We start from the raw sequence: 452,563 nt of genomic DNA on the forward strand, positions 1-452,563 counted from the left end.
CGCGTGGTCAACGGCTTCCGCCCGGTCACCAAAGAGATCACCTACCAGATCGTCATCGAGCGTTCCAAGGGCTCGAAGATGTGGGACCTGGACGGCAACGAATACGTCGACGCGCTCAACGGCTTCGGCATGAACATGTTCGGCTGGCAGCCCGACTTCGTGCAGGACGCCGTGCGCAGGCAGCTCGACGCGGGCTACGAGATCGGCCCGCAGCATCCGCTGGCCGCCGACGTCACCGCGCTCATCTGCGAGCTCACGGGCAGCGACCGCGCCGGCCTGTGCAACACCGGCTCCGAGGCCGTGATGGCGGCGCTGCGCATTGCGCGCACCGTCACCGGCCGCAGCACGGTGGTGGTGTTCACCGGCTCCTACCACGGCACCTTCGACGAAGTGCTGGTGCGCGCCGGCAAGGGCGGCAAGGGCCTGTCGGCCGCGCCGGGCGTGATGAGCGGCATGTTCGGCGACATCCGCGTGCTCGACTACGGCACGCCGGAGGCGCTGGCCTTCATCCGCGACAACGCCGACGACCTGGCCGCCGTGCTGGCCGAGCCGGTGCAAAGCCGCCGGCCCGACTTCCAGCCGCGCGAGTTCCTGCACGAGCTGCGCGAGATCACCGCCAAGAGCGGCTGCGCGCTGATCTTCGACGAGGTCATCACCGGTTTCCGCACCGCGCTGGGCGGCGCGCAGGAGCTGTTCGGCGTGCGCGCCGATCTCGCCACCTACGGCAAGGTGATCGGCGGCGGCTTTCCGGTGGGCGTGATCGCGGGCAAGCGCGAGTTCATGGACGCGCTCGACGGCGGCGCCTGGCAGTACGGCGACGACTCCATTCCCGGCGTGGGCGTGACCTACTTCGCCGGCACCTTCGTGCGCCACCCGCTGGCGCTGGCGGCGGCCAAGGCCTCGCTCCTGCACCTGAAGGAAGCCGGCCCCGCGCTGCAGGCCGGGCTCACGGGCAGCACCAGCGCCATGGCCGCGGAGATGTCGGCCTGGTGCAAGGAGGTCGGCGCGCCGATCGAGATACGCCACTTCGGCTCGCTGTGGCGCGTGAGCTGGCTCGAAGACCACCCGCTGCAGGACCTGCTGTTCGCCATGATGCGCAGCCGCGGCGTGCACATTCTGGACAACTTCCCGTGCTTCCTCACCAGCGCGCACAGCGCCGAGGACATCGCCTTCATCCAGCGCGCCTTCAGGGAATCGGTCGCGGAGATGCAGGAATCGGGCTTCCTGCCGCGCCGCGCCGCGGTCGTGACCAGCTTCGACGTGCGCAAGCCGGCCGAAGAAGGCTCGGTGCTGGCGCGCGACGTCGACGGCCAGCCCTTCTGGTACGTGCCAGAGGCGCAGGCATCCACCCACCACGTCAATGGAAAGGCCGCAGCATGAACGCCGTCCTGCGCCCCGAGACCGACACCGGAACGGGCCCCGCCACCAGCGGGATCATCGAGTGCGTCATCCCGACCACCGAATCGCAGCGCGAAGTCTGGCTCGGCGCCATGCTGAGCCCGGAGGCTTCGCTGGCCTACAACGAATCGGTGCTGCTGCGCCTGCACGGGCCGCTGAATGCGCAGGCGCTGGGCCTTGCGATGGCCGCGCTGGTCGAGCGCCACCAGTCGCTGCGCGCCACCATCTCGCCGGACGGCACCTGCATGCTGGTCGGCCAGGCCCCGGCCGAGCCGATGGGCATGATGGACCTCGCCAAGCTCGACCCGCCATCGCGCGAACAGGTGCTGGCTTCCGCGCACAACGCGGCGGTGTGCACGCCCTTCTCGCTCGAGCACGGGCCGCTGTTCAGGGCAGTGCTGTATCGCCTGGGCGAGGACGACCATGAACTCGTCATGTCGGCCCACCACGTGGTGTGCGACGGCTGGTCGTGGGCGGTCATCACCGAGCAGCTGGGCCACCTGTACGCCGAACAGATCGGCCAGGGGCTGCGGCTGAAGGCCGCGCCGTCCTATGCCGACTTCGCCGCGGCGGAAGCCGCCGAAGCCGCGCACCCCGACATGCAGCAGCACGTGGACTACTGGCTGGAGCGCTTCTCGGGCGGCACGCCGCCCGTGCTGGAGCTGCCGCTGGACCACCCGCGCCCGGCCGTGCGCACCTTCACTTCGCTGCGTGCCGAACGCACGCTCGACCGCCGCCTGGTCACCGCCATGCGCTCGGTCAGCAGCAAGGCCGGCACCAGCCTGTTCGCGGGCCTGCTCGGCGCCTTCGTCGCCACGCTGCACCGGCTGACGGGGCAGGACGACATCGTGGTCGGCATTCCGGCCTCGGGCCAGCTGGCGCGCGACATGCCCGGCCTGGTGGGCCACTGCGTCAACCTGCTGCCGCTGCGCGTGAACGCACATGCGCACCTGCGCTTCGACGCGCTCATGAGCGAATGCGGCACCGCCGTGCTCGACGCCTTCGAGCACCAGTCGCTGACTTACGGCGCGCTGCTCGGCCAGCTCTCGCTGCAGCGCGACGCCAGCCGGCTGCCGCTGGTGAGCGTGATGTTCAACGTCGACCCCGACGTGGCGAGCGGCACCGACAGCTTCGTCGGCCTGTCCGTCAGGCAGGACACCGTGCCGCGCCAGTACGAGAACTTCGAGCTGTTCCTGAACCTGCGCCCGCTCGAAGGCGGGCTGGTGATCGAGGCCCAGTACAACACCGGCCTGTTCGACGAAGTCAGCGTGCAGCGCTGGCTCGACATGTTCGAGTGCGTGCTGCGGTCGGCCACGCGCGACCCGTCCGAGGCCATCGGCCGGCTCGAGGTGCTGTCGACCGAGGCCTCGCTGGTGCTGGCCGCGCTGCAGCCCGCGCCCACCGAGCTGCTTGGCGACCCGCTGGCGCATGCCGGCTTCGTGGCCCGCGCGCTGCTGCACCCCGAGCGGCCGGCGCTGCGCGACGGCGCGCGGCGCAGCACCTACGGCGAGCTCGACGCGCAGTCGAACCGGCTGGCGCATGCGCTGCGCGAGCGCGGCATCGGCCGGGGCCAGCACGTGGGCCTGTGCCTGGAGCGCGGCACCGACATGCTGGTGGCCTTGCTGGCGGTGCTGAAATCGGGCGCCGCCTACGTGCCGCTCGACCCCGCTTTCCCGCAGGCGCGGCTCGACCACTACGCCGAAGACGCGCGGCTCGGCCTGCTGCTCACCACGTCCGACATCGCGACGGCACCGCGCCAGTGGCGTGTCGACGCGAGCCAGCACATCTTCGAGATCGACCGCGACACCGCCTGGCAACAGGGCCCCGCAACGGCGCTCGAGCCGGGCGAGCTCGACGCCGGCGCCGAAGACCCGGCCTACGTGATCTACACGTCGGGTTCCACCGGCAAGCCCAAGGGCGTGAGCGTGCCGCACCGCGGCGTGGCCAACCTGCTGCAGTCGATGCGCGTGGAGCCCGGCATCGGCGCGGCGGACCGCATCGCGGCCGTCACCACGCTGTCCTTCGACATCGCCGTGGCCGAGCTGCTGCTGCCGCTCGCGGCCGGCGCCGAGATCGTGATGGTGCAGCGCGAGACCGCCATGGACGGCAACCACCTGCGCGCCCTGCTGGAGGAAGAAGACGTCACCATCCTTCAGGCCACGCCCGGCATGTGGCAGCTGCTGCTCGACGCCCAGTGGCCCGGCGCGCCCGGCTTCCGGGGCTGGATCGGCGGCGAGCCGGTGCGCCCGCGCCTGGCGCTCGAGCTGCTCGACCGCTGCGAACAGCTGTGGAACGTGTACGGCCCGACCGAGACCACCGTGTGGTCGACCGTGTGGAACATGCAGCGCGACGTGGTCGCCTCGCGCGGCGTGTCGATCGGCCATCCGATCGACAACACCCAGGTGTGGATCCTCGACGCCGAGCTGCGCCCATGCCCGCTCGGCGTGCCCGGCGAAATCTGCATCGGCGGCGATGGCGTCACGCTGGGCTACCACGACCGGCCCGAACTCACGGCCGAGCGCTTCGTCACCGCGCGGATCCTCGGCCATGCCACGCCCCTCTACCGCACCGGCGACCGGGGCCGCTGGCGCAACGACGGCCTGCTGGAGCACATGGGCCGGCTCGACTTCCAGGTGAAGGTGCGCGGCTACCGCATCGAGCCCGGCGAGATCGAGGCCCGCTGCAACGAGGTTGCCGGCGTCTCGCGCAGCGTGGTCGTGGCGCGCGAAGACAACCCCGGCGACGTGCGCCTGGTGGCCTACCTCGCCCTCGCGCCGAACGCGGCGGGCGCCGCCTTCGACCTCGAGGCGCTGATGCAGCACCTGCGCGGCAGCCTGCCGGCTTTCATGCTGCCGCAGCACGTGGTCACGCTCGCCAGCCTGCCGACCCTGCCCAACGGCAAGCTCGACCGCGCCTCGCTGCCGGCACCGCAGGCCGTGCCGCGCGAAACCATGCAGCGCGGCGCAGGCCCGCGCACCGACAGCGAGCGCAAGGTGCTCGCGGCCATGGAGCAGGTGCTGAGCCTGCCCGGCCTCGACATGAAGGACGACTTCTTCACCATGGGCGGCCATTCGCTGCTGGCCGCCCGCCTGGCCACGCTGCTGAGCCGCGAGTTCCAGATCACGCTGCCGCTGCGCACGCTGTTCGAGGCGCCCACCGCCGAGCGGCTGGCAGTGGCCGTCGAGGCGCTGCAAGGCACCGGCGCCGGCGAGCAGGTGCCGCTGCCCAACCGGCCCGACCGCACCACCGCGCCGATGACTCCGTCGCAGGAGCGCATCCGCTTCATGGAAGAGCTGCACCCCGGCCGCTCGGTCTACAACGCGCCGTCGGCGCAGCGGCTGCTGGGCGACTTCGATGCGGCGCGCTTCGAATCGGTGCTGCGCGAGATCATCCGCCGCCAGCCCGCGCTGCGCACCAGCATGGGCACCGACCCGCGCACTGGCGAGCCCGTCCAGTCGATTGCGCAGTCTGTGGATTTCTCGCTGCCGGTGATCGACCTGCGCGACCTGCCCGCCGACCAGCGCGAAGCCGAGCTGGCCGAGCAGATGCAGGAGCTGGCCGACCGCCCCATCGACATCCACCGCGCGCCGATGGCGCATGCGGCGCTGTTCAAGCTCGACGAGCGCGACCACGCCTTCGTTTTCGTGCCGCACCACCTGGTGTGGGACGGCTGGTCTTTCGACCTGATGCAGCGCGAGCTTTCCGCGCTCTACGACGCCGCCGAGCGCGGCCGCCCGCACGGCCTGCCGGCCATCGCCACCACGCACGGCGACTACGCCGAGTGGCTCGCCCAGTGGATGAAGGAGCCTGCGTTCGAAGAGCAGATCGGGTTCTGGCGCAAGCGCTTCGCCGCCGCGCCACTGCCCCGGCTGCCCAACACCGACATGCCGCGCCGCGCGGGCAAGAGCGGCCAGGGCGGCACGCAGTGGATCCACATCGACCTCGCCGCCACGCAGCGGCTGCGCGAAGTGGCGCGCGGCATGGACGTGACGCTCAGCATGCTGACCTTCGGCCTCTATGCGCTGACCATGGCCCGCACCATCGGCTCGGACGCCATCGTCATCGCCAACCCGGTGCGCGGCCGCCAGCAGCCGGAGACCGAGGACGTGATGGGCGTCTTCAACAACGTGCTGCCGGTGTCGCTGCAGATCGACATGCGCCAGTCGCTGCCCGAGTTCATGCGCTACGTGAAGCAGGAGCTGCTCACGCTCATGAACTACCAGCAGGTGCCGTTCGAGCGCCTGATGGCCGAGCCCGGCTCCGGCGGCCAGGCCAAGGCGTCGGGGCCGTACCAGTCGATGTTCTCGTTCCAGGACGCGCGCGACCGCTCGCGCCGCCTGGGCAGCCTGCAGACGCGGCAGATGCACCTGATGCAGCGCGGCGCCACCGACGACATCGGCGTGTGGCTGATGGACAAGCCGAGCGGGCTGGAAGGCGCGCTGATCTACAACGCCGACATCTACCTGCGCGAGACCGGCGCCCAGTTGCGCGAGCGCTACCTCGAACTGCTGCATCGCGCCGGCGACAGGCCCGAGGCCAGCCTGGACTACATCGCCAGCGCCGAAGGCTCGACCAGCGCCGCCTACCTGCGCAAGCTCGCGGCCGACACGTCGCGCGCCGAGGCGCCGGCCGGTGCGGCGGCGGGCGCGCCCAAGGCCAAGGCCGGGCTGATGAACCCCGAGCAGGCGCAGCTGGCACAGGTGTGGGCCGGCGTGGTCGGCATCGACGTCAACGACATCCGCGCGAGCGACAACTTCTTCGATCTCGGCGGCGATTCGCTGCTGGTGCTGCGCGCGGTGCAGCAGACCGAACTGCTGCTGGGCTACCGCGTGGAGCCGCGGCGCTACCTGTTCGAGAACCTCGGGCAGATCGCCGCCTCGTCCACCTTCCAGCCGGTGAACACGACCGGCCCGGACAGCATTCCGTCGGAACTCCAGGGCCTGCCCGCCGCCGCCACGCCGCCGCGCGGCGGCCTGCTGGGACGCGCCTTCGGCGGCTGGCTGCGCAAGAGCTGAGGAAGAAGAAAGAACGCCATGACAAGCGCCTCCCTCGCACGCTCCATCGACGCATCGGTCTGCCGCTACGTCGACCTGGACGAGTTCACCGACCTGCTGCCCGCGCAGATCCTGTCGCAGCACGAGTGCGAGCGGGCGGACGGCTTCCGGTTCGGCAGCGACCGGCAGCACTTCGTGGCGGCGCACATCGCGCTGCGGCAGGTGTTGTCCGCGCACACCGGCCTGCCGGCGGATGCGCTGGACTTTGCCGTCGGCGCCTTCGGCAAGCCTTCGCTCCAGGGCCGCCCGCGCACGCAGTTCTCCATGAGCCATTGCCAGGGGCTGGCGCTGATCGCCATCGGCGGGCGCGGGCCGCTGGGGGTCGACGTCGAACTGCTTCGCAAGGTGCCCGACGCCGCCGCATTGGCCGCGCGGCATTTCACGCGGCGCGAGAACGAGGCCCTGTCCGCGCTGCCCGAGCACGAACGCGACCGCGCCTTCCTGACCTGCTGGACCCGCAAGGAGGCCTGCCTGAAGGCGATCGGCGTGGGCATGCTGGTGTCGCCGCAGAGCTTCGAGGTGGGGTTGGAGCCCGATTGCCGCAGCGTCGAGCTCTCGGTGGCCGGGCGCATCCTGTGGCTGGTGCTGGGCGCCGCGCCGCCGCGCATGGACTGCGTCGGCGCGATCGCCGAATGGCGCGAGACCCAGGGCCGCGCGACCGTGAGCGGTCCGATGGCGGAGGCACGCGCATGAACTCCCTCGCGCTCATGTTCGGACCGGCGTCGCGCCAGCTGTTCGGCATCTTCCATCCCGCGGAAGACGCCGGCAGCGCGGAAACCGCCGTGCTGGTCTGCCCGCCCTATGGCGCCGAGGGCCTGCGCACGCACCGCTTCTTCAAGGTGCTGGCCGAGCGCCTGGCGCGCGCCGGCATCGCCACGCTGCGCTTCGACTTCTACGGCACCGGCGATTCACCGGGCGACGAGCGCCAGGGCGAGTTCGAAGGCTGGCGGCGCGACCTGTGCTCGGCGCACGAGGAGCTGCGCCGCCGTGCGCCCGGCGCGCGCATCGTCTGGGTCGGCGCCCGGCTCGGCGCCACCCTGGCGGTGCTGGCCGCGCGCAACGGGCGCTGCGACCCGGTGCGGCTGGTGCTCTGGGAGCCGGTGATCGACGGCCGGCGCTACGCCCGCTTCCTGCGCGAGCAGCACGTGGCGGCCATCGACGCCACCTTCTGCATTCCCGACCTCTCATGGCGCCGCAACCTGCTGCGCGAGCCCGACGCCGTGCCGGAAGAAGCGCTGGGCGCTTCCCTTTCGAGCACGCTGCGCGCGCAGCTCGCGGCGCTCACGCCCGACGCGCTGCAGCTCACCGCGCTGCACGACACGCTGGTGCTGGCGCAGCCAGAAGACGAATACACGGCGCAATGGGCCGCCGAGCAGCAGTCGCGCCACATGCCGGTGCGCCTCGCCTACTTCAAGCACCGTCTCGAGTGGACCGCCGACCCCTATCCCAACAGCGCGATGGTGCCGGCGGACGCGCTCAACCGCCTCCAGGGAGCTCTTCATGAATGACATGACGCAAAGCCCGGTCCGCTTCGGGCAAGGCGAATCGCTGGTGGGCATGCTCACCACGCCGGCTGGCCAGGGCGCCGCCGCGGTGGGCTGCCTGATGCTCAACATGGGCGCCAACCACCGGGTCGGCCCGCGCCGCATCAACGTCAAGCTGGCGCACCTGCTGGCCGCGCGCGGGGTGAGCAGCCTGCGGCTCGACCTGGGCGGCGTGGGCGACAGCGACGCGGCCGACGCCAGCAGCGACCTGCGCACGCGCGCCGTGCAAGACCTGCGCGCAGCCATGGACCTGATCGAGAACAGGCTGGGCATTCGGCAGTTCGTGATCGTCGGCATGTGCTCGGGCGCGGAGCACGCCATGTCGGCCGGCGCGGCGGACACGCGCGTGATCGGCATCTCGATGTTCGACGGCTTCGCCTTCCCCGAGCGCCGCACGCGCTGGGAGCGCACCGTGCGGCGCGCGCTGGCCGCGCCGGTGCACCCGTCGTTCGCTGGCAAGGCGTTGCGCTGGGTCAAGCGCCGGGTGCTGCGCATCCAGACGGGAAACAAGCCGCTGCCGGGCTTCTTCACCGAGGAAAGCTCGCCCGAGGCCACCGCCAACTGGTTCGCCGCCACCATGAAGCAGCTGGCCGAGCGCAAGGTGGCGATGCAGCTGCTGTACTCGGGTTCGCTGCATGTCTGCGACTACGACCGCGACCAGCTCGGCGCCTTCCGCCATGCGCCCTTCGCGCAATCGCTCCAGTACGAATTCATGCGCGAGGTCGACCACACCGTCTGCACCGAGAAGGGACAGCAGCTGTTCCTGCAGTCGGTGGGCGACTGGGTCGCCGAGCGCTGCTTCGGCGCCAGCACCGAGCGGCGCAGCGCAAGCCGCGCCGCGGCAGGCGCCGGGCGCGCCATGCCCACCACCCTGGCCGCTCCCTGAGCCGGCCAAGCCCGACCCACCCCGCACAGAACCGTTCACACCGGCAGTCAAGGAGATAACCATGGACCACATCCATTCCGCCAGGCCCTCGCCGGGCATGCGCACGCTCTCAGCCCTCGCCCTGGCGGAATACCGCCTGCGATGGCTGGGCCTGGCCCTGCTGCTTTCCCTGGGGCTGGCGGGCTGCGCACCGGGCTTCGGCACGCCGGGGCCGCTGAACTACGGCGACGGCAACCAAGGCGGTGGGGACGCGACCGCGTCGGCGGCCGCCGGCAAGATCATTCCGATCACGCCCGACCTGATCCGCACGCAGATCGCGCAGCGGCCCAAGGGCGTGCCCGACTCCATCAAGAGGCTGTTCGCCGAAGCCCCGGTCTACACCATCGGGCCGGGCGACGTGATCAGCATCATCGTCTACGACCACCCCGAACTGCTGCCCAACGCGGGCGCGGTGATCGCGCAGCAGTCGGACCCGACCGGCGTGACCGTGGCGCCCGGCTTCATCGTCGACGCCAAGGGCGAGATCTTCTTTCCGTACATCGGGCGCACCAAGGTGCAGGGCCTGACGGAGAGCGGCGCATCGGAACTGGTTGCGCGGCGCATCAAGGCCTTCGTCAAGGAACCGCAGGTGTCGGTGCGCATCCAGTCGTTCCGCAGCCAGCGCGCCTACGTGCAGGGCGAGGTGCGCACGCCCGGGCTTCAGATCTTCACCGACGTGCCGATGACGCTTTCCGAAGCCATCAGCCGCGCCGGCAGCTTCACCCAGCTCGGCGACCGCTCGCATGTCACGCTCACGCGCGGCGGCGTATCGACGCAGATCGACCTGCCGCTGCTGCAGGCGCAGGGCTTCGACGCCAACGGCATTCCGCTGCGCAACGGCGACATCGTGAACGTCGGCACCCGCGAGGACAACCGGGTCTACGTGATGGGCGAAGTGCGGGCGCCGTCGGCGCTGCAGATGCGCCTGAACGGCCGCCTGAGCCTGAACGAGGCGCTGGGCGACGTGGGCGGGCCCGACCTGACGACGGCGGACACCGGCCAGATCTACGTCGTGCGCAACACGCCGGACAACCCCGGCGCGCCGCAGGTCTTCAACCTCAACGCGAGGAACCCGGTGGCGCTCGCGCTGGCCGACCGCTTCGAGCTGCAGCCGCGCGACGTGGTGTACGTCGACCATGTGCCGCTGGCCACGTGGAGCCGCGTGTTCAGCCTGATTCTTCCGTCGGCCCAGGTCATCAACCTGGCCCGCGACACCGCGCGCCGGTAAGCGCCCCACCCCGTCTCCCGCACGAAAAGGTGAACCCCATGAACGCGCGTTGGCAACCTTCGCTTCCCGCTCCGGCGGGCACCCCCATGCCCATGGTCGAGGCATCCTGGGTCCGGGAATCCCGGTTCCAGGAATACCTGGACATCCTCATCGACAGCCGCTGGCTCATTGCCGGACTCACGGCGCTGGCGCTGCTGGCGGGTGCCTGCTATGCGCTGTTCGGGCCCAGGGTCTACGAGGCCAACATCCTGATCCAGGTGGAAGACTCCGACCGCTCGGGCGGCAACTTCCCCGGTGACGCCACCGGGGGCGCCGGCATCGCCTCGAAGACGCCGGTCGCCGGCGAGACCGAGATCCTGCGCTCGCGCATGGTGCTGGGCCAGGCCATGGAGAACACCAGGCTCTACATCAGCGCCAGGCCGCGCTACATCCCGGTGGTGGGCGAGTTCCTGGCGCGGCATTCGAGCCGGCTGTCTTCGCCGGGCATCTTCGGCATGGGCGACTATGTCTCGGGCACAGAGCGCATCGCCGTTGCGCAGATGGACGTGCCGCCGGCCTTCGAAGGCAAGAAGTTCCTGCTGACGGCGGAGGCCGGCGGCAACTACACGCTGACGAACTCCGGCCTGGAGGCCCCGCTGCAGGGCAAGGTCGGCGTGCCGCTGGACGCCGCCGTGCCGGGCGGCACGCTGCACCTGCTGGTCGGCTCCTTCGAGGCCGAGCCCGGCGGCGCCTTCGAGCTGGTGCGCAATTCCAAGCAGCTCACCCTGCTGGGCCTGCAGAAAGACCTGCGGGTGGTCGAGAAAGGCAAGCAGTCGGGCGTGATGGACGTCAGCATGCAGGCCGAGGACCGCGGCCAGCTGGCCGACGTGCTCAATGAAGTCTCGCGCCTGTACGTGCGCCAGAACATCGACCAGAAGACGGTGCAGGCCGAGCGCGCGCTGGCCTTCCTGGGCACCGAGCTGCCCAAGTTCAAGACCCAGCTGGAGCAGTCGGAAGACAGCTACAACCAGTACCGCAACCAGAACGGCACCATCAGCCTGGACGACGAGGCCCGCAACGCGCTGTCGCAGAACGTCGACCTGCAGGCCAAGCTGCTCGACGCGAAGCAGAAGCGCCTGGACCTGGTGGGCCGCTTCACCGCGGCGCACCCGGCGGTGCAGACGCTCGACTCGCAGATCGCCTCGCTCAAGAAGGAGCTGGGCGCGGTCGACGGGCGCATCCGCCGCATGCCGATGCTGCAGCAGAACTCGCTGCGCATGCAGCGCGACATCAAGGTCAACACCGACCTCTACGCGACGCTGCTGAACAGTTCGCTGCAGATGCGGCTGGCCAAGGAAGGCAAGGTGGCCAACGTGCGCGTGCTCGACCAGGCGCTGCTGCCCGAGAAGCCGGTGCGGCCGAAGGCGCTGATCGTCATGGCGCTGTCGCTGGCGGGCGGGCTCTTCCTGGGCGGGGCCACGGCACTGCTGCGCAAGACGCTGAAGAAGTCGATCGGCAGCCCCGAGGAGATCGAGGCCGTCACCGGGCTCAACGTGTACAGCACCATCGCGCTGAGCACCCAGCAGCGCGTGCTCGACCGCGCCATCCGCGGCGGCAAGCCGGGCGTGAAGGTGCTGGCGGCGCTGCATGTCGAAGACCCGGCGCTGGAGGGGCTGCGCCGCCTTCGCACCGCGCTGAAGTTCGTGATGCTGGGCGCGCCCAACAACCGCGTGCTCATCTCAAGCGCCACCGCGGGCGCGGGCAAGACCTTCGTGTCTTCCAACTTCGCGACGCTGCTGGCGTCGTCGGGCAAGCGCGTGCTGCTGATCGACGCCGACCTGCGCCGCGGCACCCTGAGCGAGGAGTTCGGGTTGCAGCGCAAGGACGGGCTGTCCGACGTGATCACCGGCGGCGTGCCGCTGGACCGCGCCATTCACTACCACGTGCTGCCGCGCCTGGATGTCATGACCTCGGGCACGCTGCACTCCGACCCCGCCGGCATGATGACCAGCGACGTCTTCTCGCAGACGCTGGCCACGCTGTCCAGCCGCTACGACGTGGTGATCGTCGACGCGCCGCCTGCCCTGCTGGCCTCCGAGACCGCAGCGATGGCGCCGAGCATGGGCACGCTGCTGCTGGTGGCCCGCGCCGACCAGAGCGAGAGCGGCGAGCTGCTCGAAAGCGTCAAGCGCCTGGGCCATGTGGGCGCGGCCTTCCACGGCGTGGTGTTCAACGCGGTCGACACCACACGGCGCCACTACCGCGGCTACAGCTACGGCTACTACGACGCCTACAGGCGCGAGTCCGCCGGCGCGCTGAGCTTGAACGATGCCGACACCGTGATGCCCAAGCGGATCGAACCGGAGCACGCGGCATGAGCGTTCTTCGATCCAACACCCCGCCGCAGCCCGCTCACGGCGCGGCCGCCAACACACCCGTCTATGCACCGATCGGCGGTGCCCCGTGGCTGCGCGCGGCCAAGCGCGCGGCAGACATCGCGATGGCGGGCTCGTTCTTCGTCTTCTTCGGCTGGGCCTACGCATTGATATGGCTCGGCGTGCTCATGAGCTCGGGCGGCCCGGCCATCTACATGCAGCCGCGCTACGGCAAGGACGGCAAGGTGTTCCGCTTCCTCAAGTTCCGCTCGATGGTGGCCGACGCAGACGCCGTGCTGGCCCGCCACCTGCGCGAGAACCCCGGCGCGCGTCGCGAATGGGACATGTACCAGAAGCTGGAGCACGACCCGCGCATCACCCGCTTCGGCGCATTCCTGCGCAAGTACAGCATCGACGAGTTCCCGCAGTTCTGGAACGTGCTGCTGGGCGACATGAGCATGGTCGGCCCCCGGCCCTGCATGTTCGCGCAGAAGGAGCTGTACGGGGACTACTGGGACCACTACTGCGCGGTGCGCCCCGGCATCACCGGGCTGTGGCAGATCAGCGGCCGCAACGAGGTGAGCTACCGCAGGCGCGCGGCGATGGATGCGGAGTACGTGTCCACGCTGTCGCTGACGCGGGATCTCGTGATTCTGTTGAAGACCTTCGCGGTAGTTGCCGGGGCGCGTGGCTCGCGCTAGGGCCGCCTTTTCCACCCATGAAAGCATCTATGCGCATCTTCGTAGCCGGACATCGCGGAATGGTTGGCCAGGCGCTGGCGACGCGGCTTGCGCAGGCAGGCCATGAGGTCGTCACGCGCAGCCGTGCCGAACTCGATCTGCTCGACCAGGCGGCGGTCGCCCGCTTCTTCGCGATGGAACCTGTCGACCAGGTGTACCTGGCCGCGGCCCGGGTCGGCGGCATCCATGCCAATGCAAGCTACCCCGCGCAGTTCATCTACGAGAACCTGATGATCGCGGCCAACGTGACGCACCAGGCATTTCTGGCGGGCGTGAAGCGCATGCTGTTCCTCGGTTCCAGCTGCATCTATCCCCGGCTGGCCGGCCAGCCGATGGCCGAAGGCGCGCTGCTCGGCGGACCGCTCGAGCCGACCAACGAGCCCTACGCCATCGCCAAGATCGCCGGCCTCAAGCTCTGCGAGAGCTACAACCGGCAGTACGGCGCCAGCCACGGCATCGACTACCGCAGCGTGATGCCGAGCAACCTCTACGGCCCCGGCGACAACTACCACCCGCAGAACAGCCACGTGGTGCCGGCACTGCTGCAGCGCTTCCACCGCGCCCGGCAGGAACGCGCGCCGCAGGTGGTCGTCTGGGGCAGCGGCCGCGCGCGGCGCGAGTTCCTCTATGTCGATGACATGGCCGACGGCTGCATCGCGGTGATGAACCTTCCGCAAGCCGTTTACGCGCACCACACCACGCCGATGTGCGGCCACATCAACCTCGGCACCGGCGAAGACGTGTCCATCGCCGAGCTGGCTGCACTGGCCCGCGAAGTGACCGGCTACCAGGGCGACATCCGCTACGACACCACCCAGCCCGACGGCGCGCCGCGCAAGCTGCTCGACGTGACGCGCGCCGCCGCCATCGGCTGGCGGCCGACAGTGCCGCTGGCCGAAGGCCTGCGCCGCGCCTATGCCGCCTACCTCTCCACCACCTTGTCCACCGAAGAGATCGAACATGCCTAAACGCGCACTCATCACCGGCATCACGGGCCAGGATGGCTCCTACCTTGCGGAACTGCTGATCGAGAAGGGCTACGAGGTGCACGGCATCAAGCGCCGTACCTCGCAGTTCAACACCGGACGCATCGACCACCTCTACGCCGACGTGCATTCCATCGCGCAGCGCCATCTTCACCTGCACCACGGTGACCTGGCGGACGGCAGCAACCTCACGCGGATCATGCAGGAGGTCCAGCCCGACGAGGTCTACAACCTGGGCGCGCAGAGCCACGTGGCCGTGAGCTTCGAGAGCCCGGAATACACGGCCGACATCAACGCGCTGGGCACGCTGCGGCTGCTCGAGGCGATCCGGCTGCTGGGCCTGCAGTCGAAGACGCGCTTCTACCAGGCCAGCACCAGCGAGCTCTACGGCCTCGTGCAGGAGGGCCGCCAGAGCGAAAGCACGCCCTTCTATCCGCGCAGCCCCTACGGCGCGGCCAAGCTCTACGCCTACTGGATCACCAAGAACTACCGCGAGGCCTACGGCTTCTACGCGTGCAACGGCATCCTCTTCAATCACGAGAGCCCGCGGCGCGGCGAGACCTTCGTGACGCGCAAGGTCACGCGAGGGCTGGCCAACGTGGCGCAAGGTCTGGAGCAGTGCCTCTTTCTCGGCAACATGAACGCACTGCGCGACTGGGGCCACGCCAAGGACTACGTGCGCATGCAATGGCTGATGCTGCAGCAGCCGACGGCGGTCGACTACGTCATCGCCACGGGCATCCAGTACAGCATCCGCGAGTTCGTCACCAAGGCCGCGCGCGAGCTCGGCATCACACTGGTCTTCGAAGGACGCGGACTCGACGAGGTGGCGATTGTCAGCGCGGTGGAAGGCGAAGATGCGCCGGCAGTCTGCGTCGGCGACGTGCTGGTGCGTGTGGATCCGCGCTACTTCCGCCCCTCGGAGGTCGAGACGCTGTGCGGCAACCCGGCCAAGGCGGCGGACGACCTGGGCTGGGTGCCGGAGATCACGCTCGACGAGATGGTGGCCGAGATGGTCGCTTCGGATCTCGGCTTGGCCAAGCGCCGTGCGCTGCTGCAGCGCCACGGGTACCACACGCCCCAGAGCATCGAGGCCTGAGCGCGGAGCCCGCCATGAGAACCCTCACCTTCTGGTCCGGCATCGTCTGCGCCTTCCTGTGCGGGCTGGTCGATCCTGCCTGGGGCTATGCGGCGGTGTTCGTGCTGTCGCTGGTGCAGCTCGCGCTGCTGGGTTCTTCGGGCGGCAGCGTGTTCCTGCTGATCCACTACGCCACCCTGCTGACCTATTTCTCGCTGGCGCCGGCGATGCAGATCGCCAACGACGTGGATTTCTGGGAAACGGGCGTGCTCACCACGTCTTCGCACACGCAGGCGCTGGTTCTGTTGCTGCTGTACATGGCCGGCGTGGAGGCCGCGCGCTTCGGCATGCCCGAATCGCCGGTGCACCGCCCGGGCCTCCACCATGCGCGCGCGGTCGGCGTGGCCCACCCGTTCCTGCTGCTGCTGAGCTGCTCGTTCGCGGCCTTCGCGACGCTCTTCATCCGGCCCGACCTGAACTTCGTGGCCCGCGGCATGCCGGGCGAGGACGACAGCGTTCCCGTCGACTTCATCGTGTACAGCACGCTGCCCAAGCTGGTGGTGCTGATGTGCTTCGTGGCGCTCACGATCCATGCGTTCCGCCGGCGCACGCCGTGGGCCTGGGCCTCGGCGGGGCTGGCGCTGGCGCTGGCGGCGGTGGCGGCCAACCCGGTCAACACGGCGCGGCAGATCCTGCTGATCGGGCTGCTGCCGCTGTTCATCCACGCGCTGGCGCGGCAGAGGCACTGGCGCTGGGCGCTGGCGGGGCTGATCTTCGGCGCCATCGCCGCGCTCGGGCCGGTGCTGAACCTGCTCTCGCGCGGCAGCATGTGGGGCGAAGGGCTAACCACCTTTCCGTTCAGCCAGGACTTCGACGCGATGTTCGTGGTGGCGGGCATCCTGGAGCGCGCGCCCATTCCCGACCTGGGCTGGGGCCGCTACCTGCTGTCGGCTTTCTCGTTCTTCCTGCCGCGCGACCTGAAGATGTTTCCGGATTTCGATCCGCTCGGCTGGTCGGCCATTCTTGGCAATTTCTCGCAGAGCAACCTGTCGCTGCCGCCGTTCACCACCGCCTATTTCGACTTCGGGCTGATGGGGCCGCTGCTGCTGGGCATCGCGATCTCCGCGGGCTTCCGGCTGGTCGACAGGGCGATCGATCCGCATCGCGCGTTGTCGGGCAGCTACCTCTCGGCGCTGGTGCTGCTGTCGGCCTACGTGCCGTTCATGCGCGGTCCGATCCTGGGCTGGGGCCCGTTCGCGACCTCGGGCCTCATCGCCGCGGTGATCGCCGGCGCCCTGAGCGCGCGCAGCCGCCGCATGCGCCGCGTGCGTGCCCTGCCGCCCACGGTGCGCCACGACCTCCCGACTCCGTGAGCAAGCACATGGCCACCTACCTGTTCTACGACACCATCCGCCTCAACCCGAGGTCCGGCGGCGTGCTCAACGTTGCCGAGGTGCTGCTGCGCAACATGCGGCTGTCGCAGGGGGACAGCGTGCAGTCCGTCAGCGAGCGGCATCCACGCCTGTACGAAGCGGCGCGGCGGTTCGGCGTGAGCCGCTTCCTGCTGGAAACGCTGCTCTACAACTTCCACCGCATCCGCGCGCTGCTGACCGGCGAGCGGGTGTACGCGCTGTTCCCGAACTACTTCCTGCCCTTCACGCTGTTCGGGCGCCACGCGGACGCGGTCGTCATCGTTCACGACCTCCAATACAAGGCCTACCCGGCGTACTTCAGCCGGGCAAAGCGCATGTGGCTCGACTGGAGCCTGTGGCGCGTCGCGCACAGCGCGGCCAACGCGGTGTTCATCAGCAAGAGCAGCCTGCATGACTTCGAGCGGCATTTCGCGCGCTGCGCGCATGCCTCGGTGATCTTCAACCCGGTGGACGCGCCGCGCGCGCCCGTCCGTGCTCCTGCGCCGGAAACGGAACAGGCGCAGGAGCGCTACCTGATCGCGGCCTACCACTATTACCCGCACAAGAACTTCAGCGGCATCCTCGCGCTGTTCGAGCGCATGAAGCGCGCGGGCCTGGTCGACTTCCTGGACATCACCGGCAACGGCGCGGCCGAGGTGGAGCGCATGGTCGCCGCGCTGGCGCCCGAGGTGCGCGGCTGCGTGCGCCACCGCGGGCTGGTGTCGCGTGAGGAACTGGTGCGGCTCTACGCGGGCGCCACGGCGTTCATCTCGCTGTCGACCTTCGAGGGCTTCAATCTCTCGGCCGCCGAAGCCGCCACGCTGGGCGTGCCGCTGCTGCTGTCGGACATTCCGGTGCACCGCGAACTGTTCTCGGGCTACGGCTTCTTCGTGGGCAGCGCCTCCTGCGACACCTACCGGCTCGCGCGCTACCTGGCCCGGCACGAGCGCACGCGGCCCGCATGGCTGCACGCCCAGGCCTGCGCGCCGGGCGCGGTGGCCGCGCGCTACCTGGCGCTCAAGCGCGCCGCCGTTCCGCTGGCGAGGGCCGTGCAATGAAAGCGCTCGCCACCCTGCTGCTTCTTTGCGCCACGGCATCGGTTGCGCTGGCACAGCCCGCGCAAACCGCGCAAACTGCCCAACAGGCCGAGGCCCCCGTGCCCGGCTTCGGCGTCATGGTGCACTACCTGCCGGACAAGCAGTCCATCGCGCAGGTCAAGAACTTCGACGTCGAAGCCTTCGCTTCGGGGCTGGCGCAGATGCGTGCGTCGCACCTGATCCTCACGCTGGGCCAGAACAACGGCCAGTACATCTCGCCGAACTCCGCGCTCGAGGTGCTGTGCCCCGGCGCCGCCAGGAACCGCCCGCCACGCGACCTGCCGCTGGAGATAGGCGAGGCATTGCGCGCACGCGGCATCGCGCTGATCCTGTACCTGCCGTTCCGTGCCCCGCAGGCCGACCCCGCGCTCATGGCCTGCCTGGGCGACGTTTCCGAACAGGAGCCGCCGCCGGCGCGCTTCATCGCCGCGTGGTCGAGCGTGATCCGCGACTGGTCGGAGCGCTACGGTCCGCTGGCAAAGGGCTGGTGGTTCGACGGCACCTACAACACGCAGGGCATCTCGGCCGCGGGCTGGGAAACGCTGTGCGACGCCGCGCGCAGCGGCGCGGCCAACCGCTGGCTGGCCTTCAATGCCGGCGAGGGGCAGGCGCGCTTCAGCCTCAAGAGCGCGCCCTGCCAGAACCTCATGGCCGGCGAATACATGCAGCCGCCCGCGCATTTCGCGCCGCCGCCTTCGGAGCTCGTGTTCCACGTGCTCACGCCGCTCACGCCCTCGTGGGGCCGCGAGGCGGCGCCGCGCTTCACCGCGCAGCAGCTGCGCGACTGGATCGGCGAGGCCCGCGTGGCGCGCGGCCTCTTCACGCTCGACATGCCCCTGGACAACAACGGACGCTTCCTGCCCGCCCATGTGGCGCTGGTGAAGAGCGCCACCGCCCGCAAGCCCTGACGCGCCGCATCAACCCTCCACCCATGCTGTCACACATGACCCACACCGCCCTCCCCTTCGTCGTGGTCGAAGACCGCCAGAACCGCACGCTCGCGCTGTGCCGCGAGTCCGCCGCGCTCGCGCAGGAACAACTCGTGGTGCTGTCGGACACCGACGCCGGCCCCGCCTACGAACGCTTTCGCCATGCCTACGTGCACCTGTCGAGCAACTCGCCGGAGTTCGAGCGGATCTGCTTCCGGCGCTACTTCCTGCTCGCGCAATACCTGGCCGCCAACCCCGGCTGCAGCGCCTTCGTGCTGATCGACAGCGACGTGCTGCTGTTCAAGGGCATCGGCGAGCATGTGCGACGCCTTGCCGGCAAGGCGGACTTCTCGGGCTCCTACATCAGCCCCGCCGACGGATGGAACCCCTGCCAGGTCTCGCCGCACGTGAGCTACTGGACCGCCAACGGCCTGCGGCGCTTCGTGGCCTTCGTGCTCGACACCTACACCACGCCATCGGGCCGGCGCAAGCTGCGCGAGATCGCGGCGCGCTTTGCGGCGCGCGGCATCCGCGGCGGCGTGTCCGACATGACGCTGCTCTACCTGTGGGCGCGCGCCAGCGGCAATGACGGCCCGATCAACCGCGTGCTCGAAGGCATGGTGATCGACCACAACATCAACAGCCCGCACAACCACCTGGCGAACGAGTTCCGCTACCGCGGCGGCGCCAAGCGCATCACCTATGCCGACGGCCGGCCGTGGCTCACGTCCGCGGCGGGCGGGCGGACGAACGTGGTGGCGCTGCATTTCCAGGGCAGCGCGAAGATGGCCATGCCGCACGCGCTGCACGGCCGCATGCGCACCGTGGCCGCCGTCACCTACGCGCTGATGGTGGCGCGGCGCGCCAAGAACAAGGCGTTCCGGCTGGCCACGCGGGTGCGCCGCACCCTCGACGCGCTCGGCCTCGCAAACGCCCCGGCCGCCAAGTAGCCCGAACCCGACAGGCCGCGCGCATGAAACCCTTCAGCCCTTCACTCGCATTGCCCGGCGCGCGCATGGCGCGCCTGCTCGGCCTGGGGGCGCTGGTCTCGCGGCTCTACGTCTATCTGTCGGGCTTCGTCGCCATCTTCCTGATGGCGGCCAACGTGTCGCCCGCGCGCTTCGGCGAATACTCGATCTACCAGTCGGTGCTGGAAGTGGCGCTGGTGGTCGGCACGCTGGGCAGCACGCTGCTGTTCTCGCGCAACGCGGCGGCCGTGCCGCCCGGCGTGACGCAGGGCGACGTGGTGCGCACGCTGGCCTTCGGGCTGCCGGTGGCCACGGCGCTGATCGTCGTCATCCTGGCGCTGCAGAGGCTGCCGGTGGCCGACGTGCCCTTCGTGCTGGTGGTGGTCACGCTGGCGGTGTTCTCGTTCAACTGCCTGCGCCTGGCCTACAGCCGCGGCCTCGGCCATGCGGGGCTGCTCAATCTCGAGGCCGGCATCCGCTCGACCATCCTGGTGCTGGGCGTGGGCATCTGCGCCGCGCTGGGCTTCGAGCTGGACGTGGCGCACCTGCTGCTCATCAACCTGTTCGCGTTCGTGGTGGTGTGCGCGGCCATCTGCATCCCGCCCGGCGGCGCGGCGCCGCCGCGGGGGCGGCACGCGCTCGAGCTCGCATCGCAGGCCAGCGCCACGGTGTATTCGCTGCTGACCTTCCTGCTGCGCAAGTCGGACCTGCTGATCGTGGCCTTCTTCATGCCGCTGAGCTACGTGGGCGCCTTCAAGCTCGCGTTCCTGCTGGCGGAGGCGCCGTCGCAGTTCGTGCAAGCCTTCCTGTTCACCAAGACGACGGCCATGATGGACGCCGACCCGGAAAAGCTCGCGGCCTCGAAGCTGCAGCTGGCACGGCATTCGTTCCTGCTGGGCTGCGCGCTGTTCGTCGGGCTGGCGGGGCTGATCACCGTGGCCGCGCCGCTGCTCAAGATGGGCGAGCAGGCGCGCACCATCTTCCTGTGCATTGCGCCGTATTTCCTGCTGCGCACCTACACCATCCATCACGAGATGGTGCTGTCGCTGAAGACCTCCATGGGCTCGCTCGGGCGCTGGGCGCTGCTTGAGGTGGCGCTGCGGCTGCTGTCCTACGGCGCGGTGATCCTGCTGTTCCCGGGCCGGCCGCACTACGTGTTCTTCATCGCCTGCCTGAGCGACTTCGCCTTGTACGAGACGCGCATGCGGCTGCAGTTCGGCTTCTTCCCCATCGTCCGTCTGTTGAGGCGGTCGCCATGAAGATCCTGCTGTACTCGATGAACTTCTCGCCCGAGCTCACCGGCATCGGCAAGTACTCGGGCGAGATGGCGCGCTGGCTGCATGCCAGGGGCCACGAGGTGCGCGTGATTGCCGCGCCACCGTTCTTTCCGCAGTGGTCGGTGTACCGCGGCTACTCGGCCTGGACCTACCGCAAGAGCGACTGGGCCGGCGTGACCGTCTGGCGCACGCCCCTGTGGGTGCCCGCGCGGCCGCGCGCGCTGGCGCGGCTCGGGCATCTGTTCTCCTTCATGCTGTCGAGCTTTCCGGTGCTGCTGGCGCAGTGGCGCTGGAAGCCGGACGTGGTGTTCGTGGTCGAGCCGCCGCTGTTCTGCGCGCCGTCGGCGCTGTTGTTCGCGCGGCTGCGGGGCATCAAGTCGTGGCTGCACATCCAGGACTACGAGGTCGATGCCGCCTTCGGCCTGGGCCACGTGCGCGGCGAACGCGCGCAGCGCTTCGCACGCTCGGCCGAGCGCTGGCTGATGAGCCGCTTCGACCGGGTATCGACCATCTCGGCCGCAATGATCGAGAAGGCCCGCGGCAAGGGCGTGGACGAGAGCCGCGTGGTGCTGTTTCCGAACTGGGTCGACGTGAAGGCCATCCACCCGTTGCCGCGCACGGTCGCGCCCTACGGCTACCGGCCCGCGCTCGGCATTCCCGACGACGCGGTGGTGGTGCTGTACGCGGGCAGCCTCGGCACCAAGCAGGGCATCGAGCTTCTGGCGGAGGCGGCGCGACTGCTGGTGTGCTCCGGCAGCATCCATTTCGTGTTCGCAGGCAGCGGGCCGAGCCGCGAGTCGCTGCACGCCGCCTGCGCCAGCCTGGCCAACGTGCATTTCCTGGAGCTGCAGCCGGCCGAGCGGCTCAACGAATTGCTGAGCATGGCCGACATCCACGTGCTGCCCCAGCGCGCCGACGCCGCCGACCTGGTCATGCCGTCGAAGCTGGGCGGCATGCTCGCCAGCGGCCGTGCCGTGGTCGTGACCGCGCACGCCGGCACCGAGCTGAGCAACGTGGTGAAGGGGCGCGGCATGGTGGTCGAGCCCGGCGACGCCGCCGCGCTGGCCGATGCCATCGAGCAACTCGCCATGTCGCCCGAACTGCGCGAGCAGATGGGTGCGGCCGGCCGCCGGTTCGCCGAGTCCGCGCTCGACGAGGACGCCATCCTGCAGCGCCTGGAGCAGGAACTGCTTCGCTGCGTCGCCGGCTGAGCCGACGCTGTCCACGCCAAGGAGCCCACACCATGCCCCGCGCCAAGATACTCGTGACCGGTGGTGCAGGCTTCATCGGCAGCCACACCTGCGTGGCGCTGATCGAGGCGGGCTACCAGCCGCTCGTGCTCGACACGCTGGTCAACAGCGACGCGCGTTCGCTGCAACGGGTGGGGTGCATCACCGGCCTGCAGCCGCTGCTGCTGCGCTGCGACGTACGCGACGGCGCTGCGCTGGACCGGGTGTTCGCCGAGCATGCGATCGAGGCGGTGGTGCACCTGGCGGGGCTGAAAGCGGTGGGCGAATCGGTGGCCGACCCGCTGGCGTACTACGACGTCAACCTGGCCGGCACGCTGGCACTGGTGCAGGCGATGGGCCGCGCCGGCGTGCGCACCCTGGTGTTCTCGTCGTCGGCCACGGTGTACGGCGACGCGCGGCACTCCCCCATACCGGAGAGCGCCCCGTATGCGGCGGTCAACCCCTACGGCCGCACCAAGGCCATGGTGGAAAACCTGCTGGCCGACCTCGCGCATGCCGATCCGCGCTGGGGCATTGCCTGCCTGCGCTATTTCAACCCGGTCGGCGCGCACGAAAGCGGCCTGCTCGGCGAGCGCCCGCACGGGCCGCCCGCCAACCTCATGCCCTACATCTCGCAGGTGGCTGCGGGCGAGCGCGAATATCTGCTGGTGCATGGCGCCGACTACGAAACCATCGACGGCACCGGCGTGCGCGACTACGTGCACGTGATGGACCTGGCCGAAGGCCATGTGGCGGCACTGCGCCACGCGGCGCGCGAGCCCGGCATCCTCATGACCAACCTGGGCACGGGCCGCGGCGCCTCGGTGCTGGAGGTGGTGTGCGCCTTCGAGCGCGCCAGCGGCCGGCGCATCGCGCTGCGCATCGGCCCGCGCCGGCCCGGCGACGCCCCCGCCTACTGGGCCGACGCACGCAACGCACAGGCCCGCCTGGGCTGGCGCGCGCGCCGCGACCTCGACCAGATGTGCGCGGACAGCTGGCGCTGGCAGGCCGCGAACCCGCACGGTTTCGACGACCCGGTGCCCCCGATGCAGCCGCCATGGCTGGGCGCCGCCGACCTGCAGATCTTTCACGCAACTTCCAACCTCGGACACTCCAATGCCTGACAACGCACACCGCTCCCCAGAAGAGCAGGCCGACGCCCGGAGCGGATATCCGCCGGGCGGCGTCTGCCCTCCCACCCAGCCGCTGTGGCCGGGCTTCCTGACCGGGCAGGAAGGCGCGCCGGTGCGCGTGCTGCTCGTGGACGACGACAGCTTCATGCGCCGGGTGATCGCGCAGGAACTGCTGTCGGACCTGCGAATACAGCTCGAGGGCCAGGGCGGCAGCCTGCGCGACGGCCGCCGGCTGCTGGCCACGCACGAGTTCGACGTGCTCATGGTCGACCTGCGGCTGGGCGACGGCACCGGCTTCGAACTGATCCGCGAGGCCAGCAAGCAGCATCCCGGCTGCGAAATCATCGTGATCTCCGCGCTGGAAGACGAGACGCACGTGATGCATGCCTTCGAACTGGGCGCGACCGGCTACCTGCTGAAGGACGCCTGGCTGCAGAGCTTCGCGCAGGCGGTGCTGCAGGTGGTGAACGGCGGCGCGGCCATCACGCCGCGGCTCGCGCGGCGCCTGCTCTCGCGCCTGAGCGCGCGGCCCGGCAGCCCGCCGCCGGCCGGCGACCCGCCCACGCGAGAGGCCACGCTGACCACGCGCGAGTGCGAGATCCTGCGCTGCGTGGCGCGCGGCCAGGTCACCGAGGAGATCGGCGTGCAGCTGGGCATCTCGGGCCAGACGGTCAACGCGCACATCAAGAACATCTACAAGAAATTGCACGTGCACTCGCGTGCGCAGGCCGTGAGCTACGCGGCTTACTCCGGGCTCATCTGAGCCGGCAACCAAACCATATCGCGCCATCATGAATACCACCTCCACCATCCATCCCGTGGTCCTGTGCGGCGGCAGCGGCACCCGCCTGTGGCCGCTTTCGCGCAAGGCGCTGCCCAAGCAGTTCGCGCCGCTGCTCGGCGGCAAGAGCCTGCTGCACCTCACGCTGGAGCGGCTGTCGGGGCTCAGCCGCGACATCACCTGCATCGCGTCGGAAGACCATCGCTTCCTGGTGAAGGAAACGGTCGAGAGCGCGGGCGTCACGGGCCGGCAGATCCTGGAGCCGGTGGCGCGCAACACGGCCGCGGCCATGGCTTGCGCGGCACTGCTGGCGGAGCCCGGCGACCTGCTGCTGTTCGCGCCGGCCGACCACCACATACCCGACGCGGCGCTGTTCGCGCAGACCGTGCGCGAGGGCGTTCCGGCGGCGCTGGCCGGGCAGATCGTCACCTTCGGCGTGGCGCCCAGCTTTCCCAGCACCGCCTATGGCTACATAGAGGCAGGAACGGAATCGGCCGACGGCCGCAGCCGGGCCGTGGTGCGCTTCGTCGAGAAGCCGACGGCGAGCGTGGCAGAGACGCTGATCCTGCACGGCGGCTATTTCTGGAACGCCGGCATCTTCCTGGTTAGCGCCGGCACGCTGCTCGCCGCGCTGCGCGCGCATGCGCCCGACATACTGCGCGCCTGCGAGCGTGCCGCGGCCGCGGTGTCGGTCGACGGCAGCTTCCTGCGGCTGGAGCCGGAGGCCTTCTCGGCCTGCCGCGCCGACAGCATCGACTACGCGGTGCTCGAGAAGCACAACGACATCGCGGTGGTGAAGTTCGACGGCGGCTGGAGCGACGTCGGCAGCTGGAACGCGGTGGCCAGCCTGCAGATGCCCGATGGCGACGGCAACCGGCTGAGCGGCAAGGCGAGCGCGCTGAACGCGCGCAACACCTTCATCCATGCGCCGCACCGGCCGGTGGTGGCGCTGGGCACCGACGGACTGATCATCGTGGACACGCCCGACGCCGTGCTGGTGGCTGGCGCGGGCTGCGCCGAACAGGTGGCGGACGTGGTGCGCAAGCTCGCGCTCGAAGGCTGCGCCGAGGCCACCGACCACCGCCGCGTGGTGCGGCCCTGGGGCGCCTACGACAGCGTCGACATGGGCGAGCGCTTCCAGGTGAAGCGGCTCACCGTGAAGCCGGGCGCCAAGCTGTCGCTGCAGATGCACCACCACCGCGCCGAGCACTGGATCGTGGTGAAGGGCACGGCCCGCGCCACCTGCAACGGCGAAGTGACGCTGGTGCGCGAGAACGAGTCGATCTACCTGCCCTCGGGCGCCATCCACCGGCTGGAGAACCCGGGCAAGACCATGCTAGAGGTGATCGAGGTGCAGACCGGCGGCTACCTGGGCGAAGACGACATCGTGCGCTTCGACGACACCTACGGGCGCTGCGAGCCGGTGCACACGCTGGCCGACGCGGCGGTGGCGCCGACGGTGTCGTCGGCGGGCTCGGGCGCGGCCGCGGTGCTGCACGCGCCCGTGAACCACTGAGCATCACCAGCCGTGGAAACGCCCCCAGGGCTGCAGGGTTCCGTCTTCCGATAGCGCCTGGTATTGCGGAAACTGCGCCCCGGTCGCGCAGGCGTGGTTCGGCAGGATGCGCAGCCGCGTGCCGATGGGAAAGCGCGCGGCAATGCCGGCGTCGGGCTCGCCCTGGCGCGACAGGATGCCGTGCTCCTGGTTCGCGCCGCCGAGCACGTAGCCGTCCAGCACCCGGCCGTTCAGGTCGCAAGCCTGGCCGAAGCCGAAGTCCTGTTTCTGCTTCTGCGTGCCCCGGTCGCGGCTCATGGCCATCCAGCCCGCATCGAGGATGGCCCAGCCTTTTTCGGGCTGGTGGCCGATCACCGTGGTGAGCACGCTCAACGCGATGTCTTCCTCGCTGCACACGCCGACGTTGCGCATCACCAGGTCGAAGAACACATAGACGCCGGCCCGCACCTCGGTCACGCCGTCGAGCGTCTGCGCCATCAGCGCGGTGGGCGTGGAGCCCACGCTGACCACCGGGCACGGCAGCCCCGCGTCGCGCAGCCGCTGCGCCGCGCGGGCGCAGCCCGCGCGCTCCTGCTCGGCCACGGCGCGCAGCGCCTGCGGCGTGTCGAAGTCGTAGCTGGAGCCGGCATGCGTCATCACGCCGCCCAGGCGCATGCCGCCGTCGTGCAGCACGCGGGCCACCTCCAGCAAACGGTCTTCTTCCGGCCGGATGCCCGAGCGGTGCCCGTCGGTGTCGACCTCGATCAGCACGTCGAAGGCCTCGCCATTGGCACGGCCGAAATCCGCGATGGCCCGTGCCGACTCGATGCCGTCCGTGATGATGCCCAGCGCGCAGCCGCGCCGGCGCAGTTCCAGCGCATGCGGCAGCCGGTGCGGTGCCATGCCCACGGCATAGAGGATGTCGCTGAAGCCGGCGGCGAAGAACTGCTCGGCCTCCTTCAGCGTCGACACCGTGATGCCGCGCGCGCCCGCCGCCTGCTGCGCCTTCGCCACCTCGATGCACTTGGTGGTCTTGACGTGCGGCCGGAAGCGCACGCCGAGCGCGTCCATGCGCTGCTGCATGCGCGCGATGTTCTGCCGCATGCGGGACTGTTCGACGACGGCAGCGGGGGTGTCGATGGTGTGGAGCGTGTCCATGGTCATGCCTTGTTCGTGAAGGATTGCAGCCACTGCAGCGCGGGCGCGAGCGTCGGGCCCTGCAGTTCCGGTGCCGGCGCGCCCTGCGGCAGCGCCAGCCCCACGCGGTTGTGCCAGTAGGTGCGCAGCCCGACCGCCGAAGTGCCGAACATGTCGTAGCCCGAGCCGGCGACGAAGGCCGTCTCTTGAGGTGTCACGCCCATGTGCTCGAGCGCCATGCGGTACGGGCGCGGATCTGGTTTGTAGAAGCCGGCCTCTTCCGATGTGACGACGGCATCCCACTCGATGCCCAGCAGCGCCGCCGCGCGGTGGCCCAGCCGGCGCGAGCAATTGGTGGCCACGCCCAGCTTGCAGTGCGGTTTCAGCGCCTGCAGCAGCTCGCGCGCGCCGTCCCAGGCGGGCAGCGTGTCCCATTGCGCTTCCAGCGCGTCGGGCGCGGTGCCGGCCATGCCGGTGTTGCGCGCCGCGTCTTTCACCAGTTGCTCGTAAGGCACGTAGGCGCCGCAGCCGTAGGTGAGGCGCAGGTACTCGGCGCGCCATGCGCGCCCCTTCTCTTCCGAGCCGGCCGCGGCGTTCCAGACGGTCCAGGAATCGAGCAGCGCGGTGAGCAGGTCGAACAGCACGGCGCGGGGGTAGCGCGGCGGGGCGATGGGTGTTTGCATGGCCACGGACTGTACGTTCGAAGGCTGCTGCTGTGCTTCAATGCAGGCTCATCAATCGTTAAGCGCAATTTAATGATCCAGATCGAGGACATGCAGCTCGCCGCCGCCCTGCTGCGCGAACCGTCGTTGAGCGCCGCGGCCCGCGCGCTCGACGTCACGCCGCCCGCGCTGTCGATGCGGCTGCGCAAGCTGGAAGCCACGCTCGGCCTCTCCCTGGCCAGCCGCACCGCGCGCCGCCTGAGCCTCACGCCCGAGGGCGAGCGCTTCGCGCGCGAGGCCGCCGCGCTGCTCGGCCAGATCGAGGCCCTGCGCGAATCGATGCAGCGCGACGACCAACGGCTCACGGGCACGCTGCGCATCGCCGCGCCCTTCGGCTACGGCCGCCAGTACGTGGCGCCGATGCTGGCGCGCTTCGCCCGGCTGCATCCGGGCCTGCGGGTGCAGCTCGACCTGCGCGAGACCCCGTGGCCCGACCGGCACGATGCCGACGCGGTGATCCACATCGGCACGGTGCGCGATTCGTCCTGGGTGGCGCGCACGCTCAGCGCCAACGAACGCTGGCTGTGCGCCAGCCCCGCCTACCTGCGCCGGCACGGCGAGCCGCGCACGCCGCGCGACGTGCTCACGCATGCCTGCATCTGCATCCGCGAGAACGACGAAGACGTCACGCTGTGGCATGTGCGACCGGCCTCCGATGCCGCCGAAGGAAAACGCGCCGCCGCCCGCGAAACCCTGCGCGTGTCGCCGGCCTACGTGACCAACGACGGCGGCGTGGCCCGGCAATGGGCCGAACAGGGCATGGGCCTGGTGCTGCGCTCCGAATGGGATGCGGCCGACGCAGTGGCGCGCGGCACGCTGGTGCGCGTGCTGCCCGGCTGGCACTTCGACAGTGCGCCGGTCACGCTGCTGGTACCCACCCGAAAGGGGCGTACGGCGCGGGTGGCGGCCATCGTCGATTTCCTGGTGGAGAGCTTCGGCGACGACCAGCGCTGAAGGCGGCTTCTCTCTTCTGCGCATATCCATAGCCGCATTCATTCGTTGGCAGCGCGCGCCCCGCGCGCAAACACTCGGCGCTTCGAATTTTTTGGTGGAGAAGCTCCGATGACTGTTCCTCTCGATTCATTGCCGCCCTCGCGCTGCGGCGTGCTGCAGGCCGGCGCCGCAACCGCCAAGAACGGGCTCGCATGACCACGGCAGAACAGTTCCTCGAAGCGCCGCGCCTGCCGCGCGCACCGGCCGCCCCCGTCACCACGACCGCACAGGCCGCTCCGTCCCAAGCCGCCGCGGCGCCTTCCGGCCCCTGGGCGACCGGCCTGCTGGCCGCCGCCGCCTGGGTCGCGCTGGGCCTGCTCACGCTGCTGTGGCCCAACAAGGAAGCGGGCTTCACCGACTGGGCCTTCACCCGCGAGTTCGGCGTCGCCGCGCTCGTCGTGGCCGCGCTGCTGCTTGCCATCTCGGTGCTCGGCGCGCGCGCGGGCCAGGTGGCACGGGCGTTGCGGCCCGCCGGCCAATGGCTGGTCGCGCTGGCCGTGGTGCTCGCGCTGTGGGAAACCTTCACCGCCAAGCTCGGCCTGCTGCCCTCGCCTTTCTTCGCGCCGCCGCAGAGCCTGATCGACGTGGTGCACGAAGACTGGCAGCGGCTGGGCCTGTCGACCGCGTATTCGCTGCGGCTGCTGGCCAACGGCTTCGTGCTTGGCGCGCTGGTCGGCTTCGGCACCGGCGTGGCGGTCGGCTGGTCGCGCATCGCGGGGTACTGGGTGCATCCGCTGCTGCGCTTCCTGGGGCCGGTGCCGGCATCGGCGCTGCTGCCGCTGGCGTTCTTCTTCGCGCCTTCGAGCTATTCGGCGGCCGTGTTCCTGGTCGGCCTGGCGACCTTCTTTCCGGTGGCGGTGCTCACCTGGTCGGGCGTGGCCTCGGTCGGCAAGAGCTACTACGACGTGGCGCGCACGCTGGGCGCGTCGGAACGCTTCCTAGTGCTGCGCGTGGCGATTCCGGCGGCCCTGCCGCAGGTGTTCGTCGGGCTTTTCATGGGGCTGGGCGCCTCTTTCTCGGTGCTGATCACCGCCGAGATGATGGGCGTGAAAGCCGGCCTGGGCTGGTATCTGCAATGGGCGCAAGGCTGGGCCGCCTACGCCAACATGTACGCGGCGCTGTTCGTCATGGCGGTGCTGTGCTCGGGCCTGATCACGCTGCTGTTCAAGGTGCGCGACCGCGTGCTGTCGTGGCAGAAAGGAACCGTCAAATGGTGAGCACGCTGACCTCGCCCTCGCCCTCGCCCTCGCCCTCAGCCTCGCAGGCCGCCGCCGCGGGCGGCGCGCACATCGGCATCCAGGGCGTGAGCCACTGGTTCGAGGTGTCGGGCGGCGTGCTGCAGGTGCTCGACGGCATCGACCTGCAGGTGCGGCCCGGTGAATTCGTCGCGCTGCTGGGCCCCAGCGGCTGCGGCAAGTCGACGCTGCTGCGGCTGGTGGCCGGGCTGGAGCCCGCCACCACGGGCAGCATCACGCAGGACGGCGCGCCGATCACGCGGCCCGACCCGTCGCGCATCGTCGTGTTCCAGGACCCCACGCTCTACCCCTGGCGCAGCGTGTGGGACAACGTGGCGCTCGGCCTGCAGGCGCGCGGCGTGCTGAAGGCGCAACGCGGCCGCGTCGACGAGGCGCTCAAGCTCGTGGGCCTGACAGACTTTGCCAAGGCATTCCCGCACCAGCTTTCAGGCGGCATGGCGCAGCGCGTGGCGCTGGCCCGCGCGCTGGTCAACGACCCGCAACTGCTGGTGCTCGACGAACCGCTGGGCAAGCTCGACTCGCTCACGCGCATCGCGATGCAGAGCGAGCTGGTCAACCTGTGGCAGCGCGCCGGTTTCTCGGCGCTGCTGGTGACGCACGACGTGGAAGAGGCGCTGTTCCTGGCCAACCGCGTGATCGTGCTGAGCGACCGGCCCGCACGCATCGCGGCGGAGCTGGTGGTCGACCTGCCCTACCCGCGCCACCGCGGCGATCCGCGGCTGGCCGAGCTGCGGCACGAGGCGCTCAAGCACCTGGGACTCGACGCCACGTGGTGACATGAACGCATCCCCCGAGGCCGGCTGGCTCAACCTGCTGATCGGCCTGCTCCAGGGCGCGCAACTGCAGTTGCTTCGCCTGCTGGACGCGCTGGGCCTCGTGGCGCAGGTCCACGGCCAGCCCGCGTGGCCGTGGGCGCACCGGCTGTCCGGAGAGAACCTGCTGATCGACCTCGGGCAGGCGCGCAGGCTCGGGCTCACCGTGGTCGTGCTCGCGGCGGCGTTGCTGCTGCTGGTGCTCGCGCTGCTGTGGCGGCGCCGGCGCATCTGGCTGCTGGCCGCGACCACGCTGCTGTTGGTGGCGGCTCCGTGGCCCGATGCCAACGTGGTGCTGGTGCCGGCGTATCCGACCAGCTTCCAGCGCTCGCCCACCGGTTTTACGGCCGACAGCATTGAGCGCGGGCGCGTGCTCTTCGCGGCGCAATGCGTGGCATGCCACGGCGCCGACGGCCTGGGCCAGGGCCCGCTGGCCGCCGTGCAACCCGTATGGCCGCCCAACCTGGCCGGACCGCTGCTGTGGCGGCGCGCCGATGGCGACGTGCTCTGGCATGTGCTGCACGGCATGCGCGACCGGCGCGGCTCGCCCACCATGCCTGCCTTCGGCGGCAGGCTCGACGACGACGACGCCTGGGCGCTCATCGATTTCATGAAGGCCCAGGGCGCGGGCCAGAGCCTGCGCGCAGCCGGCCTTTGGACGCAGCCGATCTCGCCGCCCGACGTGGCCGTGCAGTGCGCCGGCAAGCCGCCTCGCATGCTGAGCGGCTGGCGCGGCCAGCGGCTGCGGATCGTGGCGGCCGGCGGGCAAGCCCTGCAGGACGACCCGCGCCTCGTCACCGTGTTCCTGGCGAAAGACGGCGCCGCCGCGGCATCGCACGCGGGCGATTGCGTCGCCGAGTCGGCCACCGCATGGGATGCGTTCTCGCTCATCGCCGCCACGCCGCGGCTGGCAGGCACGCAGCTGATCGTCGACCGCGACGGCTGGCTGCGCGCGCGCGGCGAACCCGGCAAGGGCGCATGGAGCGATGACGACCTGCTGTGCCGCACCGATCAGCCCGCCCGCGCCGCGCCCGGCCCCATTCCGCTGCCGCCGGACGGCCTCGGCGCGCTCATCGCGCGCATGGACGCCGAGCCCGTGCGCTTCGTGAAAGGCGGATTCGTTCATTGAGCCGGGCCGCGGGACTACGATGGTCCTCGGCAAGCCTCACGCAACCTTCAGTCAACCAAGGAGAGAAACGCCATGTCCAACCATGTCTACAAGACCCTCGAACTGACCGGCTCGTCACCAACGAGCATCGAAGATGCGGTGCAGACCGCCATCGCCAAGGCGCACGAGACGGTGCGCAACATCCAGTGGTTCACAGTGACCGAGACGCGCGGCCACGTGGTCGACGGCAAGGTCGCGCACTGGCAGGTGACGCTGAAGATCGGCTTCACGCTGGAATAGCGTTCAGGCTGCTGTCTGCGCCTGCGGCTCGCCCAGCGACAGCATCAGCCGGTTGGCCCAGTTGAAGAAGGCCGCGCCGTGGATCACGTCGGCAATCGCCAGGTCGTCCAGCCCTTGCGCGCGCAGTTGGTCGATGTGTTCCACGCCGAAAGCCGACGGCGTGGACGACAGCGCCACGGAGGCCGCGACGATCGTGTTCCAGCGCTCGCCGAGTTCGGCGCCCACGCCTTCGTCGAGCAGCCGCTGCACGTCTTGCGTGCGGTGCGAGAAATGCGAGGCGAAGCGCGCATGCACCGACGCGCAGTAGATGCAGCCGTTGTAGCGCGAGGCCGCTGCCGCCGACAGCTCGCGCTCCGCGCGCGGCAAGCCGGCTTCGGGGTTGTAGAAGATGTCCTTGTCGGTGCGGGTGCGCGCGCCGAGGATGTCCGGGTCGCGCGCCAGCAGCCGGAAATAAGGCGACTTGGCGCGCGCCGCGTCCACCAGCCCGGCGAAGTGGCGCTCGGTCAGCTCGGCTTCGGGCAGCGGCTCCAGCCATGGCAGCCATTCGAGCTGCGCCTGGGTGAAGACGCTCGGGTGCGCGTTGCCGGGATGGGTCAGGGTCGATTCGGTGTTGCTCATGGCCGGGCTCAGTCGATGGAGGTTGCGGGACGTTGCGCCAGTGCCTGCAGGCCGGTGACGACCCGGATCTGGAACGCGAGGAATGCCACCAGCTGCGACAGCGTGACGATGCCGGTGCTGGTCCAGCCCGCATCCAGCAACGCCTGCAAGGCGGCCGGGCTGGCATCGCGCGGATGGAACACCAGCAAGTGCGCATGCGCGAGCGCGGCCGAGAGCCGTTCGCCCAGCAGTTCGCGGTGCGCATCGTTCACGGCATACGAGGGGCCGGCCTTGTCTTCCGCGCTCAGCGGGCCGGCCGGGTAGCTTCCGTATGGGCCTTGCGCGGCGCCGCGCTGCACCTCGGCCTCGATTGCATCGGCCACCCCCGCGCGGGCGCCCTGGCTGGCCAGTTCTTCCGCATAGAAGCGCGCCACGCCCGCATGGCCGTGCAGCCCTGCCACGAAGGCCGCGAGCGCGAAGCGGTCGGCGATGTCGAAATCGCCGGGCACCGGCGGTGTCGGCGCGAACAGCGAGAGATAGCTCTGCTGCGCATGGGTGCGGGCCTGCTCGCGCCCCCGGCGGATGCGGTCGAGATGCTGCCCCGGGGCGATGCCGACAAGACTGTCGATCACGTCGGGCACCTCGGGCGCACCGGAGTCGGAGGACAAAGGAGGAGAAGCAACGGCGTTCATGCGGTCTCGCGAAGCGTGGATGAAGAATGGATGCCCAGCGCCGGCGCGACCTTGGTCGCGATCAGCTCGATGGAGCGCAGGATGGCCGCATGCGGCGGATCGACCGGGTGCACTTGGCAGACCAGGTCGGTCACGCGGTCGAGCGTGCTGTCGGCGCGCAGCGAGGCGATCACGTCGTCGGGCGAGCCGACATGCACGTCGTAGGCGGCGATCAGTTCCTCGAGCGATGCGTCCGGCCCCGCGCGGTCCGCCAGGCCGGCCTGTCCCGAGGCGGCAAAGCGCGCGGCCGAGCGGCGCAGGCCGATCTCGGCCAGCCGCAGCGCCTCCTGGCGGCTATCGGCCACGAACACGCTGCGCGAGCCGACGATGCGCGGCGCCACGCCGGCCGGCAGCGCCGCCAGGTAGGCATCGACGATGGGGTTCTGCAGCCCGGCAAGCGGTGCGTCGGGCGCGTGGCCGGGGCGCGGCTGCGTGCGCGAGAGCATCAGGCCGTCGCCGGCCTGCCCCGCGCGGGCGCCGCCGCTCACCGAAAAGGTCGCTTGCCAGATGCGCCCCGGCAACTGCGCGCCCGGCGGGTACAGGGTGTCGCCGCCGGCCAGCGGCCGGCCCGCCCATGCGGCACGCACCGCGTCGAGCTGCCGCGCGAAGATGGCCGAGCGCTCGTTGCTGTCGAGCCCGAAGGCCGCAAAGGCTTCCGGCGTGCCGCCCGTGCCGACGCCCACTTCGAGCCGCCCGCCGGAGAGCAGGTCGAGCACGGCGGCGTCTTCGGCCACGCGCACCGCGTTTTCCAGCGGCAGCGTGACGATGCCGGTGCCCAGGCGGATGCGCTTGGTGCGCGAAGCCACGTAGGCCAGGAAGACCAGGGGCGACGGCAGTCCGCCTTCGTGTTCATGGAAATGGTGTTGCGCCACCCACGCGGAGTCGAAGCCGAGGGCTTCGGCATGCGCGATCTGCTCGGCGACGAGCCGGTAGCGCTCGGCGGCGGTGGTGTCGTCGAGCAGGCGGCTGAAGAAGCCCAGGCGCCGTGGGGCGGGAAATCCGGAAGAAAGGTCTGACAAGATTCGAAGCCGGCAGCGGGAAAGCCCGACATTGAGCCCGCGCAGCGCCCCGCCGGGAACGCCTGATTTCGAGTTTGCTTATGTGTTTTTCATCGATGCCGGGGTGTGGCACGGACTGAATGCGGGTTCGACCGCCGGGCGATGGACCGCCGGGGCTGGTACATTTTCCGGCCTTGAAAACGAAAGGGATATTGGTGGCACTCGCAGCGGCAATTGCCGGTCTTTCCATCCTCATCATCGGGGACAGTCATCTGTCGCAGCCGAGCTACCTGATGTCGTCGCTGCACGACGATCTCCAGCGCCAGGGCGCGAAGGTGCATTCCATCGGCGTGTGCGGCGTGCAGCCTTACGACTGGACGGTGTCCAAGCCCGGCTCCTGTGGCAGCGCGGAACGCATCGGCAACAAGCCGGCGGTCGTGAGCCCCGGCAACCGGGCCAAGACGACGGCGGTGGCGCAACTCATCAAGGCCGAACACCCCGATCTGGTGCTGATCGTGCTGGGCGACACCATGGCCGCCTACCGGCAGGCCGACTTTCCGATGAACTGGGTCTGGCAGCAGGTCAGCGCGCTCACCGGCGCGATTTCGGCCACCGGCACCAAGTGCGCCTGGGTCGGCCCCGCGTGGGGGCAGGAAGGCGGCCAGTACGGCAAGACCTACGCGCGCGCCGAAACGGTGAGCCGCTTTCTCGCGACCAACGTGGCGCCCTGCACTTACATCGACTCGCTGGAGATGTCCGCGCGCGGCCAGTGGCCGACCATCGACGGGCAGCATTTCAACGCGAGCGGCTACCGCGCCTGGGGCGATGCGATCGCCAAGGCCGTCGCGCGGCTGCCCTTGGCGCCCGCTGCCGCCGGCACCCCGCGGCCATGAGGCGCGCCGCTCTCAAGATGCGGCGCCATGCGCTGCTCGGCGCCCTGCTGCCCGCCGTGGCCGGCGCCGCGCCCCAGTTGTATGACACGGGCCCCTCGCAAGACCTGGCGCTGGTGCGCTTCGTCAACGCGGGGGCGCAGGCGCTCACGGTGCAAAGCGGCGGCCCCGCAAAGGCGAGCGTGGTGGTGGCGCCTTCTGCGCCCATCACCGATTACCAGCCCGTGCGCTCCGACGCGCCGGTCACCGGCTACTGGAAAAACGGCCAGCGGCAGATGGCCATCACGCTGCGCGTGCCGTCGGGCGGCTCGGCCTCGGTGCTGGCGTGGCAAGGCGCGAACGGCGAGATTGCCGGCACCAGCTTCACCGAGCCGCCACCCAGCTTCGATCCCCTGCGCGCCTCGCTCGCGTTCTACAACGCCGACGCGCGCTGCACCGCCGCGGGCCTCCTGGCCAGCACCGGCAACACGGCCATCTTCGAGAACCAGGCGGCGCTTGCCAGCGCGCGCCGTGCCGTCAACCCGGTGAAGCTGGCGGTGCATGCCACCTGCAACGGCCAGCCCGTCGAGGGCACGATCGACCTGGGCTCGCTGCAGGCCGGCCAGCGCTACAGCGTGTTCCTCGTTCCCGCCGGCAAGGGCAGCCGGCTCATGGGCCTGCAGGACCGCATCGCGCGCTGACCCGGCCGTGGTTTTCGCATCGCTCGAATTCCTCTCGGTCTTTCTGCCGGCGTTCCTGCTGCTGTATGCGCTGACGCCGGCGCGCGCGAAGAACACGCTGCTGCTGCTCTCCAGTTGGCTGTTCTACGGCTGGTGGAGCCCGCTGTTCCTGCTGCTGTTCATTGCGCTCACGGCGCTGGCATGGGCGGGCGGGCTGCTGGTCGAGCGCGCGGGGCCGGGGCGGCGCGGCATGCTGGTGGCGTTCATCGTGCTGAACCTCGGCGTGCTGGCCTGGTTCAAGTACGCCAACATCGTGGTCGAGACTTTCAACGCGGCCCTGGCGCATGCCGGCGCCATGCCGATGGAATGGCAACGCATCGCGCTGCCCATCGGACTGTCGTTCACCGTGCTGCAGGCGATCTCCTATCTGGTCGACGTGCATCGCGGCAAGTTTCCGGCGGAGCGCCGGCCCATCGACTTCGCGACCTACCTGGCGATGTTCGGCCACCTCGTCGCGGGGCCGATCATCCGCTACGACTGGGTGCGCCAGCGCCTGGCGCACCGCGCCGTGCATGCTTCGGAATTCGCCACGGGCGCGCGCCGCTTCATGATCGGCATGGCGATGAAGGTGCTGGTGGCGGACACGCTCTCGCCGGTGGTGGAGCATGTGTTTTCGGCCGCGCACCCCAGCCTGGCCGATGCCTGGCTCGGCTGCCTGGCCTACACGCTGCAGCTGTTCTTCGACTTCGCGGGCTACAGCGCGATGGCCATCGGCATCGGCGCGATGCTGGGCTTTCGGTTTCCCGAGAACTTCGACCGGCCCTACCTCGCGCGCAACCTGGCGGAGTTCTGGCGGCGCTGGCATATCTCGCTGTCGTCCTGGCTGCGCGACTACCTCTACGTGCCGCTCGGCGGCAGCCGCAAGGGCACCCGGCGCACGGTGCTGAACCTGATGCTGACGATGGCCATCGGCGGGCTCTGGCACGGCGCGGACAGCTGGAACTTCCTGTACTGGGGCCTGGCGCAGGGCATTGGCCTGAGCGTGGTGCACCTGTGCCGCGCGCGCGGGCTGGGCCTGCCCGCGCCGCTCGCGCACGCCGCGACCATGCTGTTCGTGATGCTGGGCTGGACGCTGTTCCGCGCGCCCGACTTCGCGGTCGCCTGCGACATGCTGGCCGGCCAGTTCGGCGCGCATGGCGTGGCACTGGGGGCGGCGCTGTCCAACATGCTGCGGCCGCCGGTGGTGCTGGCCTATCTGCTGGGCATTGCCTGGGTGCTCGCGCCGGCCCTTGTCGGCGCGCGGCGGCATGCGGGCAATGGCGGCGCGGTGCTCGCGACGCTGGCGCCGATCGCCGGTTTCCTGCTTTCGCTCGCGCTGGTGTCGAGCCGCGGCACGGTGCCTTTCCTCTACTTCCAGTTCTGACCGGCATGGCAACAGCGCGCACCAACCGGCGACTGCGTGGACTGCTCCGCTGGACGACGGCGGGCGTGCTGGTCGCGTCGCTGGGTGCGGCGTTCGTCGCGAGCTTGCCGAACATGCCCGGCGCGCTGGCTCATGCCGACGCTTCGCTGCTGGACGATGCCGCAGCCCGGCGAGCGCTGACGAAGACGCTGGTCACGACGCCGCTGACCGACACGCTCGCGCGCTACCAGCGCGAGGCAAGCTGGCTGCTGCTGGGCGACCTCGGCGCGGAGGTGCATCGGGGCGAAGGCGACTGGCTCTTCCTCGACGAGGAACTGCGCGTTCACCCCGGCCGCGCTGCGAATGCGCGTGACCGTGCCGCCACCGTCGCGGACATCGCCCGCGCGCTGGCTGCACGGCGCATGGCGCTGCTGGTGGTGGTGGTGCCCGACAAGAGCCGGATCGAAAGCCAACACCTGGGCCGGCTGCGGCGCCCGCCCGAACTCGAAGGCCGTGTGCGCGAATGGACGGCCATGATCGATGCCGCGAAAGTGCCCGTGCTCGACCTGGCACCGGTGCTCGCAAGTGCAACGCCCGCGCCCTTCCTCAAAACCGACACCCACTGGACCGAACACGGCAGCCAACTGGCCGCGCAAGCCGTAGCCGAGCGCCTTCGGCGCATGCAGGTGCTCGACGCCACGCCGGTGCCTTCCGTCGTCGCATCGCGCAAAACCGTCAGCGAATGGGGCGACCTGGTGCGCCTGGCGGGCATCGACGGCCTGCCGTCGTCGCTGAAGCCCGCGCCCGACACCGGCTGGCAGTCGACCGTCGAGACGCGCAGCGAGAGCACCGACCTGTTCGGCAATACCGCGCTGCCGTCCATCGTGCTGATCGGCAGTTCGTTCTCGCGGCGCGCCAACTTCCTGCCCTTTCTTCAGCTCGCAGCCCAGTCGCTGGTCGCCGATTTCGCGATGGACGGGGGCGATTTTTCCGGCGCCGCGCGGCGCTACTTTGCGGGACCGGCGTTCGCGGACAACCCGCCGCGCGCCATCGTCTGGGAAGTGCCCGAACGGGCGCTCGAATCGCCCATCGCGGAGGCCGAGCGGCAGTGGATGCGCCAGCCCTTCGCGGGCCGCGGACGCTAGCGCATGTAGCCCAGGTCGCGCACGTCGGAGCGCACCGCCGCGCGGTCGACGCCCTGCATCGGCAGGCTCACCAGCAGCTCGAGCCGGCGGCGCAGCGAGAACAGCATCTGCACCGCCGCATGAGCGACCTGCTCGGGGTCGGTCTCGGCGGCAACGTCTGGGTAGGACCACAGCGCCGAATCGGGCTGGCCGGGCCACGGGGGTTGCAGCGACTCGGTGGCTGCGTCCAGGGTGATGACGAAATCCGCGCCGGAAGGGTGGGTTCGCACCAGCTCGTCCCAGCTGCGCGGCGGCCTCTGCGGAACCGGAATGCTGGCGCTATGAAGAGCGCCAATGGCCGCGGGATGGAACTCGCGCCCGACATGCCCGGGCTGACCGCAGGAAGAGACCGAGAACCGCTTGGGGTCCAGGTGCGAGAGGCATGCTTCCGCCAGGATGCTGCGCAGTGAATTTCGCCGAGAGACGAAGACCACGCCGATTCGTTTTTGCATGACCCTTGACTATAGCGAGGCGCCGCCCGCGCGGCGACGGGGCATGCCGGTCCGATTCAAAATCCTCGCGAGTTCTCCGCCCGCCGCGCACACCCGCCCCCGAACGGTGCAGACTTGGGGGCATGGACAAGCATTTCCTGAATCCGCTCTTCGCCCCGGCCTCCATCGTGGCCTTCGTCGGCCACGCCGACGACCCCGGCGGCCAGACGCCGGCCGGCCGCACGCTGCGCGAAGCCTTCCGCGCCGACCGATTCGACGGCACGCTGCGCTTTCTGGACGTGCGTACCAAGGGCACGCTCGAAGAGCTGGCCCAGACCCATGCCGACCTGGCGCTGATCGCCCTCGCCCCGCGCGACGTGGCGGCCGCGCTGGAGATCGCGGGCCGCATCGGCTGCACGGCGGCGGTTGTCATCTCCAGCGGCATCAGCGCCGACCAGGCGGCCCAGTGGCGCAAGATCGCAAAGCGCGAAGGCGTGCACCTGCTCGGGCCCAACTCGCTGGGCTTCCAGCGCCCGCCGCTGCATCTGAACGCCAGCGTGGCCGGCCCCCTCGCCAGCACCGGGCCGCTGGCGCTGGTGTCGCAGTCGGGCGCGCTCACCGCGTCGATGCTCGACTGGGCGCGGCAGAACGGCGTCGGGTTTTCCAGCGTGGTGTCGCTGGGCCCGCACACCTCGGTCGACATTCCGCAGGTGCTCGACTTCCTGGCCAACGACCGGGCTACCCACAGCATCATCGTGTACCTCGAAGGCATTGCCGACGCGCGCCGCTTCATGAGCGCGCTGCGCTCGGCCTCGCATGCCAAGCCGGTGGTGGTGCTCAAGGCCGGCCGCAAGCCGGCAGGCAACGAAGCCGCGCAGACGCACAGCGCCGCCATCGTGGGCAGCGACGACGTGTTCGACGCCGCGCTGCGCCGCGCGGGCGCGGTGCGGGTGCGCTCCTTCGTCGAGCTGTTCTCGGCGGCCAAGTGCCTGGCCTCGCGCTACCGGCCGGTGGGCAAGCGGCTGGCGGTGGTCACCAACGGCGGCGGCCCCGGCGTGCTGGCGGCCGACTGGATCAACGAGATCGGGCTCGACCTGGGCAAGCTCTCCGCGCCCGTGCAGAAGTTGATGCTGCCGTCGCTGCCGCCGCTCGCTTCATTGACCGACCTCATCGATCTTTCGGAAGACGCGCAGCCCGCGCACTACCGCGCAGCCATCGACGCGGCCTCGGCCGACAGCCAGGTCGACGGGGTGCTCGCCATCTTCTCGCCCAAGGCCGGCGCCGATGCCGCGGCCACCGCCAAGGCGCTGGCCGACATTCCGCGCCCCATGAACAAGCCGCTGCTGGCCTGCTGGATGGGCGACTCGTCGGTGGGCAAGGCGCGCGCGGTGCTGGCCGAGGCCACCATTCCCAGCTTTCGCACGCCGGAGGCGGCCGTGGGCGCCTTCGGCAACATCGCGGCCTTCTACCAGAACCAGCAGTTGCTGCAGCAGACGCCGCCGCCGCTGTCGGCGCTGGCCAAGCCCGACATCGAAGGCGCGCGCCTGCTGATCGAAAGCGTGCTGGCCGAGCGGCGCCGCGTGCTGACGGAGATGGAGTCGAAGTCGCTGCTGTCGTCGTTCCACATTCCCATCACCCGCACCTTGCTGGCGCGCAGTGCCAACGAGGCCATGATGATCGCCACGCAACTGGGCTTCCCGGTGGCGCTGAAGATCGATTCGCCCGACATCCCGCACAAGTCCGACGTCGAAGGCGTGGCGCTCAACGTGATGAACGGCACCAGCGCGCGCGACACCTACGTCGAGATGATGGAACGCGTGGCACGCCTGGCGCCCGAGGCGCGCATCAACGGCGTGACCGTGCAGAAGATGGTGCGCGCGCGGCGCGGCCGAGAAATCTACGTGGGCCTGGTGACCGACCAGCCATTCGGCCCCGTCATCGTGTTCGGCGCGGGCGGCACCATGATCGAGCTGCTGAACGACCGCGCCATGGAGCTGCCGCCGCTCAACCAGTTCCTGGCGCGCCGGCTCATCGAACGCTCCCGCGTGGCCGAAACCCTGGGCGAATGGCGCGGCGCCAGCGCGGTGGACATGGAGGCGCTGGAGCACGTGCTGCTGCGCGTGTCGGAAATGGTGTGCGAGCTGCCCGAGCTGCGCGAGATGGACATTAACCCCATCATCGTTGACGAGTCGGGCGCCATCTCGGTCGATGCGCGCATCGTGGTCGACAGCAGCACGCAGGCGGTGTCGGGCCAGCTGGGCAATGCGGCCAACGGCTACCACCACCTGGCCATCATGCCGTACCCCGCGCGCTACCGGCGCGAATGGCCGCTGCCGGGTGGCGGCATCTACATCGTGCGGCCGGTGCACCCCAACGACGCGCAGATGCTGCAGGCGCTGGTGCAGGGCCTGTCGCCCGAGAGCCGCTGGTTCCGCTTCGTCTCGCGCTTCCACGAGCTGCCGCCGTCGATGCTGTCGCGCTTCACGCTGATCGACTACGACCGCGAGATGGCGCTGGTGGCGGTGGTGATGGAGCGCAGCGTGTCGCCCGAAGGCACGGTGCTCGAGAGCGAGCGCATCGTGGGCGTGTCGCGCTACATCACCAACCCCGACCAGACCAGCTGCGAGTTCTCGCTGGTGGTGGCCGACGAGTTCAGCGGCAAGGGCATCGGCTCGCGGCTGATGGAAAGCATCATCGACGTGGCGCGCGACAAGGGCCTTTCCGAAATCGACGGGCTGGTGCTCGCCAACAACCCCGACATGCTCAAGCTGGTGCGCAGGCTGGGGTTCACGGTGAAGTCCTTCCCGGAGGATCCGGACTTCAAGCTCGTGACGTACATGCTGTAGCGCGGCAGGCAGCCTGTTCAGGCCTTGGGCATGCCGTCGCTGCCGCTGCCGCACAGCACGACGGCGATTTTCTCTTCGTCGCGGCGCTCGAAGCAGCGCTGGCTCACGGCCGCCAGCGCGGTGGCCGCGCCCAGCTCGATGGCCAGTCCCGCGTGCTGCCAGGCGGAACGGGCCGCGTCCTCGATGACTTCTTCATCGACCAGCACGATCTCGTCGACGTACTTCTCGATCAGCTCGAAGTTCAAGGGCTCGGTCGAGCGCGCCGCGAGGATGGGCACGCGCGTCTTCACGTTCTCCAGCTTCACGATGCGGCCTTCCTTGCGGCAGGTGTGGAGCGTGGGGCAGCCCGCCGCTTCCACGCCGATGACGCGGATCGACGGCTTGAGCAGCTTGGCCGCCTGCGCAATGCCCGCGAGCAGGCCGCCGCCGCCGATGGACACCACCAGCGTCTCGACCTCGGGCCATTCATCGATGATTTCCAGCGCGGTCGTGCCCTGCCCGATCACCACGTCGCGGTCGGCATACGGATGCAGCAGCGCGCCGCCGTGCTCGGCCACGTTGGCGCCGGCGGCGTCCCAGCTCTGGTCCCAGAAGTCGCCGTGCACGGTGAGCCTGGCGCCGTGGCTCTCGATGCGCGCCCGCGTGATCGGCGTGCTGGTGTTCATCACGAACACGTTGGCCGGCAGGCCCAGCGTCTTGCCGACGTAGGCCACGGCCGCGCCGAAGTTGCCGCCCGACGCGGTGGCCAGCCCCTGCCTGCGCACGTCGTGCGACAGATTGAGCACGCGGTTGAAAGCGCCGCGCGCCTTGAAGGAGCCGGTGACCTGGTTGCACTCGGCCTTGAAGCGCACCTGCGCCGCGCCGCCGGGCACCCAGGGGTGCGCATCGACCAGCGGCGTGTGGCGGATGTAGGGCCGCACGCGGGCATGGGCCGCGCGGTAGTCGTCCAGCGTGATCGGGGTGGTGTTCTCGCTCATGCGGCAGCGCCTTCCTCGTCTTCGACCAGCACGCACAGGTTGTTGCCCTGCTTCACGATGCCGAAGGTGCGCTGCGAATACACCGTGCCGCCCTTGGCGAAGCGCACTTCGCGCGGCGCCAGCGCGGGCTCGGTCAGCAGGTGCAGGTAGCCGGCCAGCTCGCCGGCGGCCACCGTGTCGCCGAGTTGGTGCAGCGGCTCGAAGTAGCCGTCGCCCGGCGACAGCAGGTTGCCGCCGTCCGGCACGATGTGCACGCGGCGGCTCGCCGGCGGCGTGGCCGGCAGCTCGGCGGGCACCACGCCCAGCCGTGCCAGCACGCGCGACAGGCACTCGCGCGTGCGCTTCACACCCTTGGGCGACACGCTGCCGTTCTCGCCCATCTCGGCTGCGATCGCCGCCAGGCCCAGGTGAGCCGCTGCGCCGCAGCTGGTGCGCGGATCGCCCATGTTGTCGGTGATCACGGTGAACCTGGCGCCGAACCAGCGCGCCATGTCCTCGGCGCGCTCGCGCACTTCGGGCGCCAGCGTGGGCGTGACCACCACTTGCGCGCTCTCCTCGATGAACAGCGAACTGCCGCCCGCGTGCAGGTCGACATACGCGTCGCACCTGGGAAACAGCACGTCGTGGATGAACGCGGCGATCTGCTCGGTCGGCGTGCCGAAGGGGTCACCCGGGAACACGCGCGCCAGGTTCTTGCCGTCGAGCGGGCTCACGCGCGAGGCCGCGCGCAATGCCGGCGCGTTGGCCGCGGGCATCAGGATCAGGCGGCCCTTGACCTGCGCGGCGTCGAGCGTGCGGATCAGCTCGTTGATGACGATCGGGCCTTCGTACTCGTCGCCATGGATGGCGCCGGTGACCAGCACGGTCGGCCCGTCGCCATTGCCGATGACGGCCAGCGGCAGCGCGACCGCGCCCCAGGCATCCTCATGCCCCGAGTACGGCAGCCACGCATGGCCGACCTGCTTGCCGGGCCTGGCCCAATCGATGTCCGTGAAAACGGTGGAAGGACGCGGCTGGCTCACTTCACTTCTTTCTGCTCGTCCTTGAACCACTTCAGGCGCAGCGCCGCAAGGCTGCCGTCGGCGGCCTTGGCGTCGATGATCTTGTTCATCTCGGCCAGCAGCGCGGTTTCGCTGGGCTGCACGGCCATGTAGGCGGGGCTGATGCGGATCAGCGACTTCATCTCGATGCCCTTGGCGGGGTTCTCATCGGCCACCTTCTGGGCGATGAAGTTGTTCTCGGCGAACAGCGGCGCCTGGCCCGACAGGAAGGCCGAGATGGTCGAGGCCGTGTCTTCCAGGCGGATCAGCTTGGCGCCGGGCGCCAGTTCGCTCAGCGACAGGTCGGGCGTCGAGCCCTTGGGCACCGCCACGGTCTGGCCCGCGAGCTCGCTCAGCTTGGCGAACTTGGGAATGCCCTTGCCGCCGTACACGCCCAGGTACACCGCCGCATAGGGCTTGGAGAAGGCGACCTGCTTGGCGCGCTCGGGCGAGCTGCCCAGCGCCGCGATCACCACGTCGACCTTGTTCGACAGCAGGTAGGGAATGCGGTTGGCGCCGGTCACCTGCTGCAGCTCGAGCTTCATGCCCATGGCCTTGGCCACGTTCTCGGCCAGTTCCACGTCCAGGCCCGTGGGCTTGCCGGCCGCGTCGGTGAAGCCCCAGGGGGCGGCGTCGATGGTCGTGGCGATGCGGATCGTGCCCTTGGCCTTGATGTCCGCGAGCTTGTCGGCATGCGCGAGCAAGGGAGCGGCGCAGACCAGCGCGGCGGCGAACAGGGTTTTCATTTTGAACATGGAAGCTCCTTGGGGAAGACGAAAGAGATCAGACGACGGATTGGACAAACTGCTGGAATTCGGGGGTCTGCGGGCTGCCGAACATGCGCTCCGGCGTGCCGCGCTCCCAGATGCGGCCCTGGTTCATGAAGAGCACCTCGGAGGCCACGCGGCGCGCGAAAGCCATCTCGTGCGTGACGACCATCATGGTCATGCCGTCGCGCGCCAGGTCTTCCATCACGCGCAGCACCTCGCCGACCAGTTCGGGGTCGAGCGCGGAAGTGGCTTCGTCGAACAGCATCAGCTGCGGCGACATGGCCAGCGCCCGCGCGATGGCCACGCGCTGCTGCTGGCCGCCCGACAACTGAGAGGGCATGGCGTCGAGCTTGTGGCCCAGGCCCACGCGCTCCAGCATGCGCCTGGCCAGGTCGCGCGCCTCGCCCTTGGCGATCTTCCTGGTCAGCACCGGCGCCAGCGTCACGTTGGCCGCGGCCGACAGGTGCGGAAAGAGGTTGAAGCTCTGGAACACCATGCCCACGCGGCGGCGCAGCAGGGCCAGGTCGGTGTCGGGCGACTGCACATCCACGCCGTCGACCACGATGCGCCCCGCGCTGATGGTCTCCAGCCCGTTCACGCAGCGCAGCAGCGTGCTCTTGCCCGAGCCGCTGCGGCCCACGAGCGCCACGATGTCGCCCTTGGCCACTTCGGTGGACACGCCCCGCAGCACATGGTTGTCGCCGAAGTGCTTTTCGACCGATTCAATGAGCACGAGCGGCATTCATGCGTCCTTCCAGAGAGAGTGCCAGCCGGGCCAGCGGGTAGCAGATGGCGAAGTAGCACAGGGCCACGCCGCAGAAGACAGGCAGGTGCGCCAACGTGGAGCCGGCGACGATCTGGCCCGATCGCGTGAGCTCGACCAGCCCGACGAGCGCGGCCAGCGAGGTGTTCTTGATGAGCTGCACCAGGTAGCTCACCGTGGGCCCCAGCGCCACGCGAAAAGCTTGCGGCCACACCACGTGCCGCATGACCTGCCAGCGGCGCAGGCCCACGCAGGAGGCGGCCTCCCACTGGCCCTTGGGCACCGATTCGATGGCGCCGCGCCAGATGTCGCCGAGGAACGCACCGGCCGACAGCGAGAACGCGGCCGCAGCGGCCATGAAGGCGTTGATCTCGATGCCCAGCAGCATCGGCACGCCGAAGTACAGCAGGAACAGCACGCCCAGCAGCGGCGTACCCTGCACAAGCTCCGTGTAGATGCGCGCCAGCACGCGCAGCCAAGGCAGCCGCGAAGTGCGCGCGACGGCCACGCCGAGCGCGATCACCGCGCCGACGGAGAACGCGGTGACGGCCAGCGCGGCGGTCCAGCGGATCGCGCCCAGGATGAGCCAGAGGTCGGCAACGGAAAGTCCGCGCATCTCAGCCCTCCTTGCCGAACAGGCGGCGCTGCACGAAGCCGAGGATCACGCGCAGCGCCTGCACCGCCACGAAGTACATCGCGCAGATCACGAGGTAGACCTCGAAGCTGCGGAAGGTGCGCGAGTCGATGAAGCTGCCGGCATGGAAGATGTCTTCCACCCCGATCTGCGAGATGAGGCTGGTGCCGATGAGCGTGAGCACCATCTGGCTCGCGAGCGAGGGAAACACGTTGCGCAGCGCCGGCACGAAGAGCACGTGCACCAGCACCTGCCGCGGCCGCAGCCCGAGCGCGGCGCCGGCTTCCGACAGGCCGCGCGGCACCGACATCAGCCCCGAGCGGAACACCTCGACCATGTAGGCGCCGCAGTACAGCGCCAGCGAAATCACGCCCGCCACGGGCGCCTCCAGCCGTATGCCCAGGTTGGGCAGGCCGAAGTAGATGAGAAAGAGCTGCACCAGCGCCGGCGTGTTGCGGAAGAACTCCACATACACCCGCGTCACGCCGCGCAGCGGCTTGCCGCCGTACACCAGCGCCAGCGAGCCCGCCACGCCGATCGCCATGCCCAGCACGATGCTCGACGCGGCATAGCCCAGCGTGTGCAGCAGCCCTTCCACCAGTTGCCCGGTGTAGGGGGCGAGCGCGTCGAACTGGAACTGGTAGGCCATGGCTCAGTCCACTTCCAGGATGGCCTCGACCTCGACGGTCTGGTGGCCCGGCAGCGAACCCGCGCCGATGGCCGAGCGCGCGCCGCGCCCCACTTCGTCGCCGAACACATCGACGAACAGGTCGGAGCAGCCGTTGATGACCTTCGGGTGATGCGCGAAGCCCGGCGAGGCATTCACGAAAGCCAGCAGCTTCACCACGCTGCGCACGCGCCCGAGGTCGCCCAGCGCGGCCTTGGCCACCGCCAGGAGGTTCAGCCCGGTGAGCCGCGCATGGGCGTAGGCAGCCTCGATGCTCACTTCCTCGCCGACACGGCCCACGTGCAGATGCCCGTTCGCCTCCAGCGGACCCTGGCCCGAGAGATACAGCAAGGGGCCGGTGCGGCGCCAGGCCACGAAGTTGGCGACGGGTGCCGGTGGCGGCGGCAGCACCAGGCCGAGCGCGGCGAGCCGCTCTTCGGGGCGGGGACTGGGGCCGCGGGCCGTGGCCGCCGGCGCCGTGTTGGAATCCAGGGTCATTGAGAACACTTCACCGCAGCGCCGCACGGGGGCGGCGCAGGGTCAACCTTTCGACGAAAATCAACAGCTTCGGACGGATTGGTCAACCAATCCGGAACCAGACAACGCAGCCTCGTATGACTGCGTAATGAATTCATTCTAAGATTCTTAATTGTGATTGGTCAACCATTTTGGCGAACTCTGAAACCATGGATGCAAAGCCTGTCTCGCAACCCCTGATCGAGGTCACCGACCTGTCGGGCCGGATCGCCGCGCAGGACAAGGCCACCGCCTCGAAGGTCTACCGCGCCATCCTCCAGTCGATCCGCGACGGCGTGCTCAAGCCCGGCGACAAGCTGCCCAACGAGCGCGACCTGTCGGAGCAGTTCAAGACCTCGCGCAGCACGGTGCGCCATGCGCTGGCCATGATGAGCGCGCAGGGCCTGCTGGAGCGCAAGGTGGGCAGCGGCACCTTCCTGGCGGAATCGCTGATGCAGCTGCTCAGCGAGTCCGACCTGCCCGTGGCGGCCCACCACCGCGACGTGCCGACCTACACCGAGATCCTCGAAGGCCGGCTGCTGTTCGAGCCGGCCATGATGGCGCTGTCGGCCCAGCGCGCCGACGCCGATGACTTCGCGCTCATGCGCCACCACCTGGCCGTGGTGCGCGACGCCGACCAGTGGATCGCCTTCAAGGAAGGCATCTACGGCGTGCACCAGGCAATCTTCCGCGCCACGCGCAACCGCTTCCTGATGCAGGTGTTCGACGCGGTGGTGGCCGACCGACGCGCGGTGCAGTACGACGGGCGCTCCAACCTCAACGGTCCGGTGGGTGCCATCGTGCGCGAGCAGACGCTGCGCGAGCTCACCGCCATCGTCGACGCGCTCGAGGCACGCGACGCCAAGGGCGCGACCGCGCTGGCCGACGCGTACTTCACGCGCATCCTCGCGTCGCTCAGCGTCTACGGCTAGGCGCCGCGTGCCGATGATCCGCGCGATCCTGCGTTTCTCCGGCCGCCTGCTGCTGTCGCTGGCCGTGGTGCTGACGGCGCTGTGGGCCTGCCTTGCGCTCTGGTACCAGCTGCCGGGGCCGGTATTCGTGAAGGCCGGCGCCGGCGTGCTGTGGGCCGGCTTCGGACTTGCCGCCATCGCGCTGCTGTGGCGCGGCAGGGCCGGGCGCGCCCTGCTCTCCTACGCCGTGGGCTTCGCGATGCTGCTCGCATGGTGGGGCACCATCCTGCCCTCGCAGGACCGTGTGTGGGCCGACGACGTGTCGCGCCAGCTGCGCGCGCGCGTGGACGGCAGCATCGTCACCATGGAGAACGTGCGCAACTTCGAATGGCGCAGCGACACCGACTACACGCAGCGCTGGGAAACGCGCCGCTACGACCTCGACCGCCTGCGCACGGTCGATGTGTCGCTCTCCTACTGGACCGGCCCCGCCATTGCGCACACGCTGGTTTCGTTCGGGTTCGACGACGGCCGGTTCCTCACCTTCTCCATAGAGATCCGCAAGGAGCGCGGCGAGAGCTTCTCGTCGGTCGGCGGCTTCTTCAAGCAGTTCGAGACCAGCCTGGTGGCGGCCGACGAGCACGACATCCTGCGCGTGCGCACCAACGTGCGCGGCGAAGACGTCCACATGTACCGCGTGCGCCTGCCGCAGCCCGAGATGCGCTCGCTGTTCCTCGCGTACCTGGACGAGGCCGACGCGCTGGTGCGCGCGCCCAGCTTCTACAACACGCTCACTGCCAACTGCACCACCATCGTCTACGCGCTGGCCAGGCGCATCGTGCCCGGCCTGCCCATGGACTACCGCCTGCTCGCATCGGGCTACCTGCCCGACTACCTGTACGACGTGGGCGGCCTCACGCCGGGCTACGACATGCAGGCGCTGCGCGCCGCCGGGCGCATCACCGAGCGCGCCATCGCCACCGACAAGACGCCCGGCGCCGATTTCTCGCAGACCATCCGGCAAGGCTTGCCGGGCGCAGCGCCGAAAGCGGCGCCATGATGATGCGCGCGCGCTTTCATCTGCTCGCGGCCCTGCTGTGCGCAACGATGCTGGCCGCCGGCTGCGCTGGCGTGAAGGTCGGCTCCATCTCGCCGGCCGAATACCTCGCGCAGCGGCGCGGCGACATCCTCACCACGGGCAAGCTCAGCACCTCCGCGCAGGAAGTGCTGCGCGTGATCGGCTCCGACGCCGACCTGTGCCGCCGCGACGGCCAGGCCTGCCGCCAGGCCCTGGCCGATTCGGCGGGCATCACCGACGAGCAGCGGCTTTCGGCCTTGTCGGAGGTCTGGCTGCAGGTGGCGCTGTCGGCGGACAAGGGCGGCACGACCGATGGGCCGTCGGCCGACAAGGCCATCGACGCATGGCTGGAAACCGCCCGCCATGCCTATGCCTACCTGTTCTTCACCGCCCGTAACCCGCGCGACCGGGCTTTCGAAGACCGGCAGACGCAGGTGCGCGACTACTACAACTATGCGGTGCAGCAGGCCATCAACGGCCTGTACAGCAGCTACCAGAAGAATGGCCGGCGCGGCCACGACGACACCCGGCCGCCCACTGTTCCTCAGGTGGGCGACTGGCACATCGACAGCGATGTGTCCGCGCTGCAGCTGCCGCCCGGAGCCGCGTTGCCGCAAGAGCTGATTCCCGCGGCTTCGCTCACCTTCTCCGGCCTGCGCAACATCTACCGGCGCGACGGCTTCGGCGCCGAGCTTGTCGCCGTGACCGACGAGCCCGCCCACGGCGCCAACGCGCCGCCCTACCGCGAGACGCCCTTCCCCGCGCTCACCGCGGTGCTCAAGTTCGACGGCGCCGACCTGCGCCAGGTGCTGGCCACGCGCAATCTGCGCATCGTGGTGTTCGACCCCTACCGGACATCGACGGTGCAACTAGGCGGGCAGGACATTCCGCTGGCCGCCAACTTCACCTCCGGCTACGGCCTGTGGCTCGCGCGCTCCGACTTCGCGCTGCAGGCGCTGCGCAGCCTCTTCGGCAGCGCTGACGGGCTCACGAGGCCGCGCATCTACCTGATGCAGCCCTACGACCCGAACCGCCGCACGATCATCATGCTGCACGGCCTGGCCAGCAGCCCCGAGGCATGGATCAACGTGGCCAACGAGGTACTCGGCGACGAGACGCTGCGCCGCAGCTATCAGGTCTGGCAGGTGTACTACCCGACCAATGCGCCGCTGCCGCTCAACAACCTCGCCATCCGCGAAGCCGTGGAGCAGACCATTGCGCACTTCGACCCCACGGGCAAGGCCCGCGCGTCCAACGACATCACGCTGATCGGCCACAGCATGGGCGGCGTGCTGTCGCGGCTGATGGTGTCTTCGTCGGAAGACAAGCTGTGGGAGGCCCTGCTCGCAAGCTACCCGATGCAGGGCGCGCAGCAGCAGCGCATCGAACAGCGGCTCGCGCCGTACCTGCGCTTCGAGCCCTTGCCGCAGGTCAGCGACGCCATCTTCATCGCGTCGCCGCACCGCGGCACCGACTTTGCCAACAACCGCATCTCGCGCTGGGTGGCCAACCTCATCACGCTGCCGGTCACCATGCTGGGGCAGCTGAGCGACATCTCGCGCGAGCTGATCCGCATCGCACCGGGCAAGCAGGACCAGGGGCCGCTGCGCATTCCGAACAGCATCGACAACCTCAGCGACCGCGATTCCTTCGTGCGGCTGTCGTCGGGGCTGCCGATGAACCCGCGCGTGCGCTATCACTCGATCATCGGCAACGACACGGCGGGCGTGCCGCTCGCCGCGTCGAGCGACGGCATCGTGCCGTACCAGAGCGCGCATCTCGAAGGCGCGGCGTCGGAGCTGGTGATCTCGTCGCAGCACAGCGTGCAGGAGAACCCGCTGGCCATCCTGGAGATCCGGCGGATCCTCAAGGAGCAATTGCGCACGGAGCCCGCACCCGCACGCTGAAATCGCGTGCCCTTCGCCGATTGCGCGCGGATGTGATGAAGAACACATCCGCGCCCCGAAACAGGCTGCGCGCGGCGGCCTTAATTCATACGATCGGTTTCGCTTTGATTGGTGCGTGAACCGGCTCCCGGGTCACCGACTGCATCGAAGCGCTTTTGCTTCAAGATGCCGCCCTCTCCTTCCTTCGAAACCGTTGTCGCACACAGGCCACCGCCACCAGAACTCCATCTGGTGACCCAGCCCGACGAAGCCGAAACGCGCACCGCCAGCGCAGCGGCGGTCGCGAGTGCGTTGTGCCATCTGTTCACGAAAGCCAGCGAGCCGGAACTCGCGTCGTTGCTGCGTTCCATCGAACAGGGCGATGCATCGGCGGCGGCGCGGCTGGCGCACGAGATCCTCAGGCCCATCGCGTTCCCCTCGCAGGCACCACCGGCAACCGTGGATGCCGACGTCGAGGCCATGCAGCACTTTCAACCCGCGGAAGCGAACGCGCTGCTGTCCTCGCGCGAGCTCAAGGTGCTGTGGCTCATCTCGCGCGGCTGGAGCAACCGCGAGATCGCCGAAGCCACGCATCGCTCCATCAACACCATCGAGGCGCAGCTCAAGAGCATGTATCGCAAGCTGGGCGTGAAGTCGCGCACGCAGGCGATCCGCGAGGCGATGAAACATGGCCTTCTGATCTGGCGCTCGAACAGCGGCGATCCGTCGGCGATGGCGATGAACGACGCAGGCCCGGTCGGCCTGCGGGCCTGAACGCCGCGCTAAGATGCGGGCCGCGGTTGCAAGCCGCGCCCGGGCCCGCGGGAAGGGTTGAACCCACTTGCCTCCATGTGTTGCTGATTCATTCATCAGCCTTTTGTGCAGCCGGAATTACGGGTCCTCGGCGTCCGATGCACGGAGGTTTTCATGAAGCGCATTCCCGCACGGCCCGACCTGGGCCACCTGAAGAAGCAAGCCAAGGAACTGCTTGCTCTGTACCGGGCCGACGACCCCGGCGCCACCACTCGATTCCGCGACGCACTGCCGGCTGCCGCCGGCAAGAGCGATGCCGCGATCGCCTCGCTCGGCCTGCGGCTGCATGACGCGCAGTCGTGCGTTGCGCGCGAATACGGTTTTTCCTCCTGGGCCGACCTGCAGGGCTTCGTGCTCGCGCGCAGGGCACAGGCGGACGATCCCGCGAAGACGGTGCTGCATTGGTTGCGCTGCGTGTACGCGGGCGACATCGCCGGCGGCGCGGACCGCGCGAGGCCTGTAGTCGCCATTCGCCTGCTGGAAGAAAGCCCGGGCCTGCTGGGCGACGCCCCCTACCTCGCATGCGCCATCGGCGATGAAGCCGTTGTGCGCCGCGCGACGGCGCAAGACCCGGGCTGGATTCACCGGCCGGGCGGACCGCTCAAGCTGCCGCCGCTCGTCGCGGTCGCGCATTCCAGCCTGCTGACACTGCCGGCTTGTCGCGACGGCCTGCTGGCCTGCGCCCGGCACCTGCTCGAGGCCGGCGCCGATGCCAACCAGTCGGTCGGCAACCGCTGGCCGCCGGCAACGCTCGAGGCACCGGACGAGAGCGAGCGCCTTTCCGCGCTCTACGGCGCCGCCGGCCAGAACCGCGATGCCGAACTCACCCGGCTGCTGCTGCAGGCCGGCGCCGATCCGAACGACAACGAATCGCTCTACCACTCGCTGGAGAACGCGGCCTGCGTCGAGCTTCTGCTGAAGGCCGGGGCGCGCGTCACCGGCACGAACGCGCTGTATCGCGTGCTCGACCTCGATGCGCTCGAGTCACTGCGCCTGCTGCTCTCGCACGGCGGCGACGCCAACGAACCCGCCGGGAGTTCGCCCACGTCCGAATGGGGCACGCCGCTGCTGTGGGCCATCCGGCGCCGGCGCTCTCCTGCGCACATCGCGGCCTTGCTGGCCGCGGGCGCAAATCCTTCAGTCACTACGCCGGACGGCACCAGCGCCTGCACCGTCGCCCTGCGCTTCGGGCTGACGGAGGTTGCGCGGCTGCTGCAGCAGGCCGGCGGCGGATCGGCGCTGCCCGAAACCGAAGCCTTCGTCGCGGCCTGCGCACGGGCCGACGGAGCGGCCGCACGGCAGATGCTGGACAGCAACCCGAAGCTCATGGAAATGCTGTCGCAACCCCAGCTGCGGCTGCTGCCCGAGCTCACGGCCCAGGGAGGCTGCGACGATGCGGTGAAGCTCATGGTCGAACTCGGCTGGCCCGTCGCCGTGCGCGCCGGCGACTGGGACGGCTCGGCGCTCAACCACGCCGTGTTTCGCGGCAACGCAGCCCTCGCCCGTTTCCTGCTCGAACACGGCGCCAGCTGGGAAGAACGGCACGGCTTCGACGACAACGCCTGCGGTTCGCTGTCATGGGCCTCGGTCAATGAGCCGGTCGAAGGCGGCGACTGGGTCGGCTGCGCCGAAGCGCTGGTCGCGCACGGCCTGCCCGCGGCAAGGCCGGACCCTGCGGGCACTGACAGCGTGCTGATCGGTGCGCAGCGCTATCGGTTTTCGGAAGAGGTCACGGACTACCTGCTGGGCGCATCTGGTCAGCGATAGACGCTCTTGATCAGGGCTCGATCCGTCGGCACGTCGTCCCCGTGGGCAGCCCTGTTCAGTGCCAGGTGCTGCACCAGTGCTTCCGGCTGGCTGCCTTCCACGATCAGGCGGCCAAGCCACCGGCTGTGCAATGCAGCTTCCATCAACACCGATTGGCCACACTCGGTGATGCCGTTGCGCATGAGATCCAGCTTGCGCAATACGGGCGAAGCCCCGATCAGCCTGGCCGCGCAAGCTGCGCCCTCATCGCCCATCTGGTTGGCGGATGCGCCGAGTGCTTTGGCCGAAGCCGCATGGCCAAGATTGAGGGAAAGCAGGCTCGAACCCCGGGCCGCCTCGAAGAGTGCCCTGGCCCCATGGCTCCCGATACCGTTGCTCGCGAGTTCGAGCGTTTGCAAGGTGCTGTTCTCACGTAGGGCTTGCGCCAGTTCGATCGCGCCTGCGTCGCCAAGGTGATTCGCGCTTGCGTACAGTTCTTCGATCTGCGGCGCCTCGCGCAACAGCCGCGCAAGGTCCGCTGCCACCGCAGGCCCAAGCCCGTTGCCACTCAAGTACAGGCTTCGCAGGCCGTTGCCGCCCGCGCACAGTGCGTCGACCACCGCGCGCACACCCGCGCCGCGAAGATCGGTGTTGACCAGATCGAGCACTCGAAGATTTCGGTTGCCACGCAGCATGCGCGCGATGCTCTGCGCCCCTTCCGCCCCCAGCGGGTTGCGCTTGAGCCAGAGGCCTGTGACCTGCGGTGCCTGCGCCACCGCAACCGCCAGCTCGCCCGCGCCCTCGGGGCCGATGTTGTTGCAGCCCAGGTAAAGCACCTTGAGGTGCGCATTTGCGGCCGCCAACCTGGCGACCGCCCCCGCACCTGCATCGCCAATGGCGTCAGTGCCCAGCATGAGGCTGCGCACCCGGGTGTTGTGCCGAAGCGCCGCGACCAGCTGCAGGCAGTTGTCCGTGCCCAGGCTCTGCTTGCACAGATCCAGCCGGCCGTCGTCCAGCATGGTTCCGCGCGGAAAGCGCCGGCTGCCCTGCACGGCACTGTCGGCACTCAGGTGATCGAGCAGGGGCGTCAGCTCCCGCACCTCGCATGGCGTGATCGCAACGCGATGAACTGGGCAATGCACCGGGCTCTCGTCCATCCGCAGATCACCAGGCATAGGGTTCGTAGTCCTTGAGGAAATGCCCGAACAGCGGAGTGTCCGGCTCGTTGATACCGCGAGCGATCGGGTCGAACAGTCGGGCCATGCCGTCGACAACATCCAGCGGCGTATAGAAATGCCGCGCCTCGCGCGCGTGCATGGCCCGCGGGTAAGGCTTCTCGTCCGTCACCCAGCCGGTATCGACGGCGTTCATGTAGATGCCGTCGCGGGCCCACTCCTGGGCGCTGGTGCGCACCAGCATGTTCAGCCCAGCCTTGGCCATGTTGGTGTGCGGATGAAACTCCGTCTTGTCGATGCGGTTGAACTGCCCCTCCATCGCCGAGGCCTGCACCACGAAACGGCGGGGATATGCAGAACGCAGCAACGCCGGCCTGAGCCGGCTTGTCAGCAGGAAAGGGCTCACGGCGTTCACGAGCTGCACTTCCAGCAGTTCCAGCGTGGACACTTCGTGCAGCCGCTGAGACCAGGAATTTTCCGGCCGCTTGTCGAGCGCCTGACCGTCGCTGTCCAGCTCCTGCGGCGCGAAGTACTCGCCATAGCCCGGCAGCTGCCCCTGGTAGTTGCCCTTGGCCTCCAGCAGCCATGGCGTCGGCTCGGCAGCCATGAGCGCCGCATAGAACTCGCGAGGACGCTTGATGGTCTGGGCCGCGTTGTTGACGAGGATGTCGAGGTGCGGCAAACGCCGGCACAGCTCGTCGGCAAAAGCTTCCACCGACGGGATGTTGCGCAGGTCCAGGGCCTCCAGCGCAAGCCGGCTGCGCCACGTGTCGGCATCGGGCATCGCGAGGAATCGCTGAAGTGCATCCTTCGGGAAGCGGGTGGTGACGACGACGTCGGCGCCATCGCGGAGCAGGCGCAATGCGGTCTGAAAACCGATCTTCACCCGCCCGCCCGTCACCAACGCAACGCGCCCTCGCAGATCTGCACGTTGGGCTCGCTTGGCCCAGTTCTTCTCCGAGCAGCCGGGGCACAGCAAGTGATAGAAGTGATGCAGTTCGCCGTAGGGCTGCTTGCAGACATAGCAGCGCTGCAGCCGCAACAGCGCTCCGCTCGCGTTGGAAGAAGCGGAAGAATCCGGCAGTGCGGTCGCTCCCTCCTGTGCGCGCACCAGGCCGGTCCGCAGGCGTGCATCCTGCAATTGCGCGGCGGCCGTCGCCTGAAGCGCCTGTCGCTTGACGCGCTTGGACTGTCTCTGGATCTTGGCAACCAGTGTCTTGAAGCGCGGATGGTCGTCCATGCTGGAGGGATCGTCCGAGACTGCTTGCAACACCCGCAAGGCAATCGCCAGCTCTTCGTCCGTGAAGCCCACGTCTGGCAGACCATCGATCAAAAATCACTCCCCGGATGCGCATCGACCGTATCCACGCCGAATCCGCGTGGGGAAAACGAGCTGGATTTGAACCAGCGCTCCCCTCCTGCAAGGAGGATGTGCTTCCGCTACACCACCGCTCTCCGGCAGCGATTCTAAGAACGAATCCGCGGTGCTCTCGGCCGCGTGCGGCAAAAAAAAAGCGGGCCTCGCGAGCCCGCCCAAAAGTCGCCCACCGGGTTGCAGGAAGCACAGCCCGGCTCCGACTCACCTCGAACTCATTTCCACTCTTCCTCTCCCCCTCTTCCCTTGCTTCAAAGCGCGCGCCAGCCGAGTTCGGGCGCGATGCGCCGCGACAGGTCGCTCAATATCTGTTCGTACTCGTCGCCCGAAAAGTTGTAGGGCAGCTCCACCCGCAATTCGTGCACGTGCGGCAGCACCGGGTCTTTGCGCAGGCGCTCCAGGATCTCGTCGGCGGTACCCACGAGGTCGGTAGCGAACAGCGTGCGGCGCTCGCCCTGCGGTTCCAGCGTGCGCTCCACGCGGCCGGCCGCGAACGCGCGGTAGCGCTTGCGCGTGGCGGCATCGGCGCCGTCCAGGGGAACGATCACGCGGCCCAGCGCGATGCGGCCCCGGCGGGTGTCCGTCTCGCTCTGGCGGTAGCGCTCGACCAGGCCCAGCTGGGCATTCAGGAAGTCGCTGGTGGTCTCGCCCGAGAGCACATTGCCCAGCAGCAGGTTGAAGCCGTTGCGCCCCGCCCACTCCACCGAGCGCAGGGAGCCGCCGCCGTACCAGAGCCGGTCGACCAGGCCCGGCGCATGTGGCTGCACCCGCGGGCGCACGCGACCGCCTGCCGATTCGACGAAGGTCTCCTCGTCGCCCAGCCATGCATCTTCCAGGTTGGCCTTGAGCCGCCCGACCCGCTTGTGCGTGAAGTCGACGATGTTCGGCGCCGCGTCGTAGAAGCGGTTGCCCAGCAACGCGCCATGCAGAGGCGCACCCGCGCTCAGGCCCACCTGCAGCCGGCCGCGCGAAAGCACGTCGACCGTGGCCAGGTCTTCCGCGAGCCGGAACGGGTTTTCGTAGCCCATCTGGATCACCGCCGCGCCCAGCTCGATGCGGCGGGTGCGCTGCGTCGCCGCGGCCAGGAAAGTCGCGGCCGAAGACACGCCGCGCTCCAGGTGCCGCTGCCGTACCCAGGCACCGTCGAAGCCCAGCTTCTCGCCGAACTCGAACAGCTTCAGCGCGGCCTCGAAGCCGGCGTATGCATCGCCCTCGGCAAAGTTGCCGGGCGTCAGGAAGCCAAGGTGCCGGATGCTCACGGTGCGAACTTCGGCAGGCCGGGCGGGTTGGTCTCGGACTTGGGCAGGGCCTCTTCCGCGAGGCTCCAGCGCGCGAGCGCCTTCTCGTACAAGCCGTTGCGGATCAGCCCGTTGGCGGCCGCGGTCAGCGCCACGGCCAGGCCGCTGCCCTTGCGCGTGGCAATGGCCACGTCGGACTTCAGCGGCCAGCCCGCGTTCACCGTGCCGACCAGCCGGATCTGCCCGTTCTTCGCGGCCTCGTAGGCTTGCGGCGCGTTCGGGTTGAAATTGGCGTCGACCCGCCTGGTGACTACCGCCAGCGTGCGCGATACATCGTCGTCGTAATACTGCAGCTCGGCGGCTTTCAGGCCGGCCGCGAGGTTGCGCTTGTTCCACTCCAGCAGGATGCGTTCCTGGTTGGTGCCCGCGCCGGTCGTGATCTTCAGGCCCGCGATGTCCTTCGGCTCCTTGATCGACTTGATCGGGCTGTCGGCCTTCACGTAGAACCCGTGCAGGCCCAGCCGGTAGGTGGAGAAGTCGAACTTCTCCTTGCGCTGCTCTGTCACGCCCACGTTGGAGATCACCGCGTCGTACTTGCCCGAACTCAGGCCCAGAGGCCAGTCGGCCCAGGCGATGGGCTGCAGGTCGAGCTTCAGGCCCAGCGCGTCGGCGATGAGCAAGGCGAAGTCGGGGTCGAAGCCGACCACGGTCTTTGCGTCGCTCGCGTAGGTCGAGATGGGCGGCGCGAACGGCGCAATGGCAACGGTCAGCACGCCCTCCTTCACGAACTTGTAGTTCGGTGGAATGGCACGGACGGCCTCGGCGTCCCTGGCGGCGCGCGGACGGGCACTCTGCTCCGCGCTGAAGTCGAACTTTTCGGCGGCGTGCGCCATGTCAGTTGCCAGCGTGAATGCGCTCAGCGCGACAAGGCCACGGGCGATGTTCTTGAAATTCATGGTCATCAGTTCTTCGGCAGTCCGGGCGGGTTGGTGCGCGAGGCCTGAATGGCCTCGGATTCCAGGCTCCAGCGCGTGAGCGCCTTGGCGTAGTTGCCGTTCTTGATCTGCGCGTTGAGCGCCACGGTGATCGCCTCGGCAATGCCGGAGCCCTTGCGCGAGGTGACGGCGATTTCGGCGTTCAGCGGCCAGCCGCCGGAGAACACGCCAGCCAGCCGCGTCTTGCCGTCGCGCGCCTCGTAGGCCGCAATGGCGTTCGGCCCAACGTAGGCATCCGCCCGGCCGGATTGCAGCGCCAGGCGCTGCACCACATCGTCGTCGTAGTACTGGATGTCGACCGGCTTCAGCCCGGCCGCCAGGTTCTGCTTGTTCCAGCGCAACAGGATCTGCTCCTGGTTGGTGCTGGCGGCCACGATCACCTTCAGCCCCGCGATGTCCTTCGGCTCCTTGATGGCGCCCAGCTTGCTGTCGGACTTCACGTACACGCCGATCTGGTCGTTGCGGTAGGTCGAGAAGTCGAACTTCTCCTTGCGCTCCTCGGTCACGGTCACGTTCGACACCACCACGTCGAACTTGCCCGACTGCAGTCCCAGCGGCCAGTCGGCCCATGCGGTGGACACCAGCTCCAGCTTGCGCCCGAGGCTGTCGGCCACCAGCTGCGCGATGTCGGGCGCGTTACCCACCGGGGTCTTGGTGTCGGTCGCATAGGCCGCGAACGGCAGGCGGCCCGTGGTCGTGCCGACGACGAGCACGCCCTCCTTCAGGAACTTGAAGTCCTTGGCCAGCGCGACGACCTGCTCGATCTTTTGCGCGCGCGGCCGGCCTGCCTGCTCCGGGCTCAGGTCGGGCGCCGGTTGCGCGGAGACGGCCAGCGGGACCAGCAGCGCAGCGAGCAGAGCGGACAGGATGTTTCGTCGGTGGGTCATGAAGTGCGATGCAGTGAGAAAGGAAAGAAAGAAAAGAAAGGAATCAGAGAACCTTGGCCAGGAACTCGGCCGTGCGCGGATGTTCCGGCGCGTTGAACACCTTGTCGGGCGTGCCGGTTTCCAGGATGCGGCCGCGCTCCATGAAGACGATGTTGTCGGCCACCTCGCGGGCAAAGCCGATCTCGTGCGTCACGATGACCAGCGTGGTGCCCGAGAGCGCCAGCTCCTTGATGACGGCCAGCACCTCGCCCACCAGCTCGGGGTCGAGCGCCGAGGTGGGCTCGTCGAACAGCAGCACCTTGGGCTTGAGCGCCAGCGCCCGCGCGATGGCCACGCGCTGCTGCTGGCCGCCGGACAGCTGGCGCGGATAGGCGTGCGTCTTGTCGCCCAACCCGACGCGCACCAGCAACTCGGAGGCCAGTGCCTCGGCCTCGGCCCGCGAGAGGCCGCGCACCGACACCGGCGCCTCGACGATGTTCTCCAGCACCGTGAGATGCGGGAACAGGTTGAAGCTCTGGAACACCATGCCCACGTCGACACGGCGCTTGAGAATCTCTTTCTCGTGCAGCTCGTAGAGCGTGTCCGCGTCGCGGCGGTAGCCGATGAGCTCGCCGTCGATGGCGATGAAGCCGTCGTCCACGCGCTCCAGGTGGTTGATGGCGCGCAGCAGCGTCGACTTGCCCGAGCCCGATTGCCCGAGGATCACCGTCACGCTGCCTTTGCCCACGGTGAGCGTCACGTCGTCGAGCACCTTGAGCGCGCCGAAGCTCTTGGAAACGCCGTGGATCGTCACCTCGCCGCCCCGCGCGAGCGGGTCGGTCCAGCGCGGCACCTGCTCCGCGGCCTTTGCTGGAGGCGCTTCGACCCCGGGAGCCGCCTGCGGTGCCTTCGTGCGCCGCAGCCCGCGCAGCACTCCGCCCAGCCGGGAAGCCGGCGGATTTCGCAGCGCGCCGCGCGCGAAATGCCGCTCGATATAGTGCTGCGCCACCGACAGCACCGTGAGGATGATGAGGTACCACACCGTCGCCACCATCAGCAGCGGAATCACTTCCAGGTTGCGCCGGTAGATGATCTGGATCGTGTAGAACAGCTCGGGCAGCGCCAGGATGTAGAGGTTCGACGTGCCCTTGGCCAGCCCGATGATGTCGTTGAAAGCCGTCGGCAGGATGGTGCGCATCGCCTGCGGCAACACGATGCGGAACGACTGCCGCCGGCGCGACAGCCCCAGCGCCGCCGCCGCCTCCAGTTGCCCCTGCTCCACGGACAGGATGCCGCCCCGAACGATCTCCGACGCGAAAGCCGCCTGGTTCAGCGTGAGGCCGAGCAGCGCCGCCACGAAGGGGCTGATGAGCTGCGTGGTCGGATACGAGAAGAAGGTGACGTCGGTGCCCGGTATGCCCAGCGTCACCGTCTCGTACAGGTAGCCCAGGTTGTTGATGATCAGCAGCAGCACGATCACCGGCACCGAGCGGAAGATCCAGGTGAACACCCACGACAGCCGCGACAGCAGCGGCGAGCGGGACACCCGCGCCAGCGCCAGCGCGGTACCGAAGAAGAAACCTAAGAGCGCGCCCAGCGCCGTGAGCATCAGCGTGCGGCCGAGCCCTTGCAGCACCGGTTCGGCGAAGAACCACTCGGCGAAAACGCCCCAGCCCCAGCGCGGGTTGGTGAGTGTCGAATGCAGCACGATGCCGATGACCAGCAGCGCGAAGACGGTGCCGGCGGTGCGCGCCGGGTAGCGGGCCGGCACGACGCGGAAATGCGAGTAGTCGCCGTTGGCCGGTGCCGGCGTCGGGGCTACGGGTGCGACGCGCTGCGGTTGCGGCGCGTGGGCCGATGCGGTGTCTAGAACGGTCGTGTTCATCGCCGCGCCGCCTCTGCTGTTGCCGTGACGCGCGTGTTGGCAAGAACCCGTGAGGCGCCCACGTCGAGATGCTTCTCGAACGGCAGCTTGCGCGGCGTCTCCGGATCGTCCGGCGGTTCGAACAATGCGGTGTAGCCGTGGCCCAGGTACAGGCCCACGGCCTCGGGCTGGCGAAAGCCGGTCGTCAGATAGATGCGCTCGTAGCCCTGCCGCAGCACCTGCGCCTCCAGCTCCGCGAGCACCTTGCTCGCCAGGCCCTGGCGGCGCAACGCGCTGTCGGTCCACACGCGCTTCAGCTCGGCGGTGCGCTCGTCGTGACGCATGAATGCGCCGCCGCCGATGGCAACGCCGTCGCGCAGCAGCAGCACGAAGTTGCCACCATGCGATGGTGCAAACAGTTCTGGCGGATAGCGGTCCATCTCGCGCGGGGCACCCGGCTCGCGCAGTACGTCGCCGTAGCGGCTGTCGTACTCGAAGGCCAGGCCTTCGATCAGCGGCTTTGCGCGCGGGTCGAGCGGCGTGGTGCAGAGAAACTGTTCGCTCATCAGGCAGCCTTCCGTACTGCCGGCGTGCCTTGCTGCGCCTCGTAGCGGCTCGCCTTGCGCGGAAGTCCCAGGTGGTCGCGCAGCGTCTGGCCCGGCAGTTCGCGCTGGTAGCGCCCGCGCGCCTCCAGCGCCGGGATCACGAACTCGATGAAGTCGTCCAGCCCCTGCCCCAACACCGGAAAGCCGAGGATGAAGCCGTCGGCCGCGCCCTCGTCCACCCAGCGGATGATCTCGTCGGCAATGCGCTCGCCGCTGCCCACGAACTGCGTGCGCGGCGTTGCCACTTCCAGCGCCACTTCGCGCAGGGTCAGGCCCTTGGCTTTCGCGTTGGCCTTGATGCGGTCGGTGGTCGAGCGGAAGCTGTTGCGCCCGATCTCGCCGAGTTCGGGGAACGGCGCGTCCAGCGCGTACTGGCTGAAGTCGTGGTGGTCGAAGAAGCGGCCCAGGTAGGCCAGCGCTTCGTCGATGGTCAGCAGCTCGCGGATCAGCCGGTACTTGGCCTCGGCTTCTTCCTCGGTGGCCGCGACCACCGGGCCGATGCCGGGGTAGATCTTCACGTCGTCGACCTGCCGGCCTTGCGCCACCGCGCTGGCCTTTACCTCCCGCAGGAAGTTGCGCGTTTCGTCAAGCGAGGGCGAGTGGGTGAACACCGCGTCTGCGTATTTGCCCGCGAGGCCGACGCCCGCGTCCGACGAACCGGCCTGGAAGATCACCGGCTGCCCCTGCGCCGAGCGCTGGATGTTCAGCGGCCCCGCCACTTCGAAGAAGCGGCCCTTGTGGTCCAGCGTGTGCAGCTTCTCGCGGTCGAAGAACTGGCCGGTCTCGCGGTTGCGCACGAAGGCGTCGTCGTCCCAGCTGTCCCACAGACCCTGCGTCACGGCCAGGTATTCGTCCGCGATCTCGTAGCGCTGCGCGTGCTCCGGGTGCGCGCGGCTGTAGTTCCTGGCGCTGCCTTCCAGCGGCGTGGTCACCACGTTCCAGCCCGCGCGGCCGCCGCTGATGAGGTCGAGCGAAGCGAACTGGCGCGCCACGGTGAACGGGTCGCTGTAAGAACTGGAGACGGTGCCCGCGAGACCGATCTTCGAGGTCACGGCCGCGAGCGCCGAAAGAATCGAGATCGGCTCGAAGCGGTTCAGGAAATGCGGGATCGATTTCTCGTTGATGTAGAGCCCGTCCGCCACGAAGGCGAAGGCGATGCCCGCCGCCTCCGCCTTCTGCGCGGTGCGCACGAAGAAGCCGAGGTTGACGCTGGCATCGGCCGGCCCGCCCGGATGCTTCCAGGAGTTCATGTGGCTGCCGGCCCCTTGCAGCATGACGCCGAACTTGATGTTGCTCATGACGATCGCTCTTGTTGTTTGATGGAGGAAAAGGCTCAGGCCGGCACCGTCTCGCGCGCCCTGGCCAGCAGCTCGACCGAGGCGTGGCGGGCCGCGAAATCGGCGACGGGAATGTCGATGACGAACTCCTCGATGCCGAAGCGCTCGCTCAATGCATCGAGCGCATCGCGCACCTCTTCGCCGGTGCCGGCAATCACATGCGGGCGGCGCTCCTCGGTGCGGTAGTCGCTCACGCCGGCCTGCCGCGCGAACTCCGCTGCGGCCTCGAGGCTGGGCAGGTTGACGGTCTGGCCCGTGGGCAGGTGCACGCGAAAGCTGCGCAGCGCGCCCACCAGTCGGGCGGCCTCCTCGTGCGTCTCGGCCGCAAAGGCGAAGAGCGCTAGCAGCGGCGCACGGCCGGCGCGCTCGCGGTAGGCCTCGACCGACTGCGCAAGGTTCACCGGGTCGCCGTTGAAGTGCCCCGCATAGACGAATTCCCAGCCGAGCTGCGCCGCGAGCACCGCGCTCTCGGGGCTGCCGCCGAGCAGCACGCGCTGCGGCAGTTGCGGCGGGTTGGGCGTAGCCACAGCGCCGGCCAGCGCATGGCCACTGGCCACGCCGTCGTGCAGGAAGGCATCGAGCTCGCTGAGCCGCACCGCAAAGTCTTCGTGCCTGCGGACCGGGTCGTGCAGCCACTGCAACGCCTTGCTCGTGAGCGGCAGGCCGCCAGGCGCCTTGCCGATACCCAGGTCCACGCGGCCGGGCGCCAGCGAGGCCAGCACGCGGAAGGTTTCTGCCACCTTGAACGGGCTGTAGTGCTGAAGCATGACGCCGCCCGTGCCGATGCGGATGAGCGAGGTCTTCGCGAGCAGGTGCGATGCCAGCACCTCCGGCGCCGAGCCTGCATAGTTCCTGTTGCCGTGATGCTCGGCGAGCCAGTAGCGGCGGTAGCCCAGCCGCTCCGCGCTCTGCGCCAGCGCGATGGTGTGCTGGAACGCCTGGGCGGCGTTCGCGCCTTCAGGGATCAGGCTCTTGTCGAGCAGGGACAGCGAGTAGGACACGGTGTGCGGCGGGAGACGCCCTTGAAAGAATTGCTGCGAATTCTCCCGGGCATGGCGCGCACCGTTTGCGCTGAATTTCTATATCGATATCTGCTGGATGCCCGGTCGCCAGCCACCGATGGCAGTCACGGCAAGGCTAGTGAAGCGGGTGCCGGGGCAGGCTGATGGTGAAGACGCATTCCGATCCCGGCACGTCGCGCACCGTCAATGTGCCCTGGTCGGCTTCGATGCTCTGCCGGGCGATCGACAGCCCGAGGCCCAGGCCGGCCCTGCTGTCGTCGTTGGGCTTGAAAGGCACGAACATCTTTGCGACGCCGCCGGGCGGCAGGCCTCCGCAATGGTCTTCCACGTCGATGTGCACGTGGTCGCCGAAGGCGTATGCATTCAGCGTGACCAGCGAGTTGTGTCGCGTGAACTTGAAGGCGTTCTGCAGCAGGTTGGCCAGGGCCGCGTGCAGCAGTTCGCGGTTGGCCAGAACCCCGAGCAAGGGGTCCACGGCGCGTACTTCGAAGACGCTGCCTTCGGTGCTGGCGTCGAGCCGCGCCGCGACCTCGACGTCTGCGATGAACGCCGCCACAGGGAAAAGCTGGCGCTGGTCGGAGCCCTCGGCCCGCACTTCCGCGGTGGCCCTGCCGATCAACAGGCCGAGCGTGGAAAGGCTGCGCTTCAGGACCGCACCGGTAGCGCCGCCGATCGGCATGTTGCCCAGCTCGAGCGCCCGAACGGCGAGAGTGGCGGTGCCGAGCGCGTTGCGCAGTTCGTGAACCAGAAAGCCCAGCCGCTGCTTCTCGAACGCCGTTCGCTGTACAGCCAGTTGGGCATCGCGCTGAAAGCTGAACTCGGTGACGGCATCCGCAATGGCGTTGTCCAGGCAGCGGTTCAGCGTACGAAACTCGGCCACGGCAAAAGGCGCGTTGCGCTCGAATGCCAGGTCGGTGATCGCCTGGCAAAGATCGCCGTAGTCGTGAACCACCTGGTCGACCGTGTAGCCGAGGTCCAGCAGCGCCTTGCCGTGCGCGGTGGCGCTCAACCCTATTTCGGACAGCGCGCGCGAGTCTCCGCCTGAGGGGCCCGAAATGGCGATGCTGGCAGCCTCGTTGTCATCGCTCTCCGCCGCCAGTGTTCGCGTAAGCTGGTCCAGGAACATCGGCACACCGTGGGCCAATTGCTGCTCCGTTGCCGCACGCTGGTGGCGTTGGGCGACCTTCAATTTGCACCTGGCGACCAGTTCGTCGCGGTTGCCGAAAAGAAAACGATGCATATACGGTGCTCCTGGCGAATTGCGACCGGCCTCGGGCCTGAGGAGCCTGGGCGTCCAACGCGGCGGCAAACCACCGGAAGATGTTGCAGCGCCTGTTGCCCAGCCGCACGAACAGATAGCCGGACTCCGCATTGCCCAGAGCATCCACCGGAATACCGGCGCAGCGCAGCGCCGCCATCTCGTCGTCCGAGGCGATGTCCAAAGGCAGCCTGAGCGTCACCGTAGCCGTGTGCATGAATCTCTTGACCATGGCCAGGCTCAGTGCCTTCCGGTCGAGGCGGCCCGGAACTTCCGGGGGGTCGTGGTTTGCATGTCGAAGTCCTCCTGGACAGCAGTGGCGGGCATTCACGCTAACCATAAAGAAGCACTTGCACCGTTCGCCAGCGCACCGAACGGCCTCCAAAAATGAATAATCGGTGTTCTGTACGCCACCGCACAGACACACGGGACTGCACCGCGGAATCATGTGAACTTTAGAAGGCCACTCCAGTCATGGCATTGCTCCCGCGTTCGTCCTCTCCGCCTGCCGCCACCGCGCGAAATGGCCTGCTGGAAGTCATCCCGCCTGACGTGGTGGCCCGGATGAAGCCTTTCCTGGAACTGGTGCAGTTGAGCCTGGGCGAGGTGCTCTATGAGTCGGGCGCGGTCCAGCAGCACGTGTTCTTTCCGATCGACTGCATCGTCTCGCTGCTGTATGTGCTGGAGAACGGGCAGTCCGCGGAAATCGCCGTGGTCGGCTTCGAGGGCATGGTGGGGGTGTCGCTGCTGATGGGCGGGGGCAGCACGCCCAACCGCGCGGTGGTGCAGAGCGCCGGCCGTGCCTTTCGCCTGGGCGCGAGCCACATCAAAGAGCTGACTGACAAGGGCGGCCCGCTGCTGCACCTGCTGCTGCGCTACACCCAGTCGCTCATCACGCAGATGTCGCAGACGGCCGTATGCAACCGGCACCACTCGCTGGAACAACAGCTGTGCCGGTGGTTGCTGCTCAGCCTGGACCGCCTGCCGGGCAACGAGCTGGTGATGACGCAGGAGCTCATCGCCAACATGCTCGGCGTGCGCCGCGAAGGCGTGACGGAGGCCGCGGGCAAGCTGCAGCGCCTGAACCTGATCAAGTACGCGCGCGGCCACATCACGGTGCTCGACCGCAGCGGGCTGGAGCGGCAGGTGTGCGAGTGCTACGAAGTGGTCAAGCGCGAGACCGACCGGCTGCTGCCCCAGCCGCCGGCCATCTGAGCCTGGGCGCGCGCGTGGGTGCGGCGGCGCACAGAGAGCGGCGCACCGGCAGGCAAGAATGCGTCGGCCGCCGCTTTCCTCGCAGCGCGTGCGCTCCTGGCTCTTTCCTCTCATCGACAGGCAGCTACTTGACATCTGATCCGTCGACCCCCGTGCTCAACCGGCTGCTCCAGGCCTTGCCGCCTTCGGACCGCGCGCGCCTGCTCGCGCGCTGCGACCAGGTGCAGCTGGTGGCCACGCAAGTGCTGTATGAACCGGGTGACGCCATCCGGCACGTTCACTTCCCCACCACCGCCTTCGTGTCGCTGGTGTCCACCGCCGACGGGCACGACGGCCTGCAGACCGGCATGGTGGGCAACGAGGGTGTGCTGGGCTACGAGCTGTCGCTGAACGCGCAGCGCGCGCCGCTGCGCACCCTGGTGCAGGGGGACGGCCTCGCATGGCGGCTCTCGGCGAAATCGTTCGAACAGGAACTGGCGGACAGCACGCCGCTCAGGCGCGTGCTCCACCGGTACGTGTGCGTGCTGCTGGCCGAATTCGGCCGCTCGGGGCTGTGCCATCAGTTCCACCAGATCGAGGAGCGCCTGGCGCGCTGGCTGCTCACCACGCAGGACTGCGCGCATTCGGCGCACCTGGCGCTCACGCACGAGGTGCTGGGGCGCATGCTGGGCGTGCGGCGCGTCGGCATCACCAACGCTGCGACCGCACTGCACACGCGCAGCCTCATCGACTACCGCCGCGGCGTCATCACCATCACCGACCGCCAGGGGCTGGAGAACGCGGCCTGCGACTGCTACCGCGCCAACCGGCGCAGCTATTCGGACCTGATTGCCGCGGGATAGCCGAAGGCCCCGTCGGTCCATTCACTGCGGCTCATCGTCCATGCGCGGCTGCGACTCCCTCGTCAGGGTCTTGGCCAGCAGCCGCAAGGTGCTTGCGCAGGCCGAGGTGGCCTCGGAAAGAACGGCTCCGCGCCGGTAGGCCAGGCCCAGGTCCATCGAGGGCACCGCGCTCGACACCACCGTCCTGCGGATTCGCCCGCCATCGTGAGACCAGGGGCGAAACACCAGGTCGGACAGGATGGTCACGCCCACGTTCTGCGCGACGAGGCTGCGCACGGCCTCGATCGATTTGGTGCGGAACACGACCTTGGGCTCGAGCTTCATCGCGCCCCAGTAGCGGCCCACGGTGTCCACGTGCTCGTCCATGTCCAGCAGCACGAAGGGCAACTGGGCGATCTCCCGCAGCGGCACCGACTTCTGCGCCACCAGCGGATGGTCGAACGAGGTCCACAGGCGGCGCTGCGACTTCAGCAGGTTCTCGCGCCGGATGTCCGATGCGCGAGAGAGGTTCGACACCAGCACCACGGCCAGGTCGAACTCGCCGCTGCGCAGGCCGTCCTCGATCTCGAGCCGGTTGCGCTCCACGGGCTCGAACTCGACCAGCGGCAGTTGCCTGCGCATCGCGCCGATGATCTTCGGCAGCATGTATTCGGACACCGTGTCTGTAATGGCGATCTGCACCCGCCCCTCGACCGAGGACACCGAGTTGCGCGTTTCCTCCACCGCCGCGTCGAGCGTGTGCAGCATGTGCTCCGCGTGCCGAAGAAAGCCCTCGCCCTGCACCGTGAGCCGCAGCCCGTCCGCGTGCCGCGTGAAGAGCTGCACCTTCAGCGTGGACTCGAGGTTCTTGAGCGAAGTGGTCAACGACGGCTGGCTCACATAGCAGCGCTGGGCCGCCCGGGACACCTGGCCCGTGTGCGCGGCAGCCACGAAGTGCTGCAGCTGCTTGATGGTTATCGACATAGATACGTCCTATATCGCTCTATTGAAAATAGATATTATGAATTGTCGATGGTAGTTCCTAACATCCGGGCACCACGCCATGTCAGGCGTGTGACGAGGACGCCGCCCGTTCCATCAGCAGTAGGACGAAAAACCCATGCCATCGACATCGCAGACATCCGCCGGCCCCGGCGCCCGCACTCCCGTACCCCAAGACGCCCCGTCCGATGCGGGGCTGTTGAGCCGCCTGGGCCTGCGCTTCACGGCCTGGGCCGAGCGCTGGTTCCCCGATGCCTTCGTGTTCGCGGCCATCGCCGTGGTGGTGGTCGCGGGCGCCGCTCTGCTGAACGGGTCCAGCCCCCAGGCGGTGGCCAAGTCCTTCGGCGACGGCTTCTGGAGCCTCATTGTTTTCACGATGCAGATGGCGCTGGTGGCCATCGGCGGCTATGTGGTGGCGACCTCGCCGCCGGCCGCGCGGCTCATCCGCAAACTGGCCGCGCTGCCCGTGTCGGGGCGCCAGGCCATCGCGTACGTGGCGGCGATCAGCATGATCCTGTCGCTCTTCAACTGGGGCATTTCGCTGATCTTCAGCGCGCTGTACGTGCGTGCGCTGGCCGGCCGCCTCGACCTGCGCATGGACTACCGCGCCGGCGGCGCGGCCGCCTACCTGGGCATGGGTGCGACCTGGGCGTTGGGTCTCAGTTCGTCGGCGGCGCAGTTGCAGGCCAACGCCAGCAGCCTGCCCAAGAGCATTCTTGACATCACCGGCGTGATTCCGTTCAGCCAGACCATCTTCCTGTGGCAGTCGGTCGTCATGGCGCTGGTGCTGATGGTCGTGTCGGTGGCCATCGCGCTGTGGTCGGCGCCCGACGCGAAGAACGCGGTCACGGCGCAGGACCTGGGCGTGGACCTCACGGAAGCCAGGCCGGCCGTCACCGATTCCGCCACGCGCCGCCCCGGCGAGTGGTTCGAACGCAGCCCGTTGCTCACGCTGCTGCTGTGCGCGCTGGGCTTCGGCTGGCTGGCGCAGGAGTTCATGGCCAAGAGCCCGCTGATCGCGATCTCGGGCCTCAACACCTACAACCTGCTGTTCCTCATGATCGGGCTGCTGCTGCACTGGCGCCCGCGCAGCTTCCTCGACGCGGTGTCGCGTTCGGTGCCGTCGACGGCGGGCGTGATCATCCAGTTTCCGCTGTACGGTGCCATCGCGGCCATGCTGACCGCCGCCAAGGGCGCCGGAGGCATCACGCTGTCGGACCGCATCGCGCACCTGTTCGTGAGCATCTCCAACGTCGACAGCTTCGCGGTGGTGATGGGCGCGTATTCCGCCTTGCTGGGCTTCTTCATTCCCTCGGGAGGCGGCAAGTGGATCATCGAGGCGCCTTACGTCATGCAGGCGGCCAACGACCTGAAGGTGCACCTGGGCTGGGCCGTGCAGGTCTACAACGCGGCCGAGGCGCTGCCCAACCTGATCAACCCGTTCTGGATGCTGCCGCTGCTGGGCGTGCTCTCGCTGAAGGCACGCGACATCGTGGGCTTCACTTTCCTGCAGCTGCTGGTTCACGCACCGCTGGTGCTCTTCATGCTCTGGTTCTTCGGCCGCACGCTGAGCTACGTCGCGCCGGTGATTCCCTGAGCCAGTCGGGTTCCGGATGCAAGTGACGACGACAACCCCGGCAACGCAAACCCGGCAGGGCTACTGCACGCTCTGCCGCTCCCGCTGCGGCACCCTCAACGAGGTGCGCGGCGACATGCTGGTATCGGTACGGCCCGACCCCTCGCACCCTACCGGGCAGGCGATGTGCATGAAGGGCAAGGCCGCGCCCGAGCTGGTGCACAGCCCGCACCGCCTGCGCTACCCGATGCGCCGCACCAGGCCCAAGACCGAAGCGGACCCGGGCTGGGTGCGCATCCGCTGGGACGAGGCGCTGGCCGAGACCGCGCAGCGCCTGGGCGCCATCAAGGCCGAGAGCGGCGCCGAGTCTGTGGTGTTCGCCGTGACCACGCCCAGCGGCACGCCGCTGACGGACAGCATCGACTGGATCGAGCGCTTCGTGCGCCTCTTCGGCAGCCCCAACATCTGCTACGCGACCGAAGTCTGCAACTGGCACAAGGACTTCGCGCACGCCTTCACCTTCGGCTGCGGCATGCCCGCGGCCGACTACGCGCAGGCCGAACTGATCGTGCTGTGGGGCCACAACCCCGCCAACACATGGCTGGCACAGGCCAATGCCATCGGCCGGGGCCGCGCGAACGGGGCGAAGATGGTGGTGATCGATCCGCGCCCCACGGCGCTCGCGCGGCAGGCCGACAGCTGGCTGCCCGTGCGGCCCGGCACCGATGCGGCGCTGGCGCTGGGGCTGATCCACCTGCTGATCGCGGACGCGCGCTTCGACGAAGACTTCGTGCGCGCGTGGACCAATGGCCCGTTGCTGGTGCGCGGCGACAACGGGCACTTCCTGCGCGAGCGTGACCTGTGGCCCGATGCCGAGGGCGACCGCTTCGTGGCGTGGAACGACAGACTGGACTGCGCCGTGCCTTACGACACCGCACAGGCGGCGCAAGCCCAGGACGCAGCCCACTTCCGCCTGCGCGGCGCGGTCGAGATCGACATGGGCGCACAGCGCCTGTCGTGCGCTCCGGCTTTCGAGCTGCTGGCCCAGGGCTGCGCCGCCTATGCGCCGCAGGATGTCGAACGCATCACCGGCGTTGCCGAAGCCTCACTGCATGCGGTCGCCGAACTTTTCGGCACATGCCGCCGCGTGGCCTATCACGCCTGGACCGGCATCGGCCAGCACACCAACGCCACACAGGCCGAACGCGCGGTCGCCACGCTGTATGCGCTGTGCGGCAGCTTCGACCGCATCGGTGCGAACCGCGTTCGTGTCGGTCCGCGCGTCAACGCCGTCAACTCGCTTTCGCTGCTGCACGACGGGCAGCGCGCCAAGGCGCTGGGCCTGGCGGAGCGCCCGATCGGGCCTCCCTCTCACGGCTGGGTGACGGCGCGCGACACCTACCGCGCGATCCTCGAAGGCGAGCCTTACAAGGTGCGCGCGATGATGGCCTTCGGCACCAACCTGCCCGTGTCCCAGGCAGACACCGCGCTCGCACACCGGGCGCTTTCGCAGCTCGAATTCCACGTGCACTGCGACTTGTTCGAGACACCCGCCGCCCGCTACGCCGACATCCTGCTGCCGGTCAACACGCCATGGGAGCGCGAAGGCCTGCGCATCGGCTTCGAGATCGACGACCGCGCGGCCGGCTGGGTGCAGTTGCGCCAGCGCATGGTTGCGCCGCGCGGCGAATCGCGCTCGGACAACGACGTGGTCTTCGAACTGGCCACCCGCCTCGGCATGGGTGACGGCTTCTTCGGCGGCAGCCTCGACGCCGGCTGGAACCACATGCTCGAGCCGCTGGGCCTCACGGTCGACCAGTTGCGCGCGCGGCCCGAAGGCATTGCCTGCGCCATCGACGCGAGCGAGCAGAAGTTCGCCCGCGCCATGCCCACTGGCGTGCGCGGCTTCGACACCCCGACGCGCCGCGTCGAGCTCTATTCCGAAACCCTGCTGCGCCACGGCCAGCCGCCGGTCGCCACCTTCGTCGAACCGTCCGACACGCCGCGCGACGCGAATGCCACGCGCCAGGGCCGCTTCCCCTATGTGCTGAGTTCGGCCAAGAACGGTTTCTATTGCCACAGCCAGCACCGCAGCCTGCCTTCGCTGCGCAAGCGCGCGCCCGATCCGGTGGCCGAACTGAGCCCTGCGCTGGCGGCGGCAAAGGGCATCTTGGAGGGCGACTGGGTGCGCATCCGCACGCGCGTGGGCGAGGCGCGCTTCGTCGCACGCGTCACGCCCCAGTTGGCGGACGACGTCATCGTGGCCGAATTCGGCTGGTGGCAGGGCTGCCCCGAGCTCGACCGCGACAGCCTGCCGATCGAGGGTGCGCTGGGCAGCAACTTCAACGCGCTCATATCCGCCGACAGCTGCGACCCGGTGAGCGGTTCAGTGCCGCATCGCTCCTTTCTCTGCGACATCGAACGCGACCCGGCTACCGGAACGCGGCAGCGCAAGTGGACCGGCTACCGTCCCTTCCGCATCAGCGAGCTGCGGCCCGAGGCAGAGGGCGTGCTGGGCATCCACTTCGAGCCGGCCGACGGCGGCGAGCTGCCCGACTACCGCCCCGGCCAGCACGTCGAGATGCAGCTGCATCTCGACGATGGCACGCAAGTCACGCGGGCCTACTCGCTCACGGGAGCGGCCGAGGTGCCGGGCCGGCGCAGCTACAGCGTGGCCGTGCGTCACCAGCGCGGCCACTCGGCCGAGGGCACGCCGTACGAGGGGCGCGTGTCGAGCCACCTGCATCGCGCGCTGAAGGTCGGCGACACCCTTGCGCTGCGTGCGCCGTCAGGCGGCTTCGTGCTGCCGCGCCGCTCGCCGCAACCGCTGGTCTTCTTTGCGGGCGGCATCGGCATCACGCCCTTCGTCAGCCTGCTCGAATCATTGCCCGATGGCGCTCAGGAGCCTGTCATCTGGCTCTACTACGCCAACCAGAACGGCACGACGCACGCCTTTCGCGAGCGCATTGCGCAGCACCGCGCACGGCTGCCGCAGTTGCGGGTCATCGACCACTACAACGCGGCACAGCCGCAGGAGCGCATGGGCATCGACTACCAGTCGGACCGCTACATCGACGCGAGCGTGGTGGACGATGCGCTGATCGCACAGCGCGCCCGCTTCTACATGTGCGGCCCGCCCGCCATGATGGACGCCGTGACCGCCGGACTGGTGGCGCGGGGCGTTCCGCGCTTCGACATCTTCAGCGAGGTATTCCGCTCGCCAGCCGTGCCGCCCACCGATGGCGACCAGTGCTTCACGGTCAGTTTCGCGCGCTCGGGCCATGCCCCCGTGACATGGACGCCCAGGCAGGGCACGCTGTTGAACTTTGGCGAATCGCTCGGCCTGCGGATGGCCAGCGGCTGCCGCGTGGGCCAGTGCGAGAGCTGCGCCGTGCGCCTGTTGGCAGGCAAGGTCCGCCACCTGCACGGCAGCGAGCCTGAAGACCCGTCCACGTGCCTGACCTGCCAGGCCGTCCCCCTCGAAGACGTGGTGCTCGATGCATGACTGCAGGCACTTCCTTCCACTCGATTCCATCCGCAACCTCATGAAAATCATCGATACGGAAAGCACCCGCCGTGCCCTGCCCTTCGACCGCCTGATTCCCGCACTTCGGGAAATGTTCGTTGCCGGCTGCGAGGTGCCTTTGCGGCACACGCATTCGCTCCAGGCCGATGCGGAAGGCCCGCCCCGCACCGTGCTGGTCATGCCGGCTTGGCAGCATGACCGCTACCTGGGCATCAAGACCGTGACCATCTTCCCGGGCAACGCACAGCGCGGCCTGCCAGGGCTTTTCTCGACCTATGTGCTGTACGACGCAAGCACGGGCCAGCCGCTGGCGCAGATCGACGGCAACGAGATCACTTCACGGCGCACCGCCGCGGCATCGGCACTGGCCGCGTCCTATCTCGCACCCGCCGATGCGCGCAGCCTGCTGGTCGTGGGCTGCGGGCGTGTCGGCAGTCTCATTCCCGACGCATACCGGGTCGTGCGCCCCATCGAACGCGTCGTGGTGTGGGACCGCGACGAATCTGCGTCGAAGGCGCTCGCTGCGCGGCTGTGCGCGCAGGACATCGAGGCGAGCGTCGCGCCTGACCTGGCCAAGGCGGTAAACGAAGTCGACGTCGTGAGCTGTGCCACGCTCGCCACGCAGCCGCTGGTGCAGGGTGCGTGGCTGCGGCCGCGCAGCCACCTCGACCTGATCGGCAGCTTCACGCCGCAAATGCGTGAAGCCGACGATGCCTGCTTTGCGGGTGCACGAGTTTTTGTCGATACGCAGGAAGCGTTGCAGAAGAGCGGCGAACTGCTCGGGCCCATGTCGCGCGGCGTGCTCGCCGCCGCGGATGTGGCCGGGGAACTGGCCGATCTTGCCGCGGGCAGGATTCAGGGGCGAGCCGAGGGCGACGGGCGGACGGTCTTCAAGGCTGTCGGTACCGCGCTGGAAGACTTGGCTGCCGCGGTGCTGATCTACGAAGCTTCCGATTCGAACTGAGGCACTTGGCGTCGCCTCGCTCCAAAGCCTCTTCAGCCCTCGGCGACGCGCATGTCGTACTCGCGCAGCATCACGGGCTCCATCGCGCCCTGGGCCAGCCGCCGGCGCACTGCCGCTTCTATCTCCGGCACATGCCGCCCGAAGGTCTCAAGCGAATCGGCGCCCTCCGCGGCGCCGAAGTGGTAGCGCAGCGCCTCCCGGCCGATGCTCGCGCTGACGTGGTTGCCGCCTTCCACCCCCACCCAGAAGCGGACGGTGCCGGAGGCATCATGGAAGTAGGGAGCGTCGGACATCTTGGGGGGCCTTTCTTGCGGGCAGTCATGGCGCAAGGGCTGCCGGAGCAAGCCGAGGCGTGGCGCACTGTGGCAGGTACGCGGCCTCCGGTCTGTGCGGTAGCGCTCCGAAGTGCCGGTTTCGGCGAGGCCGGCGGCGCTCAGGCCTTGCCGTGCTGGTTCGGGTTGGTCTTGTGCTGTTCGGGCTTGTGCTGCGGCTGCCCTTGCTGCTGTTGCTTGCCCGGCTGGGTCTGGTCCTGCTGCTTTTGGGGCTGCTGGGCGGGCTTCTTGTCTTGGTCTGTCTGGTTGGACATGGCGGTTTCCTGTGGCGCAGACGATGTTGACTGCCCATGCATTCAGCGCCGCGAGGGGTCCATGCCTGTAGGCGCTTGCCGGCCCTTGCGGTAGGCAAGCGCGAAGAACTCACCAAGAGTGCGGCAACAGCGCCAGCACCGCGGCCGCCTGCAGCCGGCGCATGGCGCGCACAGGCAAATAGCCGTGCGGAGCGCGCCGCGCCAGGGCGTGCGGCGAGCTCGCGGGAATGCGCCAGGCCTTGGCCGTCAGGTCGAGAACACGCCGCGCCTGGGCGGCCGGGGAAACATGGTGGGTGCGCAATTGCATGGGGCAAGGAATCGAATGAGAGCCTGTGTTCGATTCTGCAAAGCGCACCGGCTTTTGCCAAAGACGGATTCCAAGTTTCCTGATGCGGTCCTCGATTGGAGACGACCCCGCCTCAGGCGAAATCCGTCGACGGCTTTTCCCAGAGGTTCACACCGCCCTCCACCGCGTACTTGTCGATCTCGGCCAGTTCATCGGCGCTCAGCGGTGCGTGAGCGAGCGCCGCCACGTTGTCGACGATCTGCTCGGGCCGGCTCGCGCCGATCAGCGCCGAGCTCACGCGCGGGTCGCGCAGGGTCCATGTCAATGCGAGCTGGGCCAGGCTCTGGCCGCGGCGCCTGGCGATCTCGTTGAGCGCGCGCGCACGCTCGACGTTGGCCTGCGACAGGTGCTCCTGCTTGAGCGAGCCGCCGCCCGGGCGGTTGATGCGCGCATCGTCCGGAATGCCGTTGAGGTATTTGTCGGTCAGCAGGCCCTGTGCCAGCGGCGTGAATGCGATGACGCCCGCGCCCAGTTCGTCGGTGGCGTTCAGCAGGTCTTTCTCGATCCAGCGGTTGAACAGGTTGTAGGCCGGCTGATGGATCAGCAGCGGCACCTTCCATTCGCGCAGCAGTGCCGCGATCTCGCGCGTCTTGCCCGCGGAGTACGAAGAAATGCCGATGTACAGCGCCTTGCCCTGCTGCACGGCCTGGGCCAGCGCGGAGGCGGTTTCTTCCAATGGCGTGTCGGGGTCGAAGCGATGCGAATAGAAGATGTCGACGTAGTCCAGGCCGAGGCGCTGCAGGCTCTGGTCGAGGCTGGCGAGCACGTATTTGCGCGATCCGCCGCCCTTGCCGTAGGGGCCGGGCCACATGTCCCAGCCGGCCTTGCTGGAGATGATGAGTTCGTCGCGGTAGTGCTTGAAATCTTCGCGCAGGATGCGGCCGAAGTTGGTCTCCGCGCTGCCGTAGGGCGGGCCGTAGTTGTTGGCCAGGTCGAAGTGGTTGATGCCCAGGTCGAAGGCGGTGCGCAGCAGCTGGCGCTGCGTGGCGATGGAGGTGGTGTCTCCGAAGTTGTGCCAGAGACCGAGCGAGATGGCGGGCAGCACGAGCCCGCTGCGGCCGACGCGGCGGTAGGGAAGCGCGTCATAGCGATGGGGAGCGGCGAGGTAGGTCATGGGGATTCCACGCGATGGATGAACGATGAAGACGGGCGCGCCCTCAGGGAGGCGCACCGCGCAACGATACTGCGGCGGGCGCCTTCGTGCCGGTAGGCGGTTTGCCCGATCTGCCGGCTCAGGCCTCGGGCGCGCGCCACTGCGCGAGTGCGAAGTCGCGGCTCACGAGGTTCTCGGCCAGCAGGAATTTCTTGACCTCGTCGAGCAGCGCCAGTCCTTCGGCCGGGTACGCGGCCTCGGGAAACTGCGACAGCGGATGCGAGACCCTGACGACGTCCAGCGGGAAGCCGCTGACCTCGGCATGAAAGGCGTAATAGGCCGCGCTGTCGCGCCGGATCTCCTGCAGCGCGGTGCGGCGTGCGCGGGTCCATGCGGCGGGCACGCCCGGCGCGGCGGCAAGCAGCTTGCTGGAGGCCACGATCACCGACGTGCCGCGCAGGGTCGGATGCTGCTCGGCCTCGTCGATCACCGGATAGCCGCGCGAGGCCAGCAGCGGCCCCACGTCGATCTGCGCCGCGAATGCCGCGATGGAGCCCTGGTCGAGCGCCGCCTCGCCGTCGCGCGGGAACATGTGGATCACCTTGACAGACTTCTGCAGCCCGTGTTCCTTGAGCAGGCCCAGCACATAGCGGTGCATGTAGGAGCCGCGCGCCACGCCGATGGACTTGCCATCGAGTTCCTTCACGCTGCGCACGCCGTTGCGCGGCGTGAGCAGCCACACGTTCATGCCGACTGCGTCGAAGCCGATGAGCTGGCTCTCCAGCCCGCGCGATCGCGCCACGATGGCGGGCGTGTCGCCGTAGATGCCCACATCGAGCGCTCCCGCGATGAAGGCCTCGTTGAGATCGGGCCCGTTCGGAAAGTTGCGCGTGGTCACGTCGGTGAAGCCCAGTGCCGCGAGTTCGCGCTGCAGATGGCCCTGGCGCAATGCCCAGCCGGTGGCATTCGCGGGCTTCTTGCCCGGGCCGATGTAGCCCAGGCGAAGCACCTGGCCGCTGCCCTGGGCAATGGAGAAAAGTGGCAAGGCGCTGGCGCCCGCCGCGGCAATGGCGCCGCGCAGCAACCTGCGGCGGCCTGACTGGTCGGTCATCGAAAACTCGCAAGAAGGAAAGAAAAAGGTGGCTCAGTGCGCGCGGCGCAGCAGTTCGAAGCTCGCGTCGGCGGAGGCGGTCGACTCGCGTCCCCTGCCCCATCCGATGGCGCTGCGGTAGCTGCCCATGAGGGACTCGGCCGCGGCGCCGCGCTCTTCGGCGGTGGCGCCCCGGTCGGCAATCGGCGCGACGTACAGCGCGTCTTCCGGGCAGTAGAGCTCGCACATGAAGCAGGTCTGGCAGTCGTCCTGGCGCGCGATGCGCGGCGGCGCGCCGGGCACGGCCTCGAACACGTTGGTCGGGCAGGCATTCACGCAGATGTTGCAGGCGGTGCAGCGCTCGGCACTCACGACTTCGATCATGCGGAAACCTCCTGCACGGCCTGGCGCTGGACCCATACCTCGTCGAGCCCGCCGCTGAGCAGGCGATGGCGCTGCGCGGGGTCGATCACGCCATGTTCGCGGCGCCGGTGCATGCCGCGCGTTTCGGTGCGCTGCAGCGCGCTGCGGTACATCCAGCGCGAGGTGGCCAGCATGGCCGCGGCCTCGCGTGCGCGCACCGCCTCGGTGGCGGTGGCGGCGGGCGCGCTGGTGCGCAGCCGCGCCCAGAGGGCATCGAGCCGGCCGAGCGAGTCGCGCAATGCGTCGCCTTCGCGGAACCAGTTGCGCTCGTAGGGAAAGACTTCGGCCTGCACCGCGCGTACCACCTCCGCGCTGTCGAACTGCGAGGCGCCGCGCGTGGCCAGCGCGACGCCGCCAGCGCGCAACGCGGTGCGCTGCGCCAGCCCGGCGCGTGCATCGCGACCGAAAACCGCCGCGCCCGCGCCGGCCCAGAAGCCGGACGACAGCGCCCAGGCCGCGTTGTGGCTGCCGCCGCCGGTGAAGCCGCCGCAGATCAGCTCGCGCGTGGCCGCGTCGCCGGCTGCATAGAGGCCGGGCACCGAGGTCGCGCAGGAGTCGTCGACCAGGTGCAGCCCGCCCGTGCCGCGCACCGTGCCTTCGAGCCGGAGCGTCACGGGAAAGTGCTGGCTGAACGGGTCGATGCCTTGCCGGTCGAACGACACGAAGAAGTTGGGCTGCGCGGTGCGCATCCAGGCGCGGATCTGCGCGTCGGCGCGGTCGAGGCAGGCGAACACCGGCTGCGACTGCAGCGTCTGCGCGATCACGCCGCGCCCCCTTCGACGAACCCGCGCCCTCGATGGCCACGCCGTCGGCCGTGTAGAAGGTCGCCCAGTTGTAGAAGAGCGATTTCGTGACCGACGAAAACGCCGGCCCCAACCCGTAGGCGTTGGAGAACTCCATGCCCGACAGCGCGGCGCCGGCCTCGGCGGCCATCAACTGGCCGTCGCCGGTGAGCACGTTGCAGCCCAGCGCACGGCTCAGGAATGCACAGCCGCCGGTAGCGATGACCACCGCCCCGGTGCGCGCCACCCAGGTGTCGCCGGTCTGGCGGTTCACGCCGGTGGCACCGCAGACGGTGCCGTGCTCGTCCACCAGCAGTTCCAGGGCCGGGCTGTGGTCGAGAATGCGCGCGCCCGATTCCTTCACCCGCTTGCGCATCAGCCGCATGTATTCGGGCCCCTGCAGCGAGGTGCAGCGCAGCGTGCCCTGGTCGTCGGCCGGGAACGGATAGCCCCAGTCCTTGAGGCGTTCGACGTTGTCCCAGGTCTGCGCGAGCACGCGGTCCATCCACGCATGCTCGGCCAGCTGCCCGCCCATGGCATAGCGGCTGGCCTTGGCCTCCTCGCGCGCCTTGCCGTCCGGCGACACATACCAGAGCCCGGTGCCCGAAGGCGCGGTGGCGCCAGAGGTGCCGCAGAAGCCCTTGTCGGCCAGCAGCACGCGCGCGCCCTGCGCCGCCGCGCTCACCGCGGCCCAGGCACCGGCCGGGCCGCCACCGATCACCAGCACGTCGGCATGATGCTGGATGGCCCCGTCGGCGCCCGACAGAGCCTGCCTCTCGAAATCTCTCGCGCCCATGGTCTCTCGCCCCGCAAATGCAAAGGCGTGACCGTATCAACGGGGGGCGCGGGAGACAAAGAAGGAAAGCGCGCATCGATATGCGGCAGCCGGGGATGGGCAGAATGCCGCCACCGCCTCCGCAACACCCACCGGGACACGGCCGCCATGAACATCACGTTTTCGACACCCACCGACGAAGAGCTCCGCTCCGGTGAACTCGGCCGCAAGCTGCGCCATTTCAACTACGGCTTCGTCGGCGAGTACCCCGAGCAGCAATACGTGCGCATCAATGCGCGGGACGAGTCCGGCCGGCTGGTTGGCGGCCTGCGCGCCTATGTGTTTCTGTATTGGCTTGACATCGAGGTGCTGTTCGTCGAGGAAGACATGCGCGGCACCGGCCTGGGCAGCCGGCTGCTGGCCGACGCCGAGCGCCAAGGCATTGCGCTGGGCGCTAAGAACGCGAAGCTGGGCACCTTCGAGTGGCAGGCGCGCGGCTTCTACCTGAAGCACGGCTACGAGGACTACGCCCGCATCGACGACTACGCGCCGGGCTACTACCTGCAGCTCATGCGCAAGCGGCTGATGGCCGCACCCGCCTGAGCCGCCCCGGCCCTGGAGCTACTTCGGCGCGGGCTTGCCGGCCCCGATCGCGTGGCTCTCCAGCCCTTCCTTGGGCAGCAGCAATGCCAGCGCGACCACGCCCAGGCTCACGACCAGCATCGTCACGAAGGTCAGGTGCAGCGAGCCGCCCAGCGCCAAGCGGATGCCCGCGTCCGTTGCGGCCGTGCCGTGCGAGCCCTGCAGGAGCAGGCGCAGCTGGTCGTCGGTGAAGGCCATGGCGCCATCGCCGCGCGTGAGGCCGAAGTTGAAGACCGCCCCGAAGAAGGTCGCGCCCAGCGCGCTGCCGAGGTTGCGCGAGAACACGTTCGACGCCGTGGCCACGCCGCGCTGCGCCACGTCCACCGCTTCCTGGATGAGGATGAGCGAAGCCAGGCTCATCACGCCCATGCCCAGCCCCATGATGAAGGAGCCGACCGCCGCCAGCAGCGGCGTGCTGTTGGCCGACAGCAGCGCGAACGCCGCCGTGCCCACCGGAATGAGCGCCCCGCCGATCAGCACCATGCGCCACAGGCCGATGCGGTGGAAGGTGCGCGAGGTAAGCGTCGCGCCGATGGGCCAGCCCAGCATCACCATGGTGAGCGTGAGCCCTGCGGTGACCGACGAGCGCTGCAGCACCACCTGCACATACATCGGCAGGAAGGTGGTGATGCCGATCAGCACCATGCCGCCCAGCATGGCCGCGCCGTTCACTGTGGCGATGATGCGGGCGCCCCAAAGCTTGAGCGACACCATCGGGTCGGCGGCGCGGCGCTCCTGCATGACGAACAGCACCAGCGTGACGGCGAACACCGCCGTCCACAGCACCGCGCTGCCGGTGTCGCCGATGCCGAAGTCGGTCAGCGCGATCATCAGCGCCGCGATGCCGATGGTGAACAGCACCGCGCCCACGATGTCGATGGACGAGCGCCGCACGGTCGGCGCCTCGTGCAGGTAGAGCCAGAAACCCGCGGCGGCGGCCAGCCCGATGGGCACGTTGACCCAGAAGATCCAGGCCCACGACAGCTTCTGCACGATGAGCGCGCCGATCATCGGCCCCACCACCGCCGACACCGCCCACACGCTGGCCAGGTAGCCCTGCACCTTGCCGCGCTCGCGCGCCGGGTACAGGTCGCCCACGATGGTGAGCGACACGGGCTGGATGGCGCCGGCGCCGATGCCCTGGATCAGCCGGAAGCAGATCATGGCGGGCATCGACCACGCGAAGCCCGCCAGCACCGAGCCAATGACGAACACCGCGATGCCCACGAACATGATGGGCTTGCGCCCGTACAGGTCGGAGAGCTTGCCGAACACCACCGTCATCGCGGTCTGCGCCAGCAGGAAGGATGCGAACACCCAGCTGTACAGGTGCAGGCCGCCCAGCTCCGAGGCGATCTGCGGCATCACGGTGGAAACGATGGTCGCTTCGATGGCCACCATGGCCATGGAAGCCATGATCGACGCGATGACCAGGGGGCGTCTTGTTGTTCTTGATGGAGATGTCATGAGCGGTGGATGCTATAGACGGCACGAGCCCCTGTCCGCTGCTCAAGCTCTCAGGGCCGCATCACGGGCGCGTGCCGCGCCATCAGCTCGGCCACCCAGTCGATGAAGACGCGCAGCTTGGCGCTGACATGCCGGTTGGGCGGAAACGCCAGGTACAGCGGCATCGGGTCGAGACGCCAGTCCTGGAAGAGCGGCACGAGTTCGCCGCTGGCCAGGTGCCCATCGGCCATGTAGTCCGGCAGCCAGAGCACGCCCAGCCCGGCCAGGCCGGCCGCGAGGTAGGCATTGCCGTCGTCGACCGAGAGCACGTAGCGGCCCTGCACCTCGATGCGCTCGTCGCCTTCTTCGCGATGCATCGCATACGGAAAAGTCTTGCCGTCGCGCGACCACAGGAAGCCCACGATGCGGTGATGCGTGTCTTCCAGCTCGCGCGGATGCGCCGGCATGCCGGCACGTTCCAGGTAGGCCGGCGCTGCATACACGCCGAGCCGCAGGTCGCCCACGCGGCGCGCCATCAGCGACCGGTCGGCGAGTTCACCGCCGCGTACCACGCAGTCCACGTTCTCGCCGATCAGGTCCACCATGCGGTCGCTCACGCCCATGTCGAACTGGATGTCGGGGTAGCGCGCATGAAAGGCCGGCAGCGCCGGCACCAGGATCATGCGTGCCAGCGGGCTGGGCACGTCCACCCGCAGCCGGCCCCTTGGCGATGCCGAGGCGTCCGACAGGCTGGTCTCGGCATCGTCCATGTCGGCCAGCAGGCGCACCACGCGCTCGTAGTAGGCCGCGCCGTCGGCCGTGACGTTGACCTTGCGCGTGGTGCGGTTGAGCAGCTTCACGCGCAGCCGCGCTTCGAGCTGCTGCACCAGTTGCGTGACGGTGGTCTTGCTCATGTGCAGCGTGTCGGCCGCCCTGGTGAAGCTGCCTGCTTCCACCACGCGGGCGAACGCCTGCATCGAATCGAAACGGTCCATGTGCGCTGCTCCTGTCGGATCCGGGATTGTTTGGGTTTACCAAACAGTGATTGTTGGTCTTGCCCGTTTATCGGAACGGCGGGGCTGCCTAAAGTCCCTTCATCGTCATCACTCACAGCAGGAAGAAAGCAACCCATGGCCCAACGCGACGTCGTTTTCCCGCCCGGGCGCCAGGCGCTCTATGAAAAGAACCGCTATTCGCCGGCGGTGCGCGCCAACGGCTTCCTGTTCGTCTCCGGGCAGGTGGGCAGCCGCGAGGACGGCTCGCCCGAGCCGGAGTTGGAGGCGCAGGTGCACCGCGCCTTCGGCAACCTGAACGCTGTGTTGGCGGCCGCGGGCTGCACCTTCGACGACGTGGTCGACGTGACCGTCTTCATCGTCGCCCCCGAAAAGAACTTCGAGAAAATCTGGAAACTGGTGCCCCAATACTGGGGCGAAGCGCCCCACCCCACGCTGACGGGCATCGGCGTGACCTGGCTCTACGGCTTCCAGTTCGAGATCAAGGTGATCGCTCAGCTCCCGGCGCTCAGTGCCGAGGTGTTGTCGTAGATGTAGCGCCGCGACCAGGGCAGCGTCTTCGCCGCCCTGCCCGCCTTGCGCCCGACGATCTGGTAGATCGCCACGTCGTCGTTCTCGAAGGCATAGGCGCAGCCCGCAAGGTAGACGCGCCAGATGCGGAATTTTTCTTCGTCGACCAGTTCGCGGGCTTTGGCTGCGTTGGCCTCGTAGGCGTCGCTCCAGCAGCGCAGCGTCTGCGCGTAATGGCGGCGCAGGTTCTCGACGTCGAAGGCCTCGAGCCCGCCCTGTTGCATGGCCTGCAGCGCGAGGCTGATGTGCGGCAGCTCGCCGTTCGGGAACACGTAGCGGTCGATGAAGTCGCCGCCGCCATAAGACACGCCACCGCCCTCCGGGTCCGACGAGGTGATGCCGTGGTTCATGACCACGCCGTCGTCGGCCAGCAGCTGCTGCACGCGCTTGAAGTAATCGGGCAGGTTCTTGCGGCCCACGTGCTCGAACATGCCGACGCTGGTGATGCGGTCGAACTGGCCGGTCACGTCGCGGTAGTCCTGCAGGCGGATCTCGATGCGGTCTTCCAGGCCCGCGGCCTTCACGCGCTCATTGGCCAGGTCGAACTGGTTCTGCGACAGCGTCACGCCCACGCAGCGCGCGCCGAACTTCTGCGCCGCGCGGATCACCAGCGCGCCCCAGCCGCAGCCGATGTCCAGCAGGGTCTGGCCCGGCTTGAGCTGGATCTTGGTGAGGATGTGGTCGATCTTCTTGAGCTGCGCGGTCGCGAGGTCTTCGTCGCCGTTCTCGAAGTAGGCGCATGAATACACCATGTTCGGGTCGAGCCACAGCTGGTAGAAGGCGTTCGACACGTCGTAGTGGTACTGGATCGACTTCCTGTCCGACGACTTGGTGTGCGTGAAGTAGCGCGCCATGTTCTGCAGCGCGCCGCCGGGCTTGTCGATGGAGGTCCTGGCGAGCCCGTAGGCGATGTCGATGACGTCGCTGAGCTTGCCCTCGATGTCGATCTTGCTCTTGACGTAGGCCTCGCCGAGGTTGTCGAGCGTGGGCTGCAGCATCAGCGACAGCGCGGCGGGCGACTTGACGTGCAGCGTGACCGCGGGCCCGCTGAAGTTGCCGAAGTCGAAGGACTGTCCGTCCCACAAGGTGAGCCGCGCCGGCAGGTTGGCGCGTGCGCGGACACCGGCGCTCCACTGCGCCAGCTTCTTTTCCCAAAGCATGCATTTCTCCGTGTTGTTGGGTTCCCCCGTTCGAATGAGCGGGTTGCTGCAGCGGCCAGAACAATAGCGAAATCTCGTAAATCCTGCATGGTCGTGACGACGCAAGAAATTGCGGCAAGTGCTAGAAGGCGCCCGCCTTTCCTTGCGTTGCCTTGTCGGGCGCCGGCGCGTCGCTCGCCTCGATGAAGATGCGCTTGATCATCGGGAACCGCGCGCGCACCTGCCGCTCGATGGCCGCGACGGCATCGGCGGCGGCGCCGGTCTGGGTGTCGTCCCTGAAGTTGACGTCGACGACCGCCAGCACCTCGTCGGCGCCGATGTACATCGACAGCACGTGGCCCACGTCTTCCACGCCCGGCTGCTCCATGGCGATGGCGCGGATGGCGCGCGCCGTCTCCGGCCGGATGCCCTCCCCGATCAGCAGCCCGCGCGCCTGTCGGATGAGGAACACCGCCACGCCCGCCAGCAGCACGCCGATGACCACCGACGCCACGCCGTCGAGCTCGGGCATGCCAAGCGAATGGCTGAAGTAGATGCCCAGCGCCGCCACCGCCAGCCCCGCCAGCGCGGCGGAGTCTTCGGCCAGCACGGTGTAGGTGGTCGGGTCCTTGCTGCGGTCCAGCGCCTGCCAGAAGGGCTGCCCGCGTGCCTGCGCGCGAAACTCCTTCAGCGCGATGAAGAAGCTCGTGCCCTCGAACAGCGCCGCGGCCGCGAGCACCACGTAGTTCCAGGTCGGGTCGCGCATCGGCTCGGGGTGGCGGATGTGCTGTATGCCTTCGAAGAACGACACGCCGCCGCCCAGCCCGAAGATCAGCACCGCGACGATCAGGCTCCAGAAGTACAGCTCCTTGCCGTGCCCGAAGGGATGCTCCTGCGTGGCAGGCCGCTTGCTCAGCCGCAGCCCCACCAGCAGCAGCACGCCGTTGAAAGTGTCGACGGCCGAGTGGATGCCTTCGGACAGCATGGCCGAGCTGCCGGTGATGCCCGCCACCACGAACTTGGTGATGGCGATCGCAACGTTCGCGCCGATGGCGCCGTAGATCGCGACCTTCGACTCAGCCATGAAGGGAACCGGCCGTGCGCGTCATGCCGCTTCCATGGAGGCCGCGGCGAGCGCGTCGTTGCCCGCCTCGCCGAGCCAGCGGCGCTTGTCGCGCAGCGGCGGCGCGCCGAACATGCGGCCGTACTCGCGCGCGAACTGCGACGGGCTTTCGTAGCCCACGGCGTGCGCGGCCGAGGCCACGTCGGCGCCGGCGATCAGCATCTGCCGGCGCGCCTCCTGCAGCCGCAGCTGCTTCTGGTACTGCAGCGGGCTCATGGCGGTGACGGCCTTGAAGTGATGGTGGAACGACGACACGCTCATGTGCACCGCGCGCGCCATGTCCTCCACCCGCAACGACTGCGCGTAGTTCACGCGCAGCGCGCTGATGGCCTTGGCGATGCGCTGGGTGTGGCTGTCCTGCAGCGCGATCTGCCGCAGCCGCGCGCCTTCGCCGTTCACCAGCAGGCGGTACATGATCTCGCGCTTGATGAGCGGCGCCATGATCGGCACGTCCTCCGGCGTGTCCAGCAGCCGCAGCAGGCGTAGCACCGGCTCCAGCACGGGCATGGCGATGCGGTTGACGTACATGCCCCGCGATGCCGGCGCGTTGGCCTTGGCGGGCAGCTTCTCGTCGCGAATCAGCTCGCCGATGTCGTCCAGCGCCAGTTCCAGCCGCAACCCCAGGTAGGGTTCGTTGTGGCTGGCCACGCGCACCTGGCCGCACACCGGCAGGTCGACCGAGGTCACCAGGTAGTGCATGGGGTCGTACACATAGATGTCGTCGCCCACGATGATGCGCTTGGAGCCCTGCGCGATCAGCCCCAGCGCCGGGGACGCGAACGCGTGCTTGGGGCCTTCGGGCTTGCTGATGCAGAACACATGCAGGCCGGGCACGGCGGTGACGACGGTGCCGTCCTGCCCGCCCATGACATGCTTGAGCAGCGCCACCAGTTCCTTGCGGGCTTCGTCGATCTCGGGTTCGAGCGGCATCGGCTGGGCCGGCTGGCCGACCACGGCGTTGATGGAGGGTGTTTCGTCGGACATGTTCAGGGCCTTGTCGCGATGGGGGCCGCGCGGCGGCCGTGGAGGAATGAGCGGTTTGCAGCTTAGCGCCCCGCCCGGAAATTCGCACGCACGGCAAAAGAGGTCTGGAGAATCAGGCAAATACTTTGCAGGAACGCGCTCGCCTCGCCGGGGTCCGCGGCCGGATACTTTTTGCTGTCGCCCCGGGCCGACCGGTACCGGAGCGCCTTCAACGCAAAGGAATCACGCCATGCAATACCGCAAATTCGGCCGCACCGGCCTCCTGGTGTCGGAACTGTGCCTGGGCACCATGACCTTCGGCGGCTCCTCCGGCATCTGGGGCCAGATCGGCAACCTGCAGCAGTCCGAAGCCGAAGGGCTCATCGGCCGCGCGCTGGACGCCGGCATCAATTTCATCGACACGGCGGACGTGTACTCCGAAGGGCTGTCGGAGCAGATCACCGGCCAGGCCCTGAAAAACCTCAAGCTGCCGCGCGACAGCTTCGTGCTGGCGACCAAGGTGCTGGGCGAGACCGGCAGCAAGGGCGTCAACTCGGCCGGCGCCTCGCGTTTTCACATCATGGACGGCGTCAAGGCCAGCCTGAAGCGGCTGCAGCTGGACCATATCGACCTGTACCAGATCCACGGCTTCGACCCGCTCACGCCCATCGAGGAAACCGTGCATGCGCTCGACACACTCGTGCGCCACGGCCATGTGCGCTACGTGGGCGTGTCGAACTGGGCGGCCTGGCAGATCGCCAAGGCGCTGGGCATCGCCGAGCGCGACCGGCTGGCGCGCTTCGAGTCGCTGCAGGCGTACTACACCATCGCCGGGCGCGACCTGGAACGCGAACTGGCGCCCATGCTGCGCAGCGAGAACGTCGGCCTGATGGTCTGGAGCCCGCTGGCGGGCGGCCTGCTGAGCGGCAAGTTCGGCCGCGACATCGAGGCGGAGCAAGGCAGCCGCCGCGCCACCTTCGACTTTCCGCCGGTGAACATCGACCGCGCCTACGACTGCATCGACGCGATGCGCCAGCTGGCTGAGGGCCGCAAGGTGTCGGTGGCGCAGATCGCGCTGGCATGGCTGCTGCACCAGCAGGTCGTGACCAGCGTGATCATCGGCGCCAAGCGCGTCGAGCAGCTGGACGACAACATCGCCGCCACCGCCATCAAGCTGACACCCGACGAACTGGCCACGCTGGACAAGGTGAGCGCGCTGCCCGCCGAGTACCCCGGCTGGATGCTCGAGCGCCAGGGCGGCGCGCGGGCCAAGCGGCTGGCGGAATCAGGCCGGCGCGGCTGAGGCTTCCGGCGCTTGCACGGCAGCAAGGCGCGCGGCGTGCGCCGCCGTCGCGCGCAGGGCGCGCAGGTCGATGTGGCGGGCCGCCTGTGCGGCATCGGCCTGCGCCAGGTGCGGCACGATGCCCAGCAAAGGCGCGCCGAGCCGGGCCCTCAGTGTCTGCAGGTTGGCCTGCGGCGCGAGCATCAGCGGATCGACCATGCTGGCCACCCAGCCCGCGAGCACCAGCCCGCGCGCGCGGATCGCCTCGGCGGTCAGCAGCGCATGGTTGAGGCAGCCCAGCCGCAGCCCGACCACGAGGATCACCGGCAATCCAAGCGCCACCGCGAGATCGGCGCTGTCCAGGTCGTCGCCGAAGGGCACGCAGAAGCCGCCCACGCCCTCGACCACCACCGCATCGGCGCGCGCCGACAGTTGCGCAAAGGCTGACAGCAGCGGCTGCAGGGCGATGCGCACGCCCTCTTCCCTGGCCGCGAGGTGCGGCGACATGGGTGCGCGCAGCAGGTACGGGCAGCGCAACGCCAGCGGCGCGTCGACGTTGCCGGCCTCGTGCAGGCGCGTGACGTCCTCGTTGTGCCATTGCCTGTCGCCGATCTGCTCCAGGCCCGCGGCCACCGGCTTCATGCCGACAGCGCGCAGGCCCGAGCCGGCCAGCAGGCTCAGCATCGCGCTGCTGACCAGCGTCTTGCCGATGCCGGTGTCGGTGCCAGTGACGAACCAGCGGCGCGGCGTCATGCGGCCTCCTTGCAAGGCTGCTGCGCGAGCGCCCGCCCCATTGCGTCGATCAGCCGCGCCACGTCGGCCTCCGTGTGGCTGGCCGACAGCGCGATGCGCAGCCGCGCGGTGCCCTCGGGCACGGTGGGCGGGCGGATCGCGCCGACGCGCAGGCCCTGTGCATCGAGCAGCGCCATCATGCGCATCGCGCGCGCGTTGTCCCCGACGATCAGCGGCTGTATTGCCGTGGGCGACGGCGGCAACCACGCGCCGCCATCGCGGGGCAGCAGCCCGGCCAGCCCCTGCCGCAGCTGCGCAATGCGGGCCTGCAGCCGGCCGCGCCGCTCGTCGCCCTCATCGCCTTCGATCAATGAAAGGCTGGCGAGCAAGGCATGCGCCACGGCCGGCGGCGCGGCCGTGGTGAAGATGTAGGGCCGCGCGCGCTGCACCAGGTAATCGACGACGGTGCGGTGCGCCGCCACGAAGGCGCCCGCCACGCCCGCCGCCTTGCCCAGCGTGCCCACCAGCACCAGCCGCTCGGAGCGCAAGCCCATGGCTTCGAGCACGCCGCGCCCCGTCGCGCCCAGCACCCCGAAGCCGTGTGCATCATCGAGCACCAGCCAGGCGTCGTGCCGCTCGGCCAGCGCCAGCAGTTTGGCCACCGGCGCGATGCATCCGTCCATGCTGAACACCGCGTCGCTCACGATGAGCTTGACCGGCGCATCGCAGGCGCCGAGCTGCGCGTCGAGCGCGGCAACGTCGTGATGCGGATAGCGCTCGACGCGGGCCTTGGCCAGGCGCGCGCCGTCGATCAGCGAGGCGTGGTTGAGCGCTTCCGAGAAGATCACCGCCTCCGCACCGCCCAGCGCCGACAGCACCGCGAGGTTGGCCATGTAGCCGGTGCAGAAGAACAGGCTGCGCGCCTCGGGGATGAACGGAGCCATCCAGTCCGCGAGCCGCTCTTCGAGCTGCGCATGAGCGCGCGAGTGGCCCAGGATCAGGTGCGAACCGCCGCTGCCCGTACCGTACAGCGCGGCGCCTTCGGCCCAGGCCGCCGCCAGCGCGGGATGCGCGGCAAGGCCCAGGTAGTCGTTGCTGCTGAAGCCGAGCATGGTGCGCGGCGCCGAGGCACCGTGCAGCGTGAGCGTCTGCCGGGGCGCGCAGGCGGTCTCGGCGATCTGGCGGCGGCGGCGCAGCGATTGCGCGTCGAGCGCATCGATCTCGTCCTGCAGGCGGTCAAGCAAGCGCGACATCGCGGGCTCCTTCTTGCTGTTCACCGGTGGCCGCTACCGCCTTCAGCGTGGCCAGCGTGCCGTCGACCAGCAGGTCGATCTCGCCGTCGTCGATGGCATACGGCGGCATCAGGTAAACGGTGTTGCCGATCGGGCGCATCAACAGCCCGTGGCCGCGCGCGACCATGTGGAACCGTTCGGCGAAGGGCGCGCCCGGCTCGCGCACGTCGAACGCGGTGATCAGGCCCTGCTGGCGCAGGTGGTCGGCCGGCAAGCCTTCGAGCCCGTCATGCAGCCTTTGCAGCAGGCGCGCGGCACGGGCGCGGTTGCGCCGCAACACGTCTTCGCTGTCGAACAGGTCGAGCGTGGCCAGCGCCGCGCGGCAGGCCAGCGCGTTGCCGGTGTACGAGTGCGAATGCAGAAAGCTGCGCGCCGCGTCGTCGTCGACGAAGGCCGCGTAGATCTCGTCGCGCGTCATCACCAGCGCGAGCGGCAGGTAGCCGCCGCTGATGCCCTTCGACAGGCACAGGAAGTCCGGCCAGATGCCGGCCTGCTCGCAGGCGAAGAAGCTGCCGGTGCGGCCGCAGCCGACCGCTATTTCGTCGGCGATCAGGTGCACCTCATGACGGTCGCACAGCGCGCGCACGCGCCGCAGGTATTCGGGGTCGTGCATCGCCATGCCGGCGGCGCATTGCACCAGCGGCTCGAGGATGACGGCGGCGATGCTGTCGTGGTGCGCGGCCAGCAAAGCCTCGAGTTCGGCGGCGGCGCTGCGCGCCACGTCGGCGGGGCTTTCGCCCGGCAACGCGCTGCGCGCATCCGGCGAGGCGACGAGGTGCGCGTTCGCGAGCAGCGGCGCGTAGGCGTCGCGGAACACCGGCACGTCGGTCACGTGCAGCGCGCCCAGGGTCTCGCCGTGGTAGCCCTGGCGCAGCGCCACGAAGCGCTGCTTGCCGCCACGACCGGCATTGCGCCAGGCATGGAAGCTCATCTTCAGCGCGATCTCCACCGCCGAAGCGCCGTCGGACGCATAGAAGCAATGGCCCAGCGCATGGCCCGTGAGCGCCGACAGGCGCTCGGCCAGTTCCACCGCCGGCGCATGCGTGCAGCCCGCGAGCATCACGTGCGGCAGCGTGTCGAGCTGTGCCTTCAGCGCGGCATTGATGGCCGGATGCGCATGGCCGAACAGGTTGACCCACCATGAGCTGGTCGCATCCATGTAGCGCCTGCCTTCGTGGTCGAACAGCCAGACGCCCTGGCCGCGCGCGATGGGCAGCGGCGGCGCGGCTTCGAGCCGGATGCTCTGGGTGCATGGGTGCCACACATGGCGCCGGCTGCGTTGCTGCCAGCCGGCATTGCCGGAAGAGAAATCGGTCGTCGAGGGCACCCGTGCATTCCTTTGGAGAGGGACTGAGGCGCGGGATCGTATAGAGGCGTTACGCCGCGGGCAAACAGGCTTCGAGGGCGTGACAAGACGGTGTGTTGGGCGATGTTGACAGGGGTAGAACGCGCGTTGGAGTCAACGTCGCGCAAGACAACCGCATCGTGCAAGCGAGCCAGCATGCGGGCTCGTTGCAAGTTGTCAGGCTGCCGCCAGAGAACGCTGTGGAATGTCCGATTCGCGCGAGCGACAGAGCCGCTTCCGCGATTTTCGGCCACGCGATTGGCGCGTTGCCGACATCGCTAACCTGGGCTTTTTCTGACCAGCGCGGTGATGTAGCCCGCCAGCGTGATCGCGCCGCACTCCGGCCGCTGCGGCGCGAACCTGTTTTCGAGCGTGATGCGCGTCATCGCCGCATAAGACCTGGCCGCGGCGTTCGAAAAGCCCAGCGCCTCGAATGCCGGCACCCATTGCGCCTGCGGCGTCTGCACTGCCTCCACCGGCCGCCCCAGGGCCTCTGCGAAAGCCGCCGCCACGTCGGCCGACGAGTAGCGCGCCGGCCCTTCGACATGGTGCGGCCCCGAAGACTCGGCCGGCCCCAGCATCAGCTTTGCAGCGAACTCGCCCAGATCGTGCGGCGCGACCATCGGCAGCGTGAAATCCGGCGGGTACATGGTGTGCACCTTGCCCTCTTCGCGCGCGGTCTTGAGCGACGCGTCCCAGTTGCTCATGTAGTAGGCCGCGCGCAACGCGCTGAACGGCACCGGCCCGGCCTGCAGCGCCTGTTCCATCTCGTGGAGCACGCCGAGGTCGCCAATGCCTTCGCCGGGCTGCGCGCCATACACCGATTCGGCAACGATCTTCTCTGGCCTGCAGCCCTCGAGCGCGGCCAGGATGGCGCGCAAGCTGCGGCGTTCCTCGGCGACCGTGTCGGTGGACGGGGGCGCCGGCGGGTTCAGCACGAAGATTCTCTTGGCGCCCTGGAACACACGGTGCAGCGCGGGCGTGTCGAACACGTCGACTTCCGCCACGCGCGCGCCCTTGCGGCGCAGCGCCTCGGTCTTGCTCGCATCACGCGTCAGCACGGTGACGGGCTCGTTGCGCCCGAGCAAGGCCTGCGCTAGCGCCAAGCCGACGTGTCCCGTCGCGCCAAGAATGATGTGCATCGCCAGCGCCCCGGACGCTCAGCCGCGCTTCTCGGCGTTGCGCTTGCGGGTGGCGGCGGCTTTCCTGGCCGAGGCGGAACGCTCGGCCGCCGTGCGGTGCGCCGCGGCGGCGCCACCCAGCCGGCCGCCCTTGCGCGCCGGCGCGTGGTTCTCGGCCTTGCCACGGCCCGAGCCCGACTTCTTTCCGCCGCCGGTCTCGGCGTTCACCGTGGCCCAGGCGCGGCGCTCGGCTTCGGCCTTGCCGACGCCGCGATGTTCGTAGCCTTCCTCGATGTGCTCGGCCTGCCGCTTCTGCTTGTCCGAATAGGACGACTTGTCGCCTCTTGGCATGTTGCTGCTCCTGCAAGGTTGAGGAGCTTTCGATGCTGGAGATGCAAGCGGCCGTGCGGGTAAGAAGACGCAAGCGCCTCGCGTAAGCGCTGTCTGTCTTGTGTCAAGGGCGCGTCAGCAGGCCACTCACGCCGGCGTGCCGGCGAGCAGCGGCACCGGTGCTGCCAGCGAAGCCACCATGGCCAGCAGCGTGTCGCCGAAGCCGCCGCGCGCACGCGCATCGGTGCGCGCGCTGGTGGTGACGCGCGGGCCGGCGCTCCAGGCAATGCGCGCACCGCTGGCCTCCAACGCCTCGACCAGCGCCACGTCCTCGCTGCAGGCCAGCGGCGCGAAGCCGCCGGCACGGCGATAGGCCTCGGCCGCCACGCCGAGGTTGGCGCCGTGCACATGCCGGTGATTGTCGGCATGCGTGTAGCGGCTGTCGAAATGCGCCCTCGCCCGCTCGCCTTCGGCGCCGAGCACGCTCCAGTCGTCCACGCTGACGCAGCCGCACACCGCATCGGCGTTTTCGGCCAGTTGCATCGCCAGCCAGTCGGGGGCGACCACGGTGTCGGCATCGGTGAAGGCCAGCCAGCGCGCGCCGGCCTCGATGCACAGCTCGGCACCACGGGCACGCGCAATGCCGACGTTGCGCACGTCGAGCGCCAGCCGCGCCACGCGGTGCTGCTCCGCGATGCGCTCGCTGCCGTCGGTGCAGCTGTCGAGCACCACGATCACGCCGACCGGCTCACCGCACAGCGATTCGTGCCGCGCCGCGACCCAGACGGCTGCCAGCGTGGCGCCCAGCCGTTCGCATTCGTTGTGCGCGGGAATGACGACCCCGATCACCGGATGCCCTCGCGCTGCGCCACCGAGCGGCCGTCGCGCGCCCATGCATGCAGCACGAAGTCGTCTTCCTCGTGAAGCACGAGGCGCGCGAGGCCGAGTGCGCCGAGGATGCCGTGCACCTCGTCCGTCGGCAGGCTTCGCTGCTCGAAGCCGGGCCGCCAGTCGCAGGCCACCAGAGTGCCGTCCGCGGCCAGCGAGGCTTTGCAGCATTCAGCCACGCGCTGCATGTCCGCGCGCTGCAGGAAGTAGCCGACTTCGCTGAGCACGATCAGGTCGAAGGGGCCGGCGTCCCGCGGCCAGTCGCCGGGCAGCGCGTGCTGTTCGACACGCACGTTGGTCAATTCGCGGGTGCGCTCTTGCGTGATCTGCACCGCGCGGTCGGAAAAATCGCTCGCCAGCAGTCGCCCGCAGCGTGCCGCGAGCGCATGCGTGAGTTCGCCGGCGCCGCAGCCGGGTTCATAGGCCTTGGCGTAGTGCTGCCGCGGCAGCGCGGCCAGCAGCACGGCGCGCTTGCGGGCTTCATACCAGCGGTCGCGCAGCGCATACGGGTCGTCGCTGTGCGCATAGAGCGCGTCGAAATAGGGGCGCTGTCCATCGGTCACAGGAACACCACCTCGTAAGGCCGCGCGGCGCGTTGCACGGTGGTTTCGCGAAGCACCGGGCCGGAACCGGTGGACGCGTCACTGCGCAACTGGCTGGTGAAGGCCTGTACCGCCGCGCGCTTGCGGCGCGCGGCTTCCTCGCTGAGCAACAGGCGAAAGGCGTGCTGCCACGGCATGCGCGCATCGCCGGGGTGCGACCAATGCCAGCCCCAGACCGGCACTTCGACCAGCCGCGCGCCCGCGCTCGCCGCAGCCATGGCACAGGCCTCGCCGGTGGCTTCGTGGTCGGGGTGGCCGTCGTGGCGCCAGGTGGTGAAGACCACGTCGCGAGGCCGCAGCAGCGACACCAGGCGCGCCGCGAGCACCGCCCGCTGCGCCTTCAGTCCGCCATCGGGCATGCCCAGCCGCGTGGGCGCGATGCCGTCCAGCCCCAGGCGATGCAGCGCCCTCAGGCTCTCGCGCGGGCGGGCCTGCGCGAGCCGCTCGGGCGGCCATTCGGTGGACCCCTGATGGCTGGCGGTGCCGTCGGTCACGGCGATCACTTCCACCGGCGTGCCGCTGTCGGCAAGCTGCGCGAGCAGTCCCCCGACGGCCAGCACCTCGTCATCAGGGTGCGGCGCGACCACGACCGCGCGCGAACCCGCGGGAACCAGATCGTGCGGCGCGACCGTGGGCAGGCCCGCCAGGCCGGGCCAGTTGCGCCATTCGGCTTCGGTCGTGCCTTCGCCGCGGATGGCGCGGCTTTCTACAGCGTCCATGGCGACGTTCCCTCTTCGGTGTTGCTGGTGATGATCGACTGGCCCAGCGCCGCGAGGTCGCGCTCGGCATGGCTCTGGCGCAGGAACACCGGCAGATCGGCCATGGCGCGCGCGAACTTCGGTTCACGGCACAGCGGGCCGGCGCCCACCGCCCGGCCGGCGTGGTGCATGAGTTCTTCCGCAGCCCGCTCGACAGCGAGCCGGACCCGCATCGCGACGCGCTGCGCGTTGTCTCGCGGATGGCGGTCGATCCATTCGGCGGATTCGCGCAGCAATGCAGCGGCGCCGCCGAGCGCGACCTCCATGGCGCCCAGATGGGCCAGCCGGTGAGCGTCGGCCTTCGGCCCGGTGGATTCGCGAACCCGCCGAGCGATGCCGAGCGCGCCGCCGAACCAGCAGGCGGCGATGCCCGCCCCGCCCTGCCAGAAGCCCGGGCGCCGCGTGTAGTCGCCGGGCTGGCCGACCAGCACGGCCCGCGCGTCGTCGAAGCGCACGTCCACGCTGGCGCTCGCGGCCATGCCGACGGCATGCCAGCCTTCGCCGGTCACGCGGACGCCGGGCTGGTCCATCGCGACCGCGGCCAGGCACGGTTGGCCTTCCGTATTCCAGCCGCTGACCACCGCATGCGTGACGCTGGCCGCGCCCGAGCACCAGGCCTTGGTGCCGTTCAGCCGCAGATCGCGCCCGCCTTCAGCCACTTCGAAAACAACGCGCGCATCGGGCGGCTCGGCGCACCACGTGCCCCAGCGCGCGCCCGGCGGGACGGCCGGCACGCCGCCGCCGAGCTCGGCCAGGATGGCGAGCGCGTCGGTGTGGCCTTCGAACAGCTTGACGAGCGAGAGATCGTGCGCCGCGACTGCCGCCAGCACGCGCCAGCGCGCGAGGGTCTGGCCGCCGCCAGGCAGCGGCAGCACGTCGAGGCCCGCGTCGACCAAGTGCTTCAGCGCCAGATCGCGGCCATGCCGGAGCGTGAGGGAGGCAAGGGCATCGGCGGGGTCTGAATCGAACATCGACCGACCTTAGAAAAGCCTCGCGCGCCGACCCGTCGGCGCGCAGCACCGGCGCCTGTAGGAGCTTGGCTGTCGCTCGGCCTCTTCGTCGGTCTGCGCGCAAGCCCTGTCCTGCCCCCGCCGGTTGCGCGTGGTCAGCGTGCTCTACGTGTTCGCAGGGTGATGGAGTAGCGCAGCGCCTCGGTCGGTGCAATGGCGTGTTGCCATGCCCAGCGCGCCGGCCCGCGCAGCAGGTACACCGAGCGCGGCTCGATCAGGAACTCGAGCGCGGCCGGCCCCGAGGCTGGTGCGCCCGGCACGTAGGGCCTGAACTGCATCACCGCGTCGTTGTGCAGCGAGACGCCGATGATGTCCTCGAACTCGGGCACGTCGCGGTGCCATCCGAGCGGCGTGCCGGGGCGGTACTCGGCGATCAGCATGTGGCCGAGGTCTTCGGGCGCGATGCCGGCCCACGCGGCAACCTTCGCGCGCAGCGGGTGCAGTGCTTCCGGCAGCGGCGGACCGGGCTTGAGGCGGTTGGTGCCGAAGTCATAGCTGCCGCCGAAGCTGGTGCCCCGGCGCCGCGCCGTGTATTCCTTGTAGCGCATCTCCTTGAGTGGCAGGCCCTGCACGATGCCCAGCAGGTCGGCCTCTTCGGCAAGCGACAGGAAGTCGCGCTCGTAGCGCAGGCCCTCGACGGCCGCCGCCGGCGCCTCGCCGAACAGGTCGGGGTGGGCGGCGTGCTCGAGGCGTCTGGCAGTGCGCGTCTTCCTTGTCATGTGCCCTCAGTCATGGTTGCCAGAGGCGGACCCAATCGACCTGCATGACCGGATTGGAGCCTGCACCTCGCCGGCCATAGCCTTCCGGAGGAATATTGCCCGCCCAGGCCAGGTCCTTGATCTCGGTGGTCAGCAGGATGTATTCGGGGCTTTTCGAAATCCCTTCGGAGGTCTCCCAGAACTGTTTTCCGTCAAGGAAGAACTGATATTTATCCGGAGTCCAGAGCACCCCTGCCGTATGCCATTCGGAGAACGACTCTCCCACCGGGAGCGGATTCACGCCGCTGCCTGCGCTCTTCTTCTCTCCCTCCTTGTAGCCATTCCAATGCACCGCGCTCGAATGCCGGTTGCTGAAATCACCCACGTTGTTTGCCCCGACCGCACGGTGCTCGATGATGTCGATTTCAACGCCTGCGGCCGGATTTTCCGGCGTGTACGCCCTGTTGCTGTTGGACATGAGCCAGAACGCGGACCACTGCCCCGGAGCGTTCACGAATCGAACGCGCGCCTCGATATATCCGAAGGTGAATTTGCAGCCCGGGTCCTTGTTCGTATCCAGCCAGCCCGTGTAGTGCGTGCCTGCGTCCGTGTAGGTCGAGATCGTCACGATGCCGTCGGCGACATCGATGGCCCTGGGCGTCTGCTGCGCGTCGTCCCGCTTTTCATTGACCATCCGCCACTTTTGCCCGTCCACGCCGGTGCCGTCGAACTCGTCATGCCAAGCGAGCCGATAGCCGGTTGCCGGGGTGGGCGCGGTCAATACAGCGAAGTGCGCGCTGGACCGCACCGCTCCCCCCGTCGTTCGAACGATGACGGGGCCGCTGGTGGCCGACGCAGGCACGGTGACGGAGATTCGCGTTGCCGAGTCCACGCGCAATTGCGGTGCCGATACGGCTCCGAAGCTCACGGAGGCGGTTGAATCGAACCTGGAACCGCTGATGACGATCACCTTGCCGGCGACCTCGGCAGACGGAGAGAACGATTGAATGGTCGGGCTTGTCGCCGTGGGCGAGAAATCCTCGGCCGTCGTGGCGGCTCCGTGAGATGTCGGCTGGTTTTCAACGGATGAGCCAGTTGCCGGCGGTGACGAGTCGTTGCCGGACGGATGGGTGGCAGGAGGGAGCAGATTTCCCACGCCCGCCGCCGGCCCGCTGCTTGAGCCGCCGCCCCCTCCCCCGCAACCAGCCAGCGCCGAGCCCCCCAGGAACACCGTTGCGGTCTGCGCACCCATTTGCAAAAAATTCCTGCGCGAGCTTTCCGTAACTAACGATTTGCTAATCAATTCAATTGATTTCATTAAAGACAATCCTGCTGTTGAAAATTCCCATATCGAGTTTAAGCATCGAATAAGGCATCGACAGGAAGCACATGGCAAGAATGTCTCGTCAGTTTTAATTCGGAGTTAATTTCATTTCAATGGGAAAGCCTGAATATCAACAGCGGCTTAATTCATTGCGCGCCATCTGCGTCCCCGGCCATCCGCACGTGCCACCAGCGCGGCAGCAGTTCGCGGATCTCGGCGCGCGCGAAGCGGTCGTCCAGCAGATGCAGCACGCCCCGGTCTTCCTCGGTGCGGATCACGCGGCCGGCGGCCTGCACCACCTTCTGCAGGCCCGGGTAGAGGTAGGTGTACTCGTAGCCCTTGCCGAAGCGCGCCTGCATGCGCTCGCGGGTGATCTCGTTGAGCTCGTTGTATTGCGGCAGCCCCAGGCTGGCCACGAAGGCGCCGATGAGCCGGCTGCCCGGCAGGTCGATGCCCTCGCCGAACGCGCCGCCCAGCACCGCGAAGCCGATGCCCTGCCCGCCTTCCTCGAAGCGCGCGATGAAGCCGTGGCGCTCGGCCTCGCGCATGCCGCGGGTCTGCGTCCACACCGGCACGCCGGGGTGCCGCATCGAGAAGGCGGCGCAGGCTTTCTCCAGGTAGTCGAAGCTGCTGAAGAACGCGAGGTAGTTGCCCGGCAGGCGCTCAAACTGCGCGCCGATGATGTCCGCCACATTGCGCAGCGAGCCCGCGCGGTCGCGAAAGCGCGTCGACACGTCCATGGCCACCTCGACGCGCAGTTGCGCGCTGTGGAACGGCGAGGCCACGTCGAGCAGCGCGGTGTCTTCGGGCAGGCCGAGGGCGTCGCGGTAGAACTCGAAAGGCGACAGCGTGCCCGAGAAACAGGTGACCGACGCCGCCTCCACGAAGCGCCCCTGCAGGAACGGCGCCGGCACCAGGTTGCGGATTGCCAGCCTGCGCGCCTGCTGCGTGGCGCCCAGCGTGCGCTCGAACACGGAGTGATCGCCGAAGGCCTCGGCCAGCCGCGCGAAATGCAGCGCGTCGAAGAAGAAGCGCTGCAGCGGCCCCTGCGAGGCGTCGGGCGTGGCCGCGAAGTGCTCGGCCATGGCGGTGTTGGCCGCCTGCAGGGTGCGAAGAAAGCGCTCGGGGATCTCGTCGCCGGTTTCGTAGCCGGCCTGCTGCGACTGCTGCACGGTGTCCCACTCGCGGAACACGCGGGCCAGCGGGCCGCGCAACACGGCCGGGGCCACCCGGTGGGCTTCCTCCAGCGCGCCGCCGTCGAGCTCGGCGGTGTACATGCCGCGTGCGCGTTCGAGCAGGTTGTGGGCCTCGTCCACCAGCACGGCGGCGCGCCAGTCGGCCTCGCGCATGGTGGCGTAGAGAAAGGCGCTGCTGTCGAAGTAGTAGTTGTAGTCGCCGACGATGGCGTCGGCCCAGTGCGCCATTTCCTGCGCGAGGAAATAAGGACAGACCTCGTGCGCGAGGCCGATGTCACGCAGCGCCTGGCGGTCGAGCCACGCAACCTGCGCGGCCTGCTCGCGCGCGGCGGGCAGCCTGTCGTAGAAGCCCTTGGCGAGCGGGCATGCGTCGCCGTGGCAGGCGCGGTCGGAGTATTCGCAGACTTTTTCGCGCGCCGCGAGTTCGAGCACGCGCAGCCGGCCCTGGCCGCGCCCCTTGTCGAGCACCCGCAGCGCATCGAGCGCCACCGGCCGGCCCGAAGTCTTGGCCGTGAGGAAGAACAGCTTGTCGATCCTGCGGGCGGCACGCGCTTTCAGCAGCGGGAAGATGGTGGCCAGCGTCTTGCCGATGCCGGTGGGCGCCTGCGCCATGAGGCAGCGCCCGCCGGCGCCGGCGCGATAGACGGCCTCCGCCAGTTCGCGCTGGCCCGCGCGGAAGCTGCCGTACGGAAACGCAAGCGCGGCCAGCGTGCCGTCCAGCGCGGCGCGGTGCGCGGCTTCGCTTTCGGCCCAGGCGGCATAGCGGCCGCACAGCAGCTCGAAGTGCTCGCGCAGTGCCTCGCGGGTGTGGTGCTCCTCCAGCACGGTCTCGTCGCCTGTTGCGATGTCGAAATAGACCAGCGCGACGGTCATCTCGTCATGGCCGTCCCGCTCGCAGAGCATCCAGCCGTAGGTGCGGGCCTGCGCCCAGTGCAGCGCGCGGTGGTTGCCGCGGATGGCGTCGAAGTCGCCTCGGAAGGTCTTGATCTCTTCCACCCTTGCCTTGTGGAATTCATAGCCGTCGGCGCGGCCGCGCACATGCACGCCGCCGCAGGTGGCTTCGAGCCCGACCTCGCATTCATAGTCGCCGCCGCGCCGGTGCTGCACCAGCGCGTGGCCGGCCATGCCTTCGAGCGCGCTGGGCGCGGGCACGAAGCGAAGGTCGAGGTCGCCCGCCTTCGCGCCGAAGGCGCACAGGGCCTTGACGGAGACGGTATGCGCGACCGGAAGGGGGGATTCGGATTCCATTGCGAAACAACTGGATGGATATACAGATGTTATCGCCTGCCGCAAGCAAGGACCACTCCTGGGGCTGCTACGATGCCGCACCGGGAAAACAGCCTCCCGGCCTGCAAAGCAAGACGGTGTCCCGTCCAAGCGCTGGAGACCCTCGACGGAGCATTCCGTGGACACTGCCCTGCCCGACGCAAGCCTGGCGCCTTCCGCGCCCCCGCAGCCGGTTACTTTTGCCGAAGTCTTGCGCTTCTGGCTCAAGCTCGGCTTCATCAGCTTCGGCGGCCCCGCCGGGCAGATCGCGATCATGCACACCGAGCTGGTCGAGCGCCGCCGCTGGATCAGCGAGAAGCGCTTTCTGCACGCGCTGAACTTCTGCATGCTGCTCCCCGGCCCCGAGGCACAGCAACTGGCCACCTACATCGGCTGGCTGATGCACAGGACCCGCGGCGGCATCGTCGCCGGCGCGCTGTTCGTGCTGCCTTCGCTGTTCATCCTGATCGCGCTGTCGTGGATATACCTCCGCTTCGGCAACGTGCCCGCGGTGGCCGGCGTCTTCTACGGCATCAAGCCGGCGATCACCGCGCTGGTGCTGCATGCGGCCCATCGCATCGGCAGCCGGGCCTTGAAAAACAGATGGATGTGGGGCATCGCCGCCGCGGCCTTCGTGGCGATCTTCGCGTTCGGCACGCCGTTTCCGGCCATCGTGCTGGCGGCCGGCCTGATCGGGTACTTCGGTGCAAAACGGGCGCCCGGCGTCTTCGCGCTGGGCGGCGGGCACGGCGCGGCCAAGCAGAGCTACGGTGCCGCGCTGATCGACGACGACACGCCCACGCCGCCGCACGCTCGCTTCTCGCGCCCGCGGTTGGTCAAGGTGCTGGGCGCCGGCCTGAGCCTGTGGCTAGCGGCCATGGGCGTTCTTGTCGCCACCCAGGGGCTGCACGCGACCCTCACGCAGATGGGCTGGTTCTTCACCAAGGCTGCGTTGCTGACCTTCGGCGGCGCCTATGCCGTGCTGCCCTATGTCTACCAGGGCGCCGTCGAGCAGCATCACTGGCTGTCGGGGGCGCAGATGATCGACGGACTGGCCCTGGGCGAGAGCACGCCGGGCCCGCTGATCATGGTCGTGGCATTCGTCGGCTTCGTCGGGGGTTGGCTGCACCGGGTGCTGGGGCCTGATTCGCTCTTCCTCGCGGGTGCACTGGCCGCCACGGTGGTGACCTTCTTCACCTTCCTGCCGTCGTTCGTCTTCATCCTGGCCGGCGGCCCGGCCATCGAGGCAACGCACGGCAAGCTGGGGTTTACCGCGCCGCTGTCCGCCATCACCGCGGCGGTGGTGGGCGTGATCCTGAACCTGGCACTCTTCTTCGCCTATCACGTGCTGTGGCCGCAGGGCTTCGGCGGGCACTTCGACGCCATGTCGGCGGCAATAGCCGTGGCGGCGGCCATTGCCTTGTTCCGGTTCAAGGTCGGGGTGCTGCCGCTGCTGGGTGGCTGCGCGGTGCTGGGGCTGGTGCTTTCGTTGCTGGTCCCTGGAATGCGTTGAACGCGAGCGCAGGTCAAAACTTGCGCCCATCCACTTCGGGGCTGAGTCCGGTGCGCCCGCCTTCTTCGTCGAGCGGGCCAGGCGTGCGTAGATGGTGCTACTGCCCCTTCCAGGGATAGTCAGCGACCAACTTTCCTGCCAATACAAACATGGATATGAAGACAAGGATGTCCAACCCTTGCCATACCCGGCGATTCCTGAATATCGGCGCAGCCAGACGCGACCCGACAGTGAGTGCGATGAACCATAAGAAAGACGCCACCACGGCGCCGCCTGCAAAGTAGAACTTGTCCGCCCCAACCTTGATCGCGCTGATTGATCCGATGACCAACACGGTATCAAGCCAGGCGAACGGCGTGAGCAGCGAATGAAAAAACGCGCCCCTGACCACTTGCGCGCGTGGCATCGGCCTTTGTGAAGCACCTTGTTCGTCCAGATGGGTTTGCCCAAGATAGGCCGAATACAAAGCTCTGACACCGTAGTACAGCAAATAAAGAATGCTGACCGTCATTGTCAAGACCATGACCCAGTAGTTTGCAGTAATGACCGCCCCGAGCCCGGCGACACCAAGAATGATCAACGCCAAGTCCGATAAAGCGCATATCAGTACAAGGACTACAGCATTATTTCCTGCAAGATTATTTTTTATTACAAAAGTATCCTTGGGTCCAAGCGCCATCAATAGACCGGCCCCAAGAACAAAACCCTCGATGAGCTGCAGATTTAACATTTCTTTCCATGTTTGGAGCAGAGAGGGCAGAACCCTCTCTTTTTTCCCAGATTAGATCAACGGAGTGTTTCCGAAGGCCCGATGACTTTCATCCGCGAATTCGGCAGTGTTGATGCGGTCCTTTCCCAGCAAAGTGGTATACGAATGCCGAAGATCTGGAATGGCAAAGTAAACCAGTGAACTGCGCGCGAGTTCCATCTTTGGTTTGCGAACCGCGTGATACATGGTGGGAATCCGTCCATCAGAAAGCATCGTCAGCAACGATCCCGTGATAACGATGACTTCATCATCCGCAAGGTGCACAGAAACTTCTCTGTCGTTCAGAAAAATTACCAATCCGTCGCGAGTGGGTTTGATCAAGGTAATGAGATGACCGTCTTCATGCCGGTCTTGTAGATAGGTGCGCCCATCCTCATGGTAGCTGCTCTCGTACAAACACAATTGAAGATAAGAACTGTCGCGAATCGACACATGATCGTCATTGCGAAAGAAGTCCCATAGTCCGTCAATCAGGCGCTGAGCAAACGACGAGAGTTCCGTCTCGCTCTTTGCAATGTTCTGATATGCGAGCGCCTCAACGAACGGGTGACCCGTATGAAGTGATCGATGCTTATGCCAGTAGCAAAATCTGTCACAGAGATCGACGTTATCCGTGTACTTCGCATGCTCCCCACCCTTGGGTAGAAAGCCGTCAGTTCGATCAGGAAAACAAAAGTCTGCTCGCATATCTTCTAGAGTACGCGATATCTCATCCAGTGCAGACCAAACCGCTCTTTGAGCCATGCTGGTCATCTTCACTATGGCGTAGCCATGAGTAATTAAAGAAAGCACGGTATCGCGCAAATCCTCAGGCGGAGAGTCGGCATCAATCGATCCAATGCGCGTAACAGCAGAAGAGGTAGCAACATAATTCATTATTAACTCCCTTAACCCGGCTGAATTGCCGACTTTCATTACAACATCCAGCCATGACCTTTCCGTTTCCAATTACTGATTTTCTCGTGACAGATTTTCATTCTCGGAATTTCCACACGGAATGGGTCCATTTGATTGAATGGGTAAGGAAACCCCTGTGAATGAAAGCCGGCGAACAATTAATAAGGAGCCGGTCGCGTGTTGAGCGCTACGAGCCAGCGGACTGATTCGCGCGTGCGGATCGGCCCCGATAACCACTCGGTACTGACCGAGGAGGGTTTTGACGCTTAGTGCGCGTGCCGATGACGGGCGTCCGACACGTGCGCATGGGCATGCCGCAGCGGCTCGTGCAAATGGGTATGGCTGTGAGCGCCGGACGGCATGACCTCGTGGGTGTGGTGCGAGCAGCCCGCCCTGCACGGCGGGGAACGATGAATGGCGGGCGGTCTTTGGTGGCGAGGCGAATTCTCACGGCTTCGCTCCCCCATGAAATCGCATGGAATGGCCCTGACGAGGTCTTCTCCGACAGTACCAGCGTCGTTTTTCTGCAAAACTTGACAAGTTTTGCTTACAAATGCGACCGATGAACACTCCCTCCGCGATAGACCCCGAAGACTTCGACCGTCTGCTGAGCCGCAACCTCAAGCTCCCCCTGATCGGCGGCATCTTCGGCGCCGTGGTGTTCGTCGCGCTGATCCTGTTCCTGCTCAACACCATCGGCTGGGTCGAGCACACCGACCGCGTGACCCGTGCCGCCAGCGAGCTGCAGCGCCAGAGCATCGACATGGAGACCGGCATGCGCGGCTTCCTGATCACCGGTGACGAGACGTTCCTCGAGCCCTACCAGAGTGCCCTGCCCCGCATGAAGTCCGACACGGCCGCATTGCGCGAATTGGTGTCGGACAACCGCCAGCAGGTCGAGCGCATCGACCGCATCGCGTCCATCCAGGCCACCTGGACCGAATTCGCGCGCAGCCTGATCGCCGCGCGCCGCGCCGGAGAGGACGCCCAGGCCCAGGTGCGGCTGGGCCGCGGAAAGCGGCTGACCGACGACATGCGCGCCGAGTTCACCGCCTTCATCGACACCGAACAGGCGCTGCGCTTCCAGCGCAACAACGACGCCAACCGCACCGCGTGGTGGGTGATCTGCCTGTTCCTGCTGTTCACGCTGACGCTGACCGGGCTGGTGGCCTACTTCGGCCGACGGCAGCTGGTGCGGCTTTCCGACAGCTACGACGTGGTGCTGAAGGAGCAGTCGGCGCACGCCGAACGCCTGTCGCATGAGGCCTGGCTGCGCGGCGCGCAGACCGAACTGGTGGGCGAACTGGTGGGCGAGCTCAGCGCGCCGGACATGGGGCGCAAGGTCCTGGCTTTCTTCTCTCGCCACCTGGGCACGTCGGTCGGCGCCATGTATGTGCGCGAGCGGCATGGGCCGCTGCGTCGGGCCGCGAGCTACGGCTTCTCCAGCGCGGCCGAGGCCACGCCGCAGGTTTTCTCGCCGACCGAGAGCCTGGTGGGCCAGGCCGCGGCGGAGCGCCGCCGCATGGTGGTCGAGCCCGTGGATGCCGACTACCTGAAGGTCAACTCGGGCCTGGGCGAGATGACGCCCAAGGCCGTACTGCTGCTGCCGGTCGGCAGCGACGGCATGGTCAACGGCGTGGTCGAACTGGGCCTGCCGGCCCCGCTGGACGAGCGCGGCAGCCAGCTGCTGGACGTGGTGGCCGACGACATCGGCACCTCGCTGGCGGCGGCGCGATACCGCGAGCAGCTGCAGGACGTGCTGGCAGAGACCCAGCAGCTCAACGAGGAACTGCAGGTGCAGCAGGAAGAGCTGCGCACCGCCAACGAAGAACTCGAGGAGCAGTCGCGTGCGCTGCGTGCCTCCCAGGCCATGCTGGAGAACCAGCAGGCCGAGCTGGAACAGACCAACAGCCAGCTGTCGGAGCGCACCGAGGCGCTGGACCAGCGCAACACCGCGCTGCGCCGCGTGCAGCGCGACCTGGAGGACCGCGCCGACGAACTGCAGCGCGCGAGCCGCTACAAGTCGGAGTTCCTGGCGAACATGTCGCACGAGCTGCGCACGCCGCTGAACAGCGCGCTCATTCTGGCCAAGCTGCTGGGCGACAACCCGCAGGGCAACCTGACGCAGGAGCAGGTGAAGTTCGCGGAGTCGATCTATTCGTCGGGCAACGACCTGCTGGTGCTGATCAACGACATCCTCGACATCTCGAAGGTGGAGGCCGGCAAGCTCGAAGTGGTGCCCGAAGACGTGTCCCTGCGCCGGCTCGCCGAGAGCCTGGAAACCACCTTCCGCCCGCTGGCGAAGCAGAAGAACCTGAGCTTCCGCCTCGAGATCAAGCCCGATGCGCCAGCCTCGCTGGTGACCGACCGCCAGCGCGTGGAGCAGATCTTGAAGAACCTGCTGTCGAACGCGCTCAAGTTCACCGACCGCGGCGAGGTGGCGCTGGTGGTGTCTGCCGCGGCGGACGGCGGCGCCAGCTTTGCAGTTACCGACTCGGGCATCGGCATCGACCCTCAGCAGCACGAGCTGATCTTCGAGGCCTTCCGCCAGGCCGACGGCACCACCAGCCGGCGCTACGGCGGCACGGGGCTGGGCCTGTCGATCTCGCGCGACCTCACCCATCTGCTGGGCGGCACGCTCGCAGTGCAGAGCCAGCCGGGCCAGGGCAGCACCTTCGTGCTGCAGCTTCCGGCCAGGGCGCCCCAGGCACCGGGTAATGCACCGGGCAATGCATCGGCAGCGCCCTCGGCCGTCTACACGCCCAAGCCGGCGCACGCCCCGGTCGGCCTGGCACCGGCCGCGCCTGCCGTGCCGCTCCCGCCCCATCCGCCCTCCCCGGTGCCCGCGCCGCAGTTCGCGGACGACCGCTCGCTGCCGCGCGACCAGGTGCGCCGCGTGCTGGTGATCGAGGACGAACCGCAGTTCGCGCACATCCTCTACGACCTGGCGCACGAACTCGGCTACCGCTGCCTGGTGGCGCACGGCGCGGCCGACGGCTTCGAGCTGGCCACGCAATTCGTGCCCGACGCCATCCTGCTGGACATGCGCCTGCCCGACAGCACCGGCCTGGACCTGCTGCAACGCCTGAAGGACTCGCCGCACACCCGCCACATCCCGATCCACGTGGTCTCGGCCGCCGACAACGCGCAGGGTGCGGCGCTGCAGATGGGCGCCATCGGCTACGCGCTGAAGCCGACCACGCGCGACGAGCTGATGCGCGTGTTCGCGCGGCTGGAAGACAAGCTCACCCAGAAGGTCAAGGTGGTGCTGCTGGTGGAAGACGACGAGCTGCAGCGCGAGAGCGTGATGCGCCTGATCGAGGACGACGACATCGAGATCGTGGCCGTGGGCTCGGGCGAAGAAGCGCTGGAGCTGCTGCGCACCCGTGTCTTCGACTGCATGATCACCGACCTGCGGCTGCCCGACATGCAGGGCAGCGAGCTGCTCAAGGCCATGGCGGCGGAGGAGATCGTGTCGTTCCCGCCGGTCATCGTGTACACCGGGCGCAACCTCACGCGCGACGAGGAAACCGAGCTGCAGCGCTACTCGCGCTCGATCATCATCAAGGGCGCGCGCTCGCCCGAGCGCCTGCTCGACGAGGTGACACTGTTCCTGCACAAGGTGGAAGCCGAACTGTCGAGCGAGCGCCAGGGCATGCTCAAGACGGCGCGCGGACGCGACCGCATCTTCGAGGGCCGGACCATCCTGCTGGTGGACGACGACGTGCGCAACATCTTCGCGCTGACGAGCGCGCTCGAGCAGCGCGGCGCGGCCGTGGAAATCGGCCGCAACGGCCGCGAGGCGCTGGAAAAACTCGACCAGGTGAGCGAGATCGACCTGGTGCTGATGGACGTGATGATGCCGGAGATGGACGGCCTGGAAGCCACGCGCCGCATGCGCGCCGACCCGCGCTTCGAGAAGATGCCGGTCATCGCCATCACCGCCAAGGCCATGAAGGACGACCGCGAGCAGTGCCTGGCCGCGGGCGCCAACGACTACCTCGCCAAGCCCGTGGACCTGGAACGGTTGTTCTCGCTGCTGCGGGTGTGGATGCCGAAAATGGAGCGCCTGTGACCACTTCACGCCCCGGTTCTCCCGCGACGCCGCTCACGGCGGTCGCGCCGCCGCTGCCGCCCCTGAGCGACACCGAGATCGAGCTGCGCCTGCTGATGGAGGCCATCTACCTCAAGTACAGCTACGACTTCCGCAACTACACCATGGCCTCGCAGAAGCGCCGCGTGCTGCATGCGCTGGAGCAGCTCGGGCTGCCGAGCATCTCGGCGCTGCAGGACCGCGTGCTGCGCGACCCGGTGCTGTTCGGCCGGCTGCTGCAGTTCCTGACCATCCCGGTGAGCGAGATGTTCCGCGACCCGGCGTACTTCCTGGCGCTGCGCCAGCACGTGGTGCCGATCCTGCACACCTACCCCTCGGTCAAGGTCTGGGTGGCGGGCTGCAGCACCGGCGAGGAAGTGTTCTCGCTCGCCATCCTGCTGCGCGAGGAAGGCCTGCTCGAGCGCACGCAGATCTACGCCACCGACATCAACCCGGCCTCGCTGGAGAAGGCGCGCCAGGGCATTTTTCCGCTGGAGGCGATCCGCGGCTACACCACCAACTACCAGCGCGCAGGCGGGCGCAGCGCGTTCTCCGACTATTACACCGCCGCTTACGAGGCCGCGCGCTTCGACCCCTCGCTGTGCGCCGACGTGATCTTCGCCGACCACAGCCTGGCGACCGACAGCGTGTTCGCGGAAACGCAGCTGGTGTCGTGCCGCAACGTGCTCATCTATTTCAACCGTGAGTTGCAGGACCGGGCGCTGGGGCTGTTCCACGAGTCGCTGTCGCACCGCGGATTCCTGGGCCTGGGCTCGAAGGAAAGCATCGACTTCTCGGGCTATTCGGAGCGCTTCGAAACGCACGCGCGCGCCGAGCGCATCTACCGCAAGGCCTCATGAAAAGGCGGCTTCGCTCGACCAACAAGCGCGTGGAGGCCGTGGTGCTGGGCGCCTCCGCGGGCGGCATCGACGCGCTCAACACCCTGCTGCAGGGCCTGCCCGCCAGCTGGCACCTCCCGATGACGGTGGTGCTGCACCTGCCCGAGGAACACGAAAGCCATCTGGCGGAGATCTTCGCGCAGCGGCTGCCCATTCCGGTGCGCGAGGCGGCCGACAAGATGCCGCTCGCGGCGGGCAGCCTGTACTTCGCGCCGCCGGGCTATCACCTGTCGATCGAGCGCGAGCGCGCCTTCTCGCTGAGCTGCGAGCCGCCCGTGCTGTTCTCGCGGCCGTCCATCGACGTGCTCATGACATCCGCGGCCGATGCCTACGGCCCCGCCCTCGCCGGCTTCCTGCTGACCGGCGCCAACTACGACGGTGCCGAGGGGCTGCACCGCATCCATCTGGCCGGCGGACTGACCGCCGTACAGGACCCGACAGAAGCTCAGATCCCGACCATGCCCCAAGCCGCCATCGCGCGCCACGCCCCCGACTACGTGCTCCCATTGCGCGAATTGCGAGCCCTGCTTCTGCAACTGGAGTCGGCCCATGAACATTGACATCGAGAGCAAGCTGCTGATCGTCGATGACCTGCCGGAGAACCTGCTGGCACTGGAAGCGCTCATCCGCGCGCCGGGGCGCGTGGTGTACCGCGCGGCCTCGGCCGAAGCGGCGCTGGCGCTGCTGCTGGAACACGAATTCGCTCTGGCCATCGTCGACGTGCAGATGCCCGGCATGAACGGTTTCGAGCTGGCCGAGCTGATGCGCGGGACCGAGCGCACCCGGCACATTCCCATCATCTTCGTGAGCGCCGCGGGGCGCGAGCTGAACTACGCTTTCCAGGGCTACGAAAGCGGCGCGGTCGACTTCCTGCACAAGCCGCTGGACCCGCACGCGGTGGTCAGCAAGGTCAACGTGTTCGTCGACCTGCACCGCCACCGCAAGGCGCTGCGCCACGAGATGGACCAGCTCGCGGCCGCCCACCACAAGCAGGAAGAGCTGGTGCAGCAGTTGCAGCACACCCAGCGCGAGCTGGAGCGCGCGGTGCGCATGCGCGACGACTTCATGTCGATGGTGTCGCACGAGCTGCGCACGCCGCTGAACACGCTCTACCTCGAGGCCCAGCTGCGCCAGCTGCATCTGTCGAAGGGCAACCTCGCCAACTTCGCGCCCGACAGGCTGCCGGCGATGATCGAGCGCGACCAGCGGCAGATCCGCAACATGGTGCGGCTGATCGACGACATGCTCGACGTGACGCGCATGCGGCGCGATGCCCTTTCCATCCAGACCAAGCCGGTGGACCTGAGCGCGCTCTCCCGCGCGGTGGTCGAGAACCTGCGCCAGCAGGCCGAGGCCGCCGGCTCGGTCATCACGCTGCACGCACCGCCCGAACTGCGCGGCGTGTGGGACGAATTCCGCATCGAACAGGTGCTGACCAACCTGCTGACGAACGCGCTGCGCTACGGCGGCGGCAAGCCGGTGGAGATGACCGTGAGTCTCGAAGGCGACAGCGCCCGGGTGGCGGTGCGCGACCAGGGCATCGGCATCGCGCCGGAGGACCACGCCCGCATCTTCGAGCAGTTCGAACGCACCGACGACAGCCGCCGGCATGCGGCGGGGCTGGGCCTGGGGCTGTACATCACGCGCAAGATCGTGTGCCTGCATGCCGGGCGCATCGGCGTGGAGAGCGCACCCGGCGAGGGCTCGACCTTCGTGGTCGAACTGCCGCTGCAGATCCCCGACGCCGCCAGCGCCGCCCCGCAACCGACGTAGGCATGCTCCTACCCCCACGCGCGCGGGCGCCCGCGATACTGATGACCTTGAAAACCCGGAAAGAAACAAAGCTGTGAATGTGCTGATCGTCGACGACAACGAAGCCGCGGCCGACCTGTTGCAGGAACTGCTGACATTGCAGGACCACACGGCGCGCTGCACCTACACAGCCCGACAGGCGCTCGACGCGGCCGCCGCCGAGAGCTTCGATGCCGCGCTGATCGACCTCACGCTGCCCGACTTCCCCGGCACCGAGGTGGCGCGCCAGTTGCGTGCCAATGCGGCCGCCGGCGCGCCGAAGCTGCTGGTGGCGATCTCGGGTTTCTCGGCCAACGACAGCGGCGGCCAGTCGGCCAAGGGCCTGTTCGACCACCACCTGCAAAAGCCGATCGACATCGACAAGCTGGACCGGATCTTGGCGCAGCCGCCCGGCTGAGCACCGTTCAGCGCCGCTTGCCGCGCCTCGTGTAGCTGCGCATGGCCTCGTAGCGATACAGGCGGAAGCCCTCCTTCTGCAAGAAGCTGACCGGCTCCCAGCCGCGGGCCAGCGCGCTGTCGGTGATCTGCGCCATCTGCACGCCGAGGTAGTCCTGCAGGTTGTCGGCCACCGCGAGTTCGAACTTCTCGAGTTCGCCGTCGAGCGCTTCCACCGCCGCAATGGCGGCATCGACGCTGGTGAAGGGGTGCAGCGGCATCGACGTCGAATCGATGGTGCGCACGCGCGGCGGTTGCGGCGGGCTGGGAAGCTCCGGCGCGAAGCTGATGGTGGCCCCGCCTTCCATTCCGATGAGTCCGGTCATTTCATGAATCCGATGTCGCGCGGATAGGCGATGCCGCTCGGCGCCGTCAGGCCGAAGTTCCTGAGGTTGGGCAGGATGGCGTTCAGGTCCGCATCCGGCACGCCGAACCAGCGCGCCAGCGTGGCGGCGTACTGGTCCACCGAGGTGGTCGGCAGCAAACGGCCCTGGCCGACGTGCCACTGGTCTTCGTCGGCGGAGCTGTTGCCCACGCTCACCGGCGGCGGCGTGCCGTACAGGGCCTTGCCTTTCACGGCGCCGCCCATCACGAAATGGTGGCTGCCCCAGCCGTGGTCGGAACCGTTGCCGTTGCTCGACAGCGTGCGGCCGAAGTCCGAGGCGGTGAAGGCCGTCACGTTCTCCGACAGGCTCCATGCATCCATCTGCGCCTGGAACGCGGCCATGGCGCCGGAAAGCCGCTCCATCAGCGGGCCCTGCTTGGTGTCGATGTCGTCGTGCAGGTCGAAGCCGCCCATCGACACGAAGAACACCTGGCGCTTCACGCCCAGGGCCGTGCGCCCGCGTATCAGGCGCGCGACCATCTTGAGCTGGTCCGCCAGGTTGGTGTTCGGAAAGCCTGCCAGGTCGTTCATCTGGATGGCGCCGGTGATCTTGCCTTCGGCGTCGGTGGCGCGTTTCGTGACCTTGTTGTATTCGTTCTCCAGCGTATGGCCGCGCGCCTGCTGCGCGATCTGCTGCATGGCCGCCTTGACCGCCGTGGACCCGTAGACGCTGCCGCTGGCACTGCTCACGCTGGCGATGCGCACCGCACCGCCCGTGCCGACCTGGTATTGCTGTGCCTCGTCGCCCGACAGGAACACGGTGTTGCCCGACACCGAGATGCAGGTGAACAGCGACCCCGTCGCGTTCTGCGAAAGCGCGAGGTCGCCGATGTTGCCGCCCCATCCGATGGTGGAGCCTTCGGGGGACGACGACTGCCACACCGACTGCTGGTCGTTGTGCGAGAACAGCTTGGGCGGGATCGGGAAGTCCTTGCGGTTGCCGCTGTTGAACTGCGCGCGCGTGAGCGGCTTGATGAGCGGTCCGACGTTGAGCTGCACCGCCATCCGGCCCTGGTCGAACAGCGTGGCCAGGCCGCTCATCTTCGGGTTCAGCGCGTACTTGCGGCCACCGGAAAGCGGGGTCGTCGGCTTGAGCTCGGTGAGCGCGAGCGCAGCGTCCGAAGGCAGTGCGATGGCGCCGCGAATGCTGCTGTACCTGGCGTAGCTGGCGTCGTCGTAGGCGACGAGGGTGTTGGCGTAGTCGTTGCCGCCGAACAGGAAGATGCAGACCAGTGCCTTGTAGTCATCGCCGGGCGCGCCCTGGGCGGCGGCCTCGCCCATCGCCGCGAGATTGATCGCGAACGGCATCGCGGTGCCGGCCATCGCGAGGTGGCCCGCGCGGCGCAGGAAGGCGCGGCGCGTGTGCTCGGCTGGATTGATCAGGTACATGTGCGGATCGCTCCCGTGTGCTTCATTTCTGGACGAGGTATTCGGGCGAGCCCATCACCAGCAGTACGCCGGCGCAGATGAGGTTGAGCCGCGCGGCGTCGGTGCCGGGGTTCACGAGCGGTGCCTTGGAGAGCGCATCGGTGATGAGCGCTACCGTGCCGGCCGACAGCTGGTTGCCTGCGAGCAGCAGGTTGAGCCGGCGCACCAGCGCGGCGGGGTCGGCGCTCAGCGCCTTCTCGGCCGCGTAGCTGGCCGTCACGTCCTTGCCGTCGAAGCCGTTGAGCAGCTTGTCCTGCATGAAGTTGAGGTAGCCGCCAACGCTGGTCTCGTTGACGAGCTGGAACTCGGGCGCGACCATCTTGTTGCTGGCGATGGCCGTTGCCGGTGGCACGTAGCCCGGCCGGAAGAAGTTGAACACCGAGGGCGAACGCAGCGGGCTCTGGCCCAGGGACCGGCTCGGGTCGGAGGTGTTGTCGATCTTCCAGGTGTCCTTGGACGAGCCGATGCCGAAGGTGCGGCCCCATTGCACGAGCCGCAGCATGGGCTCGCGCAGGCGGCCGAAGTTGGGGTTGGCCAGGCCCGCGGGTTCACGCGCCTCGTCGTCCAGCAGCACGGCGGCAAACACGCTCTTCATGTCGCCGCGCACGCCCGCGCCGTTGTTCGCGAAGGTGTCGGCCACGCGCTTGACGTAGGCCGGGCTGGGGTTGCTCGTCACCAGCCGCTGGATCAACTGCCTGCCGATGAAGGGGGCGACGTTCGGGTGGTTGAAGAGCGTGTCGAGCGCGGTCTTCAGCGCCGCCGGGCCGGGGGTGCCGGCGGGCACCGTGGCGCCGAGGAATCGGGCCTCCAGCATCGAGTGCTTCGCGGATGTGAAGGCCATCGCACGCGTGGTCCAGGCATTGGTCTCGATGACACCGCCGCCCGGCGTGGTGAAGCTGTTGCGCTCGGCGGGCTTGATGTCGAGGTCGTAGCCGGTGAAGACGCGCGCGAGGTTCGACACGTCGTCCTGCACGTAGGTCTCGATCGGCTGGCCGTCGGCGCCGGTCTTGAGCGTGCCGTCGCCGTTGAGCTGGTACAGGCCGATGGTCATGAGCTGCATGACCTCGCGCGCGTAGTTCTCGTCGGGCTGGCTGCCGGACGCGTCTTCCTTGCGGTTGTCGCGCGTGTTCAGGTAGAAGCCCATCGCGGGGTTCAGCGTGACGTCTTCCAGCAACTGGCGGAAGTTGCCGGTGACGCCTGCGACCAGCACGTCCCAGTACTGGGCCATCATGTGGACGGGCCAGCTGGAGCCGATCTCGTTGGCCGAGACCACGAAGATCTCGCTGAGCGCCAATGCCATTCGCTTGCGAACCGGGTCCGGGGAGACCATCAGCTCGCGCCAGATCATCGGTTCGATGTCGACGCTGCCGTAGGGCTTGCCATTGGTCCAGTCCCACGCGGTGGGCGCGCGTGCCGCGCCGAAGCGCTCGCTGAGCCAGGGCAGATAGCCCTTGGCGCGCACATCGGCAATTTCCGCATCGGAGGCCGAGAACTGCGCCTGCAGAAGGAAGCGCGCCGCTTCTTCGTCGGTCTTGGCCTGGGGGTAGTGATAGAGGCCGGTGTCCGCCGCCGCCTCAGGAGCGGCACCTGGCGCCCCGCCGCCGATACCGACGAACGGGAGGCTGCTTCCGCCACCACCGCCGCCCCCTCCTCCGCCGCACGCAGCCAGCGCCGCCGAAATGGAAAACCCGGCCAGCGCTTTCAGGGGACGTTCCGCGCCGCCGGGCCGTTCTTCTTCGGTTCCTCTTGCCGCCGCCTCCTGGGGCATGGGTGCCTCGACCCGAGCCACCTCGATCTGTTCCACCATGGTCCTCGCTCCTTCGGCATTTCCGTGCCGTTGGAGCGCTCAAGGCAAGCGGCATGCCTTGCGGAATTCGGGGGTACGGCCGTGCAGGCGCATGGCAGCAAAACCCAAGAATGTGACTTTTTGTGACTTTTTCGTCACCTGCAGAAACAAAAATGGCATGCCAGAAGGCATGCCATGGGTTCGGGAGTAAGGAAAGCCGTCAGTCGCGTTCTTCGTAGTATTCGCCGTTCGGCGGACGGTACGGATAGCCCGGCCCGTAGTAGACGCGGCCCGCCGGCGGCACGTAGACCGGGGCCGGACGGTAGTACACGGGCGGCGGAGGACGGTAATAGACCGGCGGCGGCGGTGCGTAGTAGATGGGGGCCGGATACGAATAGACCGGTGCCGGCGGGTAGTAGGCAGGCGCCGCCGGATAGGTCTCCACATAGCCCGGCGTTCCGATCTGTACCGACCAGCTCGTGCGCGCACTGGCGGAAACCACGGCGAGCAGCGCGGCGGCCGCGATGGCGCCGAAGGCGGCCCATTTGAAAACGGAAGAATGATTTTTGGTGTTCATTGCGGCTCCAGAGCCAGAAAGGACCGGGGCGGACAGCGCCCGGGTCCATACGCAACGCATCTTGCACGCGCGCGGTGCACCCGGCGCGCCGACAGATGGTTGCCAAACGTCACCGACGCGCGATTTCCCGGCGCGTCAGCATCACGTCGCCGCCAGTCGTGTTGAAGGAAATGGTCGGGGCGCTGAAGTCGCTCAGCGGCGCGCCAAGGCCGATTTCCCCGCTGCCGTGCAACAGGCATTCCTCGCGCCGCAGGGCGATTTCGGTGCTGGGGCCGCCATTGCCGTGAAAACGCACCCAGGTGCCGTAGGTGCTGACGTCGATCAGCACGCAACTGCCCTGGCGCACCTCGATGCGCGCATGCAGCCGCGACACGCGTGGGTCGTTCACCACGAACTGCGCGTCGTCCACACGGCCGAGATGGATCGGCAACTGCTCCAGGCTGAACATGGAGCGCACGTCGAGCCAGGCCAGCTCGATCTGGCCGAACGATGAATCGGGCATGCGCGCAGGCGCCAGTGCAGCGGGCACGGTCAGGAAAGAGGTCACTTCCTCCTGCCAGTCGATGCGGTGCACGACCGACATCTCGCTGCGCCCGCGAATGTTGATGAGCCCGAGGTCGCGGTGCTGCACGCCGCCATCGCGCAGCTGCGAGATCACGGCATCGGTCACCCAGATCTGGCCGGGGCCGGCAAGGTCGCTGAGCCGCGACGCCAGGTTGACGGCGTCGCCATAGCAATCGCCCTCGACCTCGACCACATCGCCGCTGGCAACGCCGATCTGCAGGGCCATGCGCAACGGCGCGGGCCAGACCAGCAGGCGCTTCTGGTGATAGCGCTGCAATTCGATGACCGCGTTCGTGGCGGCCGAGCCGCTGGAGAAGATGGCAAACACGCCGTCTCCCAGCGACTTGACGACCCGCCCGCCATGGGCCTGGCAGACATTGCCGATCCATTGGGTAAGTCGCGTCACGGTTTCGGTGGCTCTTGCATTGCCCATGGCCTCGAAGACCCTGGTGCTCCCCGTCAAGTCCGCGAATACGACTGTGGAATTGACACCCATATTGTTGTGGTTCTCGAATTGCGATCTCTGGTTAATGATGGTCGGCGCCCCTCATGTTCCTCCGCAAGCAGTTTTCCCTGGCACGCGCCTGGTCAAGGAAACGATCTGCACAACTTCGATGTCGACGGAGTTGTATACGCGGGTAACAGGACGACGGATTCACAAATTGATCACAACCAGATGTACTACTTTAGAAAACAAAATTTAATCGCTGTTTGAAATCGTAGGCAAAGCGTGTTGTTTCAAGACAAGAAACACTGTTCCGGATCTTGTGCAACCGAGAACTGAGGCTTAAGGTAGCGACCGTTCTGGCTTTCGGCAATACGCTTTTCGTCCCATGCTTTTCCGCCGCATTCTTCGTCTGCTGAACGTACCCGGCTTCGGGTCCCGCCAGGTGGCGGAGAACCAATTGGGGCGCATCCGTACCGCGATGCTGTCGATTCTCCAGGGCCACGGCGGTCACTCCATACAGCGAGTCAGCCAGCGCGTTCGCTTCGCCGTCGATGTCGAAGCCCTCTGGTATCTGCGCCAGGACGTGATGATCGCGCTGAGCGCCATCGACGGCGAAACCGCCGCACGCCGCCAGATGAAAGCCATCAACAGCATGTTCAAGGGCGGCCTGCCCGGCTCGATGGCTCCCCGCACGCACCAGCGCTTCACCGACAACGGCTGAAGCCGCGCGGCGGCCTCCCCGGCCGGCCGCTTCAGTGGGCGTGATGATGGTGGTCGTGCCCGTGATGGCCTTCATTGCCGGACGGGTGCCGATGGCCCCAGACCAGAAAGACATCGCGCCCTTCCGCCGCCATCGACACCTTGGCCCCCACGGGCAGCAGCACCTTCGTGGGCACGTGCCCGAACGGCAGGCCCGAAAGCACCGGAACCTTCAGCGACGCGCGCAGCCGGTCGATCACCGTGTTCATGCCGAAGCCGCGGTCGTAGCCCGGCACCTTGCGCGTGCCGGTGAATTGACCGAACACGACGGCACGCTGGCGCGCCAGCACGCCGGCCATCTTCAACTGGTCGAGCATGCGTTCCACACGGTACGGATGCTCGTTGGTGTCCTCGATGAACAACACGCCCTTTTCCACCACCGGGAAGTACGGCGTGCCGAGCAGGCTGGCCAGCACGCAGAGGTTGCCGCCCCACAGCACCGCGTCCTGCACGGGCTTGAACTTCAAGTCCACATCGCGAGCCGGCATGCGCCAGCCGGTGCCTTCGCCCTGCCCGCTCACGAGGTCGTCGAAGCAGGCTTCCATGATGTCGTCGGGGCCGCCTTCGGCACCGAAGTCTTCGCCGACCGCCGGGCCCGACCAGGTGGTGGCGCCGGTCTTTGCGAACAACGCGTTCTGCAGCGCGGTGAAGTCGCTGCAGCCCACGAACTCGGTGCCTTTCTCGACAGCCTTTGCCAGGGCCTTGTACGGCAGCGAATCGAGGATTCGGGTCAGGCCGTAGCCGCCGCGCGAGATGAGCGCCACGTCGGCGCCGCTGGCCGCCGCGCGCGAGATCGCGGCGAGCCGCGTGACGTCGTCGCCGGCAAAACGCTGGTGCACAGAGAGTGCCGCCTCGTCGATTTCGACTTCGTGGCCCAGCGCCTTGAGGCGCTTCACGCCGCGCCGGAAAGCCGCCTTGTCGCGGATCGCGCTGGAGGGGGAATAGATGTAGATGTGTTTGGTCACGAGTTCGAGTATCCCATTGCGTTTCGCACCTGCTGCACGAAGGTGCGAGCCTGCGCGACAGTCGGCCCGGAGGAAGATGCGACCGGGCCCAGCGCGCGCAACGCGGCCTCGTAGCCCCGGTCGGGAAAAGGCGCGCGCCAGGCGTCCTTGATGCGCTCATGGCCCTCGGGTGCGACGAGCAAGGCGGCAAAGCGCCCGGGCGCCGCCGCGTGCAGCAGCGAAGCAAGTTCGCTCGCCGCCGCACTGTGCACGAGCACCGGCGCCGAAGCGGACTGCACCCGCGCCAGCCACTCGAGCAGCACGTCGCGGTGCCATTCGAGCTGGTGCGCCGCCTCGCGCTTGGGCTTGTCGCTCTTGCCGAAGCCGATGAGGTCGGGCACCAGGGTGCGCAACCCGGGCTGGCCGACGAGGTGCCGGAAAAAGTAGCCCCACTCGCCGGGGCCGTGCAGGCAGAGGCAGCATGCGACCTCGCCTTCGCCACCCTCGCCGCGCTCATCGATCCAATGCATGCGCCAGCCACGCTGGGCAGGCAGGTCCTGGACGTAGTGCGGCGCAAAGGCGTAGTCGGGCAGCGCTGCGAAGCGGTCCGCCGGCGTGCGCAGTGCGTCGTCGCGCAAGGGCTCGGCCTGCTCGCGCGCCGCGCTGCGACGCTGCTGGAAGAAAGCCTGGAGCACGGCTGCGCATTCGTCGGCAAGCACTCCGCCGCTCACCTGCGTGCGATGGTTCAGGCGCGGCTGCGCGAACAGGTTGAGCACCGAACCGGCCGCGCCGGTCTTGGGGTCGGTCGCTCCGAACACCACGCGCGCCAGCCGCGAATGCAGCATCGCGCCCGCGCACATCGCGCAGGGCTCGAGCGTGACGAACAGCTCGCAGCCATCGAGCCGGTAGTTGCCGAGCGCAGCGGCGCCGGCGCGCAGCGCGTTGATCTCCGCATGCGCGCTCGGGTCGTGCTGCGCGACCGGTGTGTTGCGGCCCGTCGCGATCAGCTGGCCATTGCGCACCAGCACCGCGCCGACGGGCACCTCGCCCGCTTCGGCTGCCAGGCGTGCCTGGGCCAGGGCGAGCGCCATCCAGTGCGCGTCGTCCGTCGGTGGTGGAAGCGAGGTCGATTCAGTTGTCATCCGGCATTGGGCGCGGCTTGCTCGCCGCTTCGAGAGCGTCCTTGACCTGCTGCTGCACGCGCTGCGACTGCTCGCGCACATTGCCCGCCGGCTCGCCGGCCGGGGCCGCGGCAACACCGGGCACCGAAGGCACCACTGGAACCACGCTGCTGGCCATCTGCTTCTTCGCGACCAGCCCGACGACCAGCAGCGCCAGCAACAAGCCGATCAACCCGAGTCCGCGCATGTCAGCGGCCCTCCGCCACGGGCGCTTCCGAAGCCAGGCCCAGGCGGTCCATCCAGGTGGCCAGGGCCTGTTCGTCCGGCGTGCCGGCGCTGTACATCGCGTGCATGGCGGCGTGCGATTCACGGCGATGCTGGTTGAGCTTGACCTTGCATTGAAGCGACGTCACGCGCAGCTCGAAACCGACGATGCCGGCGAGCATCTTGAGCTGGAACTCCTCGCCCAGGTCGCGCCACTGCTGCGCATACGCCGGCTCATGGTCGCCGATGAGCTTCTTGAGCAGCGTGTCCTTGGCGGCCGCGTCTTCGATGAGCGTGGCCTCGACCGTGCAGTGCACGCTCAGGTAGTTCCAGGTGGGCACGCGCGCCAGGTCGGGATACACCGACGGCGAAAGGTACGCATGCGTCCCGAGGAAGGTGGCGACGGCCGTGGGCCGTGCCTGCAGATAGCGCCAGTGCGGGTTGGGCTTGGCGCAATGGCCCAGCAGCACCAGTTCGCCGGCCCCTCGCGGCTCGGCCACCAGCGGCAGGTGCGTGACGAACGGCAGGCCGTCGTCGTCGTTGGAGATCAGGCTCGCGAACGGATGCGAGCGCATCAGGTCCAGCGCGATGGCCGGGTCCTTGGCATTGAACTGCGGAGGCATGTACATGGGGCGGGTTCCTCGTGGCGAGGCCCGATTGTCCCCGAGCCGCCTATCTCGTGCGTGCGCTCTCCAGCAGCTTGACCATCGCGGTGTAGCCCCGCGCCTTTGCAAGCTGCAGCGGCGTGTTGCCCTGCCGGTCGGCGAGCGCCAGGTTGGCGCCGCCGTCGATCAGCGCGGCCAGCGTGCGCTGGTGGCGCGGACCGCCGTCGCCGAGCACGATCGATTCGATCACCGCCGTCCAGTGCAGGTTGTTGACATGGTCCAGCGGAGCCCCGGCCGCGATCAGCCGGCGCACGACTTCGTCATGCCCCAGGTGCGCGGCGGCGATCAGCGCCGTGCCGTCGTAGCGGCTCGTGACCTGCCCGGCCTTGGCGCCGAGCGACAGCAGCAGCGAAAGCGTGGCGCTGTCGTCGGCCACCGCGGCGATGGTGACTGCGTCGTAGCGGTCGTCCTCGAGCAGATCGAGATTCGCGCCCGCCTTGGCCAGCAGCTTGATCGCCTCGCGCTGCCGCGCATGCGTGGCGACCTGCAGCGGCGTGCGCCCGCGTGTGTCGCGGGCATCGAGATTCGCGCCCGAGGCGATCAGCGCCTTGAGCTTCGGCAGGTCGCCCTGCCAGGCGGCCTGGTGCAGCCCGTCGTACGCCAGCACCTCGGCCGCCAGCGGCGGCACCTGGGCGAGCGCGCCCAACGGCACGCACAGCCCGAGCGCGACCGCCAGCACGCCCGACCGGAGACCGCGCGCCGCCATCATCAGAGCAGGCCCTTGACCTTCTCGATGGCCGCGTTGGCGCATTGCTCGTCGAGGTGGCCGCCGGGCGCGCCGCCCACGCCCACGGCGCCGATCACTTCGTTGCCCGACTTCACCGGCACGCCGCCGCCCAGCAGCAGCATGCCCGGCAGGTACACCAGGTTGGCGCCGCCGGGGTTCTTCTGCGAACCTTCCATCATGGCCTGCGTCGGGCTCTTGGCCGAGGCCGAAGTCCAGGCCTTGCGCTCGCTCGATGCCAGCGTGTGCGGGCCGGCGTTGTCGGCGCGCTGCACGGCACGCACGGTGCCTGCGCGGTCGACCACGGTGGCGGCGACGTTGTAGCCGTTGGCGGCGCAGGCGGCCACGGCTTCGGCCGCGAGCTGGTTGGCCAGCGCGAGCGACATGTTCTTTTCGGTGCGAACGGCCGGTGCCGGCGTCTGGGCCTGGGCGACCGAAGCAGCGAGCAGGACGGCGAGGCTGCCGAGGCGAAGGATGGATTGCATTGTTCGTTTTCTCCAGTGGATGGTGTTTGCGCCGGCCCTTGCCGACGGCTGCGCCACTGTAGAAAACACCGGCCTGCGCGGCCATTCGTACGGCTACGCGCGGTGCTCCGTAGAACTACGGAGCGCCGCCGTCGACCAGCAGCGCGTAGCGGCGGATCAACTGCGCGAGCGAATCGCAGTCGAGCTTGGCGAACAGGTTGGCGCGATGCGTCTCGACCGTGCGCGGCGACAGCGCGAGCGTGCGCGCGATCTCCTTGTTGGTGAGCCCCTGCACGATGAAGGCCAGCACCTCGCGCTCGCGCTCCGACAGCTGCGCCGCCCGTTCACGCGCGGCGTTGTCGGCCTGCGAGCGCTCGCGCGAACGCACATGCTGGCGCACCGCCTGCTGCAGTGCCTCGAGCAATTGCTCGTCGTCCACCGGCTTCTCGAGGAACTCGGCCGCGCCGGCCTTGAAGGCACGCCGGCACATCTCCACCGTGCCGTGGCCGGTCAGCATGATGACGGGCTGGTCCACGCCCTGCGCCATCAGCCGGTCGAGCACCGTGAGCCCGCTGATGCCCGGCATGCGCACGTCGAGCACGATGGCGCCGACGCTCGCGCGGTCGAAGCCGTCGATGAAAGCCGCCGGGTCGGCCCAGCCCTGCACGCGCAGGCCGACCGTGCCGATCAGCAGCGACAGGCCGTCGCGCACCGCCTCGTCGTCGTCGATCAGGTGGATCAGCGGCGACTGCGGCTGGTGGATTGCCGGCGCGTTCATGGCGCGCGCTCCGCAGGCGGCGCGACCAGCGGCAGCAACAGCGTGAAGCGCGCGCCGCGCGGCGACGCATTGGCCGCGCTCAGGCTGCCGCCCATGCCGCTGGCCAGCGTTTCGCTCAGGCTCAGGCCGAGGCCCAGCCCGCCTTCGCGCGTGCTGAAAAAGGGCTCGAAAAGGCGCGGCAAGGCATCGGGCGCGATGCCCCGGCCGTTGTCGGTGACGGTCAGCACGCCCTCCTCGCCGTTGCGCCCCACCGCGATGGCCAGGCGCCGGTCGCCGGCGGGCACCAGCTCGAGCGCCTGCAATGCGTTCATCAGCAGGTTGTGCACGATCTGCTCCAGCGCCACGGCTTCGGCCTGCACCCGCACCGGCGCCTGCGCCGTGGGGTCGAACTGCGCGACGATGCCGCGCCGGCTGAACTCCGGCGCGAGCAGGTGCATGGCACTGCGCACCACCTCCTGCAGCACCAGCGGCCTGGCGTCTCCCGCAGCCTCGGGCCGCTCGATCACCCGCCGCAGGCGCCCCACGACGCCCGCCGCGCGGCGCGCCTGCTCGACCGCCTGGCCCATCGCGTCGCGTGCGGTGGCCAGGTCCGGCGGCTCGTCGTCCAGCAGGCGGCGCGCGGCCTGCGCGTTGGCCAGCACCGCCGTCAGCGGCTGGTTGAGTTCATGCGCCAGCCCGGCCGACAGCTCGCCCAGCGCATTGAGCCGCGCGACCTGCCCGAGCCGCAGCAGCTCTTCGGCCCGGCGCCGCGCGATGCGCTGGCGCTGCGCCATCCACAGTCCGGCCAGCAGCAGCGCCGTCGCGACGGCCCAGGCGCCGATGCCGCGCCACGGGAGCTCGCCCCAGCCCACCTGCCGCTCGGCCACGAGGTCGAAGGGCTGGCTCGGCGACGCCAGCGGCTTGGTCAGGCCGAAGCGCCAGCCGCCCGCGGTGGGCCGGCCGGGCTGCAGCACCAGTTGCTGGCCGTCACGCTGCAGGCTCAGCCGCACCGGGCTGACCTGCGGGTTCATGGGCCAGTCGCGCCAGGGCACCGAGCCGGCCAGGTCGATGTCGAGCGCGTAGCTGAACGGCGTGGCGCCCATCACCAGCACATAGCGGCCGTGCGCCAGGTCCAGCGATGCGAGGTCGGCGCGATGCTGGCTGCGCGAGCGGGCCTCGGCGGCGGCCAGCGCGGCGGGCGTGGCGCTCGCCGCCGGACCGGCGTCCGGCCAGGGCTCGTCGCGCTCGCGGCGATGCACCCGCAGGATCGACGAATACACCGACGGCAGGCGCTGCTCTGGATGGTCGGCACCGGTGCTGGGCTCCAGCAGCGCCAGCGTGGCCAGCACGGCGTCGTACTGCACCATCTGCTGGCTCATGAGCCGGTGCGCGATGCGCACGTCGGTCTCGAAGTCCTGGTGCATCTGCGCCAGTTCTGCGCGCGCGATCCAGACGGCGCCAGCCACGGTGAGCACCACCCATGCCAGCCACCATCCACCTTGCGCACGCAACCACTGTTTCATGGCGCGGATTGTGCCCGGCGCCGCAGGCCGCCCCCGTGTTGGCCGAGAATGCCGCCCCAGACATGGCTGAAGTACAGGACTCCCTTTTCCCCGATCTGCCGCCCGCACAGGAGGTGCAGGTGGCCCCGCCGCCCCCAGAACCGGCCGCCGGAAAAAAGCCGCGCACCGGCACGGTCGAGGCCGCGCCGACGGACCCGGCGCTCGTCGAACTCGCCGCCGCGCTGCCGCCCAACCTGCGGCTCGGAACGTCGTCGTGGAGCTACCCCGGCTGGGCCGGCCTCGTGTGGAACGGCGAATACGCCGAGTCGGTGCTCTCCAAGAATGGACTTTCCGCGCTCGCGCAGCATCCGCTGTTCCGCACCGTGAGCCTGGACCGCAACTTCTACCGCGCCCTCACCGCCAGCCAGTACGCGCGCTACGCGGCCATGGTGCCCGACGACTTCCGCTTCATGGTGAAGGCGCCCAGCCTGGTGACCGACGCCACCGTGCGCGACGAAAGCGGCCGCGGCATGCAGGCCAACCCGGTGTTCCTCAGCAGCGAGATCGCGCGGCAGGAGTTCGTGCTGCCCGCGCTCGAAGGACTGGGCCATCGCATCGGCGTGCTGGTGTTCCAGCTGAGCCCGATTCCCGGCCACCTGCTGGCCGACCAGCCGGCGCTGCTGGCGCGCATTGCTGACATGCTAGCCGCGCTGCCCGACCTGAAGCAGACCGCGCCCGACGCGGTGATCGCCGTCGAGGTGCGCGACCCTCAGTTGCTGACCCCCGCCTTCGCCGACATGCTGCGCAGCGTGGGCGCCACCTTCTGCATGGGCCTGCACGCGAAGATGCCGCCCATCGAAGAGCAACTGCCGATGCTGCGCGCGCTGTGGCCCGGGCCGCTGGTGTGCCGCTGGAACCTGCACCGCCGCCACGGCCGCTTCGGCTACGAAGACGCGGAAAAGCTCTATGGCCCGTTCGACAGGATCGTCGACCCCGACCCCGAGACGCGCGCCGCGCTGGCCAAGGTGATCGCGGGCACCACCCGCGCGGGCCAGAACGCCTTCGTCACCGTGAGCAACAACGCCGAGGGCTGCGCCCCTCTCACGATCGCGCAGCTCGCGCGCGACCTTGCCGCGCTGAAGCCCGGCTAGTCAGCGGATGTCGTGCTTGGCCGCCACGGTCATCTCGACCTCGACGGTCGCGTTCTTCGGCAGCGCATAGACACCGACCGCCGTGCGCACATGCACGCCCGCGTCGCCGAACACGCGGTGCAGCAGGTCGGACGCGGCATCGGCCACTTCGCTCTGCTGCGTGAAGTCGGCGGTGCACTGCACGAACACGCCGACGCGCAGCACCTTCTCCACCGCGTCGAGCGAGCCGAGCGAACGGCGCAGCAGCGCGAGGCTGCGCAGGGCGCAGATCTGGGCGCCCTCGCGGGCCTTGTCGAGCGTGACCGCATCGCCGACGCGGCCCGTGACCACCACCGTGGTGCCCACGCGCGGAACCTGCCCGCTGAGGTAGACCGTGCGGCCGTCGCGCACGATCGGCACGTAGTGGCCGCCGGCAATGATGTCGCCGTCGAAGCTGTGGCCCAGCTCGGCTGCAATCTGGTCGGCGATGTGGTCTCGGCTCTGCGCTGTCATATCGGTTCCATCAAAAAGAGCCTCATTGTCGCCAGCCGTCCTGAGGGAAAACAGATACAGATCGATCCGCTTCGAGCCGCAACAGATGGCCCGAAGCGGCTGCCTTCACTGGTCGAACGAGAGGAAGACGCGGCCGCCCTCGATCTTCACCGGATAGCTGCGCAGGTCTTCGGTCAGCGGCGCGCACATCGCCTTGCCGGTGCGCACGTCGAAGCGGCCCTGGTGCAGCGGGCATTCGATCTCATGGCCTTCGAGGAAACCGTCGCACAGCCGCGCATGGCCGTGGGTGCAGATGTTGTCGGTGGCGTGGATGCCATCTTCGGTGCCGTACAGCGCGATGTCGCGCCCCTGCACCTCGATGCCCACCACGTCTTCGGAGGGAACGTCGTCGACCGCCGCGGCGTCGACCCAGGTAATCGTGCTCATGTTCTTGTCCTTGCTCTGTGGAGTGTTCAGTTGTCGGCCTTCAGGCCGGCGCGCTCGATCACGGGCTTCCAGCGGCGCAGTTCCTCCGTCATGAACTTGCTCAGCGCCTCGGGCGTGCTGCCCACGGGGTCGAAGTAAGCGGTCTGCAGGCGCTTGAGCGTCTCCGGCTCCTTCAGCACCGCGGCAATCTCGCGGCTCATGCGCTGCACCACGTCGTTGGGAGTTCCCTTGGGCGCCATGTAGGCGAACCAGGGCACGGCCTGGATGTCGGGCACGCCCGATTCGCGAAGAGTCGGCAGTTCCGCCAGCAGCGGCGAACGCTCGGCCGAGGTAACGGCCAGCGCCTTCAGCCGCCCGGCCTTGGCCTGCGGCATCACGGACACCGGCGGCAGGCAGGCGAACTGCACGTCGCCCTGGATGATGGCCGTGACCGCCTGGCCCGACGACGCATACGGAATGTGCACCGCGAACGAATTCGTCTTGAGCTTGACCAGTTCCACGCCCAGGTGCGAGATGGAGCCGTTGCCGGTCGAAGCGAAATTGAACTTGCCCGGGTTGCGCTTCATCGCGTCGAGCCAGGCCTTGACCGAATCGACGTTCATCGAATTCGACACCGCGCACACGTTGGGCGTGGTGGCCGCGAGCGACACCGGCACGAGGTCCTTGAACGGGTCGTACGGCAGGTTCTTGTAGAGGATGGTGTTGTAGACCAGCGGCGCATTCACCGACAGCAGGAAGGTATAGCCGTCGGGCTGCGCCTTGGAGGCCTGGTCGGTGCCGGTGTTGCCGCCCGCGCCGGGCTTGTTGTCGACGATCAGCGGCTGGCCGATGCGCGCGGCCAGCTTGTCGTTGACGATGCGCGCGAGGATGTCGGGCGACGAGCCGGCCGCGAACGGCACCACGATGCGAATCGGGCGCTGCGGCCAGCTCTGTGCGTGGGCGGCCGCGGCCATTGCCAGTGCCGTGAAGGCGATGCCGAGCTGGGCGAACCTCATGCCTTGGCCTCCACCGGCACCATGCCCAGGTGGTCCTGCTGCTCGCGCGCGATGAAGCCCGCGATGAGCGCGCGGTAGGCGGCCTCGACCACCTCCGGATAGGCGCCCTTCTCTTCGGCCAGCGCCTTCACCTTGTCGATCACCTCCTGCTGGCGCTGCGGCGCCGAGACCTGGAAGGCGTCGCGCTTGAAGCGCGCGGCGTCCTTCACGTAGCGGCCGCGCTCGGCAAGCAGCGCGACGATCTGGCGGTCGAGCCGGTCGATGTTCTCGCGCACCTCGGCGAGGTCGGCGCACAGCGGCACGTAGCCGGGGTCGGTGAAGCGGCGCAGCGGCGCGCCGTTTGTCTCTGGTTCTTTTTGCTGCATGGCTGACTCGGGTTTCAGATCGGATAAATGATGGAGTTCGGGATCATCTCGCTGTCGAACACGCACAGGCGCGACGCGAACTTCAGGCCTTCGGGCGTGGGCACCACGGTGTCGATGTAGCGCCCCACGTTGAACACGGTGGAGGGCTGGTCGAGCTTGGTGCGGAACACCGCGTAGTTGGCCTCGCTGTGGATCGCGCCGTCGGCATCGACCGCGTGCACCAGCGGCAGGCCGACCACGTGGCGCTGGTAGTACGGGTCGTGGAACAGCGTCTCCTGGATGCCGTAGACCCGGTCTTCGAGCATGCCTCGGCTCTCGAACGAAAGCGTGGCCAGCGGCAGGCCGCGTTCTTGGTTCTCGCGCGGCTGCAGGCGATAGCTGCACTGCTCGGTGAAGAAGCCGGGCCACAGGCCCCATTGGCCGGAATCGACGGCGTGCGCGTAGGCGGCGTAGAGCCGCGAGAGTTCGAGGTAGGTGTCGGCGTCGAGCTTCATCATGCCTCCATCACCTCGCGCCAGTAGCGGTACATGCCGCGAATCAGCGTCTCCGTCACCATGTGGTCGGTGTTCTCGACCTCCCGGCCGCCAAGCTCGGCAAGCGTGCGGTGGAACGGCTTCTGCTCGAAGCCTTCCTGCGAGAACTCGATGACCTCGCCGTCGTCCGCCGAGACGAAGCCCGCGGGCCCGAACAGGTTGGCCTGGCGCAGGCGGCGCTGGGTCATTTCCTCGGTGTCGTCCTCGAAGCCGAAATGCGTCCAGACGAAGTCGAAGGCGTCGTGCCCCACGGGCTGGATGTGGCGCGTCGACACGCTGTTGACCTGCTGCTGCAGGATCAGGCTCGGGAACAGCGTCATCATCACCGCCGTCGGGCCGCCCCACCAGGGCTCGGGCACGATGTCGAGAAAGCGCGGGTCCTTCAGCTGCATGCTCTCCTTGAAGCTGGACACCTGTGTCACCTGCGCGGCCTTGCCGGCGCTGCCGCGCGTGGAAATCATGGCGGCATGGCGGCCGCGCGCGTCCATCTTCAACTCCGACTTGTTGTCGGCGCGCCAGAGGCCGAAGGTCACGAACCAGGTGTGCAGCAGGCCCGGGTGGTACGGGTCCTTGATGTTCTCCTGCATCAGCTTCCAGTTGCCTGGAATGCGCTGGCGGCTGTAGCCGAGGATCTTGAGCTTGCGGCCATCGAACAGCCGGTCGAAATAATGAAGGATGTCGGGGCCGAGAAAGTCCTCGAACGATTCGATCCCGTGGTCGAACGAAGCGAACACCACGCCGCCGCGCGAGGCCACCTTGAGCTTGGTGAGGCCGTTCTCCTCGGTCTTGAAGTCGGCGGGCATGCCGCCGTTGACCTTGCCGTCCTGCTTCACGCCGCGCCGGAACGGCACGCCCTGCAGGTCGCCCTTGAGCGTGTAGTTCCACTGGTGGTAGGGGCAGACGAACTCTTTCTTGTTGCCGTGGCGTTCCCGGCAGAACTGCATGCCGCGGTGCGCGCAGACGTTCTCGAACACATGGATCTCGCCCGCCTCGTCGCGCGACATGATGACCGAGCGCTCGCCGATGGCGGTGCGCTTGAAGTCGCCCGGGTTCGGAATCTCGGCCTCCAGGCCGACATAGCACCAGTGTTTCTCGTAGAAGAAGCGCTGCAACTCCTTCTTGTGCAAGGCCTCGTCGGTGTAGGCCATGAAGGGAATGCGGCTGGTCCGCTCGCTCTCCCATTTCAGTTCGACGGGGAACACGGCTTGCGTGGTCATCGGGGGTCTCCTTCGTTGTGTTCAGGTGCCTTGCAGGTAGAAGGCATCGGCATGCGTCTGCTCGGGTGCGAGGCCACGGCCGCGCACCAGTTGCGTCACGGCCTCGACCATCGGCGGCGAGCCGCAGAGGTAGGCGCGCCAGCCGTCGAGGCTGCCGGGCCAGTCGGCGCGGATCGCGTCGGTGATGAGGCCCACGCGCTGCTTTCCGTTCGCCGGTCCGGTGACGACCACCACGTGCACGTCCAGGCCCGGGTGCTGCGCCTGCAGCTCCCGCAGTTCCTGCAGGCCGTACACGTCCGCATCGGAACGCACGCCGAGGTACAGGTGGATCGGCTGCGTGAGCCCGGCCGCGATGGCGCCGCGCACGATCGAAAGAATAGGCGCCAGCCCGGTGCCACCCGCTGCACAGAGCATCGGTCCGCGGTGTTTGGTGCGCAGGTAGGCCGTGCCGAGCGGCCCGCTCACGCGCACCGGATCACCGATGCGCAACTGCTCGAAGATGTGCGCCGTGACACGCCCGCCGGGCACGCGGCGCACATGGAACTCGAGCTCCGAGTCACGGCTCAGCCCGGCCATCGAATACGGCCGCGCGAGGTCGGGGGCGAACTGCAGCTGCGCGTACTGGCCCGGAGAAAACTCCAGCGGCTTGTTGGGCTTGAGGCGCAGCCGGCGAATGTCGTGGGTCAGCGCGTCGATGCCTGTCACCGTGGCCTTCAGGATGCGCGCGGGATGCACGACCACCTCGTCCGGCTCGGGAATCTCGATGGCGCAGCTTTCGGTCAGGGTGCTCTGGCAGGCCAGCACATAGCGCTCGCCCTGGCCGTCCGGGCGAATGGCGTCCTGCCCGCCGTCGAGCACCTGGCCCGACACCACCTTGCAACGGCAGGTGCCGCAGCGCCCCGACATGCAGCTGTAGGACACCGGCACGTGATGCTCGCGCAGCACTTCGAGCAGGTTCGCGCCGGGGCGGACCTCGAGGGTGCGGGCAAGGGGATGTATGTGCAGGTCCATCGTGGGGCTCTCTTGCGCCGGCGTGGGTGCCGGCCTGTCTCTGGAAGGCGATGATGCGCGGGCGCTTCCGATTGACCAATAGAATTCGGTGAATCCTCTTCATCACTGCGCTGAATAAAGGTCCGCCGTGCAACTCAAGGACATCGACCTCAACCTGCTGCTGGTGTTCGACCGCATGCTGGCCGAGAAGCGCGTGTCGACCGTGGCCGAGTCGCTGGGCCTCTCGCAGCCGGCCATCAGCAATGCGCTGGCGCGCCTGCGCAAGCTGCTGGGCGACGAGCTGTTCCTGCGCACCGCGCGCGGCATGGAGCCCACGCCCTTCGCGCTGCAGCTGGCGGAGCCGGTGGCCTACGCCATGGGCGCGCTGCACACGGCGCTCAACCAGCAGGTCGTGTTCGACCCCGCCACCAGCACGCGCAGCTTCACGCTCGCCATGACCGACATCGGCGAGATCTACTTCACCCCGAAGCTGATGGAAGCGCTCTCGGTGGCCGCGCCCGGCGTGACCGTGAGCACGCTGCGCAACAACACCGCGACCAACCTGCGCGACGAGCTGGAGGCCGGCCACGTCGACATCGCCATCGGCCTGCTGCCGCAGCTCAAGGCCGGCGTGTTCCAGCGCCGGCTGTTCCTGCAGCAGTACGTGTGCCTGTTCTCGCAAGCGCATCCGCTCGCGAAGAAACGCAGCGTGTCATTGAAGGACTTCAGCGCGGCCGACCACGTGCAGGTCCTGGCCGCCGGCACCGGCCACGGCAAGGCCGACGACGTGATGGCGGCGCAGGGCATCCAGCGGCGCATCAAGCTGCGCGTGCCGCACTTCGTGGCCATCGGCCACATCCTGCGCTCGAGCCACATGATCGCGACGGTGCCCGAGCGGCTTGCACAGAGCATCGCGGAGCCCTTCGCGCTGGTGTGGCGCCCTCACCCGGTGGCGCTGCCGCAGATAGCGATCAACCTGTTCTGGCACGCGAAGGCGCACCGCGATCCAGGCAACCAGTGGATGCGCGGCTTGCTGTTCGACAACTTCGCGGACGGCGGCTGACCGGTTGGCCGATGCTGGCTATCGGTCGGCCTTCGGAGGCTCGATGCGATCGGGCATGCCGTGCCTCGCGAGCTGGTCGACATTGCGCAGCACGCCCGCCACGCAACGCAGACCAGCAGCGGCGCTTCCATCTCAGGCCTCCGTCGCTTCCGATTCGAGCGCCGCGGCGGGCCACTGGCCGAGTATCTCGTGCACGCCCTGCCCCACATGGCTGTCGATCAGCGCGAGCTTGCCGGCGCGCCAGCGCACCGGTTGCTCGATCGCGTGCTTCTCGAGCTTGCGCCTTGCGTACACCAGCGTCATGTGCGGCGTGAAGGCGCGCTTGGGCTTGAAGCCCGCGTCGGCCAGCGCTTCGCCCAGCCGCTGCCTGAAGGCCATGAGCGCCTCGACGCCCGCGTCGTTGCCATACAGCACGAGTGCCTGGCTCTTCGCATAGCTCATGGCTTCGTCGAAGACGACATCGAACGCGGGCGGAGGAAGCGTCGCTGCGGCGGCCAAGGCCTGCTCGACCTTGTCGCGCGGCACCGCTGCGTAGTCGCCAAGGTCGAACAGCGTGACATGCAGGCGGTGCGCCTCGACCACCGTGCCCTTCAGCGCGTGCTGGAAATTCATGCGCTCGCCGAGCGCTGCAATCGTCGTGGCGTCCTGCGCGCCGGGAAGCAATGCGAAGAAGAGCGAATGCGGCATCGGCTCGGCGCGTTGCGCCTTGCTGCGGGGGCGCGGCAAGGGCCGCGGCGGAGGATCGATGCCGGGAAGAAGAAGCTGTTGAGACATGCCTCGATCATCGCCCATCGACCCGGCGCCTTCAGGTGCTCTTCAGCAGGCGCCAAGCTCGTCTTCAGGCTGGAATTCCAGAATCGCCGAGCGCTGATGGCATGGCTTCAAGCCACCAACAGTCTCAATGATCCCAACGACTCCAACCAGGAATTTCATCTTGACGAAAACGCAAGCCTGCACCGTCCTCGCCGCACTTCTGCTCGGCACCGCATCCATGGGCGCCTGCGCCGCCGGCCCCGCACAGGACACCGGTCTCTACGTGGGCGGCTCCGTCGGCCGTTCGAGCTACAGCCTCTCTTCTTCCAACACCGTGCCCACCCCGTGGGGCGGCCAGAAAGCCAGCAAGGCCGGCACGGCCTACAAGCTGTACGGCGGCTATCGCCTGACGGAAAACTTCGGCGTGGAAGTCGGCTACGCGCGCCTCGGCCGCGTGAGCCAGTGGACGGCGGCGGGCCTGGGCTACTCCAGCCTGCAGAGCGGCACCGGCCAGGCCTTCTACGCGGCCGCCACGGCACGCCTGCCACTGGGCGATGCCTTCGCGCTCAACGGCCGCCTCGGTGTTTCGCGCGGCCGCATCTCCGGCGGCGACAACAACAATACCGTCAACTGGTGGCAACCCGGCGGCCAGCGCTTCTCGGGCAGCTCGACCGGCCTCATGGCCGGCTTCGGCGCCGAATACCGCATGACGCAGAACCTCGCGATCACCGCCGACTACGACTACTTCGGCAAGCTGTCGAAGCAGGCCAAGGGGGGCATGCTGTCGGTGGGGTTGAAGGCGAGCTTCTAGGCGCTGGCGTAGCGACCGCGACTGGCGCACTCACGCCAGTCGCGGTGGTCGGCGCGGAACCTGTCAGGGCTTCACGAACCTGTAGGCGAAGCGATCGGTCTCGCCCTTGATCGAGGGATCGAACACCTTGATCGAGTGCGTGTCGTTCTTTTCCGCGAGCAAGGTGCTTTCCTCGTCCAGGACGAAGCCGGCCGCCTCCACCTCCTTGCGAACGGATACGTGCTCGATGCGATGCAGCGACTGAGCGTCGTTCGTGCCTGCACCGCCGGCGGCAGCGTGGTCGACAACGACGTAGAACCCGCCGGGCTTCAGCCGTTCGAATACAGCTTGATTGAAAAGGGCCGCCGTCGCCCCCCGGGCCTGGGCCAGGGACGTGTGGAGGTCGTGATAGAACAGGTGCAGCCACACGACATCCGCTGGCTGCGTGGCCTCCGGCAGCGCCACGAGCTCCGCGGAGACGACTTCGACGTTCTCCCGGCCCGGCTCCTTCGCAAGCGCTCGCATGCGGCCGACCGGATCGTTGCTGAAGTGGGCGACCTCGGCCGGCACGAAGCTGTACACCCGCCCTTCGGGTCCCACCGTGTCGGAGAAGAGGCGGGTCCAGCCGCCGTCGCCTGGATAAACGTCAATGACGGTGGAACCCGCATCTACGCGTGCGAACCGGATCAACTCGGATAGCTTGGATTGGTCGTACATAGGGAGCTCCGTTAGGGTGGTTGAAGAGTGCGCGGCGTGCGGCGAATGGCGAGCGGTACGCCGGCCCGATCAGTAGAACTTGGCCCGGACCAGCAGCACTGCTCGGACCGATCGGCTATGCGCCGCAGCGGAGTCATCGCGTCGTAGACCTACAAGGGAGTGCCGCCGCGTGTCGACTACGCGCTGACCCCACTCGGTCGCAGTCTGGCCGACGCGGTCGTGGCGCTGTGCACTTGGGGGAACCGGGAACGCGGCAGAACCGGCAAGCATCTTCGCCGAGCGAGTTACCTTGTCCTGACAGCCTCCAAGCCAAACGACTCTTGACCGGAAGATACGGTTAACCAAACTGGCCGTCTGTGCGGCAGCGAACGCGTCACGCCGCATGAATCCGTCGGTGCGCGAATGCGCAACCGACAATGGCGTACTCCCGAAACGGGTGCAGAAAGGTCAAAAATCAGGCACGTCGTGGTCGCGTCCGCACATGGAGTGCGTCAACTACGCATCGAGGGGAGCCGATAGCCTCGACAGGGCTGCCACACGACAGACATCCAGAATTTCATCGGCGAGGGGCGAGTCGTCAGGACACGCCCGCGACAGCATCAACGCGCCAATCGCCTGCGCGAACACTTCGATGCGCCTGGCGCGCTGGGCTCCTGCCCGTTTGCCGTCCTCCGGCGCACCGAGCGGGTTGGCCAGGGTCGCCAGCAGGCCTTCAACGCCGGCCTCGAAAGTCGCCTTGATCGACGCCGGCTGACGCGCAGCGTCTCCGCATAGCGCGGCCATCGTGCAACCTTCACCACGAGCGTCACGATGCTCTCGGGACAGGTATTGCTTGACGACCGCTGTCGCATCGGCCCCTTCGGCTTTGGCAGCCGACTGCGCAAAACCACAGGTCGCCGCCTCCGCCAGCAGGTCTGCCTTGGAGCCGAAGTGCTTGTAGAACCCGCCGTGGGTGAAGCCTGCGACCGCCATCAAGTCCGCGATCCCTACCCCGTCGTAGCCACGCTCGCGAAACAGGGTGGAGGCCGTTTCGACGATGTGCGCCCGGTTCGCCTGCGCCTGCGCTTTGGTGACCTTCATGTCCAGGATCCCTCTAGATGTGCCATTGGTGAAGCCTTGAATATACATTGATTTTAACTATCATCAAAATCCTTGACAACAAAGATGATGATCGACATCATTGAGCCAACTTGCCTTGTAAGGCTTCCGGATATGAGCGGCACCCACCTGATCAACGACGACACAGCAACCCAACATGACTGACAACACGCTTTTCGAGTCCTACACCCTTGGCTCACTCAAACTTTCCAACCGCATCGTGATGGCGCCGCTGACGCGCAATCGTGCCGGTGCGGGCCTGGTACCCAGCGAGCATGCCGCCACCTACTACAGCCAGCGCGCCTCGGCCGGCCTGTTGATCACGGAAGCCACGCAGATCTCGGCACAGGCTCAGGGCTACCAGGACACCCCGGGCCTCTACACGCAGCCGCAGATCGACGGCTGGCGCAAGGTGACCGATGCCGTTCATGCCAAGGGCGGGCGGATCTTCGTCCAGTTGTGGCACGTCGGACGCATCTCGCACGTCGATCTGCAGCCCGGTGGCGCTCTACCGGTTGCACCTTCGGCCATCCGCGCCGCGACCAAGACCTTTGTCAACAATGGGTTTCACGACGTCTCCGAGCCACGTGCTCTGACCTTGGATGAGCTTCCGGGCATCGTCGAAGATTTCCGCAAGGCTGCGGCCAACGCGATCGCCGCGGGCTTCGATGGCGTCGAGATCCACGGTGCCAACGGCTATCTGCTCGAACAGTTCATCAAGGACGGCGCCAACGCACGCACGGACGCGTACGGCGGCTCCATCGAGAACCGTGCCCGCCTCTTGCTGGAAGTCACCGCCGCAGTGGCCAAGGAAATCGGTGCGGACCGCACTGCCGTGCGTCTGTCTCCCGTCTCGCCGGCCAACGGCATTTCCTGCAGCGATCCGCAACCGCAGTACGAATACATCTCCGAACAGCTCAGCGCACTGGGCATCGTTTATCTGCACGTGGTGGAAGGCGCCACCGGCGGTCCGCGCGATGTCGCACCGTTCGACTTCGATGCTTTGCGCAGCCGCTTCAAAAACACTTACCTGGCCAACAACGGGTATGACCTCGAACTGGCCAACGCCCGCCTGATCGGCGGCGAGGCCGACCTGTTCGCCTTTGGACGCCCCTTCATCAGCAACCCCGACCTGGTCGAAAGACTGAAAGCCGGCGCCCCCCTCGCCGCCCTGAACCCGGCCACGCTCTATGGGGGTGGCGCGGCGGGCTACATCGACTACCCGGCGCTCGCCGGTTCCAGCGCCCAGTAGCGATTGCCCCATGCCGCACACCGCGGCATGGGCTTACCTTTCTATCAAGAGGAAAAACACATGACCACTCGTACCACTGTTCTCATCACGGGCGCCTCGACCGGCATTGGCGCCATTTATGCCGACCGCTTCGCACGCCGCGGCCACGACCTTGTGCTGGTGGCGCGAGACCAGGCGCGGCTGGAAACGCTCGCTGCACGCCTGCGCGACGAAACCGGCACTGCCGTCGAGATCCTTGCGGCCGACCTGACCCAACCTGGCGATCTGGCCGCAGTCGAGGCGCGCCTGCGCGAGGACGCCAGGATCGACACCCTGATCAACAACGCCGGGGCCGCGCTGTCCGGGCAGTTCATCGACCAGTCGACAGACGATGTGGCCCGCCTGGTCAGCCTCAACACCACCGCACTCGTCAGGCTGGCGAGCGCCATCGCCCCGCGCCTGGCGCAGGCTGGCAAAGGCGCGATCGTCAACATCGGCTCGGTGGTCGGCCTGGCGCCCGAGTTCGGCATGTCCGTCTACGGTGCGACCAAGGCCTTCGTGCTGTTCCTGTCCCAGGGGCTGAGCTTGGAGCTCACGCCCAGGGGTGTCTACGTGCAGGCGGTGTTGCCTGCCGGAACCCGTACTGAGATCTGGGAACGCGCGGGCATCGACAGCAGTTCGATGCCCGATCTGATGGGAGTGGAAGAACTGGTAGATGCCGCGCTGGTGGGATTCGACCGCCGCGAACTCGTGACCATCCCGCCGCTGCACGATGCCGCGCGCTGGGAGGTGCTGAACACGGCACGCCAGGCCCTGATCGGGGACATCCGGCAGGCACACGTGGCTGAGCGCTATCGAACCGCCGCCTGAAGCGGCAAAAGACTCCAGAACGCAACGGACGGCACATGACATTCAAGGCACTGCTCGCCAGCAAGACTGGCGACACCATTTCAACCGGCCTGGTCGACTTCAAGGACGAGGAGCTGATGCCGGGCGACGTCACCGTTGCGGTCGAGTACTCGACGGTGAACTACAAGGACGCGATGGCGCTCAGTGGCCGGTCACCGGTCATTCGCCAGTTTCCGCTGATTCCTGGCATCGACTTTGCCGGTGTCGTCGAGTCGTCGGCCTATCGCGGCCTCGTCGCTGGCGACCGCGTGCTGGCGACCGGCTGGGGACTGAGCCAGACGCACCATGGTGGCTTCGCGCAAAAGGCGCGGGTGAGCGGTGATTGGCTGGTCAAGGTCCCGGAAGTCTTTTCGACCCGTGATGCCATGGCCATTGGCACCGCCGGGTTCACCGCCATGTTGTCCGTACTCGCACTGGAGCATGGCGGCCTCGCGCCCGAGCTTGGCGACATCCTGGTGACCGGCGCCAATGGCGGCGCCGGCTCCGTGGCCATCGCACTGCTGTCGGGCCTGGGCTACCGCGTGATCGCCTCGACCGGTCGCCTCGAGGAAGCCGCCTACCTGCGTACGCTGGGCGCGGCGGACGTCATCGACCGCCACACCCTTTCCGAAGCGGGCGCACCGATCGCCAGGGAGCGGTGGGCCGGGGCCATCGATTCGGTCGGCAGCCATACGTTGGCGAACGTCCTGGCCCAGACCCGGTATCGCGGTGTGGTCGCGGCCTTCGGCCTCGCACAGGGCGCGGACCTGCCGGCATCCGTGCTGCCGTTCATCCTGCGCAACGTCACCCTCGCCGGTATCGACTCGGTCAATGCGCCGCAGCCTGTGCGGCTGCAGGCGTGGTCGCGTCTGGCCAGCGACCTGGACCTGGACAAGCTTGCACGGACCACCAGGGTGATTGGCCTCGCAGAGGTTCCTGAAGTCGCCAGCCAGGTCCTCGCAGGGAAGGTTCAGGGGCGCACCATCGTCGATGTGAACGCCTGACCGCCAACGCGATGACGATGCCCCCTACCGACAAGCACCCAGGATCGCACATGCCCTACATCGACACCCCCAACCAATCGATCGACGTCGACGGGACTGCATTCGCGTACCGTGACCTGGGGCCGCGCAGCGGCGTGCCGCTGGTTCTGCTCAATCACTGGGGCGCGGTCCTCGACAATTTCGACCCGCGTATCGTCGATGGACTTGCCCGCAGACATCGCATCATCGCCATCGACTACCGGGGGATCGGCGCTTCAGGCGGAACAGCACCCGTGACCATCGATGCGATGGCCCGGGACGCGATCTCGCTGATCCACGCACTGGGTTTCGAGAAGGTCGACCTGCTCGGCTTCTCCCTCGGAGGATTCGTGGCGCAGGACATCGCGCTGAAAGCCCCTGGCCTGGTGCGCCGGCTCATCCTGACCGGCACGGGGCCGGCGGGCGGCAAAGGCATCGAACGGGTCGGAGCGGTTTCTTGGCCGCTGATCGTCAAAGGCCTGTTGACGCTGCGCGATCCAAAGACCTATCTGTTCTTCACCTCCACGGCCAATGGCCGTCGAGCCGCGAAAGCCTTCCTGGCGCGACTGAAGGAGCGCAAGGCGGATCGGGACAAGGAGCCGACGCCACGAGCTTTCCTGCGGCAGCTGAAGGCCATCAAGGCCTGGGGCCGGCAGGCGCCGCAGGATCTGGGCGGCATCCGCATCCCTGTGCTGATCGCCAATGGCGACAACGACATCATGGTGCCCACCGTGAACAGCCATGACATCGCGCGTCGCATTCCCGGCTCGCAACTGGTCATCTACAAGGACGCCGGGCATGGCGGGATCTTCCAGTACCACGGCGAGTTCGTGCCCAGGGCGCTGGCCTTCCTCAATGACTGAACAATAAAAAACCCTGAAAAAGCCCCCATGAAAGCTTTCATCATCGACCGGTACGGAAAGAAAGAAGTCGGCCGCATTGCCGACATGCCCGACCCAGAGGCCCGGGACGATGACGTCCTGATCCGGATCCACGCGGCGAGCATCAATCCCCTGGACTCGAAGACCAAGAGCGGTGAATTCAAGTTGATTCTTCCCTACCGCCTCCCCCTGATCCTGGGCAACGACATGGCCGGAACGGTCGTGCGGGTCGGCGCTCGCGTTCGCAACTTCAAGCCCGGCGATGAGATCTACGCACGCCCCGACGACGATCGCATCGGCACGTTCGCCGAGTTCATTGCCGTCAAGGCGTCATCGCTGGCACTGAAGCCCGCGAATCTCAGCATGGTCGAGGCCGCATCCGTTCCTCTGGCGGCCCTGACGGCCTGGCAGGTGCTGGTCGAAACCGCCAAGCTGAAAAGGGGGCAGAAGGTTCTGATCCATGCCGGCTCCGGCGGCGTCGGCACCATCGCCATCCAGCTGGCCAAGCATCTCGGGGCGTTCGTGGCCACGACCACCAGTACGGCCAACATCGCCTGGGTGAAGGACTTGGGAGCGGACGTCGTCATCGACTACAAACAGCAGGACTTCGCCGCGGTGCTTCGCGACTACGACGTGGTGCTGAACAGCCTCGGAAACAGCGAGCTGAACAAATCCCTCCAGGCTCTCAAGCCGGGCGGGCATCTCATCTCCATCTCGGGGCCGCCCACCCCGGCGTTCGCCATCGCGCGAGGACTGGCCTGGCCGCTCCGACTGGCGCTGCGCCTGTTGAGTTTCAGCATCAGGAACAAGGCAAAGAAGATCGGAGGCCAATACACCTTCGTCTTCATGCGGGCCGATGGGGCGCAGTTGCGCGAGATCACGGCCCTCATCGAGTCAGGCGCCATCCGCCCGGTCGTCGACAGGGTATTCCCATTTCAGGACACCCACAAAGCTTTGGCCTACGTCGACAGTGGGCGCGCCAAGGGCAAGGTCGTGGTGCAAATGCTGTAGCTGACGCGCATGCGGCACGACACGGAGAACGACAGGAGTACCCACACAACCATCAACATCGGCAAGCGCGCGCTCGTAACCGGCGCATCCAGCGGCATTGGCGCGGCCATCGCGCGTGAGCTCGCGGCGCTCGGCTCGGCAAGCCCGATGCCGCGGGCGCGCTGTGGGACGCCGGGCTCGCCGGCGGCCCGATCGACATCCTGATCGACAACGCCGGGTTCGGCTATTTCCGCCGGTTCGACGGGGTCGACTGGGCGCGCGACGCGGAACTCATCCAACTCAACATGACCTCGCTGGTCGCGCCGGTGACCTGCATCTGCCCTGGCGGCACCGAGACCGCGTTCCACGCTGCGTCCGGCGGGGGCGACTACTCGTGGATCGCGAACGCGTCGGCGAAAAGCGCGGAGTTCGTGGCGCACGCCGCGATCCGCGCGATGCTGCGCGGCGAGCGCACGGTGGTGCCCGGGCTGTTCAACAAGCTGTCGTGCTTCGGCGTGCGTTTCTTGACGCGGCGGTTCGCGTCGCGTGTGGCGACTCAAGTGCTCGGCAAGCCGCGGTTGGCACTGCCGGCGCGACAAGGGACTTGAGACCGCGGGCAACCATTGCAGACAACTGCAGGGGCGCCCTCACTCCCACTCGATCGTCGCCGGCGGCTTGCTCGAAACGTCGTAAGTCACCCGGTTGATCCCGCGCACTTCATTGATGATGCGCCCCGACACTTTCTTCAGCAGCGCATACGGCAGCTCCGCCCAGTCCGCCGTCATGAAGTCGCTGGTCTGCACCGCGCGCAGCGCGACCACGTAGTCGTAGGTGCGGCCGTCGCCCATCACGCCCACGCTCTTCACCGGCAGGAACACAGTGAAGGCCTGGCTCGTGAGGTCGTACCAGGTCTTGCCGGTTTCGGCGTCGGTGAAGTTGCGCAGTTCCTCGATGAAGATCGCGTCGGCGCGGCGCAGCAGGTCGGCGTATTCCTTCTTCACTTCGCCGAGGATGCGCACGCCCAGGCCGGGGCCCGGGAACGGATGGCGATACACCATCTCCGGCGGCAGGCCGAGCGCCACGCCCAGCTCGCGCACTTCGTCCTTGAACAGGTCGCGCAGCGGCTCCAGCAGCTTCAGGCCGAGCTGCTCGGGCAGGCCGCCCACGTTGTGGTGGCTCTTGATGGTGACGGCCTTCTTGCTCTTGGCGCCGCCCGACTCGATGACGTCGGGGTAGATGGTGCCTTGCGCCAGGAAGGTCGCGCCCTTGTGGCCCCCGTCGCCCGCCTTCAGCTTCGCGGCTTCCTGCTTGAACACGGTGACGAATTCGCCGCCGATGATCTTGCGCTTGGCTTCGGGGTCGCTCACGCCGGCGAGCTTGCCGAGGAACAGCTCGCTGGCGTCCACGCGGATCACTTTCGCGTGCAGCTTGCCTTCGAACATTTCCATGACCATGTCGCCTTCGTTCAGGCGCAGCAGGCCATGGTCGACGAACACGCAGGTCAGCTGGTCGCCGATGGCGCGGTGGATGAGCGCGGCGGCCACGCTCGAATCGACACCACCCGACAGGCCGAGGATGACTTCTTCGTCGCCCACCTGCTCGCGGATTTTCTGCACGGCTTCCGCGATGTGGTCGCGCATGACCCAGTCGGGCTTGGCGTCGCAGATGCCGAGCACGAAGCGCTCGATGATCGCCTTGCCCTGCACGGTGTGCGTCACTTCGGGGTGGAACTGCAGCGCGTAGTAGCGGCGCGCCTCGTCGGCCATGCCGGCGATGGGGCAGCTGTCGGTGCTGGCCATGAGCTTGAAGCCCGGCGGCAGTTCGGTGACCTTGTCGCCGTGGCTCATCCACACGTTGAGCATGCCGTGGCCTTCGGGCGTGGTGAAGTCGGCGATGTCCTTCAGCAGCGCGGTGTGGCCGCGGGCGCGCACGGCCGCGAAGCCGAATTCGCGCTTGTGGCCGCCCTCGACCTTGCCGCCGAGCTGGTGCGCCATGGTCTGCATGCCGTAGCAGATGCCGAGCACCGGCACGCCGAGGTCGAACACGGCTTGCGGGGCCTTGTCGGTGGTTTCCTCGTAAACGCTGGCGTGGCTGCCAGAGAGGATCACGCCCTTCAGGTGGCCGTCGGCGGCGTATTCGCGCACCCATTCGTCGGTGACGTCGCAGGGATGCACTTCGCTCAGCACGTGGGCTTCGCGCACGCGGCGTGCGATCAGCTGGGTGACTTGCGAGCCGAAATCGAGGATGAGGATCTTGTCGTGTTGCATGGCGAAGGACTCAGAGCGTTGAAATGTCGAACAGCCGGACGCCTGCTTGCGGCGCGGCCTGGATGAGGCGCTCGTCGAAGGTCGCGAGCGGAAGATTGAGCGATTTTGCGAGCCAGAGATAGCCCGCGTCGTACTGGGACACGCCCGCGTCGATGGCCACGGCGAGCACGGCCTTGTGCTGCGCCGGCGCCAGCTCGTGCAGCTCGACGCGGTGGCGTATGGCGTCGAGCACGCTCCACAGCCCTTCGACCGCGGACGAGGGAATGCGGCCGCTTTGCACGCCGTTGGCCAGGATGTTGGCGCACTCCCATTGCCACACGTTGGGCGCCTGTGGCTCGACCTCGTCGCGGCGGATGGCGGCGTAGAGCTTGCGGGTGTGTGCGGTGGCGTGGTCGGGCAGCAGCCAGGCTGCGGTGACCGAGGCGTCCATGACGAAGGCTGTCATGGCTGGCGCCCTTCGGCGCGCAAGGCGCTCGGTGAGGCGCCGGGCTGGATGGTGGCGTGCAGCGCGTCGATCTGGCCGAGTTCGCGCTGGATCTGCTCGTCGGTGATGACCGGCTTGCGGCGCACCGGCAGCATGCGCACGACTTCCCTGCCGTGGCGGGTGATGCGAACCTCCTCGCCCTTTTCGACCGAGTCGATCAGGGCCGAGAAGTTGTTCTTGGCTTCGGCGATACCGATGGATTGCATTTGGGCCAGAAAATCTGAATCTGGCCCAAATTCTAAACCCGATCTGGCCTGACTTTCAAGGTCTGGCCAGATTGGGCTTATTCAGCGCGGTAGTTCGGCGCTTCCTTGGTGATCTGCACGTCGTGGACGTGGCTCTCACGAATGCCGGCCGTGGTGATCTCGACGAACTCTGCCTTGTTCTGCATGTCCTCGATGGTCGCGCAGCCGCAGTAGCCCATGCTGGCGCGCACGCCGCCGGCCATCTGGTAGACGATGGAGACGATCGAGCCCTTGTAGGGCACGCGGCCTTCGATGCCCTCGGGCACCAGCTTGTCGGTGTTGGGGTTGCCGGTGGTCGATTCCTGGAAGTACCGGTCGGCACTGCCCTGCTGCATCGCGCCGATGGAGCCCATGCCGCGGTAGCTCTTGTAGCTGCGGCCCTGGTACAGCACGATTTCGCCCGGCGCCTCTTCGGTGCCGGCGAACATGCTGCCCATCATCACGGTGCTGGCGCCGGCCGCGATAGCCTTGGCGATGTCGCCCGAGTAGCGCACGCCGCCGTCGGAGATCAGCGGAATGCCCGTGCCCTGCAGCGCGGTGGCCACGCTGTCGACCGCCATGATCTGCGGCACGCCCACGCCGGCCACGATGCGGGTGGTGCAGATGGAGCCGGGGCCGATGCCGACCTTGACGGCGTCGGCACCGACGTCGGCCAGCGCGCGCGCGGCGTCGCCGGTGGCGATGTTGCCGCCGATGACGTCGACCTGCGGATAGTTCTTCTTGACCCAGCGCACGCGCTCGATCACGCCGGCGCTGTGGCCGTGGGCGGTGTCGACCACGATGGCGTCGACGCCGGCCTTCACCAGCGCCTCGACGCGCTCCTCGGTGCCGTCGCCCACGCCGACCGCAGCGCCCACGCGCAGGCGGCCGTTGGCGTCGCGCGCGGCGTTGGGGAAGCTGGTCTGCTTGGTGATGTCCTTGACGGTGATCAGGCCCTTGAGCTCCCAGTCGCCGTTGATGACCAGCAGGCGCTCGAGCTTGTACTTGTTGAGCAGTGCCTTGGCTTCGGCCAGCGTGGTGCCGTCGGGCACGGTGATGAGCTTCTCGCGCCGCGTCATGATTTCGCTGACGGGCACGTCGTAGCGGTTCTCGAAGCGCAGGTCGCGCCCCGTGACGATGCCGACCACCTTGCCGGCGTCGACCACCGGGAAGCCCGAGATGCCGAGCTGCTCGGACAGCGCCATCACCTGGCGCACCGAGTGCGTGGGGGTGATCACGACCGGGTCGCGCAGCACGCCCGATTCGTATCGCTTCACGCGGGCCACTTCCGCGGCCTGCTGCTGCGCCGTGAGGTTCTTGTGCACGATCCCCATGCCGCCCTCCTGCGCGATGGCGATCGCAAGGCGGGCTTCCGTCACGGTGTCCATGGCCGCCGAGACGAGCGGCAGGTTCAGCGTGATGTTGCGGGAGAGTTTGGTGGCGAGGGAGGTGTCCTTGGGCAGGACCTGGGAGAACGCTGGCACCAACAACACGTCGTCGAAGGTGAGCGCTTTGCCGAGAAGGCGCATGGGTGAAGCTCCAAAAGACGGATTGTAACGAGGGCCCCGAGGGGTTTGCTGGCGCAGGCCATTAACGAACGTTGCAAAACCACCCAATGAGGATGTTGCAAAAAGTAAGGCAAGGCTAAACTTCGGGGATGAAATTCGTGCACTGGCTGCTATTGGGATGTGTCGTTGCGATGCCGCTGTCTGCGAGCGCGCAGTGGCAATGGATCGACAAGAACGGCAAGAAGGTCTTCAGCGACCAGGCCCCGCCGCCGGACGTGCCCGAGAAGAACATCCTGCGCCGCGTCGGCCCGGCGCCGGGGGCCCGCTCCACGGCGAACCCGAATGTAGACGCCGCGCCGGCCGAAGGCGCGGCCGATGCCGCTGCAGCCGCTCCCGCAAAGGCTGCGGCCGCCCCCAAGCCGACCGGCGTCGACAAAGAGCTCGAGGAAAAGACCAGGAAGGCCGAGGCCGACGCAAAGACCAAGCAGGCCGCGGAAGCCGCCAAGGTGGCACAGGCCAAGGCCGAGAACTGCACCCGCGCCCGTCAGGCCAAGGCCACGGTCGACAGCGGCATGCGCATTGCGCGGGTCAACGCGCAGGGCGAGCGCGAAATCATGGATGACACAGCACGCGCTGCCGAGCAGAAGCGCGTGCAATCGGTGATCGACGCCGACTGCAAGTAAGGCGCCGGCACCGCCGGCTTCAGTAGCCGGCCTTGCCGCCCTTGCGCCGGTTCGCAAAAAGGCCGGTGCCCTTCGCGCCCTGGCGCTGGAAACGCTCCCGCCGCGCCACCTTGGGGTCGACCGCCAGGGGCCGGCACAGCTCGATGCGGTCGCCGTCCTTCACGGGCTGCTCCCACTCGACCACCCTGCCCCAGATGCCGGGCGTCATTGCGTGGCGCCAGTCCAGTTCGGGAAAGCGCGCGGAAAGGCCGCTCGCCTTCACCGCTTCGGCCAGCGTGGCACCGGGCGCGAGCTGCAGCACCTGCTCGAACACCTCGCGCGCAGCGGGTGAACAGCTCAGCGTGACCTCGATCATCAGGGGCTGCCGTAGACCTGCTCGGCGCGCTTGACGAAGGCCTCCACCAGGCTCGATGCGATGGTGTCGAACACCGGCCCCACCAGCGCCTGCAGGGCGAAGTTGCTGAAGCCGTAGCTCAGGTGCAGCTCGACACGGCAGGCGCGCTCGCCCTCTTCGCCCACGGGCACGAATTTCCACTTGCCGTCGAGGTTGGAGAAAGGCCCGTCGACCAGCTTGAGCTGGACTTCGCGCCCCGGCACATGCGTGTTGCGGGTGGTGAAACTCTGGTGCAGTCCGGCAAAGGCAAGGCCGACTTCGGCGGTCATGCCGGCCTCGTCCTGCTCGATGACTCTCGACTTGTCGCACCAGGGAAGAAATTGCGGATACTTGGCCACATCGGTGACGAGCGCATACATCTCTTCGGCGCTGTACCAGATGAGGACGGACTTGTTGACTGTTTTCATAGAATCGGCACAGCGTGCGCGATGGATTGTATTGAAGCCATGCAGCCCCAACATTCCCGAGTCATGGCCACAAAGAAACAAGATACCTCTTCCCGAATCGCCGACAACAAGAAGGCCGCGTACAACTATTTCTTCGAAGAGCGCTTCGAGGCCGGCATGGTCCTCGAAGGCTGGGAAGTCAAATCGCTGCGCGAAGGCAAGGTGCAGCTCACCGACGGCTACGTCGTGATCCGCAACGGCGAGCTGTTCGTCGTCGGCTGCCAGATCAACCCGCTCAAGAGCGCGTCGACCCACGTCAACCCCGATTCGGTCCGCACCAAGAAGCTGCTGCTGAAGAAGGACGAGATCCGCCGCCTGATCGGCAAGGTCGAGCAAAAGGGCTACACGCTGGTGCCGCTCAACCTGCACTGGAAGGCCGGCAAGGTGAAATGCGAAATCGCGCTGGCCAAGGGCAAGGCCGAGCACGACAAGCGCGACACCATCAAGGACCGCGAAGGCAAGCGCGAAGTGGAGCGCGCCATGAAGAGCCGCAACCGCTGAAACTTTTTTTGCACGCAATGGAATAAAAGACGGGCTGCGGGCGTTTGTGCGGTTGTCATCGGATCGCCGATGGCAAGCCAACCATCCCAGGAGCTCTTTCATGTCGCCTTTTCGTGCCTCTTCCGCCGGCCTTGCCGCCATCCTGCTGAGCGGCGTGCTCGCCCTGCCGGCCCTCGCCCAGCCCAAGCCCGCCGACGGCGCGCTGGTCGGCCCCAACGGCATGACGCTGTACACCTTCGACAAGGACACGGCCGGCGCCGGCAAGTCGATGTGCAACGGCGCCTGCGCCACCAACTGGCCGCCGTTCATGGCCGCCGACAGCGACAAGCCCGCGGGCGACTTCACCATCGTGACGCGCGACGACGGCAAGAAGCAATGGGCCGCCAAGGGCTGGCCGCTGTACTACTGGGCCAAGGACACCAAGCCGGGCGACAAGACTGGCGACGGCGTCAACGGCAGCTGGAAGACCGCCAAGCCCTGACGCACTGATTCCCATGGACGCCCGCCTGCTCGTCGAGCACATCCCGAGCCTGCGCCGCTACGCCCGGGCGCTGACCGGCAATGCGTGGGCGGCCGACGACCTGGTGCAGGACACGCTGGAGCGTGCCTGCGGCAAGTGGCGGCTGTGGGTGGTGGGCAGCGACCTGCGCGCGTGGCTCTTCACCGTCATGCACAACATCTTCGCGAGCCAGGTGCGGCGCGCGCCGCCGCCGCACGCCGTGGTGCCCCTCGACGACCTGCCGCACGAACTGCACGGCGGCGTCGACCCCGGACGCGGCCAGGACACCAGCCTCGACCTGCAGCGCTGCCTGATGCAGCTGCCCGAGGAACAGCGTGCGGTGCTGCTGCTCGTGACGCTGGAAGACCTGTCGTATGCCGAAGTGGCCAAGGTGCTGGGCATCCCCGCCGGCACCGTGATGTCCCGCCTGTCGCGCGCCCGCGTGCGGCTCCAGGAGTTGATGGACGGCACCTCGGCGCCGGTCCGCCCCGGCCTGCGCCGCCTCAAATGAAACCCACCGCATCATGAACCGCCCCGTACCGCCCCCCACCGACGACGAGCTGCACGCCTGGGTCGACGGCCAGCTGGCCCCGGACCGTCATGGCGCAGTCGAAGACGCCATCGCCCGTGATCCCGCCGTGGCCGCCAGGATCGCGTCCTGGCACACGCAGCGCGACGCCCTGCGCCGGCTGCACGGCGAGCTGCTCGATGCGCCCGTCCCGGAAGCGCTGATGGGCGCGCTGAACCGCAACCAGCCCCGCCTTGCCCAACGCGGCGCATGGATGCGGCTGGGCGGCATGGCGGCCGGCGTGCTGCTGGCCTTTGCCGCCGGCTGGCTAGGCAATGCGCAATGGTCCGCGCAGCGCGGCGGTGCGCAGCTGCAGCAGCAACTGGCTCGCGCCCCGGCGCTGAAAGAGTTCGTGCATGACGCATCGATCGCGCATGCCGTCTACACGCCAGAGAAAAGACACCCGGTCGAAGTGACCGCCGCCGAGCAGCGGCACCTGGTGCAATGGCTGTCGAAACGCCTCGACCGGCCGCTGAAGGTGCCCGACCTCTCGGCCCAGGGCTACACCCTGGTCGGCGGCCGCCTGCTGCCCGGGGAAACCGGCGCGCGCGCCCAGTTCATGTTCGAAGACGCTGCCGGCGAGCGCGTGACGCTCTACATCGGCACCCTCGACGCGAATGCCGCCGGTGCCATCGCTGCCCGCGAGACAGCCTTCCGCTTCGCCTCCGAAGGCCCCGTACCCAGCTTCTACTGGGTCGACCAGGGCTTCGGCTATGCCATTGCCGGCAAGCTGCCGCATGACCTTTTGCTCAAACTCGCGACGCTGGCCTACCGCGATCTGTCTTGATCAGCGCATAAACTGCCGGCTCGCGCAACCACCCCGGCCAGTCACCCGGCCTTGTTTTCGCGATTCATCAACTGAAGGAGAAACTGCATGAAATTGCTCAGCGCCTCGATCCTCGCAGCGGCACTGCTTGCCGGCTGCGGCAGCATGTCCCCGGCCGCCCCCGACACGCCCACCCGCACCGCCGACGGCATCCTGGTCGGCCCGAACGGCATGACGCTGTACACCTTCGCCAAGGACACGGCCGGCGCCGGCACTTCCGCCTGCAACGCCCAATGCGCCACCAACTGGCCAGCACTCGGCGTGGCCGAAACCGCAAAGCCCATGGGCGGCTACACCATCATCATTCGCGAAGACGGCAAGCGCCAATGGGCCTACAAGGGCTGGCCGCTGTACTACTGGGCGAAGGACGCCAAGCCCGGCGACAAGACCGGCGACGGCGCCCTCAACGGCGCATGGAAAGTCGCCCGTCCCTGATTCCATCGGGACCTGACGCAAGACAACGCCGGCACCCGCCGGCGTTTTTTTGTGCGCTTCGGCCGACGCGAAGGCCCCGGGCACCCACGGCAGAATCCCCGCATGATTCCTGACGCCAATCCCGACGCGTTCCTCGCCCTGCTGAGCCAGGGCCTCATCACCGACTCGCAGCACGAGGCTGTGCTCGCCCACCCCGAGACCTCTACCCTTCCCCCGCTTCCGAGCCCGGCCCACGCGCTCGCGTGGATGCGCGTGAAAGGCCTCGTCACTGAAGAACAACAGGACGCGGCACTCGACCGGATCGAGGCCGCAACGCCACCGGACCCGAACGCAGAAGATGCGGCCGACACCGCCTTCGACGCGGACGACCTCATGGAATGCGCCGAGCGCGGAATCACGCACGAGGCAGTGCAGGCGCTCTACCGCGACGGCCTGATCGACGCGCAAACGCGCGACATCGCACTGCAGGAAACGCCGGTCGCGGGCACCGTTCCCGCCGCGCCGGGCGCCACGCTCGCCTGGCTGGTGACGGACGGCCCGCTCGAGCGGGAGCACTTCGACGCCACCCGCACGCAGGTTGCCGCCGAGCCTGCTTTTGCAATGGCGGCCGAACGCGCCCGCATCGTCGCCGAGGCCCAGGCATTGATCGAGGCCGAGGACCGGACCATCGCGGAATGGAAATCGCGCTCGCAGCGCCAAGGCCGCATCGGCGCCTGGAAGTTCATCCTCACGGTGCTCGTGATCGGCGGCGGCTTGGGCTGGTATCTGTTCGCACCCGACAGCGTGCCCGCCTGCGACGCCAGTTCCACGCGCAAGACCCTGAACAACATGCTGTTCCGCGTGACCCTGGACGTGCGCATGCGCACCTTCGATGCCGAGAAGCGCGCCGACATCCGCACGCCCTTGCTCGGCGGCATACGCGAAGTCGGCTACCGCAAGGACCAGCGCGTGCGCGGTTGCATCGCGACCCTGACCCGGGGCGACGACAAGGACACGATGGCCTTCACCATTGGCGCGACATCGCCCAAGAGCGACGACATGGTGGTGCGCGGCGCGGATGCGGACATCGTCGAGGCACGTTTCGGCCACCTGGACGCCAGCGGCAAACCGCTCTTCAACGCCGAACCCATCGGCCGCGAGGCGATGGAAAAGGCTTTCCGCGACGGCGCCGAGTCGCTGTCGGCCCGTTCACAGTCTCGCGCGCTGGCACGCATGCGTGCAAAGGAGCGCGCCGCTTCGGGGCTGTCGGACCTCGACCCGGACCGCACGCGCGAAATCGCCGACATCGAGCCCACGGGCCCGTGCCGAGCGCTCGACGGCGACGCGGGCCGGCAGGCCTGCCCGCTGGTCGTCGAGTACAACGACAGCCTGCTGGGCGCCCTCGCCGGCAACGGCGGCGCGTCGCTGCCGCTGACCGGCGAATTCACCTTCTTGCAGGACAACGGCACCTGGCGCGTGGGCGAGGATTTCATGCAGGCGTTCATGCGCAAGGTGGTCGAGGCCCGCATGCGCAAGATCGGCGCCACCGATGTCGCCATGCCGGCCTTCCCGGCCCCGCCCAAGAAGCCATCCCCCTGAGAAGCAAGGCCCCGGACGGCAAAAATCACCAGCGGTGACGGCTTCACGAAGAAGCCGCACCGGATGGTGACTTTGGGAGCATGCCTCGCCGTGCGCCAGGGCACACGGAAAGGCACAGGCAGTCGATCAGCCCTGCGACGTGTCGCGGCCGGCGCGCTTGCGCTCGTGTTCCTTCAGGAAGCGCTTGCGCAGGCGAACGCTCTTGGGCGTGATTTCGACCAGCTCGTCGTCCTCGATGAATTCCACGCCGTATTCGAGCGTGAGTTCGATCGGGGGCGTGATCTTGATCGCGTCTTCCTTGCCGCTCACGCGGAAGTTGGTCAGCTGCTTGGTACGCGTGGCGTTCACCACCAGGTCGTTGTCGCGGCTGTGGATGCCGACGATCATGCCTTCGTACACCGGGTCGTTGGCACGCACGAACATGCGGCCGCGGTCGTCCAGCTTGCCCAGCGCGTAGGTGAAGATTTCACCGTCGTCCATCGAGATCAGCACGCCGTTCTTGCGGCCGCCGATGTCGCCCTTGTGCGGCTCGTAGCTGTCGAAGATGTTGCTGATGAGGCCCGAGCCGCGCGTCAGGTTCAGGAATTCGTTGGTGAAGCCGATCAGGCCACGCGCCGGAATGCGGTATTCCAGGCGCACGCGGCCACGGCCGTCCGGTTCCATGTTGACGAGCTCGCCCTTGCGCTCGCCCAGTGCCTGCATCACGCCGCCCTGGTGCTGTTCCTCGATGTCGGCCGTGACCAGCTCGATCGGCTCGTGCTTCTCGCCGTCGATGGTGCGGAACACCACGCGCGGCTTCGACACGGCCATTTCATAGCCTTCGCGGCGCATGTTCTCCAGCAGGATGGTCAGGTGCAGTTCGCCGCGGCCCATGACCTCGAACACGCCTTCCTCGTCGGTCTCGTTCACGCGCAGGGCCACGTTGTGCTGCAGTTCCTTCTGCAGACGGTCCCAGATCTGGCGGCTGGTGACGTACTTGCCTTCGCGGCCGGCCAGCGGGCTGGTGTTCACGCAGAAGTTCATCGTCAGCGTGGGCTCGTCGACCTTCAGCATCGGCAGCGGTGCCGGGTTGGCCGGGTCGGTGATGGTCACGCCGATGCCGATGTCGGCGATGCCGTTGATCAGCACGATTTCGCCGGGGCCGGCTTCCGTGGCCTGCACGCGGTCCAGGCCCTGGAACGTCAGCACCTGGTTGACGCGGCCCTTGATGGACTTGCCGTCCGGACCTTCCATGACCACGACGTCCGTCATGGGCTTGATCGTGCCCTGGCTGATGCGGCCCACGCCGATGCGGCCGACGAAGGTCGAGAAGTCGAGAGCCGAAATCTGCAGCTGCAGCGGCGCGGCGGGGTCACCCTTTTGCGACGGCACGTGCTTCAGGATGGTGTCGAACAGGGCCGACATGTCGGGGCCCCACTGCTCGCCGGGCGCGCCCTCTTCGAGCGACGACCAGCCGTTGATGCCCGAGGCGTACACCACCGGGAAGTCGAGCTGCTCGTCGGTCGCGCCGAGCTTGTCGAACAGGTCGAAGGCGGCGTTGACCACCTTGTCGGGGTTGGCGCCGGGCTTGTCGACCTTGTTCACCACCAGGATGGGCTTCAGGCCGAGGGCCAGCGCCTTCTTGGTCACGAAGCGCGTCTGCGGCATCGGGCCTTCCTGGGCGTCGATCAGCAGCACCACGCCGTCGACCATCGACAGCGCGCGTTCCACCTCGCCGCCGAAGTCCGCGTGGCCCGGGGTGTCGACGATGTTGATGTGCGTGCCCTGCCAGGTCACGGCGCAGTTCTTGGCCAGGATGGTGATGCCGCGTTCTTTTTCGATCGCGTTGTTGTCCATCACCGTGTCGACCACCTTCTCGTGCTCGGCGAAGGTGCCCGACTGGCGCAGCAGTTGGTCGACCATGGTGGTCTTGCCATGGTCCACGTGGGCAATGATGGCGATATTGCGAATTTGCTTGGTACTCATGGTGTCGCTTCGGTCTGTTGTGCGTTCAAAAGAATTTGCTGGATTTCGATGGGGTTCAGCAAGCGCCCCGGAATCAGTTCGCCGCCGGTGACATGGGCGGTTCCGAGAAAGGCGGCAGGCTCGGCGCCGAAAACGGCCACCTCGCCCGCATCGGCCCAGCTGCCACGGCGGCGCAGGCCCGAAAGAAAGCGTGCAGCATCTTCCGCGCCAAGCGTGACGCGGCTGTGGCCGTCCACCAGCGCCTCGGCGGGCAGGAGCCGCGCCAGCCGCTCGTCTTCGTCCATGGCCTCCAGCGCCTCGAGCGTGACGCACTGCGCCTCGACGAAATCGCCGGTGGCGACGCGGCGCAGCGAAGTCAGGTGCGCGCCGCAACCCAGTGCCTCGCCGATGTCCTCGCCGAGGGTGCGGATGTAGGTGCCCTTGCTGACGGTGGCACGGATGCGGATGAGGTTGTCGCCCACCGCGCCGGCCACGCCGATGTCGAGCTTGTGGATCACCACGTCGCGCGGCGCCCGCTCCACTTCGACGCCCTCGCGGGCGTATTCGTACAGCGCCTTGCCGTCCTTCTTGAGCGCGCTGTGCATCGGCGGCACCTGCCGGATCGCGCCGGTGAACTGCGCCTGGACGCGCGCCAGGTCTTCCGGCGTGACGTGCACGGGCCGCTCGGCGATGACTTCTCCCTCGGCGTCGCCGGTCGCGGTTTTAACGCCAAGGCGGGCCGTGGCCTCGTAGGTCTTGTCAGCGTCCAGGTGGAGCTGGCTGAATTTGGTGGCCGCGCCAAAGCACAGCGGCAGGACGCCCGTCGCGAGCGGATCGAGCGTGCCGGTGTGGCCCGCTTTTTCCGCGCGCAGCAACCACTTGGCCTTCTGCAAGGCCTGGTTGCTGGAGAGTCCCAGCGGCTTGTCGAGCAACAACACCCCATGCACAGGGCGCCGCTGCACCCGTGTGCGTGGCGCGTTCATGGCTAGTCGTCTTTCGAGCGCGAAGCGACGGCCTGCGCGATGAGCGCGTTCATGTCGGCCGCACGCTCGGTGGTGCGGTCGAACAGGAAGTGCAGCGTGGGCACGGTGTGGATATGCAGGCGCTTGAACAGGCCGTTGCGCAGGAAGCCCGCGGCCTGGTTCAGCGCTTCGGTGGTCTCGGTCACGTCGCCCGTGAGCATGCTGAAGAAGACCTTCGCATGCGCATAGTCGGGCGTCACCTCGACCGCCTGGATCGTGACCATGCCCACGCGCGGGTCCTTCAACTCGCGCGCGATCAGCTCCGTCAGATCACGCTGGATCTGGTCGGCGACCTTGAACGCGCGGTTGGGGGCGGCGGCTTTTCTTTTCGGCATGGACTCTCTCGCGTCGAACGCTTACAGCGTCCGGGCGATTTCCTTGATCTCGAAGAATTCGAGCTGATCGCCCTCTTTGATGTCGTTGTAGTTCTTGAGCTTGATACCGCACTCAAAACCTTCGCGGACTTCGCGCACATCGTCCTTGAGACGCTTGAGCGAGTCGATTTCGCCGGTGTAGACCACCACGTTGTCGCGCAGCAGGCGGAAATGCGCACTGCGGTTGACCGAGCCCGAGGTGATGTACGAACCCGCGACGGTACCGATCTTCGAGGCCACGAACACCGTGCGGATCTCGGCCGAGCCGATGATTTCCTCGCGGCGCTCCGGTGCCAGCATGCCCGACATCGCGACCTTGATCTCGTCCACGGCGTCGTAAATGATGCTGTAGTAGTTCAGCTGGATGCCATTGCCTTCGGCCAGCTTGCGCGCACCGGCATCGGCGCGCACGTTGAAGCCGATGACGACCGCCTTCGAGGCGATGGCCAGGTTGATGTCGCTTTCGCTGATACCACCCACGCCGGCATACACGATCTGCACCTTGACCTCGTCGGTCGCCAGCTTGAGCAGCGACTGGGCCAATGCTTCCTGCGAGCCCTGCACGTCGGCCTTGATGATGATGCGCAGCGTCTGCACTTCGCCGGCCGACAGGTCGGTGAACATGTTCTGCAGGTTCGCGGCTTGCGCCTTCGCCAGCTTGGTGTTGCGGAACTTGCCGGCACGGTAGGTCGCGATTTCGCGCGCACGGCGCTCGTCGCTCATCACCATGAACTCGTCGCCCGCCTGCGGCACTTCGGTCAGACCCTGGATTTCGACCGGGATCGACGGGCCGGCGGCCTTGGTCGACTTGCCGTCTTCGTCCAGCATGGCGCGCACGCGGCCATAGGTGGAGCCGGCCAGCACCACGTCGCCGGTCTTGAGCGTGCCGGACTGAACCAGCACGGTGGCGACCGGGCCGCGGCCCTTGTCGAGCTGGGCTTCGATGACGAGGCCCTTGGCGGCGGCATCCACCGGCGCCTTGAGTTCCAGCACTTCGGCCTGCAGCAGCACCTGCTCGAGCAGGTCGTCGATGCCCTGGCCGGTCTTGGCCGACACGCCGACGAACGGAACGTCGCCGCCGTACTCTTCGGGCACGACCTCCTCTGCCACCAGTTCCTGCTTGACGCGGTCCAGGTTGGCATCGGGCTTGTCGATCTTGTTGATCGCGACCACGATCGGCACACCCGCCGCCTTCGCGTGCTTGATGGCTTCCTTGGTCTGGGGCATGACGCCGTCGTCGGCAGCCACCACCAGGATCACGATGTCGGTGGCCTGCGCACCGCGGGCACGCATGGCCGTGAAGGCCTCGTGACCCGGGGTGTCGAGGAACGACACCATGCCGCGTTCGGTCTGCACGTGGTACGCGCCGATGTGCTGCGTGATGCCGCCGGCTTCGCCAGCGGCGACCTTGGCGCGGCGGATGTAGTCCAGCAGCGAGGTCTTGCCGTGGTCGACGTGGCCCATGACGGTCACGACCGGAGCGCGCGGCAGGGCTTCCGCCGTTTGCGCCGACACGTCCTCGTCGGTGAAGGCTTCGGGATCGTCCAGCGCGGCAACCACCGCGTTGTGGCCCATTTCCTCCACCAGGATCATTGCGGTGTCCTGGTCGAGCGACTGGTTGATGGTCGCCATCTGGCCGAGCTTCATCAGCTGCTTGATGACTTCCTGCGCCTTCACGGCCATCTTGTGGGCGAGTTCCGCCACGGTGATGGTTTCGGGCACGTGCACTTCGAGAATGCGCGCCTCGACCGGTGCGGCCGGTGCATGCTGCTCGTCGTGACCGCCGCGGTCGTTGCCACGGCGACCACGCGGGCCTCCGCGCCAGTTGCCGCGACCGACACCGCCGCTGGCGTCGCCGCGGGTCTTGATTTCCTTCTTCTTGGCAGGATCGCCGGCCCAGCTCGAAGAGAGCTTGGCGGACTTGACTTCCTTGCCGGCACCGGCTGCTGCGCCGGGTGCGGCCGCAGCGCCGGGCGCCGCAGGCGCGCCGGGGCGGGCCGCAGGCGTGGCCGGCTTGTGCAGCGTGCCCTTGACCGCGGCCTTTTCGGGCTGCGGCTTCTCGGGCGCCTTGTGCGGCACCAGCACGCGGGCCGGTGCGTTCATCATGGCGCGAATGGCTTCGGCTTCGGCCAGGGCCTTGCGGCGGCGCTCGTCGAGGTCCTTGGCACGAGCGGCTTCTTCGTCGGCACGGGCCTTCGATTCGGCGGCGGCCTTGGCCTTCGCGTCTTCCTTGGCTTGCGCGGCGGCGTTCTGCGCGGCGAGCTTGGTGTCGGCAGCCTGCTGCTCGGCGGCGGCTGCCGCGGCGGCCGCTGCCGTCACTGCGGGAGCAGGTGCGGGCGCAGCCGGCTTGGCGGGGGTGCTCTTGGCGGCGGCGGCGAGAGCGGCTGCCTCGGCGGCGGCCTTCTTCTCGGCGGCGGCGCGCGCAGCTTCCTGCTCGGCCTTCTCGGCGCGCTCGGCCTTCTCGGCCTGTTCGCGTTCGCGCGCTTCGGCTTCTTCGCGCAGGCGGCGCTTCTCGGCCAGTTCTTCTTCCTGGCGGCGGATCAGTTCGGCCTGGCGGCGCGCCTCTTCCTCGCGGCGGGCCAGTTCGGCCTCGTCGACGCGGGGAGCGGCGGGTGCCGCGGCGGGCGCTTCAGCCGCCTGTGGCGCAGCCTCGGGCGAAGCCGGATGGCCGTCGTCGCGCTGGATGAAGGTGCGCTTCTTGCGCACCTCGACCTGGATGGTGCGGGCGCGGCCGGTGGCGTCGGCCTGCTTGATCTCGCTGGTCGACTTCTTGGTCAGCGTGATCTTCTTGCGCTCGGGCTCGACAGTGCCGTGGCTGGCCTTGAGGTGGCCAAGCAGGCGCTGCTTGTCAGCCTCGGTGAGCGCATCGGTGACGGCCGCTTTGGGCACGCCTGCGCTCTTGAGCTGGTCAAGCAGGGTTTCGGGAGTCTTCTTGAGCTCGTTCGCGAACTCGGCGACAGTGGTACTGGACATATTGGTTTCGTGCCTCCATGACCGTCACTCTTGGCCGGCGAACCAATGTTCGCGGGCTTTCAAGATGAGGGCTTTGGCGTCATCGGCGCTTTGGCCGGTGATCTCGGTGAGTTCATCGACCGCGAGGTCGGCAAGATCGTCACGGGTGTTCACACCCGCTGCGATCAGCTTGGGAATCAGCTCGGGGTCGAGCCCTTCGAGGTCGTGCAGGTTCTGGGACACCTGCGACTGGGCCTCGACGCCCTCTTCCTTGGCGATTTCCATGGTCAGCAGCGCATCCTTGGCACGCGCGCGCAGCTCGTTGATGGTGTCTTCGTCGAATGCCTCGATTTCCAGCATTTCGGAAATCGGCACGTACGCGACTTCCTCGAGGCTGTTGAAGCCTTCGGAGATGAGGATGTCGGCGATTTCCTCGTCGACGTCGAGCTTCTCCATGAAGAGCTTGCGGCTGGCGTCGGTCTCGGTCGCCTGCTTCTGGGCCGACTCGTTGGCGTCCATGATGTTGATCTTCCAGCCGGTGAGGTCGGAAGCCAGGCGCACGTTCTGGCCGCCGCGGCCGATGGCGATGGCGAGGTTTTCCTCGTCGACCACCACGTCCATGGCGTGCTTTTCTTCGTCCACCACGATCGACGACACGTTGGCCGGAGCCAGCGCACCGATCACGAACTGGGCCGGGTCTTCGCTCCACAGCACGATGTCGACACGCTCGCCGGCGAGCTCGTTGGTCACGGCGTTCACGCGGGTGCCGCGCACGCCGACGCAGGTGCCGATCGGGTCGACACGCTTGTCGTGCGAGAGCACGGCGATCTTGGCGCGCGAACCGGGGTCGCGGGCGCAGCTCTTGATTTCGAGCAGGCCCTGTTCGATCTCGGGCACTTCCTGGCGGAACAGCTCGACCATGAACTCGGGAGCGGAGCGCGACAGGATGATCGGCGCGCCGCGCAGCGTCAGGTCGACTTCCATGATCATGGCGCGCACGCGGTCGCCATTGCGCAGGTTTTCCTTGGCGATCATCTCGCTGCGGCGCAGGCGGCCTTCGACACGGCCGGCCTCGACGATGATGTCGCCCTTGTCCAGGCGCTTGACGGTGCCCACGAAGATCTTGTCGCCGCGCGACATGAAGTCGTTGAGCAGCATCTCGCGCTCGGCATCGCGGATCTTCTGCAGGATGACCTGCTTGGCGGCCATGGCGCCGATACGGCCGATCGGCACCGACTCGACCGCTTCCTCGATGTATTCGCCGACCTCAATGTCCGACATTTCTTCCTTGGCTTCGAAAAGCAGGATTTCCTGGTCGGGCAGTTGCAGGCCAGCTTCGTCCGGGACGACGTGCCAGCGGCGGAAGGTTTCATAGTCGCCGCTGTCGCGGTCGACCGAGACGCGGATGTCCACGTCGCCCTGATGGAGCTTCTTGGTGGCTTGCGCCAGCGCGGACTCGACCGCGCCGAAGACGACGTCACGCTCGACGTTCTTCTCGCGCGAGATCGCATCCACCAACATCAACATTTCGCGATTCATGCCACCACTCCTCTGTCATTCCGGAACTTGCGTTCCGTCGTCAATATCCGAAAAACCCGGTTGGGTTTTGGCCTTGCGGCCCTTGAAATCCACAATGGGCGCGAGCCGCGCCTCGCGCAGCTCGTCCAGCACGAAGCCCAGCGCATGCAACGGTGCAGGCGCGCGCTTCTTGCTCACTTTTTGACCCGGCTTGGGTTCCGGCGCCTCGCTCCAGACGATTTGCCAGCCCGCGGCTGCGTCAGCGCCCTCTGCCACTGCAGCACGCTCCAGCGTGCCGCGAAACTTCTTGCGGTTGGCCGACACCTGGCCCGCCGCGGCGGCGCCCATGGGCGCCTTGAGCGTGATGTCGATCACCTCGCCCACGAAACGTTCGAAATCCTGCTCATTGCGCAGCGGACGGTCGATACCCGGCGAGGACACCTCGAGCCGCTTGTAATCGACACCATCGACCTCCAGCGCGAACTGCAGCTGGCGGGTCACCTTCTCGCAGTCTTCCACCGTCACGAAAGGCTCGGGCACGCCGGCAGCCACAGCTTCGGAGGTGGGGGCCGTCCAGGGCAAATCAATCGTCACGCGCAGCAATCCCCCGGCGGAGCGCTCGATCTCTACCAGGTCGTAGCCCAGACCGGCTACGGTTTGTTCCACTATTTGCTGCAATGCCACGTGTTCGAAAAAGCCTTTTTAAGAATCGGTTTCCGTGTCACCCGCCCGCCGTGGGTGCCACCTGCATGAATAAAGCCAAAAGCTCGAGAATGCATAGACCAAAAAAAACGGGCGGTTGGTACCCGCCCGTTTGGTCGTGAGCCTCGAATTATATGCTATTCACGTGATAAATGAAGGGCCTCGACCACTCAAACTGCCACCAGACGCCGAGATTTGGACCAGACCACCGCAAATAAGAGCGATCCGAGCGCCAGGGCAGCCGCCGCGACCAGCAATGGCAGCTCGAAAGAACCGGTGCGCTGCGCGAGCGGCGCCGCAAAGAGCGGCCCGACGATCTGCCCCACCCCATAAGACGCCGTGGCATAGCCGATCAGCCCTGCCGCCGCGTTTCCGCGCAGCCGCCGCGCTTCCCGCACCGCAAAAAGGGTGATGGCGGTAAATGGCATGCCCAGCAGCAAGCTGCCGAAGGCGAACCCGACGATCGTCGGCCAGACGACCGACAGCACCACGCCGAGCGCCTGCAATGCGTAAGCCACCGCCAGCAGCAGCCGGTTGTCCCAATGCGTCGGCGCGCGGGCACCGATCAGTGCCCCTGGGATGACGGCCAGCCCGAACAGCGGCCAGAAATAGTCCGGCCACGACGAACCGGGCAGCGCCTGGCGCGCGATCACCGGCAGGAAAGTGGCCGTGATGATGTAGCCGAAGCCCGCCAGCCCGTAGAGCGAGACCAGCCAGATCGCATCGCTGCGATCGGTACGCGTCGCCGTCGCGCCCGAATCAGCAACCGACGCGGCGCCTTTGGACAACGCCAGTTGCCCGTCGTCGAAAACCCGCCAGATCACCGCGATCAGCGCGAAAGCCAGAAGGCCCAGCCCGATCCACCCGGCCTCGGAGCCCCACCGTCCGAGCGCGCCGCCCAGCAAGCCGGTCATCGCGATCCCGATGCCGGGACCGGTGTAGATCACGCCGCCCAACGTGGGCGCATTGGTCTCGGCCAGCCTTCGCAACCCCCAGCCCGACGCGAAGACGAAAACCCACGCGCTCATCACCCCCGCGGTCCAGCGCAGCACGCCCCAACTGGTGAAACTGTGCAACAGGCCCATGCCGATCAGCAGCAGCGCCGTGGCGATCAGCCCGCCGCGCACCATGGTCGATGCCTTGACGCCGATGGCCGCGCAAGTGACCGCGCCCAGGAAATAGCCCAGGTAATTGAGCGACGCCAACACCCCGCCGGCCGCCAGCTCCAGCTTTCCCTCGTGAAGCATGATGGGCAGCATGGGCGTGAAGGCAAAGCGTCCCAGGCCCATTGCCACCGCGAGGGTGACCATGCAGGCCAGCGCCGCGCGCCAGGCCTCGCGCCGGTCGCGTCCGGTTTGCGACATTTCTTGCTTGCTCCGTTTATTCCAGCAGCGCGGCGGCCACCAGTTTTTTTGTATAGGGATGCTCGGGCTCGTCGAGCACGCGCTCGACCGGCCCGTTTTCCAGAATGGCTCCGTCCTTCATCACGATGACCTGATGGGCCATGGCCCGGATCACCTCCACGTCGTGCGTGATCAGCAGGTAGCTCAGCCCGCGCTCGCGCTGCAGCCGCTGCAACAGGCCCAGCACCTGCTTCTGGATCGTCACGTCGAGCGCGCTGGTCGGCTCGTCGAGCACCAGCAGCTGCGGATCGACGATCAGCGCCCGCGCAATGGCCAGCCGCTGCCGCTGCCCGCCAGAGAATTCATGCGGATAGCGGTCGAGCAGCGACGGAAACTGCGATTCGGTCAGCCCCACGTCGGCCAGCGCGGCGAGCGCACGGGTCCGGCGCGCCTCGGCGCCAAGTTCGGGCGCATGCACGCGCAGCCCCTCGCCCACGATCTGTTCCACCGTCATGCGGGGCGACAGCGACGAGAACGGGTCCTGGAACACGACCTGCATCACCCGGCGCAACCGCAGGTCGGACGCGCGGTCGACCGCCCAGTCCTTGCCGGCAATCTTCAGCGCTCCCTGGTGCTTCAGCAGGCCCAGCGCCGCCAGCGCGAGCGTCGACTTGCCCGAGCCCGACTCGCCGACCACGCCCAGCGTCTCGCCCGGCACGATGCGGAAATCCGCACCCTGCACCGCCACGAACTCGCCCTTGCTGAACCAGCCGCCGATGCCGGGCTTAGGCACCGGATAGATCACGCGCAGCGCCTTGGCTTCGAGCACCGGCAAGGCGCCAGGGCTGGCCGCCACTGCGGCGACGTCGCGCGTCGGATGGCTGTCGATCAGCTTGCGGGTATAGGGGTGCTGCGGCGCATCGAACACCGGGGCCACGGCGCCGTGCTCGACGATGTGCCCGTTCTCCATCACGACCACGCGGTCGGCGAAGCGGCGCACCAGGTTCAGGTCGTGCGTGATCAGCAGCACGGCCATGCCGTATTTGCGCTGCAGATCGGCGAGCAGCTCCAGGATCTGCGCGCGCACCGTCACGTCGAGTGCCGTGGTCGGTTCGTCGGCCAGCAGCAGGCGCGGCTTGCAGGCGAGCGCCATCGCGATCATCGCGCGCTGACGCTGGCCGCCCGACAACTGGTGCGGAAACGCCCTCGCCCGCCGCGCCGGCTCGGGAATGCCGGTGTCGGCCAGCAGCTGCACTGCCGCCGCCTGCGCGGCGCGGGCCGACAACGCTTCGTGCAGCTCGAGCACCTCGGCAATCTGGTCGCCCACGCTGTAGAGCGCGTTGAGCGCGGTCATCGGCTCCTGGAAGATCATCGCGATCTCCTTGCCGCGGATGCCGCGCAGCTCGCGCTCCGGAATCGACAACAGGTCGCGCGGCGCTTGCTCGCGCTGCGGGCCGAAGAGCCGCGCCTCGCCGGCCACGTCGGCGTTCTGCACCAGCCGCAGCAGCGACAGCGCGGTGACGGTCTTGCCCGACCCCGACTCGCCGACGAGCGCCAGCTTTTCCCCCGTGGCGATCTGGAAGTCGATGCCGTGCACCACTTCCTTGCCGCCGAACCCGACGCGCAGGCCCTTCACGTCGATCAGGGGCTGGCCGGTTTTGGTGTTGTTGTTCTCGCTCATCACTTGTCAGCCTTGCGCGGGTCGAGCGCGTCGCGCAGCGCGTCGCCCATGAAAGTCAGCAGCATCAGCGTGACGACCAGCACGCCGAAGGTGGAAATGGAAATCCACCAGGCGTCGATGTTGGCCTTGCCCTGGCTCAGCAACTCGCCGAGCGACGGCGTGCCCGGCGGCACCCCGAGGCCGAGGAAATCGAGCGATGTCAGCGCCAGGATGGCCGCGCTCATGCGGAACGGCAGGAAGGTGACGACCGGCACCATGCTGTTGGGCAGGATGTGGCGCCACATGATCTGCAGGTTGCTCACGCCCAGGGCGCGCGCGGCACGCACGTAGTCCATCTGGCGGTTGCGCAGGAACTCGGCGCGTACATAGTCGGCCAGGCCCATCCAGCCGAACAGGCTCAGCAGGATGAGCAGCAGCGCCACGCTGGGCGCGAAGATGGCGCTGAAGATGATCAGCAGGTAGAGCTCCGGCATCGAGCTCCAGATTTCGATGAAGCGCTGGAACGCGAGGTCGGTCTTGCCCGCGAAATAGCCCTGCACCGCCCCCGCCGCCACCCCCAGCACCGTGCCGATGGCAGTGAGCGCCAGGCCGAACAGCACGCTCACGCGAAAGCCGTAGATCAGCTGCGCGAGCAGGTCGCGGCCGCGGTCGTCGGTGCCGAAGATGTTGTCGGCCGTCGGGGCTGCCGGACTGGGCGCCTTGGCAAAGTAGTTGAGCGTCTTCGGGCCGTAAGGGTTGGGCGCATAGATCGCCCAGTTGTCGCCCTTGGTGATCCGGTCGCGGATGTAGGGATCGAGGTAGTCGGCGGGCGTCTCGAAGTCGCCGCCGAAAGTCTTCTCGGAGTAGTCGCGCAGCACCGGAAAATAAGTGCGGCCTTCGTACCGCAGCACCAGCGGCTTGTCGGTCGACAGCACCTCGGCGAACAGGCTCAGCACCACCATGATGGTGAAGAGCACCAGGCTCCAGAAACCGAGCCGGTTGCGCTTGAAGCGAAGCCAGGCGCGGCGGCCGGGCGAGATATGGGTAGAGCCGCTCACCATGGGTGCATCAACCCCGCCGCGCCTGCATTCGGCAAAGCCCATTCCAGAAACACCGCGGAACCGGCTTTGCCGGGCCGCAGGTGTTGCCCCCGGTAGGGGGAAGGCGAAGCGACACGAAGTGCGCGCAGCCTGGGGGCGAGCCAGTGCTCATTCGAATTTGACACGCGGGTCCACCCATACGTAGCAGAGATCGGAAATCAGCTTCGTCACCAAGCCGATCAGCGTGAAGAGGTACAGCGTGCCCAGCACCACCGGATAGTCGCGCCGGATCACGCTCTCGTAGCCCAGCAGGCCCAGTCCGTCGAGCGAGAACAGGGTCTCGATGAGCAGCGAGCCCGCGAAGAAGGCGCCGATGAACGCCGACGGCAGGCCCGTGATGATCGGGATCAGCGCATTGCGGAACACGTGCTTCCAGAGCACCTGCCGCTCGCCCAGGCCCTTGGCCCGCGCGGTCAGCACATATTGCTTGCGGATTTCCTCGAGGAAAGCGTTCTTGGTGAGCATCGCGGTCACCGCGAAACTGCCGAGCACCATGGCCGTCACCGGAAGGGTGATGTGCCACAGGTAGTCGACGATGCGCGCTCCCCAGCCGAGCTCGTCCCAGTTGGCCGAGGTCAGCCCGCGCAGCGGGAACCACTGCAACTGCCCGCCGAAGATCACCAGCAGCGCCACCCCGAGCACGAAACCCGGAATGGCATAGCCGATCAGCACGATCAGCGTGCTGATCAGGTCGAAGCGCGTGCCCGCCCTCACCGCCTTGGCAACGCCCAGCGGCACCGCCACGCCATAGCTGATGAAGAAGGTCCACAGGCCCAGGCTGATCGACACCGGCAGCTTTTCGAGGATCAGCGTCCAGACATCCTTGTTCTGGAAGAAGCTCTTGCCCAGGTCGAAGCGCGCGAACTGCCCGAGCATCTGCCACAGGCGCTCGTGCGGCGGCTTGTCGAAGCCATAGAGCGCCTTGATCTGCTCCAGGCGCTTGGGGTCCACCCCCTGGTTGCCCCGGTAGCTGCCGCCACCCGATTCGAAACCGCCGCCTCCGCCGCCGCGCCCCGCCGTCTTGGCTTCGGCCAGGTACTGCTCGACCGGCCCGCCGGGCACGAACTGGATGACCAGGAAAGTGACGAGCAGGACGCCGAGCAGGGTCGGAATGAACAACAGCAACCGCTTGAGGACATAGGAGAGCACTGGCTGTTTCCTTCTCTTCTACTTGTTCGATTGCTTCTGCGGCTGCCTGGCCCACCAGGTGCCCATGACCCAGTCTTCACCGCCGGCATAGGGCGGCATCGGAGACTTGAACGCCAGGCGCCAGTCGTCGTAGACGATGCGGTGCGAGGTCAGCGTCCACTGGGGGATCAGGTAGTGGCTGTGCATGATGACGCGGTCCAGCGCGCGGCAGGCAGGCATCAGCTCGGCCTTGGTGTCGGCATCGACGATGTCCTTGAGCAGGGCATCGACCGCCGGGGTCGAAACGCCCATGTAATTGCCCGAGCTTTCCGTCCTGGCCGCCTTGCTGCCGAAGATTTCGAGCAATGACTGGCCCGGGTTGTTGGTGCCAGGGAAGTTGATGGTGGTGATGTCGAACTCGAAGCGGTCGAGCCGCTCCTGGTAGAGCGCGAAATCGACCGTCGCGAAGTTCAGCGTGATGCCGAGCTTCTCGAGGTTGCGGACCCACGGCGACACCGTGCGCACGCCGCCTTCCTTGCTGTCGAGGTACTCGAGCGTCATGGCGTCGCCCTTGGCGTTGCGCAGCGCGCCGTCGCGGTATTCCCACCCGGCCTCCTTCAGCAGGTCCCGTGCGCGGCGCAGGTTGTTGCGCAGCGAGTGGCCCTCGCCCTCCGTGGTGGGCGGCGTGTACATCGGCCCGAAGCTCGCGTCCGGGATCTTGCCGCGCCAGGGTTCGAGCAGGGCTTTTTCTTCCGGGGACGGCAGGCCCTGGGCCTCGCAGTCGGTGTTGCCGAACAGGTCTTTCACGCGCGGATAGCCGCCGTAGAACATCTGCCGGTTCATCCATTCGTAGTCGAGCGCCAGGCCCAGCGCCTCGCGCACGCGCGGGTCCTTGAGCTTCTCGCGGCGGCTGTTGAGCACGAAGCTCTGGAAGCCCGCGGGCTTCCTGTGCTGGAACTCGCGCTTCACCAGTTCCCCGGTGTTGAAGCGCTTGCCGTTGACCCGCCGCGCCCAGTCGCCAGCCGAGTAGAAGCTCATCATGTCGAACTCGCCGGCCTTCAGCGCCTCGAGCCGTGCCGTGTTGTCCTTGTAGATCTTCACGGTGATGCGGTCGAAATTGTGCGAACCGCGATTCACGGGCAGGTCGCGTCCCCAGTAGCCGGGGTCGCGCACGTAGGTGATGTCCTTGCCGAAGCGCACCGGACCGATCTTGTAGGCGCCGCTGCCGATGGGAATGTCCATCACTACCTTGTCGAACGGCTTGGCCTTGCCGTTCTCCATGCCCCACGCGCGGCTGAACACCGGCAGGCTGCCGACGATCAGCGGCAGCTCGCGGTTCGGCGTCTTGAAGCGGTAACGGATGGTGCGCGCGTCTATCACGTCGGCGCCATCGACTTCCTGCAGCAGGGTCTTGTAGCCGGGCGAGGTGTAGGGGCCGATCAGCGTGTCGTAGCTGTGCTTCACATCGGCCGCCTCGACCGGCATGCCGTTGTGGAACCGGGCCTCGGGCCGCAGGCGGAAGGTCACGCTGCGGCGGTCGGGTGCCACGGTGACGTCTTCGGCCAGCAGGCCGTAGCCGGAGGCGGTTTCGTCCATCGATCCGGCCAGCAGCGTGTCGAACAGCAGGCTGTCGAGGTAGGCAGGCGCCGAGCCCTTGATGGTGAACGGGTTGTACTTGTCGAAGGTGGAAACGCGCAGGTTGCTCACCAGCCGCAATTCGCCGCCCTTGGGCGCCGCCGGATCGACATAGTCGAAGGCCTTGAAATCGGGCGCGTACTTCAGGTCGTCCCAGAGTGCATATCCATGCGCAGCCCAAGCGGGAACCGCACACACCATCAACGACCAGGCCCAGAGAAACCGCATGCGAGAATTCTGCCCAAGATTTTCACGAGGCAACTTCATGGGCTTTCTTTCCGGCAAGAAACTGCTGATCACTGGTGTATTGAGCAATCGCTCCATTGCTTATGGCATTGCCAAGGCCTGTCATGAACAGGGCGCGGAGCTCGCCTTCAGCTACGTCGGCGAGCGATTCAAGGACCGTATCACCGAATATGCCGCAGACTTCGGCTCGAAACTCATTTTCGACTGCGATGTGGGCGACGACGCGCAAATCGACAAGCTCTTCGCCGATCTGGCGCAGACCTGGCCAAAGTTCGACGGCTTCGTGCACAGCATCGGCTTCGCGCCGCGCGAGTCCATCGCCGGCGACTTCCTCGACGGGCTCTCGCGCGAAGGCTTCAAGATCGCGCACGACATCAGTACCTACAGCTTCCCGGCCATGGCCAAGTCGGCCCTGCCCTACCTCAACGACAAGTCGGCCCTGCTCACGCTGACCTACCTGGGCGCCGAGCGCGCGCTGCCCAACTACAACACCATGGGCCTGGCCAAGGCCTCGCTCGAAGCGTCGGTGCGCTACACGGCCGCCTCGCTCGGCCCGAAGGGCATGCGGGTCAACGGCATCAGCGCCGGCCCGATCAAGACGCTGGCCGCCAGCGGCATCAAGGGCTTCGGCAAGATGCTCGCGGCCGTGGCCGACGCCTCCCCGATCCGCCGCAACGTGACGATCGAGGAAGTCGGCAACGTGGCCGCCTTCCTGCTGAGCGACCTGGCCAGCGGCGTGACCGCCGAGATCACCTATGTGGACGGCGGCTTCAGCAACGTGGTCGGCGGGATGGCTGAGTAAGTCCGGCCATCAAGACCCGGCACGGCCGCCAGCTGGCCGTGCTTAGCTATTCATTTCATAGCATCGTGCTGAATCGACGCTCCCTCCTGCTTGCCGCTTTCGGCCTGGTTACCGCGCCCGCCGCGTTCGCGCGCGCGGCGGCGCCTTCGCTGATGCTGGCCGACGTCTACCGCCCCGGCATGTCGCTGAATGACTACTGGGTGAGCGAGAAGTACGACGGCGTGCGCGGCTACTGGGACGGCAAGCAACTCTGGACTCGCGGCGGCGAGCGGATCGCGGCGCCCGCGTGGTTCACAGCCGCACTGCCCGCGCAGCCGCTCGACGGCGAACTGTGGGCAGGACGAGGCCGCTTCGCGCACGCCGTGGCAACGGTGCGCAGCCAGACGCCCAACGACGTCGCATGGCACGAGATGCGCTTCATGGTGTTCGACCTGCCCAACCAGCCCGGCGACTTCACGGCGAGGCTGGGCGCACTGCGCAAGCTGCTGCCCATCACCGACGCACCGTGGGTCGTGGCCGTTCCGCAGGAGCGCGCGACCACGCATGCAGAGCTGCAGTCGCTGCTCGACAAGACGGTGAAGATGGGTGGCGAGGGGCTGATGCTCCACCGCGGCAGTTCGCAGTACCGTGGCGAGCGCAACAACGATCTGCTGAAGGTCAAGCCCTACGAAGACGCCGAGGCCCGCGTGGTCGAGCACGTGCCCGGCAAAGGCAGGCACGCCGGGCGGCTGGGCGCGCTGCTGGTCGAGACGGCCGACGGCAAGCGCTTCAAGCTCGGCACCGGGTTGACCGACGCCGAGCGTGAGAATCCGCCCGCCATCGGCAGCTGGGTGACCTACCGCTACAACGGCACCACCACGACGGGCCTGCCCCGCTTTGCCCGCTTCATGCGGGTGCGCGAAGGCTAGGCCGGCCCTGGCTTATTTCACCTGCTTGACGCAGTCGGCGTAATAGCGCTTCTTGCCAGTCTCGTCGACGCGCGCCACCAGGCCGTGGATGTCGGTCTCGAAGCCCGGGCACTGCAGGTTGAACTCGCGCGAGAACTTCAGGTAGTCGACGATCTTCTTGTTGAACACTTCGCCCGGGATCAGCAGCGGAATGCCCGGCGGGTACGGCGTGATCAGGCTGGTGGTGATGCGCCCTTCGAGCTCGTCGATCTCCACGCGCTCGGTCTTGCGGTGGGCAATGTGGGCGAAGGCGTCGCTCGGCTTCATGGCCGGCGTCAGGTCGCTCAGGTACATCTCGGTCGTGAGGCGTGCCACGTCGTAGCGCGCGTACAGCTGGTGGATGTGCTGGCACAGGTCGCGCAAGCCGAGGCGCTCGTAGCCGGGATGCTGCTGGCAGAACTCCGGCAGGATGCGCCACATCGGCTGGTTGCGCGCGTAGTCGTCCTTGAACTGCTGCAGCGCCGTGAGCAGCGTGTTCCAGCGGCCCTTGGTGATGCCGATGGTGAACATGATGAAGAAGCTGTACAGCCCGGTCTTCTCCACGATCACGCCGTGCTCCGCCAGGAACTTGGTGACCACGCTGGCGGGTATGCCGGTCTCTGCGAAGTTGCCTTCCAGGTCGAGGCCGGGAGTCACGATGGTCGACTTGATCGGGTCGAGCATGTTGAAGCCGTCGGCCAGCTCGCCGAAACCGTGCCAGTTGCGCGGCGACTTCTTGCCCTTGGCCTTGGACGGGCCGTTCTTCTCGCCGTGCATGATCCAGTCCTCGGCGCGGCCGATGCCCTCGTCGACGAGCTTCTCGGGGCCCCAGACCTTGAACCACCACTCGTCCTTGCCGAATTCTTCCTCGACCTTGCGCATGGCGCGGCGGAAGTCCAGCGCCTCCAGGATGCTCTCTTCCACCAGCGCGGTGCCGCCGGGCGGCTCCATCATGGCGGCGGCCACGTCGCAGCTCGCGATGATCGCGTACTGCGGGCTGGTCGACGAGTGCATCAGGTAGGCCTCGTTGAAGAGGTCGCGGTCGAGCTGGCGGTTCTGCGAGTCCTGCACCAGTACGTGGCTGGCCTGGCTGATGCCCGCGAGCAGCTTGTGGGTGGACTGGGTGGCAAACACCAGCGATTCCTTCGGGCGCACGCGGCGCTTGCCCATCGCGTGGTAGGCGCCGTAGAACGGGTGGAAGGCGGCATGCGGCAGCCAGGCTTCGTCGAAGTGCAGCGTGTCGACGTAGCCGTCGAGCATGTTCTTGATGGTCTCGGTGTTGTAGATCACGCCGTCGTAGGTCGACTGCGTGAGCGTCATCACGCGCGGCTTGACCTTGTCGGGGTCCACGTCGGCCAGCAGCGGGTTGGCCTTGATCTTGGCCTTGATGGCGCTCTGCTCGAACTCGCTCTTGGGAATGGGGCCGATGATGCCGAAGTGGTTGCGCGTGGGCTTCATGAACACCGGAATCGCGCCGGTCATGATGATCGCGTGCAGGATCGACTTGTGGCAGTTGCGGTCGACCACCACCACGTCGTCCGGCGCCACCGTGTGGTGCCACACCATCTTGTTGCTGGTGCTGGTGCCGTTGGTGACGAAGAAGCAGTGGTCGGCGTTGAAGATGCGCGCCGCATTGCGCTCGCTGGCCGCCACCGGGCCGGTGTGGTCGAGCAGCTGGCCCAGTTCTTCCACGGCGTTGCAGACGTCGGCGCGCAGCATGTTCTCGCCGAAGAACTGGTGGAACATCTGGCCCACCGGGCTCTTCAGGAACGCCACGCCGCCCGAATGGCCCGGGCAGTGCCACGAGTAGGAGCCGTCTTCCGCGTAGTCGATCAGCGCCTTGAAGAACGGCGGCTGCACGCCTTCGAGGTAGCTCTTGGCCTCGCGGATGATGTGGCGCGCCACGAATTCGGGGGTGTCCTCGAACATGTGGATGAAGCCGTGCAGCTCGCGCAGGATGTCGTTCGGGATGTGGCGCGAGGTCTTGGTCTCGCCGTAGATGTAGATCGGCACATCCGCGTTCTTGCGGCGCACTTCGCCGATGAAGTTGCGCAGGCTCAGCACGGCCGGATCGAGGTCGGGGCCGACGGTGAACTCCTCGTCGTCGATCGACAGGATGAAGGCGCTGGCGCGGCTTTGCTGCTGGGCAAACTGGCTCAGGTCGCCGTAGCTCGTGACGCCCAGCACCTCGAAGCCCTCCGTCTCGATGGCTTGCGCGAGCGCGCGGATGCCGAGGCCCGAAGTGTTTTCGGAGCGGAAGTCCTCGTCGATGATGACGATGGGAAAGCGGAATTTCATGAGCGGGGCTCCGGGTCAGGCAATGAGACGAGGCGCGAAGTGTACGGAATTCAGATGAAGAATCCGGTCAGCTTGCCGCAACCCATTCGCCGGAGGCAGGCATGTGCCGCGCCGGCCCGGCGCCAGTACCCCTACGCGGGACAAGCGCTTGGGGGCAATGCCGCAGAATGGCGCGCATCGAACAAGCAAGAAGAGGAGTCGACAACATGGCGAATTCCACCGTCTGGTGGCTGATCGCGGGGGCAGCCATCGTGGCCGAGCTGCTTTCGGGCACGGTCTACCTGCTGTTGCTGGCCGCTGGCTTCGCCGGCGCGGCAATCTCGGCACACCTGGGCTTCGACATCGTCACGCAATTGATCGTGGCCTCGGTGATCGGCGTGGGGGCCGTGCTGGCCTGGTATTCCATTCAACGCAAGCGACCGCCCGCCCCGTCCAGCGGCGCCAACCCGGACCTGAACCTCGACATCGGCGAGATCGTGCACGTGGAGGCGTGGAACGCCGACGGCACGGCCACCGTGCGCTACAGGGGCGCGCAGTGGACGGTGGTGCCCCGCGCGGGCCGCGCGCCTTCGACCGGCGAGCACCGGGTGGTCGAGGTGATCGGCAGCCGTCTGGTTGTCGACAAGGTTTAGTCAGTACGTCCGTAGAACTCAGAAAAGGAAGCGCACCATGGAATTTTCGGTCCCTCTCATCATCCTGGTCATCGCGATCATCTTCATCAGCCAGTCTGTCAAGTTCGTGCCGCAGCAGAACGCCTGGGTGCGCGAGCGCCTGGGCAAGTACCACGGCACCATGACGCCCGGCCCCAACTTCCTGATTCCCTTCATCGACCGCGTGGCCTACAAGCACAGCCTGAAGGAAATCCCGCTCGACGTGCCGAGCCAGATCTGCATCACGCGCGACAACACGCAGCTGCAGGTCGACGGCATCCTGTACTTCCAGGTGACCGACCCGATGCGCGCGAGCTACGGTTCGTCGAACTACATCGTGGCGGTGACGCAACTCGCGCAAACGTCGCTGCGCAGCGTGATCGGCAAGCTCGAGCTCGACAAGACCTTCGAGGAACGCGACGTCATCAACGCCCAGGTCGTGGCCGCCATCGATGAGGCCGCACTCAACTGGGGCGTGAAGGTGCTGCGCTACGAAATCAAGGACCTGACGCCGCCGAAGGAAATCTTGCTGGCCATGCAGGCGCAGATCACCGCCGAGCGCGGCAAGCGTGCGCTGATCGCGGCTTCCGAAGGCCGCCGCCAGGAGCAGATCAACATCGCCACTGGCGAGCGCGAGGCCTTCATCGCCCGCTCGGAAGGCGAAAAGCAGGCGCAGATCAACAACGCCCAGGGCGAGGCGGCTGCCATCACGGCGGTGGCCACGGCCACGGCGGACGCCATCGAGCGCGTGGCGGCGGCCATCCGCCAGCCGGGCGGCGAACAGGCGGTCCAGCTCAAGGTGGCCGAGCGCGCGGTCGATGCCTACGGCAAGGTGGCGGCCGATTCCAAGACCACGCTGATCGTGCCGAGCAACATGTCGGAGACCGCCGCGCTCATCGCTTCGGCAATGCGCATGGTCCAGGCAGGCAAACCTTCGAATCCGGCCTGAACACACTGCTACAATCGTGGGCTCAGGAGCGGTGGATGAGCGGTTTAAGTCGCACGCCTGGAAAGCGTGTGAGGGTTAATAGCCCTCCGCGGGTTCGAATCCCGCCTGCTCCGCCAGAGATTGATTGTTCGTAACCGTTCGCGAACATTGCTGATCAGGAAAAGCCCGAGTCGCCACAAGCACTCGGGCTTTTTTGTCGTCCGCATGACCGCCAAGAGCGTTGCTTTACAACAACTGGCTTCGGCACCCCAGGCACTTTCGTCTGGCGTACGATCCAAAGGTTTTACTTTCAAGCCCGCAAAGGAGCCTCGATGGCTGGACAACCGCAACCCTCGCCGCGTGGCACGACATCGCTGGACAGCACCCTGAAAAAGAGCGAACAGGTGGCCGCAGACGTGCAGCGGGCATCGGACAACCTCGCCGTGGTGAACACGGTGCTCGAACAGGAACTGCCTGAAGAAGTTCAGGTCGGCGAAGTGGCACAGGCCATCGAACACACGAACCAGCTCGAGGAGAAACTGGCCAGGTCCGCCGAGAAACTGGCCGAGGTCAACGCGGCCCTGAGCGAAGAAATCGAGAAGCGCCTCGAAGCGACTGCCGAGCGCGACGAGAGCCAGGCGCTGGCCGAGAAGCTCAAGGCCAAGCTCCGTTCGGGACAGGCGGACTGAACGTCGCATCGCGCGCCGCTCTCTCCGTCCGTCTCCCTTCTCCTACGCTGCGCCGGCATCAGGCACGCTACGCTATTGGTTCTCAAAGCGAAACCACGGCATGGCCCTCATCACGTTCCTCGTCGAGGACAACAAGACCATCAGGGACAACCTGGTCCCGGCACTGGAGGACCTGGTCAACGGCCGCGTGGTCGGCTTCGCCGAAACCGAGTCGGACGCACTGGCCTGGATCGCGGCGCATCCTGACGGCTGGCAACTCCTCATCGTCGACCTCTTCCTGAAGGAAGGCTCCGGCCTGGGCGTGCTGGCGGGCTGCAAGACGCGCAAGCCCGGCCAGCGGGTCGTGGTGCTGAGCAACTACGTCACCGCTGACATCCGGGCGCGCTGCGGCGCGCTGGGCGCCGATGCCGTGTTCGACAAGTCGCGCGACCTCGATGCCTTCATCGAGTACTGCAACGCCGACCGGCCGTCGGGTCTCGCGCCGCTCTGACCCCCGCCTTCACGCGGACATGAAAAAAGGGCCCGAAGGCCCTTTTTCTTTTGCGGCAGCCGCGCGACTCAGCGCACCACGGCGATCTGCGTGCGCACACCACCCTTGTAGGTGTACAGCGTCAGCGCGCCGTTCTTGATGTCGCCCTTTTCGTCGAAGGCGATCGGGCCGGTGACGCCCTTGTATTGCACCTTGCCGACTTCCGGCAGGTACTTTTCGGGGTCGGACGAACCGGCCTTGACCATGGCTTCGGCCAGCACGTTGACCGCGTCGTACACGTACGGTGCATAGATCTGCACTTCCACGCCGTTCTTGGTCTTGAACTTGGCCTTGAAGTCTTCCAGCGGTTGCTTGAAGTCGCCGTCCACGCCGCCTGCTTCAGCGCACACCACCATGTCTTCGCCGATGGCATCGCCAGCCAGCTTCGGAAGTTCGCCGGTGCACAGGCCGTCGCCACCCATGAACTTGACGTTCAGGCCGAGCTGCTTGACCTGCTTGAGCATCGGGCCGCCGACGGCGTCCATGCCGCCGAAGAACAGAACGTCGGGCTTGGCGGACTTCAGCTTGGTCAGGATGGCGTTGAAGTCGGTCGACTTGTCGGTGGTGAATTCGTGGCCCACGATGGTGGCGCCGGCAGCCTTGGCCGACTTCTCGAACTCTTCTGCGACGCCCTGGCCGTAGGCGGTGCGGTCGTCGATCACGGCGATGTTCTTGCCCTTGAGCGTGTCGACCGCGTACTTGCCCAGCGTGCCGCCGAGTTGCGTGTCGTCAGCCACCACGCGGAACGTGGTCTTGAAGCCTTGACGCGTGTACTTGGGGTTCGTGGCCGAAGGCGAGATCTGCGGAATGCCGGCGTCGCTGTACAGCTTGGAGGCGGGGATGGTGGTGCCCGAGTTCAGGTGGCCGACCACGCCGTTGACCTTTTCGTCGACGAGCTTCTGGGCCACTGCGGTGCCCTGCTTCGGATCGCCAGCATCGTCTTCGGCGACCAGTTCGAACTTGGCGGTCTTGTCGCCGATCTTCACGCCCTTGGCGTTCAGGTCTTCGATGGCCATCTTGGCGCCCATTTCGTTGTCCTTGCCCAGGTGGGCGATGGGACCGCTGGTAGGTGCAACGTGGCCGATCTTGACGACCAGCGTGTCCCCGGCAGGTGCTGGTGCAGGCGCGGCGGCCGGAGCAGCGGCCGTTGGCGCGGGCGCTGCAGCGGGAGCAGCGGCTTCTTCTTTCTTGCCGCAAGCCACAAGCGTGATTGCAGCCAGTGCGACCGCAGTCCATTTCAATTGCATGAGAACCTCCAGAACTTGGATGAAAAGAATAAAAAACCGGTCGTGTGATCCGGGCGGCTAGACCTCGCAAGTTTCGCGCCGCGGACCAGCGGCACCCTCACGCCCTTCCGACCTGCGGCGCAGTTTAGCCGAGGATTTATGCGCCGGAAGCTGGCGTAGACCCTGTGTTTTCGCTGAGTTCGGCGGCCATTGCCTCGATCACCAGCGCACGCAGAACGGCTTCGATTTCATTGCGCAAACGCGGCACCATTGCGTCGAGTTGATGCTGAACGGCAGCTGACACGGTGTCGCTCAAACGCTCTTCCAAAGAGAGGTCTACACGCTGCAGCACGCGATGCAGAAGTTGCTCCTCGAGGCTGACGATTTCGGCCTGCGAGAACTGCGCGGCCGGCGGCAACGCCATGGTGCTTGCCGGGTCGGGCTGCGTTGCCGGCGCGGCCTCCGGCGGCTCTGGCCTCGCGGGCTCCGCCGGGATCTCGAGCACCGTGGTGAGGGTGGGAACGAAACGGGGCGGCGTGCGCAGCGTGCTGGCCATGTCAGGAACTCTTTGCGAAGTCGTGCGGCTGGATGGCGTAGCCGCGGTCGGCGTAGTGGCGCCAGCGCGAGCGGCCGACCTGGCGGTCGTTGCCTTCGTCGCTCACGATGTCGATGAGGCGCTCATAGCGCTCGAAGCCGGCCGGCACCTCGAGCCCGAGGTTCACCAGCATCTCGCGGTGCGGCAACGTCGCCGCATTGGCGCCGTCGGAAGAAAGAACGACGGGCGTGCGTGCCAGCACGTGGGCCGGCGCGTCGCCGCGGCAATGCGCGACGAAGTCGACCGGCGAGAGCTGCCAGAGCGCGGCATCCACCACGTCGAGCGCGCGCGCGTCACCCACCACCACGACGCGCAGGCCGCGCGCATTGACGGCCTTGCGAACCAGCCGGCAGGCGTAGTTCAGCTTGTCGGGCGCGTTGTAGTGGAAGCCGATTTCCGTCACTTGGCGGACCGGGCCTTCCTGGCCGGGGCCTTGGCCTGCGCGTTACCGGCGGCACGGCTCGTGAGGTACGACACCAGCAGCCCCACCGGCCGCCCGGTGGAACCCTTGGCCGCCCCGCTCTTCCAGGCCGTGCCCGCGATGTCGAGGTGGGCCCAGGCGAAGTCGCCGGCAAAGCGCTGCAGGAACTTGGCCGCGGTGATGGCACCGCCGGCACGCCCCGCGATGTTGGCCACGTCGGCGAAGTTGCTCTTGAGGCCCTCGGCGTAGTCGTCGTCGAGCGGCAGGCGCCAGCAGCGGTCCTGCGAAGCTTCGCCGGCGGTTTCGAGCGCGGCGGCCAGCGCTTCGTCGCTGGAGAACAGGCCGCTGCGCACGCCGCCCAGCGCCACCACGCAGGCGCCCGTCAGCGTGGCGATGTCGATCACCGCAGCCGGATCGAAGCGCTTGGCGTAGGTGAGCGCGTCGCACAGGATCAGGCGGCCCTCGGCGTCGGTGTTGAGCACCTCGATGGTCTGGCCGCTCATGCTGGTGACCACGTCGCCCGGCTTGACCGAGCGGCCGTCGTTCATGTTCTCGCAAGACGGGATCAGGCCGACGACGTTGATCGCGGGCTGGATGTCGCCGAGCGCGCGGAAGGTGCCCAGCACGCTCGCGGCACCGCACATGTCGAACTTCATCTCGTCCATTTCGGCCGCCGGCTTGAGCGAGACGCCGCCGGTGTCGAAGGTGATGCCCTTGCCCACCAGCACCACGGGGGCCTGGTCCTTGGGGCCGCCCTGGTAGCGCAGCACGATGAAGCGCAGCGGCTCGGCCGAGCCCTGGGCCACGGCCATGAACGAGCCCATGCCGAGCTTCTCGACTTCCTTCGGGCCCAGCACCTCGCACTTGATCTTCGGCAGCTTGGCCAGGTCCTTGGCGGCCTCGCCCAGCAGCGTGGGCGTGGCGTGGTTGGCGGGGCGGTTGCCCCACTCCTTGGCCAGCTCGATGCCCAGCACGGTGGCACGGGCATCGTTGAAAGCGCCGGTAACAGCCGTTGCGTCATTCACGCCGACCGTCAGGTGCCGGATGCTGCGCGGCTCGGCCTTCGACTTGGTGGTGGTGTAGACATAGCTGGCGTCGGCCGCCGCCGTGACGGCGCAAGCCACCGCCGCGCCGTCCGCGGGCTGCGCAAACACCAGGACCACCCGCTTGGGCGCATGGGCCTTGGCCGCATTCACCGCCGCAGCGACGCCGCTGCGCACCGAGCCGGGCTTGCCGTCGCCGATGGCCGCGAGCACCACGCGGGCCGCCACGACGTCGTCCGGACGGTAAAGCGTGAGCAGTTTTCCCGCCTTGTCGGGCAGGTCTCCGGCCTTGCGGGCACTGGCTGCCAGCACGGAAAGCGGGTCTTTGGTGGCGAGGGGAGCGCTGCCGACGAGCACGATCAGGACATCGGATTTCTCGGCTGCAGCCTGGGCGACGGTGAGGGTCTTGAGTTGAAAGTCCATAATCCTTTTTTTCCTCGAACGATGTTATTCCATTCTTCCCTACGCAAGGAGCTGTCCCGCAGCTTCGGAGCGACCCTCGTGGTTCTGGTCACCATCGTGATGACCATGATGCTCATCCGTACCCTCGGGCTCGCGTCCAAGGGCAGTGTGAACCCGCAGGAGGTGTTCCTGGTCATGGCCTACACGGTGCTCGGCTACATGCCGACCATCCTGAGCCTGAGCCTGTTCATCGCCATCGTCGGCACGCTCTCGCGCATGTACCGCGACAGCGAAATGGTGATCTGGTTCTCCAGCGGCCGCGGCCTCATGGACTTCGTGCAGCCGCTGTTCCGCTTCGCCTGGCCGGTGCTGATCCTGATCGCGGTGATGGCGCTGGTCGGCTGGCCGTGGGCCAACTCGCAGACCATCGGCATGCGCAAGCAGTACGAGCAGCGCAGCGACATCGAGCGCGTGGCGCCCGGTGAATTCCGCGAATCCGCGGGCCGGGTGCGGGTGTTCTTCATCGACAAGGAAACGCCGGACAACTCCAAGGCCACCAACGTCTTCATCTGGTCGGTCGAGCGCAACATGCAGATCACCACCTCGGCGCGCAGCGGCAGCATCGAGAACATCGGCGATTCCCGCTACCTGCTGCTCAACAACGGGCAGCGCCTGGAACAGCCGATGGCCAACACCGGCCTGAAGATCAGCGAATTCAAGACGTACGGCACCCGCGCCGGCGGCAGCGACGGCCTCACGAACGACGCCACGCCCTCGCGCGCCCGCACCACGCTGTCGCTGCTGACCGACCCGAGCGACATGAGCAGGGGCGAACTCGCCTGGCGCATCGGCATGCTGCTGACGGCCATCAACTTCGTGCTGCTGGCGCTGAACGTCTCCAGCGCCAATCCGCGTGTCGGGCGCAGCGGCAACCTGCTGCTCGCGCTGTTCGCCTTCGTCATCTACTACAACATGCTCAACCTGGGCCAGAGCTGGATCAGCTCGGGCCGCTTCAGCATGGGCGGCTTCATGCTCGTGCTGCACGGCGGCGTGCTCCTCATCAACCTCGCGTGGTTGAGCGCGCGCCAGAACAACTGGGGCCGCCGCGCCAGGAAGGCCGGCGCCGCCGCGCCCGCGACCACACCCAAGATCGAACCCACCGCGTGAAAACGATAAGACGCCTGATCTATGTGGAGGTACTGAAGTCCGTCGCGTTCGTGACGCTGGGCTTCCTGAGCCTCTTTTTCTTCTTCGACTTCGTCGATGAACTGCAGTCCATCGGCAAGCCGGACAGCCTGAACTACGGGCCCTTGCAGGCGCTGATCTACGTCGCCCTGCTGATCCCGAGCCACCTGTACGAGCTGCTGCCCATCACCGTGCTGATCGGCTCCATCTTCGTGATGGCGCGGCTCGCGCAGAGCTCGGAATACACCATCCTGCGCACCAGCGGCCTGGGCCCCTGGCGCGCGCTGCGCACCCTGCTGCTGCTGGGCCTGAGCTTCGTGGTGCTGACCTTCGCGGTCGGCGACTACGTGGCGCCGAACTCGGAGCGCACCGGGCAACTGCTCAAGGCGCGCTACCAGGGCACCTATTCGCTGGCGGGCAACACCGGCGCTTGGCTCAAGGAAAAGCGCGGCGATGTCTCGTACGCGGTGAACGTGCTGGCCATCGACCGCGGCGGCGCGCTCAAGAGCCCGCGCATCTTCGAGTTCGACGACAAGGGCTACATCAAGACGCAGACGCTCGCGGCCTCCGCCCGCATCAGCGACGACGGCCACTGGATCCTTTCCGACGTCGACCAGCAGAAGTACGACACGCAGGGCTCGGCCGACCAGGCCCACATCGTCAGCACCAAGCTCCCCGAGCTGAACTGGCCGACCTCGCTGACCGCCGAAATGGTATCGGTCGCCCTCCTGCGCCCCGACCGCATGAGCACGATCGACCTGTTCGACTACATCCGCCACCTCGACGCGAACGGCCAGACCGCCCAGCGCTACGAGATCGAGTTCTGGCGCAAGGTGTTCTATCCGCTGTCGTGCCTGGTGATGGTGGTGCTCGCCCTGCCCTTCGCCTACCTGCACTTCCGCCAGGCCGGCATCACGACCTACGTGTTCGGCGGCGTGATGATCGGCATCAGCTTCTTCCTGCTGAACAACGTGTTCGGCTACCTGGGCAACCTTGGCAACTGGTCTCCGTGGCTCACGGCGGCGGCGCCGGGGCTGATCTATTCCGTGATGTCGTTGACGGCATTCAGCTGGCTGGTGCTTCGGCGATGACGGCGCAGGCACGAGGAAGGCAGGTCCAGGGCATTGTGCTGCTGGCGCACGGTTCGCGGGACGAGCGCTGGCGCGAACCCATCGAGGCCGTGGCCGCGCGCGTGACCAGCCGCACGCCGGACGCGCTGGTGGCCTGCGCCTACATGGAGCTGGCCGCGCCCGATCTCCCCACCGCGGTGGCAGCCCTGGTGACCGCCGGCGCCACGGCCATCCGGCTCGTTCCGCTGTTCCTGGGCATGGGCAAGCACGCCCGCGAAGACCTGCCGGTGCAGGTCGAAGCGCTGCGCCAGCGCTGGCCCGCCATCGACATCTCGCTGGCCCGGATCGTGGGCGAAGAGCCTGAACTGGTCGACCTGCTGGCCAAAATTGCTATCAAAAGCTGAATTGCGGCAATTTCGATAGATTCCGAAGGCATAATGAATTCCGCAATAAGACGGAATTTGATATGAATCTGCATCAGTTCAAGTTTGTTCAGGAAGCCGTGCGGCGCAACCTGAACCTCACCGAGGCGGCCAAGGCGCTCCACACCTCGCAGCCCGGTGTCTCCAAGGCCATCATCGAGCTCGAGGAAGAACTGGGCGTTGAAATCTTCGCGCGCCACGGCAAGCGGCTCAAGCGCGTGACCGAGCCGGGCCAGCATGTCATTGCCAGCATCGAGCTCATCATGCGCGAGGTGGGCAACCTCAAGCGCATCGGCGAGCAGTTCAGCGCGCAGGACAGCGGCACCCTTTCCATCGCCACCACCCACACCCAGGCGCGCTACGTGCTGCCGGTGCCCGTGGCCAACCTGCGCGAGGCCTACCCGAAGGTCAACGTGAGCCTGCACCAGGGCTCGCCCGACCAGGTGGCGCGCATGGTGATCGACGAGATCGCGGAAATCGGCATCGCCACCGAATCGCTCGACGGCTACGCCGAACTGGTGACGCTGCCCTGCTACGAATGGCAGCACGTGCTGGTGCTGCCCAAGGACCATCCGCTCGCGGCCAAGGAGCGCATCTCGCTCGAAGACCTGGCCAGCGAGCCGATCATCACCTACCACCCGTCGTTCACCGGCCGCACGCGCATCGACCACGCCTTCGCGCAGAAGAAGCTCACGCCGCGCATCGCGCTCGAAGCCATCGACTCCGACGTGATCAAGACCTACGTGCGCCTTGGCCTGGGGGTGGGCATCGTGGCCGAGATGGCGGTGCGGGACGAGTCGAACGCCGACCTCGTGGTGCGCCCCATGGGCCATGTGTTCGGCCAGAATATTGCCCGCGTCGCCTTCAAGCGCAGCGCCTACCTGCGCAACTTCGTCTTCAAGTTCGCCGAGCTGCTCTCCGACCGCCTCGACCGCAACCTGATAGCCAAAGCCCTAAGCGGCCACCAACAAGATTACGAGCTATGAGCACAGTTCACGCCCCGCGCACGCCCGAAGTGGGCACCAAGCTGCCCTCCGTCGGCACCACCATCTTCACGGTCATGTCGACGCTGGCGGCCGAGAAGAACGCGGTCAACCTCGGCCAGGGCTTTCCGGATTTCAACTGCGACCCGAAGCTGCTCGAGGACGTGACGGCGGCCATGGCCGCCGGCCACAACCAGTACCCGCCGATGCCGGGCATACCGGCGCTGCGCGAGGCCATCGCCGCCAAGATCTCTGCCCTCTACGGCCACGGCTACAGCGCGGCCACAGAGATCACCGTCACCGCCGGCGCCACGCAGGCCATCATCACGGCCATCCTGGCCGTGGTGCGCCCGGGCGACGAGGTGATCGTGCTGGAGCCCTGCTACGACAGCTACGTGCCCAACATCGAGCTGGCCGGCGGCAGCGTGGTGCGCGTGCCGCTCATCCCCGGCACCTTCCGCCCCGACTTCGACAAGATCGCCGCCGCGCTCACGCCGCGCACGCGCGCCATCATCATCAACACGCCGCACAACCCGAGCGCCACCGTCTGGACCGAGGCCGAGATGCGCAAGCTCGAGGAACTGCTCGCGCCCACCGACGTGTTCGTGATCAGCGACGAGGTCTACGAGCACATGGTGTTCGACGGCGCGCGCCACGAGAGCGTGGCGCGCTTCCCGGGCCTGGCGGCGCGCAGCTTCATCGTCAGCAGCTTCGGCAAGACCTACCACGTCACCGGCTGGAAGGTCGGCTTCGTGGCGGCGCCCGCGCCGCTGATGGCCGAGTTCCGCAAGGTGCACCAGTTCAACGTGTTCACCGTGAACACGCCGATGCAGCATGCGCTCGCGCGCTACATGGCCGAGCCCGCGCCCTACCTCGAGCTGCCCGCCTTCTACGAGCGCAAGCGCGACCTGTTCGCCGCCGGCCTGGCCGAGAAAACCCGCTTCAGGCTGCTGCGCAGCGAGGGCAGCTACTTCCAGTGCGTCGACATCTCGGCGGTGAGCGAGCTTTCGGAGGCCGACTTCTGCCTCTGGCTCACGAGCGAGATCGGCGTGGCGGCGATCCCGCTGTCGGCGTTCTACGGCAACGGCTTCGACCAGCGCGTGGTGCGCTTCTGCTTCGCCAAGAAGGACGAGACGCTGCTCTCGGCCCTGGAGCGGCTCGCGCGACTCTGACGCCTGCAGAGCGCCGACACCAGCGGTAGGACGTTGGCTGACCACCGAAGGGGCGGCTATCCGGCGCCCCGCGCGACATGGCGGGGTGAGCATGAAGGCTCATCACAACAACGCCCTGGAGAAAACATGTCGCTCTCGTTCATTCTGCTGATCGTCCTGATCCTGATACTGATTGGCGCGCTGCCGAGCTGGGGCTACAGCCGGTCCTGGGGCTATGGTCCCAGCGGCGGCGTAGGCCTGATCGTGCTGATCGTCGTCATCCTCGTGCTCATGGGACGCATATAGGCACGGCCGGCCCATGAAGAAAAAGCCCGCATCCGCGGGCTTTTTTTTCGTCCACCGCGGCGCCCCTCGGCGCTCAGGCCTGCAGCTGCGCCCAGGCCTTGTCCAGCCGCTTCACGCTCACCGGCTGCGGCGTGCGCAGTTCCTGGGCGAAGAAGCTCACGCGCAGTTCCTCCAGCAGCCAGCGGAATTCGAGCATGCGGTCGTCCACCACGCCCTTGCGCTCGGCCACCAGGCGCCAGTAGCGCTGGTCTTGCGGCTTGAGTTCGGCGAGCTTCGCCGCGTCCCGCGCGGGGTCGGCGCGCAGCTTGTCGAGCCGCAGCACGATGGCCTTGAGGTAGCGCGCGAAGTGCTGCAACTGCGTCCACGGCGCATCGGCGATGAAGCGCTTGCCGACCAGCCGCTGCAGCTGCTGCGCGGCGTCCTGCACCGCGTCGGGCTGGATCTTCGTGTCCTTGATCTTGCGCGCCGCGGCGGCGTATTCGACGAGGATGGCCGAGGCCAGCCGCGCCACTTCGTTCGCGATCAGCGTGAGCCGGCCACGGCCTTCGTCGAGCCGCTTCCTGAACGCGAATTCGTCGGTCGGCAGCGGTTCCTGCAGGAAGGCACGGTCGATCGCCACGTCGATGATCTGGGTGCGCAGCTCCTCCGACGTGCCCAGCGGCATGTACGCCACCGACATCTTCTGCAGGTCCGGGATGTTCTTCTCGAGGTACTTGAGCGCGTCTTTCAGCTGCAGCGCGAACAGGCGGCGCAGGCCGGCGCGGTGCTTGGCGGCGGCCACGGCCGGCTCGTCGAACACCTCGATGGTCACGGCGTCCCCTTCGTCGCGCAGCGCCGGGAAGCCAATCAGCGACTGCGAGCCGCGCCGCACTTCCATCAGTTCGGGCAGTTCGCCGAAGGTCCAGCCCGTGTAGCGCTGGCCGGCCGGCAACGCGGCGGCGGGTGCGCTGGCAGCCTTGGCTGGGGCCCTGGAGCCCTGGTCCGGCGAGGCTGCTTCCTTCCTGTCCGGCGACGCCTTCACGTTCAGCCCCGCCAGCGCCTGGAACGCGCCGCGCGCCTGCGCACCGAGTTCGGCCTTCAGCGCACCAAGATTGCGCCCCATGCCCAACTGCCGCCCATGCTCGTCGATCACGCGCAGGTTCATGAACAGATGCGGCGGCAGCATGTCGAGCTTGAAGTCGGCGCGCTTGACGTCGATGCTGGTCATGTCGCGCACGCGCTTGAGCAGCACGTCGGTCAGCGACCCGGTGCCGAACAGCTCCGGCGCGGACAACTCTTCCGCCAGCTTGCCGGCCGACTCGGGCAAAGGCACCAGCCTCGAACGCGGGCGCTGCGGCAGGCTCTTGAGCAGCGCCTGGATCTTGTCCTTGAGCATGCCCGTCACCAGCCACTCGCATCGCTCCTCGCTCACCTGGTTGAGCACGAACAGCGGCACGCTGACCGTGAGCCCGTCCTTCGCGTCGCCCGGCTCGTGCAGATAGCTCGCGGCGCAATCCACGCCGCCCAGGCGCAGCGTCGGCGGGAATGACTGGGTGGTGATGCCCGCCGCCTGATGGCGCATCAGCTCGTCGCGCGTCAGGTACAGCAGGCGCGGCTGCTCTTTGGAGGCGTGGCGATACCAGTTCTCGAAGGTGATGCCGCTCGCCACGTCGGCGGGCAGTTGCGCGTCGTAGAAGGCGAAGATCAGCTCGTCGTCGACCAGCACGTCCTGCCGGCGCGACTTGTGCTCCAGTCCCTCGACCTCGCGCACCAGCTTGCGGTTGGCCGTGAGGAAAGGGAACTTGCTTTCCCACTGCCCGCCCACCAGCGCCTCGCGGATGAATATTTCGCGCGCCGCAACCGGATCGACCTTGGTGAAGTCGACGCGCCGCCCGCTGTAGACCACCAGGCCGTACAGCGTGGCGCGCTCCAGCGCCGAGACCTGCGCGCCCTTCTTCTCCCAGTGCGGGTCGAGCAGCTGCTTCTTCAGCAGATGCCCCGCCACCTGTTCGAGCCACTGCGGTTCGATGTTGGCGATGCCGCGCCCGAAGAGCCGCGTGGTCTCGACCAGTTCGGCCGCCACGATCCAGCGGCCCGGCTTCTTCTTAAGGTGCGCACCAGGGTGCTTGTAGAACTTGATGCCGCGCGCGCCCAGGTACGCCTCGTCGTCCTCGAGCTTCCAGCCCACGTTGCCCAGCAGGCCGGCGAGCATCGACAGATGCAGCGGCTCGTAGCCCGCGGGCTCGGCGTTGAGGCGCCACTTGTGCTCGGTGACCACCGTGAGCAGCTGCGAGTGGATGTCGCGCCATTCGCGCACACGGCGGATGTTGATGAAGTTCTGGCGCAGCAGCTGCTCGTATTGGCGGTTGCTGAGCTTGTGGGTGTCGCCGTGGCCGCCGCGCGCGTCGGCGATCCACTTCCACAGCCGCAGGTAGCCGCTGAACTCGCTTTTCTCGTCGTCGAATTTCGAGTGCGCCTGGTCGGCCTGCTGCTGCGCGTCCATCGGGCGGTCGCGCACGTCCTGCACGCTGAGGGCCGAGGCGATGATCAGCACTTCTTCGAGCGCGCCGCGCGCGCGGGCTTCCAGGATCATGCGGCCCACGCGCGGGTCGAGCGGCAGCCGCGACAGCTCGGCGCCGGTGTGCGTGAGTTCGTTGGCGTCGTCGACCGCGCCAAGCTCGTTCAGCAACTGGTAGCCGTCGGCAATCGCGCGCGGCGACGGCGCCTCGAGGAACGGAAAACGCGCCACGTCGCCCAGCCGCAGCGACTTCATCCGCAAAATGACGCCAGCCAGCGACGAACGCAGGATTTCTGGATCGGTGAAGCGCGGGCGGCCTTCGAAGTCTTTCTCGTCGTACAGGCGGATGCAGATGCCGTTCGCCACCCGCCCGCAGCGCCCCGCGCGCTGGTTGGCCGCGGCCTGGCTGATCGGCTCGACCAGCAGCTGCTCGACCTTGCTGCGGAAGCTGTAGCGCTTGACGCGCGCGGTGCCGGTGTCGATCACGTAGCGGATGCCCGGCACCGTGAGCGAGGTCTCGGCCACGTTGGTGGCCAGCACGATGCGCCGGCCGTTGTGGCTTTCGAAGATGCGGTCCTGCTCGGGGCCCGACAGCCGCGCGAACAGCGGCAGCACCTCGGCGCTGCGGAACAGCGGCTGGTGGCTGACGTGGCGGCGCAGGTGGTCGGCGGCCTCGCGGATCTCACGCTCGCCGGGCAGGAAGACCAGGATGTCGCCCGCGTTGTGCGGGTCGCGCCAGAGCTCGTCGACCGCATCGGCGATGGCGTCGTTCAGGTCGTGCTCGCGCGACTCCTCGAACGGGCGGTAGCGCTGCTCCACCGGGAAGGTGCGGCCCGACACCATGATGGTCGGCGCCGGCCCCTTGGCCGAGGCGAAATGCTGCGCGAAGCGGTCGGCGTCGATAGTGGCCGAGGTGACGATCACCTTCAGGTCGGGCCGGCGCGGAAGAATCTCGCGCAGGTAGCCCAGCAGGAAGTCGATGTTCAGCGAGCGCTCGTGCGCCTCGTCGATGATGAGGGTGTCGTAGGCCTTCAGCAGCGGATCGGTCTGCGTCTCGGCCAGCAAGATGCCGTCGGTCATGAGCTTGACCGAGGCATCGCGCGACAGGCGGTCCTGGAAGCGCACCTTGAAGCCGACCACGTCGCCCAGCGGCGTCTTCAGTTCTTCCGCGATGCGCTTGGCCACCGAGCTGGCGGCAATGCGCCGCGGCTGCGTGTGGCCGATCAGCCGGCCCTTGCCGGGCTCGGCGTTGAGCTTGCCGCGCCCCAGGGCGAGCGCGATCTTGGGCAGCTGCGTGGTCTTGCCCGAGCCGGTTTCACCGCACACGATCACGACCTGGTGCGCCGAGATGGCGGCCATGATCTCGTCGCGCCTGCCCGAGACAGGAAGCGATTCGGGGAATTCGATGCGAAGGGGTGTCGAGGTCGTCAAGGGGAAACAGTCGTCGGAACCGGCGCGGCGGGCAAACCGTCGATTATCGGTGCGAGCGGGGCATGGCCGCCCGACTTCGGCCAGGTCAGGCAAACGCCTTTTCATGAATGCACAATCACGCCCCATGTCCACCGTCTTCAATTTCACCTTCGTGCCCTGGTTCCGCTCGGTCGCGCCCTACATCCACACGCATCGCGGTAAGACTTTCGTGGTCGGGCTGGCGGGTGAGGCGATCGCGGCGGGCAAGCTGCAGAACATCGCGCAAGACCTGGCGCTGATCCAGAGCATGGGCGTCAAGATCGTGCTGGTGCACGGCTTCCGCCCGCAGGTCAACGAACAGCTCGCGGCCAAGGGCCACGAGGCAAAGTACTCGCACGGCATCCGCATCACCGACGAAGTGGCGCTCGACTCCGCCCAGGAAGCCGCGGGCCAGTTGCGCTACGAGATCGAGGCCGCCTTCAGCCAGGGCCTGCCGAACACGCCGATGGCCGGCTCGACGGTGCGCGTGATCTCCGGCAACTTCATCACCGCGCGCCCCGTGGGCGTGGTCGACGGCGTCGACTTCAAGCATTCGGGCCTGGTGCGCAAGGTGGACGCGGCGGGCATCCGCCGCACGCTCGACTTCGGCGCGATGGTGCTCATGTCGCCCTTCGGCTTCTCGCCGACCGGCGAGGCCTTCAACCTGACGATGGAAGAAGTCGCTACCAGCGTGGCCATCTCGCTGCAGGCCGACAAGCTGATCTTCCTGACGGAGATCCCGGGCATCCGCATGGACAGCGAGCTGCCCGAAAGCGAAGACAACCCCATCGACACCGAACTGCCGCTGGACGCCGCCGAAAAGCTGCTCGCCTCGCTGCCGCCGCCGCAGAAGCCGACGGACACGGCCTTCTACCTGCAGCACTGCGTGAAAGCCTGCAAGGCCGGCGTGGAGCGCAACCACATCCTGCCGTTCGCGCTCGACGGCTCGCTGCTGCTCGAGGTCTACGTGCACGACGGCGTCGGCACCATGGTGATCGACGAGAAGCTCGAAAGCCTGCGCGAGGCCACGGTGGACGACATCGGCGGCATCCTGCAGCTGATCGAGCCCTTCGAGCGCGACGGCACGCTGGTCAAGCGCGACCGCAACGAGATCGAGCGCGACGTGGGCCACTACACGGTGATCGAGCACGACGGCGTGATCTTCGGCTGCGCGGCGCTCTACCCCTACCCCGAGGAGCGCACTGCCGAGATGGCCGCGCTCACGGTGTCGCCGCATACGCAGTCGCAAGGCGACGGCGAACGCATCCTCAAGCGCATCGAGCACCGCGCCAAGGCCATGGGCCTGGACAGCATCTTCGTGCTCACCACGCGCACCATGCACTGGTTCCTCAAGCGCGGCTTCCAGCAGGTCAACCCCGACTGGCTGCCCGAGGCCCGCAAGCGCAAGTACAACTGGGACCGCAAGAGCCAGGTTCTGGTCAAGAAGATCTGACGCGAAGGAGACCCACGATGACGCTCGCCACCGCCCTGCTGTTCGCCATCGTGGCCTTCGCCGCCATCGCCACGCCCGGCCCCACGGTGCTGCTGGCGCTGAGCAACGGATCGCGGCACGGCGTGCGGCGCGCGCTGCCGGGCATGCTCGGCGCGGTGCTTTCCGACTTCGTGCTGGTGGGCGCCGTGGCGCTCGGGCTGGGCGCGCTGCTGGCGGCGTCGGAGTTCTGGTTCTCGATGCTGAAGTGGGTCGGCGCGGCGTACCTGGCATGGCTGGGCCTGCGCATGCTGCGCTCCAAGGGCGGCTTGCACCTGCCCACGGCCGATGCCGCCGCATCGGTGACGGCGGGCGAAAGCCGCCGGATCTTCTTCAAGTCCTTCCTGGTGGCGGTAACCAATCCGAAGGGCTACATCTTCTGCTCGGCGCTGTTGCCGCAGTTCATCGATCCTTCGGCTGCGCAGGCACCGCAGTACCTGATCATTGCGCTGATATTCGCGGGCCTGGACATGGCCGTGATGCTGGCCTATGCCTTCGTCGGCGCCCGCGCGATCCGGCTTCTGACCGTGTCGGCCACCCGCTGGATCGACCGCGCCTGCGGCGGCATGCTGCTGGCGCTGGCCGGCTCGCTGGCCTTCTACCGGCGCAGCGCGGCCTGAGCGCCCCTGCCGCCCCCCCAATGTTCCCGCCTGGCCGGCCCTGCCGGCCAGGCATGTCTGCGCGTTTCTTTTTAACGGAGGAGAAGAAAGAATGAATCACTGGAACTGGAAAACTGCCCTGGGCGCGTCGCTCTTCGCGGCATCGGCACTGCTGGCCGGCTGCGGCGACAAGACGGCACCGGCCGACAGGACAGGCGCGGCCCCGCAGGCCAAAGCCGCGCCCGCCGACACCGAGCAGCAGCAGATCGAGAAATACAACATCTACGTCGACGTATCGAACAACCTGCGCACCTCGTTCCAGCAGGCGCGCGAGGAATACATCGCGCAACAGGTGCCGCTGCTGCAGGCCAAGGCGCCGCTGACCAGCCTGCGCATCCAGAACGACATCCTGATCGACCGCTCGGCGAAGAAGCTCGACACCGCCGCGGCCATCGGCGCCCCGATGCCCGAGATCGATGAATCGGCCAAGGCGTTTTCCGCCGCGCTCAAGGTGCTTTCGCCGCTGAGCCGCGATCTCAACAACTATGCCAACTCCAAGGGCTACCTTGCCGACAACGGCGACAAGGCCCGCCAGATGAACACCGACTACCTGGCCGCGCTCACCAGCGTCGCGAAGGCCGAGGCCGCGTTCGACGACGGCCTGAGCGCCCGCGACCGGGCGCTGACCAAGGAGGCCTTCGAGAAGGCTCCGAAAGACACCGCCGCCTACTACCGCGCCGGGCTCATCTACCACGGCAAGCTCAACCACGCCGACGCCAATGCGTTGTTCGAATCGCCCAACGACCCCAAGGCGCTGGCTGCCTTCGAGGCTTCGCTGGCGCTGGTGGCGCAGTCGGCCGAGGGCTGGAGCAGGAAGATGGGCGAGCAGTCGGCCAAGAGCGGCAAGGTCTGCGACGGCGGCATGCTGAAGATCAACGAGTTCATCGGCCAGTCGCGCTCGATGGCCAAGGACATCAAGGACGGCGTGTTCAAGCGCAAGGAAAGCGGTGCGATGGCCCGGCTGCCGGCGCACATGCGCAGTTCCAGCATCGTCAACTCGGCCAACCGCTACAACCAGAACTTCGCCAACATGATCGGCCAGTTCAACCACCCGCTCTGCTGAAGCCCTGCCGGCCGCCATCGGCGGCCCGGGCTGTCGCCGATAATCCGGGCCATGAATCCCTTGCTCTCCAGGTTGCAGCCCTATCCCTTCGAGCGGCTGAAGCAACTGTTCGCGGGCGTCACGCCCAACCCCGAATTCCCCGCCATCAGCCTGGGAATCGGCGAACCCAAGCACGCCACGCCGGCGTTCATCAAGGAGGCGCTGAGCAACAGCCTGGGCGCGCTGGCGGCCTACCCGGCCACCGCCGGCGACCTGAAGCTGCGCACCGCCTTCACCGACTGGCTCCAGACACGCTACAGCCTGGCGCTCGACCCGGCCACCCAGGTGCTGCCGGTCAACGGCTCGCGCGAGGCGCTGTTCTCGCTGGCCCAGACCGTGATCGACGCCACCGTGTCGCCGCAGCCGGTGGTGATCTCGCCCAATCCGTTCTATCAGATCTACGAGGGCGCGGCCCTGCTGTCGGGCGCCGAGCCGTACTACGCGCCGAGCATTCCCGCGCGCAATTTCGCGGTCGACTGGGACAGCGTGCCCGAAGCGGTCTGGGCACGCACCCAGCTGGTGTTCGTGTGCTCGCCGGGCAACCCGACCGGCGCGGTGATGTCGCTCGACGAATGGAAGAAGCTCTTCGCCCTGTCGGACCGCCACGGCTTCGTGATCGCGGCCGACGAGTGCTACAGCGAGATCTACTTCCGCGACGAGCCGCCGCTCAGCGGCCTGGAGGCCTCGGCGAAGCTGGGCCGGCCCGACTTCAGGAACCTGATCACGCTGACCTCGCTTTCCAAGCGCAGCAACGTGCCCGGCCTGCGCAGCGGCTTCGTGGCCGGCGACGCGGCCATCATCAAGAAGTTCCTGCTCTACCGCACCTACCACGGCAGCGCCATGAGCGGCACCGTGGCGGCGGCCAGCATCGCGGCCTGGGGCGACGAGGCCCACGTGGTCGAGAACCGCGCCATGTACCGCGCCAAGTTCGCGGCCGTCACGCCGCTGCTCGAACCGGTGCTCGACGTGCGGCTGCCCGACGCCAGTTTCTACCTCTGGGCCGGCGTGCCCCAGGTGTGGGCTGGCGACGACGAAGCCTTCGCCCGTGCGCTCTACGCTCAATACAATGTCACGGTTCTGCCGGGCAGCTATCTGGCGCGCGACACCAGCCACAGCGCCAACCCCGGCCGGGGCCGCATCCGCATGGCGCTGGTGGCCGAGACGGCCGAGTGCGTCGAGGCCGCCGAGCGCATCGTTCGCTTCTGCAACGACAACACGGCCGGCCCCCGCTGAACCGCGCCCCGGCTCCCATTTTTCACACGAGACCTTCTCCATGACCCAGCAACTGCAACAAATCATCGACGCCGCGTGGGAAGACCGCGCCAACATCTCGCCCTCCGCCTCGTCGGCCGAAGTGCGCGACGCCGTCGATCACGTCATCACCGAACTCAACAACGGCAAGCTGCGCGTGGCCACCCGCGAAGGCGTGGGCCAGTGGACCGTGCACCAGTGGATCAAGAAGGCCGTGCTGCTGTCGTTCCGCCTGAAGGACAACGAGCAGATCCAGGCCGGCTCGCTCGGCTTCTACGACAAGGTGCCGACCAAGTTCTCGCACCTGTCGGCCAGCGAGCTGAAGGAATCGGGCGTGCGCATCGTGCCGCCGGCCGTGGCCCGCCGCGGCAGCTACATCGCCAAGGGCGCGATCCTGATGCCCTCGTACGTGAACATCGGCGCCTACGTGGGCGAGGGCTCCATGGTCGACACCTGGGCCACCGTGGGTTCGTGCGCGCAGGTCGGTGCCAACGTGCACCTGTCGGGCGGCGTGGGCCTGGGCGGCGTGCTCGAGCCCCTGCAGGCCAACCCGACCATCATCGAGGACAACTGCTTCATCGGCGCGCGCTCCGAAGTGGTCGAAGGCGTGATCGTCGAAGAGAACTCCGTGCTCGGCATGGGCGTGTACATCGGCCAGAGCACCCCCATCTTCAACCGCGACACCGGCGAAATCTCCTACGGCCGCGTGCCGAGCGGCAGCGTGGTCATCAGCGGCAACCTGCCCAAGAAGACCAAGTCGGGCCAGGACTACAGCACCTACGCCGCGATCATCGTCAAGACGGTCGACGCGCAGACCCGCTCCAAGACCAGCCTGAACGATCTGCTGCGAGACTGACCGCTCCCCCGGAGCGAGCGCCTTTCCGCCTGAGAGAACAACAGCACCCCGAGGAGAGAGACCGATGAACATGATGGAGCGAATCCTTCGCCTGATGGCCGAGCGCAGGGCCTCCGACATCTATCTGTCAGCCCACTCCCCGGTGCTGATCCGCATCAATGGCAACTGCGTGCCCATCAACGCGCAGGTGCTGCCGGCCACGGCGCCGCTGGCGCTGCTGTCCGAGGTGGCGCCGCCCGAGCGCATCCAGGAACTGGAGAGCACCGGCGAACTCAACATGGCGCTGGCCCTCGAGGGCACCGGCAACTACCGCATCAGCGCCATGCGCCAGCGCGGCTCCTATGCGGTGGTGGTGCGCTACATCAGCCACACCATTCCGCGCTTTGCCGACCTGAACCTGCCCGACATCCTGAAGACGCTCATCATGGAACGCCGCGGGCTGATCCTGATGGTGGGCGCCACGGGCGCGGGCAAGACCACCACGCTGGCCTCGATGCTGGACTACCGCAACGAGAACGCCAGCGGCCACATCATCACGGTCGAAGAGCCGATCGAGTTCACCTTCACCAACAAGAAGTCGGTGGTGAACCAGCGCGACGTGGGCAGCGACACCGCCTCGCTGCATGTCGCGCTGAAGAACGCGCTGCGCCAGGCGCCCGACGTGATCCAGATCGGTGAAATCCGCGATCGCGAGACCATGACGGCCGCCATCGCCTACGCGCAGTCGGGCCACCTGTGCGTGGCCACGCTGCACGCCAGCAACAGCTACCGCGCGCTCAACCGCATCCTGGGCTTCTACCCCGTCGAGGTGCGCGCCACGCTGCTGGGCGACCTGGGCGGCGCGCTGCGCGCCGTGATCTCGCAGCGCCTGCTGCGCACCCAGGCCGGCAGCCGGGTGCCCGCGGTCGAGGTCATGCTCAACACCGCGCTGGTGGCCGAACTCATCGAAAAAGGCGACTTCTCCGGCGTCAAGGAAGCCATGGAGAAGTCGATGGCCGAGGGCTCGCAGACCTTCGAGGAAGACATCGCCCGCCTCATCACCGAAGAGCGCGTGACCCGCGAAGAAGGCCTGGCCCAGGCCGACTCGCCCACCAACCTGCTGTGGCGCCTGCAGAACCGCGCCGCGCCCAAGGCGGCGGCCGACGACCGCAGCCTGACCGACCAGGTCGACGAACCCACCTTCACGGACATCACGCTCGACGTCCGCTTCTAGTTTCCAGCGCCCCTCCCTCCGCCCTTCGACATGTCCCGCACCCTCCAGCTCGCCGAACAACTCATCTCGCGTCCCTCGGTCACTCCCGACGACGCGGGCTGCCAGCAGATCCTCGGCGAGCGGCTGGCGCAACTGGGCTTCACGCTGGAGACCATCGAGAGCGGCCCGGCGGACTTCCGCGTGACCAATCTGTGGGCCGTGCGCCGCCCGGCCAACGCCGCCGCCGCTACAAAGACGCTGGTGTTCGCCGGCCACACCGACGTGGTGCCCACCGGCCCCGTCGAGCAATGGACCAGCCACCCGTTCACGCCCACGCACCGCGACGGCAAGCTCTATGGCCGCGGCGCCTGCGACATGAAGACCTCGGTGGCCGCATTCGTCACCTCGATCGAAGAATTCCTGCAGGCCGTGCCGCAGCCCCGGCTCACCCTGGCCCTGCTGCTCACCAGCGATGAAGAAGGCCCCGGCGTCGACGGCACGGTCGTCGTCTGCAATGCGCTGGCCGCGCGCGGCGAGGTCATCGACTACTGCATCGTCGGCGAGCCCACGGCCGTGGAGCGCTGCGGCGACATGATCAAGAACGGCCGCCGCGGCACCATGAGCGGCAAGCTCACGGTCAAGGGCGTGCAGGGCCACATCGCCTACCCGCACCTGGCGAAGAACCCGGTGCACGCCGTGGCGCCCGCGCTGGCAGAGCTGGTGGCCATCAACGCCGCCGGCGGCTGGGACGCCGCGAGCAACCCCTACTTCCAGCCGACCAGCTGGCAGATCAGCAATTTCCACGCAGGCACCGGTGCGAGCAACGTGATCCCGGGCAGCGCGGTGATCGACTTCAACTTCCGCTTCTCGACCGAATCCACCCCCGAGTCGCTGCAGCAGCGCGTGCAAGCCGTGCTCGACGCGCACCAGGTCGACTGCACCCTGGCCTGGACCATCGGCGGCCTGCCCTTCCTGACGACGCCGGGCGAGCTCGTCACGGCCGTGCAGGGCGCCATCCGCGACGAGACCGGCATCGAGACCGAGCTGTCGACCAGCGGCGGCACCAGCGACGCGCGCTTCATCGCCAAGATCTGCAGGCAGGTGGTCGAACTCGGCCCGGTGAACGCCAGCATCCACAAGATCGACGAGCACATCGACGTGGCCGAGATCGAGACGCTGAAGAACATCTACGTGCGCACGCTGAAGCAACTCGATGCTGCGCTTGCCGCCATTGCCGCATGAGCACCGTCATCGAGCTCATCGAATCGGGCGCTAACCAGCTCGAGGCCGCCGGCGTGGCTTTCGGCCACGGCACCGCCAACGCCTTCGACGAAGCCGCCTGGCTGGTGCTGTGGCGGCTGAAGCTGCCGCTGGACGACATCGATGCCGTGGCCGACAAACCCGTGTCGCCCGCCGACGCCGCCAAGGTGGCCGCGCTGATCGACGAGCGCATCGCCAGCCGCAAGCCCGCCGCCTACCTCACGAAAGAAGCGTGGCTGCAGGGCGTGCCCTTCTACGTGGACGAGCGCGCCATTGTGCCGCGCAGCTTCATCGCCGAGCTGATTGCCGACGGCAGCATCGACTACTGGCTGGGCGAGCACACCCGGCGCGTGCTCGACCTGTGCACCGGCAACGGCAGCCTGGCGGTGCTGGCCGCCCTCACCTATCCGGACGTGAGCGTGGACGCGGCCGACCTGTCGACCCCGGCGCTGGAGGTGGCGGCCATCAACGTCACCCGCCACCAGCTGGATGCGCGCGTCACGCTGATCGAGTCGGACGGGCTGAAGAACCTGCCCGGCCCCTACGACCTGGTGCTGTGCAACCCGCCCTACGTCAACAGCGCGAGCATGGCCGCGCTGCCCGCCGAATACCGCGCCGAGCCCGAACTGGCCCTGGCCGGCGGCGCAGACGGCATGGATTTCGTGCGCCGCCTGTTCGCCGACGCGCCTTCGCGCATGAGCGAGCAGGCGGTGCTGGTGCTGGAAATCGGCAACGAGCGCGACTACTTCGAGGCGGCGTTTCCGCAGCTGGAGGTGGTGTGGCTCGAAACCTCCGCGGGCGAAGACCAGGTGCTGCTCGTGACCCGCGCGGCCCTGGCGTCGCTCACCGCGCCATGAGGGCCGGTGCCGGCGTGCGTTAGCTGCGCCAGTCCACGCCCCCTTTCAGCCGCTTTCTCGCAGCAACTGGCTGCGAATCCCCCTTTACCGGGCGATTCCCCCGCGCCCAAGCCCCTTTTCGACGAGCCGGAGGGGCCGGGCGGGATAATCGCCCCTACGGTTCTTTTTCATGATCACTCTCAAAAACGTCATTCTTCGCCGCAGCGCCAAGGTCCTGCTCGACGGCGCCACCGTCACCCTCAACCCCGGTGAAAAGGTCGGCCTGGTGGGGCGCAACGGCGCCGGCAAGTCGACCCTGTTCGCCCTGCTCAACGGCACGCTGCACGAAGACGGCGGCGATTTCTACGTGCCCAAGCAGTGGCGCATGGCCCAGGTGGCGCAGAACATGCCCGAGACGGACGAGTCGGCCACCGACTTCGTGGTCGGCGGCGACACCCGCCTCACCGAGCTGCGCGAGGCGCTCGCCACCATCGAGGCCGCCTACGCCGAGAACCCCGACGACGCCGACATCGGCATGCAGCTGGCCCACGCCTACACCGACCTGGCCGACGCCGGCGAGCACGACGCCGTGCCGCGCGCGCAGGCGCTGATCCTGGGCCTGGGCTTCAAGGCGCACGAGGTCGACGAGCCGGTCAACAGCTTCTCGGGCGGCTGGCGCATGCGCCTGCAGCTGGCCCGCGCGCTGATGTGCCCGAGCGACCTGCTGCTGCTCGACGAACCCACCAATCACCTGGACCTGGACGCCCTGGTCTGGCTCGAAGCCTGGCTGCAGAAGTACCCCGGCACCATGATCGTCATCAGCCACGACCGCGAGTTCCTCGACGCCGTGACCGACGTCACCCTGCACATCGCCAACGCCCAGCTCACGCGCTACGGCGGCAACTACAGCAAGTTCGAGGACATGCGCGCGCTGCAGATGGAGCAGCAGCAGCAGGCCTTCGTGAAGCAGCAGGACAAGATCGCCCACCTGCAGAAGTTCATCGACCGCTTCAAGGCCAAGGCCAGCAAGGCCAAGCAGGCGCAGAGCCGGGTCAAGGCGCTGGAGCGCATGGAGCGCGTGGCGCCGCTGCTGGCCGAAGCCGACTTCACCTTCGAGTTCAAGGAGCCCGGCAACATTCCCAACCCGATGCTGTCGATCACCAACGCGAGCTTCGGCTATGAGATCGAGAACGAAGAGCCCAAGACCATCCTGCGCGGCGTGAGCCGCTCGGTGCTGGCCGGGCAGCGCATCGGCATCCTGGGCGCCAACGGCCAGGGCAAGTCGACGCTGGTGAAGACCATCGCGCGCGAAATGGGCGCGCTGGCCGGCCAGGTGACCGAGGGCAAGGGCCTGAACATCGGCTACTTCGCGCAGCAGGAACTCGATGTGCTGCGCCCGCAGGACACCCCGCTCGAGCACATGGTGCGCATGGCGCGCGAGCTCGGCAGCAATGCCAAGGAAGCCACCGGCGAGCAGGCCCTGCGCGGCTTCCTGGGCAGCTTCAACTTCAGCGGCGACATGGTCAAGCAGCCCGTGGGCACCATGAGCGGCGGCGAAAAAGCCCGCCTCGTGCTCGCGATGATGGTGTGGCAGCGCCCCAACCTGCTGCTGCTGGACGAACCCACCAACCACCTGGACCTGGCCACCCGCGAGGCCCTGGCCGTGGCGCTCAACGAGTTCGAGGGCACGCTGATGCTGGTGAGCCACGACCGTGCGCTGCTGCGCTCGGTGTGCGACGAGTTCTGGCTGGTCGGCCGCGGCGTGGTCGGCGACTTCGACGGCGACCTGGACGACTACCAGCGCTACCTGCTCGACGAAGCCAAGCGCCTGCGCGAAGAAGCCAAGGTCGCCACGCGCGAAGCCGTCTCGGCCGCGGCCGCCGCAGCCGCCGCGCCGGTGGCCGCGCCCGCCGCGCCGCAGCAGCGCAAGCAGGACGCCCAGGAGCGCCAGCAGCGCAGCGACCAGGCCAAGCCGATCAAGCGCGAGATCGCCCAGATCGACGAACGCCTGGCCGCCGCCGGCACCGAGCGCGCCGCGCTCGAGGCCCGCATGAGCCAGCCGCTGCCTTCCGCCGAGATTGCCGAAGCCGGCAAGCGGCTGAAGGCACTGAACGACGAAATCGGCCGCCTCGAGGAGCGCTGGCTGGCCCTGTCGGACCAGCTCGAAGCGCTCGCGGCCTGACCCAACCTGGAACCTGAAAGGGGCACTGGATGCCGTCTGCCATCGAACTGGCCCGGGGTGACGAGAAGCTCGTCGCCGCCGTGCACCGCGCGCGCCGGCTGATCGGCCGCAAGGCCCTCATGGCAGCCGCGGCAAGCGCCGTGCCCCTGCCCGGCGTCGACTGGATGGCCGACGCGGCGCTGCTCTCGCGGCTGGTGCCGCAGATCAGCGCCGAGTTCGGCCTGTCGGTCACCCAGGTCGAACGGCTCGCGCCGCACCAGCGCGAGCGCATCCAGAAAGCAGCCACCACGGTGGGCGCCCTGCTGGTGGGGCGGCTGGTCACGCGCGACCTGCTGATCCGGCTGGCCAAGCATGCGGGCGTGCGCCTGACGGCCAAGCAGGCGACCAAATACGTTCCCATCGCCGGGCAGATCGTTTCGGCGGCGCTCGGCTATGCCGCGCTGCGCGCGCTGGGCGAGCAGCACATCAAGGACTGCGTGCGCGTCAGCGCCACTCTCGCCTTAACGCCGCCCGAACCGCACGCGAGCGCCTGAGCGCATCGCCGTCCAGCAGCACCATCGCGGCCTGCAGCGCACCGGCCAGGCCGAACACGCCCGCGCCCGAAAAGGCCGGCCTCGCGGCGCACAGCCCGTAGATCAAGGACAAGACCGACAGCAGCGCCAGCAGCACGCACAACACGCGGTCGAGGCGCGGCCCCGACGGCAATGGAAGGCGGCGCACCGCTTCACTCGCCGGCCCGCTTGCGCGGCGTGTAGACCCGGGCCGGCTGCACGAGCTGGCCCGTCACCTCCTGCTCATAGACCTTCAACAGCGCCAGGTAGTGGCGCGACATCACGTCGCGCACCCGCCCGAGGCCGATCTTGCTGACCGTCGGCTGCGGAATACCTGTTCTCGCCTCGATCTGCTTCTGCGTGAGCCCCATGGCTCTCAGCGCCTGTACCAACTCGCGTGGTTTCACGGCAATTTCCTCCCTGTTTTTCATATTCTAGAGTCCATTCAGAATATTCATTTGAGCTTAAATCCCGGCGCATGGACAGCATTGCCAGCCGCGCCCTTGCAGCGCGCAAATTCGCCAAGATGACGCAGAAGCAGGCGGAAGCCGTGTCGGGCGTCAAGCAGTCGAGCATTTCGAAGATCGAGCGCGGCGACACCAGCCGTTCGATGAGCGTGCTTGCACTGGCGCGTGCCTACCGTGCCGACCCGAACTGGCTCGACACCGGCGACGGCCCCGCGCCCTGGGACGAAGACCAGGTCCGCCCCGCACGCGACCGCGCCAACGAGCCGCCCGGCCCTTACCGCGTGACCCGCACGCCGCCCGCGGGCCCTTCGTACAACCCGCGCACGCCGCAGACCGTGCCGCTCATCGAGTGGACGGATGCCGCACGCTGGGACAGCCGCGAAGTTTCGGACCAGCCCCGGGCCGAGCGCTGGATTCCATGCATCGCCCACCACAGCCTGCAGACCTACGCGTTGCGCATGCGCGGCGACAGCATGACCGCGCCCAGCGGCCACCTCAAGAGCTACCCCGCCGAGTCGATCATCTTCGTCGACACCCAGCTCAGGACGCCGGCCGACGGCGAGCGCATCGTCGCCAAGCTGGAGGACACAGGCGAAGTCACCTGCAAGGTCTACAAGGAAGAAGACGGGCGCCGCTGGCTGCTGCCGCTGAACCCGAGGCACGAGCCCATACGCACCGCCTTCACCGTACTGGGCACGGTCATCGGCAAGTGGGAAGACGAGGACTGACCGCGCTGGCCGCCCTGGCCGCCCTGGCCGCGCTGACCGCACGAACGGCGGGCAAAAAAAAGCCCGCACGAAGGCGGGCTTCAAGGTGACCTGCTGGAGGAGGGAGGATCAGAGGATTGCAGGCCACAGGGAGAAACTTGAATATCGCTTGCGAACCTGCTTGCAACCTGACCTCGCCGGAATCTAATTGCCGGCTAATTCTTCTCCCACGCCGCCTTACTTGGGCAGCAGCACCTTGTTCACGACGTGGATCACGCCGTTCGACTGGTAGACGTTGGGGATCGTCACCGTGGCGGTACCGCCCTTTTCGTCGGTGATCATGATCTTGCCGCCCTTTTCCTTGGCCACGAGCACGCCGCCGGCCACGGTCTTCAGCTCGGCGGAGCCCTTGCCGGCCTTGATTTCCTTCTTGAGCTCGGCCGCGTCGAGCTTGCCCGACACCACGTGGTAGGTCAGCACGCCGGTCAGCGCGTCCTTGTTCTCGGGCTTGAGCAGGGTGTCGACGGTGCCGGCCGGCAAGGCGGCGAAGGCCGCGTTGGTGGGAGCGAACACGGTGAACGGGCCCGGGCCCTTGAGGGTGTCGACCAGGCCCGCGGCCTTGACGGCGGCCACCAGCGTGGTGTGGTCCTTCGAATTGACGGCGTTGTCGATGATGTCCTTGGTCGGCAGCATCGGTGCACCGCCCACCATGACCGATGCCGCGATGGCCGAAACGGCACCGGCGGACATGGCGAATGCGAGAGTGACAGCTGCGAGACGATGAAGTTTGCGTTGCATGGAAATGCTCCAGGTTGTTGAATGGACCCCCGTGAAAATCGCGGCGGCTGCGATCAGTACGGCGCCATGTGCACAACAGATTCGGCCCCGGCGATAAAAAAGCCGGCCGCGTCCGCCCGCACTTGACGCCGCGCCGAGGCATTTCGCGCCGGGTAATGCCAATTTCGTCGCGCCGGCCTCGCGGCATGAAGCGATTGCTGCGAGATTCACGAAAGAGTCAGGTCTCCCGGCGTTTCCGGGTGTACAACCGCTGCCCCATGCATATCCAAGAAAACAAAGCGTCGGAGGATCACCCCGTCGAGCCGCGCGCGGTTGCCGCGCGCCGGCTCGCCAGGTGGCCCGTTCAAGGTGCCCTGCTCGGCACCGCCCTGCTGCTGGGCGCCTGCGCGGTCGGCCCGGACTTCAAGACCCCGGAGCTGCCCGCCGCCGCCCAGGGGCCTGACTACACGCCCGCGCCGGTGCCCGCGCGCACGGCGCAGGCCGAAGGCCCGGCCGGCCAGGCACAGGAGCTGGTGGCCGGCCGCGACATTCCGGCCCAGTGGTGGGACGTGTTCCGCTCCGAGCCGCTCGACCAGCTGATCCGCGCATCGCTGGCCCAGAGCCCCACGCTCGCGTCGGCCCAGGCTGCGCTGCGCCAGGCCGAGGCCACCTACGAGGCCAGGACCGGCAGCCTGTGGCCGCAGGTCTCGGCCCAGCTCGGCGCGCAGCGCGAGCGCGCTTCCGAAATCACCAGCCAGGTGCCCGGCGGCCAGTTGCTCACGCTGTACAACGCCAGCGTCAACGTCTCCTACAACCTCGACGTGTTCGGCGGCACGCGCCGCCAGATAGAAGGCGCGCAGGCCGCCGTCGACACGCAGCGCTACCAGGTGGAGGCGGTGTACCTCACGCTCACCTCCAACCTGGTGACCACCGCCATCCGCGAGGCCTCTCTGCGCGCGCAGTTGCAGGCCGCGCGCGAAGTGCTGCAGGCGCAGACCGAGCAGCTCAACGTGATCGAAAAGCAGTTCGACACCGGCGCGATCCCCAAGTCGATCGTGCTGCAGCAGCGCACGCAGGTGGCTCAGACCCAGGCCACCCTGCCGCCCATCGAGAAGGCGCTGGCGCAAACCCGCCACCAGCTCGCGGTGTTCGCCGGCCGGCTGCCGTCCGAGGCGGGCCTGCCCGAATTCGACCTCGCCAGCCTCACGCTGCCGCAGGCGCTGCCGCTCTCGCTGCCCTCCGAACTCGCACGCCAGCGGCCCGACGTGCGCGCCAGCGAAGCGCAGCTGCACCAGGCCAGCGCGGCGGTCGGCGTGGCCACCGCCAACCTCTATCCGCAGATCCAGCTGAGCGCGAGCTACGGCAACAACGCGCTGCGCGCGCGCGACCTGTTCACCGGCCCGACCACGCTGTGGAGCATCGGCGCCGGGCTCACGCAGCCGATCTTCAACGGCGGTGCACTGCGCGCGCAGCAACGCGCCGCGGTGGCGGCCTACGACTCGGCGGCGGCGCAGTACCGCAACACCGTGCTCGGCGCCTTCCAGAACGTGGCCGACGCGCTGCGCGCGCTGGAGCTCGACGCCGTCGCGCTGCAGAACCAGGCCGCGGCCGAATCGCTCGCCAGGCAGTCGCTCGACCTGTCGACCGCGCAGTTCCGCGCCGGCGCGGTGAGCTACGTCACGCTGCTCACTGCGCAGCAGGCCTGGCTGCAGACGCACACCGCGCTGGTGCAGGCGCAGGCCGCGCGCTATGCCGACACCGCCGCGCTCTTCCAGGCGCTGGGCGGCGGCTGGTGGAACCGCGCCGAGCTGGCCAACGCGACCCTGGCGCCGACCGTGCCCGCCACGCCCGCTGCGGCAACCGCGGCCCCGGTCCGCAACTGACCCCATCGACCCGCGACGGCACCCCACTCCCCTGCCGCCGCGCCCAACCCCTCATCCATAACTCGAAGAGAAGCCTACCCATGACCCGGAGAATGATCATCATGATCGGCTGCGTGCTGCTGCTGGTCGCCGCGCTAGCGCTCGGCAAGTTCCTGCAGATCCGCGCGCTGATTGCGGCCGTGCCCAAGCCGGGTCCGCAGACCGTGTCGACCGCCGAAGTGCAGAAGCTCCAGTGGCAGTCGCAGTTCACCGCCGTCGGCACGCTCAACCCGGTGCGCGGCGCCGACCTGAGCACCGAAGTCGCGGGCCTGGTGCGCACCGTGCACTTCAAGTCGGGCCAGGACGTGAAGGCCGGCGCGCTGCTGGTCGAACTCAACGCCGACTCCGACATCGCCCTGCTGCACTCCGCCGAAGCCGCCGCCGCGCAGGCCGCCACCGTGCTCAAGCGCGACCAGGCGCAGCTCGCGGTGCAGGCCGTGAGCCAGGCGCAGATCGACGCCGACACCAACGACCTGAAAGCCAAGCGCGCGCAGGTGGAGCAGCAGGCCGCCGTCGTGGCCAAGAAGTCGATCCGCGCGCCCTTCGCAGGCCGCCTGGGCATCAGCGGGCTCAACCCCGGACAGTACGTGAACGCGGGCGACAAGCTGGTCACGCTGCAGACGCTGGACCCGATCTACGTCGACTTCACGCTGCCGCAGCAGCAGCTCGCAGGGCTCGCGGTCGGCCAAGTGGTGAACCTCACGGTCGACACCTTCCCGGGCCAGGGCTTCAGCGGCAAGATCAACGCGATCAGCCCCAAGGTGGACGCCGCCACGCGCAACGTGCAGGTGCAGGCCACCATCGCCAACCCCAGGCAGGTGCTGCTGCCGGGCATGTTCGCGAACGTGAAGATCGACATCGGCGGCATGCAGGAATACCTGACGCTGCCCTCCACCGCCGTGACCTACAACCCCTACGGCTCGACCGTGTACGTGGTGAAGCCGGCCGATCCGCCCAAGGCCGGCGCGCCCGGCACGCCTGGCACCCCGGCACCGGCGAGCGCCACCGACGCCTCCGGCAAGCCCCAGCTCGTGGCGCAGCAGATCTTCATCGAGACCGGCCCGACGCGCGGCGACCAGATCGCCATCGTCAAGGGCCTGCAAGCCGGCCAGGTGGTGGTGAGCAGCGGGCAGAACAAGCTGAAGAACGGCACGCCGGTCACGGTGGACAACAGCGTCAAGCCATCCAATGATCCGGCGCCGACGCCGCAGGAAAAGTGAGGCCCCGCGCATGAACTTCACCGACATCTTCATCCGCCGGCCGGTGCTGGCGATGGTGGTGAGCCTGCTGATCGTGGTGCTGGGGCTGCGTGCGCTGGCGGGCCTGCCCGTGAACCAGTACCCCAAGACCGAGAACGGCGTGGTCACCATCAGCACCGCCTACTACGGCGCGGACGCGGCCACGGTCGCGGGCTTCATCACGCAGCCGCTCGAAGCCGCCGTGTCGCAGGCGCAGGGCATCGACTACCTGTCGTCCTCGAGCAGCCTGGGCGTGTCGACCATCACCGCCACGCTGCGGCTGAACTACGACTCCAACCGCGCGCTGACCGAGATCAACACGCAGGTCAATTCCGTGCGCAACCAGCTGCCGCCGCAGGCGCAGCAGCCGGTGCTCACGGTGGCCACGGGCCAGACGACCGACGCGATGTACATCGGCTTCTACAGCGACACGCTGCCCAACAACAACGTGACCGACTTCCTGGTGCGCGTGGTGCAGCCCAAGCTGAACGCCATTGCGGGCGTGCAGACCGCGGAAATCCTGGGTGCGCGCACCTTCGCGCTGCGCGCCTGGCTCGACGCGCAGAAGATGGCCGCCTTCGGCGTGACCGCCACCGACGTGAGCGCGGCGCTCTCGGCCAACAACTACCTGGCCGCCGTCGGCCAGAGCAAGGGCCAGATGGTGAGCGTGCCGCTCACGGCCGGCACCTCGCTGCACAGCGTGGACGAGTTCAAGCAGCTGTCCATCAAGAGCAGCAACGGCGCCATCGTGCGGCTGCAGGACGTGGCCAACGTGACGCTGGGCTCGGAGAACTACGACTTCAACGTGGCCTTCAACGGCGTGCGCTCGGTGTTCATCGGCATCAAGGTAGCACCGGAGGCCAACATCCTGGACGTGGCCAAGCAGGTGCGCACCGTGTTCCCGGACCTGCAGTCGCAGCTGCCCTCGGGGCTGACGGGCAAGATCGTCTATGACTCGACCGACTTCATCAACACCTCCATCAGCGAAGTGATCAAGACGCTGGTCGAGGCGCTGGTGATCGTGACGGTGGTGATCTACCTGTTCCTGGGCAGCTTCCGCGCGGTGGTGGTGCCCGTCATTGCGATGCCGCTGTCGCTCATCGGCACCTTCTTCATCATGCTGGTGCTGGGCTACTCCATCAACCTGCTCACGCTGCTGGCGCTGGTGCTGGCGATCGGGCTGGTGGTGGACGACGCGATCATCGTGGTGGAGAACGTCGACCGGCACATGCGGGAGGGCAAGTCGCCCATGCAGGCCTCGCTGCTCGCGGCGCGGGAGCTGGGCGGGCCCATTCTTGCCATGACGGTGGTGCTGGTCGCGGTGTACGTGCCCATCGGCTTCCAGGGCGGGCTGACCGGATCGCTCTTCACCGAGTTCGCGTTCACGCTCGCCGGCTCGGTGGTGGTGTCGGGCATCGTGGCGCTCACGCTGTCGCCGATGATGTGCTCGCGCTTCTTCAAGCCGGAGCAGGACAGCGGCAAGTTCGCGATGAAGATCGAGCACATCTTCGAGCGGGTGCACCACCGCTACCAGCTCATCCTGCGCAGCGTGCTCAAGACCTGGCCGGTGATGATCGTCATGGGCGTGATCCTGGTGGCGCTGCTGTTCGTGATGTTCAAGATGTCGAAGTCGGAGCTCGCGCCCGAGGAAGACCAGGGCATCGTGCTGTCGCAGGTGGTGGGCGCGCCCACGGCCACCATCAACCAGATGCAGACGTACGCCGACCAGATCTTCAAGGTCGCGCACGACACGCCCGAATACGCGCAGCTGTTCCAGCTCACCGGCGTGCCCAGCACCAACGCCGGCATCGCCGGCGTGCTGCTCAAGCCCTGGGACGAGCGCACGCGCAGCGCCCACGACATCCAGACCGACCTGCAGAAGCGCTGGAACGGCATTGCCGGCGCCAAGGTGGTGGCCTTCCAGTTCCCGGCGCTGCCGGGCGCCTCGGGCCTGCCGGTGCAGTTCGTCATCAAGACGACCGAGCCGTTCGAGAACCTCAACACGCTCGCGCAGCAGGTCATGGACAAGGCGCGCGCCGACGGCAAGTTCTACTACATCGACGCCGACCTGAAGATCGACCTGCCGCAGGCCACCGTGGTGGTCGACCGCGACAAGATCGCCACGCTGGGCATCACCCAGCAGGACGTGGGCAACGCGATGGGCGCGGCGCTGGGCGGCGGCTACGTCAACTACTTCTCGATCTCGGGGCGCTCCTACAAGGTGATTCCGCAGGTGCAGCAGGTCGACCGGCTCAATCCGTCGGACGTGCTCAACTTCTACATCAAGACGCCCAACGGCGTGGTGCCCGCGAGCACCGTGGCGAGCCTGAAGTACTCGGTGCAGCCGGAAACGGTCAACCACTTCCAGCAGCTCAACTCGGTGACCATCCAGGGCGTGCCCAGCGGCACCCAGGGCGAGACGCTGGAGTACCTGCGCGGCGTGGTACAGCAGCTGGCGCCCAGCGGCTATTCGGTGGACTACTCGGGCCAGTCGCGCCAGTTCGTGCAGGAGTCGGGCAACTTCGCCGTCACCTTCGTGTTCGCGCTGATCATCGTGTTCCTGGCGCTGTCGGCACAGTTCGAGAGCTTCCGCGACCCGGTGGTGATCCTGGTGTCGGTGCCGCTCGCGCTCTTCGGCGCCATGATCTTCATCTTCTGGGGCTTCGCCTCGATGAACATCTACACGCAGGTGGGCCTGGTGACGCTGATGGGCCTCATCAGCAAGCACGGCATCCTGATCGTCGAGGTGGCCAACCGGCTGCAGAAGCAGGGCCTGAGCAAGCTCGATGCCATTGTCGAGGCGGCAGGCACCCGGCTGCGCCCGATCCTGATGACCACGGCCGCCATGGTCTTCGGCGTGCTGCCGCTGGTGATTGCCTCGGGCGCGGGCGCCGCCGGCCGCAAGGCGATGGGCATCGTGATCTTCAGCGGGCTGTCGATCGGCACGCTGTTCACGCTGTTCGTGGTGCCCGCGATGTACCTGGCCATCGCGGCGCGGCACCAGAAGGAAGACAAGGAAGACGAAAAGAAAGGCACTGCCAACGGCGCGCCGGCACTGCCGGGCAGCGTGGCGCCGGAGGCCTGAGCGCCGGTCTCATCCATTCATCCGGCATGAAGAAGCCCGCGGTCGAGAAGACCGCGGGCTTTTTTTTGCTTCAGTCGCAGCGGTAGAACACCTCGCCCTCCGAAACGCGCCTGGCCGCGTCTTCCGCTCCCTGGTTGGCCAGGAAGCGCATCGGCGCGCCGAAGTTGCGGCAGTAGTTCTCGGCATCCTGCGCGGTCGGCGACTTGAAGACGCCGTTGCCGAGCGGTGTGTAGCGAGGCGCCGTGCGGGTGACGCAACCTGTGGCCAATGCCGCGGCCAGGACGAGGACGGAAAGAGAAATGGAGGTGCGCATCGGAAAGGTCTGAGGCCGCACGACGAGCCGGCCGGAGATGAGGAACTGGCGACTGTAGCCGCTTCCTCAGCTCGCGTAGCGCTTTTCGAGCGCGTCCAGCTCGGGCTTGCGCACCAACCGCTGGCGCTCTGCGAAGGACACGACCAGCGCCGGGTCTTCGTCCACGCGCCTGGTCTCGCGCAGCACCGTCAGCGCCTTCTGCATGCCGGCGACCGCGCCCTGCAGCGCCGCATTGGCGTACAGCACGATGCCGTAGCCCAGGCCGGCCAGTTCCTCGGCGCCGAAGATCGGCGTCTTGCCGCCGATCACCATGTTCATGAGCTGCGGCTTGTTCAGCCGCTTCGGCAGCGAGCGGATTTCGTCGGCCGTGGTCACGGCCTCCACGAACAGGATGTCGGCGCCGGCCTCGCTGAACTTCTGCGCACGCTCGATGGCGGCCTCGAAGCCCAGGGTGGCGGCTGCGTCGGTGCGGGCCATGATGAGCAGGTCGGCGTCGGTGCGCGCATCGACGGCCGCCTTGATCTTGTTCACCGCTTCCTCGGTGGAGATCACGTCCTTGCCCGAGAAATGGCCGCAGCGCTTGGGCGCGACCTGGTCCTCGAGCTGGATGCAGTCGGCGCCCGCGCGCTCGAGCACGCGCACCGTGTGGCGCACGTTGAGCGCGTTGCCGAAGCCGGTGTCGGCATCGACGATCAGCGGCAGGCCCACGGCGTCGCGGATGCGCGCCGTGTGGTCGGCGATTTCGTGCAGGCCCATGAAGCCCTGGTCGGGCAGTCCGAACCACATGTTGGTGACGCCCGCGCCGGTGACGTAGATGGCTTCGAAGCCCAGGTCTTCGATCACGCGCGCCGACAGCGCGTTGAAGGCACCCGGCACCAGCACGCCGCGGCGCGCCTCGGCCAGGGATCGGAGGGTCTTGCGAGTCGACATCGGTTTTTCCTGTGTATGAGTCGATGAAAAAGAAAGGTCAGATGGCGTCGCCGGGCATGCGCACCCAGCCTTCCATCAGCACGCGGGCGCTGCGGCTCATGACCGCCTTGGTCACTTGCCATTCGCCGTCCACCTTGCTCGCCTGCGCGCCCACGCGCAAGGTGCCCGAAGGGTGACCGAAGCGCACGGCCTCGCGGTCGCCGCCGCCGGCCGCAAGGTTCACCAGCGTGCCCGGAATGGCGGCGGCCGTGCCGATGGCCACGGCCGCAGTGCCCATCATGGCGTGGTGCAGCTTGCCCATGGACAGCGCGCGCACCAGCAGGTCGACATCGCCCGCGCTCACCTGCTTGCCGCTGGAGGCGGTGTAGCCGGCGGGCTTTGCCACGAACGCGACCTTGGGCGTGTGCTGCCGGCCGGCCGCTTCGCCGATGTGCCTGATGAGGCCCATGCGCACCGCGCCGTGGGCGCGGATGGCCTCGAACCTGGCCAGCGCGGCGGGGTCGCCGTTGATCGCGTCCTGCAGTTCGGTGCCGGTGTAGCCGATGGCTTCGGCGTTGACGAAGATGGTCGGGATGCCGGCGTTGATCATCGTTGCCCGCAGCGTGCCGACGCCCGGGACCTCCAGCTCGTCGACCAGCTGGCCGGTGGGGAACATCGCACCGCCAGCGCCCTCTTCTTCCGCCGCCGGGTCCATGAATTCGAGCTGCACTTCGGCGGCCGGGAAGGTCACGCCGTCGAGTTCGAAGCCGCCGGTTTCCTGAACCTCGCCGTCGGTCATGGGCACGTGCGCGACGATGGTCTTGCCGATGTTGGCCTGCCAGATGCGCACCACCGCCACGCCGTTGCGCGGAACCCGCTCGGCGTCGATCAGGCCGTTGCTGATGGCGAAGGGCCCGACGGCGGCCGAGAGGTTGCCGCAGTTGCCGCTCCAGTCGACGAAGGGCTGGTCGATCGACACCTGGCCGAACAGGTAGTCCACGTCGTGGCCCGGCCGCTCGCTTTTCGACAGGATGACCGTCTTGCTCGTGCTCGAGGTGGCGGCGCCCATGCCGTCGATCTGCTTGCCGTAGGGGTCGGGGCTGCCGATGACGCGCAGCAGCAGCGCGTCGCGCGCCTTGCCGGGCACCCGGGCCGCCTCGGGCAGGTCATGCAGGCGGAAGAACACGCCCTTGCTGGTGCCGCCGCGCATGTAGGTGGCGGGAATTCTGATCTGTGGTGCGGAAGCCATGATGCGTTGGATTGTCGGTTCTGTCGGTTCAGGATGCCGAGGAGGCAGCCTTGGTCGATGCCAGGAAGTCCTGCGCGAAGCGCTGCAGCACGCCGCCGGCTTCGTAGATCGACACTTCCTCGGCGGTGTCGAGGCGGCAGGTCATGGGCACTTCGAGCCGCTCTCCGTTGCGCCGGTGGATGACGAGCATGAGGTCGGCGCGCGGCTTGCGCTCGCCGGTCACGTCGTAGGTCTCGGTGCCGTCCAGGCCCAGTGTCAGGCGGCTGGTGCCGGGCTTGAACTCCAGCGGCAGCACGCCCATGCCGATCAGGTTGGTGCGGTGGATGCGCTCGAAGCCCTCCGCCGCAATCGCTTCCACGCCCGCCAGCCGCACGCCCTTGGCGGCCCAGTCGCGCGACGAGCCCTGGCCGTAGTCGGCGCCGGCCACAATGATGAGCGGCTGCTTGCGCTGCATGTAGGTCTCGATGGCCTCCCACATGCGCATGACCTGCCCTTCCGGCTCCACGCGCGCCAGCGAGCCAGCCCGCACCGTGCCGTCGGCGTTGCGCACCATCTCGTTCCTGAGCGTGGGGTTGGCGAAGGTGGCGCGCTGCGCGGTGAGGTGGTCGCCGCGGTGGGTGGCGTAGGAATTGAAGTCTTCCTCGGGCAGGCCCATCCTGTGCAGGTACTCGCCGGCCGCGCTGTCCATCATGATCGCGTTGGACGGCGACAGGTGGTCGGTGGTGATGTTGTCCGGCAGCACCGCCAGCGGACGCATGCCGCTGAGCGTGCGTTCGCCGGCCAGCGCGCCTTCCCAGTACGGCGGGCGGCGGATGTAGGTGGACGCGGCGCGCCAGTCGTACAGCGGCGTCACCTTCTCGCCGGTGTCGGGCTGGATGGCGAACATCGGTTCATACACCTGGCGGAAGTGCTCGGGCCTGACGCTCGACTTCACGATGGCGTCGATTTCCTCGTCGGCCGGCCAGATGTCCTTCAGGCGAATCTCCTTGCCGTCGATCACCGTCAGCACGTCTTTCTCGATGTCGAAGCGCACCGTGCCGGCAATGGCATACGCCACCACCAGCGGCGGCGAGGCAAGAAAGGCCTGCTTCGCATACGGGTGAATGCGCCCGTCGAAGTTGCGGTTGCCCGAGAGCACGGCCGTCGCATACAGGTCGCGCTCGACGATCTCCTGCTGGATGACGGGGTCCAGCGCGCCCGACATGCCGTTGCACGAGGTGCAGGCATAGGCCACCACGCCGAAGCCGAGCTTTTCCAGCTCGCCCATGAGGCCGGCTTCCTGCAGGTACAGCGTCACGGCCTTGGAGCCGGGCGCCAGCGACGACTTGACCCAGGGCTTGCGCGTGAGGCCGACACGGTTGGCGTTGCGCGCAAGCAGGCCGGCCGCGATCACGTTGCGCGGGTTGCTGGTGTTGGTGCAGCTGGTGATGGCCGCGATGATCACGGCGCCGTCGGGCATGCGGCCCGGCTCGTCTTTCCACGGCGCGGCGATGCCGCGGGCCGCGAGATCGGTGGTGGCCACGCGCGCATGCGGGTTCGACGGGCCGGCCATGTTGCGCACGACCGTGCAAAGGTCGAACTGCAGCACGCGTTCGTACTGCGCGTCTTTCAGTGCGTCGGCCCACAGGCCGGTGTGCCTGGCGTAGGTCTCGACCAGCCGCACCTGCTCGTCGGCACGGCCTGTGAGGCGCAGGTAGTCGATGGTCTGCGGGTCGATGGCGAACATGGCCGCGGTGGCGCCGTATTCGGGCGCCATGTTGGAGATGGTCGCGCGGTCGCCGAGCGTGAGGCTCGAGGCGCCCTCCCCGTGAAACTCCAGATATGCCCCCACCACCTTCGACTTGCGCAAAAACTCGGTCAGTGCCAGCACCACGTCGGTGGCCGTGATGCCCGGCTGCGGCCGGCCCGAGAGCTTCACGCCGACGATGACGGGCAGGCGCATCCACGAGGCGCGGCCCAACATCACGTTCTCGGCCTCCAGCCCGCCCACGCCGATGGCGACAACGCCCAGCGCATCGACGTGCGGCGTGTGGCTGTCGGTGCCGACCAGCGTGTCGGGGAAGGCCACGCCGTCCTGCGCATGCACCACGGGCGACATCCGCTCCAGGTTGATCTGATGCATGATCCCGTTCCCCGGCGGTATCACCTCCATGTTCTTGAAGGCCCGCTTCGTCCACTCGATGAAGTGGAAGCGGTCTTCGTTGCGCCGGTCTTCGATGGCGCGGTTCTTCTCGAAGGCATCGGGGTCGAAGCCGCCGCACTCCACCGCCAGCGAATGGTCGACGATGAGCTGCACCGGCACCACCGGGTTCACCTGGGCCGGGTCCCCGCCCTGCCGGGCAATGGCGTCGCGCAGGCCGGCCAGGTCGACCAGCGCGGTCTGGCCGAGGATGTCGTGGCACACCACCCGCGCCGGGAACCACGGGAAATCGTGTTCCCTCTTGCCCTCGACGATCTGCGTCAGGCTCTGCCGGAGGATGGCCGGGTCGCAGCGGCGCACGAGGTTCTCGGCATGCACGCGCGAGGTGTAAGGCAGCGTGGCCCAGGCGCCCGGGCGGATGGCCTCGACGGCTTCGCGCGCGTCGAAATAGTCCAGCGAGGTGCCGGGAAGCTGCTTGCGGTATTGCTTGTTCATGGGGCGGCGCTCGGGCCCGCACATCGCGCGCGGACCTGCTTTCTCTCTTGTCTCTTCTTGTGTTTTTACTTCCGATCCTGGATCGGCGCGAACTTCAGGTCTTCCGGCCCGGTGTAGTTGGCGCTCGGCCGGATGATCTTGTTGTCGATGCGCTGCTCGATGATGTGCGCGGCCCATCCCGAGGTGCGCGCGATGACGAACAGCGGCGTGAACATGGCCGTGGGCACGCCCATCATGTGGTAGCTCACGGCGCTGAACCAGTCGAGGTTGGGAAACATCTTCTTGACCTCCCACATCACGCCCTCCAGCCGCTCGGCAATGTCGAACATCTTGGTCGAGCCGGCCTCTTCCGACAGCGACTTCGCCACGCCCTTGATGACCACGTTGCGCGGGTCGCTCACGGTGTAGACCGGATGGCCGAAGCCGATCACCACTTCCTTTGCCTCCACGCGGCGGCGGATGTCTAACTCGGCCTCGTCGGGCGAGTCGTAGCGCTTCTGGATCTCGAAGGCCACCTCGTTGGCGCCGCCATGCTTGGGCCCGCGCAGCGCACCGATGGCGCCGGTGATGGCCGAGTACATGTCGGAGCCGGTGCCGGCCACCACGCGCGCGGTGAAGGTGGAGGCGTTGAACTCGTGCTCGGCGTAGAGATTGAGCGACGTGTGCATCGCCCGCTCCCAGCTCGCCGAGGGCTTGCGCCCGTGCAGCAGGTGCAGGAAGTGCGCGCCGATCGAGTCGTCGTCGGTCTCCACGTCGATGCGCCTGCCCTGCGTCGACCAGTGGTACCAGTACAGCAGCATCGAGCCCAGCGACGCCATCAGCCGGTCGGCGATGTCGCGGGCGCCGGGCAGGTTGTGGTCTTCCTTCTCGGGGAGCATGCAGCCCAGCGACGAGACGCCGGTGCGCATCACGTCCATCGGGTGGGCGCCTGCGGGCAGTTGCTCCAGCGCTTCCTTCAGGCTCGCGGGCAGGCCGCGCATCGACTTGAGCCTGGCCTTGTAGGCGCGCAGTTCCGCCGCCGTGGGCAGCTTGCCGTGCACCAGCAGGTGCGCGATTTCCTCGAACTCGCAGACCTGCGCGATGTCGAGGATGTCGTAGCCGCGGTAGTGCAGGTCGTTGCCGGTTCGCCCGACCGTGCACAGCGCGGTGTTGCCGGCGGCCACGCCGGACAGCGCCACGGATTTCTTGGGCTTGAAACCGGGGGCGGCGAGGGTTGCGGTGTCGTTCATGCTTCTTCCTTTTCCGGATTCGGGTGTGCTGGATATGCCTTGGGTATGCGCGTGGGCCGTCCGCTCTTGTCGACGACGACCATCTCGAAGAAGGAGCGCAGCGCCTCGCGCGCCGGCTGCCCCGGTTGCTCGAAGGTGCCGGTGACACTGACCGTGAGCGAGCTGCGGCCCTGCCGGCTGACCCATGCGCGCAGCCGCAGCACGCTGCCGACCGGCACGGGTGCGAGGAACTGAGCGTCGCCGCAGCCGGCCATGACCACGTCGGCCTGCGCGAAGGCGCGCGCCGCCAGGAAGGCCGCCTTGGACATCAGCATCAGCGCGTTGCCGCCGAACAGCGTGCCGTAGTGGTTGGCGTGCTCCGGGAACACGATTTCCATGAGTTCGAGCGCCGTGTCCTTGTTTGTCATGGTTCGCAATTTACGCAAATGCGTGGCCATAATGAAGGACTGAATTAGCCAATCATTGCGAATGAGAAAGCCCTGTTTTGCAAATCTTGCGAATGCACAGGTTTCGCAAAACGGCGCGCATTCCGAAGGAGCTTCACGATGAGCAAGACATTCATGGGCGTGCGACTGCGCAAGCTGCGCGCCGAACGCGGCTTGACGCAGGTGGCGCTCGCCCAGGCGCTGGGCCTGTCGCCCAGCTACCTCAACCAGCTGGAGCAGAACCAGCGGCCGCTGACCGTGGCCGTGCTGCTCAGGATCAGCCGCACGCTTGGCGTCGACGTGCAGCAGTTCTCGGAAGACGAGGAAGCCCGGCTCGTCTCGAGCATGCGCGACGCGCTGGCCGACAACCCCGGCGGAGAAGCCGTCGCCCTGCCCGAACTGCGCGAAGTGGCCTCGCAGATGCCCGCGGTGGCGCGCGCGCTGCTCGCGCTGCACCGCCGCCACCAGGAGGCCATGGAGCGCCTGGAGATCATGGCCGGCGAACTCGGCGACGGCCGGGGCGAACTGACGAATGCGCGCCCCATGCCTTTCGAGGCGGTGCGCGACTTCTTCTTCGCCCACCAGAACCATTTCGAGGAACTCGACCTGCTGGCGGAAAAGCTCGCGGACGAAGCGCGCGGCCACGGCGGCTCGCTGTCCGAATGGCTGCAGTCGCGGCTCATGAACCAGCACGGCGTGCGCGTGGTGCCCACGGACGACGACGCCATCGACAGCCAGCGCCGCTACGACCCCGCCAGCCGCGTGCTTCGCCTGTCGGGCAGCCTGGAGCCCGGCCAGCAGTCGTTCCAGCTGGCAACCCAGCTGGCGCTGCTGGAGCAGACGACGCTGATCGAATCACTGCTGCAGAGCGCCAGCTTCAACGACGCCTCCACGCACGCGCTGGCCCGCATCGGCCTGGCGAACTACTTCGCCAGCGCCGTGCTGCTGCCCTACGGCCTTTTCCTGAAGGCCGCGGAAACCCTGCGCTACGACATCGACCTGCTGGCGCGCCGCTTCGGCGTCGGCTTCGAGACCATCTGCCATCGCCTGAGCGCCATGCAGCGGCCCGGGGCGCCCGGCGTGCCCTTCTTCTTCATTCGCGTGGACCGCGCCGGCAACATCTCCAAGCGGCAGTCGGCCACGCACTTCCACTTCTCGAAGACCGGCGGCACCTGCCCGCTATGGAACGTGTACGAGGCCTTTGCGCAGCCCGGGCGCGTGCTGCAGCAACTCGCGCGCATGCCCGACGGGCGCACCTACCTGTGGGTGGCACGCACCGTGTCGCACGGGCAGCGCGGCTTCGCCTCGCCCAGCAAGACCTTCGCCATCGGCCTGGGATGCGACATCCGCCATGCGCCGCGGCTGATCTATTCCAAGGGCCTGGACCTGACCGACCAGGACGTGCCCACCCCCATCGGCATGGGCTGCAAGGTGTGCGAGCGCGTGGCCTGCCCGCAGCGGGCGTTTCCGTTCATCGGGCGGCCGCTGGACGTGAACGAGAACGAAAGCCGGTTCACGCCCTACGCAGTGGCGGATGCCTGAACCCCCCCAAAAAAAAGCAGCCCGCGCGAAGGCGGGCTGAATGGCCCCCATCTCGCAAAGGGCCTGTGGAGGGAGGTGCCCGCCGGAGGAATCGAACGGGCAACGCGATGATCGCGGCCAATCTGGGAGACTTCGTGGAGGACGCCAGCGTCGATGGGCTCTTCGGCGGCTATTTGCGGTTCGCGGCTCTTGTCGGCATCGCGACCCGCACTTCAGCCACTGCGGCCACTTCGGCGGCGCGCGCCCTCAGCTGGCCGCAGCCGCCGTCGACATCCTGCCCCGCCGAATTCCGCAGCTTGGTCAGGATGCCGCGCTCGTGCAGCGTGCGGGCCATCTGCTCGCAGCGCTCCCAGGAAGGCCGGCTGAACGCCACGCCGTCGACCGCGTTGAAGGGAATCATGTTCAGCACGCAGTACTTGCCGGAAAGCAGCCGCACGATGCCGTCGATCTCGTCCTGCCCGTCGTTCACGCCTTCGAGCAGGGTCCACTGGTACTGGATCGGGTAGCCCGTGGCGCGCGCATAGCGTTCGCCTTCGGCGACCAGTTCTTCCGGCATCATGTTCGGCGCACGCGGAAGCAGCTTCCGGCGCAGCTCGGCCTTGGTGGTGTGCAGCGAAAGCGCCAGCGCGGGCCGCACGCGCTCCTGCAGCAGCCGCTCGAACACGCGCGGATCGCCCACGGTGGAGAACACCAGGTTCTTGTGGCCGACGTTGCCCACGGTGCCGAGCAGCTCGATGGCTTCCAGCACGTTGTCCAGGTTGTGGGCCGGCTCGCCCATGCCCATGAACACCACCTTGCGCACCGGCCGGCGCATGCGCGCGAGCGCCACCTGGGCAATGATCTCGGCGCTGCCCACCTGGCGCAGCAGGCCGTCGCGGCCCGTCATGCAGAACTGGCACCCCACGGCACAACCGACCTGCGAGGACACGCAGAGGCCGTCGCGCGGCAGCAGCACGCTTTCGACGGTCTGGCCGTCCGCGAGCGCGACCAGCAGCCGCTCGGAACCGTCGGCGCCCGGGTGGACCGCATGGATGCGCGCCAGCCCGGCCAGCTCGGCTTCGATGGACGGCAGCGCTTCCATCAGCGACGACGGGAAGAAGCTCGCCGGCAGGCGCCTGCCGCTGTTGCGCGGCAGCGCATGGGACCACAGCCGCAGGATCCGCTGCTCGTGGCTGGGGCCCGCGCCGGCCTCGCGGAGTCGTCGTTTCAGTTCGTGGATTCGCATGCAACGTGGGGGCTGTAACCCCGGATTGTGCCCGCCGGGCGCCGCGCGCCCGTCCGGTGGCAGACAATGCGCAAATGGCCCAAGGCAAACGAATTTCAGTCGATATCGGGGAAGACGCCCTCCAGACCATCAAGGCGCTGGGCGCCGCGGCCAAGCTGGCGCGCACGAGCGCCGGCGAAGGCCAGGCCGCCGCGGGTGCGCGGCTGGGGGTTCATGTGCAGACGATCGCGCGCATCGAATCGGGCGAGCCCGGGGTTTCGGTCGGGCACATGGTGGGGATGCTGGCGCTCTATGGCATTTCGGTGAAGCTGGAGCAGCCCGGGGCGAATGAATCGCAAAAGCCCTAGCGCAAGCCCGCCCCCTCCTCCTTCGACAGCTTGGTGAACGACAGCAGCGACAGCAACGTCATCGCCCCCACCACGCCGAATGCCGGAGAAAAATCTTCCGCCGTGAGCCGATCCGCGCCGCTGCCGTTCCACCACGCGGCCAGCGTGACCAGCGTGGCGCCGAGCGTCACGCCCAGGCTCAGCGACAGCTGCTGCGCCATGCTGTTGAGCGTGGCAGCGTGGCTCATGCGTGGCTTGGGAATCTGCGAAAAGCCGAGGGTCTGCAGCGACACCATCGCCATCGAGTTCACCAGCCCGCCGAACAGCAGCGTGACGAAGATCTGCACATGCGGGGTGCTCGGGCGGAAGTGGCCGTAGCTCACGTAGCAAAGGCTGGTCAGGCAGGTCGCGCCGATGAGCAGCGAGCGGAAACCGATCGTGCGGATCGCCTTGGCCATCAGGGTGCGCGTGGCCAGCGAGCCCAGCGCGGTGGCCATCGTCAGGCTGCCCGAGGCCAGCGGCGATAGCCCGAAGCCCAGCTGCAACATCAGCGGCAGCAGGAACGGCGAGGCACCGATGGCGATGCGCAGTGGCGTGCCGCCGATGATCGATGCACGGTAGGTACTGAACCGCAAGATGCCCAGGTCGATCAGCGGCGCTGCCTTGTTGCGGCTTCGCAGGTGATACACCAGCGACACCAGCAAGCCGAATCCCGCCATCGCCCAGATCGCCTGCACCGGCAGCAGCGACTTGCCGACCATCTCCAGGCTGCCGAGCAGCGACGTCAGGCCCACGGCCAGCAGCACGAAGCCCTCGAGGTCGAAGGGCGCGGGCGAGCTGTCCTCGGGCAGGTCGTTGATGAAGCGCAGCGCACCGGCAATCGCAAGCAGGCCGAACGGGATGTTGACGAGGAAGATCCACCGCCACGAAGCCAGCGTGACGATGGCGCCGCCGAACAGCGGACCGGCCAGCCGGCCGAACGCGGGCGGCACGGTGAACCACACCATGGCCGACACCATCTGCGCCGGCGGCACGCTGCGCAGAAGAATCAGCCGCCCCACCGGCAGCATCATCGCGCCGCCCAGCCCCTGCAGCACCCGGAACGCCACCAGCTGCGGCAGCGTCTGCGCGGCGCCGCACAAGGTCGAGCCCAGCGAGAAGAAAGCCACCGCCACGCAGAACACCCGCCGGGGCCCGAAGCGCTCGGCCAGCCAGCCGCTGACGGGAAGAAAAACCGCCAGGCTCAGCAGGTAGGAAGTGATCGCGAGGTTCAGGTGCAGCACGCTCACATCGAGCGCACTCGCGATGGTCGGCAGCGCCGTTGCCATGACCGAGGTGTCGAGGTTCTGCAGGAACAGAGGCGAGGCGACGATGAGGGGAACGATGCGGTGGCGCGGCGGCATGAGGACATTGTCAACGGCGAGCGTTGTCCCTGGCAGGTCTTGTCGGCGTGGGACCACACGGCTGTGCGCCGTGTGTCCTCACGGCGCGGCGTGCGGCGCGCTTACGGTGAGATCTCTTCCTGATCGCACACATCCATCGCGATCCCTTCTTTAGCTTCACTTTTCTGGAGTTCCGACATGACGACGACAACCAACGACCAAAGCAAGCTCTGGGACCTCATCAAGGACACCCGCTTCGGCATGCTGACCCACCGCCACGGCGACGGCCAGCTGCACAGCCATCCCCTGACCACGCAGAACAAGGACGGCGACGACGTGCGCACGCTCTACTTCTTCGTGCCCAAGAACGGCGACATCGCGCGCCACGTCGCCAGCGACCCGGTGGTGAACATCGCGTATGCGAACACCGACGACGACAGCTACGTGTCCGTGTCGGGCAATGCCGCGCTGCTCGAAGACCAGGCAAAGAAAGAGGCGCTCTTCAACAAGATGGCGCAGGCCTGGTTCCCCAACGGCCCGACCGACCCCAACCTCGGCCTGCTCGCCGTGACCGTGGTCGGTGCGGAATACTGGGACGTGGACGACAGCAAGATGGTGCAGCTGTACAAGATGGCGAAGGCCGCCATCACGGGCGAGCCGCCGAAGGATCTCGGCGAACACAAGAAAGTCGCGCTCTGAGCAGAGCGTAGAGGGCCGCGCGCTGTTGATATTGCGAGCTGGCCCGCCGCAAAAAAAAGAGCGCTCGGCCTGTATGGCGAGCGCTCTGGAGTTCTGGTAGGACGTACTGGATTCGAACCAGTGACCAACGGATTAAAAGTCCGCTGCTCTACCAACTGAGCTAACGTCCCGGAACCATTCTTTGCTTCTTGCCGGCGTTGAATCCAGCAAAGCCTAAGATTATAGCGTGAGGTTTGAGGCGATTTTGTCGAGAACCCAACCTGCCGCACATTGGCCGAAAGTCGCGGTCACGCTCACGACCGATCCATAGCCGTGGCAGTTGAGCGAACCGTCGCCTTCGATCGCGCAGGAAGCATCGGGCGGCGCCACGCTCTCGCGGCTGAAGACGCAGGTCACGCCGATCTTGCGGCCTTCGCGTGGAGCGCCGTGCTCCTTGCGCAGGCGTTGGCGCAGTTGGGCCAGCAGCGGGTCGTGCGTGACAAGCGACAGGTCGTCGATGTCGACCTTGTGTGCCTGCCGCTTGCCGCCCGCCGCGCCCACGGTGATGAAGGCGGCGCGCGAAGCGCGTGCCCATGCGGCCATCGTCAGCTTGGCCTTTACCTGGTCGCATGCGTCGACGACAGCTGTCACCGGGCCGTTCGCTGCCTGCGCGGCCTCGAGCACGCTCGTCCAGTTGCTCGGCTCCACGAACTCGTCCACCGCCAGCACCCTGCAGTCCGGGTTGATCTGCGCAATGCGGTCGCGCATGGCCTCGACCTTCGCCTGGCCCACGGTCGCATCGAGCGCGTGGATCTGGCGGTTGATGTTCGATTCGGACACGTGGTCCAGGTCGACCAGCGTCAGCCGCCCGACCCCGCTGCGTGCCAGCGCCTCGACCGCCCACGACCCCACCCCGCCGATGCCGACGACCAGCACGTGCGCATGGCGGATGCGTGCCGCACCCGCCACGCCGTACAGGCGCTCCAGTCCGCCGAAGCGGCGCGCATGGTCGGGCGCCGCGGTGTCGATGACGACATCCGCGGCGGCAGGAGGAGTGGTGATTGCGGCAGTGATGATCGCGCTCAAGCGGAAAGCTCCGCCTGCATCAGCGCAAACGCGAAAGGCGCTCGCGGCCGGCTTGCGCGGCTTCCGACTGCGGGTAGGCCTTGGTCAGGTCTTCCAGCGTGCGGCGAGCGGCGCGCGTGTCCTTCAGTTCGATCTGGCAGTTCGCGATCGACAGCACGGCCTCGGGGGCCTTGGCATGGTCGGGCGCGAGCGACAGCATCGAGCGGAAATTCGCGATCGCTTCGTTGTAGTTGCGCGTGGCGTACTGGGCGTTGCCCAGCCAGAACAGCGCCGAGGCGTTGTAGCCGCTCTGCGGGTAGCGCTTGACGAATTCGGCGAACGCGGTCTGCGCCTGCGCGAACTGGCCCGAGCGGAACACACCGAGGGCGGCGTCGAAATCGGCCTTTTCCTTCGGATCGGCGTTGAACTCGCGGCCGTCCACCGACACCTTCGAAGGCTCGCTCTGCTTGAGCTTGTCGTCGAGGGTGGTCTGGCGCGACTGCATTTCGCTCACGGTGCGCGTGAGCTGCTCGTTCTGGCCGGTCATGCGCGCCAGGTCGCCTCGCATCTGTTCGATCTGGTTCTGCAGATCGAGCAAGCTGCGACGCAGTTGGCCGTTCTCGTCGGTCAGTCGCTGGTCGGTTTGCTGGCGCATGGCCTCGACGCGCTGGCGCAAGTCGAGGATGGCGCGGCGGGCCTCGTCATCCTCGAACAGTGCGGCCTGCGACCCCACCGAGACACAAAGCAAGGCGGCAGCCAGCGCCGCGCCTCGCAACACAGCGCGGTGCATCACTGGCGGTACGTGATTTCGGCGCGACGGTTCTGCGCCCAGACTTCTTCACCCGAACCCTGGACGGCCGGCTTTTCCTTGCCGAAGCTCACGGCTTCGATCTGGTTGTCGTTCACGCCCAGCAGGGTCAGTGCACGACGCACGGCTTCGGAGCGCTTCTGGCCCAGCGCCAGGTTGTATTCGCGGCCGCCGCGTTCGTCGGTGTGACCTTCGATCGACACGCGGCGCTGCGGGTTGGCCTTGAGGAAACGTGCATGACCGTCGATGGCCGACTGGAACTCGGGCTTGACCGTGTAGCTGTCGTAATCGAAGTAGATGATGCGCGCCACGCCCACCGGACCTTGCGCGGTGCCCGCGTTCGGATCGATGGTCACGGGAGCCACGGCGCTAGCGCCACCTTGCTGGCCGCCGGCGGTGCCGGAGCGGTCGGTCACCGGCGTTTCGTTGAGCTTCGTGCCCGACGAGCAACCGGCAATAAGAGCCACGATGGCCAGCGAATAGATCGTACGTTTCAACATTTGGAACTCCTCAAGTAAACCTAATCATTGCTTTTGAAACGGACCCCAGTCCGGTTCTCTTATGTCTCCCGCCTGCCCAGCCAGTCGTGCCTTTATTTTTCCATCCAAAGTGGTCGTCATCAGTGCCTCGCGGCCTTGCAGCTGCGTGGCGTAGACGATCAATTTGCTGTTCGGGGCAAAACTCGGGCTCTCGTCGGCGGTGGTATCCGTGATGGCGCTGACATTGCCGGTGGCCAACTCCATCACATGGAGTTTGAATGCACCTCCCACACGGGAGATGTAGGCCAACCACCGGCCATCGCCGCTGACAGCCGGAGAAATGTTGTAGGTGCCGCTGAAGGTCACGCGCGTCGGGTTGCCGCCACCAGCGCCCATCTTGTAGATCTGCGGGGCACCGCCACGGTCGCTGACGAAGTAGATGGTGCTGCCGTCGGCCGAGAACGCCGGCTCGGTGTCGATGCTCGAGCTTTGCGTGAGGCGGCGCGGTTCGCCGCCGCCGGCCGGAATGGTGAAGAGCTGCGAGCCGCCGTCACGGCTGAGGGTGACCGCCAGCGAATTGCCGTCGGGCGCCCATGCAGGTGCGCTGTTCGACCCCTTGAAGTTCGCGAGCAGGCGGCGCTGGCCACTGGCCACGTTGTGCACGTAGACGACCGGCTTGCGCGACTCGAAGGACACATACGCCAGTTGCTGGCCGTTGGACGACCAGCAGGGCGAGATTATCGGCTCGGGGCTGGCCAGCGCGGCTTGCGCGTTCTCGCCGTCGGCGTCGGCCACCCACAGCGAATAGCGGCTGCCGGCCTTGGTGACGTAGGCGATGCGCGTCGAGAAGATGCCTTTTTCGCCGGTCAGCTTTTCATAGACGTAGTCAGCGATGCGGTGCGAAGCCAGGCGCAGGTCGCCTTGCGGCACCGTGTAGCTCTGGCCGCCGAGGTCCTGGCCCTTGACCACGTCCCACAGGCGGAAACGCACGTCGAAACGGCCGTCGGCCAGGCGGCTGACGCTGCCCACCACGAGCGAGTCGGCGGTGCGCTGCCGCCACAGCGACAGGTCGGGGCGCGATGCTTCGTCCAGCGCCTGGCCGGAGGCATCGACGCCACGGAACTGGCCGCTTCGCTCCAGATCGGCCTGGACGATGTCGGAGATTTTCTGCGGGGAGGATTCCTGGCCCTTGAAGGGAACAAGCGCGATTGGCAGCTGCGTCAGCCCGACGCCCGACACTTCGACCCGGAACTGGGCCAGTGCAGGAAGCATGGGAGTGGCGGCAAGTGCCGCAATGAGAGTGCGGCGTGCAAATAGCGATGAAGAAGGAGTTGGAATTGGAGTTGGCAACGGCTTGTTCATGCGGTTCGGAGAGGTTTCCGGGTAAAAAGTTCTCCCCGGCTTGACGGGCCACATGTTACACACTGGTTTGGAGACGCCGTCACAAAACGTTTATCCAGCGGCGCGGTCCTACAGAATCACTTCAGGAAGCCCGAAACGGGCCCACCCGTAGAATCCGCCGCCATGCAAGCTTCCCCCGGCGGCGAGACTCCTCGCCCTCCCCTGATGCGCCGCCTGGCGCGACTCATGACCTGGTTCGGCGGCTCGCGCCAATGGTGGGCCCTTGGATTGAGCGGGGCGATGCTGGCGGCAATCACCGAGCCGCTCATGGCCGCCCTGCTCAAGCCGCTGCTCGACCGCGGCTTCACGCGCGGCGAGATGCCGCTCTGGTTCGTGCCCGCCGCCGTGCTGCTGCTGTTCGCGGTGCGCGGCATCGCCCAGTTCATTTCCCAGTACGCCCTCTCGCGCATCGCCAACGAGGGCATGCAGAAGCTGCGGCGGGTGATGTTCGAGCGCCTGCTCGGCGCCGAGCTCGCGCTGTTCGCGCGGCAGTCGGCCAGCGCGCTTTCGAACACCGTGGTCTACGAAGTACAGACCGGCGCGATGCTGCTGGTGCAGGCGCTGCTCGGCCTGTCGCGCGACGGCTTCACGCTGATCGCGCTGCTGGGCTATCTGGTCTACCTGAACTGGAAGCTCACTCTCATCGTGGCCTTCCTGGTGCCCAGCATCTCGTGGATCATGAAGGTGTTCTCCAAGCGGCTCTACCGGCTCACGCAGCAGGGCCAGCAGGCCACCGACGAGCTGGCCTACGTGGTCGAGGAAAACGTGCTCGCCCACCGCGTGGTGCGCCTGCACGGGGCCGAAGGCGCCCAGGGCCATCGCTTCGAACAGCTGAGCCAGCGCCTGAACCGACTGGCCGTGAAGTCGACCATCGCCCAGGCCGCGACCACGCCGCTCACGCAGATGATGGCCTCGCTGGCGCTGTCGGTGGTGGTGATGATCGCGCTGTGGCAAAGCGGCAAGCAGGGCTTCACCGTGGGCGGCTTCGTTGCCTACATCACGGCCATGCTGATGCTGATCGCGCCCATCCGCCGGCTGGCCGAGGTGGCCGGGCCGATCACGCGCGGACTGGCCGCACTGGAGCGCGGACTGGTGCTGATCGACGAGGTCGCCCCGGAGTCGCAGGGCACGTTCCATCTCGACCACGCCGATGGCCACATCGAACTGCGCAACGTGCAGGTCAGCTACCGCGGCGACGACGAGCAGCGCGCCCTCGACGGCGTGAGCCTGACCATCCAACCCGGCCAGGTGGTGGCCTTCGTCGGGCCTTCGGGTTCGGGCAAGACCACGCTGGTGAACCTGCTGCCACGCTTCGTGCAACCCAGCAGCGGCCAGGTGCTGCTCGACGGACACGACACCAGCGAATGGCAGCTGAAGAGCCTGCGTGCGCAGTTCGCGATGGTCAGCCAGGACGTGGTGATGCTCAACGAGACCCTCGCGGCCAACGTGGCGCTGGGCGCGGAAATCGATCGCGAACGCGTGCTGCAATGCATAGAGGCGGCCAACCTGAGCTCGCACGTGGAGAACCTGCCCCAGGGCATCGACACCGTGCTGGGCCACAACGCCACGCAGCTCTCGGGCGGCCAACGCCAGCGCTTGGCCATCGCCCGTGCGCTCTACAAGAACGCGCCGGTGCTGCTGCTCGACGAGGCCACCTCCGCGCTCGACACCGAATCGGAGCGCCTCGTGCAGGACGCCCTGCAGCGCCTCATGCAGAACCGCACCACGCTGATCGTGGCCCACCGCCTGTCGACCATCCAGCACGCGGACCGCATCATCGTGATGGAGCAAGGCCGCATTGCCGAGCAAGGCAGCCACGAGCAGCTGATGCAGCTCGACGGCCTGTATGCGCGGCTGCAGACGCTGGCGGTGCGCAGCGCGCCGCCGGGGCAAGACCCGACGCTCTGATCAGCGCAAAGCGGTCAGGTCAGAGCAGCACGATGTCGTACTGCCCCTGCCCGATCGCCGGCTCGGACTGCAGCGAAATCGGCTTGCCGATGAAGTCGCTCAGGCCCGCCAGGTGCTGGCTTTCCTCGTCGAGGAACAGTTCGATGACCTGCGGCGACGACACGATGCGGAACTCGCGTGGCGTGAACTGGCGCGCCTCGCGCAATATCTCCCGCATCACGTCGTAGGCCACGCTGCGCGCGGTCTTCACGATGCCCTGCCCGCCGCAGGCCGCGCAGGGTTCGCACAGCATGTGCGCCAGCGATTCGCGCGTGCGCTTGCGCGTCATCTCGACCAGGCCAAGCTGCGAGAAGCCGCCAGCCGTCGTCTTCACCCGGTCGCGCGCCAGTTGCTTGCGGAATTCGGCCAGCACCTGCTCGCGGTGGTCGTCGCGCCCCATGTCGATGAAGTCGACGATGATGATCCCGCCCAGGTTGCGAAGCCGCAGCTGCCGCGCAATGGCCTGCGCCGCCTCCAGGTTGGTCTTGAAGATGGTGTCGTCGAAGTTGCGTGCGCCGACGAAGCCGCCGGTGTTCACGTCCACCGTGGTCAGCGCCTCGGTCTGGTCGACCACGAGGTAGCCGCCCGACTTGAGCTCGACGCGCCGCCCCAGCGCCTTGGCGATTTCCTCGTCGACCGAATACAGGTCGAAGATCGGCCGCTCGCCCTTGTAGTGCTGCAGCTTGCCGGCCGCCTTGGGCATGAATTCGAGGCCGAACTTCAGCAGCACCTCGAACTGCTCGCGCGAGTCGATGCGGATGGTCTGCGTGTCTTCGCCCGTCATGTCGCGCAGCACCCGCTGCAGCAGGCTCAGGTCCTGGTGCAGCAGCGACATCGCCGGCATGCGCATCGAGGCGTCGCGGATGCGCGACCATGTCTTGCGCAGGTAGGCAATGTCTTCGGCCAGCTCGGGGTCGGACGAATCCTCGCCGTTGGTGCGCAGGATGAAGCCGCCGGTGTTCGCCGGCACCACGCCGCCGCTGTCGGCCGCCGCGGCCGCCTCGATCAGCGCCAGCATGCGGTTGCGCAGCGACTCGCGCTGGTCCGAAGGAATCTTCTGCGACACGCCGATATGGTTGTCCTGCGGCAGGAACACCAGCAGCCGCCCGGCGATGCTGATCTGCGTCGACAGCCGCGCGCCCTTGGTGCCGATCGGGTCCTTGATGACCTGCACCAGCAGCGACTGGCCTTCGAACACCTGCTTCTCGATGGGCACCATCGGCCCGCCGTTGCGGTGGTCCCGTTCCGGCGCCGGCGCGCTGGGCCGCGAGCCCGGCGTGAACGGCGCCACGATGTCGGCCACGTGCAGGAAGGCGGTGCGCTCCAGGCCGATGTCGATGAAGGCCGACTGCATGCCCGGCAGCACACGCGACACCTTGCCGAGGTAGATGTTGCCGACCAGCCCGCGCTCCAGCGTGCGCTCGACGTGCAGCTCTTGCACCGCGCCGTGCTCGACCAGCGCCACACGGGTCTCCTGCGGGGACCAGTTGATCAGGATGTCTTGCATGGAATTCTTGTCAGGTATTGAAACCGGCGCCACGGAGCAGCTCGGCGGTCTCGAACATGGGAAGTCCCATGATGCCCGAATAGGACCCGCTGATGTGCTCGATGAACGCAGCCGCCGCGCCCTGGATGGCATAGGCCCCGGCCTTGCCGAGCGGCTCGCCGCTTTCGGCGTAGCGGGCAATCTGCGACTCGTTGATCTTCGCGAAGCGCACGCGGGAGACGCTGAGCGCGGCATGGCGCCGGTCGCCGTCCTGCAGGGCCACGGCCGTCAGCACGCGGTGCGTGGTGCCCGAGAGCATGGCGAGCATGCGCGCGGCATCCGCGGCGTCGTCGGGCTTGCCGAGGATGGTGCGGCCCAGCGCGACGGTGGTGTCGGCGCAGAGCACCGGCGCGCTGGCCAGCCCGCGCCGCCGCAGCCGCGCCACGGCCGCATCGAGCTTGAGGGCGGTCACGCGCTGCACGTAGGAGGCCGGCGCCTCGTTCGGCAGCGCCGCTTCGAGCGACTCTGCGTCTTCGTCGGCGTCGGCGAGCAGCAATGCATGGCGAATACCGAGCTGGCCGAGCAGCTGCGCACGGCGCGGGCTTTGCGAGGCGAGGTAGATGAAGTCGGACAAGGTTCAGTTCTCCTGCGAAGCTGCTGCCCGCCGCGCCGCAGCCGGCCGGCCTGGTGGATGAAGCCGCGCAGCAGCCGCATCCCGCCCGCCGGGGCGCTTCATTCGCGGTGGTAGGGATGGCCTGCGTTCACCGACCAGGCCCGGTACAGCTGCTCGACCAGCAGCACCCGCGCCATCGCGTGCGGCAGGGTCAGGTCGGACAGCCGGATGCGCTCGTGGGCTGCGGCCTTGAAAGCCGGATCGAGTCCGTCGGGACCGCCGATGACAAGCGCGACATCGTCGCCCTCGCCTTGCCAGGACTGCAGCCGGGCCGCCAGCGCCTTGGTGGTCAGCGCGGTGCCGCGCTCGTCGAGCACGACGATGCGCATGCCGCGCGCAATGGCGCCTTCGATGCGCTCGCGCTCTGCGGCGTACAGGGTTTCGAGTGATTTGGAGCCGCGCGGCTCGGTCTTGACCGCGCGCAGCTCGAGCTTGAGTTCGGGCGGAAAGCGCTTGGCGTAGTCGTCCCAGGCAGTCTGTGCCCAATCGGGCATGCGCTGCCCGACGGCAACCACCAGCAGCTTCATGAGCGGCGGGCTGGCGCCTTCTTGGCTGCCGCCTTCTTGGCAGCGGGCTTCTTGGCCGCCGGCTTGCCGACGACCTTGACCGGCACGCGCGCCGTGGTGGAGCCGGCCTTCTTGGCGGGCGCCTTCTTCGCTGCAGTCTTGGCCGTGGTCTTGGAGGCAGCCTTCTTCGCCGGTGCCTTCGCTGCCTTGGCTTCCTGCTCGGCTGCGCGGATCGCGGTCTTGGCGGCGCTCGAGCGGCGCAGCGTGGGCTCCTTGGCGGCGCCCTTCTTCTTGGTTTCCGGCTCGTCCTTGGTGGACGAACTCGTGGACGCTGCGGGCTTGGCACCGCCGAGCTTGGCGCGCACCGGCTTGTCGCCCCAGATCTCTTCGAGGTGGTAGTACTGGCGGATGGCCGGCTGCATGATGTGCGCGACCGCGGCGCCGCAGTCCACGATGATCCACTCGCCGTTTTCCTCGCCCTCGATGCGCGGCTTGCCGAAACCGGCTTCGCGCACGGCGTCGCGCACGCTGGCGGCCAGCGCCTTGGTCTGGCGGTTCGAGGTGCCCGACGCGACGATCACGCGCTCGAACAGCGGTGACAGATGCTCCGTGTCAAATACCTGGATGTCCTGCGCCTTGACGTCTTCGAGACCATCGATGATGGCTCGCTGGAGTTTCTGGGTGTCTTTTTTGGCGGCGGCTTCAGTGGTCATCAGGCAGAGCGGTAGAGGTGGTGTTGGTCAATATAGCGTGCAACCGTGGCCGGAACCAGCGAGGAAATGTCCACGCCAAGCGCCGCGCGCCGCCGAATCTCGGTGGCGCTGATGTCCATAGGTGGCAATTCGAGCGCCTCGAAACGCGCACCGGCCGGGAGGCCGGGCAGCATCTTCGGATCAAAACGAGCAGTGTCGCCCGTCGATAATGCGCGATACGCTACAGAAACGATAGCAATGCCGAGTATATCCTGCCAGCCATGCCAGGTCGGCAGCGCGCTGGCCTGGTCGGCGCCCATGATCAGCACGAGCTGCGCGCCGGGCTGCTCTTTCTGCAGTTCGTGCAGGGTGTCGAGCGTGTAGGTGGGCCCGTCGCGCAGCACTTCGCGGCTGTCGACGACGACGGTGCCTTTCAGTCCCGCGAAGGCGAGCCGCGTCATCGCGAGGCGGTCTTCCTTCGGCGTGAGCGCCCTGCTCTTGTGCCAGGCCTGGCCGGTGGGAATGACATGCAGCTCGGACAGACCGAGCTGCGCAAGCGCGGCATCGGCCAGCGCCACATGGGCGTTGTGCGGCGGATCGAACGCGCCGCCGAAGACACCGATGCGCGGCACCTTGCCGGAAGAAGAAATCACAGCCAGTCGCGCCGCACGATGAAGTCGCTGTACAGCGCGGCTTCCGGGCTGCCCGGCTCGGGCCGTTGCTGGTAGGCCCAGCTCGCCAGCGGCGGCATCGACAGCAGGATCGATTCCGTGCGCCCACCGGACTGCAGGCCGAAGTGCGTGCCGCGGTCCCACACGAGGTTGAACTCGACATAGCGTCCGCGACGGTAGAGCTGGAAGTTGCGCTCGCGCTCGGTGTAAGGCATGGCGCGGCGGCGCTCGACCACGGGCAGGTAGGCAGGCAGGAAGCCGTCGCCCACCGAGCGCATCAAGGCAAAGCCGTTCTCGAAGCCGCCTTCCGAAAAGTCGTCGAAGAAGATGCCGCCGATGCCGCGCTGCTCGTTGCGGTGCTTCAGGAAGAAATACTCGTCGCACCACGTCTTGAAGCGCGGGTACTTGTCTTCGCCGAAGGGCGCGAGCGCATCGCGGCACACGGTGTGGAAGTGCACCGCGTCTTCCTCGAAGCCGTAGCACGGCGTGAGGTCCATGCCGCCGCCGAACCAGCAGACCGGTTCGCCGCCTTCAGGAAGTGCCGCGAGCATGCGCACGTTCATGTGGACGATCGGCACATAGGGGTTGCGCGGATGGAACACCAGCGACACGCCCATCGCCTCGAAAGGCGCGCCCGACAGCTCGGGCCGGTTCTGCGTGGCCGATGGCGGCAGCCTGGGGCCGCGCACCTGCGAGAAGCCGCAGCCGGCGCGCTCGAACAGTTCCCCGCCTTCGAGGATGCAGGTCAGGCCCTGGCCCTGCAGCGGCTCACCGGGCTCTTTTTGCCAGGCGTCGCGCACGCAGGCGCCGCCGTCGGCCTTTTCCACCGCTGAAATGATCGACTGCTGCAGACCGCGCAGGTAGTCGCCGACCGCCGCCGGGTTGGTTTGCTGCATCAAGCGTTGGGTGTGTTGCGCGCGTGCACGGCGCGGAATCCGATGTCCTTGCGGTATTGGGCGCCGTCGAAATTGACGCGCGCCGCCACCTCGTAGGCTCGCTGCTGCGCAAGCTTGACGCTGTCGGCCAGCACGGTGACGCAGAGCACGCGGCCGCCGCTGGTCTTGAGCTCGCCGTTTTCCAGCGTGGTGCCGGCGTGGAACACCACGGCATCGGGCGCCTCGGCCGGGATGCCGGTGATGCGGTCGCCCTTGCGCGGCGACAGCGGGTAGCCGTGCGCGGCCATCACCACGCCCAGCGCCACGCGGCGGTCCCACTGCAGCTCGACCTGGTCGAGCGTGCCGTCGGTGGCGTGCCAGAACACCTCGAACAGGTCGGACTTCAGCCGCATCATGATGGGCTGCGTCTCGGGGTCGCCCATGCGGCAGTTGAATTCGAGCGTCTTCGGATGGCCGGCCGCGTCGATCATCAGGCCGGCGTACAGGAAGCCGGTGTAGGGAATGCCGTCTTTTTCCATGCCGCGGATGGTCGGCAGGATGATTTCGCGCATGGCGCGCGCATGCACCTCGGCCGTGACCACCGGCGCGGGCGAATACGCGCCCATGCCGCCGGTATTGGGGCCTTCGTCGTTGTCGAGCAGGCGCTTGTGGTCCTGGCTGGTGGCCAGCGCGGTGACGTTCTTGCCGTCGCACAGCACGATGAAGCTGGCTTCCTCGCCCTGCAGGAATTCTTCGATGACGACGCGCGCGCCGCCTTCGTTGTGCGACACGCCAAACTTGTTGTCGACCAGCATGAAGTCGACCGCCTCGTGCGCTTCCTGCGCGGTCATGGCCACCACCACGCCCTTGCCTGCCGCCAGGCCGTCGGCCTTGACGACGATGGGCGCGCCCTTGGCGTCGATGTAGGCATGCGCCGCGGCGGCGTCGGTGAAGGCTTCGTATTCGGCCGTGGGGATCTTGTGGCGCTTCATGAACGCCTTGGAGAACGCCTTGGAGCTCTCGAGCTGCGCGGCGGCCTGCGTCGGCCCGAAGATGCGCAGGCCGTGCGCGCGGAACTCGTCGACCACGCCCGCGGCCAGCGGCGCCTCGGGGCCGACCACGGTCAGCGCGATCTTTTCCTTGATGGCCCATTCGCGCAGCGCGGCGGGCTCGGTGATGTCGATGCAGTCGTAGCGCTCGTCGCTCGCGGTGCCGCCGTTGCCCGGCGCCACGTACACGCGGCTCACCCGGGTGGCCTGCGCCAGGCGCCACGCCAGAGCGTGTTCACGGCCCCCTCCCCCAATTACCAGTACCTTCATTCGCGGGCCTTCATTTCTCGCTGTGATTCAACAAACATTCATTCGTGCCTACTCGGACAACGAGGCGTTGTGATAAACGTCCTGCACGTCGTCCAGGTCCTCGAGCACGTCGAGCAATTTCTGCATTTTCGCGGCGTCTTCGCCGGTGACTTCGACCGGGTTCTCCGCGCGCATGGTGACTTCGGCCACCTCGGGCTTCAGGCCGGCGGCCTCGAGCGCGTTCTTGACGGCTTCGAAATCCGCGACCGCGGTGAGCACCTCGATGGCGCCGTCGTCGTCGGTGACGACGTCTTCGGCGCCGGCTTCGAGCGCCACTTCCATCACCTTGTCTTCGTCGGTGCCGGGCGCAAAGACGATCTGGCCGCAGTGCTTGAACTGGAAGGCCACCGAGCCTTCGGTGCCCATGTTGCCGCCGTGCTTGGAGAAGGCGTGGCGCACTTCGGCCACAGTGCGCACGCGGTTGTCGGTCATGGTGTCGACGATGATGGCCGCGCCGCCGATGCCGTACCCTTCGTAACGAATTTCTTCGTAGTTGACGCCTTCGAGGTTGCCGGTGGCCTTGTCGATGTTGCGCTTGATGGTGTCGATGGGCAGGTTCACGGCCTTGGCCTTTTCCACCGCCAGCCGCAGCCGGGGGTTGGAGCCCAGATCAGCGCCGCCTGCGCGTGCCGCCACCGTGATTTCGCGAATGGCACGGGTCCAGAGCTTGCCGCGTTTTTCGTCCTGGCGGCCCTTGCGGTGCTGAATGTTTGCCCATTTGCTATGTCCGGCCATGGCTTTCTATCTCGCTGTCTTGTGTTTTCAAAGCAAGCTCCGAGTTTACTGTCCGGCGCACGCAACGCCCGGCGCCCCCTGGATTTCGCGCCCGGGCTTTTGGTGATAATCGTTCGATGACACCATCGCCTACAGGCGGCCCCGCGACACCCGTCGTCCTGCCGCCACACGCTCCCCTGCCGCTGTACTACAGCAACGAGGCAGAGCACCGGGCGTTCCTGCGTCGAATCTTCGACGACACGGCGGCCGACTACGACCGCATCGAGAGCGTGCTTGCTTTCGGCACCGGCCCCGCCTACCGCCGTGCGGCACTGCAGCAGGCGGGCCTTGCGACCGGCGCCGAGGTGCTCGACGTGGGCATCGGCACCGGGCTGGTGGCACGCGAGGCGCTGAAGCTCATCGGCCCGGCCGGCAAGCTCGTGGGCGTGGATCCCAGCGCCGGCATGATGGACCAGGTGAAGCTGCCCGGTGTGGAGCTGGTGCAAGGCGTGGCCGAGGCCCTGCCCCGGCCCGACGCCAGCTGCGACTTCGTGAGCATGGGCTACGCCATGCGCCACATCAGCGACGTGGCCGCCGCCTTCGGCGAATTCCATCGCGTGCTGCGCCCCGGCGGGCGCGTGGTGGTGCTTGAAATTACCAAGCCCGAGGGCCGCATCGCGACGGCGCTGCTCAAGGGCTACATGCGCGCCGTGGTGCCGCTGATCGCCCGCGTGGTCGGTCGCCGGCGGGACACCTCGGAACTGTGGCGCTACTACTGGGACACGATCGAGGCCTGCATTCCCCCCGAGCAGGTGGTGCAGGCGCTGGCCGACGCGGGTTTCCGCGACGTGCGCCGGAATGCCAGCCTCGGCGTGTTCTCTGCCTATACCGCCATCAAACCAGACCACATCGTCGAGGCAAGGTGACAGTGACAGTGCAAGTCCAGGACGCAAGCTCTTCTTCCCATCTGCGCGTGGAGCGCCTTTCGTTGCCCGACAGCCTGGCGCTGGCCGCCGGCGGCAAGGCGCCCTTCGCGGCGCTGGGCTACGGCACGCCGCACGGCGTGGCGTGGATGCCGACGGTCAATGCGCGCGTGCTCTCGCCCAACGGCGCAATGGCCGACGTGTGGCACCTGACGGCCCCGCACATCGAGTCGGGCACCACCGGCATCGCGCGCTGGCGCACCGACGGCCACTGGCTGCTGGGCGCCATCGACCTCGACGAGGCGGCCGAGAAACAAGGCCTGACCGAACTCGCGCGCCGCGCCTACAGCGACCTGTTCAAGACGCTCGACCAGGCCGGCACGCCCCACCTGCAGCGCATCTGGAACTACCTGCCGCAGATCAACGCCGACGGTGGCGGGCTGGAACGCTACCGCCAGTTCAACGCCGGCCGCCAGGAAGCCTTCCTCGAAGCCGGCCGCGCCGCCTTCGAGGGCGCGCCGGCGGCCTGCGCGCTGGGCATCCACCAGGGCGCGCTGTCGATCCGCTTCCTGGCGGGCGAGCAGGCGCCGCTGCCGGTGGAAAACCCGCGGCAGGTCTCCGCCTACCGCTACCCCGAAACCTACGGCCCGCGCTCGCCGACCTTTTCGCGCGCGGCGCTGTCGGACATCGGCGACGGCAACATCGCGCTGTTCATCTCCGGCACCGCGAGCATCGTCGGGCACGAAACCGTCCACCACGGCGACGTGCGCGAGCAGACCCGCGAAACGCTGCGCAACCTGCAGGCCGTGATCACCGCCGCCAATGAGCGCGGCACTGCGAAGTTCGCGCTGGCCGAGCTCGACTGCGTGGTGTACGTGCGGCACCCATCGGACACCGAGGCGGTGCGCGGCATCATCGAGAGCACGCTCGGCGCCGACGCGCCGATGGCGCGCCACGCCGTGTACCTGGAAGCCGACATCTGCCGCAGCGACCTGCTGGTCGAGATCGAGGCGCACACGGTCGCCGCCGGTCGATTGCGGGCCTGAATTGCCGGTGCCCGATCGCCCGACTGACTCAATGACCCGAGTGCTGCGTATTCTCACGTCGATCCCGCTTGCGTTGATGCTTTACGCACTGCTGCTTTTCCTGGGCCTGATCTCGCTGGTCTGGAATTTCGTGGCCATGCTGATCTACCCCGTGATGCCCACGCGGCCGGCCCGCGCGCTGGGCCGCATGACCATCGCGTTCGCCTACCGCATGTTCTGGTGGCTCGCGTCGGTGACGGGCATGATGCGCATCGACTCCACCTGCCTGGACCCGATGCGCAACGAGCCCGGCGTGATCTTCGTGGCCAACCATCCGACCATGCTCGACGCCCTCCTGCTGGTGGCGAGGCTGCCGCGCAGCGCCTGCATCATGAAGGCCGACCTGATGGGCAACATCTTCCTCGGCGCGGGTGCCAGGCTGGCGCGCTACATCAGCAACAAGTCGGCGCGCATGATGGTGCGGCTGGCGGTGAACGACCTGCGTAACGGCGGGCAGCTGGTGATCTTCCCCGAAGGCACGCGCACGGTGACGCCGCCGCTCAACTCATTTCGCCCCGGCGTGACGCTGATCGCCAAGCTGGCGCAGGCGCCGATCCAGACGGTGTTCATCGACACCGACTCGCCCTACCTCAGCAAGGGCTGGCCGCTGTGGCGCGTGCCGCCGCTGCCCATCGTCTTCACGCTGCGGCTGGGCAAGCGCTTCGCGGCCACGCAGGACAGCGACGTGCTGCAGGCCGAGCTGGAACACTACTTTCGCCAAAACATGGAACAGCGCGCCACCGACGCGTCCCCCGAATGCCAGACGCCTCGCGCACCCACCTTGTCCTGATTCCCAGCTACAACACGGGAGAACGCGTGTTCTCCACGGTCGAGGCCGCGCGCGCGCAGTGGAACCCGGTGTGGGTGGTGGTCGACGGCAGCGACGACGGCACGGGCGAGCGGCTGCAGCAGATGGCGGCCAACGACCCCGGCCTGCGCGTGTGGGTACTGCCGCAGAACCAGGGCAAGGGCTCGGCGGTGCTGCATGGGCTGCGCGCCGCGCAGGACGCGGGTTTCACGCATGCGCTGACCATGGACTCCGACGGGCAGCATCCGGCGGACCTGATCCCCGCGTTCATGAAAGCCTCGCTGGAGCGGCCCGAGACGATGGTGCTGGGGCGTCCGGTGTTCGATGCGAGCGCGCCGCTGTTGCGCGTGCGCGGGCGGCGCGTGTCGAACGGGTGGACGCAGCTGGAAACCCTTTTTGCCGGCGTGGGCGACTCGCTCTACGGCTTTCGGGTGTATCCCGTGGCCGACCTGATCGCGGTGATGGCGAAGCAGCCGTGGATGCGGCGCTTTGACTTCGACACCGAAGCCGTCGTTCGGCTCGCGTGGCGCGGGGTCAAGCCGGTGAACATCGATGCGCCGGTGAAATACCTGAGCGCCGAGGAAGGCGGGGTTTCGCACTTCCGCTATGGACGCGACAACGTGCTGCTGACGTGGATGCACACGCGGCTGATGGTGGAGTTCGTGCTGCGGCTGCCGGGGTTGGTGTTTCGGAAGCTGGCTGGAAAGCCGCCGTTTCAGGACTGAATCTTCATTCTTGTTGAGTAGCGCCCGGTACGCGGTACGGCGCAGTCAGCCCCACTGCGCCGGCCCTTCGGGCTCCCCTGCGGTGCTCGCGTTTCGCGGGGTCTCGCAGAACTCGCTTCGCTCAAACAGCTGCGAGCCCTGGTCCGCGAAACGCTGCGCTCCTCGGCGGCACAGAGGGGCTGACTGCGCCGTACCGCACACCGGGCTTGTCGGGTGGTTGAGGCCGATGCCCTCACCCCAGCTTTCTCCCAGAGAGAGAGGGAGCAAGACAAAAGACTGGTCTTTGAGCGGGAGGGTGCGCCACAGCTTGTCCACGGCGGTGGGTGCTGTGCCCTTGGGTGGCCGTTGAGGCACCGCCGAGCAGCGCAGCGGCGGGCGGATCAGGGCTCGCAGCTGTTTGAGCGAAGCGAGTTCTGCGAGACCCCGCCCGTCGCGAGCAGCGCAGGGAAGCCCGAAGGGCCGGTGACGTCGGCCGCCCAAGGGCACAGCACCCACCGCCGCACCCAAAAAGTCAAAGCGTCAGATCATCCCGCCGTTGACCGAAATCACCTGCCCAGTGATGTACCCGGCCTCGTCACCAGCCAGGAAAGCAGCCAACGCAGCCACCTCTTCCGGTGTCCCCGCCCGCTTCACCGGCACCATCTGGTTGATGACCGCCGGATCGAACACCGCGTCAGCCATGGGCGAGGCAATGATCCCCGGCGCGATCGCATTCACCGTCACGCCGCGCGACGCCACCTCGAGCGACAGCGCCTTGGTCGCGCTGTTGAGCGCGCCCTTGGCTGCCGCGTAGTTGACCTGACCCCGGTTGCCCGCGATGGCGGCGACCGACGAGATGTTCAGGATGCGCCCCCAGCGCGTGCGCATCATCGGCAGCAGCAAGGGCTGCGTGACACGGAAAAAGCCGTTGAGCGACACGTCGATCACCTTGTGCCACTGCTCGGCGCGCATGCCCGGCAGCACCGCGTCGTCGTGCACGCCCGCGTTGTTGACGAGGATCTGGACCGGGCCGCCTTCCAGGATGCGCGCGCATGCCGCCGCGCACGCCTCGTCGCTGCGCAGGTCGAACACATGGCATTCGGCCTTGCCGCCTTCGGCCGAGATGGCCGCGGCCAGTTGCTCGACCGCTTCCGGCCGCGAGTTGGCGTGCAGCAGCACCGTGGCGCCCTCGCGCGCGAAGCGGCGGGCCATGGCCGCGCCGAGCGCGCCGCTGGCGCCGGTGATCAGGGCGCGTTTTCCTTCGAGACTCATGACGATGTGCTTTCTTCCGCAGCCAGCGGCGTGTTCAGGACCACCACGGCTCGCCCCTCGGCCAGCGATCGGCCGTCGTCGGCCTTCACCGTGAATTCATAGAGAACCTGGCGGTCGTCGCCCGACAGGCGCTTCGCCCGTACCTGCAACGCGCCGTCGACGTCGTCCAGCCGCGCCACCGCCAGCTTGACGTTGCGCGCACTCGCCAGGAAGCCGGCCGATGGCGTGCTGCCCTCGGCAGCCAGCAGGCTGCCGTGCAGTGCCATCGCCTGCGCGGCGTATTCGATGGCGTTCGGCGCAAGCAGGCCACTCTCGGTGCGCAGCGGGTTGCCGGCTTGCGCGTGCGTGGTGGTGCTGCAATGGATCGCGTCGGCGTCCCAGCTTTCGAGGCGCTCCAGCAGGCACATGCTGCCGCTGTGCGGAATGCGCTGCGCGATGCCGGCGCGGTCGAGCGTCTGTGGTGCGGTCATGCGGCCTGTCTCTCCTCGAGGTCTGCCACCAGCAGCACGTTGGCAAAGGGCGTGCCCTCGCTCATCGGAATGCTGTGCACGCGAAAGCCCAGGCGGTCGAGCAATGCGGTCCATTCGGCCAGCGGCCGGCCCCAGGTCGGCGATACCTTGTGGCCGCGGATGCGCGTCACGGTGCGGTCGACCCACTGGCTGATCGCAAAGCCGCGGCGGCTCGACGCATCGCCCACGCGCAGCAGCAGGCGCGCCTGCGGATTGCCGCCGCGGCGCAGCGCGTCGCGCACGCGCGTCAGCACGCCTTGTTGCGCTTCGAGGTCCACGTAGTGCAGCACGTCGAGGATCACGACAAGGTCGCAGTCCGGCAGTTCGGCCGAGCACATGTCGGCGCAGACCAGCTTGGGCGCCGGCTGCAGATGGCCGATAGACGCCTCGGCGCGCGCCACGTCCTTGGGCATCAGCTCGATGCCGGTGTAGTCGGCGCTTTCCGGCGTGGCGGACCACGACGCGGGCCAGCGGCCGTTTTTCTGCATTGCGCTCATCGATGCGAGCAGGCTGGCGAACAGGCCCTGCCCGCAGCCGATGTCGACCACGCGACGGTGCTGCGCATCGATCAGCCCGCGCTCGAGCAGGCCGCGGAACACCGGGTCGCGACCCAGCTTGCCGCGCGCGAAATGCCAGGCAAAGCTGCCGCCCTTCTTGTAGGGGATGGTCGCGGCTTCGTGCAGCTCGCGCCACGCTTTGTCGGTGGCGCCCCGCGAAGGCAGCACCGCACTCATGATTTCATGCCCTCGGGCAAGGTGACAGCGCGCAGTCCATCGGCGCGCAGGCGTTCGAGCAACAAGGGCAATACCTCCAGCAAAACGGGTTGTCCCGCAGCGGTGCGCGCGGCGTTGCCGTCGTGCAGCAACAGGATGTCGCGCGCCTGCAGGTTGCGGTCCAGGCGCGCCATCACCTTGGCGGCGTCGCCTTCGCGCGTGTCGAAGCCGCGCCGCGTCCAGCTCACCAGCGAAAGGCCGAGGCGGTGCAGCACGGGCTCCAGGAAGGGGTTGCGCAGGCCGGCCGGCGCGCGGAAGCAGGTCGGACGCTGGCCGGTCACGTCGCTCAGGATGTCCTGCGCGCGTGCGATTTCGGCGGCGAAGCCGCGCGGCCCGAGGAAGGAGAAGTTGTGCCGGTGCCGCGCCGTGTGGTTCTGGATGCTGTGGCCGCGCGCCACGATCTCGCGCGCCAGGGCGGGCTGCGCCAGCACGCGCTCGGCGATGCAGAAGAAGGTGGCGCGCTGGCCGTGCGCGTCGAGCAGGTCGAGCACGCGCGGCGTGACCTCGGGCTCCGGTCCGTCGTCGATGGTGATCGCCACCTCGCGGCGCTTGCCCGCCGCTTCGGGCAGGCGCGTCATGTTGGGGCCCAGCAGGCTGCTGCGCGGCGTCAGGCCGGCGCCGGTGATGAGCGCATGGTTGAGCACGATGGCGCCCACGGCCCACGGCAGCGCGCCCGGCACCAGCACGCCCGCGCCGATGGCCGCCACATGCCATGCCGCACTGGCGCGTATGGCCGGCGGCCAGGGCCAGGATTCACGAGGGGCGGAGGCGGAAGACATGGGCCCGGATTTTCCCCTCATCGACCGCGCGCGGCCTTCGAAGGCCCCACGCTGCGTGCGAATGCCGCCGACAGCAGCAGCGCCAGCAGCGCGCCCGGCGCGACCACGCGGCCGATCGAAGACAGCGCGGGAATGTCGGAAATCGCGATCAGCCCGAAGGACACCACCGTCGTCAGGTTGGCCAGCATCAGCGATGCGAGCGTGTCTTCGTCGGCCTGGCCCGTGGTGCGCAACTGGTCGAAGAACAGCGCGTAGTTGGATCCCACCGCCACGATCAGCAGCAACCCCACCAGATGCAGGATGCCCAGCGCAGCCTGCAGCACCGCCATGCCGCCCAGCGTGAGCACCACCGCGAACAGCAGCGGCTGGCACACGGCCAGCAGCCGGCGCCACGAGCGCAGGTAGATGCCCAGCAGCACCACCACCGCCAGCGCGCCCAGCAGCACCTGGACGAAAGCTTCGTGCAGATAGCGTTGATACAGGCCGGCCAGCTCGCGGCCGACGTCGACCACCTGCACGTCGGGCAGGCCGGCCAGTGCGGTTTCGAGCCGCTTCTGGTCGAACTTGGTGCCCGGATGCAGCACCACCAGCGTGCCCCAGCCGCCGCCCGGGCGCTGGTACATCAGCGTGTTGAGCACCGAGCCCAGCGGACCACCGGCCAGATCGGCACGCTGCACGGGTTGCAGCTTGCGCGCCGCCTCCACTTCCTGCACGAAGGGCTCCAGGCGCGACGCCGGCAGCGGCATCCCCTTCGTCGCTTCGGCGAGATTGGCGCGCAGGACTTCGCTGGTCGGCAGGCTGGCGATGCGCGCCGCCTGGGTCTGCGCGCTCGGCAGCACCCGCGTGACGGTCTCGTAGCCCATGAGCTCGCCGCTGTCCACCAGCGCGTCGAGCCGCGCGGCCGCGGCTTCGGTGTTGCGGAGCGCGGCCTGTTCGTCGTCGCCATAGGCCACCACCAGCACGCCGCCGTCGCTGGCGCCGATGTCGTTGCGCAGCATCTCGTCCATCTGCTGGGCTGCCTTGGGCACCGGGCTCATCGCGCCCAGGTCGGCGCGCCACAGGTGGCCGCCCTGCCACAGCACCAGCCCCAGCGCCGCCACGCCGAGCGCGGCCAGCGGCCAGCGCAGGCGCGGCAGGCCGCGCACCAGCGCGCCCGCGAGCTGCGCCATGTAGCGGCGCATGCCCATGCCGGTGGCGCCGTCGGGCGCCAGCATCGGCAGCACGTAGCGCGTGGCCAGCGCGGCCGACACCAGCCCGGCAATGGAGAACACCCCCAGCTGCGCCAGCCCCGGGAAGCCCGAAAACACCAGTGCCGCGAAGCCGCACACCGAAGTCAGCAACCCGAGCCGCACCGTGGGCCAGTTGAGGTCGCGCCAGCGCTGCCAGCCGGTGCCGGCCACCGCGGCGCCGCGCGCCTGGATGAGGTAGTAGATGGCGTAGTCGACCGTCTCGCCGATCAGCGTGCTGCCGAAACCCAGCGTCAGGCCGTGCACCGAGCCGAACACCAGGCTCACGCTGGCGGTGCCGACCACCACGCCCGTGGCCACCGGCAAAAAGGCGATGACCAGCGCGCGCGGCGACGCAAAGGCCAGCAGCAGCAGCCCGCCCATCACGATGCCGCCCACCACCGCGAGATGGATGGCTTCGGTCTTGATCTTGTCGCGGCTCATCACCGAGAACACCGGCGGGCCGCTCAGCAGCAGCTTGGGCGCGTCGGCACCCATGCCGCGCGAGGCGGCCTCGTAGGCCGAGTTCACCCGCGCGATGGCCACGGCCTGCGCGTCGAGGTCGCCGCCGGCGGCGCGCGTGGTGGCGATCATCAGCGCGCGCGGCGCGGTGCGCGACATCCATACGCCGTCCTCGCTGCGCGGCGCGCTTGCAGGCACCAGTTCCATCGCGATGCGCTGCGTCTCGCCGGTCGGATCGCGGTCGAGCAGCGGCTTGATGACGTTGCCGGCGGGCGTACCGAGCATCGACAGCGTTTCATTGATCGCGTCGCGCAGGCCCGCGGCGGTGAACTGACCCGGCACCACGCCCGGCGAGAGCTGGTAGCGATGCTCGAAGACCCAGGTGCCGGAGTCGCTCCAGTCGCTGACGTCGCCGTTCTGCACCAGGTCGAACAGCTGGCTCTCGCGCATGCTTTTGGCCACCGCGCGCGACACCGTGGCGCGCTGCTCGACGCTGCCGCCCTCGATGCCGAGCATCAGCGTGCGCGAGGCCACGCCGCTTTGCAGCTGCTCGATCAGCACGCGCTGGCGCACGTCGGGGCTCTTGGGCAGGAAGGCCGACAGGTCGGCGCCGATCTGCGTGCGCGCGATGACCACGGCGCCGCACACCAGCACCAGCAGCCATGCCAGCAGCACGACCGCCCTGCGCCCCCAGCTGGGCGGCCCGCCCGCCTGCCCCACGGTCACGGCGCGCCGCGGCCTGCCGCGCCAGCAGGCGCCGCGTTGGGCGCGCTCGGCGTGATGTTCATGACCGAGCGGTCACCGCCGATGAATTCCATTTCGAGGCCCAGCACGTCGCTTGCGCGGCCGCTGATGCGCATGCTGCGCACCTGGGCGGCCAGCCGGCTGTCGAGCGGCACGAGGTCGAGCGTCCATTTGCCCGCCGAGCCGGTTACGGTGCTGCGAAAGTAGCGCTGCAGCGTGGCGCCGTCGCCGGTCAGCGTGCCGCGCATGGCTTCGACCAGGCCTTGCAGCTCGGGCATGCTGTCCAGCGCCAGCGTGCGTGTGCGTCCGCCGCGCGAAAGGGTCAGCGTGTTGCCTTCGACCGCCATGGTCTCGACGCGCGGCGACAGGGTTCGGCGCACCAGCTTGTCGGGCGCGTCGAAGTTCAGCGTGCCGCTGGCGTCGAGCGGGCCTTCGAGGCCGTGCACGAAGCGTTGTTCAGTGAAGCGGGCTTCGCCGCTCTTCTGCCTGGCCAGCAGGGTCATCAGTTCGGGCAGGTCGAACGCCGCCCAGGCCGGCACGGCGCAGAAGGCCAGTGCCAGCACGAATACCTTGCAGAGCCGGTCAAGCCGCATCTTCGAGCCAGAAATCATGGAAATTGAACCAGTTGTAGGGGTGGGCGCGGCACAGCGACTCGAGCCGCGCGACATAGGCCTCCAGCGCGGCGCGGATGCGCGCTTCGCGCTCCGCCATGCCCGACATCGGCTCGCCGAAGTCGGCCAGCGCATCGAACTGCACGTCGTAACGCGCGCCGCCGCCGTAGAGGCCCGCCATGAAGAACACCTTGCGGCGCAACAGCGCCGCAAGCCGGAAGGGACCGTCATTGAAGCACGCCGGCTGCCCCAGGAACGGCAGCACGATATTGTTGCCGCGCTGGTGCTGCGCCTGGTCTTCGCTGCCCGGCAGCGTGCGGTCGGCCAGGATGCCGGCAAGGCCGCCGCCGTCGAGCCAGTCGCGCAGCGCCAGCATCGAATGCGGCCGGCCCAGCGCGATGACGTGCGGCCGCAGCTCGGGCACCGCGATGGCGTCGAGCGTGGCGTTGATGCGGCGTGCGTTGTCCGGGTACATCAGCATCGCGACGCGCAGGTCCTGCTGGCGCGTCTGCTGGCGGCAGGCGCCCAGCGCCTCGAAGCTGCCGACGTGGGCGCCGAGCAGGAAGGCGCCGCGGCCTTGGGCGAGCTCGTTGTCGATCGGCGGGGTGCCGTCGATCCTGACCTTGAAGAGATCCATGCGCCCGCGCAGGAAGTACACCCGGTCGAGCACCGTCGAGGCAAAGGCGTGCAGCAGGCGGTAGCCGTCGATCCAGCCGGCGTGCGGGCCGATGGCCCTGAACAGGTAGCGCTTGATGTGCCGCCGCTGCGCAGGCAGGAACAGCAGGAAATAAAGGCTGATGGGCGGCAGCAGCAGCCGCGTGACATGGCGCCCGCACACCACCGCCATGAAGCAGATGAAGCGCAGCGCGAGCATGTTGCTGCGCTCGGGCGCGTGGGCCCAATCGCCCTTTTCGCCCTTTTCACTCTTTTCCCCCTTCGGCGCGGACCGGGGCGCCTGGGCCGCCTCGTTCACGGCGCGCGCTTCGACATCGGTGTGCTTCATCACGCCGACTCTTGCACGGCCGTCCATCGTCCGGTGACAGCCACCACGCCGTCGCAACGCACGTCGAAGCGCACGCCGCGTCCCGCGCCGGCCTCCGGATGCAGCTCTATGGAGAGCGTGCTGCCGGGCCGCACGGGCGCCAGGAACTTGGCGGCGGCCAGCGTCGGGTTGGCGCCGAGCCGGGCGGACAGGGCCGGCACGCGCCGCACGGCCTCCAGCACTTCAGCCAGCAGCAAGGCGCCAGGCACCAGGGGCTGGCCCGGGAAATGGCCGGCAAAGACCGGGTGATCGGCCGGCACCGTGAGGCCCAGCTGCACCGGCGTGTCGTCCTCGGCGAGTTGCGCCAGCGCGAATTCGCGCAGCGCGCGCACCGTGAGCTTGCCGGTGCCCTCGCGCGGGAAGGCCTTGACCTGCACCACGCGGCGCGGCACGAACACGGCTTCGAGCCGCTGCCGCAGCGCGGCGACGATGTCCCCCGCCGAAAGCGTCGGCGCCACCACGAAGGCCACCGGCCGCACCACGCCGTCGGCCACCTCGTCGGGCAGCCAGAAGGCGCCGTCTTCCACGCCGGCAATGCTGTTGAGGTGGTAGTTGAGGTGCGCCAGCGAGCTGCGCCGGCCCGCCACGTGGATCAGGTCGTTGGCGCGCCCGAAGAGGCGGAAGCGGCGCTCGTCGAGCAGTTCGAGCACGTCGGCCATGGGCGTGGGCTCGGGTATGAAGTCGCCGCTGAAGATGAAGCGCTCGGGCCCGCCCTCCTCGCCCGGCTCGGCGTGCACGCGGATGTCGCCGAAGGTTTCCCAGACTTCGCTTTCGGTGGTGCGGCGCGTGGCGACCTGGCCCGACTCGGTGCTGCCGTAGATCTCGAGCAGCACGGCGCCCATGGCCTGCTCGGCCTGCAGCGCGAGCTGCGGCGACAGCGGCGCGGTGGCCGAGAGAATCAGGTCCACCGGCGGCAGCGCGATGCCCGACAGCAGCAGCGTCTTGAGGTGGAACGGCGTGGTCACCAGCGCGCGCGGGCGCGGCACCGAGGCCAGCGTCTGCGCCACGTCGGCGGGAAAGAACGGCCGCCCGCTTTCGAAGGCCGCGCCACCCAGCATGGCCAGCAGCGCCGACGATTCGATGCCGTAGCTGTGCTGCACCGGCACGGTAGCGACCAGCGTCAGGCCTTCGAGCGAGGACCGCCCGAGCACGCGGCACAGCCGCTTGACCGCCACCGCCACGTCGCCCACCAGCGTGCCCCAGGTCTTGGCATGCGGCTGAGGCACGCCGGTCGAGCCCGAGGTCAGCAGGCTGACGGCGTGCAGGCCGGCCTCTATCCGGGGCACTGCAGCGTTCGGGTTGCCTTCGAGGCTGGAGCGGTCTTCGATCAGCACGCGCCGCATGCCTGGGGTCTGGAGCTTCGGGTCGTCGACGAGCGTGAACAGCCGCGGCCCGCCGGATTCGGCCAGTCGCGCCAGCGTATCGGGCCGGGCATCGGGCGGCAGCAGGCTCGCGTGGCCGCGCATCAGGGCGGCGCCCAGGCTCACGGCAAAGGCATAGCGATCGACGCACAGGTTGACCGCGGGGCCGTCGTCAGGCAGTTCCGGGGCGAAGCGGGCCACGTCGGCCAGGAATTGCCGGGCGCTCACGGGCACGCCGGCTCGCCAGGCCAGGGGCGCATCGGGGTCGCGGTCCGCGAGCAGCGGCAGGAGGGAGTTGTCTGTCGTCGTCACGCGGGCAGCGCCTGTGTCATTGGCCGCCGGCGCTGGAATCCACCGACGACGTGCCATAGAACGCACGCACCGCATCGACCAGGCGCGTACGTTCGAATTCGGGATGCAGCCGGTAGCGCACCAGGTGTTCGCCGACGAACAGCACGCCCACCATGATGGGAGACAGCACGTTGGCGAACAGCGACCAGTCGGCGAAAGGCCGCGTCAGGTAGATGGCGATGGACGCCAGCACCACGACCGCGAAGTACGCCGTCCAGATGCGCGTGAGCTGCGTGGTGTAGGCCAGCATGTGGCCCTTGAGCGGGTGCACGCGCTGGGCGAACTGGGTGATCAGCGGCAGGCCGCGGCCGCGCAGCGTGGAGCCGAACCAGCCGCACAGCAGCGCGTTGATGCCCACGTGCTGGAGCACGTAGAGGCGGTTCGGGTCGCCGGCCTCACCGAGGAAGACGAGCACGAAGCCGGCAATGCCCAGCGCAACCGCGCCGGCGCAGCCCCAGCCGCCGAAGCGGCTGGCGGCAAAGCCCACGGCGGCAAGCCACAGCGGCCCCAGCAACACCACCACCGCCCACGGCTCGGTGGCGTGGAACAGCGTCATCCAGTGAGAGAGGCCGGCATAAGCGACTCCCATCAGCAGCAGGAGCGCCAATCGCCATCGAGACATGGGGTCAGGTGGCGACGCGGTGCTGGGCGACGTGGGTCGCGAGCGTGCGCAGCGACTGGAAGATCTGCTGGTTGCGCTCGTCGTCCGAGCGCAGCTGGAAACCGTAGCGGCGCGAGACTTCGAGCGCCACTTCGAGGATGTCGATCGAATCGAGTCCCAGGCCTTCGCCGTACAGGGGATCGGTGGGCACGATGTCCTCGGGGGCGATCTCGAGGTTCAACGCATTCACCAGCAACACGGCCAGCTCTTTTTCGATGGGCGACTGTTCAGGCGAATCGCCTACGGCGGAAGAATTGGTTTGGACGGTCGAGGACAACACGTGCTCCGTTTTGCGTTTGAATGAAAATTCACGGCAATTGTAAAGGCGGGGCTTGGATAGACTGCCGCCAGCCAACATTTGGGGACCCCATGACAGAGCCATTGTTAGTCGCACGCCACGAGACTGTCGAGTGCGCCCTCCTCCCCGGCCTGGCCAACCGCCACGGCCTGATCACCGGCGCCACCGGCACCGGCAAGACCGTCACGCTGCAGACCATTGCCGAAAAGCTGTCCGGCATCGGCGTGCCGGTGTTCATGGCCGACGTGAAGGGCGACCTGACCGGCATCAGCCAGAAAGGCAGCATCGGCGCCAAGCTGGCCGCCACGCTGAAGGAGCGCGGCATCGACGTTCCGGAACCCTCCGCCTGCCCCGTCACGCTGTGGGACGTGTTCGGCGACCAGGGCCACCCTGTGCGCGCCACCATCTCAGACATGGGCCCGCTGCTGCTGAGCCGCATGCTGGACCTGAACGACACCCAGGCCGGCGTGCTGAACCTGGTGTTCAAGATAGCAGACGACAACGGCCTGCTGCTGCTCGACCTGAAGGACCTGCGCGCCATGCTGCAGTACGTGGGCGAGAACACGAGCCAGTTCACCACGCAGTACGGCAACATCAGCGCCGCCAGCGTGGGCGCCATCCAGCGCGGGCTGGTGCAGATCGAGACCCAGGGCGGCGACAAGTTCTTCGGCGAGCCGATGCTCAACATCGCCGACTTCATGCAAACGGTGGGCGGCAAGGGTGTGATCAACATCCTGGCGGCCGACAAGCTCATGAATTCGCCGCGGCTCTACGCCACCTTCCTGCTCTGGATGCTGTCGGAGCTGTTCGAGCAACTGCCCGAAATCGGCGACCCCGAGCAGCCCAAGCTGGCCTTCTTCTTCGACGAAGCCCACCTGCTGTTCAACGAGGCGCCCAAGGCGCTGGTCGAGCGCATCGAGCTGGTGGTGCGGCTGGTGCGCTCCAAGGGCGTGGGCGTGTATTTCGTCACCCAGAACCCGCTGGACATTCCCGACACGGTGCTCGCCCAGCTCGGCAACCGGGTGCAGCACGCGCTGCGCGCCTTCACTCCGCGCGACCAGAAAGCGGTGAAAGCGGCCGCCAGCACCATGCGGCAGAAGCCGGGGCTGGACATCGAGACCGCCATCACCGAGCTCGCGGTGGGCGAGGCACTGGTCAGCTTCCTCGACGAGAAGGGCCGCCCCAGCGTGACCGAGCGCGTGTTCGTGCTGCCGCCGGGCAGCCAGCTCGGCCCGATCACCGCCGACCAGCGCAAGGCGCTGATCGCCAATTCGCTGGTGGCCGGCGTCTACGAGAAGGCTGTGGACCGCGAGTCGGCCTACGAAAAGCTCAAGGGCCGGGCCGAGAGCGCGCCCGGTGCGCCGCCGGCCACGCCGGCGGGCGGCAAGCCGGCGGCCGAAGCCTCCGGTTCGGGCATGGGCGGCATGCTCAACGACATGCTCTTCGGCACCACAGGCCCGCGCGGCGCCAAGCACGACGGCCTGATTCAGACCATGGCCAAGTCGGCGGTGCGCACCATGGGCACGTCGGTGGGCAAGGAGATCCTGCGCGGCGTGCTCGGCGGGATCTTCGGCAGCAAGAAGCGCTGAGCCTGCGCCCCGCGCGCCGCGCCTACCAGCGCAGCAGGCGCGGGCCCAGCACGGCGCCCACCAGCACCGGCACGGCAATCCCGCTCACATACCAGACGGCAAGGAACGGCGCGGTCAGCTCCATGCAGTGCAGCGCATAGACCGCTGCGCCGACGCCGCCGGCCAGCGCTCCGGCCGCCGCGCCGGCCAGCGCCGGCCGCGTGGGCGCCAGCCCCCTGAGCGCCACCATCGTGGCCGCGAACACCGGCAGCGCCATCAGCCCGATGCTGACCGCGCAGATCCGCCACGACTGCCCCATGAGCGACGGCATGCGCTCCTGCGCCGGCACGCTGAACCAGGCGATCGCCGCCAGCACCCAGATGCCGGCCACCGGCAGCGCGGCGCCCATCCACGCATGCCGCGCGGGCACGCCGGGCCGCGAGAGGCGCTGCACGGCCACGAAGCCGGCCGCCGCAATGCACAGCGGAAACGTCACCTTGACCCAGAACATCGGCCAGAACATGGCCTGCACGATGTCGCGCCGCATGCCGTATTCGGCGAACAGGATGAAGAGCGAAAGCGGCAACCCGGCCAGCACCGCCAGGCCGATGCGCCTGCCCGCGCTGCGGCGCGGCACGGCCACGTCGCCGGCGGACAGCATCGCCACGAGGTCGTCGGTCTTCATGCGGCGTCTCCCCAGCGGTTGCCGAAGCGTGCGGCCAGCGCCTTCAGGCCGCGGTGGATGCCGACCTTCACCGCCGACTCCGACATGCCCGTGAGGCTCGCGGCCTCGGCCACCGAAAGGCCCTCGATCTTCACGTGCACGATCGGCAGGCGCTGCCGCTCCGGCAGGGTCTGCAGCAGCCCGCCCAGGTCGCGCCGGGCGTCGCTGGCCTCCTCGGCCGAGTCGGCGAACACGGCAAGGTCGTCGTCCAGCGGGTCGTGCAGGTCTTCGCGGACCGACTTGGCACGCAGCAGGTCGATCATCTTGTAGCGGGCAATGGCATGCACCCAGGCCGTCAGCGGCTGGTCGCTCTGGTAGGTGTGGCGCTGGTTGTGCATGGCGAGCAGGCATTCCTGAACAAGGTCTTCCACTTCATCGGGCCAGCCAAAGAGGCGCTTGCCCAGAAAGGCGCGCAAGTGCGCGCTGAGTCGCTGCAGGAAGTCGCGGTAGGCCTTCGCGTCGCCGTCCAGACCGCGAAGGAACAGGCTGCGCAGCGCCGCTTCCGCGTCGCCCGGGTACGTCCTGCTGCCTGTTGTGTTTCGTGCCATCCGGTCGGCTGGTTACAGCCTCGCCCAAAAAAGTTTCGGCCGATTGTGCCGAAGCCGTCTGCTTGCAAGCACCACGCACCATCGATACATTGTGTTTTTTGAGGGCCCCCAATGTCTGCAGACAGCACAACGATCCCTTCCTCCCCGGGCAGCACCACGCCCATCCCCCCGCTCCACCCTTCGTCGTCGACCGGCCACATACGCCTGACCTCGCATGCCGGCGGCTTCGGCGCGCTGCCCATCCATTGGGGCGCGGCCACACCGGCCGAGCGCGGGCCGGTGGTCGGCACCACCACCAAGCGGGCGCATCGCAACGTCATCGGCACGCACAGCGGCTCCTACAGCGTGTATCGCGCGCTGGCCGTGGCCTCGGGCGCGCTCAAGCGCGAGCACAAGGCCGACCTGACCAACACCTCCCCCACCGACGTGATAGGCCCCTACCCGCAATGGAGCGAACCGGGCCGAATCGTGTCGCTCGACCCCTGGGGGGCGCAGGTGGCCGACGTGTTCGCCACCGAACTGGCGGCCGGCTACGACATCCGCCCGACCATCGCGATCACCAAGGCCCACGTGATCCTGCCCGAGGTGATCGAGGCGCTGCAAAGCGGCCGGCTCAAGGCCGACGGGCATTTCCTCACGTCCGGCGGCGCGGCCATGGTCACCAAGGCCGCGATCGAGCCCGTGTGGTATCTGCCCGAGGTGGCGCGCCGCTTCGGCTGCTCCGAGACCGACCTGCGCCGCACCCTGTTCGAGGAAACCGGCGGCATGTACCCCGAACTGGTCACGCGCTCCGACCTCGAGGTGTTCCTGCCGCCCATCGGCGGGCAGACGCTCTACATCTTCGGCAACCCGCGCGACCTGGCCAACCCCGAGGTCGAGCTCACCGCGCGCATCCACGACGAGTGCAACGGCTCCGACGTGTTCGGCTCCGACATCTGCACCTGCCGGCCCTACCTCACGCACGCGATCGAGGAATGCATCATGGGCGCGCAGCGCGGCGGCGTGGGCCTCATCGCCTACTCGCGCAAGGAAGGCCGGGCGCTCGGCGAAGTGACCAAGTTCCTGGTCTACAACGCCCGCAAGCGGCAGGTGGGCGGCGACACGGCCGACCAGTATTTCGCCCGCACCGAATGCGTGGCCGGCGTGCAGGACATGCGCTTCCAGGAGCTCATGCCCGACGTCTTCCACTGGCTGGGCATCAAGAAGATCCACCGGCTGGTGTCGATGAGCAACATGAAGTTCGACGCGATCACCGGCTCGGGCATCGAGATCGGCGAGCGCGTGAACATTCCCGATGCGCTGATCCCGGCCGACGCCCGCGTCGAGATGGACGCCAAGATGGCGGCCGGCTATTTCACACCCGGCCCGGTGCCGGACGCCGAAGAACTGAAAAAGGCCAAGGGCCGAGGACTCAGCGAATGACGACAAGCCGCAACAGCGATCCCAACATGCCCGTCGACGGCTCCGGCAGCCTGCCGCCCGGCGGCGCGGGCAAGGTCGATCCATCGATCGAATTCACCGCCGACACCGCCCATCCGGCCGGTGCCGCCAGCCTGCTGCGCACCACGGCGGCCATCCGCCAGCGCGCCGGCGCCCTGCTGGCGCGCGCGCGGCGCGGCGAATCGCAGTGGTTCCGCATCGGAGAGGACGACAAGCTGGAAGACGCGGCGCGCAACGTGGCCGAGGTCACGCGCGAGCGCTATCCCTGGGACACCATTCCGTACCACAGCCGCTGGCGCCACTTCGAGGCCGGCGGCATCAAGCGCATCGAGGAACTCGACACCCTGCTCGGCGAAGCCGACGCGCGGCAGCGCGCCCGCGCGCACATCGACCTCGTGCTGGTGAGCGTGCTGCTGGACGCCGGCGCCGGCCCCGACTGGCACTACACCGAAGCCGCCACCGGCGAACGCTTAACCCGCTCCGAAGGGCTGGCCGTGGCCAGCTACCACGCCTTCATGGCCGGGCTGTTCTCGTCCGACCCCGACCACCCTTACCAGGTGGACGCGGCCGGCCTGCGCGGGCTGGTGACCGACCGCCTGGGCGACGCCTTCCAGGTCAGCGAGGCCAACCCGCTGGTCGGGCTGGCGGGCCGCGCCACGCTGCTGCGCCGCCTGGGCGAGGCCATGAACGAACAGCCCGAGACCTTCGGCGACGAAGGCCGCCCGGGCCGGCTGTTCGACGCGCTGGTCGGCCCCTACGGCCCGGCCGCGCCGCCCACGGCCGAAATCACCGCGCACCAGATCCTGTCGCTGCTGCTCGATACGCTGTCGCGCATCTGGCCCTCGGCCAACTCGGTGGACAGCATCGCGGCCGACGCCAGCGACAGCCCTGGCGGCATCGGGTCGGGCGACCCCGCGCTCGCGCTGGGCGACTGCTGGCGCCACAGCGCCGTGAGCGGGCCCGGGCTCACCAACGGCTGGATGCCTTTCCACAAGCTGTCGCAGTGGCTCACCTACTCGCTGCTCGAACCCTTCGAATGGGCCGGCGTGAAGGTGCGCCACCTCGACGCGCTCACCGCCCTGCCCGAGTACCGCAACGGCGGCCTGTTGATCGACAGCGGCGTGATCGTGCCGAAGGACCCGGCCTTCCTCACCCGCCGATGGAAGGCGGGCGACGAGTTCATCGTCGAATGGCGCGCGCTGACCGTGGCGCTGCTCGACGAGCTTGCGCCCCGGGTGCGCAAGGTGCTCGACCGCACCGAAGACGAATTGCCGCTGGCCTGCGTGCTCGAAGGCGGCACCTGGGCCGCGGGCCGGGCGCTGGCACAGCGGTTGCGCGACGGTGCGCCGCCGCTGTCGATCGAGAGCGACGGCACTGTCTTTTAGACTCCGGTGTTCACCCAGCAACGTCAAACACAATTCCAATGAGCAACGTCCACCTCGTCAACCACCCCCTCGTCCAGCACAAGCTGACGCTGATGCGCCGCAAGGACGCCTCGACCAACAGCTTCCGCCGGCTCCTCAATGAAATCAGCATGCTCATGGCCTACGAGGTCACGCGCGACATGCCGATGCAGGACATCGAGGTCGAAACCCCGCTGGAGACCATGCAGGCCAAGGTCATCGACGGCAAGAAACTGGTGCTGGTGTCCATTCTTCGCGCCGGCACCGGCATCCTGGACGGCATGCTGACCGTGGTGCCCGGCGCCCGCGTCGGCCATATCGGCCTGTACCGCGACCCCAAGACGCTGACGGCCGTCGAGTACTACTTCAAGATGCCCGGCGAAATGGAGAACCGCGACGTGATCGTGGTCGACCCGATGCTGGCCACCGGCAACTCGGCCGTGGCCGCGGTCGAGCGGCTGAAGGAGCTGAACCCGAAGTCGATCAAGTTCGTCTGCCTGCTGACCTGCCCCGAAGGCGTGAAGACGATGCAGACCGCGCACCCCGACGTGCCGATCTACACCGCCGCCATCGACCGCGAACTCGACAGCCACGGCTACATCCTGCCGGGCCTGGGCGACGCGGGCGACCGCATCTTCGGCACGAAGTAGGGCTCGCCCCCAGGCTTCGCGCACTTCGTGTCGCTACGCCTTCCCCCTGCCGGGGGCAACACCTGAGGCCCGGCGGAGCCGGTTCCTCGGTGTTCTGGCTAGGAAGGCGCGGTTTTTGCGAGCCTAAGATTTCCATAACTCGAGGAGAAGCATCGTGGCAGCACGCCGTCAATTGATCATCCGTTCCGTCGCCATTGCCGCCGCGCTCGCGGCAGGCGCCCCGGGCCTTGCGCTCGCGCAGCAGGCCAAGCTGAAAGTGGCCGCGGTGTACACCGTGCCGTTCGAGCAGCAATGGGTGGGTCGCATCCACAAGGCGCTGAAGGCGGCCGAGGCGCGCGGCGAGATCGAATACAAGGCCACCGAGAACGTCAGCAACGCCGACTACGAGCGCGTGATGCGCGAGTACGCCACCGGCGGCAACCAGCTGATTCTGGGCGAGGTGTTCGGCGTGGAAGCGGCGGCGCGCAAGGTCGCCAAGGACTTTCCCAAGGTCGCCTTCCTGATGGGCTCGTCGCTCAAGCCGCAGGCGCCCAATTTCAGCGTGTTCGACAACTACATCCAGGAGCCCGCCTACCTGAGCGGCATGGTGGCCGGCGGCATGACCAAGACCAACCGCATCGGCATGGTCGGCGGCTTCCCGATTCCCGAAGTGAACCGGCTGATGAACGCCTTCATGGCGGGCGCCAGGGAAACCAACCCGAAGGTCGAGTTCAGCGTGAGCTTCATCAACAGCTGGTTCGACCCGCCGAAGGCCAAGGAAGCCGCCTTCGCCATGATCGACAAGGGCGCGGACGTGATGTACGCCGAGCGCTTCGGTGTCTCCGACGCGGCCAAGGAAAAGGGCAAGCTCGCCATCGGCAACGTGATCGACACGCAGAGCCAGTACCCCGACACGGTGGTGGCGTCGGCGCTGTGGAACTTCGAGCCCGCGGCCGACCGCGCGATCAAGCTGGTCAAGGAAGGCAAGTTCGCGGCCGAGGACTACGGCGTGTACGCGCAGATGAAGCACAAGGGCTCCGAGCTCGCGCCGCTCGGCACCTTCGAGAAGAAAGTGCCGGCCGACATCATCGCCAAGGTGAAGGCCAGGCAGGCCGACATCCTCGCGGGCAAGTTCACCGTGAAGGTGGACGACGGCCAACCCAAGTCCACAGCCAAGTAAACGCCTCCAAGTGCCCATGAATCCTGCGCGATGGCGCACCGCAATCCGGGGCGTGGCGATTGCGGCGCTGGCCGTCGCCGGACTGGCCGCCTGCCAGCCTGAATCCGCCGGTACGGCGGCGCCCGCGGTGGCCGCACCCGCCGCTCCCGCTGCCGCCGCGGCGCCCCTGCCGGCCGCCGCCGTCCCCGCAGGCATTCCGGCGGCGCTGCAGGAGCGCGCCGACGCCCTGCTCGCCGCCCACCGGCAGATGATCGTGCTGATGACCGGCGAGCGCACGCTCGACGCGGCCGAGAAGCGCGCGGTGGGCGCGGTCGGGCAACTGCTGTTCCACGACATGCAGGAGCGCCAGCAGGCGCTCATCGCGCAGGCCGGCGAGATGGCCGACCCGGCCACCGTGCCGGCGCTGAACGCGCTGCTGGACCGCATCGAAAGCGAACCCAGCTGGTTCGACGCCGACCGCCTCGCATTCAAGGAATTCCTCACCGAGCTGAGCACGCGCTACGCCCAGGCGCAGTCGCTGCCCGGCCTCAAGCTCGGCCGCCGCGCCAGCGAAGACCTGGCCGTGCTCGCAGAGATCGAACAGGCCTACGACCGTGAGCTGAAAGACGTGTTCGGCCGCTTCGCGCAGCGCGGCATCGAGCCCAGGCGCGAGAAGTGGTCCGACTACGTGGCCAAGCTGCAGGGCCTGTATTCGCGCGAGAAGATCCTGAAGGACTTCGGCGCCATCGTCCCCTACACGCAGGCAACCCAGCCCGCCGGCACCGGCGCCAAGGAGAAGGAAGGCGCCGACACCCGGGAGATCTTCGGCACCTCGCTGCCGCCCAGGACCGTGGTGCTGACCTTCGACGACGGCCCGCACGCCAGGCACACCGACGAGATCCTGGAGATCCTCAAGCGCTACGACGCGCCCGCCATCTTCTTCGAGCTGGGCCGCAACCTCGGCAGGCTCGACGCGCAGGGCAAGGCGCAGCTGGGCGCCAACGGCGCGGTGGCCAAGCGCGTGCTGGCCGCCGGCCACGTGCTCGCCAATCACAGCTTCAGCCACGGCGTGATGGCCAAGATGAGCGACGACACGGTGCGCACCGAGGCCTCCGAGACCGAGGCCCTGCTCGACGCCACCGGCCGCCCGCAGTCCACCCTGTTCCGCTTTCCCTACGGCGCGCGCAACGAAGACAAGCTGAGCACGGTCGAGGCGCTCAAGTTGCGCTCGATGCTCTGGACCGTCGACTCCATGGACTGGGCCGACCCGGTGCCCAAGTCGATCGCCGACCGCGTGCTGGCCGAGGTCGACAAGGCCAAGCGCGGCGTGATCCTGTTCCACGACATCCAGGGCCGCACCGTGCAGGCCCTGCCCACGGTGCTCGACCAGCTGGTGGCCGACGGCTACCGCTTCGCCACCTGGCGCGACGGCAAGTTCGTCGTCAACGCGGCCAAGCGGCCCGCGCCCGACGACGGCGTGGCCGCCGCCGGCAGCGGCGACACCCTCTACCGCGACAGCCACGCACTGGTGATCGGCATCGACAAGTACGCCAAGTGGCCCGGCCTGCACCACGCCGTGCCCGACGCCAGGTCGATGGAGCAACTGCTCGTCACCCGCTTCGGCTTCAAGCCCGAGAACGTCACCTCGCTGTACGACGGCGAGGCCACGCGCGCCAACATCCTGCGCGTGCTGAACGACAAGCTGGCCGACACCAAGCGCGTGAAGCGCGACGACCGCGTGCTGGTGTTCTTCGCCGGCCACGGCAGCACCCGCAAGCTCGCGAGCGGGCGCGACGTGGGCTACATCATCCCGGTCGACGCGGCGCTGGACGACCTGGCCTCCGACGCCATCTCGATGCCGCAATTGCAGGAGGTGGCCGAGGCGCTCTCGGCCAAGCACGTGCTGTTCATGGTGGACGCCTGCTATTCGGGCCTGGGCCTCACGCGCGGCGGTGCGCCGCGCGGCAGCAAGAACTTCCTGAGCGACAACGCGCGCCGCGTCGGCCGCCAGATGATCACCGCCGGCGGCGCCGACCAGCAGGTGGCCGACGACGGCCCCGGCGGGCATTCGGTCTTCACGTGGACCGTACTGCAGGCGCTGTCGGGCAAGGCCGACCTGAACGGCGACGGCGTCATCACCGGCACCGAGCTTGCCGCCTACGTGGCGCCGGCCGTGTCGGCCATCGCGCGACAGACGCCGGCGTTCGGCAGCCTGCCGGGCTCGGAGGGCGGCGAGTTCGTGTTCGAGCTGCCCACCGAGCGCGAGGGCCTCAGCGGCGACATCGTGCAGCTCGACGCGGCGGCCAGCCAGGTCAACAAGCGCATCGACGAGGCCAACGAGCAGGCCGTGCACACCGCGGCGGCCACACCCAAGACCGGCCCCGCTGCCATCGAGGTGGTGGTGAAGAACCTCGAAGGCGCCGACGCCAGGCTGACCATGCCGGCCGCGGCGCCGGTGTCGCCGCGCGTGGCCGCCCAGCGCGCCAACGACCGCGGCCTCCAGCTGTACCGCGAGCGCCGCTACGACGAAGCCGAAGCCGCCTTCACCGAGGCGCTGAAGCTGCAGCCGCGCTTTGCGCTGGCGGCCAACAACCTGGGCTTCGTGTACTTCAAGCGCGGCAAGCCGGTGGAGGCCGCGCGCTGGTTCGAGCAGGCCATCGAGATGGACGGCAGCCGCGCCCTCGCCTACCTGAACCTGGGCGACGCCTACCTGCAATCGGGCAACGACGCCAAGGCGCTGGCCGCCTACACCACCTTCGTCGGCCTGGCGCCGAAGCACGCGCGCGTCGCGTCGCTGCAAGCCTGGATCGCCACGCCCGACGCCGCGCACCGCCCGCAACTACCGACGAACTCATGATGAAGAACCACACATCCTCCCTGCTGCGGCGCCTGCGCGCCCCCGTGCTGGCCGCCACGCTCGGGGTGCTGCTGGCGGGCTGCGCCGGCGTCTACAAGTCCGGCGCGGTCAGCATCAACAGCGGCACGCGGCTCGACGACACGCCGCGCATCGCGGTGCTGTCGGCCTTCGAGCCCGAGCTGAAGCTGCTGCTGACCCGGCTGCAGGGCCCGGTGAAGCACAGCGTGAACGGCGTGGAGTTCACCACCGGCACGCTCGAAGGCAAGCCCGTGGTGCTGTTCCTGTCGGGCATCAGCATGACGAACGCGACCATGAACACGCAGTTGGTGCTCAACCGCTTTCGAATCACCAACATCGTGTTCAGCGGAATCGCGGGCGGCGTGAACCCGCAGCTGCACGTGGGCGACGTGACCGTGCCCGCGCAATGGGGCCAGTACCTCGAAGTGCTGATGGCGCGCGAGACCGCGCCGGGCAAGTACAGCGCGCCGCCCTTCATCACCGACGCCACGCTGCCCAACTTCGGGATGATGTTCCCGCGCCCGGTCGAGGTGCGCTCGGCGGCCAACCCGCAGATCGTGCGCAAGTTCTGGTTCGAGGCCGACCCGAAGATGCTCGAGGTGGCGCGCAGCATCCGCAACGTCGACCTGGCGAACTGCGGCGCCGGCAAGTGCCTGCCGCGCAAGCCGCAGCTGGTGGTGGGCGGCAACGGCGTGTCGGGCCAGGCCTTCATGGACAACAAGGCCTACCGCGAATACACCTACAGGACTTTCCAGGCCAACGTGCTCGACATGGAAACCGCCGCCGTGGGCATGGTCGCCTACAGCAACGGCGTGCCCTTCATCGCCTTCCGCTCGCTCAGCGACCTCGCGGGTGGCGGCGACGGCGAGAACGAAATGGGCACCTTCATGAGCATCGCGGCGGACAACTCCGCCAAGGTGATGCTGGCGTTCCTGGCCGCGTGGAAGTGACGGCGGCGCCCGCTGGTTCCATCCGCCTTGTTCTGCTTCCGGGCATGGACGGCACCGGCGAGCTGTTCGAGCCCCTGGCCCAGGCCATGGGATGGCAACACGACGCCATCGACGTGGTGCGCTACCCCGGCACCGAGCCGCTGGGCTATGACGAACTCGAACGGCTTGTGCGCGCGCGGCTCCCCGCCGGCCAGCCCTTCGTGCTGCTGGGCGAATCCTTCTCGGGCCCGCTCGCCATCTCCATCGCGGCGGCCCCGCCGCCGGGGCTGCGCGGGCTGATCCTTTGCTGCAGCTTTGCCCGCAGCCCCAAGCCGGGGCTGGCGCTGCTGCGTGGCGGCCTGCTCGAACTGTCGATGATGTTCATGCACTCCGGCCTGATGCGCGGCCCCATGCGCCACATGCTGCTGGGCCGCTTTGCCACGCCGCGCCTTTGCGGCTTGCTGCAGGGTTCGCTGCGGCAGGTGTCGACCGCCGTCATGACGCGCCGCATGAGGGAAGTGCAGCGCGTGAACGTGGTCGACAGGCTCGCGCAGGTGCGCGTGCCGGTGATGTACTTGCAGGCCATCGAGGACCGCATCGTTCCCGGCCAGGCCGCCCGTACCATCCAGCGCGCGCTGTCGGGCCTTCGCATCGTCCGGCTGGAAGGCCCGCACGGCCTGCTGCAGGCCGTGCCCGTCGCTGCCGCCCAGGCCATCGAAAACTTTTGCCGCGAGCTCGGCAGCCCCGAGCCCGCCACCCCATGAACCCTCTTGTGCTCCGGCTCACAGGCATCACCAAGCGCTTCGGCGCCCTGGTGGCCAACGACGCCATTTCCCTCGACCTGCAGGCCGGCGAAGTGCTCGCGCTGCTCGGCGAGAACGGCGCGGGCAAGTCGACGCTGATGTCGATCCTGTTCGGCCACTACGTCGCCGACGAAGGCGGCATCGAAGTGTTCGGCGCGCCGCTGCCGCCGGGCAACCCCAAGGCCGCGCTGGCCGCCGGCGTGGGCATGGTGCACCAGCATTTCACGCTGGCCGACAACCTCAGCGTGCTCGACAACGTGATGATGGGCACCGAGCCGCTGTGGCGCCCGGTGTCGCGCCGGGCGGCCGCGCGGGCCAGGCTGCTCGAGGTGGCGCAGCGCTTCGGCCTGCCGGTGCAGCCGGACGCGAAGATCGGCAGCCTGTCGGTCGGCGAGCGCCAGCGGGTGGAAATTCTCAAGGCGCTGTACCGCGGCGCGCGCATCCTGATCCTCGACGAGCCGACCGCCGTGCTCACGCCCCAGGAAAGCGAGGCGCTGTTCGCCACGCTGGCGCAGATGGTGGCGCAGGGCCTGTCGGTCATCTTCATCAGCCACAAGCTCGGCGAGGTGCTGCGCGTGTCGCACCGCGTGGCGGTGCTGCGCGGCGGCAAGCTGGTGGCGCAGGCGCGCACGGCCGACACCACGCAGGCGCAGCTCGCGCTGTGGATGGTGGGCCATGCGGTCGAAGCGCCGCAGCGCCGGCCGGCCAAGTCGGTGGGCGACGCGGTCTGCGTGCTCGACCATGTGAGCACCGCCGCCGGCAAGGACGGCGGGCAGGACCATTCGGCCGGCCTTCGCGAGGTGTCGCTGACGCTGCGCGCCGGCGAAATCACCGCCATCGCGGGCGTGTCCGGCAACGGGCAGGTCGCGCTGGCCGAGCTGCTGTGCGGCACGCGCCGGGTTTCGTCCGGCTCCGCGCAGCTGATGGGCCGCGCCTTGCCGCCCTCGCCTGCCCGGCTGGTGCAGCGCGGCGTCGCGCGCATTCCCGAAGACCGGCACGCGGTAGGCGTGGTCGGCGACCTGCCGGTGTGGGAGAACGCGGTATCGGAGCGGCTGCGCAGCCCGGTGTTCTCGCGCTGGTCTTTCATCGTGAAGCGCGCCGCCGCGCGGCTGCATGCGCGGCGCATAGAAAAGGCGTTCGACGTGCGCGGCGCCGGGCTGATGGCGCCGGCCCGCTCGCTCTCCGGCGGGAACATGCAGAAGCTGATCCTGGGCCGCGCCCTGCTCTCGCCCGAGCAGCCCGAAACGGCCAAGGGCGACGACAACAGGAAGTATCCGAACCGCGCGCCGCGCCTCATCGTCGCGCACCAGCCGACCTGGGGCCTGGACATCGGCGCGGTCGCCTATGTGCAGCAGCAGCTCATCGCCGCACGAGACGCCGGCGCGGCCGTGCTGGTGATTTCGGACGACCTCGACGAAGTGCTGGCGCTCGGCGACCGGGTGGCCGTGATGCACGGCGGCCATCTGGGCGAAGCGCGCCCCGCCGCCGCATGGACGCGCGAGGCCATCGGCCTGGCCATGGCCGGCGCAACCGCGGCGCCGCAGCGCAACGGAGCGGCCTCATGATGCGGCTCGAGAAACGCCACCAGGCATCCCGCGCCGCGCTGGTGCTGGCACCCGTGGGCGCGGTCGTGTTCACCATGCTCGTCAGCGCACTGCTGGTGCTGTGGGCCGGCGCGCCGGTCGGCCGCACCTATGCGCTGCTGCTGCAGGGCGGTTTCGGCTCGGTGTTCGCCTGGAGCGAAACGCTGACGCGCGCCATTCCGCTGATCCTCACCGGGCTGGCGGCCACGGTCGCCTTCAAGGCGCGGCTCTTCAACATCGGCGCCGAGGGGCAGCTCTACGCGGGTGCGCTGGCCGCCGTCGCCGTGGGCGGCATGCATGGCGGCACGGGCTTCGAGCTGTCGCCCTGGCTGCTGTTCCCGCTGATGATGCTGGCCGCCGCCGTGGCCGGCGCGCTGATGCTGCTGGGCCCGGCGCTCATGAAGAACAAGCTGGGCGTGGACGAGGTCGTGACCACGCTGCTGATCAATTTCATCGTGCTGCTGGGCGTGTCTGCGCTGCTCGACGGGCCGATGAAAGACCCGACCGCCATGGGCTGGCCGCAGAGCGTGTCGCTGCAGTCCGACCTGGAGCTGGGCAAGCTGATCGCGCAGACGCGGGTGCACACCGGGCTCTTGTGGGCGGTGTCGCTCGCGGTGATGGTGTGGGCCGTCTTCAAGTACACGGTGCTTGGGTTCGACATCCGCGCGGTGGGCGCCAATGCGCGCGCCGCCGCCTTCGCGGGCGTGCCGGTGACGCGCACCGTGGTCATGGTGGCACTGCTTTCCGGCGCGCTGGCCGGGCTGGCGGGCGCCATCGAGGTGGCGGGCCGCACCAGCTACGTCACGCTCGACATGTCGCCGGGCTACGGCTACACCGGCATCGTGATCGCCATGCTGGCCGGCCTCCACCCGCTGGGCGTGATCGCGGCAGGCGTGTTCGTGGCGGGCGTGCTGGTGGGGGCCGACACCATGAGCCGAGCCGTGGGCGTGCCGACCTACATCGCCGACGTGATCGTCGCGGCCTCGCTGATCGCGGTGCTGGTGGCGACCTTGCTGACGCAGTACCGGGTGAGGATGAAGAAATGATCTCGGCCCTGGCTTCTTCTTGCTTGCTCCTTCCCCCGCTGGGGGAAGGCCGGGATGGGGGCATCGGCCGCCCCTGCGAGCGCCGCCTGCCCCCACCCCAGCCCTCCCCCGGAAGGGGAGGGAGAAACACGCAATGACCGATCTGCTCGACATCCTCGCCAACCCCGCCTTCTGGGTCGCGGTGCTGCGCATCGCCACCCCGCTGATCCTCGGCACGCTCGGCGTGCTGCTGTGCGAGCGCGCGGGCGTGCTCAACCTCGGCATCGAAGGGATCATGGTCGCGGGCGCGTTCACCGGCTGGCTCGCGGTGTATGCCGGCGCGCCGCTGTGGGTGGGCGTCGGCGTGGCCGCGCTCACCGGCATGGTGTTCGGCCTGCTGCATGCCTTCCTGACCGTGGGACTCGCGCTTTCGCAGCACGTGTCGGGGCTGGGCATCACGCTGCTGGCGACCGCGCTCAGCTACTTCGGCTACCGCGTGAGCTTTCCCAAGGTGAACACGCCGCCGACCATCACGCCCTTCGCCCCGATGGACTGGCTGCCGCTGCCCATCCTCAACGCGCAGACCGCGCTCACGCTGTTCGCGCTGCTGCTGGTGCCGGTGGTGGGCTGGGTGCTGTACCGCACGCCGCTCGGGCTGGCGCTGCGCATGGCCGGCGAGAACCCGCAGGCGGCCGAGAGCCAGGGCGTGTCGGTCGCGGCCACGCGCACCGGCGCCATCGTCGCCGGCTCGGCGCTGATGGGCATGGCCGGCTCCTTCCTCACGCTGTCGGCCTTCAACGCCTTCTTCTTCAACATGGTCAACGGGCGGGGCTGGATCTGCGTGGCGCTGGTGGTGTTCGCCTCGTGGCGGCCGGGCAAGGCACTGCTGGGCGCGCTGCTGTTCGCTTTCTTCGACGCGCTTCAGCTGCGGCTGCAACAATCGGGCGACGCCGTGCTGCCCTACCAGCTGTACCTGATGCTGCCGTACCTGCTGTCGATCCTGGCGCTGGTGCTGGTGGCACGCAAGGCCAGCTATCCGCAGGCACTGATGAAGCCCTACCGCAAGGGAGAACGTTGACGATGACCGCAGCTTTCGCCATTCGAGCCCGGTTGCTCGCCGCCCTGCTGGCCGTGTGCGGCGGCGGCGCCCATGCGCTGGGCGCCGACATCACCTACGAGAACTTCAAGACGCCCGACGCGGTGAACTGGGTGCAGCTGTGCGGCACCTGGGACAACGACCACCAGGGCGTATACCGGGTGATCCACGCCGAGCAGTTCGCGCAGTCGTTCCTGTACGTGCAATGGATGAAACGCGATGCCGAAGGCAGCCTGCAGGCCGCGCACACCGTGTCCATCGCGGAACTCGACAACGACCATGCGGAGATCGGCCTGTCGGAGCTCACCTGCCGGGCCACGCCGCGCGGCATCGTGGTGACGGCAAAGGCCAGTTCGGGGCACGACGACAAGCTGCGCCGCGTGACCATCGAGGTCGGGCCGAAGCCGGGGCAGTACCTGTTCCGGGCGCAGCGCACCCGCTAGGCCCGGCCCATGACGCCGCCCCTGGCACTCGACGCCGCGACCGGCCGCATCGAAGCCTTCGGAGCGATCATCGACGCGGACAGCCGGGCAGACGATCTTCCGCCCCTTTTCCTGAAAACCTGGCAGATGGTGACCGTGGAAGGCCGGCAGGTGGAATGCGTATTCGCCACCGCTGGCGGCACGACTACCGACGGCAGCGCAGTCGAACTGACCCTTCGCTTCGAGCAGGAACAACTGGCCAGCGCCTTCATCACGCTCACGCCGCATCGCCACCGCAGCCTGGATTCGGAAGCCTTCCACGCCAGCGCCGACGAGCGCTACCGTTTTCACGAGCGCTGGCTGGCATCGGCCGGCGTACCGCGCCAGCCGGCCAGGTTTTGCTGGGGCGAAACCGGCGTGGCGCGCGACCGCAGCGAGAACGTGCACATCTATCTTCACTGGACGCCGCGGCGCGTGCCTGGACAAAGCGGCGACGGAAAATAGCCCCGATCGATTCAAAAAGGCCCCCACGATGCTCGACCTACTCATCACCAACGCCACCCTCCCCGACGGCCGCACCGGCGTGTCGATTGCCGTGCAGGACGGCCGCATCGCCGAAGTCACCGAGGGCCTGGACGCACCCGCGCATGAAAAGCTCGATGCGCAGGGCATGCTGCTCGCGCCGCATTTCGTCGATCCGCATTTCCATATGGATGCCACGCTGAGCTACGGCCTGCCGCGCGTCAACCAGAGCGGCACGCTGCTCGAAGGCATTGCGCTCTGGGGCGAGCTGAAGCCGCTGCTCACGGCGGAGGCGCTGATCGAGCGTGCGCTGGAATACTGCGACTGGGCCGTGGCCAAGGGTCTGCTGGCGGTGCGCTCGCATGTGGACACCAGCGACCCGAGCCTGCTCGCGGTCGATGCGCTGCTCGAAGTGAAGCGCCAGGTGGCGGCCTACCTCGATCTGCAACTGGTGGCCTTCCCGCAGGACGGCGTGCTGCGCTCGCCCGGCGGCGTCGAGAACCTGGAGCGCGCGCTCGACAAGGGCGTGGACGTGGTCGGCGGCATTCCCCATTTCGAGCGCACCATAGCCGACGGCGCCGCCAGCGTGAAGCTGCTGTGCGAAATGGCCGCCGAGCGCGGCAAGCTGGTCGACATGCATTGCGACGAGTCCGACGACCCGCTGTCGCGCCACATCGAGACGCTGGCCTTCGAGGCGCAGCGCCTGGGCATGCAGGGCCGCGTGACGGGCTCGCACTGCACCTCGATGCACTCGATGGACAACTACTACGTGAGCAAGCTGCTGCCGCTGATCGCGCAGAGCGGCGTGGCCGTCATCTCCAATCCGCTGATCAACATCACGCTGCAGGGCCGCCACGACAGCTATCCCAAGCGCCGCGGCATGACGCGCGTGCCCGAGCTGATGGCCGCCGGCGTGAACGTCGCCTTCGGCCACGACTGCGTGATGGACCCCTGGTACGGCATGGGTTCGGGCGACATGCTCGAAGTGGCGCACATGGGCCTGCACGTGGCGCAGATGACCAGCCAGGCCGGCATCCGCCAGTGCTTCGACGCGGTGACGACGAATGCGGCGCGCGTGATGCACCTGCAGGGCTACGGCATCGAGGCCGGCTGCGACGCGAGCTTCGTGCTGCTGCAGGCGCGCGACCCGGTCGAGGCCATCCGCCTGCGCGCCACGCGGCTCAAGGTGTTCCGCAAGGGCCGGCTGCTGGCGCAGACGCCGGCCGCCACCGCCACGCTGCATCTGCCGGGGCGCGGCGGCGAGACCGGCTGGATGATCCCGAAAGCCTGATCGGGCGCTTTCCCATGAAGCGCTTTCTGCCGTACTGCATCGCCTGGTTGCTGGCACTGGCGCTTGCCCCCGCATCGGCGCAGCCCGACGTTCGCCGGCTGGCCGACCTGCCCTACGGCCCCCACGCGGCGCAGCGCATGGACGTGTACCTGCCGCCGAACGCGCACGGTGCGCCGGTGCTCGTGATGGTCCACGGCGGCGCCTGGATGTTCGGCAAGAAAGACGCCGCCTCGGTGGTGGATCTCAAGGTCGATCACTGGGTGCGTGCGCAGGGCTACATCCTGGTGTCGGTGGCCTACCGCTTCGTGCCGCAGGTCGATGTGATGCAGCAGGCGCAGGACGTGGCGCGCGCGGTGGCCGCTGTGCAGGCCGGCGCGGCTTCCTGGGGCGGCGACGCGGGCCGGCTCGTGCTCATGGGACATTCGGCGGGCGCGCACCTGGTCGCGCTGCTGAGCGCGTCGCCCGGCATCGCGCGGCAACAGGGCGCGCAGCCCTGGCTGGGCGCCATCGCGCTCGACAGCGCCGCGCTCGACACCGCGGCCCTGATGCAGCGGCGCCACCTGCCCTTCTACGACCGCGTGTTCGGCAGCGACCCGGCCTTCTGGCGCAGCGTGTCGCCGACCGATGCGCTGGCGCCCGGCGCGCCGCCGATGCTGCTGGTGTGCTCGACGCAACGCCGCGACGGCTCCTGCACGCAGGCCGCTCAGTTCGCCGCACGCGTCACGGCCACGGGCGCACGCGCGCAGGTGCTACCTGAAGACCTGTCTCACGCGCAGATCAACGCCGAACTCGGCCTGCCCGGCGCCTACACCTCAGCGGTGGACGCCTTCATTGCCTCTATCGACCGGCGGCCTCGCTGAGGCGGGCGGCGCAAGGTCGCACCACATGTGGACCTTGCCGCGCAATTCGCCATCGACGTCGATGGCCAGCGGCTCCAGGCCGAAGGCGCGGAAGCCGCAGTCTTCGTACAGCTTTTGCGCCGCGTCGTTGCCTTCGGTGACGGTGAGCTGCACCAGCCGCAGGCCGTCGCGGGCCCTCGCGTGGTCGAGCAAGGCGAGCACCAGCCGGCGGCCGAAGCCCGAACGGCGCGCCGACGCGGCCACGGTCATGCCGAACAGGGTGGCCTTGTGGCGCTCCCGGTTTCGCACGCCGAAGGCAAGCCCCGCCGCGCCTGCCAGCATGCCGGCGTCGTCGAATGCACCGTAGACGACGCTGGCCTGCGTCGCGTCCGCGGCGGCGCCGAGCCGCTCTTCCCACCAGCTCAGCGGCACGCCTTCGCGCTCCTGAACGGTGGAAGTGAAGGCGCTGGGGTGGCTGGCATAGGCATCCAGCATCACGGCACGGTAGGCCGCCGCATCGGAGACCGTGAGCCGGCGAACGAGGTTTCTATCCTTGTCGGAAGCGGACACAGGTGAATTGCCCTTCATGCAGCACCACGCGCTTCGACGGCTCGCGCCCCCGCTTCGCCCGATGCGCCGCGCATCATTCCACCCGCACCACGAGCGGCCGCGCCTGGCCTTCCTCGGCCGGGGTGCCGTGCTCCAGCACGCGCCAGCCCGGGCTCCAGCGCACCACCCGCCCTTCGGCCACGGCGGCTTCGAGCAAGGTCTGCGCCTCTTCGGGCTTGCGCCAGTCGAGCGTGAGGTGGCGCAGGTCCCAGTCCCACCACGGGCAGGCCTGGATGCGTTCGATGAGCGCGTCGGAAAAGCGGCGGCGGATCATGCGCGCGGGCACACCGCCCATCACGGCGAACGGCGGCACGTCCTTGGTCACGACCGAGCCCGCCCCGATGATCGCGCCGTCGCCGATGGTCAGGCCGCTCTTCATGCTCACGCGCGAGCCGATCCACACGTCGTTGCCGATCACGGTCCGTTCGAGCTGCGGGTACTCGTGCGTGGACACGTGGCTGAACGGCGGCGGAAAGAACGGCTGGTGCGACACCGGGTGCGTCGTCAGCCAGTCCGACGGGTGCTGGGTCAACACGTTGAGGTTGTCGCCGACCGAGCAGTAGCGACCCATGCGGAACTGGTGCAGCTGCACCAGCGGCGCGACGTAGGAGTACGCCCCCATCGACACGCCGTGGGTATGCACGTTCACGAACAGCCGCACCGGCGGCTCGAAGCGAAACGGCAGCGCCACCATCGCGCCGGTGGCGAGGAACAGGCCGTATTCCTCCAGGGCGGTAGACAGCTCGGGATTGATTTGCAGCATGGTTCGTTCGTTCTTCCGTTCGATCGGCCTGCGGGCCTCGGTCAGGCTTCCGGCGCGATCGCCTCTGCGTATTCGTAGAGGGCGCCGAGGATCTCCTCGCCGCGCTCGTCGGCGTTCTCGGAGAGCGCATCGACCTCGCTGAACAGCATCTCGATGGTGCGCGCCCCGCCCTCGCCCTTGAAGAGCTTTGCCACGCGCAAGGCTTCCCAGCGCTCGTTCTCTTCTTCGCTCAGCAGCTCGGGCCAGTTGCGCGCGCGGTAGCGGAACAGGATCTCGTCGAGCCGGCCGTCGTCGAAGCCGGTGCGGTCCTTGGCCAGCTCCTCGGGCGACAGGCTGCGCAGCTGGTTCAGGCGGCGGCGGTCTGCGTTGCCGACGAAACCGCCGTAGAGGTCTTCGTCGACATCGGGTGTTTCTTCCTTCGGGCGGGCATAGACCTTCGACCAGATGGCGCTCATGTCGGGCAGGTCGCGCGCGATGGCGGCGTGGCGCATGGCTGCATCGAGGTCGACACCCCAGCGATCGGCCATGGGCGGCGCCAGCGTGCGCAGGTTGCCGACCACCATCGGCGACTTGTTCAGGTGGATGCCCTTCACGGGCAGGCGCACCACGCCCTCGGGCAGGTCGGCCGTGCGGGTGAACAGGCGCAGGCGAAGGGTGTCGGCGTCGATGTCGCGCAGCTCGCTCGGGTCGTGGGCCAGGTCCCAGGCCAGCAGTTCGTTCTTGTTGGTCGGATGGCTCGCCAGCGGCCACATCACGGCCAGGCAGCCGCGCTCGACCGGGAACATGCCCGAGACGTGCAGGAAGGGCTTGGCGGTCTCGCGCATGGCGGGCAGCCCCAGCTCGACGGCCACGCGGTCTTTCCTGTGCAGGCCGAAGGCGAAGTCGAACAGCTTGGGCTGCCTGTCGCGGATCAGCCGGGCCAGCGCGATGGTGGCGCGCACGTCGGAGAGCGCGTCGTGCGCCGACTCGTGCAGCAGGCCGTTGGCGCGCGCCAGGTCTTCGAGCTTGAAGCTGGGCTTGCCGTCTTCCTTCTTCGGCCATTCGATGCCGTCGGGGCGCAGCGCGTAGGTGAGGCGCACCACGTCGAGCAGGTCCCAGCGGCCGCAGTCGTTCTGCCATTCGCGCGCATAGGGGTCGATCAGGTTGCGCCAGAACAGGAATCGCGTGACCTCGTCGTCGAAACGGATGGTGTTGTAGCCGACGCCGATGGTGCCCGGCTGCGAGAAGGCGCGCTCGATGTGGCCGGCGAATTCATGCTCGGGAATGCCGCGCTCCAGGCACACCTGCGGCGTGATGCCGGTGATCAGGCAGGCCTCGGGGCTGGGCAGGTAGTCCGGCGCGGGCTTGCAGTAGATCATCAGCGGCTCGCCGACTTCGTTGAGCTCGGCATCGGTGCGGATGGCCGCGAACTGCGAGGGGCGGTCGCGGCGCGGCACCGCGCCGAAGGTTTCGTAGTCGTGCCAGAGAAAGGTGTGGTTCATTCAGAGCAAGGGTGAAAACAGGCGCGCAATCGCATCGCCGAGGCGGCGCCAGAAGCCCAGGCGCCGGTTGGCGCGCACCGCGCCGGAACTGTGCAGGTCGGTCTCGAACTGCGCCGCCAGCGGGCCGGCCAGTTCCGGACCATAGACCACGGCGCAGACCTCGAAGTTGAGCCGGAAGCTGCGGTTGTCGAAATTCGCGGTGCCGATCATCGCGCAATGGTCGTCGACCACCAAGGTCTTGGAATGCAGCATGCGGGCCTTGTACTCCCACACCTTCACGCCGGCGGCGATGAGCTCGTCGAAGTAGGAGCGCGCGGCGGCGCTCACGATGGCCGAGTCGCTGCGGCGCGGCACCAGCAGGCGCACGTCGACGCCGCGCAGCGCGGCGCTGGTGAGCGCCATGAGCGCGGGCTCGCCGGGCACGAAATACGGCGTGGTCAGCCAGGCCCGGTGCGTGGCCGAATGGATGGCTTCGACGTGCATGCGGTGGATGGCTTCGAGCGCGTTGTCGGGGCCGCTGGTGACGATCTGCACGGGAATGTTGCCGGCCTCGAGCTGCGGGAGCATCGCGTCCAGGGCGTCGTCCATGCCGCGCGGGTCTTCGCCGGTGGCGTAGGTCCAGTCCTCGAGGAAGGTGGTCTGCAGCCAGCGCACCGCGCTGCCCTCGATGCGCAGGTGCACGTCGTGGTAGGCGTCGGGGTTGGTGCGCTTGTCTTCCTCGTCGGTGATGTTCACGCCGCCCGTGAAGCCGACCCGGCCGTCGCACACCACGATCTTGCGGTGGGTGCGGTAGTTGGTCACCGGGCGCAGGCGGCGGCCGATCTTGGTGTCGTGGAACAGCGCCACCTTCACGCCGGCATCGTGCAGCGGCGCCATGAACTTGCGGCCGATGCGCTTGGAACCGAGCGCATCGATCAGCAGGCGCACCGTCACGCCCTGCCTTGCGCGCTCGACCAGCAGGTCGCGCAGCGCGGTGCCGATCCTGTCGGGCTCGAAGATGTAGTACTCGAGGTGGATGTGGTTCCGAGCGGCACGCACCGCCTCGAAGATCGCGTCGAAGGTGCGCGCGCCGCCCGAGAGCAGCTCGACGCCGCCCGCGCTCGACACCGGCAGGCCGCAGGTGGCCATGCCCAGCCTGGCCATCTGCTGGAGCGCGGGCGGCGCATTGTGTGCCGCGTCGCGCAGCCGGGCCACATCGGCCTGGGCGGAGGCGCCGGCACGGCTGCGCAGGCGCTTGAGCCGCTGCTTGCGCAGGCGCTGCGGCCCGAGGAAGTAATAGACGACGAAGCCCGCGAACGGCAGCAGCGCCAGCGACAGGATCCAGCTCATGGTGGACACCGGCGCGCGCTTCTGCATCACGATCCAGACCGACAGCACGGCGATGTAGCCGCTCCATGCGAGGGAGAGGCCGGTTTTCCATTCGGGACTGAGGACGGGGAGGATCAAGGCTTCAAACGGTGGATGGATGCACGCGCCCAAAGAAAAAGGCCGGCAGCGCGATGCTACCGGCCTTTGGAGGCTGTTCCGTGGCCTCATCGGCCACGGATTGCCTGCTGGGGTTGTCAGCCTGCGGCGGTTTCCTCGGCCTCGGGCTTGGACTTGCCTTCCTTCTTGGGAAGCGGCTGGATGTCGAGCAGCACTTCGTCCTTGTCGTCGAGGTCGACTTCGAGGCGGCCACCGTCGGTCAGGCGACCGAACAGCAGCTCGTCTGCCAGTGCACGACGGATCGTGTCCTGGATCAGGCGCTGCATCGGGCGGGCGCCCATCAGCGGATCGAAGCCCTTCTTCGCCAGGTGCTTGCGCAGCTTGTCGCTGAACGTGACTTCCACCTTCTTCTCGCTGAGCTGGGTTTCCAGTTGCAGCAGGAACTTGTCGACCACGCGCAGGATGATGTTCTCGTCCAGTGCCTTGAAGTTGACGATGGCGTCCAGCCGGTTGCGGAACTCGGGCGAGAACAGGCGCTTGATGTCGCCCATCTCGTCGCCCGCCTGGCGCGGGTTGGTGAAGCCGATGGTCGCCTTGTTCATGGTCTCGGCACCCGCGTTCGTCGTCATGATGATGATGACGTTGCGGAAGTCGGCCTTGCGCCCGTTGTTGTCCGTCAGCGTGCCGTGGTCCATGACCTGCAGCAGCACGTTGAAGATGTCCGGGTGCGCCTTCTCGATTTCGTCGAGCAGCAGCACAGCGTGCGGCTTCTTCGTGACGGCCTCGGTCAGCAGGCCACCCTGGTCGAAACCGACGTAGCCCGGAGGCGCACCGATCAGGCGGCTCACCGCATGGCGCTCCATGTACTCCGACATGTCGAAGCGGATCAGCTCGATGCCCATGATGTAGGCGAGCTGCTTTGCGGCTTCGGTCTTGCCGACGCCCGTGGGGCCGGAGAACAGGAACGAGCCGATCGGCTTGTCGCCCTTGCCCAGGCCCGAACGCGCCATCTTGACCGCCGAGGCGAGCACTTCGAGCGCCTTGTCCTGGCCGAACACCACGCTCTTGAGGTCGCGCTCGATGGTCTGCAGCTTGCTGCGGTCGTCGTTGCTGACGTTGGCCGGGGGAATGCGCGCGATCTTCGCCACGATTTCCTCGACCTCGGTCTTGCTGATGGTCTTCTTGCGCTTGCTCGGCGGCAGGATGCGCTGGGCGGCACCGGCTTCGTCGATGACGTCGATCGCCTTGTCGGGCAGGTGACGGTCATTGATGTACTTGGCGCTGAGCTCGGCCGCGGCCTGCAGGGCCGCCACCGCGTACTTCACGCCGTGGTGTTCCTCGAAGCGCGACTTCAGGCCCTTCAGGATGTCGACGGTTTCCTGCACCGACGGCTCGACCACGTCGACCTTCTGGAAGCGACGCGACAGCGCCGCGTCTTTTTCGAAGATGCCGCGGTATTCGGTGAAGGTGGTTGCGCCGATGCACTTGAGCTGTCCGCTGGAGAGCGCCGGCTTGAGCAGGTTCGACGCATCGAGCGTGCCGCCCGAAGCCGCGCCCGCACCGATCAGCGTGTGGATCTCGTCGATGAACAGGATGGCGTTCGGCTTGTCCTTGAGCGACTTGAGCACGCCCTTCAGGCGCTGTTCGAAGTCACCGCGGTACTTGGTGCCGGCCAGCAGCGCGCCCATGTCGAGCGAAAACACGTTCGACTCGGCCAGGATTTCCGGCACGTCGCCCTGCGTGATGCGCCATGCGAGCCCCTCGGCGATGGCGGTCTTGCCCACGCCGGCCTCGCCGACGAGCAGCGGGTTGTTCTTGCGCCGGCGGCACAGGATCTGGATGACGCGCTCGACCTCGTACTCGCGGCCGATCAGCGGGTCGATCTTGCCGTCCTTGGCGAGCTGGTTGAGGTTCTGGGTGAACTGCTCGAGCGGCGATGCCTTCTCGTTGCGTTCGCCGCCGCCCTCTTCGCCCTCGCTCGAAGGCGCTTCGCCCGCGCCCTTGACGGCTTCCGGCGGGTCGCTCTTCTTGATGCCGTGGGCGATGAAGTTGACCACGTCGAGGCGGGTCACGCCCTGCTGGTGGAGGTAGTAGACAGCGTGCGAGTCCTTCTCACCGAAGATCGCGACCAGCACGTTGGCGCCGGTGACTTCCTTCTTGCCGTTGCCGGTGGACTGCACATGCATGATGGCGCGCTGGATGACGCGCTGGAAACCCAGGGTCGGCTGGGTGTCGACATCGTCGGTACCCGCCACCTGTGGCGTGTTGTCCTTGATGAAGTTGGTGAGCGACGCCCGAAGGTCGTCGACGTTGGCCGAGCAGGCGCGCAGAACTTCCGCGGCGCTCGGGTTGTCCAGCAAAGCGAGCAGCAAATGCTCCACGGTGATGAACTCGTGGCGCTGCTGCCGGGCCTCGACGAAGGCCATGTGCAAGCTGACTTCCAGTTCCTGGGCAATCATGTGATTTCCTTTTGCCTTGCTGTAAATAAGTTCTCAGATGGGTTGGAGCTTGCGCAATTCAACAGGTTCACGCAACAGGTTCGCTGACACATTGCAGCGGATGCCCTGCTTGCTGAGCGGCCTCCATCACCTGATTGACCTTGGTAGCCGCCATGTCGCGGGAATAGACCCCACAGACACCGCGGCCATCGAGGTGGATCTTGAGCATGATCTGGGTCGCGGTTTCGCGGTCCTTGCTGAAGTATTCCTGCAGCACGACGATCACGAACTCCATTGGCGTGTAGTCGTCGTTCAGCATCACCACCTGGTACATCTGGGGCGGCGCTGTTTTCTGCGGCCGGCGCTCCAGGACGACCGAATCTCCGTCATCCCCGGCCGGTTTCTGGGCCGGCGGGGTGCTGGGAGTTTTGGGAATTCTCGTTGCCATGAAAAAGATTCTATAGAGCGTGCAAGCACCGTGCCGGCGCATGAAGACTTGGTGGCGCATATTCGACAAATCAAGGGGCTTGCGCCGTGTGCGACAGCCCGGCAGGCATAAAAAATGGCACGCTGCTCGTCTTTCCTGATGTTTCCTGTATATCGCAAAGAAAAAGCCCCTGGATTCCTTTCGAAGATCCAAGGGCCCGACTGCCGTGTGCGCGAGGCCACGGCCAGCGCTTCTTGCGCAATTACATGTTGTCGATCATGACCTGGCCGAAACCGGAGCAGCTCACCTGCGTGGCGCCGTCCATCAGTCGCGCGAAGTCGTAGGTGACCTTCTTGCTGGCGATCGACTTTTCCATCGAGCTGATGATCAGGTCGGCGGCTTCGGTCCAGCCCATGTGGCGCAGCATCATTTCGGCCGAGAGGATCTCGGAGCCGGGGTTGACGTAGTCCTTGCCCGCGTACTTGGGCGCCGTGCCATGCGTGGCCTCGAACATCGCGACGGTGTCGCTCAGGTTCGCGCCCGGGGCGATGCCGATACCGCCGACCTGCGCAGCCAGGGCGTCGGACACGTAGTCGCCGTTGAGGTTGAGCGTGGCAATCACGCTGTACTCCGCGGGGCGCAGAAGGATCTGCTGCAGGAACGCGTCGGCAATGCTGTCCTTGACGGTGATGTCCTTGCCTGTCTTCGGATTCTTGAACTTCATCCACGGGCCACCGTCGATCAGTTCAGCGCCGAACTCCTTGGCGGCGAGGTTGTAGGCCCAGTCACGGAAGCCACCCTCGGTGAACTTCATGATGTTGCCCTTGTGGACGATGGTCACGCTGGGCTTGTCGTTGTCGATGGCGTACTGCAACGCCTTGCGCACCAGGCGTTCGGTGCCTTCGATCGACACGGGCTTGACGCCGATGCCCGAGGTGTTCGGGAAACGGATCTTCTTGACGCCCATTTCGTCCTGCAGGAACTTGATGAGCTTCCTGGCCTTGTCGCTCTCGGCTTCGAACTCGATGCCCGCATAGATGTCTTCCGAGTTCTCGCGGAAGATCACCATGTTGGTCTTGTGCGGTTCGCGCACCGGGCTGGGCACGCCCTCGAAATAGCGGATGGGGCGCAGGCAGACATAGAGGTCGAGCTCCTGGCGCAGCGCGACGTTCAGCGAGCGGATGCCGCCGCCGACCGGCGTGGTGAGCGGGCCCTTGATGGAGATGACGTACTCGCGCACGGCCTGCAGCGTTTCTTCGGGCAGCCAGACGTCGGGGCCGTAGACCTTGGTCGACTTCTCGCCGGCGTAGACCTCCATCCAGTGGATCTTCTTCTTGCCGCCGTAGGCCTTGGCCACCGCGGCGTCCACTACCTTGAGCATCACCGGCGTGATGTCCAGTCCGGTCCCGTCGCCTTCGATGAAGGGGATGATCGGTTGGTCAGGCACATTGAGGGAGTTGTCAGCATTGACCGAGATCTTCTGGCCTTCGGTCGGGACTTTGATGTGCTGATAGCTGGACATGAGGGGGTTGGGCTCCGGGGGAGTGGCGTAATTTTGACGAGTGTCAGCGAATTCAGACAGCCGTGAGGAATCGCTTACAGGACGTGAACAAATCGCTGTACATTTTAGACGCAACCCATCAGCGAGGGTTTGTCAACCATCAGGCCAATGGCCTCGTTAGTGTCTGACCTTCTGCTCGCCGGGAGGCGTTTCCAATCAATTCTCGAATAGAGGAATCTCAATGAGCAAAATTCTCGCAGTCATGATCGCCGGCCTGTTTGCAGCTGGCGCTTACGCCCAAAACCCGGCTGGCACCACGCCCGAACAAGGGAACGCCACGAACAGCAAGTCGCAGCAACGTGCCGAAGCCAAGAAGGCTGCAAAGCCCGCCGGCCAAGTCAAGGCTGCTGCTGGCGACGAAGCCAAGACCCCCGAAGGCGGCGCCATCGGTGGCGACAAGGCTGCAGCTTCCGGCGAGAAGCGTGCTGAAACCCGCGACCAGCGTCGTCGCAACAAGGACGGCAGCGTCAAGCGCAAGTCGACCCAAGGCGGCACCCCGAAGTAATTCGGCAAGCCCACGAAAAAGGAGCGCTCTTCGGAGCGCTTTTTTTTCGCCCGCATCGGTCTCGTTGCTGTCAACCGCGCGGAACGGCCTTCGTTGAATGTCTACCTTCCGCAGGGAGGGCAATCCAGATCAACGAATTTCAAAGGATATCCTCATGAACAAGCTGCTCGCAGCCCTGGTCGCCGGTCTCTTCGCCGTCGGCGCTTTCGCTCAACAAGCCGAACCCACCACCGCTGCTCCCGCAGCCAAGGTCGCCAAGCATGCTTCCGCCAAGAAGCACGCAGCCAAGAAGCACAAGGTCCGCCACGTCGCCAAGGCCCACACGGCCGCTTCCAAGAAGGTGTAAGCTTTCAAGCTCACCGGCAATGCCCGCATCAGCGGGCATTTTCATTTGCATATCTGGTTGAGGCCGGACCTGCACGGTTCCCGCCCTGAAAGAGTCGTCCGATGTTCCAGCGTCTAGCCGCCCTGCTCCTCGTATCCGCGTCCTTCATGATGACGGCGCATGCCCAGCAGCAACCCCAGACCGATCTGCCGCGCACCCAGTTGTCGGTCGGCCTGTACAAGATCGATGCGCAGATTGCGCAGACCCCCCTGCAGCGCGAGATCGGCTTGATGTTCCGCAAGGAGATGCCGCAAGCCGAAGGCATGATCTTCGTGTTCGAGCAGCCTGCCACGCAGTGCTTCTGGATGCGCAACACGATCCTGCCGCTGACCGCCGCCTTCGTGGCCGACGACGGCCGCATCGTGAACCTGGTCGACATGCAGCCCATGACCGAGAACTCGCACTGCTCTCTGGAGCCGGTGCGCTACGTGCTCGAGATGAATCAAGGCTGGTTCGCCAAGAAGAACATCAAGAAGGGTGCGAAGCTCGGCGGAGAACTGTTCACAGCCAACAAGCGCTGAGTTCTTGCTGGCTTGAGCCCACAAAAAAGCCGACCCTCGGGTCGGCTTTTTTCATTCGAAGACCAGGGCTCAGCCGAAGTTCTTCTCTGCGAATTCCCAGTTGGCCAGCTTGGCCAGGAAGGTTTCGACGAACTTCGGGCGCAGGTTGCGGTAGTCGATGTAGTAGGCGTGTTCCCAGACGTCCACCGTCAGCAGCGCGGTGTCCGCGGTGGTCAGCGGCGTGCCGGCGGCGCCGGTGTTCACGATGTCCACCGAACCGTCGGCCTTCTTCACCAGCCAGGTCCAGCCCGAGCCGAAGTTGCCCACGGCCGACTTCACGAAGGCTTCCTTGAAGGCGTCGTAGCTGCCCCACTTGGCTTCGATGGCCTTGGCCAGCGCGCCGCCGGGAGCGCCGCCGCCTTGCGGCTTCATGCAGTTCCAGAAGAAGGTGTGGTTCCAGATCTGGGCCGCGTTGTTGTAGATGCCGCCGCTGGATTTCTTGACGATCTCCTCGAGCGTCATCGCTTCGAATTCGGTGCCCTTCTGCAGGTTGTTGAGGTTCACCACGTAGGCGTTGTGGTGCTTGCCGTAGTGGTACTCGAGGGTTTCCTTCGAATACTCGGGTGCCAGCGCGTCGAGTGCGTACGGCAGGGGTGGGAGCACATGTTCCATGGTTTTTTCTCGTGGGTTGGTTGTGGGAATCGTGGATTCTAGGAATTAATCATCGAGGTCGCGTCGGACGTGTTCCCGTGACACCGCCCGGAGAGACGGTCATGTCGACCTCTCCGTCGGCGAGCCTTGCGACGACCGCGTCGCCCGGTGCCAATTGCTTCGCGCTCACGACCGCGCGCCCCTCGGCATCCGTGAGCCAGGCGTAGCCGCGTTGCAGGACCAATGCCGGATCGAGCAGTCTCAGCCGCAGCGCCATGCGCTCCAGCCGGTCATGGCGTTGCGTCATCGCTCTTTCGAGCTTCTGGGGAAAGTCCGCGGCCAAGGCGCGCGGCGCATGCGCCAGGCGCTCGCGCCTCGATCGCATCGCGTATTGGAGGCGCTGTGCATGGTGCGCCAGCCGCAGTTGCTGGCGCGCCACGAGGTTCGACGGACGCCCGAGCCGCCCCGCCGCCTGGTCGAGCCGCTGTCCGAGCACATCCAGGCGACCGCCGAGGGAATCGTCGAGCCGCTCTTCGAGCAGGTCGAGTGCGCCCAGCCACAGGTCACGCGGCGCGCTGACGAGTTCAGCCGCCGCGGTCGGCGTGGGCGCGCGCAGGTCGGCACAGAAATCGGCGATGGTGAAGTCGGTCTCGTGTCCCACGCCGCTGACCACGGGCACCGGGCTCTGCACGATCGTGCGCGCCAGGGCCTCGTCGTTGAACGCCCACAGGTCTTCGATCGAGCCGCCCCCGCGCACCAGCAGGATCACGTCGACCGCCGGCTCGAGCGCGTAGAGCGAATGCAGCGCGCGAACGAGTTCACCCGGCGCGTTCGCTCCCTGCACGGCGGCGGGCGCCAGCACCACGGGAATGTGCGGTACGCGGCGCCGCAGCGCCGTCACGACGTCGTGCAGCGCCGCCGCGCCGAGCGACGTGACAACGCCCACCGAACGCGGCATGGCGGGCAAGGCACGCTTGCGCGCCGGGTCGAACAGTCCCTCGGCCTCCAGGCGCGCCTTGCGCTGCATGAACTGCTCGAACAGGGCACCCTGCCCCGCGCGCCGCAAGCTCTCCACGACGAGTTGCAGATCGCCACGCGGTTCGTACACCGCGAGCCGGCCGCGCACCTCGACCTGGTCGCCGTCGCGGGGCGAAAAATCGAGCAGGCCGGCGGCGCGACGAAACATCGCACAGCGCAGTTGGCCCGATTCGTCCTTGAGGGCGAAGTAACAATGTCCACTTGAGGCGCGGGAAAAACCTGAGATTTCGCCGCGCACCGTCACCGGGTTGAAACGCGCGTCGAGCGCGTCGGCAACCGCATGGCACAACGCGCCGACAGCCCAGACGCGCGGCCCTGGCGCGGAATTCATGTCACGCAAGCTCACGAAGTGCACGCTCGGCCAGATGCCACTCTTCCACAACGCGCGGCCCGCCCCCTAGCGCCAGCCCCCAATGCGGGACAGGTGCACGGTTTTCCGTGCAAGCCATTGATTTCATTGAAAAAAGTGCTGCTCAAAATTCAGTCGTTCTAGCGAAAAGCCCATTCCATGCGGGTTCGGACACGTTGCGCAGCAGGTTAGTCACAAAGTTATCCACAGAATCTGTGCGTCCTTGCCGACACCAAAACAAGGCGCGTGCCGATGGTGGGCTCAGTGGATAATCGCCGCGCATTTGCAGTCTACGGGCCGGAGGATTTTCTTGTTTTCCATCATAGTTGCCGCGGGTTGGCCGATCTGGCCCTTGCTCGCTTGTTCGGTCATTGCGCTCGCGCTGGTTATAGAACGTTTCACGAGTCTGAAGACCGTGAGGGTACTGCCGCCGAAGCTGCTCGACGAAACCATCACGGTTTCTCAGGGGGCCATTCCCGGCCCCGACGTGGTGACCAAGCTCGAACGCAACTCGATGCTCGGCCAGGTGCTCGCCGCCGGCCTGCGCGCGCTGAACGCCAACCCCCGCTGCACCGAAGACGACCTGCGCGCCGCCATGGAGGCCTCCGGCCGCACCGTGGCGCACAAGCTGGAGCGCTACCTGCCGGCACTGGCCACCATCGCTTCCGCCGCCCCGCTGCTGGGCCTGCTGGGCACGGTGATCGGCATGATCGAGATCTTCGGCTCGCAGTCGCCCGGCAGCGGAGCCGTCGGCTCGGGCAATCCGGCGCAACTGGCGCACGGCATCTCGATCGCGCTCTACAACACGGCGTTCGGACTGATCGTGGCGATTCCGACGCTCATTTTCTGGCGCTATTTCCGCAGCCGGGTCGACGAATACCTGCTGAACCTCGAGCTGTCGGGCGAGCGCTTCGCCCGCCATCTGAACGCCCTGCGCAAGTGACGCCATGACCCGAGGCCGCATGCAGTTCCGCCACGGTGCGCGCGACGAGCCGGAGATCAACCTGATCCCGTTCATCGACGTGCTGCTGGTGATCCTGATCTTCCTGATGCTGTCGACCACGTACAGCAAGTTCACCGAAATGCAGCTTCGGCTGCCGACCGCGGATGTCGACGCGCAGCGCGACTATCCGAAGGAAGTGATCGTGGCGGTGTCGGCCGACGGCCGCTATTCGGTCAACAAGGCGCCCCTGGCCGACCGCAACGTCAATGCCGTGGCCGCCGCGCTCGCGGCCGCGGCCACCGGCGGCAAGGACAGTGTGGTGATCATCAGCGCCGACGCGACCAGCCCACACCAGGCCGTCGTCACGGTGATGGAGGCAGCGCGCCGCGCCGGCCTGATGCAGATCACCTTCGCAGCCCAGTCGACGGCGCAAGCCGGGCGCTGAGTGCCGTCCGAAGGCCGCAGCAGCACGCAGGCGCCCGCCGCCTCGCGACTGCAGGAAGCGTGGCTGCGCCGCGGCCTGCTGGCCTGCCTGCTGTGGCCGCTGTCGCTGCTCTATGCAGCTCTCTTCGCCGTTCGGGGATGGCTCTATCGGCTCGGGTGGCTTAGGTCGGAGCGCGTGCCCGTGCCGGTGATCGTCGTCGGCAACGTGATCGCGGGCGGCGCCGGCAAGACGCCCGTGGTGATGGCGGTGGTGCGCCATCTGCGCGCGCGCGGCATCCAGGTGGGCGTGGTGTCCCGTGGCTACGGCCGGCGCACCGACGATTGCCGTGAAGCGACGGCCGACAGCGATCCCCGCGACGTCGGCGACGAGCCCGCCCTGATTCACCACGCCACGAAGGCCCCCGTGTTCGTCGCGCGCAGGCGCATCGAGGCGGCCCGTGCGCTGCTGGAGCGGCATCCCGGCACGCAAGTCATCGTCAGCGACGACGGGCTGCAACACCTGGCGCTCGGCCGTGACATCGAGATCTGCGTGTTCGACGACCGCGGCATCGGCAACGGCTGGCGCCTGCCGGCGGGCCCCCTGCGCGAGGCCTGGCCACGCCGCTGCGACCTGGTGCTGCACAGCGGCGAGCGCCCCGCATTCGCAGGCGGCTACACCGCCACGCGGCGCCTTGCGGACTACGCCCTCACGAGCGAAGGGCAGCGCGTGCCGTTGCGCACGCTGGCAGGCAAACCGGTGACCGCGCTCGCGGCCATCGCGCGCCCGGAGGCCTTCTTCGCCATGCTCCGGGGCCGTGGCCTCGCGCTCGCCAAAACCATCGCGCTGCCCGACCACTACGACTTCGACGCCTGGCAACACCCGGCCGATGCGGGCGGCCCTCTCGTCTGCACCGAAAAAGACGCGGTCAAGCTGTGGCAAAAGGCACCCGGCGCGCTGGCGGTGCCCCTGCTCTTCGCACCCGCTCCGGAATTCTTCACCGCGCTCGACGCAAAGCTATCATCGCTCGATGGATACCAAGCTGCTTGAACTGCTCGTCTGCCCCGTCACCAAGGGTCCGTTGACCTGGAACCCCGAAAAGCAGGAGCTCTGCTCGCGCAGCGCGCGCCTGGCCTACCCGGTGCGCGACGGCATTCCCGTGCTGCTGGAAAACGAGGCACGCACGCTTTCCGACGAAGAGCTCGGGCTGTGAGCTTCACGGTCCTGGTGCCGGCGCGCCTGGCGTCGACAAGGCTCCCCAACAAGCCCCTGGCCGACATCGCCGGAGTGCCGATGGTGGTGCACGTGGCCCGGCGTGCCAGCGAGTCCGGTGCCGTGCGCGTGGTGGTGGCCGGCGACGACGTCTCGATCATCGATGCCTGCAAGGCGCACGGTGTCGAGGCGATCCTGACCCGCCAGGACCACCCCAGCGGCACCGACCGGCTGGCCGAGGCCTGCGAGCAGCTCGGCCTCGATGGCGACGACATCGTCGTCAACGTGCAGGGCGACGAGCCCTTGATCGACCCCGCGCTGATCGATGCCGTGGCTTCCACGCTGGCCACCCATGCGGAGGCCGCCATGAGCACCGCGGCCCACGAGATCGATTCGCCGGCCGACTTCATGAATCCGAACGTGGTGAAGGCCGTGCTCGATGCACAGGGCAACGCCATGTACTTCAGCCGTGCGCCCATCCCCTGGTGGCGCGACGGTTCCGCCAACGGCGCCGCGCCAACGGTGCTGCCCACGCCAGCCCCGCTGCGCCACATCGGCATCTACGGCTACCGCGCGGGCTTCGTACGCAAGTTCCCGTCGCTGCCGCCCTCGCCCGTCGAGGCGACCGAGGCGCTCGAGCAGTTGCGGGCGCTGTGGCACGGACACCGCATCGCCGTCCACGTGAGCCACGTGGCGCCCGGCCCGGGCATCGACACGCCCGAAGACCTGGCGCGCGTGCGCGCGGTCTTCGCCGCCGGCCCGACGGCCTGAGGAGCTCGACGTGCCTGTCGGGGCAGCGACAAATCCCGGGGAGCACGCGTGCTATCCTCGAAGCAACTCCGCCCTGCCCAAAGCCCCTGAAGCCGACGCCTGGCGCGACACAAAATCTAAGAACCGTCCGAGGACACCATGAGACTAATTTTGCTGGGCGCGCCCGGGGCGGGCAAAGGCACGCAAGCGGCCTTCATTTGCCAGAAGTACAGCATCCCCCAAATCTCGACCGGCGACATGCTGCGCGCCGCCGTCAAGGCCGGCACGCCGCTCGGGCTGCAGGCCAAGGCCGTCATGGATGCGGGTGCACTGGTCAGCGACGACCTGATCATCAATCTCGTGAAGGAACGCATCGCCCAGGCCGATTGCGCCAGCGGCTTCCTGTTCGACGGCTTCCCCCGCACCATTCCGCAAGCCGACGCCATGAAGGCGGCGGGCGTCAAGCTCGACTACGTGCTCGAGATCGACGTGCCCTTCGGCGACATCATCGAGCGCATGAGCGGCCGCCGCTCGCACCCGGCTTCGGGCCGCACCTACCACGTCAAGTTCAACCCGCCCAAGGTGGAAGGCAAGGACGACGTCACCGGCGAAGACCTGATCCAGCGCGAGGACGACAAGGAAGAAACCGTGCGCAAGCGGCTCGACGTGTACAGCCAGCAGACGCGTCCGCTGGTCGACTACTACTCGGCCTGGGCCAAGACCGACCCGGCCGCCGCGCCGAAGTACCGCGCCATCAAGGGCGTGGGCACGGTCGATGAAATCACCCAGCGCGCACTCGCAGCGCTGAGCAGCTGATTGCCGGCCGCCCTCCGTCAGGGCGGCCACCACCTCACCCGAGCAACTCGAGCATCAGCGCGATGCGCGCCTTCACCGGCGTGAGCGTGCCCGCATCCCTCAGGCGGTCATCGGCTTTCGGCAGGATGCGACCGTTCATGCAGCGCGTCGCGCGAACCACCGCCACGCCCGCCTCCTGCGCCTTCAGCGCAGCCGCTTCGAGCGCGTGATGCAGCGTGCCGTTGCCGGTGGCGGCCAGCACCAGTCCACGGACCGGTTCGGCGTTGCCGGGCTGCAGCAGCGCCTCGACGACCGCACCGCTCGCGCCGGCATGGCTCATGACGATCTCCACGCGAGGCCACTGGACGGCGGCCGCCTCGAAGATCTTCGAAGCCGGCAGCGCCCCGCCCTCGGGCCAGGCCCTCACGCGGCGCACTTCACCTTCTTCCACATAGCCAACCACGCCTGCATCGCCTGATGCGAAGGCATCGAGCCGATAGGTGTGCACTTTCTGCACGTCGGCGCCACTGTGGATGGCGCCGGCGCACACCACTATTACCCCTTTCGCACCCGCTGCCAGAGCCACGCCGATGGCATCGCGCACGTTCTGCGGACCATCGGGCGACAGCGCGCTCGCCGGGCGCATGGCGCAGGTCAGCACCACAGGCTTCGCGCACGCCAGTACGGAATGCAGGAAGAAGGCCGTCTCCTCCAGCGTGTCGGTACCGTGCGTGATCACCACGCCCGCCACGTCGGGCTCGGCCAGCCAGTGCGCGCAGCGCTGCGCGAGCTTTTGCCAGGTCTCGAGGGACATGTCTTTGCTGTCCAGTTGCGCGACCTGCTCCGCCACCAGCGTCACGCCCCGGGGCGCCTCGATCCCGCCCAGAAGGTCCACTACGCCTACCTGCCCGGCCGTGTAGCCGATGTTGTCGCCGCTGCTGGCGGCCTTGCCGGCAATGGTGCCGCCGGTGCCCAGCACGACCACGCGGCGCAGTTCAGGCGAGGGGAAATCAGGCATGTCTTGTCAACTTTTTAAAACTGGTTAAAAATACAGGTACTGGATATCTAGCCAGTGCCGCAAGGAACCACATATGCAGTTCGCCGTGAAGCTTACAGCCCGCCAGCAGCAGATCCTGGACTTGATCCAGAGCGCCATCGCCCGAACCGGCGCGCCACCCACGCGCGCCGAAATCGCCAATGAACTCGGGTTCAAGTCGGCCAACGCGGCCGAAGAGCACCTGCAGGCATTGGCCCGCAAGGGTGTCATCGAACTCGTCAGCGGCACTTCGCGAGGCATCCGCCTCAAGGGCGACGCCCTGCGCTCGCTGAACGAAACGCGCCACCGCGAAGGCGGCCAGTTCTCGCTCTCGCTGCCCGGCATGGCGCAACTGGCGCTGCCGCTCATCGGCCGCGTCGCCGCGGGCTCGCCCATCCTGGCGCAGGAGCACGTCGACCAGACCTACTACGTCGAGAACACACTGTTCCAGCGCCAGCCCGACTACCTGCTCAAGGTGCGCGGCATGTCCATGCGCGACGCCGGCATCATGGACGGCGACCTGCTCGCCGTGCAGGCCACCAAGGAAGCGCGCAACGGGCAGATCGTGGTGGCGCGCCTGGGCGACGAGGTCACCGTCAAGCGCCTGAAACGCAACAAGCAGGTCATCGAGCTGCACGCCGAGAACCCCGACTACCCGACCATCATCGTCCAGCCCGGCGAGCCCTTCGAGATCGAAGGCCTCGCCGTGGGCCTCATCCGCAACACCATGCTGATGTAGGCCTGCTGGCAGCAGCACTCACCCGGCCGCGACAGGTGGCGGGCGTATGGCGCGAAGTCGCCATCACCCTGTCGCGGCCGATTCAAGAAATCCTGCCTGTGTTCAACCTCATACTTTTTTGGAGTTCACATGGGAATCGCCCTCCTCGCCATCGCTGATTTCTGGATGCCGCTGCAATCGCTCGCCAACCGTTTGATTCAGGCACGCCGCCCCCATCGCCACACCCCGCTCGACCACAGCGAGAGTTCCGCCGGCCTGCGCTATGTCGCGGTGCGACCGTCTTGCGGCGCGACGCCACCGGCGGCCGCAGCCACCGCACCGGCGCGCCCGTTGCGCGTGGTGCGTGTGGTCGACGGAAAGGGCCAGCAGCGCAGCAACCGTGTCGTGATCTCCGGCCGCATGGACGACGTGTGCGCGGAGCTCGACCGTCTGGCGGCCCTCGAAGCGGCCGAAGCCATGGTCACCGCGCCCCGCTCCACACGCCTGCACTGAGGCGCGGCCCCCTGGGAGAGCCCGTCGGCAGTGGGTATCCAAACGTTCGGGGGTGCGACATCCCAATGCTGCGAGGCACAATGGCACGCCATGAATATTGTGATCCTCGACGACTATCAGGACGCCGTGCGCAAATTGCGCTGCGCCGCCAAGCTGGACGCGTACGCAGCCAAGGTCTACACCAACACGGTCAAGGGCATCGGGCAACTCTCGGTTCGCCTCAAGGACGCCGACGTGATCGTGCTGATTCGCGAGCGCACACAGATCTCCCGGCAGCTCATCGAGAAGCTGCCCAAGCTCAAGCTCATTTCGCAAACGGGTCGCGTCGCAGGCCACATCGACGTGGCGGCCTGCACCGAGCGCGGCATCGCCGTGGCGGAAGGCTCCGGCTCCCCCCAGGCACCTGCCGAGCTCACCTGGGCGCTCATCATGGCCGCCATGCGCCGGCTGCCGCAATACATCAGCAACCTCAAGCACGGGGCGTGGCAGCAATCGGGCCTCAAGTCGGCCTCGATGCCGCCCAATTTCGGGCTGGGCTCGGTGCTCAAGGGCAAGACGCTCTGCATCTGGGGCTACGGCCGCATCGGCCAGCTGGTCGCGCGCTACGGGCAAGCCTTCGGCATGCAGGTCGTGATCTGGGGGCGTGAAGCCAGCTGCGCCAAGGCCCGCTCCGACGGCTTCCAGGTGGCGCAGAACCGCCAGGAGTTCTTCGCGGCCGCCGACGTGCTGTCGGTCCACCTGCGGCTCAATGACGAAACCAACGGTCTCATCACGCTCGAGGATCTCTCGCGCATGAAGCCGACGGCGCTGTTCGTCAACACCTCGCGTGCCGAGCTGGTCGAGGCCGACGCGCTGCTCGCGGCGCTCAACCGTGGCCGCCCCGGGCTGGCCGCCATCGACGTCTTCGAGAGCGAGCCGCCGCTGCAGGGCCACGCGCTGCTGCGGCTGGAGAACTGCATCTGCACCCCGCACATCGGCTATGTCGAGCAGGAGAGCTACGAGAGCTACTTCGGCCAGGCCTTCGACAACGTCGTGAGCTACATCAACGGCAATCCCACGAACATCGTGAATCCCGGCGCGCTGCAGGTTCGCCGGTGAGCCGGCCCGCGCCCAAGGGTGCGCTCTGGGCGCTGCTGGTCGGCAACTTCGTGATCGGCACGGGCGTGATGGTCGTGCCCGGCACGCTCAATGAAATCAGCGCTTCGCTGGCCATTTCGGTCGCCACCGCGGGCCAGTTGATCACCGCCGCGGCGGCGGTGATGTGCATCGGCGCGCCGCTGCTGGCCGCCGCCGTCGCGGGGTGGGACCGCCGCCAGCTGCTCGCGCTCACCCTGCTCTGGTATGCGGCGGGCCACGCTCTCGCGGCGCTCATGCCGAGCTTCGGCGCGCTGCTGCCGGTACGCATGCTCACGGTGATCGCGCCGGCCATCTTCACGCCCCAGGCCGCAGCCTGCGCCGGCCTGCTGGTACCGCCCGAGCAGCGCGGGCGCGCCGTCACCTTCGTGTTCCTGGGCTGGTCGATGGCCTCGGTGCTGGGACTGCCCATCGGCGCGCTGATCGGCGGGCACCTGGGCTGGCGCATGGCCTTCGTGGCGGTTGCGCTGCTCAGCGTCGTGAGCGCGGCATCGATCTGGCTCACCCTGCCCGCCGGCATTCGCCCGGCGGCACTCACCGCCGCCGCCTGGTCGCGCGTGCTGCGCAGTCCGGTGCTGATGGGCATCGTGGCGGTGACGGCGCTGCAGGGCGCCGGGCAGTTCGTGCTGTTCAGCTATTTCGGCCCCATCCTCAAGCAGAGCTTCGGCGCGGACGCCACCACGCTGAGCGTGATGTGGGCCCTGTTCGGCGCCTGCGGGCTCATCGGCAACATGGTGGTCAGCCGCTTCATCGACCGCGTCGGGGCCGGGCGCATGGTGCTGGTCACTACCTCGCTGATCGCGCTGAGTCTGCTCTTGTGGCCGACCGCTTCCACGCTCGCCTGGCTGGCCGTGCTGCTGGTGCCCTGGGGGTTGGGCTGCTTCGCCACCAATTCGGCCCAGCAGGCCCGCCTGGTGGGCCTGGCGCCGGCCCTCGCGCCGGGCTCGGTGGCGCTCAACAGCTCCGGCATCTATACAGGCCAGGCCGTGGGCGCTGCGCTCGGCGGCTGGCTGCTGGCGCACGACGCGGCGGCCTGGATGAGCTGGGTCGGTTTCGGCGTCATGCTGGTGGCCATCTCGCTCAGCACCGCCATCGACCGCAGCCGCCGCCCGGCCTGAAATCGCGCCCCCGCGTAAAACCCGTCACGCCCCGCCCGCGCGCAACTGCAAAATCGCAGGTGACGACAGCGCTTGCGTCGACGCCTGCGCGGCAGGCCGGATACCCCTCAACCAGCGAAAATCTTCAGCAAATGACAGTGAACTACACCCGAATCGGCGTCATAGGCGCCGGCGCCATGGGTCGCGGCATCGCGCAGATCGCCGCCCAGGCGGGCAGCGAAGTGCTGCTGCTCGACAGCTTCGCGGGCGCCGCGGAGCGCGGCCGCGAAGCCCTCGCCGCCCAATGGAACAAGCTGCACGAAAAAGGCAAGATCGACGCCGCCGCGCGCGATGCGTACATCGCCCGCGTCAAGGCGGTCGATTCGATCCAGGCGCTCGCCGGCTGCGACCTGGTGGTCGAGGCCGTGGTCGAAGACCTGGAAGTCAAGCGCAAGCTGTTCCGCGAACTCGAAGGCGTGGTGGCCGAGAGCGCCACGCTGGTCACCAACACCTCGTCGCTGTCGGTGACGGCCATTGCGGCCGGGCTCGCCCGCCCCGAGCGCGTTGCGGGCTTCCACTTCTTCAACCCCGTGCCGCTCATGAAGGTGGTCGAGGTGGTGGCCGGCTTCAAGACCGCCCCCGAGGTCTGCGCGCAGCTGGCAGGCTACGCCAGGCAGATGGGCCACAGCGCCGTGCAGGCGCAGGACACCCCCGGCTTCATCGTCAACCACGCGGGCCGCGGCTACGGCACCGAGGCGCTGCGCATCGTCAGCGAAGGCGTGGCCGATTTCGCCACCATCGACCGCATCCTCAAGGACCAGGCGGGCTTTCGCCTCGGCCCGTTCGAGCTGCTCGACCTGACGGCGCTCGACGTGTCGCACCCGGTGATGGAGTCGATCTACCACCAGTACTTCGAGGAACCCCGCTTCCGCCCGAGCGTGATCACCGCGCAGCGCCTGGCCGCCGGCGCGCTGGGCCGCAAGACGGGCGAAGGCTTCTACCGCTACGCCGACGGCGTGATGCAGCAGGCGCCCGAGGCCCCCGCGCCCGTGGTCGACGGCACGCCGTCGGTGTGGGTGTCGCCGCGCGCGGCGCGCCGCGCCGAACTCCTGCGCCTGGTGAACACGCTGGGCGCGCAGATCGACAGCGGCGCCGCGCCCGCGCCGCATTCGCTGATCCTGGTGGCACCGCTGGGCTTCGACGTGACCACGGTCGCCGCCGTCGAGCGCCTGGACGCCACGCGCACCATCGGCATCGACATGCTGATCGACGACGCCGCCACCAAGCGCCGCGTGCTCGCCACCAATCCGGCCACGCGCCGCGACATCCGCGACGCCGCGCACGCCCTCTTCGCGCGCGACGGCAAGGCGGTAAGCGTGATCCGCGACAGCGGCGGCTTCGTCACGCAGCGCGTGATCGGCACCATCGTCAACATCGCAGCCGACATGTGCCAGCAGCGCGTGTGCACGCCGGCCGACCTCGAGACCGCGGTGCAGCTGGGCCTGGGCTACCCGCGCGGCCCGCTGGCCATGGGCAACCTCTACGGCCCGACCAACATGCTCGAGGTGCTGTTCAACCTGCAGACGGTGTATGGCGATCCGCGCTATCGCCCGAGCCCGTGGCTGCGCCGCCGCGGCGCGCTGGGCCTGAGCCTGCTGCACGAAGAAGAATAAGCAGGCAGACCATGACCGCCGAACTCAAGAGCACCAGCGAAGGCAGCACCATGGTGCTGACCATCTCCAACCCGACCCAGCGCAATGCGCTGGGCCCCGAGATCTACGCCGCCGGCATCGAGGCGCTCAACGGCGCCGAGGGCAGCGCGGAGATCCGCAGCGTCGTCATCGTGGGCGAAGGCGAATGGTTCTGTGCCGGCGGCTCGCTGCAGCGGCTGCTGGCCAACCGCCAACTCGACCGCTCGGTGCAGGCCGAGAGCATCGAGGGGCTGCACAACTGGATCGACTCGATCCGCACCTTCCCCAAGCCGATCATCGCGGCGGTCGAGGGTGCCGCCGCCGGCGCCGGCTTCTCGCTGGCGCTGGCCTGCGATTTCGTGGTGGCGGCGCGCGACGCCATCTTCGCGGCCTCCTACAGCAACGTGGCGCTGTCGCCCGACGGCGGCCTGAGCTGGCACCTGGGCCAGCAGCTGCCGCGCCAGCTGGCGAGCGAATGGCTCATGAACGGCGAGCGCATCGGCGCGCCGCGCCTGCATGCGCTGGGCATGGTGAACGAGCTGACCGAGAACGGCCAGGCGCTGGCCGGCGCGCTGGCGCTGGCGGGCAAGCTCAATACCCGGGCGCCCAACTCGCTGGCCAGCATCAAGGAACTGCTGAGCGACGCGCGCGGCGCCACGCTGGCTTCGCAGCTCTCGCAGGAGCGCGACCACTTCGTGCGCAACCTGCACCATCCGAACGCGGGCATCGGCATTGCCGCGTTCCTCGAGAAGAAGCCGCCGCAGTACGAGTGACCGCGCGCCGCGTCGCTCCCGTGACACCCATCAGCTTTTCAGTCGCCGAGAGGACAGACCAATGGACGACCCCATTCTTACCATCGAAGAACGTGAAGCGATCAACAGTGGTCGCTGGTTTTCTTCCCTATCTCCATCGCTACGGCACGACATCCTCCGATGTGCTTTCGTCAAACGCTACAAGGACGGCGACCTGATCGCCGCCCGCGGCGACCCGCCCGATCACTGGATCGCCTGCGCCAAGGGCGCGGTGCGCGTCAGCTCGACGGCGGTCTCCGGCAAGCAGGTGACGCTGACCTACGTGGAGCCGGGCATCTGGTTCGGCGACGTGGCGATGTTCGACGGGGACCGGCGCACGCACGACACCTACTCGCACGGCGACAGCACCATTCTTTGCGTGGCGCGCGCCGATTTCCAGAAGATCCTGGCGTCGCACGTGGAGCTGTACGAAGCGCTGATGCGGCTGCAGGCGCGCCGCATCCGCACGCTGTTCGGGCTGGTGGAAGACCTCAACACCCTGCCCCTGCGGGCGCGGCTGGCCAAGCAGCTCATCCACCTGGTGCGCAGCTACGGCGTGCCCAACCTGGACGACGGCAGCCAGATGCGCATCGGCCTGCAGCTGGCGCAGGAAGAACTGGCGCAGCTGCTGGGCGCATCGCGCCAGCGGGTCAACCAGGAACTCAAGACGATGGAGCGCGAGGGCACCATCCGGATCGAGCCGGGCGGCCTGGTCGTGCTGGATCGCGCGGCCTTGATGCGCGTCTCGGAAGCTGAAAGCTAGAACAAAGACAAACCGACATGAGCCAGCAGGATTTCTCCAACTTCATCGGCACCCGCGCCGTCTCGCAACAGCACGCCTTCGACGTCGATGCGCTCTCCGCCTGGCTCGAGAAGAACCTCGACGGGTTCAAGGGCCCGCTGACGGTGGAGATGTTCAAGGGCGGCCAGTCGAACCCCACCTACAAGCTGGTCACGCCTTCGCAGAGCTACGTGATGCGCGCCAAGCCGGGCCCGGTCGCCAAGCTGCTGCCCTCGGCCCATGCGGTGGAGCGCGAGTTCAAGGTCATGAGCGGCCTGGCCGGCACCGACGTGCCGGTGCCGCGCATGTACTGCCTGTGCGAAGACGAAGCAATCATCGGCCGCGCCTTCTACGTGATGGAGTTCATGCAGGGCCGCGTGCTGTGGGACCAGTCGCTGCCCGGCATGAGCAATGCCGAGCGCGCGGCCCATTACGACGAGATGAACCGAGTGATCTCGGCGCTGCACACGGTGAAGTTCGCCGAGCGCGGGCTGGCCGACTACGGCAAGCCCGGCAACTATTTCGAGCGCCAGATCGGCCGCTGGAGCAAGCAGTACAAGGCCTCGACCGACGGTGCCGGCGAGCTCTCGCAGCCCATCGAGGCCATGGAGCGGCTGATCGACTGGCTGCCCGCCCACATGCCGGCGAGCGCTCGCGACGAAAGCAAGGTGTCGATCGTCCACGGCGACTACCGCCTGGACAACGTGATGTTCCATGCCACCGAGCCGCGCATCATCGCGGTGCTCGACTGGGAGCTTTCCACGCTGGGCCATCCGCTGGCCGATTTCAGCTACCACTGCATGTCGTGGCACATGCCACCGAGCACGGGCCGCGGCATCGGCGGCGTGGATGTCGCCTCGCTGGGCATTCCCACCGAGAGCGAATACATCCGCCGTTATTGCGAACGCACACGCATCAGCACCCCGGAGGCGCTGGCGCCCGACTGGAACTTCTACCAGGCCTACAACCTGTTCCGCATGGCCGCGATCCTGCAAGGCATTGCCAAGCGGGTCGAGGCCGGCACCGCATCGAGCGAACAAGCCGTGGCCTCGGCCCGCGGCGCGCGCCCCATGGCCGAAATGGCCTGGCAATTCGCCCAGAAGGCCTGACCGCCGCCCCCACACCCACCAGGAGACGAAGATGGATTTCGAATACTCGGCCAAGACCAAAGACCTGCAGAAACGCGTCAAGGCGTTCATGGACGAAAACATCTACCCGGCCGAAGCCGAGTACAGCGCCGAGCTGGCCGCCAACACGGCCGCGGGCAAGCGCTGGACGGCGCTGAAGACGGTCGAGAAGGTCAAGGAGAAGGCCAAGGCCCAGGGCCTGTGGAACCTGTTCCTGCCGGTCGACAGCGCTTCGGCCTCCGGTTACTCCGGCGCCGGCCTCACGAACCAGGAATACGCGCCGCTGGCCGAAATCATGGGCGCGGTGCCGTGGGCCAGCGAGGCCTTCAACTGCTCGGCGCCGGACACCGGCAACATGGAGACCATCGCGCGCTACGGCTCGGAAGAAATCAAGGCTCGCTGGCTCAAGCCGCTGCTCGAAGGCCAGATCCGCTCCGCTTTCGCCATGACCGAGCCCGACGTCGCATCGAGCGACGCCACCAACATTTCCACGCGCATCGAGCGCCAGGGCGACGAGTACGTCATCAACGGCCACAAGTGGTGGATTTCCGGTGCCGCCGACCCGCGCTGCGCCGTGTTCATCACCATGGGCAAGAGCGACCCCGACGCACCCCGCCATTCGCAGCAGAGCATGGTCGTGGTGCCGGCCGACGCCAAGGGCATCCGCATCGTGCGCCCGCTGAACGTGATGGGCTACGACGACGCGCCCCACGGCCACGTCGAGATGTACTTCGAGAACGTGCGCGTGCCCGTGGGCAACATCCTGCTGGGCGAAGGCCGCGGCTTCGAAATTGCCCAGGGCCGCCTCGGCCCGGGACGCATCCACCACTGCATGCGCCTGATCGGCCTGGCCGAGCGCGCGCTCGAGCTGATGTGCAAGCGCGCCTCGTCGCGCGTGGCCTTCGGCAAGACCGTCGCCTCGCAGACCGTGACGCAGGAACGCATCGCCGAAGCGCGCTGCAAGATCGACATGGCCCGCCTGCTCACGCTCAAGGCCGCATGGCTGATGGACGTGGCCGGCAACAAGGTCGCGAAGAACGAGATCGCGATGATCAAGGTGGTGGCGCCGAGCATGGCCTGCCAGGTGATCGACTGGGCCATGCAGGTGCACGGCGGCGGCGGCATGTGCGACGACTTCCCGCTGGCCTACGCCTACGCCGGTGCCCGCACGCTGCGCTTTGCCGACGGCCCGGACGAAGTGCACCGCAACGCGATCGCCAAGTGGGAACTGGGCAAGTACGCACCGAACAAGGCCGACGCCGAAATGCCGGTGACGCGCTTCTGAATCTGTCTCGCACCCTCTCCCTTGCGGGACAGGGTTGCGGCAAGGGCCGACGGCGATCGATTCGCCCCGGCCCTTTTTCTTTTCAGAGCTTCTTCTGCAGGAACACCGCGTGCCCGAACTCCGGGTCGAGCTGGTAGCTCGCGAAGCCCTCGCGCTCGTAGGTGCGCAGTGCCGGCTTGTTGTTCGACAGCACTTCGAGCGTGAGCTTGCAGGCGCCGCGCCTGCGCGCCTCCTGCTCGACCCGAGCGAACATCTTTTGCGCAACGCCCTGGCCGCGGTGGCTGGGCAGCACGACCACGTCGTGCACATTCACCAGCGGCTTGCAGGCGAAGGTCGAGAAGCCCTCCAGGCAGTTGACGAGGCCCACGGGCTGACCGCCCTCGAAAGCGAGCACGCTGAAGGCCTGCGGACGCGCCGCCAGGGCCGCCGGAAGGTTCTGGCGCACCGCAGGGTCGAGAGGCACGCCGCCGCCGGCCGGCTCGCTTGCATAGGCGTCCAGGAGATCCACCACGGCCGCGGCCTGGGCCGCGTCACGGTAGTCGGCAAGAAAGACCTCGATCTGCGTGCCCGCCGTCATCGCGCGGGTTCCAGCGTCGCAGCCAGGCGCTTGGCGCAGGATTCGGCCAGCTGCGCGTCGCGGGCTTCGACCATCACCCGCACCAGCGGCTCGGTGCCGCTCGCGCGGATCAGCACGCGGCCGGCATCTCCGAGTTCGGCCTCGATGCGTTCGGTTTCGGTGGCCAGCGCCTTGTTGTCCTTCCAGTTCTGGTCGGGGGCAATGCGCACGTTGATCAGCGTCTGCGGGAACAGCGTGACGCCGTCGAGCAACTGCGCCACGGTCTTGCCGCTGCGCACGCAGGCCTGCAGCACCTGCAGCGCACTGACGATGCCGTCGCCGGTGGTGTGGCGGTCCAGCGCCAGCAGATGGCCGGAGCCTTCGCCGCCCAGCAGCCAGCCGCGCTTGTCGAGTTCTTCGAGCACATAGCGGTCGCCGACCTTGGCCCGCACGAATTCGATGCCGAGCCCGCGCAGGGCGACCTCGACGGCCTTGTTGGTCATGAGCGTGCCGACCACGCCCACGGGCTTCTCGCCGCGCGCAATGCGCTCCGCCACCATCAGGTAGAGCAGTTCGTCGCCGTTGAACAGCCGCCCGCTCGCGTCGACCAGCTGCAGGCGGTCGGCGTCGCCGTCGAGCGCGATGCCGTAGTCGGCCTTCTGCGCCGTCACGGCGGCCACCAGCGCTTCGGGATGGGTGGCGCCGAAGCCCTTGTTGATGTTCAGGCCGTCGGGCGAGACACCGATGCTGCTCACCTCGGCGCCCAGTTCGTGGAACACGTTGGGCGCCACCTGGTAGGCAGCGCCGTGCGCCGCATCGACCACCAGCTTCATGTCGCGCAGCGTGAGGTCGTTGGCGAAGGTGCTCTTGCAGAACTCGATGTAGCGGCCGGGCGCGTCGTTGAGGCGGCGGGCCTTGCCGAGGTTCGCGGAATCGACCCACACCGGGTCTTCTTCCAGCGCGGCTTCGACCGCCAGCTCCCAGGCGTCGTCGAGCTTGGTGCCCTGCGCGCTGAAGAACTTGATGCCGTTGTCGGGGTAGGCGTTGTGGCTCGCGCTGATCACCACGCCCAGGCTTGCGCGCTGGGCGCGCGTGAGGTACGCCACGCCGGGCGTGGGCAGCGGGCCGAGCAGCACCACGTCGACGCCGGCCGAATTGAAGCCCGACTCGAGCGCCGATTCGAGCATGTAGCCGGAAATGCGGGTGTCCTTGCCGATCAGCACCGTCGGGCGGGCCTGGCTCTTGGCCTGGCTCTTCTTGAGCACTCGGCCCACGGCATGCGCCAGGCGCAGCACGAAGTCCGGGGTGATGGGCGCCTGGCCGACGGTGCCGCGAATGCCGTCGGTGCCGAAATATTTACGTGTCATGGTTGCTGTGTGCCTTGTTGTGTTTGTGTTGGCTCTTCCGCCCTCATGGCGCGCCATACGGAGATGGCTGCCACCGTGTCGCGCACGTCGTGCACGCGCACCACGGCTGCGCCGCGGTCCACCGCCAGCACCGCCGCGGCGACGCTGGGCATGATGCGCCCGCTTGCCGCTTCGATGCCCGTGACGGCACCGATCGACGATTTGCGCGACCAGCCCAGGAGCAGCGGCAGGCCGCCTTCGAGCAGCTCGCGCTGCCGCGCCAGCAGCGCGAAATTCTGCGCCACTGTCTTGCCGAAGCCCACGCCGGGGTCCAACGTGATGCGCGAAGAGTCGACCTTCAGCGCGCGCAGCAGTTGCACCTGCGCCTGCAGGAACGACAGCACTTCGGGGATCACGTCGCCGCTCATCGGCACGGCCTGCATCGTCTGCGGATCGCGGTGCATGTGCATCAGGCAGATGCCGCAGGACGGATGCGCCGCCACGGCCTCGCGCGCGCCGGGTTGGCGCAGCGCCCAGATGTCGTTGACGATGTCGGCGCCCAGGTCGAGCACTGCGCGCATGACCTCGGGTTTGTAGGTATCGATCGACAGCGGTACGTTGAGCTTGACGGCCTCGCGCACCACCGGCAGCACGCGCGCCAGTTCGGCGTCGAGCGGCACTGCCGGGCTGCCGGGGCGGGTCGATTCGCCGCCGATGTCGAGGATGTCGGCGCCCTCTTTCAGCAGCTGCTCGCAGTGCCTGAGCGCGGCGCTGGTGGACGCATGCGCGCCGCCGTCGGAAAAGGAATCGGGCGTGACGTTGACGATGCCCATCACGCGCGGCTGCGACAGGTCGATGCGAAAGCGCGAGGTCTGCCAGACGGCAGCGCCACCATGAAAAACGGGGCCAGAGGCCCCGTCATCGCTTGAGATCAAGCCCACCTCAGGCCGCGGTGGGCGCCGGGTCGGGATTGACGGCCGGCGTGCCACCACTGCCACCGCTGCCCGAAGGCGGAATGCGCGGCGTCCAGTCCTTGGGCGGACGCGGAGCGCGGCCGGCCATGATGTCGTCGAGCTGTTCGCTGTCGATGGTTTCCCACTCGAGCAGCGCCTTGGCCATGGCGTGCATCTTGTCGCTATTCTCCTCGATCAGGCGGCGCGCCAGGGCGTACTGCTCGTCGATGATGCGGCGCACTTCCGAGTCGACCTTTTCCATGGTCTGCTCGCTCATGTTGGTCGTCTTAGTGACCGAGCGGCCCAGGAAAACTTCGCCCTCGTTCTCGGCATAGACCATCGGGCCCAGCGCGTCGGTCATGCCGTAGCGCGTGACCATGTCGCGGGCGATGGAAGTCGCGCGCTCGAAGTCGTTGCTTGCGCCGGTGGTCATCTGGTGCATGAACACTTCCTCGGCGATGCGGCCACCGAAAAGCATGCTGATCTGGTTGAGCATGTATTCGCGGTCGTAGCTGTAGCGGTCCTGCGACGGCAGGCTCATGGTCACGCCGAGGGCGCGGCCGCGCGGAATGATCGTGACCTTGTGGACCGGATCGCACTTGGGCAGCAGCTTGCCGATGAGGGCGTGGCCGGACTCGTGGTAGGCCGTGTTGCGGCGCTCTTCCTCGGGCATGACCATGCTCTTGCGCTCGGGGCCCATGAAGATCTTGTCCTTGGCCTTCTCGAAGTCCTGCATCTCGACCACGCGCGCATTGCGGCGGGCGGCCATCAGGGCGGCTTCGTTGCAGAGGTTGGCCAGGTCGGCGCCCGACATGCCGGGGGTGCCGCGGGCGATGACGCTCGGATTCACGTCCTGGCCCAGCGGGACCTTGCGCATGTGCACGCCGAGGATCTGCTCACGGCCGCGGATGTCCGGAAGCGTGACGTACACCTGGCGGTCGAAACGGCCGGGGCGCAGCAGCGCGGCGTCCAGGATGTCCGGGCGGTTGGTGGCCGCCACCACGATCACGCCGAGGTTGGTTTCGAAGCCGTCCATCTCGACCAGCATCTGGTTGAGCGTCTGTTCGCGTTCGTCGTTGCCGCCGCCGAGGCCGGCGCCGCGCTGGCGGCCCACCGCATCGATTTCGTCGATGAAGATGATGCAGGGCGCGTTCTTCTTGGCGTTCTCGAACATGTCGCGGACACGGGCAGCGCCCACGCCGACGAACATTTCGACGAAGTCGGAGCCCGAGATCGAGAAGAACGGCACCTTGGCTTCCCCGGCGATCGACTTGGCCAGCAGGGTCTTGCCGGTGCCGGGAGGGCCCACGAGCAGCAGACCGCGGGGGATGCGGCCGCCGAGCTTCTGGAAGCGCTGCGGGTCTTTCAGGAAGTCGACGACTTCACGGACTTCTTCCTTGGCCTCGTCGCAGCCCGCGACGTCGGCGAAAGTGACCGTGTTGTTGTTCTCGTCCATCATGCGGGCCTTGCTCTTGCCGAAGCTGAACGCCCCGCCCTTGCCGCCGCCCTGCATCTGTCGCATGAAGTAGATCCACACGCCGATCAGCAGCAGCATCGGGCCCCAGCTGACCAGCAGCGTCATGAGCAGCGAGCTCTCTTCGCGCGGCTTGACGTCGAACTTGACGTTGTGGTCGATCAGGTCGCCCACGAGGCCGCGGTCGAGCACCGTGGCGGTCGTGCGGATCTTGCGATCGTCGTTGGTGACGGCGATGATCTCGCCGCCGGCCGCGCCTTCGGGAATGACGGCGCTCTTGATTTGGTTATTCCGGACCTGGTCCAGAAACTCGGAGTAGCTGACTGCTCCCGAGCCGACGCCACCGCGGGTGTCGAACTGCTTGAACACAGTGAACAACACCATGGCAATGACGAGCCATACGGCAACTTTGGAAAACCACTGATTGTTCAAACGAAGCTCCAGTCGAAAGCGCGTGACGGGAAAATGAAAATACGCGCTGTGGGTACGCAATTGCGCCCCATTTTAGGCTTTTCAAGCTGCGAAAAGCGGGCATTTCCCTAAAGCAGCCATAGCCTGACAGGGGTTTGCGCCCTGTACGGGCAATCGGCGGCAAGGTATCAAGGCGTATCCGAGGCCTTCAGGCCCATTCCGACCAGGAAGGTCTCGGCCGATTTGTCGCGCGACGCCTTGGGCTTGAAGGGCTTCACGATGCGGAAATTGGCCTTGAAAAGCTTCACCAGGTCGTCGTAGCCGCTGCCGTGGAAGAGCTTGGCCACCAGAGCGCCTTCAGGCTTCAGGTGGTGCTGGGCGAAGTCGATTGCAAGCTCGATCAGGTGCGCCACGCGGGCGGCATCGGCCGAATGGATGCCCGACAGGTTGGGCGCCATGTCGGACACCACCAGATCGGCCTTGCGGCCGGCCAGCACGCCGAGCAGCTGTTGCAGCAACGCATCTTCGCGGAAGTCGCCCTGCAGGAAGGTCACCCCCTCGATGGGTTCCATCGGCAGGATGTCCAGGGAAATGATGGTGCCGTTGAGTTCGCCGGCCGCGGCGCCGTCCGGCGACATGCGCCGGCGCAGGTACTGGCTCCAGGCCCCGGGGGTGGAGCCGAGATCGACGACCAGCTGGCCCGGCTTGACGAGGCCGAGCGACTCGTCGATTTCCTTGAGCTTGTAGGCGGCCCGCGCGCGATAACCCTCCTTGGTGGCGAGCTTCACGTAGGGGTCGTTGATATGGTCGTGAAGCCACGCTTTGTTGACTTTTTTGCTTTTGGCTTTGGTGCTCATGGGGGTCTTCGTGTACGCGTCGATAATACGGGGATGCCCGCCATTCAACTTACCCCTGCCGAGCGCAAGGTGCACCGCGCCGAAGCTCACCACCTGGATCCGATCGTCATGGTCGGTGGAGACGGGCTCACCCCTGCCGTAAAAAAAGAAGCCGATGCGGCGCTCAAGGCCCATGGCCTGATCAAGATCCGCGTCTTCTCCGACGACCGCCTCGCCCGCGACGCCATGCTGCGCGAACTGGCTGAAGAGCTCGACGCCGCCCCCATCCAGCACATCGGCAAGCTGCTGGTGCTGTGGCGCCCGAAGCCCGAAAAAGAGCGCGTGATCGACGAAGACCGCATGCCCGGCCCGCGCGACGTGAAGATCGTCAAGTACAGCAAGCGCGGCGGCCAGCGCCCTGAAATCAAGACGCTGCGCGTGCTCGGCAACCAGCGCCTCACCCCCGGCGGCACCATCAAGCGCGCCAAGGCCAAGCGGCCGCTGTCGGCCAAGAAGCGCAACCAGTCGGACTGAGGCCGGTGGCAGCGCAGGGCGCCCAGCGCCATATCCTCTGCATGAAGTGGGGCACGAAATACGGCCCCGAATACGTCAACCGGCTCTACGCGATGGTGCGCCGCAACCTCAGCGGCGACTTCAAGTTCGTGTGCCTGACGGACGACGGCAACGGCATTCGCCCGGAGGTGACGTGCCTGCCGATTCCGCAGCTGAACCTGAACCTGGCCCCCGGTCAACGCGACGGAGGCTGGAAGAAGCTCACCACGTTTGAAAAAGACCTGTACGGCCTGCGCGGCACCGCCCTCTTCCTCGACCTCGACGTGGTCGTCGTGGGCAGCCTCGACGCCTTTTTCGAGCGGCCCGGCGAGTTCCTGATCATTCACGACTACCCACGCCCCTGGCGGCGGGAGCGCATCACCGGGAACTCATCGGTCTACCGCTTCGAGATCGGCGCCCATGCCGACATCCTGGCCTACCTGCGCGCCAACCTGGACAAGGTACAGGCGCAGTATCGCAACGAGCAGGCCTACCTGTCGGACATGCTCCACAAGCAAGGCAAGCTGGCCTACTGGCCCGCCGAATGGTGCCCGAGCTTCAAGTACCACGGCATCCCGACCTGGCCGACCAACTACTGGGAAGAGCCCTTCGTGCCCGAGGGCGCACGCGTCATGGTGTTCCATGGCGAATGCAACCCCCCGGACGCGCTGGCAGGCCGCCGCAACCGCGCCTTCCGGTTCATCCGGCCGGCAAGCTGGGTTGCGAAATACTGGAAAGAGTGAGGGATTGCGGAAGCGGCCCTGCCGCCTCCGCGCCGCAAATCAGTCCGGCTTGCGCTTGCCCATGCGCCACAGCAGCGCACCGGCACACACCCACTGCACCAGGTACATGCCGCTGCCGACGGCGTGCCACAGCTTGAGGTTGTCGCGCGCCACGATGCGCGGCGCCACGGCGTACTGCTGAAGCAGCGCCAGCAGCAGCGCCCCGAGAATCAGGAAAATCGCCGTCAGCGCGGGACCGTCCATGCGGTCGTCGGCCTTGGCGCGAAAGTGGATCAGCAGGATCAGCCCGCAGCCAACGGCAATCCAGCTCTGCGCCTCGAACAGCTGCGCCGCGAAGTTGCCCGCCACCGACGGATTGCCGAGCCTGGCGAACAGCATTGGAACCACCAGGAAACCGATCGTGGTGAGGCTGCCCCACCAGAAGGCGGCCAGCATCAGCGCAACGCGGTCTTTCATGGCTCGAAGAAGAATCAGATGTAGCGGACCGCCACGATTTCGTAGCGCTTGAGGCCGCCGGGTGCCTGCACTTCCGCGGTGTCGCCCTCTTCCTTGCCGATGAGCGCGCGCGCGATCGGGCTGGAGATGTTGATGAGGCCGAGCTTCAGGTCGGCTTCATCCTCGCCGACGATCTGGTACTTCACGGCCTCGCCGGATTCCTCTTCCTCCAGTTCGACCGTGGAGCCGAACACCACCTTGCCGCCGGCGTCGAGCTCGCTCGGGTCGATGATCTGCGCGGCCGACAGCTTGCCTTCGACTTCCTGGATGCGGCCTTCGATGAAGCCCTGGCGGTCCTTGGCGACTTCGTACTCCGCGTTCTCGCTGAGGTCGCCCTGTGCGCGCGCTTCGGAGATCGCGTTGATGACCCAGGGACGGTCCACCGTCTTGAGCTGGTGCAGTTCGGCGCGCAGTTTTTCAGCGCCGCGCTTGGTGATCGGAATGGTGGCCATGTTGTTGTTTCTCCATAAAGCGAAACCGCCGAACGCTGCCGTTCGGCGGTCGATTGAGGGAATTGATCAGACGAGTGTGCGTCCGGTCAGCCGGCTCAGAATGGCGAGCGGGCTCGAGCCGGGATTGTATTGCTTCGATGCGGCCAGATGAAGCGTCTGCTCCAGCATGTATTGCCCCGCCATCACCGCGTGCGAGGTCTGGTCGGAGAAGCACACCCACACCGAACCCGGCGGGAACTTGGCGGTCTCCTGCGGCGAGCTTTCCTGGTACGCCATGTCCGACTTCATGCCGTCGTGCAGTTGCAGCATCAGGTGGTCGTACTCGCTGCGGAACGACTTGGTCACGTGCAGCGCCTGCAGCAGCTTGGCCTGCCAGCGCACATAGGGCTTGGCACGCGGCAGGAAGCGTTTGGCGATGTCCTCGAAAGGCTCGCCCACGCGCCACACGCGCGGTGCGCCTTCGGGATTGACGTTGGTGAAGACGCGCAGGATGCGTTCGCCGTAGTTGGGACGCGACGGGAATGCATCGACGTGCAAACGCCGGTCGTCCGCACGCCATGACTGCACGCGCGTCTCGACCTGTGCCGGCCGGTAGCTGGTGGGCGCCAGCCGCAGGGCCGGCGTGTAGTGCGGCAGCAAGCCATGAATGAGCTGCGTGGCCTGCGCCCGGAAGCGCCCCACCATCGCGGCTGCCGCGCGCTGCACCGCCTCGTCGCCCACGGCGCCCTTGAGCTTGCCGTTGGCATCGAGGCTGATGTTGCGCACGTCGGGCGACAGCAGGGTTGGCGTCAGCAGGCTGCGCTCTTCGGGCAGCAGCTCGAAGCCCAGGCGCGGAAAGTACAGCACCTTGCCCGCTTCCAGCTCCGCGATCCACGCCTCGTTGGGCGTGGCCGCGTTCCAGTCCGTCAGGTCCAGTTCGACGAGCTGCGTTTCCATGATGACGACGCTCAGGCGGCTGCCAGTTGCGCGTGCATCTCCTGCACCGAGATCACGCCGAGCTCGTCCATGAAGCCCATGCCCTCGACCGCCGCTTCGGCGCCGAAGATCGTGGTGAACGTGGTCACGCGCGCCAGCAGCGCCGAGGTGCGGATCTGACGCGAATCGGTGATCGCGTTGCGGCGCTCTTCCACCGTGTTGATGACCAGCGCAATCTCGTTGTTCTTGATCATGTCCACGATGTGCGGGCGTCCTTCGGTCACCTTGTTCACCGTCGCGCATTCGATGCCGGCGGCGCTGATGGCGGCCGCCGTGCCCTTGGTGGCGATCAGCTCGAAGCCCAGCTTGGCCAGGCCGCGCGCCACTTCCACCGCGCGTGCCTTGTCGTTGTTCTTCACCGAGATGAAGACCTTGCCCGACTTCGGCAGGTGCGTACCGGCACCGAGCTGCGACTTCACGAAGGCTTCGCCGAAGGTCTTGCCCACGCCCATCACTTCGCCGGTCGACTTCATCTCGGGGCCGAGGATGGTGTCCACGCCCGGGAACTTGACGAACGGGAACACGGCTTCCTTCACGCTGAAGTACGGCGGCGTGACTTCCTTCGTGATGCCCTGCGATTTCAGCGATTGGCCAGCCATGCAGCGTGCCGCCACCTTGGCGAGCTGGATGCCGGTGGCCTTGCTCACGTAGGGCACGGTGCGCGAGGCACGCGGGTTCACTTCGAGCACGTAGATGACGTCCTTGCCGTCTTTCTGCTGGATCGCGAACTGCACGTTCATCAGGCCGACCACGTTCAGCGCGGCCGCCATCGCGGCGCTCTGGCGCTTCAGCTCGGCCACCGTGTCGGCGTTCAGGCTGTAGGGCGGCAGCGAGCAGGCGGAGTCGCCCGAGTGCACGCCGGCCTGTTCGATGTGCTCCATCACGCCGCCGATCAGCGTGCCGCCTTCGGCGTCGCGGATGCAGTCGACGTCGCACTCGACGGCGTCATTCAGGAAGCGGTCGAGCAGCACCGGCGAATCGTTGCTGACCTTGACGGCTTCGCGCATGTAGCGCTCGAGGTCGCGCTGCTCGTGCACGATTTCCATCGCGCGGCCGCCGAGCACGTAGCTCGGGCGCACCACCAGCGGATAGCCCAGTGCCGCGGCCTTTTCGAGGGCTTCGGCTTCGGTGCGCGCAGTGGCGTTCGGCGGCTGCAGCAGCTTGAGTTCATGCAGCAGCTTCTGGAAGCGCTCGCGGTCTTCGGCCGCGTCGATCATGTCGGGCGAGGTGCCGATGATCGGCACGCCGTTGGCTTCGAGGTCGAGCGCGAGCTTCAGCGGCGTCTGGCCGCCGTACTGCACGATCACGCCGAGCGGCTTTTCCTTGTCGACGATCTCGAGCACGTCCTCGAGCGTGAGCGGCTCGAAGTACAGGCGGTCCGAGGTGTCGTAGTCGGTCGACACAGTCTCGGGGTTGCAGTTGACCATGATGGTCTCGTAGCCGTCCTCGCGCATGGCGAGCGCGGCGTGCACGCAGCAGTAGTCGAACTCGATGCCCTGGCCGATGCGGTTGGGACCGCCGCCGAGCACCATGATCTTCTTCTTGTCGGTCGGATCGGCCTCGCACTCGTCTTCATAGGTCGAGTACATGTAGGCCGTGTTGGTGGCGAACTCGGCCGCGCAGGTGTCGACGCGCTTGTAGACCGGGCGCACGCCCAGGGCGCGGCGCTTCTCGCGAATGGCCGTGTCGGTGGTCTTCAGCTGGCGCGCGAGGCGGCGGTCGGAGAAGCCCTTCTTCTTCAGCGCGAGCAGCGTGTCGCGGTCGATGTCGTCGAGCGACTTGGTTTCCAGCTCGAGCTCGATCTTCACGATCTCTTCGATCTGCACCAGGAACCATGGGTCGATCTTGGTCAGCGCGAACACTTCGTCCACGCTCAGCCCCATGGCGAAGGCATCGCCCACGTACCAGATGCGCTCGGGACCGGGCTCGCCCAGTTCCTTTTCCAGCACTTCGCGGTCCTGCGTCTTCTCGTTGAGACCGTCGACACCCACCTCGAGGCCGCGCAGGGCCTTCTGGAACGATTCCTGGAAGGTGCGGCCCATGGCCATCACTTCGCCCACCGACTTCATCTGCGTGGTGAGGCGCGAATCGGCCTGCGGGAACTTCTCGAAGGCGAACCGCGGGATCTTGGTGACCACATAGTCGATCGACGGCTCGAACGACGCGGGCGTGGCACCGCCGGTGATTTCGTTGCGCAGCTCGTCGAGCGTGTAGCCCACGGCCAGCTTGGCCGCGACCTTGGCGATCGGGAAGCCGGTGGCCTTGGAGGCCAGCGCCGACGAACGCGACACGCGCGGGTTCATCTCGATGACGACCATGCGGCCGTCCTTCGGGTTGATCGAGAACTGCACGTTCGAGCCGCCGGTGTCGACGCCGATCTCGCGCAGCACGGCCAGCGAGGCGTTGCGCAGGATCTGGTATTCCTTGTCGCTCAGCGTCTGCGCGGGAGCCACGGTGATCGAGTCGCCGGTGTGCACGCCCATCGGGTCGAGGTTTTCGATCGAGCAGACGATGATGCAGTTGTCGGCCTTGTCGCGCACGACTTCCATCTCGTACTCTTTCCAGCCGAGCAGGGACTCTTCGATCAGCAGCTCGTTGGTGGGCGAGGCTTCGATGCCGCGCTTGCAGATGGTCTCGAATTCTTCCGGGTTGTAGGCGATGCCGCCGCCGGTGCCGCCGAGCGTGAAGCTGGGGCGGATGACCGTCGGGAAGCCGACGCTCTTCTGAACCGCCCAGGCCTCTTCCATCGAGTGCGCGATGCCGGAGCGGGCCGAGCCCAGTCCGATCTTGGTCATCGCGTCCTTGAACTTCAGGCGGTCTTCGGCCTTGTCGATCGCCTCGGGCGTGGCGCCGATCAGCTCGACGGGCTTGTTGGTGGCCGCGCCGGTGTACTTGTCGAGCACGCCGTTGCGCCAGAGGTCGAGCGCGCAGTTCAGCGCGGTCTGGCCGCCCATGGTCGGCAGGATCGCGTCGGGGCGTTCCTTGGCGATGATCTTCTCGACCGTCTGCCAGGTGATGGGCTCGATGTAGGTGACATCGGCCGTGGCCGGGTCGGTCATGATCGTCGCGGGGTTGCTGTTGATCAGGATGACCTTGTAGCCCTCCTCGCGCAGCGCCTTGCAGGCTTGCACGCCGGAATAGTCGAACTCGCAAGCCTGGCCGATGATGATCGGGCCGGCGCCGATGATGAGGATCGATTTGAGGTCTGTGCGCTTAGGCATTCTTGTTCTCCGTCTTGTGCTTTTCCATGAGTGCCGTGAAGCGATCGAACAGATAGCCGATGTCGTGCGGGCCCGGCGAGGCTTCAGGGTGGCCCTGGAAGCAGAACGCGGGCTTGTCGGTGCGCGCCAGGCCCTGCAGCGTGTTGTCGAACAGGCTGATGTGCGTGGGACGCAGGTTGGCCGGCAGCGACTTCTCGTCGACCGCGAAGCCGTGGTTCTGGCTGGTGATGCTCACGCGGCCGTTGTCGAGGTCCTTCACGGGATGGTTCGCGCCGTGGTGGCCGAACTTCATCTTGAAGGTCTTGGCGCCGGAGGCCAGCGCCATGATCTGGTGGCCCAGGCAGATGCCGAAGGTGGGAATGCCGGTCTCGATCAGTTCCTTGACGGCGCTGATGGCGTAGTCGCAAGGCTCCGGGTCGCCGGGGCCGTTGGCCAGGAAGATGCCATCGGGCTTGAGCTTGAGCACGTCGGCCGCGGGTGTCTGAGCCGGCACCACGGTGATGCGCGCGCCGCGCTGGGCGATCATGCGCAGGATGTTCTTCTTGACGCCGTAGTCGAAGGCAACCACGTGGAACTTGGGCGTGATCTGCACGCCGTAGCCCGGCTTGCCGTTCAGGTTGACGAGCTTCCACTCGGTCTCGGTCCACTCGTAGGTCTGGGTGACCGACACCACCTTGGCGAGGTCGAGGCCGGCCATGCTCGGCGCGGCCTTGGCGGCGGCGATGGCCTTGTCGATCAGCGCCTGCGTCACGGTCTCGCCTTCCGCGAGGCCCAGGATGCAGCCGTTCTGCGCGCCGTGGGTGCGCAGGTGGCGCGTGAGCTTGCGGGTGTCGATGTTCGCGATGGCCACCGTGTTGCCGGACACGAGGTACTCGGTCAGCGTGGCGGTCTTGCGGAAATTGGAGGCGACGAGGGGCAGGTCCTTGATGATCAGGCCCGCGGCATGGATCTTGTCGGCTTCGATGTCCTCGCCGTTGACGCCGTAGTTGCCGATGTGCGGATACGTGAGGGTCACGATCTGCTGGCAGTAGCTCGGGTCGGTGAGGATTTCCTGGTAACCGGTCATGGCGGTGTTGAACACCACCTCACCGGTCGTGGAGCCGGCGGCTCCGATCGAATTGCCTTGAAAGACCGTGCCGTCTGCGAGCGCCAGGATGGCGGGCGGGAAACTTCCCTTGAGAGACAAAAGCACTGGGTTCTCCGGATGGTTACGGTCGCCCGGAGCCCCAGGCGCGTTGCCTGCGGACTGCTGCTTAAGGGGATTTTGGCGTTAAAGGCGGCCGGGCGACGCTGATTTGCGAGTAAGCCCCCGATTGTAGCTCGGACTGGATGTGCTATTTGGCCGACAGGGCCGCTCCGCTGGCATGCAGGCAGATTGCAGCCGCCGCAGCCACGTTCAGAGACTCTTCGCCGCCGGGCTGGGCAATGCGGATATGGTGCGTGGCCCGGGCCTCCAGCGCCGCCGAGACGCCCTGCCCTTCATGCCCCATGAGCCAGGCGCAGGGGTGCGGCAGATCGGCCTTGTGCAGCCACTCGCCGCGATGCGAGCTCGTGGCCAGCAGCGGCACTGTCAATGCGTCCAGTGCCTCGGCTTCCACGCCTTCGATCAGCCGCAGCCCGAAATGGGCGCCCATGCCGGCGCGCAGCACCTTCGGCGCCCACAGCGCGGCCGTGCCCTTGAGCGCGATCACTTGGGTAAACCCGAAGGCCGCAGCGCTTCGCAGGATGGAACCAGCATTGCCTGCGTCCTGCAGGCGATCGAGGACCACGCTCGGTGCGTCGGCCAGCAGTTCGGGCCTGGCCGGCAGCTCCAGCACGAAACCCATGGGCGCGGGAGATTCGAGGCCGCTGACGCCGCGCAGCAGGTCGTCGCTGACGACGACCGTCTTGCCCGCATCTCGCGCCCATTCCGCCGGCGCCTGCGGCCAGAAGGACTCGGAAAACACCGCGATCGCCGGCCTGACGCCGCGCGCCAGCGCCGCCCGGCACAAATGGTCGCCCTCGAGCCAGATGCGGCCCAGCTTGCGGTAGGCGCCCGGGTCCTGCGCGAGCTTGCGCAGATCCTTGAGCAATGGGTTGTCGCGCGAGCTGATGTGGCTGGCGCCGGTGTCGGAGGTCATGCGGGCTTCAGGGGGCGGCATGCAGATCGAGGCGCACGGACTCGGTCACGCCGATGACCATTGCCGGCGGCACGGATTCCGCCTCGACGCTCCCGGCAGCCGTGCGGGCCAGCGCCGCCGCCACCGGGCTGAAAGACCTGCGATGGTGCACGCAGGCCCCATGGCGCTTGAGCGCCTCCAGGTGCTCGGGCGTGCCGTAGCCCTTGTGGCCGGCAAAGCCGTAGTGGGGAAATTCGATATGCAGTTGCTCGCACAGCCGGTCGCGGTGCACCTTGGCCAGGATCGACGCCGCCGAGATCGCCTTGACCCGCGCATCGCCCTTGACGATGGCCTCGGCCAGCACGTCGAGCGTCGGCAGGCGGTTGCCGTCGACCAGCACCTTCACCGGCTTCAGCCGCAGGCCTTCGACGGCGCGGCGCATCGCGAGCATGGTGGCCTGCAGGATGTTGTGGGTGTCGATTTCCTCGACCGTGGCATGCGCGATCGAGCAGCACAGCGCCTTGGCCAGGATCTGGTCATGCAGGCGTTCGCGCTGCAGGGCGGTGAGCGTCTTGGAGTCGGCCAGCCCGCGGATCGGCCGCAGGTCGTCGAGGATCACGGCCGCTGCCACCACGGGCCCGGCCAGAGGGCCGCGCCCCGCCTCGTCGACGCCCGCCATCAGGCCCGGTGCGTCCCACACCAGCGGGGCTTGCTCAGCCTTCAAGAACTTTCTGGATCGCATCGGCGCAAAGTGTCGGCGTATCGCGCTGCAATTGCACATGCAGCTCTGAAAATCTTTGTTGCAGCGCCCGGGTCTTCTCCGGAGCATCCAACCAGGCCAACGTGGCCTTGGCCAGCGCTTCCGGCGTGGCGGCTTCCTGCAGCAGTTCCGGCACCACGAAGTCGCGGCACAGGATGTTCGGCAGGCCGACCCAGGGCTGCAGCTGCTTGCGCTGCATGAGGCGCCAAGACAGCGCATTCATGTTGTAGGCGATGACCATCGGCCGCTTGAACAGCGCCGCTTCGAGCGTGGCAGTACCGCTGGCGATCAGCGTGGCGTCACAGGCGGCCAGCGCGGCATGCGACTGGCCGTCGAGCAGCTTCACGCGGCCGGTCATGCCGCTGGCCTGCAGCAGCGCCTCGACTTCCGCGCGCAGGCTCGGAATGATGGGCGCCACGAACTGGACGCCCGGCCGCTCCTTCTGCATCAGCGCGGCGGCCGCGAAGAACCGGGCCGCCAGGTAGCGCACTTCCGAACGGCGGCTGCCGGGCAGCAGGGCCACGACCTGTGCGTCGGGCGCGAAGCCCATGGCGGCGCGCGCGCCGGCGCGGTCGGGCGCCATCGGAATCACGTTGGCCAGCGGGTGGCCGACGTAGCTGCCCGCGACGCCATGCTCCGCCAGCAACTCGGGCTCGAACGGAAAGATGCACAGCACATGGTCGGCGGCGGCACGGACCTTCTCGATGCGCTCCGGCCGCCAGGCCCAGATCGACGGGCAGATGAAATGCACCGTCTTCATGCCACGGCTGCGCAGGCCTGCTTCGAGATCGAGATTGAAGTCGGGGGCGTCGACGCCGATGAACAGCTCGGCCCACTCGCGCAGCAGGCGGGCCTTGAGCTGGCGCCGGATGCCGGCGATCTCGGCGTAGTGCCGCAGCACTTCGACGTAACCGCGCACCGCGAGCTTTTCCTGCGGCCACCAGCTCTGGAAGCCGTGGGCCAGCATGCGGGGACCGCCGATGCCCACCGTCTGCAGGTCGGGCCAGCGGGCCCGCAGGCCGTCGAGCAGCAGCCCCGCGAGCAAGTCGCCGGAGGCTTCGCCGGCGACCAGCGCAAAGCGTCGCTGTCCGTCCTTCTGCATCGCGGTCACGTCAGCGAGCGATGCCGCGGGTCGAGTTGGCGAGGAAGGATTCCATCAGCGCGACGTCGCCGGCGGCTTCCGGCATTTCAGCCGCGAGCGCGGCAATGGCCGTGCGCGCCTCCTCGAGCGTCTTGCCCTGGCGGTACAGCAGCCGGTGCATCTGCTTCACCGCGGCGAGCCGCTGCGCGGAGAAGTCGCGCCGGCGCAAGCCGACGATGTTGAAGCCGCGCACGGCCAGCGGATTGCCGTCGACCAGCATGAACGGCGGCACATCCTGGGTGACGGCGCTGGCGAAGCCGAGCATCGCGTGAGCGCCGATCGAAACGAACTGGTGGATGCCCGTGAGCCCGCCGACAGTGACCCAGTCGGCCAGGTGCACATGTCCCGCCAGCGTGGTGTTGTTGGACAGCGTGGTGTGGTTGTCGACACGGCAGTCGTGCGCGATGTGCGTGTACGCCATGATCCAGTTGTCGCTGCCCACGCGCGTCACGCCGCCCGCCCCCGGCACGCCGAGGTTGAACGTGCAGAACTCGCGAATGACGTTGCGGTCGCCGATGACGAGCTCGGTCGGCTCGCCGGCGTATTTCTTGTCCTGTGGCACGGCTCCGAGGGACGAGAACTGGAAGATCCGGTTGTCACGCCCGATGGTTGTGCGCCCTTCGATCACGCAATGCGCGCCGACGGTGGTGCCCGCGGCGATCCGCACGTGCGGGCCGATCACGGTATAGGGCCCGACCGACACCGAGGCGTCGAGTTCTGCCTGGGGGTCGACGAGTGCTGTCGAATGAACCTGGGTCATGCCTTGTGAAAGCAGCTGGCTGCGGCCGGATCAGTTGATCTGGCGCATCGCGCACATCAGGGTCGCCTCGCAGGCAAGTTCGCTGCCCACCAGGGCGCGACCCTTGAACTTCGAGATGCCGGCCTTCATGCGTTCGATCTCGACTTCGAGCGTGAGCTGGTCGCCGGGTTCCACAGGGCGCTTGAAGCGCGCGCCGTCGATGGCGGCGAAGTAATAGACGGTGTTGTCGTCCGGCACGATGTCGAGCGAATGGAACGACAGCAGCGCCGCGGCCTGGGCCATGGCTTCGAGCATCAGCACGCCCGGCATCACCGGGCGGTGCGGAAAGTGGCCGTTGAAGAACGGCTCGTTCATCGTCACGTTCTTGAGCGCCGTGATGCGCTTGCCCTTTTCCATGTCCAGCACGCGGTCCACCAGCAGGAACGGGTAGCGGTGGGGCAGCAGCTTGAGGATTTGATGGATATCGAGCGTCGTCGTCATGATTTTCTGGTCCTGCATCGTCGTCATTTTTTCGAGGGAGCCTTCTCCAGCGCCTTCAGTCGTTCGCGCAGGGTGTGCAACTGCTTGAGCGTTGCCGCATTTTTTTCCCAGCTCGCATTGTCATCGATGGGAAACATGCCTGTGTATTGGCCGGCCTTGTGGATCGAACGGGTAACAATGGTCGCAGCGGACACGTGAACACCGTCCGCCACCGTCAGGTGGCCCAGCACGATGGCGCCGCCGCCGAAGGTGCAGTTGGCGCCGATGATCGCGCTGCCGGCCACGCCGACGCAGCCCGCCATTGCGGTGTTCCGGCCGACGCGCACGTTGTGGCCGATCTGGATCAGGTTGTCGAGCTTGACGCCGTCTTCGATCACCGTGTCGTCGAGTGCGCCGCGGTCGATGCAGGTGTTGGCGCCGATCTCGACGTCGTTGCCGATGCGCACCGCACCCAACTGCTCGATCTTGACCCACTGCCCTTGGTGCAGCGCAAGGCCGAAGCCGTCGGCACCGATGACCACGCCAGGGTGCAGCAGGCAGCGTTCGCCGATCGCGCAATCTTCGCTGACTGTCACGCGCGACTTCAGCACGGTGCCCGCGCCGATGCGCGCGCCCCGCTCCACCACGCACAGCGCGCCGATGCGTGCCGTTGCATCGACATGCGCCTCGGCATGGATGACCGCGCTGGGGTGGATGCGATCGGCCTCCGGGCGCGCATGGTGCGCCTTCCAAAGCTGCGTCAGGCGCGCGAAGTAGAAATAAGGATCGGGCGTGACGATGAAAGCGCCACGTGCGGCGGCCGCCTCGCGCATGGCGGGCGACACGATCACACAGGCAGCTTTGGACGCGGCCAGTTCCTGCTGGTATTTGGGATGGCTCAGGAAACTGAGCGCATCGGGCTGTGCATTCTGGAGCGGCGCCAGCCGCTCGATGGACAGCGTCGCATCGCCATGAAGCTCGCCCCCAAGGGCGTCAACGATGGCTCCGAGCTGCAGAGACACGCCGGTTCGCGGCGTTACTTGCCGGCCGCGGGCGCAGAAGAGCCGACCGACGCGTTCAGCGCCTTGATCACCTTGTCGGTGATGTCGTGCTTCGGGTTGATGTAGATCGCTTCCTGCAGGATGGCGTCGTACTTCTCGGCCTCGGCCACCTGCTTCACGACGCGGTTGGCGCGTTCGTAGACCTGCTGAAGCTCTTCGTTCTTGCGCGCGTTCAGGTCTTCCTGGAATTCACGCCGCTTGCGCTGGAAGTCACGGTCCTGGTCGACCAGCGAACGCTGGCGCGACACACGCTGGGATTCGGACAGCGTGGGCGCCTCGCGCTCGAACTTCTCGGATGCGGCCTTCAGCGCCTCGCCCTGCGTGGTCAGGTCTTTCTCGCGCTTGAGAAACTCCGCCTCGAGCTTGGCCTGCGCGGCCTTGGCTGGCTGGGCTTCCCGCAGCACGCGGTCCGGATTCACGAAACCGATGCGAAAGGTTTCCTGTGCTTGCGCCTGGGCAGGCGCAGCAGCCAGCACGAAAGCGGGAATCAACAGCGCGCCTGCCGCGGCGCGAATCAAATGCTTCATTTAGAAAGACGTTCCGATCTGGAATTGGAGGCGCTGGATTCTATCCTTCGGGATCGTGACGAGTCCGGTACTCGGATCCGTGACTTCCTTCTGGGACTTGATGGGGAAGGCATAAGCCAGGCGCAGCGGGCCGAGCGGCGAGATCCAGCTGACGCCGAGACCGACCGAGGCGCGCAGCTTCTTCTGGGCGCTCCACTGTGCATCCGTCAGGCCGGGCGCGCGGGAGCCGAACACGTTGCCGACGTCGAAGAAGGTGTACAGGCGCAGCGTGCGGTCGTTGCCGGCACCCGGGAACGGCGTGCTCAGCTCGGCATTGAAGATGGCCTTCTTGGTACCGCCCAGTGCGGCGCCGTCGGTCTGGCCGAAGAGCGGCACGTCGCGCGGGCCCAGCGAGTTCTGCTCGAAGCCGCGGATCGAACCCAGGCCACCGGCATAGAAGTTCTTGAAGATCGGGTAGGTATTGCCGCCCAGCGCCTTGGCATAGCCGACTTCACCGTTGACCGAGAAGGTGTACTGCTTGTTGATCGCGAAGAACTGCTGGTATTGGTAGTTCGTCTTGATGTACTTCATGTCGCCGCCCACGCCCAGTTCGAGGTTGGCGCGTTGCATGCGGCCCGTGGTCGGGGTCAGCGCGCTGTCGCGGCTGTCGCGGCCCCAGCCGACGGTCAGCGGAACACCCCAGACGCTCTTCTGGTCGCAGCCGAGCACGAAGAATCCGGTCGCATCCTTCTTGCACTGGAAGTAGGAGAGATAGGAATTCGGCGTGTACAGGCCCGCGAAGATCGCCGACCGGTTCGGATCGAACGCGTAGCGCTCAAGACCAATGCCGAAGAACACCGTGTCGATCTCGCTGAACGGCACACCGAAGCGGATCGAGGCGCCCTGGTTGACGAGCTTGTAGTCGCCGTCTTCCGAGGTCGAGTACGGCCGCGTCGTGGTGTGGTACACGCTGATCGTGCGCGAGATGCCGTCCTTGGTGAAGTACGGATCGGTCGTCGTCAGCGACAGCGTACGGTTGTACTTGCTGGTGTTGACCTGCACGCCCAGGAAATTACCCGAGCCGAACACGTTTTCCTGCGAGATGCCGAAGGTCAGCGCGACCTTGTCGGAGCTCGAGTAGCCGGCACCCAGCTGCAAGCTGCCGGTGGGCTTTTCAGCCACGTTGACCGTCAGGTCCACCTGGTCGGGCGAACCCGGCACTTCCTGCGTTTCGACGTTCACTTCGGTGAAGAAGCCCAGGCGGTCGACACGGTCGCGCGACAGCTTGATCTTGTCGCCGTCGTACCACGAGGCTTCGTATTGGCGGAACTCGCGGCGAATGACTTCGTCGCGGGTCTTGTTGTTGCCGCCGACCATCACGCGGCGCACGTACACGCGGCGCGAAGGCTCGGCCTGCAGCGTCAGCGTGACGCGGTTGTTCACGCGGTCGATTTCGGGACGCGCCTGCACGCGGGCGAACGCGTAGCCGAAGGTGCCGAAATAGTCGTTGAAGGCCTTGGTGGTCTCCGTGACCTGCTCGCCGTTGTAGGGCTCGCCCGGCTTGATGGTGATGAGCGACTTGAACTCCTCGTCGCGGCCGAGGTAGTTGCCGTCGAGCTTGACGCCTGCCACCACGAACTTCTCGCCTTCGGTGATGTTCACCGTCACCGTCAGGTCCTTGCGGTCCGGCGAAATGGCGACCTGGGTCGAATCGATGCGGAACTCGAGGTAGCCGCGCGTGATGTAGTACGAGCGCAGTGTTTCGAGGTCGGCGTTGAGCTTGGCGCGCGAGTACTGGTTCGACTTCGTGTACCAGCTCATGAAACCGCCGCTGTCCTGGTCGAACAGGCTCAGCAGCGTCGATTCGCTGAAGGCCTTGTTGCCCACCACATGCACTTCGCGGATGCGGGCGGATTCGCCTTCGGTGACGGTGAACGTCAGGTTGACGCGGTTGCGCTCGATGGGCGTGACGGTGGTCACGACCTGCGCGTTGTACAGGCTGCGGCTCACGTACTGGCGCTTGAGCTCCTGCTCGGCGCGATCGGTCAGTGCCTTGTCGTACGGACGGCCGTCGGTCAGGCCCACTTCGCGCAGCGCCTTCGTCAGCGCGGCCTTGTCGAATTCCTTGGTGCCGACGAAGTCGACATCGGCGATGGTGGGCCGCTCCTCGACGATCACCACCAGCACGTTGCCGTTCACGTCGATGCGCACATCCTTGAACAAACCCAGCTCGAACAGCGCGCGGATCGCGGCCGAACCGCGCTCGTCGCTGTAGGTATCGCCTACGCGCAGGGGCAGCGACGCGAAGATCGTGCCGGCTTCGACGCGTTGCAAGCCTTCGACGCGGATGTCACGTACCGTGAAAGGCTCGACGGCCCATGCAGCCGTGGCGGCGAGCGCACTGGCAACCACCGCGACAACGCTACGCAGGCGAAAGCGATTGAAGTTTTTGTTCATCTGTGAATTGAGCCGGCACGGAAAGGGCCGGCAGAAAGTTAACCAAAGAGCCGCGTGACGTCGTTGAAGAGTGCGACCGACATCATGACCAGCAGCAGGGCAACCCCGCCCCGCTGCAGCCGTTCCATCCAGGCGTCAGAGACGCTTTTCCCGGTCAGGCCCTCCCAAAGATAATACATCAGGTGCCCCCCATCGAGGACCGGCAGCGGCATGAGATTGAGCACGCCAAGGCTCACGCTGATGAGCGCAAGGAAGACGAGATACTGCGTGAAACCAAGGCTGGCGGACTTGCCGGCGTAGTCGGCAATGGTGAGCGGACCGCTCAAATTCTTCAGGGAAGCTTCACCAATGACCATCTTGGCCATCATTCGCACGGTCAGCGCCGACACCTCCCAGGTGCGCACCACGCCGCGCCACACGCCGTCGACCGGCCCCTGGCGCACCGTCACCATCTCCGGCGGGGCGCCGACGTAGGCCCCGATGCGGCCGACCTTGGCGGCGCCCTCTTCCCGCACCTCGGGCTTGACGTCGATCGTGAGAGACTGGCCGCCGCGCTCGATCTTCCAGGCCTGCGTGAGCGGCTGGCCTGCGTCCACCGAGGCGCGGATCACCTCGCGCAATTGCTGCCCGTCGACGATGGCGGTATTGCCGATGGAACGCACCACGTCGCCTTTGCGCAGGCCGGCGCGCTCGGCGGCGCTGCCGGCCATGACTTCGCCGATCTCCGGCTTGGTCAGGGGAGCGAGCACGCCGATCTTGCGGAACATCTGCGGATCGGCATCCCGGGTTTCGAGGCTGCTCAGGGGAAGTACCAGCGTGCGCGCGGGCCGGCCGCCCTCGCCCGCCACTTCGAGCGTCAGGTCATGGCCGTCGAGCGCGCCGCGCGTCATGCGCCAGCGCAAGTCCTCGAATGACTGAACCGGCGACAGATCGCCGTCGAAGCCCGCCCGGGTGATGTATTCGCCGCCATGCAGGCCCGCGGCCTCGGCCATCGAGGCCGCCACCGGGCGGCCCAGCTTGGCGACAGGTTCCTGCACGCCGATCCAGTTGACCGCCGTGTAGAGCACCACGGCCAGCAGCAGGTTGGCGACGGGACCCGCGGCGACAATGGCCGCCCGCGAGCGCAGCGGCTGGGTATTGAAGGCGCGATGGCGCTCTTCAGGGGCAACCGGGCCTTCGCGCTCGTCGAGCATCTTGACGTAGCCGCCCAGCGGGAACGCGCCGATGACGAACTCGGTCGATTGCCCTGGATGCTGCCGCTTGGGCTGCCAGCGGAACAGCGCCTTGCCGAACCCGACCGAAAAGCGCTCCACCTTGACGCCGCAGGCCACAGCGACACGGTAGTGGCCGTATTCGTGTACCGCGATCAACACACCGAGCGCGACCACAAAGGCTATGACAGTAAGCATCCGGGTCCTCTGGCTGTAAGAGTGGGGTTGTCGTCAGGCTGCGAAACGCAGCGCCGCGGCATTGGCCGCCGCACGGGCGCTGGCATCGATTGCCAGCAGGTCGGCCAGCGATGCCGGCTTGGAGGGCGAGACTGTCTCCAAAGTTTCCATGTTGACCGCATGAATGCGGTCGAAGCGCAGTCGCCGGTCGAGGAATGCCTCGACTGCGACCTCGTTGGCGGCGTTGAGCACGGCCGTCGTGCCCGGCGCTGCGCGCAATGCGTGCCAGGCCAGGCCCAGGCCCGGAAAGAGCGCCGCATCGGGCGCATTGAACGTGAGCGAAGCCATCTGGCGGAAATCGAGCCGTGCCGCGCCGCTCTCGATGCGCTCGGGCCAGGCCAGGCCGACCGCGATCGGCACCCGCATGTCGGGCGTACCGAGCTGGGCGATGACCGATGCGTCGGTGAACTGGACCATCGAGTGCACCACGCTCTGCGGATGGATGACGACCTCGATCTGCTCGGGCGAGACGCCGAACAGGTGGCGCGCCTCGATCACTTCGAGCGCCTTGTTCATCATCGTGGCCGAGTCGACCGAGATCTTGCGCCCCATCACCCAGTTGGGGTGGGCACAAGCCTGCTCGGGCGTCACTGCGCCCAGCGTCTCGGGCGCACGTGTGCGGAATGGGCCACCCGACGCGGTCAGGATGATCTTGTCGATGCGCCGCGACCAGGTGGACGGGTCTTCGGGCAGCGACTGGAAGATGGCCGAGTGCTCGCTGTCGATGGGCAGCAGCGTGGCGCCACCTTCGCGCACCGTGCGCATGAACAGTTCGCCCCCGACGACCAGCGCCTCCTTGTTGGCCAGCAGCAGGCGCTTGCCAGCACGGGCGGCGGCCAGGCAGGGCCCGAGACCCGCTGCGCCGACGATGGCGGCCATGACGGCGTCGACCTCTTCGTGCGACGCTATCTTTTCAAGAGCATCGATGTCAGTGAGAACAACCGTTTTCAGGTTGTTCTGCTTGATCTTTTCAGCCAGCAGCGCCGCATGCGGTGCACTCGCCATGACGGCGAAACGTGGTGAGAACTGCGCGCACTGGGCCAGCAGTTCGTCCACCTTGGTGGCGGCGGAGAGCGCGAACACCTCGAAACGCTCGGGATGGCGCGAAATGACGTCGAGCGTGCTGACGCCGACCGAACCGGTCGAACCGAGCACAGTGACGCGTTGCTTGGGAGTATTCACAGGAAAGCCAGCATCATGGCAATGGGGAGCGCCGGCAAGAGGGCATCCACGCGGTCGAGAACGCCGCCGTGGCCCGGCAGCAGCTTGCTGCTGTCCTTGGCGCCGGCGCTTCGCTTGATGAGTGATTCGACGAGGTCGCCCACGACGCTCATCGCCGCAAGAAACAGCGCACCGAGCAGCAGAAGCCACCAGCCGCGCTCGTTGAGCCGGGTGTAGAGGCTTGCGACGGTGGCGCCCGTCGCCTTGTCCGCCCAGACCCAGGTAAAAGCCAGCACCACCACGCCGACCATGCCACCCCAGACGCCTTCCCAGCTCTTGCCGGGACTGATCGCGGGAGCGAGCTTGTTGCGGGTGAACTTGAGGCCGAAGGCCCGGCCGGCAAAATAGGCGAACACGTCTGCCACCCAAACCAGCACGAGGATGGACAGCAGGAAATTGATACCGACCATGCGCGCCTGCACCGCCGCCAGCCATGCAACCCACAGTGCCAACAGGCCACCGACCAGCCGCAGCCCGCGCGGAATCCGCGGCCAGCCCGGCACCGCCACGCGAAGCAGCAGCGCCCCGCCCAGCACCCAGGCAGCGCCGGCCAGGGTCCACATCAGCACCAGCGACTGCTCGAGCAGGCCCAGCCACCACGACAGCGCGCAAAGCACTACTGTCTCGATGCCCAGGAACACCGAAAGCCGCTGGCCATAGCCGTTCAGGCGCCCCCATTCCCAGGCTGCGGCGCCGATCAGCACCAGCATCACGCAGGCAAAGGGGATGTAGTTTCGATAGAACAGCGCCGGCAGCAGGATCGCGAGCAGCACGATCGCCGTGAGGATGCGTTGTTTGAGCATGCGAGAAGTTGTCGGGCGGTCAGGCCGTCTGGCTCTGCGGAGCCGAGACCTGTGCCGAGGTTTGGCCGAAGCGACGCTCGCGGCTTCGGAATGCGGCGATGGCCTCGTCCAGCGCAGCCTCGTCGAATTCCGGCCACAGCTTGTCGCTGAAGAAAAGCTCGGCATAGGCACTCTGCCAGAGCAGGAAATTGGACAACCGCTGCTCGCCGCCCGTGCGGATGAACAGGTCGGGGTCGGGCACATGTGCCAGCGCCATCGCCCGGTCGAGGCTCTCCTCGGTGACGGCTTCACCCTGCGCCGCCAGCTTGGCGGCGGCCTGAGCGATGTCCCACCGGCCGCCGTAGTTGAAGCAGACGTTGAGCACCATGCGCGAGTTGTGCGCGGTGGCGGCCTCGGCGTCGACCAGGCCCTTCACCATCTTCGGCGACAGGCCGCCGCGCTCGCCGACAAAGTACAGCCGCACGCCGTCGCTGCTGAGCCGGGGCACCTCGCGAGCGAGCGCACCGACCATCAGCTCCATGAGTCCGGAAACCTCCTCGACGGGCCGGTTCCAGTTCTCGGAAGAAAACGCGAACACCGTGAGCACGCCCACGCCGCGGTCGGCGCAGGCCTTGACGCACCGGCGCAGCGATTCGACGCCCTGTTTGTGCCCCGCGACCCGGGGCAGGAAGCGCCGCGTCGCCCAACGGCCGTTGCCGTCCATGACGATGGCAACGTGATGCGGGTTTCGCGGCGTTGACGAGGCCATGGCAGGCCTCAAACGGCCATGATCTCCGCTTCCTTGGCCGCGACCAGGCGGTCGATTTCCGCGATGTGGCGGTCGGTGACCTTCTGGATCTCGGCTTCGGCGCGTTTCTGGTCGTCTTCCGACGCCAGCTTGTCCTTGACCAGCTTCTTGACCGACTCGTTCGCATCGCGGCGCAGGTTGCGCGTGGCGATCTTGGCGCTTTCGCCTTCGTTGCGGACCAGCTTGGTCATTTCCTTGCGGCGCTCTTCGCTCATGGCGGGCAGCGGCACGCGGATCAGGTCGCCCATCGAGGCGGGGTTCAGGCCCAGGTCGCTTTCGCGGATGGCCTTCTCGATCTTGGCGCCCATGCCCTTTTCCCAGGGCTGGACGCTGATGGTGCGCGAATCGAGCACCGACACGTTGGCCACCTGGCTCAGCGGCACTTGCGAGCCGTAGTACTCGACGTGGATCGAATCGAGCAGCGCCGAGTTGGCGCGGCCCGTGCGAATCTTGGTGAGGTTGTTCTGGAATGCGGCGAGCGACTGATTCATCTTCGCGTCGGTCGCATTGCGGATGTCTGCAATGGTCATCTCAAATACTCCTAGGCATGCACCAGCGTGCCCTCGTCCTCGCCCATCACGACACGCTTGAGCGCGCCGTTCTTGAAGATCGAGAACACCTTGATCGGCAGCTTCTGGTCGCGGCACAGCGCGAAGGCCGTGGCGTCCATGATGCCGAGATTTTGCGCGATCGCCTCGTCGAAAGTCAGCGTGGCGTAGCGTGTTGCATTGGGGTTGGTCTTGGGGTCGGCGGTGTATACACCATCGACCTTGGTCGCCTTGAGCACCAGCTCGGCGCCGATTTCGGCGCCGCGCAGCGCTGCGGCCGTGTCGGTGGTGAAGAACGGGTTGCCCGTGCCGGCGGCGAACACCACGACCTTGCCCTCTTCGAGGTACTGCAGGGCCTTGGGGCGCACATAGGGCTCGACCACCTGCTCGATGGCAATGGCGGACATCACCCGGGCCACCAGGTTCTGCTTGTTCATGGTGTCGGCCAGCGCCAGCGCGTTCATCACGGTGGCCAGCATGCCCATGTAGTCGGCAGTGGCGCGGTCCATGCCGACGGAGCCTCCCGCGACGCCACGGAAGATGTTGCCGCCGCCGATGACCACGGCCACCTCGACACCCATGTTCACCACTTCGGCGATTTCCTCGACCATGCGGACGATGGTGGCGCGGTTGATGCCGAAAGCGTCGTCGCCCATCAACGCCTCTCCCGACAGCTTCAACAAGATTCGCTTGTGGGCTGGGCGGGCATCAGACATGGGCAATTTCCTTGAGTTGGCGGGGGCGAGTGTAAAACGTAGCGGTGAAAAAGCGGCGGCACGCGTTCGCGCACCGCCGCTTGTATGGCGGCTGGATCAGGCAGCGGCCTTGGCAGCGGCAACTTGCGCGGCCACTTCGGCGGCGAAGTCGTCGACCTTCTTCTCGATGCCTTCGCCGACCACGTACAGGGTGAAGCCCTTGATCGTGGTGTTGGCAGCCTTGAGCATCTGCTCAACGGTCTGCTTGTCGTTCTTCACGAACGGCTGGTTGTGCAGCGAGACTTCCTTCAGGAACTTCTGCACGCCGCCTTCGATGCGCTTGGCAACGATGTCGTCCGGCTGCGGCTTCTTGCCTTCGGCTTCGGCCGTCTTGCGGTCTTCATCGGCCTTGCCCTTGGCAACTGCGCGTTCCTTTTCGATCAGGTCGGCAGGCACGTCGGAAGCCTGGATGGCGACCGGCTTCATGGCGGCGATGTGCATCGCGACGTCCTTGGCCGAGGTGTCGTCGCCTTCGAACTCGACCATCACGCCGATGCGCGTGCCGTGCAGGTACGAAGCCAGCTTGCCGTTGCCCGTGAAGTGCTTGAAGCGGCGGAAGCTCATGTTCTCGCCGATCTTGCCGATCAGGCCCTTGCGCACGTCTTCGAGCGTGGGACCGAAACCGTCCTGCTCATAGGCCAGCGCACCCAGGGCGGCGATGTCCGCGGGGTTGTTCCTGGCGACCAGCATCGCGGCAGCGTTGGCCATGGCCAGGAAGCTGTCGTTCTTGGTGACGAAGTCGGTTTCGCAGTTGATTTCGATCATGCCGCCGGCAGCGCCGTCGACGAAAGCCGTGACCACGCCTTCGGCGGTGATGCGGCCCGATGCCTTGCCAGCCTTGTTGCCGAGCTTGATGCGCAGCAGCTCTTCGGCTTTTTCCATGTTGCCGTCAGCCTCCGTCAGGGCCTTCTTGCATTCCATCATGGGCGCGTCGGTCTTCGCGCGCAGTTCGCCGACCATGCTTGCGGTGATTGCAGCCATTTGTGTATCTCCGTAAATCCAAAAATCAGGTTAAAAAAAAGGGGCACCAAAGCCCCTTCTTCAGGCTCGCGAGCGCGCCGATCAGGCCGAAGCGCCTTCTTCGACTTCGACGAATTCGTCGCTGCCGCCTTCGGCGATGGCCTTGACCACGTCACCGGTGGCGCTGTTGCGGCCTTCGATGATGGCGTCGGCGATGCCGCGGGCGTACAGCGTGACGGCCTTCGACGAGTCGTCGTTGCCGGGGATCACGTAGTCGATGCCTTCGGGCGAGTGGTTGGAGTCGACCACACCGATCAGCGGAATGCCGAGCTTCTTGGCTTCAGCCACGGCGATCTTGTGGAAGCCCACGTCGATCACGAAGATGGCATCGGGCAGAGCGGTCATGTCCTGGATGCCGCCGATGTCCTTTTCGAGCTTCTCGATTTCGCGCGAGAAGGTCAGTTGCTCCTTCTTGCTCAGCGAGTCGAGGCCCGCTTCTTGCTGAGCCTTCATGTCCTTCAGACGCTTGATCGAGGTCTTGACGGTCTTGAAGTTGGTCAGCATGCCGCCGAGCCAGCGGGTGTCGACGAAAGGCACGCCGGCGCGGCGTGCTTCGGCAGCCACGATTTCACGGGCTTGGCGCTTCGTGCCGACCATCAGGATGGTGCCGCGGTTGGCCGTGAGTTGCTTGGCGTACTTCATCGCGTCCTGGAACATCGGGAGCGACTTTTCCAGGTTGATGATGTGAATCTTGTTGCGGTGACCGAAGATGAACGGAGCCATCTTGGGGTTCCAGAAGCGGGTTTGGTGACCGAAGTGGACACCGGCTTCCAGCATTTCGCGCATGGTGGTAGACATTGAAATTACTCCAAAGGTTGGGTCTAAAATCCAGCCCGTTTTGTGCTCTCTTGGATGGAGTCACAACACCTTGATTGGGCCGGTTTGCGGATGTGTTTGACTGGATGCAACGGGAGCCGTTGCTCAACCAGCGAAACCCAAAGAGTATAGCACGGCCACTCTCCCCTTCCTGAACCGAGCCGTCCACGCGGCACCGCAGCCCCACCATGAACGACCTCCACGCCACCCGTCTCTCCCTCCTGGCAGGTGGCTCCGATGCACGCACCGAATTGGAGCGCGCCATCGACGTCTCGCAGTCGGCGGCCTGCGCGCATGTCTTCACCCGCACGATGTTCGACGAGGCTCGCCAGGCCGTTGCCGGCGTCGGCACCGAAACCCGGCTTGCCGGGCTGGCTTTCACCAGCAAGGACCTGTTCGACATCGCGGGCCAGCCCACACCTGCCGGCTCGGTGGTGCTGTCGCATGCACCAGCGGCCAGCGCCGACGCCCTCGCCGTGGCGCGGCTGCGCGCCGCGGGCGGCGTACTGACCGGACGCACCAACATGACGGAGTTCGCCTTCTCTGGCGTCGGCGTCAATCCGCACCACGGCACGCCCGCCAATGTGAGCGACGCCGCCACGCCCCGCATTCCCGGCGGCTCGTCGTCAGGCGCCGCGGTTTCGGTGGCCAGCGGCGCCGCGTTCATCGGCCTGGGCTCCGACACGGGCGGCTCGATCCGCATTCCGGCGGCGCTGAACGGCATCGTCGGGTTCAAGAACACCGCCCGCCTCACGCCCGCCGATGGCGCGCTGCCGCTTTCGACCACGCTCGACACCGTCTGCGCCATGACGCGGTCGGTGCGCGACGCCATCACCGCACACGAAATCCTTGCCGCGCGGCGCGTCACGGCCGGCAATGCGCCCCTGGCCGCCTACCGGATCGCCGTGGTGAAGAACGTGTTCTTCGACGACATCGAACCCGCCGTGGCCGCCGCCTTCGAGCGCTCGTTGAAGAGGCTGCGCGCCGCCGGCGCCCGCATCGAAGAGATCGCGCTCCCCGAGTTGACCGAACTGGCGACCATCAACGCCACCGGCGGTTTCTCGGCAGCCGAGTCCCACGCCTGGCACCGGCTGCTGCTCGAACGCAGCGGCGCGGGCTACGACCCGCGCGTGGCCCAGCGCATCCTGCGCGGCGCCGGCATGAAGGCGCACGACTACATCGACCTGATCCATGCCCGCCGCGACTGGATCGCCCGCGTCGAAGCCGCACTGGCGCCGTTCGACGCGGTGCTGTCGCCCACGGTGCCGATCACCGCGCCCTCCATCGCCAGCGTGGCCCCGGGCGCCGAGCGCGACGACGAGTTTTTCCGCATCAACGGGCTGCTGCTGCGCAATCCGTCGATCGTCAACATGCTCGACGGCTGCGCCGTCTCGCTGCCTTGCCACGTCCCCGGCGAACTGCCGGTCGGCCTCATGCTGTGGCATGCCGCGCTGCACGACGACGCCGTGCTGGCGCAAGCCCTGCAAATCGAGCGCACGCTACAGAATCAATAGCTGGCTTCGCCCATACTACGGGCGTCCGCCGTCTCTCTTATCTAGAACATTCAATGAAAATCGCGATTGTGGGCGCCGGCATCATCGGCGTCACCACCGCCTGGGAACTGGTTTCCGACGGCCATGAAGTGACCGTGTTCGAGCGCCGCGGCGCCGCCGCCGAAGAAGCCAGCTTCGCCAATGCGGGCGTGGTCGCCCCCGGATACGTCACCCCCTGGGCTGCGCCCGGCATGCGCGGCAAGGTGCTGCGCTCGCTGCTGTCCTCGCACGGCGCCATCAAGCTGCGCTGGCCCCTGAGTTCGCGCGACATCGGCTGGATGTCGCGCTGGCAGAAGGCCTGCAAGCTCGAGACCTACCTCGCCAACCGTGCCCGCATGCAGCGGCTGGCCTTCTACAGCCGCACCCGGCTGCACGAAGTGACCGAGGCGCGCGAGCTGAGCTACGAGCGCAGCGACGGCTACCTCGTGCTGCTGCGCTCCAAGCGCGAGAAGAAGATGGTCCAGCCCGGGCTCGACGTGCTGCGCGCGGCCGGAAGCGTCTTCAAGGAAATCGATGCCGACGAGACCCGGCTGATCGAGCCCGCGCTCAACCCCGAAACCCCGCTGGTGGGCGCCATCCACCTGCCGGAAGACGAAGTGGCCAACTGCCGCCAGTTCGCGCTGCTGCTCAAGTGGGAGGCCGAGGCGCTGGGCGCGCAGTTTCATTTCAACTGCGACATCGCACCGCTGAGCCGCGCAGCGCCCACTTCGCTGTCGCTGGCCAGCGGGTCGGATCCGGTGCGCTACGACGCCATCGTCGTGTGCGCCGGCCTGGCCTCGGCCGCGCTGCTGCGTCCGCTGGGCCTGCGCATCCCGATGGCGCCGGTCTACGGGCATTCGGTCAGCGCACCGGTGCGCGAGCCGCTCAATGCCCCACGCAGCGCGGTGATGGACGAGCGCTACAAGGTCGCCATCTCCCGCCTGGGCCAGCGCGTGCGCGTGGCCGGCAGCGCCGAGATCGGTGGCTCGCTGGACACGATGAATCCGGCCTCGGTGCAGTTGCTCTACAAGGTGCTGCACGACTGGTTCCCGGGTGCGGCAACCCTGCAGTCGGGCGTGCAGCAATGGAAAGGCGCACGGCCGATGCTGCCGGACGGACCGCCGGTGCTGGGCGCCAGCGGCATCCCGGGCGTATGGCTCAACCTCGGCCACGGATCGAGCGGCTGGGCGCTGTCGTGCGGCAGCGCCCGCGTGCTGGGCGACCTGATCGCGGGCCAGGATCCGGGAATCGACCTCGAAGGGCTCGGCGTCGAGCGTCTCAGTCTTTAGGATCCCAGCGGCGCAGGCGCTCGGGGCTCGCGGGCTGCTCGACAGGCAGCTCGGGCTCAGGCGGCGGCCGCAGGCGCTCTGCGATCCGTCCCAGCAAGCCGGGGCCGATCAGCGCAAAGAACACCAGGCACATCGCACCGGCACCGAACAGGGCCAACCGCGCCAGCCCTGAAACGCTTTCGGCCGGCAGATCGAACCAGCGGATCACGCTGACGCCGATGCCGACATTGGCGGCCCATGCCACATCCCTCAACGGCACCCAGCGCTTCAGTTGGGCCAGCAGGAAGACGCCCCACACGGCACCCAGCAGGGCCAGCACCCATGCCCATCCGGCGATCCAGGCAACGGTCGCGGCCAGGAAAAAGGCGAGTCCTGCGACAAGCAGGGCGAGCACCCACGCGACGCTCTTGAAGTTCATCCGCCCATGATAGGGAGGCAACGCAGCGGCACAATGGATCGATGCAACGCATCACACCCGCCACCGCCGCAAACCTGTTCGACATCGCCGCCACGCGCCGCATCGAACAGGCCGCGGCTGCCGCCCTGCCCGCTCACGCGCTGATGCAGCGTGCCGGCCTCGCAGCCGCCCGGCTCGCAATGGCCATCGCACCCCATGCGCGAACCATATGGGTGGCGTGCGGACCGGGCAACAACGGCGGCGACGGCTTCGAGGCGGCGGCGCAATTGCGTCATCGGGGCTTCTTTCCGGTGGTCACGTTCGCCGGGGACGAGAGCCGGCTGCCGCCGGATGCCAAAACATCGCTGCAGCGCGCCCGCGACGCGGGCGTCGCCTTTGCGGAGAACCCGCCGAGCGCCTACGAACTCGCCATGGATGCGCTGCTCGGCATCGGCTCCACGCGGCCACCCCAAGGCACGATGGCCGAATGGCTCCGGCAGATGCATGCGAGCGCGCAGCCGGTGCTCAGCGTCGATGTGCCGTCAGGGCTGAACGCGGATACCGGCGTGCTGCCGAAAGACTTCGACCGCACGAACGCCTCCACACGCCACTGCATCACCTTTCTCACGCTGAAGCCCGGCCTCTTCACCGCACAAGGGCGCGACGCGGCAGGCATCACCTGGTTCGACGATCTCGGCTGCAGCCACGTCACGGATCAGCCAGCAGCCGTGCTGACCGGAACGCCGAAGGCACAGCCGCGCGCGCATGCCTCGCACAAGGGCAGCTACGGCGATGTCGCCGTGATCGGCGGAGCGTCCGGCATGGCGGGCGCGGCGCTGCTGGCAGGTTCGGCCGCGCTGCATGCCGGCGCGGGCCGGGTGTTCGTCGGCCTGCTCGACCCCGGCGCGGCCATCGTCGACACCTCGCAGCCAGAACTGATGCTGCGCGACGCCCGCTCGCTCGACCTGTCGGGAATGACCGCCGTCTGCGGTTGCGGCGGCGGAGAAGCCGTTCGCGAACTTCTGCCGCGCGTACTGGCGACAGCCGCCGCGTTGGTGCTCGATGCGGATGCACTCAACGCCGTCGCGACCGACAGCGCGCTGCAGGCACGACTCGCATCGCGCGGAAAAGACGGATTGCCCACCGTGATCACGCCGCATCCGCTCGAAGCGGCGCGCCTGCTGGGGTGCACGGCCGCCGACATCCAGGCCGACCGGCTCGCGTCGGCGCGGCAGCTTGCGTCACGCTTTGGCGTGGTCGCGGTGCTCAAGGGATCGGGGACGGTGGTTTCGGACGCAAGCGGCGCGCCTCCAGCCATCAACCTGACAGGCAACGCCGCGCTGGCCACTGCCGGGACTGGCGACGTGCTGGCCGGCATGATCGGCGCCGCACTGGCGGCCGGTCGCCCCGCCTTCGAGGCGGCCTGCGAAGCCGTCTGGCAACACGGCCACATCGCCGACACCTGGCCGGCCAACGCCGCCCCGCTCACGGCGGGCACGCTGGCCCGCCGCGCGCCCGCCTGACGCGGCTCTTTGCTTAGCCGCGCCCGACGAAGGGCATCTTCGTCGCCATGATGGTGTGGAACAGCACGTTCGCTTCCAGCGGCAGGTTCGCCATGTAGAGCACCGACTGGCCGACGATCTTCACGTCGATCAGCGGCTCGATCGCGAGTTCGCCGTTGGCCTGCGGCACGCCCTTGGCCATGCGCGCGGCCAGTTCGGTCATCGCGTTGCCAACGTCGACCTGCCCCACCGCGATGTCGTACTTGCGGCCGTCCAGCGACGCGGTCTTGGTGAGCCCTTCCACCGCATGCTTGGTCGCCGTGTAGGCCGCCGAATTGGGCCGCGGCGCGGTGGCGGAGATGGAGCCGTTGTTGATGATGCGGCCGCCCATCGGCGTTTGCGCCTTCATCGTGCGGAACGCCTGCTGGATGCAGAAGAACATGCCCGTCAGGTTGATGTCGACCACGCCCTGCCATTGCTCCGGCGTCCAGTCCTCGAAGGGGCCGGGCGGGTTGCCGACACCCGCGTTGTTGAACAGCAGGTCGACACGCCCGAAGCGCTCGACCGTCGCGGCGAACAAGGCCTGCACCGATTCAGCCTTGGCCACGTCGGTGGGCACGGCGAAGGCGCGCGCACCGGCGCCCGATTCTTCGGCGACCTGCTCCAGCGGCTCCAGCCGGCGCCCGGCCAGTGCCACGCTCCAGCCGTCGCCCAGCAGCGCCAGCGCCGCGGCGCGGCCGATGCCGGAACCCGCCCCCGTGACGATGGCGATGCGGCCCTTGTTGTCTTCAGCGCTCATGCTGTCTGTCTCTTTCTTTCTTGAGGTTGTCGATGGTTCATGCGGCAAGGCATCAGCGGCGCGGCTTGCGCCCCTTCATTTTGTTGGCGGCCTTCTTCACCGCAGACTTGAAAGCCTGCATCGCCGATTGCGGCCCGGCCGGCGCCGAAGCGCCTCGCTCCAGGCGTGGCTCGCCGACGCCGCCGGCCTCCGCCGCCTTGTGGCGGCTGCCGCGCTTGGCCGACGCCTTGACCGGCACGCCCGACGATCCCACGCCCTTGTCCTTCATGGCGCGCGCCGTGAGCTCCTCGCCTTCGCGCACGAGGCGGAAGTCGATCTTGCGGCCGTCCAGGTCGACGCGGCTCACCTGCACCCGCACGCGCGTGCCGATGGCATAGCGGATGCCGGTGCGCTCGCCGCGCAGTTCCTGGCGCATCTCGTCGAACTTGAAGTACTCGCCGCCGAGCTCGGTGATGTGCACCAGCCCTTCGACGTACATCGCATCGAGCGTGACGAAGATGCCGAATGTGGTGGCAGCGGTGACCACGCCGCCGTACTCCTCGCCGAGATGCTCTCGCATGTACTTGCACTTGAGCCAGGCCTCGACGTCGCGGCTGGCCTCGTCGGCACGGCGCTCGTTGGCGCTGCAATGCAGGCCCGCGGCCTCCCATGCCAGCACTTCCTTGCTGGGCGCGACGGTGGCCTTCTGCGGCTTGTTGGTCGGCGCCTTCACGCGCGAAGCGAGCCGCTTCGCCAGCTTGGCATGCGCCTCGCCGGGGGTCGGCAGCATCGGCAGCTGGTAGCGCGTCTTGCCGAGGATGGCCTTGATCACGCGGTGGACCAGCAAGTCAGGGTAGCGCCGGATCGGGCTCGTGAAGTGCGTGTAGGCCTCGTAAGCGAGGCCGAAGTGGCCGCTGTTGATCGGCGTGTAGATCGCCTGCTGCATCGAACGCAGCAGCATGGTGTGGATCTGCTGCGCGTCCGGCCGCTCCTTGGTGGCCTCGGCGATCGCCTGGAATTCACCCGGCCTGGGGTCGTCGGTGATGCTCAGGCCCACGCCCATCGCCTTCAGGTAGCCGCGCAGGATTTCCTTCTTCTCGGGCGTCGGGCCTTCGTGCACGCGGAACAGGCCCGGGTGCTTGCCTTCGGCGATGAAGTCGGCGCTGCAGACGTTGGCCGCGAGCATCGCTTCTTCGATCAGGCGGTGCGCTTCGTTGCGCGTGCGCGGCACGATCTTCTCGATGCGGCCGGCGTCGTCGCAGATGATCTGCGTCTCGGTGGTTTCGAAGTCGACCGCGCCGCGCTTGCCGCGCTGCTTGAGCAGAGCCTTGTAGACGTCGGCGAGGTTCAGCAGGTCCTTGACGCGGTCCTTGCGCTTGGCGGCTTCGGGGCCGCGCGTGTTGCCGAGGATGGCGGCCACTTCGGTGTACGTGAAGCGCGCGTGGCTGAACATCACGGCGGGATAGAACTGGTAGGCGTATATCTCGCCGTCGGCCGCGACCAGCATGTCGCACACCATGCACAGGCGCTCGACCTCGGGGTTGAGCGAACAGAGGCCGTTCGACAGCTTCTCCGGCAGCATCGGTATGACGCGGCGCGGAAAGTAGACGCTGGTGGCGCGGTCGTAGGCGTCGATGTCGATGCCCGAACCGGTCTGCACATAGGCGCTCACGTCGGCAATCGCGACCAGCAGGCGCCAGCCCTTGCCACGGCCCACCTTCGCGGGCTCACAGTACACGGCATCGTCGAAGTCGCGCGCGTCTTCGCCGTCGATGGTGACGAGCGGAACGTCGGTGAGGTCGACGCGCCCCTTCTTGTCGGCGGGGCGAACCTTTTCGGGCAGCGCCCTGGCTTCGGCCAGGCACTCCGCGGAGAACTCGTGCGGCACGCCGTACTTGCGCACGGCGATCTCGATCTCCATGCCGGGGTCGTCGATCTCGCCCAGCACTTCTTTCACTCGGCCCACGGGTTGGCCGAACAGCGCTGGCGGTTCCGTGAGCTGCACGACGACGACCTGGCCCACCTTCGCGGGGCCGGTCGCACCCTTGGGGATCAGTACGTCCTGGCCGTACCGCTTGTCTTCCGGCGCAACGAGCCAGATGCCGCCTTCATGCAGCAGGCGGCCGATGATCGGCTGCTCGGGGCGCTCGACGATCTCGACCACGCGCCCTTCGGGGCGGCCACGCCGGTCTTGCCGCACCACGCGCGCCTTGACGCGGTCCTTGTGCAGCACCGCGCGCATCTCGTTCGGTGGCAAATAAATGTCTGCTTCACCGTCATCACGCTGCACGAAGCCGTGCCCGTCGCGATGTCCTTGAACAGTTCCTTCGAATTCGTCCAGCAAGCCGCTGGAAGTGCCATTATTTTTGATATGATCTCCTTCTTTCCTGAAATTCAAAACGCAGTTGCTTCTGCAACTACGTGGGCCCAGATGGCGGAATTGGTAGACGCACTAGTTTCAGGTACTAGCGAGTAACATCGTGGAGGTTCGAGTCCTCTTCTGGGCACCAAGTTTAAACAGACCTTTACCAGGTCATTCGATTCAAGCCACCGGCCTCCGGTGGCTTTTTTCATTTTCATGGTCGCTCGCATCTGCGTCTCACGCGACGCGTTCACGAGATTGCATCCACGAACACCGACCTTGCGCGCACGACCACGCTCGCCCGCGTTCGGCAACACTTCGTCCACATGGGCAGAACCACGCAGGCGCAAAAATTTCGACTGGCCAAAAAGGTTGCGCCGAATCTGTGTATATAATCGCAGTCTTTGCTGAAAAGCAGAGAATGCCCAGATGGCGGAATTGGTAGACGCACTAGTTTCAGGTACTAGCGAGTAACATCGTGGAGGTTCGAGTCCTCTTCTGGGCACCAAATTCACATTGACCCCCGCCAGGTCGTGTTCCGAAACAAGCCACCGGTCTCCGGTGGCTTTTTTCTTGTCCGTTCGAATCTGCATCAAATCGGCAGGGCGATCAGGTCGTGGCCTTCGGCGCCCACGATGCGCGCGCGCGTGAACTCGCCGACCTTCAGCGTCTTGCTGATCTTCTCGGGCGGCAGCAAGCGCACGGTGCCATCGATCTCCGGCGCATCGGCGTACGTGCGCCCCACTCCACCCTTGCGGCCCAGGCCCGGCGCCGAATCGACCAGCACCTGCATGGTCGAACCGATGCGACGCTGGAGCTTGGCGATCGACACGGCCTCCGCCACTTCCATGAAGCGGGCACGGCGCGCTTCGCGCTCCGGTTCGGGCAGCATGCCCGGAATGTCGTTGGCAGTGGCGCCTTCGACCGGGCTGTAGGCAAAGCAACCGGCACGATCGATTTCGGCTTCGCGGATGAAGTCGAGCAGATGCTCGAATTCCTGTTCGGTTTCGCCAGGAAAGCCGGCGATGAAGGTACTGCGGACCACGAGTTCCGGGCACACCTCGCGCCAACGCGCAAGACGCTCGAGGTTCTTCTCGCCGCTGGCCGGGCGCTTCATGCGCTTGAGCACATCAGGGTGGCTGTGCTGCAGCGGCACGTCGAGATACGGCAGCACCTGTCCGCTCGCCATCAGCGGAATGACTTCGTCCACGCTCGGGTACGGGTACACGTAGTGCAGGCGAACCCAGGCGCCGTACGGCTCGGCGATCTCACCGAGCGTGCGCACCAGTTCGAGCATGCGGGTCTTGACCGGCTTGCCGTCCCAGAAACCGGTGCGGTACTTCACGTCGACGCCGTAGGCCGAGGTGTCCTGGCTGATCACGAGCAGCTCTTTCACGCCGCCCTCGAACAGGGCCTTGGCTTCGCTCAGCACATCGCCGACAGGCCGCGACACGAGGTCGCCGCGCATCGACGGGATGATGCAGAAGGTGCACCGGTGGTTGCAGCCTTCGCTGATCTTCAGGTAGGCGTAGTGGCGCGGCGTCAGCTTGAGGCCGGCAACGCCGAAGGTGTTGGGCACCAGGTCGATGAACGGGTCGTGCGGCTTGGGCAGGTTCGCATGCACCGCATCCATCACCTCCTGCGTGGCATGGGGGCCGGTAACGGCCAGCACGCTCGGATGCATCTGGCGCACCAGGTTGCCGCCTTGGTCGCCGGTCTTGGCACCCAGGCAACCCGTGACGATGACACGGCCGTTCTCGGCCAGCGCTTCGCCGATGGTGTCCAGGCTCTCCTTCACGGCATCGTCGATGAAGCCGCAGGTGTTGACGATCACGAGATCGGCACCTTCGAAGGTCTTGGCGGTCTGATAACCCTCGGCACTCAGCTGGGTCAGGATCAACTCGGAATCGGTAAGGGCCTTGGGGCAGCCCAGGCTCACGAATCCGACCTTGGGGGCGGTCGGCGTGGCCGTTCGTTCGGGGGAGGCAACTTCGCTCATATGCCTCTATTGTCCCAGCTATCGGCGACGGCCGGGCGCCCTTCGAAAAACCTTCGACTTACGGCGATCGGGCGGTACTCACGGACGCTTGATGCCAAAGGCCCCCAATACCTGCTCGGTGTTTTTCTGCATCTGCTCCTGCATCTGCAGGAAAACGTTCTTGGACTGCTCGACGTAGTTGCCCATCAGCCCTTGCAGCATCGGCGACTGCATCGTCATGAAGCGCGACCACATCTCGGGCGTCAGGCCCTCGGCCTTGTCGGCCAACTGCTCCTGCACTTCGGTCATGGCCTGGATGTTCTTCTCGAGATACGGCCCCATGTACCCTTGCATCGCCTGACCGTAGAAGCGAATGATGTTGGCCAGCACCTGCTCGGTGAACATCGGCGCGCCGCCCGCCTCTTCTTCGAGAATGATCTGCAGCAGGATGCTGCGCGTGAGGTCGTCGCCGGTCTTGGCATCGCGCACCACGAACTGCGCGTTCTGGATGACCAGCTGCTTCACCTCGGTCAAGGTGATGTACGTCGATGTCTCGGTGTCGTAGAGCCTTCGGTTGGGGTATTTCTTGATCACACGCTGTACCGGCTTGACCCCGGACTTCTTGCTCTGCACTGCGGACTCCTTCACATGGACGCCCATGTCATCGGATGATTCTAGGGAGCCGTTTTGCTGCATCGCGACAAGGTTTACCCTGACCGCGCGCCGTACATTGTTCAATCCGGCGATGTTGCGTACTCCGCGCCGCATGCGTGGCAGAGCGCGGTTTCGGGCCGCTCTGCAGCGGTATCACGAAAACGCAGCGGATTCTTCTGCCCGTAGACAACCCAGCAGCGCGGGCAGTGCTCCTGCCCGGCGGTAGGCAGATAGGCGCGCGCACGCTGTTCAGCCCGCTCTTCGGTCACCGGCATACCCTGGCGTTGTGCACGCGCTACCTCGCGTGCGGCCATGGTGTCGGTGCGGCCGCTCGAGTGGTCGTTGATGCCGTAGACAGCGCGTGCAAACTCGAGAGGAGCCTGCCTCATCAGCGCCGCGAGACGCCTGTCGGCATGAGCCGGATCAACCAGCGTTGATCGCGTATGTATCGGATCGCTAATCAAGAAAATTGGAATGAAATTTCAGAGACCTCAAGGTAGCACAACAACAAGGCCGAGGTCTTCCAAAACCAGACTGCATGACGCAAACATCCGAACGCTGATGTCGGATCTGTGCGAGATGAATTGATGGTGCCATCGAGGCGACAAGAAAGAAAAGTTGCAGGCTGCTTTTCTAGGCAGCTGCAGTTTTCAAATTTTCCCTGTGGGCCTGAAGACTGGTCTTCTTCAGAGGGAAAATTGGTAGGCGCGATTGGACTCGAACCAACGACCCCCACCATGTCAAGGTGGTGCTCTAACCAGCTGAGCTACGCGCCTAAGGATGTGTCCGAGAAGCGTCTATTGTAGCAGGAGAAATGGCACTTTTTAGCGACGACGTGCAGATCGCACACCAATTACTGCAGTGACCACGCCGAGCACCTGCGTGAGCCGCGCGGCGTCGGCGATTTCAACAGTGAACGTCATCCACGCCGTGCCCTTGATCGATTGCGTCTGCACGCCGATGACGTTCATCTTCTCGCGCGCAAAGACGTCGGAGATATCGCGCAGCAGACCCTGGCGGTCGGCCGCTTCCACGGCCACGTCCACCGCATAGACAGGTACGTCGCCCCCTTTCTTGGGAGCACCCCACTCGACATCGATGACGCGCTCGCCATCCTTGGCCGCCATCGTGCGGAAGTTGCTGCAATCGCTACGGTGAACGCTGACGCCATGCCCGCGCGTGACGAAGCCGCGAATCGCATCCGGCGGCGCCGGCTTGCAGCACTTGGCCAGTTGCGTCATCAATGAGGACACGCCAACCACCAGCACGCCGCCCTTGCCCGACTTCTCGCTGCCGCGCGCCTTCTTGATGAGCACGCCGTCGTCCGGCCCAGGCGCCGGCTCCGGCGGACGCAACAGCGTCTCTATGTTGCGCAGCGAGAACTCGTCCTTGCCGACGACTTCGAACAGATGGTCCGCCGACTTGAAGCCGAGCTGCGAAGCCAGGTCTTCCAGCCGCACCGCCGTCTTGCCTTCTCGCTGCAGCAGCTTCTCGACCGCTTCGCGCCCACGCGCCACGGTCTCGTGCGTGATCTGCGCGTTGAACCATGCGCGCACCTTCGCGCGCGCACGATGGCTGGCGAGATAACCAAGCTCGGCATTGAGCCAGTCGCGCGATGGCCCGCCTTCCTTGGCGGCGATGATCTCGACCGTCTGCCCGTTCGACAGCGGCGTGTTCAGCGGCACCATCGCGCCGTCGACACGCGCACCGCGGCAGCGATGGCCCAGCGTCGTGTGCACGGTGTACGCAAAGTCGACCGGCGTCGCCCCTTGCGGCAGCTCGACGATCGCCGCATCGGGCGTCAGTACGTAGATGCGGTCGTCGAACAGGCCCTGCCCCTGCAGCCCGCCGGACAGATCGCGCTCCCACGCCAGCAGCTGCCGCAGCACCGCGATCTTGGCGTCGTACTCGCCGCTCGCCCACACGCCCGCATAGCCCTTGTGGCCAGCTTCCTTGTAGGCCCAATGCGCGGCCACGCCGTGCTCGGCATGGTCGTGCATTTCCTCGGTGCGGATCTGGATCTCGATGGGCTTGCCCGGCTTGCCGTCGACCAGCTCGCGCACCACGGTGTGCAGGGACTGATAGCCGTTGGGCTTCGGCCGCGCGATGTAGTCGTCGAACTCCTCGTCGATGGGCTGGAAGTGCGAATGCACCCAGGCCAGCGCCGCATAGCAGTCCTTCACGTCGGGCACGACCACGCGCAGCGCGAGGATGTCGAAGACCTGCGCGAAGTCGAGCGACTTGCCGCGCATCTTCTTGACGATGCTGTAGATGTTCTTTGGCCGCCCCTGCACCGTGGCCTTGACGCCCTCGGCCTGCAGTTCGCGCTCCAGTTGCGAGCGCAGTTGCTCGACGTGCCCTTCGCGCTCGATGCGCTTCTCGTCGAGCAGCCGTGCGATCAGCTTGTAGGTTTCGGGCTCGAGGAAGCGGAACGAAAGATCCTCGATCTCCCACTTCACCTGCCAGATGCCCAGCCGGTTGGCCAGCGGCGCGAACACCTGCAGCGACTCCCGCGCCACGCCTTCGGGCGCCGGCTGCTTGCTTGCCGCCGCATGCCGCAGCGTCTGCAGGCGCGAAGCCAGGCGCAGCATCACCACGCGCAAGTCGCGCGAGAACGCCAGCAGCATCTTGCGCACGTTTTCCGTTTGCGCGCCCGCGCCTTCGGCGTGGTTCCCCTGCGAGGCCGAGCGCGCCTGTTCCTGCACGCGCACCAGCTTGGTCGTCTCGACGGCGAGCGCCGCGAAGTTGTCGCCGAACACCTTGGCGATCACCTCCTGCGGACGGTTCAGGTGCTGGCAGGCATAGACCAGGTAGCTCGCCGCCTGCATCGCCTCGGAACCGCCCATCTTTGCGACGATGGCGGCCACTGCATCGGCATGCGCGAGCGTGTTTTCGCCCGTGTCCAGCTTCTCATCGGCAATCAGCGGCTCGGCGAATGCGCGCGCACGCGCCAGCATGTTCTCCATCACCGGCGAGCGCTCGGCTGTTGCGGCGGACAACGGATAGTCGACCATGGCCGCGTCGGTCACGGGCGCCGTCTGGAGGCTCGAGGAATCGCGCTTCACGCTTCTTCACTCAATCGAACAGGAAGCGGGTGACGACGGCGATCTGTGCGGGGTCGACGAAGGTCGGCGCATGGCCTACGCCTTCGAACTCGACCAGCGCGGCGTGCGGGCCGCGCTGCGTCATCGCTTGCGCGGTTTCGCGCGACAGCAGATCGGACACGGCGCCGCGCGTGATGAGCGTGCGCGCCTCGATGGCGTCGTACAGGCCCCACATGATCGCGCCGCCCTGCGCCGCGGCCTCGGGAGTGATGGCCCGCAGAGCCACGCCGATGGCGGGGTCGTAGTGCAACAGCCAGCCGCCCTCTTCACTGCCCTCCTTGCCGCTAGCCTCGACCTTGCCCGAGCCGTCGGCCGTGCGCAGGGACGCGGGCACCACCATGTGCCGCGACAACGCCAGCCATTGTTCCGGCGTGTGCGGCCCGAAAGTGGTCGACAGCGCCCACATGGCATCGGCCGCTGCCTGCACGCTTTCGTAGCGGCCGCTCTTGCCCACGTAGGCGCCGATGCGCTGCACCGCAGCAGGCTCGATGGTCGGGCCGACATCGTTGAGGACGAACCGGCGGATCGGCCGGGCCAGGGGCAGCTCCTTGTGCCCCGCGAGCACGAAGCCGATCAGCCCGCCCATGCTGGTGCCGATGTAGTCGAGCGTGTCGATGGGCTGTTCGCGATGCAGCTGCGCCACCAGCGCCACCATGTCGGCCGCGTAGACGGGCACCTGGTAGAAGGACGGATCGCGCAGCCAGTCGCTGCGTCCGCGCCCGGCCACGTCGGGGCAGACCACGCGCACGTTGCCGCCGGCGCGTGCCACGATGGCCTGTGCCAGCAAGTCGAAATCGCGCCCCTGCCGGGTCAGGCCGTGCACGCAGACGACGACGTGCGCACTGCGTGCGTCGCCCCATTGCCAATAGGCCATGCGATGGCCGCCTTGGGCGTCGTCGCACGCCACGTAATGAAGCGTCGGTTCGGTCATGAAAACGAAGTCGTCCTGGTGCGGATAATTGTCTCGTCGCATCCTAATTCATCCGGAGATTGATCTACATGCTCAAAGGCAAAACCGCGCTTGTCACGGGGTCCACAAGCGGCATCGGCCTGGCCATCGCCAAGTCGCTCGCGCAACAGGGCGCGAACATCGTGCTCAATGGTTTCGGCGACGCCGAGGCCCCAAGGTCTCAGATCGAGGCGCTGGGCGTTCGCGCCGAATACCACGGGGCCGACATGAGCAAGCCGGCGCAGATCGAGGACATGATGAAGTTCGCCGCGTCGAAGTTCGGCCGCGTCGACATCCTCGTGAACAACGCCGGCATCCAGCACGTGGCCAAGGTCGAGGACTTTCCCGCCGAACGCTGGGACGCCATCATCGCGATCAACCTCACCAGCGCCTTCCACACGACCCGGCTGGCGATTCCGGCGATGCGCGAGGCCAACTGGGGCCGCGTCATCAACATCGCCTCCGCCCACGGGCTCGTGGCCTCGGCGCAGAAGTCGGCCTACGTGGCGGCCAAGCACGGCATCGTCGGCCTGACCAAGTCGGTCGCGCTGGAAACCGCGACCACCGGCGTCACCGTCAATGCCATCTGCCCCGGCTGGGTGCTCACGGCGCTGGTGCAAAAGCAGATCGACGACCGCGCGGCGCGCGAAGGCATCACGCCCGCGCAGGCGCAGAACGAACTGCTGGGCGAAAAGCAGCCTTCGCTGCAGTTCACCACCGTCGAGCAACTCGGCGGCCTGGCCGTGTTCCTGTGCTCGCCGGCGGCCGACCAGGTCCGGGGCGTTGCCTGGGCCATGGACGGCGGCTGGACTGCCCAGTAAAGGGTAGCCCGGCGGTACGCAGCCTTCTTATTTGAGCTGCACGGAACCCGACACGTTCACGACCACGCTGGTCTTGCCGGCCTCGACCGGCACGGCCGAATCGGAAGAGAACGACGCCTTCGCCTGCATCGCCATCATGCGCGGGCGCGGGCCGTTGTCGCTCGCATTCACCGACACCTCGCGCAGCGTGTAGCCGCCGAAGCCGAAGCCCTTGGCCAGCTCGGCAGCCTTCTGCTTGAAGTTCTCGATGGCGATGCCCTGCGCCTCGGCCTCGGTCTTGGAGCGCTGCTCGCGGCTCAGGCCGAAACCGACGTTGCCCACGCTCAGCGTGCTGATGCGGCCGGCGGTCTGGGTGATGCGCGGAAAGTCGCGGCCCTCGAGCACCAGCTCGGTGGAGCCTTGCCAGCCATTGATCTTGCCGTCCTTGGTGTAGCGCGGCGAGAGGCTGAAATTGCCGGTGTGCACGTCCAGCTGGCCCGGCTGCGCGCTCTTCCTGGCCTCGCTCAAAGCGGCATCGAGCGCTGCCTTGAGCTGCGTCTGCACGGTGGCGGCATCGGCGGCGTCGCGGGTGGTGGTGAGCGTCATGCTCAGCATGTCCTGCTGCACCTCGACCGTTCCGGCCGCCGACAGCTGCAGCACGTTCTGCGGCGCGGGCGTGACGACGGTTTGCGCGATGGCGGTGCCGGCCATGGCCAGGGCGGCGCAGGCCGCGAGCAATTTGATGGATTTCAAGGTGTAGTTCTCCCCAGTTGGTATGAAAGACAAGCCGACGCCGGCAGGCCATCCGGCTGGCCCGCCGGAACGCCTCAGCGGCGTTGGCTGCTTGGAGACGTCAGCGGGCGGGCCGCGGTCGGCGGTGCCGGTGCGATCCGCTCGGCCGGCTGCGATTCTGCCGAATTGACCAATGCACCCGCGGCGGGCGGGGTCCATTGGCCGCGAACCTGCTGGCGCAGCTCGAACAGTTCGGCGGCCGTCAGCCGCCGGCCGGCCATGGCTTCCTCGCGGCGGACCTCTTCGCGTTGCCCGGCCCGATGGGCCGCGACGGCATCGCGAACCTCGCTGCGGCGCACCTCGCCCACCCTCAGGAAATTGCCGGGGACCGCCTGCGCCCACAGCGGCGCACAGGCACAGGCGACAAGAAATGACCGGGCGAAATATGGTTGTCTCATTGAGCGAAAGTCATAAGGCAGCAGTGACTTTGCCACCTCAACGCGTACGGCTGGTGACCAGACCGCGAGCGTCCGCAAGTTTTGTAACTTAGTGTCAAACCATAAGTAAATCTGGCTCAACGGGTGCTCAACGCCTTCAGAATCGGCCCTGTTACAAATTCATCGTTGTAGAAATGACTCAAGTTCCCGCTCGCACCGACAAGATCGTGATCGTCGACGACGACGCCCGCATCCGCGACCTGCTGCGCCGCTACCTGACGCAGGAAGGTTTCGAAGTGATCGTGGCCGAGGACGGCAAGGCGCTCAACCGCATCCTGTTGCGCGACACGGTCGACCTGATCGTGCTCGACCTGATGATGCCCGGCGAAGACGGCCTCTCGGTCTGCCGCCGCCTGCGCGCCGCCAATGACCGCACGCCGATCATCATGCTCACCGCCAAGGGCGAGGACGTGGACCGCATCGTCGGCCTCGAAGTCGGCGCCGACGACTACCTCGGCAAGCCCTTCAACCCCCGCGAACTGCTGGCCCGCGTGCACGCCGTGCTGCGCCGCCGTCCGCCGCTCGAGGCGCCCGGCGCCCCTTCCACGGAGAACGAGACCGTCACCTTCGGCCCGTTCGCTTTCGATCTCGGCTCGCGAACCCTGAAGAAGGATGGCGAAGAACTCTCGCTGACCACCGGCGAGTTCGCGATGCTGAAGGCGCTGGTGCGCCATCCGCGTCAACCGCTGTCGCGCGAAAAGCTGGCCCAGCTGGCGCGCGGGCGCGAGTTCGAGCCCTTCGACCGCAGCCTGGACGTGCAGATCTCGCGCCTGCGCAAGCTGGTCGAGTCCGACGCCGCCGCGCCGCGCTACATCCAGACCGTCTGGGGCGTGGGCTACGTGTTCGTGCCGGACGGCACGGCCTGAACGCCCGTTTGAAAGGTGCCCATCGGCCAACCCGCCAGACAGGGCCTGGTCCAGGAGGACGGCGCACAGGTCACGATGCCGAGCCCGCTCGAGGCGAGTTCGCACCGTGATCGTCGCCCCGGCCTCAAGCTGGGTTTCAGCCTTTTCTGGCGCACCTTCTTCCTGCTCGCGCTGCTGCTGATCGGCTGTACGGTCGCCTGGCTGCAGACCTTCCGCTCGCTCGAATACGAGCCCCGTGCCATCCAGACCGCGCACCAGATCGCCTCGCTCGTGAACCTCACGCGCGCGGCGCTGGTGTATTCGGACGCGATCACGCGGGTCTCGCTGATCAAGACACTGGCCGACCAGGAAGGCGTGCGCATCCTGCCGCGCGAGCCCAACGACCGCTTCGAGCCCTACACCAGCGGTGCGCTCGACCTGCGCGTGACCGAGGAACTGATCGACCAGCTCGGCGAAGGCACCACGGTGGCGAGCCGCGTGAACGACGAAGCCGGCCTGTGGATCGGCTTCACCATCGAGAGCGACACTTACTGGCTGCTGCTCGACCCCACGCGCTTCAGCCGCGTGGGCGGGCGCACCTGGCTGGTCTGGCTGAGCACGGCGATGGCGCTGTCGCTGGCGGGTGCGGCGCTGATCACGCGGCTCATCAACCTGCCGCTCAAGCAGCTGTCGCGCGCGACCATGCAGGTGCGCGAAGGCGAGTACGAGGCCCACCGGCTCGACGAGCGCGCCCGCACCAACGAGATCCGCGCCGTGAACATCGGCTTCAACCGCATGGCCGACCAGCTCGCCAAGATCGAGCAGGACCGCGCCATCATGCTGGCCGGCATCTCGCACGACCTGCGCACGCCGCTGGCACGGCTGCGGCTCGAAACCGAGATGAGCGTGGCCGACGAGGACGCCCGCGACCACATGGCCGCCGACATCGCCCAGCTCGACGCGATCATCGACAAGTTCCTCGACTACGCCCGGCCCGACCATGTCGATCCGCGCCCGGTGCTGCTGCGCGACGTGGTCGACGCCTGCACCTACGCCGTGCAGGACTACGACGAGATGAACATCACCGTCGACGTGCCCGCCGACCTGCGCGTGCTGGGCGACGAGGTCGAACTCACGCGGGTGATCTCCAACCTGGTAGAGAACGCGCGGCGCTACGGCAAGACGCCCTCCACCGGCGTGGCCGACGTGACGATCCAGGCGCAGGCCAACAACGACGCGGTGCTGATCAAGGTGCGAGACCACGGCGCGGGCGTGGAGCCTGCCCTGCTCTCGCAGCTGACCAAGCCCTTCTTCCGCGGCGACACCGCCCGCACCTCGGCGGCCGGCGCGGGCCTGGGCCTGTCGATCGTGGCGAAGAACATCGAGCGCATGGGCGGCACCTTCGCGCTGACCAGCACGCCGGGGCGCGGCCTCGCGGCCCACATCCGGATGCCGCGCGCAATGCCGGCGGCGGCCGGCAAGCCCGGAGAGTCGCAGGGCGGCAAGAAGCCGGCCTGAGCGCCGCCGCCTCAGCGGTGAAGCAGAACGGCCGCGCGCGCTTCCATCGCGCGGCCCTCGCCCACCGGGCCCAGCTTCTCGGCCGTCTTGGCCTTCACGTTCACCTGTTCCAGCGCCACGCCCAGCGTGTCGGCGATGCGCTGGCACATGAGCGGAATGTGCGGCGCCAGCTTGGGCGCCTGGGCGATCACGGTGCTGTCGACGTTGCCGATCTCCCAGCCCGCCGCGCGCACCCGGCGTGCCGCCTCGGCCAGCAGCACCGACGAATCGGCACCGCGGAACTGCGGATCGGTATCCGGAAAATGCCGGCCGATGTCGCCCAGCCCGGCGCCGCCCAGCAGCGCGTCGGTGATGGCGTGCAGCAGCACGTCGGCGTCCGAATGGCCCAGCAGGCCGGTGACGTGCGGCACCTCGATGCCGCCCAGGATCAGCTTGCGCCCGGCCACCAGCTGGTGAACGTCCCAGCCCTCGCCGACGCGAATGTTGAAAGCGCCCGTCATGCCATGCCCTTCCTGCGGCCGAGCAGCACGGCCTCGGCCAGTGCGAAGTCTTCGGGGTAAGTCACCTTGAAGTTCTGGGCGCTGCCCGGCACCAGCAGCGGCGACAGGCCGATGGCCTCGATGGCGCCGGCCTCGTCGGTCACGGCGTCGCCGATGCGCTCCAGCGCGTCGAGCAGCATGCCGATGCGGAACATCTGCGGCGTCTGCGCCAGCCATTTGTCGGCACGCGGCAGGGTCTGGGCCACGCGGCTTTCCGTCGTCGATGCTTTCAGCGTGTCCGCCAGCCGGTGGGCCAGCAGGCCGCCCACGGCGTCGTGCTCGCAGGCGGCAATCAGCGCCTCGATCTGGCTGGAGCTGACGAGGCAGCGCGCCGCGTCGTGCACCAGCACCCAGTCGTGCGCGCCGGCGCCCTTCTGCCGCAGCGCCGCCAGGCCGTTGCGCACCGTGGCCGCGCGGGTCAGGCCGCCCACGCGCAGCAGGTATTCGTTCTCGGCTGGAAAGCGCGGCAGCGCGGCATCCACATCGCGGTCGTCCGGCGACACCACCAGCGCCAGCCCCGCGAAGCGCCCCGCCAGCGCCCGGAAGGCCTCCAGCGTGTGCGCCACCATCGGCAGGCCGGCCAGGCGCTGGTACTGCTTGGGCTGGGTGGACTGCGCATGGCCCGCGCGATGGCCGGAGCCGGCGCAGGGAATCAGCACGAAAAGTCGGGAAGAAGACATGAGGTCCTGTACGGGCGGGCCAATGGCCGACAAGCGGATGAAGGGCCGCCATTCTAGAATTGCCCCTCGCACACCCCTCGCCAGCCGGCGCGGGGTGTTGTGCATTTCCTAAGCGTTACATGGACCTCCCCCACCTCACGGCGGGCAAGCGTTTCACGCTGCCGCGTCCCCCGTTGTCGGCCGATGCACTGCTGCTGGCGCAGCTGGCCATGCGCGAGAAAGCCGCCGGGCGCGCCACGGCGATGTTCACCGCCGATGCCAACGACGCCCAGCGCCTGATCGACGAGATCGCCTTCTTCGCGCCCGACCTGCGCTGCGCCCTGTTCCCCGACTGGGAGACGCTGCCCTACGACAGCTTCTCGCCCCACCAGGACCTGATCAGCGAGCGCCTGGCCACCCTCTGGCGCATCAGCCAGAAGGAAGCCGACGTGGTGCTGGTGCCCGCCACCACCGCGCTCTACCGGCTGGCACCGCCGTCCTTCCTGGCCGGCTACACCTTCCACTTCAAGGCCAAGCAGAAGCTCGAGGAATCGAAGCTCAAGGCCCAGCTCACGCTGGCCGGCTACAGCCACGTGACGCAAGTGGTGAGCCCCGGCGAATACGCGGTGCGCGGCGGGCTGATCGACCTGTTCCCCATGGGCTCGCCGGTGCCCTTCCGCGTCGACCTGTTCGACGACGAGATCGATTCCATCCGCACCTTCGATCCCGACACCCAGCGCAGCCTCTACCCCGTGCCCGAGGTGCGTCTGCTGCCGGGCCGCGAGTTCCCGATGGACGACGACGCACGCGGGCGCTTCCGGGGCCGCTGGCGCGAGCTGCTGGAAGGCGACCCGACCAAGAGCCGCATCTACAAGGACATGGGCAACGGCGTGGCCACCGCCGGCATCGAGTACTACCTGCCGCTGTTCTTCGACGAGACGGCCACGGTGTTCGACTACCTCGGCCCCGACGCCACCGTGGTGCTGCACGGCGACCTGGAGCCCGCGTTCCAGCACTTCTGGCAGGACACCAACGAGCGCTACCGGCTGGTGCAGGGCGACCCCGAACGCCCGGCGCTGCCGCCCGAAGCGCTGTTCCTGAACGCCGAGCAGTTCTACCAGCGCGCCAAGCCCCATGCGCAGCTCGCCATCCGTGGCGACGTGCCCACCGAGGCGCCCTACGCCGAGTTCGACAAACTGCCGCCGTTCGCCGTGGTGCGCGGCGCCGAAGACCCGCTGGTCGGCCTCAAGGCGCACATCGCGAAGACGCCGCACCGCGTGCTGCTGATCGCCGAGAGCGACGGCCGCCGCGAGAGCCTGCTCGACTTCCTGCGCGCCAGCGGCGTGAACCCGCCGGCCTTCGACTCGCTGGCCGAATTCGAAGCCTCCGCCGACGAAAAAGTCGGCATCGCCACCGCCGCGCTGGCGTCGGGCTTCGCCTGGCGCGAGCAAGGCATCGACCTCGTCACCGAAACCGAGCTGTTCGCCACCGCGCCCACCACGCGCCGGCGCAACAAGAAGCAGGAACAGGTCAGCGACGTCGAGGCGCTCATCAAGGACCTGTCGGAGCTGAACGTCGGCGACCCGGTGGTCCACACCGCGCACGGCATCGGCCGCTACCGCGGCCTGATCCACATGGACCTGGGCCAGGGCAACGGCCCCGACGGCAAGCCCCTCCTGCAGGAAATGCTGCACCTGGAGTACGCCGACAAGGCCACGCTCTACGTGCCGGTGTCGCAGTTGCACCAGATCAGCCGCTACACCGGTGTCAGCGCCGACGAGGCACCGCTGCACAAGCTGGGCTCCGGCCAGTGGGACAAAGCCAAGCGCAAGGCTGCCGAGCAGGTGCGCGACTCGGCTGCCGAGCTGCTCAACATCTATGCCCGCCGCGCCGCGCGTGAGGGCCATGCCTTCCGCTATTCGCCGGCCGACTACGAGGTGTTCGCCAACGACTTCGGCTTCCAGGAAACCGCCGACCAGAAGGCCGCGATCCATGCGGTGGTGCAGGACATGATCTCGCCCCAGCCCATGGACCGCCTGGTGTGCGGCGACGTGGGATTCGGCAAGACCGAAGTGGCGCTGCGCGCCGCCTTCATCGCGGTCACCGGCGGCAAGCAGGTGGCCTTCCTTGCGCCCACCACGCTGCTGGCCGAGCAGCACTACCAGACGCTGGTCGACCGCTTCGCCAAGTGGCCGGTGAAGGTGGCGGAAATGAGCCGATTCCGCTCCGCCAAGGAAATCACCGCCGCCGCCAAGGGGCTGGCCGAGGGCCAGGTCGACATCGTGGTCGGCACGCACAAGCTGCTGTCGCAGTCGGTCAAGTTCAAGAACCTGGGCCTGCTCATCATCGACGAGGAACACCGCTTCGGCGTGCGCCATAAAGAGGCGATGAAGGCAATGCGCGCCGAGGTCGACGTGCTCACGCTCACCGCCACGCCGATTCCGCGCACGCTGGGCATGGCGCTGGAAGGCCTGCGCGACCTGAGCGTGATCGCCACCGCGCCGCAGCGGCGCCTTGCCATCAAGACCTTCGTGCGCAACGAAGGCACCGGCGTGATCCGCGAAGCCGTGCTGCGGGAGCTGAAGCGCGGCGGACAGGTGTACTTCCTGCACAACGAGGTCGAGACCATCGAGAACCGCCGCCAGAAGCTCGAGGAAATCCTGCCCGAGGCCCGCATCGCCGTGGCGCACGGCCAGATGCCCGAGCGCGAGCTGGAGCGCGTGATGCGCGACTTCGTGGCGCAGCGCTACAACCTGCTGCTGTGCTCGACCATCATCGAGACCGGCATCGACGTGCCGACCGCCAACACCATCGTGATGAGCCGCGCCGACAAGTTCGGCCTGGCGCAGCTGCACCAGCTGCGCGGCCGCGTCGGCCGTTCGCACCACCAGGCGTATGCCTACCTCATGGTGCCCGACACAGAGGGCCTGACCAAGCAGGCGGCACAGCGGCTCGACGCCATCCAGCAAATGGAAGAGCTGGGTTCCGGCTTCTACCTGGCCATGCACGACCTGGAGATCCGCGGCACCGGCGAGGTGCTTGGCGAAAGCCAGAGCGGCAACATGATGGAGATCGGCTTCCAGCTCTACAACGAGATGCTCAGCGAGGCCGTGCGCGCGCTCAAGGCCGGCCAGGAGCCCGACCTGCTGTCGCCGCTGTCGGTCACCACCGAGATCAACCTGCACGCCCCCGCCCTGCTGCCCGACGACTACTGCGGCGACGTGCACCTGCGGCTGTCGTTCTACAAGAAGCTGGCCACCGCGAAGACGCCCGACCAGATCGACACGCTGCTCGAGGAAATCGTCGACCGCTTCGGCAAGCTGCCGCCGCAGGCGCAGACGCTGATCGACACGCACCGCCTGCGCGTGCTGGCGCGGCCCTACGGCGTGGTGAAGGTCGATGCCGCGCCGGGCATCATCAACATCACCTTCAGGAAAGACGCGCCGGTGGACGGCATGGCCATCATCCAGCTGATACAGAAGAACAAGCACATCAAGCTCGCCGGCAACGAGAAGCTGCGCATCGAGCGCGAACTGAAAGAGCCGAAAGACCGGGCCCAGCTGGTGCGCGACGTGCTGCGCAGCCTGGGCCAACCCATCGTCAAGGAAACCGCCACCGCATGAGCGCCATTCAAGAAATCTCCCCCGGCCTGGTCATCCAGCGCGTGAAGCCGCCGCTGAAGCTGGCCGACTTCAAGCTGATCGCGTTCGACATGGACTCGACGCTGATCAACATCGAGTGCATCGACGAGATCGCCGACGCGGTCGGCAAGAAGGCCGAAGTGGCGGCCATCACCGAAGCCACGATGCGCGGCGAGATCAAGGACTTCAAGGAGAGCCTGCGCCGCCGCGTGGCGCTGCTCGAGGGCGTGCCGGTCGAGGCGCTGCAGCAGGTGTACGACGAGCGGCTGAAGCTCAACCCGGGCGCGAGCGAGCTGGTCGCGGCCTGCAGGAAGGCCGGCCTCAAGGTGCTGCTGGTGTCGGGCGGCTTCACTTTCTTTGCGAATCGCGTGAAGGAGCGCCTGGGGATCGACTTCGCGCGCTCCAACCTGCTCGACGAAGCCGACGGCAAGCTCACGGGCGAGGTCGTCACGCAAAGCTGGGGCGACATCTGCGACGGTGCCGAGAAACGCCGCACGCTGCTGGAGGTGGCGTCGCTCATGGGCATCTCGCCGCAGGAGACCATTGCCGTGGGCGACGGTGCCAACGACCTGCCGATGATGGGCGAGGCTGGTCTCTCGGTGGCCTACCACGCGAAGCCGAAGGTGCGCGAGCAGGCGATGGTCGCGATCAACGAAGGCGGGCTGGACCGCGTTCTCGAAATACTGCGATGAGATTTTGGGGGCGTGACTCGGGGCGCGCTCCCGCCGACGGGGTACTCTGCTCCGCGAATGTCCCCCGGCCTGCGGCCTCCTCCTTTATTTCGCTGCGCAGAGCACCCCGCCAGCGTGATCGTTCAGCGCACTTGTTGATCGGCCGGCACAACGGAAGCGCCCATGTGCGCAGGGCGCCGGGGGACATTCGCGGAGGGGAGTACCCGATGGCCTGCGCACAAGCCCTGAACAACAGCAAACAACACGACGAGACAACATGACCGACACCACCCCGCTCTACAACGCCGACGCCCTCAAGGACTACGCCAGCGCCCTCCTCCAGAAAGCCGGGCTCGAAGCATCCAAGGCCGACAGCGTGGCCCGCACCCTGGTCGAAGGCGATCTGCTGGGCCACGACACCCACGGCCTCGCGCTGCTGGCCGGGTATGTGAAGGAACTGGAATCGGGCGGCATGACCCGCGACGGCACACCCGAAGTGCTGTCCGACCGCCCCGCCGCCGTGCTGTGGGACGGCAAGCGACTGCCCGGCCCGTGGCTCATGGACCAGGGCATGGACCTGCTGGTGCCCCGCGCGCGCGAACTGGGCACCGCCTCGCTCGTCATCCGTCGCAGCCACCACATCGCCTGCCTCGCCGTCTACATGCTGCGCGCGCTGCAGGAAGACATGCTCATGCTGCTCGCCTGCTCCGACCCCAACACCGCCAGCGTCGCGCCCTTCGGCGGCACGCAGGCCGTGTTCACGCCCAATCCGCTGGCCATGGGCTTTCCGCTGTCGCAGGGCGGCGTGATGGTCGACATCTCGGCGTCCATCACCACCAACGGCATGAGCAACCGCAAGCGCGCCGCCGGCGAGACCTTCGCCGAGGAATGGCTGATCGACGCCGCCGGCAAGCCGTCGAACGACCCGCAGGTGCTGTTCGACCAGCCGCCCGGCACGCTGCTGCCCGTGGGCGGCCTGAGCCACGGCCACAAGGGCTACGGCATGGCGCTGCTGGTCGAGACGCTCACCGCCGGCCTCGCGGGCCACGGCCGGGCCGACCCGCCCGAAGGCTGGGGCGCCACGGTGCACATCACGCTGCACGACCTGAACGCCTTCGGCGGCAAGGACGCCTTCCTGCGCCAGATGGACCACGTGGCCGCGCAGTGCCGCGCCAACACGCCCATCGACCCGGCCAAGCCTGTGCGGCTGCCGGGCGAAGGCGGTCTGAAGCGTCGGGATGCGCAATCGAGGAACGGGGTGCGGCTGCACCCGTCGATCGCGCGTGCGCTGCACGATGCCGAGCAGCGCTACGGCCTGCGGCTGGCGCAGGCGCTGGTCTAGACCGGAGGCAGGCTCAGTCTTCTTCGGTTTCTGAAGAGCCGGGAGCGGCTTCGCCCGCCGGCCGCGGCTTGCGCTTGCCGGGCTTGGCCACGACCTCGACATAGAACTGCCTGCCGCCGTCCTTGACCACGCCGTCGATCAGGCCGGTGATGGCCGAGAGGTGGACGACTTCGGCCGATTCCTCGGCTGCGCCGAACTTGCAGTCGAAGTCCCAGAAGTCGGCGCCTTCGGGCAATTCGCGCCGCCGCTCGCGCTTGATGTACTTGCGGATCTCGTGCTTGATGGCTTCGAGGAGACGGTCGGGGTGCTTGCCCTCGACCTGAAGCTGAAAGGTTTTTCTCATGGGTGATCGTAACCAATGTGAAAGCCGCCCAATCCGGCACCGCCCGATGCCCCGGATGGGCACCGATCTTGCTCGCTACCATGGCTGCCAGGCAACAGATACCGCGGCGGCCATGCCGATTCACCCATGCTGACCTTCTTTCATCCGGAGCAACTGCTGCACCACCCGCGCAGCTACCTGTCGCGCGGGCAGATGCGCACCCCGCAGGAAATTCCGGAGCGCGCGCTGCGGCTCGTCGCCGCCGTGCAGTCGCTCGGCTTCGACCTCCGGACGCCGGGCGATGCCGGCATGGCGCCGCTGGCCACCGTGCACAGCGGCGATTACCTGCGCTTTCTAGAGGAAGCCCACGGCGAATGGAAGCAGATGCCGCCCGACTGGGGCGACGAGGTGATGTCGAACGTCTACGTGCGCGAGCCCAACCGCCTGCGCGGCATCCTGGCCAGGGCGGCGCGCTACCTGGCCGACGGCAGTTGCCCGGTCGGGGCCGAGACCTGGCGTTCGGCGTACTGGTCGGCCCAGAGCGCGGTGGCCGGCGCGGCGGCCATCAACGACGGCGCCCGCGCGGCCTATGCGCTGTGCCGCCCGCCCGGCCACCATGCCCGCGTCGATGCGGCCGGCGGCTTCTGCTACCTCAACAACGCAGCCATTGCCGCGCAGGCATTGCGCGGGCGCTTCGCTCGCGTGGCGGTGCTCGACACCGACATGCACCATGGCCAGGGCATACAGGAGATCTTCTACGGGCGCAGCGACGTGATGTACGTGTCGATCCACGGCGACCCGACCAACTTCTACCCGGCCGTGGCCGGCTACGAGGACGAACGCGGCGCCGACGAGGGCGAAGGCTTCAACGTCAACTTCCCGATGCCGCACGGCGCACCGGAAGCGGTCTTCTTCGAGCGGCTCGACGACGCAACGCAGGTGCTGCGGCGCTTCGCGCCCGATGCGCTGGTTCTGGCGCTGGGCTTCGACATCTACAAGGACGATCCGCAGTCGCAGGTGGCGGTGACGACCGAGGGCTTCGGGCGCTTGGGCAAGGCTGTTGGCGCGCTGGGCCTGCCGACGCTGATCGTGCAGGAAGGCGGCTATCACCTCGAGAGCCTGGAAGCCAACGCAAGCGCCTTCTTCGGGGGATTCGCGGATATCGCGTGATGGTCTTGGCGGCGGCGGCCGCCGCGCTGTGTACAGTCGGCGCTTCGAATGGAAGCAGGTGAAGACATGGCGCGCGCAAACGACTGGGCAAGCAAGGTGATGGCATTGATCAACGGTGGCAACCCCACCGCAGCCATCGCGCAGATCAAGGTCGCGCCCTCGGTCAAGGACCTGAAGGCGCTGCAGACCATCATGACGCTCTCGAAAATGAAAGGCCGCTATCCGAACGTGGATGCGGCCATTGCGGACAACCTGGAGCTCCTCGCAGCGCCCCGGCTGCACCGCTCGCCGTGATTTACAGCGCCTGACCCAGGCGCTTCACGCCCTCTTCGATCTTGGCCACGTCGGCCGTCGCGAAGCTCAGGCGCAGCGTGGCCACGTCGGGCTTCTCGGCGAAAAACGGCGCGCCGGGCACGAAGGCCACGAGCTTCTCGATGGCGCGCTTGGCCAGTTCGTTCGCATCGGCCAGCTTGCCGTTGGCGCCCGTGAGGCGCGCCCAGAAGAACAGGCCGCCGTTGGGCTGGGTGAAGCTCACCGCGTCGCCCAGTTCGCGCTTGAGCGCATTGCCCATGGCCTGCGCGCGCTGGCCGTACACCTCGCGCACGTGCGCCAGCGTGGCCGGCATGCGGCCGCTCTTGAGGTACTGGGCCGCCGTGGCTTGCGAGAAGGTGCTGGTGTGCGCGTCGCTGAACTGCTTGCACATGGTGGCCTTGGCCAGCAGCTCGGGCGGGGCGATCATCCAGCCGATGCGAAGGCCCGGGCTCAGCACCTTGCTCAGGCTGCCGCAGTGCGCCAGCAGCTCGCGGCTGCCGGGCACGTCCTTGCTCAGGGCCATGATCGACGGCGGCGGGGCTTCGCCGAAGTACAGGTCGCCGTAGGGGTCGTCCTCGACGATCAGCGTCTGGTACTTCACGGCCAGCTCCAGCACCTTCTTGCGGCGCTCCAGGCTCAGCATGGCACCGCTGGGGTTGCCGAAGGTGGGAATCAGGTAGACGAACTTGGGCTTGTGCTCGGCGATGAGCTTCTCGAGCTCGTCGGTCTTCACGCCGTTGGCGTCGATGGGTGCGCTGATGAGCTGCGCGCCGTACAGGCGGAAGCACTGGATGGTGGCCAGGAAGGTCGGGCCCTCGACGATCACCTTGTCGCCGGGCGAGATCATGGTCTTGCCCAGCAGGTCCAGCGCCTGCTGGCTGCCGGTGGTGACGATCAGTCCGGAGGGGTCGACCTCGACGCCCTTGGTCTTCATGAAGGCGCTCAGCTGCGTGCGCAGCGGCTCGTAGCCTTCGGTGGCGCCGTATTGCAGCGCGCCGCCGGGTTCTTCGGTGAGTGCCTTGTTGCTCGCCTCCTTGAGGCCCTCGACGTCGAACATGGCGCTGTCAGGGAAGCCGCCCGCGAAGCTGATGATGCCGGGCTTGCCCAGCAGCTTGAAGAGTTCGCGGATGGCGGAGGTCTCGACGTTGTCGAGTCGGGAGGCGAATTGCATGGTTTGGCTCTCTTTCTGGGGTGCCATTGTCGCGAAAGCCGCGGGCAATAAAGCTGCGTAAGGCTTTGGCCTTTCAACGATATATTGCGCTAACGCCGACCTCCGCCCCATGAAAAAAGAAAACATCCCGCTCTTCTTCGCCACGCTGCAGGCGGCCAACCCGGAACCCCAGACCGAACTCGAATACACCACGCCCTTCGAGCTGCTGGCCGCCGTGCTGCTGTCCGCGCAGGCCACCGACGTGGGCGTGAACAAGGCCACGCGCAAGCTGTTCCCGGTGGCGAACACGCCGCAGGCCATCCTTGACCTCGGCGTGGAGGGGCTGGAGGACTACATCAAGACCATCGGCCTGTACCGCAGCAAGGCCAGGCACCTGATCGAGACATGCCGCATGCTGGTGGAGCAGCACGGCGGCCAAGTGCCGCGCACCCGCGCCGAGCTGGAAGCGCTGCCCGGCGTCGGCCGCAAGACCGCCAACGTGGTGCTGAACGTGGCCTTCGGCGAGGCCACCATCGCGGTCGACACGCACATCTTCCGCATGGGCAACCGCACCGGGCTCGCGCCGGGCAAGACGCCGCTGGAGGTGGAACTCAAGCTGGAGAAGCGCGTCCCATTGCAGTACCGGCTGCACGCGCATCACTGGCTCATCCTGCACGGGCGCTACGTCTGCGTTGCGCGCAAGCCGCGTTGCTGGGAATGCGCGGTCGCCACCTTCTGCGACTACAAGCCCAAGACACCCGCGCCGAAGACGGCCTGAAGAAACACATCCGACGACACACCGAATGACAATGAAGAAGCCCCCGTCCCGCGCGCTCCTGGCCACCGTCCTGCTCGGCATGGCCGCCTGCTTGCCGGCCGTGTCGTGGTCGCAGGCCGCATCGCCCGGCCTGGGCGCCGATGCGATGGCGCAATACGGCGGGCGCTGGTCCACCGACTGCGCCAACGCCGCCGCACCCACCGTGCAGGTGCACGCCGACATGCTGATCGCCGAGAGCGGCAAGCGCCGCGTGGTCGGCACCGCACCGCAGACGGCCCACAGCTTCTTCGGCAACAGCCCGCCCCCGCCCAACTTCGACGTGGCGCTGATGAGCAGCGTGCCCAAGGCCGGCGCCCTGAACTTCCTGGTCTACCGCGAGGCGCGCGGCCAGTCGATCACGCTGGACGCCGAAAAGCCCGTTGCCGGCCAGCTCGGCCCCGACATGATGAAGCTGCGCTACTGGCGCTGCGACGGCGCCGCGCGCGCCGTGCCGCCGCCGGCCGAAGCCGCCGTGCCGGCGAAGCAGCCGGCGCCGCCCACAGGCAGCCCCGCCGCGCTCGCGCAGGGGCCGGCCATGCAGAAGGCCTGGCGCGCCGCACTCGGCACGCGCGAAACCGACCGCTGGCTGGTGCGCCGCGAGGGCCCGGCGCCGGAACCCCAATGGGTGACGGTCGACGGCACGCGCTACCTGCTGCATGCCTTCTGCAAGCCGCACGACTGCTACGACAACAACGCCATCGCCCTGTACGACCAGGGCTCGGGCCGCATCTATGGCCTGGTGCAGCGCGGCGGCAAGAACCGGCTGGTGGGCACGCCGCCCGCCGCGCTGGCGCCCCAGCTCGACAAGCTCTGGCGCGAGCAGTGGCGCAAGAAGAGCTGAGCGGCGCCCGCCCCGGGCCGCTCCAGGCGGCACTCAGGCCAGCTTGAACATGCGCACCGCATGCACCAGGCCCGCGGCCTGATCGTTCATCGACTGCGCGGCGGCTGAGGCCTGCTCGACCAACGCGGCGTTCTGCTGCGTGGTGCGGTCCATCTGCTTGATGGCGTCGTTCACCTGCTCGATGCCGGCCGACTGCTCCTGGCTGGCCGCGGTGATCTCCGCCATGATGTCCGTCACCCGCCGCACGCTGCCCATGATCTCTTCCATGGTCTTGCCGGCTTCATTGACCAGCGTGCTGCCGGCCGCGACCTCGCCCACCGAGTCGCCGATCAGCGTCTTGATTTCCTTCGCGGCCGCGGCCGAGCGCTGCGCCAGGCTGCGCACCTCCGACGCCACCACCGCGAAGCCCCGCCCCTGCTCGCCGGCACGCGCCGCCTCCACCGCCGCGTTCAGCGCGAGGATGTTGGTCTGGAACGAGATGCCGTCGATCACGCCGATGATCTCCACCACCTTGCGCGACGAGGCGTTGATGGACGCCATCTTCTCCACCACCTGGTCCACCACCGCGCCGCCGCGCGAAGCCACCTGCGAGGCCGAGTCGGCCAGCTGGTTGGCCAGCCGCGCGTTGTCGGCGTTCTGCTTGACGGTGGAGGTCAGCTCCTGCATGGAGGCCGCCGTCTGCTCCAGCGAGCTGGCCTGAGCCTCGGTGCGCGAAGATAGGTCGCGGTTGCCCGAGGCGATCTGGCTCGACGCCGTGGCGATGGAATCGGTGCCGTCGCGCACCTGCCCCACCACCTTGGCCAGCTCGTCGTTCATGGAGCGCAGCGCGCGCATCAGCATGCCGGATTCCGAGGAATCGGCCACCTCGATGCGCGCCGTCAGGTCGCCCGACGCCACCTGCTGCGCCACCGTCACCGCCTGCCCGAGCGGCCGCGTGATCGAGCGCGTCATGCGAAAGGCCAGCAGCAGCCCGCCGACCAACGAGGCGCAGCTGATCCACACGATCAGCCACTTGGCGCGCTGGTACGCGGCCTGGGTCGACGCGGTGCTTTCGTCGGCGCTCTTCTTCAGCTGCGCCTGGAAGGCCGCGACATGCGCCAGCACCTGGTTCAGCAGCGGCATGCATTCCTGGGTCAGCACCCTGACCGCCGCCTCCGTCTGGTGCGAGGTGGCGAGCGCGACCACGTTGCCGGCAATGGGCAGGTACTGCGCCTCGAGCGCGCGCAGCTTCTCGAGCATCCGGCGCTCCTCCGGGGTCGAGGTGGCCGGGTCGGCCATCACCGCGGCCATGCCCTGCAGGCCGGCGTCGATCTCGCGCTGGGAACTGCCGACGAGCTCCATGTCTCCTTTCTGCCCGGCCGAGTCTTTCACCAGCGCCAGGTTGCGCGCCGCGATGGCGCGCTTGCCGATGGCGGACTGCACGCTGTTGAGCTCGTCGAGCTTGCGCTGGCCGACCTCGGTCGCGAAGGCGATGCGCTGCGATAGATTGGCCATCTGGTGCAGGCCGATGCCGGTGATGACCAGCTGGAGCAGCAGCAACAGCGCAAAACCCAGCCCGAGGCGGGCTCCAATCCTGAGATTCGAAAGATCGAGCATGTGGCTTCCTCAAAAAAAGTTGCGTGGTCTCCCTTTCGTCATCGGCGGCCCCGGCATGCGCCACCCCACCCCTGAAGGGTGGGATGGGCAAACCCGGATACATGTGTTTCAGCGGGCGCCGGATGAATGAAAATTCACACGGATGCAATCCGACCTCTCCCCCGGCGCGACCGCACTGCGCGCCCGCAGCCGCAGCCGCCGGCTGCTGGTCCGCCAGAGCCTGCTCGACCGGCTCGCAGGGCCGGGCACGCGCCGCTGTGTCGTGCTTCGGGCGCCCGCCGGCTTCGGCAAGAGTTCGCTCCTGCTCACATGGCAGCGCGAACTGGTCTCGGCGCAAACCGATATCGCCTGGCTCAGGCTCGCCGACGTTCCCGAGGGCGACCTGCATTTCATGACCGCCCTGATGGCGGCACTGGGCGCCATCGATGCCGCCCTCACCCGGCAGGCGGTGGCACACGCCCGCCCCGATGCCTACGCCATCGAGCGGCTGGTCATCGCGCTGGTGCGGGGCATCGCCGCGCACGGCCGCAAGGTGGTGCTGATCGTGGACGACGTGCACTGCGCGCAGAGCGAGAACGTGCTGCACGCGCTGCAACTGCTCGTCGAGTACGCGCCGCCCAACCTGCTGTGCGTCTTCGCGAGCCAGCAAGAGCTGCCGATGACGCTGGCGCACACCCCGGGCTCCAAGACGGTGCTGGAGCTGCGCAGGGACGACCTGCGCTTCAGCCTTGCGGAGTCGATCGATTACCTCGGCATGCGCCTGCCCGACCTGGACGAGCGCGCCGCCACGGCGATCCACCGGCTCACCGAAGGATGGCCGGCCCTGTTGCGGCTGGCCAGCGCCGACGTGCGCCGGCGGCGCGGGGTGCAGTCGTCGCCCCTGGTCCACGGCGTGCCCGACCCCGAGCCCTTTGCCGCGTACTTCCACGCGCACGTGTTCTCCCGCCTTTCGGCCACGCAACTGCGCCTGCTCACCTGCTGCGCCGCCGCCACCCGCTTCAACGCGCTGCTGTGCGCCGACCTGGCGGGTGCCGGCTACACGCCCACTCTGTGCTCGGAGCTGCTGGAACCGCTGGCGCGCGAAGGCCTGCTGTCCTCCCCGCCGGAAGGGCCGGAAACACCCGAACCGCTGCAAGCACAAGACGCCGCACCGCCGCGCGAACGCTGGTGGCACATGCACCCGCTGCTGCGCAGCGTGCTGCTGACGCGCTTCGAGGCCTGGCCCGAGGCGGAGCGCCTGCGGGTGCATGCCACGGCATGCCAGGTGTTCGCGCTGCGCGGCCTGCACCACCAGGCCGTGCGGCATGCGCTGGCCGCCGGCCACCGCGAGACGGCCGCCCGGCTGGCCGAGCGCGGCGCGGCGGCCCTGTTCACCCAGGGCCGGATGAACGAGGTGATCGCGCTGGTGCGCCAGCTCGACGCCCGGACCGTCGGCGACAACACCAATCTCGCTCTCTGGATGGCCTGGGTCGAACTGGCCGACTACCGCCTGGACGACTGCGCGCGCAGCATCGAGCGGCTGCGCGGACAGGCGGGCGCCACTACGCCGGATCGTGCGCCGGATCGCGCGCCGGATCTTGCGCCGGACATGCGCTACCGGCTCACGCTGCTGAGCTGCCTGCTCGCCATCCGCAACGACGACAACGACGCGCTCTCGCGGCTGCTGCCGGAGCTGCTGGCCCCGCCGCCGGGAGCCGACGACTTTGCGCTGGCCGGACGGCGCAACGTGCTCACCTGGCTCTACCTGCACCGCAGCGAGTTCGAGCAGGCGCGGCGCATACAGCGCGACGAGCCCACGCCGCGGGTGGACGGCGAACCGATGGTCGGCACCCTGTTCGGTTCGCTGATGGGACGCTGCCTCGTCGGCCTGTCGTATGCCGTCGAGGGCCAGATGCACCGCGCGGAGCGCATCTACCGCCAGGTGCTGAACGAAGCGCAGGAACGCGGCGCGCGCTGCGCCGAGGCCGAGCGGCTGACCGCGCAGTTGCTGGTCGAGGTGCTCTACGAGCAGCACGGTCCGCTGGTGGCGGCGCGCTTCATCCAGGAACAGCTGGGCGCGCCCGACGGCCTGATTCCGGACACCGCCCTGCGCATGATCATCGTGTCGAACCGCGCGCAGCAGGCCGCCGGCCGACGGCGCGAGGCGCTGGAGCATCTGGCGCAGGCCGCGAGCTTCCTGGGGCGCTTCGGCATGGACCGCGCACTGGCCTGCGTGCTGCTGGAGCAGTTCAGGATCCAGCTGGCGGGCAAGGACGCCGAAGCGGCACGGGCGTCGTTGCAGGAACTGGAAGTGCTGCAGAGTCGGCACCCGGGCGTCGAGCCCGGCACCCTGCGGCGCATCGCCGACGTCGTGGAGCAGGCGCGCATCTGGCTGGCGATGCACGACGGCGAACTGCTGCCCACGCTGGCGAAGATCGAAACCCTCTCGCACCGCTACGGGCAACGTGGGCAGATCGGCTTCGTCGCCGCGCTCCAGCTCCAGGCGGCCGAGGTCGAGCGCAGGCTCGGGCGCGCCGAAGCGTCGAGGGCGCGCGTGTGCGCGGCCCTGCGGCTGGGCCACAGGCTGGGGCTGCTGGCCACCCTGCTCGGCGCGCACGACAACGCGCTGGAGCTGATCCGCACCGCGACGACGATTCCCAATCTCGACCCGGTGCTGTCGTTCTTCATCGAACGCATCGAGGCGCTGGCGCAATCGCAACGCGACGCGAGCGCCGAGCCCGCGCCGGCGCCGCGCTTCAGGGACGACCGCCGGCCGAGCAGCCAGCTCACGCTGCGCGAAGCCGAGATCGCCGAGCTGCTGCTGCAGTCGCTGCCCAACAAGAAGATCGCGCTGACCCTCGGCCTGTCGCTGGACACGGTCAAGTGGCACCTGAAGAACATCTACATGAAGCTGGACGCCCACGGGCGCAGCGCCGTCGCGCAGCGCATGCGGCAGGAGGCGGAGCGCGACGACGACGGCAGGTAGCCGCCGGTACCTCTCTCCGTCAGGCGGAGGTCGGATGCCCGAAGGTCAGCCAGCCGCCGAACGGCATCTCGCCGCCGGGCCAGTCGCTCGCTGCCGCCGGGCAACGGATGCCGCGCTGCAGCAGCGTCACCGCGCGCAGCACGCCGGAGTGCGTGACCCAGAGCGTGTCGCGCCGCTGCGCCAGCCATTCGTCGTGCGCGGCGGCAATGCGCGCCATGAAGGCGCGCACGCTCTCGCCGTGGGTGCCCACGCGCAGGTCCGCGAAATCGGCGGTCCAGGCGTCGAAGTCTTCGCGCGGAATGGAGGCCCACGCGCTGCCTTCCCAGGCGCCGAAATCCATCTCGGCCAGCCGCGCGTCGCGCCGCACCGGCAGCTCGGGCCGCAGCGCGGCGATGGCGTCGGCCAGCGCGACGCAGCGCCGCAGCGGCGAACTGCACAGCAGCGTGCCGGCCGGCAGCAACGGCGCGATGCGCCGGGCGGCGTCCAGCGTGGCGCCGGCATCGGCTTCGAGGTCCGTGGCGCCGTAGCAGAGGCCCGGTTCGGCCACCACCGGGGCATGGCGCTGGAGCCAGAGCGTGCTCATGCCCGCCAGGCCAGCGCCAGGTAGATCGCGAGCTCGCAGACCTGCTGGGTCGCGCCCAGGCCGTCGCCCGTGAAGCCCTGCAACCGCCGCATGAAGAGCCGCGCCATCCAGCCCGCGGCCAGCAGGGCCATGAGCACCGCCGCCCCGACGTGCACTGCGTCGTGCGCCAGCAGCAGCAAGGCCACGGCCGGCACCGTCCACAGCAAGGCGATGAGCAGCGCGCCGCCGCTGATGGCGTCCGCCAGCGGCTTGGCCTTGCTCGCGCCGCTGTCGCCCACATAAGGCAGCCAGCGGATCAGGAACAGCGGCATCAGCCGCGACAGCACATGCGCACCGACGATGGCGATGGCCACCGGCTGCAGCCCGCGCGCGGCCAGCGTGGCGAGCAGCGCGAACTTCAGGCCCAGCGCCAGCACCAGCGCCACCGCGCCGAAAGCGCCGATGCGCGAGTCCTTCATGATTTCCAGCGCCCTTTCGCGCCGGGCCGATCCGCCCAGGCCGTCCGCCACATCGGCCAGTCCGTCTTCATGGAAGGCACCGGTCAGCATCACCGTGGCGACGGTGCTCAGCACCGCCGCCGCCAGCGCGCCCGCCACGCCGGGCAACCCCGTGCCCACGCCGGTGAAGACCAGGGCGGCCACGCCGCCCACCAGCCAGCCGATGCCCGGCAGGTGCGCGGCGCTCGCACGCAGCATCTGCGGACTGAAGCCGACCCAGTCCGCGAGCGGGCCCGTCACGGGCACCCGCGTGAAGAACTGCAATGCCAGCAGGAAGTGCCTGATGCCGCTCATGCGTCCTTGCGCGACACGCCCGCCGCCTCGAAGCTGGCCATTTCGCGCAGGATGCGGCAGGCCGATTCGAGCAGCGGCCACGCCAGCGCCCCGCCGGAGCCTTCGCCCAGCCGCAGGTCGAGGTTCAGCAGCGGCTCCAGGCCCAGTTGCTCCAGCAGCAGCACGTGGCCCGGCTCGGCCGAGCAATGCGCGGCCACGCAGCGCTGCGCCACATGCGGCTGCAGGGCCTGCGCCACCAGCACGGCAGAACTCGCGATGAAGCCATCGACCACGATCACGCGGCGCTCTTCGGCCGCCTGCAGCACGGCGCCGACCAGCGTGGCCACCTCGAAACCGCCGAAGGCCGCCAGCGCGTCCAGCGGTGCCGTCGCATCCGCGTGCAGCGCGAGCACCTGGCGCAGCACTTCGCGCTTGCGCGCCAGCCCCGCGCCGTCGAGCCCGGTGCCGATGCCGGTGCAGTCGTCGATTCGCAGGCCGCCCAGCCGCGACAGCAGCAGCGCGGCCGACGAGCTGTTGCCGATGCCCATCTCGCCGAGCAGCAAGGCGTTGCCCGGCAGCGCCTGCACCACTTCGCGCCCGTTGGCGATGGCCTGGGCGCATTGCTCCGGGCTCATGGCCGGGCCGGCCGAGGCGTCGGCCGTGCCGGCGGCAATCCGGCGCGAGACAAGGCCGGGCCGGGGCTGGAAGTCGCGCCGCACGCCGCAGTCGACCACCGTCAGCGCCAGACCGTGCTGGCGCGCCAGAACGCTCACCGCCGCGCCGCCGGCCAGGAAGTTCTCGACCATCTGCCAGGTCACGTCGCTCGGATAGGCCGAGACGCCGCGCGCCGCCAGCCCGTGGTCGCCCGCGCAGACCAGCATCTGCGGCGCCTCGAGCAGCGGCAGTTCGGTGCCCAGGATCAGCCCGATGCGCAAGGCCAGCGCCTCCAGCCGGCCGAGCGCGCCGAGCGGCTTGGTCTTGTTGTCGAGCGCGCTCTGCAGGCGCACCGCCAGCGCTGCGTCGGCGAGGTCGGGAATGGTGGGAATGGCGGGAATGAGGTCGTCGTCGTTGTTCATGCAATCAGCCCGGCCAGCACGCCGGCGTCGAAGTGTGTGTCGATGAAATCGGCCAGGCCGTCGAAGGTGGCGTCCAGCGTGGGAGCCGAGGCGCCGAACAAGGCATGAAGCGCGCCGGGGTCTTCGAACAGGCCGTGCATGTAGATACCCAGCACATTGCCGCGCGCGTTCTGCCAGGCCAGCCCTTCGGGCATCACCGGCCGGCCGTCGTGCGCCAGCTGCGGATGGGCGGCCGTCTGGCCGTGGTGGATTTCGTAGCCGGCCACCGGCACGCCGGACAGCGCGGCCCATGCGCCGCCCAGTTCGCCGAAGGTGGCGGCGCGGTGGCGCACCGTCTTCTCGCGCGCGAACACCGTCACCAGCGGCAGCAGGCCCAGCCCCGGCGCGTTGCCGTCGATGCCGTGCGGATCGACCAGCGCCTCGCCCAGCATCTGCAATCCGCCGCAGATGCCCAGCACCGCGCCGCCGCGTTCGGCGTGCGCTGCCACGGCGCTGTCGAGCCCCTGCGCGCGCAGCCAGGCCAGGTCGCCGCTGGTGTGCTTGGAGCCGGGCAGCACGATCCAGTCGGCGCCGGCCACGTCGGCCGGCGTGCGGGCCCAGACCAGCCGCACGCCCGGTACGTTCTTCAGCGCCTGGAATTCGTCGAGGTTGCTGATGCGCGGATACGCCACCACCGCCACCGTGCGGGTGACGGTGCCGCTCGCGCGGCTGCGGTCGTCGAACACGCCGTCTTCCTCGGGCAGGCCGTGCTGCCACCACATGGGAAGCGTGGCCACGGTGGGCACGCCGGTCAGTTCCTGCAGCTGCTGCGGCGCGGGCGCCAGCAGCGCGGCGTCGCCCCGGAACTTGTTGAGCACGAAGCCGTGCAGCAGCGAGCGGTCGGCCTCGGGCAGCAGCGCCCAGGTGCCGTACAGGTGCGCGAAGGCGCCGCCACGGTCGATGTCGGTCGCCAGCAGGCAGCGGGCCTGGGCGTGGCGGGCGATGCGCATGTTGACGATGTCGCTGGCCATGAGGTTGATCTCGGCCGGCGAGCCGGCGCCTTCGATCACCACCACGTCGTTCTCGGCGCGCAGTTCGTCGAGCGCCCGGGCGATCTGCGGCCAGACGCGCTCGCTGCGCCCGCGCCACGGCAGGGCCGAGAGCTCTTCGCTCACCTGCCCCATCAGCACCACCTGGCTGTGGGTGTCGCGCTCGGGCTTGAGCAGCAGCGGGTTCATGCGCACGTCGGGCACGGCGTTGGCGGCCAGGGCCTGGAAATACTGGGCGCTGCCGATTTCTCCGCCGCCCACCACGCGGGCGTTGTTGCTCATGTTCTGCGCCTTGAACGGCGCCACCTTCAGGCCGCGCCGCGCATACCAGCGGCACAGCGCCGTGGCCAGCCAGCTCTTGCCGGCCCCGCTGGTGGTGCCGAGGACCATGACGCACCGCGCCGGCCGGTTTGTTGCCGTTGAACTCATCGGCGAATTGTCGTTGAGCGCCAAAACCGTCCAGGTGGAGCGACGAAATGAGACATCTTTCACACCTGGAGCATTTCAAATGCTGCGCTTGAATCCAAAAGTGGCTCTGATGCGTAGACACGGCTCACACAACGCACAGCATTCATTCAGGGACCATGCCAGTTTTGAACGATTTGGCGCTAGCCGTCGAGGAACACGAGCCGGGCCAGTTTTTCTGGACCCTTCTCGAAGCCCATCACGGCGGCAACGCATCCGAGACCCTCGACTACCGCGTCTACCGCACCGCCGCCAAGCCGCAGGCCACCTACTCCAACGCCCTGGCGATGGGCGTCCTGGAACTGCAAAAAATAAGCGCCGCCGCAGGCACAGCCGGCAATACCGACTGAACCCACGGCGGCGCAAAGACCGCCTTGCAGCGTTCAGGCTTTCACTCTTTCCAAATCTTCTGTCGTTTCCCGGCCGCTCAGCGCGCGGCCACGGCCTGTCCGGTGGCCGACGCTGACGCCACCGGCGCCGGCACGTCCCAGCTCCCGCCGATCGCGCGGATCAGCCCCACGGCCGCCTGGTACTGCGCCGACTTCACCTGCAGTGCCTGACGGCGGTTGCGCAGCTCGCTGCGGCGCGCGTCCAGCAGGTCGAGCTGGCTGATGTAGCCGTTGCGATAGCGCGTGTCCGAAAGACTCGTGGCGCGCTGGGCCGAGGTCACGGCCTGCGCCTGCACCACCGACTGCTCCTGCAGGATGCGGATGGCCGCCAGCTGGTCTTCGACCTCCTGGAACGCCACCAGCGCCTGCGTGCGGTAGCTGGCCAGCGCGCCGTCGAGCTGGGCGTTGGCGCCCTGCACGCCGGCCTCGCGGCGGCCGCCGTCGAAGATGGGCAGCGACAGCAGCGCGCCCACGCCCCACGAGCGGGCCGACCACTTGAACAGGTCGCCGATCTCTGGCGATGCGTAGCCGGCGGCGCCGGTCAGCGAGATGTCGGGGAACCACGCGGTCTGCGCCACGCCCACGCGGGCCTGCGCGGCCAGCACGGCGCTCTGGGCGGCCGACACGTCGGGCCGGCGCATCAGCACGGTGGAGGGCACGCCCGGCGGAATGTTCGGCAGCACCGTCGACCACTCGTCGGTGCGCAGGCCGAAGCTGGAGGCCGAATCGCCCACCAGCACCGCCAGCGCATGCTCGACCTGTGCACGCTGCCGGTCGAGCGCGAGCGCGTCGGACTCGGTGGACGACACCTCGGTCTGCACCCGCGCCACGTCGAGCTCGGCGATGTCGCCGGCCTGCTCGCGACGCTGCGACAGGCGCAGCGTGTCGCGGTAGGCCTCGACCTGCTCGCGCACCAGGGCGCGTTCGGCATCGAGCGCGCGCAGTTGCAGGTAGGTCTGAGCGGTCTGCGCCTGTATCGCGAGCCGGGTGCTCTGCAGCAGCGCCTCGCGGCCCGCGGCGTCGAGCCGGGCCGCGTTGCTGGCGCCCGAGAGGCGGCCGAACAGGTCGAGCTCGTACGAGAACGTGGCGCCGATGTTGGTCATCGTGGCCGGCCGGGTGCTGGCCGTGGCCTTGTCCAGCCCCGCGCCGCGGTTGGCGCCAGCGCCCAGGCCGATCTGCGGCAGGCGGTCGGCGTCGGCGGTGCGCGCCAGCGCGCGGGCCTCGGCCAGCCGCGCGGCGGCGGCCTGGATGTCGTTGTTGTGGATGTCCGCCTTCTCGACCAGCGCATTGAGCGTCGGATCGTTGAACACCAGCCACCAGGCGCCGCGCGACTGTGCCTCGGAAGGCACGGCACGCGTGAAGCCGGCGGGCGGCGTGGCGCCCTGGTCCTTGCCCTGTTCCTTGAACTGGGCCGTGGTCGTGATTTCGGGCAGGCCCGAAGGCACGGTGGCGCAGCCGGCCAGCGCCAGGGCGGCCAGCAGCGGCAGCACGGCGGCGCGAAGGGGCCTCGCCAAAGTCTTTGCTTGGATATTCATGATGAACTTTCTTGATCAGTCGTCATGCGAAGGACGCGGCGACGCAGGCACGGGGTGCAGCCCGCCGCCACCCGAACCACCGTGCGACGAAGGGGCCGGCGCGGCCGGATGCTCGGCCGACACGAAGTCTTCGCCATGCGGCACCTGGCCGTGCAGCTTGAGCGGCCGGTTGCCCGCCAGGCGGCGCAGCAGCACGTAGAACACCGGCGTCAGGAACAGGCCGAAGGCCGTCACGCCGATCATCCCGGCGAACACCGCCACGCCCATGGCCTTGCGCATCTCCGAGCCCGCGCCGGTCGACAGCACGAGGGGCAGCACGCCCATCACGAAGGCCAGCGAGGTCATGAGAATCGGGCGCAGGCGCAGGCGGCTGGCTTCGATGGCGGCCTGCACCGGTGTGCGGCCGGCAAACTCCAGCTCCCGCGCGAACTCCACGATGAGAATCGCGTTCTTCGCACTCAGCCCCACCAGCACGATCAGCCCGATCTGCGTGAAGACGTTGTTGTCACCCCCCGATATCCACACGCCCGTCATCGCGGCCAGGATGCCCATGGGCACGATCAGGATGATCGCGATCGGCAGCGTCAGGCTTTCGTACTGCGCGGCCAGCACCAGGAACACCAGCAGGATGGCCAGCGGGAACACCAGGAAGGCGGAGTTGCCGGCCAGGATTTCCTGGTAGGTCAGCTCGGTCCACTCGAAGCTCACGCCCTTGGGCAGCGTCTCGGCCGCGATCTTGGTGATCGCGTCCTGCGCCTGGCCCGACGAGTAGCCCGGTGCCGGGCCGCCGTTGATGTCGGCGGCCAGGTAGCCGTTGTAGCGCATGGCGCGTTCCGGCCCGAAGGTCGAGTTGACCTTCATCAGGGCCGACAGCGGCACCATTTCGCCCGATGTCGAGCGCACCTTCAGCAGCCCCACGTCTTCGGCACGGGCGCGGTAAGGCGCATCGGCCTGCACCCGCACGCTGTACGTGCGGCCGAACTTGTTGAAGTCGTTCGCATACAGGCTGCCGAGGTAGATCTGCATGGTGTCGAAGATGTCCGTCACCGGCACGCCGAGCTGGCGGGCCTTGGTGCGGTCGATGTCCGCGTACAGCTGCGGCACGTTGACCTGCCAGCTCGTGAACATGCCGGCCAGCTCGGGCGCCTGCTGTGCCTTGGCCATGAAGGCCTTCACCGCGGCGTCCATCTGGTCGTAGCCCACCGAGGCGCGGTCTTCCAGCTGCAGCTTGAAGCCGCCCGTGGTGCCCAGGCCCGCCACCGGCGGCGGCGGGAACATCACGATGAAGGCGTCCTGGATGCCGGCGAAGGCACCGTTGAGCTGGCCGGCCACCGCGCCGCCGCTCTGGTCGGGGCGCTTGCGCTGGTCGAAGGGCTTGAGCGTGGCGAACACGATGCCCGAGTTCGAGCTGTTGGTGAAGCCGTTGATCGACAGGCCCGGGAAGGCGATGGCGTCTTCCACGTTCGGGTTCTTCTTCATGATCTCGCCCATGCGCTGGATCACTTCGTCGGTGCGGTCCAGCGTGGCGCCGTCGGGCAGCTGGGCAAAACCGATCAGGTATTGCTTGTCCTGCGCCGGCACGAAGCCGCCGGGCACGGCCTTGAAGAGGCCGAAGGTCACGGCGATGAGCGCGACGTAGATCGCCAGCATCAGCGCCTTGCGCGAGATGACGTTCTTCACGCCGCCGCTGTAGGCCTCGGAGCCGCGATGGAAAAGCCTGTTGAAGCCGCGGAACAGCCAGCCGAAGGCACGGTCCATGCCGCGCGTCAGCGCGTCCTTGGGCTGGTCGTGGCCGCGCAGCAGCAAGGCGGCGAGCGCGGGCGACAGCGTGAGCGAGTTGATCGCCGAGATCACCGTCGAGATCGCGATCGTCACCGCGAACTGGCGATAGAACTGGCCCGTGAGGCCGCTGATGAAAGCCAGCGGCACGAACACGGCCACCAGCACCAGCGCGATGGCGATGATGGGACCCGACACTTCGCGCATCGCGCGGTATGTGGCTTCACGCGGCGTGAGCCCGGCCTCGATGTTGCGTTCGACGTTCTCCACCACCACGATGGCGTCGTCCACCACGATGCCGATGGCCAGCACCAGCCCGAACAGGCTCAGCGCGTTGATCGAGAAACCCAGCACGTGCAGCACCGCGAAGGTACCGATCACCGACACCGGCACGGCCAGCAGCGGAATGATGGAAGCGCGCCAGGTCTGCAGGAACAGGATCACGACCAGCACCACCAGCATGATGGCTTCGAGCAGCGTGTGGATCACCGATTCGATCGATGCGCGCACGAACTGCGTCGGGTCGTAGGCGATGCGGTATTCCAGGCCCTCGGGCATGTTCTTGTTGAGCTCTTCCATCGTCTTGCGGACGTTGGCCGAGATGTCGAGCGCATTGGAGCCCGGCGCCTGGAACACGCCCATGCCGACGGCCGGGTCGTTGTTCAGCAGCGAACGCAGCGAGTAGTCGGCGGCGCCCATTTCCAGGCGGCCGATGTCGCGCAGGCGGGTCACGGCGCCGTCGGTGCCGCTCTTGACGATGATGTCGCCGAACTCTTCCTCGCTCTGCAGGCGCCCTTGCGCATTGATGGAGAGCTGCATGTCCACGCCCGACAGGCCCGGCGAAGCGCCGACCACGCCGGCCGCGGCCTGCACGTTCTGGCCGCGGATGGCGGCCACCACGTCGCTGGCCGAGAGGCCGCGCTGCGCGACCTTCTGCGGGTCGAGCCACACGCGCATGGAGTAGTCGCCGCCGCCGAAGATCTGCACCTGGCCCACGCCTTCGATGCGCGCCAGCGGGTCCTTCACGTTCAGCACCGCGTAGTTGCGCAGGTAGTTGATGTCGTAGCGGTTGTTGGGCGAGACGAGGTGGACCACCATCGTCAGGTCGGGCGCGCTCTTGACGGTCGTGATGCCGAGCCGGCGCACTTCCTCGGGCAGGCGCGGCTCGGCTTGCGAGACGCGGTTCTGCACCAGTTGCTGCGCCTTGTCGGGGTCGGTGCCCAGGCGGAAGGTGACGGTGAGCGTCAGCACGCCGTCGGTGGTCGCCTGGCTGCCCATGTAGAGCATGCCTTCGACGCCGTTGATCTGCTCTTCGAGCGGGGTGGCGACGGTCTCGGCGATCACCTTCGGGTTGGCGCCGGGGTACTGGGCGCGCACCACCACCGAGGGCGGCGCGACTTCCGGGTACTCCGATATCGGCAGCCCGCGCAGCGCGATCAGGCCGGCTATCAGCATCAATAGCGACAGCACGCCGGCAAAGATCGGCCGGTCGATGAAGAATTTTGAGAGATTCATGTTGGTTCTCCGGCGGGCGCGGGAGCGCCCTCCTCCTAAATCAGGACTTCGCGGCCTCGGCCACGCGTTCCGGTTGTTGTTGCTTGGGGTCGGCCTTGGCGTCCATCGTCACTTGCTGCGGCGCCACCAGCGCGCCCGGGCGGATGTGCTGCAGGCCGTTGACGATGACGCGGTCACCCGCCTTCAGGCCCTTGCTCACCACGCGCAGGCCGTTGATGGAGGCGCCCAGCGTCACTTCGCGGTAGGCGGCCTTGCTGTCGTCGCCCACGACCATCACGAACTTCTTGTTCTGGTCGGTGCCGATGGCGCGCTCGCTCACCAGCAGCGCGCTGTCGCTGCGCGCCTGGCCCATGCGGATGCGGGCGAACTGGCCTGGGATGAGCGCGCCGTCCTTGTTGTCGAACGAGGCACGCACGCGCACCGTGCCGCTCTTGGCGTCGACCTGGTTGTCGATCAGCTGAAGCTTGCCGGTGAAGGGCGTGCCATCGAGGCCGGCGGTGCCCATCTGCACGGGAATGCTCTCGATCTGGCCGCGGGCGCTGGAGCCGGTGGGCAGTTCCTTCAGGGCACGGGTGATGACCTGCTCGTCGGCGTCGAAGCTCGCGTAGATCGGGCTCACCGACACCAGCGTGGTCAGCACCGGGGCGCCCGGACCGGCGGCCACCAGGTTGCCCACCGTCACTTCGATGCGGCCGATGCGGCCCGACACCGGCGCGCGCACCTGGGTGTAGCCCAGGTTCAGGCGCGCCGACTGCAGCGAGGCTTGCGCCGCGCGCAGGTTGGCGTCGGCTTCGCGGCCGGCGTTCACGCGCTCGTCGAATTCACGCTGGGCGATGGCCTTGTCGTCCCACAGGCGCCTGGCGCGCTCCTGCTCGCTGCGGCTGAACGACTGGCGGGCCTGGGCGGAGGCCACCTGCGCCTCGGCGCGCTCGACCTCGGCCGCGTACGGCGCGGGGTCGATGGTCACCAGCAGGTCGCCCTGCTTCACCAGCGCGCCTTCGCGGAAGTGCACCGACTGCACGGCGCCCGCGACGCGGGAGCGCACATCGACGCGCTCGACAGCTTCGAGGCGGCCCGAGAACTCGTCCCAGGCGTTGATCTCGCTCGAAGCCACTGTCGCCACCGACACCGGCGTGGCCTGCGGCGCGGCCGGGGCGTTGTTGGCTTCGGCCTTGAAGCTGTACATGCCCACCACCGCGGCAGCCACTGCCAGCAGTGCGGTCAGGCCGGTCACGGCGGGCCACAGGCCCTTGCGGGTTGCGGAAGACAGCTTTTTCTCGTTGTTCGACATGATGGTTCGTCCTTCTCGATGACTTTTGGGATGCAACAGGCCAGCCCGGCGCTTTTCGGCACCAGGAGGCGGATTTCGGAAAAAAAGAGGCCCTCGCACGCTGCCGCGCTGGCAGCGTGTCGATCAGGCGGACGGGGTCGGCCGGCTACTAACTGGGGTGGTTGGGCGCCGTACCCTTGGGCGCGGCCTTTGGCGTGGTGGCGCTGAAGAAATCACGGAAGTGCTGCTGCACCGTGGCCTCGCAGGCCACGCAAGCCGTGTTCTCGGTGTCGTACAGCGCCTTCGGCCAGTCGGTGGCGCTGGGCAGCACGCTGCTCGTGACCTCGATGCCGGCGGCGCGCAGGCGGCCCGCGAAGGTCAGCGCCTCGTCGCGCATGGCGTCGTCCTGCCCCACCAGCACCAGCGCGGGCGCCAGGGCCGACAGCCGCAGCGAGCCGCTGGGCACGGCATAGGGGTGCGTGGCGTTCGAGGGGCAGCTCAGGTACTTTTCCCAGCCGCTGGCCCAGCGGCATTCGGCCGCGTCGTTGGTGGCCTTGCGCAGCGAGGCGGTGCCGGCGCACGGGTCCAGCATGGGCGACAGCAGGATCTGCCCCGCCACCGGCGGATGCGCCCGATCGCGGGCGATCAGCGCCACGGCCGCGGCCAGGTTGCCACCGGCTTCCTCGCCGGCCAGGTAGACCTGCGCGCCCTTGCCGCCCAGCTTGGTGCGCTGCTTGTAGAGCCATTCGAGGGCGGCATAGCCCACCTCGATCGGCTCCGGGAACGGCGACTGGGGTGCCAGCGGGTAGGCCAGCGAAACCACCACCGCCCCGGCGCCGGCCAGCAGCCGGGCCACGTTGCGGCCGTTGTCCAGGCCGCCGCACACGAAGGTGCCGCCGTGGAAATGCAGCACCAGCGGCACCACGTCGCCCTTGGCGCGCTGGCCATACACCCGCGCGCCGACCGGCTCACGGCCGGGCAGTTCGATCGACAGATCGGCTTCCACGCCTTGTGCCGCGGCGCGCGCTGCGGCTTCGGCTGAACTGGACGATGGAACGGGTGACATGGGCGACCTCGGGGGAATGGGCGATGGTTGAAATATAAGGCGCTACATGGGGCCTTAAACAGGAAACATGGCCCCACTCTGTTTCCAAACCGACAACAATCCCGGGCGCCATGGGGAATGCCCGCATATGTGAGAATCCGCTCCCCCCGGTGTGGGCCGGGTATCCCAGAACAGGCATTCAATGGATCAAATCCAGGCCATGCGGATCTTTGTCCGCGTCGTGGAGGCGGGCACTTTCACCCGGGCCGCCGACTCGCTCGCGCTGCCCAAAGGCACCGTCACCAAGCAGATCCAGGCGCTGGAATCGCGCCTGCGGGTCAAGCTGCTCAACCGCACCACGCGCCGCGTGACGGTCACGCCCGACGGCGCGGCGTACTTCGAGCGGGCCGCGCGCCTGCTGAACGACTTCGACGACATGGAAGCCAGCATGACGAATGCGCAGGCCAACCCCACGGGGCGGCTGCGCATCGACATCGGCACCTCGGTGGCGCGGCTCATCATCCTGCCCGCGCTGGCCAGCTTCTGCGACCGCTACCCCGACATCCAGGTCGACCTGGGCGTGAGCGACCGCACGGTCGACCTGATCAGCGACAACGTCGACTGCGTGATCCGCGCGGGCGAACTCAGCGACCAGTCGCTGGTGGCGCGGCGCATCGGCACGCTGCACTTCGTCACCGTGGCGTCACCGGCGTACATCAAGCGCTACGGCATGCCGCAGCATCCGAACGACATCGAGAAGCGGCACCACGTGGTGAGCTATTTCTCGGGCACCACGCGGCGGGTGTACCCGCACGAGTTCAAGAAGGGCGACGAGCAGATCGAGCTGAACGGGCCCTACCGGGTGTCGGTGAACGAAAGCAACGCGCACATCACGGCGGTGCTGGGGGGCTTCGGCATTTCGCAGTGCATCACCTTCATGGCCGAGCCGCTGCTGGAAAGCGGCGAACTGGTCGAGGTGCTGCCCGACTGGAGCCGCGACCCGCTGCCCATCCACGTGGTCTACCCGCCCAACCGGCACCTGAGCGCGAAGGTGCGGGCCTTCGTGGACTGGGCCGCGGAGCTGTTCGCGAAGAATCCGAGGCTGCAGCGGCGCTGATTGCGCCACATTTGCAGAAGATAATTCGCGCCGGGCCCTAAAACTTGGCCGTCCGATGCCGCTATTAACTGAGGGCCGATTCCGGAAAGCGTCGCGATTTCCGGTTGGAGGCACGTGCCGCGGGCCCACTGGGGGCCGCGCAGCAGCCCCGGCAGGAGCCTTGGTACGCGCCCGCAAGAACATACACACCGGCAAGCTCATGGATACAGACCAGTCGAACGGCCAGGCCGACGCGCCCGACGAAAGCACAGGCAATTTCGGACGCCGCACGCCGGCGGAAATCGGCGTTCAGCTGCGCAATCTCGTCAATCGCAGCAACAACCTCACCGTCCAGTACGCGGGCGGCCAGCTCGTGACGCAGCTGCTGGACGTCGATCTGCGCAGGCGTGTCTTCACCTTCGACTGGGGCTCGCAGCCCGAGCAGAACCGGGGCCTGCTGGCGGCGCGGCGCTGCCTGTTCCAGGCGCAGCCGGAAGGCGTGCGCATCGAGTTCTCCATCGGCACGCCGCGCGAGGTCCGCTACGAAGGCATGCCCGCATTCGAGGCCGACTTTCCCGAAGTGCTGGTCTACATGCAGCGCCGCGAATACTTCCGCGTCGACGCGCCCATCCTCGATTCGTACACCTGCTCGGGCCGCCTGCCGCCCAAGGGCGATCCGTTCAGCTTCGAGGTGCAGGACCTGTCGATCGGCGGCGTCGGCCTGCGCACCAAGGACGAGCGCGTGGCCGAACTGCCGGTGGGCACGCGCCTGCTCGACTGCGAACTGTCGCTCGGCACGCTGGGCCAGCTCACGCTCGACATCCAGCTGGTGTCGCGACGCGACACCACGCTGGAGAACGGCACGATCCGCTACCAGCTGGGATTCCGATTCGTGGCACTGCCGGCCGGCGCCGAAACCGCGCTGCAGCGGCTGATCACCCGGCTCGAGATGAAGAGCCGTTCGCTGGTGGGCTGAAGCCGGTCGGCCGGTCAGTACACCGGCTCGCAGCGCACCTCGGTGCGGACCGAATTCGCGATGAAGCACTCTTCATGCGCGCGATGGTGCATCTGGTCGATCTGCTCGCGCGTGGGCAGGTGCTCGCCCGAGAAATGCACCTCGGGCCGCAGCGTGACCACCGTCATGGCCATCTTTCCCTCGGCGTTCTTTTCCATCGTGCCGACGGCCGCGTCGAAATAGCGGTCGACCACGAACTTGCGCTTCACCGCCATCGTGAGGAACCACAGCATGTGGCAGTTCGACAGCGAGGCGACGAACATTTCCTCCGGGTCGACGGCCGAGGCGTCGGACATGGGCAGCGGCACCACGTGCGGCGACGACGACGCCGGCACCTCCGCCCCGCCGTCGAAGCGCAGCGTGTGCCGCCGGCTGTAGGTGTTGCCCAGGAAATCCTGCTCGCCTCGCTGCCAGAGGACTTCGGCTGTGTAGTGGGCCATGGGTGGCGCTCCTTGCCTGTCGGCGGTTGTCAGAGATGGATGAAGTAGCGGAACTTGGTCAGGCTGCCCTGGCTTGGCAGGGTGAGGAAGGTCTCGGCCTGCACGCCGCCGTTGGCCAGGATCACCTTCTGCGACGCGAAGTTGTCGGGGCTGGTCGTGATCTCGACGCGGCTCAGTCCCTCGCCGGCGGCCAGCGTGAGCATGGCGCCCAGCGCGCGCGTCGCGTAGCCCCTGCGCTGCTTCCACGGCACCACGCTGTAGCCGATGTGGCCCAGGCAGTAGACCGGCAAGGCAATGGTGCCGGGCTGCCAGCGCAGGTCGATGCTGCCGCAGAACTCGCCGTCCCACATCCAGAGCTTGTAGCCCGGCAGGCGCGGCACCCGCGAGCCGTCGGGTAGCGTGACCGGCGGGCCCTTGGCCTCGCGGTCCACCAGGTTCTCGAGGAACAACGCGGCATCGGCCTCGATGGCCGCGCGCTCCTCGGCGCCCGATTCGGGCCGCGACTCGTCGCGCGCCCAGCCCCGGTTCAGGGCCGACACATAGCTGGCCAGGTACGGTTTCGCGGGCCAGACGAGCTCCATCGGCCGCGGCTCGGTGATGGATCTGGGCCAGTACCGCGGCACGCGCCTCAGGCCCCCATCAGCCTGACGATCAGCGGCACCAGCAACGCCGTCGCGATGCCGTTGAGCCCCATGGCCAGCGCGGAAAAGGCGCCCGCCGTCTCGTTCACCTGGATGGCCCGCGCCGTGCCGATGCCGTGCGCCGCCATGCCGACCGCGAAGCCGCGCACCGCGGGCTCGCGGATGCGCAGCAGGTTCAGGAGCCCGGTGGCCATGATGGCGCCGGAGATGCCCGCAATGGCAGCAGCCACGGCGGCCAGCGACGGCAGGCCGCCGATCTTCTCGGCCACGCCCATCGCGATGGGCATGGTGGCCGACTTGGGCGCCAGCGACATCATCAGCTCGTGCGAACCGCCCAACGCCCATGCAATGCCGATGGCCGAAACAATGGCAGCGACCGAGCCCACCAGCAGCGCCACCCCGATGGGAAGCCACAGCCTGCGCAGCCGGCCGACCTGCCCGTAGAGCGGCACCGCCAGCGCCACGGTGGCCGGGCCGATGAGGAAGTGCACGAACTTCGCGCCCTCGAAATACGTGTCGTAGGGCGTGCGGGTGAGCAGCAGCACGGAGACGATCACGATCACCGATATCAGCACCGGGTTGACCACCGGATTGCGCCCGCTGCGCGTGTGCAGCCACAGCGCGCCCAGGTACGCCAGCAGCGTCAGCGACAGCCACAGCAGCGGCGACTGCGCGAGGAAGACCCAGATTTCGGACAGCCTGGCAGGCGCGCTCATTCCGAATCCTTGCCGGTGATGCGGATCATCCAGCGGAAGGTGAGCGCGGTGACCGTCATGGTGAAGGCCGCGCCCACGATGCCGGCCGCGAGGAACGGCAGCCACTCGCGCCCCACCCGCTCGAAGTGCAGCATGACGCCAGCCACCGCGGGGATGAACAGCAGCATCAGGTTGCGCAGCAGATGGCCCGATGTGTCGCCCAGCGACTGCGGCACGCGGCCGCGCACCAGCAGGCCGACGAACAGCAGCACCATGCCGATCAGCGGCCCCGGGATCGGCAGGTTGAGCCACTGCACGAGCAGTTCGCCGGCGAGTTGGCAAAGAAAGAGCGTGGTGATGGCGTAGAGCATGGTTCTTTTCGGTTGTCGGCTCAGCACGGATGTTCGGGGGAGCGTGCGGCGCTTGTCCACCCCTGCTTCAGGGCTTGCTGGCTCGCGGGCGGCAGCACGCCCAGCCGCACGTGGCCCGGCAGGCCGAACGAAGCGCAGTCGCGCAGCTTGATGCCCTGCGCGCGCAGTGCCGTGGCGACACGGGGATACGGCTCGTCGGTGCGCGCGCAGAAGAAGTTCGCGTCGCCGGGCAGGCACTCCCAGCCGAGGGACTCGCACACGGCGCGCTGCCGCGCTTTCCATTCGCGAAGGGTGTCCAGGCTTTGTTCGAGCCAGCACTGGGCTTCATTGCCGGTCCATGCCTCCAGCAGCGCCACGCCATGCGTGCCCAGAGGCCACGAGGGCGCCAGCAGTTCGAGGCGCTCCATCAACGGAGAGCCGACGGCGTCGAGGGGCGCGATGGCATAGGCGGCGCGGATGCCGGTGAGGCCCATGGCCTTGTTCGGCGTCCACATCTGCCAGACGCGGTCGCGTTGCGCCGCGCCCAGCGAAGGACGGCCTTCGAGGCGCAACGGCTCGTAGGCCATGTCGAGCACGCAAGGCCCGCCCTCGCCCTGCGCATGCGCCACCAGATCGGCCTGCGGCTGCCCGAGCGGGCTCGACGGTTCGCAGCACCAGCGCAAGCCGGCGGCATCGAACGGCGCCGGCGCGCGCAGCACCTGCAGGCCCCAGGCGCGCGCGGCGCGCTCGTAGTCGCCGTAGCTGTGGGCCGGCAGCCAGGCCGTGCGGGCGCCGCCCTGCGCGACGGCGGCGCTGATGCGGTGGATGAATTCGCTCGCGCTGGCCGCGATCACGATGCGCTCCGGCGCCACGCCGTGAAAGCCCGCGAGCCGGTCGCGCAAGGCGGTGTAGCGCGGGTCCGGGTAATGCGCGGCGTCGGCGTCGCGCAGCGCGGCCAGAACGGCCGGGCACGCACCCACCGCGTTGCCGTTGGTCGAGAAGTCGTGCGGCGCGGCGCCCGATGCGTCGGGGCCGCCGTGGATGAGGCCGTGCGTCATTCGCGCGTCACCCCATCACCGCGAAGATGACCGCCGAAGCACACACCGCCCAAGCCACGACCGCCCTTGCGCCCAGTTGCGCGGCACGCCGGGTGTCGGCCGCGGCGACCGCTCGCCCTTCGGCATTGAGCGCATACACGCCGGGCTTGGCCAGCCGCACGCCGAGCAGCAAGGCCATGGCCGCCATCGGCCAGCCGCTGTTGGGCGACGGCGTGCGCCGAGCCTCTTCAGGCAACCCGGCCGGCCAGCGCCATGCGGCCAGTGCGAGCAGCAATGCCGTGATGCGCGCGGGCACCCAGGAGAGCACATCGTCCGCGCGCGCGGCCCATTTGCCGAACCATGTCCAGTCGCGCCCGCCGCGTTCGCCGCGGTAGCCCCACATCGCATCCGCCGCGTTGGCGAAACGGTAGACCGCGGCGCCCGGCAGGCCGAACAGCAAGAACCAGAACAACGGGGCCACCAGCGAGTCGTTGAGGTTCTCGGCGAGCGACTCGATGGCGCTTTCACGCACCTCGCGCTCGCCGAGCCCGGCCACGTCGCGGCTCACCAGCCGCGCTAGTTGCGCGCGGCCCGCGTCGAGCGACACGGCCAGAGCGTCCTCGACGGCCAGCACCTCGTCGCGCAGCATGCGCCATGCGAACAGCGGCTTGAACAGCAGGCCCAGCAGCACGGCCACCGCCCATGCGGGCAACCACTGCACGATCGCGCCCTGCAAGGCGGAGGCCACGCCCCAGACGGCCATCGCGCCGATGCACCAGGTCAGCGCGCCGATGAGGAAGGCCGGCAGGTCGACCGGCTTCGCCCGGGGATGCAGCGGCGCGACGCTCGATCCGATCCAGCCGAGGTAGTTGCCCATCCACACCACCGGATGCAGGTAGGCGCGCGGCTCGCCGAGCCAGCGGTCGATGGCCAGCGCGATCCACAGCGCGCCGACGAGGGCGAGGGAATAAGACAGGAGCGAATCGTCAGCAGGCATGGGAGCCGCCATTCTCGCGAATCAGGCGGCCGCCCTGCCGCGCCGCCACTGCGCCAACGCGCCGAGCGCGACCAGCAATGCGGCGCCGAACACGACCCACAGGCGCAGGACGACGGATTCGGCCTTGGGCGCCGGGGGCGTATCGGGCGTGGGTTCGAGCCTGAGGCCGCTCACGGGTTGCGCGCCGTCGGCCACGGGCTCGGCCGCAGCGACCTTGGCGGGTGCAGGCACCGGCGGGGCCGCGACCACCGGCACGACCGGCGCGGCCTGCGCGACGGGCGCTGCCGGCGCGGCAAGCTGCTGCCGCACGAACCGCTGCACGCCGTCGTTCCGCTCGCGCAGGCCGGTGGCCCGCGCCGCCTCGGCATACGCACGCACAAGTTCCCGGCGCGTGGCTGCGTCCGGCTTCCAGTAGTTCAGCCGCACCGCATCGAGCATGCGCTCCAGCGTCTGCGCGAACGCAGCGCGGTTGTCGCCCTCGAGCCATTCGCGCGTGCCCAGCCTGTATCTGTCGCGCACGTACACGTCGTGCAGCGACTGCCACTGGTCCTGCCGCACGGCGTCGGGCGCGGTGACCTGCCAGCCCCAGAGGAACTGCGCCGTCTTCAGCACCTGCAGCGTGCCGCTGTAGCCCTCGGCCTTCTGCGCGGCGATCCACTGCGGATGCAGGTAGCGCGTCTGCATCTCGCGGGCGATGGCACCGGCGGCGGTGTCGGTGCGCACCGCCGTGCCGTCGCGCAGGTTCTGCACGTACAGCGCCGGGTCCTTGCCGGTGAGCTGCCGCACCGCCTGCGCGATGCCGCCGAGGTACTGGAAGGGATCGTCGTTGGTGAGCACGCCATAGAGATTGGAGCTGCGCGCCATCAGCGCCGCGTCCACTTGCGCCAGGTTGCCCGCATAGGCGCCGGGCCGCGCAGCCCCGTCGAGGCCCTTGCCGTAGGCGTGGCCCATGCGGTCCATGTAGAGCTGCGCCATCTGCGCGTCGCCGCCGCCGCGCTGCTGGCGCTTCCACGCATCGCTCGCGAGCGCGGCCTCTTCGAGCCCGGCGCCGTAGCTGCCCTGCTCGTTCGAGAACACGCGCGCGGTCGACCACCGCCTCGCCTCCTCCGGCGTAGCGCCTTGCGCGCGCAGCCTCGCGGCCAGCGCATCGCTGTGCTTCGCCACCGCGTTGCCGGGTTCGGGCAAGGCAGCTACCTGCCGTACCGCCTCGTCGAGCCAGCGCATCACGTTCGGGAACTGGTCGCGGTAGGAGCCGGTCACGCTGACCAGCACGTCCATGCGCGCACGCCCCAGCACCTGCGCCGGAATCACTTCGATGCCGCTCATGCGGCCCGCGTCGTCCCAGCGCGGCTTCACGCCCATCGCGTAGAAGGCCTGGCTTTCGAGCACGCCCTGATGGCGCGAAGCCTCGCCGGCCCAAAGCGTGAACGCGATCTTGCCGGGCGTCTTGCCGCCGTGGCTCTTCGCATGCTCGGCGATCCAGGCGTCCATGGCGGCCACGCCCGTTTCCCATGCCGCGCGCGTGGGCACGCGGCTCGGGTCGAAGCCGTAGAGGTTGCGGCCGGTTGGCAGGCTGTCAGGGTTGCGCACCGGGTCGCCGCCGTAGCTGGACTTGAGGTAGCGGCCGTCCAGTGCGGTCAGCAGGCCTTCGATTTCCTCGTTGTGCGCGAGCACTGCGTCGAGCTTGCCGGCGCGCCCGGCCAGTTCGCCCAGCTTCTGCACGTCGGCCGGCGACTTGCCCATGGCGCTCGCGGCTGCGGGGTCGCTCAGCGCGAGTTCGACCCAGCGCGCAGGCCGCGAGCCGGCCACGTTCTTCGCATCGATGAGAAAAGCCTCGTCGATGTCCTCGCCCAGCGCTTCCACCAGCGGCTTGCCGAGGATCTGCAGGATCGTCATGCGGCGGCGTTCGGCATCGGGCGCCTGGCCGAAGGTGGCCAGGCCCAGCGGCTGCGCGGTCTGCGCGAGTTCGTCGAGGTACGGATGCAGCACCGCGATGAAGCCCGCGAAGTCGGCGCGGATGCGCGCGGGCGTCCATTGCAGGTCGCGGTCGTAGTGCTGCTCGGCGAACTCGGCCGTCAGCTGCCTTTCCATGGCCGTCTTCACCGGCCCGGGCGACAGGGTCTCCCAGTCGTGCATGCGCTCGTGCATGGCCTGCACGCCGGGGCGGAAACCGGCGGGCGCGAACATCGGCGTCGAATGGCTCACCATCGTCGCGCGGCCGCGCCGCTTGGCGGTGGTGGCCTCGCCGAGGTTGTCCATGATGTACGGGTACACGTTCGGCAGGTCGCCCAGCGCGAGCAGCGGATCGTCCTGCACCGACAGCCCGCGCTCCTTGCCCGCCGACCATTCGAGCGTGCCGTGCGTGCCCACATGCACCACCGCGCTCGCGCCGAACTGCGTGCGCAGCCACAGGTAGGTGGCCAGGTAGCCGTGGCTCAGCGGCACGGCCGAGCGGTGACAGACCTGCCGGGCCTTGTCCACGACCTGCGTGCCGGGCTCGAAGCGCGGCGGCTGGCGCAGCACCACGACATTGCCGAAGCGCACGCGCGGAATCACGAACGCCGGCTCGCCCGCAACGGGGCGCAGCATGGTCGATTTTTCCGGCGGCCCCCAGTAGGCCTCGATGCGCCGCTGCGTCTCGGCGGGCAGCGCGCGGAACCACGCGAGGTAGCGCGACAGCGGCATCGCGTCGGCCAGTCCCCGCTCCAGCAGCGGCTGCAGGGCGTCGTCCTGCCCTGTGGGGTAGTAGGCCTTCATGGTCGCCTGCACCTGCGCGATCAGCGCGTCGGCGCCCGGCAGCTCGGTGCTGTAGCCGGCGGACTTCATCGCCGCGAGCATGTTGCTCACGCTGCGCGGCACGTTGAGGAACGACGCGCCGAAATTGGCCTCGCCCGGCGGGTAGTTGTAGACCAGCATCGCCACGCGCCGCTGCGACGCCGGCGTGCGCTGCAGCCGCAGCAGCGCGGCGGCCTTGGCCGCCACGGCGTCGATCTGCACGGGCAGCGGCTGCAGCGTGCCCGATGCGGCGTCGCGCGCGCTCACCAACATCGGGTCGGTCATGCCGGCCAGCTCGCTGGGGCTGTAGTAAGAGGCGATGTCGGCCTGCGCGAGACCGTCCTTGCTCTGGGCCCATTGCGTTGCGTCCATCGCCAGCGAGGGCAGCGTCTGCAGCACGGGCACGCCGATGCGTTCGAGCTCGGCCTTGCGCTCGTTGGGGCTGAACACCAGCGAGGCATTCACGATCAGGTCGGCCACGCGCCGGTCGCCGGCATGCGTCATGCCAACGAACAGGTCCTTCTGCTGGCGCGGGCCGTAGAACGCATAGGCGCGCAGGCCGCGCTGCTCCAGCGCAGCGATGAGCGCGTCGAGCCAGCCGGTGTCGTCGCCGGTGACAGTGGCGCTGTTGATGGCCACGGCGACGGTGCCGCTTGCGGGATCGCCGGGCAGACGGTCTAGCGCAGCAATGTCGGTTTCGATGCGCGGCCAGCCGGGGTGATAGAGGCCGGCGAGCGGCAGCGGCACCGGCGCCGGAAGCCCCGCCGAATCGCCGGGCCTGGCCAGCGCCTGCATCGACGCGGCAAGGTTGGCCGCTCCGGAAAAGCGCCAGTACTCGCGCAGCCGCTGCGCCCAGGCGGCATCGACGCCGCGTTCCGCCGCCAGCGGCGCGGGGGCGGAGGCCTGCCCCTTGGCGACGAGCGCGAACTCGCCGACCAGCACATAGGGCACGGCGCCGCGCGAAATCACGTCACCGAAGCGGGCGGCGGCAGCCTGCGCCACGCTGATGTGCGGCGCATCGATGACGAGCAGCCGCGCACCTTCGAGCGCGGCCGCCAGCGTCTCGGGCGAATCCTTTGAAGCCGACACCACCTGCAGCGGCAGCCCCGCCTCGCGCGCCGCCGCCTCCAGCCGGACCACCCGCGCCGGCGACACCAGCGAGGTGCCCAGCACCACCACGCGCCCGCCCGCCGGCTGTGCATGGGCCGACGCCAGAAGGCCCAGCGTCGCCAGGGCCCCGAACAGCCAGAAGAGAACCCGCGTCACTTCCCGCCTTGCGCAGGCACCGCGTCCGCCGGCACGTAGACCATGGTGCCGTCCTTCAGCCGCCAGGCCGTGCCGGCCTTCTCGCCGTCGCCCTGCCCCGTCGCGCCGCTGGCCTTGAAGCGCGTGAGCTTCTGGCCCTCGCGCGTGATGATCTCCATGTCGGGCTTGCCCTCGTTGCGGATGATCGTCACCTTGTCCTGCGCGAACGGGTTCATCGGGTTGTTGATGACCGCGATCATCAGCATGCCGATCACCACCATGAACACGTCGATCAGGTTGATGGTCGAGAGCACCGGATCGTCGTCGTCGCTGTCCAGGCTGCTCAGGATGGAGAACTGCCGCCGGCTCATGAGAGACGGTCCCGCGCGTCCAGCATCGTCACCAGTTCGCGCATGAGCCATCTACGGCGCACGGTGTAGACCACGAAAGTAATGGAGGCCGAAGCCAGCGCCACGATCACGCTGGCGAAAGCCGGCGCCAGGCTCTGCGCCACGCCCTGCGATTCACCGGAAGCCACGGCCACCAGCGCCGGGCCCATCGGGATCATGGTGGCGATCAGCCCCAGCATCGGCGCCACGCGGCTGCACAGCCGCACGCCTTCGAGTTGCTTGAGCACGACCAGCTCCATCTGCTCCTGGCTCGCGGCGGCGTGGCGTTGCAGCACCAGCGCTCGCAAAGGATCGCGGCGGCGCTGCACATACTCGATGCCGAAGGCACCGAGGCAATACACCGCATAGACGAAAGACAGCAGCACGCCCAGCGTCACCGGCCAGAGGAACAGGCGCGCAAGCTCGAAGAGAACGGTGTCGAAGGCCAGCATCAGGTCGGCTCCGTGGGAGAAGAAGGGTTGTCGAACAGGTCCGAAGCACGGCCCCAGCTTTCATCGAACACCAGCGACGCGAGCGGTTCGCGCGTCGCCCAGCGTTCGCGCTGCAGCATCGGCTCTTCGTAGAACTGGTGCACGGGCCCCAGGCACAGCAAGGCGATGGGCTCGGCACCTTCGGGCAGGCCGAGCAGCACCGACACCTCGGCCGGATCGAACAGCGACACCCAGCCCATGCCCAGCCCTTCGGCGCGCGCCGCGAGCCAGAGGTTCTGGATGGCGCATGAGGCCGAGGCCAGGTCCATCTGCGGCAGCGTGCGGCGGCCGAACACGTGCTTCTCGCGCCCGTCCGCCAGGGTCACCACGAGCAGTTCGGCGGCGTCGAGCAGGCCCTGCACCTTGAGCCGCATGAACTCGTCTTCGCGCTCGCCGAGCGCGCGGGCCGTGAGCACGCGTTCCTGTTCGACGACGCGGTGCAACTGCTGACGCAGCGCCTGGCCGCGAATGCGAATGAAGCGCCAGGGCTGCATGAAGCCGACGCTGGGCGCGTGGTGTGCCGCGTCGAGCAGCCTGCGCAACACCTCAGGCGCCACTTCCCCGCCTGCGAAATGACGCATGTCACGGCGTTCGTGAATGGCGCGGTAGACCGCCCGGGCTTCTTCCTTAGTGAAAGTCGGGGTGGTCACGTTGCTCTTTCGGGGTGGGTGCACAGGCCACCGGGTACTCCCCTCCGCGAATGTCCCCCGGCTTCGCCTCCTCCTTTATTTCGCTGCGGGGAGCACCCGGCGCCCTGTGCACATCGAGCGCCGCTCTCGTGCTGGCCGATCAACAAGTGCCCTGAACGCTCACGCTGGCGGGGTGCCTTGCGCAGCGAAATAAAGGAGGAGGCCGAAGGCCGGGGGACATTCGCGGAGCAAGGTACCCCGTCGGCGTGAGCGCGCCCCACGTCAGTCCTCGATCCCACGCTGCGCAGGAATCCCGGCCTTGAAAGCGTGCTTCACCAGAGTCATCTCGGTCACCGTATCGGCCAACTCGATGATCTCCGGCGGACAACGGCGCCCCGTCAGCGCCACGTGCACATGCCTGGGCCGGTCACGCAAAGTCTCGAGCACGCCCTCGAGCGGCAGCCAGCCGTAGATCAGCGGATACGTGATCTCGTCCAGCACCACGAGAAAAAACTCGCCCGACATGATCGCCGCCTTCGCCTTCTCCCAGCCGTCGCGCGCAAGCTGGCCCGAGCGCTCCAGGTCCTGGCTCTTCCAGCTGAAACCGTCGCCCAGCCCCTCGATCGGAATGCCGATCTCCTCGAACATCCGGTGCTCGCCGAATCGGGCACTCGGCACCTTCATGAACTGGTAGATCTTCACCGCCTTGCCACGGCCATGTGCACGCAACGCGAGGCCGAAGGCCGCCGTGCTCTTGCCCTTGCCGTCGCCGGTGTTGACGATGACGATGCCTCGGCGCTCGCCCTCGGGTTTCTCGTAAGGCTTCTCGCTGGGGGGTGTTTCGATCTGCATGATTCTTCGGTTCGTGTGTGGGTTACTGCGGCAGCGCGATCCACTGGTCCGCGACGCGGTGCACGCGAATGCGTTGGTCGAACACCTTTTCCAGCGCCGCATGGGTGGCCGGGTCGCCGCAGGTGCCGTGGTGCACCACGCGGCCGTGGTTCATCACCACCAGTTCGTCGGCGGCCAGCGCCATCGGCAATTCGTGCAGCACGCTGACCACGGTCTTGCCCTGGGCGACGAGGGCGCGCACGGTCTGCATCCAGTCGGCCTGGTGCGGCGGGTCGAGGTTGGCGAGCGGCTCGTCCATCAGCAGCAGATCGGCCTCGACCGCGAGCGCACGCGCCAGCAGCACGCGCTGGCGCTCGCCGCCGGAGAGCTGGCCAAGCGGGCGGTCGCGCCAGTCCCAGGCCTGGGTGGTGCGCAGCGCGCGCTCCACCGCGTCTCGGTCGGCCGCGCTGGGCGCTGCCAGCCAGCGCTGGTGCGGCAGCCGGCCGAGCATGGCGATGTCGTAGACCATCAGGTCGTCGGCGCTGCCCTCGCCCGTGCCGCTCTGGCCGAGCCAAGACAAGCGCTGAGCCCGCAGGCGCGCCGGAATCTTCGCCTGCGGCTCGCCGAACAGCCGCACCTCGCCACGGTGCGCGAGCAGCCCCGCCAGCGCCTTGAGCAAGGTCGACTTGCCCGCGCCGTTCGGCCCGACGATGCTGGTCCAGCGGCCGGACGCGAGCGCCAGGTCGATGCCGTGCAGCACCTCGGCGGCGCCGAGGGTGGCGCTCAGGCGGCGCGCTTCGAGCGCCGGTGCGTTGTTCATGCCACGCCCCCGCGGGCGCTGCGCCGGTGCATCAGCCAGAGCAGGTAGCTGCCGCCCAGCACCGCCGTGAGCACGCCCACCGGCAGTTCCTGCGGCGCGATCAGCCAGCGCGCCAGCAGGTCGGCCGACATCAGCAGCAAGCCGCCCATCAGCGCCGACAACAGGATGAGCCGCGCATGCGTGGTTTTCACCATCGAGCGCACCAGGTGCGGCGCCGCCAGGCCGACGAAGGCGATCAGCCCGGTCTGAGCCACGGCCGCGCCTGTCGCCAGCGCGAGCACAACCACCAGCGCCGCGCGCATCGCGCCCAGCGGCAGGCCCAGGCTGCGCGCCGTGGCCTCGCCCAGCGCCAGCCCGTCGAGCACTGGCGCCAGCGCCCAGCCGAGCAGCAGGCACACCGCGCCGACCATCGCCATCACCGCGCAGGCGCTCCAGCCGACCAGCCCGGTGCTGCCGAGGATGAAGCCCTGGATGGCCTGGAGAATGTCGGCCGAAGCGATGGTGATGAGATCTTTGGCGGCGCCGAGCACCACGCCGACGATCACGCCCGCGAGCAGCAGCCGCAGCGTCTGCTGCACGCCGCGCGCGAGCAGCAGCGTGAGCATCACCGCCACCACCGCGCCGATGAAGGCCGCGCCCGTCAGCCCGAGCCGCATCACCCATTGCGTGCTGGCGGCCGAACCGCCGAACATCAGCAGCGCCAGCGCCACGCCCAGCGATGCACCCGAGGCGCTGCCCAGCAGGTACGGGTCGGCCAGCGGATTGCGGAACAGCCCCTGCGCCACCGCGCCCGCCAGCCCGAGCAAGGCGCCGGCCAGCCAGGCGCCGAGCGTGCGCGGCAGGCGGATGTCCCACACGATCTGCAGCGCCACCGGGTCGTGCCGTGCCGACAGCAGGCTCTCGAAGCCGGTGCTGCCGATGCCCAGGCCCAGCAGCATCGCCCCCGCGCCCAGCACCAGCAGGCCGAAGCCCAGCAGCAGAACCCGCCGCAGGTGCGCCGTGTGCCTGACCGCCGCGTTCACCGACGGCCGCCCTTGTCGCCCAGGCACTGCGCCATGAGGCGCGCGGCCTCGTCCATGCGCGGGCCGGGCCGCACCAGCACGTCGGACTGCTCGGCGCTGAAGCGGCAGATGCGGCCTTCGCGCACCGCGCGGATGCCGGCCCACCCGGGGCGCTGCTCCAGCCCCTGCGCGCTGCGCACGCTGACCATGATGAGGTCGGGATTGGCGCGCACCACGTATTCGGGGTTGAGCTTGGGAAACGGGCCGAGCGAAGCCGGCACGATGTTCTTCGCGCCGAGCCGGGTGAGCGTTTCGCCGATGAACGACGACTCGCCCGCCGCGTAGGGCGCGCTGTTCACTTCGAAGTACACGCGCAGGCCTTTCGCGCTCGCGGGCAGCGACTGCGCGGCGGCCGACACGCTGGCGTCGATCACGCGCCAGACCCTGGGGGCCTCGTGCGTGCCCAGCACCTGGTCGAGCTTGTCGAGCACGCGCCGCACGTCGGCATGGCTCTTGGGCTCGAGCACCAGCACCTTCACGCCCAGCGCCTCGAGCCGCTGGGTGACGCGCGACGACTTGGCGAGCAGCACCGCGTCGGGCTTGAGCGCGACGATGGCCTCCACGTTCGGGTCGAGCCCGCCGCCGACTTGCGGCAGCGCCTTCACCTGCTCGGGCGAATTGGAATAGCGGTCGATGCCCACCAGCCGGTCGCAGGCGCCGAGCGCGCAGACCGATTCGGTGAGCGAAGGCAGCAGCGTGACGATGCGCCGCGGCGGCTCGCGCAGGCTCACGGTCACGCCGCGCTCGTCGACCACGTCGAGTGCGTGCGCCGCCAGCGCGAACAGCGCCAGGCCGCATGCGGCCAGCGTAATCCGGATCTTTTTCGCGCTCATGCGGCGGGGACCTTCAGGCTCAGCGGCAGGCCGGCCGCCATGAGCGTCACGCGGTGGCAGGCGGCGGCCACGTCCTGGTTCAGGCGGCCCAGCGCATCGACGAATGCGCGCGTCTCGCGGCCCAGCGGAATCACGCCGAGGCCGATCTCGTTGCCCACCAGCACCACCGGGCCGCGCGCTTCGCGCAACGCGACCATGAGCATGCCCATGTGCGTGGACGGCGTGCGCGTGGGAGGGCGGGCATCTTCGGCGGGCATCGGCATCAGCAGGTTGGTGAGCCAGAGCGTGAGGCAGTCGACGACCACCAGCGTGTCGGGCGTGCTCTGCGTGACCACGGCACGCGCGAGTTCGATCGGTTCCTCGATGGTGCGCATGCCGGGCACGCGCTCGGCACGGTCGGCCTGGTGGCGCACGATGCGCTCCTGCATCTCGTCGTCGTACGCCTGCGCGGTGGCGATCATCACGGCACGGCGGGTGCGCGGCTCAGCGGCGAGCCAGTCGGCGGCGCGCTGCTCGGCGCGGCGCGACTTGCCGCTCTTCTGGCCGCCGAGGATGAACTCGTGCTCAACAGTCGCGGGCTTGATCATGGTGGGCATGGCTTTGCAACTCGGTGGGCATGGCGCCGAAAAGTCGCGCGGTGGCTTCGGGGCTGGAAGCGAACCACGCATGGAAATAGCTGGCGCGCACAGGGCCGTGCACGTAGAGCGCCTCGCCGCCCTGCGCGCCCACGGCCTGGGTCGTGCCGGGCCGGGCGGTGCGCGCGACGGGCGCGAGCGGTGTCTCGCAGCGCGAATAGTGGAAAGTGTGGCCGCGCAAGGCGTGGCTGCCGAGCTGCAACTGCTGCGGGCCGAGGCCGGCCAGCCGCTTCTGCATGGTCACCCTGCCGGGCAGCAGGCCCCACAGGCGATGCACGTTGCCGGCCTCCGCGCCTTCATGCGTGGCCAGCTCTTCGAACAGCGCCATCATGCCGCCGCACTCGGCCCATACGGGCTTGCCGGCCGCCACATGGGCCGCCAGCGCGGCGCGCATCGGTTCGCAGCGCGACAGCGCCTCGGCGTGCAGCTCCGGGTAGCCGCCGGGCAGCCAGACCGCATCGCAAGCGGGCAAGGCGTCGCCCGCGAGCGGCGAGAAGAAGGAAAGGCGCGCCCCCAGTGCGGTGAGCACGTCGAGGTTCGCGGGGTAGATGAAAGAGAAGGCGGCATCGCGTGCGATGGCGATGGTGCGGCCGGCCAGCAGCGGCTGCATGTTCGCGACATGCGGTGCGGCATCGAAGCGCACCTGCGGCAGTTGCGCGATGTCCATCTGCCCCAGCGGCGTGCCGGCCAGCACGTCGGCCACGGCGTCGAGGCGCGCCATCGCGTTGCCCAGTTCGTCCGCCACCACCAGCCCCAGGTGCCGCTCCGGCAGCGTGAAGTCCGCGTCGCGCGGCAAGGCGCCGAGCCATTGAGAAGGCTCGCGCAGCGCGTCTTTCAGCATGCCGGCATGGCGCTCGCTGCCCACGCGGTTGGCCAGCACGCCGGCCCACGGCAGGCCGGGCCGGAAGTTCTGCAGGCCGTAGGCCAGCGCCCCGAAGGTGCCGGCCATGGCATGCGCATCGATCACGGCCAGCACCGGCAGGCCGAAGCGCACGGCCAGGTCGGCCGCGCTCGGCGTGCCGTCGAACAGGCCCATCACGCCTTCGACGATCAGCAGGTCGCAGTCGGCCGCCGCCGCACGCAGGCGCTCGCGGCAGTCGGCTTCGCCGGTCATCCAGAGGTCGAGCGAATGCACCGGCGCGCCGGTGGCCAGCGCGAGCCAGAGCGGGTCGAGGAAGTCGGGCCCGCACTTGAAGGCCCGCACCCGCCGGCCCTGCCGCGTGTGCAGCCGCGCGAGCGCGGCCGCGACCGTGGTCTTGCCCTGCCCCGAGGCCGGCGCGGCCACCAGCACCGCGGCGCAGGCGGCCGCCGCGGCACCGGCGGTGTCGCTTGCTTGCGAGGGGTTGCTTATTGCGGCGTCCACTTGAGACCGACGTACGCGGTGCGGCCGGCGGTGGCGTACAGGCGTGCGTACTGGTAGTCCTTGTTGCCCACATTGTCGACCCGCGCGATCAGGTTCAGGTCGCGCGTGAGCTGCCTGCTGGCCGACAGGTTCAGCACGGTGTAGCCGCCGAGCTTGACGCTGTTGGCGGCGTCGTCGTAGCGGCGGCTCGAGGTCTGCACCTCGGCGCCCAGCGTCCAGCCGGCGACGCGCCAGTCGGCACCGAAGGTGGCGTGGCGCTGCGCACGGCGAGCCAAAAGGTTGTGCGTGCCGAGGTCGCGCGGGTCCTGGAAGTCGAGCGAGGTGCGCAGCGTGACGTCGCCGATGCGGTGGCCGCCCGACAGCGTGACGCCCTGGTAGCGGGCGCGCGCCGTGTTCCTGTAGCAGCCGAAGGAGGAGGCGCAGCCCTTGGCGGTGCCGTCGAAGCTGATCAGGTTGCGCACCTGGTTGTTGTAGACCACGATGCCGGCGTGCGAGGCGCCTTCGGTGTACTGCAGGCCCAGTTCGACGTTGCGGCTGGATTCGGGTTGCAGCGTGGCCAGGCCGTATTCGCTGAAGCGCTGGTAGAGCGTGGGCACGCGGAAGGCGGTGCCGGCCGAGGCCGTGAAGCGCAGCGACGGCGTGATGGCATAGCCGTAGGCGGCGCTGCCGGTGGTCTTGCCGCCGAATTCGCTGTCGCGGTCGTGGCGCACATGCAGCTGCAGCGAGTGCGGGCCCTGCACGAAGCCGTAGCCCAGCGACAGCGCGTCCTGCGCGCGGTCGCGCGACAGCAGCTTCGAGCTGGTGGTGGGCGCGTTGTCGAGCGCGTCTTCGCGGCGTTCCAGGGTGGCCGTCACCAGGTGTGGGCCGAAGCGGAATTCGTTCTGGAACAGGTAGCCGCGCAGGTGGGTTTCGGTGCGGTAGAACGAAGGCTGCGTCTTGTAGACCGACTGCGAATCGGTGATCTGCACGCGGGTGCTGTAGACGTCGTTCCACTTGGCCGACCAGGTGAGGCCGGCGGTGCGCAGCGTGTTGCTGGAGATGTCGTTGGCGAACAGGAACGGCAGCTTGGTCCTGTACGACACGGTGGCGTCGTAGCCGGCCTTGATGTCGCTCGCGAGCAGCGTGGCGTCGATGCGCTGGTCGGGCGTGATCTGGAAGCCCAGCTTCACGTTGCCCGAGGTGCTGTTGTAGCCGTCGCGGTCGGGGCTGGTGAAGCCGTCCTTGACCACATTGCGCTTGTCGACCGGCTGCACGTTGTAGCCCTTGCTTTCTTCATGCTCGACACCGAAGGAGTAGTCGAACAGGCCCGACTTCCCGCTCACGCCGCCTTCGATCCTGCGCAGGCCGTAGCTGCCGAAGCCGATGCCCGCGTAGGGCGAGACGCCCTCCTCGCCGCGCTTGGTGAAGAGCTGGATCACGCCGCCGATGGCGTCCGAGCCGTACACCGCGGCGGCCGGGCCGCGCAGCACTTCGATGCGGTCGATCTGCGACAGCGGGATGCCTTCCCAGCCGGCGCCGCCGGTCGATTGCGAGTCGATGCGCACGCCGTCGAGGTAGACGGCCGTGAAGCGCGTTTCCGCGCCGCGGATGTACAGGCTCGTCGTGTTGCCGATGCCGCCGGTGCGCGAGATCTCGATGCCGGGCAGGCGCGCCAGCACGTCGGCCACGCCGGTGGCGCCGCTGCGCTCGATGGTCTGGCGGTCGATGATCGACACGTCGCCCACCAGGTCAGACAGCGCCTGCGGCGTGCGGTTGGCCGTGACCACCGTCTCGCCGAGGGTGGGCGCCTGTTGCGCATGGGCCAGGCCGCCGAAGGCGGATGCCAGCGCCAGCGGCAGGCAGGCGAAGCGGAGACGGCGCGCAGGAGCGCGGCCACGGAAAACGGAAGCGTGGGAAATCATGAAATGTGCCGAACGAACGTCAATGCCCCGTGCCGGCTTCCCCGCCGGCACCTGGGCGCAATGGCTGCCTCGCGCACGGATTCTTTTTTTCCGTGCATGCGGCAGCCGCCTTGTTGGCCGGTATCCGGGCTGGCAGAACGCCCCTCGCCGCCTTCCCAGGCACCTGTTTCAGGGTGCCCAGTGGCTGAGTGGAGAGGGGTGACGCCTTGCGGCGTCGTCTGCTTGACCGTTGCGGGGGCAGCGCAGGCGGCTTGGGCCCGGCCCGGTACGCGCTCGAGGGCGTTCGGGGGACCTTCACTCCTGCTTCCCGTTGAACCGCGGCGCGTGAACCACGCCGCAGGCACCAACGGGCGGGATTTTAGGCCCTGTCCGACACGATTTAAGCCGAAAGTTGCGCACCGCTAACATCGCAGCGATGCGCCCGGCCTCGGTTTTCCTGAATATTCGTTCCGCGCTGCAGCGGCTTTTCGGCGTTTCGGGCTGGCAGTCGATGCTGCTCTGGTCCATTGCCGCGGGCCTGCTCGGCACGCTGGCGACCGAACTTTTCCGCGCGGCGCTCTACGGCTTCGAGCATCTGGTGCTGGGCCCCGGGGAAGGGCTGGTGGCCATGGCCAGGCACCTGCCGTGGTGGGCGCGCGTGGCCTGCCCCACGCTCGGCGGGCTGGTGGCGGGCCTGCTGCTGGTGCTTGCCAAGCGCGTGGCGGAGCGAAGCGCCACCTCCGACTACATGGAAGCGATCGTGCTTGGCGACGGACGCATTCCAGTCGCGCAGACGCTGGTGCGCAGCGCGTCGTCGCTGGTGAGCATCGGCACCGGCGGCTCCATAGGGCGCGAAGGCTCGATGGTGCAGCTCGCGGCGCTGGCCGCCTCGCAACTGGGGCGGCTGCTGCGCTTTCCGGCGGAACGGCTGCGGCTGCTGGTGGCCTGCGGCGCCGCCGCCGGCCTCACGGCCGCCTACAACGCGCCCATCGCGGGCGCCTTCTTCGTCGCCGAAATCGTGCTGGGCTCGATCGCGATGGAAAGCGTGGGGCCGATCATCATCGCGTCGGTGGTGGCGAACGTCGCGATGCGCGCGCTGCCGGGCTATCAGCCGCCTTACAAGATGCCGGCGTTCCCCGAGATCCACGGCGCGGAGGTGGTGCTGTTCTGCGTGCTCGGCGTGCTGCTGGGCTTTGCGTCCGTCGGGTTCCTGCGTGCGCTGCAGGGCAGCCGCGCGCTGTTCGCCAGGCTGCCGCTCGCGCTGCCGTGGCGGCTGGCGCTGGGCGGGCTGCTGATGGGCGCCATTTCCGTACCGATGCCCGAGGTCTGGGGCAACGGCTACAGCGTGGTCAACGCGGTGCTGCACACGCCGTGGCCCTGGACGCTGATCGCGATGGTGCTGGTCGCCAAGGCGGCCGCGACCATGGCCACCGCCGGCTCGGGCGCCGTGGGCGGCGTGTTCACGCCGGCGCTGTTCTTCGGCTGCATGATCGGTGCGCTGTTCGGGCTGGCGGTGCAGGCGCTGTGGCCGGCTTCCAGCTCCGCGCCTTTCGCCTATGCCATCGTCGGCATGGGCGCCTTCCTGGCGGGAGCTACGCAGGCGCCGCTGATGGCGATATTGATGATCTTCGAGATGACGCTGAGCTATCAGGTCATGCTGCCGCTGATGGCCGCGAGCGTCATCGCGTACTTCATCGCGCGCTCGGCCAATGCCGGCTCCATGTACGAGATCACGCTGCGCCGCAACGAGCAGCGCGACGCGCAACTGCGCCTGCGCGGGCTGCACGTGCGCGACCTGGTGCAGCCGGCCGAGACCGTGGTCGGCCCCGAGGCGGACCGCGAGGCGATGAGCAGGCTCTTCCTGCAGCACCCGGTGAAGTACCTGTACGTGGTCGATGCCGGCGGGCGCTACCTGGGCGTGGTGCCGCTGGCCGCGCTGGGCGCAGCGCCGGCCGAAACCACGGCCGGCGCCCTGCTCTCGCAGGCGATCCTGCCGATCACCGCCGACACCGGCCTGGGCGAAGCGCTGCAGCGCTTCCTGGAGCACCGTGGCGAGCGACTGCCGGTGATCGAGAGCGCGGCCGACCCGGTGCTGCTGGGCGTGGCGGCCAAGAGCGCGCTGCTCGCCACCTATGTGCGGCTGAGCGAGTAGTTTGAAACGCCGGTGGAAGGCCGCAGAATCCATGCCTGCACGCCCCCTCGCCCGAGCACGGCGAAGGGCCCCTCCCAGGGAAACTACAATCGCCAACCATGCCCGCATCCAGCCCCATCGACCAGATCGCCGAGCGTGTCGAACGCCTGCTCGTGCGTCACGAAGAGGTGCAGCGCACCAATGAGTTGCTGCAGGAACAGGTCGATGCGCTCACGCGCGAACGCGACGCACTGAAGTCGCGGCTCGCCGCGGCCCGCACGCGCCTCGACGCGCTGCTCGAACGGCTGCCGGCTGAACCACCTCCCCAAGACCCCTCCGCATGAAGCAGATTGAAGTACAGATCATGGGCCAGAGCTATCTGCTCGGCTGCCCCGACGGCGGCGAAGCGCAGCTGCGCGAAGCCGTCGAACGCGTGGACGCTGCCATGTGCAAGATCCGCGATGCGGGAAAAGTCAAGGCCCGCGACCGCATCGCGGTGCTGGCCTCGCTGAACCTGGCCTTCGACCTGGCCGCGCAGCAGGCCACTGCCGCCGCCGCGCCCGCGGCAGTACCTCCCGCCGAGGCAGCAGGCACCGCCCCCGATACGGCGGAAAAAGACCCGAAGGCCGCGCAGCTCATTCAGAGACTCGATCAAGCCCTTGCCGGCGATGGACATTTGCTCTGAATGAATTCGTCGGACACAGGCAGGGAGGCGTAAAATCCGAACTGTCTGCAGACGTGTCGGGCTTAATATTTCCTTGTTCCAATGCTCTCCGGAGCCGGGCTTGGTACATCGCTAGACGGGCGTGATCATCTCGCGTCAGATGAACCCGAAGTCTTGCTGCCCTCGCCCACCTGAACCCTGGTTCAGGATGCGGGTCCGGCACATCATCTGCAGACACCTTTTCCCGCCGCGGCCCCCTGCACCAGTTGCACGGGGCCGCTGCTTTTTGCAGAAGCACTTTCCCTTCCCTGCGCCACCGTGAACATCACCGCCCTGCTCGACCCCCTGCTCATCGCCGAACTCGCGGCACTCGGCCTCGGTACCGGCTTTCTCGCGGGCCTGCTGGGCATCGGGGGCGGCATGATGATGGTGCCGTTCATCACGATCATCATGGGCCACCGCGGCGTGCCGGCCGACCTGGCGGTGAAGATGGCCATCGCAACCTCCATGGCCACCATCATCTTCACCTCGGTGTCGAGCGTGCGTGCGCACCACAAGCGCGGCGCGGTGCGCTGGGACATCGTGAAGCGGCTCGCGCCCGGCATCGTCATCGGCAGCCTCGTGGGCAGCCTGGGCGTGTTCGCGCTGCTCAAGGGCACGGCGCTCGCCATCGTCTTCGCGCTGTTCGTGGGCTTCTCGGCCACGCAGATGTTCCTCGACAAGAAACCCAAGCCCACGCGGCAGATGCCGGGCACGGGCGGCCAGCTCGCGGCGGGCGGCGCCATCGGCTTCATCTCGGGCCTGGTGGGCGCGGGCGGCGGCTTCATCAGCGTGCCGTTCATGACGTGGTGCAACATCGCCATCCACAACGCCGTGGCCACGAGCGCGGCGCTGGGCTTTCCGATCGCGGTGGCCAACGTGGCGGGCTACGTGGTCAGCGGCCAATCCGTCGACGGCCTGCCGGCCGGCTCCTTCGGCTACATCTGGCTGCCGGCGCTCGCGGTGATCGCGGCGTGCAGCGTGCTCACCGCGCCGCTGGGCGCCAAGGCCGCGCACAGCCTGCCGGTGAAGAAGCTCAAGCGCGTGTTCGCGAGCATCCTGTACCTGCTGGCGGCCTACATGCTCTGGAAGGGCCTGCACGGCTGAAGACGGCGAGCTGCCGGTCCGGCAGCTCCGGCTACTGCTGCACCCGCTGCCGCCACTCGCGCGGCGAGCACCCGAAGCGCTCCCTGAAGGCACGGCTGAAATGGGCCGCGTCGTTGAAGCCCCGCCCGTAGGCGATCTCCCCCACCGGGCGGCCCGCCAGGCGCGGCTCCAGGAGGTCGCGGCTGCAGGCCTCGAGCCGGCGCTCCCAGATGTACTGCGACGGCGTGAGCGGTTCGCTCTTGAACACGCGGTGGATGTGGCTCACCGACATGCCCAGCTCCGCTGCCAGCGTACCCACCGACAGCGACGGATCGGCGAGCTGCTCGTCGATGCGCCTTTTCACGCGCGCCAGGTGGTACGCCGTGAGATTGCTGAGCGCCGGCGCGCGCGCCGCCGGCAATGTCTGCAGCCCCGCCACCAGGATGTTCTGCACCCCGTGGGCCACGGCCAGCGCCGAGGCGGGCTGCAGCGTGTCGATGTCCTCCCGCAGCGTGCGGATCATGCCCAGCAGCAGGTGCCCCGCGCCTTCGCGGCCTGACACCGTGGTGGCCGTCAGCGCCTCGGTGTCGCGCAGTTCGCTGCGCAGGCGCTCGCCGGGCAGCTTCAGCACGATCTGCTCGAAGGCCTCGTCGAACAGCAGCTGGTAGGGCCGCGTGCTGTCGTACAGCGCGAAGTCGCCGGCCGACAGCACGGCGTCGCGACCGTCCTGGCGCACCACGCCGTGGCCGCGCGCCTGGATGCTCACGAGGAAGTAGTCGTCGCTCGATCTCGAGATGTGGCCCGGCGTGCGCATCACCTTCTGCGGCGCTGAGGTGACCACCGACACGTCGAGGCCCGGCAGCGTGTGCTGGCGGATGCTGCCCTCGAAATCGCCCGTGTCGCCCTCGTGCACCGGGTCGCAGCCGAGCTGCACGTAGACGTTGCAGATCATGTCGGTCCAGTAGGCGAGCCGCTGGTTGCGCGAGACGGCGTCGGTGCTGATCAACTGGGTCATCGGGGGGTTCCTCGGAAAGCCCGCGAACGGCGCGGACTGGTGCATGCAACGCTGGAACAAGAACGCGGCCAATCCTGGTCAAGCCGTTCCGGCGGCGCGAATTTACGCTTCAAGCAACCCGCATGCCACAGCGCAAACCCGGTGCGCGCGGCCTGCGGTTCGTTACTTTCATAGCACCTGGAGATCCACCATGCCGACCACCGTCCACCCCAAGCTGCGCGTCGCCGCCGTTCAGGCCGCGCCCGTGTTCCTCGACCTCGACGCCACCATCGACAAGACCATCGACCTGATGGCGCAGGCCGCGAAGCAGGGCGTGCAGCTCATCGCCTTTCCCGAGACCTGGATCCCCGGCTACCCATGGTGGATATGGCTCGACTCGCCGGCATGGGGCATGCAGTTCGTGCAGCGCTACCACGACAACTCCCTGGTCATCGGCTCCGCCGAGTTCGAGCGGCTGAACGCCGCGGCGCGCAAGCACAAGATCTGGCTGTCCTTCGGCTTCAGCGAGAAGTCGGCGGGCAGCCTCTACATCGCGCAGGCGCTGATCGACGACCAGGGCAACACCGTGCAGACGCGCCGCAAGCTCAAGCCCACGCACGTGGAGCGCACCGTGTTCGGCGAAGGCGACGGCGCCGACCTGCACGTGGTGGAAACGCCCATCGGCAACATCGGCTCGCTGTGCTGCTGGGAGCATCTGCAGCCGCTCAGCAAGTACGCCATGTATGCGCAGAACGAGCAGATCCACTGCGCTGCCTGGCCCAGCTTCTCGCTCTATCGCAGCGCGGCCTACGCACTGGGGCAGGAAGTCAACAACGCAGCGAGCCAGGTGTATGCGGTCGAGGGCGGCTGCTTCGTGATCGCGCCCTGCGCCACCGTTTCCAAGGCCATGAGCGAGCTGATGTGCACCGACGCCGGCAAGCAGCAGATGCTGGGCGTGGGCGGCGGCCACGCGCGCATCTACGCGCCCGACGGTTCACCGCTGGGCACGCCGCTGGCGGAGGACGAGGAAGGCCTGGTCGTCGCCGACATCGACCTCGGCATGATCTCGCTCGCCAAGGCCGCGGCGGACCCCAGCGGGCACTACTCGCGCCCCGACGTCACGCAGCTGCTGCTGAACAAGACGCGCCGCGAGCCCATGGTGGTGCAGCTCACGCCCGAGCCCGAGGGCAGCGCGGCCGAGCCGGTCGTGGCCTGACACCGAAGGAGCCGAGCCGTGGAATCCGCCATCGCCGAACACCTGAAGTGCCCCCGCACGCGCCACCGCCGCGTGGAGGACGACTACGCTCCACCCTACCCCGTGTGGTCGGCCCGCGCGCCCGTATCGACCACGCAGGTGGTCATGGGGTACTTCGGCGTGCAGTCGCGCGGCGCGGACATGCAGGGCCACGCCTGCGCCGCGCTGATGAAGATCGCGCGCGACTTCGCCCTGCCCGACGGGCCGGGCCACCACGACCTCACGCACCACGTCGATGCCGACGGCTTCGACAACATGATCGCCATCGCCTACTGGCGCGACCCCGATGCGTTCAGGCGCTGGTGCGCCACGCCCGCTGTCGACGCATGGTGGCGCGCCGACGAGCGGCTCACGGAAGGCCTCGGCTACTTCCGCGAGATCGCGTCGCCACGCGTGCAGCACTTCGAGACCATGTTCAACACGCCCGACCGCATGGAGGGCGTGGGCGTGGTGATGGGCGGCGTCAGCGGCGAGCTGCAGGAGCACGGCTACTGGGGATCGATGCGCGACCGGATCCCGCTCTCGCAGACCGACGCCATGGCGCCGTCAGGCACGCGCGCGGTGATCGCCGGCGCGCCGGTGCCGGGGCAGCGCGTGCGCATCGCCGGCCACGAGAACATCGCGATGATCCGCTCCGGCCAGGAGTGGACCGACACCAGCGGCCAGGAACGCACGCTCTACCTGCAGGAAATGGAGCCCGTGCTGCGCGAAGGCATGGACTTCCTGCGCGACCAGGGCCTGGGCATCGGCTGCTACAGCAACCGCTACATGCACCACCTCGACACGCACGGCAAGCCGCTGCAGAAGTCCTTCGGCCTGAGCTACTGGCACTCGCTGGCCGACATGGAGCGCTGGGCCGAGTCGCACCCGACGCACGTCGCGATCTTCGGCAGCTTCATGCGCTACGTGCAGGCGCTGAACTTCCAGCTGCAGCTGCGCGTGTACCACGAGGTGTCGGTGCTGAAGGCCGACGAGCAGAGCTACGAGTACATCAACTGCCACGCGCGCAGCGGGCTGATGAATGGGCTCGCGCCCGCGGCATGAGACGACCTGCGGTCAGCTCGCGAACAGCGCCTTGTGCTCCGCGCGCAGCAGCGCCTTCTGCACCTTGCCCATGGTGTTGCGCGGCAGCTCCGGCACCACGAAGCAGCGCTTGGGGATCTTGAAGTTCGCGAGCTTCGACTTGAGGTCGGCCACGATGGCTTCGGCGTCGAGCGCGGCGCCGGCCTTGGGAATGACGATGGCCACGCCCACCTCGCCGAAGTCGGGGTGCGGCACGCCGACCACCGCGCTCTCGGCCACGCCGGCCATCTCGTTGATGTAGCCCTCGATCTCGGCCGGGTACACGTTGTAGCCGCCGCTGATGATCAAGTCCTTGCTGCGCCCGACGATGGTGATGTAGCCCAGGCCGTCGATCTTGCCCACGTCGCCGGTCTTGAAGAAACCGTCGGCGGTGAACTCCTCCTTCGTCTTCTCGGGCATGCGCCAGTAGCCCGAGAACACGTTGGGCCCGCTGACCTCGATGTTGCCGATCTCGTCGGTGGTGCAATCACGGCCGCTGTCGTCGCGCACGCGCAGTTGCACGCCAGGCAGCGCGAAGCCGACGGTGCCGCCGCGGCGCTCGCCCTGCTCGGGCCTGTAGGGGTTGGAGGTGAGCATGGCGGTCTCGCTCATGCCGTAGCGCTCCAGGATGGTGTGGCCGGTGCGCTCGCGCCACTCCTCGAAGGTCTCGATGAGGAGCGGCGCGGAGCCGGCGATGAACAGCCGCATGTTGCGCACCGCCTCTCGCGTGAGGCCCGGCTCCGCCAGCAGCCGCACGTACAGCGTGGGCACGCCCATGAACACCGTGGCCTCGGGCAGCTTCTGCACGACGCGCTTGGGTTCGAACCTGGAGAACCACAGCATCTTGCTGCCGTTGAGCAGCGCGCCGTGCAGCGCCACGAACAGGCCGTGCACATGGAAGATGGGCAGCGCGTGGATCAGCACGTCGGCTTCGGTCCAGCCCCAGTAGTCCTTCAGCACCTCGGCGTTCGACAGCAGGTTGCCGTGCGACAGCATCGCGCCCTTGCTGCGCCCGGTGGTGCCGCTGGTGTAGAGGATGGCGGCCATGTCGTCGGCCTTGCGGTGCGCCGGCGTGTGCCGGTCGCTGCATTGCGCCGCCACTTCGAGCAGCGTGCCGGTGCGGTCGTCGTCCAGCGTGAAGACGTGCTTCGTGCCCGCCGCGTTGGCGATGGGGCCGACCCACGGCGCGTTGCGGCTGGTGCACACCACCACGGCGGGCTCGGCGTTACCGATGAAGTATTCGATCTCGGCGCTCTGGTAGGCGGTGTTCAGCGGCAGGAACACGTAGCCCGCGCGCAAGGTGGCGAGGTACAGCAGCATCGCCTCGACCGACTTCTCGACCTGCACGGCGATGCGCGCGCCCTTCTCGAGCTTCAGTGCATCGAGCAGGTTGGCGATCATGGCGCTGGCGCGATCGAGGTCGCGCCACGAATAGAACAGGCCGTCGTCGGTCTCCACGGCAATGGCGTCGAGGTCGGCGGGAAAGGCCGCGCGCAAGGCGGCGAACAGGTTGGCGTTGGCAGGCTTCTTCATCGGGCAGGTACTTCAGAAATTCGGTTTGCGCTTGGCAAGGAAGGCGTCGATGCCTTCGCGGTGTTCGGCGGAGTCGGCATAGTCGTAGGCGGTGGCCAGCAGGCCGTGGGCCGAGGGCGCACCGGCGCGCAGCGCGGAAAAGGTCTTCTTGTGCAGGCGCGCCGCCTGCGGCGCGAGCGCGGCGATGCGCGTGGCATGGTCGCGCGCGGCGGCGGCCACTTCGTTGTCTGGCAGCACGCTCAGCAGAAAGCCCGCGTCGTACAGCCGCCGGGCGCCGTGCACGCCGGCGGCCAGCAGCATGTCGCGCGCGAGCACGTCGCCGATGGCGCCGTGCACCAGCGCGGCCTCGCGCGGCGCCATCGGAAAGCCGAGCTTCGCAATGGGCGCGCCGAACTTCGCGGAATCGCCGGCCAGCCGGATGTCGCAGCAGCTCGCGATCTCGATGCCCGCGCCCATGCAGGCGCCTTCGATCTGCGCGACCAGCGGCAGCGGGCAGTCGAGCATCGCCTGCAGCGCGGCCCACACCTCGTTCTCGTGGAACTCGCGCAGGCTCGGCTCTTCGAAGCGGAACGACGGGTACTCGGAAATGTCGCCGCCCGCGCAGAAGGCACCGCCCTCCCCTTGCACCACGACGCAGCGCAGGTGGCCGTCGCTTTCGCTGCTGTCGCGCAGGTCGTCGAACACGGCGCGCAGCGTGCGCCACATGGCGCGCGTCATTGCATTGAGCCGCCCCGCGTTCGAGAGCATGACGAAAGCGACTGCGCCGTCGCGGCGCAACGAGACCTGGCTGCCCCGCTGCTCGCCAATGCTCATTCGATCTTCGCGCCCGAGGCCTTGACCACCGTCGCCCATCGCTTGATTTCTGAATTCACGAAGCTGCCGTAGGCGGCGCCGGTGATGGTCGGGATCTCCGAGCCGTTCTGGGCCCAGATGTTCTTGATGTCGTCGCTTGCGAGCACTTTCTTCATTTCATCGATGATCTGCGGCTGCACCTCGGCCGGGGTGCGCCGGGGAGCCCACAGGCCGTACCAGGTGGTGACGGTGTAGTCGGGCAGGCCGACTTCGGCCGCACATGGTACGTCGGGAAATGCCGGGTTGCGCTTGCTGCCGGCCACCATCAGCGCCTTGATGCGGCCGCTCTTGATGTACTGGGCCGAGGAGCCAAGGCCGTCGAACATCAGGTCGACGTTGCCGGAGATCAGGTCGGCCAGCGCCGGGCCGGCGCCGCGGTACGGAATGTGGGTGATGAAGGTGCCGGTCTGCAGCTTGAACAGCTCGCCCGCCAGGTGGTGCGAGGTGCCCGCGCCGGCCGAGCCGTAGTTGAGCTGCCCGGGGCTGCGCTTGGCCAGCGCGATGAGCTCCTTGATGCTCGTGGCCTGCACCCGCTTCGGGTTGACCACCACCACCTGCGGCACATTGGCCAGCAGCATCAGCGGGACGAAGTCTTTCTCGATGTCGTAGTCGAGCTTGGGGTAGACGGAAGGCGCGATTGCATGGTGGACCGCGCCCATGAAGAGCGAGTAGCCATCCGCGGGTGCCTTCGACGCGATGCTGGCCCCCAGCGTGCCGCCCGCGCCGCCGCGGTTGTCGATGATGAGCGACTGGTTCGTCAGCCGCGAGAACTGGCCCGACAGCGGCCGCGCGAACGCGTCGGTGCCGCCGCCCGCCGGGAACGGCACGACCAGCGTCACCGGCTTGCCCGGCCAGTTCTGCTGGGCGCGCGCCGCGCCGCAAAGCATGGCCGCACCGGCGGCGGCCACGCGCAGGACGTCGCGGCGTTGGAAGTTCGAATTCATTTGTCTCGTCTCCTGTCGTTGTGGATTCGCCGCCCCATGCGGCCGCCGGCGTGTCTTGCGCCGGCACTGGCACTTGCTTGCTTGCTCGCTGTTGCGCTCTTTTTCGGACCTCAGCCTTTTTTGAAGAACAGGCTTTCGATGTCTCCCGACACTGCCACCTTGCCGTCCGCCAGCCAGGTGCGATGTTTGTCAAGCCGCTTGAGGTCGTACAGGTAATTGACCATCAGGCCGTACGACTGCTTGTGTCCCTTGGGCGACGGGTCGCCCGCCCAGTTCAGGCGTTCGACGCGCGCGCCATTGCCCAAATGGAAGCGCGCCACCGGATCGGCCGGCGTGCCGTCGACCAGCGCCCGGCCCAGGTATTCGGCGGCGGCCTGCATGAGCCATTGGCGCAGCGGCGACTTGGGCTCCAGGCCGGCGGCCGCATCCACGGCGGCGAGCAGGCGCTCCGCGGTGGGCGGCATCGAACCGACGAGCCGGCCGAGCTCGGCTTCGCGCTTTTCGTCCAGCCGCGGCAGCAGTTCGGCCGCGTTCTTCGCAAGCCAGGTGCGAAAGCCCGGAATCGGCGACAGCGTGGCGAAGGTCTTCAGGCGAGGCAGCTCGTCCTGCAGGGTCTCGACCACGCGCTTGATGAGCGAGTCGCCGAAGCTCACGCCGCGCAGGCCGTTCTGCGTGTTGCTGATCGAATAGAAGATGGCGGTGGTGGCCTTGGCCGGCAGCACCGGCGCGGCGGCTTCGTCGAGCAGCGGCGTGATGCCGTCGCTGATGCGGTCGACCAGCGCCACCTCGACGAAGATCAGCGGCTCGTTGGGCAGGCGCGGATGGAAGAAGCCGTAGCAGCGACGGTCGCTGTCGTCGAGCCGGTTCTTCACGTCGGACCAGCTCTTGATGTCGTGCACTGCCTCGTAGCGGATGAGCTTCTCGATCAGCGAGGCCGGCGAGTCCCAGTCGATGCGGCGCAGCTCGAGGAAGGCCACGTCGAACCAGGTGGAGAACAGGTGCTCCAGCTCCGCGTCGAGCGCGATCAGGCGCTTGTCGGCCTTCAGGCACGGCAGCAGGTCGGCACGCAGGTCGACCAGGAAGCGCATGCCCTCGGGCTCGACCGCGAAGCGCTGCAGCAGGCGCATGCGCGGCGACACCAGCGCGCGGCGCAGGCGCAGTTCGGCCTGGCCTTCGTCGGGGGTGCCGACCGCGGCCTGGTGCTGGTCGCGGGCGGCCTTGAGCTTTTGCGCGTCGGCGGCGAAGTGCTCGCTCATCAGCGCCCAGTAGTCGCGGCGCTCCTCGGCAGTGGCGGCGCGGTAGGCGTCCGCGATGGCGTGCGCGCGGCGCCCGCCCTCGACCTCGCTCACGCGCGGATCGATCACCGCCTGCAGCTCGGCCAGCACGCGGCGCAGGGCACGCGGCGACAGGGCCTCGTCGGCCTTGCGCAGCGTGACCTGCAGACGCTCGGCGGTGGAGCGCGCGCTGGGCTTGGGGGCGCTCCTGGACGCATTCTTTACCGTGCTCTCCGGCGCCACCGGCACCTTCGAGCCTTCACCGGACCGCAGCCGGGCCTGGAACCATTCGGTCGCACTCATCGGGGGACTCCAATGCTCGAGGGGATGCTCATGACATCACCCTGGATTTCTGATGGCGCATCACTTCGCGCAGCGCCTCGCGCTGGCGCAGCATGTGGGTGCGCATGGCGGCGTCGGCGCCTTCGCTGTCGCGTGCCTTCAGTGCCGCGAAAACGGCCAGGTGCTCCGACAGGCTCTGCTCCAGCCGGCCGGGCGCATGCAGCTGCTGCAGGCGCGCGAGCTTCAGTATCTTGCGCAGGTCGCCTATGACCTGGGCCAGCCACTTGTTGTCGGCGAGCTTGATGATCGCCTCATGGATGATGTGGTTGGTGGCGTAGTAGTCGTTGATGCGGCGCGCCTTGGCATGGCGCACCAGCCGTTCGTGCAGCGCATCGAGTTCGTGCAGTTCGGCATCGCTCGCGTTGCGGGCGGCCTCGTAGGCGCAGCGGCCTTCGAGCAGCGCGATGACCGGGAATATCTCGTCGAGGTCGCGCTCGGTCACCTCTCGCACGAAGCAGCCGCGGCGCGGCTCGTGCCGCAGCAGGCCTTCGGCGGTGAGCACCTTGAGCGCCTCGCGCAGCGGCGTGCGCGAGATGGAAAGCCGCTCGCACAGCGCGGCCTCGTCCACGAAGCTGCCGGGCGCCAGCGTGCCGTCGAAGATCTGCTCGCGCAGCGTGGCGGCGACTTCGTCGTGCAGGGAGTTGGGGACCAGGCGCATGGGATCGTGGCCGCGTAATTTCCTGTAATTACGCGTAATTCTGAGCTTGCACGCCAGCCGGCGCAAGGCGGCGAACCCGCTGCGCGGGCTGGGACTTACCCTGCGAACTTCCGGATCAAGCGCGTGCGGCAGCCGCGGTCTTGCCGCTGCGGCCGAACCAGAACCAGAGCGCGATGCCGGCGATGACCATCGGCACGCTGAGCCATTGGCCCTGGCTCAGATTGAGCGCCCGCAGGCCCAGGAAGTCGTCGGGCTCGCGGAAATACTCGGCAATGAAACGCAGCGCGCCGTAGCCGATCAGGAACACCGCGGCCACCTGCCCCTGCTTGCGCTCCTTGCGTGCATAGATCCACATGATCGCGAACAGCAGCAGCCCTTCGAGCAGGAACTGGTAGACCTGCGACGGGTGGCGCGGCAGCATCGAGCCGCTCTGCGGAAACACCATGCCCCAGGGCAGGTCGGGGCTGCTGAAGCGGCCCCAGAGTTCGCCGTTGATGAAGTTGCCCACGCGCCCGGCGGCAAGGCCGGTCGGCACGCAGGGCGCAACGAAGTCCATCACCTGCCAGAACGGCCGCGCACGCGAGTGCGAGAACCACACCATCGCGCCGATCACGCCAAGCAGGCCGCCATGGAAGCTCATGCCGCCCTGCCACACGTACAGAATTTCGAGCGGATGCGTGAGGTAGAACTCGGGCTTGTAGAACAGGCAGTAGCCGAGCCGCCCGCCGACGATGACGCCCATCACGCCAAGGAAAAGTATGTCCTCGATGTCCTTGCGCTGCCAAGCGCCAGCACCCACCAGCGACCGGTACGGTTCATGGCGCAGCCGGCGCGTGCCGAGAAAATAGAACAGCGCGAAGGCGGCCAGGTAGGTCAGGCCGTACCAGTGGATGGCCACCGGCCCCAGTTGCAGGGCGATGGGATTGATCTGCGGATACATGAGCATCCGCAGATTGTGCCCCGGCCGGATGTCGGGGCCGGGACGGGGATATTCGGCCTCCAGCCGCCTCGCGTGCGTCCGTCAGGCCGGCCCCGCGCCGCGCTCCCGCACGAACGCCACGAAGCGCGCAAGCGCCGGGTTGGCGGCCTCCTCGGGCCACACCAGGCTGGTCTCGCAGGCGGGCAGCACCGGCGCATTCCGATGCCGTGCGGCCGGGGCGAACTCTTCGGCACGCCGGTACACCACGCCCGCCCGGCGAAACTGCATGACGCTCTCCGGCACCCACGCCACGCCGATTCCGCCGGACACCAGGTTGACGATGGTCTGCATCTGGATCGCTTCCTGCCCCAGCAGCGGCGAGCGGCCGGCTGCGTGGTACAGGTCGAAGACGGAGTCGTGCAGCGAGGGCACGATGCGGCGCGGAAAGATCACCAGCGGCTCGGTGAGCACCTCCGCCAGCTGCAACTTCGCCGCGCTTGCCAGCGTGTGCCGCTCGGGCAGCGCGAGCACCAGCGGCTCCTGCGACACCACCAGCCGCGCGAGCCCCGGTGGCGCCGCGCCGGGCGAATGCAGCATCAGCCCGGCATCGATCTCGCCGCGCGCGAAGGCTTCGAGCTGCACGTCGCCGGTGGCCTCGACCAGCTCCAGCGCCACCTCCGGGCACAGCACGCGAAATTCGCGCACCCAGGCCGGCAACTGCTCGAAGCCCACGGTCGAGACGAAGGCGATGCGCACGCGCCCCACCTGCCCTGCCGCCGCGGCGCGCGCCCTCGCGGGAAGCGCCTGCGCTCGCGCCAGCAGTTCGCGCACGTCGGGCAGCAGCGCCTCGCCGGCCGGGGTGAGCGCCACGCGCCTGCGGGTGCGGTCGAACAGCACCACGCCCAGCGCCTTCTCGAGCTGGGCGATGGCCTGCGTGACCGGCGGCTGCGTCATGTGCAGGCGCAGCGCGGCGCGGCCGAAATGCAGTTCTTCGGCCACAGCCACGAACTGGCGCCAGGCCCGCAGGTCGATCAGGCTTTCTTTCATATGCCAAGCATATCAATCGACAGCAAAAAACGGATTGGAACCAATCAATCAGAAGTCCGATACTTGGGCTCCCCGATCTCCCCCACGACAGAAGAGACACCATGGACACCAAACCGATCCAGATCAATCGCCGCAGCGCCAACATCGTCGAAGGCAAGAGCCGCGCGCCCAACCGTTCCATGTTCTATGCCATGGGCTACGAGGAAGGCGACTTCAAGAAGCCGATGGTCGGCGTCGCCAACGGCCACAGCACCATCACGCCGTGCAACTCGGGCCTGCAGAAGCTGGCCGACGCGGCCATCGCGGGTATCGAGGAAGCCGGCGGCAACGCGCAGGTGTTCGGCACGCCCACCATCTCCGACGGCATGGCCATGGGCACCGAAGGCATGAAGTACTCGCTGGTGAGCCGCGAGGTCATCTCCGACTGCATCGAGACCTGCGTGGGCGGCCAGTGGATGGACGGCGTGCTGGTGGTCGGCGGCTGCGACAAGAACATGCCCGGCGGCCTGATGGGCATGCTGCGCGCCAACGTGCCGGCCATCTACGTCTACGGCGGCACCATCCTGCCGGGCCGCTACAAGGGGCAAGACCTGAACATCGTGAGCGTGTTCGAGGCCGTGGGCCAGAACGCCGCCGGCAACATGAGCGACGAAGACCTGCTCGAGATCGAGAAGCGCGCCATTCCCGGCACCGGCTCGTGCGGCGGCATGTACACCGCCAACACCATGTCGAGCGCGTTCGAGGCGCTGGGCATCTCGCTGCCCTATTCGTCGACCATGGCCAACCCGCACGACGAAAAGGCCAACTCGGCCAAGGAATCGGCCAAGGTGCTGATCGAGGCCATCAAGAAAGACCTGAAGCCGCGCGACATCGTGACCAAGAAGGCCATCGAGAACGCGGTGGCCGTGATCATGGCCACCGGCGGCTCGACCAACGCGGTGCTGCACTTCCTGGCCATCGCGCACGCGGCCGGCGTGGAATGGACCATCGACGACTTCGAGCGCATGCGCAAGAAGGTGCCGGTCATCTGCGACCTGAAGCCATCGGGCAAGTACCTGGCGGTCGACCTGCACCAGGCCGGCGGCATTCCGCAAGTGATGAAGGTGCTGCTGAAGGCAGGCCTGCTGCACGGCGACTGCATCACCATCAGCGGCCAGACCATCGAGGAAGTGCTGAAGGACGTGCCGGACGTGCCGCGCGCCGACCAGGACGTGATCCGCCCGATCGACAAGCCGATGTACGCCGAAGGCCACTTGGCCATCCTGAAGGGCAACCTGTCGCCCGAAGGCGCCGTGGCCAAGATCACCGGCCTGAAGAACCCCGTCATCACCGGCCCGGCGCGCGTGTTCGACGACGAGCAGTCGGCGCTCAAGGCCATCCTGGACGGCAAGATCAAGGCCGGCGACGTGATGGTGCTGCGCTACCTGGGCCCCAAGGGCGGCCCGGGCATGCCCGAGATGCTGGCACCCACCGGCGCACTCATCGGCGCGGGCCTCGGCGAAAGCGTGGGCCTGATCACCGACGGCCGCTTCTCCGGCGGTACCTGGGGCATGGTGGTGGGACACGTCGCGCCGGAAGCGGCGGCGGGCGGCACCATCGCCTTCGTGAACGAGGGCGACTCGATCACCATCGACGCGCATGAACTGAAGCTGGAACTGAACGTGCCCGAAGCCGAGATCGCCAAGCGCCGCGAAGGCTGGAAGGCACCGGCACCGCGCTACACGCGCGGCGTGCAGGCGAAGTTCGCGTTCAATGCGTCGAGCGCCAGTTCGGGCGCCGTGCTGGACAAGTTCTGAAGCGGAAGCTCCGGGGCACCGGCTGCGCCGGGCCTCGGATGCGTCATCTGCGCTTGTTGCTGTTGGTGGGCCGCATGCCCATGTTGGTCTTCTGGCGGTCGATGCGCGCCTGCTTGCGCCTGTCTTCCCGCTCCATGATCTTGCGTTTGGTATAGCCCGACGAATCGGCCCATGCCCACCATGCAAGGGCCATGGCAAACGGCGACAGCACGATCCACCAGCTCCAGCCGGCGACCATGCCGACTTCGAGATACTTCAGGGCCAGGCCCAGCAGGCCCAATGCCAGAAACCACATTGCGAATCCCTCGGGGTTGTATTGGCAACGCTGAGGGACGCCGTGCACGGCGGTACCTACAATCGCGTTGAGCCGAATGTAACTCAGCCCTTACGAAATAGATCCCATGACAAGAGTCTTGTTGACGGCAGCCCTGGGCCTCGGCCTGGGCGTACTCGCCGCGCCCGCCTTCGCCGACCTGGCGCTGGCCACCTCGAAGAACTGCATGAGCTGTCACGCGGTCGAGCGCAAGGTGCTCGGGCCGTCGTTCAAGGACGTGGCCGCGAAGTACAAGGACGACAAGGGCGCGGTCGACAAGCTCGCGAGCAAGATCATGAAGGGCGGCTCCGGCGTGTGGGGGCCGGTGCCGATGCCCGCCAACAACCAGGTCAGCGAAGCCGACGCCAAGAAGCTCGCGGCCTGGGTGCTGCAGACGAAGTAACGCTACAGGCGCCGCCGCCTCAGCCCTGAGGATTGATGTCGGCCGGCATCACCACAGGCGACAGCGGCCGGCGCTCGATGCGGTCTTCGAGCTGGCCGATGTGCGCGGCCACGGTGTTGTCGGTCTGGTCGGAGCGCAGCCGCACCGAGGTTTCGAGCTGGTCGAGGCGCGCGAGCAGCGCGCTCTGGCGATCGGCGTTCTGCGCCATGTGCTTGTTCTCCTGTGCCTCCAGGAAATTGCGCAGCTCGGTGAAGCGTGAAGCCTCGGCCTTGTCGGCCAGATCGCGCTGGGCCTGCATTTCCTTGGTGTGGCGCTTGGTGTCGATCAACACCGAGCTGTGCAGGTACAGCACGTAGACGAGGAAGAAGGCCGCCAGCACCACGGTCAGCCCCAGCATGATCAGCCCCAGCGGCGCCGACACGGTCATGAAGCCCAGCCAAACATCGGTGGGCGCGGACAGCGTGCCCCAGTTCAGCGCGGCGAGCGCCGCGATGAGCAGCACGATGACGAAAAGAAAAGCAGATCTCACGCCCATGGGGGCCTCCTTCGGAAAGATCGAACACATCGGAATCAGCCGTGCGCGTCGAGGCGCACGGTCACTCCAATGGTTTTACCTCAGCCGGAGGCCGTCCACAGGCCCATGGGCCCACAGGGGGCCGCGTCCTACAGCAGTCAGAGCTTTTCGGCCAGCTGTTCCAGGATGGCCGGGTTCTCCAGCGTCGAGGTGTCCTGCGTGATGGCCTCGCCCTTGGCAATGCTGCGCAGCAGGCGGCGCATGATCTTGCCGCTGCGCGTCTTGGGCAGGTTGTCGCCGAAGCGGATGTCCTTGGGCTTGGCGATCGGGCCGATTTCCTTGGCGACCCAGTTGCGCAGTTCGTTGGCGATCTGCTTGGCTTCTTCGCCGGTGGGGCGGCCGCGCTTGAGCACGACGAAGGCGCACACTGCCTCGCCCGTCACGTCGTCGGGGCGGCCCACCACGGCGGCCTCGGCCACGAGGTCGGTCTTGGACACCAGCGCCGATTCGATTTCCATCGTGCCCAGGCGGTGGCCCGACACGTTCAGCACGTCGTCGATGCGGCCGGTGATGCGGAAATAGCCGCGGTCTTCGCTGCGCACCGCGCCGTCGCCGGCCAGGTAGATGGTGCCGCCCATTTCCTCGGGGAAATAGCTCTTCTTGAAGCGCTCGGGGTCGTTCCAGATGGTGCGGATCATCGAGGGCCAGGGCCGCTTGATGACCAGCATGCCGCCCGCGCCGTTGGGCAGGTCCTTGCCGGTCTCGTCGACGATGGCGGCCATGATGCCCGGCAGCGGCAGCGTGCACGAGCCCGGCACCAGCGGCGTGGCGCCCGGCAGCGGCGTGATGACGTGGCCGCCTGTTTCGGTCTGCCAGAAGGTGTCGACGATCGGGCAGCGCTCGCCGCCGATATTGCGGTGGTACCACATCCACGCCTCGGGATTGATCGGCTCGCCGACCGAACCGAGGATGCGCAGGCTGGTGAGGTCCCAGTTCTTCGGATGCACTTTTTCGTCGCCCTCGGCTGCCTTGATGAGCGAGCGGATGGCCGTTGGCGCCGTGTAGAACACGCTGACCTTGTGCTTCTCGATCATCTGCCAGAAGCGGCCTGCGTGCGGGAAGGTCGGGATGCCCTCGAACACCACCTGCGTGGCGCCGGCCGCGAGCGGGCCGTAGGCGACGTAGGTGTGGCCGGTGATCCAGCCGATGTCGGCGGTGCACCAGAACACGTCCTGCGGCTTGATGTCGAAGGTCCAGTCCATCGTGAGCTTGGCCCACAGCAGGTAGCCGCCGGTCGCGTGCTGCACGCCCTTGGGCTTGCCGGTGGAGCCCGAGGTGTAGAGGATGAACAGCGGGTGCTCGGCGTTCACCGGCACGGGTGCGCACTCGGTGCTCTGCCCTTTCAGCGCCTCGTCGAAGGTCTTGTCGCGGCCTTCGACACGGGTCCACGCGGTGGGCGTGCGCTCGTACACGAACACCGTCTTGATCGACTCGCAGCCGCCCAGCGCGATGCCGTCGTCCACGATGGCCTTGAGCGGCAGCTCCTTGCCGCCGCGCAGCTGGTAGTTGGCCGTGATGACCGCCACCGCGCCCGCGTCGATGATCCGCTCCTGCAGCGCCTTGGCCGAGAAGCCGCCGAACACCACGCTGTGGGTGGCGCCGATGCGCGCGCAGGCCTGCATGGCGATGACCCCCTCGACCGTCATCGGCATGTAGATGATGACGCGGTCGCCCTTCTGGATGCCCTGCGCCTTCAGCGCGTTGGCGAACTGGCTCACGCGGGCCAGCAGCTCCTTGTAGGTGACGTTGGTGACGGTGCCGTCGTCGGCCTCGAAGACGATGGCTGTCTTGTTCTCGACCGGGGTGCCGATGTGCCGGTCGAGGCAGTTGGCGCTGGCGTTGAGTTCGCCGTCGCCGAACCATTGGTAGAACGGCGCGTTCGACTCGTCGAGCGTTTTGGTGAACGGCTTGGTCCACTGCAGGTTGCCCTTGGCCAGGCGGGTCCAGAAACCGTCGAAGTCCTGTTCGGCCTCCTTGCACAGGGCTTCGTAGGCGGCCATGCCGGAAATGCGGGCGCCTTCGGCGGCGCGGGCGTCGGGCGGGAACACGCGGTTCTCGACAAGGACGGATTCAATGTTCTTCGATGCGCTGCTCATGCTCTATGTCTCCTGGATGGATGCGGCCGTAATGTCGGCGTGCCCACTTACGGGGCACTGACGGGTCGGTGACTGCCCGATGTTAGTTCGCGGGGTTATCACGACTGCGACACGGGGACACCCCTAGAATCCCCCGTCCCAAACAACCGGCCTCCCGATGTCCGCTCCCGATCCCTTCGACCCCCGGAACCCGCCCGTACCGCGCCGCGGTTCGCCGCTTCGGCCGCTGCCCAAGCTGATTTTCGCGAGCCGCTGGCTGCAGTTGCCGCTGTACCTGGGGCTGATCGTGGCGCAGGCGGTGTACGTGGTGCATTTCCTGGTCGAGCTGCTGCATCTGGTGGAAGCCGCCTTCGGCAGCAAGGAAGCGCTGCAGGCGCTGATCACCAGCATCGGCTACAAGACCACCGCCCCGGTGGGCACGCTGAACGAGACGGTGATCATGCTGGTGGTGCTGGCGCTGATCGACGTGGTCATGATCTCCAACCTGCTGATCATGGTGATCGTGGGCGGCTACGAGACCTTCGTGAGCCGCATGGACCTCGAAGGCCACCGCGACCAGCCCGAATGGCTGAGCCACGTGAACGCATCGGTGCTCAAGGTGAAGCTGGCCACCGCCATCATCGGCATCAGCTCCATCCACCTGTTGAAGACTTTCATCAACGCCGACAACTACACCGACCGCGTGCTGATCGCCCAGACGGTAATCCACATCGCGTTCCTGTTCTCGGCCATGGCCATCGCCTACACCGACAAGCTCATGACCTCGTCGGCACCGCACGGCGACGACCGCCACTGAGCCTTTTCCCGCCTACCCCGCGTGCGGCAGGTCCCACGCGGGCACTTCGGTGAAGCGCCCCGCCAGGAAGTCGAGCATGGTGCGCAAGGTGGCCGGCATGTGCTTGCGCGAGGCGTACACCGCGTACATGCCCACCACCTGCGGCTCGAACTCGGGGAACAGCGGCACGAGTTCCCCTGCCTGCACCAGTGCCGAGGTCAGGTAGGTCGGCAGCATCGCGATGCCCGCCCCCGCCCGCGCCAGTTGCATCAGGCTGGCCGCGTCGTTGGTCGACACGTTGCCGCCCACGGCCACCGAAACCGGCTCCCCGTCCGCCTTGCGCGTGAAATTCCACAGGCTGCGCCCGAAATAGGAATGCGTCAGGCAATTGCGCTGAGCCAGTTCTTCCACCCGCAGCGGCCTGCCCTGCTCCTTCAGGTAGCCCGGTGAAGCGCAAACCACCGAGCGGCAATCGGTGAGCCGACGCGCGATGAGGTTGGGGTCGATTTCCGCTGCCACCCGAATCGCGAGGTCGATGCGCTCGTCCACCAGGTTCACCGACCGATCCAGCAGCACCAGGTCGACCGCCACGCCCGGATAGAGCCGCACATAGTCGGCCACGGCCCCGGCCAGCTGCGCCTGCGCGAACGAAGTGCTGGCCGTGATGCGCAGCTGCCCGCGCGGGGCCTCGGCCGGGTGACGCACCGCGGCCTGCATGTCGCCCGTGAGCTCCAGCACCTGGCGGCAGCGCGGGAGCAGTTCTTCGCCTGCCGCGGTAAGGCTCAGGCGGCGTGTCGTGCGATGCAGCAGGCGGGCGCCGGTCCACTGCTCCAGCTCGGCCACGTAACGAGTGACCACCGGGCGCGACAGGTCGAGCTTGTCGGCAGCGGCGGAAAGGCTGCCCGAATCGACCACGTTGACGAACACCCGCATTGCATTCAATCGATCCATTTGCACGATTTTAGGAATAAACAAGCGCGCAAATCGAGGTATTTCTTTCGAAACCAGAAACCTAAGATGCGGTTCATCCCATCCACTTTCTGGAGATCACCATGAGCCACATCGCCATCATCGGCGCCACCGGACGCGCCGGCAGCCAGCTTCTCGAAGAGGCGCTGCGCCGCGGCCACACCGTCACCGCCATCGCCCGCAAAGCCAGCGCCAAGCTGGCCGGCCGCGCGAACGTGAAGGCCGTCGACCTCGACGTGCTTGACGGCGCAGCGCTCGAAAAGGCCCTGGCCGGCCATGACGCCGTGTTCAGCGCCGCGCACTTCGCCACCGTGCCGCCGGCTGCCATCATCGAACCGGTCAAGCGCGCCGGCGTGAAGCGCCTGCTGGTGGTCGGCGGCGCCGGCAGCCTGTTCGCGGCGCCCGGCCTGAAGGTGATCGACACGCCCAATTTCCCAGATGCCTACCGCGCCGAAGCCTCGGCCGGCGGCGTGTTCCTCGATGCGCTGCGCAACGAGAAGGAACTCGACTGGACTTTCCTGTCGCCTTCCGCCGAGTTCGTCGAAGGCGAGCGCACCGGCAAGTTCCGCCTGGGCAAGGACGACCTGCTGGTGAGCGCCGAGGGCCGAAGCTGGATCACCTTCGCGGACTACGCGATCGCGTTCATCGACGAGCTGGAAAAGGCCGCCCACTCGCGCCAGCGCTACACCATCGGATATTGAGGCTCACCCCCAGGCTGCGCGCACTTCGTGTCGTTTCGCCAACCCCCTTCCGGGGGCGGGCCGGCCGCTTCGGGCGGCCGTGCGCGGCGGCCCCCACGAAAGAGCCGGGCCGTAACGGAGTCAGCGGCCGGTCATGTTCTCCGGCACCACCCATTCATCGAACTGCTCGGCCGTCAGGTGGCCCGAGGCGATCGCCGCTTCGCGCAGGCTGGTGCCTTCCTTGTGCGCCTTCTTGGCGATGTAGGCCGACTTGTCGTAGCCGATGTGCGTGTTCAGCGCCGTCACCAGCATCAGCGAGCGCTGCACCAGCTCGGTGATGCGTTCGCGGTTCGGCTCGATGCCCACCGCGCAGTGGTCGTTGAAGCTCACCATGCCGTCGGCCAGCAGGCGCACGCTCTGCAGGAAGTTGTGCGCGACCATGGGGCGGAACACGTTCAGCTCGAAGTTGCCCGATGCGCCACCGATGTTGATGGCCACGTCGTTGCCGAACACCTGCGCGGCCAGCATCGTGACGGCCTCGCTCTGGGTCGGGTTGACCTTGCCCGGCATGATCGACGAGCCCGGCTCGTTTTCCGGGATGCTCAGTTCGCCGATGCCGCTGCGCGGGCCGCTGGCCAGCCAGCGCACGTCGTTGGCGATCTTGTTCATGCTGGCCGCCAGCGTCTTCAGCGCGCCGTGCGCGTGCACCAGCGCATCGACGCTGGCCATGGCTTCGAACTTGTTCGGCGCGGTCACGAACGGCAGGCCGGTGATCTTCGCCAGCTCGGCGGCCACCTGCTCCGCGTAGCCCTTGGGCGCATTGAGCCCGGTGCCGACGGCCGTGCCGCCCAGCGCCAGTTCGCTCAGGTGCGGCAGCGCGGCGCGCACGTGCGCCTCGCCATGCGCCAGTTGCGCCACATAGCCCGAGAACTCCTGGCCCAGCGTGAGGGGCGTGGCGTCCTGCAGGTGGGTGCGGCCGATCTTCACGATGTCCGCGAAGTCCTTCGACTTCTGCTCCAGCGTGCCGCGCAGCTTGGCGATGGCCGGCAGCAGCTTGTGCGTGATGGCCTCCACCGCGGCCACGTGCATGGCGGTCGGGAACACGTCGTTGCTCGACTGGCTGCGGTTCACGTCGTCGTTCGGGTGCACGAGCCGGCCTTCGCCGCGCTCGCCGCCGAGCAACTCGCTCGCGCGGTTGGCCAGCACCTCGTTGACGTTCATGTTGGTCTGGGTGCCCGAGCCGGTCTGCCAGACCACCAGCGGGAACTCGCCCGGGTGCTTGCCGGCGATGACTTCGTCGGCTGCCGCCACGATGGCGTTGGTCTTCTTCTCGTCCTGCAGCCCCAGCGCGTGGTTGACTACGGCCGAAGCCCGCTTCACCTGGGCCAGCGCCTTGATGATTTCGCGCGGCTGCTGCTCGCCGGAAATGTCGAAGTTCTGCAGCGAGCGCTGCGTTTGCGCGCCCCACAGCTTGTCGGCCGGCACGTCGATCGGTCCGAAGGTGTCGCGCTCGGCACGGGTCTTGGGGGAAGTCGTCATGAGAAAAAGCTCCGCATTCAAGAAAATCGCGCCGCTTTCCGGCGCGACGCAGAGTATCGCGCCAATAGGAGTAGCTCTCATCTGACGAGGCCATTGCGCCGCCGCTGACAGCTTGATACCTGCCCGCGCCTTGACCTCATCATGCCGAAAAGTTATGATCTTGGTCTTCTGACGACCGGCAAGTCATGATGATGACAGCGCCGGTCAAGCCTTCACTACTCGCGGATCACCGAATCCCGTCGCGGTGCAAGGTTCCCCCGCCGGGCCCAGCCCGGCGACCCGGGCGGATCTTTCCGTCCCCATTGCCACGCCAAGCTCATCCAGGCGGCGCCCCTCGACCAGGCCCGCCGCTCTGCGAATGAAGCATCCGGCGGGCACTGGTTTCGTCGCCAAGTCGTCTTCAGTGCCTGTCGGCAGCCCATCGATTGGGCTGGGGCGTGGTCGCGTCGTCCTTCCGGGGGCGGCGATCTGTCAACCCTTCACACGAAAGGAGCCCCGACGTATGGCCAAAGGAATTCTCATCGACCATGTCTTCAAGGTGTTCGGCGACGAGCCCGAACAGGCGCTGGAGCTGGTCCGGCAAGGTCTGTCCAAGAAAGAAATCCTGGCCCGCACCGGCCAGTCGATCGGCGTGTTCGACGCCACTTTCGAAATCCAGGCCGGAGAAATCTTCGTCATCATGGGGCTCTCGGGTTCGGGCAAGTCGACGCTGGTGCGCCTGCTGAACCGGCTGATCGAGCCGACCGCGGGCCGCATCGTGATCGACGGCGCCGACATCAACGAACACTCCGATGCCCGCCTGCGCGCGCTGCGCCGCAAGGACATCAGCATGGTGTTCCAGTCGTTCGCGCTGATGCCGCACATGACGGTGCGCGAGAACACCGCCTTCGGCCTCGAGCTCTCGGGCACGGGCAAGAAGGAGCGCCTCGCGCAGGCCGACAAGGCGCTGGCGCAGGTGGGACTGGCCGGCTGGGGCGCCAGCTACCCGGACGAGCTTTCCGGCGGCATGCAGCAGCGCGTGGGCCTGGCGCGCGCGCTGGCCTCCGACCCGTCGATCCTGCTGATGGACGAGGCATTCTCGGCGCTCGACCCGATCATCCGCACCGAAATGCAGTCGGAGCTGCTGCGGCTGCAGCAGGAGCAGCGCCGCACCATCGTCTTCATCTCGCACGACCTCGACGAAGCCATGCGCATCGGCGACCGGATCGCGATCATGAAAGACGGCCAGGTGATCCAGGTCGGCACGCCCGACGAGATCCTGCGCAGCCCCGCCAACGACTACGTGCGCAGCTTCGTGCGCGGCGTGGATGCGGCCGCCGTGTTCAAGGCCGGCGACATCGCGCGCAAGCAGCTCACCGTGGTCAGCGAGCACCCCGAGCGCGGTGCGCGCGCGGCGCTCAAGCAGCTGGAAGACCAGGACCGCGACTTCGCCTACGTGACCAGCCCGAACAAGCGCTATCTGGGCACCGTGTCCGCAGACACCCTGCGCGCGGCGCTCGACGGCCACTCCGGCGCGCTGGGCCTGCGGCACGCGTTCCTCAATGACCTGGGCGTGATCGAAGCCGACGCACCCGTGGCCGGCCTTTTCGGGCAGGTGGGCCAGGCCCCTTGCGCGGTGCCGGTGGTGGCCGCCGACGGCCGCTTCTGCGGCGCGATCAGCAAGACGACGCTGCTGAAGTTCCTCGACCGCGACACACCGCCGATCGACCCCGCACACCAGCCGCAGCAGCAACCCGCCGCCGTGCCCGCAGCGGCAGCCGCCACGGCCTGACCGATTTCGAAGGACCTCCTGATGAACGACACCGCAATGCCCTCCGAACTCGCGCCCCTGAACGACGCTGCTTCCATGCTCGCGACGCCCGCACCGGCGACGACGCCGGTCGACCCCTGGGAAGCCCTGTCCGCCGCGCCCGACCCCGCGTCGACCAGCGCCTGGCTCGACGCACCCGCGCCCGCCAATGCGGCGCACCAGCTGGCCGGCCAGGCCGATGCCGCCAGCGGCGGCTTCCATCTGCACCGCCTGTGGGACGGCTCGCTGCCCGTCGAGGCCTGGATCAACCAGGGCCTGGGCTGGGTGGTCGAGCACTTCCGCCCCTTCTTCCAGACCGTGCGCCTGCCCATCGACAGCACGCTCAACTCGGTGCAGAGCCTGCTGACCGGCCTGCCCACGCTCGCGATGATTGCGCTGATCGGCCTGTTCGCCTGGCAGTTCGCCGGCCGCGCGCTGGCCATCGGCACCACCGTGGCGCTGCTGCTGGTGGCCATGCTGGGCATCTGGCCCGAGGCGATGGTGACGCTGTCGCTGGTGCTGACCTCGCTGGTCTTCTGCATGGTCATCGGCCTGCCGCTGGGCGTGCTGCTGGCCAGCAGCGACCGGGCGCAGCGGATCATGCGGCCGGTGCTCGACGCGATGCAGACCACGCCCGCCTTCGTGTACCTGGTGCCGGTGGTGATGCTGTTCGGCATCGGCAACGTGCCCGGGGTGATCGTCACCATCGTCTTCGCGCTGGCCCCGCTGGTGCGCCTGACCAACCTCGGCTTGCGCCAGGTGCGCCCCGACCTCATCGAGGCGGCGCGCGCCTACGGCGCCTCGCCCTGGCAGATGCTGGTGAAGGTGCAGCTGCCGCTGGCCATGCCGTCGATCATGGCGGGCATCAACCAGGCGCTGATGCTGTCGCTGTCGATGGTGGTGATCGCCTCGATGATCGCCGTGGGCGGCCTGGGCCAGATGGTGCTTCGCGGCATCGGCCGGCTCGACATGGGCCTGGCGACCGTGGGCGGCCTGGGCATCGTGCTGCTGGCGATCTCGCTGGACCGCCTGACGCAGGCCATGGGCAAGTCGCGCCGCGCCGGCGGCCGCCGCTGGTGGCACACCGGGCCGGCGGGCTTCGCGCTGCGCGTGCTGCAACGCGCCGTGGCGCCGGGCCGCAGCGCCGGCGAACCGGCACCCGCCCTGTCGGCCCAGGCGCAATGACCGGACACCAACGCATGACGAAGAAAACCAGTCTCATCGCACGCGGCCTGCTGGCCCTTGCCTTCGTGGCCACCGGCATGGCGGCCCAGGCGGCCAACGACCTGCCCGGCAAGGGCGTGACCGTGCTGCCGCTCAAGAGCTCGCTCGCCGAAGAAGCTTTCCAGACGCTGCTGGTGATGCGCGCGCTCGAGAAGCTCGGCTACACCGTGGAGCCCATGAAAGACCTGGAGCCGGCCACCGAGCACCTGGCCATCGCCAACGGCGACGCCACCTTCATGGCCAACCACTGGAGCCTGCTGCACGCCGACTTCTACAAGAACAGCGGCGGCGACGCCAAGCTTTGGCGCAAGGGCGTGTATTCCGACGGCGCGGTTCAGGGCTACCTGATCGACCGCAAGACGGCCGAGCAGTACGGCATCAGCAACATCGCCCAGCTGAAGGACCCGGCCATCGCCAGGCTGTTCGACGCGGACGGCGACGGCAAGGCCGACCTCACGGGCTGCAACCCCGGCTGGGGCTGCGAACTGGCCATAGAGAACCACCTGACGGCCTACCGGCTGCGCGACACCGTCACCCACAAGCAAGGCAGCTACGCCGCGCTGATGGCCGACACCATCGCGCGCTTCAAGCAGGACAAGCCGGTGCTCTACTACACGTGGACGCCGTACTGGGTCAGCGCCGTGCTGCGCCCGGGTGCGGACGTGGTGTGGCTGCAGGTGCCGTTTTCCTCGTCGCAGGGCGAAGGCGGGAACGTCGACACCCAGTTGCCGAACGGCAAGAACTACGGCTTCCAGGCCAACCAGGAACAGATCGTCGCGAACCGGGCCTTCGTCGAGAAGAACCCTGCGGCGGGCAAGCTGTTCGAGGTCATGAAGCTGCCGATCAGCGACATCAACGCGCAGAACCTGCGCATGAGCCAGGGCGCCAACACGCAACAGGATGTGGAACGGCACACCGACGGGTGGATCAAGGCGCACCAGCAGCTGTTCGACGGGTGGATTGCCGAGGCTCGGGCCGCTGCGGCTCCCTAGGCGGTGGGCTGAGATAATCGGGGGGCGTTTCCACATTCCTAAAAAGCCCCCCACCATGACGACCACGATCCAGCAGGCCGACCTGATCGAATCGATCAGCGCCGCGCTGCAGTACATCAGCTACTACCACCCCGCCGACTACATCGCCCACCTGGCCCGCGCCTACGAGCGCGAGCAGAGCCCCGCGGCCAAGGACGCCATCGCGCAGATCCTGACCAACAGCAAGATGAGCGCCACGGGCCAGCGCCCGATCTGCCAGGACACCGGCATCGTCAACGTGTTCCTCAAGGTGGGCATGGACGTACGCTGGGGCGGCTTCACCGGCAGCCTCGACGACGCCATCAACGAAGGCGTGCGCCGCGGCTACAACCACCCCGACAACACGCTGCGCGCCTCGGTCGTGGCCGATCCGCAGTTCGACCGCAAGAACACCAAGGACAACACGCCCGCGGTGATCTTCACGGAGATCGTTCCGGGCGACAAGCTCGAGGTCACCGTCGCGGCCAAGGGCGGCGGCAGCGAGAACAAGAGCAAGCTGGTAATGCTGAACCCCGGCGACAGCGTGGTCGACTGGGTGCTCAAGACCGTGCCCACCATGGGCGCCGGCTGGTGCCCGCCGGGCATGCTGGGCATCGGCATCGGTGGCACCGCCGAGAAAGCCGCCCTGATGGCCAAGGAAAGCCTGATGGACGACCTCGACATGCACGAGCTGCTGGCCAAGAAGAACTCCGGCGCCGAGCTCAGCAAGGTCGAGGCGCTGCGCGTCGAGCTCTACGAGAAGGTCAACGCGCTGGGCATCGGCGCGCAGGGCCTGGGCGGCCTTGCCACCGTGCTCGACGTCAAGATCCAGATGTACCCCACGCACGCGGCGAGCAAGCCCGTGGCGATGATCCCCAACTGCGCGGCCACCCGCCACGCGCACTTCACGATGGACGGCAGCGGCCCCGTGTACCTCGAGGCGCCGTCGCTCGACCTGTGGCCCGACGTGAACTGGGCCCCCGACGAGAAGAAGAGCAAGCGCGTCGATCTCGACAAGCTGACGCCCGCCGAAGTGGCGAGCTGGAAGCCGGGCGACACGCTGCTGCTCAACGGCAAGATGCTCACCGGCCGCGACGCCGCGCACAAGCGCATCCAGGGCATGCTGGCCAAGGGCGAGAAGCTGCCGGTGGACTTCACCAACCGCGTCATCTACTACGTCGGCCCGGTCGACCCGGTGGGGGACGAGGCCGTCGGCCCCGCCGGCCCCACCACCGCCACGCGCATGGACGGCTTCACCGAGATGATGCTGGCGCAGACCGGCCTGATCGCCATGATCGGCAAGGCCGAGCGCGGCCCGGTCGCCATCGAGGCCATCAAGAAGCACAAGAGCGCCTACCTCATGGCCGTGGGCGGCGCCGCCTACCTGGTCAGCAAGGCCATCAAGACCGCCAAGGTGGTCGGCTTCGAGGACCTGGGCATGGAAGCCATCTACGAATTCGACGTGGTCGACATGCCCGTGACGGTGGCGGTCGACGCCGGCGGCACCAGCGCGCACATCACCGGCCCGGCCGAGTGGCAGAAGCGCATCGCCAGCGGCGAGTTCAAGACCATCATGATGGAAGAAGCCTGAGTTGAGCCCGATAGGCGTCTTCGACAGCGGGGTCGGCGGCCTCAGCGTGCTGGCCGCGCTGCGGGCCGAGTTGCCGCAAGAGAACTTCGTCTACTTCGCCGACACGGCCTACGCGCCCTACGGCGAACGCGGGGACGCCTACGTGATCGAGCGCTCGCGCGCGGTGGTCGAACAGCTGCGGCGCGAGCACGGCATCAAGGCGCTGGTCGTCGCATGCAACACGGCCACGACCGCCGCCATCCACCTCATGCGCGCCGAGCACGCCGACTTGCCGATCGTCGGGCTGGAGCCCGGCCTCAAGCCCGCCGTGGCGGCAAGCCGAACGGGGCATGTCTCGGTGATGGCCACGCGCGGCACGCTGGCCAGCGCCAAGTACGCGGCCTTGCGCGCATCGTTCGCCGGCTCGGCCGAGGTGCGATCGGTGCCCTGCGACGGGCTGGTGAAGGCCATCGAAGGCTTCGACGCGGCAGGCATCTCCGCACTGTGCGAGCGCTACATGCAAGAGGCCGGGCCTTTCGGCGACGGCCCCGCGCAGGTCGACACGGTGGTGCTGGGCTGCACCCACTATCCGCTCGTGAAGGACGAACTGCGCCGGCATGCGCCGGCCTCGCTGCGTTTCATAGACACCGGGGTGCCGGTCGCGCAACAGACGCGGCGGCTGCTTGCTTCGGCAGGCCGGCTCGCGGACAACGGCCACGGCGGGCTGCGCCTGGAAAGCAGCGGCGATGTCGCCGTGCTCGAAGCCGCCGCGGCGCGCTGGCTCGGGCTTGCCGCCGGCACTTTCACTTCAGCCTGATCGGACTTCATCATCTCCATGCGTTCCCAGATGCGCCGCGCCGCCCTCTTCCTGAGCCTTCTGCTGGCCGCGGGCCTGAGCCACGCGGCCTGCGAGAGCGGTTTGGCCGAACGCATGCACGCCAAGCTGTACCCCAAGCGCCCGCTCGACGAACGGCTGGCGGCTTGCAAGGTCTGGCCAGCCTTTCCGGGGCGCAGCATCGTGGTGCTGCCGCTGCCCCGCGAGACCACCGACAACGGCGCCAAGGTGTTCGACCTCGAGCTGCTGCTGATCCAAAGGCCCGACAACGGCAACACCGAGCGCGACGTGGTGATCGGCCGGCTCCTGCAGCCCGAGGCGCTTGACGAAGACGCCACCACGTCGATCCAGGACATCCGCATCGACACCTCGCGCTACGTGCTGGCGTCAGACGCCCGCGCCTTCGGCGTGCGCGTGCGCTACCGGGGCACCAGCGCGCCCGGCAGCCCGCTGGCCAGCGAGACCGTGCGCCTGTACGTGCAGCACGGCAAGCAATTCCGCCAGGTGCTGCAGGAGGTCGAGCTCGACCACGACAACGGGGGATGGGATTCGACCTGCACCGGTCACTTCGAGAAGCTGCGCACGATGCTGTCGGTCGGCAAGGCGACGAGCAACGGCTTTGCCGACCTGCAGCTGTCGCGCACGCTGGTGCAAAGCCGCGCGCAGCAGGAGGAAGACCAGGGGTGCGTGGAGAAGGCGCTGCCCGCGAAGTTCAGCACCGTGACGCTGCGCTACGACGGCGAGCGCTTCAAGGTACCGAAGTCGCTGCTGCGGCAGGCACCCTGAAGTCTTTCCGGCCTCAGTGCAGGTGACGCGGACGGCGGCCGCCGCCGTGTCCACCGCCGCTGCCCCCGCTGCCGGGGCCACCCGTGCCGCGCGGGCGCTTGCCGATCTCCAAAGAGTTCACCAGGGCGTCGAAACGGTCGCTGAAGAGGCGATCGATCTCGGAGACGACCCCACCCAGCTCGGCACCGTCGAAGTGGCGCTCCATGAGGTTCACGACGTCTTCCACCAGCAGGTCGCGCTGTACCTGCATGATCGCGGCCGGGTTCGGGCCCACGAATAGCATCAGGAAGTCGTCGCGCGACTCTTCTTCAGGGTCGCCCTCTTCCTCGTCGAAGTCGGTGTCGTAGAACGTGACCTCGATGGCCGCGCCGCGCTCCGACAGCTCGTTCAGGCCCATGCACATCTCGTCGAGCGCCTGGCGGAAGTCTTCGTCGCCCGGCACGGTCCAGCAGATCTGGAGCATGTGGTCCTTCTGCTCGAAGCGGATGCCCGGCTCTTCTTCGTAGGTGCTGGTGGCGCCGTCGGCCAGCGACTTGGCGCCGGCGTACTTCCACAGAGGCTTGAGCGCCTCCTGGATCTGGTCGAAGCTCACGTCCGCACGCAACGGCACATCGCCGTGCACATGGATCTCAAATGGAGCGTTGTAGCGAGGCATCGAATGCTCCCTTGTAAATGTGGTACCCGGAACGGGGGTCGAACCCGTATGCCCCGATTAAGGAAGCGGCGGATTTTAAGTCTGGAGAACGTCGTTTTTGGCTGGTGCCCCGAACCGGTCTCGAACCGGTAAGTCCTTGTCGGACGAGGGATTTTAAGTCCCTTGCGTATACCAATTTCGCCATCGGGGCACATCGCTTCCAGCCCATTTTGCCATCCCTGTGTCACCTGCTTGGCACAGATCGCACCGGAATGACACAGCTCAGAGACCACCCCGGACCTGTGCCACAGACCACCTGACACATCCGGCACCGCGATTAACCCACCCATTAGGGGGACACCTAAAGATTCCCTCAAGGTGAATCCCTAGAGATTCTTCATAACTATTCCTCCTATAGAGGTTCATCCCTATGAACCCTTAGGAGTTCCTTCTGGAGTCCTGAAATGAACACGACCGTGAACCCGGCTGGCTTCGCTCGCCCTGATACTCTCGAATCCGAGATGGTTGCCCGCCAGTGGCAGCTCGAAGAAGACATGTCACAGCGCGGGGCCGAAGCCTTCCTGCGCAACACCAACAATGCCCGGATCGCTGGCCGTGAGGATCAGACCAGCTACGGTGCCACCCTGATGGCACACCGTGTGGATGCGGTGGCAGCGGGCGTTAAGGCGTTCATGGACGAAGCCGCCTCGGGCAAGGCAGGTCGCCGCCACCTGGCCGTTCGCATGCTGGCCGGGATGGACCCCGCCACTGTCGCCTTCCTGACCCTCCGAGGGGTGGTCTCGAACCTGACGGCGCCTCGCACCTACCAGTACATGACCACGGTAATCGGGGGCCTGATCGAGGACGAGATTCGGTTATCGGCCGTCCGCGCCGCCGAGTCCAAGAAGTTCCGGCAGATCATGGAAGGCGTCAAGAAGCGGGTGGGTTACGACTACAAGCGCATCTACGCCCTCCGAGCCACCAAGGAGTTATCCGAGCACACCCCCTGGACCCGCATCGAGCGCCTCCAAGTGGGCGCCAAGCTGCTGGACATCCTGATCGCCACCACCGGCATCGTTGAGGCTCAGCACCAGAAGGAAGGCAAGAACAAACCCGTCATCTACGTGGTGCCCACCGAGGACACCCTAGCGTGGATCGACCGCCGCAACGCCGCAACGTCCCTACTGCGTCCCCACTTCGAGCCCATGGTGGTTCCTCCGAAGGAGTGGACCGGGGCCTACGGGGGCGGCTACCTCTCCTCGCACATCCCGCCCCTGCCCATGGTCAAGGTGCGGAACAAAACCTACTTGGCGGAGCTGGAGTCGGCCGACCTCACCGTCCCGCTCGCCGCTATCAACGCCATCCAAAACACTGCCTGGCAGATCAACCCGGAGGTCCTCGCCGTGATGAACAAGCTGTGGGACGAATCCAGCACCCTCGCCAACCTGCCCCCTCGGGACGGCATCGAGATGCCAGCCAAGCCGGGGGACATCGAGACCAACGAAGCCGCCCGCCGCGAGTGGCGCATCAAGGCTACGAAGGTCCGCCAACGGAACATGAGTTCCAAGGGCTCCCGGATCGCCATCAATATGACCCTCGGCTGCGCCAACCGCTACAAGGAGTTCGAGCGCATCTACTTCCCCTGCCAGTTCGATTTCCGGGGCCGGGTCTACAGCGTTACGACCCTCTCGCCGCAGGGCTCGGACACCACGAAAGCCCTGCTCCGGTTCGCCGATGGAAAGCCGCTCGGGGAACACGGCGCAACCTGGCTCGCCTACCAAGGCGCCAACCTCGCGGGCAACGACAAGGTCTCCCTGGAGGAGCGTGTTCAGTGGGTCCTCGACAACGAGGACGAAATCATTGCCTCCGCGACCGACCCGCACGCGCACCTCGGGTGGTGCACAGAGATTGGCGGGGTGGAAATCGACAGCCCGTGGCAGTTCCTTGCCTTCTGCTACGAGTGGAAGGGCTACCGCGAACAGGGGGAGGCGTTCGTCTCCCGCATCCCGGTGGCGATGGACGGATCGTGCTCCGGCATCCAGCATTTCAGCGCCATGTTGCGTGATCCCAAGGGCGGCGCGGCGGTGAACCTCGTCCCGGCCGACAAGCCGCAGGACGTGTACGCCATCGTGGCGGAAATCGTCAAGAAGTACCTCGCGGATGCCGCAGCGAACGGCACCGAGGACGCCCTGGCGCACACCGACGAGGGCCGCGCCTACGTCCGCGAGGGAACCAAGACGTTCGCCAAGCAGTGGATGGAGTTCGGGGTCACCCGCAAGGTCACGAAGCGCTCGGTGATGACCCTGGCCTACGGCTCGAAGGAGTACGGGTTCCGGCAGCAGCTCATGGAGGACATCGTGAAGCCCGCAATGGACGACGCCACCTCACACGACGGCACCGTGGACCGCCACGCCTTTCCCTTCAGCGATGACGGCTACAACGCGGCCGGGTTCATGGCGAAGGCCATTTGGAACGCCGTGTCGGTCACCCTCGTGGCCGCTGTGGGCGCCATGAAGTGGTTACAGGAAGCCGCATCCTTAGCCGCCAGCGAAAACCTCCCCGTTCGCTGGACGACACCTGTGGGGTTCCCCGTCATGCAGGAGTACAAGGACACCAAGGCCAACCGTGTGGACACCATCCTCGCGGGCAAGCTGGTGCGGGCCACGATGTACACCGAGAAGCCCGAGCTGAGCACCACCAAGATGGCAAGCGCGATCAGCCCCAACTTCGTCCACTCGTGTGACGCCGCCCACCTGATGCTCACAGTCGCCCGTGGGACCCAGGCCGGGATTCACAGCTACGCCATGGTCCACGACAGCTTCGGCACCCTCGCGGCTGACATGGAGGTGTTCTTCCCGGTGGTCCGAGAGGCGTTCGTGGAGATTTACACGGAGGTCAACGTGCTGGAGGCGTTCAGGGACGAAATCAACCTGATCCTGAGCCCCGCCGCCCGCGACAAGCTCAAGCCCCTACCCGCAACAGGCACCTTGGACGTGGCTCTGGTGAAAGAGAGCCGCTATTGCTTCGCCTAGATACTCTCGATTTCGAGACCATCTCGTCGATTAACCCACCCATTAGGTGACCCCTACCGGGTTGCTGATCCGCCCTCTTTCCGAGGGCTTTCAACCTCACAGGAAAACTCATGTTCGCTGGTATCCGCAAGACCCTCTCCAACGCCGCCTCCCGCATTGCAACTGCCTTCAAGGGCCTGGGAGCCCTCATCGTGGACGACTTGGAGGTGGCTCCCGAGACGCCCCCTCTCGTGCTGCGCGGCCCCAAGGTGGTCCCCTTCGAGGCGCCGAGCAAGGTCTACCGCCTGCGCACTCCGAACAGCAACCGCGAAGCCCGCCGCAAAGCTGGACTGCCGCATGGCACTTCGGGCGCCAAGCTGATTCGCCGCGCCGCCGAACGACGCCTGACCCTGCGCGGCCAGGACGTTGCCACCTACGCAGCCTGAGGAAAACGCAATGGCATTCGACTACAGCGTTCCCAGCATCGACAACCCGCCCACCTTCCCGGTGCCCCACGAGGTGCGCTCCCCGTTGGACCGAGCAATCGGCCAGTGGGAAGCCGGTAACCGCATCCCGCTCGACCTCGCCGTGGAGCTGATGGAGGAAGGCTACGACCTCCCCACGCTCAAGGCGCAGCACCTCGGAGGTTTGCAATGAAGGTAGTCCTGAAGGTCACGGTTTACGACCGCATCTACAACGACATCCTGAAGGCGAAGCACGACCGTCGCGATGTGGACTACGTGGTGGTCTCGCATGAGGAATACAAAGAACTGCGCCTGGACGACCGCAGCTATGACGCCCTGGAGTCGCCCCATTTGCGCTTCGTGGCGAACCCTGCTGAGGCCAGGGAGTTCATGGACGCGAAGTACAAGGTCTACGAGTTCCGGCGCACGACACCTCGCACCAACCCCTCGGACTACGAGGTCATCCGCGCCCCCTCGCACGAGACCTTCATGGGCAAGCCCCTTGTGGTGGTTCCCAAGGAGTACATGCCGCGATGAACGGCCCAAGTTGCACTGGCTGGCGAGTCTTTCAGGAGGTCAAGTGGAACCTCCGTGGATACCCGCTGGCAAAGATGCTGCGCGAAGCCACCGACTGGTTTCCCCGCTAGCCCCCTCTCCCATCCCTCCCGCCCCCGCAAGGTTCGCCTTCGGGGGCGTTCGCTTTTCTACACATGGCAAACGACAAGAAATCCAACCCCTCCTTCATCTCGCCCCGTGGTGTGTTCGTCTACCCGGCTCTCAACAAGCCCGACTACGGCACCAAGGAGTACCCGAAGCCGGACGGCGAGTACAAGGTCACCCTCCGCGTCCCCGAATCGGTCGCCGAGGCGTGGCGCAATGGCCCCCTGAAGGCCATCATCGAACAGGCCCGCGAGGAAGCCGAAGCCGCATGGGTGAAGCTGCCCGTGGCGACCCGCAAGAAGCTCAAGGAAATGACCTGGAACGAGGTCGGCACCGACGAGTACGACAAGGAGACCGAGGAGCCCACCGGCTTCGTCCTGTTCAAGTTCGCCATGAAGGCGAGCGGTGTCCGCAAGAAGGACAACTCACCGTGGTCGCAGAAGCCCACCATCTTCGACAGCAAGGGCGTGACCCTGGCGAAGCCCCCGCAAATCTGGGGTGGCTCCGAGGGCAAGGTCTCCGTGGAAGCATCGGCCTACTTCATCCCCGGCACGGGCGCTGCTGGCGTCTCCCTCCGCCTCAAGGCCGTGCAGCTCCTGAAGCTGGTCTCGGGTGGTCAGAAGGACGCCGCAGGCTACGGCTTCGCGGCTGAAGAAGACGGCTTCGACGCCAGCGAGTACAGCGCTCCGGAGGGCGAAGGCACCCCGAGCGACGACGCAGGCGCACCCGCCGATGGTGGTCCGGAGGAGTTCTAAGGCTCCGACCCGCAGCCGCAATGCGCTGACCTACCGCTCCGGTCTGGAGGAAAAGGTAGCAAAGCAGATTGCGGATGCGGGTATCGAGGTGGTGTACGAGGACAAAAAAGAAGTCATCCCGTACATCACCCCGGCCGAGCCCCACAAGTACACCCCTGACTTCAAGCTGCCCAACGGGATCATCGTTGAGACCAAGGGCATCTTCGACGCGACCGACCGCAAGAAGCACCTCCTCGTGCGCGAACAGCACCCGAGCAAGGACATCCGGTTCGTCTTCAGCAATTCCAAGGCGAAGCTCTACAAGGGCTCGCCCACGACCTATGCCGCCTGGTGCATCAAGAACGGCTTCAAGTACGCCGACAAGCTGATCCCCGCCGCATGGTTCAACGAGTAACCCATGGCAACGTTTAAGAGTCGGGACAAGACCGACTACATCGCAATTCACTGCTCGGCCACGAAGCCGAGTCAAGACATCGGCGCCGCTGACATCGACCGCTGGCATCGCGCCAAGGGATGGAATGGCATCGGCTACCACTTCGTCATCAGGCGGGACGGCACCATCGAGAAGGGCCGACCGCAGGACGCCGTGGGTGCCCATGTGGAGAACTTCAACGCCACCTCGGTGGGCATCTGCATGGTCGGCGGAGTCACCGAAGCCAACACCGCCAAGGCCGAGAACAACTTCACGCAGGACCAGTTCGTCTCGCTCCTGGCAGTCGTCAAGCAGCTCACGAAGGACTACCCGAAAGCCACGGTGCAGGGTCACCGCGACTTTCCCAAGGTAGCCAAAGACTGCCCGAGCTTCGACGCGAAGGCATGGTGGGCCAAGCTGGCATGAGCGTGATCGTTGATCGCGAGGTGGAGTACCACGGCGCCGAGTTCGTGAGCCAGGGCAACACTCTCTCCGCAGTCCAAGCGGCCTACAACAAAGCCATTCTCAACGTCGCCCGCGACGACCGCACACCGGTTCAACTGGAAGTGGTCATCCGGGTGTCCCCGAAGGAAACCCAATGACCGCAGAACTTGACCTGAAGAAGCTCCTCGCTGAGTACGAGGCACAAGACCAAGGGCACGACGACCTGACGATGGTGCAGGAAGGCGAGTGGGAACAGGAAAGCAAGGACCAATACTGCTCGACGGTCTACCGCCACGAGCCCACAGGCCGCTTCGTAGAAATCACGCAGAACCGGCGCGGCGCCTATTGGTCCGACTGGGACTATGGCGACCCGGACATTTGCGAGGTGGTGCCCCGAACGAAGACCGTTACGGTTTACGAGACTGTCGCTGCTGCAACTCCGCCTTCTGCGCCCGATCCGCGCACGCCTGAATAAGGCTGTCAGTTCCCCAGTGGCTGCACTTCTTCCGCCGCTCTAGGTTCTCGTAGGCCAACTGCGTTGCACTCGGGCCATCCGTGGGCTTCACGGTGGTCTGCGAGGTGAACTGTTCCCCCAACGGCGGCGCCTTCTGCGGTTCGGCTGCTGACACCCATCCCAACGCCATCAAGGCGCCCCAGAGGGCAACCGCCCTCATCACTTTCTGTTTGTTCATGCCGCCCATTCTAGGGACGGCCTAGCCACGCTCGAAGGAATCCACATGTCAATGTTCAAGGCCCCCATCGACCAGACCGTAGACCTCATCGCACGAGGACTTCACGCCGAGGTTCAAGGGCTCCTGAGGGAGCGCCTGATGGCAGTAGCCAAGGAACTGATCGAGCCCCTGTGCAAGGAAGCCTCGGAGAACTTGGTGGCACGGGTTCACTTCATGCACCGCATCGACAGGTCCTCCAACGAGCTGGTTGTGATGTTCAACGACAAGAAGGTGACCTGATGCTGCTGAGCGACGTTCAACGCACGCTCGATAGCGTGAGCTTCCCTGGCTACGAGTTCACGGTGGAGTTCATCGAGGACTGCATGTATGCCGTCTACGCCCGCTTCAAGGCGCCCTGCACGGTGCGCGGCGGAGAGCCGGTGTGGCAGTACACGCGCAAGTGGCTGCTGGAGTCGCCGAGCGAGGGCGCTGTGGTCGGCACATGCCTCAAGCTGGTCCTCACCAGCCTGGAGCACGAGGCCCGCGAAATGTTCCTGTGGAAGGGTAAGCGGGTCTTCGATCCGCACACGGACATCAACGCCCTTCTCGCCATTCAACGCTGATTTCCCCACCCATTAGGTGACCCCTTCCGGGTCGCCGTTTCATTTCTCCTCAAGGTTCGCCGGGGTCTCGCAAGGGGCCTCGGCATTTTTTCGTCTATGGAACGTGACCTCGAAGACAGCGTGTGCATCCAGAAGGGGCCATGCGAGAAATGTGGTTCCTCCGATGGCAACGCCCTCTATTCGGACGGCCACTCCTTCTGCTTCGTTTGCAGCCACCGCACCCCCGGTGACGGCGAAGCCCCAACAACCAAACAACGAAAGACCCGCATGAGTGAAAACCTCATCTCCGGCGACGTGCGGGCACTTCCCAAGCGAGACATCCGGGAAGAGACCTGCGCAAAGTTCGGCTACATGGTCGGACAGTTTAAGGGCGAGACGGTGCAGATCGCCCCGTACCGCAACAAGGACGGCGACCTCGTAGCTCAGAAGCTGCGCAACGCCGACAAGGAGTTCAGCACCCTCGGGGACTTCAAGGAGGTAGCCCTGTTCGGCGCCCACCTGTGGAGCAAGGGCAAGAAGCTCGTGGTGACCGAGGGCGAGATTGACTGCATGACGGTCGCCCAGGTACAGAACCTGAAGTGGCCCGTGGTGTCCGTCCCGAACGGTGCTCAGGGCGCCAAGAAGGCCATCGCCAGAAACCTCGACTACCTCACCGCGTTCGAGGAGGTCATCTTCATGTTCGACATGGACGAGCCCGGCATCGAGGCCGCGAAGGAATGCGCCGCGCTGCTTCCCGTTGGCAAAGCCAAGATCGCCTCGCTACCCCTGAAGGACCCAAACGAGCTTCACCTGGCTGGCCGAGGGGACGAGATTGTTCAGGCCATGTGGAACGCCAAGGACTACCGGCCTGATGGTCTGCTGTCGTTCGACGACGTAATCGAGCGGATCAAGAAGCCGGTGGAATGGGGCCTGCCATGGTGGGACGAGCGCCTGCACCAACTCACATATGGGCGCCGATACCGTGAGATTTACACCTTCGGCGCTGGTACTGGCATCGGCAAAACCGACTGGTTCACGCAGCAGATCGCCTTCGACATGGACACCCTCAAGCTCCAAGTCGGCCTCATCTTCCTGGAAACGCCTGTAGACGAGCTGGGCAAGCGAATCGCAGGAAAGAAGATGGGACTCTTGTTCCACATCCCGGGTGCCGGATGGTCGCAGGCACAGCTCGATGAAGGCTCTGAATGGCTGCGAGGCAAGGGACACCTCTACGACTCCTTCGGTCAAACCGATTGGGATGTGGTTCGGGGGCATATCCGGTACATGGCGACCGCCCTTGGAATCAAGGTCTTCTACCTTGATCACCTCACCGCGCTGGCCGATACGGCTGACGAAAAGGGGAGCCTCGAACAGATCATGAAGGAGCTTGCCGGGGTTGTGCATGAACTCGGCCTGATCCTGCACTTGGTGTCCCACCTAACGACGCCTGACCAAGGCCCTCCGCACGAGGAAGGTGGGCGCGTGACCATTCGGCAGTTCAAGGGGTCACGAGCTATCGGCTTCTGGAGCAACTTCATGTTTGGCATGGAACGGAACCAGCAAGCAGAAGACCCCGCGGTAAAGCAAACCACCACGTTCCGGGTCCTCAAGGACCGCAACACGGGTCGCGCCACTGGCGCAACGCTCGGGCTCACCTACGACCGCGATGTGGGCCGTCTCCTCCCCGCCGATCTGGCTTTCCCCACCTCACCCTTCCCGGCCGAGCCGGACCCCTTCTGAAACTCAAAAAGGAAACCTCATGAACACGCAAGTCCCCGCAAAGAAAGTCTCCACCCTCGTCTGCCCCGAGGTCTCGGTTTCCGTGATGGAAGCCCTGACGCCGCAGGCACGCTCTCTCTTCGCCCACCTGAACGTCCACCGCAGCGTGACGCAGCGCGAGGCCATGATCGAACTGGGCGTGCAGAGCCTGACGAAGCGCATCTCCGAGCTGCGGAAGCACTTCGTGATCGTGAGCGACATCCGCGTCCACAAGACCACGGGCCAGCGCTACTGCCGCTACTTCTTCAAGGGCCTCAAGCCGGTCAAGCAAGTGGCCGCAGACGTGGCCCGCCCGATGCCCGACCTCACCGCCCTGGAACGCGAAGCCGCATGAAGGTCAGCGTTATCGACACCTCCACGGTGTGGATGCGCAACAAGCTGATAGCGGCACAGATCGAATGCCTGCCCTCGGACACCCCTATCGATCCCACTGAACACCGCTGGTGGGGTCTGTACGTGGGCACTGAACTGGCGGGCTTCGCGTCCCTCGACCCGGAAACCGGATACCTCTCCCGCGCGGGGGTCCTCCCGGCATTCCGGGGTCGCGGCGGACAACTCAAGCTCATCAAAGCACGCGAGAAAGCCGCTCGCGCACTCAGCCTCCCCCTCCTCACCTCCGACACCTACAACAACCCCGCATCGGCGAACAACCTGATTGCCTGCGGGTTCCGCATGTACCAGCCATCGTTCCCGGTGGATGGCGTGTGCTACTGGCGCAAGCCCCTCCAATGAACCCACCAATGCATCTCCGATTGGCGGATGCGGTGTACGACACGGAAACCAACGGACTCCTCGATGAAGTCACGGTGATTCACTGTGGCGTCATCCACGACCGCCGCACGGGCAAGAGCAAACGCTACGCCCCCGAGGACATCACCGCGATGTACCTCGACCTCCGCGAAATGGCCCTACATGGGCTGACCCTAGCAGCTCACAACGGCATCAAGTACGACTCCCCCGTGATGCGAAAGCTGGTGCTGAACTATGTCGGTTCGGCGTGGGAGGCCGCAGACTTCGACATCCCTCAGGAACAACTCGTGGACACCCTCGTGTTGTCGCGCCTGGTCTGGCCTGACATCAAGGAGGACGACAAGAAGCTCCTCAAGTCGGGGCGCCTCCCTGGAAAGCTGTGGGGTTCCCACTCGCTGAAGGCATGGGGCTACCGCTTGGGTCTCCTCAAGGGCGAGTATGGCGAGCAAGAGGACGCTTGGGAGAAGTTCACTCCCGAGATGCTCGACTACTGCGAGCAAGACGTGGCTGTCACCGTGCGGCTGCTGGAGACCATCGAGCGCAAGTTGGAGAAGACCAACTGCGCCCCGGAGCGTGCCCGCGACATCGAGCACAAGACGGCCTGGCTGATCGCCCAGCAGGAGCGCAACGGCTTCACCTTCAACGAAGCCGCTGGCCGCGCCCTCTACCTGCTCCTCATCAAGAAGCGCACGGAAATCGAAGCCCGCCTGAAGGAGTGGTTCCCGCCCTGGAAGAAGGACATGGGGGAGTTCATCCCAAAGGTGAACAACAAGACCCTCGGCTACGTGAAGGGCGTGCCCATCCGCAAATACAAGGACATGGTGTTCAACCCCGGCTCGCGCGACCACATCGCCGAACGGCTGATGACCTTGTTCGGGTGGGAGCCGACCGTGTTCACCGATGGGGGAAAACCCAAGGTGGACGAAGACACCATCGACGGCCTGCCCTATCCGCCGATCAAGGACCTCCTCGAATACCTAATGATCCAGAAGCGGATCGGCATGGTGGGCGATGGAGACAACGCATGGCTCAAGCTCGTTAAGAACGGACGCATTCATGGCTCGGTCAACACAAACGGCGCGGTTACTGGGCGGGCCACGCACGCTTACCCCAACGTCGCCCAAACGCCCGCTTCCAAGTCTCCTTATGGCAAGGACTGCCGGGCCTTGTTCGGGGTGCCTGAGGGATGGTTGCTTGTCGGAGCTGACGCCTCCGGCCTGGAGCTGCGGTGTCTCGCCCACTTCATGGCCCGCTATGACGGCGGCGCCTACGTCAAGGTCCTCCTCGAAGGAGACGTACACAGCCTGAACCAAAAGGCTGCGGGCCTGCCAACCCGCGACGACGCCAAGACCTTCATCTACGCCTACCTCTACGGAGCTGGCGACGAGAAGATAGGAAAAATCGTCAAGGGCACCGCCGCCCACGGCAAGAAGTTGAAGGCCAACTTCCTTGCGAAGACTCCGGCCCTCAAGTACCTGAAGGACGCCGTAGCGGCAGCGGCAAAGCGCGGCTACATCGTCGGCCTGGACGGACGGCACATCCCGATCCGCTCGGCGCACGCGGCGCTCAACTCGTTGCTCCAGTCGGCGGGTGCGCTCATATGCAAGCAGTGGCTCATCTTCCTCGAAGAGGCGCTGCAAGCACGCGGCCTCAAGCATGGCTGGGGCGGGGATTACTGCTTCTGCGCATGGGTCCACGACGAAGTGCAGATCGCATGCCGCAACGAGGAAGTCGCCGCAATCGTGGCCGAACTGGCGCCGCTCATGGTCGCCAAGGCTGGCGAGTCTTTCAACCTCAGGTGTCCCCTTGCGGGTGAAGCCAAGGTGGGCAAGACCTGGGCGGAGACGCACTGATGGACCAGCAAACGCTCGACACCCTCTATGCGCTCTACCTGGCGCCCCGGACGGTGCAGTCCGACTTCGCCCGCCAGTGGGCAGAGCAACTCGCCGCCCTCGCATCCCAGGGCCTCATTACAACCAAGGAAGGAAAGGAACTGTATGGCCGACTCTGGCGCATCACCCCTCCCGGACAAAACCAACTCATCGCGCACGGTCTCCTTTGAGGGATACGCAAGGGTCTACGGCGCGGTGTTCTCGGCGCTTCTCGAACGCGGGTGGAACGCCCACTCGGCCGTGGGCGAAACAAACGCCATCGCCCGCGAAGCGGTACGCCAATGGGAGAAGCTGGAATGAGCCTGACCGCCATCATTGATGCGGACGTGCTGATCTACCAGTCAGCCCTTCAGGTGGAACACGAGCACCGCTGGGATGACGGAACGTGGACCTACAACGCCAACGAGGCGGACGGTCAACACGCCCTCAGGTTCGCCATCGAGTCCCTCGTGGACACCGTAGGGGCCACCGACTTCGTGATCCCTCTGACGGACCTCGACCGCAACTGGCGGCTCGACATCCTGCCTACCTACAAGGGCAACCGCAAGGGAACCCGCAGGCCACTCCTCCGGCGCCACCTGTGGGAGTGGGTGCAGAGAGAGTACGCGGGCAAGGCGTACATGCGCCCCGGCCTCGAAGGCGATGACGTGCTCGGCATCCTGCTGACACACCCGACGCTCATCAAGGGCGACAAGATCGCCTGCACCATCGACAAGGACATGAAGACCCTTCCGGGTCGCCACTACGACTTCGGCAAGGGGCGCTTCTTTGACATCAACGAGGAAGAGGCCGACTGGTGGCACATGCACCAGACCATCACGGGTGACACCACGGATGGCTACGCGGGCTGTCCTGGCTCCGGCCCCAAGGATGCCGATGAGATGTGCAACGAACCGCACCTTCTGGTGCCCTACGAGCACGTCATGAAGTCCGGCCCCCGCAAAGGCACCTCCGAGACCCGCTACCGCAAAGAGCCGACCGACAACCTGTGGGCCGGTGTGGTGTCCCTCTACGCCTCCAAGGGTCTCTCCGAAGAGGTCGCCCTGACCCAGGCCCGTGTCGCTCGCATCTGCCGACACACGGACTACGACTACAACAAAAGGAAAGTGAAGCTATGGCAACCCCCATGCTGATGCCGGAGCGTCTCCGCCTGGCTGCTGCTCGATGCATCGTGCACGGCACCCCGAATTGGTGGAGCACCGACATGACGGACGAAGCCGAGTTCCGAGAGGTGAACTACTTCGAACAACTGCTGAGCAGTGACAACTCCGGGATCGCAACGCCCGAGGATGCTGCGCACCTTCTGCTGCTGGTCGCGGAGGCTGTCGATGAGTGAAGGCTACGGCGTTCCCACGGGCTCCGTTCCACGCCCCCACATCGAACAGCACGGCGGCTTCAACAAGCCCGGCGCTGCCGTCAAGGCTGACCACGACAAGCTGATGTGGGCGCTCCTGCCCTTTAAGTACCTGCACGGCATGGTGCGGGTCCTCATGTTCGGCGCACGCAAGTACGACCCGCACAACTGGCGTAAGGGCATGCCCTGGACCCAGCCCTACAACGCAGCCATCCGCCACCTCGACGCCTGGATGAGCGGGGAGGACATCGACCCCGAATCGGGCGAGTCCCATATCGACCACGCGCAATGTTGCCTGCTGTTCCTCCGTGCCTACATCGAGGAGCACAAGGACATGGACGACAGGTTCAAGAAATGAGCCAGACCCGCCTCGGGTCACTGGCTGAAGCCGTCATCAATGTGCTCATCGGGTTCGGCATCAACTTCGCCGCCAATCTGATCGTGCTTCCGTTATTCGGCTTCACCTCGCTGACCCTTCACGACAACTTCCTCATCGGCCTCATCTACACGGCCATCTCCGTGGTGCGCAGCTACGCGATTCGCCGCTGGTTCAACCAGTACATCGTCCGCGCCGCTGCCCGTCTCGCCTCCCTCAAGGACCCCAAATGACCCTCGCCATCATCCTCTCCGTTGCCCTCGCGGTGTTCGCCATCTACCCCCTCATCTCGCTGTACCTCTCGGCACAGAACGCCGTCACCGCCTACGGTGTCCTCAAGGGTCTTCCGGTTCCATTCAAGGAACGCCTTGCGGCCTGCTGGCAAGGCTTCCGCCACGGGTTCAAGCGTGACATGAGCAAGTACGGGCGGAGCCTCGTGAACAGTGTGAAGGTGACCGCATCGTGGCTGGTTGTCCTCTCGGTGTTCTTCCTGTTGGTTGTTCCGGGCCTCGCCATCGGCACCGTGTGGGGTCTCATCAAGTTCTTCGTCAGCACCGTCTACTCGGTAGCCGAGGGCACGGCAAAAGCTACGGACGACACCCTCGAAGACTGGATGGTGGCCGCTTGCAAGCCCGCAGAACGCACGATGGGCCGCTAAGGGAATAACCCACTCATTAGGTGAACGCTACGTCCGCCAACGCCAAACGGTTCCCGCCGATCAGCGCGGAACTGATGAACGAACTGGAGAAGCGATGGCCGGACACGATGCCTGACCCTGACGTAACGCCCAGCCTTGAGGCTCTGCGCTTCAAGCAAGGCGAACTCGCAGTGGTCCGATATCTCCGGCGCCAGTTCGACCTCCAAAACAAAACCGTCCTCAAAGGAAGCTAGCCCCTTGTGTAGCTCCAAGCCACCGCCGGCGCAGACCCCCGCCGCTGCGGTGCCCCTCCCTGCCGAGGCCGTGAAACCCGCTGTGGTGGAAACGGCTGGCGCAAAACCCAAGAAGTCCGGCCGCTCTGGCCTGATGATCCCCGAAGGCTCCGCCTCGGTCACTGGCCTCTCTGGCCTGAACATTCCCACCTAAGGACTGCCGATGACTGCACCCAAGCAGGGTGTAGCGGCAGGCGTCTACTCGAAACTCGAGTCGGACCGCTCCCCTTACATCCAAGATGGAATCGCCTGTGCAGAGCTGACGATCCCCTCCCTGTTCCCGAAGGTCATCGACGGGAACGCCAAACTGCCTACCCCGTACCAAAGTGTGGGCGCTCGCGGTGTGAACAACATCGCGGCAAAAATGATGCTGGCCCTGTTTCCCGCCAACACGAGCATCTTCCGTCTCAAGATCGAAGATGAAGTGTTGGCTGAGCTGGGCCAGCGTCCCAACATCAAGACGAAAGTGGAGTCCGGCCTGGCCGGTGTGGAGCGCCGGGTCACCTCGGAGCTGAGCACCAAGGCAATCCACACCACCGCCTTCGAGATTTGCAAACACCTCGTGGTGGTCGGCAACGCCTTGATGTACGTGCCCGACAATGGGCCGATCAAGATGTATTCACTGCATTCCTACGTGTGTCGCCGGGACTACACCGGCAACCCGTTGGAAATTGTGTTGCAAGAAAAGGTCGCCAAAGTCGCGCTGCCCATTTCCGTCCAAGAGGCCATCTCTAAGGGCGAGAACAAGGGCCAAAAGTCGCAGGAAGAAGTCACGATCTACACGCACGTCCGCCGCTTGAAAGACCGGTGGGAAGCGTATCAGGAAGTCGCAGGGGAGCGCGTACCGGGCACCTACGGCACCTACCCGCTGGGTAAGTGTCCCTGGGTCCCGCTGCGCCTCATCAAGCAGGACGGTAAGCACTATGGCCGTGGCTATGTCCACGAGTACATCGGCGACCTCCTGTCCCTCGAAGGTCTCTCTCAGGCAATCCTCGAAGGTGCCATCGCTGCAGCCAAGGTGCTGTTTCTGGTGAACCCGAACGGTACGACCGAGAAGCAAGACCTTGAGGATGCCCCGAACGGCGCCTTCCGGGACGGCACGGCAAATGACGTGACCACCCTGCAACTTCAGAAGTACAACGACTTTCGCGTGGCGCTCGAACAAGCGAACACGATCACGGAACGTCTGAGCTTCGCCTTCCTGATGAACTCTGCCGTTCAACGCGGCGGAGAGCGAGTCACTGCTGAAGAAATTCGGTACGTGGCCCGCGAGCTGGAAGACTCCCTCGGCGGGATTTACAGCCTCCTATCGCAAGAGTTTCAGATGCCGCTTGTGAGCCGTGTGATGTACGTGCTCCAGCGCCAGAAGAAGCTCCCAGCGTTCCCTAAGGAGGCCGTCTCGCCGGTCATCATCACTGGCATGGAAGCCCTCGGGAGAGGCAACGACCTGGCGAAGCTCGAACTGGCAATGTCCAAGATTGCGGTTCTCGGCCCCGAGGTCATCAAAGAGCGAGTCAACGTCTCCGACTATATCGACCGTGTGTTCACATCCTGCGGGGTGGATACCCAGGGTCTGATCCCCTCGGAGGAGGAAGTAGCTCAACGCCAGCAACAAGCCCTCATGCAGCAAATGATGCAACAAGGGCTCAACCCCGCCATCACCCAAGGCGGACAACTACTGAAACAAGGAATGCAGAATGGCAACCAGCAAGGCGCAATCGGCGCAGAATGAAACCGTGGTGAACAACCTCGGTGATGTGACCGAGCGTACCCCGCTGCCCCCGGAATCGGCGGTCGGCGTGATCCTCCCGATGTCGGAGCTGCCCAAGGGCTACGAAGTCCTGAAGACCCGTCATCCCAATGCCAAGGGCTTCACGCTCGAAGGCTCCTCGGTGGCGCTGCACTTCTGATGCAAGGCTCCGTCACGATCCCCGCAGCCAGCGGCAGCGCTGCCCCGGAAGGGCACGACGCGGCAATGGTCGCACGGTACGAGGAAGGGCAAGCGGCTGCGGCTGCTGGCCTCTCGACGCCTCCGGCCCCTGCCTCGGCCCCTGCTGCAGCTCCCGCCTCGGCCCCCTCGCCCGCTCCCGCTGCTGCCCCTGCAGCCGCCCCTGCCGCTGCCCCGGAGGGTGCCGTCAACGACATCCTCACGAAGGCTGGCCTGACCCGCGAAGGTCTCGCCGCCGAATACGAGGCTGGTGGCATCTCCGAAGAATCCTTCGCCAAGCTCGCCACGCAGGGCATCTCGAAGGCCGACTTCGAGCAGTACATGGCAGGTCGCCAAGCGCAGGCAACCGCCTACGACTCGGCTGTCATCACCGCCACGGTGGGCACCCCGGAGAAATACGCGGAGGTCATCGCATGGGCAGCGGAAGCGCTGAGCCCTGCCGAAAAGGCCGCGTTCAACGCTGAGGTTTCCTCTGGTGACCCTGCCCGTGCTCAACTGGCTGTGGCCGGGCTCCAAGCACGGCACACAGTGGCAAACCCGGCCGAGCCCGCATTGCTCCAAAAGGACAACGTTACTTCCGGCGCGACCGCCGCTTACGCCTCCTGGGCACAAGTCACGGCCGACATGAAGAACCCGCTGTACGCCAAGGACCCCGCGTTCCGTGAACAGGTGCGGCAACGCCTGGCAGCTTCGCCGGACGACCTCCAACGGCGATGAGCATCTTTTCCGAACTGGTTCCCCTCGGGGGCCTCTTGGAGAAGGTGTTTGACCGGGTGTTCCCGAACCCCGAGGACAAGGCGAAGGCTCAGCTTGAACTCCTCGCCATGCAGCAGCGGGGCGAACTGGCGGAACTCGCAGCAATCACCGAGGGCGACAAGGCGCAAGCTGAAGTCAACAAGGTAGAGGCCGCTAGCGAGTCCCTGTTCGTCTCCGGCTGGCGCCCTGCCGTGGGCTGGATATGCGCGGCTGCGCTGTTCGCTCAATACATCGGCGCCCCTCTCGTCACCTACATCGGCGCGAACGCCTTTGGCTGGACCATTCCCCCGCGAATGGACTTCAGCGAACTCCTGACCCTCTTGTTCGGTCTCCTCGGTCTCGGCTACTTCCGAACCCTCGACAAGAAAAACGCAAAGCCCTAACGGCCTAGCGTCCTCCCATCCCCATCTTCGGAACCCTCGCGCTTAACGGCGTGGGGCGCTTCCGCATGTCTCTCTCGTCTCGCATTCGAGACAGTCTCAGAAAGCGCATACACACATGCCAACCACCCCCTCGCGTCTCGGCCAAGTCGAAGCTACGGGCGATCAGTTCGCCCTATTCCTCAAGCAGTTCTCGGGCGAAGTCCTGACGCAGTTCGACGAGGTGAACAAGGTCCTGCCGATGGTGACGCAACGCACCATCTCGAACGGCCGCTCGGCTCAATTCCCGGTGATCGGCAACACCACGGCCAAGTACCACTCGCCGGGTACGGAAATCGTGGGCACCGCCATCGTCCACAACGAGGTCACGCTGACCGTGGACATGCCGCTCATCGCGGACACCTTCATCGCCAACATCGATGAAGCCATGAACCACTACGACGTGCGTGCCCCCTATGGCAAGAAGCTGGGCAACGCTCTGGCGAACCAACTGGATCGCCACCTTCTGCAAACGGCTGTCAAGGCAGCTCGCTCGGCGGCTCGCATCTCGACGGACCAAGGCGGCTCGGTCATCACGGTTGCCAACCTCGACACCGACATGGACGCCCTGGTCGCCTCCCTGTTCGACGCTGCAACGCTGCTGGACAACAAGAACGTGCCGGAAGACGGTCGATTTGTCTACCTGCGCCCGGCCGTCTACAACAAGCTCGCACAGAACACCAAGGTCCTGAACAAGGACTGGGGCGGTGCTGGCGTGTTCGCGGACGGCAAGGTCCTCCGTGTCGCCGGCATCGAAATCTACAAGAGCACCCACGTTCCGAATACCGCCATCACGACCGGCACGGTGGCCGCTGGCTTCACCGACAAGTACATGGGCGACTTCTCGAAGACCGTGGGCATCGTCTTCACGCAGGACACCGTGGGTGCCCTGAAGCTCATGGACATCACCATGGAAGCCGAATACAGCGTCCGCTGGCAAGGCACCCTGATGGTTGCCAAGTACGCCATGGGTCACGGCATCCTGAACCCGGCTACGGCTGTGGAACTGGCGAAGGTCTAAGCGGCCCGCACTCACGACTCCTAAGGGGGCCTCCGAAAGGGGGCCTCCTTTTTTTTCTTTGAAAGCGCCTTATGGCATCCACCCTCACTCCAACCACCGAACTCGACGCGGTGAATCAGATGCTGGGCACCATCGGCGAGGCACCCGTCAATACCCTCATTGGTGTCACCTCGCTGGACACGGCCATCGCCATCAACACACTGGCGGAAATCTCTCGCGACATTCAATCGAAGGGCCATCACTTCAACACCGACAAAGGGCTGAAGCTGCAACCGGGCGCTTTCACAGGCGAAATTGAAGTCCCGATCAACTGCGTAGATATCGACACGGTAGACCCTGACGGGTCCGTCGATGTGGTCCTGAGGGGCCGACGCCTCTATGACCGAGTGAACCATACGTACAAGTTCACGGCACCGCTGACCGTGGACATGGTGGTCCTACTCCCGTTCGGCGACCTCCCCGAATCGGCCCGCCGCTACATCGCTGTCCGCGCATGTCGCGTGTTTCAGAAACGCCAAGTCGGCTCCACCACGCTGGCGACCTTCACAGCCGAGGACGAGCGCGAAGCACTGATGTCCTTCCGTCGATCCCTCGGACGCAACGCTGACCACAACATCTTCAACTCCCCTGACATGCGCCGGATGCTGCGCCGCTCGAAATGACGCAGATCAACGCAAGCATCCCCAATCTGATCGGAGGTGTGTCGCAGCAGCCTGAGCTATTGCGCCTCCCCTCTCACATGCGGGCACAGATCAACGGCTACTCCTCGCCGGCAAGCGGACTTGCCAAGAGGGCGGGGACAGTCCATGTGGGAACCGCACAGGTCTTTGGCGATGGGTTCTACGAGATTCTCGACTACGGGTCTCGCGGGCTCTTCTGGCTGCATGCTGCTGGAGGCACCGTAAGGCTCCTAGACGCCAACGGTGCACGGGTCACCCTCTATGACGTGAACGGCTCGGCTTTCAACGAGATGTGGTTTCCGTATCTGACCTCGGGACCAAACACACTCCGGGCCGTGAAGGAAGGCGATACGACCTTTCTCATCAACACCTCAGTGACCGTACAGAAGACGGTTATCGCCCCCGTGGATACCAGTCGGCCGGCCCTCGTGTGGATCAAGGCGGGCAACTATGGGCGCACCTACAGGGTGAACGTGCCGGGCTACGGCGAAGCCGCCTGGACCACCGCAGACGGTCAAGCCGCATGGATGTCCCCACTGGCGGACACCTCCCTTATTGCCAACATCCTAGCCACGCAGTTGCGCGAAAAAGGTGTCACGGTGAACCTCAACGGCTCCGTGATGCACATCCCGAACGCTCCCTCAGGGATCACCGTGGAGGACGGCCAGGGTGGTTCGGCAAGTGCAGTCATCTACCGGTCCGTCCGCAGTGTGGCTGAACTGCCATCAAGCAAGGTGCCCAACGGATTCCATGTGAAGCTCGAAGGTGGTGACGCAACCGCCGCAGGCGATTACTACCTGCGGTTCGACAGCTCTGAGAACGTGTGGCGAGAAGTACCCGATCCGACGCAAGCGTCATACACGCTCGACACCAACACGATGCCGCTTCGGCTCACGCCGTACGCATCCGGCTTCATGATTCGCACCTTGCCTTGGCGGGCGCAGATGGTGGGCGATCCCGAGACGAATCCTGGACCCGACTTCGTTGGAAGGCAGATCAATGATTTGTTCTTCTATCAGGACCGCATGGGAATCTTGTCGGGCGAGTCGTTCGACTTCTCGGAGACGGGGGAATACTTCAACTTCTACCGCACGACGGTCACCAACCTACTGGATTCAGACCCTGTATCCGGCACAGTCACAAGCACCTCCAAGCTATCGATCCTGCGTCATGCCGTGGCATTCGGGCAGCGCCTTTTCATGTTCTCGGACACCGCACAGTTCGAGCTTCAGAGCGATTCGGCCCTAACCCCGAAGAACGCAAGCACCCAACGGGTCACCGACTTCGAGTGCTCTTCAACCGTGAGACCTGCCGGCCTGGGCTCCGCGCTCTACTTTCCGGTGGACCGTGGTGAATGGACCTCGTTCTACAACTTCTACCTAGACGGTATCGACAGCAAGGCACAGGCGGGGGACGTGAGCGGCCATGCGCCGGAATACATCCCGAAGGGTGTCCACAAGATCGCGATCAGTCCGGTGAACAGCCTGCTCGTGGCACTCAGCCGTGGCGAGCCGAACGCCCTCTACGTCTACCAGTTCTACACCAACGGGGCCGAGCGCCTTCAGAGCGCCTGGCACAAATGGGAGTTCGGAGAGGCCAGCAACATCCGTGCAATCGGAGTGCAAGGAACAACGCTCCACATGCTCATCGAACGGCGCACCTCCAGTGGAGGAACTTCGGTCAACGTTGAGCGCTTAGACATGACGGCCGCGCGGGCTTACCGGGTGGACCGCCGAGTCACGATTCAACCCTCCGCGATCTCTGCTACAGGGCCGGGGGTCTACCCTCCCGTAAGCACCTTTCAGGTCCCCTTCCAGCCAGACTTCGCGCACTACTTCGCGATCATCGTGAAGGGAAATGCAAAGCTCAAAGCTGGTGTCATCCGGGATGTCAGTGTAAACGTGGGCTCGCAGACGTTCACCGTGGCTGGCGACCTAACGGGGTGCACCGTGGAGGTGGGCAGGCAGTTCACCTTCGCAGGAACGCTGGGATGCTTCTTTGTGCGCGAGGCTGCAGGCAGCGGCCAAGCTGGAGTTACTCGCGGGCGAACTCAAGTCACCCGCGCATGGATCAACTACGCCGAGGCCGGGGCGTTCGACGTGAGGGTGTCCCGCCTGGGCTACCCCACGGTGGACTACCGATGCACCACGAAGAACCTGGGGACCCTCTCCGCCACCATCGGAGCGGCCAACGGAAATTCGGGCAGGTTCGCTGTCCCGGTGATGTCGCGAAACACCGCCTCCGAGGTCACGCTGATAAACGACACACCCAACCCATCAGCCTTCATCAGCATCGATTGGGAGGGCTATCACGTAGCGCGGGGGCAACATGTCTAACCTGACCCTCCGTCCGGCAACCCCCGAGGATGCTGCCGAGCTGGCCCTGACCCTGCGTGAAGCCGACCGCACCGAAATCGCCTTGGCGGGCTCTCCCAGCCCCTACGACAGCCTCATGCGGGGCATCGTGAGGAGTGAGCACCCGACAGCGGTTGTCGGCCCCCATGGGGACGTAGTGGCCATCGGGGGGTGCGTGGCGCTGGCGCCACGTCTTGGTAGTCCCTGGCTCCTTGCGAGCGATGGCCTTTTGGACATCAAGCGGAGCTTCCTGAAGGACTGCCGACCACAACTCATGCGGCTCCATGACAACTTCCCAACCCTCTACAACGAAGTGTGGGAGGGCAACACCGTTCACATCCGTTGGCTGAAATGGCTCGGGTTCACGGTGGCCGAGACCTACGGCACGCGCCCCCACTTCCTCCCTTTCTGGAGAACCAATGTGTGAACCTACGACCATCCTGCTGGTGGGCACCGCCCTCTCGGCGGGCATCGGCCTGGTCAGCCAACAGCAGACAGCGAAGAACGTGAACGCCGCAAACGCACAGCAGCGGGTGAACGTCAACGCTGCAGCAATCGAGAACTACGCGCAGGCGAATCGGCAAGGCATCGAGGACCGCGAGAACGCTACCGTAGAGATGAACCAGATCGAGCGCGAAAAGGCATCCCGCCTGGCATCTGCGCGGGTCTCGGCGGGAGCCGCAGGGGTCAGTGGGGCATCCGTGGACGCCCTCCTCCTCGACCTCGCGGGCAAGGGCCTGGAAGCCGGGACCACGAGCGCGACCAACTACGCCCGCCTCGTGGACGCCCGCGATGACCGGGCTGCAAACATCGGGGTCAATCAACGCAGCCAACTCGCGGGCATCCGCGATCAATCCGGGCCGGGCGTTCTCGACTATCTCGGCGCTGGGCTGCGGGTCTCGAACGCCTACGCAGCTAATCAGCAGCGGACGCAAACGAAGGCAGGAGCATGAGCCGACTGCAGATCAATGACAACTTCGGAGGCCAGCAGCTACGGACGCAGGCATCTCCCGTGGCGCTCACCGAGCAAGCCGGCAGGCCCGTAGAGGACACCCGGTGGAAGGCCCTGGCGAATGCCTTTGCGGACGGCGCGGGGCTGGCCGAGACTCTCGCCAAGCAGAAGGAAGACGAAGACGCAGCAGCCGCCAAGCGGTGGGCGCAATCGATGACCGTGGGGGAACTCGGCAAGGCCATCAAAGAGGGCAAGATGATGCCCTCTCAGTCGCCCGTGTTCGTCGGCACTGCGCAGCATATCTGGGGGGTCAACACCCACGAGGCGGGCATGCGCGACATGACCACCAAGCTCACGACCGGCGAGCTGAAGTTCAACTCCCCCGAGGAAGCCGACACCTACCTCACGGAGTGGCGCAACACGGCCCTAGCGGGCCAATCCAAGTTCGCCGTTGCGGGCTTCGATAAGGCCTACGCTCAGACCCGCGACAAGGTGATGGACCATGTGGCGAAGCTCAATGACAAGGTGTGGGTGGACAACGCCACGGTGCAGGCCACGGATTATCTTGCGAACAGCTTCAACCGGGTTGCCGGAAGCGACTTCAAGGGGACACCCGAGGAAGCCGCCTCGGCGCTCATGAAGGACTACCAGCTCCTGCGCCACACGAAGACCCTTCCGGATGCCGTGGGCAAACAGGTGATGGGTGACCTGGCTACGCGGATCGCCATGTCGGGTCGGAAGGACATCCTCACGGCCTTCCTCGACACCGAGATGGATGGCATAGGCTCACTGCGGGGATTCATCGGGGCGACCAAGAGTGCCACCTACGAGAACCACGCCCGCACTTCCTTCGAGGGCCAGCAGCGCAAGCGCGTAGACGACGAGCTGCTGCCGTGGATGGATCAGGCTAGCAAGGGCGAGCTGACGCCGAAGTTTCGCGAATGGGCGCTATCCCCGCAGAACAAGGACTTCATCTCCTCTGCGCAGATTCACTCGATTGAGCGGACCAACCTCTCGGCCATCGCCCACCAACAGGCCGAACTCCAGAAGTCGCAGATTGCGAGCGCCATCGCAGCATCGGATGCCGCAGCCTCGCGGCAGATCGAAGCCGCTTTGGTCACCGGCAACCTCCCCAGCGTGATGGGCACCATGAAACCGCTCGTGCTCCGGAAGACAGGCGATTCCGAGGAACTCAGCGACAAGGAGGTAAAGGAACGTGCCGAGCGCATCGCCGTGGCTCGCACCAAGGACCTCCCGTTCGAGCAACAGGTGGGCTTCTTCGCACAGAACGGGCTCAAGCATCCCGACTGGTCCAACCTGATGGACCAAGGGTTCTACAACCTGAACACCATCGGGGTGGACTCCAAGGGGAAACCCACAGGGACCCTGAACGAAACCGGCAAGCAGGCCGTGGAGCTTTTCCAGAAGCTGGACACCTACGGCGACTACGCACGAAGCCTCATGAGCGAGAAGCAGTATGCACGCTTCAGTGACATCGCCTTTCTCAAGAAGATGGGCCGCAGCATCGACGACGCCGCAGGGCTGTCCACTGCTGCAGATGCCGGTGCGGTGATCGGAAGCGACACCGAGAAGCTCGTGAAGAAGGTCCATGCGGAAGTCGGCAAGATTCAGGCCGACCCGTTCTACAAATGGGACTGGGTTCAGAAGGCGTTCGGGGACAACGTTTCGGTGAACACGGTGCAGATGACAAGCACGTTGCGCCGGTACGCCACCCTGCTCGCCCACAGCGGCCAGTATGGAAGCGCTGAAGACGCCCTCGCGGCCTCCGCAAAGTACCTCTCCGACCCCGCCGTCTCCGCCAAGGTCAACGGCACGGTGTACCTCCGGAGCGAGATGCCGACCGGCCCGAAGTCCCGCACACAGGACGAGTGGTTCGAGCGGTATATCGAGGAGGTTCCCAAGGCTCGCGCCAAGGAACTCGGCTTCAAGTCCTCCGAGGTTCGCCTGGAATTTGATCCCACCACGAGGGCCTATCGCGGATACGTGGGTGGACTCCCAATGGAAAACGCAGACCACTCCCTGTTCGTGGTCACCAAGGACGACATCGCGAAGTGGTACGCCGCCAAGGAAGAGGGCGATGTAGCGCAAGCCGCCGCCAAGATGACCGGCAAGGTGCAAGACATCAAGGACACCCGCGCGACCGCCGAGCGTGTCTCTGATTGGGCCAAGCAAGTGGAGGCCGGAACGCTGCCCAAAAAGGCAGCACGAACCTCCGAGCCGGAGGCGCCAATGCGCAACATCCCGGACTTCTGGATGACTCCTGAAGGTCAAGCCGCAGTCGCGGCCCGAAAGTCGCGCAAGTAATCAACACCCGAGGGGCTCCCCTCGGTTCTCACACAGGAACACAAATGGGTCAACCGACCTCGGCGGGGGAAGTCCGCCAGTTCACTCTCGAAACCGAGAGGAAGTACGGCCTGCCTGATGGCACGTTGTTCAAACAAGCCGGTATCGAGTCCAACTTCGGCAAAGCCATGCTGAGCCCCAAGGGCGCACAGGGGTGGTTTGGGTTCATGCCCGCGACGGCGAAGGAGTACGGGCTGTCCGATCCCAACGACTTTCGCCAGTCAGCAGATGCCGCAGGACGGAAGATGCGGGACCTCCTGAAGAAGCATGACGGCAACATGGACTATGCCCTCGTGGACTACAACGGGGGTTGGAAGGCAGTCGCCGCGCTGCAGGGCGGAAAGCCCTGGAAGGAATCCGCTGGCTACCTGGCGAAGTTCCACGGGATGACGGCAGATGAGATTGCGAAGCGAACCGCCCCTCCTCCTGCCATGGGCGAGCAGTTCACGACGGCAACCACCGTCTCTCCTACGGATGGCCCCGCCGCCACAGCACTCGGATATGCACAGCGTCAGCATGACAACGAGTTCGGTGGGGTCATCAATGGCGTGCGTCATTTGCCTGATGCCGTTAGCCTGGGCTTTCAGACGCAGAACACGGTTTACAACTTCTGGAAGGACCAAGGCGTAGCCACTGCCTCCGGGGACTTCCTTGACCTCAACGCCCCGGAGGCTCAGGACACCCTCAAGCAGTTTCCGCAGAACTACTGGGGCTACCTGATGCAGAGCACGACGAGGGAAGGGTTCGACAAGCGTGCGGTGCGGCTGCGCGAGTCGATGCAGAAGGAACAGGAGTTGGGCAATCTCGGGGTGGCCCCTGCCATCATTGGCGGTGTGGCTGGTGGTCTTGTCGACCTCCCCACCCTTCTCGCCTTTGTCCCAGGCGCAGGAGGCGCAGGTCTCCTTACCAAGGCATCTCGGCTCACCAATGCCGTTCGCATGGGCCTGGTGGGAGCCGCCACAAACGTGGCCTACGACGCGGTAGCCAACCAGTATCGGCCCACTGCCACCGCAGACGACCTCTATATCTCTGGGGCCTTCGGTTTCGGCCTTGGAGCCCTTTCGGGCGGCGCCGCAAGCCTGAAGCGTATAGGGGCGTTGGAGGAAGAGCTGGGACGCCTCCGTCAGTGGGGCATGAGCGAAGGCAAGAAGGGGCTCAAGGGGGAACTCGAAGAAGCCGGCGGGAAACCCGCTACCGGCATCGCCCCTGGCTGGTCCAAGGGCGTAGACGACTGGCTGAACAACCGGCCCGGTAAGGCACCCGAGACGCCCCCTGTGGGAATCATTCGGGAAGGCCCCGAGCGAGGCCCACAGCGGCCGATCATCGACGAGGGGCGACTACCCCCTCTTGACGAGGGCAAGGCCCCTGCCCGGCTCCCTGATGAGCCCCCTCTGAAGCCCGGCCGGACTAAGCCGTGGGACGAGAAGTGGGATTCCCCGGTGTACCGCACGAACCGTGGTGCGCCGAACATTCTCGACCTCCCACCGCTCCGCAAGCTCAGTCAGCTCGCCGACTACGTTCGGACCTACTCCAAGAATTCGGACATCGTGGCCCTTATGGACCGCGCCCTGAAGGGCATCGACCTGAGGAAGATCCGCTTCGATGTGGTGGACCCGAAGACGAACCTTGGGAAGCTCAACGTGGATGCCCGCTTGGCTCAGAAGCTCAATGGAGCGTATGGCCTGGTTTCCACCCCCCACGGCTCCTCAGGGGATGGCATTCAGATGGCCCTCCGTGGCTACGGCTGGGGAAGCGCAGGGCACGGCCTCAACGAAGAAACCTTCGTCCACGAGCTGCTGCATGCCGCGACCGTCTACAAGATGCTCCGCGTGCAGTCGGGCCGAACACAGGGCATGCACCCGAAGTCGATCCAGGCTATCAAGGAGCTGGAGCAACTCCACAAGGACGTGGCTGCAAAGGGCATCCCGCCGCAGTTCGACATCCAGATGGGGGACTCCTTCGAGTTCATCTCCTACGGGTTGACCCAGCGGCCATTCCAAGAGTGGCTCAAGACGGTTCAGGTAGACGGCCCCAAGACCACCCTGTGGACGAAGTTCACTGAAGGTCTGCGTAAGCTGCTGGGGATGTCCCCGACCGAGGGCACGGCCTATGCCAAGCTGATCGACCTCAGCGACCACCTCTTGAGGAAGTCGGGCATTGAGGGGAAACCCAAAGTGACCTCGCAGTTCGAGCCGACCGGCGAGCACATCTCCAAGGCGGACGTAGCCGCAGCAGACGCCGCAGACATCCCCACCGTCTACGGTTGGGGCCTCGGCCTGGAGCACAAGCTGATGAACAAGAAGCTCCCTCCAGCGGTCCGCCAGCTCGCGTCCAAACTGTTCGGTTCAACGACCGGGCACAAGGGTCACGCGGTGGTGGAACGGAACGCCTGGGACGACACCATCATGCGAGCCGAGGGGTGGACGGCGGACATGCGCAAAACCGCCTACGGCGCCTTCGACAGCTGGTTCAAGCAATCCGGCAAGAAGTTCCACGAGAAGGGTGAGGCGTTCGAGGACTTCGGAACACAGGTGGGCAACTACGTGCGAGGCTTCGAGGGCGACTTCCATCCCGAGGTGAAACGTGCCGGTGAGCATCTGCGGAAGCTCTACGCCAACGTGGTGGATGAAATCAACAACCCCGCCCTACGGGCCGGTGGCTTCAAGAAGGGCCTAACGGAAACCGAGGTCCGCGACGACATCACCGGGGAAACCATGCTGGTGGGCAAGCTGGAGAAGAACGCCAACTACCTGCCGCGCAAGCACGACGCCCGCAAGTGGGACGAGATGGTGCGCACCTGGGGCCGCGAGGCGGTCGAATCGTGGTGGGCCAATGCCTTCCTGAAGGCGTCCCCTGACCGCACCCCGGAACAGGCCCGCAAGTGGGCAGGCTGGTACGCCAGGACGGTGGAGGAAGCGCACATGAATCGCTCCGCAGACCACCTCGAAGAGATGATGACTGGCTACGACGAGAAGGCCCTTCTGGAGTCCCTCGTGCGCAACGGCGGATTCACCGAGAGCGATGCTCGGGCGCTCATGCGGGACATGTTCAAGGACCCCTCTAAGGATGCCGGTAGGACGGCCTCAAGCCTGCGCCATCGGAACACCATCGCGGAGACCCACACGGAGAAGTGGAGGAAGGCTGGCGAGGACGCTGACGTGGAAATCACACTCAACGACTTCATCAAGTCCAACGCCCTCGACGTGTCCGAGTCCTACTTCCGGCGCACTGCTTCGAGCATCGCGCTTGCGGACCGGCTCGACATCTACAAGCAATCCGACATCGGCTCTCTGATCGACAAGGCCACGGCCAAGACGTTCGGTGCCGAGGGGTTCAGCGAGGCCGCTGCCGTGCAGGCCAAAAAGGACCTGAAGTTCGCCGTGGATCGCATCCAAGGGATTCCGCAAGAGGAGTTCTCGATGCTGAACAAGGCAATGAGCCAGTGGCGCGACTTCAACGTGATCCGCCTGATGGGAGGCGCCGTGTGGAATCAGGTCTCCGAACTCTCGCAGATCGTTGGCTCGATGGGCTGGAAGGCAACCCTTGCGGCAGCAAGCGAACTCCGCGCGATCCGCCGCGACATCGCCACCGGCAAGGCCCCACACGACTTCCTAGACCACCTTGAGAACACCATCGGGGGCGTCGGGTCGGAGTACGTGGCCCGCCTGGACTTCAGCCCGAAGGACGATTGGGTCCGCTACAAGGGTGACACGCCTATGAATCGACGCCTCGATGCGCTCGACAGCGGCACCAAGAAGATCGCGAAGGGGGTTCTCGACTACACCGGCATGACGGGCACGATGATCCAGCAGAAGCGCATCCACGCAATCGCGCTGGTCAATCACTTCGTGAATGCGGCCAACGGCCCCCCGAGCAAGTTCCTCTCGAAGGACCGGCTCGCCTGGATGGGCATGAGCGAGGCGGACTACGCCAACCTCAACACGGCCATCGCGGCGCACACGAAAGGAACCGGCAAGGGCGACTACGGAACGAAGCACAGCTTCGACATCAAGGCGTTCGCCAAGGCCGAGCCCGAGATGAACTCGATGCTGATGAATGCCCTACACCGCGAGACCCGCCGCGTGGTGCAGGAGAACGACTTGGCCTCCATGGTGCCCCTCATGGGAACCACGCTGGGCAAGACGGTGTTCCAGTTCATGAACTTCTCGATTCATGGCTGGAACAAGTCGATGTTGTTTGCGATGAACCACAAGGACTTCTCAACGCTCTCGACGGTGCTCCATGGCGGTTTCTTCGCATCGCTGGCCTACATGGGCCGGACGCAGTTGAGCGCGATGGGCATGGACGAAGCGAAGAAGCAAGAGTTCCTCGACAAACGCATGAGCACTAAGCAGATCGTGGCGAACAGCTTTGGTCGGATCAGCCAAGCATCGTTACTTCCCACCGCCTACGACACCACGCTGGGCAACTTCACTGGAGCCATGTTCGCAGGCACTCGGACCACCTCAGACGTGACGAGCTTCGCCAGCAACCCGACGCTACAAGCTATCAACGGAGTGTTGTCCCTCGGGAAGATCGTGCGCAACGCCGCTTCGGATGACCTTCAGACGACGCAGCGGGACATCAAGACGTGGGGCCGCTTGCTGCCCCTCAACAACACTGCACTCGTAACGCCGTTCCTCAACGCTTTGGCAAACGACTACCCCACAGACGAAGACGCCACGAAGTAACCCTTCAGCGTCCCTTTCCGGCCCTCGCAGGTTCACGCCTCGGGGGCTTCTTTCATTTCAAGGAGCGACTAATTTGTCAGCAGCCTACGCACAATATCAAGGCGATGGAGTCACGCGCAAATTCGCTGTGCCCTTCCCCTACTTCGCCCGCGAGCACGTCAAGGTGCGCGTGGACGCGGCTGAACAGGAGGGCATCGGCTGGATCAACGACGGCCTTCTAGAGACCAGTTACCCGCCCCCGCCTGGGAGCCTGGTGGACGTTCGCCGTGAGACACCCACCGGGACCTCGCCCGTAGACTTCGAGGACGGCTCCATCTTGACGGAGGTGGACCTGGACCTCCTGGCGAAGTACAGCGGATACCTTGCTGAGGAGTCTCGCGACTACGTTGTGGGCGCCCTACGGCTCGGACCCGATGGTTCGTACAACGCCGATGCACGCCGCCTCAGCAATCTCGCGGACGGCGTGAACCCAGGTGATGCAATGAGCTACCGGCAGTTCACCTCCGCTGTGTCCGGTCCGATCACTACATTGGTCAACACTGCACAAGCGGCCGCGATTTCAGCGACTGCCAGTGCTGGAAGTGCAAGCGGAAGCGCCGCTGCCGCCGATGCTGTGGCGCAATCTCCAACTGTCAAAGCGCTGGCCACAGACCTTTCCGGGTTTGCCTACATGGGCTCCAACTTGGGTTCCGTCTCCGAGGCCGCTACCGTCCCAGAGGATAGGCCACAAGGCGTGCTCAAGACGGTGGCCGACGACATCGCCTCGGTGAGAACGCTTGCAGCCCGCCCGGACGTTCTTCTATCCGGTCCTGGGCTGATCGCTGCTGTGGACTCTGCTGCAGCCTCGGCCACCTCTGCCGCTGCGTCGGCCGAAATCGCCCTCGGCGCATCTGCTGCTGTAGTCGATGCTGCCGGCTCCCCGAATGTTCACTACGTGATTCTGGGGGCCACTGCCACTGGAGCTGTCGTGCGCAAGACCTCAGCGAACTACACATTCACCCCTTCGACCGGCCTGCTGTCTGCCCCGAAGTTCGCGGGCGACGGCTCTGCCCTAACAAACGTCGGCGTGTCTGCGCTGGCCTCAACCCTCAATCTCGGAAGCATTGTCTGATGCCTGCAACGATTCTCCAACTCCGCAGCGGCACGACCGCGCAACATGCAACCTTTACGGGGGCACTCGCCGAAGTCACCGTGGACATCACGAAGAAGACGCTCGTGGTTCACGATGGTGCGACAGTGGGTGGCAAACCTCTGATGACCGCTACCGAAGTGGCAACAGCAATTACGAACGCTGTAGCCGCCGCCTTCCCTCCGGGGACCTTTGCGTGGACCCTTCGCCCTGCAGCCCCTAGCGGATACCTCAAAGCCAATGGCTCGGCAATAAGCGTGTCGGCGTACCCCGAACTCACAGCTGCAATCTACTGCGGCGATGCGTACAACGCCACGGCCGCGTGGGGATACAGAGCAACCTCCTCGACCTCGCCGGCCACCAATCGGAGCACTACTGGCGCCTTCTTGGTGCTCCCGGACGTTCGCGCCGAGTTCATCCGAGGCTACGACGACGGCCGAGGGATCGACACCGCAGGGCGCAGCTCCATGTACGTGTTGCAAAGCGGGCAGAACGCAGCCCATACCCACACGTTCCAGAACACCCCCGATGGCGACTTCACGAACGGGGGCGGCTACCGAACCATTCCGCTTGTCGGCGTTGGTTCTCAGACCCTCACCACCTCTTCCAGTGGAGGCACTGAAGCCCGTCCGCGAAACGTCACCTTCCTCCCCTGTATCAAATACTGAAGAAGTCCATGAACAAGACTGTTTACGCATTCAACACGGAGACCATGGCGTTCGAAGGCGCTGTGGAACTCAACGAAAGCGACCTATCCCCCCGCGAGGAGGGCGTGTGGCTCATCCCTGGAAACTGCCTGGAGACCGCGCCGCCTTTCATCCCTGCTGGAAAGTACGCGGCCGCCGAGGACGGGTCATGGGTCCTCCGAGACATCCCTGAACCCGAATTGCCTGTTGATCCTGAGCCTGAGGCGCCGGAACCAATTCGCAGCATCACGATGCGACAAGCCCGCCTCGCATTGCTTAGAGAAGGTATCCTGAACAACGTCGATACGGCAATCGCGGCCCTGCCCAGCCCGCAGCGCGAAGCCGCACAAATTGAGTGGAACTACGGAAGCATCGTAGATCGCTCATCCCCACTTGTCTCGCTGCTGAGCGTTGCCTTAAACCTCACGCCCGCTGCCCTCGACAACCTATTTGAGAAGGCATCGCGCCTTTGACCATGCCCACTGAAGCTCAGACTGTAGAGGCGCGGGTCACCATCTTGGAGTACCGCGCGGACAAGCAAGAGGAGGCACAAGACGCCCTCCGAAAGGAATACACGGAAGAGCACACCGCTCTCCGCAAGTCCCTGCAGGGAATCGAGAAGAACCTGCAGACCATCAAGTGGGTGGCGTGCGGCGCCGGCCTCGCGTTCCTCTCCCAGGTGATCGGCCTGAAGGAAGCGTTCGCCGCCCTGAAGGTGTTCCTATGACATCCAGACGTGCATCCGAAAAGGCGCTGGCCGAGCTTCACGCCAAACTCGCCGAGGTGCTGAAAGAAGGATTGGAGTTCAAGGACGAGGAAGGTAAGCCTAACCCGGCACTTCTCAACGTCGCTCGCCAGTTCCTGAAGGACAACAAGATCGAAGCAGAGGCCCCGAAGGGTTCACCCCTAGGTGACCTTTCGAGCCTGCCCGTCTTCGACGACGAGCTGCCGGACACGGCGACTCCCGCCCACTAACCGCGCTACAAGCCGCGCTTGGCCCGCCCTGGGGTATTTCCCTCGGCGGGCTTTTTCGTGCGCGTGTAGAGCCCATACGAGGCCCGCGTGACGAGCCCCCCATCTAAACCAAAAGTCTCTCAAGCCCCCTTCCCCCGCGTCCCTCTGACGCCCATCGCCGAGGCCATCCACCCGGCTCGTAAAGACTTCCGCAAGTTCATCTTCATGCTGTGGAAGCACCTGAACCTCCCGAATCCAACGGAGATTCAGTACGACATCGCCAAGTACCTACAGCACGGTCCACGGCGTTCCATCATCGAGGCATTCCGCGGTGTCGGGAAGTCATGGCTCACAGCCGGCCTCGTGGTGTGGCTCCTCTGGAATGACCCGCAACAGAAGGTCCTCGTGGTCTCCGCGTCGAAGGACCGGGCCGACCAGTTCTCCACCTTCGTGAAGCGAATCATCGCGGAGATGCCGTGCGTGATGCACCTGAAGCCTACGGGCGATCAGCGTGACTCCATGCTCGCCTTCGACGTGGGACCGGCGCTCGCAGACCACTCTCCCTCGGTTAAGTCCGTGGGACTCTACGGGCAGCTCACGGGCTCGCGTGCAAACGTGATCGTGGCCGATGACGTTGAGGTCCCGAACAACGCCCTCACGCAAATGATGCGAGACCGCCTAAGCGAGCGCGTGAAGGAGTTCGACGCCATCTTGAAGCCAGGTGGCCGGGTGATCTACCTGGGCACCCCGCAGACCGAGATGAGCCTTTACAACGACCTGCCTGAGCGCGGCTACGAGGTTCGTGTGTGGCCCGCCCTGTACCCCACGTTGGAGCAGATCGCGGCCTACAAGGGGCGCCTTGCTCCGTTCATCACGCTGAAGCTGGAGAAGAATCCCAACCTTCAGGGACGCACCACGGACCCCATGCGGTTCTCAGACGAGGACCTGATGGAGCGCCGGGTCTCCTATGGCAGGGGCGGCTTCGCGCTCCAGTTCATGCTCGACACGTCGCTGTCGGACGCGGACAAGTACCCGCTGAAGCTGTCGGACCTCATCGTGATGTCCTGCAGCCCCGAGCTTGCTCCGATGAAGCTCGCATGGGCCACAAGCCCCGAACTGGTGTGCTCCGACCTCCACGCCACCGGCCTCTCCGGGGACCGCTACTACCGACCCTTCTGGAAGTCTGAGGAGGTCGGTACGTATAACGGCTGCGTCATGGCTATCGACCCCTCGGGGCGAGGCAAGGACGAGACCGCATACGCAGTGGTGAAGAACCTGAACGGGTTCCTCTACTTGGTCGCTGCGGGTGGCCTGAAGGGTGGCTACGACGAGGAGGTGTTGGAGAAGCTGGCGCACGTCGCTAAGGCCAACTCCGTGAAGCTGATCCTCGTTGAGCCGAACTTCGGTGACGGCATGTTCAACCAACTGTTGAAGCCGGTCCTCGGCCGCATCTACCCCTGCACTGTGGAAGACACCGATCGGTCCACGACACAGAAGGAGGCGCGGATCATCGACACGCTCGAACCAGTGATGGCCTCGCACCGCCTGGTAGTTGACCCCAAGGTGATCGAGGAGGACTACAGGACCTCCGTAGACGATCCGAAGTACGGCCTGTTCTACCAGATGACGCGGCTCACGCGAGACCGCAACAGCCTGGCGAAGGACGACCGCCTAGACGCCCTGGCGCTGGCCGTTCGTTACTGGACAGAGGCGATGGCGAAGGACGCCACGAAGGCCATCCAAACGCAGAAGGACGACCTCCTGAAGCAGGGCCTGAAGGAGTTCATGAGGCACGCCCTCGGGAAGTCCATATGGAGGCCCAAGGGTGGCAATTTCATGGGAGGCAATCGCGCGTGGCGCCGGTAAACTGAACACCCCCAATACCCCGAGGAGCTAGCATGGATCACAAGGACATCACGGAAGTGAAAGAAATCAATGGTGACGACAACGTCAACAAGTTTCTAAAGGCGGGTTGGGTCCTGCTCAACACCGTGGCAAAGCAGGACGGCACTAGCAGCTGGATCGCCTACAGCATGGGGTGGCCCAAGGACGGTCCTGCAGTGATCCCACAGGGCACCTCCTACGCCTGAGTCAATTTACCCACTGATTAGGTAGAGCTTAGGCGCTACTGGGGTTCACTCATCTACACGGTTGGGTGCTGGCTTCGGCCAGGTCACTGAGAAACCCATTGCGTCCAAGCTCAACAAGTTCATCTTGAGCCGGACCGATGGAACATCTCGGGCTCCCTCCTTACTCTCCTCTTTGGGGGGTAAGGGGGGTAGTCTTGATGTTCCCTTGGTCTAGCTCACAGAGATGAACCTTTTGTCAATCCTTTAGGTGTTGTTTAGGCAACCTCTAGAGGCTTGACATGAGGTGATCGTTTTCCATTCCTTTTGGATCACCTGATGGTGTCCTCTTGGGTCTCCGAAAAGAGGTCCCGAGGGGGGGGCGGCCTTCAGCGAGTGAACTTCTTGTTAATCACTCCGTACAGCGTGCTCCTCGCTTCGATGACTCCACGACATGTAGTCTCAATCTCTTTCACGATTGCGGCTACCTTCGGCTTTATCTTGTCATCCTCTGGCAGCATCTCCCAAAACACGTTTTCATACGTCTTGACCAACTCGGCATCACGTTCGGCCTGTGCTTCGTTCTGGTAGGGTCTCCTCGCCCACAGATGAGACAGCATATGGCCTGCCCTGCGAATCTCGCTTAGTACATCGTGGAAGTCGGTGAACGGCTTGGCCTTTTCGGCCCCGAAGGCTGCCATAAAGCGGTAACGCATTGCGTATAACTTGTTTAGTTGTACGTGGTGGTCACTAAGCCGCTTGAATACCACGTAGGCCGACTTGCGGGCTCGATACTTTTCGTCCGTTTCGTCGTCTAGCCTCTTGAGGTCGTCAGTCTCATAACCCCAACTCATGGGGCTTCTGACTATGTTCACAATGTCTGAAGCTTCATAGAACAGCGCTAACGTCTCCTCAGCGAGTTCGGCTTGCCGCTTGCCTTGGTGCTCGCGACGCCACGAATCGAAGTTGTAGATCGCATACCAAGCTCCGAATATTGCCGAGAGGAGCGCGAACACTTTCAGGATGTATTCAAAGACAGCACCAGACATACAGGCAACCGTAGTGAAATTGCGATTAGAGCCCATTCCTTTGGTGGTCAGTTTGCTTTTGCCGCAAAAATCCGAAAGCCCCCTCGAAGAAATCCGGGCGCCGAATCCCCCCGTGGCCCCCTCTCGATCCCACGCACGCGCCAGCGCGGGCGCCTATAGGGGCACCCTCCTGTGTCACCCGATGGGCACAAACCGGGGCCGATCAGCGCTAAGTCGTTGATTCGTATAGGCATCGCTGTGGATGTTCCGTCCTCTACGTGCCCAGCGAGGCGCTAACGATGCCCTTGCGTGGCCCTGTGGTGGCCTGCGAAGGTGCCTTGCGGCCTGCCTCCCGTTCTTGTCTCGGGCTATCTGTACGGGCACCCTCAGGGCCTCCCTTCCGCCCTCCTCCTGGCACACCTACACGAGCCCCGCTCAGCGCCCCTACAGGCCCTCTCAACGCCCGCCCTATGTGATGCCCTCACCGAGCCCGAACGATGCGCCTACGGGGCTATGCGCTCTTCCTTCAAGACGCCATCAACGTCCCGTCCTAACCAGCGAATTCGACGAGCTTGGAGAGACTCCTTTGCAATGGCGTAGAGAGCCAGGAGTGGCAAAAGGGTCGCCGCTGAGAGGAGGGACCCGGTCAACACCTCGCCCTTCCTGAACAAGGAAAAAGCGGCCAACGCTAGGATCAACGAAATAAAACCGTAGATGATGAGACTGGGGATCTGGTAGCCGGGATGGTCGCCTCTGCTCAATGGATGCAACCCCGGAACGCCGAGTATCCGGGCCTCCAACGAGGCATCCACACGGGCTGTATTGCTCACCAATAGGCGCAAGATAACGAAGTCTGTAGGGTTCAACAGCATCGGCTGAATGCTCATGGTATCGGTGAAGAGCATGTAGTTTGGACGGAGGTGCGCGGGGGAGCACTGGACCAATTCGACGGAGAACAGGTGCTTGACGTTCGTGAGGTGCAATGTGAGGTGCCGTTCAAAGTCCGCCGGCGGGATAGGAACCTGTCCGGTATTCATCCATGCCACAGTTACAGAGGTAAGGCGATCTACTTCCTCGCCTTTGTAGAGCATCTTGGCGTCAGGCAGGATCGACGGCGTAGCGCCCAACAAGGTAGAGCGCTGCAAGATGCCAAATGACAACTCCTTTTTCTTCTCCCTACGCAGCGGTCCAGTGATAGCGAAGATTGCGGTGAAGGCCGCGATTGCGACGCCGGCAACCCCTATCCAAGCATTAAAGTCCATTGAAAGTTCTCCTCAGGCGGGAGTGTATGCGCCCCCGCCGATGGTGTCCCCGTCTGGCGCACGCATCATCAATTCACAATACTCTCGATAAAAAGATCATCTCGATGTTGCAATCAGTGGATTTTTCAGGCACATTAATGCCTCGGGTTGATTAATTCAACGCGAACGGAACCGGCATCGCCCGACCGCTGCACAAGATACACCGTGATGGTTCTCGCAGGATGCCCCTTAAAAACTCGCCCACATGCTCTCGAATACGAGATTCTCTCGAATGTGCAGAGCCTCACGCTATGGGCTCCTCACCGAGTCCATACCGGGAGCCTTCCCACTTCCTCAACCAGAACCAAAGGAGTTTCATCGTGCGCCTCGCGGCTGCAACGAATCGCTTATTACGCCGCCCCCACTGCGCATAGCACGGGGGTTCGCTTTTCTTCGTCCATTTCATCTCGCTTTCGAGACCATCTCACCTAAGGAAACCGTATGACCATCCTCATCCTTGCTCTCTGCTGCCCTACCGGCTACGCCATCTCCCGCCCAATCGTTCGCCTCCTGGGGGTCTGAGATGCCCTACGAAGAAGCTATCGAAGCCACGGTGACCCGTGAGCAAGCCCGCAGGGAAATCGCTAAGCACGACTGCGAGGGGTTCGCGCAGTTCCTCGCGGATGTCGGCGACAGAGCCACCTACACGGGCAAGGAAGTGCTCGATTGGCTCGGCTACTGAAGGGAGCATGCATGTACTTTGCGACGTTCTATCAACCCTCAGCTATCGAGCCTGCGAAGCTGGTGGAGGCATGCGGAGACCGCGCCGTCGTCATCCTCGATGGACGCCAGCACGCCAGCACACACCACGCCATTGCAGCCCAAGAGTGCCGAGCACGAGGTTACCGCGCATACCAACTGCACACAGGTGCAACCTTCACCCGCGTGGAGCGCTCCACGGGCCTCTACAGGGTCCCGAAAGGTGCGCGATGAGTCGCCCAGTCCGCTTACTAACCTTCCCTGACATGGGCCGCGAGGTCTGGGTCAAGTTCGACAAGGGCGCGGAGGTCTACGAACTGTTCGCTTCCGAGGCCGGGGACGACTACATCGGGTGCGCTGACACCCTCACCGAAGCCCGGCGCGTAGCTCGCGACTGGGCAAACGACTGGATGAATTGAAAGCCTCACCGATAGGGCTCCTCACCGAGCCCTTTGGGGGACGTTTTCCCGCATCACTCACCACCATGGAACACACTTTATGAATCACGACAGCAGAGCGAACAAATCCGCAGCAAGCCGCGAAGTCCTCCATGAGGTCATCGCATTGGGCGTCTCTCAGGGCAAGTTCGAGGTTGTCAAGACCGCAGGCGATGACGGCGACAACTGGCGATGGGTCGATGTGGTCACACCGGCCGGACTGCTGTTCTCCCTCTCGGGCGGCTCCTGGGGCAAGGAAGGAAGCATCACCGCTCGCGTTGCAGCCATCGACCGGGACAACATCCGAATCCTCCTCAGCGACACCCCACGGCGCAATCACCCGGTCGAAGCCGCATGCTCCTATGCGCGGGGTGCCGCGACCATCCTCAAGGACCTCACGCGGCGCGTAATCGAGCACCCGGACGGCATCGCAGGGGCTCAGGCGGTCCGCGATACGTGGCAGGCCCGGATAGACGCGAGGGCCGCGCTACGGGGCCATGTGAAGACTCTGGAGGCGCTGGGCTACACGTTCCAGCTTGATGCCCGTGAGACCTACGCAGCGCGGGGCTACGGCTCCACTCGCGGGGTATCTGACGTGCGGGTGAACTCGGAAGGCTACGTGACCTTCGAGGCCTCGTGCCAAGTGGAGCAGTTCGCCGCAGCTCTCCACGCCCTCAGCTCGTCCTGATCCTCTCGATTTCGAGACTGTCGCCGATAGGGCATCACTTGGTGCCCCTTCGGAGACCGTTTCCCTCAACCCTTTGGAGCCAACACATGGACCGTTTTGCAATCTGCCAAGCCTTCGCCCAGTTGGAGGCCGACTACAACCGAGGAGGCCTCTTACAAGAGCGCCCGAGCAACCAGCGCCGCCGCGAATCCATCGGCGTTCAACTTTCCCGCATGGGCTACAGCAATCCCTACGGATGGGTTGCCATCGAAGCCGAGCGCGATAGCGACTGTGAGGACCCCGCCGACGATGAGGTCCGTGACGTGTACATGCGCCACGTCCTGATGTGGGGCCTCCCTATCTCCTCCGATCTGCGCGAGGCGATGGAGCGCTTCTACGTGCCCGACTTCCTCGCAAGGTTTCCGCAGTTCCGCGAGGTGACCGCCTGATGTTCACCACGCACACCGGCCGGCGCTACCTCCTGCCCACCAGTTGGGCTATCCGCAGGGCACGCCTCGCGAAAGCCCTCAGGCACGCATGCGAGTCCATCGCTATCGCTCTCCTCCTCGTGTCGCCCCTCCTGGCTGACGCCTTCCTCCACTGAAAGACCAATGCAATGGCCCGCAAGACAAACACCGAATTCGTAACGGACCTCATGGACTTCGCCAAGTCCGGCCCGCTGATGCAAGCCTTCGTAATCGAAGCACTGGGCCGGTACGCCAAACGATGCGCTGCAGCAGACCCTACGGTGTTCGGGCGTTTGCCGAGCACGCAGGCTCCGGGGCCTACTGGCTCCTCGATGCCATCGGCCGACAGGCGCACGATGCCGCGAAGCTGAACCACCGGCTGCACATCACCCTGACCGTGCTCAACCGGACAGCCTGGCTGACGGCCACGGATGGGCGCTCTCAGGCGCCGCAGATCAAGCCCCTTCGGGTGCCCCGCGTGGACTGCCCTGAGGGCGACTGGCTGTTCATCCTCGAA

General features: G+C 67.4%; 433 protein-coding genes, 7 tRNA genes, 2 pseudogenes and 1 riboswitch (2 of these 443 cut by a window edge). Of the genes and pseudogenes, 215 read left to right on the top strand and 227 right to left on the bottom strand.

The genetic code is table 11. From position 1 onward, the window contains the following. The 19 genes from C4F17_RS05100 to C4F17_RS05190 all read left to right on the top strand — a co-directional run. Positions 1-1,380, top strand: the end of a protein-coding gene (locus C4F17_RS05100) for a type I polyketide synthase (RefSeq protein ID WP_106934502.1). The gene continues 5,931 nt to the left of window position 1, outside the view; 1,380 of the gene's 7,311 nt are visible here — the last part of the coding sequence; its start codon lies beyond the left edge, outside the window; its stop codon occupies positions 1,378-1,380. Continuing rightward, entirely contained in the window at positions 1,377-6,413 is a 5,037-nt protein-coding gene (locus tag C4F17_RS05105; protein ID WP_106934503.1) for a non-ribosomal peptide synthetase, read from the top strand. Before C4F17_RS05100 ends, C4F17_RS05105 begins: the two co-directional genes overlap by 4 nt. An 18-nt stretch (positions 6,414-6,431) precedes the next feature. Continuing rightward, a complete protein-coding gene (locus C4F17_RS05110) occupies positions 6,432-7,145 on the top strand; it encodes a 4'-phosphopantetheinyl transferase family protein (protein ID WP_106934504.1) in 714 nt (237 codons plus the stop codon). After that, positions 7,142-7,960 carry an alpha/beta fold hydrolase gene (locus C4F17_RS05115; protein ID WP_106934505.1) on the top strand — a complete coding sequence of 273 codons (819 nt, stop codon included), beginning with the start codon at positions 7,142-7,144 and terminating at the stop codon, positions 7,958-7,960. The genes C4F17_RS05110 and C4F17_RS05115 overlap by 4 nt, the downstream gene beginning before the upstream one ends. After that, complete coding sequence (locus C4F17_RS05120) at positions 7,953-8,882, top strand: alpha/beta fold hydrolase (protein ID WP_106934506.1); 930 nt, start codon at positions 7,953-7,955, stop codon at positions 8,880-8,882. Before C4F17_RS05115 ends, C4F17_RS05120 begins: the two co-directional genes overlap by 8 nt. A 97-nt stretch (positions 8,883-8,979) precedes the next feature. Further along, positions 8,980-10,149: a polysaccharide biosynthesis/export family protein gene (locus tag C4F17_RS05125; protein WP_106934507.1), complete on the top strand. Its 1,170-nt coding sequence runs from the start codon at positions 8,980-8,982 to the stop codon at positions 10,147-10,149. A 38-nt stretch (positions 10,150-10,187) separates the two neighbouring features. Further along, positions 10,188-12,506: a polysaccharide biosynthesis tyrosine autokinase gene (locus tag C4F17_RS05130; protein WP_106934508.1), complete on the top strand. Its 2,319-nt coding sequence runs from the start codon at positions 10,188-10,190 to the stop codon at positions 12,504-12,506. Beyond that, positions 12,503-13,204, top strand: a complete 702-nt coding sequence (locus C4F17_RS05135; protein WP_106934509.1) for a sugar transferase — start codon at positions 12,503-12,505, stop codon at positions 13,202-13,204. Before C4F17_RS05130 ends, C4F17_RS05135 begins: the two co-directional genes overlap by 4 nt. A gap of 29 nt (positions 13,205-13,233) precedes the next feature. Further along, on the top strand, positions 13,234-14,211 hold the full coding sequence (locus C4F17_RS05140) for a GDP-L-fucose synthase family protein (RefSeq protein ID WP_106934510.1): 978 nt from the start codon (positions 13,234-13,236) through the stop codon (positions 14,209-14,211). Then, a complete protein-coding gene (gene gmd / locus C4F17_RS05145; RefSeq protein ID WP_106934511.1) occupies positions 14,204-15,328 on the top strand; it encodes a GDP-mannose 4,6-dehydratase in 1,125 nt (374 codons plus the stop codon). Before C4F17_RS05140 ends, gmd begins: the two co-directional genes overlap by 8 nt. Before the next feature lie 14 nt (positions 15,329-15,342). After that, the gene (locus tag C4F17_RS05150) at positions 15,343-16,680 is read left to right on the top strand and encodes a hypothetical protein (protein WP_081268277.1); all 1,338 of its coding nucleotides are present in this window, start codon (positions 15,343-15,345) and stop codon (positions 16,678-16,680) included. Then, a complete protein-coding gene (locus C4F17_RS05155) occupies positions 16,677-17,777 on the top strand; it encodes a glycosyltransferase (protein WP_234382585.1) in 1,101 nt (366 codons plus the stop codon). Before C4F17_RS05150 ends, C4F17_RS05155 begins: the two co-directional genes overlap by 4 nt. Beyond that, on the top strand, positions 17,774-18,724 hold the full coding sequence (locus C4F17_RS05160) for a hypothetical protein (RefSeq protein WP_234382588.1): 951 nt from the start codon (positions 17,774-17,776) through the stop codon (positions 18,722-18,724). The genes C4F17_RS05155 and C4F17_RS05160 overlap by 4 nt, the downstream gene beginning before the upstream one ends. A gap of 35 nt (positions 18,725-18,759) precedes the next feature. Then, positions 18,760-19,695: a hypothetical protein gene (locus C4F17_RS05165; RefSeq protein WP_106934512.1), complete on the top strand. Its 936-nt coding sequence runs from the start codon at positions 18,760-18,762 to the stop codon at positions 19,693-19,695. 23 nt (positions 19,696-19,718) lie between these two features. Continuing rightward, on the top strand, positions 19,719-20,972 hold the full coding sequence (locus tag C4F17_RS05170) for a lipopolysaccharide biosynthesis protein (protein ID WP_106934513.1): 1,254 nt from the start codon (positions 19,719-19,721) through the stop codon (positions 20,970-20,972). After that, positions 20,969-22,201: a glycosyltransferase WbuB gene (locus tag C4F17_RS05175; protein WP_106934514.1), complete on the top strand. Its 1,233-nt coding sequence runs from the start codon at positions 20,969-20,971 to the stop codon at positions 22,199-22,201. The genes C4F17_RS05170 and C4F17_RS05175 overlap by 4 nt, the downstream gene beginning before the upstream one ends. Before the next feature lie 32 nt (positions 22,202-22,233). Then, a complete protein-coding gene (gene galE, locus C4F17_RS05180) occupies positions 22,234-23,343 on the top strand; it encodes a UDP-glucose 4-epimerase GalE (protein WP_106934515.1) in 1,110 nt (369 codons plus the stop codon). Continuing rightward, positions 23,336-24,115 carry a response regulator transcription factor gene (locus C4F17_RS05185; RefSeq protein WP_081271558.1) on the top strand — a complete coding sequence of 260 codons (780 nt, stop codon included), beginning with the start codon at positions 23,336-23,338 and terminating at the stop codon, positions 24,113-24,115. The genes galE and C4F17_RS05185 overlap by 8 nt, the downstream gene beginning before the upstream one ends. Before the next feature lie 28 nt (positions 24,116-24,143). Next, positions 24,144-25,649 (top strand): mannose-1-phosphate guanylyltransferase/mannose-6-phosphate isomerase, encoded by a 1,506-nt coding sequence (locus tag C4F17_RS05190; RefSeq protein ID WP_106934516.1) that lies wholly within the window; start codon positions 24,144-24,146, stop codon positions 25,647-25,649. Positions 25,650-25,652: 3 nt separating this feature from the next. Here C4F17_RS05190 and C4F17_RS05195 read toward each other — a convergent pair whose 3' ends face one another. Together C4F17_RS05195 and C4F17_RS05200 are read right to left on the bottom strand one after the other, a co-directional pair. Further along, entirely contained in the window at positions 25,653-26,786 is a 1,134-nt protein-coding gene (locus C4F17_RS05195; protein WP_106934517.1) for a DSD1 family PLP-dependent enzyme, read from the bottom strand. A 2-nt stretch (positions 26,787-26,788) separates the two neighbouring features. After that, the gene (locus tag C4F17_RS05200) at positions 26,789-27,448 is read right to left on the bottom strand and encodes an HAD family hydrolase (protein ID WP_106934518.1); all 660 of its coding nucleotides are present in this window, start codon (positions 27,446-27,448) and stop codon (positions 26,789-26,791) included. Positions 27,449-27,520: 72 nt separating this feature from the next. On the opposite strand from C4F17_RS05200, the gene C4F17_RS05205 reads away from it, so the two are divergent. From C4F17_RS05205 to C4F17_RS05225, 5 genes are all read left to right on the top strand, one after another. Further along, positions 27,521-28,441: a LysR family transcriptional regulator gene (locus tag C4F17_RS05205; protein ID WP_106934519.1), complete on the top strand. Its 921-nt coding sequence runs from the start codon at positions 27,521-27,523 to the stop codon at positions 28,439-28,441. A gap of 191 nt (positions 28,442-28,632) precedes the next feature. Then, positions 28,633-29,697: an ABC transporter permease gene (locus tag C4F17_RS05210; RefSeq protein ID WP_106934520.1), complete on the top strand. Its 1,065-nt coding sequence runs from the start codon at positions 28,633-28,635 to the stop codon at positions 29,695-29,697. Next, a complete protein-coding gene (locus tag C4F17_RS05215; protein ID WP_106934521.1) occupies positions 29,691-30,512 on the top strand; it encodes an ABC transporter ATP-binding protein in 822 nt (273 codons plus the stop codon). Before C4F17_RS05210 ends, C4F17_RS05215 begins: the two co-directional genes overlap by 7 nt. Before the next feature lies 1 nt (position 30,513). Continuing rightward, complete coding sequence (locus C4F17_RS05220; RefSeq protein WP_106934522.1) at positions 30,514-31,677, top strand: c-type cytochrome; 1,164 nt, start codon at positions 30,514-30,516, stop codon at positions 31,675-31,677. Between the two features lie 72 nt (positions 31,678-31,749). Further along, the gene (locus tag C4F17_RS05225) at positions 31,750-31,956 is read left to right on the top strand and encodes a dodecin (protein WP_106934523.1); all 207 of its coding nucleotides are present in this window, start codon (positions 31,750-31,752) and stop codon (positions 31,954-31,956) included. Between the two features lie 3 nt (positions 31,957-31,959). On the opposite strand, the gene C4F17_RS05230 is transcribed toward C4F17_RS05225, so the two are convergent. From C4F17_RS05230 to C4F17_RS05240, 3 genes are read right to left on the bottom strand one after another with little or no spacing between them, the layout of a single operon-like run. Then, positions 31,960-32,574, bottom strand: coding sequence for an alkylhydroperoxidase domain protein (locus C4F17_RS05230; protein ID WP_199851915.1), 615 nt, complete (start codon positions 32,572-32,574; stop codon positions 31,960-31,962). 8 nt (positions 32,575-32,582) lie between these two features. Next, positions 32,583-33,245, bottom strand: coding sequence for a CMD domain protein (locus tag C4F17_RS05235; RefSeq protein ID WP_106934524.1), 663 nt, complete (start codon positions 33,243-33,245; stop codon positions 32,583-32,585). Beyond that, on the bottom strand, positions 33,242-34,303 hold the full coding sequence (locus tag C4F17_RS05240) for a putative FMN-dependent luciferase-like monooxygenase (RefSeq protein WP_106934525.1): 1,062 nt from the start codon (positions 34,301-34,303) through the stop codon (positions 33,242-33,244). Before C4F17_RS05240 ends, C4F17_RS05235 begins: the two co-directional genes overlap by 4 nt. A 194-nt stretch (positions 34,304-34,497) precedes the next feature. Between C4F17_RS05240 and C4F17_RS05245 the strand changes: the two genes are divergently transcribed. From C4F17_RS05245 to C4F17_RS05260, 4 genes are read left to right on the top strand one after another with little or no spacing between them, the layout of a single operon-like run. After that, positions 34,498-35,175: an SGNH/GDSL hydrolase family protein gene (locus C4F17_RS05245; protein ID WP_081271603.1), complete on the top strand. Its 678-nt coding sequence runs from the start codon at positions 34,498-34,500 to the stop codon at positions 35,173-35,175. Then, complete coding sequence (locus C4F17_RS05250) at positions 35,172-35,852, top strand: cell division protein FtsQ (RefSeq protein ID WP_106934526.1); 681 nt, start codon at positions 35,172-35,174, stop codon at positions 35,850-35,852. Before C4F17_RS05245 ends, C4F17_RS05250 begins: the two co-directional genes overlap by 4 nt. A 7-nt stretch (positions 35,853-35,859) precedes the next feature. Further along, a complete protein-coding gene (locus C4F17_RS05255) occupies positions 35,860-37,254 on the top strand; it encodes an MBOAT family O-acyltransferase (RefSeq protein WP_106934527.1) in 1,395 nt (464 codons plus the stop codon). 5 nt (positions 37,255-37,259) lie between these two features. After that, on the top strand, positions 37,260-38,378 hold the full coding sequence (locus C4F17_RS05260) for an alginate O-acetyltransferase AlgX-related protein (protein WP_106934528.1): 1,119 nt from the start codon (positions 37,260-37,262) through the stop codon (positions 38,376-38,378). Here the strand turns inward: C4F17_RS05260 and C4F17_RS05265 are convergent. After that, a complete protein-coding gene (locus tag C4F17_RS05265; protein ID WP_106934529.1) occupies positions 38,375-38,869 on the bottom strand; it encodes an arsenate reductase/protein-tyrosine-phosphatase family protein in 495 nt (164 codons plus the stop codon). The two genes, C4F17_RS05260 and C4F17_RS05265, sit on opposite strands and share 4 nt — an antisense overlap. A gap of 122 nt (positions 38,870-38,991) precedes the next feature. On the opposite strand from C4F17_RS05265, the gene C4F17_RS05270 reads away from it, so the two are divergent. Continuing rightward, entirely contained in the window at positions 38,992-41,694 is a 2,703-nt protein-coding gene (locus C4F17_RS05270) for a bifunctional acetate--CoA ligase family protein/GNAT family N-acetyltransferase (protein WP_106934530.1), read from the top strand. A gap of 17 nt (positions 41,695-41,711) precedes the next feature. Here C4F17_RS05270 and C4F17_RS05275 read toward each other — a convergent pair whose 3' ends face one another. Genes C4F17_RS05275 through C4F17_RS05305 form a run of 7 tightly spaced genes read right to left on the bottom strand, consistent with a single transcriptional unit; the run spans position 41,712 to position 47,043 of the window. Continuing rightward, positions 41,712-42,671 (bottom strand): threonine ammonia-lyase, encoded by a 960-nt coding sequence (locus C4F17_RS05275; RefSeq protein WP_106934531.1) that lies wholly within the window; start codon positions 42,669-42,671, stop codon positions 41,712-41,714. Continuing rightward, on the bottom strand, positions 42,668-43,693 hold the full coding sequence (locus C4F17_RS05280) for a succinylglutamate desuccinylase/aspartoacylase family protein (RefSeq protein ID WP_106934532.1): 1,026 nt from the start codon (positions 43,691-43,693) through the stop codon (positions 42,668-42,670). Before C4F17_RS05280 ends, C4F17_RS05275 begins: the two co-directional genes overlap by 4 nt. Then, positions 43,690-44,466, bottom strand: a complete 777-nt coding sequence (locus C4F17_RS05285) for a transporter substrate-binding domain-containing protein (protein WP_106934533.1) — start codon at positions 44,464-44,466, stop codon at positions 43,690-43,692. The genes C4F17_RS05280 and C4F17_RS05285 overlap by 4 nt, the downstream gene beginning before the upstream one ends. 28 nt (positions 44,467-44,494) lie before the next feature. Beyond that, complete coding sequence (locus tag C4F17_RS05290) at positions 44,495-45,223, bottom strand: amino acid ABC transporter ATP-binding protein (protein ID WP_106934534.1); 729 nt, start codon at positions 45,221-45,223, stop codon at positions 44,495-44,497. Continuing rightward, on the bottom strand, positions 45,204-45,860 hold the full coding sequence (locus C4F17_RS05295) for an amino acid ABC transporter permease (protein WP_106934535.1): 657 nt from the start codon (positions 45,858-45,860) through the stop codon (positions 45,204-45,206). Before C4F17_RS05295 ends, C4F17_RS05290 begins: the two co-directional genes overlap by 20 nt. 1 nt (position 45,861) lies before the next feature. Next, positions 45,862-46,527 (bottom strand): amino acid ABC transporter permease, encoded by a 666-nt coding sequence (locus C4F17_RS05300; RefSeq protein ID WP_081271577.1) that lies wholly within the window; start codon positions 46,525-46,527, stop codon positions 45,862-45,864. Between the two features lie 3 nt (positions 46,528-46,530). Continuing rightward, positions 46,531-47,043 carry a RidA family protein gene (locus C4F17_RS05305; RefSeq protein ID WP_106934536.1) on the bottom strand — a complete coding sequence of 171 codons (513 nt, stop codon included), beginning with the start codon at positions 47,041-47,043 and terminating at the stop codon, positions 46,531-46,533. Between the two features lie 188 nt (positions 47,044-47,231). Here C4F17_RS05305 and C4F17_RS05310 point away from each other — a divergent pair, with 188 nt between their 5' ends. The 5 genes from C4F17_RS05310 (at position 47,232) to C4F17_RS05330 (ending at position 53,516) form a co-directional block, all read left to right on the top strand. Next, complete coding sequence (locus C4F17_RS05310) at positions 47,232-47,993, top strand: FadR/GntR family transcriptional regulator (RefSeq protein ID WP_081271579.1); 762 nt, start codon at positions 47,232-47,234, stop codon at positions 47,991-47,993. Between the two features lie 13 nt (positions 47,994-48,006). Continuing rightward, positions 48,007-49,032 (top strand): Lnb N-terminal periplasmic domain-containing protein, encoded by a 1,026-nt coding sequence (locus C4F17_RS05315; protein ID WP_106937443.1) that lies wholly within the window; start codon positions 48,007-48,009, stop codon positions 49,030-49,032. Continuing rightward, complete coding sequence (locus tag C4F17_RS05320) at positions 49,029-50,957, top strand: esterase/lipase family protein (protein ID WP_325002110.1); 1,929 nt, start codon at positions 49,029-49,031, stop codon at positions 50,955-50,957. The genes C4F17_RS05315 and C4F17_RS05320 overlap by 4 nt, the downstream gene beginning before the upstream one ends. 231 nt (positions 50,958-51,188) lie before the next feature. Beyond that, complete coding sequence (locus C4F17_RS05325) at positions 51,189-51,710, top strand: response regulator transcription factor (RefSeq protein ID WP_159053603.1); 522 nt, start codon at positions 51,189-51,191, stop codon at positions 51,708-51,710. A gap of 153 nt (positions 51,711-51,863) precedes the next feature. Continuing rightward, entirely contained in the window at positions 51,864-53,516 is a 1,653-nt protein-coding gene (locus C4F17_RS05330; protein ID WP_106934538.1) for an ankyrin repeat domain-containing protein, read from the top strand. Here the strand turns inward: C4F17_RS05330 and C4F17_RS05335 are convergent. The 11 genes from C4F17_RS05335 to C4F17_RS05385 form a co-directional block, all read right to left on the bottom strand. Then, the gene (locus C4F17_RS05335) at positions 53,507-54,652 is read right to left on the bottom strand and encodes a ribonuclease inhibitor (RefSeq protein ID WP_159053604.1); all 1,146 of its coding nucleotides are present in this window, start codon (positions 54,650-54,652) and stop codon (positions 53,507-53,509) included. The two genes, C4F17_RS05330 and C4F17_RS05335, sit on opposite strands and share 10 nt — an antisense overlap. 7 nt (positions 54,653-54,659) lie before the next feature. Further along, on the bottom strand, positions 54,660-55,982 hold the full coding sequence (locus C4F17_RS05340; RefSeq protein WP_199851916.1) for an SDR family NAD(P)-dependent oxidoreductase: 1,323 nt from the start codon (positions 55,980-55,982) through the stop codon (positions 54,660-54,662). A gap of 68 nt (positions 55,983-56,050) precedes the next feature. Further along, positions 56,051-56,126: transfer RNA gene (locus tag C4F17_RS05345), tRNA-Ala, on the bottom strand. A 170-nt stretch (positions 56,127-56,296) separates the two neighbouring features. Then, positions 56,297-57,304, bottom strand: a complete 1,008-nt coding sequence (locus tag C4F17_RS05350) for an LLM class flavin-dependent oxidoreductase (RefSeq protein WP_106934540.1) — start codon at positions 57,302-57,304, stop codon at positions 56,297-56,299. Next, positions 57,301-58,245, bottom strand: a complete 945-nt coding sequence (locus C4F17_RS05355; protein ID WP_106934541.1) for an ABC transporter substrate-binding protein — start codon at positions 58,243-58,245, stop codon at positions 57,301-57,303. Before C4F17_RS05355 ends, C4F17_RS05350 begins: the two co-directional genes overlap by 4 nt. Beyond that, the gene (locus tag C4F17_RS05360; protein ID WP_106934542.1) at positions 58,245-59,165 is read right to left on the bottom strand and encodes an ABC transporter substrate-binding protein; all 921 of its coding nucleotides are present in this window, start codon (positions 59,163-59,165) and stop codon (positions 58,245-58,247) included. The genes C4F17_RS05355 and C4F17_RS05360 overlap by 1 nt, the downstream gene beginning before the upstream one ends. A 43-nt stretch (positions 59,166-59,208) precedes the next feature. Next, the gene (locus C4F17_RS33705) at positions 59,209-61,029 is read right to left on the bottom strand and encodes an amino acid ABC transporter permease/ATP-binding protein (RefSeq protein WP_106934543.1); all 1,821 of its coding nucleotides are present in this window, start codon (positions 61,027-61,029) and stop codon (positions 59,209-59,211) included. Further along, on the bottom strand, positions 61,026-61,574 hold the full coding sequence (locus C4F17_RS05370) for a GNAT family N-acetyltransferase (RefSeq protein WP_106934544.1): 549 nt from the start codon (positions 61,572-61,574) through the stop codon (positions 61,026-61,028). The genes C4F17_RS33705 and C4F17_RS05370 overlap by 4 nt, the downstream gene beginning before the upstream one ends. Further along, positions 61,574-62,911, bottom strand: a complete 1,338-nt coding sequence (locus tag C4F17_RS05375) for an LLM class flavin-dependent oxidoreductase (protein WP_106934545.1) — start codon at positions 62,909-62,911, stop codon at positions 61,574-61,576. The genes C4F17_RS05370 and C4F17_RS05375 overlap by 1 nt, the downstream gene beginning before the upstream one ends. 35 nt (positions 62,912-62,946) lie before the next feature. Continuing rightward, positions 62,947-63,951 carry an LLM class flavin-dependent oxidoreductase gene (locus tag C4F17_RS05380; protein WP_106934546.1) on the bottom strand — a complete coding sequence of 335 codons (1,005 nt, stop codon included), beginning with the start codon at positions 63,949-63,951 and terminating at the stop codon, positions 62,947-62,949. Positions 63,952-64,087: 136 nt separating this feature from the next. After that, positions 64,088-65,212 carry a sensor histidine kinase gene (locus C4F17_RS05385; RefSeq protein WP_106934547.1) on the bottom strand — a complete coding sequence of 375 codons (1,125 nt, stop codon included), beginning with the start codon at positions 65,210-65,212 and terminating at the stop codon, positions 64,088-64,090. 492 nt (positions 65,213-65,704) lie between these two features. On the opposite strand from C4F17_RS05385, the gene C4F17_RS05395 reads away from it, so the two are divergent. Continuing rightward, complete coding sequence (locus tag C4F17_RS05395) at positions 65,705-66,445, top strand: Crp/Fnr family transcriptional regulator (RefSeq protein WP_106934548.1); 741 nt, start codon at positions 65,705-65,707, stop codon at positions 66,443-66,445. A 128-nt stretch (positions 66,446-66,573) separates the two neighbouring features. Further along, positions 66,574-67,287, top strand: coding sequence for a Crp/Fnr family transcriptional regulator (locus C4F17_RS05400; protein WP_106934549.1), 714 nt, complete (start codon positions 66,574-66,576; stop codon positions 67,285-67,287). 21 nt (positions 67,288-67,308) lie between these two features. Here C4F17_RS05400 and C4F17_RS05405 read toward each other — a convergent pair whose 3' ends face one another. Then, the gene (locus C4F17_RS05405) at positions 67,309-68,250 is read right to left on the bottom strand and encodes a LysR family transcriptional regulator (RefSeq protein ID WP_081271585.1); all 942 of its coding nucleotides are present in this window, start codon (positions 68,248-68,250) and stop codon (positions 67,309-67,311) included. A 136-nt stretch (positions 68,251-68,386) separates the two neighbouring features. On the opposite strand from C4F17_RS05405, the gene C4F17_RS05410 reads away from it, so the two are divergent. The 3 genes from C4F17_RS05410 to C4F17_RS05420 are packed head-to-tail and all read left to right on the top strand — an operon-like array spanning position 68,387 to position 74,334. Continuing rightward, positions 68,387-69,865 (top strand): short-chain fatty acid transporter, encoded by a 1,479-nt coding sequence (locus C4F17_RS05410; protein ID WP_234382591.1) that lies wholly within the window; start codon positions 68,387-68,389, stop codon positions 69,863-69,865. 16 nt (positions 69,866-69,881) lie between these two features. Next, positions 69,882-73,349 carry a molybdopterin-dependent oxidoreductase gene (locus tag C4F17_RS05415; protein WP_106934550.1) on the top strand — a complete coding sequence of 1,156 codons (3,468 nt, stop codon included), beginning with the start codon at positions 69,882-69,884 and terminating at the stop codon, positions 73,347-73,349. Between the two features lie 40 nt (positions 73,350-73,389). Next, positions 73,390-74,334, top strand: a complete 945-nt coding sequence (locus tag C4F17_RS05420) for an ornithine cyclodeaminase family protein (protein ID WP_106934551.1) — start codon at positions 73,390-73,392, stop codon at positions 74,332-74,334. 32 nt (positions 74,335-74,366) lie between these two features. Here C4F17_RS05420 and C4F17_RS05425 read toward each other — a convergent pair whose 3' ends face one another. From C4F17_RS05425 to C4F17_RS05450, 7 genes and pseudogenes are all read right to left on the bottom strand, one after another. Continuing rightward, positions 74,367-74,627, bottom strand: coding sequence for a DUF1488 family protein (locus tag C4F17_RS05425; RefSeq protein ID WP_106934552.1), 261 nt, complete (start codon positions 74,625-74,627; stop codon positions 74,367-74,369). Between the two features lie 140 nt (positions 74,628-74,767). Continuing rightward, positions 74,768-74,920, bottom strand: a complete 153-nt coding sequence (locus C4F17_RS32675) for a hypothetical protein (RefSeq protein ID WP_159053605.1) — start codon at positions 74,918-74,920, stop codon at positions 74,768-74,770. Positions 74,921-75,029: 109 nt separating this feature from the next. Next, entirely contained in the window at positions 75,030-75,227 is a 198-nt protein-coding gene (locus tag C4F17_RS05430; protein WP_081271589.1) for a hypothetical protein, read from the bottom strand. 112 nt (positions 75,228-75,339) lie between these two features. Beyond that, positions 75,340-76,380 (bottom strand): L-glyceraldehyde 3-phosphate reductase, encoded by a 1,041-nt coding sequence (gene mgrA, locus C4F17_RS05435; RefSeq protein ID WP_106934553.1) that lies wholly within the window; start codon positions 76,378-76,380, stop codon positions 75,340-75,342. Positions 76,381-76,498: 118 nt separating this feature from the next. After that, on the bottom strand, positions 76,499-77,470 hold the full coding sequence (locus C4F17_RS05440) for an ABC transporter substrate-binding protein (RefSeq protein ID WP_106934554.1): 972 nt from the start codon (positions 77,468-77,470) through the stop codon (positions 76,499-76,501). A gap of 33 nt (positions 77,471-77,503) precedes the next feature. Further along, entirely contained in the window at positions 77,504-77,833 is a 330-nt protein-coding gene (locus tag C4F17_RS05445) for a 4Fe-4S dicluster domain-containing protein (RefSeq protein ID WP_081271592.1), read from the bottom strand. After that, positions 77,830-79,450, bottom strand: a pseudogene (locus C4F17_RS05450) (FAD-dependent oxidoreductase). Before C4F17_RS05450 ends, C4F17_RS05445 begins: the two are co-directional and overlap by 4 nt. Before the next feature lie 147 nt (positions 79,451-79,597). Between C4F17_RS05450 and C4F17_RS05455 the strand changes: the two are divergent. Next, complete coding sequence (locus C4F17_RS05455; RefSeq protein WP_106934556.1) at positions 79,598-80,032, top strand: GNAT family N-acetyltransferase; 435 nt, start codon at positions 79,598-79,600, stop codon at positions 80,030-80,032. A gap of 18 nt (positions 80,033-80,050) precedes the next feature. On the opposite strand, the gene C4F17_RS05460 is transcribed toward C4F17_RS05455, so the two are convergent. Together C4F17_RS05460 and C4F17_RS05465 are read right to left on the bottom strand one after the other, a co-directional pair. After that, positions 80,051-81,538: an MDR family MFS transporter gene (locus C4F17_RS05460; protein WP_106934557.1), complete on the bottom strand. Its 1,488-nt coding sequence runs from the start codon at positions 81,536-81,538 to the stop codon at positions 80,051-80,053. 50 nt (positions 81,539-81,588) lie between these two features. After that, the gene (locus C4F17_RS05465; RefSeq protein WP_106934558.1) at positions 81,589-82,512 is read right to left on the bottom strand and encodes a LysR family transcriptional regulator; all 924 of its coding nucleotides are present in this window, start codon (positions 82,510-82,512) and stop codon (positions 81,589-81,591) included. Between the two features lie 135 nt (positions 82,513-82,647). On the opposite strand from C4F17_RS05465, the gene C4F17_RS05470 reads away from it, so the two are divergent. Next, positions 82,648-83,061 (top strand): RidA family protein, encoded by a 414-nt coding sequence (locus C4F17_RS05470; RefSeq protein ID WP_106934559.1) that lies wholly within the window; start codon positions 82,648-82,650, stop codon positions 83,059-83,061. Here C4F17_RS05470 and C4F17_RS05475 read toward each other — a convergent pair. From C4F17_RS05475 to C4F17_RS05485, 3 genes are all read right to left on the bottom strand, one after another. After that, entirely contained in the window at positions 83,025-84,260 is a 1,236-nt protein-coding gene (locus tag C4F17_RS05475) for an SAM-dependent methyltransferase (RefSeq protein ID WP_106934560.1), read from the bottom strand. The genes C4F17_RS05470 and C4F17_RS05475 overlap by 37 nt on opposite strands. Before the next feature lie 121 nt (positions 84,261-84,381). Beyond that, positions 84,382-85,323 carry a cation diffusion facilitator family transporter gene (locus C4F17_RS05480; protein WP_081271598.1) on the bottom strand — a complete coding sequence of 314 codons (942 nt, stop codon included), beginning with the start codon at positions 85,321-85,323 and terminating at the stop codon, positions 84,382-84,384. Between the two features lie 21 nt (positions 85,324-85,344). Continuing rightward, positions 85,345-86,346 carry an AraC family transcriptional regulator gene (locus tag C4F17_RS05485; RefSeq protein WP_081271599.1) on the bottom strand — a complete coding sequence of 334 codons (1,002 nt, stop codon included), beginning with the start codon at positions 86,344-86,346 and terminating at the stop codon, positions 85,345-85,347. Between the two features lie 229 nt (positions 86,347-86,575). Between C4F17_RS05485 and C4F17_RS05490 the strand changes: the two genes are divergently transcribed. Then, positions 86,576-87,628 (top strand): aldo/keto reductase, encoded by a 1,053-nt coding sequence (locus tag C4F17_RS05490; protein WP_106934561.1) that lies wholly within the window; start codon positions 86,576-86,578, stop codon positions 87,626-87,628. Here the strand turns inward: C4F17_RS05490 and bioD are convergent. From bioD to C4F17_RS05550, 12 genes are all read right to left on the bottom strand, one after another. Next, positions 87,611-88,360 (bottom strand): dethiobiotin synthase, encoded by a 750-nt coding sequence (gene bioD, locus C4F17_RS05495; protein WP_106934562.1) that lies wholly within the window; start codon positions 88,358-88,360, stop codon positions 87,611-87,613. The genes C4F17_RS05490 and bioD overlap by 18 nt on opposite strands. Then, positions 88,357-89,592, bottom strand: coding sequence for an 8-amino-7-oxononanoate synthase (gene bioF, locus C4F17_RS05500; protein ID WP_106937447.1), 1,236 nt, complete (start codon positions 89,590-89,592; stop codon positions 88,357-88,359). The genes bioD and bioF overlap by 4 nt, the downstream gene beginning before the upstream one ends. Further along, positions 89,576-90,958, bottom strand: coding sequence for an adenosylmethionine--8-amino-7-oxononanoate transaminase (gene bioA, locus C4F17_RS05505; protein ID WP_199851917.1), 1,383 nt, complete (start codon positions 90,956-90,958; stop codon positions 89,576-89,578). The genes bioF and bioA overlap by 17 nt, the downstream gene beginning before the upstream one ends. Before the next feature lie 296 nt (positions 90,959-91,254). Continuing rightward, positions 91,255-92,118 (bottom strand): NmrA family NAD(P)-binding protein, encoded by an 864-nt coding sequence (locus C4F17_RS05510; RefSeq protein ID WP_106934564.1) that lies wholly within the window; start codon positions 92,116-92,118, stop codon positions 91,255-91,257. An 18-nt stretch (positions 92,119-92,136) separates the two neighbouring features. Then, positions 92,137-92,448: a plasmid stabilization protein gene (locus C4F17_RS05515; protein ID WP_081270606.1), complete on the bottom strand. Its 312-nt coding sequence runs from the start codon at positions 92,446-92,448 to the stop codon at positions 92,137-92,139. 126 nt (positions 92,449-92,574) lie between these two features. Further along, positions 92,575-93,276, bottom strand: a complete 702-nt coding sequence (locus C4F17_RS05520; RefSeq protein ID WP_081270605.1) for a glycosyltransferase — start codon at positions 93,274-93,276, stop codon at positions 92,575-92,577. Then, the gene (locus C4F17_RS05525; protein WP_106934565.1) at positions 93,273-93,878 is read right to left on the bottom strand and encodes a class I SAM-dependent methyltransferase; all 606 of its coding nucleotides are present in this window, start codon (positions 93,876-93,878) and stop codon (positions 93,273-93,275) included. The genes C4F17_RS05520 and C4F17_RS05525 overlap by 4 nt, the downstream gene beginning before the upstream one ends. Further along, entirely contained in the window at positions 93,875-94,636 is a 762-nt protein-coding gene (locus tag C4F17_RS05530; protein WP_106934566.1) for a PIG-L deacetylase family protein, read from the bottom strand. The genes C4F17_RS05525 and C4F17_RS05530 overlap by 4 nt, the downstream gene beginning before the upstream one ends. Continuing rightward, positions 94,624-95,646: an acyl-CoA dehydrogenase gene (locus C4F17_RS05535; protein ID WP_106934567.1), complete on the bottom strand. Its 1,023-nt coding sequence runs from the start codon at positions 95,644-95,646 to the stop codon at positions 94,624-94,626. The genes C4F17_RS05530 and C4F17_RS05535 overlap by 13 nt, the downstream gene beginning before the upstream one ends. A gap of 134 nt (positions 95,647-95,780) precedes the next feature. Then, entirely contained in the window at positions 95,781-96,404 is a 624-nt protein-coding gene (locus C4F17_RS05540) for an alpha-ketoglutarate-dependent dioxygenase AlkB (protein ID WP_106934568.1), read from the bottom strand. A 10-nt stretch (positions 96,405-96,414) separates the two neighbouring features. Further along, entirely contained in the window at positions 96,415-97,701 is a 1,287-nt protein-coding gene (locus C4F17_RS05545; protein WP_106934569.1) for a family 16 glycosylhydrolase, read from the bottom strand. Between the two features lie 152 nt (positions 97,702-97,853). After that, positions 97,854-100,151 (bottom strand): ATP-dependent DNA helicase, encoded by a 2,298-nt coding sequence (locus C4F17_RS05550; RefSeq protein WP_106934570.1) that lies wholly within the window; start codon positions 100,149-100,151, stop codon positions 97,854-97,856. Between the two features lie 157 nt (positions 100,152-100,308). On the opposite strand from C4F17_RS05550, the gene chrA reads away from it, so the two are divergent. Next, positions 100,309-101,682, top strand: coding sequence for a chromate efflux transporter (gene chrA / locus C4F17_RS05555; protein WP_106934571.1), 1,374 nt, complete (start codon positions 100,309-100,311; stop codon positions 101,680-101,682). A 97-nt stretch (positions 101,683-101,779) separates the two neighbouring features. Here the strand turns inward: chrA and C4F17_RS05560 are convergent, their stop codons facing one another. Next, positions 101,780-102,412, bottom strand: a complete 633-nt coding sequence (locus tag C4F17_RS05560) for a LysE/ArgO family amino acid transporter (protein ID WP_106934572.1) — start codon at positions 102,410-102,412, stop codon at positions 101,780-101,782. A 51-nt stretch (positions 102,413-102,463) separates the two neighbouring features. Continuing rightward, entirely contained in the window at positions 102,464-103,366 is a 903-nt protein-coding gene (locus C4F17_RS32680) for a 2OG-Fe(II) oxygenase family protein (RefSeq protein ID WP_159053606.1), read from the bottom strand. A gap of 544 nt (positions 103,367-103,910) precedes the next feature. Here C4F17_RS32680 and C4F17_RS05570 point away from each other — a divergent pair. The 5 genes from C4F17_RS05570 (at position 103,911) to C4F17_RS05590 (ending at position 110,549) form a co-directional block, all read left to right on the top strand. Continuing rightward, positions 103,911-107,423, top strand: a complete 3,513-nt coding sequence (locus C4F17_RS05570; RefSeq protein WP_106934573.1) for a response regulator — start codon at positions 103,911-103,913, stop codon at positions 107,421-107,423. Continuing rightward, positions 107,420-108,301, top strand: coding sequence for a CheR family methyltransferase (locus C4F17_RS05575; RefSeq protein ID WP_409195452.1), 882 nt, complete (start codon positions 107,420-107,422; stop codon positions 108,299-108,301). The genes C4F17_RS05570 and C4F17_RS05575 overlap by 4 nt, the downstream gene beginning before the upstream one ends. Then, positions 108,298-108,900 carry a chemotaxis protein CheB gene (locus C4F17_RS05580; RefSeq protein WP_106934574.1) on the top strand — a complete coding sequence of 201 codons (603 nt, stop codon included), beginning with the start codon at positions 108,298-108,300 and terminating at the stop codon, positions 108,898-108,900. The genes C4F17_RS05575 and C4F17_RS05580 overlap by 4 nt, the downstream gene beginning before the upstream one ends. Continuing rightward, positions 108,890-110,113 carry a hybrid sensor histidine kinase/response regulator gene (locus tag C4F17_RS05585; protein WP_106934575.1) on the top strand — a complete coding sequence of 408 codons (1,224 nt, stop codon included), beginning with the start codon at positions 108,890-108,892 and terminating at the stop codon, positions 110,111-110,113. The genes C4F17_RS05580 and C4F17_RS05585 overlap by 11 nt, the downstream gene beginning before the upstream one ends. 73 nt (positions 110,114-110,186) lie before the next feature. Beyond that, the gene (locus C4F17_RS05590; RefSeq protein WP_081270594.1) at positions 110,187-110,549 is read left to right on the top strand and encodes a response regulator; all 363 of its coding nucleotides are present in this window, start codon (positions 110,187-110,189) and stop codon (positions 110,547-110,549) included. Between the two features lie 7 nt (positions 110,550-110,556). Here C4F17_RS05590 and C4F17_RS05595 read toward each other — a convergent pair whose 3' ends face one another. The 5 genes from C4F17_RS05595 to C4F17_RS05615 all read right to left on the bottom strand — a co-directional run bounded on the left by C4F17_RS05595 (position 110,557) and on the right by C4F17_RS05615 (position 115,823). Continuing rightward, positions 110,557-110,913, bottom strand: coding sequence for a hypothetical protein (locus C4F17_RS05595; RefSeq protein WP_106934576.1), 357 nt, complete (start codon positions 110,911-110,913; stop codon positions 110,557-110,559). Further along, the gene (locus C4F17_RS05600) at positions 110,910-112,361 is read right to left on the bottom strand and encodes a DUF1501 domain-containing protein (RefSeq protein ID WP_106934577.1); all 1,452 of its coding nucleotides are present in this window, start codon (positions 112,359-112,361) and stop codon (positions 110,910-110,912) included. The genes C4F17_RS05595 and C4F17_RS05600 overlap by 4 nt, the downstream gene beginning before the upstream one ends. Before the next feature lie 22 nt (positions 112,362-112,383). Further along, on the bottom strand, positions 112,384-114,207 hold the full coding sequence (locus C4F17_RS05605; RefSeq protein WP_106934578.1) for a DUF1800 domain-containing protein: 1,824 nt from the start codon (positions 114,205-114,207) through the stop codon (positions 112,384-112,386). Positions 114,208-114,406: 199 nt separating this feature from the next. Further along, the gene (locus C4F17_RS05610) at positions 114,407-114,763 is read right to left on the bottom strand and encodes a hypothetical protein (protein ID WP_106934579.1); all 357 of its coding nucleotides are present in this window, start codon (positions 114,761-114,763) and stop codon (positions 114,407-114,409) included. A 109-nt stretch (positions 114,764-114,872) separates the two neighbouring features. Continuing rightward, positions 114,873-115,823 (bottom strand): adenylate/guanylate cyclase domain-containing protein, encoded by a 951-nt coding sequence (locus C4F17_RS05615; protein WP_081270589.1) that lies wholly within the window; start codon positions 115,821-115,823, stop codon positions 114,873-114,875. Between the two features lie 337 nt (positions 115,824-116,160). On the opposite strand from C4F17_RS05615, the gene C4F17_RS05620 reads away from it, so the two are divergent. Then, a complete protein-coding gene (locus C4F17_RS05620) occupies positions 116,161-116,496 on the top strand; it encodes a hypothetical protein (protein ID WP_081270588.1) in 336 nt (111 codons plus the stop codon). 31 nt (positions 116,497-116,527) lie between these two features. Here the strand turns inward: C4F17_RS05620 and C4F17_RS05625 are convergent, their stop codons facing one another. The 8 genes from C4F17_RS05625 to C4F17_RS05660 all read right to left on the bottom strand — a co-directional run bounded on the left by C4F17_RS05625 (position 116,528) and on the right by C4F17_RS05660 (position 122,996). Further along, positions 116,528-117,499, bottom strand: a complete 972-nt coding sequence (locus C4F17_RS05625; RefSeq protein ID WP_081270587.1) for an LD-carboxypeptidase — start codon at positions 117,497-117,499, stop codon at positions 116,528-116,530. Next, the gene (tadA, locus tag C4F17_RS05630; RefSeq protein WP_106934580.1) at positions 117,496-118,620 is read right to left on the bottom strand and encodes a tRNA adenosine(34) deaminase TadA; all 1,125 of its coding nucleotides are present in this window, start codon (positions 118,618-118,620) and stop codon (positions 117,496-117,498) included. The genes C4F17_RS05625 and tadA overlap by 4 nt, the downstream gene beginning before the upstream one ends. Further along, positions 118,610-118,846, bottom strand: a complete 237-nt coding sequence (locus C4F17_RS05635; protein ID WP_081270585.1) for a hypothetical protein — start codon at positions 118,844-118,846, stop codon at positions 118,610-118,612. The genes tadA and C4F17_RS05635 overlap by 11 nt, the downstream gene beginning before the upstream one ends. A 1-nt stretch (position 118,847) precedes the next feature. After that, on the bottom strand, positions 118,848-119,492 hold the full coding sequence (locus C4F17_RS05640) for an FMN-binding negative transcriptional regulator (RefSeq protein ID WP_106934581.1): 645 nt from the start codon (positions 119,490-119,492) through the stop codon (positions 118,848-118,850). Between the two features lie 43 nt (positions 119,493-119,535). Further along, complete coding sequence (locus tag C4F17_RS05645) at positions 119,536-120,234, bottom strand: ankyrin repeat domain-containing protein (protein ID WP_106937448.1); 699 nt, start codon at positions 120,232-120,234, stop codon at positions 119,536-119,538. Between the two features lie 2 nt (positions 120,235-120,236). Next, entirely contained in the window at positions 120,237-120,737 is a 501-nt protein-coding gene (locus tag C4F17_RS05650) for a GlcG/HbpS family heme-binding protein (protein WP_106934582.1), read from the bottom strand. A 115-nt stretch (positions 120,738-120,852) separates the two neighbouring features. Beyond that, positions 120,853-121,494, bottom strand: a complete 642-nt coding sequence (locus tag C4F17_RS05655) for a response regulator transcription factor (RefSeq protein WP_106934583.1) — start codon at positions 121,492-121,494, stop codon at positions 120,853-120,855. After that, positions 121,491-122,996, bottom strand: coding sequence for a sensor histidine kinase (locus C4F17_RS05660; RefSeq protein WP_106934584.1), 1,506 nt, complete (start codon positions 122,994-122,996; stop codon positions 121,491-121,493). The genes C4F17_RS05655 and C4F17_RS05660 overlap by 4 nt, the downstream gene beginning before the upstream one ends. A 62-nt stretch (positions 122,997-123,058) precedes the next feature. Here C4F17_RS05660 and C4F17_RS05665 point away from each other — a divergent pair, with 62 nt between their 5' ends. Beyond that, positions 123,059-124,126, top strand: a complete 1,068-nt coding sequence (locus C4F17_RS05665; RefSeq protein WP_106937449.1) for a DUF72 domain-containing protein — start codon at positions 123,059-123,061, stop codon at positions 124,124-124,126. Here the strand turns inward: C4F17_RS05665 and C4F17_RS05670 are convergent, their stop codons facing one another. The 7 genes from C4F17_RS05670 to C4F17_RS05700 all read right to left on the bottom strand — a co-directional run bounded on the left by C4F17_RS05670 (position 124,127) and on the right by C4F17_RS05700 (position 129,165). Then, positions 124,127-124,618 carry a RidA family protein gene (locus C4F17_RS05670; RefSeq protein WP_106934585.1) on the bottom strand — a complete coding sequence of 164 codons (492 nt, stop codon included), beginning with the start codon at positions 124,616-124,618 and terminating at the stop codon, positions 124,127-124,129. 105 nt (positions 124,619-124,723) lie between these two features. Beyond that, positions 124,724-125,044, bottom strand: a complete 321-nt coding sequence (locus tag C4F17_RS05675) for a non-heme iron oxygenase ferredoxin subunit (protein WP_106934586.1) — start codon at positions 125,042-125,044, stop codon at positions 124,724-124,726. Positions 125,045-125,070: 26 nt separating this feature from the next. Next, positions 125,071-126,039, bottom strand: a complete 969-nt coding sequence (locus C4F17_RS05680; protein WP_106934587.1) for a Bug family tripartite tricarboxylate transporter substrate binding protein — start codon at positions 126,037-126,039, stop codon at positions 125,071-125,073. Then, on the bottom strand, positions 126,036-126,404 hold the full coding sequence (locus tag C4F17_RS05685) for a chorismate mutase (RefSeq protein WP_106934588.1): 369 nt from the start codon (positions 126,402-126,404) through the stop codon (positions 126,036-126,038). The genes C4F17_RS05680 and C4F17_RS05685 overlap by 4 nt, the downstream gene beginning before the upstream one ends. A gap of 14 nt (positions 126,405-126,418) precedes the next feature. Continuing rightward, the gene (locus C4F17_RS05690) at positions 126,419-126,901 is read right to left on the bottom strand and encodes an aromatic-ring-hydroxylating dioxygenase subunit beta (RefSeq protein ID WP_106934589.1); all 483 of its coding nucleotides are present in this window, start codon (positions 126,899-126,901) and stop codon (positions 126,419-126,421) included. Then, positions 126,898-128,154: an aromatic ring-hydroxylating dioxygenase subunit alpha gene (locus C4F17_RS05695; RefSeq protein WP_106934590.1), complete on the bottom strand. Its 1,257-nt coding sequence runs from the start codon at positions 128,152-128,154 to the stop codon at positions 126,898-126,900. The genes C4F17_RS05690 and C4F17_RS05695 overlap by 4 nt, the downstream gene beginning before the upstream one ends. Before the next feature lie 21 nt (positions 128,155-128,175). Further along, positions 128,176-129,165 carry a 2Fe-2S iron-sulfur cluster-binding protein gene (locus C4F17_RS05700; RefSeq protein WP_106934591.1) on the bottom strand — a complete coding sequence of 330 codons (990 nt, stop codon included), beginning with the start codon at positions 129,163-129,165 and terminating at the stop codon, positions 128,176-128,178. A gap of 127 nt (positions 129,166-129,292) precedes the next feature. On the opposite strand from C4F17_RS05700, the gene C4F17_RS05705 reads away from it, so the two are divergent. Beyond that, positions 129,293-130,207, top strand: a complete 915-nt coding sequence (locus tag C4F17_RS05705) for a LysR family transcriptional regulator (protein ID WP_106934592.1) — start codon at positions 129,293-129,295, stop codon at positions 130,205-130,207. Between the two features lie 132 nt (positions 130,208-130,339). On the opposite strand, the gene C4F17_RS05710 is transcribed toward C4F17_RS05705, so the two are convergent. Further along, on the bottom strand, positions 130,340-130,981 hold the full coding sequence (locus tag C4F17_RS05710) for a 2'-5' RNA ligase family protein (RefSeq protein WP_106934593.1): 642 nt from the start codon (positions 130,979-130,981) through the stop codon (positions 130,340-130,342). Between the two features lie 160 nt (positions 130,982-131,141). On the opposite strand from C4F17_RS05710, the gene C4F17_RS05715 reads away from it, so the two are divergent. Then, the gene (locus C4F17_RS05715) at positions 131,142-131,771 is read left to right on the top strand and encodes a porin family protein (RefSeq protein ID WP_159053607.1); all 630 of its coding nucleotides are present in this window, start codon (positions 131,142-131,144) and stop codon (positions 131,769-131,771) included. A gap of 63 nt (positions 131,772-131,834) precedes the next feature. Here C4F17_RS05715 and C4F17_RS05720 read toward each other — a convergent pair whose 3' ends face one another. Further along, positions 131,835-132,467, bottom strand: coding sequence for a class I SAM-dependent methyltransferase (locus C4F17_RS05720; RefSeq protein WP_106934595.1), 633 nt, complete (start codon positions 132,465-132,467; stop codon positions 131,835-131,837). Between the two features lie 150 nt (positions 132,468-132,617). On the opposite strand from C4F17_RS05720, the pseudogene C4F17_RS33325 reads away from it, so the two are divergent. Next, positions 132,618-132,765, top strand: a pseudogene (locus C4F17_RS33325) (winged helix-turn-helix transcriptional regulator); the annotation flags it as partial. A 197-nt stretch (positions 132,766-132,962) separates the two neighbouring features. Here C4F17_RS33325 and C4F17_RS05730 read toward each other — a convergent pair. Continuing rightward, on the bottom strand, positions 132,963-133,547 hold the full coding sequence (locus C4F17_RS05730) for a TetR/AcrR family transcriptional regulator (RefSeq protein ID WP_106937450.1): 585 nt from the start codon (positions 133,545-133,547) through the stop codon (positions 132,963-132,965). Positions 133,548-133,722: 175 nt separating this feature from the next. On the opposite strand from C4F17_RS05730, the gene C4F17_RS05735 reads away from it, so the two are divergent. The 6 genes from C4F17_RS05735 to C4F17_RS33100 all read left to right on the top strand — a co-directional run bounded on the left by C4F17_RS05735 (position 133,723) and on the right by C4F17_RS33100 (position 139,185). Beyond that, the gene (locus tag C4F17_RS05735; protein WP_106934596.1) at positions 133,723-134,817 is read left to right on the top strand and encodes an alkene reductase; all 1,095 of its coding nucleotides are present in this window, start codon (positions 133,723-133,725) and stop codon (positions 134,815-134,817) included. A 60-nt stretch (positions 134,818-134,877) separates the two neighbouring features. After that, on the top strand, positions 134,878-135,666 hold the full coding sequence (locus C4F17_RS05740; protein WP_081270570.1) for an SDR family NAD(P)-dependent oxidoreductase: 789 nt from the start codon (positions 134,878-134,880) through the stop codon (positions 135,664-135,666). A 35-nt stretch (positions 135,667-135,701) separates the two neighbouring features. After that, positions 135,702-136,688, top strand: coding sequence for an acrylyl-CoA reductase (NADPH) (gene acuI / locus C4F17_RS05745; protein ID WP_106934597.1), 987 nt, complete (start codon positions 135,702-135,704; stop codon positions 136,686-136,688). A 50-nt stretch (positions 136,689-136,738) separates the two neighbouring features. After that, the gene (locus C4F17_RS05750; RefSeq protein WP_234382602.1) at positions 136,739-137,569 is read left to right on the top strand and encodes an alpha/beta fold hydrolase; all 831 of its coding nucleotides are present in this window, start codon (positions 136,739-136,741) and stop codon (positions 137,567-137,569) included. A 27-nt stretch (positions 137,570-137,596) separates the two neighbouring features. Next, complete coding sequence (locus tag C4F17_RS05755) at positions 137,597-138,598, top strand: NADP-dependent oxidoreductase (protein ID WP_106934598.1); 1,002 nt, start codon at positions 137,597-137,599, stop codon at positions 138,596-138,598. 284 nt (positions 138,599-138,882) lie between these two features. Beyond that, positions 138,883-139,185, top strand: coding sequence for a hypothetical protein (locus tag C4F17_RS33100; protein WP_199851918.1), 303 nt, complete (start codon positions 138,883-138,885; stop codon positions 139,183-139,185). A gap of 39 nt (positions 139,186-139,224) precedes the next feature. Here the strand turns inward: C4F17_RS33100 and guaA are convergent, their stop codons facing one another. From guaA to guaB, 4 genes are all read right to left on the bottom strand, one after another. Further along, entirely contained in the window at positions 139,225-140,844 is a 1,620-nt protein-coding gene (gene guaA, locus C4F17_RS05765; RefSeq protein ID WP_106934599.1) for a glutamine-hydrolyzing GMP synthase, read from the bottom strand. Positions 140,845-140,854: 10 nt separating this feature from the next. Then, complete coding sequence (locus tag C4F17_RS05770) at positions 140,855-141,289, bottom strand: type II toxin-antitoxin system VapC family toxin (RefSeq protein WP_199851919.1); 435 nt, start codon at positions 141,287-141,289, stop codon at positions 140,855-140,857. Beyond that, positions 141,286-141,534, bottom strand: coding sequence for a type II toxin-antitoxin system Phd/YefM family antitoxin (locus C4F17_RS05775; protein ID WP_106934601.1), 249 nt, complete (start codon positions 141,532-141,534; stop codon positions 141,286-141,288). Before C4F17_RS05775 ends, C4F17_RS05770 begins: the two co-directional genes overlap by 4 nt. A gap of 77 nt (positions 141,535-141,611) precedes the next feature. After that, positions 141,612-143,081 carry an IMP dehydrogenase gene (gene guaB / locus C4F17_RS05780; protein ID WP_081270564.1) on the bottom strand — a complete coding sequence of 490 codons (1,470 nt, stop codon included), beginning with the start codon at positions 143,079-143,081 and terminating at the stop codon, positions 141,612-141,614. A gap of 128 nt (positions 143,082-143,209) precedes the next feature. Between guaB and C4F17_RS05785 the strand changes: the two genes are divergently transcribed. Beyond that, positions 143,210-143,743, top strand: a complete 534-nt coding sequence (locus C4F17_RS05785) for a DUF4124 domain-containing protein (protein ID WP_106934602.1) — start codon at positions 143,210-143,212, stop codon at positions 143,741-143,743. Between the two features lie 19 nt (positions 143,744-143,762). Here C4F17_RS05785 and C4F17_RS05790 read toward each other — a convergent pair whose 3' ends face one another. Beyond that, entirely contained in the window at positions 143,763-144,098 is a 336-nt protein-coding gene (locus C4F17_RS05790; protein ID WP_106934603.1) for an RnfH family protein, read from the bottom strand. Then, the gene (locus tag C4F17_RS05795; protein WP_081270561.1) at positions 144,098-144,544 is read right to left on the bottom strand and encodes a type II toxin-antitoxin system RatA family toxin; all 447 of its coding nucleotides are present in this window, start codon (positions 144,542-144,544) and stop codon (positions 144,098-144,100) included. The genes C4F17_RS05790 and C4F17_RS05795 overlap by 1 nt, the downstream gene beginning before the upstream one ends. A 63-nt stretch (positions 144,545-144,607) precedes the next feature. Here C4F17_RS05795 and smpB point away from each other — a divergent pair, with 63 nt between their 5' ends. From smpB to C4F17_RS05825, 6 genes are all read left to right on the top strand, one after another. Further along, complete coding sequence (gene smpB, locus C4F17_RS05800; protein WP_081270560.1) at positions 144,608-145,084, top strand: SsrA-binding protein SmpB; 477 nt, start codon at positions 144,608-144,610, stop codon at positions 145,082-145,084. A gap of 100 nt (positions 145,085-145,184) precedes the next feature. Further along, positions 145,185-145,565: a COG4315 family predicted lipoprotein gene (locus C4F17_RS05805; protein ID WP_106934604.1), complete on the top strand. Its 381-nt coding sequence runs from the start codon at positions 145,185-145,187 to the stop codon at positions 145,563-145,565. A gap of 13 nt (positions 145,566-145,578) precedes the next feature. Beyond that, positions 145,579-146,094 carry an RNA polymerase sigma factor gene (locus C4F17_RS05810; protein WP_106934605.1) on the top strand — a complete coding sequence of 172 codons (516 nt, stop codon included), beginning with the start codon at positions 145,579-145,581 and terminating at the stop codon, positions 146,092-146,094. 13 nt (positions 146,095-146,107) lie between these two features. Continuing rightward, on the top strand, positions 146,108-146,938 hold the full coding sequence (locus C4F17_RS05815) for an anti-sigma factor family protein (protein ID WP_106934606.1): 831 nt from the start codon (positions 146,108-146,110) through the stop codon (positions 146,936-146,938). 87 nt (positions 146,939-147,025) lie between these two features. Continuing rightward, the gene (locus C4F17_RS05820) at positions 147,026-147,412 is read left to right on the top strand and encodes a COG4315 family predicted lipoprotein (protein ID WP_081270556.1); all 387 of its coding nucleotides are present in this window, start codon (positions 147,026-147,028) and stop codon (positions 147,410-147,412) included. A gap of 102 nt (positions 147,413-147,514) precedes the next feature. Next, entirely contained in the window at positions 147,515-148,990 is a 1,476-nt protein-coding gene (locus C4F17_RS05825; RefSeq protein ID WP_106934607.1) for a hypothetical protein, read from the top strand. Between the two features lie 126 nt (positions 148,991-149,116). Here the strand turns inward: C4F17_RS05825 and typA are convergent, their stop codons facing one another. The 11 genes from typA to C4F17_RS05880 form a co-directional block, all read right to left on the bottom strand. Then, complete coding sequence (typA, locus tag C4F17_RS05830) at positions 149,117-150,955, bottom strand: translational GTPase TypA (RefSeq protein ID WP_081270554.1); 1,839 nt, start codon at positions 150,953-150,955, stop codon at positions 149,117-149,119. Further along, entirely contained in the window at positions 150,952-151,917 is a 966-nt protein-coding gene (truB, locus tag C4F17_RS05835; protein ID WP_106934608.1) for a tRNA pseudouridine(55) synthase TruB, read from the bottom strand. The genes typA and truB overlap by 4 nt, the downstream gene beginning before the upstream one ends. Before the next feature lie 2 nt (positions 151,918-151,919). Beyond that, a complete protein-coding gene (rbfA, locus tag C4F17_RS05840; protein WP_081270552.1) occupies positions 151,920-152,291 on the bottom strand; it encodes a 30S ribosome-binding factor RbfA in 372 nt (123 codons plus the stop codon). Between the two features lie 21 nt (positions 152,292-152,312). Continuing rightward, positions 152,313-155,303, bottom strand: a complete 2,991-nt coding sequence (gene infB, locus C4F17_RS05845) for a translation initiation factor IF-2 (RefSeq protein ID WP_106934609.1) — start codon at positions 155,301-155,303, stop codon at positions 152,313-152,315. A 24-nt stretch (positions 155,304-155,327) separates the two neighbouring features. Beyond that, positions 155,328-156,821, bottom strand: a complete 1,494-nt coding sequence (gene nusA / locus C4F17_RS05850) for a transcription termination factor NusA (RefSeq protein WP_081270551.1) — start codon at positions 156,819-156,821, stop codon at positions 155,328-155,330. A gap of 15 nt (positions 156,822-156,836) precedes the next feature. Continuing rightward, complete coding sequence (gene rimP, locus C4F17_RS05855; RefSeq protein WP_106934610.1) at positions 156,837-157,484, bottom strand: ribosome maturation factor RimP; 648 nt, start codon at positions 157,482-157,484, stop codon at positions 156,837-156,839. A gap of 188 nt (positions 157,485-157,672) precedes the next feature. Then, entirely contained in the window at positions 157,673-158,866 is a 1,194-nt protein-coding gene (locus C4F17_RS05860) for a YbfB/YjiJ family MFS transporter (protein WP_106934611.1), read from the bottom strand. 16 nt (positions 158,867-158,882) lie between these two features. Then, positions 158,883-160,526, bottom strand: coding sequence for an ABC transporter ATP-binding protein (locus C4F17_RS05865; RefSeq protein ID WP_106934612.1), 1,644 nt, complete (start codon positions 160,524-160,526; stop codon positions 158,883-158,885). Beyond that, the gene (locus tag C4F17_RS05870; RefSeq protein ID WP_106934613.1) at positions 160,526-161,566 is read right to left on the bottom strand and encodes an ABC transporter permease; all 1,041 of its coding nucleotides are present in this window, start codon (positions 161,564-161,566) and stop codon (positions 160,526-160,528) included. Before C4F17_RS05870 ends, C4F17_RS05865 begins: the two co-directional genes overlap by 1 nt. Before the next feature lie 147 nt (positions 161,567-161,713). Next, on the bottom strand, positions 161,714-162,754 hold the full coding sequence (locus tag C4F17_RS05875) for a microcin C ABC transporter permease YejB (RefSeq protein ID WP_081270546.1): 1,041 nt from the start codon (positions 162,752-162,754) through the stop codon (positions 161,714-161,716). 18 nt (positions 162,755-162,772) lie between these two features. After that, positions 162,773-164,596: an extracellular solute-binding protein gene (locus C4F17_RS05880; RefSeq protein WP_106934614.1), complete on the bottom strand. Its 1,824-nt coding sequence runs from the start codon at positions 164,594-164,596 to the stop codon at positions 162,773-162,775. Positions 164,597-164,633: 37 nt separating this feature from the next. On the opposite strand from C4F17_RS05880, the gene fabI reads away from it, so the two are divergent. Beyond that, entirely contained in the window at positions 164,634-165,416 is a 783-nt protein-coding gene (fabI, locus tag C4F17_RS05885) for an enoyl-ACP reductase FabI (protein WP_106934615.1), read from the top strand. Between the two features lie 65 nt (positions 165,417-165,481). Then, positions 165,482-166,324 carry a DNA ligase gene (locus C4F17_RS05890; RefSeq protein ID WP_081270543.1) on the top strand — a complete coding sequence of 281 codons (843 nt, stop codon included), beginning with the start codon at positions 165,482-165,484 and terminating at the stop codon, positions 166,322-166,324. A 12-nt stretch (positions 166,325-166,336) separates the two neighbouring features. Here the strand turns inward: C4F17_RS05890 and C4F17_RS05895 are convergent, their stop codons facing one another. After that, positions 166,337-168,640, bottom strand: a complete 2,304-nt coding sequence (locus C4F17_RS05895) for an arginine/lysine/ornithine decarboxylase (protein WP_081270542.1) — start codon at positions 168,638-168,640, stop codon at positions 166,337-166,339. Positions 168,641-168,846: 206 nt separating this feature from the next. On the opposite strand from C4F17_RS05895, the gene C4F17_RS05900 reads away from it, so the two are divergent. The 5 genes from C4F17_RS05900 to C4F17_RS05920 all read left to right on the top strand — a co-directional run bounded on the left by C4F17_RS05900 (position 168,847) and on the right by C4F17_RS05920 (position 171,397). After that, positions 168,847-169,272 carry an NfeD family protein gene (locus tag C4F17_RS05900; protein ID WP_106934616.1) on the top strand — a complete coding sequence of 142 codons (426 nt, stop codon included), beginning with the start codon at positions 168,847-168,849 and terminating at the stop codon, positions 169,270-169,272. Positions 169,273-169,309: 37 nt separating this feature from the next. Then, positions 169,310-170,239, top strand: coding sequence for an SPFH domain-containing protein (locus C4F17_RS05905; protein WP_081270540.1), 930 nt, complete (start codon positions 169,310-169,312; stop codon positions 170,237-170,239). A gap of 25 nt (positions 170,240-170,264) precedes the next feature. After that, positions 170,265-170,355 (top strand) — tRNA-Ser (locus C4F17_RS05910). A 195-nt stretch (positions 170,356-170,550) separates the two neighbouring features. After that, positions 170,551-170,907 (top strand): hypothetical protein, encoded by a 357-nt coding sequence (locus tag C4F17_RS05915; RefSeq protein WP_081270539.1) that lies wholly within the window; start codon positions 170,551-170,553, stop codon positions 170,905-170,907. A 100-nt stretch (positions 170,908-171,007) separates the two neighbouring features. Further along, positions 171,008-171,397, top strand: coding sequence for a response regulator (locus tag C4F17_RS05920; RefSeq protein ID WP_106934617.1), 390 nt, complete (start codon positions 171,008-171,010; stop codon positions 171,395-171,397). Positions 171,398-171,465: 68 nt separating this feature from the next. Here the strand turns inward: C4F17_RS05920 and C4F17_RS05925 are convergent, their stop codons facing one another. The 4 genes from C4F17_RS05925 to C4F17_RS05940 form a co-directional block, all read right to left on the bottom strand. After that, positions 171,466-172,683, bottom strand: a complete 1,218-nt coding sequence (locus C4F17_RS05925; protein ID WP_081270537.1) for a branched-chain amino acid ABC transporter substrate-binding protein — start codon at positions 172,681-172,683, stop codon at positions 171,466-171,468. 136 nt (positions 172,684-172,819) lie between these two features. Then, positions 172,820-173,218, bottom strand: coding sequence for a hypothetical protein (locus C4F17_RS05930; RefSeq protein ID WP_081270536.1), 399 nt, complete (start codon positions 173,216-173,218; stop codon positions 172,820-172,822). Position 173,219: 1 nt separating this feature from the next. Then, entirely contained in the window at positions 173,220-173,660 is a 441-nt protein-coding gene (locus tag C4F17_RS05935) for a DNA polymerase III subunit chi (RefSeq protein ID WP_106934618.1), read from the bottom strand. Then, on the bottom strand, positions 173,657-175,144 hold the full coding sequence (locus C4F17_RS05940; protein WP_106934619.1) for a leucyl aminopeptidase: 1,488 nt from the start codon (positions 175,142-175,144) through the stop codon (positions 173,657-173,659). Before C4F17_RS05940 ends, C4F17_RS05935 begins: the two co-directional genes overlap by 4 nt. Positions 175,145-175,165: 21 nt before the next feature. On the opposite strand from C4F17_RS05940, the gene lptF reads away from it, so the two are divergent. The 6 genes from lptF to C4F17_RS05970 all read left to right on the top strand — a co-directional run bounded on the left by lptF (position 175,166) and on the right by C4F17_RS05970 (position 180,240). After that, a complete protein-coding gene (gene lptF, locus C4F17_RS05945; protein WP_106934620.1) occupies positions 175,166-176,290 on the top strand; it encodes an LPS export ABC transporter permease LptF in 1,125 nt (374 codons plus the stop codon). Then, positions 176,287-177,399 carry an LPS export ABC transporter permease LptG gene (gene lptG, locus C4F17_RS05950; protein WP_081270532.1) on the top strand — a complete coding sequence of 371 codons (1,113 nt, stop codon included), beginning with the start codon at positions 176,287-176,289 and terminating at the stop codon, positions 177,397-177,399. The genes lptF and lptG overlap by 4 nt, the downstream gene beginning before the upstream one ends. Continuing rightward, complete coding sequence (locus tag C4F17_RS05955) at positions 177,396-177,782, top strand: sirohydrochlorin chelatase (RefSeq protein WP_106934621.1); 387 nt, start codon at positions 177,396-177,398, stop codon at positions 177,780-177,782. The genes lptG and C4F17_RS05955 overlap by 4 nt, the downstream gene beginning before the upstream one ends. Positions 177,783-177,844: 62 nt before the next feature. Continuing rightward, on the top strand, positions 177,845-178,786 hold the full coding sequence (locus C4F17_RS05960) for a CysB family HTH-type transcriptional regulator (RefSeq protein ID WP_007832298.1): 942 nt from the start codon (positions 177,845-177,847) through the stop codon (positions 178,784-178,786). Beyond that, on the top strand, positions 178,783-179,955 hold the full coding sequence (locus C4F17_RS05965) for a pyridoxal phosphate-dependent aminotransferase (protein ID WP_106934622.1): 1,173 nt from the start codon (positions 178,783-178,785) through the stop codon (positions 179,953-179,955). The genes C4F17_RS05960 and C4F17_RS05965 overlap by 4 nt, the downstream gene beginning before the upstream one ends. Positions 179,956-180,081: 126 nt before the next feature. Further along, positions 180,082-180,240 (top strand): DUF3309 family protein, encoded by a 159-nt coding sequence (locus C4F17_RS05970; RefSeq protein WP_013541242.1) that lies wholly within the window; start codon positions 180,082-180,084, stop codon positions 180,238-180,240. A 73-nt stretch (positions 180,241-180,313) separates the two neighbouring features. Here C4F17_RS05970 and hrpA read toward each other — a convergent pair whose 3' ends face one another. After that, positions 180,314-184,096, bottom strand: a complete 3,783-nt coding sequence (hrpA, locus tag C4F17_RS05975; protein ID WP_234382848.1) for an ATP-dependent RNA helicase HrpA — start codon at positions 184,094-184,096, stop codon at positions 180,314-180,316. Positions 184,097-184,292: 196 nt separating this feature from the next. On the opposite strand from hrpA, the gene argA reads away from it, so the two are divergent. From argA to C4F17_RS06025, 10 genes are all read left to right on the top strand, one after another. Next, positions 184,293-185,639 carry an amino-acid N-acetyltransferase gene (argA, locus tag C4F17_RS05980; RefSeq protein ID WP_081270528.1) on the top strand — a complete coding sequence of 449 codons (1,347 nt, stop codon included), beginning with the start codon at positions 184,293-184,295 and terminating at the stop codon, positions 185,637-185,639. Positions 185,640-185,656: 17 nt separating this feature from the next. Continuing rightward, complete coding sequence (locus C4F17_RS05985) at positions 185,657-186,295, top strand: LysE family translocator (RefSeq protein ID WP_106934624.1); 639 nt, start codon at positions 185,657-185,659, stop codon at positions 186,293-186,295. A gap of 91 nt (positions 186,296-186,386) precedes the next feature. Then, the gene (locus C4F17_RS05990) at positions 186,387-187,397 is read left to right on the top strand and encodes a DUF3829 domain-containing protein (protein ID WP_106934625.1); all 1,011 of its coding nucleotides are present in this window, start codon (positions 186,387-186,389) and stop codon (positions 187,395-187,397) included. A 51-nt stretch (positions 187,398-187,448) separates the two neighbouring features. Continuing rightward, positions 187,449-188,669, top strand: a complete 1,221-nt coding sequence (gene dapC, locus C4F17_RS05995) for a succinyldiaminopimelate transaminase (RefSeq protein WP_106934626.1) — start codon at positions 187,449-187,451, stop codon at positions 188,667-188,669. Positions 188,670-188,709: 40 nt separating this feature from the next. Then, positions 188,710-189,543, top strand: a complete 834-nt coding sequence (gene dapD, locus C4F17_RS06000) for a 2,3,4,5-tetrahydropyridine-2,6-dicarboxylate N-succinyltransferase (protein ID WP_081270524.1) — start codon at positions 188,710-188,712, stop codon at positions 189,541-189,543. A gap of 64 nt (positions 189,544-189,607) precedes the next feature. After that, the gene (locus tag C4F17_RS06005) at positions 189,608-190,756 is read left to right on the top strand and encodes a PilT/PilU family type 4a pilus ATPase (RefSeq protein ID WP_106934627.1); all 1,149 of its coding nucleotides are present in this window, start codon (positions 189,608-189,610) and stop codon (positions 190,754-190,756) included. A 30-nt stretch (positions 190,757-190,786) separates the two neighbouring features. Further along, positions 190,787-191,977 (top strand): succinyl-diaminopimelate desuccinylase, encoded by a 1,191-nt coding sequence (gene dapE, locus C4F17_RS06010; protein WP_106934628.1) that lies wholly within the window; start codon positions 190,787-190,789, stop codon positions 191,975-191,977. Further along, positions 191,974-192,852: a 50S ribosomal protein L3 N(5)-glutamine methyltransferase gene (gene prmB, locus C4F17_RS06015; RefSeq protein WP_106934629.1), complete on the top strand. Its 879-nt coding sequence runs from the start codon at positions 191,974-191,976 to the stop codon at positions 192,850-192,852. The genes dapE and prmB overlap by 4 nt, the downstream gene beginning before the upstream one ends. A gap of 169 nt (positions 192,853-193,021) precedes the next feature. Continuing rightward, positions 193,022-195,013, top strand: a complete 1,992-nt coding sequence (locus C4F17_RS06020) for an ABC-F family ATP-binding cassette domain-containing protein (protein WP_106934630.1) — start codon at positions 193,022-193,024, stop codon at positions 195,011-195,013. 29 nt (positions 195,014-195,042) lie between these two features. Beyond that, positions 195,043-195,546 carry a hypothetical protein gene (locus C4F17_RS06025; protein ID WP_081270519.1) on the top strand — a complete coding sequence of 168 codons (504 nt, stop codon included), beginning with the start codon at positions 195,043-195,045 and terminating at the stop codon, positions 195,544-195,546. Here the strand turns inward: C4F17_RS06025 and C4F17_RS32685 are convergent. Together C4F17_RS32685 and C4F17_RS06030 are read right to left on the bottom strand one after the other, a co-directional pair. Further along, positions 195,497-195,733: a hypothetical protein gene (locus C4F17_RS32685; protein ID WP_159053608.1), complete on the bottom strand. Its 237-nt coding sequence runs from the start codon at positions 195,731-195,733 to the stop codon at positions 195,497-195,499. The genes C4F17_RS06025 and C4F17_RS32685 overlap by 50 nt on opposite strands. A gap of 4 nt (positions 195,734-195,737) precedes the next feature. Continuing rightward, on the bottom strand, positions 195,738-195,971 hold the full coding sequence (locus C4F17_RS06030; RefSeq protein WP_081270613.1) for a helix-turn-helix domain-containing protein: 234 nt from the start codon (positions 195,969-195,971) through the stop codon (positions 195,738-195,740). Between the two features lie 71 nt (positions 195,972-196,042). Between C4F17_RS06030 and C4F17_RS06035 the strand changes: the two genes are divergently transcribed. Next, positions 196,043-196,759, top strand: coding sequence for a helix-turn-helix domain-containing protein (locus C4F17_RS06035; RefSeq protein ID WP_081270517.1), 717 nt, complete (start codon positions 196,043-196,045; stop codon positions 196,757-196,759). Between the two features lie 216 nt (positions 196,760-196,975). On the opposite strand, the gene C4F17_RS06040 is transcribed toward C4F17_RS06035, so the two are convergent. Then, on the bottom strand, positions 196,976-197,536 hold the full coding sequence (locus C4F17_RS06040; RefSeq protein ID WP_081270516.1) for a fasciclin domain-containing protein: 561 nt from the start codon (positions 197,534-197,536) through the stop codon (positions 196,976-196,978). Positions 197,537-197,793: 257 nt separating this feature from the next. Here C4F17_RS06040 and C4F17_RS06045 point away from each other — a divergent pair, with 257 nt between their 5' ends. The 3 genes from C4F17_RS06045 (at position 197,794) to C4F17_RS06055 (ending at position 203,760) form a co-directional block, all read left to right on the top strand. Next, a complete protein-coding gene (locus C4F17_RS06045; RefSeq protein WP_159053609.1) occupies positions 197,794-199,398 on the top strand; it encodes an efflux transporter outer membrane subunit in 1,605 nt (534 codons plus the stop codon). Between the two features lie 80 nt (positions 199,399-199,478). Beyond that, a complete protein-coding gene (locus tag C4F17_RS06050) occupies positions 199,479-200,657 on the top strand; it encodes an efflux RND transporter periplasmic adaptor subunit (RefSeq protein WP_106934631.1) in 1,179 nt (392 codons plus the stop codon). 10 nt (positions 200,658-200,667) lie between these two features. Then, positions 200,668-203,760, top strand: a complete 3,093-nt coding sequence (locus tag C4F17_RS06055; RefSeq protein ID WP_106934632.1) for an efflux RND transporter permease subunit — start codon at positions 200,668-200,670, stop codon at positions 203,758-203,760. Between the two features lie 70 nt (positions 203,761-203,830). On the opposite strand, the gene C4F17_RS06060 is transcribed toward C4F17_RS06055, so the two are convergent. The 6 genes from C4F17_RS06060 to C4F17_RS06085 all read right to left on the bottom strand — a co-directional run bounded on the left by C4F17_RS06060 (position 203,831) and on the right by C4F17_RS06085 (position 210,502). After that, entirely contained in the window at positions 203,831-204,073 is a 243-nt protein-coding gene (locus tag C4F17_RS06060; protein ID WP_106934633.1) for a hypothetical protein, read from the bottom strand. A 66-nt stretch (positions 204,074-204,139) separates the two neighbouring features. Then, a complete protein-coding gene (locus C4F17_RS06065; RefSeq protein WP_106934634.1) occupies positions 204,140-205,003 on the bottom strand; it encodes an isocitrate lyase/PEP mutase family protein in 864 nt (287 codons plus the stop codon). A 37-nt stretch (positions 205,004-205,040) separates the two neighbouring features. Continuing rightward, a complete protein-coding gene (gene prpF, locus C4F17_RS06070; protein ID WP_106934635.1) occupies positions 205,041-206,231 on the bottom strand; it encodes a 2-methylaconitate cis-trans isomerase PrpF in 1,191 nt (396 codons plus the stop codon). Between the two features lie 28 nt (positions 206,232-206,259). Further along, positions 206,260-208,866: a Fe/S-dependent 2-methylisocitrate dehydratase AcnD gene (acnD, locus tag C4F17_RS06075; protein ID WP_106934636.1), complete on the bottom strand. Its 2,607-nt coding sequence runs from the start codon at positions 208,864-208,866 to the stop codon at positions 206,260-206,262. Positions 208,867-208,931: 65 nt separating this feature from the next. Further along, positions 208,932-210,095: a bifunctional 2-methylcitrate synthase/citrate synthase gene (prpC, locus tag C4F17_RS06080; RefSeq protein ID WP_106934637.1), complete on the bottom strand. Its 1,164-nt coding sequence runs from the start codon at positions 210,093-210,095 to the stop codon at positions 208,932-208,934. After that, on the bottom strand, positions 210,092-210,502 hold the full coding sequence (locus C4F17_RS06085; RefSeq protein ID WP_081270508.1) for an acyl-CoA thioesterase: 411 nt from the start codon (positions 210,500-210,502) through the stop codon (positions 210,092-210,094). Before C4F17_RS06085 ends, prpC begins: the two co-directional genes overlap by 4 nt. A gap of 138 nt (positions 210,503-210,640) precedes the next feature. Here C4F17_RS06085 and C4F17_RS06090 point away from each other — a divergent pair, with 138 nt between their 5' ends. Continuing rightward, positions 210,641-212,062: a short-chain fatty acyl-CoA regulator family protein gene (locus C4F17_RS06090; protein WP_106934638.1), complete on the top strand. Its 1,422-nt coding sequence runs from the start codon at positions 210,641-210,643 to the stop codon at positions 212,060-212,062. 169 nt (positions 212,063-212,231) lie between these two features. Here C4F17_RS06090 and C4F17_RS06095 read toward each other — a convergent pair whose 3' ends face one another. After that, a complete protein-coding gene (locus C4F17_RS06095; protein ID WP_106934639.1) occupies positions 212,232-213,287 on the bottom strand; it encodes an RNA methyltransferase in 1,056 nt (351 codons plus the stop codon). 74 nt (positions 213,288-213,361) lie between these two features. On the opposite strand from C4F17_RS06095, the gene C4F17_RS06100 reads away from it, so the two are divergent. Continuing rightward, the gene (locus C4F17_RS06100; protein ID WP_106934640.1) at positions 213,362-213,634 is read left to right on the top strand and encodes a helix-turn-helix domain-containing protein; all 273 of its coding nucleotides are present in this window, start codon (positions 213,362-213,364) and stop codon (positions 213,632-213,634) included. Here the strand turns inward: C4F17_RS06100 and C4F17_RS06105 are convergent. After that, positions 213,631-215,016, bottom strand: a complete 1,386-nt coding sequence (locus tag C4F17_RS06105; protein WP_106934641.1) for an MFS transporter — start codon at positions 215,014-215,016, stop codon at positions 213,631-213,633. The two genes, C4F17_RS06100 and C4F17_RS06105, sit on opposite strands and share 4 nt — an antisense overlap. Before the next feature lie 177 nt (positions 215,017-215,193). Between C4F17_RS06105 and C4F17_RS06110 the strand changes: the two genes are divergently transcribed. Continuing rightward, the gene (locus tag C4F17_RS06110) at positions 215,194-215,694 is read left to right on the top strand and encodes a pyridoxamine 5'-phosphate oxidase family protein (RefSeq protein ID WP_106934642.1); all 501 of its coding nucleotides are present in this window, start codon (positions 215,194-215,196) and stop codon (positions 215,692-215,694) included. 94 nt (positions 215,695-215,788) lie between these two features. On the opposite strand, the gene C4F17_RS06115 is transcribed toward C4F17_RS06110, so the two are convergent. From C4F17_RS06115 to tolB, 5 genes are all read right to left on the bottom strand, one after another. Then, positions 215,789-215,864, bottom strand: a tRNA-Lys gene (locus C4F17_RS06115). A gap of 49 nt (positions 215,865-215,913) precedes the next feature. After that, entirely contained in the window at positions 215,914-216,759 is an 846-nt protein-coding gene (locus tag C4F17_RS06120) for a tRNA threonylcarbamoyladenosine dehydratase (RefSeq protein WP_106934643.1), read from the bottom strand. A 19-nt stretch (positions 216,760-216,778) separates the two neighbouring features. Then, positions 216,779-217,528, bottom strand: a complete 750-nt coding sequence (gene ybgF / locus C4F17_RS06125; protein ID WP_081270502.1) for a tol-pal system protein YbgF — start codon at positions 217,526-217,528, stop codon at positions 216,779-216,781. Further along, positions 217,528-218,046 carry a peptidoglycan-associated lipoprotein Pal gene (pal, locus tag C4F17_RS06130; protein WP_106934644.1) on the bottom strand — a complete coding sequence of 173 codons (519 nt, stop codon included), beginning with the start codon at positions 218,044-218,046 and terminating at the stop codon, positions 217,528-217,530. Before pal ends, ybgF begins: the two co-directional genes overlap by 1 nt. Before the next feature lie 24 nt (positions 218,047-218,070). After that, the gene (tolB, locus tag C4F17_RS06135) at positions 218,071-219,297 is read right to left on the bottom strand and encodes a Tol-Pal system beta propeller repeat protein TolB (protein ID WP_216639242.1); all 1,227 of its coding nucleotides are present in this window, start codon (positions 219,295-219,297) and stop codon (positions 218,071-218,073) included. Positions 219,298-219,549: 252 nt separating this feature from the next. Between tolB and msbA the strand changes: the two genes are divergently transcribed. Then, positions 219,550-221,334: a lipid A export permease/ATP-binding protein MsbA gene (msbA, locus tag C4F17_RS06140; RefSeq protein ID WP_106934645.1), complete on the top strand. Its 1,785-nt coding sequence runs from the start codon at positions 219,550-219,552 to the stop codon at positions 221,332-221,334. Between the two features lie 19 nt (positions 221,335-221,353). On the opposite strand, the gene rng is transcribed toward msbA, so the two are convergent. The 8 genes from rng to C4F17_RS06180 form a co-directional block, all read right to left on the bottom strand. After that, positions 221,354-222,880, bottom strand: a complete 1,527-nt coding sequence (gene rng, locus C4F17_RS06145; protein WP_081270498.1) for a ribonuclease G — start codon at positions 222,878-222,880, stop codon at positions 221,354-221,356. A gap of 10 nt (positions 222,881-222,890) precedes the next feature. Further along, positions 222,891-223,493, bottom strand: a complete 603-nt coding sequence (locus tag C4F17_RS06150; protein ID WP_106934646.1) for a Maf family protein — start codon at positions 223,491-223,493, stop codon at positions 222,891-222,893. Positions 223,494-223,591: 98 nt separating this feature from the next. Beyond that, positions 223,592-224,059 (bottom strand): 23S rRNA (pseudouridine(1915)-N(3))-methyltransferase RlmH, encoded by a 468-nt coding sequence (rlmH, locus tag C4F17_RS06155; protein WP_081270496.1) that lies wholly within the window; start codon positions 224,057-224,059, stop codon positions 223,592-223,594. Then, the gene (rsfS, locus tag C4F17_RS06160) at positions 224,056-224,751 is read right to left on the bottom strand and encodes a ribosome silencing factor (protein WP_106934647.1); all 696 of its coding nucleotides are present in this window, start codon (positions 224,749-224,751) and stop codon (positions 224,056-224,058) included. The genes rlmH and rsfS overlap by 4 nt, the downstream gene beginning before the upstream one ends. Then, on the bottom strand, positions 224,751-225,380 hold the full coding sequence (gene nadD, locus C4F17_RS06165) for a nicotinate-nucleotide adenylyltransferase (protein WP_106937453.1): 630 nt from the start codon (positions 225,378-225,380) through the stop codon (positions 224,751-224,753). Before nadD ends, rsfS begins: the two co-directional genes overlap by 1 nt. Next, positions 225,380-226,297 (bottom strand): oxygen-dependent coproporphyrinogen oxidase, encoded by a 918-nt coding sequence (gene hemF, locus C4F17_RS06170; RefSeq protein WP_106937454.1) that lies wholly within the window; start codon positions 226,295-226,297, stop codon positions 225,380-225,382. The genes nadD and hemF overlap by 1 nt, the downstream gene beginning before the upstream one ends. Next, entirely contained in the window at positions 226,297-227,595 is a 1,299-nt protein-coding gene (gene purD, locus C4F17_RS06175) for a phosphoribosylamine--glycine ligase (protein ID WP_081270493.1), read from the bottom strand. The genes hemF and purD overlap by 1 nt, the downstream gene beginning before the upstream one ends. Before the next feature lie 48 nt (positions 227,596-227,643). After that, positions 227,644-228,369, bottom strand: coding sequence for a YebC/PmpR family DNA-binding transcriptional regulator (locus C4F17_RS06180; protein ID WP_081270492.1), 726 nt, complete (start codon positions 228,367-228,369; stop codon positions 227,644-227,646). A gap of 116 nt (positions 228,370-228,485) precedes the next feature. Here C4F17_RS06180 and C4F17_RS06185 point away from each other — a divergent pair, with 116 nt between their 5' ends. The 4 genes from C4F17_RS06185 to C4F17_RS06200 are packed head-to-tail and all read left to right on the top strand — an operon-like array spanning position 228,486 to position 231,889. After that, entirely contained in the window at positions 228,486-229,274 is a 789-nt protein-coding gene (locus C4F17_RS06185; RefSeq protein WP_106934648.1) for a class I SAM-dependent methyltransferase, read from the top strand. Between the two features lie 8 nt (positions 229,275-229,282). Further along, a complete protein-coding gene (locus tag C4F17_RS06190) occupies positions 229,283-230,317 on the top strand; it encodes a chorismate transformation enzyme, FkbO/Hyg5 family (protein WP_106937455.1) in 1,035 nt (344 codons plus the stop codon). A 31-nt stretch (positions 230,318-230,348) separates the two neighbouring features. After that, positions 230,349-231,146: a lysophospholipid acyltransferase family protein gene (locus C4F17_RS06195; protein ID WP_106934649.1), complete on the top strand. Its 798-nt coding sequence runs from the start codon at positions 230,349-230,351 to the stop codon at positions 231,144-231,146. Beyond that, entirely contained in the window at positions 231,113-231,889 is a 777-nt protein-coding gene (locus C4F17_RS06200; protein WP_106934650.1) for a glycosyltransferase family 2 protein, read from the top strand. Before C4F17_RS06195 ends, C4F17_RS06200 begins: the two co-directional genes overlap by 34 nt. 519 nt (positions 231,890-232,408) lie before the next feature. Here the strand turns inward: C4F17_RS06200 and fabG are convergent. The 10 genes from fabG to C4F17_RS06250 are packed head-to-tail and all read right to left on the bottom strand — an operon-like array spanning position 232,409 to position 241,936. Next, entirely contained in the window at positions 232,409-233,140 is a 732-nt protein-coding gene (fabG, locus tag C4F17_RS06205; protein ID WP_081270487.1) for a 3-oxoacyl-ACP reductase FabG, read from the bottom strand. After that, the gene (locus tag C4F17_RS06210; RefSeq protein ID WP_106934651.1) at positions 233,137-233,610 is read right to left on the bottom strand and encodes a hydroxymyristoyl-ACP dehydratase; all 474 of its coding nucleotides are present in this window, start codon (positions 233,608-233,610) and stop codon (positions 233,137-233,139) included. The genes fabG and C4F17_RS06210 overlap by 4 nt, the downstream gene beginning before the upstream one ends. Next, on the bottom strand, positions 233,607-234,383 hold the full coding sequence (locus tag C4F17_RS06215; RefSeq protein WP_106934652.1) for a class I SAM-dependent methyltransferase: 777 nt from the start codon (positions 234,381-234,383) through the stop codon (positions 233,607-233,609). The genes C4F17_RS06210 and C4F17_RS06215 overlap by 4 nt, the downstream gene beginning before the upstream one ends. Then, the gene (locus C4F17_RS06220; RefSeq protein WP_199851920.1) at positions 234,380-235,201 is read right to left on the bottom strand and encodes a polysaccharide deacetylase family protein; all 822 of its coding nucleotides are present in this window, start codon (positions 235,199-235,201) and stop codon (positions 234,380-234,382) included. The genes C4F17_RS06215 and C4F17_RS06220 overlap by 4 nt, the downstream gene beginning before the upstream one ends. 17 nt (positions 235,202-235,218) lie before the next feature. Beyond that, positions 235,219-237,615, bottom strand: coding sequence for an MMPL family transporter (locus tag C4F17_RS06225; protein WP_106934654.1), 2,397 nt, complete (start codon positions 237,613-237,615; stop codon positions 235,219-235,221). After that, positions 237,612-238,244 carry a LolA-related protein gene (locus C4F17_RS06230; protein ID WP_106934655.1) on the bottom strand — a complete coding sequence of 211 codons (633 nt, stop codon included), beginning with the start codon at positions 238,242-238,244 and terminating at the stop codon, positions 237,612-237,614. The genes C4F17_RS06225 and C4F17_RS06230 overlap by 4 nt, the downstream gene beginning before the upstream one ends. After that, complete coding sequence (locus C4F17_RS06235; protein ID WP_081271699.1) at positions 238,216-239,247, bottom strand: acyl-CoA synthetase; 1,032 nt, start codon at positions 239,245-239,247, stop codon at positions 238,216-238,218. The genes C4F17_RS06230 and C4F17_RS06235 overlap by 29 nt, the downstream gene beginning before the upstream one ends. Next, entirely contained in the window at positions 239,247-240,959 is a 1,713-nt protein-coding gene (locus tag C4F17_RS06240; RefSeq protein ID WP_234382614.1) for an AMP-binding protein, read from the bottom strand. The genes C4F17_RS06235 and C4F17_RS06240 overlap by 1 nt, the downstream gene beginning before the upstream one ends. A 16-nt stretch (positions 240,960-240,975) precedes the next feature. Beyond that, positions 240,976-241,620, bottom strand: coding sequence for a hypothetical protein (locus tag C4F17_RS06245; protein ID WP_081271697.1), 645 nt, complete (start codon positions 241,618-241,620; stop codon positions 240,976-240,978). 4 nt (positions 241,621-241,624) lie between these two features. Continuing rightward, positions 241,625-241,936 (bottom strand): phosphopantetheine-binding protein, encoded by a 312-nt coding sequence (locus tag C4F17_RS06250; protein ID WP_081271696.1) that lies wholly within the window; start codon positions 241,934-241,936, stop codon positions 241,625-241,627. A 92-nt stretch (positions 241,937-242,028) separates the two neighbouring features. Here C4F17_RS06250 and C4F17_RS06255 point away from each other — a divergent pair, with 92 nt between their 5' ends. After that, positions 242,029-243,546 carry a helicase HerA-like domain-containing protein gene (locus C4F17_RS06255; RefSeq protein WP_106934657.1) on the top strand — a complete coding sequence of 506 codons (1,518 nt, stop codon included), beginning with the start codon at positions 242,029-242,031 and terminating at the stop codon, positions 243,544-243,546. 22 nt (positions 243,547-243,568) lie between these two features. Here C4F17_RS06255 and C4F17_RS06260 read toward each other — a convergent pair whose 3' ends face one another. Both C4F17_RS06260 and C4F17_RS06265 read right to left on the bottom strand, forming a co-directional pair. Continuing rightward, positions 243,569-244,210 carry an NrsF family protein gene (locus C4F17_RS06260; RefSeq protein ID WP_106934658.1) on the bottom strand — a complete coding sequence of 214 codons (642 nt, stop codon included), beginning with the start codon at positions 244,208-244,210 and terminating at the stop codon, positions 243,569-243,571. Continuing rightward, positions 244,207-244,797 carry a sigma-70 family RNA polymerase sigma factor gene (locus C4F17_RS06265; RefSeq protein WP_106934659.1) on the bottom strand — a complete coding sequence of 197 codons (591 nt, stop codon included), beginning with the start codon at positions 244,795-244,797 and terminating at the stop codon, positions 244,207-244,209. Before C4F17_RS06265 ends, C4F17_RS06260 begins: the two co-directional genes overlap by 4 nt. Before the next feature lie 111 nt (positions 244,798-244,908). Between C4F17_RS06265 and C4F17_RS06270 the strand changes: the two genes are divergently transcribed. The 14 genes from C4F17_RS06270 (at position 244,909) to C4F17_RS06335 (ending at position 260,834) form a co-directional block, all read left to right on the top strand. Further along, positions 244,909-246,219 (top strand): GTP cyclohydrolase II, encoded by a 1,311-nt coding sequence (locus C4F17_RS06270; RefSeq protein ID WP_199851921.1) that lies wholly within the window; start codon positions 244,909-244,911, stop codon positions 246,217-246,219. Beyond that, a complete protein-coding gene (locus C4F17_RS06275) occupies positions 246,216-247,622 on the top strand; it encodes a URC4/urg3 family protein (protein ID WP_106934660.1) in 1,407 nt (468 codons plus the stop codon). The genes C4F17_RS06270 and C4F17_RS06275 overlap by 4 nt, the downstream gene beginning before the upstream one ends. A gap of 38 nt (positions 247,623-247,660) precedes the next feature. After that, positions 247,661-248,290, top strand: a complete 630-nt coding sequence (gene upp / locus C4F17_RS06280; protein ID WP_081265876.1) for a uracil phosphoribosyltransferase — start codon at positions 247,661-247,663, stop codon at positions 248,288-248,290. 154 nt (positions 248,291-248,444) lie between these two features. Continuing rightward, the gene (locus C4F17_RS06285; protein ID WP_106934661.1) at positions 248,445-249,449 is read left to right on the top strand and encodes a BMP family protein; all 1,005 of its coding nucleotides are present in this window, start codon (positions 248,445-248,447) and stop codon (positions 249,447-249,449) included. 16 nt (positions 249,450-249,465) lie between these two features. Then, positions 249,466-252,285 carry a polysaccharide deacetylase family protein gene (locus C4F17_RS06290; RefSeq protein WP_234382620.1) on the top strand — a complete coding sequence of 940 codons (2,820 nt, stop codon included), beginning with the start codon at positions 249,466-249,468 and terminating at the stop codon, positions 252,283-252,285. Further along, positions 252,285-253,253, top strand: coding sequence for a 5'-methylthioadenosine/S-adenosylhomocysteine nucleosidase (locus C4F17_RS06295; RefSeq protein ID WP_234382622.1), 969 nt, complete (start codon positions 252,285-252,287; stop codon positions 253,251-253,253). Before C4F17_RS06290 ends, C4F17_RS06295 begins: the two co-directional genes overlap by 1 nt. Then, entirely contained in the window at positions 253,244-253,996 is a 753-nt protein-coding gene (locus tag C4F17_RS06300; RefSeq protein WP_234382624.1) for an alpha/beta fold hydrolase, read from the top strand. Before C4F17_RS06295 ends, C4F17_RS06300 begins: the two co-directional genes overlap by 10 nt. Continuing rightward, positions 253,993-255,600: an ABC transporter ATP-binding protein gene (locus tag C4F17_RS06305; protein ID WP_106934663.1), complete on the top strand. Its 1,608-nt coding sequence runs from the start codon at positions 253,993-253,995 to the stop codon at positions 255,598-255,600. The genes C4F17_RS06300 and C4F17_RS06305 overlap by 4 nt, the downstream gene beginning before the upstream one ends. Next, a complete protein-coding gene (locus tag C4F17_RS06310) occupies positions 255,600-256,664 on the top strand; it encodes an ABC transporter permease (RefSeq protein WP_199851959.1) in 1,065 nt (354 codons plus the stop codon). Before C4F17_RS06305 ends, C4F17_RS06310 begins: the two co-directional genes overlap by 1 nt. A 133-nt stretch (positions 256,665-256,797) precedes the next feature. Beyond that, positions 256,798-257,721 (top strand): ABC transporter permease, encoded by a 924-nt coding sequence (locus C4F17_RS06315; RefSeq protein WP_106934664.1) that lies wholly within the window; start codon positions 256,798-256,800, stop codon positions 257,719-257,721. A gap of 2 nt (positions 257,722-257,723) precedes the next feature. Next, complete coding sequence (locus C4F17_RS06320) at positions 257,724-258,182, top strand: hypothetical protein (protein ID WP_106934665.1); 459 nt, start codon at positions 257,724-257,726, stop codon at positions 258,180-258,182. 9 nt (positions 258,183-258,191) lie between these two features. Next, positions 258,192-258,665, top strand: a complete 474-nt coding sequence (locus C4F17_RS06325; protein WP_106934666.1) for a hypothetical protein — start codon at positions 258,192-258,194, stop codon at positions 258,663-258,665. A 28-nt stretch (positions 258,666-258,693) separates the two neighbouring features. Beyond that, the gene (locus C4F17_RS06330; RefSeq protein ID WP_106934667.1) at positions 258,694-259,974 is read left to right on the top strand and encodes an amidohydrolase family protein; all 1,281 of its coding nucleotides are present in this window, start codon (positions 258,694-258,696) and stop codon (positions 259,972-259,974) included. Between the two features lie 14 nt (positions 259,975-259,988). Then, positions 259,989-260,834 (top strand): alpha/beta hydrolase, encoded by an 846-nt coding sequence (locus C4F17_RS06335; protein ID WP_106934668.1) that lies wholly within the window; start codon positions 259,989-259,991, stop codon positions 260,832-260,834. On the opposite strand, the gene C4F17_RS06340 is transcribed toward C4F17_RS06335, so the two are convergent. The 7 genes from C4F17_RS06340 to icd all read right to left on the bottom strand — a co-directional run bounded on the left by C4F17_RS06340 (position 260,787) and on the right by icd (position 269,478). Continuing rightward, positions 260,787-261,383: a GNAT family N-acetyltransferase gene (locus tag C4F17_RS06340; RefSeq protein ID WP_234382626.1), complete on the bottom strand. Its 597-nt coding sequence runs from the start codon at positions 261,381-261,383 to the stop codon at positions 260,787-260,789. The two genes, C4F17_RS06335 and C4F17_RS06340, sit on opposite strands and share 48 nt — an antisense overlap. A 73-nt stretch (positions 261,384-261,456) precedes the next feature. Beyond that, the gene (locus tag C4F17_RS33790) at positions 261,457-262,185 is read right to left on the bottom strand and encodes a CatB-related O-acetyltransferase (RefSeq protein WP_081270362.1); all 729 of its coding nucleotides are present in this window, start codon (positions 262,183-262,185) and stop codon (positions 261,457-261,459) included. Between the two features lie 41 nt (positions 262,186-262,226). Continuing rightward, positions 262,227-263,666: an exodeoxyribonuclease I gene (sbcB, locus tag C4F17_RS06350; protein WP_106934670.1), complete on the bottom strand. Its 1,440-nt coding sequence runs from the start codon at positions 263,664-263,666 to the stop codon at positions 262,227-262,229. Continuing rightward, a complete protein-coding gene (gene cls / locus C4F17_RS06355) occupies positions 263,667-265,112 on the bottom strand; it encodes a cardiolipin synthase (RefSeq protein ID WP_106934671.1) in 1,446 nt (481 codons plus the stop codon). Positions 265,113-265,228: 116 nt separating this feature from the next. Next, positions 265,229-267,550, bottom strand: coding sequence for an ATP-dependent Clp protease ATP-binding subunit ClpA (gene clpA, locus C4F17_RS06360; protein WP_106934672.1), 2,322 nt, complete (start codon positions 267,548-267,550; stop codon positions 265,229-265,231). Between the two features lie 67 nt (positions 267,551-267,617). After that, positions 267,618-267,977: an ATP-dependent Clp protease adapter ClpS gene (gene clpS, locus C4F17_RS06365; protein ID WP_042674481.1), complete on the bottom strand. Its 360-nt coding sequence runs from the start codon at positions 267,975-267,977 to the stop codon at positions 267,618-267,620. Positions 267,978-268,218: 241 nt separating this feature from the next. Continuing rightward, positions 268,219-269,478 (bottom strand): NADP-dependent isocitrate dehydrogenase, encoded by a 1,260-nt coding sequence (gene icd / locus C4F17_RS06370; RefSeq protein WP_081270366.1) that lies wholly within the window; start codon positions 269,476-269,478, stop codon positions 268,219-268,221. Positions 269,479-269,698: 220 nt separating this feature from the next. On the opposite strand from icd, the gene C4F17_RS06375 reads away from it, so the two are divergent. The 3 genes from C4F17_RS06375 (at position 269,699) to C4F17_RS06385 (ending at position 270,928) form a co-directional block, all read left to right on the top strand. Continuing rightward, positions 269,699-270,022, top strand: coding sequence for a cell envelope biogenesis protein TolA (locus tag C4F17_RS06375; RefSeq protein WP_081270367.1), 324 nt, complete (start codon positions 269,699-269,701; stop codon positions 270,020-270,022). Between the two features lie 154 nt (positions 270,023-270,176). After that, positions 270,177-270,368, top strand: a complete 192-nt coding sequence (locus C4F17_RS06380) for a hypothetical protein (protein WP_081270368.1) — start codon at positions 270,177-270,179, stop codon at positions 270,366-270,368. 101 nt (positions 270,369-270,469) lie between these two features. Further along, on the top strand, positions 270,470-270,928 hold the full coding sequence (locus tag C4F17_RS06385) for a DUF192 domain-containing protein (RefSeq protein WP_106934673.1): 459 nt from the start codon (positions 270,470-270,472) through the stop codon (positions 270,926-270,928). A 69-nt stretch (positions 270,929-270,997) separates the two neighbouring features. Here C4F17_RS06385 and C4F17_RS06390 read toward each other — a convergent pair whose 3' ends face one another. Together C4F17_RS06390 and xseA are read right to left on the bottom strand one after the other, a co-directional pair. Continuing rightward, positions 270,998-271,579: a Fe-Mn family superoxide dismutase gene (locus C4F17_RS06390; protein WP_081270370.1), complete on the bottom strand. Its 582-nt coding sequence runs from the start codon at positions 271,577-271,579 to the stop codon at positions 270,998-271,000. A 49-nt stretch (positions 271,580-271,628) separates the two neighbouring features. Further along, entirely contained in the window at positions 271,629-272,942 is a 1,314-nt protein-coding gene (gene xseA, locus C4F17_RS06395) for an exodeoxyribonuclease VII large subunit (RefSeq protein WP_442805197.1), read from the bottom strand. A 313-nt stretch (positions 272,943-273,255) separates the two neighbouring features. Between xseA and C4F17_RS06400 the strand changes: the two genes are divergently transcribed. The 6 genes from C4F17_RS06400 to adk all read left to right on the top strand — a co-directional run bounded on the left by C4F17_RS06400 (position 273,256) and on the right by adk (position 277,087). Next, a complete protein-coding gene (locus tag C4F17_RS06400; protein WP_081270371.1) occupies positions 273,256-273,888 on the top strand; it encodes a MotA/TolQ/ExbB proton channel family protein in 633 nt (210 codons plus the stop codon). A gap of 19 nt (positions 273,889-273,907) precedes the next feature. Continuing rightward, positions 273,908-274,333 (top strand): ExbD/TolR family protein, encoded by a 426-nt coding sequence (locus tag C4F17_RS06405; protein WP_442805199.1) that lies wholly within the window; start codon positions 273,908-273,910, stop codon positions 274,331-274,333. Then, on the top strand, positions 274,334-275,359 hold the full coding sequence (gene lpxK / locus C4F17_RS06410) for a tetraacyldisaccharide 4'-kinase (RefSeq protein WP_106934676.1): 1,026 nt from the start codon (positions 274,334-274,336) through the stop codon (positions 275,357-275,359). Next, positions 275,340-275,522 (top strand): Trm112 family protein, encoded by a 183-nt coding sequence (locus C4F17_RS06415; RefSeq protein WP_007836935.1) that lies wholly within the window; start codon positions 275,340-275,342, stop codon positions 275,520-275,522. Before lpxK ends, C4F17_RS06415 begins: the two co-directional genes overlap by 20 nt. After that, positions 275,519-276,292: a 3-deoxy-manno-octulosonate cytidylyltransferase gene (kdsB, locus tag C4F17_RS06420; protein WP_106934677.1), complete on the top strand. Its 774-nt coding sequence runs from the start codon at positions 275,519-275,521 to the stop codon at positions 276,290-276,292. The genes C4F17_RS06415 and kdsB overlap by 4 nt, the downstream gene beginning before the upstream one ends. Positions 276,293-276,430: 138 nt before the next feature. Further along, a complete protein-coding gene (adk, locus tag C4F17_RS06425) occupies positions 276,431-277,087 on the top strand; it encodes an adenylate kinase (RefSeq protein ID WP_081270374.1) in 657 nt (218 codons plus the stop codon). A 34-nt stretch (positions 277,088-277,121) separates the two neighbouring features. Here the strand turns inward: adk and C4F17_RS06430 are convergent, their stop codons facing one another. Beyond that, complete coding sequence (locus C4F17_RS06430; protein WP_106934678.1) at positions 277,122-278,084, bottom strand: asparaginase; 963 nt, start codon at positions 278,082-278,084, stop codon at positions 277,122-277,124. Positions 278,085-278,157: 73 nt separating this feature from the next. Here C4F17_RS06430 and lexA point away from each other — a divergent pair, with 73 nt between their 5' ends. The 9 genes from lexA (at position 278,158) to C4F17_RS06475 (ending at position 287,239) form a co-directional block, all read left to right on the top strand. Beyond that, complete coding sequence (lexA, locus tag C4F17_RS06435; RefSeq protein ID WP_013541704.1) at positions 278,158-278,841, top strand: transcriptional repressor LexA; 684 nt, start codon at positions 278,158-278,160, stop codon at positions 278,839-278,841. A 129-nt stretch (positions 278,842-278,970) separates the two neighbouring features. Next, entirely contained in the window at positions 278,971-279,333 is a 363-nt protein-coding gene (locus tag C4F17_RS06440; RefSeq protein WP_106934679.1) for a hypothetical protein, read from the top strand. Positions 279,334-279,423: 90 nt separating this feature from the next. Beyond that, positions 279,424-280,431 carry a D-2-hydroxyacid dehydrogenase family protein gene (locus C4F17_RS06445; protein ID WP_081270377.1) on the top strand — a complete coding sequence of 336 codons (1,008 nt, stop codon included), beginning with the start codon at positions 279,424-279,426 and terminating at the stop codon, positions 280,429-280,431. Beyond that, positions 280,428-281,585 (top strand): MFS transporter, encoded by a 1,158-nt coding sequence (locus C4F17_RS06450; RefSeq protein WP_106934680.1) that lies wholly within the window; start codon positions 280,428-280,430, stop codon positions 281,583-281,585. Before C4F17_RS06445 ends, C4F17_RS06450 begins: the two co-directional genes overlap by 4 nt. A 131-nt stretch (positions 281,586-281,716) precedes the next feature. Then, positions 281,717-283,237, top strand: a complete 1,521-nt coding sequence (locus C4F17_RS06455) for a 3-hydroxyacyl-CoA dehydrogenase (RefSeq protein WP_106934681.1) — start codon at positions 281,717-281,719, stop codon at positions 283,235-283,237. A gap of 11 nt (positions 283,238-283,248) precedes the next feature. Next, positions 283,249-284,028, top strand: a complete 780-nt coding sequence (locus tag C4F17_RS06460; RefSeq protein WP_081270380.1) for an oxepin-CoA hydrolase, alternative type — start codon at positions 283,249-283,251, stop codon at positions 284,026-284,028. A gap of 61 nt (positions 284,029-284,089) precedes the next feature. Beyond that, entirely contained in the window at positions 284,090-284,809 is a 720-nt protein-coding gene (locus C4F17_RS06465) for a Crp/Fnr family transcriptional regulator (protein ID WP_081270381.1), read from the top strand. Between the two features lie 17 nt (positions 284,810-284,826). Beyond that, positions 284,827-285,936 carry a phosphotransferase gene (locus C4F17_RS06470; RefSeq protein ID WP_081270382.1) on the top strand — a complete coding sequence of 370 codons (1,110 nt, stop codon included), beginning with the start codon at positions 284,827-284,829 and terminating at the stop codon, positions 285,934-285,936. A gap of 31 nt (positions 285,937-285,967) precedes the next feature. Further along, positions 285,968-287,239: an acyl-CoA dehydrogenase family protein gene (locus C4F17_RS06475; protein WP_081270383.1), complete on the top strand. Its 1,272-nt coding sequence runs from the start codon at positions 285,968-285,970 to the stop codon at positions 287,237-287,239. Positions 287,240-287,321: 82 nt separating this feature from the next. Here the strand turns inward: C4F17_RS06475 and C4F17_RS06480 are convergent, their stop codons facing one another. From C4F17_RS06480 to C4F17_RS06500, 5 genes are all read right to left on the bottom strand, one after another. Beyond that, positions 287,322-287,816, bottom strand: a complete 495-nt coding sequence (locus C4F17_RS06480) for a GNAT family N-acetyltransferase (protein WP_106934682.1) — start codon at positions 287,814-287,816, stop codon at positions 287,322-287,324. Next, a complete protein-coding gene (gene glmM, locus C4F17_RS06485) occupies positions 287,813-289,162 on the bottom strand; it encodes a phosphoglucosamine mutase (RefSeq protein ID WP_106934683.1) in 1,350 nt (449 codons plus the stop codon). Before glmM ends, C4F17_RS06480 begins: the two co-directional genes overlap by 4 nt. Continuing rightward, a complete protein-coding gene (gene folP / locus C4F17_RS06490) occupies positions 289,159-289,974 on the bottom strand; it encodes a dihydropteroate synthase (protein WP_106937460.1) in 816 nt (271 codons plus the stop codon). The genes glmM and folP overlap by 4 nt, the downstream gene beginning before the upstream one ends. A 109-nt stretch (positions 289,975-290,083) precedes the next feature. Next, positions 290,084-292,000 carry an ATP-dependent zinc metalloprotease FtsH gene (ftsH, locus tag C4F17_RS06495; RefSeq protein ID WP_081267244.1) on the bottom strand — a complete coding sequence of 639 codons (1,917 nt, stop codon included), beginning with the start codon at positions 291,998-292,000 and terminating at the stop codon, positions 290,084-290,086. Positions 292,001-292,167: 167 nt separating this feature from the next. Then, entirely contained in the window at positions 292,168-292,836 is a 669-nt protein-coding gene (locus C4F17_RS06500) for an RlmE family RNA methyltransferase (protein ID WP_106934684.1), read from the bottom strand. Positions 292,837-292,869: 33 nt separating this feature from the next. Here C4F17_RS06500 and C4F17_RS06505 point away from each other — a divergent pair, with 33 nt between their 5' ends. Continuing rightward, complete coding sequence (locus C4F17_RS06505; protein ID WP_106934685.1) at positions 292,870-293,349, top strand: YhbY family RNA-binding protein; 480 nt, start codon at positions 292,870-292,872, stop codon at positions 293,347-293,349. Positions 293,350-293,390: 41 nt separating this feature from the next. Then, positions 293,391-294,110, top strand: a complete 720-nt coding sequence (locus C4F17_RS06510) for a glycosyltransferase (protein WP_106934686.1) — start codon at positions 293,391-293,393, stop codon at positions 294,108-294,110. 39 nt (positions 294,111-294,149) lie between these two features. On the opposite strand, the gene C4F17_RS06515 is transcribed toward C4F17_RS06510, so the two are convergent. The 21 genes from C4F17_RS06515 to rpsB all read right to left on the bottom strand — a co-directional run bounded on the left by C4F17_RS06515 (position 294,150) and on the right by rpsB (position 315,876). Continuing rightward, positions 294,150-294,566, bottom strand: a complete 417-nt coding sequence (locus tag C4F17_RS06515) for a DUF4149 domain-containing protein (RefSeq protein ID WP_106934687.1) — start codon at positions 294,564-294,566, stop codon at positions 294,150-294,152. 14 nt (positions 294,567-294,580) lie between these two features. Continuing rightward, entirely contained in the window at positions 294,581-295,057 is a 477-nt protein-coding gene (greA, locus tag C4F17_RS06520; protein ID WP_081267249.1) for a transcription elongation factor GreA, read from the bottom strand. A gap of 66 nt (positions 295,058-295,123) precedes the next feature. Beyond that, the gene (locus C4F17_RS06525; RefSeq protein ID WP_106934688.1) at positions 295,124-295,993 is read right to left on the bottom strand and encodes a Kdo hydroxylase family protein; all 870 of its coding nucleotides are present in this window, start codon (positions 295,991-295,993) and stop codon (positions 295,124-295,126) included. 11 nt (positions 295,994-296,004) lie between these two features. Then, on the bottom strand, positions 296,005-299,253 hold the full coding sequence (carB, locus tag C4F17_RS06530; protein WP_106934689.1) for a carbamoyl-phosphate synthase large subunit: 3,249 nt from the start codon (positions 299,251-299,253) through the stop codon (positions 296,005-296,007). Further along, positions 299,246-300,445, bottom strand: a complete 1,200-nt coding sequence (gene carA / locus C4F17_RS06535; RefSeq protein WP_106934690.1) for a glutamine-hydrolyzing carbamoyl-phosphate synthase small subunit — start codon at positions 300,443-300,445, stop codon at positions 299,246-299,248. Before carA ends, carB begins: the two co-directional genes overlap by 8 nt. Before the next feature lie 142 nt (positions 300,446-300,587). Further along, on the bottom strand, positions 300,588-301,373 hold the full coding sequence (locus C4F17_RS06540; RefSeq protein WP_106937461.1) for a TrmH family RNA methyltransferase: 786 nt from the start codon (positions 301,371-301,373) through the stop codon (positions 300,588-300,590). 7 nt (positions 301,374-301,380) lie between these two features. Next, positions 301,381-302,094 (bottom strand): ribonuclease HII, encoded by a 714-nt coding sequence (gene rnhB, locus C4F17_RS06545; protein WP_081267254.1) that lies wholly within the window; start codon positions 302,092-302,094, stop codon positions 301,381-301,383. Then, a complete protein-coding gene (gene lpxB / locus C4F17_RS06550) occupies positions 302,066-303,214 on the bottom strand; it encodes a lipid-A-disaccharide synthase (RefSeq protein ID WP_106937462.1) in 1,149 nt (382 codons plus the stop codon). The genes rnhB and lpxB overlap by 29 nt, the downstream gene beginning before the upstream one ends. 10 nt (positions 303,215-303,224) lie before the next feature. After that, complete coding sequence (lpxA, locus tag C4F17_RS06555; protein ID WP_081267255.1) at positions 303,225-304,013, bottom strand: acyl-ACP--UDP-N-acetylglucosamine O-acyltransferase; 789 nt, start codon at positions 304,011-304,013, stop codon at positions 303,225-303,227. 30 nt (positions 304,014-304,043) lie between these two features. Then, a complete protein-coding gene (gene fabZ / locus C4F17_RS06560; RefSeq protein WP_171022553.1) occupies positions 304,044-304,520 on the bottom strand; it encodes a 3-hydroxyacyl-ACP dehydratase FabZ in 477 nt (158 codons plus the stop codon). Next, positions 304,517-305,494: a UDP-3-O-(3-hydroxymyristoyl)glucosamine N-acyltransferase gene (gene lpxD, locus C4F17_RS06565; protein WP_106934691.1), complete on the bottom strand. Its 978-nt coding sequence runs from the start codon at positions 305,492-305,494 to the stop codon at positions 304,517-304,519. Before lpxD ends, fabZ begins: the two co-directional genes overlap by 4 nt. Before the next feature lie 14 nt (positions 305,495-305,508). Beyond that, positions 305,509-306,060: an OmpH family outer membrane protein gene (locus C4F17_RS06570; protein WP_081267257.1), complete on the bottom strand. Its 552-nt coding sequence runs from the start codon at positions 306,058-306,060 to the stop codon at positions 305,509-305,511. Further along, on the bottom strand, positions 306,061-308,496 hold the full coding sequence (bamA, locus tag C4F17_RS06575; RefSeq protein ID WP_081267258.1) for an outer membrane protein assembly factor BamA: 2,436 nt from the start codon (positions 308,494-308,496) through the stop codon (positions 306,061-306,063). 38 nt (positions 308,497-308,534) lie between these two features. Continuing rightward, entirely contained in the window at positions 308,535-309,905 is a 1,371-nt protein-coding gene (gene rseP / locus C4F17_RS06580; protein WP_081267259.1) for an RIP metalloprotease RseP, read from the bottom strand. Positions 309,906-309,938: 33 nt separating this feature from the next. Beyond that, positions 309,939-311,126 (bottom strand): 1-deoxy-D-xylulose-5-phosphate reductoisomerase, encoded by a 1,188-nt coding sequence (gene ispC / locus C4F17_RS06585; protein WP_106934692.1) that lies wholly within the window; start codon positions 311,124-311,126, stop codon positions 309,939-309,941. After that, positions 311,123-311,968, bottom strand: a complete 846-nt coding sequence (locus C4F17_RS06590) for a phosphatidate cytidylyltransferase (RefSeq protein WP_106934693.1) — start codon at positions 311,966-311,968, stop codon at positions 311,123-311,125. Before C4F17_RS06590 ends, ispC begins: the two co-directional genes overlap by 4 nt. Positions 311,969-311,987: 19 nt before the next feature. Beyond that, positions 311,988-312,716 (bottom strand): polyprenyl diphosphate synthase, encoded by a 729-nt coding sequence (gene uppS / locus C4F17_RS06595; RefSeq protein ID WP_081267262.1) that lies wholly within the window; start codon positions 312,714-312,716, stop codon positions 311,988-311,990. A gap of 8 nt (positions 312,717-312,724) precedes the next feature. Further along, positions 312,725-313,285: a ribosome recycling factor gene (frr, locus tag C4F17_RS06600; protein ID WP_081267263.1), complete on the bottom strand. Its 561-nt coding sequence runs from the start codon at positions 313,283-313,285 to the stop codon at positions 312,725-312,727. A gap of 11 nt (positions 313,286-313,296) precedes the next feature. Continuing rightward, on the bottom strand, positions 313,297-314,019 hold the full coding sequence (gene pyrH / locus C4F17_RS06605) for a UMP kinase (protein WP_081267264.1): 723 nt from the start codon (positions 314,017-314,019) through the stop codon (positions 313,297-313,299). Between the two features lie 96 nt (positions 314,020-314,115). Further along, entirely contained in the window at positions 314,116-315,039 is a 924-nt protein-coding gene (gene tsf, locus C4F17_RS06610; protein WP_081267265.1) for a translation elongation factor Ts, read from the bottom strand. A gap of 81 nt (positions 315,040-315,120) precedes the next feature. Further along, positions 315,121-315,876, bottom strand: coding sequence for a 30S ribosomal protein S2 (gene rpsB, locus C4F17_RS06615; RefSeq protein WP_081267266.1), 756 nt, complete (start codon positions 315,874-315,876; stop codon positions 315,121-315,123). Positions 315,877-316,082: 206 nt separating this feature from the next. Here rpsB and C4F17_RS06620 point away from each other — a divergent pair, with 206 nt between their 5' ends. Together C4F17_RS06620 and C4F17_RS06625 are read left to right on the top strand one after the other, a co-directional pair. Beyond that, complete coding sequence (locus tag C4F17_RS06620; protein WP_106934694.1) at positions 316,083-317,408, top strand: amidase; 1,326 nt, start codon at positions 316,083-316,085, stop codon at positions 317,406-317,408. Between the two features lie 53 nt (positions 317,409-317,461). Next, positions 317,462-318,715, top strand: a complete 1,254-nt coding sequence (locus tag C4F17_RS06625) for a D-amino acid dehydrogenase (RefSeq protein WP_081267268.1) — start codon at positions 317,462-317,464, stop codon at positions 318,713-318,715. On the opposite strand, the gene C4F17_RS06630 is transcribed toward C4F17_RS06625, so the two are convergent. After that, the gene (locus C4F17_RS06630; RefSeq protein WP_106934695.1) at positions 318,705-319,133 is read right to left on the bottom strand and encodes a hypothetical protein; all 429 of its coding nucleotides are present in this window, start codon (positions 319,131-319,133) and stop codon (positions 318,705-318,707) included. The two genes, C4F17_RS06625 and C4F17_RS06630, sit on opposite strands and share 11 nt — an antisense overlap. Before the next feature lie 41 nt (positions 319,134-319,174). Between C4F17_RS06630 and C4F17_RS06635 the strand changes: the two genes are divergently transcribed. Beyond that, entirely contained in the window at positions 319,175-320,635 is a 1,461-nt protein-coding gene (locus tag C4F17_RS06635) for an NAD(P)H-hydrate dehydratase (RefSeq protein ID WP_106934696.1), read from the top strand. Positions 320,636-320,648: 13 nt separating this feature from the next. On the opposite strand, the gene C4F17_RS06640 is transcribed toward C4F17_RS06635, so the two are convergent. Continuing rightward, positions 320,649-321,413, bottom strand: coding sequence for an SDR family oxidoreductase (locus tag C4F17_RS06640; protein WP_106934697.1), 765 nt, complete (start codon positions 321,411-321,413; stop codon positions 320,649-320,651). Positions 321,414-321,465: 52 nt separating this feature from the next. After that, on the bottom strand, positions 321,466-323,736 hold the full coding sequence (gene rnr / locus C4F17_RS06645; protein WP_172839815.1) for a ribonuclease R: 2,271 nt from the start codon (positions 323,734-323,736) through the stop codon (positions 321,466-321,468). A gap of 81 nt (positions 323,737-323,817) precedes the next feature. Here rnr and C4F17_RS06650 point away from each other — a divergent pair. Further along, positions 323,818-323,902 (top strand) — tRNA-Leu (locus tag C4F17_RS06650). 275 nt (positions 323,903-324,177) lie between these two features. After that, positions 324,178-324,262, top strand: a tRNA-Leu gene (locus C4F17_RS06655). Between the two features lie 84 nt (positions 324,263-324,346). Here the strand turns inward: C4F17_RS06655 and rimO are convergent. The 6 genes from rimO to C4F17_RS06685 form a co-directional block, all read right to left on the bottom strand. Next, positions 324,347-325,753, bottom strand: a complete 1,407-nt coding sequence (rimO, locus tag C4F17_RS06660) for a 30S ribosomal protein S12 methylthiotransferase RimO (RefSeq protein WP_081267272.1) — start codon at positions 325,751-325,753, stop codon at positions 324,347-324,349. A 78-nt stretch (positions 325,754-325,831) separates the two neighbouring features. Then, a complete protein-coding gene (gene phaR, locus C4F17_RS06665; RefSeq protein ID WP_106934698.1) occupies positions 325,832-326,392 on the bottom strand; it encodes a polyhydroxyalkanoate synthesis repressor PhaR in 561 nt (186 codons plus the stop codon). A gap of 74 nt (positions 326,393-326,466) precedes the next feature. Further along, complete coding sequence (locus tag C4F17_RS06670; RefSeq protein WP_234382628.1) at positions 326,467-326,850, bottom strand: hypothetical protein; 384 nt, start codon at positions 326,848-326,850, stop codon at positions 326,467-326,469. A 235-nt stretch (positions 326,851-327,085) separates the two neighbouring features. Continuing rightward, positions 327,086-327,162 (bottom strand) — tRNA-Val (locus C4F17_RS06675). 48 nt (positions 327,163-327,210) lie between these two features. Beyond that, positions 327,211-329,400, bottom strand: coding sequence for a RelA/SpoT family protein (locus tag C4F17_RS06680; protein ID WP_234382854.1), 2,190 nt, complete (start codon positions 329,398-329,400; stop codon positions 327,211-327,213). 61 nt (positions 329,401-329,461) lie between these two features. Further along, positions 329,462-330,463, bottom strand: a complete 1,002-nt coding sequence (locus C4F17_RS06685; protein ID WP_106934700.1) for an alpha/beta fold hydrolase — start codon at positions 330,461-330,463, stop codon at positions 329,462-329,464. A 26-nt stretch (positions 330,464-330,489) separates the two neighbouring features. Between C4F17_RS06685 and C4F17_RS06690 the strand changes: the two genes are divergently transcribed. Then, positions 330,490-331,260 (top strand): 3-hydroxybutyrate dehydrogenase, encoded by a 771-nt coding sequence (locus tag C4F17_RS06690; protein ID WP_106937463.1) that lies wholly within the window; start codon positions 330,490-330,492, stop codon positions 331,258-331,260. Positions 331,261-331,287: 27 nt separating this feature from the next. Here the strand turns inward: C4F17_RS06690 and C4F17_RS06695 are convergent, their stop codons facing one another. Further along, the gene (locus tag C4F17_RS06695) at positions 331,288-331,992 is read right to left on the bottom strand and encodes an SIMPL domain-containing protein (RefSeq protein ID WP_106934701.1); all 705 of its coding nucleotides are present in this window, start codon (positions 331,990-331,992) and stop codon (positions 331,288-331,290) included. A gap of 74 nt (positions 331,993-332,066) precedes the next feature. Beyond that, positions 332,067-332,429, bottom strand: a complete 363-nt coding sequence (locus tag C4F17_RS06700; RefSeq protein ID WP_106934702.1) for a hypothetical protein — start codon at positions 332,427-332,429, stop codon at positions 332,067-332,069. A 173-nt stretch (positions 332,430-332,602) separates the two neighbouring features. Here C4F17_RS06700 and ompR point away from each other — a divergent pair, with 173 nt between their 5' ends. Then, positions 332,603-333,334, top strand: a complete 732-nt coding sequence (ompR, locus tag C4F17_RS06705) for an osmolarity response regulator transcription factor OmpR (RefSeq protein ID WP_007837017.1) — start codon at positions 332,603-332,605, stop codon at positions 333,332-333,334. Positions 333,335-333,409: 75 nt separating this feature from the next. Beyond that, on the top strand, positions 333,410-334,831 hold the full coding sequence (locus C4F17_RS06710) for a sensor histidine kinase (RefSeq protein WP_081267293.1): 1,422 nt from the start codon (positions 333,410-333,412) through the stop codon (positions 334,829-334,831). 11 nt (positions 334,832-334,842) lie between these two features. On the opposite strand, the gene ispF is transcribed toward C4F17_RS06710, so the two are convergent. Together ispF and ispD are read right to left on the bottom strand one after the other, a co-directional pair. After that, positions 334,843-335,331, bottom strand: coding sequence for a 2-C-methyl-D-erythritol 2,4-cyclodiphosphate synthase (gene ispF / locus C4F17_RS06715; RefSeq protein ID WP_081267279.1), 489 nt, complete (start codon positions 335,329-335,331; stop codon positions 334,843-334,845). Continuing rightward, complete coding sequence (gene ispD / locus C4F17_RS06720; RefSeq protein ID WP_106934703.1) at positions 335,328-336,050, bottom strand: 2-C-methyl-D-erythritol 4-phosphate cytidylyltransferase; 723 nt, start codon at positions 336,048-336,050, stop codon at positions 335,328-335,330. Before ispD ends, ispF begins: the two co-directional genes overlap by 4 nt. Before the next feature lie 119 nt (positions 336,051-336,169). Here ispD and mfd point away from each other — a divergent pair, with 119 nt between their 5' ends. The 3 genes from mfd to C4F17_RS06735 all read left to right on the top strand — a co-directional run bounded on the left by mfd (position 336,170) and on the right by C4F17_RS06735 (position 341,683). Next, positions 336,170-339,652, top strand: coding sequence for a transcription-repair coupling factor (gene mfd, locus C4F17_RS06725; protein ID WP_106934704.1), 3,483 nt, complete (start codon positions 336,170-336,172; stop codon positions 339,650-339,652). Next, on the top strand, positions 339,649-340,362 hold the full coding sequence (gene serB, locus C4F17_RS06730) for a phosphoserine phosphatase SerB (RefSeq protein WP_106934705.1): 714 nt from the start codon (positions 339,649-339,651) through the stop codon (positions 340,360-340,362). Before mfd ends, serB begins: the two co-directional genes overlap by 4 nt. A 256-nt stretch (positions 340,363-340,618) precedes the next feature. Continuing rightward, complete coding sequence (locus tag C4F17_RS06735) at positions 340,619-341,683, top strand: Ldh family oxidoreductase (RefSeq protein WP_106934706.1); 1,065 nt, start codon at positions 340,619-340,621, stop codon at positions 341,681-341,683. Positions 341,684-341,696: 13 nt separating this feature from the next. On the opposite strand, the gene C4F17_RS06740 is transcribed toward C4F17_RS06735, so the two are convergent. Then, a complete protein-coding gene (locus C4F17_RS06740) occupies positions 341,697-342,026 on the bottom strand; it encodes a DUF6172 family protein (RefSeq protein WP_106934707.1) in 330 nt (109 codons plus the stop codon). Between the two features lie 126 nt (positions 342,027-342,152). Here C4F17_RS06740 and C4F17_RS06745 point away from each other — a divergent pair, with 126 nt between their 5' ends. Beyond that, positions 342,153-343,175 (top strand): histone deacetylase family protein, encoded by a 1,023-nt coding sequence (locus tag C4F17_RS06745; RefSeq protein ID WP_106934708.1) that lies wholly within the window; start codon positions 342,153-342,155, stop codon positions 343,173-343,175. A gap of 66 nt (positions 343,176-343,241) precedes the next feature. After that, positions 343,242-343,469 carry a hypothetical protein gene (locus C4F17_RS06750; RefSeq protein ID WP_081267286.1) on the top strand — a complete coding sequence of 76 codons (228 nt, stop codon included), beginning with the start codon at positions 343,242-343,244 and terminating at the stop codon, positions 343,467-343,469. Position 343,470: 1 nt separating this feature from the next. On the opposite strand, the gene C4F17_RS06755 is transcribed toward C4F17_RS06750, so the two are convergent. After that, on the bottom strand, positions 343,471-344,658 hold the full coding sequence (locus C4F17_RS06755) for an aminotransferase-like domain-containing protein (protein WP_106934709.1): 1,188 nt from the start codon (positions 344,656-344,658) through the stop codon (positions 343,471-343,473). 109 nt (positions 344,659-344,767) lie between these two features. Here C4F17_RS06755 and nth point away from each other — a divergent pair, with 109 nt between their 5' ends. Together nth and C4F17_RS06765 are read left to right on the top strand one after the other, a co-directional pair. Next, on the top strand, positions 344,768-345,415 hold the full coding sequence (gene nth, locus C4F17_RS06760; protein WP_106934710.1) for an endonuclease III: 648 nt from the start codon (positions 344,768-344,770) through the stop codon (positions 345,413-345,415). Between the two features lie 31 nt (positions 345,416-345,446). Then, positions 345,447-346,295 (top strand): Ivy family c-type lysozyme inhibitor, encoded by an 849-nt coding sequence (locus C4F17_RS06765; RefSeq protein ID WP_234382632.1) that lies wholly within the window; start codon positions 345,447-345,449, stop codon positions 346,293-346,295. A 33-nt stretch (positions 346,296-346,328) separates the two neighbouring features. On the opposite strand, the gene C4F17_RS33710 is transcribed toward C4F17_RS06765, so the two are convergent. Beyond that, entirely contained in the window at positions 346,329-347,891 is a 1,563-nt protein-coding gene (locus C4F17_RS33710) for a methyl-accepting chemotaxis protein (protein WP_106934712.1), read from the bottom strand. Between the two features lie 142 nt (positions 347,892-348,033). On the opposite strand from C4F17_RS33710, the gene C4F17_RS06775 reads away from it, so the two are divergent. Continuing rightward, complete coding sequence (locus tag C4F17_RS06775; protein WP_106934713.1) at positions 348,034-350,856, top strand: helix-turn-helix transcriptional regulator; 2,823 nt, start codon at positions 348,034-348,036, stop codon at positions 350,854-350,856. Positions 350,857-350,875: 19 nt separating this feature from the next. On the opposite strand, the gene C4F17_RS06780 is transcribed toward C4F17_RS06775, so the two are convergent. From C4F17_RS06780 to C4F17_RS06795, 4 genes are read right to left on the bottom strand one after another with little or no spacing between them, the layout of a single operon-like run. Then, positions 350,876-351,439 (bottom strand): histidine phosphatase family protein, encoded by a 564-nt coding sequence (locus tag C4F17_RS06780; protein WP_106934714.1) that lies wholly within the window; start codon positions 351,437-351,439, stop codon positions 350,876-350,878. Then, on the bottom strand, positions 351,436-352,230 hold the full coding sequence (locus C4F17_RS06785; RefSeq protein WP_106934715.1) for an adenosylcobinamide-GDP ribazoletransferase: 795 nt from the start codon (positions 352,228-352,230) through the stop codon (positions 351,436-351,438). The genes C4F17_RS06780 and C4F17_RS06785 overlap by 4 nt, the downstream gene beginning before the upstream one ends. Beyond that, positions 352,227-353,285, bottom strand: a complete 1,059-nt coding sequence (cobT, locus tag C4F17_RS06790; RefSeq protein WP_106934716.1) for a nicotinate-nucleotide--dimethylbenzimidazole phosphoribosyltransferase — start codon at positions 353,283-353,285, stop codon at positions 352,227-352,229. The genes C4F17_RS06785 and cobT overlap by 4 nt, the downstream gene beginning before the upstream one ends. Continuing rightward, complete coding sequence (locus tag C4F17_RS06795) at positions 353,282-354,742, bottom strand: cobyric acid synthase (protein ID WP_106937464.1); 1,461 nt, start codon at positions 354,740-354,742, stop codon at positions 353,282-353,284. The genes cobT and C4F17_RS06795 overlap by 4 nt, the downstream gene beginning before the upstream one ends. A 155-nt stretch (positions 354,743-354,897) precedes the next feature. Between C4F17_RS06795 and C4F17_RS06800 the strand changes: the two genes are divergently transcribed. Further along, on the top strand, positions 354,898-355,128 hold the full coding sequence (locus C4F17_RS06800) for a hypothetical protein (protein WP_081271466.1): 231 nt from the start codon (positions 354,898-354,900) through the stop codon (positions 355,126-355,128). Positions 355,129-355,205: 77 nt separating this feature from the next. Here C4F17_RS06800 and C4F17_RS06805 read toward each other — a convergent pair whose 3' ends face one another. The 4 genes from C4F17_RS06805 to C4F17_RS06820 all read right to left on the bottom strand — a co-directional run bounded on the left by C4F17_RS06805 (position 355,206) and on the right by C4F17_RS06820 (position 362,332). Next, a complete protein-coding gene (locus C4F17_RS06805; RefSeq protein WP_199851922.1) occupies positions 355,206-356,702 on the bottom strand; it encodes an efflux transporter outer membrane subunit in 1,497 nt (498 codons plus the stop codon). Positions 356,703-356,717: 15 nt separating this feature from the next. Then, positions 356,718-359,996 (bottom strand): efflux RND transporter permease subunit, encoded by a 3,279-nt coding sequence (locus C4F17_RS06810; protein WP_106934717.1) that lies wholly within the window; start codon positions 359,994-359,996, stop codon positions 356,718-356,720. A gap of 40 nt (positions 359,997-360,036) precedes the next feature. Continuing rightward, positions 360,037-361,287, bottom strand: coding sequence for an efflux RND transporter periplasmic adaptor subunit (locus C4F17_RS06815; protein ID WP_081271224.1), 1,251 nt, complete (start codon positions 361,285-361,287; stop codon positions 360,037-360,039). A 148-nt stretch (positions 361,288-361,435) separates the two neighbouring features. Then, positions 361,436-362,332 (bottom strand): alpha/beta hydrolase, encoded by an 897-nt coding sequence (locus C4F17_RS06820; protein ID WP_081271223.1) that lies wholly within the window; start codon positions 362,330-362,332, stop codon positions 361,436-361,438. A gap of 181 nt (positions 362,333-362,513) precedes the next feature. Between C4F17_RS06820 and C4F17_RS06825 the strand changes: the two genes are divergently transcribed. Together C4F17_RS06825 and C4F17_RS06830 are read left to right on the top strand one after the other, a co-directional pair. Beyond that, the gene (locus C4F17_RS06825) at positions 362,514-363,428 is read left to right on the top strand and encodes a LysR family transcriptional regulator (protein ID WP_081271222.1); all 915 of its coding nucleotides are present in this window, start codon (positions 362,514-362,516) and stop codon (positions 363,426-363,428) included. Positions 363,429-363,627: 199 nt separating this feature from the next. Then, on the top strand, positions 363,628-364,383 hold the full coding sequence (locus C4F17_RS06830; RefSeq protein ID WP_106937466.1) for a flagellar brake protein: 756 nt from the start codon (positions 363,628-363,630) through the stop codon (positions 364,381-364,383). Between the two features lie 14 nt (positions 364,384-364,397). Here the strand turns inward: C4F17_RS06830 and C4F17_RS06835 are convergent, their stop codons facing one another. The 17 genes from C4F17_RS06835 to C4F17_RS06915 form a co-directional block, all read right to left on the bottom strand. After that, positions 364,398-364,862, bottom strand: coding sequence for an OsmC family protein (locus tag C4F17_RS06835; protein WP_106934718.1), 465 nt, complete (start codon positions 364,860-364,862; stop codon positions 364,398-364,400). A gap of 29 nt (positions 364,863-364,891) precedes the next feature. Continuing rightward, the gene (locus C4F17_RS06840) at positions 364,892-365,443 is read right to left on the bottom strand and encodes a GNAT family N-acetyltransferase (RefSeq protein ID WP_081271220.1); all 552 of its coding nucleotides are present in this window, start codon (positions 365,441-365,443) and stop codon (positions 364,892-364,894) included. Positions 365,444-365,490: 47 nt separating this feature from the next. Beyond that, positions 365,491-366,219, bottom strand: coding sequence for an LrgB family protein (locus C4F17_RS06845; protein ID WP_106934719.1), 729 nt, complete (start codon positions 366,217-366,219; stop codon positions 365,491-365,493). Next, complete coding sequence (locus C4F17_RS06850; protein WP_106934720.1) at positions 366,216-366,569, bottom strand: CidA/LrgA family protein; 354 nt, start codon at positions 366,567-366,569, stop codon at positions 366,216-366,218. The genes C4F17_RS06845 and C4F17_RS06850 overlap by 4 nt, the downstream gene beginning before the upstream one ends. Positions 366,570-366,589: 20 nt before the next feature. Beyond that, entirely contained in the window at positions 366,590-367,606 is a 1,017-nt protein-coding gene (locus C4F17_RS06855) for an aminotransferase class I/II-fold pyridoxal phosphate-dependent enzyme (protein ID WP_106934721.1), read from the bottom strand. Between the two features lie 7 nt (positions 367,607-367,613). Next, positions 367,614-368,594, bottom strand: coding sequence for an adenosylcobinamide-phosphate synthase CbiB (cbiB, locus tag C4F17_RS06860; protein ID WP_106934722.1), 981 nt, complete (start codon positions 368,592-368,594; stop codon positions 367,614-367,616). Positions 368,595-368,603: 9 nt separating this feature from the next. Beyond that, positions 368,604-372,623, bottom strand: coding sequence for a cobaltochelatase subunit CobN (gene cobN / locus C4F17_RS06865; RefSeq protein WP_106934723.1), 4,020 nt, complete (start codon positions 372,621-372,623; stop codon positions 368,604-368,606). After that, complete coding sequence (locus tag C4F17_RS06870; protein ID WP_081266948.1) at positions 372,620-372,973, bottom strand: DUF2149 domain-containing protein; 354 nt, start codon at positions 372,971-372,973, stop codon at positions 372,620-372,622. Before C4F17_RS06870 ends, cobN begins: the two co-directional genes overlap by 4 nt. Then, positions 372,970-373,443 carry a MotA/TolQ/ExbB proton channel family protein gene (locus C4F17_RS06875; RefSeq protein WP_106934724.1) on the bottom strand — a complete coding sequence of 158 codons (474 nt, stop codon included), beginning with the start codon at positions 373,441-373,443 and terminating at the stop codon, positions 372,970-372,972. The genes C4F17_RS06870 and C4F17_RS06875 overlap by 4 nt, the downstream gene beginning before the upstream one ends. Continuing rightward, positions 373,443-374,132 (bottom strand): 5,6-dimethylbenzimidazole synthase, encoded by a 690-nt coding sequence (bluB, locus tag C4F17_RS06880; protein WP_106937467.1) that lies wholly within the window; start codon positions 374,130-374,132, stop codon positions 373,443-373,445. The genes C4F17_RS06875 and bluB overlap by 1 nt, the downstream gene beginning before the upstream one ends. Positions 374,133-374,393: 261 nt before the next feature. Next, the gene (cobO, locus tag C4F17_RS06885; protein WP_106934725.1) at positions 374,394-374,963 is read right to left on the bottom strand and encodes a cob(I)yrinic acid a,c-diamide adenosyltransferase; all 570 of its coding nucleotides are present in this window, start codon (positions 374,961-374,963) and stop codon (positions 374,394-374,396) included. Between the two features lie 22 nt (positions 374,964-374,985). After that, positions 374,986-375,762 carry an ABC transporter ATP-binding protein gene (locus C4F17_RS06890; RefSeq protein ID WP_106934726.1) on the bottom strand — a complete coding sequence of 259 codons (777 nt, stop codon included), beginning with the start codon at positions 375,760-375,762 and terminating at the stop codon, positions 374,986-374,988. Then, on the bottom strand, positions 375,759-376,784 hold the full coding sequence (locus C4F17_RS06895; protein WP_106934727.1) for a FecCD family ABC transporter permease: 1,026 nt from the start codon (positions 376,782-376,784) through the stop codon (positions 375,759-375,761). The genes C4F17_RS06890 and C4F17_RS06895 overlap by 4 nt, the downstream gene beginning before the upstream one ends. Then, entirely contained in the window at positions 376,781-377,656 is an 876-nt protein-coding gene (locus C4F17_RS06900; protein WP_106934728.1) for an ABC transporter substrate-binding protein, read from the bottom strand. The genes C4F17_RS06895 and C4F17_RS06900 overlap by 4 nt, the downstream gene beginning before the upstream one ends. After that, entirely contained in the window at positions 377,653-378,252 is a 600-nt protein-coding gene (locus C4F17_RS06905) for a bifunctional adenosylcobinamide kinase/adenosylcobinamide-phosphate guanylyltransferase (protein ID WP_081266955.1), read from the bottom strand. Before C4F17_RS06905 ends, C4F17_RS06900 begins: the two co-directional genes overlap by 4 nt. Continuing rightward, positions 378,221-379,654 (bottom strand): cobyrinate a,c-diamide synthase, encoded by a 1,434-nt coding sequence (locus C4F17_RS06910; protein WP_106934729.1) that lies wholly within the window; start codon positions 379,652-379,654, stop codon positions 378,221-378,223. Before C4F17_RS06910 ends, C4F17_RS06905 begins: the two co-directional genes overlap by 32 nt. Then, complete coding sequence (locus C4F17_RS06915; RefSeq protein WP_106934730.1) at positions 379,639-381,555, bottom strand: TonB-dependent receptor domain-containing protein; 1,917 nt, start codon at positions 381,553-381,555, stop codon at positions 379,639-379,641. The genes C4F17_RS06910 and C4F17_RS06915 overlap by 16 nt, the downstream gene beginning before the upstream one ends. A 98-nt stretch (positions 381,556-381,653) precedes the next feature. Next, positions 381,654-381,917, bottom strand: a riboswitch (cobalamin riboswitch). Positions 381,918-381,970: 53 nt separating this feature from the next. Here C4F17_RS06915 and C4F17_RS06920 point away from each other — a divergent pair. From C4F17_RS06920 to C4F17_RS06935, 4 genes are all read left to right on the top strand, one after another. Continuing rightward, complete coding sequence (locus C4F17_RS06920; RefSeq protein WP_106934731.1) at positions 381,971-383,686, top strand: ClcB-like voltage-gated chloride channel protein; 1,716 nt, start codon at positions 381,971-381,973, stop codon at positions 383,684-383,686. Between the two features lie 98 nt (positions 383,687-383,784). Further along, the gene (locus tag C4F17_RS06925) at positions 383,785-384,009 is read left to right on the top strand and encodes a DUF904 domain-containing protein (RefSeq protein ID WP_081270851.1); all 225 of its coding nucleotides are present in this window, start codon (positions 383,785-383,787) and stop codon (positions 384,007-384,009) included. Then, positions 384,006-384,350 (top strand): cell division protein ZapA, encoded by a 345-nt coding sequence (locus C4F17_RS06930; protein WP_106934732.1) that lies wholly within the window; start codon positions 384,006-384,008, stop codon positions 384,348-384,350. The genes C4F17_RS06925 and C4F17_RS06930 overlap by 4 nt, the downstream gene beginning before the upstream one ends. Before the next feature lie 303 nt (positions 384,351-384,653). Next, positions 384,654-385,475: a sulfite exporter TauE/SafE family protein gene (locus C4F17_RS06935; protein ID WP_106937468.1), complete on the top strand. Its 822-nt coding sequence runs from the start codon at positions 384,654-384,656 to the stop codon at positions 385,473-385,475. A 31-nt stretch (positions 385,476-385,506) separates the two neighbouring features. On the opposite strand, the gene C4F17_RS06940 is transcribed toward C4F17_RS06935, so the two are convergent. After that, a complete protein-coding gene (locus C4F17_RS06940) occupies positions 385,507-386,469 on the bottom strand; it encodes a helix-turn-helix domain-containing protein (RefSeq protein ID WP_106934733.1) in 963 nt (320 codons plus the stop codon). Positions 386,470-386,659: 190 nt separating this feature from the next. On the opposite strand from C4F17_RS06940, the gene C4F17_RS06945 reads away from it, so the two are divergent. Both C4F17_RS06945 and C4F17_RS06950 read left to right on the top strand, forming a co-directional pair. Beyond that, positions 386,660-387,664 (top strand): carbon-nitrogen hydrolase family protein, encoded by a 1,005-nt coding sequence (locus C4F17_RS06945; protein ID WP_106934734.1) that lies wholly within the window; start codon positions 386,660-386,662, stop codon positions 387,662-387,664. 18 nt (positions 387,665-387,682) lie between these two features. Continuing rightward, entirely contained in the window at positions 387,683-388,747 is a 1,065-nt protein-coding gene (locus tag C4F17_RS06950; protein ID WP_106934735.1) for a phenylacetaldoxime dehydratase family protein, read from the top strand. A 12-nt stretch (positions 388,748-388,759) separates the two neighbouring features. Here the strand turns inward: C4F17_RS06950 and C4F17_RS06955 are convergent, their stop codons facing one another. From C4F17_RS06955 to C4F17_RS06985, 7 genes are all read right to left on the bottom strand, one after another. Beyond that, positions 388,760-390,298 (bottom strand): malonate--CoA ligase, encoded by a 1,539-nt coding sequence (locus C4F17_RS06955; RefSeq protein WP_106934736.1) that lies wholly within the window; start codon positions 390,296-390,298, stop codon positions 388,760-388,762. 12 nt (positions 390,299-390,310) lie between these two features. Beyond that, positions 390,311-391,111 (bottom strand): enoyl-CoA hydratase/isomerase family protein, encoded by an 801-nt coding sequence (locus C4F17_RS06960; protein ID WP_106934737.1) that lies wholly within the window; start codon positions 391,109-391,111, stop codon positions 390,311-390,313. Then, positions 391,108-392,094 carry a Bug family tripartite tricarboxylate transporter substrate binding protein gene (locus C4F17_RS06965; protein ID WP_081270858.1) on the bottom strand — a complete coding sequence of 329 codons (987 nt, stop codon included), beginning with the start codon at positions 392,092-392,094 and terminating at the stop codon, positions 391,108-391,110. The genes C4F17_RS06960 and C4F17_RS06965 overlap by 4 nt, the downstream gene beginning before the upstream one ends. A 110-nt stretch (positions 392,095-392,204) precedes the next feature. Further along, positions 392,205-393,671 carry a malonyl-CoA decarboxylase gene (locus tag C4F17_RS06970; RefSeq protein WP_106934738.1) on the bottom strand — a complete coding sequence of 489 codons (1,467 nt, stop codon included), beginning with the start codon at positions 393,669-393,671 and terminating at the stop codon, positions 392,205-392,207. Positions 393,672-393,699: 28 nt separating this feature from the next. Then, complete coding sequence (locus C4F17_RS06975; RefSeq protein ID WP_081270860.1) at positions 393,700-394,368, bottom strand: GntR family transcriptional regulator; 669 nt, start codon at positions 394,366-394,368, stop codon at positions 393,700-393,702. A gap of 115 nt (positions 394,369-394,483) precedes the next feature. Continuing rightward, entirely contained in the window at positions 394,484-395,314 is an 831-nt protein-coding gene (gene lgt / locus C4F17_RS06980) for a prolipoprotein diacylglyceryl transferase (protein ID WP_106934739.1), read from the bottom strand. A 75-nt stretch (positions 395,315-395,389) separates the two neighbouring features. Further along, positions 395,390-396,334, bottom strand: a complete 945-nt coding sequence (locus C4F17_RS06985) for a LysR family transcriptional regulator (protein WP_106934740.1) — start codon at positions 396,332-396,334, stop codon at positions 395,390-395,392. Between the two features lie 101 nt (positions 396,335-396,435). Here C4F17_RS06985 and ilvD point away from each other — a divergent pair, with 101 nt between their 5' ends. After that, positions 396,436-398,130, top strand: a complete 1,695-nt coding sequence (ilvD, locus tag C4F17_RS06990; protein WP_081270863.1) for a dihydroxy-acid dehydratase — start codon at positions 396,436-396,438, stop codon at positions 398,128-398,130. A gap of 43 nt (positions 398,131-398,173) precedes the next feature. Here the strand turns inward: ilvD and C4F17_RS06995 are convergent, their stop codons facing one another. Continuing rightward, on the bottom strand, positions 398,174-398,425 hold the full coding sequence (locus tag C4F17_RS06995; RefSeq protein ID WP_081270864.1) for a TIGR04438 family Trp-rich protein: 252 nt from the start codon (positions 398,423-398,425) through the stop codon (positions 398,174-398,176). Positions 398,426-398,531: 106 nt separating this feature from the next. Between C4F17_RS06995 and C4F17_RS07000 the strand changes: the two genes are divergently transcribed. Continuing rightward, positions 398,532-398,846, top strand: coding sequence for a c-type cytochrome (locus C4F17_RS07000; RefSeq protein WP_081270865.1), 315 nt, complete (start codon positions 398,532-398,534; stop codon positions 398,844-398,846). Between the two features lie 19 nt (positions 398,847-398,865). Here C4F17_RS07000 and C4F17_RS07005 read toward each other — a convergent pair whose 3' ends face one another. Both C4F17_RS07005 and acs read right to left on the bottom strand, forming a co-directional pair. Beyond that, the gene (locus tag C4F17_RS07005; RefSeq protein WP_106934741.1) at positions 398,866-399,381 is read right to left on the bottom strand and encodes a Signal transduction histidine kinase; all 516 of its coding nucleotides are present in this window, start codon (positions 399,379-399,381) and stop codon (positions 398,866-398,868) included. A 137-nt stretch (positions 399,382-399,518) separates the two neighbouring features. After that, positions 399,519-401,516: an acetate--CoA ligase gene (gene acs, locus C4F17_RS07010; protein WP_106934742.1), complete on the bottom strand. Its 1,998-nt coding sequence runs from the start codon at positions 401,514-401,516 to the stop codon at positions 399,519-399,521. A 157-nt stretch (positions 401,517-401,673) separates the two neighbouring features. Here acs and C4F17_RS07015 point away from each other — a divergent pair, with 157 nt between their 5' ends. Then, positions 401,674-402,312, top strand: coding sequence for a YqhA family protein (locus tag C4F17_RS07015; RefSeq protein WP_081270868.1), 639 nt, complete (start codon positions 401,674-401,676; stop codon positions 402,310-402,312). Positions 402,313-402,324: 12 nt separating this feature from the next. Here C4F17_RS07015 and C4F17_RS07020 read toward each other — a convergent pair whose 3' ends face one another. Further along, a complete protein-coding gene (locus tag C4F17_RS07020; protein WP_106934743.1) occupies positions 402,325-403,242 on the bottom strand; it encodes a LysR family transcriptional regulator in 918 nt (305 codons plus the stop codon). Positions 403,243-403,343: 101 nt separating this feature from the next. Between C4F17_RS07020 and C4F17_RS07025 the strand changes: the two genes are divergently transcribed. Continuing rightward, positions 403,344-403,961, top strand: a complete 618-nt coding sequence (locus C4F17_RS07025) for an NAD(P)-dependent oxidoreductase (protein WP_106934744.1) — start codon at positions 403,344-403,346, stop codon at positions 403,959-403,961. A gap of 120 nt (positions 403,962-404,081) precedes the next feature. Here C4F17_RS07025 and fumC read toward each other — a convergent pair whose 3' ends face one another. Further along, positions 404,082-405,479 carry a class II fumarate hydratase gene (fumC, locus tag C4F17_RS07030; protein ID WP_106934745.1) on the bottom strand — a complete coding sequence of 466 codons (1,398 nt, stop codon included), beginning with the start codon at positions 405,477-405,479 and terminating at the stop codon, positions 404,082-404,084. A gap of 502 nt (positions 405,480-405,981) precedes the next feature. On the opposite strand from fumC, the gene proV reads away from it, so the two are divergent. From proV to C4F17_RS07060, 6 genes are read left to right on the top strand one after another with little or no spacing between them, the layout of a single operon-like run. Next, complete coding sequence (gene proV / locus C4F17_RS07035; RefSeq protein ID WP_081270872.1) at positions 405,982-407,250, top strand: glycine betaine/L-proline ABC transporter ATP-binding protein ProV; 1,269 nt, start codon at positions 405,982-405,984, stop codon at positions 407,248-407,250. Between the two features lie 21 nt (positions 407,251-407,271). Beyond that, positions 407,272-408,453 carry a glycine betaine/L-proline ABC transporter permease ProW gene (proW, locus tag C4F17_RS07040; RefSeq protein ID WP_106934746.1) on the top strand — a complete coding sequence of 394 codons (1,182 nt, stop codon included), beginning with the start codon at positions 407,272-407,274 and terminating at the stop codon, positions 408,451-408,453. 14 nt (positions 408,454-408,467) lie between these two features. Then, positions 408,468-409,484: a glycine betaine/L-proline ABC transporter substrate-binding protein ProX gene (proX, locus tag C4F17_RS07045; RefSeq protein WP_106934747.1), complete on the top strand. Its 1,017-nt coding sequence runs from the start codon at positions 408,468-408,470 to the stop codon at positions 409,482-409,484. A 55-nt stretch (positions 409,485-409,539) separates the two neighbouring features. After that, on the top strand, positions 409,540-411,093 hold the full coding sequence (locus C4F17_RS07050) for a fumarate hydratase (RefSeq protein WP_106934748.1): 1,554 nt from the start codon (positions 409,540-409,542) through the stop codon (positions 411,091-411,093). A 1-nt stretch (position 411,094) separates the two neighbouring features. Continuing rightward, positions 411,095-411,889: a glutamate racemase gene (murI, locus tag C4F17_RS07055; protein WP_106934749.1), complete on the top strand. Its 795-nt coding sequence runs from the start codon at positions 411,095-411,097 to the stop codon at positions 411,887-411,889. Positions 411,890-411,907: 18 nt separating this feature from the next. Then, positions 411,908-412,693 (top strand): hypothetical protein, encoded by a 786-nt coding sequence (locus C4F17_RS07060; protein WP_081270876.1) that lies wholly within the window; start codon positions 411,908-411,910, stop codon positions 412,691-412,693. Between the two features lie 13 nt (positions 412,694-412,706). On the opposite strand, the gene C4F17_RS07065 is transcribed toward C4F17_RS07060, so the two are convergent. Together C4F17_RS07065 and C4F17_RS07070 are read right to left on the bottom strand one after the other, a co-directional pair. Beyond that, on the bottom strand, positions 412,707-413,348 hold the full coding sequence (locus C4F17_RS07065) for a DUF6806 family protein (RefSeq protein WP_081270877.1): 642 nt from the start codon (positions 413,346-413,348) through the stop codon (positions 412,707-412,709). Between the two features lie 102 nt (positions 413,349-413,450). Continuing rightward, positions 413,451-413,538 (bottom strand) — tRNA-Leu (locus tag C4F17_RS07070). A gap of 253 nt (positions 413,539-413,791) precedes the next feature. Here C4F17_RS07070 and C4F17_RS07075 point away from each other — a divergent pair. The 39 genes from C4F17_RS07075 (at position 413,792) to C4F17_RS07265 (ending at position 447,471) form a co-directional block, all read left to right on the top strand. After that, on the top strand, positions 413,792-416,359 hold the full coding sequence (locus tag C4F17_RS07075; protein ID WP_106934750.1) for a DNA-directed RNA polymerase: 2,568 nt from the start codon (positions 413,792-413,794) through the stop codon (positions 416,357-416,359). Between the two features lie 110 nt (positions 416,360-416,469). Next, positions 416,470-416,784, top strand: coding sequence for a hypothetical protein (locus C4F17_RS07080; protein WP_106934751.1), 315 nt, complete (start codon positions 416,470-416,472; stop codon positions 416,782-416,784). A 10-nt stretch (positions 416,785-416,794) separates the two neighbouring features. Further along, positions 416,795-416,995: a hypothetical protein gene (locus C4F17_RS07085; protein ID WP_106934752.1), complete on the top strand. Its 201-nt coding sequence runs from the start codon at positions 416,795-416,797 to the stop codon at positions 416,993-416,995. Beyond that, on the top strand, positions 416,992-417,339 hold the full coding sequence (locus C4F17_RS07090; RefSeq protein ID WP_106934753.1) for a hypothetical protein: 348 nt from the start codon (positions 416,992-416,994) through the stop codon (positions 417,337-417,339). Before C4F17_RS07085 ends, C4F17_RS07090 begins: the two co-directional genes overlap by 4 nt. Positions 417,340-417,512: 173 nt before the next feature. Then, entirely contained in the window at positions 417,513-418,217 is a 705-nt protein-coding gene (locus C4F17_RS07095) for a DUF2815 family protein (RefSeq protein WP_106934754.1), read from the top strand. Next, positions 418,195-418,611: a hypothetical protein gene (locus C4F17_RS07100; RefSeq protein WP_106934755.1), complete on the top strand. Its 417-nt coding sequence runs from the start codon at positions 418,195-418,197 to the stop codon at positions 418,609-418,611. Before C4F17_RS07095 ends, C4F17_RS07100 begins: the two co-directional genes overlap by 23 nt. 3 nt (positions 418,612-418,614) lie before the next feature. Further along, complete coding sequence (locus tag C4F17_RS07105) at positions 418,615-419,055, top strand: N-acetylmuramoyl-L-alanine amidase (protein WP_106934756.1); 441 nt, start codon at positions 418,615-418,617, stop codon at positions 419,053-419,055. Beyond that, positions 419,052-419,231 carry a hypothetical protein gene (locus C4F17_RS07110; RefSeq protein WP_106934757.1) on the top strand — a complete coding sequence of 60 codons (180 nt, stop codon included), beginning with the start codon at positions 419,052-419,054 and terminating at the stop codon, positions 419,229-419,231. Before C4F17_RS07105 ends, C4F17_RS07110 begins: the two co-directional genes overlap by 4 nt. Then, the gene (locus C4F17_RS07115; RefSeq protein WP_106934758.1) at positions 419,228-419,548 is read left to right on the top strand and encodes a hypothetical protein; all 321 of its coding nucleotides are present in this window, start codon (positions 419,228-419,230) and stop codon (positions 419,546-419,548) included. Before C4F17_RS07110 ends, C4F17_RS07115 begins: the two co-directional genes overlap by 4 nt. A 262-nt stretch (positions 419,549-419,810) precedes the next feature. Further along, positions 419,811-420,044: a hypothetical protein gene (locus tag C4F17_RS07120; RefSeq protein ID WP_106934759.1), complete on the top strand. Its 234-nt coding sequence runs from the start codon at positions 419,811-419,813 to the stop codon at positions 420,042-420,044. Then, complete coding sequence (locus C4F17_RS07125) at positions 420,044-420,367, top strand: hypothetical protein (RefSeq protein WP_106934760.1); 324 nt, start codon at positions 420,044-420,046, stop codon at positions 420,365-420,367. The genes C4F17_RS07120 and C4F17_RS07125 overlap by 1 nt, the downstream gene beginning before the upstream one ends. Before the next feature lie 267 nt (positions 420,368-420,634). Next, a complete protein-coding gene (locus tag C4F17_RS07130; RefSeq protein ID WP_199851923.1) occupies positions 420,635-422,086 on the top strand; it encodes a toprim domain-containing protein in 1,452 nt (483 codons plus the stop codon). A gap of 19 nt (positions 422,087-422,105) precedes the next feature. Next, positions 422,106-422,459 (top strand): helix-turn-helix domain-containing protein, encoded by a 354-nt coding sequence (locus C4F17_RS07135; RefSeq protein WP_159053610.1) that lies wholly within the window; start codon positions 422,106-422,108, stop codon positions 422,457-422,459. Continuing rightward, complete coding sequence (locus C4F17_RS07140) at positions 422,456-422,857, top strand: GNAT family N-acetyltransferase (protein ID WP_106934763.1); 402 nt, start codon at positions 422,456-422,458, stop codon at positions 422,855-422,857. The genes C4F17_RS07135 and C4F17_RS07140 overlap by 4 nt, the downstream gene beginning before the upstream one ends. Then, positions 422,854-424,728: a DNA polymerase gene (locus C4F17_RS07145; protein WP_199851924.1), complete on the top strand. Its 1,875-nt coding sequence runs from the start codon at positions 422,854-422,856 to the stop codon at positions 424,726-424,728. The genes C4F17_RS07140 and C4F17_RS07145 overlap by 4 nt, the downstream gene beginning before the upstream one ends. Continuing rightward, positions 424,728-424,937 (top strand): hypothetical protein, encoded by a 210-nt coding sequence (locus C4F17_RS07150; protein ID WP_106934765.1) that lies wholly within the window; start codon positions 424,728-424,730, stop codon positions 424,935-424,937. The genes C4F17_RS07145 and C4F17_RS07150 overlap by 1 nt, the downstream gene beginning before the upstream one ends. Positions 424,938-425,063: 126 nt before the next feature. After that, complete coding sequence (locus C4F17_RS07155; RefSeq protein ID WP_106937469.1) at positions 425,064-425,900, top strand: exonuclease; 837 nt, start codon at positions 425,064-425,066, stop codon at positions 425,898-425,900. Further along, on the top strand, positions 425,882-426,103 hold the full coding sequence (locus C4F17_RS32690; protein ID WP_159053611.1) for a hypothetical protein: 222 nt from the start codon (positions 425,882-425,884) through the stop codon (positions 426,101-426,103). The genes C4F17_RS07155 and C4F17_RS32690 overlap by 19 nt, the downstream gene beginning before the upstream one ends. Beyond that, on the top strand, positions 426,096-426,479 hold the full coding sequence (locus C4F17_RS07160) for a dATP/dGTP diphosphohydrolase domain-containing protein (RefSeq protein WP_106934766.1): 384 nt from the start codon (positions 426,096-426,098) through the stop codon (positions 426,477-426,479). Before C4F17_RS32690 ends, C4F17_RS07160 begins: the two co-directional genes overlap by 8 nt. Then, on the top strand, positions 426,476-426,730 hold the full coding sequence (locus C4F17_RS07165; protein ID WP_106934767.1) for a DUF7220 family protein: 255 nt from the start codon (positions 426,476-426,478) through the stop codon (positions 426,728-426,730). The genes C4F17_RS07160 and C4F17_RS07165 overlap by 4 nt, the downstream gene beginning before the upstream one ends. Then, positions 426,727-427,155, top strand: a complete 429-nt coding sequence (locus C4F17_RS07170) for a hypothetical protein (RefSeq protein WP_106934768.1) — start codon at positions 426,727-426,729, stop codon at positions 427,153-427,155. Before C4F17_RS07165 ends, C4F17_RS07170 begins: the two co-directional genes overlap by 4 nt. Before the next feature lie 435 nt (positions 427,156-427,590). Beyond that, complete coding sequence (locus C4F17_RS07180) at positions 427,591-429,159, top strand: portal protein (RefSeq protein ID WP_106934770.1); 1,569 nt, start codon at positions 427,591-427,593, stop codon at positions 429,157-429,159. Then, on the top strand, positions 429,125-429,337 hold the full coding sequence (locus C4F17_RS07185) for a hypothetical protein (protein WP_106934771.1): 213 nt from the start codon (positions 429,125-429,127) through the stop codon (positions 429,335-429,337). The genes C4F17_RS07180 and C4F17_RS07185 overlap by 35 nt, the downstream gene beginning before the upstream one ends. Further along, positions 429,337-430,092 carry a capsid assembly protein gene (locus tag C4F17_RS07190; RefSeq protein WP_106934772.1) on the top strand — a complete coding sequence of 252 codons (756 nt, stop codon included), beginning with the start codon at positions 429,337-429,339 and terminating at the stop codon, positions 430,090-430,092. The genes C4F17_RS07185 and C4F17_RS07190 overlap by 1 nt, the downstream gene beginning before the upstream one ends. Next, complete coding sequence (locus tag C4F17_RS07195) at positions 430,089-430,514, top strand: 3TM-type holin (protein ID WP_106934773.1); 426 nt, start codon at positions 430,089-430,091, stop codon at positions 430,512-430,514. Before C4F17_RS07190 ends, C4F17_RS07195 begins: the two co-directional genes overlap by 4 nt. Before the next feature lie 115 nt (positions 430,515-430,629). After that, a complete protein-coding gene (locus tag C4F17_RS07200; RefSeq protein ID WP_106934774.1) occupies positions 430,630-431,571 on the top strand; it encodes a phage capsid protein in 942 nt (313 codons plus the stop codon). 71 nt (positions 431,572-431,642) lie between these two features. Beyond that, positions 431,643-432,233 (top strand): phage tail protein, encoded by a 591-nt coding sequence (locus C4F17_RS07205; RefSeq protein ID WP_106934775.1) that lies wholly within the window; start codon positions 431,643-431,645, stop codon positions 432,231-432,233. Beyond that, the gene (locus tag C4F17_RS07210; protein WP_106934776.1) at positions 432,230-434,587 is read left to right on the top strand and encodes a phage nozzle protein; all 2,358 of its coding nucleotides are present in this window, start codon (positions 432,230-432,232) and stop codon (positions 434,585-434,587) included. Before C4F17_RS07205 ends, C4F17_RS07210 begins: the two co-directional genes overlap by 4 nt. After that, a complete protein-coding gene (locus C4F17_RS07215; RefSeq protein ID WP_106934777.1) occupies positions 434,580-435,032 on the top strand; it encodes a phage protein Gp13 family protein in 453 nt (150 codons plus the stop codon). Before C4F17_RS07210 ends, C4F17_RS07215 begins: the two co-directional genes overlap by 8 nt. Then, entirely contained in the window at positions 435,025-435,558 is a 534-nt protein-coding gene (locus tag C4F17_RS07220) for a virion core protein, T7 gp14 family (protein WP_106934778.1), read from the top strand. Before C4F17_RS07215 ends, C4F17_RS07220 begins: the two co-directional genes overlap by 8 nt. Further along, positions 435,555-437,882 carry a hypothetical protein gene (locus C4F17_RS07225; protein ID WP_106934779.1) on the top strand — a complete coding sequence of 776 codons (2,328 nt, stop codon included), beginning with the start codon at positions 435,555-435,557 and terminating at the stop codon, positions 437,880-437,882. Before C4F17_RS07220 ends, C4F17_RS07225 begins: the two co-directional genes overlap by 4 nt. A gap of 44 nt (positions 437,883-437,926) precedes the next feature. Next, positions 437,927-442,612: a transglycosylase SLT domain-containing protein gene (locus C4F17_RS07230; protein WP_106934780.1), complete on the top strand. Its 4,686-nt coding sequence runs from the start codon at positions 437,927-437,929 to the stop codon at positions 442,610-442,612. Between the two features lie 73 nt (positions 442,613-442,685). Beyond that, positions 442,686-443,723 (top strand): phage tail fiber domain-containing protein, encoded by a 1,038-nt coding sequence (locus C4F17_RS07235; RefSeq protein ID WP_106934781.1) that lies wholly within the window; start codon positions 442,686-442,688, stop codon positions 443,721-443,723. Continuing rightward, the gene (locus C4F17_RS07240; protein ID WP_159053612.1) at positions 443,723-444,409 is read left to right on the top strand and encodes a tail fiber protein; all 687 of its coding nucleotides are present in this window, start codon (positions 443,723-443,725) and stop codon (positions 444,407-444,409) included. Before C4F17_RS07235 ends, C4F17_RS07240 begins: the two co-directional genes overlap by 1 nt. An 8-nt stretch (positions 444,410-444,417) precedes the next feature. Further along, the gene (locus C4F17_RS07245) at positions 444,418-444,900 is read left to right on the top strand and encodes a hypothetical protein (protein WP_106934782.1); all 483 of its coding nucleotides are present in this window, start codon (positions 444,418-444,420) and stop codon (positions 444,898-444,900) included. 2 nt (positions 444,901-444,902) lie between these two features. Continuing rightward, positions 444,903-445,154: a hypothetical protein gene (locus C4F17_RS07250; RefSeq protein ID WP_106934783.1), complete on the top strand. Its 252-nt coding sequence runs from the start codon at positions 444,903-444,905 to the stop codon at positions 445,152-445,154. Beyond that, positions 445,151-445,402: a hypothetical protein gene (locus C4F17_RS07255; protein ID WP_106934784.1), complete on the top strand. Its 252-nt coding sequence runs from the start codon at positions 445,151-445,153 to the stop codon at positions 445,400-445,402. The genes C4F17_RS07250 and C4F17_RS07255 overlap by 4 nt, the downstream gene beginning before the upstream one ends. A gap of 87 nt (positions 445,403-445,489) precedes the next feature. Further along, positions 445,490-447,247 carry a phage terminase large subunit gene (gene terL, locus C4F17_RS07260; RefSeq protein ID WP_267898713.1) on the top strand — a complete coding sequence of 586 codons (1,758 nt, stop codon included), beginning with the start codon at positions 445,490-445,492 and terminating at the stop codon, positions 447,245-447,247. A gap of 32 nt (positions 447,248-447,279) precedes the next feature. After that, the gene (locus tag C4F17_RS07265; protein WP_106934785.1) at positions 447,280-447,471 is read left to right on the top strand and encodes a hypothetical protein; all 192 of its coding nucleotides are present in this window, start codon (positions 447,280-447,282) and stop codon (positions 447,469-447,471) included. 365 nt (positions 447,472-447,836) lie between these two features. Here C4F17_RS07265 and C4F17_RS07270 read toward each other — a convergent pair whose 3' ends face one another. Both C4F17_RS07270 and C4F17_RS07275 read right to left on the bottom strand, forming a co-directional pair. Beyond that, positions 447,837-448,463 carry a hypothetical protein gene (locus C4F17_RS07270; RefSeq protein ID WP_159053613.1) on the bottom strand — a complete coding sequence of 209 codons (627 nt, stop codon included), beginning with the start codon at positions 448,461-448,463 and terminating at the stop codon, positions 447,837-447,839. A gap of 515 nt (positions 448,464-448,978) precedes the next feature. Next, positions 448,979-449,737: a hypothetical protein gene (locus C4F17_RS07275; RefSeq protein ID WP_106934787.1), complete on the bottom strand. Its 759-nt coding sequence runs from the start codon at positions 449,735-449,737 to the stop codon at positions 448,979-448,981. A gap of 562 nt (positions 449,738-450,299) precedes the next feature. On the opposite strand from C4F17_RS07275, the gene C4F17_RS33105 reads away from it, so the two are divergent. From C4F17_RS33105 to C4F17_RS07290, 5 genes are all read left to right on the top strand, one after another. Beyond that, a complete protein-coding gene (locus C4F17_RS33105; RefSeq protein WP_199851926.1) occupies positions 450,300-450,458 on the top strand; it encodes a hypothetical protein in 159 nt (52 codons plus the stop codon). A 283-nt stretch (positions 450,459-450,741) separates the two neighbouring features. Then, positions 450,742-450,894: a hypothetical protein gene (locus tag C4F17_RS32695; protein WP_159053614.1), complete on the top strand. Its 153-nt coding sequence runs from the start codon at positions 450,742-450,744 to the stop codon at positions 450,892-450,894. Between the two features lie 79 nt (positions 450,895-450,973). Then, positions 450,974-451,600: a hypothetical protein gene (locus tag C4F17_RS07280; RefSeq protein WP_106934788.1), complete on the top strand. Its 627-nt coding sequence runs from the start codon at positions 450,974-450,976 to the stop codon at positions 451,598-451,600. Between the two features lie 86 nt (positions 451,601-451,686). Beyond that, complete coding sequence (locus C4F17_RS07285; protein ID WP_106934789.1) at positions 451,687-452,028, top strand: hypothetical protein; 342 nt, start codon at positions 451,687-451,689, stop codon at positions 452,026-452,028. 277 nt (positions 452,029-452,305) lie between these two features. Next, a protein-coding gene (locus C4F17_RS07290) for a DUF6876 family protein (protein ID WP_106934790.1) crosses the window boundary here: on the top strand, positions 452,306-452,563 show its 5' portion. It continues 42 nt past the right edge of the window; only the first 258 of its 300 coding nucleotides appear in the window; its start codon is at positions 452,306-452,308; its stop codon lies beyond the right edge, outside the window.

The sequence above is a fragment of the Variovorax sp. PMC12 genome, from assembly GCF_003019815.1.
Taxonomy (GTDB): Bacteria; Pseudomonadota; Gammaproteobacteria; order Burkholderiales; family Burkholderiaceae_C; genus Variovorax.

Coding starts and splice junctions, on each gene's coding strand:
- C4F17_RS05105 (WP_106934503.1), top strand. CDS start 1,377: ATGAACGCCGTCCTGCGCCCCGAGACCGACACCGGAACGGGCCCCGCC.
- C4F17_RS05110 (WP_106934504.1), top strand. CDS start 6,432: ATGACAAGCGCCTCCCTCGCACGCTCCATCGACGCATCGGTCTGCCGC.
- C4F17_RS05115 (WP_106934505.1), top strand. CDS start 7,142: ATGAACTCCCTCGCGCTCATGTTCGGACCGGCGTCGCGCCAGCTGTTC.
- C4F17_RS05120 (WP_106934506.1), top strand. CDS start 7,953: ATGAATGACATGACGCAAAGCCCGGTCCGCTTCGGGCAAGGCGAATCG.
- C4F17_RS05125 (WP_106934507.1), top strand. CDS start 8,980: ATGCGCACGCTCTCAGCCCTCGCCCTGGCGGAATACCGCCTGCGATGG.
- C4F17_RS05130 (WP_106934508.1), top strand. CDS start 10,188: ATGAACGCGCGTTGGCAACCTTCGCTTCCCGCTCCGGCGGGCACCCCC.
- C4F17_RS05135 (WP_106934509.1), top strand. CDS start 12,503: ATGAGCGTTCTTCGATCCAACACCCCGCCGCAGCCCGCTCACGGCGCG.
- C4F17_RS05140 (WP_106934510.1), top strand. CDS start 13,234: ATGCGCATCTTCGTAGCCGGACATCGCGGAATGGTTGGCCAGGCGCTG.
- gmd (WP_106934511.1), top strand. CDS start 14,204: ATGCCTAAACGCGCACTCATCACCGGCATCACGGGCCAGGATGGCTCC.
- C4F17_RS05150 (WP_081268277.1), top strand. CDS start 15,343: ATGAGAACCCTCACCTTCTGGTCCGGCATCGTCTGCGCCTTCCTGTGC.
- C4F17_RS05160 (WP_234382588.1), top strand. CDS start 17,774: ATGAAAGCGCTCGCCACCCTGCTGCTTCTTTGCGCCACGGCATCGGTT.
- C4F17_RS05165 (WP_106934512.1), top strand. CDS start 18,760: ATGACCCACACCGCCCTCCCCTTCGTCGTGGTCGAAGACCGCCAGAAC.
- C4F17_RS05170 (WP_106934513.1), top strand. CDS start 19,719: ATGAAACCCTTCAGCCCTTCACTCGCATTGCCCGGCGCGCGCATGGCG.
- C4F17_RS05175 (WP_106934514.1), top strand. CDS start 20,969: ATGAAGATCCTGCTGTACTCGATGAACTTCTCGCCCGAGCTCACCGGC.
- galE (WP_106934515.1), top strand. CDS start 22,234: ATGCCCCGCGCCAAGATACTCGTGACCGGTGGTGCAGGCTTCATCGGC.
- C4F17_RS05185 (WP_081271558.1), top strand. CDS start 23,336: ATGCCTGACAACGCACACCGCTCCCCAGAAGAGCAGGCCGACGCCCGG.
- C4F17_RS05190 (WP_106934516.1), top strand. CDS start 24,144: ATGAATACCACCTCCACCATCCATCCCGTGGTCCTGTGCGGCGGCAGC.
- C4F17_RS05195 (WP_106934517.1), bottom strand. CDS start 26,786: ATGGACACGCTCCACACCATCGACACCCCCGCTGCCGTCGTCGAACAG.
- C4F17_RS05200 (WP_106934518.1), bottom strand. CDS start 27,448: ATGCAAACACCCATCGCCCCGCCGCGCTACCCCCGCGCCGTGCTGTTC.
- C4F17_RS05205 (WP_106934519.1), top strand. CDS start 27,521: ATGATCCAGATCGAGGACATGCAGCTCGCCGCCGCCCTGCTGCGCGAA.
- C4F17_RS05210 (WP_106934520.1), top strand. CDS start 28,633: ATGACCACGGCAGAACAGTTCCTCGAAGCGCCGCGCCTGCCGCGCGCA.
- C4F17_RS05215 (WP_106934521.1), top strand. CDS start 29,691: ATGGTGAGCACGCTGACCTCGCCCTCGCCCTCGCCCTCGCCCTCAGCC.
- C4F17_RS05220 (WP_106934522.1), top strand. CDS start 30,514: ATGAACGCATCCCCCGAGGCCGGCTGGCTCAACCTGCTGATCGGCCTG.
- C4F17_RS05225 (WP_106934523.1), top strand. CDS start 31,750: ATGTCCAACCATGTCTACAAGACCCTCGAACTGACCGGCTCGTCACCA.
- C4F17_RS05230 (WP_199851915.1), bottom strand. CDS start 32,574: ATGAGCAACACCGAATCGACCCTGACCCATCCCGGCAACGCGCACCCG.
- C4F17_RS05235 (WP_106934524.1), bottom strand. CDS start 33,245: ATGAACGCCGTTGCTTCTCCTCCTTTGTCCTCCGACTCCGGTGCGCCC.
- C4F17_RS05250 (WP_106934526.1), top strand. CDS start 35,172: ATGAGGCGCGCCGCTCTCAAGATGCGGCGCCATGCGCTGCTCGGCGCC.
- C4F17_RS05260 (WP_106934528.1), top strand. CDS start 37,260: ATGGCAACAGCGCGCACCAACCGGCGACTGCGTGGACTGCTCCGCTGG.
- C4F17_RS05265 (WP_106934529.1), bottom strand. CDS start 38,869: ATGCAAAAACGAATCGGCGTGGTCTTCGTCTCTCGGCGAAATTCACTG.
- C4F17_RS05270 (WP_106934530.1), top strand. CDS start 38,992: ATGGACAAGCATTTCCTGAATCCGCTCTTCGCCCCGGCCTCCATCGTG.
- C4F17_RS05275 (WP_106934531.1), bottom strand. CDS start 42,671: ATGAGCGAGAACACCACCCCGATCACGCTGGACGACTACCGCGCGGCC.
- C4F17_RS05285 (WP_106934533.1), bottom strand. CDS start 44,466: ATGTTCAAAATGAAAACCCTGTTCGCCGCCGCGCTGGTCTGCGCCGCT.
- C4F17_RS05290 (WP_106934534.1), bottom strand. CDS start 45,223: ATGCCGCTCGTGCTCATTGAATCGGTCGAAAAGCACTTCGGCGACAAC.
- C4F17_RS05295 (WP_106934535.1), bottom strand. CDS start 45,860: ATGCGCGGACTTTCCGTTGCCGACCTCTGGCTCATCCTGGGCGCGATC.
- C4F17_RS05300 (WP_081271577.1), bottom strand. CDS start 46,527: ATGGCCTACCAGTTCCAGTTCGACGCGCTCGCCCCCTACACCGGGCAA.
- C4F17_RS05305 (WP_106934536.1), bottom strand. CDS start 47,043: ATGACCCTGGATTCCAACACGGCGCCGGCGGCCACGGCCCGCGGCCCC.
- C4F17_RS05310 (WP_081271579.1), top strand. CDS start 47,232: ATGGATGCAAAGCCTGTCTCGCAACCCCTGATCGAGGTCACCGACCTG.
- C4F17_RS05315 (WP_106937443.1), top strand. CDS start 48,007: ATGATCCGCGCGATCCTGCGTTTCTCCGGCCGCCTGCTGCTGTCGCTG.
- C4F17_RS05320 (WP_325002110.1), top strand. CDS start 49,029: ATGATGATGCGCGCGCGCTTTCATCTGCTCGCGGCCCTGCTGTGCGCA.
- C4F17_RS05330 (WP_106934538.1), top strand. CDS start 51,864: ATGAAGCGCATTCCCGCACGGCCCGACCTGGGCCACCTGAAGAAGCAA.
- C4F17_RS05335 (WP_159053604.1), bottom strand. CDS start 54,652: ATGGACGAGAGCCCGGTGCATTGCCCAGTTCATCGCGTTGCGATCACG.
- C4F17_RS05355 (WP_106934541.1), bottom strand. CDS start 58,245: ATGACCATGAATTTCAAGAACATCGCCCGTGGCCTTGTCGCGCTGAGC.
- C4F17_RS05360 (WP_106934542.1), bottom strand. CDS start 59,165: ATGACCCACCGACGAAACATCCTGTCCGCTCTGCTCGCTGCGCTGCTG.
- C4F17_RS33705 (WP_106934543.1), bottom strand. CDS start 61,029: ATGAACACGACCGTTCTAGACACCGCATCGGCCCACGCGCCGCAACCG.
- C4F17_RS05370 (WP_106934544.1), bottom strand. CDS start 61,574: ATGAGCGAACAGTTTCTCTGCACCACGCCGCTCGACCCGCGCGCAAAG.
- C4F17_RS05375 (WP_106934545.1), bottom strand. CDS start 62,911: ATGAGCAACATCAAGTTCGGCGTCATGCTGCAAGGGGCCGGCAGCCAC.
- C4F17_RS05385 (WP_106934547.1), bottom strand. CDS start 65,212: ATGCATCGTTTTCTTTTCGGCAACCGCGACGAACTGGTCGCCAGGTGC.
- C4F17_RS05395 (WP_106934548.1), top strand. CDS start 65,705: ATGGCATTGCTCCCGCGTTCGTCCTCTCCGCCTGCCGCCACCGCGCGA.
- C4F17_RS05405 (WP_081271585.1), bottom strand. CDS start 68,250: ATGTCGATAACCATCAAGCAGCTGCAGCACTTCGTGGCTGCCGCGCAC.
- C4F17_RS05410 (WP_234382591.1), top strand. CDS start 68,387: ATGCCATCGACATCGCAGACATCCGCCGGCCCCGGCGCCCGCACTCCC.
- C4F17_RS05415 (WP_106934550.1), top strand. CDS start 69,882: ATGCAAGTGACGACGACAACCCCGGCAACGCAAACCCGGCAGGGCTAC.
- C4F17_RS05420 (WP_106934551.1), top strand. CDS start 73,390: ATGAAAATCATCGATACGGAAAGCACCCGCCGTGCCCTGCCCTTCGAC.
- C4F17_RS05425 (WP_106934552.1), bottom strand. CDS start 74,627: ATGTCCGACGCTCCCTACTTCCATGATGCCTCCGGCACCGTCCGCTTC.
- C4F17_RS32675 (WP_159053605.1), bottom strand. CDS start 74,920: ATGTCCAACCAGACAGACCAAGACAAGAAGCCCGCCCAGCAGCCCCAA.
- C4F17_RS05430 (WP_081271589.1), bottom strand. CDS start 75,227: ATGCAATTGCGCACCCACCATGTTTCCCCGGCCGCCCAGGCGCGGCGT.
- mgrA (WP_106934553.1), bottom strand. CDS start 76,380: ATGACCTACCTCGCCGCTCCCCATCGCTATGACGCGCTTCCCTACCGC.
- C4F17_RS05440 (WP_106934554.1), bottom strand. CDS start 77,470: ATGACCGACCAGTCAGGCCGCCGCAGGTTGCTGCGCGGCGCCATTGCC.
- C4F17_RS05445 (WP_081271592.1), bottom strand. CDS start 77,833: ATGATCGAAGTCGTGAGTGCCGAGCGCTGCACCGCCTGCAACATCTGC.
- C4F17_RS05455 (WP_106934556.1), top strand. CDS start 79,598: ATGAACATCACGTTTTCGACACCCACCGACGAAGAGCTCCGCTCCGGT.
- C4F17_RS05460 (WP_106934557.1), bottom strand. CDS start 81,538: ATGACATCTCCATCAAGAACAACAAGACGCCCCCTGGTCATCGCGTCG.
- C4F17_RS05465 (WP_106934558.1), bottom strand. CDS start 82,512: ATGGACCGTTTCGATTCGATGCAGGCGTTCGCCCGCGTGGTGGAAGCA.
- C4F17_RS05470 (WP_106934559.1), top strand. CDS start 82,648: ATGGCCCAACGCGACGTCGTTTTCCCGCCCGGGCGCCAGGCGCTCTAT.
- C4F17_RS05475 (WP_106934560.1), bottom strand. CDS start 84,260: ATGCTTTGGGAAAAGAAGCTGGCGCAGTGGAGCGCCGGTGTCCGCGCA.
- C4F17_RS05480 (WP_081271598.1), bottom strand. CDS start 85,323: ATGGCTGAGTCGAAGGTCGCGATCTACGGCGCCATCGGCGCGAACGTT.
- C4F17_RS05485 (WP_081271599.1), bottom strand. CDS start 86,346: ATGTCCGACGAAACACCCTCCATCAACGCCGTGGTCGGCCAGCCGGCC.
- C4F17_RS05490 (WP_106934561.1), top strand. CDS start 86,576: ATGCAATACCGCAAATTCGGCCGCACCGGCCTCCTGGTGTCGGAACTG.
- bioD (WP_106934562.1), bottom strand. CDS start 88,360: ATGACGCCGCGCCGCTGGTTCGTCACTGGCACCGACACCGGCATCGGC.
- bioF (WP_106937447.1), bottom strand. CDS start 89,592: ATGTCGCGCTTGCTTGACCGCCTGCAGGACGAGATCGATGCGCTCGAC.
- C4F17_RS05510 (WP_106934564.1), bottom strand. CDS start 92,118: ATGCACATCATTCTTGGCGCGACGGGACACGTCGGCTTGGCGCTAGCG.
- C4F17_RS05515 (WP_081270606.1), bottom strand. CDS start 92,448: ATGCCAAGAGGCGACAAGTCGTCCTATTCGGACAAGCAGAAGCGGCAG.
- C4F17_RS05530 (WP_106934566.1), bottom strand. CDS start 94,636: ATGGACGCTGTAGAAAGCCGCGCCATCCGCGGCGAAGGCACGACCGAA.
- C4F17_RS05535 (WP_106934567.1), bottom strand. CDS start 95,646: ATGTTCGATTCAGACCCCGCCGATGCCCTTGCCTCCCTCACGCTCCGG.
- C4F17_RS05540 (WP_106934568.1), bottom strand. CDS start 96,404: ATGACAAGGAAGACGCGCACTGCCAGACGCCTCGAGCACGCCGCCCAC.
- C4F17_RS05545 (WP_106934569.1), bottom strand. CDS start 97,701: ATGAAATCAATTGAATTGATTAGCAAATCGTTAGTTACGGAAAGCTCG.
- C4F17_RS05550 (WP_106934570.1), bottom strand. CDS start 100,151: ATGGAATCCGAATCCCCCCTTCCGGTCGCGCATACCGTCTCCGTCAAG.
- C4F17_RS05560 (WP_106934572.1), bottom strand. CDS start 102,412: ATGTTAAATCTGCAGCTCATCGAGGGTTTTGTTCTTGGGGCCGGTCTA.
- C4F17_RS32680 (WP_159053606.1), bottom strand. CDS start 103,366: ATGAAAGTCGGCAATTCAGCCGGGTTAAGGGAGTTAATAATGAATTAT.
- C4F17_RS05570 (WP_106934573.1), top strand. CDS start 103,911: ATGAACACTCCCTCCGCGATAGACCCCGAAGACTTCGACCGTCTGCTG.
- C4F17_RS05580 (WP_106934574.1), top strand. CDS start 108,298: ATGAAAAGGCGGCTTCGCTCGACCAACAAGCGCGTGGAGGCCGTGGTG.
- C4F17_RS05585 (WP_106934575.1), top strand. CDS start 108,890: ATGAACATTGACATCGAGAGCAAGCTGCTGATCGTCGATGACCTGCCG.
- C4F17_RS05595 (WP_106934576.1), bottom strand. CDS start 110,913: ATGACCGGACTCATCGGAATGGAAGGCGGGGCCACCATCAGCTTCGCG.
- C4F17_RS05600 (WP_106934577.1), bottom strand. CDS start 112,361: ATGTACCTGATCAATCCAGCCGAGCACACGCGCCGCGCCTTCCTGCGC.
- C4F17_RS05605 (WP_106934578.1), bottom strand. CDS start 114,207: ATGGTGGAACAGATCGAGGTGGCTCGGGTCGAGGCACCCATGCCCCAG.
- C4F17_RS05610 (WP_106934579.1), bottom strand. CDS start 114,763: ATGAACACCAAAAATCATTCTTCCGTTTTCAAATGGGCCGCCTTCGGC.
- C4F17_RS05615 (WP_081270589.1), bottom strand. CDS start 115,823: ATGGGTGTCAATTCCACAGTCGTATTCGCGGACTTGACGGGGAGCACC.
- C4F17_RS05620 (WP_081270588.1), top strand. CDS start 116,161: ATGCTTTTCCGCCGCATTCTTCGTCTGCTGAACGTACCCGGCTTCGGG.
- tadA (WP_106934580.1), bottom strand. CDS start 118,620: ATGACAACTGAATCGACCTCGCTTCCACCACCGACGGACGACGCGCAC.
- C4F17_RS05635 (WP_081270585.1), bottom strand. CDS start 118,846: ATGCGCGGACTCGGGTTGATCGGCTTGTTGCTGGCGCTGCTGGTCGTC.
- C4F17_RS05640 (WP_106934581.1), bottom strand. CDS start 119,492: ATGTACATGCCTCCGCAGTTCAATGCCAAGGACCCGGCCATCGCGCTG.
- C4F17_RS05645 (WP_106937448.1), bottom strand. CDS start 120,234: ATGGCGGCGCGCGGTCTCCGGTCGGGCGTGCTGGCGGTCGCGCTCGGG.
- C4F17_RS05650 (WP_106934582.1), bottom strand. CDS start 120,737: ATGCAATCCATCCTTCGCCTCGGCAGCCTCGCCGTCCTGCTCGCTGCT.
- C4F17_RS05655 (WP_106934583.1), bottom strand. CDS start 121,494: ATGAACGCGCCGGCAATCCACCAGCCGCAGTCGCCGCTGATCCACCTG.
- C4F17_RS05660 (WP_106934584.1), bottom strand. CDS start 122,996: ATGAAACAGTGGTTGCGTGCGCAAGGTGGATGGTGGCTGGCATGGGTG.
- C4F17_RS05665 (WP_106937449.1), top strand. CDS start 123,059: ATGGCTGAAGTACAGGACTCCCTTTTCCCCGATCTGCCGCCCGCACAG.
- C4F17_RS05670 (WP_106934585.1), bottom strand. CDS start 124,618: ATGACAGCGCAGAGCCGAGACCACATCGCCGACCAGATTGCAGCCGAG.
- C4F17_RS05675 (WP_106934586.1), bottom strand. CDS start 125,044: ATGAGCACGATTACCTGGGTCGACGCCGCGGCGGTCGACGACGTTCCC.
- C4F17_RS05680 (WP_106934587.1), bottom strand. CDS start 126,039: ATGAGGTTCGCCCAGCTCGGCATCGCCTTCACGGCACTGGCAATGGCC.
- C4F17_RS05685 (WP_106934588.1), bottom strand. CDS start 126,404: ATGCAGCAAAAAGAACCAGAGACAAACGGCGCGCCGCTGCGCCGCTTC.
- C4F17_RS05690 (WP_106934589.1), bottom strand. CDS start 126,901: ATGATGAAGCTCGACGCCGACACCTACCTCGAACTCTCGCGGCTCTAC.
- C4F17_RS05695 (WP_106934590.1), bottom strand. CDS start 128,154: ATGACCACGCAAGCCGTGTTCCCCGTCGAACTGAAATGGGAGAGCGAG.
- C4F17_RS05700 (WP_106934591.1), bottom strand. CDS start 129,165: ATGGACCTGCACATACATCCCCTTGCCCGCACCCTCGAGGTCCGCCCC.
- C4F17_RS05710 (WP_106934593.1), bottom strand. CDS start 130,981: ATGTCTCAACAGCTTCTTCTTCCCGGCATCGATCCTCCGCCGCGGCCC.
- C4F17_RS05720 (WP_106934595.1), bottom strand. CDS start 132,467: ATGTACGACCAATCCAAGCTATCCGAGTTGATCCGGTTCGCACGCGTA.
- C4F17_RS05730 (WP_106937450.1), bottom strand. CDS start 133,547: ATGAAGGTCACCAAAGCGCAGGCGCAGGCGAACCGGGCGCACATCGTC.
- C4F17_RS05735 (WP_106934596.1), top strand. CDS start 133,723: ATGACTGACAACACGCTTTTCGAGTCCTACACCCTTGGCTCACTCAAA.
- C4F17_RS05740 (WP_081270570.1), top strand. CDS start 134,878: ATGACCACTCGTACCACTGTTCTCATCACGGGCGCCTCGACCGGCATT.
- acuI (WP_106934597.1), top strand. CDS start 135,702: ATGACATTCAAGGCACTGCTCGCCAGCAAGACTGGCGACACCATTTCA.
- C4F17_RS05750 (WP_234382602.1), top strand. CDS start 136,739: ATGCCCTACATCGACACCCCCAACCAATCGATCGACGTCGACGGGACT.
- C4F17_RS05755 (WP_106934598.1), top strand. CDS start 137,597: ATGAAAGCTTTCATCATCGACCGGTACGGAAAGAAAGAAGTCGGCCGC.
- C4F17_RS33100 (WP_199851918.1), top strand. CDS start 138,883: ATGACCTCGCTGGTCGCGCCGGTGACCTGCATCTGCCCTGGCGGCACC.
- guaA (WP_106934599.1), bottom strand. CDS start 140,844: ATGCAACACGACAAGATCCTCATCCTCGATTTCGGCTCGCAAGTCACC.
- C4F17_RS05770 (WP_199851919.1), bottom strand. CDS start 141,289: ATGACAGCCTTCGTCATGGACGCCTCGGTCACCGCAGCCTGGCTGCTG.
- C4F17_RS05775 (WP_106934601.1), bottom strand. CDS start 141,534: ATGCAATCCATCGGTATCGCCGAAGCCAAGAACAACTTCTCGGCCCTG.
- guaB (WP_081270564.1), bottom strand. CDS start 143,081: ATGCGCCTTCTCGGCAAAGCGCTCACCTTCGACGACGTGTTGTTGGTG.
- C4F17_RS05785 (WP_106934602.1), top strand. CDS start 143,210: ATGAAATTCGTGCACTGGCTGCTATTGGGATGTGTCGTTGCGATGCCG.
- C4F17_RS05790 (WP_106934603.1), bottom strand. CDS start 144,098: ATGATCGAGGTCACGCTGAGCTGTTCACCCGCTGCGCGCGAGGTGTTC.
- C4F17_RS05795 (WP_081270561.1), bottom strand. CDS start 144,544: ATGAAAACAGTCAACAAGTCCGTCCTCATCTGGTACAGCGCCGAAGAG.
- smpB (WP_081270560.1), top strand. CDS start 144,608: ATGGCCACAAAGAAACAAGATACCTCTTCCCGAATCGCCGACAACAAG.
- C4F17_RS05805 (WP_106934604.1), top strand. CDS start 145,185: ATGTCGCCTTTTCGTGCCTCTTCCGCCGGCCTTGCCGCCATCCTGCTG.
- C4F17_RS05810 (WP_106934605.1), top strand. CDS start 145,579: ATGGACGCCCGCCTGCTCGTCGAGCACATCCCGAGCCTGCGCCGCTAC.
- C4F17_RS05815 (WP_106934606.1), top strand. CDS start 146,108: ATGAACCGCCCCGTACCGCCCCCCACCGACGACGAGCTGCACGCCTGG.
- C4F17_RS05820 (WP_081270556.1), top strand. CDS start 147,026: ATGAAATTGCTCAGCGCCTCGATCCTCGCAGCGGCACTGCTTGCCGGC.
- C4F17_RS05825 (WP_106934607.1), top strand. CDS start 147,515: ATGATTCCTGACGCCAATCCCGACGCGTTCCTCGCCCTGCTGAGCCAG.
- typA (WP_081270554.1), bottom strand. CDS start 150,955: ATGAGTACCAAGCAAATTCGCAATATCGCCATCATTGCCCACGTGGAC.
- truB (WP_106934608.1), bottom strand. CDS start 151,917: ATGAACGCGCCACGCACACGGGTGCAGCGGCGCCCTGTGCATGGGGTG.
- rbfA (WP_081270552.1), bottom strand. CDS start 152,291: ATGCCGAAAAGAAAAGCCGCCGCCCCCAACCGCGCGTTCAAGGTCGCC.
- infB (WP_106934609.1), bottom strand. CDS start 155,303: ATGTCCAGTACCACTGTCGCCGAGTTCGCGAACGAGCTCAAGAAGACT.
- nusA (WP_081270551.1), bottom strand. CDS start 156,821: ATGAATCGCGAAATGTTGATGTTGGTGGATGCGATCTCGCGCGAGAAG.
- C4F17_RS05860 (WP_106934611.1), bottom strand. CDS start 158,866: ATGTCGCAAACCGGACGCGACCGGCGCGAGGCCTGGCGCGCGGCGCTG.
- C4F17_RS05865 (WP_106934612.1), bottom strand. CDS start 160,526: ATGAGCGAGAACAACAACACCAAAACCGGCCAGCCCCTGATCGACGTG.
- C4F17_RS05870 (WP_106934613.1), bottom strand. CDS start 161,566: ATGGTGAGCGGCTCTACCCATATCTCGCCCGGCCGCCGCGCCTGGCTT.
- C4F17_RS05880 (WP_106934614.1), bottom strand. CDS start 164,596: ATGCGGTTTCTCTGGGCCTGGTCGTTGATGGTGTGTGCGGTTCCCGCT.
- fabI (WP_106934615.1), top strand. CDS start 164,634: ATGGGCTTTCTTTCCGGCAAGAAACTGCTGATCACTGGTGTATTGAGC.
- C4F17_RS05895 (WP_081270542.1), bottom strand. CDS start 168,640: ATGAAATTCCGCTTTCCCATCGTCATCATCGACGAGGACTTCCGCTCC.
- C4F17_RS05900 (WP_106934616.1), top strand. CDS start 168,847: ATGGCGAATTCCACCGTCTGGTGGCTGATCGCGGGGGCAGCCATCGTG.
- C4F17_RS05905 (WP_081270540.1), top strand. CDS start 169,310: ATGGAATTTTCGGTCCCTCTCATCATCCTGGTCATCGCGATCATCTTC.
- C4F17_RS05915 (WP_081270539.1), top strand. CDS start 170,551: ATGGCTGGACAACCGCAACCCTCGCCGCGTGGCACGACATCGCTGGAC.
- C4F17_RS05920 (WP_106934617.1), top strand. CDS start 171,008: ATGGCCCTCATCACGTTCCTCGTCGAGGACAACAAGACCATCAGGGAC.
- C4F17_RS05925 (WP_081270537.1), bottom strand. CDS start 172,683: ATGCAATTGAAATGGACTGCGGTCGCACTGGCTGCAATCACGCTTGTG.
- C4F17_RS05930 (WP_081270536.1), bottom strand. CDS start 173,218: ATGGCCAGCACGCTGCGCACGCCGCCCCGTTTCGTTCCCACCCTCACC.
- C4F17_RS05940 (WP_106934619.1), bottom strand. CDS start 175,144: ATGGACTTTCAACTCAAGACCCTCACCGTCGCCCAGGCTGCAGCCGAG.
- lptF (WP_106934620.1), top strand. CDS start 175,166: ATGTTATTCCATTCTTCCCTACGCAAGGAGCTGTCCCGCAGCTTCGGA.
- C4F17_RS05955 (WP_106934621.1), top strand. CDS start 177,396: ATGACGGCGCAGGCACGAGGAAGGCAGGTCCAGGGCATTGTGCTGCTG.
- C4F17_RS05960 (WP_007832298.1), top strand. CDS start 177,845: ATGAATCTGCATCAGTTCAAGTTTGTTCAGGAAGCCGTGCGGCGCAAC.
- C4F17_RS05965 (WP_106934622.1), top strand. CDS start 178,783: ATGAGCACAGTTCACGCCCCGCGCACGCCCGAAGTGGGCACCAAGCTG.
- C4F17_RS05970 (WP_013541242.1), top strand. CDS start 180,082: ATGTCGCTCTCGTTCATTCTGCTGATCGTCCTGATCCTGATACTGATT.
- hrpA (WP_234382848.1), bottom strand. CDS start 184,096: ATGGCCGCCATCTCGGCGCACCAGGTCGTGATCGTGTGCGGTGAAACC.
- argA (WP_081270528.1), top strand. CDS start 184,293: ATGTCCACCGTCTTCAATTTCACCTTCGTGCCCTGGTTCCGCTCGGTC.
- C4F17_RS05985 (WP_106934624.1), top strand. CDS start 185,657: ATGACGCTCGCCACCGCCCTGCTGTTCGCCATCGTGGCCTTCGCCGCC.
- C4F17_RS05990 (WP_106934625.1), top strand. CDS start 186,387: ATGAATCACTGGAACTGGAAAACTGCCCTGGGCGCGTCGCTCTTCGCG.
- dapC (WP_106934626.1), top strand. CDS start 187,449: ATGAATCCCTTGCTCTCCAGGTTGCAGCCCTATCCCTTCGAGCGGCTG.
- dapD (WP_081270524.1), top strand. CDS start 188,710: ATGACCCAGCAACTGCAACAAATCATCGACGCCGCGTGGGAAGACCGC.
- C4F17_RS06005 (WP_106934627.1), top strand. CDS start 189,608: ATGAACATGATGGAGCGAATCCTTCGCCTGATGGCCGAGCGCAGGGCC.
- dapE (WP_106934628.1), top strand. CDS start 190,787: ATGTCCCGCACCCTCCAGCTCGCCGAACAACTCATCTCGCGTCCCTCG.
- prmB (WP_106934629.1), top strand. CDS start 191,974: ATGAGCACCGTCATCGAGCTCATCGAATCGGGCGCTAACCAGCTCGAG.
- C4F17_RS06020 (WP_106934630.1), top strand. CDS start 193,022: ATGATCACTCTCAAAAACGTCATTCTTCGCCGCAGCGCCAAGGTCCTG.
- C4F17_RS06025 (WP_081270519.1), top strand. CDS start 195,043: ATGCCGTCTGCCATCGAACTGGCCCGGGGTGACGAGAAGCTCGTCGCC.
- C4F17_RS06035 (WP_081270517.1), top strand. CDS start 196,043: ATGGACAGCATTGCCAGCCGCGCCCTTGCAGCGCGCAAATTCGCCAAG.
- C4F17_RS06040 (WP_081270516.1), bottom strand. CDS start 197,536: ATGCAACGCAAACTTCATCGTCTCGCAGCTGTCACTCTCGCATTCGCC.
- C4F17_RS06045 (WP_159053609.1), top strand. CDS start 197,794: ATGCATATCCAAGAAAACAAAGCGTCGGAGGATCACCCCGTCGAGCCG.
- C4F17_RS06050 (WP_106934631.1), top strand. CDS start 199,479: ATGACCCGGAGAATGATCATCATGATCGGCTGCGTGCTGCTGCTGGTC.
- C4F17_RS06055 (WP_106934632.1), top strand. CDS start 200,668: ATGAACTTCACCGACATCTTCATCCGCCGGCCGGTGCTGGCGATGGTG.
- C4F17_RS06060 (WP_106934633.1), bottom strand. CDS start 204,073: ATGCGCACCTCCATTTCTCTTTCCGTCCTCGTCCTGGCCGCGGCATTG.
- C4F17_RS06065 (WP_106934634.1), bottom strand. CDS start 205,003: ATGTCGACTCGCAAGACCCTCCGATCCCTGGCCGAGGCGCGCCGCGGC.
- prpF (WP_106934635.1), bottom strand. CDS start 206,231: ATGGCTTCCGCACCACAGATCAGAATTCCCGCCACCTACATGCGCGGC.
- acnD (WP_106934636.1), bottom strand. CDS start 208,866: ATGAACAAGCAATACCGCAAGCAGCTTCCCGGCACCTCGCTGGACTAT.
- prpC (WP_106934637.1), bottom strand. CDS start 210,095: ATGAACGACACCGCAACCCTCGCCGCCCCCGGTTTCAAGCCCAAGAAA.
- C4F17_RS06085 (WP_081270508.1), bottom strand. CDS start 210,502: ATGACAAACAAGGACACGGCGCTCGAACTCATGGAAATCGTGTTCCCG.
- C4F17_RS06090 (WP_106934638.1), top strand. CDS start 210,641: ATGAGCAAGACATTCATGGGCGTGCGACTGCGCAAGCTGCGCGCCGAA.
- C4F17_RS06095 (WP_106934639.1), bottom strand. CDS start 213,287: ATGCGAATCCACGAACTGAAACGACGACTCCGCGAGGCCGGCGCGGGC.
- C4F17_RS06100 (WP_106934640.1), top strand. CDS start 213,362: ATGGCCCAAGGCAAACGAATTTCAGTCGATATCGGGGAAGACGCCCTC.
- C4F17_RS06105 (WP_106934641.1), bottom strand. CDS start 215,016: ATGCCGCCGCGCCACCGCATCGTTCCCCTCATCGTCGCCTCGCCTCTG.
- C4F17_RS06110 (WP_106934642.1), top strand. CDS start 215,194: ATGACGACGACAACCAACGACCAAAGCAAGCTCTGGGACCTCATCAAG.
- ybgF (WP_081270502.1), bottom strand. CDS start 217,528: ATGCACCGCGCTGTGTTGCGAGGCGCGGCGCTGGCTGCCGCCTTGCTT.
- pal (WP_106934644.1), bottom strand. CDS start 218,046: ATGTTGAAACGTACGATCTATTCGCTGGCCATCGTGGCTCTTATTGCC.
- tolB (WP_216639242.1), bottom strand. CDS start 219,297: ATGCTTCCTGCACTGGCCCAGTTCCGGGTCGAAGTGTCGGGCGTCGGG.
- msbA (WP_106934645.1), top strand. CDS start 219,550: ATGCAAGCTTCCCCCGGCGGCGAGACTCCTCGCCCTCCCCTGATGCGC.
- rng (WP_081270498.1), bottom strand. CDS start 222,880: ATGCAAGACATCCTGATCAACTGGTCCCCGCAGGAGACCCGTGTGGCG.
- rlmH (WP_081270496.1), bottom strand. CDS start 224,059: ATGAAGCTGCTGGTGGTTGCCGTCGGGCAGCGCATGCCCGATTGGGCA.
- rsfS (WP_106934647.1), bottom strand. CDS start 224,751: ATGACCACTGAAGCCGCCGCCAAAAAAGACACCCAGAAACTCCAGCGA.
- hemF (WP_106937454.1), bottom strand. CDS start 226,297: ATGCAGCAAACCAACCCGGCGGCGGTCGGCGACTACCTGCGCGGTCTG.
- purD (WP_081270493.1), bottom strand. CDS start 227,595: ATGAAGGTACTGGTAATTGGGGGAGGGGGCCGTGAACACGCTCTGGCG.
- C4F17_RS06180 (WP_081270492.1), bottom strand. CDS start 228,369: ATGGCCGGACATAGCAAATGGGCAAACATTCAGCACCGCAAGGGCCGC.
- C4F17_RS06185 (WP_106934648.1), top strand. CDS start 228,486: ATGACACCATCGCCTACAGGCGGCCCCGCGACACCCGTCGTCCTGCCG.
- C4F17_RS06195 (WP_106934649.1), top strand. CDS start 230,349: ATGACCCGAGTGCTGCGTATTCTCACGTCGATCCCGCTTGCGTTGATG.
- C4F17_RS06200 (WP_106934650.1), top strand. CDS start 231,113: ATGCCAGACGCCTCGCGCACCCACCTTGTCCTGATTCCCAGCTACAAC.
- fabG (WP_081270487.1), bottom strand. CDS start 233,140: ATGAGTCTCGAAGGAAAACGCGCCCTGATCACCGGCGCCAGCGGCGCG.
- C4F17_RS06210 (WP_106934651.1), bottom strand. CDS start 233,610: ATGACCGCACCACAGACGCTCGACCGCGCCGGCATCGCGCAGCGCATT.
- C4F17_RS06215 (WP_106934652.1), bottom strand. CDS start 234,383: ATGAGTGCGGTGCTGCCTTCGCGGGGCGCCACCGACAAAGCGTGGCGC.
- C4F17_RS06220 (WP_199851920.1), bottom strand. CDS start 235,201: ATGTCTTCCGCCTCCGCCCCTCGTGAATCCTGGCCCTGGCCGCCGGCC.
- C4F17_RS06230 (WP_106934655.1), bottom strand. CDS start 238,244: ATGATTTCTGGCTCGAAGATGCGGCTTGACCGGCTCTGCAAGGTATTC.
- C4F17_RS06235 (WP_081271699.1), bottom strand. CDS start 239,247: ATGAAGCACACCGATGTCGAAGCGCGCGCCGTGAACGAGGCGGCCCAG.
- C4F17_RS06245 (WP_081271697.1), bottom strand. CDS start 241,620: ATGTCTCGATGGCGATTGGCGCTCCTGCTGCTGATGGGAGTCGCTTAT.
- C4F17_RS06255 (WP_106934657.1), top strand. CDS start 242,029: ATGACAGAGCCATTGTTAGTCGCACGCCACGAGACTGTCGAGTGCGCC.
- C4F17_RS06260 (WP_106934658.1), bottom strand. CDS start 244,210: ATGAAGACCGACGACCTCGTGGCGATGCTGTCCGCCGGCGACGTGGCC.
- C4F17_RS06265 (WP_106934659.1), bottom strand. CDS start 244,797: ATGGCACGAAACACAACAGGCAGCAGGACGTACCCGGGCGACGCGGAA.
- C4F17_RS06270 (WP_199851921.1), top strand. CDS start 244,909: ATGTCTGCAGACAGCACAACGATCCCTTCCTCCCCGGGCAGCACCACG.
- C4F17_RS06275 (WP_106934660.1), top strand. CDS start 246,216: ATGACGACAAGCCGCAACAGCGATCCCAACATGCCCGTCGACGGCTCC.
- upp (WP_081265876.1), top strand. CDS start 247,661: ATGAGCAACGTCCACCTCGTCAACCACCCCCTCGTCCAGCACAAGCTG.
- C4F17_RS06290 (WP_234382620.1), top strand. CDS start 249,466: ATGAATCCTGCGCGATGGCGCACCGCAATCCGGGGCGTGGCGATTGCG.
- C4F17_RS06295 (WP_234382622.1), top strand. CDS start 252,285: ATGAAGAACCACACATCCTCCCTGCTGCGGCGCCTGCGCGCCCCCGTG.
- C4F17_RS06305 (WP_106934663.1), top strand. CDS start 253,993: ATGAACCCTCTTGTGCTCCGGCTCACAGGCATCACCAAGCGCTTCGGC.
- C4F17_RS06310 (WP_199851959.1), top strand. CDS start 255,600: ATGCGGCTCGAGAAACGCCACCAGGCATCCCGCGCCGCGCTGGTGCTG.
- C4F17_RS06315 (WP_106934664.1), top strand. CDS start 256,798: ATGACCGATCTGCTCGACATCCTCGCCAACCCCGCCTTCTGGGTCGCG.
- C4F17_RS06320 (WP_106934665.1), top strand. CDS start 257,724: ATGACCGCAGCTTTCGCCATTCGAGCCCGGTTGCTCGCCGCCCTGCTG.
- C4F17_RS06325 (WP_106934666.1), top strand. CDS start 258,192: ATGACGCCGCCCCTGGCACTCGACGCCGCGACCGGCCGCATCGAAGCC.
- C4F17_RS06330 (WP_106934667.1), top strand. CDS start 258,694: ATGCTCGACCTACTCATCACCAACGCCACCCTCCCCGACGGCCGCACC.
- C4F17_RS06335 (WP_106934668.1), top strand. CDS start 259,989: ATGAAGCGCTTTCTGCCGTACTGCATCGCCTGGTTGCTGGCACTGGCG.
- C4F17_RS33790 (WP_081270362.1), bottom strand. CDS start 262,185: ATGCTGCAAATCAATCCCGAGCTGTCTACCGCCCTGGAGGAATACGGC.
- sbcB (WP_106934670.1), bottom strand. CDS start 263,666: ATGAACCACACCTTTCTCTGGCACGACTACGAAACCTTCGGCGCGGTG.
- clpA (WP_106934672.1), bottom strand. CDS start 267,550: ATGATTGCCCAGGAACTGGAAGTCAGCTTGCACATGGCCTTCGTCGAG.
- clpS (WP_042674481.1), bottom strand. CDS start 267,977: ATGGCAACGAGAATTCCCAAAACTCCCAGCACCCCGCCGGCCCAGAAA.
- icd (WP_081270366.1), bottom strand. CDS start 269,478: ATGTCCAGCTATCAGCACATCAAAGTCCCGACCGAAGGCCAGAAGATC.
- C4F17_RS06375 (WP_081270367.1), top strand. CDS start 269,699: ATGAGCAAAATTCTCGCAGTCATGATCGCCGGCCTGTTTGCAGCTGGC.
- C4F17_RS06380 (WP_081270368.1), top strand. CDS start 270,177: ATGAACAAGCTGCTCGCAGCCCTGGTCGCCGGTCTCTTCGCCGTCGGC.
- C4F17_RS06385 (WP_106934673.1), top strand. CDS start 270,470: ATGTTCCAGCGTCTAGCCGCCCTGCTCCTCGTATCCGCGTCCTTCATG.
- C4F17_RS06390 (WP_081270370.1), bottom strand. CDS start 271,579: ATGGAACATGTGCTCCCACCCCTGCCGTACGCACTCGACGCGCTGGCA.
- C4F17_RS06405 (WP_442805199.1), top strand. CDS start 273,908: ATGCAGTTCCGCCACGGTGCGCGCGACGAGCCGGAGATCAACCTGATC.
- C4F17_RS06415 (WP_007836935.1), top strand. CDS start 275,340: ATGGATACCAAGCTGCTTGAACTGCTCGTCTGCCCCGTCACCAAGGGT.
- adk (WP_081270374.1), top strand. CDS start 276,431: ATGAGACTAATTTTGCTGGGCGCGCCCGGGGCGGGCAAAGGCACGCAA.
- C4F17_RS06430 (WP_106934678.1), bottom strand. CDS start 278,084: ATGCCTGATTTCCCCTCGCCTGAACTGCGCCGCGTGGTCGTGCTGGGC.
- lexA (WP_013541704.1), top strand. CDS start 278,158: ATGCAGTTCGCCGTGAAGCTTACAGCCCGCCAGCAGCAGATCCTGGAC.
- C4F17_RS06440 (WP_106934679.1), top strand. CDS start 278,971: ATGGGAATCGCCCTCCTCGCCATCGCTGATTTCTGGATGCCGCTGCAA.
- C4F17_RS06445 (WP_081270377.1), top strand. CDS start 279,424: ATGAATATTGTGATCCTCGACGACTATCAGGACGCCGTGCGCAAATTG.
- C4F17_RS06455 (WP_106934681.1), top strand. CDS start 281,717: ATGACAGTGAACTACACCCGAATCGGCGTCATAGGCGCCGGCGCCATG.
- C4F17_RS06460 (WP_081270380.1), top strand. CDS start 283,249: ATGACCGCCGAACTCAAGAGCACCAGCGAAGGCAGCACCATGGTGCTG.
- C4F17_RS06465 (WP_081270381.1), top strand. CDS start 284,090: ATGGACGACCCCATTCTTACCATCGAAGAACGTGAAGCGATCAACAGT.
- C4F17_RS06470 (WP_081270382.1), top strand. CDS start 284,827: ATGAGCCAGCAGGATTTCTCCAACTTCATCGGCACCCGCGCCGTCTCG.
- C4F17_RS06475 (WP_081270383.1), top strand. CDS start 285,968: ATGGATTTCGAATACTCGGCCAAGACCAAAGACCTGCAGAAACGCGTC.
- C4F17_RS06480 (WP_106934682.1), bottom strand. CDS start 287,816: ATGACGGCGGGCACGCAGATCGAGGTCTTTCTTGCCGACTACCGTGAC.
- glmM (WP_106934683.1), bottom strand. CDS start 289,162: ATGACACGTAAATATTTCGGCACCGACGGCATTCGCGGCACCGTCGGC.
- folP (WP_106937460.1), bottom strand. CDS start 289,974: ATGGGCATCGTCAACGTCACGCCCGATTCCTTTTCCGACGGCGGCGCG.
- C4F17_RS06500 (WP_106934684.1), bottom strand. CDS start 292,836: ATGAGCACCAAAGCCAAAAGCAAAAAAGTCAACAAAGCGTGGCTTCAC.
- C4F17_RS06505 (WP_106934685.1), top strand. CDS start 292,870: ATGCCCGCCATTCAACTTACCCCTGCCGAGCGCAAGGTGCACCGCGCC.
- C4F17_RS06510 (WP_106934686.1), top strand. CDS start 293,391: ATGAAGTGGGGCACGAAATACGGCCCCGAATACGTCAACCGGCTCTAC.
- C4F17_RS06515 (WP_106934687.1), bottom strand. CDS start 294,566: ATGAAAGACCGCGTTGCGCTGATGCTGGCCGCCTTCTGGTGGGGCAGC.
- greA (WP_081267249.1), bottom strand. CDS start 295,057: ATGGCCACCATTCCGATCACCAAGCGCGGCGCTGAAAAACTGCGCGCC.
- C4F17_RS06525 (WP_106934688.1), bottom strand. CDS start 295,993: ATGGAAACGCAGCTCGTCGAACTGGACCTGACGGACTGGAACGCGGCC.
- carB (WP_106934689.1), bottom strand. CDS start 299,253: ATGCCTAAGCGCACAGACCTCAAATCGATCCTCATCATCGGCGCCGGC.
- C4F17_RS06540 (WP_106937461.1), bottom strand. CDS start 301,373: ATGACCTCCGACACCGGCGCCAGCCACATCAGCTCGCGCGACAACCCA.
- rnhB (WP_081267254.1), bottom strand. CDS start 302,094: ATGCGATCCAGAAAGTTCTTGAAGGCTGAGCAAGCCCCGCTGGTGTGG.
- lpxB (WP_106937462.1), bottom strand. CDS start 303,214: ATGCAGAAGGACGGACAGCGACGCTTTGCGCTGGTCGCCGGCGAAGCC.
- lpxA (WP_081267255.1), bottom strand. CDS start 304,013: ATGACCCAGGTTCATTCGACAGCACTCGTCGACCCCCAGGCAGAACTC.
- fabZ (WP_171022553.1), bottom strand. CDS start 304,520: ATGACGACGATGCAGGACCAGAAAATCATGACGACGACGCTCGATATC.
- C4F17_RS06570 (WP_081267257.1), bottom strand. CDS start 306,060: ATGAAGCATTTGATTCGCGCCGCGGCAGGCGCGCTGTTGATTCCCGCT.
- bamA (WP_081267258.1), bottom strand. CDS start 308,496: ATGAACAAAAACTTCAATCGCTTTCGCCTGCGTAGCGTTGTCGCGGTG.
- rseP (WP_081267259.1), bottom strand. CDS start 309,905: ATGCTTACTGTCATAGCCTTTGTGGTCGCGCTCGGTGTGTTGATCGCG.
- C4F17_RS06590 (WP_106934693.1), bottom strand. CDS start 311,968: ATGCTCAAACAACGCATCCTCACGGCGATCGTGCTGCTCGCGATCCTG.
- uppS (WP_081267262.1), bottom strand. CDS start 312,716: ATGGCCTCGTCAACGCCGCGAAACCCGCATCACGTTGCCATCGTCATG.
- frr (WP_081267263.1), bottom strand. CDS start 313,285: ATGACCATTGCAGACATCCGCAATGCGACCGACGCGAAGATGAATCAG.
- pyrH (WP_081267264.1), bottom strand. CDS start 314,019: ATGTCTGATGCCCGCCCAGCCCACAAGCGAATCTTGTTGAAGCTGTCG.
- tsf (WP_081267265.1), bottom strand. CDS start 315,039: ATGGCTGCAATCACCGCAAGCATGGTCGGCGAACTGCGCGCGAAGACC.
- rpsB (WP_081267266.1), bottom strand. CDS start 315,876: ATGTCTACCACCATGCGCGAAATGCTGGAAGCCGGTGTCCACTTCGGT.
- C4F17_RS06620 (WP_106934694.1), top strand. CDS start 316,083: ATGAACGACCTCCACGCCACCCGTCTCTCCCTCCTGGCAGGTGGCTCC.
- C4F17_RS06625 (WP_081267268.1), top strand. CDS start 317,462: ATGAAAATCGCGATTGTGGGCGCCGGCATCATCGGCGTCACCACCGCC.
- C4F17_RS06630 (WP_106934695.1), bottom strand. CDS start 319,133: ATGAACTTCAAGAGCGTCGCGTGGGTGCTCGCCCTGCTTGTCGCAGGA.
- C4F17_RS06635 (WP_106934696.1), top strand. CDS start 319,175: ATGCAACGCATCACACCCGCCACCGCCGCAAACCTGTTCGACATCGCC.
- C4F17_RS06640 (WP_106934697.1), bottom strand. CDS start 321,413: ATGAGCGCTGAAGACAACAAGGGCCGCATCGCCATCGTCACGGGGGCG.
- rimO (WP_081267272.1), bottom strand. CDS start 325,753: ATGAGCGAAGTTGCCTCCCCCGAACGAACGGCCACGCCGACCGCCCCC.
- phaR (WP_106934698.1), bottom strand. CDS start 326,392: ATGGGCGTCCATGTGAAGGAGTCCGCAGTGCAGAGCAAGAAGTCCGGG.
- C4F17_RS06680 (WP_234382854.1), bottom strand. CDS start 329,400: ATGGTCGACTATCCGTTGTCCGCCGCAACAGCCGAGCGCTCGCCGGTG.
- C4F17_RS06685 (WP_106934700.1), bottom strand. CDS start 330,463: ATGCGACGAGACAATTATCCGCACCAGGACGACTTCGTTTTCATGACC.
- C4F17_RS06690 (WP_106937463.1), top strand. CDS start 330,490: ATGCTCAAAGGCAAAACCGCGCTTGTCACGGGGTCCACAAGCGGCATC.
- C4F17_RS06700 (WP_106934702.1), bottom strand. CDS start 332,429: ATGAGACAACCATATTTCGCCCGGTCATTTCTTGTCGCCTGTGCCTGT.
- ompR (WP_007837017.1), top strand. CDS start 332,603: ATGACTCAAGTTCCCGCTCGCACCGACAAGATCGTGATCGTCGACGAC.
- C4F17_RS06710 (WP_081267293.1), top strand. CDS start 333,410: ATGCCGAGCCCGCTCGAGGCGAGTTCGCACCGTGATCGTCGCCCCGGC.
- ispF (WP_081267279.1), bottom strand. CDS start 335,331: ATGACGGGCGCTTTCAACATTCGCGTCGGCGAGGGCTGGGACGTTCAC.
- ispD (WP_106934703.1), bottom strand. CDS start 336,050: ATGTCTTCTTCCCGACTTTTCGTGCTGATTCCCTGCGCCGGCTCCGGC.
- mfd (WP_106934704.1), top strand. CDS start 336,170: ATGGACCTCCCCCACCTCACGGCGGGCAAGCGTTTCACGCTGCCGCGT.
- serB (WP_106934705.1), top strand. CDS start 339,649: ATGAGCGCCATTCAAGAAATCTCCCCCGGCCTGGTCATCCAGCGCGTG.
- C4F17_RS06735 (WP_106934706.1), top strand. CDS start 340,619: ATGACCGACACCACCCCGCTCTACAACGCCGACGCCCTCAAGGACTAC.
- C4F17_RS06740 (WP_106934707.1), bottom strand. CDS start 342,026: ATGAGAAAAACCTTTCAGCTTCAGGTCGAGGGCAAGCACCCCGACCGT.
- C4F17_RS06745 (WP_106934708.1), top strand. CDS start 342,153: ATGCTGACCTTCTTTCATCCGGAGCAACTGCTGCACCACCCGCGCAGC.
- C4F17_RS06750 (WP_081267286.1), top strand. CDS start 343,242: ATGGCGCGCGCAAACGACTGGGCAAGCAAGGTGATGGCATTGATCAAC.
- C4F17_RS06755 (WP_106934709.1), bottom strand. CDS start 344,658: ATGCAATTCGCCTCCCGACTCGACAACGTCGAGACCTCCGCCATCCGC.
- nth (WP_106934710.1), top strand. CDS start 344,768: ATGAAAAAAGAAAACATCCCGCTCTTCTTCGCCACGCTGCAGGCGGCC.
- C4F17_RS06765 (WP_234382632.1), top strand. CDS start 345,447: ATGAAGAAGCCCCCGTCCCGCGCGCTCCTGGCCACCGTCCTGCTCGGC.
- C4F17_RS33710 (WP_106934712.1), bottom strand. CDS start 347,891: ATGCTCGATCTTTCGAATCTCAGGATTGGAGCCCGCCTCGGGCTGGGT.
- C4F17_RS06775 (WP_106934713.1), top strand. CDS start 348,034: ATGCAATCCGACCTCTCCCCCGGCGCGACCGCACTGCGCGCCCGCAGC.
- C4F17_RS06780 (WP_106934714.1), bottom strand. CDS start 351,439: ATGAGCACGCTCTGGCTCCAGCGCCATGCCCCGGTGGTGGCCGAACCG.
- C4F17_RS06785 (WP_106934715.1), bottom strand. CDS start 352,230: ATGAGCGGCATCAGGCACTTCCTGCTGGCATTGCAGTTCTTCACGCGG.
- cobT (WP_106934716.1), bottom strand. CDS start 353,285: ATGAACAACGACGACGACCTCATTCCCGCCATTCCCACCATTCCCGAC.
- C4F17_RS06795 (WP_106937464.1), bottom strand. CDS start 354,742: ATGAGTTCAACGGCAACAAACCGGCCGGCGCGGTGCGTCATGGTCCTC.
- C4F17_RS06800 (WP_081271466.1), top strand. CDS start 354,898: ATGCCAGTTTTGAACGATTTGGCGCTAGCCGTCGAGGAACACGAGCCG.
- C4F17_RS06805 (WP_199851922.1), bottom strand. CDS start 356,702: ATGAATATCCAAGCAAAGACTTTGGCGAGGCCCCTTCGCGCCGCCGTG.
- C4F17_RS06810 (WP_106934717.1), bottom strand. CDS start 359,996: ATGAATCTCTCAAAATTCTTCATCGACCGGCCGATCTTTGCCGGCGTG.
- C4F17_RS06815 (WP_081271224.1), bottom strand. CDS start 361,287: ATGTCGAACAACGAGAAAAAGCTGTCTTCCGCAACCCGCAAGGGCCTG.
- C4F17_RS06820 (WP_081271223.1), bottom strand. CDS start 362,332: ATGTCACCCGTTCCATCGTCCAGTTCAGCCGAAGCCGCAGCGCGCGCC.
- C4F17_RS06825 (WP_081271222.1), top strand. CDS start 362,514: ATGGATCAAATCCAGGCCATGCGGATCTTTGTCCGCGTCGTGGAGGCG.
- C4F17_RS06830 (WP_106937466.1), top strand. CDS start 363,628: ATGGATACAGACCAGTCGAACGGCCAGGCCGACGCGCCCGACGAAAGC.
- C4F17_RS06835 (WP_106934718.1), bottom strand. CDS start 364,862: ATGGCCCACTACACAGCCGAAGTCCTCTGGCAGCGAGGCGAGCAGGAT.
- C4F17_RS06840 (WP_081271220.1), bottom strand. CDS start 365,443: ATGGAGCTCGTCTGGCCCGCGAAACCGTACCTGGCCAGCTATGTGTCG.
- C4F17_RS06845 (WP_106934719.1), bottom strand. CDS start 366,219: ATGAGCGCGCCTGCCAGGCTGTCCGAAATCTGGGTCTTCCTCGCGCAG.
- C4F17_RS06850 (WP_106934720.1), bottom strand. CDS start 366,569: ATGCTCTACGCCATCACCACGCTCTTTCTTTGCCAACTCGCCGGCGAA.
- C4F17_RS06855 (WP_106934721.1), bottom strand. CDS start 367,606: ATGACGCACGGCCTCATCCACGGCGGCCCCGACGCATCGGGCGCCGCG.
- cbiB (WP_106934722.1), bottom strand. CDS start 368,594: ATGGCGGCTCCCATGCCTGCTGACGATTCGCTCCTGTCTTATTCCCTC.
- C4F17_RS06870 (WP_081266948.1), bottom strand. CDS start 372,973: ATGAGCCGGCGGCAGTTCTCCATCCTGAGCAGCCTGGACAGCGACGAC.
- C4F17_RS06875 (WP_106934724.1), bottom strand. CDS start 373,443: ATGCTGGCCTTCGACACCGTTCTCTTCGAGCTTGCGCGCCTGTTCCTC.
- cobO (WP_106934725.1), bottom strand. CDS start 374,963: ATGCAGATCGAAACACCCCCCAGCGAGAAGCCTTACGAGAAACCCGAG.
- C4F17_RS06890 (WP_106934726.1), bottom strand. CDS start 375,762: ATGAACAACGCACCGGCGCTCGAAGCGCGCCGCCTGAGCGCCACCCTC.
- C4F17_RS06900 (WP_106934728.1), bottom strand. CDS start 377,656: ATGAGCGCGAAAAAGATCCGGATTACGCTGGCCGCATGCGGCCTGGCG.
- C4F17_RS06905 (WP_081266955.1), bottom strand. CDS start 378,252: ATGCCCACCATGATCAAGCCCGCGACTGTTGAGCACGAGTTCATCCTC.
- C4F17_RS06915 (WP_106934730.1), bottom strand. CDS start 381,555: ATGATTTCCCACGCTTCCGTTTTCCGTGGCCGCGCTCCTGCGCGCCGT.
- C4F17_RS06920 (WP_106934731.1), top strand. CDS start 381,971: ATGCGCCCGGCCTCGGTTTTCCTGAATATTCGTTCCGCGCTGCAGCGG.
- C4F17_RS06925 (WP_081270851.1), top strand. CDS start 383,785: ATGCCCGCATCCAGCCCCATCGACCAGATCGCCGAGCGTGTCGAACGC.
- C4F17_RS06930 (WP_106934732.1), top strand. CDS start 384,006: ATGAAGCAGATTGAAGTACAGATCATGGGCCAGAGCTATCTGCTCGGC.
- C4F17_RS06940 (WP_106934733.1), bottom strand. CDS start 386,469: ATGACCCAGTTGATCAGCACCGACGCCGTCTCGCGCAACCAGCGGCTC.
- C4F17_RS06945 (WP_106934734.1), top strand. CDS start 386,660: ATGCCGACCACCGTCCACCCCAAGCTGCGCGTCGCCGCCGTTCAGGCC.
- C4F17_RS06955 (WP_106934736.1), bottom strand. CDS start 390,298: ATGAAGAAGCCTGCCAACGCCAACCTGTTCGCCGCCTTGCGCGCGGCC.
- C4F17_RS06960 (WP_106934737.1), bottom strand. CDS start 391,111: ATGAGCATTGGCGAGCAGCGGGGCAGCCAGGTCTCGTTGCGCCGCGAC.
- C4F17_RS06965 (WP_081270858.1), bottom strand. CDS start 392,094: ATGAATTCGAACTTCCAACGCCGCGACGTCCTGCGCGTGGCCGCCGCC.
- C4F17_RS06970 (WP_106934738.1), bottom strand. CDS start 393,671: ATGAGTGCGACCGAATGGTTCCAGGCCCGGCTGCGGTCCGGTGAAGGC.
- C4F17_RS06975 (WP_081270860.1), bottom strand. CDS start 394,368: ATGCGCCTGGTCCCCAACTCCCTGCACGACGAAGTCGCCGCCACGCTG.
- lgt (WP_106934739.1), bottom strand. CDS start 395,314: ATGCTCATGTATCCGCAGATCAATCCCATCGCCCTGCAACTGGGGCCG.
- C4F17_RS06985 (WP_106934740.1), bottom strand. CDS start 396,334: ATGAAAGAAAGCCTGATCGACCTGCGGGCCTGGCGCCAGTTCGTGGCT.
- ilvD (WP_081270863.1), top strand. CDS start 396,436: ATGGACACCAAACCGATCCAGATCAATCGCCGCAGCGCCAACATCGTC.
- C4F17_RS06995 (WP_081270864.1), bottom strand. CDS start 398,425: ATGTGGTTTCTGGCATTGGGCCTGCTGGGCCTGGCCCTGAAGTATCTC.
- C4F17_RS07000 (WP_081270865.1), top strand. CDS start 398,532: ATGACAAGAGTCTTGTTGACGGCAGCCCTGGGCCTCGGCCTGGGCGTA.
- C4F17_RS07005 (WP_106934741.1), bottom strand. CDS start 399,381: ATGGGCGTGAGATCTGCTTTTCTTTTCGTCATCGTGCTGCTCATCGCG.
- acs (WP_106934742.1), bottom strand. CDS start 401,516: ATGAGCAGCGCATCGAAGAACATTGAATCCGTCCTTGTCGAGAACCGC.
- C4F17_RS07015 (WP_081270868.1), top strand. CDS start 401,674: ATGTCCGCTCCCGATCCCTTCGACCCCCGGAACCCGCCCGTACCGCGC.
- C4F17_RS07020 (WP_106934743.1), bottom strand. CDS start 403,242: ATGGATCGATTGAATGCAATGCGGGTGTTCGTCAACGTGGTCGATTCG.
- C4F17_RS07025 (WP_106934744.1), top strand. CDS start 403,344: ATGAGCCACATCGCCATCATCGGCGCCACCGGACGCGCCGGCAGCCAG.
- fumC (WP_106934745.1), bottom strand. CDS start 405,479: ATGACGACTTCCCCCAAGACCCGTGCCGAGCGCGACACCTTCGGACCG.
- proV (WP_081270872.1), top strand. CDS start 405,982: ATGGCCAAAGGAATTCTCATCGACCATGTCTTCAAGGTGTTCGGCGAC.
- proW (WP_106934746.1), top strand. CDS start 407,272: ATGAACGACACCGCAATGCCCTCCGAACTCGCGCCCCTGAACGACGCT.
- proX (WP_106934747.1), top strand. CDS start 408,468: ATGACGAAGAAAACCAGTCTCATCGCACGCGGCCTGCTGGCCCTTGCC.
- C4F17_RS07050 (WP_106934748.1), top strand. CDS start 409,540: ATGACGACCACGATCCAGCAGGCCGACCTGATCGAATCGATCAGCGCC.
- C4F17_RS07060 (WP_081270876.1), top strand. CDS start 411,908: ATGCGTTCCCAGATGCGCCGCGCCGCCCTCTTCCTGAGCCTTCTGCTG.
- C4F17_RS07065 (WP_081270877.1), bottom strand. CDS start 413,348: ATGCCTCGCTACAACGCTCCATTTGAGATCCATGTGCACGGCGATGTG.
- C4F17_RS07075 (WP_106934750.1), top strand. CDS start 413,792: ATGAACACGACCGTGAACCCGGCTGGCTTCGCTCGCCCTGATACTCTC.
- C4F17_RS07080 (WP_106934751.1), top strand. CDS start 416,470: ATGTTCGCTGGTATCCGCAAGACCCTCTCCAACGCCGCCTCCCGCATT.
- C4F17_RS07085 (WP_106934752.1), top strand. CDS start 416,795: ATGGCATTCGACTACAGCGTTCCCAGCATCGACAACCCGCCCACCTTC.
- C4F17_RS07090 (WP_106934753.1), top strand. CDS start 416,992: ATGAAGGTAGTCCTGAAGGTCACGGTTTACGACCGCATCTACAACGAC.
- C4F17_RS07095 (WP_106934754.1), top strand. CDS start 417,513: ATGGCAAACGACAAGAAATCCAACCCCTCCTTCATCTCGCCCCGTGGT.
- C4F17_RS07100 (WP_106934755.1), top strand. CDS start 418,195: ATGGTGGTCCGGAGGAGTTCTAAGGCTCCGACCCGCAGCCGCAATGCG.
- C4F17_RS07105 (WP_106934756.1), top strand. CDS start 418,615: ATGGCAACGTTTAAGAGTCGGGACAAGACCGACTACATCGCAATTCAC.
- C4F17_RS07110 (WP_106934757.1), top strand. CDS start 419,052: ATGAGCGTGATCGTTGATCGCGAGGTGGAGTACCACGGCGCCGAGTTC.
- C4F17_RS07115 (WP_106934758.1), top strand. CDS start 419,228: ATGACCGCAGAACTTGACCTGAAGAAGCTCCTCGCTGAGTACGAGGCA.
- C4F17_RS07120 (WP_106934759.1), top strand. CDS start 419,811: ATGTCAATGTTCAAGGCCCCCATCGACCAGACCGTAGACCTCATCGCA.
- C4F17_RS07125 (WP_106934760.1), top strand. CDS start 420,044: ATGCTGCTGAGCGACGTTCAACGCACGCTCGATAGCGTGAGCTTCCCT.
- C4F17_RS07130 (WP_199851923.1), top strand. CDS start 420,635: ATGAGTGAAAACCTCATCTCCGGCGACGTGCGGGCACTTCCCAAGCGA.
- C4F17_RS07135 (WP_159053610.1), top strand. CDS start 422,106: ATGAACACGCAAGTCCCCGCAAAGAAAGTCTCCACCCTCGTCTGCCCC.
- C4F17_RS07140 (WP_106934763.1), top strand. CDS start 422,456: ATGAAGGTCAGCGTTATCGACACCTCCACGGTGTGGATGCGCAACAAG.
- C4F17_RS07145 (WP_199851924.1), top strand. CDS start 422,854: ATGAACCCACCAATGCATCTCCGATTGGCGGATGCGGTGTACGACACG.
- C4F17_RS07150 (WP_106934765.1), top strand. CDS start 424,728: ATGGACCAGCAAACGCTCGACACCCTCTATGCGCTCTACCTGGCGCCC.
- C4F17_RS07155 (WP_106937469.1), top strand. CDS start 425,064: ATGAGCCTGACCGCCATCATTGATGCGGACGTGCTGATCTACCAGTCA.
- C4F17_RS32690 (WP_159053611.1), top strand. CDS start 425,882: ATGGCAACCCCCATGCTGATGCCGGAGCGTCTCCGCCTGGCTGCTGCT.
- C4F17_RS07160 (WP_106934766.1), top strand. CDS start 426,096: ATGAGTGAAGGCTACGGCGTTCCCACGGGCTCCGTTCCACGCCCCCAC.
- C4F17_RS07165 (WP_106934767.1), top strand. CDS start 426,476: ATGAGCCAGACCCGCCTCGGGTCACTGGCTGAAGCCGTCATCAATGTG.
- C4F17_RS07170 (WP_106934768.1), top strand. CDS start 426,727: ATGACCCTCGCCATCATCCTCTCCGTTGCCCTCGCGGTGTTCGCCATC.
- C4F17_RS07180 (WP_106934770.1), top strand. CDS start 427,591: ATGACTGCACCCAAGCAGGGTGTAGCGGCAGGCGTCTACTCGAAACTC.
- C4F17_RS07185 (WP_106934771.1), top strand. CDS start 429,125: ATGGCAACCAGCAAGGCGCAATCGGCGCAGAATGAAACCGTGGTGAAC.
- C4F17_RS07190 (WP_106934772.1), top strand. CDS start 429,337: ATGCAAGGCTCCGTCACGATCCCCGCAGCCAGCGGCAGCGCTGCCCCG.
- C4F17_RS07195 (WP_106934773.1), top strand. CDS start 430,089: ATGAGCATCTTTTCCGAACTGGTTCCCCTCGGGGGCCTCTTGGAGAAG.
- C4F17_RS07200 (WP_106934774.1), top strand. CDS start 430,630: ATGCCAACCACCCCCTCGCGTCTCGGCCAAGTCGAAGCTACGGGCGAT.
- C4F17_RS07205 (WP_106934775.1), top strand. CDS start 431,643: ATGGCATCCACCCTCACTCCAACCACCGAACTCGACGCGGTGAATCAG.
- C4F17_RS07210 (WP_106934776.1), top strand. CDS start 432,230: ATGACGCAGATCAACGCAAGCATCCCCAATCTGATCGGAGGTGTGTCG.
- C4F17_RS07215 (WP_106934777.1), top strand. CDS start 434,580: ATGTCTAACCTGACCCTCCGTCCGGCAACCCCCGAGGATGCTGCCGAG.
- C4F17_RS07220 (WP_106934778.1), top strand. CDS start 435,025: ATGTGTGAACCTACGACCATCCTGCTGGTGGGCACCGCCCTCTCGGCG.
- C4F17_RS07225 (WP_106934779.1), top strand. CDS start 435,555: ATGAGCCGACTGCAGATCAATGACAACTTCGGAGGCCAGCAGCTACGG.
- C4F17_RS07230 (WP_106934780.1), top strand. CDS start 437,927: ATGGGTCAACCGACCTCGGCGGGGGAAGTCCGCCAGTTCACTCTCGAA.
- C4F17_RS07240 (WP_159053612.1), top strand. CDS start 443,723: ATGCCTGCAACGATTCTCCAACTCCGCAGCGGCACGACCGCGCAACAT.
- C4F17_RS07245 (WP_106934782.1), top strand. CDS start 444,418: ATGAACAAGACTGTTTACGCATTCAACACGGAGACCATGGCGTTCGAA.
- C4F17_RS07250 (WP_106934783.1), top strand. CDS start 444,903: ATGCCCACTGAAGCTCAGACTGTAGAGGCGCGGGTCACCATCTTGGAG.
- C4F17_RS07255 (WP_106934784.1), top strand. CDS start 445,151: ATGACATCCAGACGTGCATCCGAAAAGGCGCTGGCCGAGCTTCACGCC.
- C4F17_RS07265 (WP_106934785.1), top strand. CDS start 447,280: ATGGATCACAAGGACATCACGGAAGTGAAAGAAATCAATGGTGACGAC.
- C4F17_RS07275 (WP_106934787.1), bottom strand. CDS start 449,737: ATGGACTTTAATGCTTGGATAGGGGTTGCCGGCGTCGCAATCGCGGCC.
- C4F17_RS33105 (WP_199851926.1), top strand. CDS start 450,300: ATGCCCTACGAAGAAGCTATCGAAGCCACGGTGACCCGTGAGCAAGCC.
- C4F17_RS32695 (WP_159053614.1), top strand. CDS start 450,742: ATGGGCCGCGAGGTCTGGGTCAAGTTCGACAAGGGCGCGGAGGTCTAC.
- C4F17_RS07280 (WP_106934788.1), top strand. CDS start 450,974: ATGAATCACGACAGCAGAGCGAACAAATCCGCAGCAAGCCGCGAAGTC.
- C4F17_RS07285 (WP_106934789.1), top strand. CDS start 451,687: ATGGACCGTTTTGCAATCTGCCAAGCCTTCGCCCAGTTGGAGGCCGAC.